Consider the following 461,373-nt stretch of genomic DNA (forward strand, 5'->3'; position numbering starts at 1 on the left):
CCTGAACTACCTGGTGCGCAACAGCTCCACCGGCCAGAACCTGAAGATCAAGATGCTCAACGCGACCAAGCGCGAACTGGTGAAGGACTTCCAGAGCGCGCTGGAGTTCGACCAGAGCACGATGTTCAAGAAGGTCTACGAGGAGGAATTCGGCACCTTCGGCGGCGCCCCGTTCGGCGCGCTGCTGGGCGACTTCGAGATCACCCGCCAGCCGGAAGACATGTATTTCATCGAACAGATGTCGCACGTGGCCGCCGCCGCGCACGCGCCGTTCATCACGTCCGCGTCGCCCGAGCTGTTCGGCCTGGAGAGCTATTCCGAGCTGGGCAAGCCGCGCGACCTGTCGAAGATCTTCGACACCGTCGAATACGCCAAGTGGAAGTCGTTCCGCGAATCCGAGGACTCGCGCTATGTGGGCCTGACCCTGCCGCGCTTCCTGGGCCGCCTGCCGTTCAATCCGGCCGATGGCGCCACCACGGAAGGCTTCAACTTCGTCGAGGACGTGGACGGCACCGACCACCACAAATACCTGTGGTGTAACGCCGCCTACGCGTTCGGCACCAAGCTGACGGCCGCGTTCGAGGACTACGGCTGGTGCGCGGCCATCCGCGGTGTCGAAGGTGGCGGTCTGGTCGAGGACCTGCCGACCCATACCTTCAAGACCGACGAAGGCGAGGTCGCGCTGAAATGCCCGACCGAGATCGCCATCACCGACCGCCGCGAGAAGGAACTGTCCGACCTGGGCTTCATCTCGCTGGTCCACTGCAAGAACACCGACTATGCGGCGTTCTTCGGCGCGCAGTCGGCGCAGAAGCCGCGCAAGTACAACAACGAAGCCGCCAACGCCAACGCCGTGCTGTCGGCCCAGCTGCAGTACATCTTCGCCGTATCGCGCATCGCGCACTACATGAAGGCCATGATGCGCGACAAGATCGGCAGCTTTGCCGCCGCGTCGAACGTCGAGGACTTCCTGAACCGCTGGCTGACGCAGTACGTGCTGCTGGACGATAACGCCAGCCAGGAACAGAAGGCCCAGTTCCCGCTGCGCGAAGCGTCCGTGCAAGTTTCCGAAGTGCCGGGCCGCCCGGGCGTGTACCGCGCCGTGTCGTTCCTGCGTCCGCACTTCCAGCTCGACGAGCTGTCCGTTTCCCTCCGTTTGGTCGCGGAGCTTCCAGCATCGACCAAAACTTAAGCAACTTAGTTTTTAACATCTCTGAAAGGAACAACAATGGCAATCGACGTCTATCTGCAAATCGACGGCATCAAGGGCGAATCCGCCGACGGCACGCACAAAGACTGGATCGAGTGCAAGAGCGTTGAGTGGCAAGTGCTGCAACCGAAATCGGCCACCGCGTCGACCGGTGGCGGTCATACCGCGGAACGTACCGAGCACAAAGATATCGTCATCTCCAAGCTGGCCGACCTGGCAACCCCAGTGCTGCTGCAAACCTGCTCGTCGGGCAAGACCATTCCGAAAGCGAAATTCGAATTCATGCGCGCAGACGGTAACGGCGACCGCGTGAAATACTTCGAAATCGAACTGGAAAACGTGCTGATCTCCAGCGTTTCCCCGTCCGTCGAGCCAGGCAACATCCTGGTCGAAGACGTGGCCATCAAGTACTCCAAGGTCAAGTGGAAGTACACCCAGCAGAAGGTCGGCGGCGGCACCGGCGGCAACACGTCCGGCGGCTGGGACCTGTCGGCCAACAAGGTTGCCTGATAGCGCGTTCGCGCCTGTCTGGCATTCTTGAACCGCTGGGATACCGATGAAGGGTTTCGCGCCGGGTCTGTTTGACCGGCTGATGGATACACGGGCCAACGCGGGCGGGGGCGGCACGGTGTCGCGCATGTCGATCGAGGAGTTGAAAGACTCGGTCGCGCGCGACCTGGAAGCGCTGCTGAACACCCGCACCGTGATTCCGGAGGATCTGCTGAAGCGGTACCCCGAATGCGGTCGCTCGATCGTGACGTATGGCCTGCAGGATTTCGCCGGCCTGTCACTGTCGAGCGCCGACGACCGCGCCTTTATCTGCCGCTGCCTGGAAGAGGCCATCGCGCGCCACGAGCCGCGCCTGCGCAACGTGCAGGCCAGCCTGGAACTGCGCGCCGATTCCGTGAACCGCCTGAACTTCGCCATCACGGCGCTGCTGGTGGTCAGCACGGCGCACGAGCCGGTCAACTTCGATGCCGTGTTGCAGCCGTCCAGCCTGCAATACACCATCAGCAAGGCGCGCCGCGTGGCGCAGCCGGGAGCCTAAACGTTGGACCAGTTACTACCGTATTACGAACGGGAGCTGGGATTTCTGCGCCGTTATTCGCGCGAGTTTTCCGAGCGCTACCCGAAGATCGCCGGCCGCCTCCTGATCGGCGGCGAAGTCTGCGAAGACCCGCACATCGAGCGGATGATCGAGTCGTTCGCGTTGCTGAACTCGCGCATCGCCAAGCGCCTGGACGACGACTACCCCGAATTCACCGAAGCACTCTTCGAAGTGCTGTATCCGCATTACCTGCGGCCCTTTCCGTCGTGCTCGATCGCCCGGATGGATTTCGCCAGCGCGGCCGCGCAGCTCACCGCCGCCACCGAGATCCCGCGCGGCACCCAGCTGACGACGCGCCCCGTGCGCGGCGCCGTCTGCACCTTCCGCACCGCGTATCCGGTGACGATCGCCCCGATCGAGCTGGCGCGCGCTTCGTTCGCGGCCATCATCGACGCGCCCGAAGCGGTACGCCTGCCGCCGAACGCCACCTCCAGCATCAGCCTGACGATCGCCAGCACCTCGCCGCAGGTCGCACTGCCGCAGCTGAACCTGACCAAGCTGCGCGTGTTCATCGACGGCGAGCCGTCGTTCTGCGCCGCGCTGCGCGACGCGCTGTTCATGCGCGGCGTGTGCGCCTATGCGGAAGCGGACGACAGCGGACGCTGGGTCGCGCTGCCGAAGATTCCCGTGCTGCCGGCCGGCTTCGACGAGGACGAGGCGCTGATCGACTTCTCGGCCCGTTCGCACACGGCCTACCGCCTGCTGACGGAGTATTTCTCGTTCCCCGAGAAATTCAACTTCTTCGACATCGACCTGCGCGCGCTGGCCGCCGTGCTGCCGTCCGGCGCCCGCTCGATCACCTTGCACCTGGCCCTGGCCGGCATGCGCACCGACTCGAACACGGCGCGCATCCTGGGCACGCTGTCGACCAATAACGTGCTGCTGGGCTGCACCCCGGTCGTCAACCTGTTCCGCCAGCGCGGCGAACCGATCCGCCTGACCCATGCGACCGCCAGCTACCCGGTGCTGGCCGACGCCCGCCGCGCCTTCGCCTTCGAGGTGCAGTCGATCGACTCCGTCAAGCTGGTGCGCCAGACGCCGCAGGGCGAATCGATCCAGGAGTTCCGTCCGTTCTATTCGCTCAAGCACGGCCAGACGCCGGAGAAGAACGGCCATTACTGGATCGTGCGGCGCGACGACATGGTGGCCGAGAAGAGCCCAGGCTACGAGACCGAGTTGTCGCTGGTGGACATCGATTTCGATCCGGCGGAGGTCGAGACGGACACGCTGTCGATCGAGCTGACCTGCACCAACCGCGACCTGCCGGCGATGCTGAGCTACGGCCTGCGCGGTGGCGACCTGTTCATCGAGGGCGGCTCCAGCGTGCGCAGCATCAGCTTCCTGCGCAAACCCACGCCGTCCTACCGCTTCGAACGCGGACGCGGCGCGCACTGGCGCCTGATCTCGCACCTGTCGCTGAACCACCTGTCGCTGACGGACGGCGGCATCGACGCGTTCCGCGAGATGCTGACCCTGTACGACCTGCCGCGTTCACCGGCCTCGCAGCGCCAGATCGGCGGCATCATCGCGGTGGCGCACAAGGCCGCCACCGCCTGGTTGCCGGGCAATCCGTTCGCCTGCCTGGTGCGCGGCATCGAGGTACGCCTGACGATCGACGAGGAAGCGTTCGTCGGCAGCGGCATCCACGCGTTCGCGCACATCGTCGAGCGCTTCCTGGGCCTGTACGTGCACGCCAACAGCTTCACCCAGCTGGTGATCGTATCGAACAAAAACGGAGAGGAGCTGTTGCGATGCACCCCGCGAAGCGGCGATTTGAGCCTGCTGTAATCGAGCGGCTGTTCGCCGAACCGTATCGCTTCGAGTATTTCCAGGCGGTGCGCATGCTGGAGCTGTGGCTGAAGCGCCACGGCACGCCGGGCGAAGGGGCCATCGCCAACTTCGTGCGCTTCCAGAACTCGACCTCGCTGAGCTTTCCGCCCAGCGAGCTGGAGGCGTTGCAGCCGGAGCCACGCGACCTGCCGACCGACCGCCGCGCGCTGGCCGCGGCGCTGCAGTCGACCGAGCTGAAATACATCCGCATCACGCCCACCTTCATGGGCTTTTTGGGCAGCAGCGGCACGCTGCCGGCCCATTATACGGAACGCATCGCGGCGCACACGCTGTACGAAAAGGACGAGGGCCCGCGTGCCTTCCTCGACACGTTCTCGAATCGCGCCCTGGCGCTGTTCTACGAGGCCTGGCGCAAGTACCGCCTCGAGCTGAAGTACGAGATCGACGGCAAGGACAACTTCCTGCCGTTGCTGCTGTCGCTGGCGGGGATGGGCAACCACTCGCTGCGGCGGCGCTTGTCCGACCATGGCAACGGCGTGCTGGACGAGTCGCTGGCGTATTTCGCCACGGCGGTGCGGCAGCGGCCCGCGTCCAGCGTGCAGATCGCGCGCGTACTGTCCGAGTACTTCAACCAGACCGTGCGTGCCGAGCAGTTCGTCGGCCATTGGTATGACGTGCCGGCCGAGCAGCAGACGATGCTGGGCATGCGCAATGCCGTGCTGGGCGCGGGCGCGATGGCCGGCGCGCGCGTGTGGCAGCGCGACCTGCGCCTGCGCCTCGCGATCGGGCCGCTCGACCTGGCGTCCTACGAGTCGTTCCTGCCGGGTGGACGGGCCGCGCGGGCGCTGAGCGAGATGCTGACGATGTTCACGGGACTGTCGCTGGAATACGAAGTGCAGCTGATCTTGCGCGCCGCCGACGTGCGCGGGGTGTATCTGAAGGATGATCGTATCGGCGGCAGGTTGGGATGGGATTGCTTCCTCGTCCCTGACGAAGGGATGGACCACGCCGCACAGGACCGCGCCGACGTGCGCTATGAAATTCACGCGCTATAAAAATAGGGAATCATATGAGCATCAACCTGAAAACGCTGATCGGAAAACTGAACGAGACGAGCCGCACGGCAGCCACCCGCGCCGCCAGCATCTGCGTCTCGCTGGGCCACTACGAAGTCGATATCGAGCACCTGTTCCTGGCCTTGCTGGAGCAGCAGAACAGTGACTTCGTCATCCTGGCGCGCCAGAACGGCATCAGCGTCAGCATGCTGGAAGCGGACCTGCAATCGGAAGTGGCGCGCTTCAAGAATGGCAACTCGCGCACCCCGGTGTTCTCCGAGCGCATGCCGAAGCTGTTCGAGCACGCCTGGCTGATCGCCTCGCTCGACCTGCGTGCCGGCCAGCAGGCGCAGATCCGCAGCGGCCACCTGCTGCAGGCATTGCTGACCGAGCCGGAACTGGCGCAACTGGCCGCGCGCAGCTCGAAGCTGTTCGCCAGGTTCGACCTCGAGCAGATCAAGCACAACCTGGACAAGGTGACGGCCGGTTCCGTCGAAGCCGTCGTCATCCCGGCCGCGGGCGAGGCGGTGGAAGAGGGCGGCGATCCGGTCGGCGAACTGCAGCAGAAGGCGGCCAGCAAGACGCCGGCGCTGGACCAGTTCACCACCAACCTGACGCAGCGCGCGCGTGACGGCAAGGTCGATCCCGTGATCGGCCGCGACCTGGAGATCCGCCAGGCCATCGACATCCTGATGCGCCGCCGCCAGAACAACCCGATCCTGACCGGCGAGGCCGGCGTCGGCAAGACCGCCGTGGTGGAAGGCCTGGCCCTGCGCATCGCCCAGGGCGATGTGCCGGAAGTGCTGCGCGGCGTCGAAATCCATACGCTGGACATGGGCCTGCTGCAGGCCGGCGCCAGCGTCAAGGGCGAGTTCGAGAACCGCCTGAAGAACGTCATCGACGAAGTCAAGAAAAGCCCGCACGCGATCATTCTGTTCATCGACGAGGCGCACACGATGATCGGCGCCGGCGGCCAGGCCGGCCAGAACGACGCCGCCAACCTGCTGAAACCGGCGCTGGCGCGCGGCGAGCTGCGCACCATCGCCGCGACCACGTGGGGCGAGTACAAGAAGTATTTCGAGAAGGACGCCGCACTGGCGCGCCGCTTCCAGGTCGTCAAGGTGGAAGAGCCGAGCGAGGAGCTGGCCTGCGCCATGCTGCGCGGGATGGCGCCGCTGATGGAGAAGCATTTCAACGTGCGCGTCTACGACGAGGCCATTACAGAAGCCGTGCGCCTGTCGCACCGCTACATCTCGGGCCGCCAGCTGCCGGACAAGGCGATCAGCGTGCTCGATACGGCCTGCGCCAAGGTGGCGCTGGGCCAGAACGCCACGCCGGCCCTGATCGAAAACCTGGCGCGCAAGCTGGAGCGAATGGATGCCGAGGCGGCCTCGCTGCAGCGCGAGCAGGCCGGCGGCGGCAGTGCCCACGCGGCGCGCCTGAAGGAGCTGGAAGCGGCGCGCAAGGCGGCGCAGGAAGAACACACGGCCCTGGCTGCGCGCTGGGAGAAGGAAAAGGAGCTGACCGAGAAGATCAAGGCGGCCCGCGTGGTGCTGGAAGGTGGCGGTGAAGTCGATCCGAGCGTGCGCAAGGACATCGATGCGCTGCAGGTCGAGCTACGCGCGCTGCAGGGCGAGACCCCGATGGTGCCGGTGCAGGTGGACGGCCACGTGGTCGCCGAGATCGTCGCCGGCTGGACCGGTATCCCGCTGGGCAAGATGGTCAAGGACGAGATCAAGACGGTGCTGAACCTGAAGGACCTGCTGCAGCAGCGCGTGCTGGGCCAGGCGCACGCGATCGAGGCGGTGGCGCAGCGCGTGCGCACGTCGCGCGCCAACCTGGACGACCCGAACAAGCCGAAGGGCGTGTTCCTGTTCGTCGGCCCGTCCGGCGTCGGCAAGACCGAAACCGCGCTCGCGCTGGCCGACGTGCTGTACGGCGGCGAACGCAAACTGGTCACCATCAACATGAGCGAGTACCAGGAAGCGCACAGCGTGTCGGGCCTGAAGGGCTCGCCGCCGGGCTACGTCGGCTACGGCGAAGGCGGCGTGCTGACCGAGGCGGTGCGGCGCAATCCCTACAGCGTGGTGCTGCTGGACGAAGTGGAAAAGGCCCACCCGGACGTGATGGAGCTGTTCTTCCAGGTCTTCGACAAGGGCGTGATGGACGACGCCGAAGGGCGCGAGATCGACTTCAAGAACACGATCATCATCCTGACGTCGAACATCGGTTCGTCGCAGCTGATGCAGGCCTGCCTGAACAAGCCGGCCGAAGAGCTGCCGGCGCCGGAGCAGCTGGAAGAACTGGTGCGCCCGGTACTGATGAAGCAGTTCAAGCCCGCCTTCCTGGGCCGCCTGAAGGTGATCCCGTACTACCCGATCAGCGATGACGTGCTGGTCGAGATCATCGAACTGAAGCTGAACAAGATCAAGCAGCGCATCGCCGTCAATCACAAGGCCGAATTCAGTTACGACGAGGCGCTGGTGGAAGCGGTGCTGGCGCGCTGCACCGAGGTGGACTCCGGTGCCCGCAACGTCGACAACATCCTGAACGGCACCTTGCTGCCGGAGGTGGCGGAGTCGGTGCTGGCGAAGATGGCGGAAGGGGCGGCGATCAGCAAGATCAAGGTCTCGGCTGGGAAGAATGGGCAGTTCAAGTACACCGTGAAGTAGAAGCGAAAAGACCGCGGATGCGGAAATGCCGTTCAGTCGGAACTGAACGGCATTTTTCGTTTCATCGTGGCGAATGGTGGCAGAGCCGAGCAATCGGGTCCTGAGGTAGTACTTGCCAGCTGACATCCGATCGCATCCCACTGGGCACCAGCGACCCAAGTTGCTGTTTGCTGCTGAGGCTTACGAACCGCACTTCGAACGCATCCCGATGCTGTCTCAGGATCACGCGGAAATCATCACTTCATCTGAGCGCTTGTGTCTCATTGCGAACCGCAGCGTAAGCGCACAAGGTGTCGCGTGCGGCTGGCGCCGTCTTTACTCGCCGGAGCAAACGCTTACCCGACAGCATGGCAGTAAGCGTTCTGCCATCCAGCGTCGATACACGTTAGTTTGTGCTTTCCGCCGGTCAATCTCGGGATTTGCCCATCGATCTAGCTCCAGCATACGCGACTATGGCGCCCCGGCTGAATGATCTTGGTAAGGCGCTAATGGCTATCGTGAATGTGTCAACAGCAAGACCCTGCCGTCATCTTTTGCAATGTGTATTTCGAAGGTGCCGCCAAGCTGGCGTTTCTGCATAACACCTTTAACTTGCCAGTACCCGTTGGCCTGACTTACCAAATAGGGTTTCTGCCGCTCGGCTGCCTCCTTGCCGTAGATGTTTGCAATATAAACCTCTGCCAACTGTGCAGCCATGTTGTCGCTGTCGACAATATTTGATATCTCCATCGCTCCTGTCCTGTTTATGATGAGTAATAACAATGTCAAAAATGCGATCCTAAATGCCTTTGCTTGGTAGGGCATCGCTTCTATATACCGTAGTCTTGGTTTTGTGTTCATATTTTCCCATCCTTCCCCCAGGGGTTCCGACGTAGCCATCAATCCGGTAGTAGTCGGCATAGTCGAGGTCCGGGCCAGAAAAATGTTCATCATCATACCGGGCATCGCGCCCTCCATGCGTGTGATAATATGCGACCGGCTTGCTTCTTCGGGGGCACGCGCGCGGGCCTCCTGGGTCAACGGAATGGGCGTCGCCTCGAACGGGAGAGGTATGTGAGTAAGTGCCATCCCTGTTCTGATAAATCATCCCGCCATATTCCCGATTTTCAGCAATTGACAGTGGATTTATTTTCATTAACACAGCCTCTGCGGCTGCATCCTGGGTTGGGTACTTCGACAACCCAAGTGGATCGATCCATTGTAAGGGATTTGGCGCATACCGATGTAAGTGGATGTCGGCGAGCAGCCTGATCGGGTCTTGCGAGATAAATCGACCGGTATGTGGATCGTAGTACCGCATTCGGTTATAATGCAGGCCGGTTTCGCTATCGAAGTACTGGCCCTGAAACCGGATCGGATTATGCATCCTGGCCTTGCGGGAAGTGTTGCTAATCACTTCCTTCGCATGCCCCCATGCCTGGTATTGCGCCGACCACGCCACTCTACCTTCGTAGTCAGTCAATTCCTGCGGTGTGCCTAGCTGGTCACACTGGTAGAATGCTATCTCATTATTAACAAACGGCTCGGCTTCCTGCTCACGCTGACCGTTCCACAGAGGATCAAGCGCGATGTCGTATGCGCCATAGTTGGCGGCGATTAGTGCTTTGAGGTCGGTGGTGGGCGCGAGTCGAAGTGCGCGGCCTTGCGTGGCCTGCACCAGTGGCACGAAGGAGCCACGCTCGTACACATAGTGCACGGTTCGATCGATGGGCACGTAGCCTTGCTGAACGCTGCTCTCCAGCGCCAGCGTGTCTCCATCCCAGCCGTACAGCGTCCGGGTCGTGTTTCGCTGGATAGTGTTATCGCTTGCCTGGCAATGTTTGGCGATACGCCGACCTAGCGGATCATAGGCGAAGGTGGTGACGCCATGGCGCGTGACAGCGCGGGCCATCCGGTTGAACGCATCCCACTCGAACGTATCGCGCTGTCCGTTCTGCGTGCGCTCGATGAGGTTGCCGCGATCGTCGTAACGGTAGCTGGTGCCCGCATATTCCTTCAGAAGGTTGTCCAGTACCTTCGGCAGTGGGACGCGGGTGGCAATGCTCTGGTGCTGCTGCGCAGTGTTGGGCACCTGGATATTGCCGGCCGGGTCGAACGCAAAGGTCTCATGCCCCATTGCGCTATTGGCCGCCAGCAGCCGGCCGATCGGATCGTAGCGGTATTCGATATGGCCGCGACGGGTGTCGTCGATGCTTGTCAGTTGGCCGGAGCGGTCATAGCGGTAACGCCGCTGAATTGCCGCTTGCATGCCGACCTGCGCGTCAGGACGATATTGGTCAGGGCGGAACTCCAGGTTCTTCCGGCCCAGCTGCTGTTCGATCAGCCGGCCGGCCGGGTCGTACTTCATCGTTTGCACCAAGCCGTTGGCCTGGATGCGGGCGGTTTCCTGGTACAGCGCGTCGCGCTCGTAGCTGACGAGCTCCTGGCCGTCGAGCAGTAAGCCATGGACATGGCCGGCGCCGTAGGTCAGCCAGTCGACGCGGTGGCCGTCCGGACGGGTGGTGCCGATGCGTTGGTTTAGCTCGTCGTAGCGGTGATGCCAGACCGCGGTGCGCTTGTCGGGATGGAACGGGCCGTGGTAGTGCTGGTGTTCGCGTACCAGGTTGCCGGCCGGGTCGTAGAACCATTGCAGCCGGGCGTGTTCGTTCCTTGCGTCGGCCAGTTGGCCGCTGGCGTAGTAGGCGAAAGTTTCAATCTGCTCCGGCTGGCCTAGGGCTGCTGCGCGGCGTTGCATGAGCCGGCCCATGGCATCGAACTCGAGCCGCGTGGCGACGCCAGCTTCGACCGTTTCCGCCAGCACGCCGGTCCCTTCATGGTAGCGGTAGTCGGTGGTCTTGCCATCGAAGCCCTGCTCCTGCAGCAGGCGGCCCACCGGGTCGTACTGGAAGCGGTAGACGCTGCCGTTTTCGTTTTCCAGCGCGGACAACCGGCCCAGCGCGTCCCAGCGGTAGCGCAGGCTGTGGCCCAGCGCGTCGGTACGCTGCGCGATTTGGCCGGCCGCCGTGTAGCGGTAGGCGGTGGTGCGATTCAGGGCATCAATGTGCGCCAGTAGCCGGCCTTCGGCGTCGTGGCGCAACTGCTCCTCGGTGCCGTCGGGATGGATCACCGCTTCGAGCTGGCCTGGGTAATTGCCGGTTTCTTCGCTGAGCGCCAAGGTCAGCGTTTCGGCGTTGACTGGCGTGTAGCGGTAGCGGGTGATATTGCCGGCGGCGTCGAAGCTTTTGATGAGGCGCTTGCGCTCGTCGTATTGCCACTGGGTGCTGTGGCCGGAACAGTCGGTGTAGCTGGCAAGCTGGCCGTCGGGCGTGTAGGCGAGCTTCTTGACACCGCCCTTGGCATCAGTGACTTCGACGGGGCGCCCGGCCTTGTCGTACGCATGTTGCGTCTTGTTGCCGAGCGGGTCGATTTCCTCGACCAGGTGGCCTTGCGCATCGTAGTCGCGCTTCCAGGTGCCGCCTTCGGGATCGAGGATGCCGGTGATGCGGTGGTTGGCATCGTATTCGAAGTGCACCTGACTGCCGTCAGCGCGTGTGTGCGTGAGCAGGTTGCCATGGTCGTCGTAACGGAAATGCTCGCTGTTGCCGTCGGTGTGGATGTGGCGGATGACGTTTTTCGCATTGTCGCGGTAGAACCATTCTTCCAGCCCGTCCGGGTAGATGGTGCGGTAGGTGTAGCCGGCGATGTCGTAGTAATAGCGCGTTTCCTGGCCGAGCGCGTCGGTGACGTAGGTCAGGCGGATGTTCTTGTCCCACTCGAGGCGGGTGTCGTGGCTGCCGTCGTCGGCCCACTCGCGGATCGCTTTCGCATTGGCGCCGCTGTCGATGCTGGTGTCGTAGGTGAGGTTGATGCCGCGCCCGGTGCGGTCGGTGTAGCGGGTGACGAGGTGGCGGTCGTACTGGTAGTGCCAGGCGGCCGCGTTTTCTTCCTGGGCGTAGATCAGGTCGCCGTGCTCGTCGTAGTCGTAGGCGGACAATTGACGTACTAGCTGGCCATCCTTGATTTCCCATAGTGCGACGATGTGCCCACTGTCGTCGACCTGCGTACCGGCATGGGCGACGATGGTGTCGCCTTGCTTACTGATGATGTCGCTCAGCACCGCTTCGTCGTCAACCATGTGGTCATAGCGCAGGCCGAGGGCTGCGCCGTCCTTGGCGTGAATCGAGATCAGGCGGAAATGCTGCTTGCCCATTTCGGCTGCCTTGATGCGCACGGTGTCGGTCAGCTCATAGGTTTCGCGCCACGGGCTAGAAGCGCCTTCGGGCAGCGGCTTGCCGAAGTCGAGCGTCAACAAGGTGATGCCCAAGCGCGTCAGCGTGATCTGCTCGACCGGATCGTGATGCTTCTCGCCGACCGCCAGCCAGGGGTAGCGGTGGCTGCGGCCATCGGCGGCGTGGTACAGCAGGCCGGTGGGCTTGCCTTGGCCGACGACGTCGATGCGGGTGCTGTACGGCGTGAGCCAGCGTGCGCCCAGGTTGCCGCTGTCGTAGGCGATCAGCTGGCTGCGGTAGGTGCGGCTCCATTCGATCGGCAGCGGGGCATCCAGCACGAAGTCGGTGTGGGTGAATGTTTCGGCGCCGGTGGCGAAGCTGATCGAGTGGGCGGTGGCGGCCTTGGCCGGGCACAGCTTGCAGTTGTTGGCGTCGCCGGTAGCGGGGCTTTGATGGCTGGAAGCACCCAGCTCGTGGCCGGGATTGTCCTTCTTGTGCCGGGCGCCCTTGGCGGAAGGCACCAGCACCGCATGGCGCTTCTTGTGCTTGACGACCGCGTCGCGCAGGCGCATCAGGATCCACTTGATGCTCATCTGCGCCTGTTCGTCGGCCAGGGCGGCAAGCTTGCCACGGAACGCCGGTTTGAAGTCGGTCAAGTGCGTGATGATCGCCGTGACGCCAGCTACGGCGCTTTGCGGCAGCTGGCGCGCCACCGTGGCGGCGGCGTAGTTCGCGGCCCGCTTGTACTGCCGGTCGATGGCGCCCAGCATGCGGCGCCAACTGCTTTGCACCTTGGGGTCGTGCAGCTTGGTCTCCGCCTGCGCCGGCGGCGCCACATCGAACAGCGGTTCCTTGCCGATGCAGCGCTTGAGGATCTTGACCAGGTCGTCGACGATGCCGTCGGCCACCTTGGCGCATTCGTCCAGGATGCCGGACAGCCTGCTCATCGCGCCGTCAATGAAAGTTTCGAGCTCGCCGGCCAGCCGGGCATTGAGGTGCACGACCAGCACCTCGACCACCGTCGCGCCGATATCCTTGGCGCTCATCGCCAGCTTCTGCCGCGCCAGGTGCAGGGTAGGACGCAGGCACATGCGCGCCGCGCTCGACGCCGGCAGCGGCACCACGCCGATCAGGTTGATGCCCAGGCTGACCCATTGCAGAAGATCGACTTCCTTCTTGGCGATGTATTTCTGGATTACGCCGACCACGTCCATGATGGCGTCGATCAGCGCCATGATGTTGCCGATGACCGGCAGGCTGCCGGCCACGGTGCTCAGGCGCTCGAGCGTGACGTAATCGTGGCTGATCTTGCGCAGCCATTTATCGAAAGCTGCCGCGGCCGCGCCGACGTCTTGCTGGTCGATCGTGTTGAGGGGCGCGACGGCGACCTCGGGCGCGCGGTCGGCAAACTCGGGCGTTGGATTGGTCATCGAAATATCGTAGGCCGTTTGCCAAACCGGCGAGAGCGGATGAGCCTCCCTTTGGTCAAGATCAAATCGAACGCGGCGCTATCGTCACAGCATGGGTCGCGCCAGCAAAAACACGGCCGTGATGACGAGTTATCGATAGGTCATGCCCATCCCTTGCCCACGCGCGCCAGGCGCGCCATGGATGCGCAGATTATTTGTTGTTCAGCCTCAAGATTTAGCGATTCGGGTCGAAAAGTGTTGCTTGACCCCATCACTATCCCGTTCTCACCATGCTTAGCAAAACATCCACACGGATACGCTACACCATCGCGGCCTGTGCATTCTTCGCCCTGACGTTGATCGGAACCTTCACGGTCATGCAGGTCTTCGTCGCCCCCGATCTGGCGGCGCTGGAGGGCCGCCTGATCACCGACCAGGCCGCCGAGATCGGCACCCGCGTCAGTGAGCAGCTGCGCAAGGTCGAGGCGCAGCAGCGCAGCATCACGCAGACCGTCGCATTGCTCGACAGCGAACAGATCGACCGGCTCCAGCCCGGCCTGGTGGACCAGTACGGCGATCCGAACGTGTTCGGCGGCGGCATCTGGCCGCTGCCCAACAAGCGCGAGCAGGGCCGCGAGAAATTCAGCACCTTCTTCGCGCGCGATGCCACGACCAGGCAGCTGGCCGTCAACACGCATTGGAATTCGCCCGAGTCGCTGAAGTACTGGGAGCAGCCCTGGTACGAGAACGGCAAGACCGCCGCCAAGGGCCACTGCAACTGGGCCAAGGCCTACCAGGACGACGCCAGCCCGCAGCCACGCACCAACTGCGCGATGCCGATCTATCAAGGCGCCGAGTTGTACGGCGTCTCCACCATCGACGTGACCCTGGGCTTCTTCAACACCCTGGTGGCCGACATGGAAAAGAAGCTCGGCGCGCAGATCCTGATCGTCGAGGGCGACGGCAAGATCGTCAGCAACAGCACCCGGATCGACGGCAATATCGTGCTGAAGAACGTCGCCGACCTGGCCGCGTCTTCGCCGATGGCCGCCGAGATCAAGGCGCTGCTGGACAAGGCGAGCAAAGGCGAGCCGGTCGAAGGTTCCTACCAGACGCCGGAAGGGCGCCACACGCTGTTCCTGCGCGCGATCCCGGGCAGCCCGTGGTTCATCGCCACCGGCATCCCGTCTAGCATGCTGGCGGCGAACAGCGACCGCATCATGTTCAAGCTGGCCGCCATCCAGGTGCCGATGGGCGTGCTGCTGCTGGTCGCCGTCGTCAGCGCGCTCGGCGTGTTCATGCGGCGCCTCGGCACGCTGAAGGCCAGCATCGATGAACTGGGCGCCGGCGAGGGTGACCTGACCCGACGCCTGCCCGAGACGGGCGGCATGGAATTCGCGGGTGTGGCGCGCAGCTTCAACGCCTTCATCGCGCAACTGCAGGACATCGTGCGCCAGGTGGCCACCGGCGCCGCGTCGATCAGTGCCGCGTCGGAGGAAATCTCCAGCGGCAACCGGGACCTGTCCGCGCGCACGGAAGACCAGGCGGCGTCGCTGGAGGAGACGGCGGCGTCGATGGAGGAACTCACGGGCACGGTGAAGCAGACGGCCGACAACGCCGACCGCGCCAACCGCCTGGCCGGCCAGGCGTCCGACGTGGCCACCCGTGGCGGCAATGTGATCGGCGACGTGGTCGCCAAGATGAACGCGATCGGCGATGCATCGAAGAAGATCGTCGACATCACCAGCGTCATCGACGGGATCGCGTTCCAGACCAATATCCTGGCGCTGAACGCGGCGGTGGAGGCGGCGCGGGCGGGCGAGCAGGGCCGCGGCTTCGCGGTCGTGGCGGGCGAGGTCCGCAACCTGGCCCAGCGCGCCGCCAGCGCGGCGAAGGAAATCAAGGCGCTGATCGAGGACTCGAACACGCAGGTCAACGCCGGTGCCGAGCTGGTGGAGCAAGCGGGTGCGACGATGAGCGAGATCATGGCGACCACGGTGAACGTCGCGACGATCATCAATGAGATCGTGGCGGCCGCCCGTGAGCAGAGCAGCGGCATCGAGCAGATCAACCAGACCATCACGCAGCTCGACGCCAGCACCCAGCAGAACGCGGCACTGGTCGAACAGGTCGCCGCGAGCGCCGAGTCGATGCAGCAGCAGGCGCACGTGCTGAACGGCGTGGTCGGCGCGTTTCGTCTCTGAGGCAAAGCGCGCGGCGGTGGCGTCAGTCCCGGACCCGCATGGGCGGGCCCGCTACGCTTCAGCGTCGGCTCAGCTCTGCGCCGGCGGGACGCCCAGCAGCTCCTCGATATGGGCCAGCGAGGCCTGGTCCTTGACCACGGAGCGCAGCCAGGTGTGCAGGTCCTGTTCGCCCGCCGCCGCGGCCTTCTCGGCGAAGTAGGAAACGGGGCTGTGCGGCTCGGTGTCGCGGAAGAACTGCGCCACCGCGCGCAGTTGCGCGATCGCCTGGGCGCGCGTGCGGATCGGGCCTTGCTGGGTGCCGGTGCCGGCCGGAACCGGGGCCTGCCCCTGCGTGCCGGCTTCCGGAGCGGTGGGCGCGACCTCGGCCGCCGGTACGGCCTCCGTCACCGGTGCCGGCATCACGTGCAGCATCGCCTCGATGGCGTCGCGCGCCTGCGAGAAGCCGGGGCTGTCGTGGCCCAGGCGGGCGTCGGCGGCGCGTTCCAGCTCGCGCAGCGCGTCCAGGCAGTACTGCGCGTCGGCCGTGAACTTGGCGCGGAATATGGGCGACGTGCGCGCCTTGGCCGCTTCCATGTCGGCCAGCTTGGGCGCGCCCGACTGGTCGTTCTCCTCGCCGCTGGCGGCGCGCTTGCGGGCGGCCTCGAAGTCGATCGTCGAGAACGCGCTGCCACGGCCTTCGGTCAGCGGCAGCTCGCGAATCAGCGTGCGCGTGCGCGCCAGGATCCACGACAGGTTGCCGATGCGCTGGTCATTGTCGCCGTCCTCCGCCTCGGGATACAGGCCCAGGTCCCAGAACTGGTCGCACAGGCCGGCCAGCAGGCGGAAGCCTTCGCCCAAGCCGCGCAGGTGATGCTGCTTGGCCGCCGCCTCGGTCAGCCACACGGCCAGGCGCAGGTCCTTGCTTCGTTCCGCCAGCAGCTTGACGCAACTGGTGACGACGAATTCCCAGTCGGCTTCCTTCAATTCGGTTTCCCACGCGCCCTGGGCCAGCGACGGGTCGTCGAACTTGCGGGCGTGGGCGATGGCGTCCAGCTCGGCGGAGAATGCCATGTCCTCGCCGCATGGCTTGCTGTCGCTGATCGGTATTAATAGCTGTTCGGCAGTGAACATTCGTACCTCTGGGTGGTTTATTGTGAGATGCGGAATTCGATGCGGCGGTTGCGCGCGCGGCCGTCGGCCGTGTCGTTGCTGGCGATGGGGCGGTCCGGCCCCTGGCCGGTTGCCGTCAGCAGGTCGCCGTTCAGGCCATGGCTGGCGAAGTACGCCTTGACGGTGTCGGCGCGCGCCTGGCTCAGCGCCAGGTTGGACGAGCGCAGGCCGGCGCTGTCGGTGTGGCCGATGATCTCGACCTTGCGGCCCTTCATCTTCAAGAGCGCAGCCAGCATCTCGTCGACGATGGCCTTGCCGGCCGGCGTCAAGGTGGCCTTGCCGCTCTCGAATTCGACGGTGCGGTTGGCCAGCGTGTTGTCCAGGATGGCCTGGTCGGCGGCCGACACGCGCAGGCCGTTGTTGACCGTGTAGGTCGGATTCAGGCTGGTCGCCACGTTGCTGGCGATGCGCTGGCGCAGCGCCTCGTTGGCCACCTCGCCGCGCAGGCTGACGGTATTGCCGTCGATCTTCAGCTGGCCCTTGCTGATCTGCTTCAGCTCCGGCGTGATCAGCTTCTGCACGTAGCCGTTCCAGTTGGCCGGCATCGAGACGGGGCCGACGGCGATCTGGTCGACCACCTTGTCGGCGCCGTACAGTTCGCGCAGCTTGGCCAGCACTGCGGCCTTGCTGGCGTCGTCCGGCACGGTGCCGCTGACGGTGACCTGGCCCGGCTCGGGCGTCGCCAGGGCCGGCGCCACGTTCTGGGCCGCGGCCATGCCGCAGCAGGCGGCCAGGGTCGCGGCGGTGACGAGGGTAGGGATGAATCGCATGTTCAGGTTCCGATAAACGCCGTGCCGACCGAGTCGAGCGCGGACTTGAGGGACAGGTTGCCTTGCGCCAGGTAGGTGGACAGCTTCTTGATCGCGTAGTCGGTGTCGATCTGCTCTTCCACCCAGTCCAGCTGGTCGAAGTCGATGTGCCGTTCCAGCGCCGTCTGCGGGTCCATGATGGCCCGCAGCGTCTGCGCCGAGGCGCCGGAGAAGCCCAGCACTAGGGCCGGCTTGTTGGCCAGGCGCGTGACGAACAGTGCCAGCTCGAAATCGGCGCGTGCCAGGAACGGCGTGATCAAGTGCATCCAGAACGCCGCCACCAGATTGCGGTAGACCGGGTCTTCCGGCAGCGGCAGTTGCAGGCTTTTTTCCAGCCGGCTCGAGCTACTGGCCAGCACTGGCTGCAGCAGCATGCCCAGTGCCAGCAGGATCTGCCGCGCCGAGGCGCGGTAGCCGGCCTGCTCCAGCATCGTGTCCAGCGCGCCGACGGTCTGCAGTTCCAGGAAGTCTTCGAACGCGGCATCGTAGGCGGCCGCGCCCAGGTCCAGTTCGATCTGCTGGCTGGTCGCGCTTTGCAGCGCCATGGCCGGGTCGCCGGCCGCGCGCACGCCGACCGTCATCGCTTCCAGCCGGTTCCACAGGCGCGTTAGTACCAGCGGGGCGTTCGGCACGAAGGCGCCCGGGTCGGCCACCTCCATCGCGCTCATCATCATGAACGGATAGCGGCGGTTCGACTGGTCGGTGCTGGCCACGATGTGGCCGCCGATCGCATGACGCCGGCGCGGGCCGACGAAGGCGAAGTGCAGCGGCGTCACGGCGTCATAGTGCAGGCGCCAGCGCGCGTCGGTGCTCATCAGGTCCATCGCCTGCGACAGCCAGTCGTCCAGCACCTTGATCAGGGCGGGGCTGTCGCTGGCCTTGACGAAGTCGCCGCGGCTGGGGATCTTGCCGAAGTAGCCGACCGAGATCGGCGTCATGCCGCGGCTCATTGCATGGCTCCCACGGTGGCGCCGGCGCTGCGCGTCGGTACCGGCGCGGCCGGTGCCGGCACGACGGGGGCGGGGGCTCCCGGGGCCGGGGCCGGCGTTGGCGCCGGGGCCGCCGGGGCGGCGGCGATGATCGTCTCCGGCAGGCGCAGGCGCTTGAAGTTGGTGCCCGACTGCGGCACGGCGGCCTGCGGCGGTGGGGTGACCTGGCCGACGATCTTCAGGTTGGCCGTCACCGTCACGCCGGTATTGCTCCAGGCCAGTTCGAACACGCCGTTGTCGCGGCGGGTGCGGCGCGCCGCGTCGATCATCTTGCGCAGGCCGTCGCGGCCCGATTCGTCCAGCAGCACGACCGTGTTGCCGGCCGGCGTGATGGCCTTGATGCGGGCGCCCGGCAGGCCGGTCGGATTCGGCCAGCGCATCTTGACCCATGGCTGCGGCTGGCCGCGCCAGCGCAGCGCCTGGCCATCGATCTCCAGCGTGAACTCGGTCGCGCCGGTGGCGCCCAGCGCCTGCACGTCGAACAGCGTCTGCGGTTCGCCCGGCGCGGCGGCGGCCTGGCTGGCCACACCGCCGGCCGACAGCGGCGCCACCCAGCCCGGGAAGTTGGCGATCACGGACGGCTCCAGGTGGATGCCCATGTCGGCCCACGTCTTCGCGCTCAGCACGTCGCCACGGCGCACCACCAGCGGGCCGATCGTCGTGTTGAAGAACTTGGCGATGGCGCCTTCCGGACCGAACATCTCGCCGATCTCGGCGTTGGTCGCTTCCAGCTTCGACTCCGGCGCGAACGGATACTTCAGCGCCAGGTTCTTGCTGAACGGCTGCACGACCTGGGCCTGCCAGACCTTGTCGATCTCGGCCTCGGTCGGCTTGACGATGACGGCGAAGGTCTGCATCAGCGGGCGCACCAGCACCGGGCGGATGGCGTTCTTCTGCGCGTCCGTCATGCCGACCAGCATCTGCTCGTCGACATACTTCAGCGCCTCGGCCAGCTCCGAGCCGGAACCGTCCAGGGTCTGCTGCATCAGCTGCTTGGCGCCAGGACCCGGGTCGCCCTGGTTCTTGATCTGGTTCAGGCGCGCACGCAGTTTCGACATCTGGTCGATGTAGCCGCGCATCAGCGAGGTATTGTCCTTGTTGACGACGAGACGCGCCACGCCGGCGAATTCGCGGCCGACAGGGCCCAGCGGCAGGGCCGCGTTCTGCACGGGATTGGTCGGCAGGTTGACGTTGATCTGCGACGGCTTCTGGCGCAGGATCGTCTCGCGGAACCAGCCGCTGATGCCGCGCTGGGCGCGCTGGATGCCGGCGTCGAGCAGCGACGGATTGTCCCACGAGGTCTGCTCGTAGACGGTCGTCACCAGTTTCGTGATCGGCGAATTCTGCGGATCGCCCAGGCGGTTCATCGCGGCGGTGGCGGCGCCGAAGCCGTCCAGGTCGCGGATCGTCACTCCCTGCACGAACTTGGTCCATTCCTTGGCGTAGTCGTTCTTGTACAGCTCCGTCAGCGCCTTCTGGATCTGTTCCGGGCTGCCTTCCAGGGTCAGGTCGGTGTTGGACGAGGTCTTCAGCACCCAGTCCGCCGCCGACAGCTCGTGGTTGGCGGCTTCCTTGATCGCTTCCTGCACGAAGCCTTCCCAGGCGGCGCGGGTGAACGTGCCGGGGATCGCATAGCTGCCCAGCACGATGTCCTTGTCCTGCTCGCCGACGATGCGCGCCACCGTCATCGACGGGAAGCGGGTGGCGGCGCGCGCCTTGATGTCGGCATACACGCGTTCGCGCGCCGGCATGCCGCGCACCACGCGGCGCAGGTTGTCGCGGGTCTGGTCGACCAGGGCCAGCTTGCCTTCCAGCTGCGGCCAGGCCGGGTCGGCCACCTGCGCCAGGTAGAACGAGATCAGGCGCTCGGCGCTGCGGATCATCTGCTCGCGCGGCATCGCACCGCGGTTCGAATCGAGCCAGACGCGCCAGAAGCGGGTCAGCTGGTCGTTCAGGTGCGCCGCCTCGGCACGCGACTTATCGGTCAGCATCAGGTAAGTCTTGAGGGCGTTGTAGGCGTCTTCGGCGTTCGCCGGCGACGCGTCCTTGAACTGCATGGCGCCATTGTTGACGGCCGCGCTGTCGCCGGTGGCGGCGGGAGCGCCGCTGGCCGCGGTCACCGGCTTCGTCATCGGCTGCAGCTGGCCGGCGTTGTTGTTGACTTCCGCCAGGAAGGTCTCGAGCGACTGGCCGACCGGTTTGAGCATCACTTCGCGCACGCCGTTGAAGTATTCCTCGCGCAGCTTGCGGTTCAACACGTCGCCCTGGTACAGGCCCAGGCCCAGCGACAGCGGCCGGCTGTCCTCGTAGCGATCGAGCTGTTCGATGCGGTCCTGCAGGATCTCCAGCGCCTGCAGGCGCGACTGCAAATCGATGCTCTTCTGCTGCAACTTGATGGCCTGGTCCAGGTCCGCCTGCACGTTGGCCACCAGCTGGCGGTTGTTCATGAACGACCAGCTCCAGCCGCCCAGGGCCAGGCCGACGAACGCCATCGCGGCGAAGAACATCGCGTAACGCACGCGCGTCTTGGCCGGGCTGGCGTATTGCGCCACCAGGTCCTTGTCGGCGAAGATCACTTTGCGGAACAGGTTCAGGAGGAAGTAGCCCTGCTGCTGGTGCAGTTCCTCGTGCTGCTGCGGCTGCAGGCGCAGGTCGAAGCGCTGCGCCACGCGGTGCGACGAGGCCGACACCGTCTCGCCTTCCTGCAGCGCGCTGGTGAAGTAGAAGCCACGGAACACGGGCTTGAACTGGTAGGGGTTTTCCTCGAACAGGGTGGCGATGAACGAGCGCAGCGCCGGCTTGATGGAGGAGAATTCGAGCGGGAATGTGAACACGCCCGGCGGCATCCGTTCGCGCCATTGCAGCGACATGTTCGCCAGCGACAGGTCCTTCAGGCCGTCATACAGCTCGTCGAAGCGCGTGTCGAACTGGTCCAGCAGCTGTTCGGAGCTGGCCGTCTGGCTGTAGGGCAGGGTGGCGCCCCAGACCCGATCGCGTTCGCTGCGCTCGCTGTCCTGGAAGAATTCGTTGAAGCCGGTGATCAGGTCGGCCTTGGTGAACACGACGTAGACCGGCGCGTGCACTTCCAGGCGCTCGGTCAGTTCCTGCACGCGCTGGCGCAGGTTCTTGGCCAGCTCGATGGCGAATTCGGGACGGTTGCGCGTCAGCTCCGCGATGCTGACGGCGATGATGACGCCGTTGATCGGCGCCTTCTTGCGGTGCTTCTTCAGCAGGTCGAGGAAGCCGAACCACTCGGCGCGGTCCTCGTCCACCACGGAGTAGCGGCCGGCCGTGTCGAGCAGGATGCCTTCGGTGGTGAAGAACCAGTCGCAGTTGCGGGTGCCGCCCACGCCGTGCACGATTTTCGTATCCGCGAACGGGAACTGCAGGCCGGAGCTGGCGATCGCCGTGCTCTTGCCGGCGGCCGGGTTACCGATGACCATGTACCACGGCAGCTCGTACAGCGCCGCGTCGCCCGAGAGCTGGCCCAGCTTGGAACTCTTGATGGTGCCGATGGCTTCCAGCAGGCGCTTGCGGATCACTTCCGTTTCCTGGCGGTGCACCGGATCGGCCTGCACCGGCGCCGGCGCCTTGGCCTGCTGTTCGAGCATGTCGCCCAGCTGGTCGGCACGCTGGCGGCGGCGGTAGCGGCGCCACAGCCAGACGATGGCGCCGAACAGCAGCGCCACCGCCATGACCGTCCACGGCACGCTGGCCGGCCATTGCAGCAGCGTGGCCGCGATGAACAAGGTGGCGGCAAAGGCCAGCCAGCCGATCACGATCAGGCTGCGGCGCGATGTCAGGAATTCCCAGGTTTTTTGCATCATATGAGAGTCGTTTTCGCGGGGTAGATCATACTTCGGTGCCAGGCGCCAGCAGGGCGGCGTCACGGCGGTACGGGTCGAGGTTGCCGATGCAGAGCACCGGGGCGCCGCGTTCGGTCACGTCCTGGCGCGCCAGCACCAGGGCCGTCAGGTAGGTGGCGGCGCCGCTGCTGCCGCAGGCCATGCCGACACTGGCCAGGTCGGCGCTCGCGTCGAGCTGCTTGAAGCGGTTCGAGACGAGGTCCATCAGTTCCATGGTGCGGTTGCCGCGGTGGTCGGTATCGGCCGCCAGCGCGGCGATGTCCGACGGTTCGCAGCGCGTGCTCGCGAGCAGGTCGGCGACCAGGCCGTCCAGCACGCCCGGCGCGGGGCGCTTGACCGTGTCGGCGGAGTCGGCCAGCTGCGCGCTGGCGGCAGCGCGCAGCAGCACGGGCGGCTCGTCCGGCGCCAGCAGCGCGGCCTGGACCGGGTCGGCCAGCAGCAGCGCGAGCGGCAGCACCAGCAGCCGGGCCACCAGGTCGCCCGTGCCGGGCTCGCGGTTGCTGGCGCGCCGGTGCCAGATCACACCTGCCCAGCAGGAAGCGAAGGCGGCGACAGTAATGAAAAGAGGCTTGAATCGTGCCAGCATCGTCACACTTTATCGATGCTGGCCTGCTGCGCCGCGATCGGCGTGGCGCCGCAGGCGGTTTTGTCGCCATGGCGCGCGGCCGGCTTGCCGTCGATGATCAGGGTCCGGTCGTCGCTGGCGATCTGGTTGTTGCCATGGCCTGGAATCGGGCACGTGGCCTTGTCGCCGACGCGCGCGCTGCCCTTGCCGCCAGTATCGGACATGGACGACGCCTCCACGAAGGTGCCGCCGTGCGACGTCTTGTCACCCAGTGTGATCAGGGGTCCTGCCATAGTTGTCACTCCTTCCGTCTCATCACGCCGGGCAGACGCAGTTCCGTGTGCCCGAAATCCATCATCTTCCAGCGTCCGCCCCAGGTCAGGCCCATCGACTCGGCCACCTCGCCATACAGCTGGTAGCCGCGCATCGCCCACGGGTCCTTTTCCGTGATCACCAGCTTGCCATCGCGCAGGAAGGCGCAATCGGCGGCCAGGCCGTACTGGTGCCAGCTCTGGTAGGCGGCCGCATTGGTCACGCTGGCCCCCATCGCCGCGAGGCGGTTCTGGCGCTCCGGGCTCCGGTAGCCTTCCAGGATCGCCATGTCATAGCCGTGTTTCTCCTTCATGATCTTGAAGACCATCAGCAGACGCTGCGTGTACTCCGCGTGCATCATGCCCCAGTCGCGGCTTGCCGTCACGAGCATCGGCCGCTCCTGCGCCACTTCGGCTTGCGCCTGAGCAAATACCAAGGGCGGCAGCGGCGGCGGCGGCACCAGTTGCTCGCCCTGCAGCAGCTCCGCGACCTGCGTATTGACTTCCCGGGTGGAGGTTTCGTAGCCGCTCAGCGTGGAACGGCTGCCCAGCACGATGGCCAGCAGGGGCGGCAGGAACAGCAGCGCGATACCGCCGGCGCACAGCAGGTAATGGCGGCGCAGGAAGTCGCCCAGTGCACTGGCCGTGGCGCTGCCGCTGTGGCGCAGGGCCTCGGCCTCACGCAGGCGGCGCTGGGCGAGCTCGCCCGCGCCGCGCCGCAGGCGGCGGATGGTCGAGCCCAGTCCATTCAGCATGAACTCGCGTCCGGCGGGGAACAGGATCATCCAGCTGACGAGACAGGCCAGTACAAAATAAAGAATTATCGCCAGCAGCCACACAGCCACTTCTCCAGTCGACAGCGGAGTATTGTTCGTATCTTCAAAGCATTGCTCTCAAGTATAACTTACCGTTATAGCAATGTCTCGCACAATTGAATAAAATATCGGCCTTGCGTAAAAAATATTTCCGAAGATGGGGCCTTTTGTTCTTGACTCCTGTAAAGTAATCGAAAAAGTAATACAAAATAAGCAAGGAGTGTATCTTGGTCAGTAAAGACGATCGCCCCGCCGGCGCTAGCCGGCCCAGCCTGCTCTCGACGGAGCAGGAGGGAGCGGCGGACGGGCGCAGCGTGCTGGGCGCCCTGGACGGCAAGGCGGCCAAGCCTGCCAAAGCCGCCAAGGCGGCGAAGCCTGCCGGCCAGCCGAATGCGGCGCGGCCAGCGGGCAACCGCAAGCGGGGGCGCAGCCTGGCATGGTTGGGCGCGCTCGGTGCCGGTGTCATCGCGCTCGCGGGCGGCACGCTCGCCTGGATGGCCAGCGTGCCGGATGACGAAAGTGTGGCAGCAGTGACGGCGCCGCCGCCCGCGGCGCCTACGGCCAGGATGGCGGCGACCCCGTCCGCCGCCGCGCAGTCGGACGTATCGACGGCGGCGATTCTGCAGGATGCGCCGGGCGCCGGTGCGCCGGGCGCCGTCGCGCCGGGCGCCGTCGCGCCGCCGGACAAGCAGCCCTCGCTGAAGGAGATGCTGGCTGCGCCCAGCGCCAAGGCGGCGGAGCGCCCCGATCCACTGACGCAGGCGCTGGAGCGCCCCAGCAAGAAGGATGGGGAAGAACGCGCGACCGCGAAGAAGGCGGAGGCGAAGGAGCCGGCCAGGAACGAGGTAAAGAAGAAGCCGCCCAAGGAAAAGCCGGCCCGCGAGAAGCCCAAGGCCGCGCCTCAGCCCAAGCAGCCGGCACCGGACAAGGATGCCACCGTGCTGGCCGCGCTGATGGCGCATGTGCAGCCGAACAGCCAGATTCCCAGGAAGAGCACGCCCGCCCAACAGCTCAAGAGCTGTCGCCAGTACAACGCCGCGGGTGAAGAGCAATGCCGCGCGCGCCTGTGCTCGAACACAGCGAAGAACGAGCCCGAATGCAAGGCGCGCGCCAAGAGGAAGGCCGCCACCGATTCATGAGCGGTGCCCTGATTGACGCATCACCGCCGCGCTGGCCCAGCTTGCCATGACGCGGTTCGTGATCTTGGCCTGGATGCGTGGGCTGCTCTTGAAGCCGGCGTCGGCGTTCGCAGCTGACACGGCCTCTGGCGTGAAGTAAAGCACCACCGAAATCCATGGCCACGAGAGGATGCCCAGTGGCGGGAAGGTGGCTGTCCAGGTAGTGAAACTGGGAGCTGCGCCTGGTGCGAACAGCGCAGAGATTCGGCGCATGAATCTTGCGCTGGCCGCCGGTGCGAAGCGTTTGGCGGGGTATGGACACGAATGCGGCAGGCAGATCCATACTGGCCCCTGGAGATTCGAAGCCGGGCTAACGAATTTCATTTTGACACCGAATACCTGAGTTTCGTTTACGGGATATGGTCCGCGTGCGGTAATTCTCGGGATATATGGAAAACCGCGATCGTGCTCTCCAGGGGCACTGGGTCGGCGCTTTCGCCCGCCGCGAAGCCCGGCACCATTCAGCCCAGATAGCGCCACCCTCCGCCCTCGGGTGTTAGGAAATCGCAGCGCCGCGCCTCGTGTTGCGCTGCAGGCCGGGTTTAGTCCGCACCCGACAGTCCCCCTCATCAAATCCTGTTGCAAAAAAACCTAGAGCCCCTGATCTAAAAAATCACTTGTTTAAAGAGAGTGATTTTCCTACAGTAACTTGCATATTTACCAAACAAGACGCCATGACCAAAGGTTCCTTCATCGAGATGAACTGTCCGATCGCCCAGACCCTGGAGCAGGTCGGGGAATGGTGGACGTTCGTCATCCTGCGCGACGCCTTCTGCGGCGCCAGCCGGTTCCAGGAGTTCCAGCAGCGCCTGGGGATCAGCACCAATGTCCTCACGCGCCGGCTGGCGCGGCTGGTCGACAGCGGCATCTTCACGCGCGAGCCTTCAGACACCGACGCGCGCGTGGTGCACTACCGCCTGACGCCCAAGGGTTATGCGCTGTATCCGATCCTGACGGCGATGACGATGTGGGGCGAACAGTGGGTGCCGCATCCGGACGGCGCGCGCGTCAAGCTGATCGAGCGGGCCACCGGCGCTCCGATCGCGGGCGTGCACATCCTGTCGGCCGACGGCCGCGCGCTGACCCCGGAGGAAATCGATACGGTGGCGGGACCGGCCGCCGCTGAAAGAACGCACGCTTTGATGCGCATGAGAGAGGAGACCATCAACAATGACGAATGAACCGATCTGGCTGAAGTCCTACCCAGCTGGCGTGCCGGCCACCATCGATCCCGCCCAGTATCGCTCGCTGACCCAGCTGCTCGAGGAGTCGTTCGAACGGTACGCCGGGCGCCGCGCCTATGTGTGCATGGACCGCTTCCTGACCTACCGCGACCTGGACCGCCATTCGCGCGCCATGGCCGCATGGCTGCGCCAGCGCGGGCTGGGGAAGGGCGCGCGCGTCGCCATCATGATGCCCAATGTGCTGCAGTATCCGATCGCCGTGGCCGCCATCCTGCGCGCCGGCTGCACCGTCGTCAACGTCAATCCGCTGTACACGCCGCGTGAGCTGGAACACCAGCTGCGCGACTCCGGCGCCGAGGCCATCGTCCTGCTGGAGAACTTCGCCGACACGCTGGAGAAGGTACTGCCGCGCACCGCGGTCCGGCATGTGGTGGTGGGCTCGATGGGCGACATGCTGGGCCTGGCCAAGGGCACGCTGGTCAATTTCGTCGTGCGCAAGGTGAAGAAGATGGTGCCGGCGTTCGCGCTGCCCGGTGCCGTGCCATTTCGCCGCATGCTGGCCGAAGGCGCCGGCCTGACCCTGCCGCCGGTGGCGCTGGGGCATGACGACATCGCCTTCCTGCAGTACACGGGCGGCACCACGGGCCTGTCGAAAGGGGCAACGCTGACGCACCGCAACGTCATCGCCAACGTGCTGCAGAACGACGCCTGGTCGGTGCCGGCCCTGGGCGACGTCGCCGCCGGCGATGGACCCGTGACCGTGTGCGCGCTGCCGCTGTACCACATCCTGGCACTGAATGCCTGCGTGCTGATGGGCGCGCGCTGGGGCGCGATGAACATCCTGATTCCCAATCCGCGCGACATGCCAGGCTTCGTGCGCGAGCTGGCCAAGTACCGCGTCAACTTTTTCCCTGGTGTGAATACGCTGTTCAATGGCCTCTTGAACCAGCCGGGCCTGGACAAGATCGATTTTTCCGGCTTGCGCATCACGCTGGGTGGCGGCATGGCGGTGCAGCAGGTCGTCAACGACCGCTGGCTGAAGGTGACCGGCTGCCCGATCCTGGAAGGCTATGGCCTGTCCGAGACCTCGCCCACGGCGACGCTGTGCCCGCCCAACCTGACCGTCTTTACCGGCACCATCGGCTTGCCGGTGCCGTCCACCGACGTGGCGATCGTCGACGACGACGGCCATCCGGTACCGCTCGGCCAGGCCGGCGAGATCGCCATTCGCGGCCCGCAGGTGATGAGCGGCTACTGGAACCGGCCCGACGAGACGGCGAAGGTGATGACACCAGCCGGCTTCTTCAAGTCGGGCGACATCGGCATCATGGACGAACGCGGCTACGTGCGCATCGTCGACCGCAAGAAGGACATGATCCTGGTGTCCGGCTTCAACGTCTATCCGAACGAGATCGAGGGCGTCATCGCGGCCCATCCCGGCGTGCTCGAATGCGCCTGCGTGGGCGTGCCGGACGCCGCCTCGGGCGAGGCCGTCAAGTTGTTCGTCGTGCGCAAGGACCCGGCGCTGACCAGTGCGCAGCTGATGGACTACTGCCGCGAGCAGCTGACCGGCTACAAGAAGCCCAAGTACATCGAATTCCGCGATGCGCTGCCGAAGACGAACGTCGGCAAGATCCTGCGCCGCGAGCTGCGCGAGAGCGCGCTCGCGGCCTGACCCGCAACATCCCAAGTGTCACCTACGCTGTCCAATTCGAACAACCCACCTGAAGGAGACCAGTATGGAAGCCATGACCACCGTTGCACCCGCACCCGCCGCCAGCCCGATCGTGCTCGATGAGCGCAGCCAGAAGACCGTGCGCACCTTGATCAATGCGTCGCACCGCAACCTCCTGTTCCTCGACAAGGTCGTCGACTGGGAGACCGGCATCGATTTCTCCAAGCTGCCCAAGCTGGCCGAGTCGAGCTGGATCTACGGCACCGAGTACTGGGACATGCTGACGCCCGAGCAGCGCAACGAGGTGCTGTGGCTGGAGACGGGCCGTGACGTGTCGTATTTCATCTGGCTGGAGCAGACCTTGCCCGAGCTGTACGTCGGCTACGTCAACAAGTACCACGGCACGCTGGCCGACGAGGTGCGCGAATACATGCTGGTGTTCTCGCGCGAGGAAATCGTGCACACGCTGATGTTCCGGCGCTACCTGCAAGCGGCCAACCTGAAGATGTGGAGCCATCCGGAGAACATTCCCAACTACTCGCTGTTCGAGAACCAGCTGGCCGGGCGCCATCCGGTCTACGGCGTCTGCTGGAACCTCCTGATCGAATGGTTCGCCGAGCTCAATTCGATCTACCAGACCCAGACCGATGCGATCGACCCGCTGACACGCAAGATGTTCCGCGAACACCATACCGAGGAGACGCGCCATATCGCCTTCGCCCGTACCGTGTGCGAGAACTACTTCGCCACCGCGCCGAAGGACGAGATGGCCGAGATGTGCGCCTTCTTCCGCAAGGGCTACGGCTTCCTGCTGGCCGAATACAGCTACATGCCGGAGATCGCCCGCCACACCTCGTTCCACTTCCCGATCCAGCCGGACGACAAGGCGGCCATCGAAGCGGTGCGCAACTCCCCCAACAACCGCCGCCTGAACCAGGAACGCTTCCGCGACGTGCACGACTGGTGCGTGAAATACAACATCATCGACGCCTGAGCGGAGACCACCATGCTCGACATCCTTGCCCACGATGCCAGCATCACCGAGCTGCGCATCGCCCGTCCTCCCATCAACCTGATCGACGTCGGCGTGCTGCGCGCGCTGCGCCAGGCGCTGGCCCAGGCCCGCGACAGCGGCCAGCGCGGCGTGCTGCTGTCCGGCGCGCCCGGCGTCTTCTCGGCCGGCGTGGACATTGCCGCTTTACTCGAAGGCGACCGTGCCGACGTGCGCGAGTACTGGCAGCAGGTGTTCCTGCTGGCGGCCGAGATGGCGCGCTCGCCGGTGCCGATCTTCGCGGCCGTCACCGGCCACTGCATGGCCGCCGGCGCGCTGCTGGCCGTGTTCTGCGACTACCGGGTCATGGCGCGCGGCGCCTGGCACGTGGGCCTGAACGAAGTACGGGTCGGCGTCGCGCTGCCGGAGTGCTTCCATTACGCGGTGCGCCGCGTGGTGGGGGCGCTGAACGCCGAGCGGCTGCTGGTGTTCGGGCGCATGCTCGACCCGGTCCAGGCGCTGGACATGGGACTGGTGGACGAACTGGCCGACCCGGCCCTGGTGGTCGACACTGCCGCCAGCCGCCTGCGCGAGTTGCTGGCCTTGCCGCGCCGCGGCATGTTCGAAACGCGCGCCATCGCCCGCAACGACCTGGCCAGCCAGTTCGCCGACATCGACGCGCTGCCGCTGGAGGCGTTCGTGGACGCGTTCCTGCAGCCGGAGACACAGGCCGTGCTGCGTCATGTCGCCGGTCACGCGCGGCGCACCGCCCCGGCCCCGGCGGCGGCCGAACCGGTCGCCGGCTGATGAACCTGTACTGGCGCCTGCTGCTGGTCTGGCTGGGTGCGCGGCGCAAGCCGCGCATCCGGCTGGGCGACACCATCGAGCTGCGCCTGACGGTGCTGCCGAACGACCTGGATCTGAACGGCCACATGAACAACGGGCGCTACCTGACCATCGTCGACCTGGCGCTGGTCGAGTACATGACGCGGGCCGGCTTCGTCGGGCCGGCGCTGCGCCGGCGCTGGCGACCGATGATGACGGGCTCGATGATCGCCTTCCGGCGTGCCCTCAAGCCGCTGCGGCGCTATACGCTGCGCTTCGCCATCGACTGCTGGGACGAACGCTGGGCCTACGTGCGCTTCGAGTTCGTGCACGATGGCCGGGTGGTGGCTTCCGGCCATGGGCGCGGCGGCATCGTCGGGCCGCAGGGCGTGGTCGGCAGCGCGGAAATGTGCCGCGTGCTGGGCGCCGATCCCGTTTCGCCGCCGGTGCCGGCGCCGCTGGCGGCATGGATCGAGGCCGACCGGCTGCTGCGCGCCGTGCAGGAAACCGCGACACCCATCGCACAACAGGAGATTGCATGAAACGCAGCGATCCGATCGCCGTCGTCGGCGCCGGCCCGGCCGGGCTGTGCGCGGCCGACACCCTGGCCCAGCTGGGGTATGCCAACGTTACCGTGTTCGAGGCCAATGAGCGGGTCGGTGGCAAGGTCTGCTCCGTGCCCACGCCCGCCGGCATCGTCGAGATGGGCGCCGTGCTGGCTTCGAGCGAGTGCGACCTGGTACTGGGGCTGGCGCGCCGCTTCGACATCCCCTACGCGGCCTATCCGGTGCCGCAGCACTACCTGGACGAGCATGGCCGGCGCCACGATGCCGCCGGCTTCCTGGCCAGCCGCTACGACGCTGCGACCATCGCCCGGGCCATCGCGGCCTATGCCGATGCGCTGGCGCGTTGCGCGGCCTTGAACGACAGCGACCTCTCGTCGATCGACGGCGACCTGCAGCTGCCGTTCGAGCGCTACGCCGCGTTGCACGGCTTCGCCCCGGTGGCGGAGCTGGCCCGTGGCGCGCTGGTCGGTTTCGGCTACGGCTACTACGACACCGTGCCGGCCTGCTATTACATGAAGCTGATCGGCTGGCTGCTGCGACCGGACGGGCAGGGCGGCTTGCGCCCGGGCGAGTTCTTCATGTTCCCGCAAGGCTTCCAGGGCCTGTGGGAAGCGCTGGCGCGGGAGCTGGACGTGCGCCTCGGCACGCCCGTGACGGCGCTGCGGCGCGCGGCCGACGGCGGCGTGCGGATCACGGCCGGGGGCGTGGAACAAGCCTACGCGGCCGCGATCGTGGCCGCGCCGCTGCACACGGCGGGCTCGTTCGTGGCGCTGAGCGATGCCGAACGCGTGCTGTTCGGCCAGTTGCGCAGCCACCGCTACGTCGTCAGCGCATTCGCCGCCAGCGGTCTGGCCACCGGCGAGTTCCTGTTCCTGCACGAGAACGAGGTGGCCGCGCGCTGCGGCCATATGAACGCCTGGGCCAACCGCAACCCGGCGCTGCCGATGTACCTGGGCTGGCAGCTGGCGCCGCGCGCCGCCTCGGCGCAGGCGCTCACGGCGCTGCTGGCCGACGACATCGCGCGCCAGGGCGGGCGCCTGGAACGGGTGGCACTGCGCCAGGAATGGGACTACTTCCCGCACGTGGACGATACCGCGCTGGGCCAGCGTTTCTTCGAGCGGGTCGCGGCGCTGCAGGGCGACGGGCAGGTGTGGTACGTGGGCGGCGCCTTGCATTTCGAGACCGTCGAGCACAGTGCGCGCCAGGCCCGCGCGCTGGTGCGGCGCGCCTTCGACCGGGCCGCGCACGCCTGAGCGCGCGGGCGCCGGGGCGGCGCGGTACAATCTCTCCAACGGAATCGGCCTGGAGAGCTGCCGTATGTTCAGAAATCGCGGCCTGCTGCGCGCACTGGCCGAGCTGTCCCCGCGCGCCCGCTATGCCTGGGCCGTGCTGCTGGCCCTGGTCGTACTGGCTGGCCAGATGCTGCTGCGCAGCGTGGACGAGGGGCGAGTCCCGTTCCTGCTCTTCAATCCCGCCATCGTGTTCGCGGCCGCCGCGTTCGGCAGCGCGCCGGCACTGCTCGTGTATGGCGCCGGGCTGCTGTTCGGCCTGCACGTGTTCGCGCCCGCCGCGCTGTTGCACGCCGGTCCGGACCGGGCCGCGCTGCTGGCTTACGCGATGATGGGCTTCGTCTACATCTACCTGGGCCAGCTGGGACGCATTTACGCCGGGCGTGCGCTGCGGGCCGAGCACCAGCTGGTCGCCGACCGGCTGGCCGAGAGCGAGGCGCGGCACACCTATCTGCACGAGCTGCTGCTGCAGGCACCGGGCTTCGTGGCCGTGCTGCGCGGGCCGGAGCACATCATCGAACTGACCAACGATGCGTTCGACGAACTGGTGGGCCGGCGCGACCTGACCGGGCACGCCTTCCGCGCCGCCGTGCCGGAGCTGGCCGGGCAGGCGCTGATGGCGCACCTGGACGAGGCCTTCCGCACCGGCGGCCGCTACAGCGCCCGCGACACCGAAGTGCTGGTGCGCCCCGGCCCGGGCTACGTGCCGCAGCCCCGTTTCATCGATTTCGCCCTGCAACCGACGACCGGCGGCGCCGCCGTCACGGGCGTGTTCATCGCCGGGGTCGACGTCACCGCGCGCAAGCTGGCGCGCGACGCGCTGCTGCTGAACGAGGAACGCCTGAAGGACGGCCTGCAGGCCGCGCGCATGGCCGTATGGGACTGGGACCTGCATACCGACCAGGTGGATTTTTCCGACAGCGCGGTCGCGATCTTCGGGGCCAGCCTGGACGAGCTGCGCCAGCCCTGGCACCTGCTGCATCCGGACGATGTGCCGCGCCTGCGGCTGGCGCGCGAGCGCGCCCTGGCCGAGCGCGGCACGTACCTCGAAACCGTGCGGGCGCGCCGGGCCGATACCGGCGCCGAACTGTGGATCGAGGTGCGCGGCCGCGTGCTGGTGGACCAGGCGGGAATGCCGCGCACCTTGCGCGGCGTGACGATCGACGTGACCCTGCGTCATGTGGCCGAGCTGGGGCTGCGCGAGGCGGAGCGGCGCAAGGACGAATTCCTGGCCATGCTGGCGCACGAGCTGCGCAATCCGCTGGCGCCGATCAGCGCTGCCGCCGCGATGCTGCAGCATCGCGGCGTCACGCCGGCGCAGGTGGAGCAGGCCAGCGCCATCATCGGCCGTCAGGCCGCGCACATGGTGCGGCTGGTGGACGACCTGCTCGACGCGGCCCGCATCAGCCGTGGCAAGGTGGAGCTGCGTTACGAGCCGTTCGACCTGGCCTTGTCGGTCGAGGATGCGATCGAGCAGGTGCGCCCGCTGCTGGAGCGCAAGGGCCATGTGCTGACGGTGCGGCGCCCGTCACAGGCGCTGCCGGTCGACGGCGACCGCGCCCGCCTGACGCAGGTGGTGGCCAACCTGCTGAACAACGCGGCCCGCTACACGCCCGACGGCGGCGCCATCGACGTCACGCTGGCCGCCAGCGGCAGCAGCGTGCGCGTGACGGTCAGCGACAACGGCTGCGGCATCGCGCCGGCGCTGCTGCCCGGCGTGTTCGAGCTGTTCACGCAGGGCCAGCGCAGCCGCGACCGCACCCAGGGTGGACTGGGCATCGGCCTGGCCATCGTGCATGGCCTCGTGCGCATGCATGGCGGCCGTGTCGCCGCCTACAGCGACGGCCCCGGGCAGGGTGCGCGCTTCGAGGTGACCTTGCCGCTGGCGCCGCCACAAGCGAACCAGGCGCCGCTCGCGGCGGGCGACGCGCCGGCTGCGGCCGGCCATCGCGAGGTGCTGCCGGACGGCATGACGGTGCTGGTGGTGGACGACAACCGGGACGCGGCCGATACGCTGGCGGCGCTGCTGCGAAGCCACGGCGTGCACTGCGTCGTCGAATACGGCGCCGCGGCGGCGTTGCAGCGTGCCATGCGCGAGCGCCCGCGTGTATGCATTCTCGATATCGGCCTGCCGGACATGGACGGCATCGAACTGGCGCGCCAGCTGCGCGCGCGCCAGGACGGGCCGCTGCTGCTGGTCGCGCAGTCCGGTTATGGCCAGGCGCACGACCGCGCCGCCGGCCTGGCGGCCGGCTTCGATCACTACTTCGTCAAGCCCGTGCCGGTGGGCTCCCTGCTGGCTGTGCTGGCGCAGGCGTTGCAGCCGGGTGCGGCGCCCGCGCTGGCGGCGTCCTGAGCGGCTGCGCGGCCCGGCGCACGGTTGCGCGGCGCGCGACGCCGCGTTGACTGCGCAGTACAATGCCCGCAAGGCGGGCCGGACCGGCTTCGTCCGCCAGGAGGGAAGCGCCATGGCGCCGTCGCACGCAATGCCGTTCTTGCTGTACCGTGCCGCGCGCTGCGCGTCGCTGCTGCTCGCCGTCGCGCTGTGCACCGGGGCCAGCCGGCTGGTTCGCCCGCCGGTGCTGGATGCGCCGGTCGCCTCGGGAGCAAACCAGGCCGGGCCGAATGCCGCGGCCCTGGACGCCGTCTGGGCAGTCGAGCAGGAATGGCTGCAGGCGATGCGGCGCGGCGACACCGCCGTGCTGCGGCGGCTCTTGTCCAGCGACCATATCCATGTCGGCACCAACGGCCGCCTGCGCCACAAGTCCGAGCTGCTGCTGGCCTTGCAGCGCGGCCAGGTGCGCTTCCTGACCTACGACGTGACCAGTTACGACATCCGCATCACGGGCACGGCCGCCATCGTCAGCGGCACTTACCACGCGCAGCTCGAGCGCCTGGGCGTGCGCGAGATCTCGCAGGGACGCTACCTGCGCGTCTGGGTGCGCGACGAGAACGGCTGGCGCCTGACGGCGCACCAGTTGACGGCCGGCACGGTGCCGCGCGGCCGCCCATGACGGGGTCGCGCACGCTTGGCGCAGCGCGTTGCAGTGGCGGGCCGATCAATGACATACTGCCAACATGGACTCCGCCGCTACCCCTGCCGCAACCCCTGAAACCAGCGCTGCAACCACCCCTGGAGCCACCCGGGCTGGCAGCGCCGCCGACGCGCGCGTCGAAGCCGCCGCCTGCGCGCCGCCGGACCCGCTCCAGCTGGCCCGGCAGCGCCGCCGCGCCATCTGGCTGGCCGGCACGCTGGCGGCACTGGCCGTGGCCGGCAGTGCCGCCTGGCTGGTCAACGTGGTGACGACCGAGCGCACCTTGCATGCCGTGACCAGCGCGGCATTGCCCGCGTTGCCGCGCGCCCCGCAGGCAGCGCCGGCGCCGCCTGCCGGCGTTGCGGAGCAAGCGGCGGTTGCCAGCGCGGCCGCCGTCGGGGCGGGCGCGCTGGCAGCCGCGCCGGCCGTGCAAGTTCCGTCCGCACCGCCAGGACCCCCGGCACCGCCCGCGTCCGGGCCGGCGCAGCCGCCCGCCACGCCGGCCGTGAGCGCGCCGGCGGCCAGCCAGGCGGCGCGCCCGGCAGCGCGCACTGCGCAGGCACGCAAGAGCGGCAAGCGGGCGGCGGTGCGGCGGGTAACGAAGCGCACGGCGGACAGCGCGACGTTCCGGCGCTGCCCGCCGCTGGGCCAGGCCGGCGCCGTCATGTGCCGCTGGCACATCTGCAATGGCGGCGCCGGCAAGGAAGCGGCTTGCCGGCCCTACCTCGAACGCCAGCCCTGAACCGGCGCGCTCACGCCGCGCCGGCCAGCCGCTGCGGATGGGTGTACAGCACGTAGCGGTCGCCGCGCACGAAACCGGCCAGGGTGACGCCGGCACGCTCGGCCAGGCTTACCGCCAGCGCCGTGGGGGCGGACACCGCCGCCAGCAGGCCGAAGCCGGCGCGTGCCGCCTTCTGCACCATTTCGTAGCTGGCCCGGCTCGTGACGACCGCAAAGCCGCCTTGCGCCAGCATGTCGCCGCGTGCCAGCGCGCCGACCAGCTTGTCCAGCGCATTGTGGCGACCGACGTCCTCGCGCAGGAAGCGCAGCGTGCCGTCCGGCGCGGCCCAGCCGGCGGCATGGGTGCCGCCGGTGGCGTGGTGCAGGTGCTGCCGCGCGGCCAGCTGCGCCATGGCCCGTTGCAGCGCGGCCGGTTGCAGCGGGGCCGCCGCGGCCGGTGTGGGCAGGGCACGGCAGGGCGCCACGTCGGCCGTGTCGTCGCCGAAGTGCCGCAGGCTCTCGACGCCGCACAGTCCGCAGCCGGTACGGCCCGTGCGCGCGCGCCGGCTTTCCTTCAACCGCGCCAGCGCGCCCGCCGCCACCCGCATGGCGACGACGATGCCGTCGTCGGCGCGCTCGATCTCGATGTCGTACACGTCGAGCGGGTGCCGCACGATGCGTTCGCTCAGCGAGAAGCCGAGCGCGAAGTCTTCCAGGTCGGTCGGCGAGGCCAGCATGACGGCATGGCTGATGCCGTTGTACGCCAGGGCGACGGGCACCTCGTCCGGCAGCACCTCGGTGCGCGCGTCCAGGTGGCCGTCGCGCCAGCCGAGCGCCGCCAGCGCACTGGCACCGGCCGGCAGCAACTGGCGGGCATCGGCGTTCATGCCGCGCTCCCTGCGCTGCAAACGCGCTCGACCAGCACGTCGATCGATTTCGCCGCTGGCACCTTGCTCTCCTTGGCGTGGTGCCACAGCGGGATCAGCGGATTGAGCTCGGGGAAGTAGCCGGCCACGCAGCCCGCCGGGATATCGTAGCGCACCACCGTCAGGGCGCCGACCTGGCGCGGCACCCCATCGTCGCTGGCGGTGCGCACGGTCACGACGTCGCCCTCGGCCAGCGCATGGCGCGCCATGTCCGCCGGGTTCATGAACAGCACCAGGCGGCTGCCGCGCACGCCGCGGAAGCGGTCGTCCAGGCTGTAGACGGTCGTGTTGAACTGGCCATCGCTGCGCACCGTGAACAGCGTGAGCGCGCCGGGGACGCCGCGCGCCGTGTCCGGGTCGGCCGGCAGCTCCTCCGGCACGGTGAAGTTGGCCTTGCCGCTGTCGGTCTGCCAGACCCGCCGGGCGGCGGCCAGCGGCTTGCGAAAGCCGCCCGGCTGCCACATGCGCGTCTCGAAGTCGTGGAAGATGGCGGGGTAGGTTTGCGCGATGGCGGCGCGAATCGACGCGTAGTCGGCCACCCAGCCGTCCCAGTCCACCTTCGGGTTGGGTGCCAGCGTGGCCTTGGCGATGCCGGCCACGATGGCCGGCTCGGACAGCAGCGTGCCGGCCACCGGTTCGGCCATGCCGCGCGAGCCGTGCATGCAGGCCGTGCTGTCCTCAATCGTCACCGCCTGGGCCCCGCTGGCCTGGCGGTCGATCTCGATGCGGCCCAGGCAGGGCAGGATGTACGAAGCCTGGCCATGGATGACGTGATTGCGATTGAGTTTCGTGGAAATCTGCACGGTCAGCGGCAGCCGGCGCCAGGCCGCTTCCATCAGCACCGTCTCCGGCACCGCGCGCACGAAGTTGCCGCCCAGGCCGATGAACGCCTGCACCGTGCCGGCGACGATGCCCTCGCACGCCTCCACGGTGTTCATGCCTTTCTCGCGCGGCGGCTCGAAGCCGTACTGCTGGCGCAACTGGTCCAGCGGCGCCAGCTCCGGTTTTTCCGTGATGCCGACGGTGCGCTGGCCCTGCACATTGGAGTGCCCGCGCACCGGGCAGATGCCGGCCCCCGGCTTGCCCAGGTTGCCGCGCAGGAGCAGCAGGTTGACCAGCATCGCCACGTTCTGCACGCCGTTGCGGTGCTGCGTGACGCCCATGCCGTATACCGCCATCACGGCGCTGGAACGGCAGTAGACGGCGGCGGCGTCTTCCAGGGCCGCTTGCGCCAGGCCCGACTCGCGCTCGATGTCGGCCCAGGAACAGGCGCGCACGGCGGCCTCGAACGCGTCGAAGCCATGCGTGTGTTCAGCCAGGAAGGCGCTGTCCAGCACGCGCCGGCCGCCGTTGGCCAGGGCGGCGTCGTCCAGCGCCAGGATGGCCTTGCTCAGCCCCATCAGCGCGGCGGTATCGCCGCCGGCTTTCAACTGGAGGTACTGGGTGCTGATGGCCGTCTCGGCGCCCGTCAGCATCTCCAGCGGCGACTGCGGATTGGTGAAGCTGACCAGGCCGCGCTCGCGCAGCGGGTTGAACGTGATGATCGGCACCCCGCGCCGGCGCGCCGCCTGCAACTGGTGCAACATGCGCGGGCTGTTGACGCCGACGTTCTGGCCGAAGAAGAAGATGCAGTCGGTCTGCTCGAAATCGTCCAGGGTAACGGTGCCGACCGGCACGCCGATGGTCTTCTGCAGTCCGACGGACGTGCTTTCGTGGCACATGTTCGAGCTGTCCGGCAGGTTGTTGTTGCCGTACATGCGCGCCAGCAGCTGGTACAGGTACGACGTCTCGAGCGAGGCCCGGCCGGAACTGTAGAACACGACCCGGTCGCGCTGGCAGGCGCGCAGGGCGGCGCCGATCTCGGCGAAGGCGGTGTCCCAGTCGATGGGGCGGTACTTGTCGCTGGCGGCGTCCCAGCGCAGCGGCAGCGTCAACCGGCCCTGGTCTTCCAGTGCGTGATCGCTCCAGCTTTCCAGTTCCGTGACGGTGTGGCGTTCGAAGAAAGCCGCGTCGATGGCCTTGCTGGTGGTTTCCCAGGCGGTCGCCTTGGCGCCGCTCTCGCAGAATTCGAACGGATGCGGATTGGCCGGCTTGGCCCAGGCGCAGCTGACGCAGGCAAAGCCGTCCGGCTTGTTCTGGTGCGTCAGCAGGCGCGCATCCTTCAGGGGCACGCGCTGGTCCAGCAGGATGTTGGTCACTTCGCCGACCGAGCCCCAGCCGCCCGCCGGCATGGTGGCCTTCCCGATCTTCAGTTGCTCGCTCATGGGTTCTCCTCGCAGTCCAGCAGCTACCGTAACCGGCCCGGCGTACCGCCTCGGTGCGCGTGCGCACACAGGCGGCCGTGGCTTGGGACATTCCCGGGTCACCCACAAGCCCGGGCGCCGGTGCTATCATGGTCGGCTTTACAGGATTGCCAAGCAGACTACAAATGGATGACCAGAGCCAAGCGCGCGACCCGGCCGGCGCGCCGCCCGGACGGGCAACGCCGGACTTCAGCGCAGAACACCAGGCAGCCTTGCACGACGAGGCTGCGTACCTGGCCCAGCCGGAGCGGATGCTGGGCGGCGCCGAGACGCATGCCGACACGCACGCCTACACCCCCGGACTGTCACGCAAGGTGCTGTTCGGCCTGCTGGGCACCGTCGTGCTGGTGTTTGCGGCCGGCTCGGCATGGGTCGGTTACGAGGTGGCGACGGGCAGTGCCATCGACCGGCTGGGCAAGTCGGTGACGCCGGCCGCGGGCCCGGCCACGCTGCCGGCGCCGGTTGCGCCAGCCGGTGCCATGACCGGCACGCCTGCCGCCGCGCCGCTGACTGAGCCATCCGGGTCCGGTCTGCTGCCGCCGGAACTGGCGGCCGGGCCGACCGCGCCGCCGGCACTGCCGTCGGCCGAAGAGCTGCTGGCCGGGCCGAAGAAGCCGGACGCGCTGTTGCCGGCGCCGGCCGCGCTGACGCGCGACCTGCCGGACTGGCTGGTGATCGAAGTGGGTGGCGCGGCCCGGGCCAAGCCGCAGATGCCGCCCGCATCCGCTGCTCCGGCGCCCGCGCTCGCGCAGACGTCCGGCGGCTCGGCGGACGAGACGGCCGCGCCCGCGGCCAAGGCACCGGCCGCCCCGCGCCGCGCAGCGCAGGAACGCGCCTCGTCGGTATTCGCGCGCTGCCCGAAGCCGGGGGAATCCGGCGCCGTCGAGTGCCGCCGCGCGGTATGCAGCGGCGCCGCGCGCAAGCAGGCCGTCTGCTCCGCCTATACTGGCTGAAATCACCGGTGACAGGCACCTATCCGCGGGTCGGAGACCCGCGGATAGGTGCCTGTCACCATGGGTTCAAGCATCCGGCGCCGTTAAAGGAACCGGTCCAGGATCTTCTTGCTGTGCTTGTCCAGGCCGTACTGGTCGCGGATCAGGAAATGGATGCCATGCGTGTCCGACACCAGCAGGGCCGTCGCGCCGATGCGGCGGATGTCTTCCTCACCGCGCAGCACGAATTGCGTTCTGCCACGATTCGTCTCCACCGTCCACGTGCATGGCGTGGCGAAACTCGTCACATCGACGATGCGAGCGATCTCCGGCATGAACTCGCGCCCCGCCAGCTCCTCGCGCACCAGCGCCGCGATCGGCGCCGGCAGGTCGTCCACCCGGTCGATCCAGGCCACTTCCTTGCCGTCCGTGTTGACCAGGGCCAGGCCTTCGTCCGGCGCCTGCACGGGGAAGGCGCGCACCGGCGAGACGTGGTGGTGCACGGTGCCGGCGGCGTCGGTCAGGTTCAGGCGCCCGAAGGCGTCGCGTTCCAGTTGAAAATCAATTGTCGTCATGGCGTTTCGTGTTGTTGTCGTCCAGGTCGGTGTCGACGTTGCGGGCCTGCGCCTCGTACAGGCGGTAATAGGCGCCTTGCTTGGCCATCAGCTCCTCGTGCGGGCCTTCCTCGACCACTTTGCCGCGGTCCATCACGACCAGGCGGTTGGCACGCTGCAGGGTGGACAGGCGGTGCGCGATGGCGATCGTGGTGCGGCCGGCCACCAGGTTGTCCAGCGCCTTCTGGATCTCTTTTTCCGTTTCCGAGTCGACCGAGGCCGTGGCTTCGTCCAGGATCAGGATCTTCGGATCGATCAGCAGGGCGCGGGCGATCGAGATGCGCTGGCGTTCGCCGCCGGACAGGCCCTGGCCCCGTTCGCCCACCATCGAGTCGTAGCCCTGCGGCAGGCGCAGGATGAAGTCGTGCGCATGGGCGGCGCGGGCCGCCGCCATGATCTGGGCGCGCGTCGCATCCGGCTTGCCGTAGGCGATGTTCTCGGCGATGGTGCCGAAGAACAGGAAGGGCTCCTGCAGCACCAGGCCGATGTTGCGGCGGTAGTCCGATACGGCGAACGAGCGGATGTCCACGCCGTCCAGCAGAATCGCGCCTTCGGCCACGTCGTAGAAGCGGCAGATCAGGTTGACCAGCGTGGACTTGCCGGAGCCGCTGTGGCCCACCAGGCCGATCATCTCGCCGGCCTTGATGTCCAGGTTGACGCCGCGGTTGACCGCGCGGTTGCCGTAGCGGAAGCCCACTTCGCGCAAGGTGATGTTGCCCTCGATCTTGCCGACCTTGACCGGGTTGGCCGGCTCCGGCACGGAGGACACGTGGTCCAGGATGTCGAAGATGCGCTTGGCGGCCGAGGCCGACTTCTGCGTCACCGAGACGATCCGGCTCATCGAATCGAGGCGGCCGTAGAAGCGGCTGGAATAGGTCAGGAACGCCGTCAGCACGCCGACGGTGATGTGCGACTTCGACACCTGCCAGATGCCGAACACGTAGATCACCAGCAGGCCGATCTCGGTCAGGAACGAGACCGTGGGCGAGAACAGCGACCACACCTTGTTGAGCCGGTCGTTGACGGCCAGGTTGTGCTTGTTCGCCACACGGAAGCGGTTGGCCTCGCGCGTTTCCTGCGCGAAGGCCTTGACGACGCGGATGCCGGGGATGGTGTCGGCCAGCACGTTGGTCACCTCGCCCCACACGCGGTCGATCTTCTCGAAGCCGGTGCGCAGCCTGTCGCGCACCAGGTGGATCAGCCAGGCGATGAACGGCAGCGGCACCAGCGTGACCATCGCCAGCCATGGATCGATCGAGAACAGGATCACGCCCGTCATGATGATCATCAGGCAGTCGGAGGCGAAGTCGAGCAGGTGCAGCGACAGGAACACGCAGATGCGGTCGCTCTCGCTGCCGATGCGCGACATCAGGTCGCCGGTGCGCTTGCCGCCGAAGTATTCCAGCGACAGCCGCAGCAGGTGTTCGTAGGTGGTGGTGCGCAGGTCGGCGCCGATCCGCTCCGACACCAGGGCCAGCACATAGGTCTTGCCCCAACCGAGGATCCAGGCCAGCACGGCCGCGCCCAGCAGGCCGGACATGTACAGCATGACCAGCTCCGTGTTGACCGGCTGGCCGTTCTGGTACGGGATCAGCACGTTGTCCATCAACGGCATCGACAGATAGGGCGGAATCATGTGCGCGCCGGTCGACAGCAGCATCAGGGTGAAACCGCCCAGCAGCGCCCAGCGGTAGGGGTGGGCGAAGCGCCACAGCCGGAACAGGGTCCAGGTGGACGGCGGCGTGTGCACGACTTTCGTGCAGATCGGGCATTCGTCCTGGTCCGCTTCCAGCGGCGCCTTGCAGGTCGGGCAGGCGTGTTCCTCGACGCACACGGGGGCGACCCCCGTCAGCGCCGTCTCCAGCAGGGGGCCGAACTGCTCGGTCAGGCGGATCGCATGCAGGTTCTGGCCCAGGGTGAAGCGCCAGGCGGCCAGGCGGCCCTGCGCGTCGACCAGTTCCAGGTGGCCGACGCCGGCATGGTCGTGCAGCTTGAGCGCCATGCCGGCCTTGTATGGCCAGGATTGCCAGCTGCTGGCGCCGGGCGCACGCGACAGGACACGGTGCTCCGTCAAAAGGATGATACCTTTGGCGAAATGGAGTTTCGCATCGAGGTCAACCTCCAGCGCACTCTGCACGTTTTCCCCTGGAGCAAGCTGCAATTTCGCTTCGGAATGCCAGAGTTCAGGCAGTTCGACCCGGGTCGCTCCGGCGGGAAAGTCGGTTGTTATCATTGTCGGCGGTACTCCGGTGGTTCTTTGCCAAGTGGCAAGAATGTTGATTCGGTGGGAAAATAGGGTAGTAGTAATAGGTAGTAGCTACAGCAACGGATCAGGCCCCTGTTGCGCTGACACGATTTAGCGTAGCCGAAGAGTGAACGCGGTTTATTGTATTCTTCGGCTATTCGAATAGACGATAAAGAAGAGGAAGCTCTGCTTTTGCGGAGTATACCGCAAGAGGTAGTAGAGCAAAAACATGACAAAGAAGAAAGACATCGAACTTCTCCGTGTAACATACCTGCGCGGACCGAATATCTGGACCTACCGCCCGGTCATCGAAGCCTGGCTGGATATTGGCGAGCTGGAAAACTTCCCTTCGAACAAACTGCCGGGCTTGACGGAGCGGCTGACGGCATGGCTGCCCAGCCTGGTCGAGCACCGCTGCGGCGTGGGCGAGGTGGGCGGCTTCATCGAGCGCCTGCGCGACGGCACCTATGTCGGCCACATCCTCGAGCACGTGGTGCTGGAGCTGCAGAACCTGGCCGGCATGCGCACCGGCTTCGGCAAGACGCGCCAGACCGCCGAAGGCAGCGGCATCTACAAGATGGCGTTCCGCACCCGCCAGGAGCACGTCGGCCGGCGCGCCCTGGTGCTGGGCCGCGAGCTGCTGATGGCCGCCATCGAGGACCGCCCGTTCGACTTGCCGGCCGCGGTGGCCGAGCTGACCGACATGGTCGAGCGCCTGTGCCTGGGCCCGAGCACCAACAATATCGTCGAGGCGGCCATCGACCGCAAGATTCCGCAGATCCGCCTGACCGACGGCAACCTGGTCCAGCTGGGCCATGGTGCGCGCCAGCGCCGCATCTGGACGGCCGAGACCGACAACACCAGTGCGATCGCCGAAGGCATCGCCAGCGACAAGGACATGACGAAGGACATCCTGAAGGCCTGCGGCGTGCCCGTGCCGGAAGGCGCCCTCGTCACCAGCGCCGACGAGGCCTGGGAAGAGGCGCAGGACATCGGCCTGCCGGTGGCCGTCAAGCCGTACGACGGCAACCATGGCCGCGGCGTGTCGCTGAACCTGTCCACCGAGGCGGACGTGCGCGCGGCCTACGACATCGCGGTGCAGCGCGGCGGCAGCGAGTCCGTCATCGTCGAGAAGTTCATCGTCGGCGACGAGCACCGCCTGCTGGTGGTCGGCCGCAAGGTCGTCGCCGCCTCGAAGGGCGAATCGCTGTGGGTCACCGGCGACGGCAAGCTGACGGTACAGGAGCTGGTGGACACGCAGATCAACACCGATCCGCGCCGCGGCACCACCGAGGAATTCCCGCTCAATATCGTCGAGCCTAAAAAATCGCAGGAAGTGCAGCTGGACCTGCAGCGCCAGGGCCTGACCCCGGACTCCGTGCCGGACGCGGGCAGGAAGGTGCTGATCCAGTTGAACGGCAACGTGGCCAATGACGTGACGGACCTGGTGCACCCGGCCGTGGCCGAGATGGCCGCGCTGGCCGCGCGCGCCGTCGGCCTGGACATCGCCGGCATCGACCTGGTGGTGCAGGACGTGTCGCAGCCGCTGGAAAGCCAGGGCGGCGCCATCATCGAAGTCAACGCCAGCCCGGGCCTGTTGGCCCACCTGAAGCCGGCCGCCGGCGGCACGCCGCGCAACGTCGGCGCCGCCATCGTCGACCAGCTGTTCGCGCCGGAAGCGGATGGCCGCATCCCGATCGTGGGCGTGTCCGGCACCCGTCACACGGCGCTGATCGCGCGCCTGACCGCGTGGCAGCTGCAGGTGTCCGGCCGCTACGTCGGCGTGGCCTGCGAGGAGGGCGTCTACCTGAACGGGCGCAAGATCGCGCGCGGGCCGCTGTCGGAATGGGAATCGGGCCAGCGCCTGCTGCTGAACAAGAACGTCGAATCGGCGGTGTTCGCCAACGGCAACCGCATGATCCTGACCGAGGGCTTCGCGTACGACCGCTGCACGGTGGGTGTCGTCACCGACACGGCCGGCCACGACAAGCTGGGCGAGTTCTACATCGACGCGCCGGAGCAGATGTTCAACGTGCTGCGCACGCAGGTGGACGTGGTGCTGCCGGACGGCGTGGCGGTGCTCAACGCGGGCGACGCGCAGGTGGCCTCGATGGCGGACCTGTGCGACGGCAGCGTGATCTTCTATGGCGTCGACGAACACGTCGAGGCGCTGGTGGCGCACCGCGCCGATGGCGGCCGCGCCGTGTTCCTGCACGCGGACGGCTTCGTGCTGGCCAACGGCGCCGACACGGTGGCCGTGCTGCCGGCCAGCTGCCTGCCGAACGACGAGGAAGAGTGCCGCGAAGCGGTGCTGGCCGCGCTGGCAACCGGCTGGGCCCTGGGCCTGTCGCCGGACCTGATCGCCGCCGCGCTGCGCACCTTCGAGTGGAAGACCCGGCGCGCGGCCTGAGCCCGCGCTGCCGATCAAGAATAACGACACAGGACGAGTACATGGAAGTCATCCGCACCCGCGCGCTGCGCGGCCCGAATCTTTGGAGCCATCACACGGCGATCGAGGCGATCGTCTCCTGCACGCCGGAGGAGCTGGCGGTCGACAAGCTGGCCGGCTTCGAAGTGCGCCTGCGCGCCCGCTTTCCCCGCATCGGCCAGTTCCAGCCGCATGGCCATGCGGACGCCGTGCCGATGGCGCACGTGCTGGAGCTGACCGCGCTGGCCCTGCAGGCCGAGGCGGGTTGCCCCGTCACGTTCAGCCGCACCACCGCCACGGTGGAACAGGGCATCTTCCAGACCGTGGTGGAATACACGGAAGAGGAAGTGGGCCTGCGCGCCGTCGAACTGGCCGAGCAGCTGATCAACGCGGCCGTGGCCGACCAGCCGTTCGACCTGACCGCCGCGCTGACCGAACTGCGCGACCTCGATGAGGACGTGCGCCTGGGCCCGAGCACCGGCGCCATCGTGCAGGCCGCCGTGGCGCGCAAGATCCCTTACCGCCGCATGACGTCCGGCTCGATGGTGGCCTTCGGCTGGGGCAGCAAGCAGCGCCGCATCCAGGCCGCCGAGATCGACGCCACCAGCGCCATCGCCGAATCGATCGCGCAGGACAAGGAACTGACGAAAAAGCTGCTGGACGCGGCCGGCGTGCCGGTACCGGTGGGCCGCTCCGTCACCAGCGCGGAAGACGCCTGGGCGGCGGCGCTGGAAATCGGCCTGCCGGTCGTCATCAAGCCGAAGGACGGCAACCAGGGCAAGGGCGTCACCGTCAACGTCACGACGGAAGAGGCGACCCACGCGGCGTATCACACGGCGCGCGAGTTCCGCGACGACATCCTGGTCGAGCGCTTCCTGGCCGGCCATGACTTCCGCCTGCTCGTCATCGGCAACAAGCTGGTGGCGGCCGCGCGGCGCGATCCGCCGCACGTGGTGGGCGACGGCAAGCACTCGGTGCGCCAGCTGGTCGACATCGTCAACGCCGACCCGCGCCGCGGCAGCGGCCATGCCACGTCGCTGACCAAGATCCGCTTCGACGACATCGCGCTGGCGCGGCTGAAGATGCAGGACCTGGACGCCGACTCGGTGCCGGCCCAGGGCCAGCGCGTCATTCTGCGCAACAACGCCAACCTGTCGACCGGCGGCAGCGCCACCGACGTGACGGACGACGTCCATCCGGAAGTGGCGGCGCGCGCGGTGGAAGCGGCGCAGATGATCGGCCTCGACATCTGCGGCGTCGACGTGGTGGTGGACAGCGTGCTGCGCCCGATCGAGGAGCAGAACGGCGGCGTGGTCGAAGTCAACGCCGCGCCTGGCCTGCGCATGCACCTGTCGCCTTCGTACGGCAAGGGCCGCCCGATCGGTGAAGCCATCATCGGCACCCTGTTCGAGGAAGGCGACGACGGCCGCATTCCCGTCATCGCCGTCACCGGCACCAACGGCAAGACGACCACCGTGCGCCTGATCGCGCACCTGGTGGCGTCCAGCGGCCTGCGCGTGGGCATGACCAATACCGATGGCGTGTACGTCAACGGCCGCCAGATCGACAGCGGCGACTGCTCCGGTCCGAAGAGCGCGCGCAACGTGCTGCAGCACCCGGACGTGGACGCGGCCGTGTTCGAGACGGCGCGCGGCGGCATCCTGCGCGAAGGCCTGGCCTTCGACCGCTGCAAGGTGGCGGTGGTGACCAATATCGGCGCCGGCGACCACCTGGGCCTGAACTACATCACCACCGTCGAGGACCTGGCGGTGCTGAAGCGCGTGATCGTGCAGAACGTGGACGAGAACGGCATGGCCGTGCTGAACGCGACCGACCCGATCGTGGCCGGCATGGCGGCCAACTGCCGCGGCAAGGTGACCTTCTTCGGCGCCGACCGCTACCATCCGGTGGTGGCCACCCATATCGCCCAGGGCCGCCGCACCGTCTACGTGGACAAGGGCGACCTGGTCGCCGTCGAGGGCAAGTTCATGGAGCGCATCGCGCTGGCGGAGGTGCCGATCACGCGCGGCGGCCAGATCGGCTTCCAGGTCGAGAACGCGATGGCCGCCGTGGCGGCCGCCTGGGGTGCCGGCATCGACTGGGCGGCCATCCGCCTTGGCCTGAAGACGTTCACCACGGACAGCCATAATGCGCCGGGACGCTTCAACGTGTTCGACTACCGCGGCGCCACCGTGATCGCCGACTACGGCCACAATCCGGACGCGATGCTGGCCCTGGTGCAGGCGGTCGAGGCGATGCCGGCCAAGCGCCGCTCGGTCGTCATCAGCGGCGCCGGCGACCGCCGCGACGAGGACATCCGCCAGCAGACCGAAATCCTGGGCAAGGCATTCGACCAGGTGGTGCTGTACCAGGACCAGTGCCAGCGTGGCCGCGCCGACGGCGAAGTGATCGCGTTGCTGCGTGAAGGACTGCGCGGCGCCAGCCGCACCAGCCAGGTCGACGAGATCAACGGCGAGTTCATCGCTATCGACACGGCGCTGGACCGGCTGCAGGAGGGCGACCTGTGCCTGATCCTGGTCGACCAGGTGGAGGAGTCGCTGGCGCATATCGCCGCGCGGATCGCGCGGGGATGATCCACGCGACGGTCACCGTTTGGGGTCTGTCCCCGCAGGGGACTGACCCCGGTTTTCCACGGTGATCGTCGATCCGGTAAAAACCGGGGTCAGTCCCGAAGGGACAGACCCCAAGCCTGAGAAGCAATCGACGGCGCACGCATGACACCGCGCGTTTAGTTCAAGCCGCCAAAGAATCCGGCGCCAGGCTGGCCAGCCTTGCCGTCGCCCCATCGATGAACTGCGGCGCGAACGTGCGCGTTTGCGCCGTCACCAGTTCCCCCTCGCGCGCGTCGATCAGCCCGGCCAGCAGGTCGGCGGCGGCCTGGGCCATGTGCTGGACCGGCTGGCGCAAGGTCGTCAGGTTGTAGCTCAGCCAGTTGGACGGCTCCACCGCATCGAAGCCGGCCACCGACAGTTGCCCCGGCACGTCCAGCCCCAGCTCGTGGCGGGCGCAATCGAGGCAGCCGATCGCCATCACGTCGTTGCCGCAGATGACGGCATCCGGCACGCGGCCCAGCTGGGCGATGATCTCGCGCAGGCCATGCGTGCCGCTGGCATAGTCGAACTGGCCGGTGACCACGGCGGGTGGCGGCAGGCCCAGCTCGCGCAGGCGATCGGTCGCGCCGTTGCGCCGCTCCGTCGCCACTGGGGAATCGGCGGGGCCGGCGATGATGCCGAACTGGCGGTGTCCGGCAGCGGCCAGGCGGCCAGCCAGCAGGCGGCCGGCCTCGTACTGGTCGCACAGTACGCTGTTGACGCCGCCGGTGCGGCGCAGGTTGCGGTTGAATACGACCAGCGGCAGGCGGCGCCGCTCGAATTCGGCGATCTGCGCGTCGGTCAGGGCGGCCGCCACGATGGCGCCGTCCACCTGGTATTGCCAGATGTCGGCCAGCAGCCGGCCGACATCCGCCTCATGCTGCATGGTAAACAGCAGCACGCGCTTGCCGCGCCGCGCGATCTGGTGCGACAGCTCGGCCAGCGCCTCCGGATAGTACAGGTTCGCCATCTGCGAGATCACGACGGCGACCATGTTGGAACGGCGGGTGATGAGGCTGCGCGCCGCCGCGTTGGGAATGTAGTCGAGGCCGGCCGCGGCCTTCATCACGCGGGCATAGGTGGATTTCGATACGCTGGCGCCAGGTTTGAAGCAGCGCGACACGGCCGACTGCGACACGCCGGCCAGCATGGCGACGTCATAGGAGGTGACACGGCGTGCGGCCGCTCGCGGTGGGCTTGCCGGCTGCACGGCGGATGGTGTTTTCGTTTTAGTCATCGTCTCTCTGGGTTGCCGGTGGGCACCTGTTGTGAGTCTGAGAATAACTGAGACACTTACCGTATGGCAATTATTTCTGCCAAATAACTCCTCGAAGCTGACGAATTGTCGCGCTTGTGCTACCGCGGCGCCTGTGAAAACGTCTTCAAGCCAGCGCGACGGCAGCGACGATCGCCAGCAGCAGCGGCACGGCGGCGCCGGCGCGACGTCGCCACACCGACCGGGTGCAGGTCAGGGCCTGCTCATGCCGGTCCTGCAGCGTCACGCGGGCGGCCTGCGGGCGGACGGCGCTGCCGTGGCGGCTCGCCGGGCGAGCGATGGGATGGTGACAGCGTGGGTTGGCGATGGTATTGCCGAGGTATTTCATCGTGTCCTCCGATATTGTGGGAATTTCCAAGCGTAATTAAGTCAGGGCCGCGCTTTTTGATCTGGCGCAAACGGTTCTCTGCTAAAATACCGCCCCTTTGGCGCCGTGGCGGTGTCGCGACATCCGTGCGACCGGTCCCGACCGCCTTGGCAAATGAAAGGTTGTGATGGCAAATGCTTGCGGTGTCGACTTCGGCACGTCCAATTCCACCGTCGGGTGCGTGCGCCCGGGCCAGGGCGTCATGCTGGCGCTGGAGGAGGGCAAGACGACGTTGCCGTCCGTCGTGTTCTTCAATGCCGACGATGACCAGGTGACGTTCGGCCGCGCCGCGCTGGCCGAGTACCTGGCCGGCTACGAAGGCCGGCTGATGCGCTCCTTGAAGAGCCTGCTGGGAACCAGCCTGATGGACGGCCAGACGGAAGTGGCCGGCCGTGCCGTGTCGTTTCGCACCCTGCTGGCGCAGTTCATCGGCGAACTGAAGCTGCGCGCCGAGCGCGCCGCCGGCCAGTCGTTCTCGTCTGTCGTGCTGGGCCGCCCCGTGCATTTCATCGACGACGACAGCGAAGCCGACCAATTGGCGCAGGACACGCTGGCCGAGATCGCCCGTTCGGTCGGTTTCACGCACATCGATTTCCAGTTCGAGCCGATCGCCGCCGCCTTCGACTACGAGTCGCAGATCGACCGCGAGGAGCTGGTGCTGATCGCCGACATCGGTGGCGGCACGTCCGACTTCTCGCTGGTGCGGCTGTCGCCGCAGCGGGCCACCCGGCCCGACCGGCGCGACGACATCCTGGCCAACGGCGGCGTGCATATCGGCGGTACCGACTTCGACAAGTACCTGAGCCTGGCGGCCGTGATGCCGTTGCTGGGCTATGGCACCCAGCTGAAGAACAACAGCGAAATCCCGTCCAGCTATTACTTCAACCTGGCGACGTGGCACACGATCAACCAGGCCTACACGAAGAAGATGACGGTCCAGCTGGCCGAGCTGGTGCGCGACGCGCGCGACCAGCAGGCGCTGAAGCGGCTGCAGGCGCTGATCGACGAGCGCGCCGGCCACTGGCTGGCCATGCAGGTGGAGGAGGCCAAGATCGGCCTGTCCACCCACAGTAGCGTGCGCATGGCGCTGGACCGCCTGGCGCCGCCGGCCGTGCTGGACGTGCAGCGCACGCTGTTCGAATCCGCCATCGGTCACCTGGTCGACAATGTCGGCGCGACCGTCGACGCCCTGCTGGCCGAGGCCGGCGTGCGGCCCGAGCAGGTCGATACCGTGTTCTTCACCGGCGGCTCCTCCGGCGTGGGCCTGCTGCGCGAGCACATCGGCGCACTGGTGCCGGGCGCGCGCCGGGTCGAGGGCGACCTGTTCGGCAGCATCGGCGCCGGCCTGGCGCTCGATGCCGTGCGCAAGTTCGGCTGAGGAGCGACCATGCTGGCCGCACCGGTTGTCATGCTGGACTTCGAGACCACGGGGCTGTCGCCCGACATGGGCGACCGCATCACGGAAGTGGCGGCGCTGCGCATCGCCGACGGCCGCATCGTCGAGCGCTACGTCTCGCTGGTCAACTGCCACGTGCGCATTCCGCCTTTCATCACCAGCCTGACCGGCATCACGCAGGCCATGGTGGACAGCGCGCCCCCGGCCACGGAAGTGGTGCCGCGCCTGCTGGAGTTCATCGGCGGCGACACGCTGGCCGCCCACAACGCCAGTTTCGACGAGAAATTCCTGCGCGCCGAGGGCGGCCGGCTCGGCCTGGTACCGGGACATGACGGCACCGTCTGTTCGCTCAAGCTGTCGCGCCGCGTGTTTCCCCAGCTGGGCAGCTACAAGCTGGGCGTGCTGAGCGGGCGCCTGGGCATTCCGTTCCGCGGCACGGCGCACCGGGCCGAGGCCGATGCCGAGGTGGCGGCCGAATTACTGCTGCACATCGGCCGGCATCTGGCCAACAGCTATGGCATCGCCCGCGTCGACGCGGCATTGCTGCACTCCGTCAACAAGCTGGCCGCCGCCAAGGTCCACGCTTTCCTGCAGAAGCACGCGGCCGCCGCCTAGGCGTCACCGGTGTCAGGCACCTGTCTGCGGGGTCGGAAGACCCGCAGACGGGTGCCTGACACCATGGGTCTGGGCAGCGTTTCCGACCAGGCCGTAAAACCCATCTTCTGCCCGACAAAACCAGCCCGGCAATTGAGCGCGCTCAAATGGACTGCGCAATCAGTTATTAAACTTCTTACAACACGGAGGTGCCGCATCGGGAGCTGACATGAAACATCGATACTCGGACAACGAAGTCGGCACCTGCGCCTGGTTCCGCAGCGCCGCCGAGGGCGGCAATCCGTACGCCCAGTTCAACCTGGCGCTGCTGTACAAGCGCGGCAAGGGCGTGGAACGCGACGAGCGCCAGGCCTTCGGCTGGATGCGGCTGGCGGCGCTGGCCGGAATCGCCTTTGCCCAGAACCACCTGGGCGCCATGTACTACAACGGCTGCGGCACGCCGCGCGACGACGCCGAGGCCGTGTTCTGGTTCCGCATGGCGGCGCGCCAGGGCGACGCGTCGGCCCAGCAGAACCTGGGGCTGATGTACCGCAAGGGCCGCGGCGTGCCCAGAAGCGACGACATGGCATTGACCTGGTTCAGCCGGGCGGCCGAGCAGGGCGTCGCCAGCGCCCAGACGCTGCTGGGCGAGGCCTACGCGCAAGGCCTGGGCACGCGGCAGAATTTCGCGCTGGCCCTGGCCTGGTTCCGCAAGGCGGCGTTGCAGGGTGATCCGGCGGCGCAGCTGAACCTGGGCCTGATGTACCGGCGCGGCCACGGCGTGCTGCAAAGCGATACGCAGGCGGTGGCCTGGTACCGCCAGGCCGCGGCGCAAGGGCACGCACCGGCCCAGCGCCACCTCGGCGTGGCCTATGCCGAGGGGCGCGGGGTCACGGTGGACCTGGAGCGGGCCTGCGGCTGGCTGCGCCGCGCCGCCGACCAGGGCGACGTGGAGGCGCAGTTCAACCTGGGCGTGATGACGGCCAACGGCTTCGGCGTGGCGCGCGACGATGCCGTGGCGCTGGCCTGGTACCGGCGCGCCGCCGAGGCGGGCCATGCGCTGGCGCAGTACAACCTGGGCACGATGTATGCACACGGCCGCGGCGTGGCGCGCGATCCGGGCGAGGCGTTGGCGTGGTACCGCAAGGCGGCCGAGCAGGGCGCCGCGAATGCGCAATTCAACGTCGGCGTCATCTATGCGAACGGGCACGGCGTGGCGAAGGACGAAACGCGCGCCGTGGCCTGGTACCGCCATGCGGCGGAGCAGGGTGACGCCAGCGCGCAGAACAACCTGGGCGTGATGTACGCCAACGGCCAGGGCGTGCCGCAGGACGATGCCGAGGCCGTGCGCTGGTACCGCAAGGCCGCCGAGCAGGGCCACCCGCTGGCGCAATACAACCTGGGCGGCATGTACCACGGCGGCCGCGGGGTCGAGCGCGATATCGTGCTGTCGTATATGTGGATCTCGCTGGCGGCGGAGGCGGGCGACGAGACGGCCGGTACCAATCGCAAGCTGATCGAGCAAAGGCTGTCGCGCGAGGAGCTGGGCGCCGCGCGCCAGCTGACGCAGCGCTGGCGCGCCGAGCACCCGGCGGTGGCACGCTCTTGAAGCGCCGGCGGCGCGGCCGTCAGCGCTGCGGCTCGCGGCGGCGGTCCAGGAACAAGCTGTTGCCGTGCACCTTCTTTGCCTGTTTCTTCGCATCGGCCGCGCTGGCGGCGATCTGGTGATGCGAGTCGTACTGGTGCGGCTCGACCTTGATGACGCCGATCGACAGGCTCATCAGCGAGTAGAACACCTTCCGGCCCTGGCGGTCCTCGCTGAAGTAGCCGCCGCGCTCGCAGTCCTCCTGGCTGTAGAACTCCGTCACCGTTGCCTCGAACTCGGCCAGGATGGCGCGGCAGCGCGTTTCCCAATCCTCGCTCTGGAACAGCAACATGAAGTCGTCGCCGCCGATGTGGCCGACGAAATCGCGGTCGGGATCGCTGTGGCGCGTCAGGATATGGCCCGCCAGGCCGATCACGTCGTCGCCGCGGCGGTAGCCGTACACGTCGTTGAACGGCTTGAAGTGATCCAGGTCGCAATAGCAGACCCAGAAACGGGTGGCGCTGGCGAGCAAACGGTCGATGTGCTCGTTGATCGGCACGTTGCCGGGCAGCTGCGTCAGCGGATTGGCGTAGCGCGCAGCGTGGATCTGCATTTGCGTGATCTCGCGCATCAGGTCGTGGCCGGTGCCCATGCCCAGGTAGCGGCCGCCTTCGGTGATGATGAAGCCGTTGAACAGGTGGTGCGCATCGGATTCGACCATGCGGTACGACAGGTCCTGCAGGCTGGTGTCCTTGTCGGCCACCAGCGGCTTGGCATCCATGAACTGGCGGCATGACTTCTTGCCGTACAGCTCGCGCTGGTAGGGCCGGGCGAAATGGTCGATCATGTCGAAGCGCGAAATCAGGCCCAGCGGCACGCCGTCGTCCACCACCGGGATGATCAGCAGCTTGGGATCGTTCATGAAGATCTCGTACACCTCGTTGTTGGTCAGTGCCGGCGGCACGGCCGCCACCCGGTGCAGCAGTTTCAGGATGCTCACGGCATGTTTCTCCACGATGCGCTGGGGATAGACGGCGACGCCGTTGCGCGACAGCGCCTTGGCCACTTCAGCCGGCAACGCGCGCGCCGGGGCGGCGTTCGGCCGGCCCAGGTGGTAGCCCTGGGCGAACGCCACGCCCAGGTCGCGCAGCACCAGCAGCTCGGCCTGTTTCTCGATGCCTTCGGCGATGACGAGTGTGTTCGATTTCTCCGCGATTTCCTGGATGGACCGGACAAACTGCAGCTTGACGGGGTCGTTGTTGATGCCCTGGATGAAATGCATGTCGATCTTGACGTATTCCGGCCGCAGTTCCGACCACAGGCGCAGGCTGGAGAAGCCTTCGCCCAGGTCGTCGATGGCGATGCCGAAACCCAGTGCGCGGTAATGCAGCACGGCGTCGCGCATCTGGCCATAGTCGTAGGTGGGCTGGTTTTCGGTCAGCTCGATGATCACGCGCTCGGGCGCGATGCCGGTCTCGTGGATCAGGTCCAGCGTCTCGGCCTGGGCGCCGGCGCGTGCCGGCAGCAGGCACTCCGGGCTGACGTTGAGGAACAGCTTGCCCGGCAGCGCCAGCTCGGCAAAGCGCTCCAGCACGACGCGCCGGCACAGCCGTTCCACCTCGCGCATCAGGCCGTTCTCGCGGGCCACGCGGAACAGGGTCAGCGGCGCATGCAACGGGCTGTCCGATGGTCCCCGGATCAGGCCCTCGTAGCCGATGATGTCGCCGCTGTGCATCTGGATGATCGGCTGGAACAGCGCGGTCAGCTGGCGCCGCGCGAGCACGTCGCGCAGGTGCGCGGCCAGCACGGCGTCGGCGTCGGGCGGGGTGCCGCGGAGGTAGCTTACGTTGTCTGGCAGGCTGGACGGGCACGCCAGTGGAGCGGATGCGAAGGTCACGGTGTCGGTCGGGAAAGCGGAAAGCCGCCAGTCTATGCTTGCAATATGACAACTTGATGAAACATAGTGCAACATTTGCACGGCCCAGGCCGGGTGTGCCAAATAAACCACGCCCGCAGCGCCGCCAGAACCTTTCTTATTTGCCATGCTTCACGCTATGATCGACGCGCCCGCCATGAGCGGGAACCGACAGACATCAGATCAAGGACACAGCACACATGGCATTCCGACGCGCTTCCCTCGTACTCTCGCTGCTGGCCGCTTTCGGCGGCCAGGCCCTGGCGCTGCCGTGCGCCCCCGGCGCCACCCCGATGGCCTATCCGGCCACGCAGAAAGTCGACCAGCGCGACGACTATCATGGCACCACGGTCGCCGATCCGTACCGCTGGCTGGAAGACGCCAACAGCGCCGAGACCAAGGCCTGGGTGACGCAGCAGAACAAGCTGACTCAGGACTTCCTGGCGCAGATCCCGGAGCGTGCCGCCATCCGCGCGCGGCTGACGCAGCTATGGAATTTTGAACGTTTTTCGGTGCCGTTCAAGGAAGGCGGCCGCTACTTCTACAGCCGCAACGACGGCCTGCAGAACCAGTCGGTGCTGTACACGATGAAGACGCTGAAGGACGAGCCGCGCCTGCTGCTGGACCCGAACAAGCTGGCCGCCGACGGCACCGTGGCGCTGGCCGGCCTGGCCGTCAGCCCGGACGGCAAGTACCTGGCCTACAGCACGGCGGCATCGGGTTCGGACTGGAACGAGATCAAGGTGCGCCACATCGACAGCGGCAAGGACACGACGGACCACATCAAGTGGGTCAAGTTCTCCAGCACGGCGTGGGCCCATGACGGCTCCGGCTTCTACTACAGCCGCTACGACGAGCCCACGGAAGCGACCAAGCTGGCCGGCGTGAACTACTTCCAGAAGCTGTACTTCCACAAGCTGGGCACCAGCCAGGACAAGGATGTGCTGGTGTACGACCGCCCCGACCAGAAGGAATGGGGCTTCGCCGCCGAGGTGACGGACGACGGCCGCTGGCTCGTGATCAGCTCGTCGCAGGGCACCGATCCGAAGAACCGCGTGTTCGTCAAGGACCTGTCGAAGAAGGGCAGCAAGGTGGTCGGCCTGCTCGAAGCGTTCGATGCCTCGTACAGCTTCATCGACAATATCGGCTCGGTGTTCTACTTCGTCACCGACAAGGACGCGCCGAAGTCGCGCATCGTCGCCATCGACGTCAACCAGCCGGACCCGGGCCAGTGGCGCGAGATCGTGGCCGAGGGCGAGGCCACGCTGAAGGGCGCCAACATCGTCAACAACCAGCTGGTAACGGAATACCTGACCGATGCGCGCAGCGCCGTCAAGGTGTTCGACCTGCAGGGCAAGGCGCTGCACGACGTGACGCTGCCGGGCATCGGCTCGGCCGGCGGCTTCAACGGCAAACGGACCGACACCGAGACGTTCTATGCGTACACCAGCTTCACGACGCCGACCACGATCTACCGCTACGACCTGAAGACGGGCACCAGCAGCGTGTACCGCCAGCCGAAGGTGGACTTCGACCCGAGTGCCTACGAGACGCGCCAGCAATTCTTCACCAGCAAGGATGGCACCAGGGTGCCGATGTTCATCGTCGCGAAGAAGGGCATCAAGCTGGACGGCAGCAACCCGACCTACCTGTACGGCTACGGCGGCTTCAACGCTTCCATGACGCCAGCGTTCTCGGTGGCCAACCTGGCCTGGGTCGAGATGGGCGGCGTCTACGTGATGGCCAACCTGCGCGGCGGCGGCGAATACGGCGAAGCCTGGCACCAGGCCGGTACCAAGCTGCGCAAGCAGAACGTGTTCGACGACTTCATCGCCGCGGCCGAATGGCTGATCGCCAACAAGGTGACGTCGCCGGAAAAACTGTCGATTGGCGGCGGCAGCAACGGCGGCCTGCTGGTGGGCGCGGCGATGACGCAGCGGCCCGACCTGTACGCGGCCGCGCTGCCGGCGGTGGGCGTGATGGACATGCTGCGTTTCCACAAGTTCACGATCGGCTGGGCCTGGACGTCGGACTACGGTTCGTCCGACAACCCGGAAGAGTTCAAGGCGCTGGTCAAGTACTCGCCGCTGCACAACCTGAAGCCGGGCACCTGCTATCCGGCCACGATGGTGACGACGGCGGACCATGACGACCGGGTCGTGCCGGCCCACAGCTTCAAGTTCGCCGCCACCGCCCAGGCCGCCCAGGCAGGCCCGGCGCCGATCCTGATCCGCATCGACACCAAGGCGGGCCATGGCGCCGGCAAGCCGACCTCGAAGCAGATCGAGGAAGTGGCCGACAAGTGGGGCTTCCTGGCGCGCACGCTGAAGATGACGCCGGCGCTGCCGGCCGCCACCGCCCAGGCGCCGGCCGCTCCGGCGGCGGGCGGCGCGCAGTAAGGCGCTTTCGGGGGCTGGCCCTGCACGAGGGCCGGCCCCGGAGTTTGCCGATATGTCGCGGCAGTTCAGCAGAACGTTGGCCTCACCGCGACGCAGTACCGGGGTCGTTTGCTTGGACAGAGCGCGACACCGCTTCCAGCAGCCCCGGGAAACGCTCCCGGATCAGGTGACTTGCAAATATTTCTTGTGGTCAATTTGCCGCAGTCGCGGTACGGTTCGCCCGGCCGTGCTACCATCGCCCTGATCCGACTCAGTCCTATCCCATCATGAGCATCAACACCGGCAACAATTCCCTCGATTCCCTGGTCTACGGCGGCTGGTACGGCCTGATCGGCCAACCCGTCCAACTGACCTACAGCTTCCTGACGCGCGCGCCGGCCAATGCCAGTACCGAAGACCGGACCGGCTTTGTGGCGATGAGCGCCACCCAGCAGGCCGCCGTGCGCGATGCGCTGTCCAAGTGGGCCAGCGTCGCCAACATCACGTTTACGGAAACGGTGCGCAATACCGGCAACCTGCAGTTCGGCACCAACGACCAGGGCGACGCGAGCAGCGCCTATGCCTACCTGCCCGAGGCAGGCGTGTCGAGCCTGACGATGTACACGAATAACCAGGATGCCTACAACGCCGTGTTCACGCCGGGCAGCTACGGCCCGTCCGTCCTGATCCATGAAATCGGCCACATGCTGGGCCTGAAGCATCCCGGCAATTACGATTCGACCGGCACCACGGTCGACGGCCCCTTCCTGCCATCCGCGACCGACAACGGCGACTACACGCAGATGTCCTACAACGAACCGACCAGCTGGGCGGTCAACCGCCATTACGCGACGACGGCAATGCTGTACGACATCCAGGCCATCCAGTACCTGTACGGTGCCAACATGGCCTGGCACGCGGGCGCCGATGTGTACACCTTTACCAGTTCGGTGGCGCCGCAGTGCATCTGGGATGCGGGCGGCGACAACACCTTCGACTTTTCGGCCTGCACGGGCGCCACGGTCATCAACCTGAACGCCGGCGCGTTCAGCGAGACGGCGCCGGGCTTGAAGAATGTCTCGATCGCCTATGGCGTGACGGTCAAGACCGCCATCGCCGGCGCGGGCGGCGCGACGGTCTTTGCCAACAGCCTGGGCAACTCGCTCAATGGCGGCAGCGGCAACGACGTGTTCCACCAAGGCGCCGGCAGCGACCGCATCGCGGGCGGTTCAGGCAGCGACACGGTCGTGTTTTCCAGTACCTTCGCGCACTACGCGGTCAGCCGCGGCAGCGACGCCGTGACCGTCACCGGCGACGGCACCGACGTGCTGACCGGCGTCGAGGTGTTGCGCTTTGCCGACCGCACGATCAATGTCGGCGATCTTGCCGTTCAGGCCATGCAGATGGGCACGGCCGGAAACGACCGGCTGGCCGCCGATGCTATCGGGGGCACCATCGACGGCGACGCCGGCATCGATACGGTTGTGTTCGGCGGTGCCAGCACGGCCTACACACTGACGCGCACGGCCGGCGGCTTCGATGTCGTCGCCAGCGGCGGCGTGAAGCAGAGCCTGGTGGACGTGGAACGGCTTGAGTTTTCCGACCACAGCCTGGCGCTCGACAGCAACGGCGTGCCAGGGCAGATCTACCGCCTTTACGAGGCGGCGCTGGACCGGGCGCCGGAAAGCGCCGGCATGGGCTTCTGGATGGCGCACGAGGCAGCCGGCATGTCGATCTCGTCGATCGCACGGCAGTTCATCGACAGCAAGGAGTTCGGCGAGCGCTTCGGTGTCAACCTCGACAACGCCCACTACGTGACGCAGCTGTATCAGAATGTGCTGGGGCGCGATCCGGATGCCGCCGGGTTCGCTTTCCACGTTGGCAACCTGGACAGCGGATGGTTGACACGTGAGCAAGTGTTGCTGGGTTTCTCGGAGTCGCAGGAATTCGTCGCCGCGGTCGGCGCGACGATGCCAGTCGGCATAATGTTCGATCCCTGGTTCGGCTGAGGATCTCAGCGGGCCGCGACCACTTCTTCCAGCGTCAGGCTGATGCGGTTGCGGCCCATGTGCTTGGCGCGATACAGTGCCGCGTCCGCCGTGGCGACCAGGTGGGCGGGGTCCGTGTCGGGCGCCGCCAGCGCCGTCGCCGCGCCGATGCTGACGGTGACGTACTGCTTGCCCACGCCCAGGTTCGGCAGTTGCAGCCGCTCGACGCGGCAACGGATCCGTTCGGCCACGATGGCCGCTCCCTTCAGCGACTGGTTCGGGAGGATCACGGCGAATTCCTCGCCGCCGTAGCGCGCCACCAGGTCGTTGGTGCGCATTTCGCTGGCCACGGCGCCGGCGATGCGCTGCAGGCAGGCATCGCCACCGACGTGGCCGTAGGCGTCGTTGTACTGCTTGAAATTATCCACGTCCACCATCAGCAACGACAGCGGCTGGCCCTGGCGCAGGGCGCGCTGCCATTCCGCGTGCAGCGTATCGTCGAAGCAGCGGCGGTTGGCCAGGCCCGTCAGGCCATCCTTGGTGGCCAGCTGTTCCAGGGCGATCTGGGCCTGTTTCTCGGCCGTCATGTCACGCAGCGTCTCCACCACGGCGACGACAGCGCCATCGCCGTCCAGGATCGGGCTGACGTCCGCCGCCAGGTAGCGACGCCGCCCGGAACGCGGCATGTCGCACCAGCTCTGGGCCGACAGGTTGGCGTCGCCGCCGCCAGGGCGCTGGTGGTCGTCGTACAGCGCCGCCACCTCGCCAGTGCGGCGCTGCAACACCAGGTCGGCCAGCGTGGGGCGGGCATGCTGGTAGAAGCTGCGCCAGGCGTCGCGGGTGCCCAGCACCTCGTGCGCGAGCACCCCCGTCAGGTGTTCGCAGGCCCGGTTCCACATGCTGACGCGGCCTTGCGCGTCCAGGACAAAAGCGGGAATGACGAGCAGTTCCAGCACGTCGAAGGCGTAGCGCCGGGGTGCCTGCGCGGGCACGGGCAGCGGCTGGACGTTATGCATATTCATGGCGTTCCTGTTGTGATGACGGACGGGTCGGCAGGACATGCGGCAGCGCGCCGAAGTTGGCGCTGCGCATTATTGCCGGGGTTAAAGTGGATTGTGCATTGCGCGCAGACGCATCCTCTGATTACTCGCAATACACGGCTTGCGGTGACTCAGCGGCGCCAGGCTGGCGGCGAGCGTGCGCGGCCCCGCCGGCAGGCAGGACGATCGATACGGTGGTGCCGCCGCCGGGCCGGCTTTCCAGGGTCAGCTTGCCGCCTGCGGCGGCGGCCCGGTCCATCATGCCGGACAGGCCGGTGCCGCGCGTTTCGCAGCCGGGTGCCAGCCCGACGCCATCGTCGCGCACGGCCAGCAGCAGTTGCTCGCGCTCGCGCCGCAGCGTGACGTGGACGGTGCTGGCCGCCGCATGGCGCAGCACGTTCGACAGCACCTCCTGCAGCAGGCGAAACAGGGTCGCTTCCGCGGCGGCAAACGGCGCACTGCCGCCCGGCCCGGCGACGGCGCCCTCCAGCCCGGCGACGTCGAGCTGGCAGCGCAGCCCGGAAAGTCGCGCGAACTCGTCCACCTGGCGCCGCACGGCCAGGCGCAGGCCCTGCTCCAGCGCGGCGGGGCGCAGGTCGTTGATGACGTTGCGCAGCGCGTGGATGGTGAGCCGCACGTGCCGTTCGATCAGACCGGTCTGTTCGCGCAGCCAGGCGGGCAGGCGCGGGCTGTTGTGCAGGCTGCCGATGTCCAGGTGCAGGGCCAGCAGGTGCTGGCCCAGGTCGTCATGGATGTCGCGGCCGATGCGGCGGCGCTCGGCCTCGCGCGCTCCGGCGCGGGCGATGGCCAGGCGGCGCAGGTGGGCCTGGCTGTCGCGCCAGGCACGCTCGGCTTGCGCCCGGCGCGCCTGTTCGCGCCCCAGTTCCAGGGCCAGACGCGTACAGCGCCGTGCCAGCGTACGGCCGCGCAGCCAGCATACCAGCAGTGCCAGCGCGGTGAACGCGACCGCGGCGCAGGCGACCGTCAACGCCACCGCGGCCACGGCCAGGGGCTGGGTGGTGCCACCACCCGGGGTGGCGGCCGCGCAGGGTGCCGCCGCGGCGAGCCCAGCCAGCGCCGTGCCGTGGCAGCGCGAACATAACGGTCCCTCATGCATGCCGAGATTCATTATTGCCTCTGGTCATCTCAATTCTGACGACCTTAACCGAAGCATCCGGCACGGGTTTTGGCATGGATCAAATCGACTCGGCGGCGCACGCGCGGTTCGCTTGGCTTATAATTGAGGGTTGCCCCGAATGCCACGGCGCCGGCACGCGCCGGCCGGCCATGGGGCCGCTTCCAGGAATCATAGTGACTTACAGTATCAAAGAGATTTTCTACACGCTGCAGGGGGAGGGCGCCCATGCCGGCCGTCCCGCCGTGTTCTGCCGGTTTGCCGGCTGCAATCTGTGGACGGGGCGCGAAAGCGACCGTGCCGGCGCCATCTGCCAATTCTGCGACACCGATTTCGTCGGCACGGACGGCGAGCGCGGTGGTAAATTCGCCACGCCGGGCGAGCTGGCTGCCGTCATCGACAGCCTGTGGCCGGCGTCGCATGCCGCCAGCAAGTATGTCGTCTTCACGGGCGGCGAGCCACTGCTGCAGCTGGACGGCCCCCTGATCGACGCCATGCACGCGGCCGGCTTCACGATCGCCATCGAAACCAACGGCACCATCGCGGTGCCGCCCGGCGTCGACTGGATCTGCGTCAGCCCGAAGGTCGGCTCAAAACTGGTCGTCGCCAAGGGTAACGAACTGAAAGTCGTCATTCCGCAGAAGGACCAGCACCTGGCCGACTACGAGCACCTGGAGTTCGACAACTTCTTCGTCCAGCCCATGGACGGGCCGCTGGCCGCGTTCAACACCACGCTGGCGATCGACACCTGCAAGGCCAATCCGAAATGGAAGCTGAGCCTGCAAACCCATAAACTCCTGAACATCCCCTGACTGAGCCCTCATGCTGACCATTACCCGCAAGCTGGAATTCGACGCCGGCCACCGCATCCCCGACCACAAGAGCCAGTGCCGCAACCTGCACGGCCACCGCTATACGCTGGAAATCACGCTGACCGGCCAGGTCATCACGGCCGAAGGCAATTCCGACAACGGCATGATCATGGACTTCTCCGACGTCAAGGCGATCGCGAAGGAGCACCTGGTCGACGTGTGGGACCACGCCTTCCTGGTGTACGACAAGGACACGGCCGTCAAGGAATTCCTGGCCTCCCTGCCGAACCACAAGACGGTCGTGATCGACCGCATTCCGACCGTGGAAAACCTGGCCGCCGTCGCCTTCGGCATCCTGAAGGCCGCGTTCAAGGACCGCTACGGCACCGGCCTGCACCTGCACAAGCTGGTGCTGCACGAGACGCCGAACTGCTGGGCGGAAATCGTTGAAGGCTGAGCGTTGAAGACCGACGAGCTGCTCGCGGCGCCCGCGGCCACGCCCGAGGAGGCGTTCATGCGCGCAGCCCTGGCCGAGGCGCAGAAGGCCTGGGACCTGGGCGAGGTGCCGGTCGGTGCCGTCGTCGTCAAGGACGGCGTCGTCATCGCCACCGGCTTCAACCAGCCCATCGCGGGCCACGATCCGACGGCGCATGCCGAGATCGTGGCGCTGCGCGCGGCCGCCCAGGCACTCGGCAACTACCGCCTGCCGGGCTGCGAGCTGTATGTCACCCTGGAGCCCTGTGTGATGTGCTCCGGCGCGATGATGCACGCGCGGCTGGCGCGCGTGGTGTATGGCGCCGGCGATCCGAAAACCGGCGCGGCCGGTTCGGTCGTCAACCTGTACGAATCGGCCCAGCTGAACCACCACACGCGGGCCGTCGGCGGCGTGCTGGCGGCCGAATGCGGCGACCTGCTGAGGTCATTCTTCGCGGCCCGCCGCGCCGCCGCCCGGGCGGCCCGCACCGGTAGCGTCATCGCCCAGTCTTGATGGGCGCCGCCACGGCGGTTAAGATGCCCCGTCATCATTGAACCGAGGGGCCAGCTTGAGCAAAGAGACTATCGGCATCGCCATTGCCGCGCCGGGCGGCTACGCGCTCGACGACGCGCTGCTGGCGCGCGGCATCGCCCGCCTGGAGCAGCAGGGCTGCGTGGTGCACAACTACTATGACGGCGCACGCAAGCACCAGCGCTTCGCCGGCACCGACGACGACCGCCTGGCCCAGCTGCACGCGGCCGCGCGCGACCCGGACGTGCAGGTGGTGGTCGCGCTGCGCGGCCAGTACGGCATGTCACGCATCCTGCCGCGCATCGATTTTCCCTTGATGGCCGCCAGCGGCAAGCTGTTCGTCGGCTACAGCGACTTCACCGCCTTCAACTGCGGCCTGCTGGCCGCCACCGGCGCGAAGAGCTTCGCCGGTCCGATGATGTGCGACGACTTCATCCGCGACGAACCCGTCGACTACACCCTGCGCCAGTTCTGGGACTGCCTGCGCGGCCCCACGCACCAGGTGCGCGGCGAGGCGGCCGGCAATCCGGCGGTGGACGTCACCGGCACGCTGTGGGGCGGCAACCTGGCCATGCTGGCGCACCTGGTCGGCACGCCGTACCTGCCGCGGGTCGACGGCGGCATTCTCTTTTTGGAAGACATCAACGAGCACCCGTACCGCGTCGAGCGCATGATCCTGCAACTACTGTATGCGGGCGCGCTGGACGGCCAGCGCGCGCTGGTGCTGGGCGACTTCTCCGGCTACCGCCTGGCGCCCACCGACAACGGCTACGACTTCGACACGATGCTGGCCTACCTGCGCGCCACCCTGCCGATGCCGGTGCTGACCGGGCTGCCGTTCGGGCACGTGCGGCACCGCTGCACCTTGCCGTTTGGCGGGACGGCGCGGCTGGTGTCGGATTCCACCGGCTTCGATCTCACCGTGTCTGACTACCCGACACTTTGAGAAGACCCATGGTGACAGGCACCTATCTCGGGGTCTTCGACCCCGAGATAGGTGCCTGTCACCGGTGTTTGTCAGCGCTGCCGAAGAGCGCGAAGGATGGTAAAATGCCCGGTTAATTGAATCTACGCATAAGGGCTCATCAGTGCTATCCACCGCTAACATCACCATGCAATTCGGCGCCAAGCCGCTGTTCGAGAATATCTCCGTCAAGTTCGGCGACGGCAACCGTTATGGCCTGATCGGCGCCAACGGCTGCGGCAAGTCGACGTTCATGAAAATCCTCGGCGGCGACCTGGAACCCTCGGCCGGCAATGTCTCGCTGGACGTGAACGAACGCCTGGGCAAGCTGCGCCAGGACCAGTTCGCATATGAAGAGATGCGCGTGCTGGACGTGGTCATGATGGGCCACACCGAGATGTGGGCGGCGATGCAGGAACGCGACGCGATCTACGCCAATCCGGAAGCCACCGACGACGACTACATGAAGGCGGCCGAGCTGGAAGGCAAGGTGGCCGAGTACGACGGCTACACGGCCGAGGCGCGCGCCGGCGAGCTGCTGCTGGGCGCGGGCGTGTCGATCGACCTGCACCAGGGCCCGATGAGCGCCGTGGCGCCGGGCTGGAAGCTGCGCGTGCTGCTGGCGCAGGCGCTGTTCTCCAATCCCGACATCCTGCTGCTGGACGAACCGACCAACAACCTGGACATCCACACGATCCGCTGGCTGGAAGATGTGCTGAACCAGCGCGACTCGACGATGATCATCATCTCGCACGATCGCCACTTCCTGAACCAGGTCTGCACCCACGTGGCCGACATGGACTACGGCACGCTGAAGATCTATCCGGGCAACTACGACGACTACATGCTGGCCTCGACGCAGGCGCGCAACCAGCAGCTGGCCAACAATGCCAAGGCCAAGGAAAAGGTCGCCGAGCTGCAGGACTTCGTGCGCCGCTTCTCGGCCAACAAATCGAAGGCACGCCAGGCCACCTCGCGCGCCAAGATGATCGAGAAGATCAAGGTGGAGGACATCAAGCCGTCCTCGCGTGCCTATCCGTTCGTGCGCTTCGAGGGCGAGAAGAAGCTGCACCGCCTGGCCGTCGAGGTCGATTCGATCTCGAAGACCTACGACAAGACGCTGTTCAAGAACTTCTCGATGCTGGTCGAGGCGGGCGAGCGCATCGCCATCATCGGTGCCAACGGCGCCGGTAAAACCACCATGCTGCGCTGCATCGCCGGCGAGATCGCCAAGCTGCAGCCGGACACCGGTTTCGTGAAGTGGGCGGAAAACGCCAACGTCGGCTACATGCCGCAGGACCCGACCGAGGAATTCGCCACCGACGCCACCCTGACCGACTGGATGGGCATGTGGACGAAAGAGGGCGACGACGACCAGGCCGTGCGCTCGATCCTGGGCCGCCTGCTGTTCGGCGGCGACGAGGTGAAGAAGTCCGTGCGCGTGCTGTCCGGCGGCGAGAAGGGCAGGATGATGTATGGCAAGCTGATGCTGGGCCGTCACAACGTGCTGCTGCTGGACGAGCCGACCAACCACATGGACATGGAATCGATCGAGTCGCTCAACATCGCGCTGGACAAGTACGCCGGCACCCTGATCTTCGTCTCGCACGACCGCGAGTTCGTGTCGTCGCTGGCGAACCGCATCATCGAGATCAAGGAAAACGAGGTCGTCGACTTCCGCGGCAACTATGAAGAGTATCTGACCAGCCAGGGTATCGATTAAGGAGATCCTTAGTGACCGCCACAGCCATTCCCATCAAGACCGTCGAGTATGAAATGCCCGTGCTGGAGGACAACCAGCAGGGCGGCAGCTGCGTGGCCCACGCCTGGGCGCGCACGCCGGCACCGGTGCCGGCCAGCGAGAAGATCGCGCTGAAGGAGCGTATCCGCACCTTGCTGCGTGAGCGCGAGGCGGTATTGGTGGCGCATTACTACGTCGACGCCGACCTGCAGGACCTGGCCGAGGAAACCGGCGGCTGCGTGTCCGATTCGCTGGAGATGGCGCGCTTCGGCCGCGACCATCCGGCCAAGACGCTGGTCGTCGCCGGCGTCAAGTTCATGGGCGAGACGTCCAAGATCCTGAGCCCGGAAAAGACCGTGCTGATGCCCGACCTGGACGCGACCTGCTCGCTCGACCTGGGCTGCCCGCCGGAGGAGTTCGCGGCGTTCTGCGACCAGCATCCGGACCGCACCGTGGTCGTCTACGCCAACACCAGCGCGGCCGTGAAGGCGCGCGCCGACTGGATGGTGACGTCGTCGATCGGCCTGGACATCGTGCAGCACCTGCACGAGCAGGGCAAGAAGATCCTGTGGGCGCCGGACAAGCACCTGGGTTCCTACATCCAGAAGCAGACCGGCGCGGACATGCTGTTGTGGCAGGGCTCCTGCCTGGTGCACGACGAGTTCAAGGGCGTGGAGCTGGACCTGTTGAAGGCCGAGTACCCGCATGCGAAGGTGCTGGTGCACCCGGAGTCGCCCGCCAACGTGGTGGCGCAGGCCGACGTGGTCGGCTCGACCTCGCAGCTGATCGCGGCGGCCGTGTCGCTGCCGGCCGATACGTTCATCGTCGCCACCGACAACGGCATCCTGCACAAGATGCGGAACGCGGCGCCGACCAAGACCTTCATCGAGGCCCCCACGGCCGGCAACAGCGCGACCTGCAAGAGCTGCGCGCACTGCCCGTGGATGGCGATGAACGGCCTGCGCAACCTGGCCGACGTGCTGGAAAACATGAGCAACGAGATCCATGTCGACCCCGAGGTGGGCCGCCAGGCGCAACGTTCGATCAACCGCATGCTCGATTTCGCGGCCGCGAAAAAGGCGCGCGTGGCGCCGGGTGCCGATCTCGCCCAGGAAGCCAAACTGTTCTCGGGCATCGGCCCGGCGTGAGAGAAAAACAAGAATGAGTACGTTGTTGAATCCCTTTGCGCCGTTCGACGCGGCGCTGAAACAAGCCTACGAATCGAACCTGCTGGCCGCGCTGCTGGAAGACGTCGGTACCGGCGACCTGACCGGCCAGCTGGTGCCGGAAGGCGCCCGCTCGACGGCGCGCGTGATCGTGCGCGAGGAGGCGGTGCTGTGCGGTGCCCCGTGGTTCGAGGGCATCATGCATGCGCTCGACCCGGCCATCGGCATCGAGTGGCACTACGCCGAAGGCGACGTGATGACGGCCGATTCGCCCGTCTGCACGATCGTCGGCCCGGCCCGCGCGATCCTGACGGCCGAGCGCTCGGCGCTGAACTTCATGCAGCTGCTGTCGGGCGTGGCGACCGCCACGCGCCGCTACGTGGACGCGATCGCCGGCACCACGGCCGCGATCCTCGATACGCGCAAGACCTTGCCCGGCCTGCGCCTGGCGCAGAAATACGCGGTGCGGGTCGGCGGCGGCCAGAACCAGCGCCTGGCGCTGTATGACGGCATCCTGATCAAGGAGAATCATATCGCGGCGGCCGGCGGCATCACGGCCGCGCTGGCGGCGGCCAAGCGGGTGGCCGGTGCCGGCGGCGCGCAAGTCTCGATCCAGGTCGAGGTGGAAACGCTGGAGCAGCTGGACGAGGCGCTGGCGGTGGGGGCGACCTCGATCCTGCTGGACAACTTCACGCTGGAGAGCATGCGCGCCGCCGTCCAGGTCAACCGCGGCCGCGCGCTGCTGGAAGCCTCCGGTGGCGTCAACTTCGACACGGTGCGCGCCATCGCGGAGACCGGCGTGCACCGCATCTCGATCGGTGCGCTGACCAAGGACGTGCGGGCGACCGACTACTCGCTGCGCATCATCGGCTCCGCCCTCGGCTGATAGCGGGTGATCCGCTGGGGTCTGTCCCCGGTAAGTGTGAACGTATGAGGTTACCGTTGGCGGTGTCAGGGGACTGACCCCGGTTTTTATCGCACGATCCGATCCGCTGACTAGACCGAAGGGGACAGGCACCGATCCTGCGGATCGGAGCCTGTCCCTGGTGTCATTTCAGCCGCGGTTGAAAACCGGGGTCAGTCCCCTCGATACGCCGCCATTCGCCCCGCGCGCCATCACTTACCGGGGACAGACCCCAAGCCCGGCAGCCGTCGCGGCGGCGCCCGAAAGGGCCCGGGTCAGACCCGCCGGGTCTGACCCCAACCCCTCAATCGCCGGCGTAGATATCGCGGTCCTTGGTCTCGCGAATGAAGATCGCCCCGACCACCAGCGTGATCAGGGCGACGACGATCGGATACCACAAGCCATAATAGATATCGCCCTTGAACGCCACCAGGGCGAACACGGTCGTCGGCAGCAGCCCGCCGAACCAGCCGTTGCCGATGTGATACGGCAGCGACATCGACGTGTAGCGGATCCGGGTCGGGAACATCTCCACCAGCATCGCGGCGATCGGGCCGTACACCATCGTCACGTACAGCACCAGCACGAACAGCAGCAGCACCATCATCGGCTTGTTGATCTGGTCAGGATCGGCCTTGGCCGGGTAGCCGGCCGCCTTGATCGCCGCGCCCACTTCCTTCTTGAACGCTTTTTCCCGCTCGGCGCTGGCCGCGTCGAAGTCGCTGCCGGTGGGCTGCATCACGGCGTTGAACGACGTGACTTCCTTGTCGCCCACGCGGATCTTGGCGATGGACCCGGCCGGCGCGTCCTGGCGGGTGTAGTTGACGGAGGCTGACGACAGCGCGGCCGTGGCGATGTCGCAGGAGGACGGGAATTTCTCCGTGCCCGTCAGCTTGAACTGGAAGTTGCACGAGGCCGGATCGGCGACGACGACGACCGGGGAATTGCGCAGCGCCGCCTCCAGCGCCGGATTGCCGTAGTGGGTCAGGCCCTTGAAGATCGGGAAGTAGGTCAGCGCGGCGATCAGGCAGCCGCCCAGGATGATCCACTTGCGCCCGATCCGGTCCGACAGCGCACCGAAGAAGATGAAGAACGGCGTGGCCAGCAGGAGCGCGATGGCGATCAGGATATTGGCCGTGGCCAGCTCGATCTTCAGGGTCTGCTGCATGAAGAACAGCGCATAGAACTGGCCCGTGTACCAGACCACCGCCTGGCCCATCGTCAACCCCACCAGCGCCAGGATGACGATCTTCAGGTTGTTCCACTTGCCGAAGGCTTCCGACAGCGGCGCCTTCGAGGTCTTGCCCTCGGCCTTCATCTTGGCGAAGGCCGGCGATTCGTTCATCGACATCCGGATCCACACCGACACGCCCAGCAGCAGCACGGACAGCAGGAACGGGATGCGCCAGCCCCACGCCGCGAACTCCTCCTCGCCGACCGCCAGCCGGGTCGCCAGGATCACCAGCAGCGACATGAACAGGCCCATGGTGGCGGTGGTCTGGATCCACGACGTGAACAAACCGCGCTTGCCGTGCGGCGCGTGCTCGGCCACGTAGGTGGCGGCGCCGCCGTACTCGCCGCCCAGGGCCAGGCCCTGCAGGATGCGCAAGGTGACAAGGATGATGGGCGCCGCCACCCCGATCGAGGCATGGCTGGGCAGCAGGCCGACGATGAACGTGGACAGGCCCATGATCAGGATCGTCACGAGGAAGGTGTATTTACGCCCGATCATGTCGCCCAGGCGGCCGAACACGATGGCGCCGAAGGGGCGCACGATGAAGCCGGCGGCGAACGCCAGCAGCGCGAAGATGAACGTGATGGTGGGGTCGCCGATGAAGAACTGCTTGGCGATGATCGACGCCAGCGCGCCGTACAGGTAGAAGTCGTACCACTCGAACACGGTGCCGAGCGAGGACGCGAAGATGACCTTGCGCTCCTCCTTCGTCATGGGCGTCGCCCGGTTCCTGCTGCCCAGGTTGCGGGGGTCCGCGGTGCCAGATGAAATCGTCATTGTCTTGTCTCCTGATAGTCGCGTGATGCGAGGGGGCCGTCCGGGTCATGCGCCCGGTTCTCTGGTCGGCTGGAACCCAGTGTGGTCCGCGAAACTTACGGCTTGCTTGCTCCAGCCTTACACGAAACTTACGCCGCCGGCCGCTGCACAGGCCGCTGTCCGCGAATATTTCGCACGACCGTGCTAAATCCAGCCGGCTTGTGCTATGCTCGAATGAGACATCAACAACAAGGGAGACAAAACCATGACGGATGCTGTCATCGTAGCGACCGCCCGCACCGGGCTGGCCAAGTCCTGGAAAGGCGCGTTCAACATGACCCACGGCGCCACCCTGGGCGGCCACGTGCTGCGCGCGGCCATCGAACGGGCGGGGCTCGAGCCCGGCGAGATCGAGGACGTGCTGGTCGGCTGCGCCAACCCGGAAGGCGCCACCGGCGGCAATATCGCCCGCCAGATCGCCATCCGCGCCGGCTGCCCCGTGACCACGGCGGGCATGACCATCAACCGCTTCTGCTCGTCCGGCCTGCAGACCATCGCCACGGCGGCGCAGCGCGTCATCGCCGGCGAAGGCGACATCTATGCCGCCGGCGGCGTCGAGTCGATCTCCTGCGTACAGCAGGAGATGAACATGCACATGCTGCGCGAGACCTGGCTGAAGGAGCACAAGCCGGCGATCTACATGCCGATGCTGCAGACCGCGGAAATCGTCGCCAAGCGCTATGAAATCTCGAAGGAGCGCCAGGACGAATACGGCGTGCGCAGCCAGCAGCGCGCCGCCAGCGCGCAGGCGGCCGGCCTGTTCGACGCCGAGATCGTGCCGATGACCACCGTGATGGGCGTGGCCGACAAGGCCACGGGCAAGCTGGGCACGCGCGAGGTCACCATCGCGGCCGACGAAGGCATCCGCGCCGATACCACCATGGAAGGCGTGGCGAAGATCCGCACCGCGCTGCCCGGTGGCGTCATCAGCGCCGGCAACGCCAGCCAGTTCTCCGACGGCGCCTCGATGGCCATCGTCATGAGCGCGCAGGCCGCCGCCGCCAAGGGCCTGCAGCCGCTTGGCGTGTTCCGCGGCTTCGCCGTGGCCGGCTGCGAGCCGGACGAGATGGGCATCGGCCCGGTCTACGCCGTGCCCAAGCTGCTCAAGCGCGCCGGCCTGACGGTGGACGACATCGGCCTGTGGGAGCTGAACGAGGCGTTCGCCGTGCAGGTGCTGTACTGCGCGGACAAGCTGGGCATCCCGCACGACCGCCTGAACGTCAACGGCGGCGCCATCGCCGTGGGCCACCCATATGGCGTCTCCGGCGCGCGCCTGACCGGCCATGCGCTGCTGGAAGGGAAGCGGCGCGGCGTCAAGTACGTCGTCGTCACCATGTGCATCGGCGGCGGCCAGGGCGCCGCCGGCCTGTTCGAAATCGTCTGATCGTCTGACACGGAGGAAAAGCTTGATCAAGCATATCGTGATGTGGAAGTTGAAGGAGCAGGCGGAGGGCGCCGACCGCGCCACCAACGCGCGCAAGATGAAGGACCTGCTGGAGGCCTGCGCCGGCATCGTGCCGGGCATCCTGAAGCTGGAAGTGGGCCTGGCGACGCCAGGCCTGGAAGCCACCTACGACGTGGTGCTGTATTCCGAATTCGCCGACAAGGCGGCGCTCGACGCCTATCAGGTGCACCCCCAACATGAAGCGCTGAAACCGTTCTTCGCCGCCGTGCGCGAAGGCCGCCAGTGCATGGACTACGAGGCATGACGATGGCAACCGTACGAACGACGCAACAACTTTTCAGCCTGCAGGGCAAGACGGCCCTGGTGACGGGCGGCTCGCGCGGCCTGGGCCTGCAGATGGCCCTGGCCCTGGGCGAGCAGGGCGCCACCGTGGTGGTCACGGCGCGCAAGCAGAACGAACTCGATGACGCCGTGGCCACCTTGGCCGCCAACGGCATCACGGCCTACGCGATCGCCGCCGACCTGGGCCAGGATGGCGCCGCCGACGCGCTGGCGCAGGCCGCCATCGACAAGCTGGGCCACATCGACATCCTCGTCAACAACGCCGGCGCCAGCTGGGGCGCGCCGGCCGAGGACATGCCGGTGGAAGCCTGGGACAAGGTGATGAACCTGAACGTGCGCTCCGTGTTCCTGCTGTCGCAGGCGGTGGCGAAGCGCTCGATGATCCCGCGCGGCCAGGGCCGCATCATCAATATCGCGTCGATCGCCGGCCTGGCCGGCAATCCGCCTGGCACGATGAAGACGATCGCCTACAACACCTCGAAGGGCGCCGTGATCAACTTCACGCGCGCGCTGGCGGGCGAATGGGGCGCGCACGGCATCAACGTCAACGCCATCGCGCCGGGCTTCTTCCCGTCCAAGATGAGCGCCGGCGTGCTGTCCACGATGGGCGATCGCCTGACGGCCGAAGCGCCGCTGGGCCGCCTGGGCAGCGACGAAGACCTGAAGGGCGCCGTGGTGCTGTTCGCCTCCGACGCGGGCCGCCACATCACGGGCCAGATCCTCGCCGTCGACGGCGGCGTCTCGGCCGTCTGAACCTTGGGGTCTGTCCCTGCAAGGGACTGACCCCGAAGTTTGCTCCCTCGGTAGAAATGGCATGCAAACTTCAGGGTCAGTCCCCAAGGGGACAGACCCTGACCCACTGATAAGGAAGAAACAAGATGACGACATTCCAACGCATGGTCCTGGCCTCCCGCCCGCCGGCCGAGGTCACCCCCGACAACTTCCGCCTCGAGACCGTCGAAGTGCCGGCGCTGGCCGACGGCCAGGTCCTGGTGCGCAACCACTTCCTGTCGCTCGACCCGTACATGCGCGGCCGCATGAGCGACGCCAAGAGCTATGCCGCGCCGCAGCCGCTGAACGAGACCATGATCGGCGGTACCGTCGGCCAGGTGGTCGAGTCGAAGCACCCGAAATACCAGAAGGGCGACTTCGTCGTCGGCATGGGCGGCTGGACCGAGATGACGGTCTCGGACGGCAGCGACATGCGCAAGGTCGACACCACCCATATCCCGCTGTCGGCCTACCTGGGCCCCGTCGGCATGCCCGGCATGACGGCGTGGTACGGCTTCACCCAGATCATGCAGGCCAAGGAAGGCGAGACGATCTGCGTCTCGGCCGCCAGCGGTGCTGTCGGCAGCGTGGTGGGCCAGCTGGCCAAGTTGAAAGGCTGCCGCGCCATCGGCATCGCCGGCGGCAAGGAAAAGTGCGACTACGTGGTCGATGAGCTGGGCTTCGACGCCTGCATCGACTACAAGGCCGGCAACCTGCGCGCCGACCTGAAGGCGGCGGCGCCGGACGGCATCGACGCGATCTTCGAGAACGTCGGCGGCGAGGTGTTCGACGCGGCGCTGGCGCGCACCAACGCGTTCGCGCGCGTGGCCCTGTGCGGCATGATCGCCGGCTATAACGGCGAGGACATCCCGCTGCGTAACGTGCGCCAGCTGCTCACCAACCGCATCACGCTGCGCGGCTTCATCGTCAGCGAGCACATGGAGCTGTGGCCGCAGGGCCTGCAGGAGCTGGGCCTGCTGGTGGCACAGGGCAAGCTGAAATACCGCGAGTCGGTCGCCGAAGGCCTGGCCGCCGCGCCGGACGCCTTCATTGGCCTGCTCAAGGGGCGCAATTTCGGCAAGCAGCTGGTCAAGCTGGCCTGATGCTGGCGGTGGCGCAAGGGTGATGGCGCTCGGGAGCAAGGTGTGACAAAATCGTTTCTTTAGCCTGAAGGTTTTGCATACGATGCTCTCAACACATGAAATCCGTTACGGCGACTGGGCGACCCTGGGCCGCGATGCCGCCGCGATCCGCACGGAAGTATTCGTGCGCGAGCAGAACGTACCGGCCGAACTGGAGATGGACGACAAGGATGCCGTCTGCCTGCACGCGGTCGCGTACGATGCCGCCGGGGTCCCGGTCGGCACCGGCCGGCTGCTGCCGGACGGGCATATCGGCCGCATGGCCGTGCTGCCGTCCGCGCGCGGCACCGGCGTCGGCGGCGCGCTGCTGCAAGGGCTGATGGCGCAGGCCCGGACCCGCGGCCATCGCGGCGTGGCATTGTCGGCGCAGACGCATGCGGCGCCGTTCTACAGTGCCCATGGCTTCCAGCAGGCCGGCGAGGAATTCTTCGAGGCTGGCATCGCCCATGTCGAGATGCGGCACGGGTTCTGACTGGACCCATGGTGTCAGGCACCGATCTGCGGGTCGGAGACCCGCAGATCGGTGCCTGACACCGGCGGGTTTATTTTTGCAACTGCTCCTGCAAGAAGCCGTGTAACTGCCGCACCGCCGGCGAGAACTGCCGCCGGTGCGGGCAAATCAGGTGCAGCGGCGCCGGCTCGCCCGGCTGCTCCGGCAGCAGCACCACCAGCCGCCCCGCCGCGACGTCGGCACGCACGTCGATCGACGACTTGTAGGCGATCCCTTCACCTGCCACGGCCCAGCGCCGCACCACATCCGCATCGTCGCTGGCCAGTGCGCCCCGCACCTGCACCGTGCGGCCGGCTTTCGCGCCGGCGACGGGAAAACGCCATTTGTCGTACAGCCGGCCATGCAACTGCCACAGCAGGCAGGAATGGTTGCGCAGGTCGTCCAGCGACGCCGGCATGCCGCATTGCTCCAGGTAGCCGGGCGAGGCAACCAGCACGCGCCGGTTGCCAGGTGCCAGCGGCAGTGCGACGAAGCTCGCATCGGCGTCGGTGCCGTAGCGGATCGCCACGTCGACGGGGTCGCGGAACACGTCCGCGACCTGGTCCGACAGCTGCAGCCGCAGTTCCAGGCGCGGGTGGGCGCGGCGGAATTGCCCCAGCAGCGGCAGCAGCACGTTGCGCCCCAGGTCGGAAGGCGCCGCGATGAACAGCGTGCCCGCCAGTGCTTCGTCGTCCTGGCGCAGCTCGTCGCGGCCGGCGTGCAGCAGGTCGATCACTTCCTTCGCGTACGGCAGGTAGCGCTCGCCCTCGTCCGTCAGGCGCAGGCTGCGCGTGGAGCGGGCGAACAGGCGCACTTCCAGGTCCCGTTCCAGCCGCATGATGGCGGCGCTGACTTGCCCGGGCAGCAGGTCGGCGTCGCGTGCCGCCTTGCTGAAGCTGCCGCAGGCGGCCGTGCGGACGAACAGCGCCAGGTCTTCGAACCGGACCATTTTCACTCGCCGAGTGAAAGTGATAACCGATTACCGGTCTTTTTCCGGTGCCAGCCCAGCCATATCATTGCTGCATCTCCACTTACTCCCCGAGGGACTCACGATGAAAGCAGTAGTTTACACGCAACACGGTTTGCCGATCGACCATCCCGAAGCCCTGCACGACATGGAGCTGCCGGCGCCGGTGCCCGGTCCGCGCGACCTGCTGGTCGAGGTGCGGGCGATCTCCGTCAATCCGGTCGACACCAAGGTGCGCCGCGGCGCCGCCGTGAGCGCGCCGCGCGTGCTGGGCTGGGACGCCGCCGGCGTGGTCGTCGCGACCGGCGCCGACGTCAGCGCGTTCAAGCCGGGCGACACCGTCTATTACGCCGGCTCGCTGACCCGGCCCGGTTCGTACAGCGAACTGCACCTGGTGGACGAGCGCATCGCCGGCCACAAACCCGCGTCGCTGGACTTCGCCGCTGCCGCCGCACTGCCGCTGACGTCGCTGACGGCCTGGGAGCTGCTGTTCGACCGGCTGCGGGTGCCGGAGCAGGGCGGTGCAGGCAAGTCGCTCGTCATCGTCGGCGCTGCCGGCGGCGTGGGATCGATCCTGACGCAGCTGGCGTCGAAGCTGACCGACCTGACCGTGATCGGCACCGCCTCCCGCGCCGAAACGCGCGCGTGGGTGCGCGAACTGGGCGCGCACCACGTGATCGACCATGGCCAGCCGATGGCGCCGCAGCTGGCCGCGCTGGGCATCGCCCACGCCGACATCGTCGTCAGCCTGACCCATAGCGAGCAGCACTATGCCGACATCGTCGAGATGCTGGCGCCGCAGGGCCAGTTCGCGCTGATCGACGACCCGGCCAGCCTGGACGCGATGCCGCTCAAGCGCAAGAGCATTTCGCTGCACTGGGAGCTGATGTTCACCCGCTCGATGTACGAGACGGCGGACATGGCACGCCAGCGCGAGATCCTCGACCGCGTTGCCGCGCTGGTCGATGCCGGCACGCTGCGCACGACGGTGGGCGAGCATTTCGGCGCCATCACGGCCGCCAACCTGCGCCGCGCCCATGCCCTCATCGAGAGCAACAAGGCCAAGGGCAAGATCGTGCTGGCAGGCTTTTGAGCCGCCCGCTACACTCGAGTCACCGCAACCGAACAAGGAGAGTCACACAATGAATATCGTGGAAAAAGCGGCCCAGCGCCACACCGTGAAGGCGTTCGACGCCAGCCGCAAGGTGCCGGACGAGATCATCGCCCAGCTGCGCATGCTGCTGCGCCTGGCGCCGTCGTCGGTCAACTCGCAGCCCTGGCACTTCGTCATCGCCAGCACGGACGAAGGCAAGGCCAGGATCGCCAAGTCGGCCGAAGGCGGTTACCAGTACAACGTCAGCAAGATCCGCGACGCCTCGCACGTGGTGGTGCTGGCCACGCGCGCCCATGCCGACGAAGCGTACCTGGAAGCCGTGCTGGCGCAGGAGGAACGCGACGGTCGCTTCGTCAACGAGGCGGCCAAGACGGCCGGCGCGGGCGCCCGCAAGCTGTTCACGGACATCCACCGCTACAAGCTCAAGGACGTGGCGCAGTGGTACGAGAAGCAGACCTACCTGGCCCTGGGCAGCTTGCTGCTGGGCGCGGCCGCGCTGGACGTGGGCGCCACGCCGATGGAGGGTTTCGACGCCGAGATCCTCGACAAGGAACTGGGCCTGCGCGAAAAAGGCTACACCGCTTCCGTCATCGTCTCGCTGGGCTACAGCGGCGCCGAGGACTTCAATGCCAAGCTGCCGAAGTCGCGGCTGCCGGTGGAGCAGGTGTTTACCGACATCTGAGCCGGCGCGCCTTACGCCACCTCCACCTCGTGCAATTGCGCCGGTGCCGCCGCATACAGCTTGACGACGGTGGAGGTGCGCGTGCCGTAGTCGGCCGACTCGATCTTCACGGCCGACAGCATGCGCTCGCGCTCGATCGGCACGCCCGTCTCGGGCAGGCGCTGGTCCGGTGCGCGCGTGGTGTCGGCCAACATCTCGAAATACGCCTCTTCCGGGGCGCCCAGGCACAGCAGGCTGGCGAATTGCGCCTTGGTGCGCACCACCTTGGGCCAGGGCGAATCGAGCAGCGCGTTCGACAGGCCGTAGATCCCGGGCGGCAGCGGCTGGCCGTTGCGCGGGTCGGCCTCGCCCCGGTTGGAGAACCACACCAGTTCCAGGCCGTCGCACAGCACCAGGTTGAAGCCGTTGTAGGCGTGCGCGCCGGGCCGGATCTGCTCGACGTAGTCGCGCGCGCTCATCGATCCGGCCAGGAAGTTCGACACCAGCATGCCGCGCGACGGCGCCTGCGGATCGAAGTCGTGCGGGGCGCGGATATTGGTCAGGGCGGCAAAGCGCGACGGCGCCTTGCCCTGCTGCGGCTCGGCGGCCAGGGCGCCGCCCGTGCAGCGCGCCCTGAGCGGCGTGATATTGGGCGGATAGGGGTCGCCGGGCGACTCCGGCCGCGTGATGCCCATCCAGCTGCCGCCAGCCTTCAGGTCACGGCCCGCCACGATCTGCGGGTTTTCCTCCCACGGCGCGGCCGGCGCGCTGGCGCGGGCAAAATACTCGTCGCGGTTGGCGGCGGCAATGAGGGGCACGCCCGGCACCACCTGCCAGGCAAAGACGATCAGGCACATCAGGGGAGATCCGTGAAGACTTCGTTGTGGCGGGGACCGGCCAGGAGTGGCGCGATGTGCGCCCGGGCGCAGGCTTGTTCCAGCGCGTCGGCAAAGCCGGCGCCGACGTTCGGATAGACTTCCATCCATGTCTGCAGCCCGTCCTGCGCGGCGGGCCGGCGTTTCAGTTGCGGCGCCACGCCGTGCGTGGCCGCCAGCTCGCGCTGCAGCGCATGGACGCGCTCGCGCAGCGGCGCCGTGTCGGCGTCGCGTACCTTGTAATAGACGTACAGGTCGGCCATCAGACGTCGAGCTTGTCCAGCACGTACGGCATCGGCTGGAAGCGCAGCGCCGGGCCTTGCGCCGAGCCGGCATGCACGGCGCCGGCCTCCAGCGCCTCCAGCTTCATCTCGACCAGCGCATCGACGCCGCCGGCACCGTTCGGCGCCGCGTTGACGACCATGCCGCACGGCTGTGCCGGGTCGGCCGGCGTGAACACCTCGGTGCCGGCCGCGATCGCGGCGTCGTCGATGGTCGCCAGCGCCGTGCGGCGTTTCAGCTTGCCCAGGTACTGGCTGCGCGCGACGATTTCCTGGCCCGGATAGCAGCCCTTCTTGAAATTGACACCGCCCAGCAGTTCCAGGTTGACCATCTGCGGCACGAACTGCTCCTGCGTGGCGGCGGTGACGAGCGGGACGCCGGCATGGATGTCGGCCAGGCGCCAGGCCTCGGTACCGGCCACGTTCAGGCGCCCGGCCAGTTCGGCCGCCACCGTGTCCGCCGCTTGGCTGGTCGCCAGCCATTGGTAGCGCGGCGCGCCAAACGCGTCGGCCACGCGCAGCAGGGTGCCCAGCGGGTGGTCCAGCTTGGTGTACGGCGCCTCGGGCAGGGCGTCGAACCAGGTGCGCAGCACGGCTTCGCCGTCGGCGCCGCCGATGCCCAGCAGTACGCGGCCTTCCAGCGCGTCCGACGCCTTGGTCTTCGCCCGCAGCACGAACATCTGCAGGCGCTTCTGGATGGCGGGCTGCAATTCGCGCGCCAGTTGCAGCAGCACGGCATCGCCGTCGCGCCACATCAGGAAGCTGGCCAGCAGGCGGCCCTTCGGCGTGCAATAGCCGGCCAGGCGCACGTCGCGCTCGCCCAGGTGTTCCACGTCGTTGGTCAGCTGCGAGTGCAGGAAGGAACGCGATTCTTCGCCCGCGAAGGCGATGATGCCCGTGTCGGCCAGGTGGGCGACGAAGCCGGTGGCCAGCACGGCCGGGGTGACGGCGGCGGCTGGTGCTGCGAGGACTTGATTCCAGGTGTTCATAAATTTGGATACTTTGGCCATGAAAGCATTATCATTACGGGCTCATTATAAAGATCCCCGGCAAAACGCGCCGGGCAGGCCCAAATCCAGGAGTCGCAACACAGATGGCATTGATAACAAGAACGATCGCGCTAGGCGTGCTGGCCGCATGCGCCGCCGGCGCCGGTTTCGCCTGGTGGGCCCAGGCGCCGATCACCGTCGAAGGCGACGCGATTCCCTTCACGATCAGCAAGGGCAGCGGCGCCCATGCCGCCGGCCAGCAGATCGCCGGCGCCGGCGTGCCGATGCAGCCGCTGCTGTTCAACGTGCTGGCGCGCGCCACCGGCAAGAGCGCGCGCCTGAAGGCCGGCTCCTACGAGCTGAAACCAGGCACCACGCCGCTGCGCCTGATCGACCAGCTGGTGCGCGGCGAGTACGCGCAGGAGTCCCTGACCATCATCGAAGGCTGGACGTTCCGCCAGATGCGCCAGGCCATCGCCGCGCACCGGGGCCTGAAGCATGACACGGTCGGCCTGTCCGACGCGGACCTGATGAAGAAGCTCGATGCCCAGTACCCGCATCCGGAAGGGCTGTTCTTCCCCGACACCTATCTGTTCGCCAAGGGCTCGTCGGAACTGCAGATCTACAAGCAGGCGCACAGCGCCATGATGCAGCACCTGACGGCCGCCTGGTACAAGCGCGCGCCCGACCTGCCGTACAGCACGCCGTACCAGGCCCTGACCATGGCTTCCATCGTCGAGAAGGAAACGGGCCAGAAGGCCGAACGGGCGATGATCGCGGCCGTGTTCGTGAACCGCCTGAAGCTGGGCATGATGCTGCAGACCGACCCCACGGTCATCTACGGCATCGGCGAGAAATTCGACGGCAATATCCGCAAGAAGGACCTGGAAACGGACACCCCGTACAATACGTATATGCGGACGGGCCTGCCCCCCACGCCGATCGCGCTGCCGGGCCAGCAGTCGCTGGCCGCCGCGCTGGCGCCGGCGCGCTCGAACGCACTGTATTTCGTCGCGCGCGGCAACGGCACCAGCCACTTCTCGGATAATCTCACCGACCACAACAAGGCCGTCAACCAATATCAGAGGCAGCAGCAATGACAGTGCCACGAGGCAAATTCATCACCTTCGAAGGCATCGACGGCGCCGGCAAGTCCACCCACATCCGCTACTGCGCCGACCTGGTGGCCGCGCGCGGCATCGAGCTGGTCAGCTCGCGCGAGCCGGGCGGCACGCCGCTGGGCGAAAAGCTGCGCGAACTGGTGCTGCACGAGCCGATGCACCTGGAAACCGAAGCGCTGCTGGTGTTCGCCAGCCGGCGCGAGCACATCGCCCAGGTGATCGAGCCGGCACTGGCGCGCGGCGCCTGGGTCATCTCGGACCGGTTTACCGACGCCAGCTTCGCCTACCAGGGCGGCGGGCGCGGCCTGGACCTGATCAAGATCGAAACGCTGGCCAACTGGGTCCACCCCGAGCTGTGGCCCGACCTGACCATCCTGTTCGACGTGCCGCTGGAAGTCGCGCGCGCCCGCCTGGACGCGACGCGCGAACTGGACAAGTTCGAGCAGGAAAAGGCCGACTTCTTCCTGGCCGCCCGCAACGAGTACCTGCGCCGCGCGGCCCAGTACCCCGAACGGTTCCGCGTGATCGACTCGACGCAGACGATCGAGGCGATCCGCCTGCAGCTGGCCGAGATCATCGGCGCCTTGCGATGAGCGAGGGTACGGCGATGCAGACGGGCGTCTATCCATGGCAAGAGGGCGCGTGGGGCCAGTTGCAGCTCTTGCGCCAGCGCCTGCCGCACGCGATCCTGTTCCACGGCGCGGCCGGCATCGGCAAGGCCGACTTCATCGAGCACTTTGCCCAGGCCCTGCTGTGCGAGAACGTGCGTGCCGACGGCCACGCCTGCGGCGCCTGCGCGTCGTGCGGCTGGTTCGTCCAGCAGAGCCACCCGGACTACCGCCGCATCCGTCCGGAAGCGTTCGAGGACGAGCCGGGCGAGGCGGAAGAGGGCGAGGACAAGAAGAGCAAGACCAAGACGCCGTCGAAAGAGATCAAGATCGAACAGGTGCGCGCGCTGGCCGATTTTATGAACATCTCGACGCACCGCCAGGGCCTGCGCGTGGTCGTGCTGTACCCGGCCGAGGCACTGAACATGCCGGCCTCGAACGCCTTGCTGAAGACCCTGGAAGAGCCGCCGCCGGGCACCGTGTTCCTGCTGGCGTCGAACAGCCTGGACCGGCTGCTGCCGACGATCCTGTCGCGCTGCCGCAAGTTCGCGCTGCCGTTGCCGGCGCATGCGGAAGCGCTGGCATGGCTGCAGGCGCAGGGCGTGGCGGACGCCGACAGCTGGCTGCGCGAGCAGGGCGGCGCGCCGCTGGCCGCGCTGGCGCAATCGGAGGCCGGCAACCGCGAGGAGATCGACACCTTGCTGCAATACCTGGCCCATCCGGCTGTCGAGGGCGCGTTGCGCACGGCGGACAAGCTGCAGAAAGTGCCCCTGACCTCCCTGGTGGCATGGCAGCAGCGCTGGCTGTACGACCTGTTTTCCTGCAAGCTGACGGGCAACATCCGGTATTATCCCCGTTATGCCCGCGAGCTGAAGGCACTGGCCGAGAAGGTTCACGTCAGCCGCTTGCTGGCGGCGATCAAGGGCACGGCCGAGCGGCGCGCCACGTCGGACCATCCGCTCTCGCCCAAGCTGTTCATCGAGGATATGCTGCTGGACTATACTGCCTGCTGTGCATGAAAGGATGCCCATGAGCGCTGGCCCGCCCGATCCGAATCCGCTGCTCAATCCGAACACCCAGCCGGGCGGCGCGCCGCGGCCGACGGTGCTGTCGCTGGCGATCCGGGAAAAGGCGGCCCTGTACGCGGCCTACATGCCGTTCCTGAAGAACGGCGGCATCTTCGTGCCGACCCAGAAGGCCTACAAGGTGGGCGACGAGATCTACCTGATATTGACCTTGATGGACGACGCCACCAAGTATCCGATCGCCGGCAAGGTCGTGTGGATCACGCCGGCCGGCGCCCACAACAACAAGGCGCAGGGCATCGGTGTCCATTTCCCGGACGACGAGACGGGCCAGCGCACCCGTGCCCGCATCGAGGAAATCCTCGGCGCGGCCCTGCGTTCCACGCGCGCCACCCATACTCTTTGACTTCGCACGCATGTCTTTTCGCCACCGCATCGCCACCCTGGGCGACCTGCCCACCATCGTCGCCATCTACAACAGCACCATCGCCTCGCGCGAAGTCACGGCCGACACCGAGCCTGTCTCGGTCGAGTCGCGCCTGAACTGGTTCCACGAGCACCAGCCGGAGCGCCGGCCGCTGTGGGTGATCGAGCGGGCCGACGACACGTCGGCGCACCCGGAAATCCTCGGCTGGATCTCGTATTCGAATTTCTATGGCCGCCCGGCGTATTCCGGCACGGCCGAGGTGTCGATCTATATTGCGGAAAACTGGCGCGGCAAGGGCATCGGGCGCTATGCGCTGACGGAAGCGATCGCGCATGCGCCGAAAATCGCCGTGCACACGGTGCTGGGCTTCATCTTCGGCCACAACGCGCCCAGCCTGGCGCTGTTCCGGCGGTTCGGCTTCGAACAGTGGGCCAATTTCCCGCGGGTGGCGAACCTGGATGGGGTCGAGCGCGACCTGATCATCCTGGGCAAGCGGGTGGCATGACGTTGGTGCCTCAGGGTTAGGGTCTGTCCCCATCGGGGACTGACCCTGGTTTTAATCGGCAGCGCCAGCGCTACGTTGCAGCTTGGTGCCTGCTGCATTGGAGTCCCTGAAAAAAACCGGGGTCAGTCCCCTGCGGGGACAGACCCCAACCCCGGACGCGGCGGTGTTGTCTTGGCTAAGCTACAATAGCCCCATGTTCATCGATTCACACTGCCACATCGACTTCCCCGAGCTGGCCGCTCGCATGCCGGAACTGCGCGCGAAAATGGCGCAGAACCAGGTCACCCACGCCCTGTGCGTGTCGGTCGACCTGCCGGATTTCCCGCGCGTGCTGGCGCTGGCCGAGGAGTATCCGAATATCTTCGCCTCCGTCGGCGTCCACCCCGACTACGAGGACACCCCCGAACCCACCGTCGAGCAGCTGGTCGCACTGGCCGACCATCCGAAGATCGTCGCCATCGGCGAGACCGGTCTGGATTACTACCGCCTGACGGGCGACCTGGAATGGCAGCGCGAGCGCTTCCGCACCCACATCCGCGCCTCGCGCGCCACACGCAAACCCCTGATCATCCACACCCGTGCCGCCAGCGCCGACACCATCCGCATCATGCAGGAAGAGGGTGCCGGCACGGCCGATGGCGGCGTGGCCGGCGTCATGCACTGCTTTACCGAGTCGCTGGAGGTGGCGCAGGCGTCGATGGCGCTGGGCTTCTACATCTCCTTTTCCGGCATCGTCACGTTCAAGAGCGCCAAGGAGCTGCAGGCCGTGGCCCAGGCGGTGCCGCTGGAGCGCATGCTGATCGAGACCGATTCGCCATACCTGGCGCCGGTGCCGTACCGGGGCAAGATGAACGAGCCGGGCTACGTCGCCCACGTGGCCGAGTTCATCGCCCAGCTGAAGGGCGTCACCGTCGCGGAAGTGGCCGAGCGCACCACGGCCAACTTCTTCGACCTGTTCAGCACGGCGGGGCGCGCCTGATGGGCATCCGCATCCGCCTGCGCCTGGTGCGCCGCCGTATCCTCGCCACCGTCGCGATGGCGCTGGCCGCCGTCGGCGCCGCCCCGCACGCTGTGGCGGCCAGCCAGGGCGACAATGACAAAGTCACGTTCTTCCGCGCCGCCCAGCTGAACGACGCGGCCCGCATCAAGCCGCTGCTGGCGCGCGGGCTCGACCCCAATGTGCGCGAGCCGGAGCGGGGCGAGACGGCCCTGATCGTGGCACTGCGCAACGACGCGATGAACGTGTTCGACCTGCTGCTGGCGCAGCCGAAACTGCAGCCCGATGCCCAGGCCAGCAACGGCAACACGGCGCTGATGATGGCCGCCTTCAAGAACAACAAGCCGGCCGTGGAAAAGCTGATCGCCAAGGGCGCCCAGGTCAACCGGCCCGGCTTCACGGCGCTGCATTACGCGGCGGCGGCCGGCGCCATCGACATCCTGCGCTACCTGCTGGAGCAGCACGCCTATATCGACGCGGAATCCCCGACCAAGATGACGCCGCTGATGCTGGCCGCGCGCGAAGGCCAGGAAGAAGCCGTCAAGGTGCTGCTGGAGGAGGGCGCCGACGCCACGCTGCGCGACGCCGGCTTCAAGCTGACGGCCGCCGAGATGGCGGAAAAGGCCGACAAGCCCTGGATCGCCGAGACGATCCGCAAGCACCTGGCCGTCAAGGCCAAGCGCTGAATCCCGCCGTCGGCCGGGGCAAACGGGAGAATTGAAGCCTTTTCTCCGCCAAGCTCGGCCGATCGCGCCGCCCTGTTGATCCTGATAATGGCTTCATTGCCTGAGGCAAATATCAAAAGGATCATCATGTTGAACGAACGCGAAATCGAAAGCTGCTACCTGGGCCAGTTCATCCCGGTGCACTACCATCACAATATGCTGATGGACAACAACCGCATGCACAGCTTCAAGTCGGCCATCGACTACGTCGTCAAGCCGGGCATGAAGGTGCTGGAACTGGGCGGCGGCACCGGCGTATTGTCGTGGTTCGCGGCGGCCAAGGCCGACAAGGTCTACTGCGTCGAGTTCAATCCGGACATGGTGCAGCAGGCGCAGAAATTCCTGGCGATCAATCCGAACGGCGAGAAGGTCGAGGTGATCCACGCCGACGCGTTCGAGTACCTGCCGCCGGAACCGGTCGACGTGGTCATCTGCGAGATGATCCACGTGGCCATGCTGCGCGAGAAGCAGGTCGAGGTGATCGAGTCGTTCAAGCGCCGCTATGCGCAGAAGTTCGGCGGCCCGCTGCCCGTGTTCATCCCGGAAGCGGTACTGATGGCCGCGCAGCCGCTGCAGCAGGAATACGATTTCGAAGGCTTCTATGCGCCGATCGTCCAGTTCCAGGAAACCGGCGTGGTGCACAACAACACGGTGGAACTGGCGCAGCCGGCCATCTACGCCGTGGTCGACTTCACCCAGCCGAACGCGCTGTCGTACGCCTGGCAGGGCAAGTTCGTGGTCGAGCGCGCCGGCACCGTCAACGCCATGCGCTTCGTGACCAAGAACATCCTGGCCGTGGTGCAGGAACGAGCCACCACGATCGACTGGCTGAACCACTACATGACCTTGCCGCTGGCGCAGCCCGTGCAAGTGCGCGCCGGCGACGTGCTGCAGGTCAGCTTCGCCTACCGCGCCGGCGGCTCGATCCCGTCGCTGGAGGCATCGCTGCAGGCTGCCGTGGTGTTCGAAGCGGAGGAAGTGGCGACCGTCGAGGCGATCCCGGCCTTCGCCTGATCCCGCCCCAGTGCAGTTCGTGCCGCGTTTTCAGCGGCCGGTCGCATCCTTCGCCCGCGGCGCCCGCGGCGCGCTACAGTAGCGGCATCGATTGAATGCTGGCGGAGGATGCGATGTTCAGTTTCATGCTGTGGTTGGTCTTGCTGTTGCTGTGCTGGCCGCTGGCCCTGCTGGCACTGCTGCTGTACCCCGTGTTCTGGCTGCTGACCCTGCCTTTCCGCCTGATCGGCATCGGCGTCGACGCCATCTTCGAGACCCTGCGCGCCATCGTGCTGCTGCCGGCGCGCGTGCTGGGCGGCGCGCGCCGCTAGGCGGCGTCAGAAATCGACCAGCACCCCCGCGCCCAGCGACATCTGGGCATAGTTGTAGTCGATCAGGCTCTGGCCATACCCCGAGAAGAACTGCAGGTAGCCTTTCAGGTTGGACCGGATCGGCGCCGCCCAGCCCAGCTGCACGGCGCCGTGCTTGGTGTGGAAGTTGCGCCGCGCCAGCAGCGAGTATTCGGTGCCGTTGTCGCGGTAGGACACGCGCACGTCGCCATGGCCCATGAAATCGGCGATGTCGATGTTGTCGTTGTCCGAGCGGTCGTTGTCCAGGCGCTTCCAGATGCGCGCCGTTACGGCCAGCTTGCCGTATTCACCGCCCACCTCCCCATATAAACGGTTCCAGCTGCGCGACAGCTTCGCGGTCTGGCCGTTCGACTGGTGTACCAGGCCCAGGCTGGCATAGCGGAAATCGAAGCCGCCGATGCGCTTGCCGATCGGCGCCACCGCCATCACCTCCGGCTGGTAGTTGGTCTCGCGGAACGGGCTGGACGCGCTGCGGTTGTAGGCCTGCCAGAAGCTCTGCTGGGTGTAGCCGAACCACAGGTCGACGGGCGAGCCGGCGATCGTCTCCAGTGCCTTCATCTTGAAGCTCAGCTGGTACATCAGTTCGACGTGCTTGGACTTGATGCCGGCCGGCGTGTATTCCTCGAACGGGCCGTCGTTGATGCTGTTGCTGTAGTTGGCCAGCAGCAGATAGGTGTCGCGATGCGGGCGGAAATTGAACACGCCGCGCTTGCTGCCGGCGTCCAGCTCCCACAGCGGTACCAGGCGCGAAACCGGCGTTTCGTCCGGCGCCTTGGCGGCGGCTTGGCGCGAGGCGTCCGGGTCCACCAGCACGCCGCTGCGTGCCGTCGCCGGCGATGCCACCGCCACGCCATCCGCGGCTGGGGCGCGCTTGGCCAGCGCGTCATAGCAGGCCAGGCGGGTGGTGGGGTCGCCCAGCAGGGCGCAGCGTTCCAGGGTTTGCTCGACGGGCGCCGTCACGGACTGCGGCGCGTCGCTGGCGACCTGGGCCAGCACATAGGCGGGGGAGAGGGCGGCTATGGCAAAAAGGAGAGGAGAAGTCGTTGATTTGATTGTCATAATAATGTCCGTTTAGCATCAACCCATCAGTATAGGTGACGCGGCCGACTACCGGTCGCACGCCTGCGCACGGTCGCTGCTAGAATGAATCGCGCCACCGTCGTCCAAGCCAAGGAGACCGTCATGAGCCGCAAGACCCCTATCGAGCGTTACCGCAATATCGGCATTTCCGCCCACATCGATGCCGGCAAGACCACGACGACGGAGCGCATCCTGTTCTACACGGGCGTCAACCACAAGATCGGCGAAGTGCACAACGGCGCCGCCACGATGGACTGGATGGAGCAGGAGCAGGAGCGCGGCATCACCATCACGTCCGCCGCCACCACGGCGTTCTGGCGCGGCATGGCCGGCAATTTCCCCGAGCACCGCATCAACATCATCGACACGCCGGGCCACGTCGACTTCACCATCGAGGTGGAGCGCTCGATGCGGGTGCTGGACGGCGCCGTGATGGTGTACGACGCCGTCGGCGGCGTGCAGCCGCAGTCCGAAACCGTGTGGCGCCAGGCCAACAAGTACAAGGTGCCGCGCATCGCCTTCGTCAACAAGATGGACCGCGTGGGAGCGGACTTCTTCCGCGTGCAACAGCAGATCCGCGACCGCCTGAAGGGCAACGCGGTGCCGATCCAGATTCCGGTCGGGGCGGAGGACCACTACCAGGGCGTCATCGACCTGGTCAAGATGCGCGCCATCATCTGGGACGATACCAGCCAGGGCCTGCATTTCACCTACGAGGACATTCCCGCCGACCTGCTGCCGCTGGCGCGCAAATGGCACGAGTACATGGTGGAGGCGGCCGCCGAGGCGACGCCGGAACTGACGGAAAAGTACCTGAACGGCGAGACCTTGACGGAAGCCGAGATCAAGGCCGCGCTGCGCCAGCGCACGATCCGCAGCGAGATCGTGCCGATGCTGGCCGGCAGCGCCTTCAAGAACAAGGGCGTGCAGGCGATGCTCGATGCCGTCATCGAGTACCTGCCGTCGCCGGCGGACGTGCCCGCCATCGCCGGGCACGACGAAGAGGACCGCGAAATCGAACGGCACCCGACCGACGAGGACCCGTTCGCGGCGCTCGCCTTCAAGATCATGACCGACCCGTTCGTCGGCCAGCTGGCGTTCTTCCGCGTGTATTCCGGCTCGGTGCACTCCGGCGACAGCGTCTACAACCCGACCAAGGGCCAGAAGGAGCGTTTGGGGCGCATCCTGCAGATGCATGCCAACGAACGCAAGGAGATCAAGGACGTGTATGCGGGCGACATCGCCGCCGCCGTCGGCCTGAAGGCCGTGACGACGGGCGACACCTTGTCCTCGCCCGAGCACGTGATCGTGCTGGAAAAGATGGTGTTCCCGGAACCGGTGATCTCGCAGGCGGTGGAGCCGAAAACCAAGGCCGACCAGGAAAAGATGGGCATCGCGCTGAACCGGCTGGCGCAGGAAGACCCGTCGTTCCGGGTGCATACCGACGAGGAATCGGGCCAGACCATCATGTCCGGCATGGGCGAGCTGCACCTGGAAATCCTGGTGGACCGGATGAAGCGCGAATTCGGCGTCGAAGCGTCGGTCGGCAAGCCGCAGGTGGCTTACCGCGAGACGATCCAGAAGAGCGTGGCGGACGTCGAGGGCAAGTTCATCAAGCAGTCCGGCGGTAAGGGCCAGTACGGCCACGTGGTGCTGAAACTCGAACCGCTGGAGCACGGCAAGGGCTACGAATTCGTCGATGCGATCAAGGGCGGCGTGGTGCCGCGCGAATACATCCCGGCGGTGGACAAGGGCATCCAGGAAACCCTGCGCATGGGCGTGCTGGCGGGCTACCCGGTGGTGGACGTGCGCGCCACCTTGACATTCGGCTCTTACCACGACGTCGACTCGAATGAGAACGCGTTCCGCATGGCCGGCTCGATCGCCTTCAAGGACGGCATGCGCCGGGCCGATCCGCAGCTGCTGGAACCGATGATGGACGTCGAGGTGGAAACGCCGGAAGAGTTCATGGGCAATGTGATGGGCGACCTGACGACGCGGCGCGGCATGGTGCAGGGCATGGACGAGATCCCGGGCGGCGGGGGCAAGCTGATCCGCGCGCTGGTGCCGCTGGCCGAAATGTTCGGCTACTCGACCACCTTGCGTTCGCTGACGCAGGGCCGCGCCACCTACACGATGGAGTTCAAGCACTACGCGGCCGTGCCGAAGCACATCCTGGACCAGATCGCGACGGGACGTAAAGCGCCCGCTTGACGGAAACGGCCTACACGGCGAATGCGGTTCGACCTATTTCAAGCGCCCAGCGATCGGCTTACGATGCGTGTTGGCCCTGGCTGCGCGGCCTTGCGTGGCGGGGGAAGACCAACCGCAACCGTATGAGGAGGATTCGATGAAACGACTCTTGACTCTGGCGGCGCTGGCTGTCGGCGGCGCCCTGCTCGCGAAACAATTGAAGAAGAACGGTGGCAAGGCCGAAAGCTCGTCCGTGAAGGAATCCATCACCGTCGACGTGCCGGTGCGCACGGCGTACGACCAGTGGACGCAGTTCGAGGAGTTCCCGAAATTCATGGACAGCGTGCATGAAATCAAGCAGCTGGACAACAAGCGCCTGCACTGGAAGGCGGACGTGATGGGCAAGCCGATCGAATGGGATGCCGAGATCGTCAAGCAGATTCCGGACAAGCGCATCGCCTGGCGCAGCACCACGGGCACGCCCAACAGCGGCGTGGTGACGTTCGAATCGCTGGGCGCCAACCAGACCCGCATCACGCTGGAGATGACGTACACGCCGGAGGGACCGGTCGAGGCGGTGGGCGACGCGCTGGGCGCCGTGCGCATCGAGGCGCGCGGGAACCTAAAGCGCTTCAAGGAAATGATCGAGGCGCGCGGGCATGAGACGGGTGCGTGGCGCGGCACCATTGCTGGGCAGGGTAGCCCTGTGACGACGCACTGATGCATCAAGGCTTGGGGACTGTCCCCAACGGGGACTGTCCCCGGTTTTAATCGGCAGCCTGGAGGGATCGGTACGCATGCGCCAGCGATAAAAACCAGGGACAGTCCCCTGCGGGGACAGTCCCTAAGCCTGAGGCTTCGGCGGCGCAAAGGAACAGGACGGTCTGGAACGCCTGGTCAACCCTTCAAAAGCGCCGCGAACTCCTCCGCCGGCACCGGCTTGCCGTACAGATTGCCCTGCCCATACTCGCAGCGCAGCAGCTTCAAAAGCTTGGCCTCCTCCTGCTTCTCGATCCCCTCGGCCACCACCTTCAAGTCCAGGTTGTGCGCCAGCGAGACGATCGTCTGCACCAGCCCCATGTAGCCGGCGTCCTGCGCCATCTTGATGACGAACGAGCGGTCGATCTTCAGCACGTCCACCGGCAGCGTGACGAGATAGGCCAGCGACGAGTAGCCGGTGCCGAAATCGTCGATTGCGACCGGCACGTCCAGGTTGCGCACCCGCGTCAGGATGTCCACCACGCGGCGGTGGTCCGACACCAGGCTGCTTTCCGTCACCTCGATCGACAGCGGCTGCCGGTGCGCCTCGGCCGTGTTCAGGGCCTTTTCGATGTCCTCGAACAGCGTGTCGCAGCGGAACTGCGCCGGCGCCACGTTGACGGCGATCTGCGGCGGCGCCAGCCCGGCGTCGTACCAGGTGCGCCAGTCCTCCATCGCCTTCTGCATGACGAGCCGGCCCACCTCGATGACGAGGCCGCTGCGCTCCAGCACCGGCACGAACTCGGCGGGCGGCACGATGCCGCGCTTCGGGTGGCGCCAGCGCAGCAAGGCCTCGGCGCCGGCGATCTTGCCCGTCTTCAGGTCCACCTTCGGCTGGTAGTAATTGACGAACTCGCCCCGTTCCACCGCGTCGCGCAGCTCCGCCTCCATGCTGATCTGGCGCGCCAGCGCGTGGTCGGCGTCACGGTCGTAGAAGCCGATGTGTTCTTCCATGTGGCGCGCGCCCGCCAGCGCGTCCCAGGCCTTGACCAGCAGCTCGTCCGCCGTGGTGCCGTCCTCCGGCAGCATGGCGGCGCCGACGTTGACGGTACACCAGATCTTGTGCTGGTCTACCTGGTACGAGCCTTCCAGCAGCGGGATGATGACGTCGTGCGCGTAGCCGCGCGGCGAGCGCGCCTCGTCCATCGGGTAGAACAGGGCGAAGCGGCCGATGCCCACGTGCGACAGGATCATCCGCTCGGCCACCTCGCCACGCAGGCGCTGCGCGACCTGGCGCATCAGGCCGATCGCCGCCGTGTTGCCATAGGCCGAACTGATCTCGTCGAAACGGTTGATGTTGATGAGCAGTACCGTGCCGCTGGCGTTGGCAGCCGCCAGCGCGGCCACTTCCTCGTCGAAATGCAGGCGGCTGGGCAGGCCGGACAGCGCGTTGGTGCGTGCCAGCCGGTGCAGCTCTTGCGCATTGATCAGGCGCTCCAGGCCAAAGCTCAGCTCCGTGCCCAGCTCGCCGGCGCGTTCACGGTAAAAACTGTCGAAGAATTCGGCGCGGGTCGAGTAGAAGGAAATCACGCCCCAGCATTTGCCGTTGACGAACAGCGGGATGGCCATGCACGCCTTGATGTCGCGCCGCGCGCAGCCGCTGTTGACGTCGTTGGAGAACTGCAGGCGGCCCGTCTCGACGGCGGCACCGGCCAGCGCCGGCAGGAACCAGTCGGCCACGGCCTGGCCGTCCGGCGTGCCACTGTCGGCTTCGCGCCATTCGTGTTCGCTGCCGTCGCGCGCGGCCGAAGTGAACAACTTCAGGCCGCCGGTGGCGCTGTCGCGCCGGCTGATGTCGACGATTTCCAGTCCCGGCTGGTGCGCCGCCTCGCGGCAGGTGTCCAGGCACAGCGCCTCCAGCGTGCGGGCGCGCGAGATGATGGCCGACAGGCGCGACAACAGCACATAGAAATTGTCGTGCCGGATCAGGGCCCGTTCCTTGGCCACTTCCTCCGTCATGTCGATGGCGGAGCCGCCCAGGAAGGGCTCGCCGTCCACGTCGATGGGGAATTTGTGCACGAGCCAGTGACGGCTGCCGTCGTTGGACGTCTCCATCGTCTTGATCACTTCGCCGTTTTCCAGCACGGCGCGATCCTGCTCCTCCAGGCTGCGGCGCACGTCTTCCGGCCAGAAGTGGCTGTCGTCCTTGCCTACCACGGTGGGCACGCCAAAGAAGCCGTGCAACGCGGCATTGCCCATCACGTAGCTGCCGGAACGGTCCTTGATCCACAACGGCGATGGCGAGTGCTCGGCAAAGCCGTTCAGGAAGCCCTCGGCGCGGGCCAGCCGGCGGCGCATTTCCTGCTGGGCGCGGGCCAGCGCGGCGACGTCCGCCAGGGCGCGGCGCTGAGCCGCCGTCATGGCCGGTGGCGCCAGCGCGAGCAGGGCCTGCTCGTCGGCCAGCACCCCCTCCGGCACCGGGCGGCCAAGCAGGTGGCCGGCCAGCCGTGCCAGCTCCGCGCTGGCGTCGTCGACCGGGGCGCGCGAGCGGACGGGACAGGCCGCCGGCGCGGTCAGTGGCTCTTCTTCCTGGGTGGCGATGTGATTCATGTGGCGTGGGCGCGATGGCGATCAGAACAGCTTGAACTTCAGCTGGATGGCGAGGGCGCCGTGCAGGCGGTCCTTGTATGTGGGTACGATAGCAAAGTTCACGCCAAACCTGTCGTACTCCACGCTGACGACCGGGATCGCGGCCAGGAACCAGCCGCCGTCGCGCATCTTCGGGTAACCGTCAAAACCGCCGACGACGGCGCCGATGCGCAGCGGGCCGATCGCTACGGGCTGGTAGTACAGGCCGACGTAGTTCGAGATGGCGCGGTCGCTGTTGTGGAAGCGGCCCGCCGTGACGGAGGCCACCGTCGAGAAGCGGTATTCGGCGCCGATGCCGGGGTTGGTGTCGTCGAAGTTCTTGTCGCGCTGGAAGTGGTACGAGTAGAAGCCGGGATTGACCCACAGCTCGCCGAGCGGCTGCGACTCGATCAGTTGGAACGGGTTGGCAAACGCGACGGCGGGGGCCGCGAATGCCGCCAGCAGGGCAAGCCTCTTCATTATCGTCCTTATACTGTTAATAGCGCGACAATTATAGCGACAGTTCTACCGTCGCGCGGTTGTTGATTTGCTCTTTTTAGTTGCCACGCGGAATGTTCGCGCGGACGCACCGTCCGGGCCCGGTCAACCCGACGGCGCTGCCGCGCGTATACTCGGTGGCAGCACAACGGATCGGAGGCAGACGTGAGGAAAACGGCAACGAGTTCGGCCACGGCCTCGGCCTCGGCCTTGGCCTTGGCCCTGCTGCTGGCGGCAGGCATCCATGACAACGGACGGGCGGAAGGACAGGCGATGAGCGACGTGGGCGTGCAATTGGCGGTGGACAGCAGCGACGGCCACGTGCGCGTCGACGTGCGGCTGGAGAACCGGGGCAAGCTGCCGGCCTACGTGCCGCGCGCGCTGGCATCGGCGCGTCAGCTGGACGGCCGGCTGTTCGACGTGCGCGACGCGCGCACCGGCCAACCGGTCCCGTACCAGGGCCGCATGGTCAAGCGCGGGCCGTTGACGGCGGACGACTTCCTGACACTGGCGCCCGGCGCCACGCACCGGCACAGCATCGACATCACGCCGGCGTATGCGTTCGCGCCGGGTAAGCACGAGTACCGCCTGGCGTACGAAGGCGTGGCTGGGGGCGACGTGCAGGCACTGGTCGCTGGCAGCGGCGCCGCGCCGCTGGTGGCGCCGGCCGTCAGCTTCACGTACACGGCGCGCTGAGGATACTTAACGCGAACAGCGCCAATATAAAAGGCCGCGCGAACGCGGCCTTCCATCCTCCGGACTGACGAATCAGTTCAGCGCCGGGGTGTTCTCGCCGAAATATTCGTGCGAGTCGGCGTTGTCGACAGCGCGGCTCGGGTTGCTCGTCGCCAGCGAGGCGGCGGCGGACTGGCCGTAGGCCCAGTCATCCGTACCGGCCACCACGTTGAAGTGGCTCATCTCGTGCACCAGCGTGCCGCCTTTCGAGTCGGTACCGGAGGTTGGCGCGCTCCAGAACGCCTTGCAGACGTAGATCTTGTACGGCTGGGTTGGGTAGACGTAGGCGTAGTAGCTGTCCGTGCAGCTGCAGTCGACGTTGACCGGCTTGTTGTCCAGGCCGTCCTTGATGTTCACGAAGTGCGAACGCACGGTCGCGTAGCGGGTCGCGTCGTAGGTGCCGAACCACTTGGTGTAGCGGGTGCCGCGGTTGCCGGCGTTCAGGTAGCTGACGGCGCCGTTGGCCATCGTGCGGGCGGCGGACATGGCCGACGTGATCGACGTCTGCTGCGACGCGCTGCACGAGCTGAACGTCAGGCCTTCGCCAACAGGTGCCGGGGCCTGCTTCTTCATGTTCGAGCCGTCGATCCACACCTGCACGGCTTCGGACTTGACCAGGTCGTCGTCCTGCGCTGCCGCCTTGGCGGCGTTGGCGCCCTTGTCGCCTTTGTCGGTCGCGCTGTCGGCGGCCTTGGTGACGAAGCGGATCGCGTAGTCGCCCGAGGCCGACAGGTCGTACAGCGACGACAGTTCGACGGTGGCGGTGTGCGATTTGCCTGGCTGGATCGTGAAGTAGTCGGAAGCGCGCGGCGCCGGACGCTTAACGTGCTTGCCCTCATACGGCACCGGCACACCGTCGCGGCTGACGTCGAACAGCGATTCCTCGATCGCGCCGAACGGGGTCTGCCATTTCAGCAGGCGCTGCGGCACGGACGACGTGTTGGTCAGCGTGACCTTGACGACCAGGTCGTCCGAAGGGCCCAGCGACTGCTTGTCCGTGCTGATGCTTGCCACGATGCCCGATGCGGCATACGCCGACATGCAGAACGCCGTTGCGACCACCGTACCGCCAATCTTGACCATGTGATTCCAGCTCATGCAGATCTCCTGATAAGAGTAGAGAGGGTGCCCGGCCGGGTTGGCACGGGCGTGAGATCATCCTCACACGGTGTTTGTTGGACGTCAACATTGTCAAAGGCGTGCGCAACCGTGCGCGCGGTTTTGACGCAACATATTGAAGAAATAGGACAAATTGCCCGCAAATGTTAAATTTGGGACATTACTGCTGAGCAGGTTGCGTTGCAAAAAGGAATTTCGGCCGAACCCGGCAGGTCCTGCCGCGTCGCTCAGGCGCGCGGACGCTGGCGGGGGAAGGTGAGGAGAATTCGGCGACAGCCTCCGATCTCGCGAATCAAGGGCCGGCATTTTCCCTCGGAAATTGAGGCTGTCCCCGATTGTCGCTGCGCACGACGGGCTGGTTCCCATCGTGCGCGGCGGATCGGCAGCCTCAGGCGCGCGGGCGCTGGCGGTGGAAGGTGAGGGGGCTGTACGGCACGGCCGAGGGCGGCGCCGAACGCAGGATGTGCGGCTTCATCGCGCCCACCACGTGCATCTCGCACGGCTTGCAATCGAAGCGCAGCGTGTACTTCTCGTCGCCCGAGACCAGGGTCATCGGCTCGGCCCGCACCTGGCCCTGCACGCCCTGGACGCCCTTGGCCTGCTTCGGACACAGGTTGAACGAGAAGCGCAGGCAGTGCTTGGTGATCATCAGCGACACCTCGCCCGGCTCCTCATGGGCCTCGTAGGCCGCGTCGATCAGCTGCACGCCGTGCTTCTGGTAGAACGCGCGCGCCTTCTCGTTGTACTACGTTGGCCAGGTAGGACAGTTGCGTGTCCGGATACACGGCCGGCGGCTCGGCCGGGGCCTTGCGCGCCGGGCGGTCCCAGGCGGCCAGGCGGGCGGCCTCGTGCGCGGCGACGGCGTCGCGGCGCAGCGCGTTGATGGCCGCGGCCGGCACGAACCACGGCTGCGACAGCCGCAAGGTGACGCCGTCGGCCACGAACATCGTGTTGCCCAGCTTGGACAGGCTGGCGCGCAGGCCGGCCTCGGCCTGGCTCGCCTGCTGGGCCGGCTGCAGGGCCAGCTGGGCGTTCGTGGCGCTCTCGATGCCGTCCTCGTCGCGCACGGTCAGGCGCAGGCCGCCGTCGATCTCGGCCAGCGTCAGGTGCAGGCCGACCTTGCGCTCGGACGACTTCTTGTTCAGCGCCGCTTCCCACTGGTGGTCGCGGTTGCGCGAGATCTCGGTGCCGGCCTTCAGGCCGGGCAGGGTGGTCATCACCTCGTTCGGATACACGCGCCAGCGCTGGCCTTCGTCCGACTCGCCCAGCTTCTGCACCGTGTTGGCCTGGATGCCCACCGTGGTGCGCTTGTTCATGTAGTTCAGGCCGTCGCCGTTGGCCAGCGGTGCCTGCGTCAGCAGCTCGAAGTGGTCGGTGCCGACCTTGCTGACGGTGCCGACCTGCACGCCCAGGTACTTGGGCGAATCGAAGGCGCCGATATCGTCCTGGCGGCCGGTGGCGAAGTAGTCGGTGTGACCGCGGTTGAAGTTCTTGTCCACGTCCGGCGTGAACAGCACTTGGGTGCGGCCGCTGGACGCGCGCTCGAACGCGGCCGGGCCGCCGGCGCGGCGCTCCAGGATCTCGTCCAGCAGCAGGCGGTAGTGGGCCGTGATGTTCTTCACGTAGCCCATGTCCTTGTAGCGGCCCTCGATCTTGAACGAGCGGATGCCGGCGTCGATCAGCGCCTCCAGGTTGCGGCTCTGGTCGTTGTCCTTCATCGACAGCAGGTGCTTGTCATAGGCCACCACGCGACCCTGGCCGTCCGACAGCGTGTACGGCAGGCGACAGGCCTGCGAGCAGTCGCCGCGGTTGGCGCTGCGGCCCGTGTCGGCGTGCGAGATATAGCACTGGCCGGAAAACGCCACGCACAGGGCGCCGTGGATGAAGTATTCCAGCGGGGTATCGACGTCGGCGCGGATCTTGCGGATCTGCTCGATCGTCAGCTCGCGTGCCAGCACCAGCTGGGAGAAGCCGACGTCGCCCAGGAATTTCGCCTTCTCCACCGTGCGGATGTCGCACTGGGTGCTGGCGTGCAGCTGGATCGGCGGCAGGTCCAGTTCCAGCAGGCCCATGTCCTGGATGATGAGGGCGTCCACGCCGGCCTCGTACAGCTGCCAGATCTGCTTGCGCGCCAGGTCCAGTTCGGCGTCGTGCATGATCGTGTTCATCGTCACGAAGATGCGCGCGCGGTAGCCATGCGCGAATCGCACCAGGCTGGCGATGTCCTCCAGCGGATTGCTGGCGTTGTGGCGGGCGCCGAACGCGGGACCGCCGATGTAGACGGCATCCGCGCCGTGCAGGATGGCCTCGCGGCCGATTTCGGCGGTCTTGGCGGGCGACAGCAGTTCGAGCTGGTGGTCAAGTAGGGACATGGCATACCTCTGGGCGAAGGCGGAGATTATAGCGGTGGGCGCGGGGCCTGTCATGGGCCGGCATGGGGCAAAAGAAGAGGACTGGAGCAATTCTTTCTTGCAAAAAACTTCCTACTCATGTGTAATCCGCGATTGACGTATATTTCTTGCAACACCCGTCCCTCATGCACGAATCGCTCGTTGCGCTGCTCGCCGAAAGCGTGCGCGGCGAGGAGGCGCTGAGCGTGCCGTACAGCTTTGAGCTGCAGGCGGTGGTAACGAGCTGCGCATCGTGCAGCGTTGTCGGACCTTCCTTGTTGCGTCGCCCACCCGGCCATGGCGGCTAGTCGAGACACCAGCTGTCGCCAGGAGTCTTGCTCTCAGCGGGTCCCTTCCGCACGCCCAGGGCATGCTGGGATCACCACCAGTCTGGCCGTGCCAACGGCACAGGCCGGCGATCCCGGTGGCATATCCCCACGCCGCTTCTTGTCAGGCATCGGTGATTGGCCAGCACGGCTGTTGTTTTCGCGCCGCGCGTAAGCGGGTAGGGGGCATCCGCCGATTAGCGCTTGTTACACTGGCGTCTCTGCCCCGCTCCCGCAGCCTTCCCGTGCCAGGCCTCGCACCAGCCGGCGCTGCCACTGATCTCGATGAAACTTGAAAACAAGCTGAAGCTGTCCGCGGCGTGCGTGATCGCCGTCATGTCGCTGGTGGCGATCGGGCCGTATTTTCTTAACGCCCAGGTACGCGGGGTCATGACCGAGCTGAAGCATGCCTCGGCGGTCGAGCGGCAGTATGCGACGATGTTGACGCTGCTGTCCGATGCCGAGGCGGCCGAGCGCGGCTACGTCATTACCGGGCGCGCGGAATTCCTGCAGCCGTACAACGCGGCGCTGGGCCTGTTGCCCGCGCTGCGCGCGCAATTGCGCGAGCGCCAGACCACGGCGGCCGAGCGGATGGTGCTGGACCAGATCGATACGCTGACCAGCAAGAAGCTGGATTACATGGCGCAGGTCATCAAGGTGCGCGACGAGGGCGGCTTCGAGGCGGCCCGGCAGCTGATCGATTCCGGCCGCGGCAAGACCTATATGGACCAGCTGCGCAGCCTGATCAGCGAACAGGTGTCGGAGCACGCGCTGCACCGTGCCGACCTGCGTGAAACGCTGACGTCGTCCGCAGCCCGGGCCGCCAGCCTGGCCAGCATCGCCACGCTGGCCGACATCGCCCTGATCGTCGCCGTGCTGTTTGCGGCCAACCGCGGCCTGACCCAGCGCCTGGCCGCGGAAAGCCGTGCCAACGAGGCCTCCGATCAGCTGCGCCGCGCCGCGGCCGTGGCGGAGAAGCGCAATCTGCAACTGCTGGGTGGCGGCGACATGCTGCAGGCGCTGGAGCTGGCCGAGACGACGGACGAGAGCGCCAGCATTGTCGCGCGCTTCTTCCATCGCTTGCTGCCCGGCCTGTGCGGTTCGATGTACCTGTACCGTCATTCGCGCGACGTCCTGGAGCGCAAGGCAAGCTGGGGGACGGCCGACGACCCCGAGATCATCGAGCCGCTCGAGTGCTGGGCGCTGCGCAAGGGCAGCGCGCACGATGACGCGCATGGCCATGCGCTGCGCTGCGGCCATGCGGCGGCGACAGACGCGTCGTCGCCGCGGCTGTGCGTGCCGCTCGTTACGCAAGGTAATGTGATCGGTTTCATCACCCTGCAGGGCGCGGCGCTGGCGGCACCGGACAGCGCCGACGATCGCGCCTGGATCCTGCAGCTGGCCGAACAGGCAGCGCTCGCGCTCAGCAACGTCGAGCTACGCGTCTCGCTGCGGCTGCAGTCCGTCATCGATCCGCTGACCCAGCTGTACAACCGCCGCTATCTCGACGAAACGCTGAAACGGGAGCTGAGCCGCGCGGAGCGCCGCGGCATGCCGATGGCGGTGCTGATGATCGACCTGGATCACTTCAAGCGCGTCAACGACACGTTCGGTCACGAGGGCGGCGATCTGTTGCTGCGCAGCGTGGCGACGATCCTGAAGCAGTCGGTGCGAGCGGGCGACGTGCCATGCCGCTATGGCGGCGAGGAACTGGTCGTGCTGATGCCCGATTGCAGCCTGGACAAGGCGGCCGAGCGGGCCGAGGCGATTCGTGCGGCCATCGCCGGGCTGCATCTGCAGTTTAATGCCCAGGTGCTGACGGCAACTGCGTCGCTGGGCGTGGCTGCCTATCCGGATTCCGGGATCGGCGCCGAGATGCTGGTGCAGGAGGCCGACGCCGCGCTGTATGCCGCCAAGCGCGACGGCCGCAATCGCGTGGTGGTGGCCGGGGCCACCGTGGCCGGGTGAGCTGCCGGCGGGGGACGCCTGACTAGCAGGGTGAGGCCGCCTCGGCGTCGTTGCCTTCGCCGCCGCCGTCGCATTCCCACGGCACCACGCCGACCAGCGTGCTGCGCCGCAGGCGCAGACGTGCGTGCGGCGTGCGGATCCCGGATGCCATCCCCCATGCAGCTGCCCAGCGCAGGGCTCGATCCGTGACGCTTCCAAAGGGCCGTTCAGCGGCCGCGCGCTCCAGTGCCCGCGACATCCGCTGCATGGCGTAGAGCTTCTTCGACGATACATTCACCATCCGGACACGATACGCCGCATTACCGGGCGCCAGTGTGGCGCACATAACGGTCAGGCAGCATTGCGCGGTCAGGCAGCATTGCGCATCCGGGCGGTGCACTGGTCCGCGTCACGCCTTATCGCCGAACCGCAGGTACCAGAACAGCGCGGTCTCGTGCGCGAGGTCGGGGAAGCCGGCGTACAGCAGACGGTCGGCGCCGCCCAGGCGCATGCCCAGGCGCGCGTAGAAGCGGCAGGCGGCCACGTTGGTCGACTGTGTTTCCAGCCGCAAGCCCGCCAGGCCGGCTGCGCGGGCCCAGTCGCGCGCAGCGTCCATCAGCGCCTGCCCGATACCCAGGCCGCGCTGGCTGCGGTCCACCGCGAGGTCGTCGATGAGGGCGAATCCCGTCCAGTCGCGGCTGACCAGGACATAGCCGAGTAGCGGCGACGTGGTGTCCGCAGCCGTGGATACAGTCGGTCGGGCCACGAACAATGCGCCGTCGGCGTCGGGCGCCAGCTCGTCCGCGTCGCCGTAGTCCTTGCGATACGGCGCAACCGGCACGACGGCGGCGATGTCATCGCCGTCGAAAGGCGGCACAGCCACCGCCTCCACGTCGAAGGAAAAATCGCAGTGGACCAGTTGCTGCCGCTCCAGACGGGGCAGCAGTTCGATGGTGAAGCGTGCAGGTGGCATGGCAATGGCGGCAGGGGAAAAAGCGCCAGCGTAGCATGCCAGCGGCGGCGGCGCCGGCCGCGCCAGGGTTCAGGCCCGCGGCCGGTAGTACAGCACGGCGGCGCCTTTTTCGCATGCCGGCTGGTGTTGCTCCATCTCCGGATACTCTTCCGCCCAGCGACGCAGGATCAGCTGTTCGTCCGGCCGGCCCGCATCGTCCAGGAACACGGCCGCACCCGGCGCCAGCCGGCCGAACAGGGCCGGGCCGGCGGGATAGCGGGCCAGTGCGCGCGTCGCTTGCGGCGGCCCGTCGATGGCGATCATGTCGATGCCGGCGCCGTCGGGCAAGCCATCGGTGCTGTACCAGGGCCACGTGGCGTCGCCGAAATCCTGCGCCTTCAGCGGCGCATCCAGCACGACGGCCCATTCCGACAAACCATGGCGGGCCAGTTGCCGCCGCGTCTGGGCCGCATAGTGCGGCTCGTGCTCCAGGCTGTACAGCTTGCCCGCTCCGTTCAGTTGCAGGCAGCGCGCCAGCACCACCGTCGACGTGCCGCTGCTGCATTCGACGATGACGCGCGGCTTCTCGGCCAGCGCATGGCGTGCCAGCATCAGCAGGAAGTCCGGTGACGCGGCCCAGCCACGGGTGTCCGGCAGGCTGTGCCGCAGGCCGAGGTCCGTGTACAGGCCCTGCAGCGCCTCCAGTTGGCGGAACAGGCCGGCATTGTCGCGTTGCGAGCGGTCGCGCACGTCGTGCAGCAGCAGGTGGATCAAACGCACCTTGTGCAGCGTATAGCCGCACAGCAGCACGGTCGCGGCCAGGAACAGGAACGACGTCATCGGGAACATGGGGCCTCCTGGTCGTAATAGCCGTAATAGTCGGTGCCGCCGGACGAGGCGGTCTTGTTATAGATGAGGTTGACGTTCGGGCAGCCTTCCACCTGCCGCAGCGCCTCGCGCACCGCGCCGTGCGTGGTGCGCTCGGCTTCCACCACCAGCACGATCTGGCCCATCTGGGCAGCCAGCACACTGGCCTCCGTCGTGATCAGCAGCGGCGGCGAATCGAAGATCACGATGCGGTCGGGGTAGCGGCTGGCGATGTCTTCCAGCAGCCGCGTCATGCTCCGGCTGGCCAGCAGCTCCGTCGCATGGCGGTTGCGCCGGCCAGCCGGCAGGATGCTGAGGGCGGGCACATTGGTACGGAGGATCACGTCGGCCAGGTCGAGTTTGTCATCCAGCAGCACGTCCATCAGGCCGGGCCGGGGCGCCAGGCCCAGCGCGGCCAGCAGCGATGGCCGGGCCACGTCCGCATCGACCAGCAGTACGGTCGTGTCCCGTTCCATTGCCATGCTCATCGCCAGGTTGATGGCGCAGTAAGTCTTGCCTTCGCCCGGCAGGGCGCTGGTGACGACGATCAGGTTGCCATGCCGGACGGGCTGGTCATCGGCGCCCCGCATGCTGCGCAATAGAGGGCGCTTGATGATGCGGAAGTCTTCCGCGACGCTGGTGCGGTCGCCGTCGTGGGTCACCATGCCGAGGCGCCGCAGCCGCGCCAGGTCGATTTCGGCAAAGCGGGCGTCGGCGCCGGCCAGCATGGGTTCCGTGCGCTGGAGATGGTCGATAGGCATCATGCGTAGCTCGCTAAGAATGAAGAAGCGCCATGGCCATCACACCGCCGTACGACGCCACCAGGCAGGCGACACCGGCACCCAGGCCGATTCGCCCGCGCCGGCGCCGGCGCAACTGCGCGTCGGTCCAGTTCATGGCGACGGTGCCGAGCACGCGCAGCCCGGTGGCCTCGCGCAACTGGTGCGGGCTCAGGTAGGTAGGGCGCACCTGGCTGATCAGCAGAGCAGAAGCGGCACCGGAGAGTACGGCGACAGCCAGCACCGCGCTGTACAGCAGCGGCCGTTTGGGGCCGGTAGGGCGCAATGGCAACGTCGGGGGATCGATGATGCGAAAACTCATGATCTCCGTCGTAGTGCTGAGGTCGCCGGACAACTTGGCCGCTTCGCGCCGGCTGATCAGCTTTTCGTAGTTGTCCTTGTTGACCTGGTAGTCGCGGTTCAGCTGGGCCAGCTGCGACTCCACTTCCGGTACCGCCTTGCTGCGCTCCAGCAGCGTGTCGTGCCGCGCCTGCATTTCCGCGACGCGCGCCTTGACGGCCGCGACCCTTGCGTCGGCCTCGGCCAGCGCGACCTTCAATTGCTGCAGCATGGGACTGTAGTGCTTGCCCGGATCGGCCGAGACCACCCGCTTCTTCGCTTCCTGCACCTTGCGTTCCTCCAGCAAGGCAATCAGGCGGCGCGTCGAGATGATGTCGGGGTGGGCTTCCGTATATTGCAGCAGCAGGGCATCGAGCGACTTGTTGAGGGCGCCGATGCGGCTGTCCAGCTCCGGATTGTCGATCATTGCCGGATCCGGCTCCGTGCCAAGGATGGGTTCGTCACCCGCCGCCTGTGCGCCGATGGCGTTGCGCGCCTGCTCGGCCTCGACCAGTTCGAGCCTGGCATTGTTCAGCGCATCGGAGGACATCAACAGCTGTGCGCCATAGTCGATGCCCTGGCGCGGCAGGAGGAAGCCGTTCTTCAGCTTGAAATCCTTGAGGGAGTTCTCCGCGGCCACGAGCTTCTCCTCGTAGGCGCGGATCTGGTCGTCGATGAACTGCACGGCCTTTTCCGATTCGCCGCGCTTGCCCTTGAAGCTGCCTTCGACGAAGATCGTCAGCAGCGACTGCACCACGTCGCGCACCAGGCGGGGATTGCTGTTGCTGTAGCTGATCGTGTAGATGTCGTAGGTGCTGGTGCCGCCGATGCGGATCTTCTGCATCAGCTCGTCCACCTGCTTCTCGTGCTCGCGCGGGTTACGCGCGGCAATGTCGAGGTCGACCATGCGGATGACGCGCTCGACGTTTGGCCGGCTCAGCAGCGTGCGACTCATGATCGCCACCTGTTGTTCGACGTTCGGTACCGTCGTCATGCCGGCCAGGAGCGGCTTCAGGATGCTTTGCGTGTCGACGTAGACGCGGGCCGTGGTCTGGTAGTCGTCCGGCAAGGTGCAGACCCTGAGCCACCCCAGCGTCGCCACCAGCCACATGACCGCGACACCCCACCAGCGATACTTCCAGATCCCTTTCAGGCCGGATTGCAGCTGGGCGATGATCTCTTCCATTGGGGATTCTCCGGGAACGCAACCTGTCCGAGTCCGATTATATGGCTGGGCTGCGGCACCTCGGCGGGAATGCGATGACCGGTTGAGACGCGTCAAAAACGGCGCACCGTCAAGTTTTCCGACGGTGCGCCGCCCACCTCAGAACTTGCGGCGACGGCTGACGAGCGACATGCTCAGGAGGCCCGCCGCCACGATCGCCAGTGTGGCCGGCTCGGGCACTTCCTGTTGCAGGGCGTTGGCCAGCGTGTTGTGCTGGATCGTGATCTGGTAGGTCGTGCCGGCGGCCAGCAGCGGCGTGGTACTGGTGAAGGAGAACATCGTGCCGGCGGCGTTGTACTGCAGCAGGCCCGGGTCGCCGTCCGTGCGGCTGACGGATGCGGAGCCGTTGATCTCGCTCGGCGCGAACGTGAACACCGAGGTGTTCGTCGTCAGGTCGACGATATTGATGTTCCACGACAGCCGCGCGTTCGCGTTCGAGGTGGCGCCGGCGCCGGCCGAGACGAAGGCCGCCGTGTAGGGCGTGGCGTCGAACGAGACCGTCATCGTGTCCGACTGCCCGAGCGTGAACGAGAACGTGGTGGACGTGCCCACGTCGGAGTTGCCGGACGCCGTCTGCATGTTCTGCGACGTCGACGCATCGGCCCGCGTGGTGGCGTGCGCGCCGGCCGGCACGCCGCCGATGCTGATGGCGGAGCCGATCTGGCGCTGGTCGGCGTAGCCGAAGTTCCCAGGTACGGGCGGCGGATTGCCGAAGCGCGTGAAATTGTTCTCGCCCAGCGCCGGGCACGGTACGCCGACGCATTGATGCGCCACATCCGGCTGCACACCGGACAGGATCGGGCGCGAATCGGCCCCGTTGGCGAAGATGCCGTTCAGCGAGGCCGTCGCGTGCGCATCGTTGGTGCCGGTCAGCGTGGCGAAATCCCCGGTGCTGTAGGCAGCGCCGTTCGAATGCAGCAGCCGGAAGTTGTTGATGTCCAGAATGGCCGTGGCGAACGTGTCCGCCCGTGCGCTGCCCATGGCGGCGACGCCCAGCGTAGCAACGGTTGCGGTGACCAGAAAACCTTTCCTGATGATGTACATGGCGTCCTACTCCTTGGTGGTGGTTACGGCCCCAGTCTCTGTGCCGACGCTTCCTGTTCAGCAGCATTCGTGCCACTTGCCCGATCCTTATGAAAATCAAGCACTTGCGAATGGCCTGGGACTAGCGTGGCAAGAAATGAAAAAAAGTCCGACGCGGGCGGAACTTTGCTCGCCGACAGCGGTCTGATGTGCATGACCTTTCATGACACGGGAGACACTGTGCAGCCACTGGACGACACCATCATTTCCTTTGAAGCCGCGGCAAAGCTGCGCGACCTCGTCATCCGCGAACCGCAGGAGACGGCCACTGCCTATACGCATCCCATCGATACGCAGGTCTTCCACATCCGGATGGCCAGCACGGCCGGCAAGCGCGAGGCGGCCAGCTTACTGCTCCGCAAGATGTATGGCTGGCGCGGCTACGACGTGGACCCCGAGACGACCCATGTTCCGAACCGCATCACGCTGTATGCGGAAACGGGCGGCGTCACGGTCGGTACCATGTCGCTGTGCCTGGACGATCCCAAGCTGGGGCTGCCCGCCGATGAGAACTTTCGCGACGAGCTGGACGCATTACGGGCCCAGGGCCGGCGGCTGTGCGAACCGTCGCGGCTCGCCATCGACAAGGACGTCAGCAAGCGCGTCTTTGCCGCGCTGATCCACATCTCCTATATCTACGCCCACAATATCCATGGCTACAGCGACTACGTCATCGAGGTCAATCCGCGTCATGTGATGTTCTACAAGCGCATGCTGGGCTTCCGCGACTTCGGCGGCGAGCGGCCCTGTTCGCGCGTGGGGGCTCCGGCCGTGCTGCTGCGGCTGCAGCTGGACTATATGGGCGAACAGATCCGGCGCTTCGGCGGGCAGATGGAGCAGGCCCCGGGCGAGCGCACGTTCTACCCGTATTTCTTCCCATTGCGCGACGAGCCCGGCATCACGGGGCGCCTGATCCAGGGCCGCGACTGAGATGGCGGCCGCGGCGGAAGGAGGAGGGGCGATGGTGGCGCTGGCCGCCTGGCGCCAGGCGCTGGGCGACGACCGGGTCGCTACCGATGCGGCCGTGCTGGCGTCCTACGCCGCCAGTACGGCGGGGTGGAGCACCATGCCGCTGGCGGTCCTGCGGCCCCGCAGTACCGAGGAGGTCGTGGCGATCGTGCGCACGGCCGCGACGGCCGGGGTGCCGCTGTATCCGGTCAGCACCGGGCGCAACTGGGGCTATGGTGACGCCTGCGCGCCCAGCGACGGCCATGCGATCGTGGACCTGTCCGGGATGAACCGGATACTCGAGGCGGACGCCGAGCTCGCCTATGTCGTCATCGAGCCGGGCGTGACGCAGCAGCAGCTGTCGCGCTACCTGCTGGAGCAGGGGCTGCCGTTGTGGATGGACTGTACCGGTGCGGGTCCCGACACCAGCCTGGTCGGCAACATCCTGGAACGGGGCTTCGGCCATTCGCCGTACGGCAACCGCTTCCAGAACGTCGCGGGCATGCGCGTCGTGCTGGCGAACGGCGACGTGGTGGACACGGGCTTCGGCCACTTTCCCTCGGCCGTCAACGGCCGCGTGTACCCGTACGGCGTAGGCCCCCATGTGGACGGCCTGTTCACCCAGTCGAATTTCGGCATCGTCACCAGCCTGGGGCTGTGGCTGATGCCGCGCACCACCGCCTTGAACCACTTCCTGTGCGCCGTAGGCGAACACGACGGCATCGCGCCCGTCATCGACGCGCTGCGCCCGCTGCGGCTGGACGGCACCTTGCGCAGCATCCTGCATATCGGCAACGACCTGCGGGTGCTGTCCGGCGCCATGACGTATCCGCGCGAACTGGCGGGTCCGGCCGGACCGCTGTCCGATACCGTGCGTGCGCGCTTGCGCCAGGCCGCGGGCATCGGCGCGTGGACGGTGTCCGGCGCCCTGTACGGTAATCCCGACCAGGTCGCCGCGGCGCGCCGCGCATTGCGCCGGGCGCTGCGGCCGACAGCCGCGCGGGCCCAGTTTCTGAACGAGCGCAAGCTGGCCGCCGGCACCCTGTTGGCACGGCTGCTGGGCAATTCCGGACCGGGGCGGCGCCTGGCCGCCAAGGTGGCGCTGGGCCGCTCGCTGTTCGAAATGAACCGCGGCATGCCGAACGGCCGCTTCCTGGCCGGGGCGTACTGGCGGCGCCGGGGCGGGCTGCCGCCAGGCTTTCCCGCCGGCGCCAATCCGGCCCTGGACAATTGCGGCATGCTGTGGGTATCGCCGGTGCTGCCGATGCGCGGCGCCGACCTGCTGCGCGTGCACGCGCTGGCCGAGCCGGTCTTCCACAAGCATCGCTTCGACCTGTTCGCCACCTTCAGCATGATCAACGAACGGGCGCTGGGCGGCGTGCTGACGGTCGCCTACGACAAGGAAGACCCGGACGAAGCGGCGCGGGCGCGCAGCTGCTACCGGCAGCTGTTCGACCTGCTGGTCGGGACCGGCTACATCCCGTACCGGGTCGGGCTGCAGTCGATGGCCGCACTCGACAACGGCGACGACGCCTACTGGCGCATGGTCGGGCGCATCAAGGCGGCGCTGGACCCCGGCGGCATCATTGCGCCGGGTCGTTACGCGGGCCGGGGCGATGGCGGCGACGTCGGCCCGTGGCGGACCTGAGCCGTGGCGCCGGGCGGCGCAGCCGCGCTGGCGGGCAATCGCCCGACCGGGCGCGAAGCCGGCGGTTCGGCCGGAACGAGCACGGGCCCGCCGCTTTCCCTGCGCCGGCACGCGACTACAGTTGCGCCAGCATGCTCCGCACCTCGTCCTGGCGCTTGAAGTCCGGCTGCTTCAGCAGTTGCTCGCACTGCGCGCGGGCACCCTGGCGGTCGCCCGATTTCAGCAATGCCTGGGCCAGGTGGAAGCGGATCTCGGCGGACTGGGGCGCCCCCTCGACGGCTTTGCGCAGCAGCGGCAGCGCCTTCGCCGTGTCGCCCCGCTCCAGCAGGATGGCCGCCAGCGTGTCGGCAACGGCGGCATTGCGCGGCGCCAGCTTGTGGGCCCGCTCCGCATGGGCCAGCGCGCGCGGGTCCTTTTGCTGCAGCAGCGCCCAGGCCAGGTCGTTCAGGGCGACCACATTGTCGGGCGAGCGCTCGACCACTTTCAGGTACTGGCCGCTGGCGCCGGCGGCATCGCCAGCGGCCAGCAAGGCGCTGGCGAAGTACATGCGGGTTGGCTGGTCGGTCGGCTGCTGCTCCAGCCATGCGGCCATGCGCGCGGTCGCTTCCGCCTGGCGCCCCGCCGCCTGCAACGCGCGGTGCAGCGCAATCAGCACGGGGCCGGAGGGCGCCAGCCCGAACGCCTGCTCGTAGCGCTGCACGGCGTCGCCGGGCTTCTGCTGGGCCATCAGTACGTCGCCCTCCAGCTTGAAGCCCACCGGCGATGCGGCGTGCCGCGTCTGCCAGTCGCGGGCGTGCGCCGTCGCTTCCGCCAGCGCGTTCTTCTCGATCAACAGGCTCGACAGGAGTATCGCGGCACCGTCGTTGTCCGGCTCCAGCTTGCTGGCCTTGCGTGCCGCCGTCAGGGCGCCGGCCACCTGGCCGCTGGCCAGGTGCAGGCTGGCGATGCGCAACTGGACGGGGGCGCTGTTCGGCTGCAGCACCGCCAGCTTGCCGAAGCTTTCCAGCGCCGCCTGCGTCTGGCCTGACTCGGCCTGCGTCTCGGCCAGCAAGGCGAGCAGCTCGGGCGCGGCCGGGTCGGTGGCCTGCAGCTTCTGCGCCAGCGTCAGCGCCTTCTGCTTCTCGCCGGCGCGCAGATAGTAGGCTGCCAGCAGCTGCGCTGGCGCCGCCGCATCCGGATTCTCCCGGTGGGCCTGCTCCAGCCAGCGGATCGCCTCGGCCGGCTGGCCCCGCTGCGTGGCCAGGCGCGCCAGCGCCGTCAGCAGGCCAGGATTTTTCTTGTCGCGTGCCAGGGCCGCCTCGTAGCGCTTGCGCGCGTCGTCCGGCTTGCGCGACACCACGTCCAGCTGCGCCAGGTTGTCCAGCGCCGGCTGGTACATTGGATCCTGCGCCAGTGCCTTCTCGAAGCCGGCGCGGGCGCCGTCGACGTCGCTGCGCGCCAGCAGGACACCGGCACGCAGGTTCTGCAGCATCGCACTGTCGCCGCCCTTGATCATGCCGTCGACCAGGTCCAGGGCCTTGTCGAACTGTTTGTCGCGCAAGTGGGTCAGCACAAGCAGCACGCCGGCCCGGCTGGCCTGGCTGTCGCCTTGCGTGGCCTGCTCGAGCTCCGCGATCGCACGCGGGTTGTCGCCCAGTCCCAGCCGGCTGACGCCGTGCGCCAGCCGCAGCCCGGGCGCGTCCGGCCGCAATGCGCTGGCCTTCTTGAAGTGCGCGGCCGCCTGGTTGAAGCGGCGCGCGCGCATTTCCGCTTCGCCGGCCAGGGCCAGCAGCTCGACGTCGTCCGGCGTGTCCTTCAGCAGCGGCTGGACCAGCTTCAGGGCCTCGGCCGGGTTGCCGTTGCGGAGCGCTACCGTGGCCAGCAGCTTGGTCGCATAGGCATTGCCGGGGTTCGCCTGCAGGAACTGGTGCAGGTAGCGCTCGGCCTGGCTGTTGGCACCGAGCGCCAGCTCCACGGCGCCGGCCAGCAGCACGCTGGGCATGTGCTCCGGCACGGCGCGCAGGACCTGTTGCAGTTGCTCCAATGCGGTCTTGAACTGGCCTTCGCGGAAGTCCAGCAGGGCCTGCGAATAGAAGATCAGCAGGCTGTTCGGCTGCGCCTTGCGGGCCTGGGCGATGCGGGCACGCGCTTCCTTGAAGCGTCCGCCCTCGATGTCGAGGTTGGCCAGATCCACCAGGGCCTGCACGTTGTTCGGCTTTTGCGCGACGATCTGTTCGTAGGCCGCGCGGGCCGCGTCGCGCTGGCCGTCGGCCCGTTGCAGGTCGCCGCGCAAGCGCAGCGCATCGACACTGGCGGGGCTGGCCTTGATGGCCTGCTCCGTCAGCTGGCGTGCCTGCGCGCTGTCGCCGCCAGCCAGCGCCAGGCGGGCCAGGCCCAGTGTGGCCTCGATCGAGCCGGGCTGGCGGCGCAGCGCTTCCTCGAACGCCGAGCGGGCATCCCCGGTGCGGCCGAGGCCCAGCAGCGCCTGCCCGCGCAGCGCCAACGCGGCAGGCCCGGTCGCCTGTTCCGTTTCCGCCAGCGCGCGTTCGTATTGTCCCTGGGCCAGCAACGCGCGGCCGAGGGCGGCCAGTACGGGTGCGGGCGCCGCGCCCGCATCGCGGGCACGCCGCAGCTCCTTCTCGGCCGACAGCATGTCGCCGCTGTCGACGTACAGCTGGCCCAGCAGCAGCCTGGCCTCGGCGTTGTCCGGCTGCTGCTGGACGGCATTCTTGAGCTGGATGATGGCGGCCCTGGTGTCGCCCTTGTCGCGGTAGCGGCGGGCATCGGCCAGCAGGTCGTCGGCGGGCGGGGTACGGCTGCAGGCGCCCAGCACGAGCAGCAAGGACAAGGCGGACAGGATGGTGCGGGCAGGGCGGGCAAGCATGGCGGTCTCCGTGGCTGGCTGAACTGCCAGCGTAGAAAATCGCCGCTTGCCCCTCTTGATCGGCCTCAAGGAGCGGCAGCAGGAGAAGCGATACTGCGCAGGCCGTGTCAACTTCGGGGTCAGGCACCAAAGCTGACACGAGCTCGGCAGTTGCGCCGGGCAGGCGACTATTGCATGGCCGCCTGCCGGGCTGGTCCCTGCACCGGTGGCGCAGGGCGGGCGCCGCCGACGAATGGCGTGGCCGGGCGGCGCCCCGCGTCGATCAGCCCGCGCTGGGTGGCGACGACCACCGCATGGGTGCGGGCCGTCGCGTCCAGTTTGCTCATCAGGCCCTTGACGTGGGTCTTGACGGTGCCGACACCGATGCCGAGCTCGCGCGCGATCGACTTGTTGCAGCAGCCCTTGGCCAGCAGCCGCAGCACGTCGGTCTCGCGTCCCGTCAACGTCTCCCGGCTGAGGCTGTCGGCGACGCAGCGGGTGACCGCTTCGCTCAGGTAGCGCAGCCCCTGGCCAAGCTGGCGGACCGCGCGCACCAGTTCGTCGGCGCTGCAACCCTGCAGCAGATAGCCGTGCACGCCGCAGTCCATGGCGGTGCGCACTTCCCATTCCTTGTCCAGTTGCGTGACGATCAGCACGCGCGGCGCGTGGCCGAAACGGTCCTGCGGCGCTTGCCGCGCCAGCGCCAGGCCCGTGTCGTAATCGGCCACGACCACGTGGGCGCCAGCATGGCCCTGCGGATCGCCGGTGCGCGTCGTCAGCAGGAATTCGCCGCACCCGGCAAGCAGCGCATGCAATCCCGCCGTCATGACGGGGTCGCGGTGCATGAGGTGGACATTCGGCTGGTGGATAGGCATGGCGATTCTCCCGTTGGGCAACGGCGAACGGCCGTTGCATCTGTTGCAGTCATGATGGAACTGCAACGCCGGCGTGACAAGTTAAGCGGTGTTAATTTGCTTAAACAGCCGGCGGGGAGAATGGGGTGGAGGCGGGGGGACGGGAGCTTATTTCAGGGCGGCAGGCTGGGCCGCCACATCGGCGCCGCGGATCAGCGCGGCGAGCCGCAGCGCGGCTTTGGCATGGCTGCGCTCCGCCGCCTGCTGGTACAGGGACAGGGCACGGCTGTCGGTACCGTCCTCCGCGGGAAGGCGGACCATCTCGGCCAGCTGGAACGCCGACTCCGAATCGCCGGCGCGGGCCGCTTCCTCGAACAGCCGCATGGCTTCGCCACGCTGCTGGGTCTTGCTCTGGTAGATCATGCCAAGCTCGCGCTTGGCGACAACGGAACCTTGCTCGGCCCATTCGCGCAGTCGGCGCTCGGCCGCGGCGCCACCGTGGATCGTCAGTTTCTGTGCAACGGCTTCGATGACCGGCGCCGGCGGCACCGCGTCTTCCTTGGCCTGGCAGGCAATCAAGGCGCCCACCGAGACGAGTACGAACGCAATCAGCGCGCCCGACTTGTTGAATAATTCCATATTTTTCTTCTTGCCTCACTCAAACCTGCTTGACGCGGTTGATAGGGTTGCCCCGGGGAGCGGGGCGCAAGACGGCGCCGCCCGGGGGCGTTACTGTACCATGAAATTGCTAAAATGCAATAATGAAGCACCTCCAGCCCAACAGTAAGCGTGCGCGGGATTGTAGTGACTTTCATATCACTATGGCGCACGATCGCTGCGGTGCGCCATGGGCGCCCCGGCGTCGATACGGTCACTGCGGCATGCGTGGCAATATTAGCATGTCAACTTTGCGACAAGCCAGATGAAGCGACACGACCGGCGTAACAATTGTAACCAGTCGTTAGTACTGTCGAGTATGCTCAGCGAGCGCTGGCGCGGCCTGCGTGCTGATCCAGCCAGGCGCCGGCGTGTTCCATGACGAGGCGCAGCTCGTTCTCGACCGCCGTGAACAGCAGCGGAATCTGCAACACCTTGCCTTCGGACAGTGCCAGCTCCAGCCCCAGGCATGCGGCCACGAAGCGCCTGGCACCCAGTTCCGAAATCGTGTCGCGCAGGTGATGGATGATCCGGCGCGCCTCCATGAAGCGCGCCTGCTGCACCGCATCACCGGCCTGGTTCAGCGGCTCGATACCCGTGCTGATGCAGTCGCGCACGATGTGCACGACCTTGCGTACGGCCCGCTCGTCGTTGCCGAGCGCTTCCACCAGCTCGTCGACGCAAAAAATCGTTTCATCATGGGCACTTGCGTAGGCCGTCATGGCGACTCCGTCAATAGAAAGTCCAGTAGCGCCCCGCCGGGGCGTCGACCGGCTGCAGTCCGGCACGCTGATGCGCCCGCAACTGCTGGTTGATCAGGTAATACATGTCGGCCAGCGCCGACCGCTTTTCCGCATAATACGAGTGGCCGATGAAGCCCGTGTCCACGCTGCTGGCGTCCACCGTTTCCATTCCGGGCGCGATGACCAGACCCGCACCGCTGTCGCCGGCGCGCGCATGACCGTGCGCCCGTTTCGACATCTGCAGCGCCTCGTCGTTCGACGACGCGTACAAGGTGACGGGATTGCCCGCCGCCGCCAGGGCCGGCGCGATATCGCGGCGGAACACGTCCGCATCGATGTCGGGCGCCGTCAGGATGATCTCGCGCAGCCGCCCGGCCAGTTCCGGCCGCGCCGCGATCACGGCCGCCGTCGCCCGCGCCAGCGCCCGGTTACCCATGCTGTGGCCCAGCAGATAGACGTGCTCGGCCGGCGTCCCGGCCAGGAAATCGATCAGGAACTCCGTCAGCTTGGACTGCGTCCACTCGCAATTGGTTTCATCGACCATGTAGCCGGACAGGCGTCCCTGCGACGGCCAGCTGTAGAACAGGGGCACGCCGCCAAAGGCCAGGTCGTAGGCGATCTGGCCGGTGCGCCGCGCCGCGTCCTCGAAGCTGGTCCGATAGCCATGCACGAACAACAGGGCACTGCGGTTGCCGGTGGCGGCAACGGCCTGCGCCAGCGTGGGGAAGAACTGCTCGCGACTGGCCAGCTCCGTGCGCATCAGCACGACATGGCGATCCGGGTCCGGGCGGAACTGCAGCCGCAGCAGGGAAGGGGATTCGAGCTCGCCCATGCGGTGGTCGCGCGGAATGCTGACCTCGCAGCTGCCGTAGGTCAGCGTGCCGCGCCCGCCGCCGAACTGGCGCGCCGGGTGGCGGTCACCCGTCTGCTGCCGGTCGGTGGCGAAAAACACCTGCATCACGGCGTGGTTCGGCGCATTGCCCTCGGCCGTCGTGCGCCAGTGCGCTTCCTGGGTGGTGACGCCGGCCTGGCGCCGCTCGACCTCGTCCAGCAGGTTGCGCGCGGCGGCGCGCAGATAGCGGTCGCCTGCCAGCCCGGCGGCGGCCAGCGCATCGGACAGGGCGAACTGGCGCGACAGCGAGCCCGGGTCCTGTTCCAAATCCAGGATCGCTTCCTCGACCCGGGGCGAACGCGGTGCCAGGCGGGCCTTGAGCATCTGGTAGGCGGCGCTGGTGCCGCCTTCGGCGATCGCCGCCGTCACTGCGGAAGTGATGACATCCATAGGTGCTGCCTCCACTGCGGTGATTCCTGCGGCGACACCCGCAGTAACCCATAGTTCACCACAGGCGCTCAGGCAAGTCCAGTCTGAACTCAAGCGTGCAGCGGGATCGCATTCCGATGTGCAAGGCACTGGTAAATGAGAATAGTTTGCATTATCATCCAATGACTTATTCCTATATTGTCCCGCCATGACACCTGTTACCATCCGCCGCTGGGCCTGGGTCCACAAGTGGAGCAGCCTGGTCTGCACCGTCTTCATGCTGCTGCTGTGCATTACCGGCCTGCCGCTGATCTATCACCACGAGATCGGCCACCTGCTGGGCACCGAAGTGGAGTCGCCGCCGATGCCGGCCGATACCCCCAAGGCCGACCTGGACAAGGTGATCGCCGCCGCCAAGGCCCTGTACCCGGGCAAGCAGATGATGTACATGTCGCAGGAAGCGGACGACGACACGATCTGGAACCTGACCCTGGGCGACAGCGGCACCGACACGAACTTCAAGTTCACGGCGGTGGACGCCCGCACGGCCCAGGCGCTGCCCACCCCGCAGTTCGAGGGCAGCTTCATGTCCGTCATGTTCCACCTGCACGTCGACCTGTACGCCGGCTTGTGGGGCAAGCTGTTCCTCGGCCTGATGGGCTTCCTGCTGCTGGTGGCGATCGTGTCCGGCGTCGTGCTGTACGCGCCGTTCATGCGCAAGCTGGACTTCGGCACGGTGCGGCGCGAGCGTACCAACCGCACCAAATGGCTCGACCTGCACAACCTGCTGGGCATCGTCACCTTGACCTGGGCGTTCGTCGTCGGCGCCACCGGCATGATCAACACGTGGGCCGACCTGATGCTGAAGTACTGGCAGGCCACGGAAATGGCCGACATGGTGGCGCCGTACAAGAACGCGCCGCCGTTGAGCTCGTTCGGTTCGATGCAGCAGGCCGTGGCCGCGGCCAAGGCGCTGGAGCCGGACATGAAGATCGGCTTCATCGCCTTCCCCGGCACCCCGTACACCAGCGAGCACCACTATGGCGTGTTCATGAACGGCACCACGCCGCTGACCTCGCGCCTGTACAAGCCCGTGCTGATCGACGCCCAGACGGCCCAGGTGACGGACAGCCGGGAGCTGCCATGGTACCTGACGGCACTGCTGGTGTCGCAGCCGCTGCACTTCGGCGACTACGGCGGGCAGCTGATGAAATTCCTGTGGGCCGCCCTGGACGTGGCGACGATCGTCGTGCTGGGCAGCGGCCTGTACCTGTGGCTCAAGCGCGGCGTGACCGTGCCGGCGCGCCGGGAAGACACACCCGCCGACGCCGGTCTGGTGCCGGCGCTGGCGCGCCAGGGAGAAGCGCGATGAGCGACGAGTTCCTGCGCCTGTGGGGCATGCCGATCGTGCTGGCGATCCTGACGACGATCGGCCTGGTGGCCGCGCTGCTGGGCGACGGCCTGCTGGATTACGTGTCCGCCGTCGCCCTGGGTATTCCGGTCGGGCTGGGCACCTGGCACAGCCTGCGCCGCCAGGGCCGCTGACAGCCTGTCGCACGTGATATGGCCGAGGCCGTGTCCTATTCCGGGGTCTGAGGTGTACCGGAAATTGTAGCCAGGTCGAAATGGGGGACAATCCGTATCCTAGAGGACCCTATGACCGCGAAATCACCAAATACCCCACCGGAGGATGCTGGAGCGCAGCGCCAGCATCCTGTTGTCTACACCAAAGAATTTAAGCTTGCTGCCGTTGCACGCCTCAAAGATGGCAAGCAGACTGCGCAGGCCCTTGCTAACGAGCTGGGCGTACGGCGCAATCAGCTCTACAAATGGGCGAAGGTGCTCGAGCAAAACGGCCCAGAGGCAAGTTTCACCAGTCGTGGCCGCAAGCCCGAAAGCGAAGAAAGTGAGCTAGCACGGGTCAAACGCGAGCTAAGCAGAGTGAAGGAGGACTTCGAACTATTAAAAAAGTTGGAGGCGTCCTTCGCGCGGATGAAGCGATGAAGTACGCCGTGATCGAGGAACATTCAAAGCGCCATTCTGTGCGTTCACTGTGCCGTGTGCTGGATGTGAAGTACAGTACCTATTACGCTTTCCGCCGTCGACCATCGAGTATGCGCAGCCGAGAAGATCTGGCACTGCGTCAGCACATTCGTAGCCTGCACGACTCACATCGTCATGCGCTAGGTGCAGTGAAGACGTGGCGCCTACTCAACGCTAGCGGCGTCGTATGCGGCAAGCATCGTGTGGCACGGCTGCGCAAGATCGAGGCCATTGAGGCTAAGCGTAAGACCAAGTTCCGCGTGATGAAGGCCCATCAGCACACCGAGCCGCCTGCGCCCGACCTGCTCAAGCGAGCTTTCACCGTAACAGCACCGAACAAGGTCTGGGTTAGCGACATCACAACAATCCATACCAGTGAAGGTTGGCTCCATCTAGCCATCGTGCTTGACCTGTTCGCTCGTCGGATAGTTGGGTGGGCCATGAATCAGTGCCAGGACGCCTCGCTGCCCATCGCTGCGCTAAGAATGGCCTATGCACAGCGCAGGCCTGAACCGGGGCTCATCTGCCACACAGATCAGGGCTCGGTATACGGATCCAAACTATACCGAGGGGTGCTGGACGAACGCGGCCTTAGGGCAAGTATGAGCCGACGAGGTAACTGCCACGACAATGCCGTGGCAGAGAGCTGGTTCTCTACGCTCAAGAATGAACTGACGCGTCACACCATGTATCCAACAAGAGCTAACGCCATCGCCGAGATATCGAGTTACATCGAGCTGTACTACAATCAGCGGCGCCCTCATCAGACGCTGAGATACCTCAGCCCCATGGAGGTCGAAAAAAAGTACCTGACCCCCAATTGAACCTGGCTACGATATCCGGGCTACCTCAGTCTGACCCCGCGGTGGGACACGGCCTCGGCCGTTAACCTGGCAGCGTCGGCCTAGCGCCGGTGCCGCGCCAGGAAGCGCCAGATGACCTCGTTGCCGTCGATGTCCGCCGTGGTCTTGCCGATCGGCAGGCCGACGTTGAACGGGTCGGCGCCCGGCCAGGTGTGGCCGCCGTCGCGCACCGTGGCCAGCGCCACGCGGTACGCGCCTTCTTCCGTTTCCTGCCAGGTCACGCTGGTGCCGTCCGCAGCATTGGTGTCGATGACGCGGCTGCTGCCAGTGCCGGCAATGCCGTTGCGCTGGCGCCAGTAGTCGTACGTGGCCGGCGCCGACAGGTAGCCGGTGGCCTTGCCGTCGTAGGCCACCACCTGGTCGGCGCTGCCGTGGATCAGCAGCACACCCACCTTGCCGGCGCCGCCGTGGTGCTGCCGCACCGGTTCGGGCAGCGGCGCGCCCACCGATGCCACCGCCGCGAACAGGTGCGGCAGCTCGGCCGCGATGCGCTGGGCGAAAAAGCCGCCGCGCGACAGGCCGGTCGCGTACACCCGCTGGGGATCGATGCGGTACTCGCCCTTCAGCCTGGCCAGCAGCGCCTGCACGAAGCCGATGTCGTCCACTCCTTCGGTATAGGACATGCCGAAGCCGACGTTCCAGTCCTGCTTGATGCCGGCCGGGTAGACGACGATGAAGCCGTGCCGGTCGGCGGCGCGGTTCATGCCCGTGTACAGCATCTGCTCCGCCATCGTCATGCCGCCGCCGTGGAAGTTGAACACGACGGGAAAGCTGGCCGTCGGCTGGCTGGCGTAGGCCGGCGGGGTATAGACGAGGAAGCGCCGCTTTTCTTCCTTGTGCACGAGGGAAGCCACCTGGGACAGCGCGGGCAACGCCGTACCGGCGAACAGCAGCAGTGCAAACAGTCGTTTCATGATCGGTAGCGATGTAGTGGAGGAGCGCGCAGTATGCGTGGCGCCAGGTGAAATGCCGGTGAAATCCGGCCGGTTTTCAGCGTGGCGCGATGACGACGCGGTAGCTGCCCGCGCCCGGCTCGAAGCGCACCGACCAGCCCATGGCCGCCGCCAGCCGCCGCAGCAGATCGTGGCCGTGCAGGAAGCCACGCACGGCGGCGGGCCGGCCCGACTCCACCGAGTTGTCGATGGCCAGGACGCCATCCGTGAACGACACGGCCAGGCGGCAGCCGGGCCCGCCGTGGAACAGCGCGTTGCCGACGCAGTTCTCCATCAGCAGCATGGCGAGCTGGCGATTGCCGCTGACCGGCAGCCGCTCGGGCAGGTCGAGCACCAGGCGCGCCTCGTCCCAGTCGGCCACGCCGGGCTGGCGCAGCAGCACTTCCTCGATGCAACCGCGCAGGTCGAACGGCCCGGGCGGCAGCGTTTCCGCGCGTGCCAGGGCGAACAGCACGTCGATGGTGGCGGCCATGTCGTCCACCTGCGCCCGCGCGGCGGCGGCATCCGGCGCCGTGGCGAGCGCGTTCTTCAACACCGTCAGCGGTGTGCGCAGCTCGTGGCTGACATCGCGTGTAAAGGCCTGCTCGCGGGCCAGCGCCGCGTGCAGCCCGGCCAGCGCCGTTCCCAGCTTGTCCGCCAGGTAGCCGATCTCGTCGCGCCGGGACCGGGCCGCGAAGTCGAACCGCCCTTGCGCGGGCAACGTGCGCACTTCATGGGCCAGCCGCTGCAGCGGCGCGACCAGCCGGCGCGCCAGCCACCAGGCCAGGCCCAGCGCCAGCGCGACCAGCCCCAGCGCCACCAGCAGCAGGACGCCGCCGACTTCCCGGAACAGGCGCGATACGACCAGGACCGGGCCGACGTCGGCCAGCAGCCAGACCGGCTGCGCCGCCGGCGTCACGCGCACCGCGCGCAGGTGGTAGTGGGCGCCGCCCGGTACGAAGATCTCGCCGCGCTCGCGCCCCGCCGCGACCACCGCCCGCACCGGCGCGGGCAGCGTGGCGGCGCTGGCGTGCAGCCGCACCAGGTCGAGTCCGGGCGCACGCAGCTCGGCGTGGCGCGCGTGATGCGCCCTCAAGGCCGCCGCCTCGCGCTCGAGCAGGCGGTCCACCAGCATATCCTCCGTCACGTACGACACCACCAGCAGCAGCGCCGTGTAGCACAGGCACAGCAGCACGGTAAAACCGGCCAGGACCGCGAACAGGGCGCGCCGGATCGAACTAGACATCGGCCAGCGCCAGGCGGTAGCCCAGCTGGGGGATGGTGACGATGGTGGCGGCGCCGCCGGCCGCTTCCAGTGCCTGGCGCAGCGCGTACACATGGGATTTCAGGGCGTCGCTGTCGGGCGGCTGCGCGCCCCACAGCGCGTGGCTCAGCGCCGCGCGCGACACGGGGCGCGGATGCGCCTCGGCCAGCAGGGACAGGATGCGATAGCCGCTGTGGGTCAGGGCCAGCGGCTGGCCATGGCACAGCGCGCGCCGCTCCGCCGCCAGCAGGGTCAGCGGGCCCACCTCGAGCACCTGGCTGACGTGCAGCCGGCCGCGCCGCGCCAGCGCCTCGCAGCGCAGGGCCAGTTCGCGCAGGTCGAACGGTTTGGTCAGGTAGTCGTCGGCGCCGCCGTGGAAGCCGCGCGCCTTGTCCTCGAAGGCGTCGCGCGCCGTCAGCATCAGCACGGGCACGTTGCGCGGGGCGCGCTGCTTGATCGCGCGGCAGACGTCGAGACCGTCCATGTCGGGGAGATTCAGGTCCAGCACAATGACGTCGTACTGCGCGCCGCAGGGCTCGCGCGTGGCCAGGTCGATGGCCAGGGCGCCGGTCGCGGCATGGTCGGTCTGCCAGCCCAGGCCGTCGAGAAAATCCACCACCTGGCGCGCGATGGTCGCATGGTCCTCGACGACGAGGATGGCCAGCGCGGCGCGCCCCATCGTCACCTTATTGCTGATTGTTGGCCATCTGCTGCGCCACCGACTGCAGCGGCGCCGAAGGGGCGTTCGGGGTGGTCGACAGCGGCAGCGGCATGCGCACCGGCTGGTGCGCGTTGTGCGGCATGGCCTGCCAGTGCGGCGCCTCGATGCCCTCGAAGATGCGCTTCAGCTGCTCGCCCCAGGTGCTGCGCAGCATCTGGAAATACTGGTTTTTCTCGTCGATCGTGACGAAGCGGGTGACGGCCAGGCTGTTGTTTTCGTACACCAGCATGTCCAGCGGCAGCCCCACCGAGATGTTCGAGCGCAGGGTCGAGTCCATCGAGATCAGCGCGCACTTGGCCGCTTCGTCGAGCGGCGTGACGCGGGTGACGACGCGGTCCAGGATCGGTTTGCCGTACTTCGACTCGCCGATCTGGAAATAGGTGCTTTCCGCGTGCGATTCGATGAAATTGCCGGCCGAGTAGATCTGGAACAGGCGGCAGCGCTCGCCGGCGACCTGGCCGCCGAAGATGATCGCCTGGTTGAAGTCGATGCCAAAGCGGGTCAGCGCCTGCGCCTCGCGCTCGTGCACCGTGCGCAGGGCCTCGCCCACCGCGCGGGCCGCCTCGTACAGGTTCGGCGCCGTCCAGATTGTGTAGCCGTTGGCGCTCTTGAAATCGCCGATCAGTTCGCGGATCGATTGCGAAATCGACAGGTTCCCGGCCGTCATCATCACCATGACCCGGTCGCCCGGATTCTCGAACACACTCAGCTTGCGGAACGTGCCGATCTGGTCGACCCCGGCATTGGTGCGGGAATCGGCCAGGAAGACCAGCCCCTCCTCGAGGCGCATGCCAACACAGTAAGTCATCGGAAAGGGTACGGGTAAGTGGACAAGGGGTTGCGACAACCCCATTGTACACAGACAGCTTTCACTGCGGAACTATCTGGACCTCGACCTTCAGCGATTCGTCGCCGCCACCGGCGCGCATGCCGCGCACCGGCGCGGCGGCATCGTAGTCGCGCCCGATGGCGATCCGACAATAACGATCCGTCATCAGGCCCGCATGGGTGACATCGATGCTGACCCAGCCGGTGTAGTCGTCGTCATGGGCCCAGGCGTCGACCCAGGCGTGGCTGGCCGCATGGTCGCTATTGCCCGGATCGATATAGCCGGACACGTAGCGGGCCGGAATGCCGGCCGCATGGCAGCAGGCCAGGAAGATGTGCGCGTGGTCCTGGCACACGCCGGCGCCCTGGGCCAGCGCGGCGGCGGCGGGCGTGCTCACCTCGGTCGCACCGCGCCGGTATGCCACCGCACCATGGAGGTGCGCGGCCAGCGCCATCAGCTCGCGCGTGCCGGCGCGCGGCCGCGGCAGGAAGGCGGCGGCCACGGCGCGGATGCCATCGTCCGGCGCCGTCAGCCGGGTGGCTACCGTGTAGACGAGCGGCGACAATGTGTCATTGCCGCTCACCCGTCCCTGCGGCGGCGTCGTCGTCTCGACGACGCCTTCGGCCACGATGGCCAGCGCGTCGTGCGGCTTGTCCAGCGTCAGCATATGGGTCAGGTTGCCGTAGGCATCCGTGTGGGCGTGCAGGCTGCCGGGCGCGTCCAGCTGCCATTGCAGCACGTGCTGCTGCGGCTCGGCGCGCGGCGTCAGGTGCAGCTGCTGGATCGTGTAGGCCTGGCTGGCCGTGTAGTGGTACAGCGTTTCATGGCGAATCGACAGTTGCATGGTGCTCCTTCAGGCGGCCAGCGGCACGAGGAAATCGCGGCTGACCCGGTTGCCCAGTTCATAAATGCGCTGCAGGAATTCGGTCAGCGTGTCGTGCAGCCCGCGCTGCAGGATGTCGTCGATGCGGCCGAAGCGCAGCTCGGCGTGCAACTGGCCGGCCAGCCGCTCGGTTTCGCTGGAGACGTCGTTGCGCACCTCGCGCAGGTTGTCGACCACCTCGTCCATGCAGGCCAGCAGCGAGCGCGGCATGTCCGCCCGCAGCATCAAGAGTTCCGCCACCCGCGCCGGCGTGATGACGTCGCGATACACCTTGCGGTAGATCTCGAAGCCGGAGACGGAGCGCAGCAGCGCCGCCCAGTAGTAGAAATCGCGGCGCGTCTCGGCTTCCGACTCGCTGTCATGGAACTTGACGTCCAGGATGCGCGCCGTATTGTCGGCGCGCTCCAGGAAGGTGCCGAGGCGCATGAAGTTGACGGCCTCGTCGCGCAGCATCGTGCCCAAGGTGACGCCGCGCGACAGGTGCGAGCGGTACTTGACCCATTCGAAGAACTGGCTGGGGTCCTGGCGCAGCTGGCCGCCGTGCAGGCGCCGGCGCAGGTCCAGGTAGGTCTGGTTCTGCACTTCCCATACCTCCGTCGTCAGCGTGCCGCGTACGGCGCGCGCGTTTTCGCGCGCGGCCGTCAGGCAGGCGATGATGGAGGACGGGTTGTCCGGGTCACACACCATGAATTCGATCACATCGCGCTGCGCCACGGCGCCGTGCTTGCGGTCGTAGGCCTGCTGCAGCTCCGAGATGCCCAGCATGGCGCGCCAGGCCTGGCGCGCCGCGTCCTCGGATTGCGGCAGCAGCGCGGTCTGCACGTTCACGTCCAGCATGCGCGCCGTGTTCTCGGCCCGCTCGGTATAGCGGGCCATCCAGAACAGGTGGTCGGCGGTACGGCTCAGCATAAAGTCTCCTTCGTCATTGTTCCAGTACCCACGTGTCCTTGGTGCCGCCGCCCTGCGACGAGTTCACCACCAGCGAGCCTTCGCGCAGCGCCACCCGGGTCAGGCCGCCCGGCACCATCGAGATCGTCTTGCCGGACAGGACGAACGGGCGCAGGTCGATATGGCGCGGCGCCACGCCGTTCTCCACGAACGTAGGGCAGTTCGACAGGGCCAGGGTGGGCTGGGCGATGTAGACGTCCGGCCGCGCCAGCAGGCGGGCGCGGAAGTCCTCGACCTCCTGCTTCGATGCGGCGGGCCCGACCAGCATGCCGTAGCCGCCGGCGCCGTGCACCTCCTTGACGACCAGCTGCGCCAGGTTGGCCAGCGTGTAGTCCAGCTCGTTCCGATGGCGGCACTGGTAGGTCGGCACGTTGTTCAGCACCGGCTCTTCGGACAGGTAGAAGCGGATGATCGCAGGCACGTAAGGGTAGATCGACTTGTCGTCCGCCACGCCGGTGCCGATGGCATTGGCCAGGGTGACGCGGCCGGCCCGGTACACCGACAGCAGGCCCGGCACACCGAGCGCGGAGTCGGCGCGGAACGCCAGCGGGTCGAGGAAATCGTCGTCCAGCCGGCGGTAGATCACGTCGACCCGGCGCGGACCGCGCGTGGTGCGCATCCACACCGCATTGTTGTTGACGAACAGGTCCTTGCCCTCGACCAGCTCGACCCCCATCTGCTGGGCCAGGAACGCATGCTCGAAGTAGGCCGAGTTGTACATGCCCGGCGTCATCACGACGACGGTCGGGTCGATCACGCCGACCGGCGCCACCGAGCGCAGGTTGTCCAGCAGCAGGTCGGGATAATGTTCCACCGGCGCCACCTTGTGGCTGGCGAACAGTTCCGGGTACAGCCGCATCATCATCTTGCGGTCTTCCAGCATGTACGACACGCCGGACGGCACTCTCAGGTTGTCCTCCAGGACATAGAATTCGCCCGCGCCGGCGCGCACGATGTCGATGCCGGCGATGTGCGCGTAGATGTCCGACGCCACCCGGATGCCCTGCATTTCGGGACGATACTGGGCGTTGCGGTAGATCTGCTCGGCCGGCACCACGCCGGCACGGATGATGTGCTGCTCGTGGTAGATGTCGTCGATGAACATGTTCAGCGCGCGCACGCGCTGCTCCAGGCCGCGCTGCAGCAAGGCCCACTCGTGCGCCGGAATAATGCGCGGGATCATGTCGAACGGGATCAGCCGCTCGGTGCCGGCATTGTCGCCATAGACGGCGAACGTGATGCCGACGCGGCGGAACGCCAGGTCGGCCTCGGCGCGCTTGCGCTCGATCGCATCGTGCGTCTGCTGCGCGAGCCACTCGGCGAACGCACGGTAGTGGGGCCGGACGGCGCCGTCCGCCATCATCTCGTTGTAGAAATCTGGACTGGGTTGCACTGATGCTCCTTGTTGAATCATGTCATTATGCAAACAATATGCCAGCCACGTCGCACTGTTGAGCAGAGGCGACAGCGAACAATTCTGCATAGCAATATTTCTTTACTTCGACCGTGAATGCATGCATCATGGCAACGCTGACCCAATCAACGTCCGGCAAACCGCGTATTTGACTACCACCGTTTCCGTCCAGGGTCCTTCATGCCATTTTCCCCATCGCTGCCATTGCCGAGCGCCGCGTCGCCCCCCGACGCGGCACTGGCCGGCACGCGCCATATCTGGGCCGGCGAATTCGAGGTGGGCTGCGGCGACACGGTGCTGACGGCACTGCTCGGTTCCTGTGTCGGCATCGGTATCCTGTGGCGCCGCAAGCGCCGCGCGGCGCTGGCGCACTGCCTGTTGGGCGAGGCGCCGGCGCACGAGGCGAATGCCGGCGCCCGCTACGTCAGCACGGCACTGCCCGCCATGCTGCGCGCGCTGGGCGCCCGGCCGGACGACTACAAGGAGCTGGAGGTCGTGGTGGCCGGCGGCGCCAGCCTGTTCGGCAAGGCGCAGTTGCCCGTCACGGTGGGCGACAAGAACATCGCCGCACTGGAACGGGGCGTGCAGGCACTGGGCCTGCGCGTGGTGCACCAGCGCCTGGGCGGCCGGCAGGGCTGCCGCATCACCTTGCGCTGCCGCGACCTGACCTTTTATATCCACGACGTGGGCAACAAGGCCGCGCCAGGGCGGCGCTGACCTTCCCGGCACCGCGCGCCGCCGGCTGGTACGATGGCGTTTTCGGACAAGGGAGCAAGCATGATCAAAGCCATTGTGACGGGACACAGCCGCGGCCTGGGCGCGGGGATCGCCGCCGCGCTGCTGCGGCGTGGCGCCGCCGTGCTGGGCGTCGCGCGCGGCGCCAATGGGGCGCTGGCGGCACAGGGCGTGCAGGAAGTGGCGCTGGACCTGGCCGACGCGCGCGCCGTGACTGCCTGGCTCGATACTGGCGCGCTGACCCGCTTCCTGGGCGATGCCGAGCTGGCGATCCTGGTCAACAATGCGGGTGTCGTCACGCCGGTGGGGCCGCCCGGACGACAGGGCGCGGCGGCGCTGGCCCAGGCGGTCGCCATCAACGTCACGGCCGCGCTGCAGCTGGCCGACGCCTTTGTCGCCGCCACCGAGGCCTGCGCCGACCGGCGCATCGCCCATGTTTCCAGCGGCGCCGGGCGCAACCCGTATGCGGGCTGGAGCGCCTACTGCGCCACCAAGGCGGCGCTGGACATGCATGCGCAGGCCGTGGCCCAGGACCGCATCGCCGGCCTGCGCATCGCCAGCGTGGCGCCCGGCGTCATCGACACGGCCATGCAGGCGCACATTCGCGGTGTGGAACAGCGCGATTTCCCGGCGCTGGCACGTTTCGTTGCCCTGCAGCGGGAGGGCGGGCTGGCCGGGGCGGACGAGACCGGGGCGCGGCTGGTCGATTATCTGCTGCGCGCCGGGTTCGGCGACGTGCCGGTCAGCGACTTGCGCGACCTGGGGTGACCAGGCCGCGCCGAGCGCAATGAGCCTATCGGCCTTCGGCGGTCGTCTTCAGGCCCAGGTACGTCCCGGCACTGATCCCCATCAATCCCAGTAAAGTCACGTCGAAATCCGGCATCGCCAGGTCGCGATAGACCTGCTGGATGAACACGATCCCCAACACCAGCGTCCAGGACGCCATCTGGAAGCGGTGGAAGCTGACGCCGTAGTGGTCGCTGAGGATGTCCGCCAGCCAGCCGCGGCTGGCCATCGCCTCGCGCCGCTCCGTGCCGCCGGGCGGCTGGTCGATCAGCGACGAGCCGATCACCGTGCCCGCGCTGATGCCCATCAGGGCCAGCACCGTGGGCGTGATCGTCGTCGCGTAATCCCCGGTGATCATGCCGATGAACAGGTAGGCCGCCAGCACCAGGCCGAACCACACCGCCCCCTGCGTGCGCGCCAGGCTGTACGGCTTGCGCCGGCCGGGCCCTGGCGCCGGGCCGGGATCGCGCAGCACGTCGCTGCGCCGCGCCAGCACGATGAACGCCACGGCCAGCACCGAAAACAGGCTGGTCCACAAGCCGAACCAGCCCATCGGGATGACGCGCAGCGCGAGCGTCTGTTGCGACGCGACCGGATATTCGTCCTCGATGCCGACACTGACGGCCAGCTGGCGCGGCCGGAATTGCGGCTTGCCCAGCAGGTGCGTCCACACGTCGCGCGAGGTCTCGCTGCGGTTCAGCACGAAATTGAGCGTGTTGGCGACCGGGTTGCTGGGCGGGTAAGGGCGGATGTCGACCAGCGGCCGGCCATCCAGGAACAGCACGATCTTTTTCTGGCGCGGCGAGCACTGTTCGCGCGCCAGCAGCACGGCCAGGTCGTTGACGGTGACGACGATGCCGTCGCGCAGCGACACTTCCGCCAGCGGCGCCCCGCCGCGGTACGGCACGAAGGCGTGCACGCCGGTAACCACGACGGCGGCGTACTGCGCCGGCGTGGGACAGTTGGCCGCGGGCACCGCGCTGGCACCGGTGGCGGGCGCGGCAGGTGTCGATTGGGCGACGGCATGGGCCCAGGCCAGGGCGAACAGGGCGGCGGCCAGCCGGCGCCAGGGCATCAGGCGCGCCCCCGCACGACGATCAGCCGGGGCGGCCCGTCCGCCGCCCGGGGCGGGCGTGGCGCCCGCGGCGACAACCCGGGCACGTCGCAGCCGGGCGCGCACAGCGTGTCGGCACGGGCATCGCGCAGTGTGCTGCCGCCGGCCAGCGTGACGGCGCGCCAGCGCGCATGCTCCCACGTGCTGCCCGCCAGCTCGGTGCCGTCCAGCGCGCAGTCCGTCAGCTGGGCCTGGCGCAGGTCGGCGCCGCGCAGGCTGCCCCCGATCACGCTGACGTTGCGCCAGCGGGCGCCGCGCCAGCGGCTGTGCTCGGCACTGGCGTCGCGCAGCGTCATGCCGGCGGCGTGACTGCGGTCCAGCACGGCGCGGGTCAGGTCGAGGCCGCTGGCGGCCAGGCCGGACAGGTCGGCGTCGCTCAGGTCGGCGCCCGGCCAGCTGGCCCCGTCCGCGCGCGCCCGTACCAGGCTGGCGCCGGCGAGACGGCAGCAGGCGGCCTGGCTGCCGTCCAGGCAGGCGCCGTCCAGGCGCGCGCCGCTGCAGTCGGCAGCGCTCAGCAAGGCGTCGCGCAAGCGGGCGCCGGACAGGTCGGCACCGCGCAGGCTGGCATCGGTCAGGTCGCTGCCCGTCAGGTCGGCATTGCGCAGGTCGGCGCCGTCCAGCACCACGCCGCGCAGGTCGCGGTGGGCGAGGTCGTGGCCGGCCAGCCCGCCCGGCGCCTGCGCCCAGGCTTGCACCTGGCGGGCGAATGGCGTGACGGCGCTGACAGGGGAGGTCGGCGGCCGCGGCGGGCCGCCGTGGCGGTGGGAAGTGAAATGCCTGGAAGCGTTCATGACCGGCCTCGCGAAGTCGGGCGGATGCCCTGCAGGCAGATTATGACTCGCTTGTTAAGGCCGGTTAAGGGGGCACGGATGAAAACACCACATCCCTTGATCGCGCACAAGGACAGCCGGGCGGCGCCCGGTGTAGCGGCAGGCAGCTTGCAAGGGTCAGAACGTGCGCGTCACGCTGGCCGAGAACGTGCGACCGCGCCCGGCAAAGTAGGACGTCGCCTCCTTGTAGTTGGCCGATTGCGGGTAGTAACCGACGTACTGGCGGTCCGTCAGGTTCTCCACCGCCAGGCCGAACTTGCCGTAGCGGGTGTCGAACGTGGCGGCCAGGTCGGCCAGCGTATAGCCCCGGAAATGTTCCTCCAGATTGGCCGTGCCCACCACGCGGCCGATATTGATGTCGCGGTCTTCCAGGCGGGTGGCCTGCAGGCGCAGCTGGGTGCCGGCCAGCGGCTGCCAGTTGGCGCCCAGCACCAGCTTGTCCGGCGCCTGCGAGCGGGCGCCCAGGGCCAGGTCCATCGGCGCGCCGGCCGTGGCGGCGGTCTTGCCCATCGTCTTGGCATAGCTGCCGAACGCGGACACGGTCTTGCTGGCGCGCAGCTCGCCCGCCACTTCCCAGCCGCGCACGGTGGTCGGCACCCGGTCCAGCACGCCGATGCCTTGCGCGTTGATGCGCAGTACGGTGCCCAGCTTGGAACGGGAATCGTACATCGACGCGCCCACATGACCCAGGGCGCCGCGCCAGTTGACGCCCACCTCGTTGTTGCGCGTGACGACGGGCTCCAGGTTGAACAACTGGGCCACGGACTGGTTCGGGCGGTTCACGCCGCGCAGCACCAGGCCGACGTCCGGCAGGCCAAAGCCTTCGGCGCTGGAGGCAAAGGCCGACCACTGCGGCGCGAAGCGCCACACCGCGCCCAGGTTTTTCACGCTTTTCGAGAACGAGCGCTCACCGCCCTGGACGAGACGGTTGCCGTACGACGCCAGCGTCGTGTAGGTGGCCACGCGCAGGTCGGCCGATTCGTGCCGCAGGCCACCGCGCACGGTGACGGGCCCGAACTCGTACTCCAGCTGCAGGAACGGGGCGGTGGACTTGAAGTCCAGCGTGGGCACCCAGGTGCGGCCGGTGCCGGCCAGCTGCTGGCGGCTGCGGTCGCGCAGGAAGTCCACGCCGGCGGTCGCTTCCAGGCCACGCAGCAGCAGGTCGGGGCGCACATAGGTCAGCTTGGCGCCGTGCTTGTCCGCCACGATTTCCGACTGGTCGTAGAAGGTGCCGATGGGCGCATAGCGGATGTCCTGGAAGGTGGCCGTGTTGGTGGCACCGTACAGCGACGAGAAATCCTGGCTGAACAGCTGGGCGCTCAGCGCGCCGCCGAACAGGTCGGCATGGCGGTAGTCCAGGCTTGCCGTCTTGACGTCGTTGCGCGCGGGCATGCCCGGCGGCGTGCCCTCGGTGGAACTGGTCGGGATGCCTTGCGCGAACACGGCCGGCACGTTGCGGTAGTCGCCGTCGCCTTCGAACTTGAAGCGGTTGACGGTCAGCTGCAGGCGCTGGTCGCCGAAATTGCGGCCCAGCTTGACGAAGAAGTCGCCGCCGGCGGCGTCCATCGTGTCGCCTTGCACGACGTCGATGCCCAGCAGGCGGCCACGGCCGTCGTAACCCATGCCGCGCCGCTGCACGCTGCCATGGGCCAGCAGGTCGAACTCGCCCGATTTATGCGTGACGGTCAGGCCGGTCTTCCAGTCGACGTTGTCGTGGCGGAACTGCGACGCCACGCGGGCGTTGACGGTGACGCTGGTGCCGGGCGTCTTCGGCGTCTTGGTGATGTAGTTGACGATGCCGCCTGTCGCGCCCATGCCCTGGATGGCGGACGCGCCGTTGATGACCTCGATGCGCTCGATGATGGCCGTGTCGGCGAAGTAGCCCTCGCGCATGCCGGCGCGCAGCGGGTTCGACTGCGGTACGCCGTCCAGCAGGATCAGCGTGGTACGCCCACGCATCGACTCGCCGGCGGACGACATCTTCTGCCGGCTGGGCGCGTAGCCGGGGATGTACGTGGCCAGCGCGGCGGACGGATCGTCCGCCACCAGGTACTGCGTCTCCAGCTCGCGCTGGGAGATGACGGAGACGGCGCCGGGAATCTTGTCCACGGCCTTGGCGGTGCGGGTGGCGGTGACGATGACTTCCTTCATCTCGTCGGCGTCGTCGGGCGTGGCGGTCTGGGCCAGCACGGCGCCGTGCGCCATCAGCAGGCAGGCGGCGCCCACGGCGCGGACGAGGGGAAGGGGCTGGGTCATCGGATTCTCCTTATGGATTGCAAAAAAGTAGCCACGAATGATAACTATTATCATTTACGTTTGCAATCATGTAGAATGCCTGCTTATTTCCTCGACAGGAACACCGTCCGCATGGTCACCGGCCTCCCGCGCAAACTGCTGCGCAATATCCATCTCTATCTGTCGCTCGCCTTCGGCGTGCTGCTCGTGCTGGCCGGGCTGACGGGCGTCGGCCTGACCTGGATCGACGAGCTGGACGAGGCACTCAACCCGACCTTGCTGCAAGTGGCCGGCCGCACCGGCCCGATGGCCCCGCCCGGCGTCACGGCGGAACGGGTCGCCGGCCGTCTCGAGGCCGATCCGCGCTACGGCCGGCCCAGCGGACTGCAGCTGCCGCGCGCACCGGATGGGGTCGTGATCGCCTCCTACCGCATCGCCAAGCCGGACGGGGACGCGCTGGCCCTGCCGCGCATCCGCCAGGTCATGGTCGACCCCGTGACCCTGGTCGTGCTGGGCGAACGCAACTGGGGCGAGTTCGGCCTGACGCGACCGCTGCTGACGTCCACCTTGTTCCACCTGCACCGCTACGTGTTTGCCGGCGAAATCGGCAAGGTCGTCATGGGCCTGGCCGGCCTGGCGCTGTTCCTGATCGGCGCGATCGGCGTTGCGCTGTGGTGGCCGAAGGCGACGCTGGGCGCGCTGGTGAAATCGTTCCGCATCCACGGCCACTGGAAGACGATGAAGTTCCAGTACAGCTTCCACCGCAGCGCCGGCATGATCATGGCGCCCGTGCTGCTGATGCTGGGTTTTTCGGGGATGTATTTCAACCTGCCGGACTGGGTGCGGCCGGCCGTGGCCAGCGTCGCCACGTTGACGCCCACGGAAAAGCTGCACAACTCCCCCGTGCGCGGCCCGCGTGGCGTGCCGATCGGGCCGGCGCAGGCGATCGCGGCGGCGCAGGCCTTCAACCCGGCCGGCCGCATCGGCCGCGTCTCGCTGCCGGCCGACAAGAAAACGCCGTACGAGATCCGCATGCGCCAGCCGGGCGAGGTCCGGCAGGGCGACGGCAGCACCCGCATCACCGTCGACGCCTATACCGGCCAGCTGCTGCGCGTGCGCGATCCGCTCAACGCGCCGGCCGGCGACACGTTCCTGAACTGGCAGTTCCCGCTGCATACGGGCGAGGCGTTCGGCCTGGCCGGCCGCGTGGTGATCACGCTGGCCGGTTTCGCGCCGCTGGCCTTCATGGTGACGGGACTGGTGCTGTGGCTGGGCCGGCGCAAGAAGCCGGCGCGCGCGGTGCAGCCGGCGCGCCCGGCGCGACTGCACCCGGCCGGTGGCCTCGGCCGCTGACCTCGGCCGCTGACCCTCAGCGCACCCGCGCCGCGCCGGCGGCCAGCAGGGCCGCGCGCCGCTGCGGGCGGCGCAGCGCCATGCGCCGCGGCGGCAGCCCGGCGCCGACGGCGGCCCAACCCAGCCCGGCCGGCACCATCAGTGCGGTAAACCAGCCATAGGCCGCCAACACCTGCGGTGCCGGCGTACCCAGTACCGGAAACACGAACACGGCGCAGCAGATCGCCACCGGGTCAACCAGCGCGGCGGGAAACAACGACCACATCCGCGGATTCGGTTCCTGCCGTTCGCGCGCCAGCAGGCGCCACAGCAGGTAGGCGGCGGCGCCCAGCTGCGCGGCCGGGCGTGCCGCCGTCCCGGCCAGCGCCAGCAGGCCCGATACCGTGCACCACGTGCCGATCGCCAGGCAGCAGGCCAGCCAGCCAGCCGCCAACAGCGGCAGCGTGCGCACGAGGCCGGCGCCGGCGCCGGAACGGCGCAGCAGCCGGTTGACCCCGACCGGCGCCAGCAGCAGTAGCAGCAGCAGCGCGGGGCTCATCGGCCGCTCCCGGTGCGCGCGGCAACGGGTACCCGGCCGCAGGGCGCGCCCGGCGCCAGGCCGCGGTCCGGACGGCCGGCTGCCGCCGTCGGCATGCGGCCGCGCCGCGCGCCGTGACCACCGCGCCGCAGGACACAGGGTGCGATATTGGCCAGGATGTCGGCCAGCACGGCGGCGCTGGCCGTGACCGGAAAGAGCCGGCACCACAGGCGGCAAACGGCGGCGGTACGCGCAGCGCGCAGCAGGCCTGCCGGGCGGTTGGCGTGGCACCTCCGCCAGGGAGCAAAGGCCGGCCGCGGCGGTCGCATGGCTGCGCTGTGGCCGTGCCGGCCGTCGGGCGGCGGGACCGGTGCAGCGCGATCGGGACATGCTTTCATGATGCCTCCCTTGTGCCTGCGCATGCGGCAGCGCGGACCGGCGTCGTGGTGGCGCTGCCCGCCCCGGGACGCCGTGCGCGCGGGCGGACAGCAGTCATGCTACGCGTCCCCCGCACGTCCGGGTTGTGCGCAAATGCGGTAAATATGTCAGCAATTTGTATCGCCAGCGGCCCATCAGTTGGAAATACAATGCTTTACGTTGTAACATCGGATACCTCAACAGGAGTCCAGATGGAAGCCCCGATCGCCACCGACGAAGCGCGCCTGCAAGCCGATATCGAGGCCTTGCGGCCGCGCTGCGAAAACACCCAGGAGCTGTACCGCGAAGTCTGCGCCTTGATGTTCTTCCGCTACGGCATGACGCCGACCGCCAACCGGCTGTACCAGCTGGTGCGCAAGGGCAGCATGTCGGCGCCGGCGGAAGCGCTGAATCGCTTCTGGAGCCAGTTGCGCGAGAAAAGCCGTGTCGTCATCGGCCATCCCGACCTGCCGGACGAGCTGAAGAATACCGCCGGGGAACTCGTCGCGTCATTGTGGAAGGCGGCTCAGGCGGCGGCCGCCGAATCGCTTGCGGCGCTGCGCGAGGAGGCCCGGCAGGAGGCCGCCGCGGCCGGTGCCGAAGCACAGTCGGCACGCCAGGAACGCGACACCCTGGCCGAAACGCTGGCCGCCACCCGCGCACGGCTGGCCCAGGAAGCCCAGGCGACGGCCGGACTGCGGCGCGAACTGGCCGAACTGGGCGCGCTGCACGCGAACCAGGCGGCCCGGCTGGACGAGGCGCGCAAAGAGCTGAATGCCCAGCACGCCTGGCTGAACAGCGTGCAGCGCGACCACGAGATCGAGCTGGACAAGCTGCGCGACCAGGCGCGCCGCGACGTTGCCGCGGCCGAGGCCGCGCGGCGCCAGGCGCAGGACGCGACGGCGCGCGAGCGGGCCGCGGGCGAGCGTCTGCGCGAGGCGCTGGAAGCGGAACGTGGGGCCGCGGCGGCCAGTGCGGAGCGGCACCGGAGCGAGCTGCGCGACACCTTGTCGTTGCTGGCCGACTTGCGTCAGCAGGTCGGTGCGCTGGAAGGCGTGGCCGGTGCCGCGAACGCCGCGCGCGACGACGCCCGCCAGCAGCAGGAGCGACTGCGCACCGAACTGACGGCGGCGCAAGAGCGCGCGAGCGATGCGCAGGCGCGCGTGCTGCGCCTGGAAGCGGAGTTGCGCCATGCGGCGGAACTGTTCGAGGCCAGGCTGGCGGCCGCGCGCATGGAAGCCGCGCCGCGCAAGAGCACGCGCCGGCGCGGCGCCGCCGATACCGACTGAACGCCGCGGCAACCACTTCGTGGCGGCGGCGCTTACCAGGCGATCTTGTGCCGCGCTTCCGTTTCCGTGTGCCGGCTGTCGTCCGGCGAGTGCAGGTAGCTGTTGGTCGTGCCGATCGAGACGTGCCCCAGCGTGTCGCGCACGTGGCGCAGGTCGACGTCGCCGTTGACCATGTGCGAACCGGCCGTGTGGCGCAGCCAGTGGGCCGAGGCCAGCATCACGCGCGCCGCTTCCGTCGCGTAATCGTCACCCTTGGCATGGAAGCGCGCGGCGGTCTGCTCGAACACCCGCTTGACGATTTCGTGCACGCCGCCGCGCGTCATCTGCCGCGCCTTGCCACCCAGGGGCAGCAACAGCGGCGCCGTCTCGTGCGGCAGCGGAAACGGCGTCATGCCCAGTGCGCGCCGGTAGCGCGCCAGCTCCGTCATCAATTCGGCCGTGGCCGGCACCATGCGCGGCTTGCCGCCCTTGCCGACGACCTCCAGCCACCAGCGTTGCACGCCCAGCTTGTCGCGGCGGGCGAAAAACGCGCCCATCGTCGTACCGATGACTTCGGACACCCGCAGGCCGCATAGATACAGCAGCGTAAACAGCCAGCGCAGGCGCAGGTAGTGCTCCTGCTCGCGCGGGGTGGCGCGCGGCAGCGCCTCGATCGTCGCCTTGACTTCCGCCCACACCGTGTCGTCCAGGTAGCGCGTGATGCGCGGCGCGGCACGCTGCTTGCGTTCGCGCGACAGCGCCAGCGGGTTGCCGGCCAGGTAACCGGCCTGCACCAGCCAGGAGAACAGGGCATTCAGGATGATGGCGGCCTGGCGCTGGCTGCTGGGCGAGAGCGGCCCGGCGAACGGGCGCCATTGCGGGTGCGCGCGCGCGAACTTGCGGCCGGCCGGGGAGATCCAGCGCGCGGCCGGCTGCGGGTCCTGCAGGAAGCGGCGGTAGCGCAGCCAGTCCTCGTGCACCAGGGAGGAGAGCGGCTTGCCCAGCTCGACGGTCGCCCACAGCAGCAGGCGTTCGGCTTCCTTGCGGTAGCTGTCGAAGGTGGTCCGGGTGTCGACGAAGCGGGCCAGCCAGGCCTTGATGGCGTCGATGTCGTTGTCGGCGCCGATCTGGGCGCGCCCGGCGCCGGCTCGGTTGCTGCCGGCCCGGCCGTCCAGGTGGGCGGGCAGGTGCAAGGCTTCGATGGCGGCGGGGACGACGGCTTGACTGTGGTCGGGCATGGTGGCGGGGCGTTGGCGTTGGATCGCGTCTCGGGTTGCAGGGTCAAGGACATTCGATGAAGCGGCCGCGGGCGCCGGGCTGGTTCGGCTGGCCGCCCGGCTGGCGTTGGTCAGGCACGCAAAGCGGGGAAGGGCAGTGAAACGTCCGGGCGCACCGTGGATCATCGTATACGACATTATACAAGTAATGTCACATTGACGCCAGGTAAAGTTAGATAAACAACGTATTACGTTGTATTACCGATTAGGAGGATGCTTGTCGGTCCCCCAAACCCCCAGGAGCCAGCCTTTTATCGACCTTGATCGTGGACGCCGCAAAGCGCAGGGTCGCCGTCGGTGCTGGCTGCGCCCAAGCGCGAGCCGCCCTGCTGTGCAGCCGTGGCAGAGGAGGGCGCTTTGGCACCTGCTAGCCGCCTTCGCCGACGATGGTCCGGTACACCGCCTCCGTTTCCGCCGATGGCCGGATGCCCAGCAGGACCGACAGCATGTGGCGGCATTGCCGGTAGGCCTGCAGCGCCGCGGCCGCGTGGCCGCGCCGGTACTCGCATTCGATCAGCCGGCGATACAGTTCCTCGGCCAGGTTGTCGATCTCGATGCCATGCTGGTAGGTCTCGACGGCCCGGCCCCAGTCGCCCTTGCTTTCCCACCTGCGCCCGGATCGGAGCACCTGGCGCAGGTACTTGCTGCGCAGGCGCTCGCGCAGCGGCGCCATCCAGGGCGCGTCCGTGTCCTGTTGCAGGAAGTTGCCCAGATAGAGCCGCAAGCATCGCGCCAGCTCCTGTTCGTCGGCCTCCGGCTCCTGCTCGAGCCGGTTCGCCAGCCGTTCGAACGCCCAGGCGTCCACCCAGACCTTGGCCGCGTTCAGCGCCAGCCTGCCTTGCTGGACGACGATGGCGTCGTCCAGCCCCAGCAGCTTGCGCAGCCGGTGCAAGGTGGTGCACAGCGTGCTCTGGCCGGCATCGCCGTCGAGGTCCGGCCACAGCTGCGCGGCGAGCGTGGCCGAGGCGACGTCCCTGCCGCCGTTGGCCACCAGTGCCTTCAGCAATTCGAGGGGCCGCGCTTGCGCCTTGCCCGTCGTCGTCAGCGACTTGTCGTCGATGACCACCGAAAAGCGGCCCAGCAGGTACAGCTTGACCGGCCACGGCCATTGCTCGATTTCCGGGGTGTCCGGCAGCAGCCGGCGCGTCCGGATCAGTTGCCTGGCGTACTCCACCTCGATGCCTTCGCGCAGCGCGTGGCACAGCAGCCGTGCCATCATGCGCGGCTGCCAGCGCAGGCTGTTCAGGTAGTCCTGCTGCCGGCCGACGGCCAGCCCGGCCCGCAGCAATTCCAGGCCGGCCGCTACATCGCCCCCCTGGAACGCGGCATCGGCTTCGATCAGCAGCGCGTCGAACTGCAGCAGGCGGCTCATGTCGCCGGCGCGCAGGCGCATGCCGCGCGCGCTGGCCTGCGCCCGCGACGGATCGCCGGCTTCGAGCAGCAGTTGCGCGCGCCCGAGCAGGCAATAGGTCTGGATGGTGACGGCGCCGGCCTCGAATGCGCCGTCGACGGCGGCCTGCCCATGGCGGAAGGCTGCCGCCAGGTCACCGCACTGCCATGCATACCAGGATTGGGCGGAATAGAACATGGCGAGGTCCATGCGCCGCCCCGGGTGCAGCGACGCCTTCAGCCGGGGCAGGACGGCGCCGGTGCCGTCGAGGTCGCCGAACGACAACGCCAGGAAGGCGCGCTGCGTCAGCACCGTCGGCTGCAGGAAGTCCAGGCCGTGTTCGGTCGCGACCGCCTCGGCGCGGTCCAGCGCCGCGGTCGCCGCATCGCGCTCGGCCCGCAGCATCCGGTAATACGCCACCGAGATCTGCCACCACACCAGGTTCAACGGCGTCAGCTCGGGATGGCCGAGGTGAGCTTGCAGCAGGCCGATGACCCGCTCGGCGCACGCGAAATCGCCGCGGAAGCAATGACAGTTCAGCAGGATGATGCCGGCGGTGAAGCGCACCGCCACGGGCACGTCCGCTTCCAGCAACGTCAGCGCGCGGCACGATTCCGGCGCCAGCAGGCCGTGCTGCGGCTGGCGATGGAGCAGCGCCGCCACGAGTGCCGAGCGGACCCGCAGTTCCATGGCGACGGACGGGAACGGCACGCCGTCCTCGAGCAGCCGGCACTGCATGTCGATCCAGCGGTCGAGCGGCGCGAAGGTGGTCCATTCAAAATAATAGGTTTCCATGATCAGCGCGGTCGCCATGACCTGGCCCAGCAGGTCGCCGCTCGCGGCCAGGCCCGCATGGGCGTTCTCCAGGGCCGCGCGGGCCTGCGCGGGAGCGATCGCCACGTCGCAGGCGCCATCCCAGAACGGCAGCCAGGGGTCGGCCGCGGCCAGCTCCGGCGGCAGCATCGCGATCCAGCGCTTGGCGGTCTGCCAGCGGCCCTGGCGTATCAGTTCCGGCGCCTGTGCGCGGACCATCCTGGCGGCGCTCTCCCAATCCTGCGCGGCGACGTACAGGAAGAACGCCTGCTCGGTCTGGTCGGCGGCCTCCAGCAAGCGGGCCGAACGGCGCTGCAGCAGCAGGTATTCGGCCGGTTGCAGGTGCGCGCGCGCACGGGCATTCAAGAACTCGCGGAACAGCGCGTGGTACTCGTAGCTCGCTTCCGGCTCATCGCGCCGCTCGATGAAGCAGCGCACGCGAAACAGCTCGTTGAGGCGCTCGCCGGCCTCCAGGTCGCCGCTGATGGCCTCCGCCATCGGCACCGTAAACATCGGCAGGAACGCCGTGCGCAGCAGCAGGTGCCGCACTTCCGGCGTGGCGGCGTCGAGGATCTCGACGGCGAAGTAATCGAACAGGACTTCGCGCGGCGCCGGACCGGCGCTCCAGCAGCGGCCGCCGAGGGCCCCGCCGTGTTCCAGCATCAGCACGAAGCCGACTGCCCAACCGCCGGAGGTCGTCCACAGCGCGCGGATCGCATCGTCGTCCAGGCCGGCCGAGCGCTCCTCCAGCCGGGCGATCCGGCATGCTTCGCCCAGGCCGATGCGCAGGTCGTCCGCGTCCAGGCAGGCCAGCGCCTGTGTCGCGCGCAGACGGCTCAACGCGGCCGGCGGCCCGGTGCGGCTCGTGAAGATGACACAGACGCCGTCGGGAACTTCCTGCAAGGCCTCCTGCACGATCGTGTGCAGCACGGAAGCGGGCGGCACCGTATGATAGTTGTCGAACACCAGCACGCTGCCCTCGTGCAGCCGGGCGTACAGCTGGCGGAAGAAGCGGCGCGTAAACCCGGCCAGGTCCGGCAGGTATTCCGGGTTCAGCAGCGGCAGCGGCTCGCCGCCGGGCGCCGCATGGCAGGCCATCGACAGATAGAAGAAGAAACTGGCGGGGTCCGCGTCGCCGTTGTCCATGTGGTACCAGAGCGATGGCACGTGGCGGTATTCGAGGTAGCTCGAGGCCAGCGTGGTCTTGCCGGCGCCGGGCGGTCCGGTGATCCAGATCGCCTTGCGCGTGCACAGCGCGTCCAGGCGGCGGAACAGGCGTTCGCGTGGCAGCGTCCGATACAGCCGCGGACGGGTCACCTTGGCCATGCTGGCGGCGAGTCCCATAACATCCCCCATCGTCCCTTGGGCCGGCTCTTGTCCTTCCATGCCCACCATGTCGCGGGATGGAAGACCGCCCGGGAATCGGCCCTCCCGGGCGGACCGGCTTTCGGACGGGACCGCTTTCCCGTCCTGCCGGCATCGTTATCAACCCGAATTCTCTCACCGTGCACGGGCCTTGTGGCCCGACAGGTTCGAATATGTAAGCGATCTGAAAGCGGCCATCGTCGAAGGGCGGCGACGCCGCCGCCCTTCGGCTGGCCGGCGGCCGTCAGCTAGCGCGCGGGATCGGGCGCGTCTTCCGGCTGCAGCAGCCAGGTGACCCGACCCACTTCCTGCTGGTGCCAGATCTGCCGTGCGGCCACGCTGTAGCGGCCATCGCGCTGCGCTTCGGGAACGTGCACCAGCAGGCGCAGCGCGGCACGCGACTTCGCCCGCAGTGTGATGCCGCCGTAGTACGTTCGTCCATGCGGATTGAGCGGTATGCGCGCCACCTGGCGCTGCTTGTCGATCTCCGCGTTGCCGACCTGGTTGCGCCGTTTCAGGCGGTCATAGAACGCCAGGGGCACTTCGAGCAGCGCGGCGCCGCCTTGCGGCAGTTGCAGCACCACTTCCAGGTCCATGTCGCGGGCGATATCGGGCGCGCCGGGCATCAGGAACGGCAGTGGCACGAAGCCGGCCGGGGCTGTCGTATCTGGGCTGCTCGCATGCGGATCCACCACCCAGAAGTTACGCCATGCCACGTTGTTGTTGCGCTGGACGAATCGCACGAAATTGTCCCAGTGCACGAAGTCGGCGGGCTCCGGCGCGGGATCCGCCGCGTTGCCGACCAGCGCGACGAAGCAGTAATGGTCGGGTGCGGGAATCCGGGCGGCGTCCCACACAATGGCCGGCGACACGATCAGTCCACCGCCAACGGGCAGGTCGGGCAAGGTGGCCGTTCCCACCAGCGTCCACAGGTCTGGCCTGACGAGGGTGCTGACGGGTGACCAGTACACAGTCGCTTGCACCCCAAGCGCGTCCGTGGCGCCGCGGTTCCTGGCGCGTACGTAGACGTAGTTGTCATGGCCAAGTTCGACATTCTCCGCGAGCATATCGTCGTTCTCCGTTCCGCTCCCCTCGCCGAATGCCGCCTGGGCAGAGGCGACTGGCGTCCTGCGCGGGATGATGTCCGGGCTCTTGCTCGGGTTTGCCATCCCATGCGGATCGCCCACGTCGCCGACAAAGTCGCGGGCATAGACATCCGGCGCGCTGTTAAGGACCGTATCGAAGATGGCGCGCAGGTTGGGCATCACGCCGATGCGGGTCGGCTCGTCCGCCGCGGCTGGCGTGCCAAGCGCCGGGTCGCTCAGGATGGCCCGTATCTGGCCCGGGCTGAAGCGCATGCCGCGATCCAGCTTGTTGGCACGTCCCTGTACAGCCAGCGCCGCGCCCGCGACGATCGCCGCCGCGCCCGACGTGCCGCCGAACCTGGACGTATATCGATTTGTCGCGCCGAGCTCGTCGGAGTAGAGGGTGGTAATGTTCTCGCCCCAGGCATAGCAGTCGATGCGCTTGCCATGCGGCGCATGGGGCAGGCGGTAGTGCGGCGCCGCCGAGGTCGCGGCGCTGACGATGATCGCGCCCGAATCGCGAAAGTCCGGATTGGCCGGATCGCGGTGCAGGATGGCCCGGCCTCCCAGCGTCCTGTAGACGTCCATGTCCAGCTCCGGTGCGCGGCCGGGAAAGGTCCCGTTGCCGCCCACCTCGACGACGACGATGCCCAGCGCGGTGGCCAGCCGGATCGCTTCGAACTCCGCATCGTACGCCTCCATCGGGCCCATCATCCTAAGGTCGTTCAGCAGCACCTGCGCTTCCAGCAGCAGGATGTCGCCGAAGCCCAGGTTGGTAATGGCCGCCAGGATCGCATCCACGCGCGAGCTGTCATACAGCGATACCACGTTGACCGATGCCGGGCGGGGAGCGATACCGACGCACCCGATGGTATTGTCGACCGCGCAGATAGCCCCGAGCACCGCGGTGCCATGGTGTCGGGAATAGGCCCGGTTTGCCCCGTGCAGCAGCAGCGCGCCGTGCGTCGCGAGGTCTTCGTGATTCAAGGTCCAGCCCCGCTCCAGGTCGATGAGTCGGACCCCGGCGCCGTCGCTGCCGGCAAACCCCCAGGCATACTCGGCGTCGATGCCGTCCGGAGCGGGATCGAGATAGCCCTGGTCGACAAAGCGCGGATCGTCGGACGGCATGACGTGCGGGTCGGGGGCGCCCTGGTCGATGTAGGCCGATTCCACGCTGTTCCAGGCCAGCAGGCTCTTGGCCAGCGCGACCAGGTCGGTATTCGGCGGCGTATCGGCGTAATAGAAGGCGCCGAAATCCGCGCCCTCGTAGGTCGGATCCATTTCCATCGCGCGCTGCGTCAGCTCCCTCAGCTTGCCCGGGTCGAGATGGGTGAATACGGGGCGCAATTCGATGTCCGGGAACTGGCCGTTCAACTGCCGCCACGGGCCGATACCCGAGCGTTCGATCTGCGCGCCGATCGGCGTGGCCCCGTCGAGGCCGATACCCTTGCGAAAGCGCACGACGACGCGCGGTTCGTCTTGCATCGCCTGGCTGGGTTGGTTGTCCGTTGCGTGTGACTGCATCTGCTTTTCCATGCTTTCCTCCGATTGCTTGAATTGACGATGGCGCCTGCCGCCATCCACGTGGGGCACAGCCTCCGCGTTCGTGACGAGTCGGCTGGTGCTGCGGGACAGCCTAAGGACGCGGCACTTACGAATGACTTACGGATCGCAATGCCGGCCGGATTGCAAGCCGGCGCGCGCGGCCGGCGCCATGCGCGGCGCGCGGGGGCGCACGGTGCTAGAGTCGATACCGGCATCGCGGGAGGGCATCATGTTTCATGAAATGGCCGCCACGGCCGTGCTGGTACTGCACTGTGTCTTCATCGTGTTCGTGCTGTTCGGCGGCTTGCTGGCGGCACGATGGCGTTGGTGCGCGGCGATTCATCTGCCGGCGGCAGCCTGGGGCTTCCTGGTCGAAATGACCGGCGCGCAATGCCCGCTGACGTCACTGGAAGACGAATTGCGCCTGCGCGCCGGGCAGGCAGGCAATCAAGGCGACTTCATCGGGCGTTTGCTGGCATCGCTGATCTATCCGGCAGCGTTGACGCGGGAGGTGCAGTATGGCCTGGCGGCTGGGGTGGTCTTGATCAACGTGCTGATCTATGGCGCGCTGGTGGCGCGGCGGTTCAGGTCAACGGCTGGGCCGAACACGTAGGGCCGCGCCGGCGCGGACCCGTTGCCGGGTGTGATTGATCCTGTGTAGTTGATCCTTTATGGTTGTAGTACGCCGACATCATCATGGGGTACGCATTGGAAGTACTCTACCTAAGGGCGGCCGGTGCGGATCCCCATAATGATGTCGCGGCGCAGCGACATGAATATGCAACTTTTCATGCTAGCGACAACATTTTGGTACTCTTCAAGAAAGTGCCCGCCTGCAGTTCCGCCGGTGCTGACCCGGTCGCATCGGCTTAGGTGCCCTAGGACATCACTGACACCATAAGAAAAATGGGTTTCACTAAGCAACTCGATGCGAAATCGGAGGGTTTCGATGATCGGGACGGATGGACCCATCGTCAAGAGCGACGCTGCATTGTGCGACGCCAATGCATCTAAGGACGACGTGTGGAGGTTCTTCGACGCTGAAGGGAGCCCGCGGCGTTGAACGCCGGCAGAAGTCAACATGCGGATGCGGCACGAAGCCAGCGCAGTTTTACGACTTGTTCGGTTTGGAGTAATGTCGAGGTCTGTCCTGCGGTGCTAGTATTCGCTGGTCAGTAAACACAAACCTCGGGAAAGAAGCGCAATAATGTGGCAACGATTTTCGTCCTTTTGGTTCCGCGTAACAAAATCGACGACGAGCCCGGTTGTTGAGCTGACATCGAACTGTAGTCCAGCTGCGCAAGCGCGCTTCCTGTCTGCTGAGTTGAGCCATCATCTGGGAAGCGAGGGAAAAAGCTGAAAAACACCGGAACGGCAGCAGCCCAGAGAAGGTATTTACTCCCGACGGCGAGCTCAATCTAGACATCTCGCGGGCTAGCCTGTCGAGTTTCAAGCCAAAGCAGGTTTCCAGGCATCTGCGACGCATGTCAGGCTTTGACAACTACCTCATCACCATGAACGCGCGCGGCATGAGCGTGCATGAGATCCAGGTGCATCTGCTTGAGCTGTACGGCACCGAGATGTCGCCCGACCCGATCTCTACCATCACCGACGAGGTACTGGAGGAGGGCACCCAGTGGCAACAACGGACTCTCGAAGCGATGTATCCGATCGTCGCGCCCACAAATTTTATCCAAGGCATACCCCAATGCATTATGCTCTCAATCAGGTAGATAGGATCAACAAAAGCTAACAATTTTGACTAGCAACACCAACAACAGGACTCCATAAATGAGGCTAAGCCGGATCGCCATAAAGAACTTCAGGAATTTCAAGCTTCTCGACGTGCAACTTGGGGAACACGCTGTGGTCCTGGGCGAGAACAAAGTTGGAAAAACAAATTTGCTGTTCGCCTTGCGTTTGATCCTAGACGCAACGTTACCTGATTCGCAACGTCGTCTGCGCCTTGAAGATTTTTGGGACGGTTTGCCGCGCCCGCTAAAGTCCGAAGACGTTATCGCCGTCACCATCGAGGTTACAGATTTTGTTGATAATGAGAACCTGCTTGCTGTACTGGCCGATCATCTGATCAAGCCTGATCCGATGGTGGCTCGGATTACGTACCGCTTTCAACCCATACCAGGACTCGGTCGGGAACCACGTAGCGAAGCTGACTACGAGTTCATTATCTTCGGCGGCGGTCGTACGGAAAATTCCGTAAATTACGAGCTCCGACGCTGGATGCCGATGGACTTGTTCCCGGCGTTGCGTGATGCTGAATCGGATCTGGCACGTTGGGCCCGCTCGCCATTGCGCCCACTGCTCGATCGTGCTGCAAAAACAGTTGACCCTGTGGCGCTTGCTGAGATTGCCGCTCAGGTTCATCACACAACGTTAGGAGTGGTCGGGCTACCAGAAATTTCGGACATTGTAGATAAAGTTAATCGCCAACTGACAACGATGGTGGGACACAAACATGCAGTGGAAACGGCCTTGGGTTTTGCTCCTACCGAGCCTGAACGCCTGTTGCGAGCTTTGCAAATGATGATTGACGGGGGAAAGCGGGGCGTCGCCGAAGCCAGTTTGGGGTCGGCCAATGTACTGTATCTGGCTTTAAAACACCTGGAGCATCAATACCTAGTCGACGACGGGGAGCGCCAACACACGTTCCTCGCCATCGAAGAGCCCGAAGCGCATTTGCATCCGCATCTGCAGCGCCTAATTTATCGAAACTACCTGCAAGTTCGCGATGGCGCCGATGAGAAACAAGAACCGAGAAGCATACTGCTAACCACGCACTCGCCCAACGTGGCCAGCGTTGCACCTCTTTCAGACGTGGTCGTCCTCCGGCATTTGGGCGAGGAGGGGCACACTATCGGGCGTTCCTTAAAAGGCATAGCATTAGCCGAAAACGATCGCGAAGATCTGGAGCGATACATTGACGTGACACGGGGAGAATTGTTCTTCTCTAAAGGTGTGATACTCGTTGAGGGGGACGCGGAAAAGTTTTTGCTGCCAACGCTGGCGAAAGTCTACGATGGCACAATTGATTTTGATGCGATGGGAGTCACCGTCTGTTCAATTGCGGGCACCAACTTTGCACCTTATGTCAAGCTTCTCGGCCCCGAAGGGCTGGATATTCCCTTCGTGGTGTTGACTGACTTCGATCCAAAGAGTGCCGCTGTCAGTCAGGAGGATGCGGACCCAGACGATGTCGACGGGGGCGACAACTATGGGGAATACCGAGTAGTCAATCAGATTATGGCGCATCTTCTGGACGCGAAGTTCGTGAAGGAAAGCAGTTTTAAGGAAGACTTGGAGCTTGCACCAAAATATGGCGTTTTCTTGAATGACTTTACCTTCGAGGTCGACCTTTTTAATGAAGGTGCGTCGAGCTTCTTCCTCGACGCCGTCAAGGATTTGTCTACCAACAAAAAAATGCACGCGCGATTCGCGGCATTGAACGCTGATACATCCTCGCTCGATGCTACCCAGTTCCTGAAAGACATCGAATCGATCGGCAAGGGACGATTTGCGCAACGGCTTGCAGCAGTGATCAGCAAAGGTGACGCGAACGTGTGTCCTCAATATATTAAGGATGCGCTAGACTATTTAAGAGAGAAATTAGGATGAGCACTCACGCCGCTCTATACCTTGAAATTGCGGAGGACCTGCGGGAGAACGAAGACCAGTGGCGTGCGTACGAGTCGGGTGGGGACTGCGTTATCCTGGCGGGACCAGGAAGTGGCAAAACGAAAACGATCACGCTCAAGATCGCCCGGCTACTCGCTGAGGATGTACGCCGCCCACGTCGCATCGCCTGCATCACCTACAGCAATGCGTGTGCTGGCGAGTTACAATCGCGGTTGGCTAAGCTAGGTGTGGAGGATGATGGCCGCGTTGCGCTTTCTACCGTTCATTCTTTCTGTTTAACGGAGCTGGTATCGCCTTATGCAGCGATGGCGGGAATAGCAATTCCAGATCCTTTGAAGGTGGCGACGCCGGCACAATCGCGCGAGCTCTTCAAGCAGGCATACCAGCAAAGTATTGGTGGCAATCCCTCTAGCTCGTTCCGCATGTCATGTGATAAGTTGCGTCGTACCATCGTCGATCGGGATAGCCAGGAGTGGCGTCAATGGGTATTTCGCGAGACGCAAGTTGTGGAAGCATATGAAGCGCTGCTTCTGGAGAATGGCGTCATCGATTTTGACGGATTGGTGCTCGTGGGCCTTCAGCTCGTGGAAAATAACAAGTGGGTAAGGAATGCTGTACTAGCCAAATATCCGGTAGTAGTGATCGATGAGTACCAAGATCTTGGCTTGCCTTTGCATCGCATCGTGTTGGCATTGCGAGCAGCTGGGATTCGGATCTTTGCCGTGGGCGATCCAGATCAATCTATTTATGGCTTCACCGGCGCACAGCCTGGGCTCCTTCGCGCGCTGTCACAAATGCCTGGCGTCGAAGTCACGACACTCAAGCTGAACTATCGGTGCGCCGATAACATCATCGCGGCATCGAAGGCGCTGCTACCTGAGCCTGGAGATTTCCGATCACACGATGGGCGAAAAGGTGAGATCCGCATTCATCGCCTAGAATCCGGAGTACGGCAACAAGCTGACTATTCGCTCTCATCGCTGATTCCAGCCATGCTAGAAGCAAACCCTTCGTGGGTTCCCGGTGATATCGCATTGCTATACCGCAGCCTTAACGAAGGCACATCAATCGCTAAATCAGCCGATGCAATTGGCCAGCGTTATTTTCGTCTGGATAATGGTTCCCCCATCAAGCGAACACGCCTGACGGGATGGTTGACCGAGGCCGCGCAATGGTGTGCGGGTGGATGGCAGACGGGGAAAGTGACTCTGGCTCATCTTCTCAAGCTCTGGCGTAGATTGTTCCGTGCGCCTGCGAGCAATGCCGAACAGTTGGCCACCCGTAGGAAGTTGATCCGTGTTCTATTCGCTCAGCGTGATGGGGCGCAACCACTGAGGCAATGGTTGCTGGCCCTTCAAGAAGGAATTTTGAAAGAGACGCTCGCATGCGAACCCGGTCTGGCAGATGAAGTGGACAACTTCGCTAATCTGATTTCAGGGACCGCTCCCGGCGCTCCTTTGGCTGCTTTTACTGTTGAGATCTTCGGCAACCAGGGAAAGAGCCCAGATCAGCTTAATCTGATGACGATACACAGCTCAAAAGGTTTAGAATTCCAGGCGGTAATTATGCTGGGCTTAGAAGAGGGCGAGTTTCCGAGTGGCTATGATAAATCAGAGTCGCAGCTGCTGGAAGCCGCTCGACTTTTCTATGTGGGCGTTACTCGCGCTAAGAGCCAGGTCCACTTGATCTACGACTGCAAGGAATCGCCGTTTTTGAGTGCGATTCGGGAATCTGTCTAGTGCGCAAGCCCTGGGGAAGCATCAAGGCCGTATGGAACGAGAAATTAAGAGGGCGCCCCCAGGCCTTGGGTGTGTCGACTTCGTCGATCTATACCTTTGGCCCATAGACAACAGATCCTTGGTGGCTTGGTAGGTCAACAGCGTATTGAAACGAAGCCATCCGGTCGGTACCCAAACGCGAGGCTTTGAGATTCGTTTCAGATATCTTTAGGTGTTTTCGCGCGTTGGCAGATTTGTTATCAAGTCTCTAGGAATTGGCACATTCACTTCAGCTAATTCAACGGCAGGTGCGAGCGTTAACTACGCTCGCTCAACCCACGCGATGAACGGGTCGCGATGCGCCGGACACGGTGGTATGTCGGCGCCTCATGCATGGAAGGCACATGCACTTGCCCAATGGAAATGTCGTCAAGGAACCGTTGCCAGTGGCGCGACGTGCAAAAAGGCTCCGCGCTGCACGGTTGCCTACGGCCATTTTCTTGAAAGTGGCTCCAGTTAGAGCCGGGTTGCGAAGGCACAGACCTCATCGCGGCATTTCCGCAGCGGCACGTTTGGCATTAAGGTGGGACTGATAGTCGATTTGGTCGAACTCTACCTTAAATTCGCTGGTGCTTTTGACACCCCTCCAGAATTTCACGGTCTCATTCTGACCTTGGAGAATTAGGCAAATGATCTCCAAGGCTGCTTTAGTGATTTCAGGTCCAAAATATACACCTGTAAGCACCTGGGGTGGGTATGAATAAAGCGTGCCAACATTAGCGTGAAGAGCCCGCCACTCCTTCTCATATGCCCAGGACGGAGATTTACTCGAAAAAACGGACATGAAATCGTTAGCTTCCATCTCGCCTCGTAGGATTGGTATCGGATCGAACGTCGGCATAGTTGAAGAATAGTTAACTTTATGGAGCTTTGCAAAATATGCGCTCTCAAATTCTAAGCAAAATCCCTTATAGTTGCCGCCGTAGTGCGCCCACATCAAAAGATCGTTACAGCTTTCTGAGAAGCAGGAAACACCACGACGCTCGCTAAAGTCTTTTATCTTGGCGGCTACGGTGTCTGCCGCTGACTTCACGAAAATTTGGCGCAGGTGCTCTGTAGTTGCGCAAAGCATCTGTTTATGTGCAGGGGAGCCAGGAGGAATCTCCATTAAATACTGCTTTCGAACCCCTTCCACGTCCTCGTCTGACGGAACGTCGATAGTTGGCGAGACGCTGCAGTCGTATGGGTCGTTGAAGTTTTTAGGCGAACTAAAGTAGATCGCCTGGTTTTTTAAATTTTCTAAATTCTGCGATGTAAAAGAAAAATACTTGTAAATCCGCGATGGTGGTAGGGAAGCCGGGCTATTCATAGTCGTAAACGGGTTCTTCTGTAAGGCAATCCGCCGGGTAGGCAGTCCTGATGGCGAAGCTGCCTCATTGAAGCCGCTCCAGTTTGCGTGACATGCCTAAAGACGCTATCTGTCACTATCCCTCACGCTCGCTAGCGACCTTCTGGCTTTCTCGACATGTGAGAGGCATTTCCGTCGGCACGTTTGGTTTGTCGTGGCAGGCCGGCTATGAGTAGTAGCAGGCAATCTAATCCGACCGGATACTTGCCACTGTTCTGCATCCCTATCTTCGCGGATACATTAGCAAAATGTCTGAAAGTGGTCAATGCGCATTTCGCCGTGCTGCGGTACATGGTCCGGGCAAGTATAGAACTGCCCACAGGCGCGCACTCTGCCCTCATTGTGACGCGCAGCCATTTTTTTCGCCACGCCGAGATGACCACGAACTGAGTGCCATGCGCTACGGACTAGGGGCTAAAAACCGCTTGCAATGCATGAAGTAAAGCCTATCCTACTGGATGATATAGCGCGCATTTGCGTCGCGGCATAAACGAGGCTAAGAAGTGGCGTCGAGCTCTACAAAAGCGGGCGGGAAAAGACTCGGAACACGGCTCCGCGGGAACTTGAGCGCCGCTTACGGGCAGCGCGGGACTGCGGTGAATAGCCTATGGTACGTCTACAGTCCCCGTAGCGATAGCGACTGGATCCTCCGTAGCGATCTCGAGTGGGACCACTTTGTTTTGGCGGAGTCGGATCCTGACATTGCATTGTGCAGCTACCTACCGCAGCAGCACAGGTTACTGTACGAAGGGGAGCAGCTCAGCGTTGCCGTGGATGCGACCGTCACCCATCTGGACGGCAGCATAGAATGGCGTCGCGTGAAGTTTGCGGGGGCCGAGACGGACGAGAATTCATCAGCTGCGACCGAGCTGGCGCGATCTGTCGCGGCATCTGACAGGGCAGGCGTTAAATACACGCTGTGGATTGAAGACGTCATCCGGCGCAACCCTATATTGCTCGCGAACTGGCGCCGTGCGATCGCCTGGTTGGCTGCTGCCCGCGAGCATTCGCTCGCCCCGTATCAGGTGGAACTCGGGCGGAAGCTGCGCGCCGAAGGATCGTTGACTCTGGGACAAATCGAATTGCTGTTTGGCGAGGCTTCGTTCGCGTTGTACGCGGCGGCGGTGTTTCGCGAGCTGCAGCGCGGCACTTACGTCTCAAACCTGCACGAAGCGCAGTTGTCGCGAGCAACCTTCGTTCAGATACCTTGAGGCCATCATGGGAAAGCCTTGGTCAGCAAAGACACTACCGCCAGATATAGCGGATACGTCACGCTGGCGAACGGTGGATGCGGATGCTCTAGACGATGAAAGCAGACAGCGATTTATGAGATATCGCGCCGCGATTGACAGGTACCTCCGGACAGGAAAATTGGGGGCGATTTCCAGCGATCTTGGTTTAACCAAAAACAGCATCATTCGACAGCTCAATCGTTGCGTTACCGTGGCAAGCGATGGGAAGTTATACGGCTGGGCTGCATTGATCCCCGAGCTTCGTGTCAGAACCTACGAGCGCAGGGCAGAAATACCAACGGGCCGCGTGCATGGTGGCGGCACGCGCGCTGGTGCCTTCCAGGCTTTCCTGACGAGGCATCCGGAGATCAGACAGAAAATCGACAATCTCGTTCTCAAGCGCGGCGGGAAGATGACCGTGCATGAAGCGCGGATCGCATTGAAGAACGTGCATGCGTCGTTTGTAGCCTGTTGCGAGGAAGCCGGCGTCAAAGGAAACGAGTATCCACTTAATAGCAAGACGAAGGGGCGCAGATCGGTCGAGCGCTATGCCAATGAGATCATGCAGTGCGCTGCTGAAGAGGCTGTGCGTGCGCGCTTTGGTACCGTCGCGCACTCGCGCCTCAGTGTCGGCCGGGGACGCCAATCTAGCCCTCTTGCTTATGCGCCATACGACGTCGTCGGGATCGATCCGCACAAGATGGACTGTATTGGAACGGTGCGGATACCGGGACCGAAAGGGCCTCAACGCGTAGCCATCGAGCGATTGTGGATTGTTCCGGTTGTTGACGACTACTCCCGCGCCATTCTCGGCTACAGCGTTGGTATCCGCACGGAGTGTTCTGCCGCCACGATCGAACAGAGCATCATCTCGGCGATGTCCGAGTGGCGGCCGCGCTCGCTGACCGTGCCGAAGATGGTGTACGCGGCGAGCGCAGGACTGCCTTCCGGCCGGTATCCCGCGCTCGTCGGCCGCGCGTGGGCGGCGATGATGGTCGACAACGCTGCGGTCCATTATTCGCGAGCCATCGCCGAGCGCGCCAGGCGGCGCCTGGGCTGCGCGGTGAATTACGGGCCTGTCGGTCATTGGGAGCATCGTCCCGCGCTGGAGCGGGTCATGCGCACACTCGAGGGGTACGGATTTCAACGATTGCCCTCGACCGTCGGTACCGGTCCGACCGACCCTGTCAAAAGCGATCCCGTTCGCAAGGCGGTCGAACTGGGCATCAACTGGGAAATGCTACTCGACGCTATCGATGTGGTCATTGCCAACTACAACGCGACGCAAAACGAGGCGCTGGGCAACCGGTCACCGCTCAACCTGCTAAGCGACTACGTGGAGGATGGCTCGCTTGACTTCCTTCCGCGCCGCCTCCCACCAGCGACAGCGACCGTGGCGGAACTCGGCGTCATGATCGAGACCAAGACTGTGCGCGGCGATCTGCGTAATGGACGGCGCCCATATATCGAAATCGATCGCGTGCATTACACCAGTCCGCTACTGAGCAGCTCTTTCGGCCTGGTGGGCAAGAAAATGCGCATTCACATCCGCGAGTCGAACATGTGCAGCGTGGTGGCATTTCACGAGTCGGGGGAAGAACTTGGCGTTTTAAGAGCGCAGGGTGCATGGGCAACGACGGTGCATACGCGTGAAATGCGCAAGCAGATCAACGCTTTGCGCGACAGCGGTGAACTGACGATCGGTTTCAACGACAACCCGATCGTGGCATTACTCAACCACCTGGGTTCGGTCACGTACAAGGAGGCCGAGAGGAAGCCAATGAAAATCTCGCGCCATGCGACCAAGCTGGCGCGGGCCGCGGCCGCTTCGGGCATGCCCGTTGTGCCGTCGGTTGACCAGACGCCGTCGCCGCCGACCTCGCCAGAACGAGTCCTGAGCGTTGTGCCCACATCGAGTGCGCAGTCTGACCAGCGTGCGCTTTCCGTACTGATCAAGCCGCCACAATGGAAGACCGTGATCCGCTAAGTCAGGAGGAGCAATGAACCAATCGGCCGAACAGCAAGCGGTGCAACTCCGCCAGGCTGTGAGCATGGCGCCGCCGTCGGTTGCGGAAATTGCTGCCCACCCAGTGCTGCGCAGCCAGATCCGCTTACCAACGCCGGCAATCCGGATGGCCTTCGATGTCCTCGCAAACACGGCCTTGCAGCGTGCGCCCGGTTGCTGCTTCCATGCTCATCCGCGCTTTGGCAAGACGTCAGCCATCGAGGTGCTGGTCCAGCAACTGGCACAGACCTTTCCGGACACGCCTATCTACTCGATCAGCGCAGTCTGGCATCCACGGTTTTCCGAGCTGGTTTTCATGGGTGAACTGCTCTCTGGCTGCACCCATGTCATGTCAGCTGTCGGCAAATTCGAAGCGCGACGGACTCGCCTCATCAACTTCTTATGGACTCAGGCCAAAGCGCGCGGCAGTGACCGCATTTTGATATTCATTGACGAAGCCCAGAACTGGCAAGAGCCTCAGCTCACCATGCTGCGCGATATCGCCAATGAACTGGCCCTGCACCACCAGGTGCAGCTCATCGCCGTTCTGTTCGGGGCCCCGGAACTGGCGGCACTGCGCACGGCCCTTGTCCAGTCGAACAGAATCGATTTGATCGGCAGGTTCATGATTCAACTGTATGTTTTTCGGGGAATCACGTGCCTTGAGGAGCAGATCACGACGATGTCGTTTTACGACAATGCCGAGGTCTCGGAATACCCTGCCGGCAGCGGACGCTGCTATAGCGAGTTTTTGCTACCCCAGGCCTATGCCAGCGGCTGGCGGTTGCAGCAAGAGGGGCCCCGACTGTGGGAGCAGTTCAGACTTGCCGCCCAGGCCAGCGGCGGGCTGGGAGAAGTAGGCATGCTGTGGGTGGCCGACAGCATCCGTCATTTCTTTCTGGATCATATCGAGTTCGATCACCCTGGCTTGGCCGGGACGGCGAAAAGTTGGGCCTCCGCAGTTGCACGCGCCGGCTTCAAGGATTCACTCGGCGTCACCTACTTCTCATGAGACAAGCAGCTGCACGCGCTGGCGCGCCGATCGACGGCATTGCCTGGTTAGGTGAGTGGGAGTGGCCGTTCGAAGGCGGGTACACATTAATGTCCAAGCTCTCGTGGGCGAACGGATTGGGCGGCAGCGAGCTTTGCAGGGCGGTGTTCGGACGAAACCTGGTGATGTCTAATAACGCCGGTCGCCATGGAAGGTCCTTGCTTGATATGGGCTGGGTCGAAGCGGGAGGCAGTCTCGGCATCCCGTATTTGCGTGACAAAGCCATCGAAGGGACGCTTGTGAGCCGCGCTGGCCGCTGGACGCATTTGCTTGCAAGCGACAGCGCATTCCGGTACTGCCCGGAGTGCCTGGCACATGGCTACCAAAGCGCCCTCTATCAGATCGAAGGGATAGCCGCATGCCCCATTCATAACGTGCCATTGCACGTTAGGTGTCGCCACTGCGGGGCCATTACACAACGTTACGCGATCACTGGGCCCGGCTTTGAGACCCCCTTTCACTGTGCGACGTGTCTGGCGCCGTTAGGCAGCACGTTCAGTCCGGCAGCATGGGAGGACGCGGCGCTTCGGCATGCCGCCTACACGCAGCTTGAACCAATTGCCCGCTGGCTTGAGCAGCTGGCAGCCACCACGCTGCAATGGAACAGATGGGATCAGTGGCACTTCCCGCTGCGCTGGCACAGCAGCGACGTGGAACGGCACCGAGCGACATTTCAGATACTGGCTCGGGCGGTAGCTCTCCCGGATGAATTTGCATTACCGACGACTTCCACGCACACAGCCAACCTCTATCTCGGCGCTTTGGCCGAGCCATTGAAATCGAGAGCCCCGCCTGAGACGGGTGCAAGGGATGCGCAGACCGAGCGTGACCGGGTCACGCTGTATAAGGCGGTACGACGTTACCTGAAGCGCCGCCTGCAGGGCTGCAAGCGTGTCGTAATCGGTCATCTGGCCGATGAGATCGCCGTGTCGACCTTCGACAGTACAATGCAGTTGAGCGCCGTGGCCTGTCCGCGTGCGCAGGCCTTAACGCTGTGGCGGATCCATTTCGAGGTGCTCCAGCCAGATCTCCACGCCCTTACGCTTCGCCCCTCGGCCCTGTACTGGCCAGCAGGTGTGGCGATCGACGACGCCGCATGGGCCGCCTACAGCCTCGCGAGTTTTCACGCGGCCGTACGCGCGTTCGACGCCTGGCGGGATCTGGCGCTCACCCTTGCGGACGCTGATCTGCTGGGGCAAGATCGGGCGCGCGCCAGAGCACTCCACGCCAGATTCGCACCCTTGCTGGCGCCTTCGATACTGCCGACTTTTCCCGCGGTGACCAGCTTGACCTTCACCGATGACGATGGCCGTTCGCGCCTGTTCATTGTCGGGCCTCCGGATACCGATGCCTCGCTCTGCGGCCCGTCGCAAGGACACTTGTGGTGCAGTTGCGGAAACGTCAGCAAACACCACCATTGCGGCGCGGCAGCGAAGGGAACGAGTGTAGCGCGCACACCCGTCGCGCCGGCCGCACAACGCACCGCCGAAAATATCAACCTGGCATACTTCCTGCCGATGGACCAGTTATGGCTTCCGCCGGCACTGGACGGTTCGGTGCCGCGGCGGGCGCCGAGCAAATGGCCTTGCCTGCTTGACGCGAAGAACGACATGGCTGCGTTATCGTCGTGGCTGGACACATGCAAGAGCGCGACGACACGCAGGGCCTACACACAGGAAGTGGAGAAGGTCCTGGTCTGGTGCGTCGCCCAGCGAGGCATTGCGTTGTCGGACATGACGACTAACGATGCAAAAGCCTTTGAGACGTTCCTGGCCGCACCGGCCCCTCCGGACGTCTGGCTGCCGTCGCACACGCCCGGCGCGCCCCGGCGCTGGAGCCCGTTCAGAAAAGTGCCGTCCGAAACGACACAACGCAGGACGATCGGTATCCTCGCTTTACTGTTCAAGTACTGGGCTGGTAAAGGGTATATCGCTCTAAGCCCTTGGTACAGCAGGGAGCGAAACGTCGACGTAGCACAGCGGCATGGGGAAGGAGTACGGTGTTCGCCCAGTCGCGAAACGTTGTTGACCCTGGACGAATGGGCGTACCTGGCCAGCGCAGCCACCGCGTCGGAGGAGGACGTCGCCGCGTGCATCGTTCTCTACCTTGCGTACTACTCTGGCCTTAGACGGAGCGAGATCTTGCATATTCAGGCGAAGGACCTCCACCGAGCTGTCTTATCGGCACAGGGAACGGAGATCTGGAGCGTCGACATTCAGCAGCGTCCTGAGCAGCGCCGACGGGTTTATCTGATGCCGGACCTGGTCGCCATCTTATCGAGTGTTGTTCCGGTCGAGATCAGCGAGTTCAGCGCATTTATCGCCCGCTGCCCGGACGACTACCTGGTAACGATGCTCGGCCGAATGCCTCGTGCGGGACCGGCAAACGCCGCGCCTGTGGTGACGGGAGAGGCGATATCGTTATGGCTCAAACCGATGTTCGTTCGCGCGGCGCAGTTGGCCGAGCAGACCGGTGATGGCATCGCTGCCCAGCGTCTCCGGAAGGCTTCGCTCTTTTGGATCAGCGGCTCGCTGGAAAGACACCTTAAGGTGCTCGACAAAGGTACGCTGGACTGCTGGCTCGTTGTCGGCGCGTGCAGCCTCTACCCGCCGTTACTGGTTCCGCTCCTGCCAGGACGGCAAGCACTGGGGCCTGCCGAGATTACCGATGCGATGAGCCGGCTGTCGGCGGTCCTGAGCGACACTCGTCTCACGCGGACCATCGGCTCAGAACGTCTAAGTCAGTCTGCCTGATCAGATCCGTTTGATCTGTCGATCGATAGACTTCCTTGCCTGTTCGTTGCGCTCGCTGTACCGGTCTGTCAGGTAATCGGTCCGCCAGCGCAGGAGCAGCGTCATCTTGAACAATTCTTCCATGACGTCTACCAGCCGATCATAGTACGAAGAAGCGCGCATGCGTCCCTCGTCCTCGAACTTCTTGTAGGCCATCGGTACCAACGACTGACTCGGAATCGTTAACATTCGCATCCAGCGTCCGAGGAGGCGCAGGGTGTTGATCACGTTGAATGACCCTCGCTGGCCTCATCCTCCCTGAACCCTTGAAAGGACCGCACCATGTTGAATTACCCGGATGCCAACGGCACCTACCTGGTGGGCTTTCCCGACTTCCCGGAGGCCAATTCCGTGGGCGACACGACGGACGAGGCGCTGGCCGAGGCCGTGGCGTGCCTGCGCACGGCCGTGGAAATGTACATGGAAGATCGCCGCGCTGTGCCGCTGCCGTCCGCCGCTGCAGCTGGCGAGCACACCGTCGCGCTGCCGGCGCTGGAGACGGCCAAGGTGCTGCTGTGGAATGAAATGATGGCCAGGAAGCTGCGCAAGGCCGATTTGGCCCGACTGCTGGGCGTCCACCAGCCGCAGGTCGACCGCCTGTTCGATCTCCACCACTCATCCAAGCTGGACTTTGTGGAGCAGGCCGCCAGCGCGCTGGGGCGCCGCCTGACTGTGGAACTGACGTAAATACCGAGGGCGCGAGTAGCCAAAGACCATCAGCTCATCACTCGCTGAAAGCCCACACCCGTCAGGGCGTGGGTCGCTGTGCAGGCGTCAAGGGTCCGTGTCCTCGCCCTTGACGCGGCTCCGCTAGTCCATAACCTGGAACAGGTGCTGGGCTTTGGCTTTGGCTAGGACATACATGGTCTTGATGATGATGTAGCCTGAGCGCAATGTGCTTTCCAGAATGGCAAAGGCACGTGGAGGGGCGCTGTCGCCCTGGGGGATGATGATGCTGCTTGTGAACATACGACTCCTTCTGGTTAGGGTGAAAAACCTTGCTCTAACCCAGAGGTGCCATTACCATCACTTCTACCTCTAGTCGTAACGGAATGGGCACACTTCAGAATTCCCTCTGAGTGTGCTCATTTTACATGGGCGCGCAGAACCGCCTCCCGAATTTTTGCGATCCACGGATTTTTTTGCGCATATTTGGCGTTACGCTTTCAAGCGCAAACACCATAAAAGCAGCAAACAAACAAACAAACAAATATCCCCCCTTACGCCGCAGTACGTCGGTACTACAAATACAGATATATCTGCATATATCTGTATTATAAAAAAATTCTGGAATGTGTTGCTTTTATGCGACAAGTTGCCCATAGTCCACACCTAGCAGCCCTGAACGCCCCTGTGGGTGCCGTTCCGCGCGCTTTATGCCAGCATTGCAACATTGTTTCATAGAAATAACGTGGCACTTCAATTATTGCGGTATTCGGACTGAGATAACCGCTGTACGTGTTATCTGGCCCGGACGAATCAAGCATTACATTCCCGCCCTGGTAATGCATCGAGCCGATTGGAACATATCTCCAAATCAGCAGCTCGTGCTCGTTGTTCCCTTTGACGAACATGCGCCGTCCATGAAGTCATTTGCGTCCCTCTCGGTATTTCGTCGCACCCTACACTGAATGTAGTTTTCGAGGCCGCCCCCTACACTGACTGTAGTTTTCGAAGCCACTACCACCAGCGGCCGGCCACCATGCCGCATGATGTGGCGCCGTAGCCACACAATTTTCCAAAAACCTTAAGTTTGTCAGCAGCTCTTGTTCCCCTTGAGGAAAGGCCACCGTGTATTGAAATGATTTGCGCATTCCAGCATGGGTGCCTCCCGCGCGCTACACTGAGTGTAGTAAGCGGTTTCCCGAGACAATTTCGGCGCTGTTCTTGTCCCGAGAGCAGACAGACGCTGTCCGCCCAAGGGACAACGACGCCGGCTCGCATGTCTTTCGCAAGACATGAGCGCGGCGCGCGACGGCTTACCCGCTAGACGCGCTGATGCCGATCGGCAACAACCACACGGGGTTGAAGTGCAGGATCTCGCTGGCCAGGCTCCTGTGTCCCAGCTGGGCGGCGAGGATGGCCAGCGCCGGCAAGGCCACGAAGCCAAGCACAAGGGCGAGCGCAAGCAGCCACGCAAACGCGTAGCGGGTCAACAGCTTAGGAATGATCTGGCGCCGAGGGGCGCGGGGGGAAGAGCGGCAGGAAGGAAGGCGGGGCGAAGGCGAGGGAGGGAGCGAACGTCGGGGCCCATCACTATCGCCGTCGCCATCGCCGTCGCCGCCATCCCCATCGCTACCGTTCGTGCCGTCGCTGGCTCCGTCGCCTGGTGTGCTGTCGCCGCCACCGGCGGAGGCCACTACTTTGGCTTTTTCCTTCACCGCTGGGCCGCTGTAGGCCGCTCGCTTCGTTACAGCACCGGCGAGTACACGCATGGCGTAGCACGCGTAGTCGAACTGTACGACGGCACCGCGTTGCCGGATAAAGCGCACTGCATCGCGACTATTTAGGAGAACCCCGGCGACGGGCCTAAGTGGTTGCCGCCTCGGCGTGATTGGCTGATGCATGGAAAGCTCCTGGGTAGTTGAGTTGCCCGCTGATTTTATAAGAGCAGAGGCCGACTGTCCCGTCGACGTGTTGCTGCCACTTCTACTGGCGTAGGCGTAGGTCAAACGTCACCAAAGAGACTAGCCAGGAATGCGCCGGCAGACTATTCTATGTACCCAGGGCCCGCTCGATGCGTTGCTGATTGAATGGGTCATCGCGGTCGATGTAGCGTATGGCCGACTGCGCGCTCTTCCAGCCGACATGCTCCATCAGCGTCTTCAAGTCCCAGCCATTTGCGTTGGCCCAGCTGGCAAATCCGCGCCGCAGCGAATGGGTACTATACAGTTCAGCCGCATCGACATCGCTGGCAACCAGCACGCGCCTGAGCAAAGGGAGGAGGCTATCCACGTTCAAAGCGTCGTCGCCAACATTTCCCCATCGATCGACTCGCCTGAAAACGGGGCCGCCTTGCAGATCGGCGGCCTGGACCCAGTCGAGATAGGCGCTCACAGGGCACATGCGCGTCAACTGTGGGACGCGAAACGTCTGGCCCTGCAGATGGCGATCGGTTTTTGTTCGTGGCAGGAAGCACTCCATGCCTTCTTCCGGTACAACCCGAATGTGTTCCACGCGCAGCCGGCTTAATTCATCGCCGCGAAACCCACGCCAAAACCCTAACAGGAACAAGGCACGGTCACGCAGGTGCCGCAGTGCCTCAGCACGATCACCCGCAGCCCGAGCACGGCCGACCGCCTCTGTCAAACAGTCGTCGATCCGAGCCAGCTGCACGATCTGCAGCGGCTCGGCACGCTTTTGCACTGCTGGATGCAGGCTCTGGACGCCTCGCATGACCTTGCGCACAACCGGCGCCTTGGTTGGGTCGGCAAAGCCGTGTTCCCTATGCCACTCCGCCAGGGCGGCAAGACGTTGCCGTAACGTGCTGATCGCTAGGCTGTTGGCGTGGCTCGCGAGGTATTGCGCCACGGTGTCGGGGGACGCCGGCAGAAGGCCTCCCCACTCGATTTCGAAGTGACGGATCGCAGACGCGTAGGCATGCCGCGTGTTCTGTCTGGTAGCGGCGTGAACGTAGACGTCGACGGTACTCACCGCTGCCTCCGCTGGTGCAGCTCTTCGAGATCGCGCAGCGCGTCGGCGCCGCGGCATACCTGCCCATCGCTACGCAGGTATCGAAACCTGTCGTTGGGTGCGTAAATCTGGCGGTCGGCATTTCCAATGATGAGCCCGTTAAAAAACGCCGCGTGGGTTTCATCGACATCGACAGTGCCCGGCTTTTCCTTGAATGATCCGATCATTGCCAGGTCGTGCGATATAGGGAACAGTACATCGGTATCCCGCTGGCCAAATCCAGGAGCGACCCTTCGGCCCTTCGGCGCCGCGGCATCCCATCGCAGTAACACAGGGTGATCGGATGTAATGAAGCCGCCGGACTCCGGCAGGGCGCGCAAGATAAGCCAGTTTCGCCTGCCCAGCAGCGGCAACACGGTATCGACGAGCTTTAGCTCCTGCTGTACATGGCGAGTGGTCGATACCTGCAGGTCGTATTCGTCACGGTCGAAGAACTCACGCATGGTCTCGTATGGCAATATCTCATCAGCGCTGAACGCGCCTTCGGCAGCTGCCTTGCGAAAGCGCGCTTCGTATCGTTCCTTGGACGACAACGTCAGGTCGAGGACGCGCTTCCACACTTCTTCCTCCGTTCTGCGCATACGTTCGCGCATCCCGGGATTGCGCACGGCTAGTAGGGCAACGAGATTAAGGATCAGATTGTGATCTTCGGCATTGACTACACCACCGGCCGCAATGCTGCGTCCCAGCGCCTGGTCGACGTCCGTCTCGAATGAAGAAAAGCTAGATTCGACAGCGTCGGGGGACACCCCGTCCAGGTCAACGCGATTGAAGTCGCGAGCCGCGGCGACGTTGCACGGCTTGGTCGAGAAATCGCGCATGGCTGCCGCGTCTACGACGTAAAGCTGAGAGTCCTTACTTCGAGGCTTCGCGAACCCCTTCAGATAGCACTGCGGTACCCAGTGGTGTTTGCGGGACTCACCGATGGCCATTATTTAGCTCCTGTCGCTGCCAGATGCCCCTGCATACGGGGAATCAGCATATTACAGCGATTTGGCCTACTAACACCGGATAATTGCTTATTATCCTAACTAACAAATTGAGGAAATTCGCCACCGTTGCAGCCAGCTGTCAGTATGTACTATGGTAGTATGTACGGCGGTACGAAATTGTCGATGAGAGGTAACAAATGGCCAGGGCTGGCGTGTATTTATGGGATGTGAAGCGGGCGCGGGACGTGCTAGTCGCCAGCGGGCGGAACCCGTCAATCGACGCAGTCCGGGCAGAATTGGGCAATACGGGATCGAAAACGACCATTCACAAATACCTGCGCGAGCTCGAAGCAGAGGAGCGTAACGACGGCGCATCAGTGAGCGAGGCACTCCAAAAACTTGTCAGTCAGCTCGCCGAGCAGCTTCAAGCAGAAGCCGTCGTAGCGGTTGACGTGGTACGCACGCAATTGGCGACAGAACGTGATGAACACCAGCAAACAACCGTCAGCCTGAACACCCAGCTGGCCGGCCTCCGCCGTGAACTCGAGTCGTTGTCGCAGCAGCTGGAATCGGCGCTGCAGCAGATCTCCGCCATGCAGCAGCAGCTGCAGCAGGAGCAGCTTGCCCGGCATGCGGCGGAGCAGCGCGGCCAGGATCTGTCAGAACGTCTGGCGGTGGCGGAAAGGCACCAGGCATCGCTGGAAGAGAAGCACAAACACGCGCGGGAAGCACTGGAGCATTTCCGTGCCGCGGCGAAGGAGCAGCGCGACCAGGAAGCCAGACGACACGAACACCAAGTACATGCCGTCCAGACTGAGTTGCGGCAAGCCCAACAGGCTGCAGCGCTGAAGCAGGAGCAACTGACCCAGGTGAATCGGGAGGCCGCGGCACTTGCTGCCGAACTGGCAGCAAACAAACAGGCCGTCTATCTGGAAAAAGAAGTCAGCCGGCGCTTACAACATCGCGTGGAGCAACTCCAGGCGGTCGAAACCCATGCTGCCACGCTCAAGAGTCAGAGCGCCGAGGCACGCGGCCGCGTCCGCGAGGCCGAGGCGGCATTGGCAGTGGCCTTGGAGACGTGTAGCGAGCTGCGTGAACAAAAAGCGGGGCTGGAAGCTCAGCTGAACAGCGCCGGCCACACGAGGAAGTTCGAAGAGCGTATCAGTGAACTCCAGCAGGCCATACTCCGCATTAGTGGGCCGCATGCGCGCTTGGGTGATAGCGACAAAGGGGCAGGCTAGGCTTCGATAACAAGCGTGTCGATACCGCACGCACGCAAGAGGTCAATCAAGACGGCCATATAGCGGGAAGAATGCCTACAGTCCTGGCCCGGTATTCGATAGCTCGCGCAGAATGGCGCAGTCTTCCATCCGATGGGGCCCGTCACACTGCTCGCGCAGCTGCACGAGCTCGACACGCAGCATTGCCAACGATCGCAGCTGCTGATCGATGCGATCGATATGATGATCCACCAGATTGTTCACGGACCCACAGTTGGCTTGACGCTCAGTGCGAAGCGCGATCAAGGTGCGAATGTCCGCAAGGCCCATCTGGAGTGATCGGCATTGCCGGATGAAACGCAGCTCGGCCAGATGGGTTGCGGTATAGGTTCGATAGCCGTTCACAGCCCGCGCCGGCGCGTCCAACAGTCCAGCCTTCTCGTAGTACCGCACGGTTTCGATATCGCAACCAGACGCCGTTGCCAGTTCGCCAATTTTCATATTTTTTCTGTTAGAAGGGTTCGCACGCTTGACCCTGTAGTAGCTCCAGGGTTTTTAATAGCATACCGAAATTGTTCTGGACACGCCACGCCTTAGCCCCCGGCGCTCAACCATTGATCAAGCGAGTAATCGAAGATGTCCGACATGAAACCTGACAGCTGTGCTGCATCCGCGTGTGCCTGTACGGCAGGCACCTCAGTGCCGCTGCGCGAACTTTCCAGCGGCGGCGAGCGCGTCACCTATCGCATCCCGAACATGGACTGTCCATCCGAAGAGGCACTGATTCGCAAGCGCCTCGCCGGCATCGATGAGGTGCTCGATCTGCGCTTCAACCTGATGGGTCGCACGCTGGATGTGGTCCATAATCTGCCAAGCGTCGACCCGATCACAACGGCGCTGCGCGAGATTGGGATGAAGGCAGCACTGTTGGATGAGCAGGACCCGGCCACGCCTGCCGAGGAACCGGTGCGGCTCACAGGACGGCAGAAACTTGCCCTGGTCCTGGCAGGCGTGAGCGCTGCTGCTGCCGAAGCCATCGTCTGGATGGGAACGCCCGAGAATTCGTCACAGGTGATCGCCCTGGCCGTGCTGTCGATCCTCCTGGCGGGCCTTCCGACACTGCGCAAGGGCTGGGTGGCGCTCCGAACGCTCACGCTCAACATCAATTTCCTGATGTGCCTTGCGGTCCTGGGTGCGATTGTCATCGGCCAGTGGCCGGAAGCGGCGATGGTGATTTTCCTGTTTGCCATTGCCGAACTAATCGAGGGGCTTTCGCTCGATCGCGCCCGCAATAGCGTCCGCGGGCTACTGGCCTTGGCACCTGAGGAGGCCAACGTGCAGGGCGCGGACGGACAGTGGCATGTGACGGCGGCGGACCAGATCGCAGTGGGCGCGGTCGTCCAGGTCAAGCCTGGCGAGCGCATCGCCGTCGATGGCGAGGTGATGGATGGCCAGTCTTCCGTCAACCAGGCACCGATCACCGGCGAAAGCATGCCGGTGGCCAAGCAGCCAGGCGACAGCGTGTACGCCGGCACGATCAACGAGCAAGGCGCGCTGCAGATCCGCGTTACCGCGCAGCGAGGAGACAGCACGTTGGCCAAGATTGTCCGCGTCATTGAGGAGACGCAGCGCAATCAGGCCCCAACCCAACGCTTTGTCGACAGCTTTGCGCGGTATTACACGCCGGCGGTTGTCGTCGCCGCCATTTTGGTCGCGCTACTGCCTCCGCTGCTGTGGCAGCAACCATTTCAGGTCTGGCTGTACAAATCGTTGGTGATGCTGGTGATCGCTTGTCCGTGCGCCTTGGTCATCTCGACACCTGTCACCGTTGTCAGTGGTTTGACGGCAGCGGCTCGGCACGGCATCCTGATCAAAGGCGGGCAGTTCCTCGAGGCAGGGCATCGGCTCAAGGCTATCGCACTGGATAAGACGGGAACGCTCACGCAGGGGCGCCCGGCCGTTGTCGAGGTGATAGCCATGCCTGGCGCGACCCGGGAGCAGGTCCTGGCGATCGCAGCCAGCCTGGACGCCAACTCCGATCATCCGCTCGCCCGTGCCATCGTGGCGGCGCTGCCGCAGGGAGAAACGCCGCAGCGCGTCGACCGGTTCGAGGCATTGTCCGGACGCGGTGTCCGCGGAACGATCGGCGGAGTCTCGTACTATCTGGGTAACGCACGCCTGCTGTCGGACATCAATGTCGGGACGAACGACGTGCACGCAGCCTTGTCAGCACAACAAGAACACGCACGTACTGCGATTTTCCTCGCGACCGAGTCACAGGTATTGGGCGTGATCGGTATTGCCGACGTGCTGCGTCCCAACGCCGGACAGGCGGTAACCAAGCTCAGAGAACTGGGCGTCGTCGCGGTGATGCTTACCGGTGACAATGTCGCGACTGCGCAGCAGATCGGCAAGGAAACCGGCATCGAGCAGATTCGCGCGGACATGCTGCCGGATCATAAGCTGGCGGCGATCGAGGAACTCGAGACCACCTACGGCCCGGTGGGCATGATCGGCGACGGCATCAACGATGCGCCAGCGCTGGCGCGGGCTACGGTGGGCTTTGCCATGGGAGCGGCTGGCAGCGATACCGCGATCGAGACAGCGGACGTGGCTTTGATGGACGACGACTTGGGCAAGCTTGCCGGTTTTATCGAACTGAGCCGATTTACCCGCCGGGTTTTGATACAGAATATCGTGCTGGCTTTGGGCATTAAGCTCGTGTTCTTCGTGCTTGCGCTGTTGGGCCTGGCAACGCTGTGGATGGCCGTCTTCGCCGACGTCGGTGCCAGCCTCCTGGTGGTGTTCAACGGATTACGACTGCTGCGTTCAACGGGCAAAGGACAGGTGGGCCAGGCATGACCCCGGCAGGCATCACTCGTTCTCGTCCTGCCGAGCGTGCACGACAAGGCTCGCGCGCGGGCAGCTCGTGGTATATTCCCGCCATGGTTCGCCGTTTCGTCTATGTCATGCTTACAATCATCGCACTTCAGCTCAGCTGGACGGCGATCAGTGCCTATTGCATGCACGAAACCGGCGTCGCGGCGCAGCACTTTGGTCATCATCAGCACGTGGACGATGGCGACGACTTGCCCGCCGGGCTGAAAGACAAGCCTGGTGTGGCCAAGAAATTCGCGGCGCATGCACACTGCTCGTCCTGTTCCCATGCCGTTCTGGCGATCGACGTGTTCCAGGCAACGCACCATCCGGTTGCCGCGAATGCAATGCCGGACAGCGTCATTCCGCAGTTCACCTCCGTTTTCTCCGCTCCCCCCGAGCGCCCTCAGTGGGCCGTCGTCGCGTAAATCCAGCGGCCCATCGATACAAACGTTTGTCTTGACTTCCCCGAGTGCATTGCCACTCGGCGTTGGTGTCATTGCCGCTGGATAGCCTTCGTGTTCACTTTCGGAGTTATCCATGCATACCAGCTTTATTTTAGTGGGCGCAACGGCATTGCTGATGCCGCTGTGCGCCCATGCCGCTGCCGATCTCGGACAGCAACACACGTCCGGCCAGGCGCAAGTGGCGCCAGCCCCCACGCAGGACGCCCGGCCGCTGTCGTTGGCCGAGGCCATCGAACTGGCCCTTGCGGCCAACCCCGGCTTGCGCTCCGCACGCCAGGACATCGACATCGCCGACGCCAACCGGTTGCAGGCAGGCCTGCTGCCGAATCCTGAACTGGCGCTGTTGCGCGAGGGGATGGACAAGGGAACGCGCACCCAGACCGTGCAGGTCAGCCAGCGCCTCGAATTGGGCGGCAAGCGCGCGGCGCGCGTCGCTCTGGCTGAAGGTGAGCGACGTATAGCAACGCAAGACGTGGCCATTGCGTTGGCCGACCTGCGCGCAGATGTCGTGACGACCTACTTTGACGCGTTGACCGCACAGGAACGCCTCGACCTGGCCGAGGCATCGCTGCAGCTTGCCCAGAAGGTCACGCAGGCGGCCACACGCAGGGTTGCCGCCGGCCGCATTTCCCCCGTCGAACAATCGCGCTCCGAGGTTGCCGAAGCGGGTGCAAGACTCGAGGTGGCGCAAGCGGTTTCCGCACTCGGCCTTGCCCGGCAACGCCTGCTTGCGCTATGGGCTGGTACGGGTGCGCTGCAGCGGCCGCTGGAAAAGGCCCCCGCGGACGACATCCCCCTGCCGCTGCTGGAAACACTGCACCGGCGGCTCGACGACTCACCACAGTTGCGCAGGGCGCATGAGCAGGTCGAAAGGGAGCAAAGCCGGGTCCGGTTCGAGCGCGCGCAGCGCATTCCCGATGTCAGTGTCACGTTGGGCAACAAGCGTGACGACGAGATCGGCCGCAACCAGGCGGTGATCGGGTTGTCCGTCCCCTTGCCGCTGTTCAACCGGAACCAGGGAAGCGAGCTGGCTGCATTGCGTCAGCTCGAGAAGGCACGTATCGATCTCGACGGGGAGCGTCTGCGCCTTACCCAGGCGCTGTCGGAGGCGTACCAGCGCGCCCGCCTGGCTCAGGAAGAGGTGTCCAGCCTGAAGCGCGACATCCTGCCGGCAGCGCAGCGGGCGTACGAGGCCTCGGTCACAGGGTTCGAACTGGGCAAGTTCAGTTTTCTCGACGTGATCGACGCCCAGCGCACGCTGTTCCAGACGCGTGCGCAATATCTGCGGGCGCTTGCCGAGCGTTACCGCGCCGGTGCCGATATCGAGCGCTATGTCCCGCAGCGCCCGCAACAGTAAATCAAGACAGGATAAAAGATGAAGTTCACATTCGATAAAAAGACCGCGACCGCGGTGCTTTCGGTCGTCATGGTCGGCGTGCTGCTAGCCGCGGCGATCTTGTTCTGGAAGACGGACGATCACGGCGAAGCTGCCGAGGGCGGCCACGGCGAGGCGGCAAGCGCCGAGCACGGCAAGGAGGGCGCGAAAGGGGAAGGACATGCTGAAGGCATTGTCGAGTTGACCGATGACCAGATCCGGACCGCCGGCATCGCGACCGCCAAGGCCGCCGGTGCCGTCATTGGCAATATGCTGAAGTTCCCCGGCGAGGTGCGCTTCAATGAGGACAGAACAGCGCACGTCGTCCCGCGGGTCGCCGGTGTTGCCGAGTCGGTGTCGGCCGACCTTGGGCAACTCGTTCGCAAGGGCCAGGTACTGGCCGTGATCTCCAGCCCGGAACTTGCCGAACTGCGCAGCAACGCACAGGCCGCCAACAAGCGCCTGGACCTGGCGCGGCTCACCTACGAGCGGGAAAAGAAGCTGTGGGAGGACAAGATCTCGGCGGAGCAGGATTATCTGCAAGCCCAGCAGGCTTTCCGCGAGGCGCAGATCGCCGCTCAGGCAGCAAGCTCCAAGCTGGCTGCCCTTGGCGCGGCCAGTGCCGACGGTCCACTCAATCGCTACGTGCTGCGCGCGCCCTTCGATGCCATGGTGGTCGAGAAGCACATCGCGCAGGGCGAGTCGCTGAAGGAAGACGCCAACGTGTTCCTGCTGTCGGACCTGTCGACGGTATGGGTCGAGGTGGTGATCTCCGCCCAGGACCTGGAAGCGGTCCGGGTCGGCATGCCCGTTACCGTCCGGGCAACCGCAGCCTCGACGGCGGCGGAAGGCAAGGTCAGCTATGTGGGCGCTTTGCTGGGCGAGGAGACCCGCACGGCTAAGGCGCGTGTCGTGCTGTCCAATCCGCAGATGGCCTGGCGGCCGGGCCTGTTCGTTGACGTCGCCATGGCACGCGGCACCCGCCAAGTGCCGGTGGCGGTGGCGGCGGAAGCACTGCAGACGACCGAAGGGAAATCGATGGTCTATCTACGGGTGCCGCAGGGGTTCAAGCCACAACCCGTCACCGTCGGCATCACCGACGGCAAGCTCGCCGAGATCACCGCGGGCCTGACTGCGGGTGCCAGCTATGCGACGACTGGCAGCTTCGTGCTCAAAGCCGAGCAGGGCAAGGGCAGCGCCGAGCATGAAGACTAACGGGGGAGCCACGCATGTTTGAGCGCATTATTCGTTTCGCCATCGAGCACCGCTGGCTGGTCATGCTGGCCGTGTTCGCGATGGCGGCCATCGGCGTGTACAGCTATCAGAAGCTGCCCATCGATGCCGTCCCGGACATTACCAACGTCCAGGTCCAGATCAACACCTCGGCACCGGGCTACTCGCCACTCGAAGTTGAGCAGCGGGTGACCTTCCCGATCGAGACCGTGATGGCCGGCCTGCCGCATCTGGAGCAGACGCGCTCGCTGTCGCGGTACGGCCTGTCGCAGGTCACCGTGATTTTCGAGGACGGTACCGACATCTACTTCGCGCGCCAGCTCGTCAACCAGCGCATCCAGGAAGCGCGCGAAAACCTGCCGTCCGGCGTCACACCGATGATGGGCCCCATTTCCACGGGGCTGGGAGAGATCTACCTGTGGACCGTTGAAAGCGAACCTGGCGCGAAGAAGCCCGACGGCACGCAGTACACCCCCACCGATTTGCGCGAGGTGCAGGACTGGATCATCAAACCCCAGCTGCGCCAGGTCCGTGGCGTCACCGAAATCAACTCGATCGGCGGGTTCGCCAAGGAGTATCACATCACGCCCGACCCGGGCAAGCTCAGTTCGTATGGCCTGACGCTGCAACAGGTCGTCGCAGCCGTCGAGCGCAACAACGGCAATGTCGGCGCCGGCTACATCGAGCAGCGCGGGGAGCAGTTCCTGATCCGCGCTCCCGGCCAGGTCAGGACACTGGACGATATCCGCAACACGATCCTGACGAACGTGACGGGGGTTCCCATCCGTGTCCGCGACGTGGCCAGCGTCGATCTGGGCGCCGAGCTGCGTACCGGCGCGGCGACCGAGAACGGCCGCGAAGTGGTGCTCGGTACCGTATTCATGCTGATCGGTGAAAACAGCCGCACCGTCGCCCAGGCCGTGGCCGAGAAGATGGTGGCCGTCAACCGAACGCTGCCCAAAGGGATTCACGCCGTGCCGGTGTATGACCGGACGGTGCTTGTCGACAAGGCCATCGCCACGGTCAAGAAGAACCTGCTGGAAGGCGCGGTGCTCGTCATCGCCATCCTGTTCCTCTTCCTCGGCAATTTCCGCGCGGCGCTCATCACCGCCATGGTGATTCCGCTGGCGATGCTGTTTACCTTCACGGGAATGGTCACCTATCGGGTCAGTGCCAACCTGATGAGCCTGGGCGCGCTCGACTTCGGCATCATCATCGACGGCGCTGTCGTCATTGTCGAGAACTGCGTGCGCCGGCTGGCCCACGCCCAAGAGCATCACCGTCGCAACCTGACACTGCAGGAGCGCTTCCACGAGGTGTTTGCGGCGGCGCGCGAGTCCCGGCGGCCGCTGCTGTTCGGCCAGTTGATCATCATGGTCGTGTACCTGCCGATCTTCGCGCTGTCCGGCGTCGAGGGGAAGATGTTCCATCCGATGGCGTTTGCCGTCGTTGCCGCCCTGCTTGGGGCGATGATCCTGTCTGTGACGTTCATTCCCGCGGCGGTGGCACTGTTCATCGGCAAGCGGGTGGCGGAAAAAGAAAATCGCTTGATGGGCTGGGCACGCCGCGCGTACGAGCCGATGCTTGAAAAGGTGCTCCGCAATACCGCGCTTGTCATTACCAGCGCCGTGGTGCTGATATGCCTGTGCGGCTTGCTGGCGTCAAAGCTGGGGAGCGAATTCGTGCCCAGCCTTAACGAAGGCGATATCGCGCTGCAGTCACTGCGCATACCGGCGACGAGCCTGACGCAATCGCTCGACATGCAAAAGCGCATCGAAAGCGGCCTGAAGGCGAAGTTCCCGGAAATCGATCGCGTCTTCGCCCGCACCGGTACAGCGGAAATCGCTTCCGATCCGATGCCGCAAAATATCTCGGACGGTTACGTGATGTTCAAGCCCGAGAGCGCCTGGCCTGCGCCGAGAAAGACGCGTGCGGAACTGGTCGAGGCGATCCAGAAGGAAGCGGGGCGGTATGCAGGCAATGCGTACGAATTCTCGCAACCGATCCAGCTGCGATTCAATGAACTGATCTCCGGTGTGCGCAGCGATGTCGCCGTCAAGTTGTACGGTGACGACATGGATGTGCTTGCCGCGACGGGGCAACGCATTGCCGAGGTACTGCAACGCGTGCCCGGCGCCGTCGAGGTAAAAGTCGAACAAACGGGCGGCCTGCCGATGTTGACGGTGCAGATCGATCGCGAGAAGACCGCGCGGTACGGCCTCAACATCGCCGATGTGCAGGAGACGCTGGCCATCGCAACCGGCGGCAAGGAGGCTGGCACGATGTTCGAGGGTGACCGGCGATTCGACATCGTGGTACGCCTGCCGGAACAGCGGCGCACGGATCTCGACACGCTGCGGCGCCTGCCGATCTCGTTGCCTGTCGCGTCGCCTTCGGCCGCCCAGTCCTTTATCCCGCTCGGCGAAGTGGCAACCCTGACGTTCGCGCCCGGGCCCAATCAGATCAGCAGGGAAAACGGCAAGCGGCGCATCGTTATCAGCGCCAATGTCCGTGGCCGCGATATCGGCAGCTTCGTGCCGGAGGCCGAACAGACAATCCAGAAGAGTGTGGTCATCCCGGCAGGCTACTGGATGAGCTGGGGCGGTACGTTCGAGCAGCTTCAGTCCGCGACGCAGAGGCTGCAGGTTGTCGTCCCGCTCGCGCTTTTCCTCGTGTTTACGCTGCTGTTCGTCATGTTTAACAACGTCAAGGACGGCTTGCTCGTGTTCACCGGCATTCCCTTTGCGTTGACCGGCGGCGTGATTGCCCTGGCCCTGCGCGATATCCCGATGTCGATATCGGCTGCAGTCGGGTTCATCGCGCTGTCCGGGGTCGCTGTCCTCAACGGCCTGGTAATGATTTCCTTCATCCGCTCGTTGCGCGAAGAAGGAATGCCGCTGGAACGGGCCATCCGGGAAGGAGCACTGACGCGGTTGCGTCCCGTCCTGATGACGGCCCTGGTCGCCTCGCTGGGCTTCGTTCCGATGGCGTTGGCAACGGGCACGGGCGCAGAGGTGCAGCGGCCGCTGGCCACTGTCGTCATCGGTGGCATCTTGTCATCGACCGCCTTGACACTGCTGGTGTTGCCGCTGCTGTATCGCTTGATGCACCGCAACGACGGTGACGAACCTGCCGTGCAGGAGCCAGTTCGTGTGCCCGCGTGAGAAGGACGGTAGCGGCACGGGGCAGGGCGGCCGGGCGCACTTGTGCCATGCCGCCCGGGCCACGGTGCTGCTTGTCGGTATGGCTGGCGGGTTCAGCGCCGACAGCGACACGCTGCTGGCCGGGGCGGCCCATCAGATCGGGCCGCTCACCTTGGCAATGGCGCCGGCCGAAGGCGCGCGACGGTACTGTGCCCTGGCAGGCCACGCAGTACAGGGCGTTCTTGTTCTTGCTGGCGGCTTCTTGTTTGTGCGTGTCCTCGCCAGTGCGACGCACGGGGTGTTTCATGTCGACCGGCCGGACAGCGAGTTGGTGTTCGGGCTGTCGATGTTCATTGCGGCGCTCATGCTGGTCGCCGAATTGTCGGCACGCTCTCCGCTACGGCCTGGTTGCAGGGCGAGCGGTTTGGTCGGCCTGATCGTGGCGCTCCTGCCGGTAGCCGCGGCGATCGCTGGACCGCGCGTCTCGGTGCCGCTGGATGCCTACGGCGGTTTGCTATTGCTGGTTCTGCTGCCTGTTCGTTGGGCGATATCGGCGAGCCGCAACGGAGGTCAGTGATGATGTACCCGACAGAGGCTGTCCGCACTGCCGACTTCAAAGGAGGACCACGTGAGTGACGGATCCCACGACTCGGTATTGATTGGCGCGTTTATCTCTGCCGTTGGCAGCTTGGTAGGTGTGCTCGCGTTTGTCGCCTGGCTCGATTGGCGCGCCAAGCGCAATCGGCGTGGCGTCTTGAAGAAGAGGGCGCCGGGCCCTCATCGAAAGTCGCGCAAACGACACAAGTAAGTCGTCTTCAACATTAAAGGAGAAATGATGGGTTCTGGACATTCGCATGCAGTCAATGTAGGGCAGAACGAGCGGCCACTGTGGATCGCGTTGGGATTGACGACCGCATTTCTGGTTGCGGAAATAGTCGGCGGGATCCTGACGAACAGTCTCGCCCTGATATCGGATGCGGCGCACATGTTTACCGACACCGCGGCATTGGCCATTTCGCTGGCCGCCATCCGCATCGGCAAGCGGCCCGCCGACAAGCAGCGCACGTTTGGTTACTACCGCTTCGAGATCCTGGCGGCCGCGTTCAACGCGATCCTGCTGTTCCTGGTGGCGCTCTATATCTTGTACGAGGCCTATCAGCGCCTGCAGCATCCGCCTGAAATTGCCTCAGGCATGATGCTCGGCATCGCGGTGTTCGGCCTGGTCGTCAATCTGATCAGCATGCGGCTGCTTGCGGGCGGGCAGGAACAGAGCCTCAACGTAAAGGGCGCCTATCTTGAAGTGTGGAGCGACATGCTCGGTTCGATCGGCGTCATCATCGGCGCCCTCGTGATCCGATACACGGGGTGGACCTGGGTTGACTCGGTCATCGCCGTGGGAATTGGCCTCTGGGTTCTGCCGCGGACCTGGACGTTGCTCAAGGCCAGCATGAATGTCCTGCTCGAAGGTGTGCCCGAAGGGATCGGGCTGGCCGAGGTCGAATCGGCAATTCTCGCGGTTCCAGGTGTCGCGTCGGCGCACGATCTCCACGTATGGGCCATCACGAGCGGCAAGTCGAGCCTGACAGTGCACGTCGTTAGCGGTCAGCCACCGTCGGCCTGGCCAGCCTTGTTGCATGCGGTCAGGTCGACAGTCGCCAAGCGATTCGACATCCATCACAGCACCATCCAGATCGAGGATGTGCCGTGTGAGCAGGCGCAGGAAGAGCACTCGTTTGGTGGACATGACCACGATCATTGAAGCGGAATACCCACCGGCCTGTGCGCGATGCCGGTGGTGGCTTGTGCAGTAACCGGCGCCGGACCTGGCCCGGGCGCGCTACCATCTCCAACGAGCATCGAGCCCGTTGGCATATAACGCTACCAAAGGAGAAAAGACATGACAACAATTGAACAAAGCAACCTGCAGGCCTGCATCGAGGCCTGTGAAGAGGCGATCCACGCATGTCAGGAATGCGCCGCGGCCGATATTCGTGAAGGCGACGGCGACTGTGCGCTCATCAATCTGGACTGCGCCGATATCTGTTCCGCCACAATGAATGCGCTGGCGCGCGGGTCGGTGCACCATGGCGATTTCTGCCGCTTGTGCGCCCATATCTGTCGCGCATGCGCGGCAGAATGTGCTAAGCATGCCGAGCACCACGCGCACTGTGCCCGCTGTCAGCAGGCCTGTGAGAAGTGCGCCGCTGAATGCGCCAAACACGCTGGCGAGGCGCATATCTAATACAGTTGCTCATCATTTGAGTCACTGGGCGCGCACAGGGCAGGGCGGCACTTGTTGTCGGTCCTGCCGGTATCACAAGCGCGAACTCCCGCTTGCCTATCGGCGAAGAATCTTTGGGGGCCGCGAAAAGTCGCTAGAATGATTCCATGAAAGCGATCCTTCTGCTGATCCTGACAGTCTGCCTGTGCGCGAGCGCCGTCGCGGGACAGCGCGCGCCGCATGCCTGTTGTCCAGAGCAGCATTGCTCCCTCCAATGTATCGCCATGGGCTGTGCGCCTGTCGCGCTGGCGATTGCTCCGCCCCCGGTACCCATGAGCTGGGCCGTGGCGGGCGTCAGCGTCAGTGAGGTTTTTGTCAGTGAGTGTATTTTACCGTCGCCGTACCGAGCGATCTGGGTTCCGCCGGATTGAAGCGTGGCTTGGCGTTTTGCTTCGCGACGTTCTCAAACCTAAAGGAAATCAATCATGAAATCGAAACTCATCAAAATCTCCGTTGCAGCCGGCTTGTTGGCAGCTTCCGCTGGAGCCCTCGCTGCGGCGAACGGCTGCTGTGGCAGTATCGAATGCTGCCTCAAGATGTTGGCTTGCTGCCTGTAAGCGGCGCTAGGTAGAAGAGAAGGGCGGCTCCGGCCGCCCTTGTCACGTAAACAACAATTTGGACATTGGGCGTTCCATGCGATTCCTCGACGACAACAACATCACACTCACGCCGCGCCAGTATGAGCTGGCCGTGAAGGATTTTCTGGACGGCAGCGCGCTCGGCCTTCATCAGTTCAGCTCGAAACACTTGGAGTCGATTGAGGCGCCGGATGGATCGTATGAGTTCGACGTAACGGCGCGCTTTAGCGCTCTCGGCGCTGATTTCCTGGTCTTAGTCGAGTGCAAGCACAAGCGGCGCAAGGTCGAACGCCAGGATGTTCAGGCGCTGCATGCGAAACTGCGCTCCATCGGCGCTCCATCGGCGCTCAGAAGGCGATGCTGTTCTCGATTGCGGGCTTTCAGTCGGGCGCGCTGGAGTATGCGGCATCGCACGGCATCGCGCTTGTCCAGCTTGCGCACGGCAGCTCGACCTGGTTCACGAAGAGCATGGGTCCGGCAACGCTGCCGCCGCCTGAGCTGGGTATCCCTGAGTTTGTCGGCTGGTGGTTCGATAGCGATCGCCGGAGCGTGATATCGAAAGAAAATGGCGAGATCACCAGGGAGGCGCTTGGCTTTCCGGATCAGCTGCCGAAATGATGTCGTAGCACCTGGCAAACCAACTCAGGACGTAGCCGCAGGTGGAAAGGCCACATGAAAATCGATAAGGATCAGGTCATTGAGCGGTGTGCCGAACTGGGTCTCTGCTGGACGGTCGCGCAGGCCATTGGGAGAGAGTCTGGTTATAACGGCAGTGCAGCAGTGTGTTGGGCGATCGGACTAGAACCATCGAGTTTGCAGCCATTGCGGCCGCGGAACTGGATCCGCATGGCGGCTCAAAGTAGCAGCGTCAGCTATCGACAGGAGCTTTCTGAAGCTGAACTCATCACGATCTTGGGCTCCGGTTTGGCTCCGTCGACTTTCAAGGCGCACATCTGGCATTTGCTGGACGAGGTGCCAGCGCAGATTTTGGTCATGGCAGCTGAGCAGGTTGCGTCACAAGCTGGCGTGCCAATCACAGCAGTGTGGGCCAATATTTTTACGCTGGCGAGGTCAACGGGCAGCCTGCGGCTAAGCACTTGGCAGACGCCGGTTCAGACAGCCCCGGCCGAAGGGTCTTAGTCTGCATGGGAAGGCGCTGCAGTGGATCGCGCGCTTTGGGCGTACGCCCGAGCCAAGGAACAGTTTAGTGCAAAATCCGGGAACAACTTTATGCAAACGAACGGCTGGGGACCTCAGTAAGCGCGCGTTAAGATAGGCGGGCCAGCTTCGCGAGATCGTGAGACGGCAGCGACATGATTTTGGAACTTCTCTGCGTCTTTCGAGCGAACCCCACGATGATGTCGCTACGAACCCCAATATGATGTCGGCGTACTGTTGTTGCCGTGTGTCGGGAGGATGGCGGTGCAGTCGTTCGCATACGGTCCGGATCGTATTTGACATAATATAGATTATGCGAAGGACTGGTACTTTGTAGAGTGTTGCGACCCGAGTGCTCCTAACGATGAAGATTTGCAACATCACCTATGCAAATGGTATAGTGTGGTGTTGCGTAGATATTTCAACAACGTTAGATGTTCTTCCAGCTTCACAGTCAGCACACACCTCCGAACCTCCATGGTCCGCTTCTAGTCGACGAGAAAGGTCTACCGCGTTACTGGGCAACTATCTGGTCGACTTTCATGACCGGGCAGCTTGCCGAATCTACGCATATCAAGAAGCTTCGCTTCATTGAAGACCTGTATCGACATGCAGATCAGTCCTTCGGCCCGGCTGCACTGGATGATGCGTTGGGGTCTTCCAATGACGACTTGCTCGCGTCGATCCTCGAGTCCTGGTTCATTGCGCTCCGAAATCAGCCCACGAACACCGAGGCCGATCAAAAACGATGGGATGCCGGACTTACGTTCGTTTCCTCGGTCTTGGGATGGATTTCGAAGAGCGATGCGAACCCGCAGCGACAAAGCATCGAAGTCCGACTGCATCGCCTTTCGACGCTTTATCGGCAGTTCCACGTACACCGTCGTAGATCCGTGGAAGCTATACGGTCACTTCCCGCCAGTACGGTTGAAGCCCTATATCAGATGGTTGATCCCGAATCCGAACTCAACCCGTTCCCCAGGGAGCGGACGCGATGGCGGATATATATTGCGTTTCTCTTGATGCTTCATCAAGGGCTGCGCCGCGGCGAGGTTCTTCTACTGCCGGCGGATACTGTTAAAAGTGGATTTGACCGCAAGGCCAACAGAAACCGCCTTTGGCTGAACGTACAAGAGAATCCCTATGAGGACGCTGCAAAAGACCCTCGTTATTCCAGACCGGGCATCAAGACAGCGGCATCGTACCGTCAGATCCCGATCAGTGAGGGTATTGCTGGGGTTATAGATATGTACGTGCAAAATTTTCGAGGGCGCCCGAAGCACTCATTTTTGCTGAACTCCCAGTCAAACTTGCCGTTATCAACTGAAGCAATCACGAAGGCGTTCGCACAAATCTCAAGCAAGTTGCCCAAGCCCGTGCTGACGGAACTTAAGAACCGGACTGGTAAGGACTCTGTGACTCCTCACGACCTACGGCATACTTGTGCGGTCATGCGGCTTCATCAACTTCTGGCAAAGAGTGATCCGATGGATGAAGCGCTTCAAAAACTGCGCACATTCTTTGGATGGTCCAAAACCTCGGCTATGCCTTCACATTATGCCCGCGCTGTATTTGAAGACAGGCTTGCGACGGTATGGAATAGCGCATTTGATGACCGCGTAGCACTGTTGCGCGCATTACCTAAGGAACAATAAATGAGCGACCGAGCAACGCAGCAACAACAGGAATTATTTGCCGACTATTCAGCAGATCGAGAAGTATTACGCGAACTGTGCGGGTTGTTGCCCGCCCTGCCCTCGGTGCTCCGTTACTATGACGAGTTTGAGGACGCAGTCCGATCAATTAGAAATCCTGCTGCTCTAACAGTATTTGAGATTTCCGCTTTCGGAAAAAAATTCTCTGTCGACTTTGCTCGACTGGGTGAAGAATGTTCCGTTATATTTAAGCATATTTTTTCATACATCCTGGCGCAAGATCTAGCGATCATATCTGCCGTGGGTTACTTGTCAGCCGCACAGCATCTTAAGTCTGCCGATGTTGCGGCGCTGGTTGAAGCTGGGCCGACTAAAATCGGGCCAGTCTGGAAAGCTTTACGTGCACGGGAACTGCCGTCTGGCACCTATATTTGCGCGAAATATGTGCTGCAATTGCTGTGCGCTCTGCGTCTTTGCGGCTGGTCTGACGAATACCAGATGTATTTGAAGAACGCCCTGCCCCTGCCTGCAAAGGACAAATACGCGGGCGTCCGCTCTGGCGACGTTTTCTTATCTGTAGATGAGGAAGCTATACTTGTTCGTCACTTAGACGATACAGTTGCGAGACTTACGACGTTTGGTGAAGCGAGCCTCAGCCACGACGAAATTGTCGATGCAGCGATGCTGGTATGTTCGTACCAGTTCGGTATGCGCCGAAGTCAAATAGCGATGCTCACTCTCGGAAATGTGAGAATTTGGTCGGAGGACGATAATACGACGAAATCCGTTCACTTAACGTTCCACATGGCGAAACAACGCAGCGACACCAAACGAAAACCGTTGCTGCGGCGGGTGAAGGTTGAATGGACTCCGCTGTTCGTCTACCTAAAATCCAAACTTCAGGCCACTGGTGCCGATGCAAGTGCCAAGTTCTTTTCTGCCCAGTCCACGGATGAGGTTGGAAGAAGGATCTCTGCACTCGTGCGTAAACTGCTGGAATCGGATGAGCGTGGAACGCTAACTGACCTCCGCCATACAGCTGCGCAGCGTCTTGTTGACGCCGGCGCGAGCCATGAAGAACTCGCAGAGTTTATGGGACATTCCCAAGTCAACACTGGCCTGGTGTATTTCGCTACCGCGGCATCACACGCTGAACGTGTCAACCGTGCCCTGGGGGCCTCCGAAGTGTATCGCCGTGTGGCAAAAATTGCCCATGACCGGTTTATATCGAACGAGGAACTGTCCGAACTTAAGGGGGAACAACAGATTGCCGGTGTTCCACACGGAATTCCGATTAGCGGGATCGGCGGCTGTTCCTCGGGTCAGCCCTCCTGCCCTTATAACCCCGTTACGTCATGCTATGGCTGCCGACGCTTCATGCCGCTTCATAATCCGGAAATCCATCAGCAGGTGCTTGCTGATATGCGCGAGGTTGTACTGTTTTTTGATCAGAGCTCTCGGGGTGACGTACGTTCACCCGCTTACTTACAATTGCAGCGGACTATTGCAGAAATTCAAAACGTCATCGAAGAACTGGAAACGAGTCCGAAATGAGTCAAACATTTACTGCTTTTATTGAGCTTGGCCGGAATTTGGTTAAGTCAAAAGGGTTCGAATGGGACATTCCATTAGACGACGCAGGCTCAGCCAAGGATGGAGTTGGCTGGAATCTCACGGCGGCTGTCGGTGACGTTCCCCCACCAAATCATTATTTGCGCGACCTCGGTTCAGAGCAAAAAGCTCTAGCTATCGTTAATAAACATAGAGCTGCGAACAATCTCCCGCCGCTTATGCGAACGGCATTCTCAAGCGCATGGCAGGATTTCATTAAGGCTGCGGTGGCCGATCAGTTGTTTTTTAAGCGGAACACCACTGGTTACGTCATTCAAAGCATCCTCCGCCCGTTACGCGTTGTCGCTAGTTGCACCGAAAAAGAGCCATGGATGTTGCAGTTGGACGACCTAAGGTATGCCATTAACGTTGCCAAGGACGTGCAAGCTTCTGGCAAGCTCGCAGATTTGGTCGTCGGTTTGGTTAAAGTCGTATTTGACCAACACCATATCTGCGATGTGGGACAAATTTACCCCATGCTCGGACTTGCTCGGATACCGGTTCGCAGTGTGAAGTCTAAACACACAATGTCCAAGGAAGAATTGCGAACTAACCTTGAGCAGCGGAAGCGGGCCGAGCGATTGCCAGAAAGGCGCGCGTTTTGGGAGCTGGTGCGAATCTCTATGACGGAAAAGCCGAATACGTTCATGGACGAGCTACGCTTTGCGGCGATCCGCACGATCATCATTACCGGCCTTCGGGTTGGTGAGGCGGCTTTGCTTCCGTTCGACTGGAAACGTGAGCGTGCCTACCTGGACGCAAGAGGCCGTCCCGCAGGGGAAGCCGGCGGCATATCCTCGGCCTTGATGCTCCGTCACTTCGCAGAAAAGCAACAGGAAGAACAGTCGGATAGCGTGGTCCTGTGTGAAAACACCCAGCCTGTCCCCGAAATGTTTCGTGAAATCCTTACGGAGTCGCTTGATCGGGTAGCCCGTCTTACGCAGCCGCTCCGTAATACTCTTAAGTTGCAGTGCGAAACCGGGCGCATTCTTCCGTGGTACAACGCCAGCGATGTCATTCCGTTGGCCGAATTATATTCTCAGGTTACAGGAAATCCATTTTGGCTCGACATGGACCGCCAGCCATTCATTGACCGGTACCGGGAGGATTTCGCCTTCGGCGTACTCGAAGAGCTTCGCAGCTTACAGTTTGAGAGCTATAAAAACCAGGGCGGCAAGCTCGATCAAGCACTTTATATGTTCGGAAATCGGCTCCAAAAGCAAATTGATAGCGGCGAGTATGAACTTCGCTTCCGCTCAGCGAACGGTGCAACCATTGCTGCGGGGAGCCGAATGAACTGGCGAGAGACGTACTTGCGCGTTGGCGAGCTCGAGGACTTCATCAGGAAGGCAACCCCCTCGAAGACGCCGGATTTGGCTCCGCTGCCGCTGGCGACCGGAGCAGTTCAGCCGTGGGAATTCCTATTTCTGCATCCAAAACGGTCCCTCGCAGAAGAACGTAACGACGGGTTATGCGACGTTACGCGCTATATTTCGGTGAGCCGCCCTGACCCCACCTTCGTTGCGTTATCGCTTGGTGGAGCGAAACACCTGTCTTCGATTTTCGAACGGTACGGCCAGACAGACGAGGACCGGGCGTTGACAATCGAGGCGCATTCGCTGCGTCACCTACAAAATACCGAGCTGTTCCGCCTGGGAGTGGCAGACACAATTATTTCAAAGCGATTCAACCGCAGGAGCGTGGCCCAAAGTTATGAGTACGACCACCGAAGCCTAGCGGAAGAACTCGATCAAATTGAGATGGACGACGATCTGGAAATCACGCTCGGTGAAAAGGCAGCTACGGTTGCCAAGATGATCACCGCCGGAAAGGCCAACGGACCAATCGTTGATTCATTCCGTCGCATACAGCGGAGCGAAGGCGACACTGCCGCCTATGAATTTCTGCGCACAGAAGCTGACGGCTTCCATGCTACCCCTTACGGTCATTGTCTGAATTCGTTTACCGTAGACCCCTGTCCGAAACATCTTGAATGCTTCTCTGGCTGTCGTCACCTTTCTGCCACTGACCTCCCGGAGAATCGTCACAACCTCATTCGCCTGGAAGGAAAACTCAAGGGCGCGATTGAGATTATCAGAGCGCGGCCATCAAACAGTGTTGGCTGGCAAAATCAGTTGGAGCATGCCGAACAGCGGCTTAACGGTGTGCAGACATTGTTGGCTACACCAGTTGGACAGCCGGCATTTCCAAACGGAGTGGACCTTTCCAAACCTGCCTCACCCGGGATACTTGATGACTAAAGAAGAAAATATCGAACGCCCTGAAGACGACGCAATGGTGCAAGTTCTTGAGCAACTGCTCGCGGAGGACGCGGATATCACAGCACGAGCAGTTGCGAGACTACACCCGTCGATCAAAGCAGCTTCTTCGATCACACGCAGCCCCATGCGGATGGATTTGCTTTCAAAGTATCAGGAGCGGCAGGCCAGTTATCGACGGTGGAATGGACGGACCAAGCGGATGTCGGGGACTGAGCAATCCGCTGTATTAGCCGCGAGGGACTCGCGTATTGCTGAGCTTGAGGCGGCAGTTCAGCTCCTGACGGCTTCTCATGTAGCAATGTTGCGCGCAGTCGGTGAACTCGGCGGGTTCAGTAAATGGGCAAAATTCTATGGGGATTACAGTTCTGTGAGAGACAAACTTAGCGCGCTCGGGGCACTTCCGACCTCCACCGTGCACCCGTTTGCATCCCCTTCCGTATCACCTGCTGAAGCTGAACGTTAAATCAACATCGAGTAGTCGCTTTGTGCTTGATCGCCTAAGCGCTGGTCATAGGCGCCGCCATCGCCGCGAACGACGGTAATTATGTGGGACTTCCCCTGGTGTTGAACCAGACTCGGCCCGCCGGTTGCTGCCTAGTTACCTCGCCGGCGTCACCGGCTGGCTCCGCTGTCTGGGTAAGGGGTATGACCATCCAGATCCGTGCCGCTGCCTTGTCTTCGACGTGCCGGTGGCCGGTATCCCAAAAGCGCTAGGCGGCACGGCGAAGGTCGCCGCCGCCGTACGCCCCCTGCAGCGAAGAACCATCCGCTTGGCACTCGGAGGGCCTGGCTAGCGTGAGCCGGACTGCAATGGCCTGAACGGAAACTTACGTTGCAATAGTTGCACAATTTTCCTTGATACTTCGTCATCTTAATTTGATTGACCAGCCTTCCAGATGGTAGAGTTCGCCCTCTACGACTCTTTCCGACTTTATGTCACTCGTTCTTCAACAAATGGAATTCTTGTATGAGTGAGCCGTGGATTTCTGTCGAGCAGATTGCCGAGCACTTGGGCGTCACACGAGACTCGGTCTACCGTTGGATCGACCGTAAAGGCCTACCTGCGCACCGAGTTGGGCGTCTGTGGAAGTTCCAACGCGCCGAGGTCGATGAATGGGTGCGTGCCGGGGGAGCTGATGAAGATGTCCAGCGTGGGCATAAAGAAAAGTGAGATTTAAACAATAACAGCGCATGTGCTTGTATTGCGCTTATCCATGTCCGCTCTAGGGGAGCGATAACGATGACGAAATCCGAGGCGCAAACTCGGTCAGAGTTGATTGACCAGCAACTCGCTCAGGCTGGTTGGAATGTCAAAGATCCGACTCAGGTCGTGGAGGAGTTCGACATCCTCACGCCCCTACCGCAAGGTTTGGCGCAAGCACGAACCCCCTATGAGGGCCACCAGTTCAGCGATTATGTCCTGCTGGGTAAAGACCGCAAGCCATTGGCGGTGATCGAAGCCAAAAAAACCAGCCGTGATGCCGCCATTGGCCGTGAGCAGGCCAAGCAGTATTGCTACAACATCCATAAGCAACTAGGCGGTGAGTTGCCGTTCTGCTTCTATACCAATGGCCACGACCTTTATTTTTGGGATTTGGAAAATGCCCCGCCGCGCAAAGTGATCGGTTTTCCGACCCGCGACGATCTAGAACGCTTTGCCTACATCCGCCGCAACCGCAAGCCGCTGACACAGGAATTCATCAATACTTCGATTGCCGGCCGTGACTACCAGATCCGCGCCATTCGCTCCGTGCTTGAAGGAGTCGAGCAGAAGAAGCGTGACTTCCTGCTCGTCATGGCCACAGGCACTGGTAAGACTCGCACCTGTATTGCCATGGTCGATGCGTTGATGCGCGCAAGCCACGCCGAGAGAGTGCTGTTCCTGGTCGACCGAATTGCACTGCGGGAGCAGGCTCTAGCGGCCTTCAAGGAGCACATGCCCAACGAGCCGCGCTGGCCCAATGTCGGTGAAAAGTTGATCGCAACGGATCGTCGTGTTTACGTTGCCACCTATCCTACGATGCTCAACATTATTCGGGATGCGACGCAGAACCTATCTCCACACTTCTTCGATTTCATTGTCGTCGATGAAAGCCATCGCTCGATCTACAATACTTTTGGCGAAGTACTCGACTACTTCAAAGCCATCACGCTGGGCCTGACGGCGACTCCGACCAACATCATCGACCATAACACCTTCCAGCTCTTTCATTGTGAAGACGGCATTCCCACGTTTGCCTACACCTACGAGGAAGCCGTCAATAACGTGCCGCCATACCTCTGCACCTTCCAGGTCATGAAGATTCAGACCAAGTTCCAGACGGAAGGCATTAGCAAGCGCACCATTTCCTTAGAAGACCAGAAAAAACTGATCCTGCAGGGCAAGGAGGTTGAAGACATCAACTTTGAAGGCACCCAGCTCGAAAAGCAGGTGATCAACAAAGGTACCAACACCCTGATTGTGCGCGAGTTCATGGAAGAAGCCATCAAGGACGCCACCGGCGTTCTTCCAGGCAAGACAATCTTCTTCTGCGCCACGAAGTCCCATGCCCGGCGCATGGAAGAGATATTCGACAAGCTCTACCCGCAGTATCACGGCGAACTTGCCAAGGTGTTGGTGTCGGACGACCCGCGTGTGTACGGCAAAGGCGGCCTACTCGATCAGTTCACTAACAATGACATGCCGCGCATTGCCATTAGTGTGGACATGCTCGACACCGGCATCGACGTGCGCGAGATCGTCAACCTCGTGTTTGCCAAACCAGTCTATTCCTATACCAAGTTCTGGCAGATGGTCGGGCGCGGCACGCGTTTGCTGGAAGTCAGCAAACCCAAGCCCTGGTGCATTGAAAAGGACGTGTTCCTAATCCTCGACTGCTGGGATAACTTCGAATACTTCAAGCTCAACCCCAAAGGCAAAGAGCTCAAGCCGCAATTGCCGCTACCAGTACGGCTGGTGGGTCTGAGGCTCGACAAGATCGAGAAGACAATCGACAGTGGTCACCACGACATCGCCGCGCGGGAAATCGACAAGCTTCGCCGCCAGATTGCTGCCTTGCCAAAGGAATCGGTTGTAATCAAGGAAGCAGCCGCGGCGCTCGCTAGGCTTGCAGATGAAAATTTCTGGATTAGCCTCGACCACGACCGGCTGGAATTCCTTCGCGCCGAAATCAAGCCGCTGTTCCGTACCGTTTCCGAGGCCGACTTCAAAGCCATGCGTTTTGAACGCGACCTGCTGGAATATTCACTCGCAGTGCTCTACGAAGACAAGGAGCAAGCTGAAACACTCAAGTCAGGCATCGTCGAACAGATCAGCGGACTCCCGCTTTCGGTTAGTTTCGTTAAGCAGGAAGAAACCCTGATTCGCGCCGCGCAAACTAACCACTTCTGGGCCAAGGCCGACGAAGTGGCCTTCGATGATATGGTCACCAAGCTCGGGCCACTGATGAAATTCCGCGAGCAAAGCACCGGCCAGGAGCAAACCCACCTCGATCTGACCGATGAGTTACACAAAAAAGAATGGGTGGAATTCGGCCCGCAGCACGAGGCGGTGAGCATCACGCGGTACCGCGAAATGGTCGAGGCCTTGATTGCCGAGTTGACCGAACACAACGTAGTGCTACAAAAGATTAAAAACGGCGAGACGGTCAGTGCGATTGAAGCCAATGAACTCGCCGAACTGTTGCACGAAGAACACCCACACATCACAGAAGACCTGCTGCGCCAGGTCTACAAGAACCGCAAGGCTCGCCTGATCCAGTTCATACGCCACATCTTGGGCATTGAGGTGCTCAAGAGCTTTCCGGATGAAGTCAGTGCCGCGTTCGACCGATTCATCCGTGCGCACACCACGCTGAGTAGCCGTCAAATGGAGTTTCTGAACCTACTGAAAAACTTCATCATCGAGCGCGAAAAGGTGGAGAAAAAAGACCTGATCAACGCACCCTTTACGGTCATTCACCCCCAAGGCATCCGGGGTGTGTTCAGTCCGGCCGAAATCAACGAAATCCTGCAGCTGACCGAACGGTTGGCCGCCTAAAAAAGTATCGCATCCCATGCTACAGAACAACCCTGAACTTAAAAGCAAAATCGACCAACTCTGGAACAAATTCTGGAGCGGCGGCATTAGCAACCCACTCACCGCCATCGAGCAGATCACCTACCTGCTCTTCATGAAGCGGCTCGATGAGCTGGACCAGAAACGACAAGCCGATGCCGAATGGACCGGCGAGACCTACACCTCCAAGTTCGAAGGCAACTGGATTCCGCCTGAATACCGCAGCCAGCAGGAGCCGGAAAAGTTCGCCATCGCCAAGCGCACGTTGCGCTGGGGCGAGTTCAAGCGCATGCAAGCCGAAGAGATGCTGCAGCATGTACAGTTGAAGGTGTTTCCGTTCCTCAAAGACCTGAACGGTGCAGAGTCCAACTTTACGCACCACATGAAGAACGCCGTGTTCATCATCCCCAAGCCGGCCCTGCTGGTGGAGGCGGTGAAGACCATCGACGACATCTTCGAGGTCATGGAGCGTGACTCGCGCGAGAACGGCCAGGCCTTTCAGGATATCCAGGGCGATGTCTATGAAATGCTGCTGTCCGAGATTGCCACGGCCGGTAAGAATGGACAGTTCCGCACGCCGCGCCACATCATCAAGCTGATCGCCGATCTGGTGCAACCGCAACTGGGCCACAAGATTGCTGACCCGGCTTGTGGCTCCGGCGGCTTCCTGCTCGGCGCGTACCAGTACATCGTCACGCAGCTCGCTATTCAGGCGGGCGGCAATAAGCTTACGCCCGATGAGGACGGATTTGTCCGCACGTCGGTCGCTGCCGCTCTCACCGAGAAGGCCCAAGCTATTCTAGCCAGCTCGCTGTGGGGCTATGACATCGACTCCACTATGGTGCGCCTGGGCTTGATGAATTTGATGATGCACGGCATCGACGAGCCCCACATCGACTATCAGGACACTCTCAGCAAGGGCTACACCGAGGAATCCGAATATGACATCGTCATGGCCAACCCGCCCTTCACTGGCAGCATCGACAAGGGCGACATCAATGAAAACCTGCAACTGGGCACCACCAAGACCGAGCTGCTGTTTGTTGAGAACATCTACCGCCTGCTCAAGAAAGGCGGTACTGCTTGCGTAATCGTGCCGCAGGGCGTGCTGTTCAGCGCCGGCGGCGCCTTCAAAAACCTACGCCAGATGCTGGTAGAGCGTTGCGATCTCAAAGCCATCATCACAATGCCCAGTGGAGTGTTTAAACCCTATGCTGGGGTCAGCACTGCCATCCTGCTGTTCACTAAGGTCTGGGGGCCTAAAGAAAAGGTCTTGCAGCCCGCCACCGAGTACGTCTGGTTCTACGAGATGGCCAGCGACGGCTATTCGCTAGACGACAAGCGCAGCAAGCAGGAAGGAAACGGCGACCTGCAAGAAATCATCGCCAGGTACCGCGCCAGAAACGCGACTGCCGACACCGATCGCACAAGCAAATGCTTCATAGTCCCGCGTACCGAAATTGCGGACGACAAGAACAACTACGATCTCTCGCTCTCCCGCTATAAAACCGATGTGTTCGAGGCTGTGCACTACGACGCGCCGGGCGCGATTTTGGATCGGCTGATTCAGGCCGAAGTGGGCGATGTGGACGAGGCAGAACTTGGTAAGGTACAAAGCGGCATTGTCCGTGAGTTGCTGGAATTGAAGGGGATGGTCGGATGAGGCATGAGAAACTCTCTAGGCTAGTGGATATTTCCATTGGCAGGACGCCATCTAGAAATGAACCCGATTATTGGGGTAAGGGGCACCGTTGGGTCTCCATTAGGGATCTGAGCTCTAAAATTGTTACTGAGACAAAAGAGCAAATTACTGATTTTGCCGTTAAAGACGCTCGGTGCAAAATAGTCAAAAAAGGCACCTTGCTTTTTAGCTTCAAGCTAACCATCGGCAAGATGGCGTTCGCGGGCTGCGATCTATTCACGAATGAAGCGATTGCGGCCTTTACCATCAAGAACGAAAGTGAGCTCAATTCAGAATTTCTCTACTACGCATTACAATCAGCAACTTATGGCGGCTCAAATCAGGCCGCAATGGGCAAGACACTCAATTCAAAGTCACTCGCAGAGATCGAGATACCTCTCCCATCGATAGAGGACCAAATCCGCATTGCCCATCTCCTCGGCAAAGTGGAGGGGCTGATCGCCCAGCGCAGGCAACACCTCCAACAACTCGACGAGCTGCTCAAAAGCGTGTTCTTGGAGATGTTTGGCCCTAGCTCTACCGGATACGCAGATTGGCCGCTGGTTGAGATAAAGGATCTTGCAGCAGAACATAAAGGTGCAATGCGAACAGGGCCTTTTGGGTCGAACCTTCTGCACAGCGAATTTTCAACCGACGGTGATGTGGCCGTCCTCGGCATAGACAACGCCGTAAAGAACCGCTTTGAGTGGGATGAGAGGCGCTTCATTACCAATGAAAAATATAAGGAACTTGAAACCTACCGAATATTCCCAGGGGACGTGATTGTCACGATCATGGGGACTATTGGTCGCTCAGCGGTGGTGCCGGATGATGTTCCTTTGGCAATTAATACGAAGCATTTGGCAGCAATTACGCTGAATCGAGAGCTTGCTAATCCATTGTTCGTGTCCTACTCCATCCACTCCAGCCCGTTCATTTTGAGCCAGTTCAAGAGCAAGAATAGAGGTGCCATCATGAGCGGCCTCAATCTCGGGCTCATCAAGGAAACCAAGCTCAAGCGGCCACCAATCGCACTGCAAAACAAATTCGCCGAAGCGCACATGCGGGTTGATGGCTTGAGGGCGCTGTATCAACAAAGCATCGCCGACTTGGAAACCTTGTACGGTGCGTTGAGCCAGCAGGCATTTAAGGGCGAGCTGGATCTCTCGCGCGTGTCCAAGCCTGGCGTACAAGCTGTGGAAGAAAAAACCGTCGTGGCCCCCCCCTTACCTCATGCCGAACAAGGCTTGGCAATTAACTTACCTGACACCGACAACTTGCTGGCTGCGCTTGAGAACGTTGAGGCACGCAAATCATTGATCTTGCAATGGCTGGAGGCCTATCGCGGCCAATCGGATGGCACGCCGCTTTCGGTACAGCACTTTATGGCAGCTGCACAGACCCGACTCGTGGAACTGCACCCCGACAACGACTTCGCGCTAGACGCCAACGACTACGAGCAAATTAAGGCGTGGGTGTTCAAAGCCATAGACGAGGGCCGTCTCCAACAGTCGCTAAATATCACAGGCCATGACGAAAAGGGAGCTCCGATCTTTGGCAACGTAATAGAGCTGAAGGCTGTGCAGGCATGAAATTATTGCGTCTCAAGATCACGGACCCAGACGGATTTCGCAGCCTACCTTACGGGTTCGAGCATCACTTTCGCACCGAGTGGAGTCTGCAGAATGAACTCGCCCAGCATGAAGGCTTTGCGCCCTTCGTGTGCGCCGGCCCAAACGGCAGCGGCAAGTCCAACCTCCTCGAAGTGTTGGCGGCGATCTTCTTCCAGTTAGAAGTGCTGCGTGTTCGCCGCAGCTTCTTGCCAGAGGTGTTGCAGAGTGAGGCTTTGGATTTCTCACCCGTCGCTTTCGAGTTGGATTACCTGATTCGCCTGCCTGCCGAATACCGTGGCCCTGACAGCCCGGAGTGGGCGAAGGTGGGCGTCTGGAAAAATGCCGGTGAATCCGTGCGTTTTCAGTGGGAAAACCAGAGCGACTTCGACACCGATGTGTATGATGCCTTCAAGGGCGATCACGCAGACATCCTGCTGCCGCAGTCCGTTGTAGCCTACTCCTCGGGCGAAAACGAAATCCTCAGTCTGCCATTCTTCAAGACGCGTTTCGTGCAGTTCGACGAATATTGGAACGCCCTTATTAGGCAGCTACCATATCCCGGCCACCCAGAAACTAGGTTGGCCTATCTGGATAATGAATTCAGTCAGGCAATCCTGTTGTGCAATCTGCTCTTTGAGGACGCCGCCGCCTTGCAGCCTTACTGCCAGGATGTCGGTATCGAGTCGCTAAAGGAGTTCCGCATCATCCTTCGCCGCAGTATTCCTGTCATGCGCCAACAGATTGCCGCTTTCACTTCTGGCGATTATGTTTTGCCCACCGAAACACAGGTTGGTCGCTTTGCAGACACCAATGCGGTTTATCTTGATCCTGAGATGGGCGATTACAGGCTCAACTTGCTTCAGGGGCTTGAGGCCAACGAACGTACTGAACGCACCGCCATCGTCGAGAAGCTCAAACGCTGCGCAACCGTCTATTTCCACGACGATAAATCCGATACGCTGATCCTCGATTATAGAGTCAATGAGAATACAAAGGCGGCATTTCGGGCCAACTTCGATTATTCGGCATTATCCTTGTTCCAGGCGCTCCAAGTCCTGTTCGCGCTTAATCTATACTCGGTCAGCGACAAGCTGAAATCGGATTTATATGTTTCGACCAGTCACTACGTCAGTGAGACTGTGCCGACTTTGGCTTCCGATGAGCGCATCATGCGCATTAAGAACTTCTACTTCACGAAGCGTAATGTAGAAAAGCCGATGCTCCTTAAAGAGCTATCGGATGGCGAGCACCAATTGCTGCATAGCCTCGGCTTGTGCCTGCTGTTCCGCAACACCAACAGCCTGTTTCTGTTCGACGAACCGGAAACCCACTTCAACCCGGACTGGCGGGCTAGCTTCATAAGCCGCCTACGCCAGTGCCTGCCCGACACCGGGAAGGTGGGGCAGGAAATGCTAATCACAACGCACTCCCCGTTCCTTATATCCGACAGCATGCCGGATAAGGTGCTGGTGTTTGCTAAGGACGAGGCAAGCCGCGCGGTACAGGTTAGCCACCCCGACTACAACACGTTGGGCGCATCGATCAACAAGATCACCATGAACACCTTCGACAAGCGCGAAACTATTGGCGGCCGTGCGCAGGCGCTTCTGGATGATTTGCGCAGGAGCTTTGAACAGGGACTGGAAGACAAAGAGGCCTTGATTACGCAGATCCACCAACAATTTGGCGACTCGGTAGAAAAAGTGTTGCTGATCAATGCCATCCTTGACGCTGAGTCACAAGGTAGCGGGGAGGCGAAACACTGATGCTGTTTCCTTACACGTATGTGCCGCACCAGATGGAGAGGATGCAGCGATTTATTAATTTCATTTTCTATCAAGTCTGGTGCCGGGCGAGTAAGGCTGGAAAGTACGATTTGAGTCTGTTTGATGCCAATCCACCGCTCAAAGAGGTGATGACGTCTTTCGCTTATGATCACACCGACGCCGGGGATCGCTTTTCAAGCCAAATTCAAGCCATATATCAAAGTTTCTCCCTCCTTTCGCGAAACGACATCGTGCAGTTCAAGCGGTGGTACCAAGGCAATAACGACTTGGAGAAGGTGTGCGCCAATGATCCGTCTGCCCATCTTATTCGCTACGCGGACATTCCCGTTGTACACATAGGACTTACAGAACAATTAGCGGCCTTTTTCAAAGGATTATACTCACAGTCGCTGCTGGACCTCGCGGCACTACGAGCTAAGATCGGTGACATCGACGATCACTACCAGACCTTCGTGCAAACCAACAACGCTGGCAAATGCCCGTTTTGCGGCATCAACGACCTGCTGGGCGAATACCACAGCAAGCGCGAAGCCTACGATCACTACCTACCCAAGTCGCTGTACCCGTTCAATTCCATCAATTTTCGAAACCTCGTGCCAGCCTGCCACCACTGCAACAGCAGCTACAAATCGATCAAGAACCCAGCCTACACACCCAAAGACCCTGCAAGAGCAATTCAACGCCGTGCGGTTTTCTATCCATACAAAACGGCGCCCCATGCCATCGAGGTACAAGTCGATTTGCATCAGTCTGACATCGCCAAGCTCAAGCCGGAGGACATCACCTTGCAGTTTGGCCCCGCAGTAGTCAAGGAGGAACTAGAAACCTGGAAGGATATATACGGTATTGAAGAGCGCTACAAGGCCAAGCTCTGCGGAAAGAATGACGGCAAGTACTGGATCACGCAGGTGCTGGACGAATGGAAAGAAGATGGTCGAGATCCTGCCGAGTTTCTGACAACATTGGCGCGGCAGGCCCGGAACTGTCCGTACGCTGAGTGCAACTTTCTCAAGAAGTCGTTTCTCGATGCCTGCCAAAAGGTTGGGGTTTTATAGATATTTTCATCCTATTGCGGAAGCCACTCTTCCAGCCAACGCAGTTCGTCATTTAGTCCATAAATATAATCACGCGTTCTTCCAAGCCGTGCAATCCCTGCCCGTTGACGGCGCAGTCGTTTGCAGCGACACTACTTGCGCCTAATTCCCAAGGAGCATCATGGCGCACTCCCCGTTCAGCAAGAAGACCTTAAAGGCGTTTGACCTCGCGTACGACACAGGACATCAATCAGACGCCGAACGAGACCGGGGATCATTCCTAAACGCCTTTCCGCTGGATAAGCTCAAGCAACTGCGCTTGGAGCAGTACGTCATCGGCACACAGCGCCCGACGTTTTGCGCGCTAGTGGAAGCGAAGACCCGGAGCTGGGCAAATATTCAGGGCGCCACCGCGCTCAAATTTGGCATTTACTATGGCCGTACCAAAAAAGATCCACAAATGCGTTACCGCTACCAGCCCAGGCTGGGTCCAAACGTGCAACAGGCCTATCGCCAAGTCAAGCAACACTTGCTGCAGTTAGTCGCACTAGGAGCGGCGAGAACATTGCAGTTCGCGGCCATTGATGCGCTCCCTCTGTCGCAAATGTTCAAAGCCAAGATCCTCAGCTTGTATTTTCCGAAGCGGTTCTTGAACGTCTGCAGCGGCGACCATCTTAAACTTTTGGCAAAACAACTGGGGCTGGAGGACGGCTCACCGTTAAGTTACTACCAGCACAGGCTGCTGCACCTGAGAGACACGGACCCTCTTTGCGCGCGCTGGAAGAACCCGAAATACATGGCGTTCCTGTACCATACCTATATCAATTCAGGACAGCCAATCCCCGAGCGCATCCGCAAGCCTCGCAAGAAGACGTCTCAGCCTACCGATTTCGACGAGATACAGGCCGAGCGCAACCGAATCGGGAAACTGGCGGAAGATTTTGCGCTGGCCTATGAGCAGGAACGTCTGAAGGGCGACGACGACTTGGCGCACCTGGTGCATCACATCCAGGATCGCACGAAGTATGCGGGCGATGGTTTCGACTTCCTCTCCTACTCTACCCCGACACAGCGGCGCTACATCGAGGTGAAAGCCGTACCCCGGGAGCGTAGCGACGCGACCTCGCGTTTTTTCCTCTCTGAGAATGAGCTGGAGGTCTCGCGTACTCCCGGAAAGAAGAGTCATTACTATTTCTATCTGGTACGGTTTGACGGCAAGGGCCGGCCGTGTGAGTGTATCGTCGAAGAGGCGGAAAATCTGCTGCGACGCAGCGTGCTAGAAACCGCTGTTTACCGAGTGGTGTTTGAAGTCGTGACCTGAGGATACCTCGCGGGAAAGCTTGGCTGGAACTGTTTCGCTTCAAAGCCAAAAGCAAGACGCCAGACAGTGCTGCGTCGCTGTTCAACTCCTCAGATACTTAACAAACAAGGCTTGGCATTGCAAAACTCATGTACTGCTCGATGTGTTAGCCATCATGTGTGATCTATTAAAACAGGAGCAGTCACTTCTTTTCGATATCTGACGATAGGTTTCTAATCCTTTTTTGCGAAATTCATAATGAATATCAGCGCTCGTTCCGAATTAATTCATAATTTTTTTACTGGTATTGCCGACGCGCAAAATCATGACACGAGGCGAGCACTTGAAGGCGATTTTTCGGGGGCTGGAAAATATTCGCCACTTACGGAAAGATTTTTAGAGAACAACGAAGAATTGTTTTCGACGATTCTGCCGGAATTTATTCGCCTACTAGGAAATGAGGGATGCACCGAAGAAATCATAGAAATTGAAAAGCGCCATATGGAATCTGAGATTGAGGCGCACTATGCAGATCTTGAAGATGAAAACGCCGACCATCGCACCGTAATCGCGCTAATTGAAATCAAAGAAGAGAAATTAAAAAGATTTTCGATTAAGGCCGTGGAAGAGGATGCGGGAAATATTTTTGAATCGACCGTCCTTCCATTACTAAAAGACCCCCACTCAAACCAGACCGAGAGGAATTACTTCTACCTGTTTTTGCTAAAAATTGAATTCAGAAGATTCCTTGAAGAGGCCAGCAAGAACGAAAAATATAGCAGAACGCATTGGAGAGAAAATTTAATATATAAATATTATAGTAATATAGAAATTGACATTAGAAAAAGCGATCTTCAGTTCAGTAAATACGACCTTTATACCATAAACGAAGACTGCGAAATTTTCGTTGCGGTGCCCTCAAGGGTTATCGACCATAAAAATAAAATTCAGTTTATCGTTGAAATACCGGAAGAACTACTTGAGATGCTCGACAACTTAAAAAAAGAGGCTCAAATTAAGGACCTTGCGCTGCTAGCAAAGTCCCAACGCCCCATCGAATCGGATCAACACATCTCTATTTTACTCGGAAATTATCAGCAACCTACTCCGCCAAAGATTCAGGATGTGTATTACAACAACTTTACCAATGTTCTCCAAGACACGATAAAGTCCCGAATGACTTCCGAAGATCGATTATTCTTTTCGGACGCCATTTACAGATTTCACGAAGCGAGCTCAGATGATGCTATCTGGGTTTTCTCGAGCGGCAACAGTGTCGAGTTCGAAGAAATTTTGGAAAGCCCAGAGATACTTGATAATTGTGTCGTCACGCAACTTGTTCATTTGGAATATTTAAAGGAAAATCAAAGAATTAAAATTTCCCATATTGATCACGAGTTTATTTTCTATAGCCACGATGAGTTTAGTAAGCGGCTCGAAGACCACAATCAAAAGGGTGCAGCTAAAAAAAGGATTAAGACCTTCAAAATTGACAATTCAAGAATGCCCTTAATATTAGAGGACGGGACGTTTTCTTTGTATACGGTATTAGAAGCATTTTTCTCAAAAGCATACTTGGTGCAAGACTTCTTAGTGAAAGGTTGCGGAATCAGGGATGTTATGGAGATGGTAAGTCAGAAGGCGGCAAAATAAGGTGGGACGTGAAGAGGTTTGGCCTTGCGCTTTAAGGGCCGCCCGTCATAAGACGCCTGTCAAAAGGTATTCTTGGCGAGGCGAGCTATGTCCTGCATCTAGTCACACGCAACACATCTGGAGCAGAAATTGTGAATCCTGACAAAGGCCGTTGCGCGGCACCCGGAACCCCACGCAACAGAAATGGCTCCTTCGTCAACGCAACGGGGGTGAGCAAAAGAGATTGGATTATTCCCGAAGAACGCCGATGATGTATGGGGAAAGTTGCCAAGTAGACGCGCAACACCACACCCAAACTACCAAGAATGCGAAGCCCTCAAGAGACCGGCAGGCACTCGGACGCCAGTCCCGTCCGCTTGACTGGGATGGCTTCCGAACCGCCAGCGACATCGTGCCTGCCTGGCCACCCGCCTGCGCCAGTCGGCCAGTATTGCCTTCGTCCGCTTGTCCCATCCGGACCAGTGCGTCCGGCGTTGACACGAAGTCCTCCTGGCCGTATCGCGCCGACGGTTGCGTGCACGCATTGCAGGCGATTTCGCTCACCGCGCATGAGTCACGCGCGCCAATGGCCAGGATCATGTACGCCCGGTCTCGGCGCAGCATCATCCGCTGCGCGCACGCAAGACTTGTCAGTATGTCAAGTTGCCGACGACTGTCGACCATTGTCGAGTAGCCAGTCGCGAAACGCCACCAAGCGCGGCAGATTGCCGCATTCCGGACGGTAGACGACATAGTATGCGAGCGGCGAGGTCATCCTGAAGCTGGGCACCAGCCGGATCAGGCGCCCCGCCCTGACGTCGTCCTGCGCCATGACGCTCCGCGCCAGCGCGATACCGTGCCCGTCGATCGCGGCTTGCAGGACGGCCGCGGAATTATTGATCTTCATGCCGCGCTCGGCTGGAACGCCTGTCAGCCCGGCTGCTTCCAGCCACGCTTTCCATGACGGGAAGTCGCTGTCCTTGTCCATCGACAAATCGTGGATCAGCATCTGCCGTCCGATAGCCTGGGCAGTGCCGAATGGGCCGTGTGCGCTCAGTAATTTGGGCGAGCAGACCGGGTAAATTTCTTCGTCCATCAGCTTCACGGCCGTCAAACCGGGCCAGGCGCCCTTTCCATACCGTACGCCGATATCGATGCCATGCACAACGAAGTCGACAGGCCGAAGGTTGGTGTCCAGACGAACGTCGGTCTCCGGGCACACTGCCTGGAAGCTTTCGATTCGTGGCAGCAGCCACTTTGCGGCAAACGCCGGGCTCACGGCAACGGTGAGTACGCCGCTCGTCGATGCCTCCCTCAGCTTTTCAAGGCCCAGCACGATTCTGTCGAACCCGGCGCGTATGTCTGGCAAGGCCCGCTCCGCAATGGCCGTCGGGACCAGCCGATTCGTGCCACTACTGCCGCGGTGAAAAAGCGGGGTTCCGAGCCACCCCTCGAGTGAGCGGACGAGTTGCCCGACCGCCGCAGGCGTCACATTCAACTCCTTGGCCGCAGCGGAAAAACTCTGGTGACGGGCACTGGCCTCAAAAGCACGGAGCGCGTTCATCTGTACGGGTGACTTCATGGCGGGAAAGTTTTTCTTTCAATGACTGACACTTTATATGGTTTGTCCGCCGTTGGAAACTGGCAGATACTGCCGTCAGTTGCTTGACTGCACGTGAGTGCGGCAAGCAAATACGACAGCGAAGAGGAAATGAAATCTATCAGCGTCGGGTGCCTGGAGCACCAGCGTTTCCTCTTCGTATCTCAATCTCGCCATACTGGCGTCAACTATGAGGCAGCAAATTGAGCAACGAATTCAACGGTAAAAAACTCCTGGTCATCGGTGGCACGAGCGGCATGGGCATGCAAACTGCGCGTCAGGTTCTCGCTGCCGGCGGCAGGGTCGTTATTGTCGGTAACCGTCAGGAAAAGACGGGAGCAGCGCGCAAAGACCTGGCCGCCATCGGTCACGTCGAGTCCATCACCGCGGATCTGACGAGCGAGGCCGGCCTGGCAGCACTGCTGAAAGAAATCGACGCGAATCATCGTGACGTCGACCTGCTGGTCAACGCCGCAGGCGTCTTCTTCCCGAAGCCGTTCCTGGAACATCAGGACGCTGACTACGACCAGTACATGGCACTGAACAAGTCGGTTTTCTTCATTACGCAGAGGGTCGCTGCCAACCTGGTCGCCGCGGAGCGCCCTGGTGCGATCGTCAACATCGGTTCGATGTGGGCCAAGCAGGCGATCGCGGCTACCCCTTCGTCGGCGTATTCGATGGCCAAGGCCGGCCTGCATTCGCTGACCCAGCATCTCGCCATGGAGCTGGCCGACAAACAGATCCGCGTCAATGCCGTCTCCCCTGCCGTGGTCGCGACGCCGATCTACGAAGGCTTCATTCCGAAGGAGGACGTGCACGACGCACTGCAAGGCTTTAACGGCTTCCATCCAATCGGGCGCGTCGGCACCCCGCAAGATGTGGCTGAGGCTGTGGTTTTCCTGCTCTCGGACAAAGCCTCGTGGGTAACCGGCGCGGTATGGGATGTGGATGGCGGCGTGATGGCCGGCCGCAACTAAAACAACGCGACGAACGAATCAGCAACAGAACACGAAGGAACTGATTATGATGCAAGACTGGAACGGTTACCGCGATGCGCTGCTTGTACGCGTGCGCGACTTCGCCAAACAGACGCCCGATGTCATCCGCGGCCTGGCCACGATCGAACATGCGGCTGTCAAGACCGGGCACCTGGAGCCCAAAGTCCATGAGCTGATTGCGCTAGCGGTGGCCGTTACGACGCGGTGCGACGGTTGTATTTCCGTGCATACCCAAAAAGCCGTGGAGCACGGTGCCACCATCGGCGAGATTTCCGAGGCGCTGGGTGTTGCCGTCGCCCTGAACGCGGGCGCAGTGTTGACGTACTCGGCGCGTGTCATCGAGGCGCATGCCCAGCTCGTCAATTCTTAAACTAGCGGAAGCACTGGCTGCCAACGCTCGCCAGTGCGCTCCGCTCCAGGAGGGTCAATGCTCGTCAATGCAGATTTCACACAACCCGTCATCGTCAAGCCGGGGGAGTATCAATGGCGCGCCTCACCATCGGCGGGCGTCGAGCGCGTCATGCTCGATCGCAGCGGCGCCGAAGTGGCGAGAGCGACGAGCATTGTGCGCTACGCACCTGGCTCCACCTTTCCCGCTCATCGTCACCCGGGCGGCGAGGAAATCCTGGTCCTGTCCGGCACGTTCTCGGCGGATGACGAGCATTTCCCCGCCGGCTGGTATCTGCGCAACCCGCCGGGCTCCACGCACCGGCCGGCAAGTGCCGCCGGCACCACGATTTTCGTCAAGCTGATGCAGATGGCGGCGACGGAAACACAGCCAGTTCGCATCGATACCAACGATCCAGAAAACTGGTTTCCGATACCCGATGGACAAACCTGTCCCCTGTTCACCGATGGTGCGGAGGACGTGCGTCTGGTGCGCCTCGTGCCTGGCGTACGTGTTTTTGCCGGGCCCATCCATGGCGCTGAGATATTGCTTCTTGCCGGTACATTGACCGCCGCTGACCAGGAGTACAGTCCCGGCACCTGGATACGCCTGCCCTCGGGCGAATACGCTGCACTGGTGGCCGGGGAACACGGCGTCGAGTGCTATGTGAAGACCGGTACGCCTCAAGCCATGAACTGGAGCGAATGATCAACAACTGGATATGTCAGCGCACCGCAGGCGATGCGCCTGGAAGGCGCCATGCATGCCTTGATCGACGCCCTGCGTCGAGGCGTCAACCCCTCACGCATTGTCACCGGTCAGAGCCGTTCTGAAGCGAAGATGGCCTGTCCGGGAAGGCCCATTCCGTTGCGCAACACGGCTGCTAGACGAGCGCGTGCATCAGCCTTGTCACGTTACCTGCCTGGGCCCCATCGGCGCGTTCTTTCAGGTAGCGCTCGGTGAGCTGCTCCGGGCGGATGTTGGTGACGGTCCGGTAGCCGCGCTGCCGCATTCGCTCTTCGAGTCGCACCGGGTCGAAGAATGTCTTCAGCGGCTCGCCGTCTTCCGCCAGTTTTGCGCCAAGCATTTCCAGGCCCATCCTTTCCAGCGGCGCCAGCAAGGATGGCTCGACAATATAGTCGAACACGACCGCGCTGCCGGGCGCGCAACCCGACACGAAGTCCAGGGTCCTGAACACTGCCGCATCTTCCAGATAAGGCGTCACGCCAAGCCAGGAAAAGAACGCAGGCGCCTCCCGGTCGAAGCCTGCATGCGCCAATCCGGCGTCCAGCTGGTCTTGTTCGAAGTCGGCCGTTACGTAGCGCACCGTTTCCGGCGCTTCGATGCCGGCCACGCGCAGCGCATCGCGCTTGGCTCGCTGGGCGCCAGGCAGGTCGACCTCGAAGATCCGGCTGCCGACGTCCGGCTGCCGGTAGGCCCAGGTATCCAGACCAGCGCCCAGCAGCACGTGCTGGCGTACACCACGCTGCCATGCGCCGGCCCACTCGTCTTCGGCAAGCCGGCTGCGCACCGCCAGCGCGGTGCGCAGTGCCTTGCTCAGCGGATCAGCAGCTTGAGCTTGCATTCGCAATACTTCCGCGCGCCCTGCTTCGCCCAGGATCCGCAATGCGAGGGGATCGTCGAAAATGCGTGGCTCATCCATCAGTTGATGCAGGGCCCGCAGGGCCGCGACCGCAAACGTGCTGTTTTTCGTCATTGTCAATGTACTCTCCGAAGTTTGTCATGAACTAACCGGGAGCCAGGCTAAAGCCTGACGCAGGGAGAGGGTCAAGCAATGAGGCCCACTGCCCAGCTGCCGCCCTACGCCGCGATTCGATGCTATAATTCGATAATCGTCAAAATATCGAACTTATATGGAACCCACCGCCGCCGTCAAAGCCCTGGCCGCCCTCGCCCACGAGTCGCGCCTGGCCACGTTCCGCTTGTTGGTCCAGGCCGGCCCGTCCGGCCTGGCCGCCAGCAGGATCGCCGAGGCGTTGGGGATACCTGCCTCGTCGCTGTCGTTCCACTTGAAGGAGCTCAGCCACGCCGGCCTGGTGACTTCGCGCCAGGACGGCCGCTATCTGTTCTATGCAGCGCAGTACGACGCGATGAACGCCCTGCTCGGTTTTCTTACCGAGAATTGCTGCGGTGGCGCGCCCTGCTCCGTCGCCGAGCCAACCGATGCGGCGGGTTGCGGCTGCTGAGACCGGCCCACACGCATCCTGATATGCATCCCACCATGCCCAACATCGCTATCCGCCCAGCCATCGCAGCCGATGCCGCGCGCATCTGTGCCATCTATAACCCCTATGTCGAGGCAAGCACGATCACGTTCGAGGAGGCGCCCGTCAGCGCGGCCGAAATGGCCGGCCGGATCGACGCCGTCCATGCCGACGGCTTGCCGTGGCTGGTCCTGTGCCGCGACGGTGAGGTGATCGGTTATGCCTATGCCACCAGATGGCGCGCGCGGCCCGCGTACCGCTACGCGGTGGAGAGCACCGTTTATCTTGCCGAAGGCGCGGCGGGCACCGGCCACGGCGAGCGCCTGTACCGGCATCTGCTCGACGCGCTGGGCGCACTGGGCTTGCACACCGTGATCGGCGGTATCGCCCAGCCGAACGTGCGCAGCGTGGCACTGCACGAGCGCCTGGGCTTTACCAAGGTGGCGCACTTCGCCGAGGTGGGCTTCAAGCTCGGCCGCTGGGTCGACGTCGCCTACTGGCAACTCGTGCTGCCTGCCGGTCCCACCCACTGATCATTTCTTACCCAAGGCTCGCCATGAACGTACTGTTTCTCTGCACCGGAAATTCCTGCCGCTCGCTGATCAGCGAGGCGCTCTTCAACCACCTGGCGCCGGCCGGCTGGCGCGCCATCAGCGCCGGCAGCCAGCCGACCGGCAAGCTCAACGAGCGAGCGCTCGCGCTGCTGGCCGCCAAGGGCATCCCGACCGCCGGCTATTACAGTAAATCCTGGGCCGATCTGCCCGTCACGCCGGACATCGTCGTCACCGTCTGTGCCAGTGCCGCCGGCGAGACGTGCCCGGCCTACCTCGGTCCGGTGCTGCGCACGCATTGGGGCGTGGACGATCCCAGCCACGTGGCCGGCACCGACGAGCAGGTGAGCGCCGCGTTCGAACGGGCCTATGCGATCCTGCGTGCCCGCATCGAGGCATTCCTGGCCCTGCCGCTCGACACACTGAAAACGGAACGCACCGCCCTCAAGGCTGAGCTCGACCGCATCGGCCATCTCGAACCCTGATCCTTCCCGGCCCGGCCGCTGCCGCGCGTCCGGCGCCACCCAGACTGAAAGACTGTCGTGCTTACCGCTTTCCTCATTTTCCTGGGCACGCTCGTGCTCGTCATCTGGCAACCGCGCGGCCTGGGCATCGGCTGGAGCGCCGCGGCCGGCGCCGCCGTCGCCCTGCTTGCCGGCGTCATCCATATCAGCGACATCCCGACGGTGTGGCACATCGTCTGGAACGCCACCGGGGCGTTCGTGGCCATCATCGTCATCAGCCTGCTGCTGGACAAGGCCGGACTGTTCGAGTGGAGCGCGCTGCACGTGGCGCGCTGGGGCGGTGGCAACGGCCGGCGCCTGTTCGTGCTGCTGGTGCTGCTCGGCGCCGCGGTGGCGGCACTGTTCGCCAACGACGGCGCGGCGCTGATCCTGACGCCGATCGTCATCGCGATGCTGCGCGCGCTACGCTTCACGCCGCGGGCGACGCTTGCGTTCGTGATGGCCGCGGGGTTCATCGCCGACACCGCCAGCCTGCCGCTGGTGGTGTCCAACCTGGTCAATATCGTCTCGGCCGACTACTTCGGCATCGGCTTTGCCCGCTACGCCGCCGTGATGGTTCCGGTCAACCTGGTCGCCGTGGCCGCGACGCTGGGCGCGCTGGTCTGGTACTTCCGCAACGATATTCCTGACGCCTACGATCTTGCCCAGCTGGGGCGTCCCGATGACGCCATCCACGACCGCGCGACCTTCCGCGCCGGCTGGTGGGTGCTCGCGCTGCTGCTGATCGGCTTCTTCTGGCTGGACGATGCCGGCATCCCGATCAGTGCCGTGGCCGCGGCCGGCGCCGTGCTGCTGCTGGCGGTGGCGGCGCGCGGCCACCGCATCTCGACACGCGAGGTGCTGCGCGGCGCGCCCTGGCAAGTCGTCGTGTTCTCGCTGGGCATGTACCTGGTCGTCTACGGCCTGCGCAACGCCGGCCTGACCGGCTATCTGACGGCCATGCTGGATCGTTGCGCCGGCTACGGCGTCTGGGGCGCCGCCCTCGGCACCGGCTTCATCACGGCGATCCTGTCCTCGATCATGAACAATATGCCGACCGTCCTGGTGGGCGCGCTGGCGATCGATGCCACGTCCGCCCAGGGTGTCGTGCGCGAAGCGATGATCTACGCGAACGTCATCGGTGCCGACCTGGGACCGAAGATCACCCCGATCGGCAGCCTGGCCACCTTGTTGTGGCTGCATGTGCTGGCGGCCAGGGACATTCGCATCACGTGGGGCCAATACTTCCGCATCGGCATCGTCCTGACGCTGCCGATTCTTCTCGTCACGCTGGGCGCCCTTGCCCTGCGCCTCAGCTAAGAAAAGGCAAACCAATGGACAAGATCCCGAACCTGCCCAACATCAGGCCCGAGCTGCTGGACCGCCCGACGGTGGAGCAGCTGCGCCCGGCGCGCGAATTCGACCATCCGCCCCGTATCCTGCTGCTGTACGGATCGCTGCGCGAACGCTCCTTCAGCCGCTTCCTGACGTTCGAGGCGGCGCGCATCCTCGAGCACTTCGGCGCCGAGGTCAGGATCTTCGATCCGACGGAACTGCCGATGGTGGGCAGCGTGCCCGACACCCATCCGAAGGTGGTCGAACTGCGCGAGCTCTGCCTGTGGTCCGAAGGCCAGGTCTGGTGCAGCCCCGAGCGCCACGGTGCCGTCACCGCCGTCATGAAGAACCAGATCGACTGGATCCCGCTGGAGCAAGGTGCCGTGCGCCCAAGCCAGGGTCGGACACTGGCGGTCATGCAGGTCTGCGGCGGCTCGCAATCGTTCAACGTGGTCAATACGCTGCGCCTGCTGGGCCGCTGGATGCGCATGTTCACGATCCCGAACCAGTCGTCGGTGCCGATGGCCTACAAGGAGTTCGACGACGAGGGGCGCATGCGGCCGTCCGCCTATTACGACCGGGTGGTCGACGTGATGGAGGAATTGTTCAAGATGACGCTGCTGATGCGCGGCCGGGTCGATTACCTGACCGATCGCTACAGCGAGCGCAACGAGCGGGCCGTGAAGTCGATCGACCGGCAACTGCGGCAGCTGTAGAGATTAACGGCCGGCCCAGGCGTTGGTGATGATTGGTGAGAATCCGGGCATTGTTTCCCTGATACAATGTCCGCTTCTCAATATTCAATACGGTAAGGCAATGACCTCTTCCCCCCTGTTCCGACGTTTCTCCGTTGTCGCCATGCTGGCGGCCGCCACCATGCTGACCGGCTGCGCCACTGCCTATGTCGACACCATGACCAAGGAAGTCGCGGTTGCCGACTACAAGAAGCCAGCGCAAATCAAGCCGGTGACGGTGTCGTTCGAATTCCAGACGAAGGGCGCGCCCAACAGCCGCGCGACGGAGTTCCTGAAGACGCAGGTCGTCGAGCAGGTCGTCGGCAGCGGCCTGTTCAAGGATGCCGGCGGCGCGGCCGATGCGGGCAAGCTGCAGGTCGTCCTGAACAATGTGGCGGTCGACGGTCAGAACCCCGCCGCCGCGGGCTTTGTCACCGGCCTGACCTTTGGCGCGGTGGGCAGCACGGTGACCGACGGCTACGTCTGCACGATCTCCTACCTGCCGCCCGGCCAGAGCCAGCCGGTGCAGGTGGCGGCACGGCATGCGATCCACACCACGGTGGGCGCGTCCGGTGCGCCGGCAAACGCCGAGAAATCGCCGAACATGGAAACGGCCGTGCGCAAGATGACCCGCGACGTGGTCAGCACCGCCCTGCGTGACCTGTCCAACGCCCCAGCCTTCAACTAAGGAGCCGGCGATGCAGCGTTTCATGCGTTTGCTGGCCATGGCCGGCGTCCTGCTCGCAGCCACCCAGCTGGTCGGTTGTGCCTCGACCATGATGGGGCAACCGGCCGCGTCGATGGACAATACCGTCAAGCTGCGCGACGGCGCCGCCGCGATGGCCCCTGCGGCCGTCGGCACCTTCATGCTGGAACCCGGCAAGTCCGCCGGCCTGGACCAGTCCGTCAGCGTGCGGGGTGCGAATACCTTGACCTCGCCGATCGGCAACTCGTTTGCCCAGTACCTGGGGGAGACGCTGCGCGTCGAGCTGGAGGCGGCCCAGCTGCTGGATCAGAAGTCGTCGACCCGCATCACGGGCACCCTGCTGGACTCGGCTCTGGATGCGGGCATGAGCACCGGCACGGGACGTCTGCAGGCACGTTTCGTCGTGAAGCAGGCCGAGGCCGTCAAGTATGACCGCACCCTGACGGTGGATGCGCAATGGGAATCGTCGTTCATGGCCGTCGTCGCCGTGCCCGCCGCGATGCAGAACTACCAGCTGATGTACCGCAAGCTGGTCGGCCAGCTGTTCGACGACCCGGCGTTCCGCAAGGCGCTGGCGAAGTAATCCAGCAAGCCCGGCAACGCCGGGCTTTTTCTTTAGCCGGCAAAAACACGCGGGTGGCACGAACCCTCCATGCCGGGTATCATTGCGGCGCGGGCCGGCAATCGTGCCGCCCGCGCACCCGACCGAACCCACCCATGCGCCGCTGGCTCCTCATCCTGCTGATGCTGATCTACCCGTTCCAGGTGACCCTGGCGATGGCGGATGGCTGCTGCCTGGCGACGCCGGCCGGCATCACGCACCATGCGGACGACGATGGCGGCGCCAGCGTGCAGCCAGTCCTCAGCGTCGACGACGGCGCGGGCGCGGCCGGCGATCCGCATTGTCCGGCTTGCGTGTTCGCTCACAGCAGCTGCATCCCGCACCAAACCACCCTCTATCCTTCCGCGCCCGAGCGGCTCGCGACGGCGCCGCTGGCCGACCTGTCGCCCGCATCGCTGCTGGCCGGCCGCCCCGAGCGGCCCCAGTGGAACGCCGCCCGGCGTGCCCACTGATACGCGCGGCCCCGCCGCGCCAGTACCTCCGCACGCCTGATCCGTCCATTCGTTAATCAGACATCAGGAGTCAGCATGACCATCCCGTCCGGACGCTGCGTCGTCCTGGCCGCGGTATCGGCGTTGGCACTGCGTTGCGGCCCCGCCGCGGCGCAGGCGACGCCTGCCGCCCAGCCCCCGTTGACATTGCAGGCCGCCATCGCGCTGGCCACGATGCACCACCCGGCATTGCGCGCCGCCGCGCACGACGCGGCCGCCAATACGGCCGCCATCGAGCAGGCCCGCCAGTTGCCCAATCCCGAACTGTCGTACCTGCGCGAAGGGCGCGACCCCGGCAGCCGTACCACCACCATTCAACTGAGCCAGCCGATCGAACTGGGTGGCAAGCGCCAGGCGCGCGTCGCGCTGGCCCAGGCCGGCCTGGACGTCGCGCTCGGCGAGCGCCGGCTGCGCCAGCAGGGGCTGCGCGCCGACGTCATCGCCGCCTACTTCGACACCCTGGTCGCGCAGGAGCGCGCGGCATTGGCGCGGGAGGCGGCGGCATTGGCCGAGCGCAGCGCCGACGTGGTAGCGCGCCGCGTGGCGGCCGGCAAGGCCTCGCCGGTGGACGCCGCGCGCGCCCGCCTGGTGCCGGCCGACGCGCGCATCGAACGCGATCGCGCGGCCACCGCGCTGGCCATCGCACGCCAGCGCCTGGAGTTCCTGGTCGGCACGCCGTTGGCCGCGCGCCCGCTGGCAAGCGTCGATACCGAGCCCCCACCCGTCGTGGCGGCGGACGCCGACCATGCGCCGGCGGTGCGCCGCGCCGGCAGCGAACTGGCGCTGCAGCGGGCCCGCGCCGACGTCGAGCGCGCCGCGCGCATGCCAGACCTGACGCTGACGGTAGGCAGCCAGCGCGACGACCAGCTGGCGCGCCGCCAGGCCGTGGTCGGCGTGGCGATCCCGCTGCCGCTGTTCAACCGCAACGGCGGCAACGTGGCGGCGGCACGCGAACGCGCCGCCCAGGCCCAGGCGCAGCTGGAAGCGGCCAGGCTGGAAGCGGCCATGGCGCTGGGCGCCGCGCAATTACGCCAGGCCCAGGCGCGCGCCGAGGCGGCGCTGCTGGCGCAAACCGTGGTGCCGGATGCGCGCAGCGTGTACGAGTCCGCGCTGAAGGGCTTCGAGTACGGCAAGTTCGCCTTCCTCGACGTGCTGGACGCGCAGCGCACGCTGCTGCAAGCCCGCACGCGCCACCTGCAGGCCTTGCAGGAAGCCTGGGCCGCCCGCGCCGAACTCGAACAATTCGCCGGCGACGGCAAGGAGCAGCCATGACCCGGACCCAGAAACGCCTGATCGCGCTGATGTGCGTGATCGCGGCCGCGCTCGCGCTTGCCCTGTGGTGGCGTACACCCGCCGGCACCGAGCCGGAAGGCCATGCCGGGCACGCCGACTCGCACGGTCACGACGACCGCCATCCCGAGGCGCCGCTCGCCGAGGCGGACGACGACAGCAGCATTGCGATGACACAGGCCCAGGTGCGCGCCAACGGCATCGGCATCGACACGGCGCGCCCGGCCGCCATCCAGGAACGGCTGCACCTGCCGGCCCAGGTCAAGGTCGATGGCGAACGCACGGTCGCCGTGGCGGCGCCGGCGGCCGGAATCGTGCAATCCGTGCTCGTATCGCCCGGCAGCGCCGTGCGCAAGGGCGAGCCGCTGCTGGTGCTGCGCAGTCCGGAAGTGGCGCAATGGCGTGCCGACGCGGCCAGCGCACGACAGCGCATGCTGCTGGCGCAATCGGTGCATGAACGCGAACGCAAGCTGTGGCAAGAGCAGATCTCGGCACGGCAGGACCTGGAAGCGGCCGAGACGGCGCTGCGCGAGGCGCGCATCGTCTATCAGGCGGCACGCCAGCGGCTGGCGGCGCTGGGCATTGCCGATGGCGACGAGCAGCTGGCGACGGTAACGCTGCGCGCCCCGCTGGCGGGCGTCGTGATCGAACGGCCGGCGGTCGCCGGCCAGGCGATCGACGGCAGCACGGCGCTGCTGACGATCGCCGACCTGTCGCGCGTGTGGATCGAGGCCGCGGTGGCGTCGGCCGACCTGGCCCAGGTGGCGCCAGGCATGCCCGCCACGGTCACGGCGGCGGCGTTGCCGGGCGAGGTGGCGGGCAGCGTCTCGTACGTCGGCCCGGTGCTGGGCGAGGCGACGCGCATGGCGACCGCACGCGTGGCCTTGCCGAATCCGGGGTTGCGGCTGCGGCCCGGCATGCTGGCCACCGTCGACCTGCTGGGCCAGCCCCTGCAAGCGCCGGTCACGGTCGCCAACGATGCGATCCAGACGATCCACGAGCGCACCGTGGTGTTCGAGCGCACGCCGGCGGGCTTTCGCGCCACGCCGGTACAGGTGGGCCGCTCGGACGGCAAGCGCAGCGAGATCGTCAAGGGGCTGCCGGCCGGCGCCCGCATTGCCGCCGCCGGCAGCTATCTCCTCAAGGCCGACCTCGGGAAGTCCGAGGCCGAGCATGACCACTGAGGGGGCGCCATGTATGAACGACTGATTGCTTTTGCCATCGCGCGGCGCTGGCTGGTGCTGTTCGTGGTGCTGGCCGCGGCCCTGGTCGGGGTAGCCAGCTTCCGCCACCTGCCGATCGACGCCGTGCCCGATATCACCAACGTGCAGGTGCAGATCAACACCGCGGCGCCGGGCTACTCGCCGGCCGAGGTGGAGCAGCGCATCACCTATCCCATCGAAACCGTGATGGCCGGCCTGCCGCGGCTGGAACAGACCCGCTCGCTTTCGAAGTACGGCCTGTCGCAGGTGACGATCGTGTTCCGCGACGGCACCGACATCCATTTCGCCCGCCAGCTCGTGGGCGAACGGCTGCAGCAGGCGCGTTCCCGCCTGCCCGCCGGTCTCGAACCGGGCCTGGGCCCGCTGGCGACGGGCCTGGGCGAGATCTTCTACTGGACCGTCGAGGCCACCGACAGCGCGCGCAAGCCGGACGGCACGCCGTACACGCCGACGGACCTGCGCGAGATCCAGGACTGGATCGTGGCGCCGCAGCTGCGCGGCGTGGCCGGGGTGACGGAGGTGAACACGATCGGCGGCTACCTGAAGGAATACCAGGTGGCGCCGGACCTGGCGCGCCTGGCGGCGCATGGCCTGGCGCTGGCCGACGTCGTGACGGCGCTGGAGCGCAACAACGGCAATGCCGGCGCCGGCTATATCGAACGGGGCGGCGAACAGTACGTGGTGCGCACGCCCGGGCAGTTGCGCACGCTGGACGAGATCCGCGACATCGTGCTGCGCGTCGTCGACGGCGCGCCGGTACGCATCCGCGACGTCGCACAGGTCCAGCTGGGGCGCGAGCTGCGCACCGGTGCCGCCACCGAGAACGGCCGCGAGGTCGTGCTGGGCGCCGTCTTCATGCTGATGGGCGAGAACAGCCGCGCCGTGGCCGACGCGGCGCAGCGCCGGCTGCAGGAGGTCAACCGCTCGCTGCCGCCGGGTATCCGCGCCCTGCCCGTGTACGACCGCTCGGTGCTCGTCAACAAGGCCATCGCCACCGTGCGCGCCAACCTGGTCGAGGGCGCGCTGCTGGTCATCGCCATCCTGTTCGCCTTCCTCGGCAACCTGCGCGCGGCCCTGATCACGGCGCTCGTCATTCCGCTGACGATGCTGCTGGTGTTCACCGGCATGGTGCAGGCCGGCGTCAGCGCCAACCTGATGAGCCTTGGCGCGCTGGACTTCGGCATCATCGTCGACGGCGCCGTCGTCATCGTCGAGAACTGCATCCGCCGGCTGGCGCACGCGCAGGCCGCCGCCGGGCGCGCGCTGACGCGCGACGAGCGGCTGCGCGAGGTGGCGGCCGCCGCGGCGGAGGCGCGCCGGCCATTGTTGTTCGGCCAGCTGATCATCATGACGGTCTACCTGCCGATCTTCGCGCTGGCCGGCATCGAAGGCCGCATGTTCCATCCGATGGCGATCACCGTCGTGCTGGCACTGGCGGCGGCGATGATCCTGTCCGTCACGTTCGTGCCGGCCGCCGTCGCGCTGTGGGTCACGCAGCCCGTGGCCGAGCGCGAGAATCGCGTCATGGCCCACGCGCGCAGGCTGTACGATCCGGCGCTGGACTGGGTCATGCGCAACCGCCCGGTCGCGCTGACGTTTGCCGGCTTGGTGGTCCTGTTGTCGGGTCTCCTGGCCACACGGCTCGGCACGGAATTCGCGCCCAACCTGAACGAGGGCGACCTGGCCGTGCTGACCTTGCGCATCCCCGGCACCAGCCTGGAACAGTCGGTGCGGATGCAGCAGCAACTGGAGCGCACGCTGTTGCAGCAGTTCCCCGAGATCGAGCGGATGTTCGCGCGCATCGGTACCTCGGAGGTGGCGACCGATCCGATGCCGCCCAACGCGGCGGACAGCTACATCATGCTGCGGCCCGAATCGCAATGGCCGCGGCCACGCCGCACGCATGCGCAACTGGTGGCGGCGATCACGGCAGCGGCCAACGCGGTCCCCGGCAACAACTACGAGTTCTCGCAGCCGATCCAGCTGCGTTTCAACGAGCTGATCTCCGGCGTGCGCAGCGACGTGGCCGTGAAAGTGTTCGGCGACGATCCCGCCGGGATGCAGGCCACGGCGCAGCAGGTGGCGCGCGTGCTGGGCCGCCTGCCCGGCGCCGCCGAGGTCAAGGTGGAGCAAACCGAGGGACTGCCGGCGCTGACCCTGGAGGTGGACCGGTTAAGGGCGGCGCGCCATGGGCTGAACGTGGCGGACGTGCAGGAGGCGTTCGGCACCCTGGTGGGCGGGCGCGACGTCGGCGTCGTCTACGAGGGCGATCGTCGCTTCGCCATCACCGTGCGCCTGGCCGACGGCGTGCGCAGCGACATCGAGACGCTGCGCCAGCTGCCGATCGCGCTGCCGCCTCGCGATGGCCGCGTTGCCAGCATCCCGCTGGCGGAGATCGCGACCTTGCGCTTCGTGCCGGAGCCCAGCCAGGTCAGCCGCGAGAACGGCAAGCGCCGCGTCGTCGTCACCGCCAACGTGCGCGGACGTGACCTGGGCTCGTTCGTGGCCGACCTGCAGGCGGGGCTGGCCCAGGTGGCGCTGCCGCCCGGGACGTGGCTGACGGTGGGCGGCCAGTTCGAGAACCTGCGCCAGGCCGGACTGCGCCTGGCGCTCGTCGTGCCGCTGGCCCTGGGCATCGTGCTGACCTTGTTGTACCTGATGTTCCACAGCCTGAAGGACGGCTTGCTGGTGTTTACGGGAATTCCGTTCGCGATGACCGGTGGCGTGCTGGCGTTGTGGTTGCGCGGCTTGCCGTTGTCGATTTCGGCGGCGGTCGGCTTCATCGCGCTGTCCGGCGTGGCGGTGCTGAATGGCCTGGTGATGCTGTCGTTCGTGCGCGCTCTGCGCGACGACGGCATGGCGCCAGCGGCGGCGATGCGCGCCGGCGCCCAGGCGCGCTTGCGGGCGGTGCTGATGACGGCGCTGGTGGCGTCGTTCGGCTTCGTGCCGATGGCACTGGCCACCAGCACGGGTGCCGAGGTGCAGCGACCACTGGCTACCGTCGTCATCGGCGGCATCCTGTCGTCCACCGCCTTGACCCTCCTGATCCTGCCCGCGCTGTACACGTGGGCATACCGGGACAAGGCGGACCAGGAGGTCAGAACGTGATGTGGACGGAGGGAGCGCTGCGCTTGCCGGGCCCGTGGTACACGGCTTCGATATTGTTGCCGTCCGGGTCCAGTACGAAGGCGGCGTAATAACCGGGGTGATACGGCCGCTCGCCCGGGCGGCCGTTGTCGCTGCCGCCCGCCGCCAGCGCCGCGTGGTAGAACCGGGTGACGACGTCCGGGTCGCGCGCCTGGAACGCCAGGTGGTGGCGCCCCGTCAGCACGCCCTGGGCGGCCGGGCTGTCGCTGCTCGAGACGAACAGCTCGTCGGCCCAGAAGAAGCCGGGACCTTCGCCGCCCAGCGGGATGTCCAGCACCTCGAAGATGGCGCTGTAGAAGCGCTGCGCGGCCGGCAGGTCGCGCACCACCAGCTGGACGTGGTCGATCAGCCGGCCCCGATGTATCTCGCCTGTTTCCATGTTTGCTCCCGTGACGGTTGAGTTACGGAACAACGCCATGGCCGAGTACGCCTGGCGCCCCGCCACAGTGTAGAAGCAAAGCAGGCGCGGGGCAATATGCTTACTTGACGGTCACCTTCAGCGGGATCTTCCACGGCGAACCGTCCACCGGGCTGCGGCAGACCGTCGGGTCGTCGTAGCACAGGCGCAGTTCCAGGTTGCTGCTGTATTCGCCGGCTTTCAGCGTGGGCGAGGTGCGCAGCGTGGCCGTGTAGCTCATGCTGGAATTGGCGACGACGCGCGTATCGGTCGTGACGACGCCTTGGGTATCGATGATGGCGATATTGAAGACGCGCTCGATGACCTTGCTCGACGTGGCCGTGATCGAGAACGACTGGGATTGACCGACGCTGGCGCTGACGCTTGGCGCCGCCGGCGTGATCGCCAGCCAGGATTGGTTCGGTTGCGCGACCGGGGTGCCGGCGCCGTTGCCGCTGTCATCGCCGCCACCGCCGCCGCACGCGGTCAGGGCCAGCAGGCAGAGGCTGCCCGCCAGGGTTTTGCTCATCTCTTTCATGTGGTTTCGGAACTTTATGTAGTTATATAAAAAGAACTTTCGATTGTATCACGGCAATTCTTTTTTGGTAACTGTCAGGACGCCGTCGGCGGCGGGTCGGCGCGCGGTCAGCGCCGTAGGGCCGGCCAGCCAGTCGGCCATTTCGCTCCCGGCGGCAGCGGCAGGGCGCACCAGTGCGCGCATGTATGGAACAGCAGCGCGGCCGCTCCCTGCGGGCGCTTGCCGCATGCGTGCCGGGCGGCGCCGGCGCGAAGCGGCCCGTCGGCACGACAGCAGCTACAGCGTGATCACACCGTATGGGTCAAGCAGCGCCCGACTCGTCCTCCGCCTGCAGGGCCGCGCCCTGCTCGGCCGGCGCAGCCTGCCGCAGGGGCGTGGCCGCGTGCACGCGCTGCGGCAGCGGCTGCGCGTTGCGTTCGGCGGCGAGCCGGGCCGACAAGTCGAAATAGCAGTTGGCGATCTGCGACGCCACCCGCTGCCAGGTGTACTGGTCCACCAGCGCCCGCACTGCGGCCCGATCGGGCGGCTCGGCCAGGAACTGCTGGATGGCCGCGCGCTGCCCCACGGCGTCGTGCCACGCCACTTTGCGCAGCGCGAAGGCGCTTTCGCGCAGGTCCAGCGCGTTCTCGTCCGTCATGACGACGGGTGTGCCGGCGGCCAGCGCCTCCAGCACGGCCAGCGGAAAGACCTCGCCGTGGCTGGGCAAGGCCACCACCGAGGCGGCGGCGAAGGCCCCCGCCAGCAGCGGGTCCTGGTGCTGCAGCTCGCCCAGCCAGCGTACCCAGGGCGAGCGCAGCACGGCATCCAGGTAGCCCTGGTCGGCGCGTGCGCAGCGGCCGATAAGCACGATGGGCAGGTCCAGCCCTTCCAGCGCCTGTACCAGCCCGAGCTGGTTCTTGTACGGGCTGATCGTCCCGGCCATCAGCACGAACGGCCCCGTGATGCCGGTACGATGGCGGAACAGTTCCGGCCGGGCCATGAAGAACTGCCGGCTGATCCCGTTCGGGAACACGCGGATCTTCGAGGCTTCGATCAGGAACCCGGACATGATGGCGTCGCGCTCCGGTTCGCCCAGCGCGATGACGAGGCGTGCCAATTGCAGCGCCTTCTTGGTCTGGGCATAGCTGGTTTGCACGTGCCAGGCCGTCAGCCGGCCGGCCAGCCGGTCCGCCACGCGGGCCCGAAAGCCCGAGGCGCGGTCCCAGCCGGGCGACAGCAGCGGCGAGAGCACCACGGGAACGCCCATCTCGCTGGCCGCCTCCACCACCCGGTAGTTGCCGTTGATGGCGGAGAACACATGGATCAGGTCGTAGCTATCAAGCCGCTCGCGGTTCGGGTCGACCAGCTCGGCCTGCAACGGATGGGCGGCGTCCTGGCCCAGCCGGTTCAGCGCCGCAATGGTTTCCCGCACCTGCACCTGCAGGCCGCCCTCGCGCTGGAACAGCATCGGGTACGACAGTATGCCTACACGCATGATCACCCTCCTCGTCTGACGACATCGCCGCGCACCACCTTGCGCCACGCACATTCGATTTCCCGTGCCAGCGGATGCCGGCACAGAACGATTCCCGCCAGCCACAGCGGCACGGCGCCCGCGACCGCGACCAGCAATTGCGCCGTGCCGGGAGGGAGCGCCAGCACGGCCGCCAGCGGCGCCAGGCTCGTCAGCGCCGTCACTACGGCACTGCGTGCCACCGCCGCCAGCAGGGCCGCGCCGCCAATGCCGGCAAATTGCTCCAGGTAACGCCAGGTCAGCCAGCAGCGGAACACGGAACCGAGCACGACGGCGGCGGCGACCCAATGCAGACTTACCAGCGCGGCCGGCAGCACCGCCGCCACCCGCACGGCGACGGCCAGTGTGTCGAGCCGGGCCTGGACGCGCACCTGCCCTGCCGCCACGAACAGGTAGCGGGCCATGCTGAACATGCTATACAGTGCCGCGGAGCAGCACATGATGCGGATCAATCCCGCCGCCCCCTCCCACTGCTCGCCGTACAGTATGTTGATGATCGGCAACGCCAGCAGGGCCAGGAGGGCGAAAAAGGGCCAGGCCACGGCGGTCATGCAGCTGACCGTCAGCAGGTAGCTCGCACGCAGATCGCGGCCCGCCCGGGCCTGCGCGGCAAACAGCGGCAGCATGACGGGCGCGATGGCGCTGGTGACGGCCTGGCTGAACAAGCTCAGCAGACCCTGTGCCTTGCCGAACAGCGCCACGTCGGCTACGCCCAGCAGCTTGCCGACGATCAGGTCGGGTGCCGCGACGCCGGCCTCGTCGATCACATTGCCCCCTGTCGCCGGCACGCCGAAGCGGAGCACGTCGCGTACACCGGCCAGCGCCGGCAGCCAGGGCAGCTCGGCCGGCCGCAGCGGCAGGCTGACGGCGAACGCCGTCAACGTGGCCGCCGCCGCCCCCCAGGCCAGACTCAGGCAGCCATATCCATGCGCTGCCAGCCACAAGGTGCACAGCAGCTGCGCGCCGGCGTGCGCCGTGTTGATGACGTAGATCGACGCCAGCCGCAACTGGCGGCGCAGCAGCGACAGCGTCAGCGCCGTGAACGGCAGCAGCACGAAGTTCAGCGCCAGCAGGCGCAGCACGTCGCGCAGGCGCGGCTCGCCGTAGAATGCCGCCACCGGCCCGCTGGCGCACAGCACGAGCAGTGCCAGCAGCCAGGCGCTGGCCAGGGCGACCGCCAGCGCAGCGCGCAGCTGCGCGCGCCCCAGCGCAGGGGCCGCGACGACATATTGCCCGACGCCGAAGTCGCGCAGTACCTGCGCCAGCCCGACCAGCACGGCACCGATCGAATACACGCCGATGTCGGCCGGCGCCAGCATGCGCGCGATCAGCATCGAGCCCACGGTGGCGATCAGCAGCGCCGTATAGCGCTCGCCGAACGAAAACAGCAGCGAGCGGCGCGCCGTGCCCATCACAGCAGGCCACGGTAGAACGCGTGCACCTGCGCCTGCACGCGCGCCATGCTGAAACGCTGCTCGACGTCGGCGCGGCCGGCCTCGCCCATGCGAGCCCGCCGGGTCGGGTCGGCCAACAGAGCGGCCACGGCCGTGGCCACCGCCGCTTCGTCGTCGAGCGGCACCAGCAGGCCGCCAGGGCTGTTGCGCAGCACGTCGGCGTTGCCGGGAATGTCGGTGGCGACGGCCGGCACGCCGCAGGCCATCGCCTCGATCGTTGCGATGCCGAATCCTTCGCGCTGGCTCAGCAGCAGGTGCACGTCGAACGCCGGCAGCAGCGTTTCGACGTCGGCGCGAAAGCCGGCGAATACGACGTGTTGCGCCAGCCCCAGCGTTCCGACCAGCCGGCGCAGCTCCGGCTCCAGCGCGCCGCTGCCTGCCAGCACCAGAAACAGGTCAGGAAAACGCGGCCGCAGCGCGCACAGCAGCTTGACCAGCGCTTCCGGCCGCTTCTGCGGCGACAGCCGGGCCACGCTGCCCAGCACCAGCGCCTCGGCTGGCAAGCCGAGGGCCTGGCGCGCGGCCTGGCGCAGCGCCGTGCAGGGGCGGAAGCGCGCCGTGTCGACGCAGTTCGGGATCACGGCCAGGCGTACGCCCGCCGGCAGATATTCCCTGTAAAGGGCGAGGAAATGCTGCAGGGCCGATTCGGTGGCGCCGTAGACGCCGCGCACCGCGCGAAACGCCTCCCGCAACAGCGGCCGGTGCCAGGCGCTGACGTCGCCCGGCGGGAAGGTATTGTGGACGCTGACGACGGCCGGCAGCGCGCAACGCCGCGCCAGCCACAGGGCCGTGGCGCCGTACGCGCTCCAGCAGAAGGCCACATGCACCAGGTCGGCGCGCTGGCGCCGCAACGCGCCGGCGCTCCACAGCTGCGCGCGCCAGCGGTTCAGGCGCCGCCAGCGCCATTGCTCGAACACGGGGGGCGGCGCGAACTTGGCGACGGGCAGGCGGCGCGCGCGCAGTTGCGCGGCCCAGGCGGCGCTGCCCGGGAACGGCCGGATGCCGAGCACCGCGTCGATGCCGCCGGCCTTAAGGAACTGGGCTTCCTGGGCCATGCGCAGTTCCATGCCCCCCAGCTCGCCCGAGTAGCTGGTGATCAGCACGCGCGGGCCGGGCCGCGGCGCACGCCAGGCCTCGTGACAGTAGCCACGCAGGTAGGCCAGCTCCCAGCGCCGCCGGAACATGGCATCGGCGTCCCCGCGCAGGCGCGCCGCCAGCAGGCCGGCCGCCTCGCGCAGCCAGCGCCCCAGCATCCAGCGCGGTACGCCGAACACTTCCGGAAACACACCCGGGCAGTCCTGGCGGAACTTGCCGCGGCCGAAGCGGTAGGCGCGCTCGAGGATCCATGGCAGCGCCAGCTGGTGTGCGCGGACATGATGGGCCACGCGCGCACCGGCGCAGAACCAGGCGCGATGGCCGGCATCGGCCAGGCGCCGCGTCAGTTGCGTCTCGCTGCCCATCGCATAGGCGCCGGCCGTGGGACCGATGCTTTCATCGAAGCGCAGGCCGGCGTCGAACAGGCCGCGCCGCAGCGCCATATTGGCACCCCACACGAGGCCAGGAAAGACGGGGCCGTCGACCTGGCTCGGTGGCGTGATGCCAAACGTCAGGCCCAGCGGCACCAGCCGTTCGATCCAGCTCGGTGGCGCCGTGACCCAATCGGGCACGATGGCGCCGCCGAACATCGTGTAGTCGGGCTGCGCGGCGGCCGCTTGCGCCAGGCGCAGCAGCCAGTCCGGCTCCGGCGTCGCATCGTCGTCGGTAAACACGAACAGCTCGTCCGGCGCTCCGGGCGCGCGCAGGGCCAGCGCGAGTGCCGCGTTCAGCGCCGCGTTCTTGCCGCGCCGCGTTTCCAGCACCCGCGCCAGGGGCAGCCGTCCGGCATATGCCGCCAGCACCTGCGCGGTGGTGTCGGTACTGCCGTTGTCGGCGACGATCAGGCGCCAGCCGCCGGGCGGCGCCACCAGCTGGCAGCAGCCTTCCAGCACCTTGGGCAAGGTGGCGGCGCCATTGAAGGTCGCCATGAGCACGGTCAACAAGGACGCTTCTCCTCCGGCATATCATCGATTGCCAAGCCGATCCAGTGTACTGGCGGACCTTCCGCCAACGTTGTGCGAGGTCAAGAGGAAGCCATGCGCGATCTGCTCGTTACCCTGCTGGTCTTCGCCGGCCTGCCCTATGTGCTGAAGCGCCCCGTCTACGGGGGGCTGATGTGGGTCTGGATCAGCGTCATGAACCCGCATACGCAGGGCTGGGGCTTCGCCACCACGTTCCCGTTCGCCTACATCATCGCTGTCGCCACGCTCGTCAGCCTGGCCAAGTCGCGCGAGAAGAATCGTTTCCCGCTGACGCCGATCAGCCTTGCGCTGCTCGCCTTCGTGTTCTGGATGAACCTGACGACGCCCTTCGCGATGTTCTCGAACGGCGCCTGGAACCAGTACACCAAGGTCATGAAGATCATGGGGATGACATTCGTTCTGATGATGGTGGTGCGCGAACGCGCCGACATCCAGCGCCTGATCTGGGTCCTGGTCATCTCGCTGGGCTTCTACGGCGTCAAGGGGGGCCTGTTCACGATCCGCAGCGGTGGCAACGACCGGGTCTGGGGACCGGTCGGCACGTTCATCGGCGACAACAACGCGCTGGCCCTGGCGCTGATCATGACGATCCCGCTGATGTATTACCTGATGCACGACCTGCCGCGGCGCTGGATGCGCCACGCCATGCTGGCGGCGATGGCGTTGTCCGGCCTGGCCGCCCTGGGCAGCTATTCGCGCGGCGGGCTGCTGGCCATCGTTGCGATGCTGGCCTTCATGTGGCTGAAGAGCCGGCACAAGCTGTCCGGCGCCGTGCTGCTCGTGCTGCTGGTGCCGCCGGCGCTGCTGTTCATGCCCGAGCAATGGGGTGCGCGCATGGACACGATCGGCGCCTACCAGGCCGATTCCTCGGCGATGGGCCGGCTCAATGCATGGCACATGGCGTACAACCTGGCGCGGGACCGCTTCATGGGCGGCGGCTTCGCCTGCTACGAGCCGCTGACGTTCGCCTTGTACGCGCCCAACCCCGCCGACGTGCACGCCGCCCACAGCATCTATTTCCAGGCCCTGGCCGAGCACGGGTTTGTCGGCCTCGCGATCTACCTGCTGCTGGGGTGCTTTACGTGGCGCTCGGCCGCCGTCATCGTGCGGCGCTGCCGCGGCTGTACCGAGCTGGACTGGGCCGCCCGCCTGGCCGCCATGATCCAGGCCAGCCTGATCGGCTTCGGCGTCGGCGGCGCCTTCCTCAGCCTGCTCTACTGGGACGTGCCCTATTACCTGATGGCCGCGGTCATCGCGATGCGCGCGCAGGTCGCGTTGCGCCTTGGGCCGGAACGGGGCCGGAGCGAGGCCGCACGCGCCCGCCCGGCAGCGCTGCCGGGCCGCGCCACGCCACCCGCGGTGACGCGATGATCGCCCGAATGGACAAGCTGGTGCGCGAACTGGGCTGGAACGATGCCCTGCTGTACGCGCTGGCGCGGGCGCTGCGTCCGCTCGGAGCGCGGCTGCACCGCTATTATTTCGTCGCCCAGCGTGTCACGCTGCCCGGAGCCGGGAGCGGCTGGGGCAAACGCATCGAGGTCCGTGCCGTCGCGGCGCTGGCGGACATCCCCTGGGGCTACCCCAGGCCACGCGATGTGCTGGCGCAGCGGCTGCGCCAGGGCGGCCGCAGCCTGGCGGCCTGGCGCGACGGCGAGCTGGCGGGCTTCCTGTGGTACCAGTTCGGCGCCTACCAGGAGGACGAGGTGCGGGTGCGCTATCACCTGCCCTCGCCGCGCTCGGCCTGGGACTACGACGTATTCGTGCAGCCGAACCTGCGCCTGGGCCCGACGTTCGCGCGCCTGTGGCAGGAGGCGCACCGGCGCCTGCATGCGCGCGGCGTGCGCTGGACCTGCAGCCGCATCTCGGCCTTCAACGCCGATTCGCTGCGTGCCCACGGCCGCCTCGGCACAGTGCGCCTGGGCAGTGCCACGTTTCTCGTTCTCGGCCGCTGGCAATGCATGCTGGCCAGCGTGGCGCCCTACCTGCACCTGTCGCGCGGCCCGGCGGATTTCCCCCATCTGATGTTCGACACCGACGCGCTGGAATGCGCCCACCCACACTCCACCCGGGAGGTCCCATGTCAAACCGAGTCACCCTGATCCTGGCGCTGGGCCTGGCCCTGGCCGGCGCCGCCACCTGCCGGGCCGGCACCGATTGCCCGCCGCTGGCCCCCAACACGATAACCGGCGGCGACTACACCAACCCGGAGGACCGGCAGAAACTGGAGGTGGTCGAACGTTTCCACTTCACGCCAAACGTGGAGCGGCTGGAACGCGGCCAGTCCGGCAGCATCGGCGCCGACATGTCCTACACCCTCGATCACTTCGCCAACCACCATCGCGCGCTGGCCGCGCTGGCGCGCCTGGCGGTGCGTGAGAAAAATCCGCGGCCGCAAGGCGCCAAGCTCGCTGTCGACTGCTATTTCGGCCGCGCCATCGCCTACCGTCCCGCCGATGCCCGGGTGCGCGCCATCTTTGGCGGCTACCTGCTTGCGCTGGGCCAGGAGGCCGCCGCGCTGGCCCAGCTGGAGGAAGCGGCCCGGCTGGAGCCGGGCAACGCCACCAACCAGTACAACCTGGGTTTGCTGTACGTGCGCCAGAAGGAGTACGCCAAGGCACGCGAGGCCGCGCGCCTGGCCTACCAGCTCGGCTTTCCGCTGCCGGGCCTGAAGAACAAGCTGGCGGCGGCGGGCCAGTGGCAGGAGCGCTGAGCGCCCCCGGCCGCCTACTTGATGCCGTGGTGGTTCATCAGGTCGTACAAGGTCGGCCGGCTGACCCCCAGCATTTCCGCGGCGCGGGCGATATTGCCGCCCGAGCGGGCCAGCGCCTTGACCATGACGCGGTACTCGGCGGCGTCACGCGCCGCGCGCAGGTCGATGTCGTCCGGCGCCGGAACGCCCTCCGGCAAGCCCAGGTCGGCGGGGGTGATCTGGGCGCTCTCCGACATGATGACGGCGCGGCGGATGCAGTTCTCCATCTCGCGCACATTGCCAGGCCAGCCATAGGCCTCGATCGCCTGCAGCGCCTCGGGGCTGAAGTGCAGGCCCGTGCGGCCCTCGCTGGCGCAGAAGCGGTGCTTGAAGTGCTGCGCCAGCAGCACGCTGTCGCCGACCCGTTCGCGCAGCGGCGGAATCACCAGCACGATCTCGCTGAGACGGTAGAACAGGTCCTCGCGGAACAGCCCTTCGTCGACCCGGGTCTTCAGGTTGCGGTGGGTGGCGCAGACGATGCGTACGTCGACGGCGATCTCGCTGCGCCCGCCGACCCGCTCGATGACCCGCTCCTGCAGGAAGCGCAGCAGCTTGGCCTGCAGCGCCAGTGCCATGTCGCCGATCTCGTCGAGGAAGAAGGTGCCGCCCTGGGCCAGCTCGATCTTGCCGGGCGTCTGCCGCACGGCACCGGTGAAGGCGCCCTTCTCGTAGCCGAACAATTCGCTTTCCAGCAGGTGCTCGGGAATCGCCGCGCAATTGATGGCGACGAAGCGCTTGTCGTGCCGGCTGCTGAGCCGGTGCAGGCCGCGCGCGATCAGCTCCTTGCCGCACCCCGAAGCCCCCAGCAGCAGCACGGTGGCGGAGGAGCCGGCGACCTTCTCGACACTGCGGCACACCTTCAGCATGCCGGGATCGCGGCTGATGATGCCCGCCAGCGGCGAGTCGGCCTGGATCTGCAGCATGCGCCGGTTCTCCTGCTGTACCTGCTGCAGGAACGCGGCCCGTTCGATGACGAGGCGCAGCAGGTCGGCGTCCAGCGGCTTCTGGTGGAAATCATACGCGCCCAGCGCGATCGCCTTCAGCACATTGGCGCGGTCGCGGTTGCCCGACAGCACGATGACTTTCGTGTCCGGCGCGATCGCCAGGATCTCCCGCAGCAGGGCCAGGCCCTCGCTGGCGCCGTCGGCATCGGGCGGCAGCCCCAAGTCCATCGTCACCAGCGACGGCTGGTGGCGGCGCAGCAGCGTCAGCGCCGCCTCGCGCTCGCCGGCGACCAGCACGTCATAACCGTCCAGGCTCCAGCGCAGCTGCTTCTGCAGCCCCGCATCATCTTCGACCACCAGCAGTTTGCGCTTCGGCATCGGATTCTCCTCAGGCGGCGATGGGCACGGCGCCCGTCACCTCGTACAGGGGCAGGATCACGCGAAACGTGGTGCCGGCTCCGGGGCGGCTGTCCACCTCCAGCCGGCCGCCCAGTTCACGGATGTATTCGCGGCTTTCATAGACACCGATGCCCATCCCGGCGGGCTTGGTCGTCTCGAACGGCCGGAACAGGCGGTCGCGCACGAACGCCTCGCTCATGCCGATGCCGCTGTCGCGCAGTTCGATCAATGCCGCCTCGTCCTGCCGGCGCAGCGTCACGCGGATGCTGCCTTCGGGCGACGTGGCCTCGACCGCGTTCTGCAGCAGGTGCGCCAGCACCCGTTCCAGGCGCTGGCCGTCCGCCCGGGCGACCAGTTGTTCGTCGGCGTCCTCCAGTTGCGGGCATGGCCGTGCCGCGGCATAGGACTGGACGGCGCGCCGCACCACCTCCGCCAGCGGCAGCGGCGTGGCAGCGTCGGCGCCGCCCGCCTCGTGGCGCGACAGGCGCTGCAGCAGCGCCGTCATCTTGCGTACGGAATGCGCCAGCGTCTCCAGCATGTCCTCCTGGAAGGCGGGGTTGTGCTTGTGGCGCTCCGCGTTGGCCAGCAGCAGCGAATGCTGCGACAGCAGGTTCTTCAGATCGTGCACGACAAACGTGGACATGCGGTTGAACGAGTCGAACTGGCGCGCCACGGCCAGGCGCTCGGCCAGCTCGCCGTGCGCCAGGCAGCTGGCGGCCTGGCTGCCGGCCAGGCGCAGCAGATCGAACAGTTCCCAGTTCGGCGTGACAGAGGTGCGGGGCCGGGCCAGCGCGACAAAGCCGAACAGGCGGCCATGCAGCAGCAACGGCACGACCAGCCACAGTTGCGGCACGCCGTGCAGCCAGGCCGGCAAGCCTGCCCGAGCGTCGTCGGGCAAGGGGCGGCCCGCCTCGACCACCCACTGGCGTTCGCGCAGCAAGGTACAAAACGGGCTGTCAATCGGTTCCGTACCGTGCTGCGGCGGCATGTTCCAGCGCGCCGCCGGCTCCAGGCGGCCGCCGTCGCGCGCGATCCACAATGCCCCGGCCGGGCTTTCCGCCAGGGCGGCGATGGCCTGGATCGCCCGTTCGCCCGGCACTGGGCCGCCTTCCGACAAGGCCTGCGTGAAGCGGCGCCACTCGTCGCGGTAATCGAATTGCGCCTGGTAGAAATGCTTGCTGATGAAGACACGCAGCCGCGCACGCGCCGCGCCCGAGAACAGCACGCCGGCCAGCAGCAGTGCCGCGCCGACCAGGCAGGCCAGTTGCATCAGCGGGCCCCACGCCCCGCCCACGCGGCGCAGGTACCAGCCGCCAGCCGCCATCGCCAGCAGGTAGAGCGCGCAGCCGACCAGCGCCGCCGAGCGCACCGCGACCTTGCGCGACAGGGTCAGGCCCAGCTTCCAGCCGGGGTTGCGCGCCGCGGTGATGGCCAGCAGCGGCACGCACAGCGCATCGACCACGCCGCGCGCCGCCCAGATATCGGGCTGGATGCGCCGGAACAGCAGCGCGTCGCTGTACAGGTAGAAGTCATAGACGAACAAGGTGCCCAGGCCCAGGCAGGCGAACTTGATGCCCCAGCGTTCGCGCGGCGGCGTGTGGCGGTACAGCTGCTCGACCAGCAGGATGCCCAGCACGGCCAGCAGCAGCCGGACCGTGATCCCGGCCAGCACGGCCAGGTCGATCGGCGGCGCCGCCGTCGCCGTGGCCACCACCGTCGCGGCGGCCGATACCGTGCCAAGCGCCGGTGGCGCCGGCGCGATGGCCGCCATGTCCACCGCCAGTTCGCCCAGCGCCAGTTGCAGCGCGGTCAGGACGGCCACCGCGGCCAGCCAGCGCCGCACGGGCAAGCCGGCCGGCACCAGGAGCAGCGCCAGGAACACGAGCCAGGCCGCACTGCGCGGCGCCTCCAGCGCGGCCGGCCACGGCGCCGCGAGCACGGGCCACGCCGCCTGCACGGCCAGGGCGCCGGCCCACAGCGCCGTGGCCAGGCAGGCCACCAGCAAGGCGCGCTGGCCGTCGCGCGCGCGCCGGTTCGCCAGCAGCAGCACGCCAAAGCCGGCGAACGCCAGCGCGCACAGGCCATGGCTGACGGCAACGACCAGCGTTGGCGCCGCCGTCATCAGCGCGCCCCCTTGCCGGACAGGACGACCTGAACGGTGTCGATCAGGATCAGCAGGTCGAGGAACAGGCTGTTGTTCTTGACGTAGTACAGGTCGTACTGCAGCTTGCGCACGGCGTCGTCCACCGATGCGCCGTACTGGTAACGCACCTGCGCCAGGCCGGTGATGCCGGGCTTGATGCTGTGGCGTACGTCGTAGTAGGCGATCGCGCGCCCCAGCTGCTCGACGAAATAGGCGCGCTCGGGACGCGGCCCGACAAAACTCATCTCGCCACGGAACACGTTGATCATCTGCGGCAGCTCGTCGATGCGCAGCTTGCGCAGCCAGTGGCCGACCCGCGTCACGCGCGGGTCCTGCGCCGTGGCCCAGCGCGGCTGGCCGTCGCGTTCCGCGTCCAGCCCCATGCTGCGGAACTTCAGCACCTGGAAACGCCGCCCGTCCTTGCCGACCCGCTCCTGGCGGAAGATCACGGGACCGCCGTCTTCGAGCAGAATGCACAGCGCCGCGGCCAGCATCACCGGCAAGGTGACGAGGCAGATGGCGGCGCTCGCGGCCAGGTCGAACGTGCGCTTGACGGCCGCGCGCAGAAAGCTCTGGTCGAAGCCGCCGCCGAAGATCAGGTAGCTGGGCTGCAGCGAGTCGAGCCGGATCTGGCTGGCCTCGCGCTCGAAGAAGTGGGCCGCGTCGGTCACGCGCACCCCGCCCAGCGCGCAGTCGAGCAACTCGCGCACCGGATAGGCGCCGCTGCGGCGGTCGCCGACCGACACCACCAGCTCCGTGGCGCCATGCCGGCGCGCCAGCGACAGCAGCGATTCTCCCGGTGGCAGGCGCTTGGCCGCCGGCACGCAGCTGGTCTCGCCCGGCACGGGCACGCAGCCGACCACCTCGAAGCGACGCGGCCCGCCCGCGCGGGCGGCCAATTCCAGGCACTCGCGCGCCAGCGCGCCATCGCCGACGACGATCAGGCGCTCCGTCATCATCCCCGTCGATGGCGATTTGAACAGCAACAGGCGCGTCAGCAGCACCCCCGCGCCGCCCAGCACGAACGCCATGCCGCCGGCCCGGCCGAAGCCAATCGTGGGCACGACGTGCATCAGCGCGGACAGCAGCGCGAAGCCCACCACGAACGCGGGCGCGATGCGGGCCAGGGTGGCGCGCATGTCCTCGCGTTCCTGCTGCTGGTACATGCCAAGCGTGCTCATGCACAGCACATTGACCAGTGCGAAGGCAAACGCGGAAAACGTCAGCTGCAAGGGATGATGGGCGGCGCCGGTCCAGAGCAATGCCGTCAACGCGGCCGCCGCGTACAGGATCAGCATTTCCATCAGCAGCAGGACGATGCCCATGCGCGACACATAATGGTTGAAGATGCGGATCACGTTGCGCTCCCTGCATGCTGTGGCCAGGCCACCGGGTGCCGATGGCTCAGCCATGATGCCGGACCGGCGCCGCCAGGGCCTTGTGCGGCCTCAAAACGCGCCGCGGGCATGACGGACCTTTATCAAATGGTCTATAGTCATGCTTCCTTACCGTGAAACCTATTCTTAGATCATGAAATTTGACGTCGCGATCGTCGGCAGCGGACTGGCCGGCCTCTCGGTGGCCCTGCACCTGGCCGAAACCCGCAAGGTAGCCATCATTTCCAAACGCGAGCTGCTGGACGGCGCCAGCAACTGGGCCCAGGGCGGCATCGCCGCGGTGCTCGATTCCGGCGACAGCCACGAACAGCATATCGCCGACACGCTGGTCGCCGGCGGCGGCCTGTGCGACGTGGGCGCCACCCGCTTCATCGTCGAACACGGCCGCGAGGCCATCGAGTGGCTGATCGAGCAAGGCGTGCCGTTCACCCGCGACACCAGCGCGGAGCTGGGCTTTCACCTGACCCGCGAGGGCGGCCACAGCCAGCGCCGCATCATTCACGCGGCCGACGCCACCGGCCACGCCGTCCAGGTCACGCTGGAGTCGAAGGTGCGCGCGCACCCGAACATCAGCCTGTTCGAGCACCACTGCGCGATCGACCTGATCACCTCCGACAAGCTGGGTCCGCGCCCGCACCACCGCAACGCCCAGCCGAAATGCCACGGCTTGTACGTGCAGGACACGCAAACGGGCGAGGTGCATACCTTCGCGGCCGAGCACACCGTCATGTGCACGGGCGGCGCCGGCAAGGTCTACCTGTACACCACCAACCCCGACACGGCCAGCGGCGACGGCATCGCCATGGCCTGGCGTGCCGGCTGCCGGGTGTCGAACATGGAGTTCATCCAGTTCCACCCGACCTGCCTGTACCACCCGTATGCGAAATCGTTCCTGATCACGGAAGCGATCCGTGGCGAAGGCGGCGTGCTGAAACTGCCGCCGGAAGCGGGCGCCGCGGCCGGCCAGCGCTTCATGCTGGCGCACGACCCGCGCGCCGAGCTGGCGCCACGCGACGTGGTGGCGCGCGCCATCGACTTCGAGATCAAGAAGCGCGGCCTGGATTACGTCCACCTGGACATCAGCCACAAGCCGGCCGAGTTCCTGATCGAGCACTTCCCCACGATCCATGCGCGCTGCATGGAGCTCGGCATCGACATCACCAAGGAGCCGATCCCCATTGTGCCGGCCGCGCACTACACCTGCGGCGGCGTGGTCACCGACCTGGTGGGCCGCACCGACCTGCCCGGCCTGTACGCCGTCGGCGAGACGGCCTGCACCGGCCTGCACGGCGCCAACCGCCTGGCCAGCAACTCGCTGCTCGAATGCGTGGTGGTCGGCCGCGCCTGCGCGCAGGACATCGTATCGCAGGAGAAGAACGGCACGCCCTACCTGCCGGACTGGGACGAGAGCCGCGTCACCGATGCGGACGAGGAAGTCGTCATCGCCCACAACTGGGACGAGCTGCGCCGCTTCATGTGGAATTACGTGGGTATCGTGCGCACCACCAAGCGGCTGGAGCGGGCGCAGCACCGCATCGCCCTCCTGAAGGAGGAAATCGACGAGTACTACCGCAATTTCCGCATCACGGCCGACCTGCTGGAGCTGCGCAACCTGGTCGACGTGGCGGGGCTGATCGTCAACAGCGCGCTGCAGCGGCGCGAAAGCCGCGGCCTGCACTACAGCCGCGACTATCCGGAAACGCTGCCGAAGGCGCTGCCCAGCATCCTGACGCCGAACCGGCGCTGACGCCATGCAGATCGCGGCGACGCTGCGCCTGGCCCGGCCTGGCGATATCCCGGCGCTGGAAGCGCTGATCGAGCGCTCCGGCCTCGGGCTGTCAAGCGGCTTCTATACCGATGAACAGGCGGCCGCGCTGACGGCGCACGTGTACGGCGTCGATACCCAGCTGATCGCGGATGGCACCTATTTCGTCGTCGAACGGGATGGCGTGCCGCTGGCCTGCGGCGGCTGGAGCAAGCGCGCCACCCTGTACGGTGCCGACCGCGCCAAGCTGGCGGCCGACCCGCTGCTGGACCCGGCGACGCAGGCGGCGCGTATCCGTGCGTTCTTTGTCGATCCGGCCGCGCCGCGCCAGGGCCTGGGCACGCTGCTGCTGCGCCATTGCGAAAGCGCCGCGCTGGCTGCGGGGTTCAGGGAACTGGAGATGGCCGCGACGTTGCCAGGCGTGCCTTTTTATCGGCAAGCGGGATATGAGACGGTGGAGCGGTTCGAGATCGAGCCGGGCGGGGTGAGGACGCCGCTGGAGCGAATGCGCAAGCGGTTTGCCGCCGTCGGTTAGGACTTGCAATCACCGGCGCGCCCGGCGGAGTGAGGCGCCCGTGCGCCAGCCGTGCGATAAAAACCGGGGTCAGTCCCCTCGTTACGCCGCTGGCGAGCGCTCGAGCCATCACTTACCGGGGACAGACCCCAAGCCTGACACGGCGCATGAACCACAGTGACAGGCAGCTGCCTGTCACCATGGGCTTACTTTCTTAGCGCGAATTAAACCCCTTGCCCTCGGCCGCCAGCTGTACCAGGAGCGGCGCCGGCCGCCACGCGTCGCCATGCCGGCCCTTGGCCAGGCGCTCGATCGTCGCGAGTACATTCGGCAGGCCGACCGTGTCGGCGTAGAACATCGGGCCGCCGCGGAACAGCGGGAAGCCGTAGCCGGTCAGGTACACCATGTCGATGTCGGAAGCGCGCAGCGCGATGCCCTCTTCCAGGATGTGCGCGCCTTCGTTGACCAGCGCGTACACCAGGCGTTCGACGATCTCCTGGTCGGCGATCGGACGGCGCTCGACGCCCAGATCGGCCGAGTGCTGCACGATCATGTCGTTGACCTGCTGGTTCGGATACGGCTTGCGGTCGCCCGGCTTGTAGTCGTACCAGCCACCGCCCGTCTTCTGGCCGAAGCGGCCCATCTCGCACAGCAGGTCGGCCGTCTTCGAGTACTTGATGTCCGGCTTCTCGACGGCGCGGCGCTTGCGGATGTACCAGCCGATGTCGTTGCCGGCCAGGTCGCCCATGCGGAACGGCCCCATCGCGAAGCCGAAGCGTTCCATCGCCTGGTCCACCTGCTCCGGCAGGCAGCCTTCGTCCAGCAGGAAGCCGGCCTGGCGCGAGTACTGCTCGATCATGCGGTTGCCGATGAAGCCGTCGCACACGCCCGACACCACGCCGGTTTTCTTCAGCTTTTTCGACAGCGCCAGCGCGGTGGCCAGCACGTCGCTGCCGGTCGCCTTGCCGCGCACGATCTCGAGCAGCTTCATGACGTTGGCGGGGCTGAAGAAGTGCGTGCCGATCACGTCGTGCGGGCGGCTGGTGAAGGCGGCGATCTTGTCCACATCCAGGGTCGACGTGTTGGTGGCCAGGATGGCGCCCTGCTTCATCACCTCGTCGAGCTTCCTGAACACGGCTTCCTTGACGCCCATCTCCTCGAACACCGCCTCCACGACGATGTCGGCCTGCCCGATGTCGGCATAGTCCAGCGTGCCGTTGATCAGGGCCAGGCGCTGGTCGAACTTCTCCTGCGTCAGCTTGCCCTTCTTCAGGGTGTTCTCGTAATTCTTGCGGATCGTCGCGAGGCCCTTGTCGAGCGCTTCCTGCTTGGTTTCCAGCAGCGTTACCGGGATGCCGGCGTTGGCGAAGTTCATTGCGATGCCGCCACCCATCGTGCCGGCGCCGATGACGGCGGCACGTTCGATCTTGCGGGTCGGCGTATCGGCCGGCACATCCGGCACCTTGCTCGCTTCGCGTTCGGCGAAGAACGCGTGGCGCAGGGCCTTCGATTCGGTGGTCTGCATCAGGTGCAGGAAGCGCTCGCGCTCGAACGCCAGGCCGTCCTCGAACTTCATCGTCACCGAGGCGGCCACCGTTTCCAGGCACTCCAGCGGCGCCGGGAACGGGCCGGCCACGCTCTTCACGGTATTGCGCGAAAATTGTAAAAAAGCCTCGGAGTTCGGGTAGTCCACCTTGCGGTCGCGTACCTTCGGCAACGGGCGCACGTCGGCGATGCGGTTGGCGAACGCCACGGCGGCCTGCACCAGGCCGGCGAAGTCGGTCCCGGCCGGCAGCACCTCGTCGAACAGCGCCGGCAGCTTTTCCGACGCCACCGGCGTGCCCGAGACGATCATGTTCAGTGCCGTTTCCAGGCCCAGCACGCGCGGCAGGCGCTGCGTGCCGCCGGCGCCCGGCAGCAGGCCCAGCTTCACTTCCGGCAGCGCGACCTGCGCCCCCGGCAGCGCCACGCGGTAGTGGCAGCCCAGGGCCAGTTCCAGGCCGCCGCCCATGCAGACACTGTGGATAGCGGCCACCACCGGCTTGCTGCACTCTTCCGCGGTACGGATCAGCGTGTGCAGCGTGGGCTCCGTCAGCGCCTTCGGCGAGTTGAATTCCTTGATGTCCGCCCCGCCGGAAAAGGCCTTGCCGGCCCCGGTGATGACGATGGCTTTCACGGCCGCGTCGTCCTGCGCCTTGCGGATGCCCTCGACGGCGGCCGTGCGGGTTGCAAGGCCCAGGCCGTTGACGGGCGGGTTGTTCAGCGTGATGACCGCGACGGCGTCGATCACTTGGTAGTCGGCACTCATGTCTCTGTTCCTCTTCTGGTTGTCGGGGATGCAATCACTATACCCGATAAAAGTGCGACCGTGCTATTTTGTCGCTTCGCCTGGCGCCATGCGGTGCTGTGCGAACTGCGCGCGCAGATCGGTCTTGCGCACCTTGCCGGTGCCGCCCACCGGCAGGCTGTCGGTGAAGACCACGTCGTCCGGCAGCCACCAGCGCGCCACCTTGCCTTCGTAGAAGCGCAGCAGCTCCTCGCGCGTCACGCTCATGCCGGGCCGCGGCACCACGACGAGCAGCGGCCGTTCGTCCCATTTCGGGTGCGGCATGCCGATGCACGCGGCCTGCAGCACGGCGGGGTGCGACATCGCGATGTTTTCCAGGTCGATCGTGCCGATCCACTCGCCGCCGGACTTGATCACGTCCTTGCTGCGATCGGTGATCTGCATGTAGCCGTCCGCGTCGATCGTGGCCACGTCGCCGGTCGGGAACCAGCCGTCCTGCAGCGCGCTGTGGTCTTCGCGGTAATAGCGTTCGATGATCCACGGCCCCTTCACCTGCAGGTGGCCAAAGGTCTTGCCGTCCCACGGCAGCTCGCGCCCGCCGTCGTCGACGATGCGCATGTCGACGCCATAGATCGCGTGGCCCTGCTTGCGCAGCACCGCGCGCTGACCGTCGGCCGGCAGCCCGGCATGGCGCGCCAGCAGCGTGCAGGCGGTGCCCAGCGGCGACATCTCCGTCATGCCCCAGGCGTGCACCACCTCGATGCCGAAGTCGTCGATCAGCGCGTCCATCAGCGCCGGCGGGCAGGCCGCGCCGCCGATCACCGTATGGCTGAACGTGGTGAAGCGCAGGCGGTGCTCCTTCATGTAGTTGACCAGGCCCAGCCAGACGGTCGGCACGCAAGCCGTGAACGTGACGCCCTCGGCTTCGAACAGTTCGTACAGCGACTTGCCGTCCAGCGCGGCGCCAGGGAACACCATCTTGGCGCCGGACAGCGGCACCGAATATGGCAAGCCCCACGCGTTCACATGGAACATCGGCACGATCGGCACGACGACGTCGCGCCCCGCCACGTTCAGCGCGTTCGGCATCGCCGAACCGTAGGCGTGCAGCACCGTCGAGCGGTGCGAATACAGCGCGCCCTTCGGATTGCCGGTGGTCCCGGACGTGTAGCACAGCGAGGCCGCGGAGCGTTCGTCGAACTGCGGCCAGGTGTACTCGTCCGACTGACCCGCCAGCAAGGTCTCGTAGCTGAGCAGATTGGGAATGCGCGTCTCGGCGGGCAGCCGGTCGGCGTCGGCCAGCAGCACCCAGCCCTTGACGTTCGGGCACAACGGCGCGACGGCCTCGATCAGCGGCAGGAAGGTCAGGTCGAACAGCAGGTACTGGTCCTCGGCGTGGTTGACGATCCACGCGATCTGTTCCGGGTGCAGGCGCGGGTTGATCGTATGCAGCACCGCGCCCATGCCGGACACGCCGTAATACGCCTCCAGGTGCCGGTAGCCGTTCCATGCCAGCGTCGCCACGCGCTGGCCCATCGTCACACCGAGGCTGGTCAGCGCATTGGCCAGGCGGCATGCGCGCGCGCGGCACTCGCGCCAGTTGTAGCGGTGGATGTCGCCCTCGACGCGGCGCGAGACGATCTCGCTGGCGCCGTAGTGGCGCGCCGCGAAGTCGAGGATGCTGGAGACGAGCAGCGGCTCGTCCATCATGCGGCCCATCAGGGGGCTCTGTGGCAGGTCGGCGGGATTCTCGGTGCGGTACATACGGTCTCCTATGTTTTTGCCATTTATTTAACGGGCCCGCGCGGCAAGCGGTCAATGACTTTCGATGTTGCGCCGCACCATTGCGGCACCGCACGCGCCCGACCGGTGCTTTCCGTCCGGGTGCGCTAAAATCGCCGCATTGTACGAACACCATTGCTGACTTTACCGGGAACCGCCATCGCTGCCCTTGCCCTGCCCCTGGACAACTCGTTCGCGAGCCTGCCACCCAGTTTCTACACGCGCCTGATGCCGACGCCGCTGCCGGCGCCCTATCTGGTCGGCCTGTCCGCGCCCGCCGCGCGCCTGATCGGCCTCGATCCGGCGGCCGTGAACGAGGACACCGTCGCCATGTTTGCCGGCAGCCGCGTGCCCGAGCGCGCCCAGCCGCTGGCCGCCGTGTATTCCGGCCACCAGTTCGGCGTCTGGGCTGGCCAGCTGGGCGACGGCCGCGCCATGCTGCTGGGCGATGTCGCCACGCCGCAAGGGCCGATGGAGCTGCAATGGAAAGGCGCCGGCATGACGCCATATTCGCGCATGGGCGACGGCCGTGCCGTGCTGCGCTCGTCGATCCGTGAATTCCTCTGCTCGGAAGCCATGCACGCGCTGGGCGTTCCCACCACGCGCGCGCTGTCGGTGGCGGGCTCGGACCAGGGCGTGGTGCGCGAAACCATCGAAACGGCCGCCGTCGTCATCCGCATGGCGCCCACCTTCATCCGCTTCGGCTCCTTCGAGCACTGGTTCTACCGTAACGACGAGGCCAGCCTGCGCATCCTGGCGGACTACGTGATCGACCGTTTCTACCCGGCGCTGCGCGACGAGGACAACCCGTACGCCGCCCTGCTGGAGGAAGTGACGCGCCGTACCGCGCGCCTGATCGCGCAGTGGCAGGCGGTCGGCTTCATGCATGGCGTGATGAACACCGACAATATGTCGATCCTCGGCCAGACGCTCGACTACGGCCCGTTCGGCTTCATGGAAGCGTTCGACGCCCAGCACATCTGCAACCACAGCGACAGCCAGGGCCGCTATTCCTACGCCATGCAGCCGCAGATCGGCCACTGGAACTGCTATGCGCTGGCGCAGGCGCTGGTGCCGCTGATCGGCGAGGTGGAGGAAACCCAGGCCGCGCTGGACGTCTACCAGCCCGAGTTCGGTGCCGCCGTGGACCGGCTGCTGCACGCCAAGCTGGGGCTGACGCAAATTCCCGAGCAGCAGGAAGCCGACCGGCAATTGCTGGACGGCCTGTTCGGCATCCTGCAGGACAGCCACGCCGATTTCACGCTGTTCTTCCGGCGCCTGGCCGGCGTGCAGGCCGCCTCGAACGCTGGCGACGAGCCGCTGCGCGACCTGTTCATCGACCGCCCCGCCTTCGATGCCTGGGCCGAACGCTACCGTGCCCGGCTGCGCGCGGAGGCCAGCGACGATGCGGCGCGCAAGGCAGCGATGAACGCTGTCAACCCGAAATACGTGCTGCGCAATTACTTGGCGCAGCAGGCCATCGAAAAAGCCCAGCACAAGGACTTTTCCGAGGTCGAGCGCCTGCTGGCCATCCTGCAGCGCCCGTTCGACGAACAACCGGAACACGAACGTTATGCCGCGCTGCCGCCCGACTGGGCCAGCGCTTTAGAAGTCAGCTGCTCTTCCTGAAATCACCATGACCGACCAAGTGAAAAAACTCGTCAAGTCCGACGCCGAATGGCGCGCCCAGCTGGATCCGATGGAATACCAGGTCACCCGCCACGCCGCCACCGAGCGCGCATTCACGGGCCGATTCTGGGATCACCACGAACGGGGCATCTATACCTGCGTCTGCTGTAATACCCCGCTGTTCCGCTCGGACGCCAAATTCGACTCGGGCTGCGGCTGGCCCAGTTATTTCGAGGCGCTCGATCCGGCCAATGTGATCGAGAAAGTCGACCGTTCGCATGGTATGCTGCGCACCGAAATTATTTGCGCGGTCTGCGATGCCCACCTGGGTCACGTATTCCCGGACGGCCCGCCGCCGACCGGCCTGCGCTACTGCATCAATTCGGCCGCATTACGATTTACTCCGGAAGCCTGAAACCCCCATGATGAAATTCCTGTTCGATATATTCCCGTTGCTGGTCTTTTTCGGCTCCTATCGCTGGGCCGGCGGCAACGAGGATGCCGCCGCGGCATTGGTCAACGGCCATTTGTCCGGTGTGATTTCCGGCGGCGCCGTGCTGGCCAGCCAGGCGCCGATCATTATCGCCACCATCGCGGGCATTATCGCCACCGCCCTGCAAATCGCTTACCTGCTGGCGCGCGGCCGCAAGGTGGACGGCGCGTTGTGGGTATCGATGGTCGTGTTCCTGTTCTTCGGCGGCCTCACCATCTACTTCCACGACGACGACTTCATCAAATGGAAGCCGACCATCATTTACTGGAGCTTTGCCGCCGCGATGGTCGTGGCCTACCGCTTCTTCAACAAGAACCTGATTCGCGCCGCGATGGAAAAGCAGATCGCGCTGCCGGAGGAGGTATGGAATCGCCTGAATACGGTATGGGTGCTGTTCTGGGTCGCGCTGGGCCTGCTGAACCTGTTCGTCGCCTTCGTGCTGTTCAAGGCCGATACCAATGCCTGGGTCAGTTTCAAGGCGTTCGGCGTGACGGGCCTGATGCTGGTGTTTTTCGTCGCCCAGGGTTTTTACCTGTCCAAGCACATCAAGGATGAAGCATGAGCGATCCACGCCTCGACAAGATCCGTGAGCGCCTGCAGGCGGCGCTCGGCCCGGCCGATATCGCGCTGGAAGACGAGTCCGCGCTGCATGCCGGCCATGCCGGCGCCGCCTCCGGCGGCGGGCATTACCGCTTAAGAATATCCTCAGCGAAATTCGAAGGGCTGAACCTCGTCATGCGCCATCGTCTGGTGTATGATTCCGTGGCCGATATGATGCATAAAGAGATTCATGCATTGGCCATTACTGCAGTGGCGCCATCGGAACGGAACTGAACGGCGCGCAGCGCCGCGTGGCTCCGGGATGTTCGAATGCGTGACGTTTTGGGAACCATCAAAGAAATTGAATAGTCGAGACATCTCCGCGATTTAAGTCCCTTCTCTCCCGCGCTTTGCTATCACTTTTCCCGTAGGAAATAATAATGACTTTAAAGCCAGCCCGTCTGCTGCTCGCACTGATCGCCGTTGCCACGGCACCGGCATTTGCCCAGAACATTGCCGTCGTCAACGGCAAGGCCATCCCGACCGCGCGCGTGGATGCGATCGTCAAGCAGGTTGTCGCGCAAGGGCAGCAACCGGATTCGCCGCAGTTGCGCGAGATGATCAAGAAAGACCTGATCAGCCGCGAAGTGCTGATGCAGGAGGCGGAAAAACAGGGTTACAGCAAGGATGCCAGCGTCAAGACGCAGCTGGAAAACGCGCGCCAGGCAATCGTCGTCAATGCGATGGTGGCCGACTACGTCAAGAAGAACCCCGTCAAGGAAGCGGATGTGAAGGCCGAGTATGACCGCTTCGTCAAGGAAACGGGCGACAAGGAATACCACGTGCGCCACATCCTGGTCGAGACGGAAGCCCAAGCGAACGAGATCATCACGAAGCTGAAAGGCGGCGCCAAGTTCGAGGACCTGGCCAAGCAGTCGAAGGACACCGGCTCGGCCAATAACGGCGGCGACCTGGATTGGGCCACGCCCTCCTCCTTCCCGCCCGTGTTCTCGGACGCCTTCGTGAAGCTGCAGAAAGGCCAGGTCACGGAGAAGCCCGTGCAGACGCCGAACGGCTTCCACGTGATCAAGGTGGACGATGTGCGCGCGGCCAAGCTGCCGAGCCTGGAGGAAGTCAAGCCGCAGATCGAGGAAGCGCTGACGCAGAAGAAGCTGCAGGCTTACCAGGAAGAGCTGGTCAAAAAGGCAAAGATTCAGTAAGGTACGTGTCTTAGGTCCGGCGCGGGAGAGCGTTCCCGCCGCCGGTGTGGGTAGAACAAGTAAAAGCGCCCTCATACGGGTCCAGTATTTTTATAGGATGTGATAATGATTTTGAAGCCCGCCCGCCTGTTGTTAGCACTGATCGCCGTGGCCGCCGCGCCCGCGTTCGCCCAGAACGTCGCCACCGTCAACGGCAAGGCCATCCCGGCCTCGCGCCTGGACGCCGTCGTCAAGCAGGTGACCGCCCAGGGCAAGCAGCCCGACAGCCCGCAGCTGCGCGACGCCATCAAGAAGGACCTGATCGCCCGTGAAGTGCTGGTGCAGGAAGCCGACAAGCAGGGTTACAGCAACAAGCCGGACGTCAAGCAGGCGCTGGAAAACACCCGCCAGAGCATCGTCATCAACGCGATGCTGGCCGACTACGTCAAGAAGAACCCGGTCAAGGACGCCGACATCAAGGCCGAGTACGACAAGTACAAGGCATCGGTGGGCGACAAGGAATACCACGCCCGCCACATCCTGGTCGGCACCGAGAAGGAAGCCCAGGACATCATCGCCAAGCTGAAAGGCGGCGCCAAGTTCGAAGAGCTGGCCAAGCAGTCGAAAGATACCGGTTCCGCGGCCAATGGCGGCGACCTGGACTGGGCCAGCCCAGGCAACTTCGTCAAGCCGTTCTCCGACGCGATGGTTGCCCTGAAGGATGGCCAGGTCACCGAGAAGCCGGTGCAGTCGCAATTCGGCTACCACGTGATCAAGCTGGAAGGCTCGCGCGCCGCCAAGGTGCCGGCGCTGGACGAAGTCAAGGGCCAAATCGAGCAGGCCCTGACGCAGAAGAAGATCGCCGCCTACCGCGACGAGCTGGTCAAGAAGGCCAAGGTGCAGTAAGCCCGCCTGCCGGATGAAGAAAGCGCCCTGCGGGGCGCTTTTTTTATCGGCGGCGCCGATTGCCATGCGAGCCGAGGTGTGCCAGCATGAAGGTCCACCTTTCGGCGAGGAGACGTTCATGGCAAAGCTCAGCAAGATCATGCCCTGCCTGTGGTTCGACAGCGAGGGCGAGCAAGCCGCGCGCTTCTACACATCGATTTTCCCGGACGGTCGCATTACCCAGGTGCAGCGCTACAGCGAGGCCGGGCAGGACCAGCACGGCCGCCCGCCCGGCTCCGTCATGCTGGTCAGCTTCGAGCTGGCCGGCCAGTCGTTCACGGCCCTGAACGGCGGGCCGCATTTCAAATTTACCGAGGCCATATCGCTGATGGTCCTGTGCGACTCGCAGGAGGAGATCGACCACTACTGGACCCGGCTGGGCGAAGGCGGCGATCCGGCAGCGCAGATGTGCGGCTGGCTGAAGGACCAATACGGCTTGTCGTGGCAGGTCGCGCCAGCGATGTTTTCCGAGTGGTACGCGGACGAAACCTCGGCAGGGGCGCAGCGCGCGATGCTGGCGATGATGGGCATGAAGAAGCTCGATATCGCCGCGTTGCAGGCGGCGTACGACGGTCGCGCGTGACTGTCGACAGGCGGCGCACGCAGGATTGCCGGGCCAGCGCCGCGCCATCGACAGCGCATACCAGGAAAGAGCTCGCCATCGGCGACCAGCGCTTCATTGCGTCCGTCACCTCCCGCGCCAGCCGTGCCGCCGCGCAAGTCTGGGGTCAGACCCGCCGGGTCTGACCCCGGCTTTCCTCCAGCGCCCGCGTCATCGCCGCCATCTCGCCCTGCAGCCACGCGCGAAACTGCACTACCTTCGGCCGCTCGGCCTTGTGCGGCGCGACGATGAAGCAGTAGCCGCGCGGGTATGGCACGCTGTTGGCGCGGATCAGCCGCAGCGCGCCCTTGCGGATGTCGTCATGGGCGATCGAGTAGGCCACCAGGGCGATGCCCTGGCCCGCCACGGCGGCCTGGGTCAGCACGCCGTAGTGGCTGAAGCTGCGCGAGAAATCGTACGGCCCCTGCAGCGCGTCGTTGGCACGCAGGATCCTGGCCCAGTACTCGGTGGTGTCCTCGTACAGCAGCGGGAAACGCGTCAGGTCCGCCAGCGTCAGTTCCGTCTCGCCCTGGCGCAGCAGTGCCGGGCTGTAGGCGATGACCATGTGCTCCTCGAACAGCACGCCGGGATGGTCGCGCGTGACGCAGTGGCGGATCGCCAGGTCGTGCTCTTCCCGCTCCAGGTCCACCAGCCGGTCGCTCGATTCGATGCGGATGTCCAGCTCCGGATGCAGGTCGGTGAAGCGGCCGATGTTCGGTGCCAGCCATTTCAATGCGAACGAATGCGTGGTCGAGATGCGCAGCATGTGCTCGTCCTGGCCGCCGCGCAGGCTGTCCACCTTGGTGCGCAGTTCGCGCAGCACCTGCGCCACCGTGCGCGCCAGCTCCTCGCCCTTCTCGGTCAGCGCGATATGACGCGGGTGGCGCACGAACAGGGCGAAACCCACCGTCTCCTCCAGCTGCTTGACCTGCAGGCTGATGGCGGCCGGCGTCTTGTGCAGCTCCTGCGCCGCCAGGGTGAAACTGCCCCAGCGTGCGGCGCTGTCGAAGTCGATCAGTCCCGACAGGCTGCGCAGCGGCCGCCCGCGCGTGCCCGCGCCTTCCAGCAAATACCCATCCGCATCCAGTGACGACTGCATAAGCTTTCCTTGGCCTGCCCCCCAGGATTTCTCGTTTGAGCGGGCGAGTGATCGAACGGACAATATAACCCAGGCGGCCCACCGTGACAGCGGTCGCCACGCTCAAGGGAGAACGCCATGTCCAGCCCCATCTGCACCATCGCGGCGCCACCGGCGCCACGCCAGCACCCGCCGGCCTGCGCACGCGCAGCCCAGCCGGCGCCGCCCGCCGACAGCGCGACGGAAGTCGCAACGGCGCCGCCCGCCTCTTTCAGCAACGCGCTGATGCGCCTGTACGCAGGGCTGGTGCTGCTGCGCTGAGCGGCCATGAAAAAAGCCGGGCAAGCCCGGCCTTTCAGCGACACGCGCGCGCGGCTCAGCCGACGAACTTGCGCGCGTTGCGGAACATCCGCATCCACGGCGATTCCTCGCCCCACGACGCCGGTGCCCACGAGTGCTGCACCGTGCGGAACACGCGCTCGGCGTGTGGCATCAGCACCGTGAAGCGGCCGTCCGGCGTCGTCACCGAGGTCAGGCCGCCCGGCGAACCGTTCGGGTTGTACGGGTAGGCTTCGGTGGCGTTGCCATGGTTGTCCACGTAGCGCATCGCGCCCAGCACGGCGCTCACGTCGCCGGTCTGGCTGAAGTCCGCGTAGCCTTCGCCGTGGGCGACGGCGATCGGGCTTTGCGTGCCCGCCATGCCCTGGAAGAAGATCGACGGCGAATCCAGCACCTCGACCATCGCGAAGCGCGCCTCGAATTTCTCCGACTTGTTGGTCGTGAACTTCGGCCAGGCGTGCGCACCCGGGATGATGGACTTCAGGTTGCTCATCATCTGGCAGCCGTTGCAGATGCCTAGGCCGAACGTGTCGGAGCGCTGGAAGAACTGCGCGAACTGCTCGGACAACGCCGGGTTGAACAGGATCGACTTGGCCCAGCCTTCGCCCGCGCCCAGCACGTCGCCATACGAGAAGCCGCCGACGGCGATCACGCCCTGGAAGTCGGCCAGCTTGACGCGGCCGGCGATCAGGTCGCTCATGTGGACGTCGATGGCGGCGAAGCCCGCCTGGTGCATGACCCAGGCCGTCTCGATGTGCGAGTTGACGCCCTGCTCGCGCAGGATCGCCACGCGCGGCCGCACGCCGGCAGCCAGGAACGGCGCCGCCACGTTGTCGGCCAGGTCGAACGTGACCTTTGGCGTGATGCCGGGATCGGTTTCGTCCAGCAGGCGGTCGTATTCCGCATCCGCCGTGGCCGGGTTCTCGCGCATGCGCGAGATGCGCCAGCTCGTTTCGCTCCACAGGCGGTGCAGCGCGGCGCGCTGTTCGCTGTAGACCAGTTTGGCGTCGCGCGTGAATTCGATGACGCCACGGTCGTTCGGCTTGCCGATGATGTGGCTGCAGGCGCCCAGGTTGAACGAACGCAGCACGTCCATCACCAGCGATTTCTCGTCGGCGCGCACCTGGATCACGGCGCCCAGCTCCTCGGCGAACAGCGCGCGCAAGGTCAGCTCGTTGCGGCGCTCGGCCACCTGGCCGGCCCAGTTCTTGGCGTCGCCCCAGTCGGCCGCGTGTTCGCCTTCCAGGGTCAGCATGTCGAGGTTGATCGACAGGCCGGCACGGCCGGCAAACGCCATTTCCGTCAGGGTCGCGTACAGGCCGCCGTCGGAACGGTCGTGGTAGGCCAGCAGCTTGCCGTCGCGGTTCAGCTGCTGGATCGCGGCGAAGAAGCCCTTCAGGTCTTCCGCGCTGTCCACGTCCGGTGTCGCGTTGCCCAGCTGGCCCAGTACCTGGGCCAGGATCGAGGCGCCCATGCGGTTCTTGCCGCGACCCAGGTCGATCAGGATGATGGCCGTATCGCCCGCGTCCGTGCGGATCTGCGGCGTCAGCGATTTGCGCACGTCGTAGACCGGCGCAAAACCGGACACGATCAGCGAGACCGGCGACACCACCGCCTTGGCTGCGCCATCGTCACTCCAGGTGGTACGCATCGACAGCGAATCCTTGCCGACCGGGATGCTGATGCCCAGCGCCGGGCACAGGTCCATGCCGACCGCTTTCACCGTGTCGAACAGCGCCGCGTCCTGGCCCGGCTGGCCGCAGGCGGCCATCCAGTTGGCGGACAGCTTGATGTCCGAGATGTCCGCGATCGGCGCCGCGGCCAGGTTGGTGATGACTTCACCGACGGCCATGCGGCCCGAGGCCGGCGCATCGATCACGGCCAGCGGCGTGCGCTCGCCCATCGCCATCGCCTCGCCCAGGTAGCCTTCGTACGACAGCGCCGTCACGGCGCAATCGGCCACCGGCACCTGCCAGGGGCCGACCATCTGGTCGCGCACCGAGGTGCCGCCCACGGTGCGGTCGCCGATCGTGATCAGGAAGCTCTTGTCGCCGACGGTCGGCGACAGCAGCATCCGCTGCGCCGCGTCGACCAGGTCGACACCGGTCAGGTCGATGGCCGGATAGTCGCGCGTGACGTGCGTGACGTCGCGGTGCATCTTCGGCGGTTTGCCCAAGAGGACGTCCATCGGCATGTCGACCGGGTTGTTGCCTTCCTGCGGATCGATCAGCTTGAGCTGGCGTTCCTCGGTGGCGGTGCCGACCACGGCGAACGGGCAGCGTTCGCGCTCGCACAGCGCCTGGAACACGGGCAGGTCGCCCGGCGCGATGGCCAGCACGTAGCGCTCCTGCGATTCGTTCGACCAGATCTCCTTCGGCGCCAGGCCGGATTCCTCCAGCGGCACCTTGCGCAGGTCGAAAATCGCGCCGCGCTTGGCGTCGTTGGTGATCTCGGGGAAGGCGTTGGACAGGCCGCCGGCGCCCACGTCGTGGATCGAGATGATCGGATTGTCGCTACCCATCTGCCAGCAGCCATTGATGACTTCCTGCGCGCGCCGTTCCATTTCCGGGTTGCCGCGCTGGACCGAGTCGAAGTCCAGGTCGGCCGTGTTGGTGCCGGTCGCCATCGACGACGCGGCCGAGCCGCCCATGCCGATGCGCATGCCCGGACCGCCCAGCTGGATCAAGAGGCTGCCGACCGGGATGTCGTTCTTGTGCGTGTGCTGGTCGGCGATATTGCCGATGCCGCCCGCGATCATGATCGGCTTGTGGTAACCGTACACCGCATGGCCCGCATTCTGCTCGTAGCTGCGGAAGTAACCGCCCAGCACGGGGCGGCCGAATTCGTTCGAGAACGCGGCGCCGCCCAGCGGGCCTTCGATCATGATCTGCAGCGGCGACGCAATGCGGTCCGGCTTGCCATACACCGTGGACGTGTCGCGGCCGGCCTGCGGCGCCGTCACGTCGGCGGCGTTTTCCCACGGCCGCACGGCGTCCGGCAGATACAGGTTGGACACCGTGAAGCCGGTCAGGCCCGCCTTCGGGCGCGCGCCGCGGCCGGTCGCGCCTTCGTCGCGGATCTCGCCGCCGGCGCCGGTGGAGGCGCCCGGGAACGGCGAGATCGCCGTCGGGTGGTTGTGCGTCTCCACCTTCATCAGCGTGTGGATCAGCTCTTGCGAAGCGCCGTACTCGTGACTCTCACCGCGCGGGTAGAAGCGCGTGACCTCGGCGCCCTGCATGATGGACGAGTTGTCCGAGTAGGCCACGATGGTGCCCTTCGGCTGCTTCTCGTGCGTGTTCTTGATCATCTTGAACAGCGAGCGCTCCTGCGCCACGCCGTCGATGGTCCAGTCGGCGTTGAAGATCTTGTGGCGGCAGTGCTCCGAGTTCGCCTGCGCGAACATCATCAGCTCGACGTCGGTCGGGTTGCGCTTGGCCGCCGTGAAGGCGTCGTTCAAGTAGTCGATCTCGTCGTCCGACATCGCCAGGCCCAGGTCCGTGTTGGCTTGCACCAGGGCGGCGCGGCCGGCCCCCAGCACGTCCACCGTTTCCAGCTTCTTGCCTTCCAGGGTTCGGAACAGGTCCGCCGCCTGGTCGGGATGACGCAGCACGGATTCCGTCATGCGGTCGTGCAGCAGCGCGGCCACGGCCTGGGCCTGCTGCGCGTCCAGCTTCCTGGCGGCACCGATGCTGCTGCCCAGGATGCCGCCCTTCAGCACCACGCGATACGCCACGCCGCGCTCGACGCGGTGGATGTGCGTCATGCCGCAGTTGTGGACGATGTCCGTCGCCTTCGATGCCCACGGCGAGATCGTGCCGAAGCGGGGAATCACGTAGAACTCCTCCACCACGCCGTCCGTCACGTCGGCCTGCGCCGGTTCGCCATAGGTCAGGAGGCCCGTCAGGCGGGCGCGGTCGTCGTCGGAGACGGCCGCCTGGGCATCGACAAAGTGAATGTACCGGGCCTGAATCGCCGTCACGGCGGGCTGCACGGCTTGGAGTTGGGACAGGAGACGCTGGCTACGGAATGCGGACAGGGCATTGGAGCCCGGGAGTATCAACATGGTTGGGAGCGAGTTGATGCAGCTAGGCTGCGGATTATAGAAATCTGGAATGCGAAATCTGACACGAGAAATCCGGTACGGACGGGTGCTGCACGGGGCGGGCTGTAATCCTTTTGCCGGCATTATACTCTTTTCAGTATTGTCTTCCCAGCCTTTGCCATCGCCCCATCCGGCGCCGCGCAGGGTCGGCTCGCAACAGATGAGCTTGGTTTGCGCAAATTTCGCAGAAAAAATCAGTGTTCTCTGTTGGAAATGCCCTATTCTTGTGGCAGTCCGAGTTTCATTCCTGCGCCATGCCCGAATTCAGTGAACTGTCGGTGCTGATCGTCGATCCCAGTCCCGGGATGCGCGGCAACCTGCACAATATGTTGAGCCAGTCCTCGATCACGAAGATCGACTACGCGCTCGGCGCCGGCACGGCCATTCGCCAGCTGGCCAGGAAAGCCTACGATATCGTGCTGTGCGAATACGACCTCGATGGCGGCGGCGCCAATGGCCAGGACGGCCAGCAGTTGCTGGAAGACCTGCGTCACCACCGCTTGATCGCACCGGACACGATCTTCATCATGCTGACCTCCGAGGGCACCGACAGCAAGGTCATCGGCGCCGCCGAGCTGACCCCGACCGACTACGTGCTAAAACCGTTCACGGTGGAGGCGCTGATGGCGCGCATCCGGCGCGCGGTCGACCGCCGCAACGCGCTGCTGCCGGTGCACCGCCGCCTCGCCGAGGGCAGCCTGCGCGAGGCGTTGCGGCTGTGCCATGCGGGGCTCGACCAGAAGCCGCGCTATGCCACCGACTTCGCCCGGCTGCAGGCCGAAACGCATGCGGCGCTGGACGAATGGGCCGAAGCGGAGCTGGTCTACCAGACCGTGCTGGCCGTGCGGCCCAGCACCGGCTGGGCCCAGCTGGGCGTGGCAAGCTGCCAGTTCGCCCAGCAGCATTACGAGGACGCCCGCACCGTGCTGGAGCGCCTGATCGCCGTGTACCCGCGTTTCATGTCGGCCTACGACCTGCTGGCACGCACCTACCAGGCGCTGGGCCAGGATATCCAGGCCAAGAAGGTGCTGGAGGATGCCGTCACCATTTCGCCGCACATGGTGCGCCGCCTGCGCCACCTGGGCGAGCTGGCGTTCGCCACCGATGATGTGGGCGCGGCCGAGCGGGCCTTTCGCGCCGTCGTCGGCAAGGCACGCTACTCGGAGTTCCGCTCGCCCGAGGACCACGTCAACCTGGTGCGCACGCTGGTGCGCAAGGGCGACGCGAGCCAGGCCGCCAGCGTTATCCGGGACCTGGAACGGTCACTGCGCGCCGGCCCCGAGACGGAGACGTGCCGCGCGCTGGCCGCCGCCCTGGTGCTGGACCTGGCCGGCAGCGAGACCGGCGCCGCCGCCGAACTGGCGCGCGCCGTCGCCGCCGCCGGCACGGCGCCGCACCTGTCCAACCAGCTGCGCATCGGCCTGGCCAACGCCTGCCTGCAGCATCGGCTGGACCAGGAGGCTTGCAGCGTGGTGCTGGGCATGTTGCACGACGGCGCGGCCGCCATCACGATCGAGCAGGCGGTGGACGTGTTCGAGAAGGCCGGTCGGCACGATCTCGCCGTCAGCGTGAGCCAGCGCGCCACCCAGCAGGCTCAGGAAGCGCTCAGCGAAACGGCCGCGCGGCTGGGCCAGGGCGAACACCGCGCCGCCGTGCTGGCGATCACGGCAGCCGTGCGGCGCTCGCCAGGCAATGTCCCGGTGCTGCTGGCGGCCGTCCAGACGATCCTGCGCCAGCTCGACGAGCTGGGCTGGGAGGCGCCCCTGGCCGAGCAGGCCACCCAGCTGATGGCGCGCTTGCGCAAGCTGGACCCGGGCAACGGCGCGCTCGAGCATCTGGCCCAGCAATACGGCGCGGCCCAGCGCAAGTACGGTATCGCGGCGGCGGCATGACGCGTGCGCGCCACGCGAAATCGGCGTAAAATCTGCGTATTGATTCAGGAGAACACCATGGCATCGTCGTTCAATATCGATTCAAAGCTCGACAGTACGCTGGAGGACCTGAAAAAACACTACGGCGCCAGCTCGAAGGCGGAGGTATTGCGCAAGGCGGTCGCCCTGCTCAACATCGTCAGCCGCTACGAAGGCGCCGACGGCAGCGTCACCTTGCGCCAGGGCGACAACGACACGAAAATCGTGCTGCGGTGACCGGCGAAGTCGTCACCATCGCGGCCGAGGAAGGCCGCATCGGCAACGCCGTCGAAAGCGCCACGGCACGCAGCATCGCCGCCGACATCTGGCTGCGCGTGGCCATGGTCGTGGTTGTCTGCGGCATCTTCATCTGGCTGAACTGGCGCGTCATCGACTTCGTCCAGCAGGCGCTGCGGCTGGACCTGGAGCGCATGCAGGCCACCCCACCCTTGCCGCCGGAACACCGGCTGGTCACGTCGAACGTCGTCATGGCGCTGATCGGCGCCACCGTCGTGCAGACCGGCGTCGGCTTCATCACCATCACCTCCTACCTGTTCCCGAAACGCCTGAACGGCTGAGTTCGCGTCCCACCTCGGGGTCAGTCTGAGGTAGCCCGGATATCGTAGCCAGGTTCAATTGGGGGTCAGGTACTTTTTTTCGACCTCCATGGGGCTGAGGTATCTCAGCGTCTGATGAGGGCGCCGCTGATTGTAGTACAGCTCGATGAAACTCGATATCTCGGCGATGGCGTTAGCTCTTGTTGGATACATGGTGTGACGCGTCAGTTCATTCTTGAGCGTAGAGAACCAGCTCTCTGCCACGGCATTGTCGTGGCAGTTACCTCGTCGGCTCATACTTGCCCTAAGGCCGCGTTCGTCCAGCACCCCTCGGTATAGTTTGGACCCATATACCGAGCCCTGATCTGTGTGGCAGATGAGCCCCGGTTCAGGCCTGCGCTGTGCATAGGCCATTCTTAGCGCAGCGATGGGCAGCGAGGCGTCCTGGCACTGATTCATGGCCCACCCAACTATCCGACGAGCGAACAGGTCAAGCACGATGGCTAGATGGAGCCAACCTTCACTGGTATGGATTGTTGTGATGTCGCTAACCCAGACCTTGTTCGGTGCTGTTACGGTGAAAGCTCGCTTGAGCAGGTCGGGCGCAGGCGGCTCGGTGTGCTGATGGGCCTTCATCACGCGGAACTTGGTCTTACGCTTAGCCTCAATGGCCTCGATCTTGCGCAGCCGTGCCACACGATGCTTGCCGCATACGACGCCGCTAGCGTTGAGTAGGCGCCACGTCTTCACTGCACCTAGCGCATGACGATGTGAGTCGTGCAGGCTACGAATGTGCTGACGCAGTGCCAGATCTTCTCGGCTGCGCATACTCGATGGTCGACGGCGGAAAGCGTAATAGGTACTGTACTTCACATCCAGCACACGGCACAGTGAACGCACTGAATGGCGCTTTGAATGTTCCTCGATCACGGCGTACTTCATCGCTTCATCCGCGCGAAGGACGCCTCCAACTTTTTTAATAGTTCGAAGTCCTCCTTCACTCTGCTTAGCTCGCGTTTGACCCGTGCTAGCTCACTTTCTTCGCTTTCGGGCTTGCGGCCACGACTGGTGAAACTTGCCTCTGGGCCGTTTTGCTCGAGCATCTTCGCCCATTTGTAGAGCTGATTGCGCCGTACGCCCAGCTCGTTAGCAAGGGCCTGCGCAGTCTGCTTGCCATCTTTGAGGCGTGCAACGGCAGCAAGCTTAAATTCTTTGGTGTAGACAACAGGATGCTGGCGCTGTGCTCCAGCATCCTCCGATGGGGTGATTGGTGATTTCGCGGTCATAGGGTCCTCTAGGATACGGATTGTCCCCCATTTCGACCTGGCTACAATTTCCGGTACACCTCAGTCACCATATCGAGACACGGGCTCGGCTGTATTAGCGCCGAGCTCGTGTCCCGTTTTGGTGACTGACCCCCAGGTGGGACACGGGCTCGGCTGTTACGGTGGCGTACCGTAGCCGCCGCCGCCCGGGGTCTCGATGACGAACACGTCGCCCGGCGCCATCTCCGTCTTGCCGATATGGCCCAGCTGCTCCACCGTGCCATCGGCGCGCTCGACGTAGTTGCGGCCGGTGGCGCCGGGCTGGCCGCCGGCCATGCCGAAGGGCGCGTGCAAGCGGTTATTGGACAGGATTGCCGCCGTCATCGGTTCCAGGAAACGCACGCGGCGGATGCCGCCATTGCCGCCGTGCCAGCGCCCGGCGCCGCCCGAGCCGTGCCGGATGGCGTAGCTGTCCAGCCGCACCGGAAAGCGGAATTCCAGGATTTCCGGGTCGGTCAGGCGCGAGTTGGTCATGTTCGTCTGCACCACGTCGGTGCCGTCGAAGCCTTCCCCGGCACCGGAGCCGCCGCTGATCGTCTCGTAATACTGGACCTTGCTGCTGCCGAAGGTGAAATTGTTCATCGTGCCCTGCGACGCGGCCAGCACGCCCAGCGCGCCGTACAGCGCATTGGTGATGCAGGTCGACGTCTCGACGTTGCCCGAGACGACCGAGGCCGGATAGCGCGGGTTCAGCATCGAGCCGGGCGGGATGATGACGGACAGCGGCTTCAGGCAGCCGGCGTTGAGCGGAATCTCGTCGTCCACCAGCGTGCGGAACACGTACAGCACCGCCGCCATGCACACGGCCGACGGCGCGTTGAAGTTGTTCGGCAGCTGGCTCGACGTGCCGCTGAAGTCGATGGTGGCGCTGCGCGCCGCGCGGTCGACGGTCACGGCGACCTGGATGCGCGCGCCGTTGTCCAGCGGCAGCGTGAAGCTGCCGTCGGACAGCGCGCCGATCACGCGCCGCACGGCTTCCTCGGCATTGTCCTGCACGTGGCCCATATAGGCCTGCACCACGTCGAGCCCGAAGTGCGCGACCATCCGGTGCAGCTCCTCGACGCCCTTCTGGTTGGCCGCCACCTGTGCGCGCAGGTCGGCCAGGTTCTGGTCCGGATTGCGTGCAGGCCAGCGCGCGCCGGTCAGCAGCGCGCGCGTTTCCGCCTCGCGCAGGCGCCCGCCCCCTACCCCATCCACCAGCAGGAAGTTGTCGATCAGGACGCCCTCTTCTTCGATATGCGTCGAATCCGGCGGCATCGAGCCGGGGCTGGTGCCGCCGATGTCGGCATGGTGGCCGCGCGAGCCGACATAGAACAGGATGTCCTGGCCAGCCACGTCGAACACGGGCGTGATGACGGTAACGTCGGGCAGGTGCGTGCCGCCGTTGTACGGATCGTTCAGCATGAACACGTCGCCTGGCCGCATGCGCCCGGCGTTCTCGCGCATCACGGTCTTGATGCTCTCGCCCATCGAACCCAGGTGCACCGGCATGTGCGGCGCGTTGGCGATCAGGTTGCCCTGCGCGTCGAAGATGGCGCAGGAGAAGTCCAGCCGTTCCTTGATGTTGACGGAATACGCCGTGTTCTGCAGGCGCAGGCCCATCTGCTCGGCAATCGACATGAACAGGTTGTTGAAGATCTCCAGCATGACCGGATCGGCCGTCGTGCCGATCGCGCGCCGTTCGGGCAGCGCCTGCACACGCGTCAGCACCAGGTGATCCTGCGGCGTGACGACGGCCTGCCAGCCCTGCTCCACCACGGTGGTCGCGTTGGCCTCGGCGATGATGGCCGGGCCGGCGATGACGTCGCCGATGCGCATGCCGGCGCGCGCAAACAGGCCCGTCTCGCGCCACGCGCCGGCACTGTACATCCGCACCGTGCGGCGCGGGACCAGGTCACCCGCGCGCGGCGCCTGCACCGGCGCCACCGGTGCCGGCGCGTCGGCAGCGCCGATCGCTTCCACCGACACCGCCTCCACGATCAACGCCTTGTGCGGCATCAGGAACGAGAAGCGCTTCTTGTACGCCGCTTCGGACTGCGCCTGCATCGACGCCAGCGAACCGTCCAGCACGACCAGCGCGGAATCGGTGCCTTCATAGCGCAGGTGCACGCGGCGGATCGCATCGATGCGCTCCGGTGCGACGCCCTGCTCGCGCAGCGCCGCCGTCGCCTCGAACGCCAGCGCGTCCAGCCGTGCCGCCAGCGCCGGCAGGTGTTCCTCGTCCAGTTTCAGTTCCAGCGCCGCCTCGCGCATCGCGGTCTGGTCGGCCAGGCCCATGCCGTAGGCCGACAGCACGCCGGCCAGCGAGTGGATGAACACCGTCTTCATGCCCAGAGCGTCCGCCACCAGGCAGGCATGCTGGCCGCCGGCGCCGCCAAAACTGGTCAGCGCGTAGTCCGTCACGTCATGGCCGCGTTGCACCGAAATCTGCTTGATCGCGTTGGCCATATTGCCCACCGCGATATCGATATAGCCGGCCGCCACCGCTTCCGGCGTCGTGGCCTGGCCGGTTGCGGCCGCGATCTCTTCGGCCAGTGCCGCGAAGCGCTGCCGCACCACTTCCGCGTCGAGCGGGGCATTGCCGTCCGGGCCGAACAAGGCGGGGAATTCCTCCGGCCAGATCTTGCCCAGCATGACGTTGCAGTCGGTGACGGCCAGCGGTCCGCCGCGCCGGTAGCTGGCCGGGCCCGGGTTGGCGCCGGCACTGTCCGGGCCCACGCGCAGGCGGCTGCCGTCGAAATGCAGGATCGAGCCGCCGCCGGCGGCCACCGTGTGGATGCTCATCATCGGCGCGCGCATGCGCACGCCCGCCACCTGCGTCTCGAACACACGTTCGAACTCGCCGGCGTAATGCGACACGTCGGTCGAGGTGCCGCCCATGTCGAAGCCGATCACCTTGTCGAAACCGGCCAGCCGGCTGGCGCGCACCATGCCGACGATACCGCCGGCGGGACCGGACAGGATGCTGTCCTTGCCCTGGAACGCGCGCGCGTCCGTCAGCCCGCCGTTCGACTGCATGAACTGCAGATTCACGCCGGGCAGTTCGCCCGCCACCTGGTCGACGTAGCGGCGCAGGATCGGCGACAGGTAAGCGTCGACCACGGTGGTGTCGCCGCGCGCGACGAGCTTCATCAGCGGGCTGACGGCGTGCGAGGCCGACACCTGGGTGAAGCCGATCTCACGCGCGATGGCCGCTACCGCGGCCTCGTGCGCGCTGTGGCGGTAGCCGTGCATGAACACGATGGCCAGCGAGCGGTAGCCGGCGTCCCAGGCGGCCCGCAGGCCGGAGCGGGCCTGCGCCTGGTCCAGCGGCGTGACGACGTCCCCATGCGCGCCGATGCGTTCGTCGATCTCGATCACGTGGCCGTACAGCAGCTCGGGCAGCACGATGTGGCGGTCGAACAGGCGCGGCCGATTCTGGTAGGCGATGCGCAGCGCGTCGCCGAAGCCGCGCGTGATGGCCAGTGCCGTGCGCTCGCCCTTGCGCTCCAGCAGCGCATTGGTAGCCACGGTCGTGCCCATCTTGACCGCTGCCACCTGCGCGGCCGGGATGGCCCGGTCGGCATCGATACCCAGCAGATGGCGGATGCCGGCGATGGCCGCGTCGCGGTACTGCTCGGGATTTTCCGACAGCAGTTTATGGGTCGTCAGCGTGCCGTCCGGGCGGCGCGCCACGATGTCCGTGAAGGTGCCGCCCCGGTCGATCCAGAATTGCCAGTCCATTGCCATCCTCGCGTCTGAAAACGCCTATTGTAAGACGAGCAGCGGCCTGCGCGATGCTAGAATCGGTCATCGCCAGCCCTGCCGCGTTCCATGCAGCCACTGTACACCGTCACCCAGATCCGCCAGATCGAAACCGAGTCCGCCCGCCGCCTGTCGGAGGGCGCGTTGATGCAACGGGCCGGCCAAGCCAGTGCCAACGCCGCGCTCGACCTGCTGCCTTTCGCCACCAGCCGCGCCAGCGTGCTGGTGCTGGCCGGTCCCGGCAACAATGGCGGCGACGCACTGGAGGCGGCCGCCCACCTGGCCCATGCGGGCGCCCAGGTCGCCGTGGTCTACTTCGAAGGCGGCAGTGCCCCGGAGCGCGCCCGGGCGGTCGAGCGGGCCCACGCCAGCCCGGCGCGCTTCGTGGCGGAAGACGCCATCGCCGGCGTCGAGTGGCACCTGGTCATCGACGGCCTGTTCGGGATCGGCCTGACGCGCCCGATCACGGGCCCGTTCGCCGCGCTGGTGGCGGCGCTCAACGCCTTGACCTGCCCGATACTGGCGCTGGACGTGCCCAGCGGCCTGGATGCGGACACGGGCTGCATCGTCGGCCCCGCCGGCTGCGCTGTGCGCGCCACGCACACGCTGACCTTCATCGGCGACAAGCCCGGCCTGCACACCTGCGACGGCCGCGATCACGCCGGCACCGTCAACGTCGCCCACCTCGACATCGACGCAGCCCACTACCCCGCCGCCACCATCCATCTGAACGGCGTGGATGGCTTCGCGCAAGCGGCCGTGGCGCGCCCGCAGAATTCGCACAAGGGCAGCTACGGCATCGTGTCCGTGCTGGGCGGCGCGCCGGGCATGACGGGCGCGCCGATATTGGCCGGGCGCGCGGCCCTGCATGCCGGCGCCGGCCGTGTATTCCTGTGCTTTGCCGGCCCGGCGCTGCAGTGCGACCCGGGCCAGCCGGAACTGATGTGCCGCGCGGCGCACGGCTTCGATTTCGCCACCGGCGTCACGGTCGCGGGTCCGGGGCTGGGTGGCAGCGACGAGGCGGCGCACCTGCTGGAACAGGCCATCGCCAGCCCGCAACCATTGGTGGTGGACGCGGACGGCCTGAATCTCGTCGCAGCCCGCTCCGGCCTGGCGGCACGGCTGCGCGGCCGCAAGGCCGCCACGCTGCTGACGCCGCATCCGCTGGAGGCGGCGCGCCTGCTGGCGACGTCGATCGGCGCGATCCAGCGCGACCGCCTGGACAGCGCACGCCGGCTGGCGGCGGCGCTGCACGCGATCGTCGTCCTGAAGGGAACCGGCACCGTCATCGCGGCGCCCGGCGGCGCCATCGTCATCAACCCGACCGGCAACCCGGCCCTGGCCACGGCCGGCACCGGCGACGTGCTGGCAGGCCTGTGCGGCGCGCTGCTGGCGCAGGGCTGGCCCGGCTGGGAGGCGGCGCTGGGGGCGGTCTGGCTGCACGGCATGGCTGCCGACGTGCTGGTGGCCGACGGCATTGGCCCCGTGGGCCTGACAGCGGGCGAGCTGGTTCCCGCCATCCGCACGGCGCTGAACCGACTGGTGGCGCGCCACGGCCGGCGCGCCTGAGCTACCTGGCGGCTAGACGACGCGGCCCGCCGCGATCGTGATGGTGCGGCCGCAGCGCGCCGCGATGCCGGTATCGTGCGTGACCAGCACCAGCGTCGAACCACGCTCGCGATTGAGTTCGAACATCAGCTGGATCACCGCTTCGCCGGTGGCCGCATCGAGGCTGCCGGTCGGCTCGTCCGCCAGCAGCAGCGGCGGCTCGGTGACGAAGGCGCGCGCCAGCGCGACGCGCTGCTGCTCGCCGCCGGACAGGAACTTCGGATAATGGCGCAGCCGGCTGGACAGGCCGACGCGGCCCAGCATGGCCTCGGCCTTGGCGCGCGCATTGGCGTCGCCCGCCAGTTCCAGCGGCAGCATGACGTTTTCCAGCGCGGTCAGGTGCGCCAGCAGCTGGAACGACTGGAACACGAAGCCCAGCCGCGCCTTGCGCAAGGCGGCGCGGCCGTCCTCGTCCAGCGCGAAGATGTCGGTGCCGTCGATCAGCACGGACCCGCCGCTGGGCGTGTCCAGCCCGGCCAACAGCCCAAGCAGGGTGGACTTGCCGGAACCGGACGCGCCAACGATGGCCACCGTCTCGCCCTTTTGCACGGTAAAATCGACGCTGTGCAGGATGGTCAGCTCGCCGCTGGCATCGGCCACCCGCTTGGTGAGGCCGCGCACGGAGATCGCCCCAAGCGGTGCCGCTACCCGCGTGTCGGCGTGGGCGGGCGCCGTGGCGGGCGCTGTGGTGGGCGATTTTGAGATGAAACTGCTGGACGCGTTGGGGATATCGGGCATGGTCGGAAGCTGGTCGCAAAGAATACTACGTAAGATATGGATGTCCTGGTGTGCGCTGTTGCTGTTGGCCGCCAGCGCAAGCGCCTATTCTGCCCCAAAAACCCTGCTCGTGGTGGGCGACAGCCTGTCGGCCGAATACGGCATCGCGCGCGGCAGCGGCTGGGTCGCCCTGCTCGAGCGCAGGCTGGCGGCGCGCAAGATCGGCGCCAGCATCGTCAACGCCAGCGTCAGCGGCGAGACCACGAGCGGCGGCCGTAGCCGCATGCCGGCGCTGCTGGCCAGGCACAAGCCCGACGTCGTCGTCATCGAACTCGGTGCCAACGACGGCCTGCGCGGCCTGCCCGTGGCGGCGGCGGATGCCAACCTGCGCGCGATGGTGGCGGCGGCAAAACAGGCCGGCGCCGCCGTGCTGCTGGTCGGCATGCAGATCCCGCCCAACTACGGGCGCGACTACGCCGACAAGTTCGCCGCCATGTTCGGCAAGATCAGCCGCGACGAGAAGGTGGCGCTGGCGCCCTTCATGCTCGAGAGCGTGGCCGACAAGGCCGACCTGTTCCAGCCCGACCGGCTGCACCCGCTGGCCACGGCGCATCCGGTCATCCTCGATAATATCTGGCCCTCGCTGGCCCCACTGTTGAAAGCCAAATGAAGTATCCCGAAATCCTGCGCATCGACGATGTGCTCGCCCGCCTGGACGAATTCGACACGATCATCGATGCCCGCAGCCCCGCCGAATACGCGCTGGACCACCTGCCGGACGCGATCAATTGCCCGGTGCTGGACGACGAACAGCGCGTGATCGTCGGCACCCTGTACAAGCAGACCGGCGCCTTCGAGGCCAAGAAGCTGGGCGCCGCCCTGGTGGCGAAGAACATCGCCCACCACCTGGAAACCCTGTGGCAGGACAAGCCGCGCGAATGGAAGCCCCTGGTGTACTGCTGGCGCGGCGGCAACCGCAGCGGCTCGATGGCGCACATCCTGGCCAAGGTCGGCTGGCCCGTCGTGCAGCTGGACGGCGGCTACAAGGCCTTCCGCAACCGCGTCAACGCCGACCTCGAACAAGCCCCGCAACTGGACTTGCGCGTCATCTGCGGCACCACGGGCAGCGGCAAGACGCGCCTGCTCGACACGCTGGAATCGGTCGGCGCGCAAGTACTGGACCTGGAACAGCTGGCGGCGCACCGCGGCTCCGTGCTGGGCAACCTGCCCTGCCAGCCGCAGCCCACGCAAAAGGCGTTCGAGACCTCGATCTGGGACCGGCTGCGCCGCTTCGACCCCAGCCGGCCCGTGTTCGTCGAATCGGAAAGCAAGAAGGTGGGCGCGCTGCGCGTGCCGGCGGCGCTGATGGAGCGCATGCGCGCCTCGCCGTGTATCGCTCTGCAGGTGGCCCGCGAGGAACGGGTCAAGCTCCTGATCGAGGACTACCAGCACTTCGCCTGCAACGCGCCGGCCCTGAACGCGCAGCTGGCCTACCTGACCGACCTGCACGGGAAGGCAAAGATCGCCGCCTGGCAGGAGATGGCGAGCGGCGGGCGCATGGCGGAACTGGTCGACGAGCTGCTGGTCGAACATTACGATCCGGCCTATACGCGTTCGATCCATCGCAACTTCACGCAGTACGAGCAGGCGCGGGTCGTGGCGCTGGCCGATATCTCGCCCGCTTCGTTCCTTGCTGCGGCGCAGGCACTGCACCGAGCGGTGGACGCATGAGACACCGGGGTCAGGCACCTATCTGTGGGTCTTCGACCCGCAGATAGGTGCCTGACCCCCCGGGTCTAAAAAAAACGCCCGGACCAGCCGGGCGTTTTCATTGGCAGCCTGACGCTTACTGCGCGCCGTCGGCCGGCTTGGCACCGACCGGCTGCAGCACCTTGACCTTGGCCCTTTCCTTCAGGACCTCGACGTAGTTCATCATGTCCTGCTGGGCCACGATATTGTCGATCTGCTCGGCGTCCGCGCTGCGGCGGGCGGCGTCCGGTTGCGCCGGCTGGTGCACCTTGCCGATGCGGTAGATGCCATAGCCCATGCCCGGCAGCTCGACACCGACGTAGGCCGGCAGCTTGCTCACGTCCGCCTTCAGTACGGAACGCGCCGCCAATGGGCTGATGCCGTCGATCTTGGCGCGCGAAATCGTCTGGACCGGACCGAAGCCGGCGGCGTCACCGGAAGCCTTGACCGCGGCCAGTTTCGCTTCGCCTGCCTTCTTGGCGGCGGCCAGCGCTTCCTGTGCCGTCACCTGCTGGCGGATCTGCGCTTCCACTTCGGCCAGCGGACGCTTCGCCGCGGCCTTGAACTCGAGGATGCGGCCAGCCACCAGGGTGCTTGGTGCCACTTCCACCGCTTCCGTGTTGCGCTTGTTCTTCAGCGAATCGTCCGAGAACAGGGCCGTCAGGAACTTGGCGTTGTTGTAGGGCGCCTGGCCAGCGACCGGATTCGGCGTGCGCGTCACACCCGTCGCCGTTTCGATCTTCAGGCCCAGCTTGTCCGCGACGGGCTTCAGGCTGTCCGACTGCTCGTACACCGTGTTGGTGAACGTCTCGGCGGCCTCGGAGTACTTCTTGGCGGCCTTCTGCTTTTTCAGCTCCAGCGCGATGTCGCCCTTGACGGCGTCCAGCGGCTTGACGGCGGCCGGCTTCAGCGACGTCACGGTGATGACGTGGTAGCCGAATTCGGACTCGACGACGTCGCTGACTTCGCCCTGCTTCAGCTTGAAGATGGACGCTTCCACGGTCGGCACCAGCGAGCCTTTCTCGATCACGCCGAGGTCGCCGCCCTGCTCCGCCGAGCCCGGGTCTTCCGATTTCGCCTTGGCGATCCTGGCGAAGTCCGCCGGGGCCTTGCGTACCTCGGCCAGGATGGCTTCGGCCTTGGCTTTCGCGGCAGCCTTGGCGTCGGCCTTGGCGGCCTTGTCGACAGCTACCAGGATATGGCTGGCGCGGCGCTCTTCCGGTGCCGTGAAACGGGCCGGCGCGGCATTGTAGACGGCCGCCACTTCGTCGTCGGTCACGCTGACCTGGCTGGCGATGGCGTTGGCGTCGAACACCACGTATTCGATGCGGGCCTGTTCCGGCACCTGGAACAGCTTGTCGTTCTTGTCGTAGAACGCCTTGACCATGGCGTCGCTGACCTTGACCTCGGCGGCGAAGCCGGACAGCGGCAGCACCAGTTCCTGCACGTCGCGTTCCTGCTCCGTCAGGTTCGACACCATCTGCGCCACGGCGCGCGGTGCGAACGCGCTGCCTTGCACGCCGGCGGCCAGTTGCTGGACCGTCAGGTCGCGCTTGAGGGACTGGAAGTAGCCTTGCGGGGTCAGGCCGGTCTGGCTGGCGATCAGGTTGGCGGCCTTCTCTTCGTCGAGCTTGCCGTCGGCCTTGAACATGCCGGGGATGTCCTGCAGGCTCTCGGCCAGGGCGCGCTGCACGGCCGCGTCGCCGGCGCCCAGGTGCGCACGCGACGCCTCGGCGACGATGGCGCGCTGGGCGATCAGGTTGTCCAGCACGCTCTGGCGGAACTCGGGGGTATCGAACAGTTTCTGGTCGAACTGGGCGCCCAGGCGCTGGCGGTACTGGTCCAGCTGACGGCGCAGCGCCTGGTCGTATTCCTGCTGGGTCACGGGCTGGCCGTTGACCTTGGCGACCGTCGTGGCGTCGTTGCCGAAGCTCTCGTAGCCGCTGACGCCCACGAAGACGAACGACGGCACGATGACGATCGCCAGCAAAATCTGCATCAGTTTTTGATGCGTACGAATGAATTCAAACATGGTCGGCCAATTGGATGAGTGGATCACCAGGCGCGCCGCTGCTTGCCGCCGCGACGCGCCTGTAAAAAAGGCGAACCCGAGTTCGCCCTCTGCTGCTCACGCGATTATAGGGGGGGCGTTCCGCTATAGCAAGGTAGCGGTTTGAATAATTGATAAGGGGGCACGGCGGTGGCGGGCTTGGGGACTGTCCCTTCGGGACTGTCCCCGGTTTTTATCCGCGGTGCTGACGATGGCGATTAAAACCGGGGTCAGTCCCTGCGGGGACAGACCCCAAGCTTGGGGGCGCTGCGGGTGCGCTCCCTGTCACCAAGGGTTTTGCTGACGGATCGTCTAAAAAGCAAAAAGCCCCGCAGCTTCGTTTTGCTGTGGGGCTTGCATGCCGTGTTTCCTTGGCGGATCCGACGGGGCTCGCCGATGTTCCGCCGGGAGAGGCAGGGGTTTCGCGAAGCACTGCTTCGCGCCTGCCGAACGGCGTTGCCCTACCAGGCAACGCCCGCGGTTTCGCCTCCAGGCGAAACCCTTCGAGCCCCAAGCCGGACTCCCCGCAGGGGGAGTCCTCTTGCGACTAAATTCTGGCGGAGCGGACGGGGCTCGAACCCGCGACCCCCGGCGTGACAGGCCGGTATTCTAACCAACTGAACTACCGCTCCAGGACTGCAACTACGTCACAACAATACAACTACCACTGTGCTTCAACTGCGCAGCAAGCGGTCGTCAGTGACAACCGCTCACTGAATTCAATTAGTTTACAGCATCTTTCAGTGCTTTACCAGCCTTAAATTTCGGCACTTTGGCGGCGTCGATCGTGATCTCTTCCTTCGTGCGCGGGTTGCGGCCCGTGCGGGCGGCGCGCTCGCTCACCATGAAGGTGCCGAAGCCGACCAGGGTCACGCTGTCGTTCTTGGCCAGAGTAGTGGTTACGCCATCGATCATCGCGTCCAGCGCGCGTGCCGCGGCCGCTTTCGAGATGTCAGCGGAAGTGGCGATATGGTCGATCAGTTCAGTCTTGTTCACAGCTTGTTCCCCGTCACAAAGGTTTAAATCGTTTATACCGTTTTCACGCCCCTCATGGGAGCGCTGCCCGGCAGATGAAAGGGGGCATCGAAAAATCTTCGCGGACAGAACCGACAGGCCCGGCCGCACGCGTGAAACATGAGACAGAACAGGGGCCGGCGATGAAGCGCAGTGGATTTTTCGAGGCTCCCTGTAGGGCAGAGAAAAATCTCAGGCCGTATTAAACAGGCCGCGCTTGCCCTGTGTCAAGGCGTGAAGTTGTAAAAAATGCGCGGATCTCCCTCTGGAAACCGCTTGCGCACGTAAAAACGGGCACCCGAGGGTGCCCGTCGCATCAGCGCATGGCGCAGCTTGGTGCTCGCTTAGTGCTTGACCACGTCCGTCTGGCCGTCCGGCTTGGCGTTCGGCGCCGTCACCGCGTCCACCGCCGGCACGTCCGCCAGGGCTTCCGGCTGGCGCTCCAGGGCGATTTCCAGCACCTTGTCGATCCAGCGCACCGGCACGATCTCGAGCTTGTTCTTGACGTTGTCCGGAATCTCGGCCAGGTCCTTCACGTTCTGCTCGGGGATCAGCACCGTCTTGATGCCGCCGCGATGCGCCGCCAGCAGCTTCTCCTTCAGGCCGCCGATCGGCAGCACCTCGCCGCGCAGCGTGATCTCGCCCGTCATCGCCACGTCCGCGCGCACCGGGATGCCGGTGAACACCGATACCATCGCGGTGGTCATCGCGATACCGGCGGACGGACCGTCCTTCGGCGTCGCGCCTTCCGGCACGTGGATGTGGATGTCCTGCTTCTCGAACGACTCGGCCTTGATGCCCAGGCGCTGTGCGCGGCTGCGCACCACCGTGCGAGCAGCCTCGATCGACTCCTTCATCACGTCGCCCAGGGTACCCGTGCGGATCACGTTGCCCTTGCCCGGCATGATGACCGATTCGATCGTCAACAGGTCGCCGCCCACTTCCGTCCAGGCCAGGCCGACCACCTGGCCGACCTGGTTTTCCTTCTCGGCCACGCCGAAGTCGTAGCGGCGCACGCCCAGGAACTTGTCCAGGTTTTTCGGCGTGATGGCGACCTTCTTCTCGGTCTTCTTCAGGAGCAGCAGCTTGACCACCTTGCGGCAGATTTTCGACACTTCGCGTTCCAGCGAACGCACGCCGGCTTCACGGGTGTAGTAACGGATCACGTCGCGAATCGCGGCCTCGCTGACGGCGATCTCGCCTTCCTTCAGGCCGTTGTTCTTGATCTGCTTGGGCAGCAGGTAGCGCAGCGCGATACTGGTCTTCTCGTCTTCCGTGTAGCCGGACAAGCGGATGACTTCCATCCGGTCCAACAGCGCCGGCGGGATGTTGTACGAGTTCGACGTCGCCACGAACATCACGTCCGACAGGTCGAAGTCCACCTCGATGTAGTGGTCCGAGAACGTGTGGTTCTGTTCCGGGTCCAGCACCTCGAGCAGGGCCGACGATGGGTCGCCGCGGAAGTCCGCGCCCATCTTGTCGATCTCGTCCAGCAGGAACAGTGGGTTGCGCACGCCGACCTTCGCCAGCGACTGCAGCACCTTGCCCGGCATCGAGCCGATGTAGGTACGACGGTGGCCGCGGATCTCGGCCTCGTCGCGCACGCCGCCCAGGGCCATGCGCACGAACTTGCGGTTCGTGGCGCGGGCGATGGACTGGCCCAGCGAGGTCTTGCCGACGCCTGGAGGACCGACGAAGCACAGGATCGGCGCCTTCAGCTTGTCGACGCGCTGCTGCACCGCGAGATATTCCAGGATGCGTTCCTTGACCTTCTCCAGGCCATAGTGATCGCCTTCCAGCACCTTCTCGGCGTTGGCCAGGTCGTTGTTGACCTTGGACTTCTTCTTCCACGGCAGCGACACCAGGGTGTCGATGTAGTTGCGCACGACGGTGGCTTCGGCCGACATCGGCGACATCAGCTTCAGCTTCTTCAGCTCGGCATTGGCCTTGTCCAGCGCTTCCTTCGGCATCTTGGCGGCCAGCACCTTCTTCTCGAGCTCGTCGAAATCGGCGCCCTCTTCGCCCTCGCCCAGTTCCTTCTGGATCGCCTTGACCTGTTCGTTCAGGTAGTACTCGCGCTGCGACTTTTCCATCTGGCGCTTGACGCGGCCACGGATGCGTTTCTCGACCTGCAGGATGTCCAGTTCGCCTTCCAGCTGGCCGAGCAGGTGCTCCAGGCGCTTGGCGACGTTGAAGATTTCCAGGATGACCTGCTTCTGCTCGAGCTTGAGCGGCAGGTGCGCCGCCACCGTGTCGGCCAGGCGGCCGGCATCGTCGATGCCCGACAGCGAAGCGAGGATCTCGGGCGGGATTTTCTTGTTCAGTTTTACGTACTGGTCGAACTGCTGCACGATGGCGCGGCGCATCGCTTCGATCTCGGAATCGTCGCCGATTTCCGATTCCAGCGGCGTCAGGTCGGCCATGAAGTGCGTCGGCGCGTCGGTGATCTTGCGGATGCGCGCGCGCTGGGCGCCCTCGACCAGCACCTTCACGGTGCCGTCAGGCAGCTTCAGCATTTGCAGAATGTTGGCGACGCAACCGATCTCATAGATATCGGCGGGGGAAGGTTCGTCCTTGGCGGCGGCTTTCTGGGCGGCCAGCATGATGCTCTTGCCCTGCTCCATTGCGGCTTCCAGCGCCTTGATCGATTTTGGACGCCCCACGAACAGGGGTATCACCATATGCGGGAAGACGACGACATCCCGTAAAGGCAACAACGGCAGTTGGGTCTGCTCAGTTAATTTGGAAGTTGTCATGGCGTACCTTATGTAAAAGCATGTTTATGATGTAGGCACTAGCAGCCGAATCACAAGACCTGCGGTCATAATATTTATCGACAACACATAATATTGCCCAAATATTAGGCCGCTACAGGGCAATGAAGTTTCTCCACCACCCTCTAAAAGAGCCGTCCCCGAATGAAAAAAGCCACGCGCGACAGGCGCCGCGAGTGGCTTTTCGAGTGAAGCCTGCTTCTCTTATTGGTTTCGATTGTACTGCCTTGCCGTACGGATGCAAAACGCTTTTTGCGGAAGTGTGCAACCCTTATTTAATTTTCACCGGAGGCTTTTGGCGTCTCCTGGTAAATCAGCAAAGGTTTCGCGCCCTGCGTGATCGTGTTCTCGTCGATGACGACCTTCGTCACATTCTGCTGGTTCGGCAGGTCGTACATGATGTCGAGCAGCGCATGTTCGAGGATGGAACGCAGGCCGCGCGCGCCGGTCTTGCGCGCCAGCGCCTTGCGGGCGATGGCGTGCAACGCGGCCGGACGAATCTCCAGCTCGGCGCCTTCCATCTCCAAGAGCTTGCTGTACTGCTTGATCAGTGCGTTCTTCGGCTCGACCAGGATCTGGATCAACGCCTCTTCCGTGAGTTCGGACAGCGTGGCGACGACCGGCAGGCGGCCCACCAGCTCGGGGATCAGGCCGAACTTGATCAGGTCTTCCGGTTCCGCTTCCAGCAGGATGTCGGCGTTGGAACGCTGCTCCTTGCTCTTCACGGTGGCCGAGAAGCCGATGCCGCTCTTCTCGGAACGGTTCGAGATGATCTTGGCCAGGCCATCGAAGGCGCCGCCGCAGATGAACATGATGTTGGTCGTGTCGATCTGCACGAAGTCCTGGTTCGGATGCTTGCGGCCGCCTTGGGGCGGCACGGAAGCCATCGTGCCTTCGATCAGCTTCAAGAGGGCCTGCTGCACGCCTTCGCCGGACACGTCGCGGGTGATCGACGGATTGTCGGATTTGCGCGAAATTTTATCGATCTCATCGATGTAGACGATGCCGCGCTGGGCCTTCTCGACATCGTAGTTGCAGCTCTGCAGCAGCTTCTGGATGATGTTCTCGACGTCTTCGCCCACGTAGCCGGCTTCCGTCAGGGTGGTCGCGTCGGCGATCACGAACGGCACGTTCAGCATGCGCGCCAGGGTCTGGGCCAGCAGCGTCTTGCCGGAGCCGGTGGGGCCGACCAGCAGGATATTGCTCTTAGCCAGCTCGACGTCATCCTTCTTGCCCAGGTGCTTCAGGCGCTTGTAATGGTTGTAGACAGCCACCGACAGGATACGCTTGGCCGTCTGCTGGCCGATCACGTACTGGTTCAGCAGCTCGGCGATCTCGTGCGGCGTCGGCAGGTCCGACTTGGCGCCCGTGACGGATTCGATGCTGGACGTCTCGTCGCGAATGATGTCATTGCACAAATCAATGCACTCGTCGCAGATGAAGACGGAGGGCCCGGCGATCAGCTTCTTGACCTCGTGCTGGCTCTTGCCGCAGAACGAGCAGTACAGAAGTTTTTCACCGCTGGAAGATTTTTTGTCGGACATGGGACGTTTTCTTTAGTTGCCAAGAATAGGTGTTGCATTTTCGGAAGCCGGCCGTCGCGCAGGGGCTCGTGCCCCTTGCGAAACTTGCGCCATGTAAGCAGGCAATGAGTCCTGCACACAACCACCATGCTACCCGAAATAAAAATAAAACGCCCGGAACGGTGTAGCGTCCGGGCGGTTTTTTAGCGTTTTTGCTTGGGACGCATCAAGCGCGGGTCGTCAACACCTTGTCGATCAGGCCATATTCCGCAGCCTCGTCGCCGGACATGAAACGGTCGCGGTCGGTGTCCTTGGCGATCTGATCGATCGACTGGCCGGTACGCTCGGCCAGGATACTGTTCAGGCGGTGGCGCAGGTACAGGATTTCCTTGGCCTGGATTTCGATGTCGGAGGCCTGGCCTTGCGAGCCGCCGGACGGCTGGTGAATCATGATGCGCGAGTTCGGCAGCGAGAAGCGCTTGCCCTTGGCGCCAGCGGCCAGCAGGAAGGCGCCCATCGAGGCGGCCATGCCCGTGCACAGGGTCGACACGTCCGGCTTGATGAACTGCATCGTGTCGAAGATCGCCAGGCCCGCCGAGACGGAACCGCCCGGCGAGTTGATGTACAACGAGATGTCCTTGTCCGGATTCTCGCTTTCCAGGAACAGCAGCTGGGCAACGATCAGGTTGGCCATCTGGTCGTTGACGGGACCGACCATGAAGATCACGCGCTCTTTCAAGAGACGCGAGTAGATGTCGTACGAGCGCTCGCCGCGACCGCTCTGTTCGATCACCATCGGCACCAGGCCGAGCATTTCCGTATCGAGTGCCGGATTACGGTTCATTCCGATCATTCCGATCTTTCCTTTTCCAAGTGAAGCAGCGCCGGCAGCAGCTTGTTACCACACGACGGTGATACCCATGCTGCGGCCGGCGCCGGGATCTAAGGCAGCAGATTAGCCCTGCTGTGCGCTTCCCATCAGTTCGTCGAACGGGATTTCCTTGGTCGACGTCTTCGACAGGCCCAGAACGTAAGTGACGACGTTTTCTTCCAATACAAGGGCTTCCACCTCGGCCAGGCGGCGACGGTCGCTGTAGTAGTACTTCAGCACTTCGCGCGGGTCTTCGTAGCTCTGTGCGAAGTCCTCGATCTGCGCCTTGACCTGCTCAGGCGTTGCCTGCAGGTTGTTGTCGCCGACCAGCTTCGACAGGATCAGGCCCAGGCGCACGCGGCGCTCGGCCTTGTCCTTGAACAGCTCTGGTGGGAATGGTACATCTTTTACGTTCATGCCGCGCTGCGCCATGTCCTGGCGGGTCATCTCGGCCAGGCGCTCGGTGTCCTGGGCGATCAGCGCCTGCGGCACTTCCAGCGTGGCGGTCTTGACCAGCGCGTCCATCACGGCTTCCTTGTTGCGCGCCTTGACGCGGCCAGCCACTTCACGTTCCAGGTTGACCTTGATGTCCTCGCGCATCTTGGCCAGGTCGCCGTCGGCCACGCCCAGCGATTTGGCGAACTCGGCGTCCACTTCCGGCAGGTGCGCCCATTCCAGCTTCTTCAGGGTGATCGTGAACTCGGCGGTCTTGCCGGCCACGTCCTTGCCGTGGTAATCCTCCGGGAAGGCCAGCGGGAAGGTCTTCGACTCGCCCACTTTCAGGCCGACGGTCGCCGCTTCGAATTCCGGCAGCATGCGGCCTTCCCCCAGCACGAACGTGTAGTCGTCGGCTTTGCCGCCTGGGAACTCGACGTCGTCGATCTTGCCGACGAAGTCCACGGTCACGCGGTCGCCATTGGCGGCCACGGCTTCGCCGCCGTCGCCGTGCTCGCCTGCCTCACCCTTGGTGTGGAAGTGCACGCGCTGCTTGCGCAGGATGTCGATGGTCTTGTCGATCTCGACGTCGGTGACGTTCGACTTGACGGTTTCGATGTCCACTTGCGACAGATCGCCGATCTCGACTTCAGGGTACACTTCGAACGTGGCGTCGAAGGTCAGCTGGCCTTCCGGTGCGTCCTGTTTCGGCTCGATCTTCGGGAAACCGGCGACACGCAGGTTGTTCTCGTTGGCGGCGTCGTTGAAGGCGCGGCCGACCTTGTCGTTCAGCACTTCGGTTTCGATCTGGTAGCCGTACTGCGCCGCGACCATCTTCATCGGCACCTTGCCAGGACGGAAGCCTGGGGCGCGAGCGGATTTGGCCTGCACTTTGAGGCGCTTTTCCACTTCGGAACGGACGTCCGACAGCGGGAAGGAAATCGTGATACGGCGTTCGAGTTTGCCCAAGGTTTCGACAGCAGTTGCCATGTAAAAATCGTCCAAAAAATGTGAATTCTTGTTGGTGCGAGGAGGGGGACTCGAACCCCCACACCATTGCTGGCGTCAGGACCTAAACCTGGTGCGTCTACCAATTTCGCCATCCTCGCGCATCTGACCGCCCGTCATTTCCCGGTCAGTCATCTCCGTATGCAAAAGCAAAGGGCGACCATCAGTGAAAACGGGTCGCCCTACCCTGCAATTGCCGCAATTGAACAGGTGCTTTCAACTTCAACACGGTATTTTACTGGGTTTTCCCAAGAATGGGGGTGGAATTTTGGCGTTTCGCCAACTGAGCAATAAAAGCAGCAACCCACACCGACAGCTGGGGTCGGACCCGGCGGGTCCGACCCCAGCTTTGCTCTAGCGGACCGGTTTCTTGACGCGGAACCAGGCCGCGTACAGCGCCGGCAGGAACAGCAAGGTGAGCGCGGTCGCCAGCACCAGCCCGCCCATGATCGCCACCGCCATCGGCCCCCAGAACACGGAGCGCGACAGCGGAATCATCGCCAGCGCCGCGGCCGCGGCCGTCAGCAGGATCGGCCGGCAGCGGCGCACGGCCGCTTCGACGATCGCATCCCACGGCGCGGCGCCGGCCTGGATGTCCTGCTCGATCTGGTCGACCAGGATGACCGAGTTACGGATGATCATGCCGAACAGCGCGATGATGCCCAGGTTGGCCACGAAGCCGAGCGGCCGGCCCAGCAGCAGCAGCGCGAACGCCGCGCCGGCCACGCCCAGGGGGCCCGTCAGGAACACCAGCAGAGATCTAGAAAAGCTATGGAGCTGCAGCATCAGCAAGGTGAAGATCAGGAACAGCGCCAGCGGCAGGTTGACGGCGATCGACTGCTCGGCTTCGCCGCTGTCGGAGGCCGCACCCTTCTCGACGATGCGGTAGCCGGCCGGCAGTTGCGCGCGCAGCTGGTCCAGCCGCGGATTGATCTGGCCCGACACGGTCGGGCCCTGGATGCCCTCGGCCACGTCGGCCTGCACCGTGATCGCCCATTCCCGGCCCAGGCGCCACACCACGCCCGGCTCCCACACGAAGCGCACCCGCGCCAGCTGCGAGATCGGCACGGACTTGCCGGAGGCCGTAGGCACGTTGGTGCTGTTCAACGCCTCCATCGTGGCGCGCTCCTCGACCGGCTGGCGCACCTGGATGTCGATCAGGCGGATACCCTCGCGGAACTGGCCCACCGTGGTACCGGACAGAATCGTGTTCGCCACCCGCATCACGGTCTGCGACGTGACGCCCAGCGCGCGCATCTTGTCCTGGTCCAGGTCCAGGCGCAACACCTTGACGGACTCGTTCCAGTTGTCGTTGACGCCCACCGCGTTCGGATTGGCGCGCACGATGTCCTTGACCTGGTCGGCAATCGCCCGCACCTTTTCGACCTCGGTGCCGGTCACGCGGAACTGCACCGGGTAAGGCACCGGCGGCCCGTTCGGCAGCAGCTTGACGCGCCCGCGCACTTCCGGGAAATCGGTCTTGAACACCTGTGTGATCTTCCGGTACAGCGCCGCGCGCGCCGCCAGGTCCTTTGGCAGCACGACGATCTGCGACACGTTCGACTGCGGGAAGATCTGATCCAGCGGCAGGTAGAAGCGCGGGCTGCCCGTGCCGACGTAGCTGGTCACGCTCTCCACGCCCGGCTGGGCGCGGATGAACGCCTCGAACTTTTTCACCTGGGCCTCGTTGGCGGCGAACGCCGTGCCTTCGGGCGACCACATCTCGACCATCAGCTCCGGCCGCGACGAGTCGGGGAAGAACTGCTTCTCGATGAAGTTGAAGCCGTAGATGCCGAGCGCGAACAGCGCGAGCGTCGCGGCGATGGTCACCTTGCGCCACTCCACGCACCAAGTGACGACGGCGCGGAAGCGTCGGAAGCCCGGCGTGTCGAACACGTCGTGGCCATGCTCGCCTTCCGCATGCGGCTTCACCTTCAGCAGGATGTAGCCGATATACGGCGTGAACATCACGGCCACCACCCACGAGGTGATCAGCGCGATCGCGTTGACCGAGAACAGCGAGAACGTGTACTCGCCCGCCGCCGACTTGGCCAGGCCGATCGGCAGGAAGCCGGCCACCGTGATCAGGGTGCCGGTCAGCATCGGCAGCGCGGTGGACGTGTACGCGTACGTCGCCGCCTCGAAGCGCGACAGGCCCTCCTCCATCTTGCGCACCATCATCTCGACGGCGATGATGGCGTCGTCCACCAAGAGGCCCAGGGCAATGATCAGCGCCCCCAGCGAGATCTTGTGCAGGTCGATGTCCAGCATGCGCATGAACAGGAACGTCACGGCCAGCACCAGCGGGATCGTCAGCGCCACCACCAGACCGGGGCGCACGTCCAGGCGCAGCTTCGGCTTGGTGTGCAGACCGAGCGCGACGAAGCTGACGGCCAGCACGATCAATACCGCTTCGATCAGGGTGCGCACGAATTCGCCGACGGAGGCCGTCACGGCCTGCGGCTGGTTCGACACCCGTTCCAGCTCGATGCCGACGGGCAGCTTGCCCTTCAGCTGCGCGACCGTCGCCTCCATCGCACGGCCCAATTCGATGATATTGCCGCCCTTTTCCATCGACACGCCCAGCCCGATCACTTCCTTGCCGTTGAAGCGCATCTTGTCCGAGGGCGGGTCCTCGTAGCCGCGCTTGACCTTGGCGAAGTCGCCCAGCCGGAACGTGGTGCCGTTGGCGCGCAGTTCCAGGTTTTCCAGGTCCTTGACGGTGACCAGCGCGCCGGTGACGCGCACCTGCAGGTTGTCGGTCGGCGTGACCAGCGTGCCGGTCGACTCGACGCTGTTCTGCGCGGCGATCTGGCCGACGATCTGGTCGAACGAGATGCCCAGCTGGGCGAACTTCTGGTGCGAGAACTCGATGGTGAGCTTCTCTTCCTGCACGCCGAACAGCTCGACCTTCGACACCTTCGGCACGGCCAGCAGCTGCTGGCGCACGAAGTCGGCGTAGTCCTTCATCTGCGCGTACGTGAAGCCGTCGCCGGACAGCGCGAAGATCGAGCCGTAGGTGTCGCCGAATTCGTCGTTGAAGACGGGACCCTGCACGCCGGCCGGCAGGGTGCCGCGGATGTCGCCGATCTTCTTGCGCACCTGGTACCACGACGCCGCCGTTTCCTTCGGCGGCGTCGATTCGCGCAGGTTCAGGATAATCAGCGTCTGACCGGGCTTGGAGTAGCTGACGATCTCGTCGATGTATGGCGTCTCCTGCAGCTTCTTTTCCAGCTTGTCCGTGACCTGGTCGGCCATCTGCAGCGCCGTGGCGCCCGGCCAGAAGGCCTGCACCACCATGGCGCGGAAGGTGAACGGCGGGTCCTCGTCCTGGCCCAGGTTCTTATAACTGAGCATGCCGCCGATCAGCATCACGGCGATCAGGTAGCGCGTCAGCGGGATGTGCTCCAGCGCCCAGCGCGACAGGTTGAAGTCCTTCATTTGGCCGCCGCTTTCGGCACGTCGTCGCCCAGGATCGTGACCTTCTGGCCAGGCTTGAGCAGGTGCACGCCGGCGGTGACGACCGTCTGCCCGGCTTTCAGGCCGCTGGCGACGATCAGGTCGTTGCCATCCGCGCCGGCCACCGTCACGGGCACCAGCTTGACGGCACCCTGCTCGACGATCCACACCGATGTGGCGTTCTTCTCATGGTACAGCGCCGACAGCGGCACCTTGATGCGCGGCTCGGCCGAATGCGATTCGAATTGCGCGACGGCCGTCATGCCCAGCTTCGCGTTCGTCACCGCGGACGGCAGGCTGACCTTGAACGCATAGGTGCGCGTGGCCGGATCGGCCACCGGCGCCACCTCGCGGATCTTGCCGGTAAACGGGTGCTCGGGATCGGCCCACAGGCGCACCTTGACGGTGGCCAGCTTGCGCAGCTCGTCCACCTTGTCTTCCGGGACGCCGAATACCACCTCTTTTTCGTCGGTGCGTGCCACCCGCACGACCGGCGTGCCGGCCGCCACCACCTGGCCCGCCTCGGCGTCGATGGCCGTGACGACGCCGTCGATATCGGAGCTCAGGCTGGCGTAGCCGGCCTGGTTCGACTGGGTGCGGTAGGCCGCGCGCGCCGCCTCGACGTTGGCCTGGGCGGACTTGTAGGCCGACTCGCGCTGGTCCAGCACGGCCTGGCTGACGAAGTTCTGCCGGCGCAGCTCGCGGTAGCGTTTGAGCTCCGCGTCGGCCAGGTCGCGGCTGGTTTCCGCCGCGCGCAGCGATGCCAGGGCCTGGGCCTGCGACAGCTGCAGGTCCTGCGGGTCCAGCTGCATCAGTACCTGGCCCTTCTTCACCGTGCTGCCGACTTCCACCTTGCGGGCGACGATCTTGCCGGGCACGCGGAAGCCCAGGCGCGATTCGTAGCGGGCGCGCACCTCGCCCGAGAATTCGGCCGCCACGTCGACGGAGGAACCGGCCAACACCAGCGCGCGTACGGGACGAATGTCTTCCGTCTTCTCGGCCGGCTTCGAGCAGGCCGCCAGCAGCGCCGCGACTGCCAGCAGCATCAGGGGGGACTTCAGGACGTGCACATCTCTCTCCTTCACTTCTTGGTGCGGGAGCCGCGCTCCCGCATCTGATTGCGGCGGTAACAAAATGCCACTATGATTGCAGCCTCAAAATTAATGACTTTCCGTTAAGTTAAAAATTATAGTCGCGGTGGCATCTTTTTAAAATGACTTTGGCGTCATTTATTTCGAGCGCCCGCACTACCGGAGCCCTATGCCCGTCGAGCACTACGAAAACTTCCCCGTCGCGTCCCTGCTGCTGCCGAAACGGCTGATTCCCGCCGTCGAGGCGATCTACGCCTTCGCCCGCAGCGCCGACGACATCGCCGACGAAGGCGACGCCACCCCGGCCGAGCGCCTGGCGGCGTTGCGCGAGTACGAAACGGCGCTGGTCTATATCGAACTGGGCCGCGGCGCCCTGCCGCCGCTGTTCCAGCGGCTGGCACGGATCATCCGCGCGCACGATCTGCCTTTGAAACCCTTCCACGACCTGCTGTCGGCCTTCCGGCAGGACATCGCCGTCACGCGCTACCAGACCTACGACGAGCTGCTGGACTACTGCGCCCGCTCGGCCAACCCGGTCGGCGTGCTGATGCTGCATCTGTACGGCGCCGCCAGCGACGACAACGTGCGCGACTCGAACGCGATCTGTTCCGCGCTCCAGCTGATCAACTTCCTGCAGGACGTGGCGCTCGACGAAGCCAAGGAACGGATCTATATCCCGATGGAGGACCTGGCGCGCTTCGCCGTGCCGCCGGCGCAGATGGCCGCGGCCGAGGCCAGGGGCAAATGGCGCGCGCTGATGCGCTTCGAGGTGCAGCGGGCGCGCGCGCTGATGCTGTCCGGCGCGCCGCTGGCCCTGCGGCTGCCGGGCCGCGTCGGCTTCGAACTGCGCCTGGTGGTGCAAGGCGGCCTGCGCATCCTGGAGGCGATCGAGGAGGTCGACTACGACGTGTTCCGGCGGCGCCCCAAGCTGGGACGGGCCGACTGGTGCCGCCTTTTTTGGCGCGCGCTGCGGATGAGACAGGGCTGAGCGGGCGGTTGCCTATAGAATAGCGGCTTTTATCGTTTCACTCAGACCATAATAATATGTCTCCCGACGAATACTGCCAGCAGAAGGCCGCCCAAAGCGGCTCCAGTTTCTATTACAGCTTCCTGTTCCTGCCGCCCGAACGCCGCCGCGCGATCACGGCGCTGTATGCCTTCTGCCGCGAAGTGGACGACACCGTCGACGAGACCAGCGACGAGTCGCTGGCCCGCATCAAGCTGGCCTGGTGGCGCACCGAGGTGGGGGCCATGTACGAAGGCAAACCGACCCACCCCGTCACCAAGGCCCTGCAGCCTTTCCTGCAGGCCTACACGCTCAAGCAGGAGCACCTGCACGCCATCATCGACGGCATGGAGATGGACCTGAACCAGAGCCGCTACCTGGATTACGCGGGCCTGAAGAAGTACTGCTGGCACGTGGCCAGCGTGGTGGGCATCCTGTCGGCCAGCATTTTCGGCGCGACCCGGCCGGAAACGCTGCAGTATGCGGAAAAGCTGGGCCATGCCTTCCAGCTGACCAACATCATCCGCGACGTAGGCGAGGACGCGCGCAAGGGCCGCATCTACCTGCCGATCAACGAGCTGCAGCAGTTCGGCGTGACGGCGGCCGACCTGCTGAACGCCCGCCACAGCGAGAATTTCACCAAGCTGATGGCGTTCCAGGCCGCGCGCGCCCAGCAGGCCTACGACGAGGCCTTCGCGCTGCTGCCGAAAGAAGACCGGCGCGCCCAGCGCCCCGGCCTGATCATGGCCGCGATCTACCGCACCCTGCTGGACGAGATCGAGCGCGACGGCTACCACGTGCTGACCCAGCGCATCTCGCTGACGCCGCTGCGCAAGCTGTGGCTGGCCTGGAAGACCTGGGTGCGCAGCTGATGCGCACCGCGCCATGACGGCTAATATTGCCGTGGTCGGCGGCGGCTGGGCCGGCTGCGCCGCCGCCGTCGAGCTGGCGCGCGGCGGCGCCCGGGTCACGCTGTTCGAAGCCGCCCGCACCCTGGGCGGCCGGGCGCGCCGCATCGAGCAGGCCGGCCGCACGCTGGACAACGGCCAGCACATCCTGCTGGGGGCATACGACCGGACGTTGCGCCTGCTGGCCACCGTCGGCGTCGACCGGCGCCAGGCCTTCCTCACCTTGCCGCTGCAAATGCGCTACCCGCCCGGCCGCGGCGGCATGGACTTCGTCGCCCCGCGCCTGCCCGCGCCGCTGCACCTGGCCGTGGCGCTGCTGCGCGCGCAGGGGCTGGATCGGGCCGACAAGCTGGCGATGGCCAGGTTTTCCACCACGGCGCGCTGGCTGGGCTGGCGCCTCGACACCGACTGCAGCGTGGCCGAGCTGCTGGCCCGCTACGACCAGACCGAACGCCTGTACCGCCTGATGTGGCGGCCCCTGTGCCTGGCCGCGCTGAACACCGCACCCGAGCAGGCCTCCGCCAACGTGTTCCTGGCCGTGCTGCGCGACAGCCTGGGGGCCGGCCGCGCCGCGTCCGACATGCTGCTGCCGCGCGCCGACCTGTCCGCGCTGTTTCCGGACGCGGCGGCGCGCTGGCTGGCCGGCCACGGCGCCACCGTGCGCACCGGCGCGCGCGTCGACACCGTCGCGCCGGCCGGCGGGGGCTGGCAGGTCGGCACTGAGACCTTCGATGGGGTCGTGCTGGCCGTGGCGCCGGTCAGCGCGGCCGGGCTGCTGGCGCCACTGCCGGACAGCGCCACGCTGACGGCCCGACTCGCGGCCCTGGCGCCGGAACCGATCGCCACCTGCTACCTGCAATACGATGCCACGCTGCGCCTGCCACAGCCATTCTTCGCGCTGGCGGACGACGCGACGGCAGGCCGCTGGGGCCAGTTCGTGTTCGACCGCGGCCAGCTGGACGACGGCCAGGCCGGCATGCTGGCCGTGATCGTCAGCGCGGCCGGCGCCGCCGCCGCGCTGCCGCGGCAGGCGCTGGCCGACGCCATCGCGGCCCAGTTGGCGGCCGAGTTCGGCCGTCCGCAACTGGCGGCGCCCGGCTGGAGCACCGTCGTCACGGAAAAACGCGCCACCCACGCCAGCACGCCGGGACTGCAACGGCCGGCCAACGAGACGCCCTGGCCCGGCCTCGTCCTGGCCGGCGACTACACGGCCGGCGAGTACCCTGCCACCCTGGAAATGGCCGTGCGCAGCGGCCTGGCGGCGGCAACCCTGCTGCGTGCACGGCGGTGAGGATGGCGCTCCGTCCCCTCAGGCCGCCGCCTGGGGCCTGTTTCCTGCAGTCTGTCGCAAGCAACTGGCATGCCGGGCCACGTCCCCGTACAGTGCCACCATGGACAACCGGGACAAGGAAAGAGGCGAAACATGATGCGCAACGGATGGGCAACCCTGGCAATGACGGCGCTGGCGGCGGCGCTGGTGGTGGCGCTCGCGGCGGCCAGCCTGGCCGTCATCGTCACCACGCACACGGTCACGCCGACGCTGCTGCAGCACGCGTGATGCCGGCGCGCGGATGACGGCCATGGGCAAGCAGGACTACCTCGACGCACTGCGCAAGGCGCTGGCCGGCCTGCCGGCGGAAAACGTGGCGCGCACGCTGGCCTACTACGAGCAGCGCTTCATCGACGGCCTGACCGTCGGGCGCAGCGAGGCCGAGGTGGCGGCGGAGCTGGACGAGCCGCGCCGGATCGCCATGACGCTGCGCGCCAACGCGCACATGGCCACGCTGGAGTCGCGCAAGGCGCCGGCCAGCGCCCTGCGCATGGCGGTGTCGTTCGCGGGCCTGGCCGTGTTCAACCTGTTCATGGTGGTGCCGGCCGCCGTCTTTGCGGCGCTGCTGATGGCGCTCTACATCGCCTCGGCCAGCGTCTACGTCAGCGGCATCGCCATCACGGCCAGCGGCCTGGCGGGCGCCAACGAGATCGTCCTGGCCGGGCCGCTGCACAACCTGGTCGGTTTCTCGACCGATGACGACGGCGACAACCCCGTGCAGACCCGCATCTCGATCGGCGACGGCGGCATCCAGGTCGAACAGGAAGCGGTGGCGGGCCGCCACGAAGGGGCCAGCCGCTCCGAGCGCATCCTGGACAGCGCCGAGGCCATGGCGGACGGCAGCGTACGCATCGCCATCGACCGCGAGGGTTCGTCACGGGCTGCCCAGACCACGCTGGGCGGGGCCATGATCCTGAGCGGCATCGGCCTGTTCCTGCTGTCGCTGGTCGTCACGCGCTACACGGGCCTCGGCCTGAAGCGCTACGTGCAAATGAATTATTCCCTGTTGCGAGGACGCTGAAGATGCGCTTGCGAACCCTCGTCAAGATCGCGCTGTCGCTGCTGGCACTGGCCTTCGTGCTGGTCGGCGTGTCGTACAGCATGCTGCGCGCCCAGGGCGTCGCCAACCCCTCCAGCACCGCCGGCCGCGTCACGCGTACCGAGACGCGCGAGATCGGCAACGGCATCCGCGCCATCGACCTGGAAGGCCCGATCGACCTGACCGTGCGCCAGGGCGGCGTGCCGAAGCTGAAGGTACGCGGCGAGCAGCGCCTGCTGGGCAATGTGGTGACGCAGCAGGAGGGCGGCACGCTGCGCATCGGCACGACCGGCATGGTGTTCCACCACCGGCGCCCGCTGCAGGTGGAGCTGGAACTGCCCTCGCTGGCCGAGGTCACGGTACGCGGCAACGGCGACAGCAGCGTGCAGGGCTTCTCCGGCGAGCGCCTGCAACTGGCCATGAACGGCTCCGGCAGCCTGTCCTTCAATGGCCGCTACCGCCATGTCAAGGCGGCCGTGCGCGGCTCGGGCACGCTCGACGTCAAGGCCGGCAACAGCGAGGACGTCGAGCTCGAGATGGTCGGATCCGGCACCATCGCCAGCTCCGGCAGCTGCCGCAAGCTGTCCGCCGGGATCTCGGGCTCCGGCGATATCGACGCCGAGCACATGGCGTGCGACGACGCCATCGTCAAGATCCACGGCTCCGGCTCGACCCGCGCGTTCGCGCGCAAGTCGGCCGTGGTGTCGGTCGCCGGCAGCGGCGACGCGACCGTCTATGGCAATCCCGACGAGCGGGTCGTCAGCCGCACCGGCTCGGGCTCGGTGGATTTCGAGTAGATCAGCCGCGCGCCAGCCAGCGTGTCACCTCGCGCCCGGCCGCGACGCCGCTGGCCAGGCAGGCCGTCAGCAGGTAGCCGCCGGTCGGCGCTTCCCAATCGAGCATCTCGCCCGCCACGAACACGCCCGGCAGCGCGCGCAGCATGGTGCCCTCCAGCGCCTCGAAACGCACGCCGCCGGCGCTGCTGATCGCCTCGTCGATGGGCCGCGGCGCGCGCAGCGTCAGCGGCAGCGCCTTCAGTCCGGCCGCCAGCCGCACCGGATCGTGGTAGGCCTCCTTGCTCAGGCACTCGTGCAGCAGCCCGGCCTTGACGCCCTTGATGTGCAGCCGGCCCTGCAGGTGCGAGGCCATGGAGCGGCTGCCGCGCGGCCGGGTCACCTGGTCCAGCACGCGCTCGTGCGACAGGTCGGGCAGCAGGTCCAGTTCGATCGTCGCGCTGCCGTGCGCCGCGATGGCGTCGCGCATCGGGGCCGACATGGCGTAGATCAGGCTGCCCTCGACTCCCGTGGCCGTGACGACGAACTGGCCCTGCTTGCGTACGCGCCGCCCGGTGTCGTCGCTCCAGGTGGCGGCCACCGTCGTCAGCGGCTGGCCGGCATGGCGGCTGGCGAAATGCGCGCTCCAGCCGACGTCGAAGCCGCAGTTGGACGGCCGCAGCGGCGCCACCGCGATGCCGCGCCCGGCCAGCAGCGGCACCCAGGCGCCGTCCGAGCCCAGCCGCGCCCAGCTGGCGCCACCCAGGGCCAGGATCGTCGCGTCGGCGCGCACCAGCGTCGTGCCGGCCGGCGTGTCGAAGCGCAGCGCACCGTCCTGCCAGCCGCTCCAGCGGTGCCGCTGGTGCAGGTGCACGCCCGTTTCGCGCAGCCGGTGCAGCCAGGCGCGCAGCAGCGGCGCGGCCTTCATCTCGGTGGGGAACACGCGGTTCGAGGTGCCGACGAAGGTTTCCACGCCGAGACCGTGCACCCAGGCCCGCACGGCATCCGGGCCGAACGCGTCCAGCATCGGCCGCAGCACGCCGGCACGGGCGCCGTAGCGGGTGACGAATTGATCGTAGGGCTCGGCGTGCGTGATGTTCATGCCGCCGCGGCCCGCCAGCAGGAACTTGCGCCCGCTGGAGGCCATCGCGTCGTAGACGTGGATCTCGCAGGTGCCGGCGGCGGCGACGGTCTCGGCCGCCATCAGCCCGGCGGGGCCGCCGCCGACGATGGCGACGACGGGGCGTGGATTGGTGTGGGTGTTCATAGGGGCGGTATTGTAACCGCCGGCGTGAGCATGGGGACTGTCCCCGAAGTTTACGCCGCTCCGCCGAACCCGTGCTGGCAGGCACCTGTTCGCGGGGGGCTCCCTTGCGCCGCCGTGGCTACGTCACCCGCCCGTCACCGGCGGGAAGAACGCCACCTCGGCACCATCCACCAGCGCCGTCTGCGCATCGCACATGCGCTGATTGCAGGCCATGCGCAGCGCCCGGCCCTCGGCCAGCGCCCCCGCCCACGGCTCGCCGCGCGCGATCAGCAAGGCCCGCAGCGCGCCCACGGTAGTGACGTCGGCCGGCACGTCGATGGTCTCGGCGCCGGTGCCGACGGTCTCGCGCACGCTGGCGAAGAATTTCAGGTGGATGCGCATCTCAGTACAACAAGTCGTTGAAGGGAATGAAACGGACGATGTCGCCCGCCGCGATGGCCTGGCCGGCCGGGTTGTCGATCAGGCCCTCACCCCACACGGTGGAGGTGAGCACGCCCGAGCTCTGGTTCGGGAACAGGTCCAGGCCACCGGCCGCGTTGCGGCGCGCGCGCAGGAACTCGTTGCGGCGGTCGCCCTTGTACGCGAAATCGGCGCGCAGCAGGTAAGGCTGCGGCGCTGGCACCTCGGCGCCCTGCAGGCGCAGCAGGAACGGCCGCACGAACAGCAGGAACGTCACGAAGCTGGACACCGGATTACCCGGCAAGCCGAGGAAGAAAGCCTGGCCGACCTCGCCGAACGCCAGCGGCTTGCCCGGCTTGACGGCGATCTGCCACATGTTCAGCTTCCCTTCCGCTTCCACCGCCGGCTTGATGTGGTCTTCCTCGCCGACCGAGACGCCGCCGGACGTGATGATCAGGTCACTCACGTCGGCCGCCTCGCGCAGCACGGCGCGGGTGGCGACCAGCGAATCGGGCACGATGCCGAAATCGGCGATCTCGCAGCCCAGGTTTTCCAGCAGCGCGCGCAAGGTGAAGCGGTTCGAATTGTAGATGCCGCCCGGTGCCAGCGGCTCGCCCGGCATGGTCAGCTCGTCGCCGGTGAAGAACACGGCCACGCGCAGCTTGCGCCACACCGGCAGCTCGGCCAGGCCGACCGATGCCGCCAGACCCAGTTCCTGGCTGCGCAGCCGGGTGCCGGCGCGCAGGATCGCGCTGCCGGCGGTGATGTCCTCGCCGCGGCGGCGGATCCAGTCGCCCGGCTGGGGCACGTGGCGGATCGTGACGCTGCCGTCGGCGGCTTCGCACTGCTCCTGCATGACGACGGCATCCGCCCCTTCCGGAATGAAGGCACCCGTGAAGATGCGCGCGGCGGTTCCCGGCTGCAGCGGCGCACCCACGTGGCCGGCCGGAATGCGCTGCGAGACCGGCAAGGTGGCCGCACCGCTGGCGCAATCGGCCGCGCGCACGGCATAGCCGTCCATCTGCGTGTTGTCGAAGCCCGGTACGTCCAGGGTCGAGACCTGGTCGGCCGCCAGCACGCGGCCGTTGGCCTTCAGCGTGGCGACGCGCTCCACCTCGGCGACGGGGCGCGCGGCGGCCAGCAGCGTGTCGAGCGCCTGCTGCACGGTCAGCATCGGTGCGCCCGCCATCACAGCCCCGTATTGGCGGCGATGTACGCCTTCATCTTGTCCACGTCCGGTGGCATCACGGTGAACTTCTGCGGCAGTGCCTCGATGTCCTCGAAGCCGGCCGGGCGCTCGGCATCCTCGCCCAGCGCTTCCAGGATGGTTTCGTTGAACTTGGCCGCCAGCGCCGTCTCCAGCACGATCATCGGCACGCCCTCTTCCAGGTGCTCCTTGGCGACCTTGATGCCGTCCGCCGTGTGGGTGTCGATGACGATGCCGTAGTCGTCGGCGACGTCGCGGATGGTCTGCACGCGGTCCTGGTGCGTCGACTTGCCGGACTTGAAGCCGTACTGCGCCACTTTCGTGAACTCGTCGCCGTCGCTGCCCGCCTTGCCGGACAGGTCGAAGCCGCCGTCGGTCTCCACTTTCGCGAACAGCGCCCGTACACGGGCCGGGTCACGGCCCACCAGGTCGTAGACGAAGCGCTCGAAATTGGAGGCCTTGCTGATGTCCATCGACGGGCTGCTGGTATGGTGCGTCTCGGCCGACTTGCGCACGCGGTAGACGCCGCTGCGGAAGAATTCGTCCAGCACGTCGTTCTCGTTGGTGGCGACCACCAGCTTGTCGATCGGCAGGCCCATCATGCGGGCGATATGGCCGGCGCAGATATTGCCGAAGTTCCCCGACGGGACGGTGAACGACACTTTCTGGTCGTTCGACGTGGTCGCTGCCAGATAGCCGCGGAAGTAGTACACCACCTGCGCCACCACGCGCGCCCAGTTGATCGAATTGACGGTGCCGATCTTGTGGCGCGCCTTGAAGTCCAGGTCGTTCGAGACGGCCTTGACCAGGTCCTGGCAGTCGTCGAACACCCCTTCCACCGCGATATTGAAGATGTTCGGGTCCTGCAGCGAGAACATCTGCGCCGTCTGGAATGCGCTCATCTTCTTGTGCGGCGACAGCATGAAGACTTTCACGCCGCGCTTGCCGCGCATCGCGTATTCGGCCGCGCTGCCCGTGTCGCCGGAGGTGGCGCCGAAGATGTTCAGCTGCGCATCCTGCTTGGCCAGCGCGTACTCGAACAGGTTGCCCAGGAGCTGCATCGCCATGTCCTTGAACGCCAGCGTGGGGCCGTTCGACAGCGCCTGCAGCACCAGCTTCCTGCCGCCCTCTTCTTCCAGCGTGCGCAGCGGCGTGATGTCGGCCGCGCTTTCGTCCGGGCGCGCATTGCGGTACACCTCGGGCGTATAGGTCTTGCGCGCCAGCGCGGTCAGGTCCGCCTCGGGGATGTCGGTCGCGAACTTCTTCAAAATCTCGATGGCGAGATCGGCATACGACAGCTTGCGCCAGGCATCGAGCTCGGCGGACGTCACTTGCGGGTACTCGGCCGGCAGGTACAGCCCGCCGTCGGGAGCCAGGCCGCCCAGGAGAATGTCGGAAAATTGTGCGGCGGAGGATGCGGCCGATGCGTCGGCGCGGGTGGACACGTAATGCATGGTTCAGAAATCCGGTTAGGCTGCGATGGGGAAGACTATTATAGTGCCACCGGACATTCTGCGTAGATTCTGGCAATTATCTGAATAATATGCTGGCCAAGACCCATGGTGACAGGCACCTGTTTGCGGGTCTCCGACCCGCAAACAGGTGCCTGTCACCGGCGGGTTTGAAGCCGCCGGCTTCTTCGGTTCAGCAAGCGGCGTGGTTGACGGTCACCACGTGAATGGCCAGCCCGCCCAGCGAGGTCTCCTTATACTTGGCCTGCATGTCGGCGCCGGTCTGGCGCATCGTTTCGATCACTTCGTCCAGGCTGACGAAGTGGGTGCCGTCGCCCTTGAGTGACAACGACGCGGCCGTGATGGCCTTGACCGCGCCCATGCCGTTGCGCTCGATGCAGGGGATCTGCACCAGGCCGCCGATCGGGTCGCAGGTCATGCCCAGGTGGTGTTCGATGCCGATTTCCGCCGCGTTCTCGATCTGCGCGTTCGAGCCGCCCAGCGCCGCCACCAGGCCGGCGGCGGCCATCGCACAGGCCACGCCCACCTCGCCCTGGCAGCCGATCTCCGCGCCGGAGATCGACGCGTTGCGCTTGCACAGCATGCCGATGGCGGCCGCCGTCAGCAGAAACACACGCACGCCGCTGACCGGGTCGAGCGGCTTGCAGTCCTCCGCATAGTATTTCAGCACGGCGGGAATGATGCCGGCGGCGCCATTGGTGGGCGCCGTGACGACCCGGCCGCCCGCCGCGTTTTCCTCGTTGACGGCCATCGCGTACAGGCTGACGCCATTCAAGGCGTCGTGCGGCAGCTCGTTGGCGCGGTCGGCACCCTGGGCCTGGCGCCACAGCGCCGCGGCGCGGCGCTTGACGTTCAGCCCGCCCGGCAACTGGCCGGACGTCTCCAGACCATGCGCGATACAGCTGCGCATGACGTTCCAGATGCGATCCAGGCCCGCGTCCAGCTCGGCCTCGCCGATGCGCGCCAGCTCGTTCGCGCGCAGCATGTGCGGAATCGTCAGACCCGTGCGTTCGCCGTGCGCCAGCAGGTCCGCCATCGTGTCGAACGGGTATGGCACGGCGGCCGCGGGCTGCTCGGCGACCGCGGCGCCCTCGCCTTCGGCGCGGATGAACCCGCCGCCGACGGAGTAATACACCTTGGACGTGGTGCTGCCGTCGGCGCGGCGCAGCACGAAGCGCATGCCGTTCGGATGCTCCGGCAGGTTCTCGGTATTGTGGAACACCAGATTGGCCCGGCGCGTGAACGGTACCGCCTTCTCGCCCAGCAGGCGCAGCTCACCCGCTTCCTCGGCCGCGGCCAGCATGCGCTCGACCCGCTCCGGATCGACGTCCTGCGGCGTCTCGCCCATCAGACCCAGGATCACCGCCTTGTCGGTGGCGTGGCCCACGCCCGTCAGCGCCAGCGAGCCGTACAACTCGGCGGTGACGCTGGCGACGTCGTCCAGCGGCGCGTTCTCGACGAGGAAGCGCCGCGCCGCCACCATCGGGCCGACGGTGTGGGACGAAGACGGCCCGATGCCGATCTTGAATAGGTCGAAAACGCTCATGTCCATCTGGTGTCTCTTTTATAGTGTAGTGGTGATTCGTCGCGCTCAGGCGGGCTCGCCGACCTTGAGATCATTGACCAGCGCGATATTGGCCAGCATGTCGCGCACCATCTCGTCGATGCCGACGCGGGCCTGCCAGCCCCAGTGCACGCGCGCCTCCTCGTCGTCCAGGCTTTGCGGCCAGCTGTCGGCGATGGCCTGGCGGCTGTCCGGCTGGTAGGCGATCTCGAAGCCCGGCACCTCGCGCCGGATCGCGGCGGCCAGCTGCTCGGGGCTGAACGAGACGCCCGCCACGTTGTACGACGAGCGGATCTTCACCTTTTCCGCCGGTGCGTCCATCAGCTCGATGGTGGCGCGGATCGCGTCCGGCATGTAGATCATCGGCAGCGTCGTCTGCGGGCCCAGGAAGCACTCGTAGCGCTCGCCGCGCAGCGCGGCGTGGAAGATCGCGATCGCGTAGTCGGTGGTGCCGCCGCCCGGTGGCGACTTGTAGCTGATGATGCCGGGGTAGCGGATGCTGCGCACGTCCACGCCGTACTTCAGGTGATAGTACTCGCACAGGCGCTCGCCGGCCAGCTTGCTGATGCCGTAGATCGTGGTCGGGTCCATCACCGTCAGCTGCGGTGTCTCGACGGCCGGCGTGTTCGGGCCGAACGCGGCGATCGAGGATGGCCAGAACACCTTGAGCGGCTTGCCCGCCTCGCCGCGCTCGCGCGCCACTTCCAGCACGTTCAGCAGGCCGTCCATGTTCAGTTTCCACGCACGCAGCGGGGCCGCCTCGCCGGTCGCCGACAGCATCGCCGCCAGCTGGTACACCTGCGTGATGTCCTGCGACGACACCAGCTGGGCCAGCGCTTCCTCGTCCAGCACGTTCAGCACCTGGTACTGGGCGGCGTTGTACAGGTTGTTGGGAGATATGTCGGTGGCGAACACATTGTGCGCGCCGTGCTGCGCGGCCAGCGCTTCCACCAGTTCGCTGCCGATCTGGCCATTGGCGCCGATTACCAGGATACGTTCCATCGTTTTTGTTCTTTCCAGTCGAGCTGTGATTTATGCCTTGATGATGCCGAGTTCCTTGCCGGCCTGCGCGAACGCGGCCAGTACCTTGTCCAGCTGTTCGCGGGTGTGCGCGGCGGACAGCTGCACGCGCACGCGCGCCTGCCCCATCGGCACGACCGGGTAGAAGAAGCCGGACAGCAGCACGCCCAGTTCGAACATGCGGGCCGCGAATTTCTGCGCCACCGGCGCGTCGAACAGCATCACCGGCACGACCGGATGCGTGCCCGGCTTGATGGTGAAGCCCAGGCGTTCGATCTCCTGGCGGAAGTACGCCGTGTTCTCGTGCAGGCGGTCGCGCAGCTCGGTCGACGCGGACAGGCGCTTCAGCACTTCCAGCGAGGCGCCGGCGATCGAGGGCGCCAGCGTGTTCGAGAACAGGTAGGGGCGCGACTTCTGGCGCAGCGTGTCGATCACTTCCTTGCGGCCGGACGTGAAGCCGCCCATCGCGCCGCCCAGCGCCTTGCCCAGGGTGCCGGTGATGATGTCGATCTTGCCGACCACGTCGTGGTGCTCGTGGGTGCCGCGGCCGGTCTTGCCCATGAAGCCGGACGCGTGGCACTCGTCGATCATCACCAGCGCGCCATGGCGCTCCGCCAGCGCGACAATCTTGTCGAGTTGGGCGATCGTGCCGTCCATCGAGAACACGCCGTCCGTCACGATGATCTTGTTGCGCTTGCCGGCAGCCGCCTGCAGCTGCGCTTCCAGGTCGGCCATGTCGTTGTGCGCGTAGCGGTAGCGCGCGGCCTTGCACAGGCGGATGCCGTCGATGATCGAGGCGTGGTTCAGGGCGTCCGAGATGATCGCGTCGTTCTCGTCGAACAGCGGTTCGAACACGCCGCCGTTGGCGTCGAAGGCGGCCGCGTACAGGATCGTGTCCTCAGTGCCCAGGAATTGCGAGATCGCCCGTTCCAGTTCCTTGTGCACGGTCTGGGTGCCGCAGATGAAGCGCACCGACGACAGGCCGTAGCCGTATTTCTCCGTCGCGTCGATCGAAGCCTGGGCGACCCATTCCTGCCCTGACAGGCCGAGGTAGTTGTTGGCGCACATATTGATCAGGGTGCGGCCGTCCTCGCTCGTCACCGCGGCGCCCTGGCGCGATGCCAGCACGCGCTCGGGCTTGTACAACCCCTGTTCGCGCAGCGCATCGAGTTTCTGTTGCAGGCCGCTGTAGAAGGCATTCTTGGCTTGTTCGCTCATGGTTTCCTCGACGTTGATGGAGGCCGGCGGCTTGACCACCCGCGCCCTATGTTGTACCGTGACTTGCGGAAAACAGGGTATCGAAGTTTGCTTCCTTTTCGATATTTTCTCCGGAGTTCACTATCTTGAACGCAAATTCAATATACTGAATCGTACATAAACATATTTGAATTTGCAAGCAACTATTCACTCATGAAAGCCCTTGTCAATAATGCACCACCCGAGGTGGGCGCGGCCCTGCAGCGCCTGCGCCTGGCGCGCGGCCTGACGCTGGAGGACCTGTCGCGCATCGCCGGGGTGTCGAAGTCGATGCTGTCGCAGATCGAACGGGAAAAAGCCAATCCCACCATCGCGATCACCTGGCGGCTGGCCAATGCGCTCGGGGTACCCATCGGCGAACTGCTGTCCGACGAGCAGCCGGCGGTCGACACGATCCGCGTGCTGGAAGCGCACGAGACGCCCACCCTGCCCGGCCACCATGCCGGCTACGTGCTGCGCATCCTCGGGCCGATGGAGCTGGCGGGGCGCCACGAGTGGTATGAACTGACGCTGGCGCCGGGCGGCGAACTGGTGTCGCAGCCGCACGATCCGGGGACGACCGAGCACCTGACGGTGCTGCACGGCTCGATGGAGCTGGAAGTGGGAACGCAGAAGAAGAAGGTCAAGCTGGGCGGCACGGCGCGCTATCCGGCCGACCTGCCGCACGCGATCCGCAATCCGGGCAAGGCGGAGGCTAAGGCGCTGCTCGTCGTGATCCACCGGTAGCGGTAGCACGGCAGAACCCGATGCCCCAGGGACAGGCACGCATATGCGGATCTTTGACCCGCATATGCGTGCCTGTCCCTTTGGGTCTCAGCTACACTGCGGTTTTGATTGCGCTATCCCGACCATGAAGATCGCCGTCATTGCCTGGGGCTCGCTGCTGTGGAAGCCCGGGCCGTTGAAACTTGCCTCCGGTTGGCATCCGGACGGCCCGCGCCTGCCGCTGGAATTCGCCCGCGTCAGCGAGGACACGCCGGAACTGGCGCTGGCGTTGTGCCCCGGCGCCGGGATTTGCCCCACTTACTGGGCCTGGCTCGCGACGGCCGACGTCGAGACAGCCCGCGCCATGCTGCGCGAGCGGGAAAAGATCACGCCGGCGCGGCCGGACTGGGTCGGCACGGTGACCGCGGCGACGCGCGCTGGCGACGCAATGGCGGCGACCATCGACGCCTGGCGCCGCGCCCACGGCATCGACGCCGTGGTCTGGACGGCGCTGCCGGCGCGCTTTTGCCAGCACGACGGGCGCATGCCCAGCGCGCAGGAGGTGCTGCACTGGCTGGCGACCCGCACGGGGGACGAGCGGGCGGCGGCGGAACACTACATCCGCCGCACGCCGGCCCATATCGACACGCGTTACCGCCGCCTCATCGAGGACCGGCTGGGCTGGCGCGCGCTGCGCGAGGCGTACGTCACGCGCATGCTGTAAACCTTACTCGAACGGATTGGCGGCTTTCGTCACCTGTGGCGCCGGCAGCCGCTCGGGCAGCTCGCGCTGTGCCTCCAGCCGGGCCACCGCGGCGCCCAGCAACTGGTACAGTTCGCGCGCATGGCGCAGTCCCGCCTGGTCCATCGTCAGGTCGATGTCGCCGTCGATCGTGATGCGGTCGAGGCGGTTCTCGATCGTCAGGCCGCCCACCTGCAGCACGTCGGCCTCGTTGTCGTACGGTTTGAACTCCTTCTTGCCCATGCTTCCTCCTGGTTACGAGCCCTTGCGTTTTCCCGTCTTCGGCAGCCGCAGCATCTCCTCTTTCTGCCGTGCCGACAGCGACGGTAGCAGATTGATGCCGATCCTGCTTTCCAGTTGGGCGATCGTCATCGTCTGAACGCGCGCATCGGCCTCGTTGGCGACGAACCAGGCGCCGCCGGCGCGCTGGCGCGGGCTCCACACGGCCTTGTACAGGTGGCTGGGCACCAGCACGTTGCCGACCTTGCGCAGCTCGCCGCCGAGGAAGGCGGGACCGGTGATGACGTACAGGTCGCCCTCCTTCTTCGCCATCTTGCGCACGGTCTGTTCGATGCCCGCCCAGATGTGGCGGTTGTTGTCCGCGTCCTGCGGCACCATATTCGCCAGGGTGAAGCTCTGGTACTGGCTGGCACGGTCCGGCATGTCGCCGTTCGGCGCCATGTGGCCGCGATCGAAACCGCTGCGGGCATAGTCGGCCAGTTCGGCGCGCTGCGCGGCCGGCAGCCGCAGCTCGGGGTGGAAGGAGTTCTCGCGCGACAGGTCCTCGGCCGCCGCGAGATTGTGCGCGGTCAGGTGCTCGGCGGACCACAGCGGCGTGCGCGTCACGCCGGAGTGCATGATGCCGAACACGTTGTAGCACAGCTCGCGCGTGGCACGCGCCATCTTGTCGTTGACGATCTGCGGCGACTGGCCGTCGACGTAGTGCTGGGGGCAGATCTGCGAGGCCTGCGCGCCGCCGCACAACAGGCCGGCGGTCAACACGGCCGCCAGGTGAAGCTTCAATATACGTTGCATCGACTTCGTTCATGAAAGACAGGTGCGCATTCTAGCCGAGCGGGCGCCGCCACGCGAGCTGTCCCGGCCCGCACAGTGGCTGTCCGGTTCCGGACCTGTCTCTTATACACAGCGCGGTGCGCACAATCTGCACCGCCAGGCGCGCGGGCACGGCCCCATGCCATTGGCACGCATATTGCAATCTTCCCAGCCTTGCAAGCCCTATCCGCATTCTCCATACTGGGACCCCAATGAACGACAAGAACATCACCGGAGACCTGCGCCTGGCCTGGCGCGCCCTGCTGGCGGAGCCCGCGTACGCCGCCATCGCCATCCTCGGCCTGGGCATCGGCCTGGCCGCGTGCCTGCTGTTGCTGGGCTACGTGCGCCATGCCTGGCAGTACAACGCGGCGATCGCCGACGTCGATGCACTGTACGTCGTCAAGCTGCGCAACAATATCGATCCCGCCAGCCCCTGGTTCGACCAGGGCCCGCTGCTGCTGCGCGGCGTGGCGGCGGCGACGCCGGGCGTGACCTCGGCCACCGCCTTCGTGCCGGCACGTCCGAACGGCGCCGGCCTGTCGATGCGGGTGGACGGGCGCATGCAGGAGCTGCCCGGACTGGCCGTGATGGCCGGCTTCGCGCAGACGCTGGGCCTGCGCGCGCTGGCCGGCGACGTGGCCGGTACGCTGGCACGCCCCGACCAGCTGGTGCTGACGGCGGACGGTGCGCGCCGGCTGTTCGGCACCGGGCCGGCACTGGGTCGCACGCTGGAAGTCCAGGGCAAGCTGATGCGGGTGGGCGCCATCGTCCCGGCCAACGGGCCGACGACGATCCCGTTCCAGGCGCTGGTCGGCGTCGGTTCCGTCGTCATGGACCCGGCATTCGCGCGCGCGATGGATGGCGCATCCGGCTGGTGGGGCAAGATGCTGCTGCGCCTGGCCCCCGGCACGCGACCGCAGGGCGTCGCGGCCGCGTTGCAGGCGGCCGCCGACGGCGCCGCCGTGCTGCACGATTATCCGGCCGAAGTGAAGGCACGCCTGGCTGGCCGGCGCGCGCTGGAGATCGAGCTGGCGCCGCTGCGCGAGGCCTACTTCGACCGCGACGTCGCCGCCAACCACATCGCCCAGCCGGGCGAACGGGCCGACCCGGTCACCGTCGGGGCGCTGGCCGGCATCGCCCTGCTGATCCTGGCGCTGGCCGCCTGCAACTACGTCAACCTGGCCACGGTTCGCGTGCTGCGGCGCCAGCGCGAAGTGGCGCTGCGCAAGGCGCTGGGCGCCCCGCCAGCGCGCATCGCGCTGCAGTTCCTGGCCGAATCGGTGCTGGTGGCCCTGCTCGCGACAGCCTGCGGCCTGCTGCTGGCCTGGCTGGCGTTGCCGCTGTTCAGCACCCTGATGAATCGCGACCTGGGCACCATCGTGACCTGGGCGAACCTGGCGGCGGCAATGCTGCTGGGCTGCATGCTGGGCCTGGCGACGGCCGTGTATCCCGCCTGGACCGCGCTGCGCGTGCCGCCGCGCCAGGTGCTGGCCGGCCGCGCCGGCACCGAGTCGGCCGCCGGCGCACGCTGGCGGCGCGCCCTGACGATGTTGCAGCTCGCCAGCGCCATGGCGTTCGGCGCCGTGGCGCTGGCGATCGCCTGGCAGGCCGCGTTCGCGATGACGGCGCCGCCCGGCTTCGATCCGGCACCGCTGCTGGTGGTGGACATGCCGGAACCGGACTGGAACGAGCCGCCGGCACGCGGCTTCGCCACCGCCGTCGCGGCGTTACCCGCAGTGCAGGGCGTGGCTGTGAGCCAGGATGCCGTGGGTCGCCAGAACGCGGCCTGGATGGCGGAAATGAAGCGGCCCGGCGGCGCCAGCGCGTCGATGGACATGCGCCCCATCAGCGCGGCGTTTTTCGAGGTGTACGGCATGCGCGCGCTGCACGGCCGGCTGTTCGATCCGCGCCGCGACCGCGACGACGACGCCATGCCGCTGGTCCTGAACGCGGTGGCCGCGCGCGCCCTCGGCTTCGCCGATCCGGCCGGCGCCGTCGGCCAAGTGGTGCTGTTCCCGCAGTTCGACGGCAAGGTGCAACAGAAGCGGGTGGTCGGCATCGCGCCGGAACTGCGCTTGCGCTCCTTGCGCGAGCCGGCCCGCCCGGTCGCCTACACGCTGAGGGCGGCCCAGCCCACCCTCAGCGTGCGGGTGCGCGACGGCGCCGACCCGGGCGCCGTCGCACGGGTGGAGCGCGAGGTGCGGGCGCTGTGGCCGACCTATTTCCCGGCCGCGCTGCCGAAGATCCAGCCGGCCGGCGCCGTGCTGGCGGCGGGCTATGCGGACGACCAGCGCATGGGCCGCCTGCTGGGGGCCGCCACCCTGGTGGCGCTGGGGATCGCCGCCTTCGGCACCTATGCGCTGGCCGCACACACGGTACAGCGGCGCACCGGCGAGATCGTGCTGCGCAAGCTGTACGGCGCGCGTCGGCCGCAGATCGGTTGGCTGGTGGCGCGCGAGGTGGGTGGCCTGCTGTTGCCGGCGGCGCTGCTGGCCCTGCCGCTGGCGGCGCTGGCGATCGAGCGTTACCTGTCCGGCTTCGTGGAGCGGGCGCCGATCGGCGGCTGGACCCTGGCGGCGGCCTTGGGCGGCACCCTGCTGGTGGCGGCGCTGGCCGCGGCGCGGCATGCGTGGGTGGCGATGAGGTTGGTGCCGGCGGCGGCGCTGCGGGGGTGAACTGCGGGGTCGGTCCCCTTTGGGGACAGACCCCGGCGCCGGCTCAATGCAAGCGGTCCAGCGCTTCCAGCACCCCCTTGCGGTTCTTGTGCGCCGTCTCGTACGTGCGCACCTTCTTGCGCTGCGCCGCCGTCAGGTCGGCCAGCGCGCTGCGTACCTGCGGCACCGTCAGGTGCTCGTAGTTCGCGATCGGCACGTTGCGATCCGGCGAGGCGCCGGCGCGGTCCTTGGCCTTGGCGTTCTTGGTTTCGCCGAACTGCTTGCGCTGCTTGTTCACGATGCGCGCGGCGACTTCCTCCTCGCGCCCCTTGTAGCGGCCTTCCTTCTCGAACTGCTTTTCGAGCTTCTCGTATTCCTTTTCCCGTTTCGGGCTGGCTCCGCGTGGCATGACGACCTCCTCGTGGTTGATGTCTTGCCAACGATGTTAGCGAAGCCACCGGCGCCGCGGCGCACGACTGTCGCGCCGCCCCTCAGAAGCGGGCGATCCAGCTGGCCAGCGCGGCACGCGTGGGCGGGTCGCCGGCGCCGGCCAGCCGGCATTGCACGCCGGCCGCGCTGCTGGTCAACAGCACGCCGGTGCCACGCCGGGCGAGAAAGAGCAGCAAGGCCAGCCAGGCCGCGTGGCGGCTCGAGACGGCGGCGTCAGGGCTGCCGTCCAGGTATTCGGCCAGCACGGCCGGCTCCGACAGCACGACGGCGCCATCGCGGTTGAGATGGCACGTGCTGCCGAACACCTCCGCCAGCAGCGCCAGAGCTTGCGCCGGCGCGGCGCCGCGCGCATCCAGCGCGGCGACATGACCGCGCACGGCCCGCGCCAGCCCGGCCGCGCGGCAGGCGTCCGCGCTGGCCAGTTGGGCGTAGTCGTCCAGCAGCCAGGCTGGCGCGGCGGCCACGCGCGCGCACAAAGCGCCGGACAGGTAGGCGTCCAGCGCCGCGCCCTGCGGGCCGTCGGCCAGGCACAGGCCATACAACAGGCCGATGCGGTTGGCCAGCACTTCGCGCCGGCGCGACGCCAGCTTTTCGCCCAGCAGGCGGTCGTGGCGCCGGCGCAGGCTGGCCAGGTCGGCGGCCTGCTTCATCTCCAGCCGCAAGGTCGTGATGTCCCACGGCTTGGGCAGGTAACGGTGGATGCGGCCCTGGTTGACGGCCTCGATGGTCTGGGCCAGTTCCGAATAGGCCGTCGTCAGCACCCGCACGATCTGCGGGTGGCGCTCCCACGCGTGGAACAGCAGCGCGTTGCCGTTCGCGCCCGGCATGCGCTGGTCCGACACCAGCACCGAGATCGCATCCCCATGTTGGGTCAGCAGCGTCTTGCCTTCGTCGACCGAGGCCGCCGTCAGCACCGTGGCCTGGCTCTGCAGCGCGCGCTGGAAGTACTTGCGCGCGCCTTCCTCGTCGTCCACGTACAGGATGAGCGGCAGCGTGCCGGCGGGTGCTTTGTCGATCGCGTTCATGTGGGGGCCTGTGCGGGAGGTTGGGCGTCGGCCAGCGGCAGGTCGAAGCAAAAGCGCGTCCAGAGGCCGGGCACGCTCTCGGCGCTCAGGTGGCCACCGTGGCGCCGCACCACGCTGTAGCAGATCGCCAATCCCAGGCCCAGCCCCTGGCCGACCTCGCGGGTCGTGAAGAACGGCTCGAACAGCCGGCCCAGGTGCTCGGGGGCGATGCCGGGACCGTTGTCGGAGACCGTCACGTGCAGCCGGCCGTTCGCCGGGGTGGCGGCAATGACGATCTCCGGTGCCGGCACGGCGCCCGCGCGCAACGCATGACCGGCATTGCTCAGGAGGTTGATCAGCACGCCGACGATGGCCGCCTCGTCGCCGCGCACGCAGGCCATGTCGTCGATATCGCGGCGCAGCGCCACGTTGCCGGCGGCGCGCAACTCGTGCCGCGCCAGCCGGATGGCCGTGTCCAGCGCGGCGGCGAAGCGGAACCGGCCGTCGGGCGCGGTGCCATCGCCGCGATAGGCGAACGTCTTCAGGTCCGACACGATGGCCTGCACGCGCGCCATGCCCTGGCGCGCGTCGGTCAGGCATTCGGCCAGGTGCGCGCTGCTGCGCGCGGCCGGGTCCTCCAGCGCCAGGTCGAGTGCCAGCATGCAGTAGTTGACCGGGTTGTTGACCTCGTGCAGCAGGCCGGCCGAGAGCGTGCCCAGAGCGGCCATCTTTTCCTGCTGCACCAGCTGACCCTTGATGGCGGCCAGGTGGCGGTTGCTGCGCTCCAGCTCGCCGTTCTTGCGCGCCAGCTCGTCCTTCAGCGAGAACAGCAGGCGCCGGCCCTGTTCGTTGAAATAGGTGTAGACGGTGCTGCCGACCACGGCGAACGCGACGATCGTGCCGTGGAACAACAGCTGGCTGGGCGCCGCGATGCCGCCCGGCCGGGTAACGCAAGCGAGCCAGTACAGCAGCAACGTCAGCAGGCCGAACGCCAGGGTATACAGATAGCCGACCGGGAACAGCGTACCGACGGCGAAGATCGTCAGGATGATGCCGGCATAGAACAGCGACGCCTCACCCTGCGATACGTGGATCATCCAGGCGATCATCAGCTGCGGGAACGTCAGCCAGACGAACGTGATCACGTGCACGTGGCGGCGGCCGAAGCGTGTATACAACAGCGCCAGACCGGCCAGGACACCGGCGGCCGCCAGCACACGCGCGATGGCGAAGGTCGTCATCAATTGCGGGTACAGGGCGTAGTCCAGCACCGCGCCGGCCAGGATCAGGACCGCCACGGTCACCGCGCAGGCGCGGCTGGAGGTCAGGTGATGGCCGCGCATGTCCTGCGCATAGCTGCGCCGGCGCGGCGGGCGGTTCAGGGCGGCGGTGGACATGCGAACAGCGGAAAACGATAGCGTGCGGATGGATAGCGTAAGACTTGCATAAATGATGCCGAGTGTACATGGCTGTGATCGTAACTGCAATTTGCGACGGCAATATTACCGCTGTACCGACAGCGCCCGCGCTTGGGTACGCCAACGAACAGAACGCCCGCGACGGCAGTGCGACAGTCGGGCCAAACCCTGGAGAAACGCATGACACACGACAAGACCGCACCCGAGGTGCGTACCGGCCAGGCGCCCGGCAAGCTGGCGCGCAACGAATTCCACCTGAAATTCGTGGCCAACTTCAGCGATCCCCGCTACGAGCCCCTCCGCGAGGATATCGCACGGCTGGAAGAAGTCGCCTGGCAGAATTACCAGGACAGCCGCAAGGCGCCCGTCACGCAGAAGGCCGGTGCCGGCTTTGCCGACCCGGCATACGACCTGTCGGTCGAATGGAAAGCGGCACGCGACCGGCTGCTGGCGGCGGAAGCGGCCCAGAAGGACCCGCGCACGCCCGCCCGGGTGCTGCTGATCTGCGGCTCGTCGCGCAACGACGGCACCTGTCCTGGCGAGATGTCGAAGAGCTATCGCATGGTCGAATGGGCCCGCACGGCGCTGGAGACCAGCGGCGTGCAGGCCGACGTGCTCGACCTCAGCCTCGTCACGTCCACCTACGCGCACCACATCCACCCCTGCAAGGGCTGCGCCTCGACGGCGATGCCGCTGTGCCACTGGCCGTGCAGCTGCTATCCGAACCACAGCCTGAACCAGGTGAACGACTGGATGAACGAGATCTACGAGCGCTGGGTGGCGGCGCATGGCGTGCTGATCGTGGCGCCGACCTACTGGTACCAGTCGCCCGCGCCGCTGAAGCTGATGATCGACCGCCTGGTCTGCGCCGACGGCGGCAATCCCGATCCGTCCAGCACGCACGGCAAGAAGGCCGCCGAAGCGAAGGCGCTGGAGCTGGCCGGCTGGGACTACCCGAAGCACCTGGCCGGGCGCGCCTACGGCGTGGTGGTGCATGGCGACGTGGCGGGCATCGAGAGCCAGCGCCGCAACCTGTGCGACTGGCTGGACTGGATGGGCCTCGTCAAGGCCAGCCCGCAGGGCGCCTTCGACCGCTACGTGGGCTATTACGAGTCGTATGCGGACAGTCACCGCAGCCTCGACGAGGATGCGGACCTGCAGGAAGAGGTACGCAACGCCGCCCGCGCGCTCGCGCAGGCGGTCCAGGACCTGCGCGCGGGCCGGGCACCCCAGGCCGACCGGCACCTGCGCAAGCCGCGGCCGAAATAGCCGCGGCCATCGGCTACCACCAGCTGACGATGCTGGCGATCTCGCGAATCACGCTGGTCAGCACCTTGATGCTGACCTTGGTCTCCTCAAGCGCGCCCGCCATGTCGGCCGTGAACTCCAGGGCGACGACGTCCAGTGTCTTCATGATGCCTCCTCTTCAGTGGTTGAGTGGATGGTTGCCGCGCCCTGCCACAGGGCACGCGCCAGCGGATCGCGCAGCATGCGCGCACGGGTGGCGGCGCCCGGCGCGGTGCTGCCGGGCAGCGCCGCCAGCACTTCGCCGGCCGCGACCCGGGTGCGACTGCACGGATGGCTCTCGGCGATCCGCCGCAGCAGTGCCGGCGTGTGCTCGCCATGCCAGTGACGCGCGAAGCCCAGCGCGTCGACCCGCTTGTGCGAGACCGAGGCGACATAGTCGCGGATGACGCCCCGCTCGACGTCGAAATAGAACTGGTTGCTCAGGCCGGCATCCGGCGGGGTCAGCATCAGGTTGAGCGAGGCCGACGGCGCGGCCGGCGGCAGCTGCCGGTGCACGTCCTTGCCGGCCTCGAACAGCAGCACGGTGCGCGCGTCCAGCGTGTGGCGGCCCTGGTACGTCAGCGCGACGGACTCACCCGGGTAGCCCGTCACCTGTGCGGCCTCGTAGCTGTACAGATCCGTCTCGTAGCCGGGCCCCGCGTAGTTCGCCGTGATGAAGGAAAAGTTATGGTCGTGGTAGTCGAAATACGACAGCACGTCGGCCAGGATGGCGCGCCGGCGCGGGTCGGCCGGCAGCAACGGCCACAGGTTGATGCGGATGGCAAACGGTCCCGCGCTGGCCACGTGGCACGACTGCGAACTGTAGAAATGCGTCGGCCCGTGGCCGCGGTTGGCCAGGCCATGCCGGATGCAACGCTGCAGCAGGGAGCGGTCGCCCGCCAGCGCGTGCAGCGGTGCGGCCAGCACCATCAGCGATCGGGGTTCGCGCGGGTCCACTTCGCGCCGGGCCTGCTCCAGCAGGGCCATCACGCCGGGGCTGGCGCCGCGCTTGTCGAAGCATCGGATCAGCATACGACCTCCGTCCCAGCCAGGCGGTCCAGCGTGCGCCGGGCGGCCGTGCGCACGAAACGGTGGCTGTCGCCGGCCGCGAGCGACCGGACGATGGCGAGCGCGGCAGCGCCGTCGTGGCGCCCCAATGCGGCCACGGCAGCCCAGCGCACGTGATGGTCGGGATGTCTTGTCAGGTCCACTACCGCGTCCAGCGGATAGTCGGGCGTACCCGGCTCGAGCAGTTCCAGCATCACGCACAGCACGGAATGATCCTCGGATGCCATGCTGGCCCCGAGCGGGCGCAGGGTCTCGCGGTGGAACGAAACGATCTGCGCATTCACCGGTGCGCTGGCCAGCGCGATCCACGTCACGCCCTGCCCTTCCGGCAGCACGGGGAAGCGATGGCGCGCGTCGACATGGATCACGCTGCCGTCGACGTAGCGTTCCGTGCCGTCTTGGCGGATGGCCAGCGTGGCGTCGAAGACGTCGAACGAGGCACCAGGCGCCAGGCAGAACCAGTCCACCGTGACCGGGCCGCCGCCACGCACCATGACCAGCGTGTTGGACGGATAGTTCACCAGCGTATCGCGCCATGGCTCCCGTGCCAGCGACGTGACGTCGGCCCGGTCCTTGATGACCCGCAGCGACAGCGCTGGCGTATGGCACAGCAACAGCATGTCGACCTGGACGCAGGGATCGCCGCCATGCATGGCGCCAGTCAGGACGCGCCTCAGGTAACGATCCATCAGCTCTTCCAGCAGTCCAGGTCGGGCAAACAATGCTCGCATCGGTTCTGCCAGGCTGGCGAGTTGGCCGGGGCCATGCAGCTGCAGGGCAGCCTGCGCCTGCCGGACGAACGCGCGGATGGGATCCGGCGCCCATTGCATCACGATGGGAGTGCTCATCTTTGGCTCCTTGCTTGGCGGGTTGCCGAGGCAGTTTAGGAGCCGGCCGGCGGCGCTGGCTGATCTCGCGCAATCGACGTTCATCTTGCGCCGCGTCATTGTCCCGTAGAAAAAGCGGCAAACTCCGGCCCATGTAATCCCTTTCTTACAAGGCAACGGGATGAGTGCTGCTACTCAGCATCGTGACAGGCCAGCATACTCGTTATATGGATGACAACGCTGCGCCCCGTTGCGGCGCGGCCCGGACAGATAAGAGACCTCATGCAAACGACCGCCCTCGCCCAGTGCCCCAGCGCCAGCGCGCCCACCCTCGGCACCGATGCCGCCAAGCCCGTGTACGACCGTCTCGCGTTGATGGAAGATCGCCCGCTCGCCGCGCGCTACCTGGAGGCGCGGCTGGCCGAAGCCGCGGCGCTGCCGTCCGACCTGCCCGACTCGCTGGACGAGATGGCCGGCTGGATCGCCCGCCACACGGATGCGGTGGGCAGCGAGTACCGGACTTACCTGGCCGAGCGCAAGGCTGGCGCGCCGCGCCGCTATTTCCACACCAAGGCGCAGGCGCTGTACTTCCTGAAGGCCGTGGCGCCGACCAAGCTGGTGGACGGTGCCTGGCTGTACGGCGTGCTGCAGCGCTGGGACGATGAGGACTTCCGCCCGCTGATCCGCATCTACCTGGAGGAACTGGGCAACGGCGTGCCCGACAAGAACCACGTGCTGATCTACCGTAAGCTGCTGGCGCAGCACGGCTGCGAGCACTGGCAGGACCTGGCGGACACGCACTTCACGCAGGGTGCCATACAGCTGGCATTGGCGCAGAGCGCGGAAAGCTTCCTGCCGGAGCTGATCGGCTATAACCTGGGCTACGAGCAGCTGCCGCTGCACCTGCTCATCACGTCCTACGAGCTCAATGAACTGGGCATCGATCCGTACTACTTCACCCTGCACGTCACGGTGGACAACGCCGCCACCGGCCACGCCCACACCGCGCTGGAAAGCCTGAAGCAGATCATGCCGCGCGTCGGCGACGCCGCCGACTTCCTGCGCCGCGTGGCCGCCGGCTTCCGCCTGAACGACCTGGGCGTCGGCACCACCCAGGCCATCGCTTCGTTCGACCTGGAGCGCGAGACGGTGGCGATGCTGGCCGCGAAAGCCACGGTCGGCAAGAACATGCACTCGGACTACTGCCGCGTGGCGGGCCGCACCGTCAACGACTGGCTGGCCGAGCCCGCCCAGATTCCACAGTTCCTGGAAAAGCTGGAGGCCCAGGGCTGGATCCGCCGCGGCGAGCCGGCCGAGAACAGCCGCTTCTGGAAACTGATCCACGGCGAGCGCGCCGAGATGTTCGGCGTGTTCAGCCCGTACGAACAGCAGCTGCTGCAGGACTGGATCGCCACGCCCCGCGCCGGCGCCCAGCAGGCCGCCAGCGAAACGGCGACGGCCGCGCCGCGCGTGCTGAGCCATCGCGCCATGCTGCGCAGCATGGAGTCGCTCAACCAGGGCACGGCCCCGCGCAGCGGCGCGCCGCGTGGCCTGATCCGCTATCGCTTCCCGGAAGACGAGCATGCGTGGGAAACCATCGGCTGCGAACTGCGGCTGCTGGAAGCGCGCCTGGCGGCCACGGCCAGCAAGGATGAAGCGATGGACCTGCTGGTGGGCCTGATGGCGCCCGACCGGCACCACACCTCCGCTGGCCTGATGGCCACGCGCGTGTTCAGTCGCCTGTACGGCTGAACCATACGGGGCGGCGTTGCCGCCCGGGCCTTGCCACGAACCTGTCGCCGCGCCGCGCGCGGCACCCTTGCCGGCCCTGCCGGTTTTTTCGTCAACGAATGAGGCCTCCCATGATGAATGCCACCGCCAGCACCGCCGAGCAGGCCGGGCCACGAGAGGCCGGGCCACGAGAGGCCGCGCCACGAGAGGCCGCGCCGCGCCCGGCCGCTTCGCCCTCCTCACCAGCGCGCCCGGAGCCGCAGTCACGCGCGCTGGTCGAGCTGGGGCAAGCGCTGCAGGCCGCCGGTTACCGCTTCACGACGGTGACACCCGCCACGCACAGCCGCGTCAAGGCCCGCACCGATCACGTGTGGGCGCGCGACCTGGCCGACGTGTTCGGCTGGAGCCGGCCGTTCCAGGCGGACGCCGTGCCGGCCGCCGTCCTGCGCCTGATGCAGGCCGCCGGCATCGCCCAGCCGCACCGCGACGGCTGGCGCTCGACCCTGCGCGCCAGCACGCTGGACGGGCAGCTGTATTTCCACTCCGCCTACCCCACCAGCGATGCCGACGCCGTCTTCTTCGGTCCGGACACCTACCGCTTCGGCCGTGCGCTGCGGCGCGAGCTGGCGGACCTGCAGGCGGCTGGCCGCCCCGTCCGGCGCGCCGCCGACGTGGGTGCGGGCGCCGGGCCCGGCGCGGTCATTGTCGCCCTGGCCTGTCCGCAGGCCGAGGTGCTGGCCCTGGACATCAACGACAAGGCAATGCGGCTGGCGCGCGTCAACATGGAGCTGGCCGGGCTGGCCAACGTGGACGTGCGCCGCAGCGACCTGCTGAACGACATCGACGGCGAGTTCGACCTGATCGTGTCGAACCCGCCCTACCTGCTCGATCCGTCCGAGCGGGCGTACCGCCATGGCGGCGGCGAGCTGGGCGCCGGGCTGTCGCTCGCCCTGGTCAAACAAGCCGCAACCAGGCTGGCGCCAGGCGGCTCGCTGCTGCTGTACACGGGCGTGGCGATGCGCCACAACCGCGATCCGTTCCTGCAGGCGGTCACGCCGCTGCTGGCCGGGCTGACGTGGACCTACGAGGAAATCGACCCGGACGTATTCGGCGAAGAGCTCGACACGCCGGCCTACCAGGACAGCGACCGCATCGCGGCGGTATGGCTCAAGGCCACCCGGCCGCAGCACTGAACCCATTTACCGAGCCAATATGCAACCGAACCAGACCACCGAGCCGATGGTGCTCGTACACGGCGGCGCCGGCGGCAGCCGCGACCAGGACGACGGCTGCCGGCTGGCGGCCAACGACGGGATGGACCGCCTGCGCGGCGGCGGCACGGCGCTGGACGCCGCCGTCGCGGCGGTCGTCGCCATGGAGGACGACGGCCGCTACAACGCCGGCAGCGGCTCCGTGCTGTGCCTGGACGGCCAGACCGTCGAGATGGACGCCGCCATCATGGATACGCAAGGGGCCCTGGGCGCCGTCGCCTGCATCCGGCGCGTGAAGAATCCCGTGCTGGTGGCCCAGGCCGTGGCGCGCACGCCGCACTGGCTGCTGGCCGGCGAAGGCGCCGAGCGCTTCGCCCGCAGCGCCGGCTTCGCCAGTCACCACGCGATCAGCCAACGCCAGCGCGACAAGCATGAAAAGCTGCTGCGCACGCTGTCGGGCCACACGCAGGCCACGCCAGGCGTGGCCAACCGCGCCTTCGCGGACCACTGGAACTACGACACCCCGCGCCCGTTCCAGCCGTGCGATACGGTGGGCGCCGTCGTGCGCGGCGCCGACGGCCACTTCGCCGTGGCCTGCTCCACCGGCGGCTCGGCGCCGTCGCTGCTGGGGCGCGTGGGCGACACGCCCATCATCGGCAGCGGCTTCTATGCCGGCGAGCACGGCGCCGTGGCCGTGACCGGCATCGGCGAGCATATCGTCACCAGACTGCTGGCCCACACGGTGTATGCGTGGATCGCCGGCGGCATGCCGGCGCAGCAGGCCGCCGAACAGGGCGTGGCGCTGTTCCCGGCCGAGATCGACGTCGGCGTGATCGCCGTCGGCCGCCACGACGCCGGCAGTGCCAGCAACCGCGAGATGCCGTTCGCACAGGTGCCAGCGCAGGTGGAAAAATGACGGAAGCGATCGACCGCCGCCAGCACGGCCACCTCGTCATCGTGGGGGGCCACGAGGACCGCGAGAACAACAAGGAAATCCTGTCCCGCTTCGTCGAGCTGTGCGGCGGCGGCAAGGCCACCATCGCCGTCATCACGGCCGCCAGCAAGGTGCCGGACCTGATGTGGCAGCGCTACGAGGAAGTGTTTACCGAGCTGGGGGCGCGCCAGGTGCTGCGCGTCGACCTGCCCGACCGCGCCACCGCCAACGATCCCGCGCTGGCCGAGCAGGTGCGCGCGGCGGATGGCATCTTCATGACCGGCGGCGACCAGAAGCGCCTGCTGGCCATGATCGGCGGCACCTTGATGGACGAGGCGATGCACAGCGCGCTGAAGGAACGCGGCGCCTGCATCGGCGGCACCAGCGCCGGCGCGTCGGCCATGTGCGGCCACATGCTGGCCGACGGCAAGGCCGACCTGCTGCCGGAAAAAGGCTCGGTCAGCCTGGGCGCCGGCCTGGGCTTCGTGCAGCGCGTCGTCATCGACCAGCACTTCTCGGAGCGGCACCGGCTGGCGCGCCTGCTGACGATCGTGGCGCAGAACCCCTATTTGCTGGGCATCGGCATCGACGAGGACACAGCCCTGGTCGTCGAGCGCGGCGTCGGCATCGAGGTGATCGGCGCCGGCAGCGTGACCGTCGTGGACGGCCGCATGATGATTTCCAACGTGGCCGACATTCCGGCCGGCGGCACGCCGCAGCTGATCGACGTGCGACTGCACCTGCTGCCCGCCGGCAGCAGCTTCGCCCTGCCGGAAGAGATCGACCACCCGCACCAGCTGCCCCCTGGCGCGACCCGCAACACCCCGGATGCGCTGACGGACTTCGTGCGCAATGTCACCAAGAGGAATCCCGTATCATGAAGATCATCGAACAGCGCCTGCTGCGCGGCCCCAATCTCTACGCCGCCAGGCCCTGCCTGCTGACGGTGCTGGACCTCGGGGACCTGTACGAAGTGTCGTCGAAGGACCTGGACGGCTTTACCGAGCGCCTGCTGGCCGCCCTGCCCAGCCTGATGGCGCACCGCTGCTCGCCCGGCCACTACGGCGGCTTCGTCGAGCGCCTGCGCGACGGCACCTACATGGGCCACATCGTCGAACACGTGACCCTGGAGCTGCAATGCCTGGCCGGTACGCCGGCCGGTTTCGGCCGCACCCGCCGCGTGCGCGGCCAGCCGGGCCGCTACCGCGTGGTGTGCGCCTACAAGGACGAGCACGTGGTGGCCGAGGCGTTCGACCTGGCGCTCGCCCTGGTCGAGGCGCTGGCGCGCGGCGGCAGCTACGACATGACCGGACCGCTGGCGGCGCTGAAGCGCACCGCCGAGCGCCATGCCGTGGGCACCAGCACGGCCGCCGTGCTGAAGGCCGCGCGGCGTCGGCGCATCCCGTACTTCCGCGTGACCGAGCACGCCAACCTGTTCCAGCTGGGCTGGGGCAGCCGCCAGAAACGCCTGCAGGCCACGATGACGGGCGACGCCAGCAATATCGCCTGCCGCATCGCCAGCGACAAGCAGCTCACCAAGGCGCTGCTGAAGGAGGCCGGCGTGCCGGTACCGGACGGCACCGTGGTCACGACGGCGGAGGACGCCCAGCGCGCCGCGCGCCGGCTGCGCGGCCCCGTCACCATCAAGCCGCTGGACGCCAACCAGGGCAAGGGCGTGACGACGCGCTGCACCACGCCGGACGAGGTGGCGCAGGCGTTCGAGGCCGCGCGCAAGCACGCCCGCAGCATCATCGTCGAGCGCCATATCGAAGGCCAGGACTACCGCGTGCTGGTGACCGGCGACCGGGTCGCCGCGGCGTCGTTGCGCCGGCCGCCGACCGTGATCGGCGACGGCCGGCGCAGCGTGCGCGAACTGGTCGGCATCGAGAACCAGAATCCGGCACGCGGCAAGGGTCATGCCAACGTGATGACGCAGATCGCACTGGACGAGCATGCGGCGACCGAACTGCGCAAGCAAGGTTATGACTTCGACAGCGTGCCGCCGGTCGGCGTGCCCGTCACCTTGCGCGGCAACGCCAACCTGTCCACCGGCGGCACCGCCGAGGACGTGACGGACCTGCTGCCCGAAGAAACGCGCGATACCTGCGTGCGCGCGGCACGCAAGATCGGCCTGGACGTGGCCGGCATCGACCTGGTCTGTCGCGACATCGCCCGTCCGCTGGACAGCCAGGGCGGCGCCATCATCGAAGTCAACGCGGCGCCCGGCATCCGCATGCACCAGTACCCGGCCAGCGGCACGCCGCGCGATGCCGGCGACGCCATCATCGACGCGATGTACGGCGACCGCGACGGCCGCATCCCGGTCATCGCCATCACCGGCACCAACGGCAAGACCACCACGACCCTGATGGCCGGCCATTGCGTGCGCGAGGCGGGCTTCCGCACCGGCGTAACCACCACCGAAGGCATCTACCTGGACGGCAAGCGCATCGTCAAGGGCGACTGCAGCGGCTACTGGTCGGCGCGCACCGTGCTGACCTCGCCGGACGTCGATTTCGCCGTGCTGGAAACGGCGCGCGGCGGCATCCTGAAACGCGGTCTCGCGTTCGACCGCTGCGACGTGGCCGTGGTGCTCAACATCAGCGCCGACCACCTCGGCCTGGACGGCGTCAACACGCTGGAAGACCTGGCGCGCGTCAAGGGCGTGGTGGCCAACTCGGCGGCGCGCAGCGTGGTGCTGAACGCCGAGGACCGCCACTGCGTGCGCATGGCCGCGCGCCTGCGCGAGCAGGTCGAGGTGCTGTACTTCGCGCTTGATCCGGACAATCCCGTGCTGCTGCGCCACCTGGACGCCGGCGGCCGCGCCGCCTATCTGCAGGACGGCACGCTGGTGCTGGCGGACGGCAACCGCCACCAGGCGCTCTTGAAGGCGCAGGACATGCCCTCGACCCTGAACGGCCATGCGCGCTACAACATCGCCAACGGGCTGGCCGCCGCCGCCGCGCTGATGGCCTCCGGCTTCTCCAACGACGAGATCGCGCGCGGCCTGGCCAGCTTCGTCTCGGACGGGCGCAGCAATCCGCTGCGCAGCAACCTGTTCGACGTGCAGGGGGTCACCGTCGTCGTCGACTACGCGCACAACCCGGCCGCGTACACGGCCCTGGCGCAGATGGCGCACGGCATCAGCCGCGGCCGTGTGATCGGCGTCGTCACGGCGCCGGGCGACCGGCGCGACGAGGACCTGCAGGCGGTCGGCCGCACCTGCGCGCTGGGGTTCGACGAGATCGTCATCTACGAATCGCAGAACCGCGGCCGGGCCGAGGGCGCCGCGGCCCAGCTGATGCTGGACGGCGCGTTCGCCAGCGGTGCCCAGCGCGACCTGGTGCACAGCCGGCTGAACGGGCGCGAAGCGCTGCGGCATGGCCTGTCGCTGTGCGTGCCGGGCGACGTGCTGATCTTCGCCTGCGGCTCGTCGCTGCAGGAGGTGGTGGAAGCGCTGCGCGAGACCGATCCGGTCAGCGCGCGGCGGATCGCGGAGCAGGCGGCGTTGTTGCCGGCGTGAGCAACGTCTCGAGGCTGGGGTCTGTCCCTGCAAAGGACTGACCCCGAAGTTTGCAAGTAATAGCGTTGCTCCGGCAGAACTTCGGGGTCATGGTGTCGGCTTGCAAGCCGACACCGCTGCGCAGGCAAGGAGCGGTGCTCCTTGAAGCCCCTGCTGCGCTCCCCTACGGGGACAGACCCCAACTACCAGCCAGCCCGCAACAAGCCCGGCGCCTGCCCCGTCCAACGCTTGAACGAGCGCCGGAAGTTGGCGCTGTCGTGGAAGCCCAGGTATTGCGCGACCGCCTCGTTGCCGGCCCGCCGTGCATGGAACAGCCAGAGCGCGACATGGGTCCGCACCTGGTCCAGCTCGGCCTGGAAGTGCGTGCCATGGCGCTGCAACTGGCGCTTCAACGTGGCCGGACTGACGCCGAACGCCGCCGCCGTGCCCTCCAGGGTCGGTCCGACCCGGACGTGCTCCAGCAGGTAATCGTACAGCACGGCCAGCAGGCCGGCCGGCGGCATGCCTTCCAGTTCCGCTGCCTGCAGTGCCCGCGCCGCGGCCAGCGCATTGCCACGCGGCCAGGGCTCGTCCAGCCAGCAGGCGTCGATCAGCATCGCATCCATGTGACAGCCGAAGCGCAGCGCGCCGCCCAGGTGCACCTCGTGCTGTTCGACGTGGCGCGGTGCCGCGCGGTTGAACGTGAAGCGCCACGGCAGCCGCGTGCCGCCCAGCCAGCGGCACAGCGCGACCACGGCCGTCATGTGCATTTCCACCAGGGCGGGACGCAGCGCGGGCGCGCCGAAGCTGTCCGTCCACACCAGGGCCGCGCCGGCTTGCTCGCCCTCCCACAACTGCAGGCGCGGCCGCAGCAGCGGCGTCAGGCGCGCATGGCCGGCGCAGATCGTTGCCAGCGCATGGCGCAGGCTCGGCGCCTGCAGCAGCGCGTGACTGAGGGCGCCGTCGTGCCCCGGCAGCAGCTGCTGGCCCAGCATGAAGCTGGTGTCCGGACTGTCCAGTGCCTTCAGCGTGTTCGCCAGCAGGCGCAAGTACTGCTCGGGCGCCAGCAGCGGCGCCGCCGGCGCCAGGCCGGTGCCGCGCAGCAGCGCGGCATCCGTCGCCTCGCGGCTGCGCGCATAGTCCAGCACCTGCGCTGGTTGCAGTGGCGCGGGGATGCAGGCGTCGCCAGCCAGGCGATAGGCGATCATGCCGGCGCCGTCGCGTCCACCCGCCGTGCCAGGCCGGCCAGCACGGCCTCGACGCCGTCGCCGTTCGCGCCGCAGGCCTCGCGCGTATCGGCGCAGCCGAAGCGCAAGGTCAGCGCCACGCGCTCGCGGCCGGCATGGTGGCGCATCCGTTCCACCATCGCGCACAGGTGCAGCGCCACCTCGCGCGCGGCGGCGGCATCCAGGCCCGGCATCAGCAGCGCGAAGCGGTCGCCCGCGTAACGGCACAGCAGGTCGTCGTTGCGCAGGTTCAGCAGCAGCATATGGCTGACGGCCTGCAGCACGCGATCGCCTTCGGCGCGGCCATGCAGCCGGTTGATGGCGTGGAAGCCGTCCAGGTCGAGCAGCACCAGGGCGCAGCTGCCGTCCGGGTGCAGCGCCCGCTCGCGCCGCAGCTGCTCACGCAGGTAGCTGGCGTCGGCCAGCTGCGTCAAGCGGTCGAAGGCGCGGTGCTCGCGGAACAAGCGTTCGCGCTTGTGCAGGTGCTCGGTCAGGCGCACCTGCTCCTGGCGCCAGTAGAACAGTCCGGCCGTCAGCACCGCCATCCCGGCCGGCACCAGCGCTTCCAGGCAGTTGTCCCACCACGCCGCCTTGTCGATACGCCAGAATTCGTCCAGGCAGTCGGCCCAGGAGCCCAGCATGATGGCGGCCAGGCCGCCGGCCAGCAGGCGCGTCACGCGTCCGCCCGGGCGGCTGCCCAGCACGATCAGGAACCAGACCAGCGCCATCAGCGCCGTGCCGCCCTCGCCGGCGATGTCCATCGGCCGCCACGCGGTCGCCGGCTTGGCGACGCCGAGCGCGGCATAAAGGAACGGGAACGCCAGCAGCGCGGCGCTGGCGGCAAACAGGGCATTGCGGTGCGGGTGCGGCATGGCGGTCGTCGACATCGAAACGGCACAGCCTAGCGCGCGACCGTGACGCCTTGATGACAGCGCGCGGGGGTGCGAACGGCTCACGTGAGGTGCCCCAAGGCCGCCCGCACCATCGCGCGCGCACCGCCCGCATGGGACCGGACCCGGGTCATTTCAGCTCAGAAGTGCGCCACAGTGCGCCAATATGGCGCCGTTCGGCCCGGATCGGCGCGACCTGTCACGCAACGGTCATACAGCGTGCCTAGAATCCGCCGCACTTCAACCACCTGCCAAGACCATGCGACACCTCGCCTTCCCCGCCGGCGCGCCGGCCCTGCGCCGTACCGCCCTTGCCGCCGCCCTCCTTGCCGCCAGCACGGCCCAGGCAGCGCCGCCGCCCGACAGCCCCGCCGGTCCCGCCGCCGCGCCGCTGGCCGGCGCCGTCGTCGTCGCCGGCCAGCGCGCCAGCCTGGCGCGTGCCATCGCCGCCCAGGAAAAGGCCGACAATATCGTCAGCGTCGTCAGCAGCGACGACATCGGCGGCCTGCCGGACCGGAACGCCGCCGAGGCATTGGCCCGGCTGCCAGGCGTCTCGCTGCAGCGCGACCAGGGCGAAGGCCGCTACGTCAGCGTGCGTGGCCTGGGGCCCGACCTGAACGCCGTCACCATCAATGGCGCGCTGGTCCCGTCGCCCGAGGCGGGCCGGCGCGCGGTGGCGCTGGACGTGCTGCCGGCGGGCCTGATCCGCTCGCTGGAAGTGACGAAGACGCTGACGCCCGAGCAGGACGCCAATTCGCTGGGCGGCACCGTGGAGGTCAAGACGCTGTCCGCATTCGACCTGCCAGGCACCCTCTTGAGCGTCGGCGCCGGCGCCAGCCATGACACCAACACCGACCAGACCAGCCCGTCCGCCAACCTGTTGTGGGCGCAGCGCTTCGCGGACGGCCGCCTGGGTGTGGCCGCCGGCCTGTCCGGCGAGCGGCGCAAGTTCGGCTCGGACAACGTCGAGACCGGCGGCGCCTGGACCGATACGGGCCTGACCGGCTTCGAGCTGCGGGACTATCTGCCGCAACGCGAGCGGTACGCGGGCGCGCTCAACCTCGACTACCGCCTCGGCCCAGGCAGCACGTATGCGCTGCGCGCCTTCGCCAGCCGCTTCGCGGATGACGAGGTGCGCGACCGCCTCACCGTCAGCAACCCGAAACGTGGCGCGCTGGCCGAGGGCGTGACGGACACGGCGCGCCTGGAGCGCCGCATCCGCCAGCGCAAGACCACGCAGGAGATCCGTTCGCTGGTGGCCAGCACCGACCAGCAGCGCGGCGACTGGCTGCTGCACGTGGAAGCGGCCGCTAGCCGGGCCGACGACGACACGCCCGAGGCGCTGAACGACGGCCGCTTCCGCGGCACGGCCAATTTCGCCGGTGTCGGCTTTACCGATGGCGCCCGCCCCGCCCTGATCGCGCCGGCCAGCGCGTTCGATCCGGCCAGCTACGCGCTGAACGGCATCACGCTGCAGCAGCGCTATTCGGTCGACCGGGAAAAGCACGCGCGCCTGGACATCACGCGCAAGTTCGACCTGGCCGACTGGCAGGCCGCGTTCAAGACAGGCCTGAAGGCCAGCCGGCGCGACAAGGCCAACGACACCAACCAGTGGGCCTACAACAGCGCCAAGGCCAGCAGCGGCAACTACTGGGGCGGCGGCCCCACGGCGATGAGCGCCTTCGCCACGGGGACGGAGCTGGACTACGCGCTGGGCCGCATCGGCATGACGCTCGACCCGGCACTGCTGCGCGCCCGCGTGGCCGGACTCGATCGCGCCCGCGCGCAACTGGCCGCCGAATCGGCGCTGGACGACTACACGATGCGCGAGGATATCGACGCCTGGTACGGTCAACTCTCGCTGGCGCGCGGCCCCTGGTCGCTGCTCGGCGGCGTCCGGGTCGAACGCACCCGCTTCAGCGCCGACGGCCGTCAGGTCGAGGACGAGATCGTCACGCCACGGCACGGCGCGCGCACCACGACCAACTGGCTGCCCACGCTGCAGGGCCGCTACGACATCGATGGCCAGACCAGCCTGCGCGCGGCCTGGAGCAACAGCGTCGTGCGCGCCAACTTCAGCCAGCTGGCGCCGGGCGTGAGCCTGGACAGCGCGACGGAAGCCACGATCGGCAACCCGGACCTGGCGCCGCTGCGCTCGCACAACCTGGACCTGGGTGTCGAACGCATCCTGGGCAGTGACGGTGCCATCTCGGCGTACGTGTTCCACAAGGCGATCCGCGACTTCACCTACGCCACCAACCTGGCGGGCAGCGGCGCCTGGACCGGCTATACCACGGCCACGTCATACGCGAATGGCGCCAAGGCGTCCGTGTCCGGCCTCGAGCTGGCCTGGCAGCAGCCGCTGCGCATGCTGCCGGCGCCGTTCAACGGCCTGCTGGTCGGCGTCAACGCCACGCTGACCGACGCCAGCGCGGATATCGACAGCATGGAGGCCGGCCAGCGCCGCGGCCGCGCGATCCGCATGCCGGGCCAGTCGGACCGCGCGCTGAACCTGATGGTAGGCTACGAGCGCGGTCCGTTGTCCACCCGGCTGGCCTTGAACTACAAGTCCCCGTACCTGCTCGAGCTGGGCGAGAACGTGCTGGACGCGGCCGGCGACCGCATGGTCGACGCGCAGAAGCAGTTGGACTTCTCGCTGGCCTGGCAGCTGAACAAACGGCTGCAGCTGACCTTCGAGGCGGCCAACCTGAACAACGAGGTCTATTACGTCTACCAGGGCGTCAAGGAGCGCAACGTGCAGTATGAACGGTATGGCCGTACCTACAAGATCGGCCTGAAAGCGAGCCTGTTCTGATGCGCGCGCTGATTCTGCTTGCGGCCCTCACGGGGCCCGCGCTGGCCGCACCGGCCCTGCCGCCTGCGCAGGCCAGCGACGCGGCCGCGCTGCCGGGTGGCGCCTGGCTGGCCATCGACCGCCACGCGCTGACCTTGCAGGACGCCGGCCGCACCGTCGCCAGCCTGCCGCTGCGCGCGCGCCAGCTCGACACCCGCACCGGCGGCGCCGACACGCTCGCCGTCGTCATCGACGCCAACCTGGAGCGCGTGCAGCCGCTGCTGGTCGGCGGCGGGCGGTTGCAGCCGCTGCCGCCGGTGCCCGCGCCTGGCTTCGGCATCGAAACGGCCTGCCTGTACCGCGACGCCCAGCGGCTCGACCATCTGTTCATGGTCGGCAAGGACGGCCAGGCGGAGCAGTGGCTGCTGCGCCCGCAAGGCCATCGCATCGTGCGGCGGCTCGCCTTGCCGCCACACGTCAAGCACTGCCGCGTGGACGACGCCAGCGCCACGCTGTTCGTGGCCGAGGAAGACTACGGCCTGTGGGCCTATGGGGCCGACGCCGAGGGCCCGCCCAAGCGGCAGGCGCTCGCCCTGGTGGGCGCCCCCGGCGCATTGAAAGCGGGCCCCGGCGCGCTGGCATTGCTGCCGGGGGGCGTGGCGGTGGTCGATGGCGACGGCCTGCTGACATGGCGCCGCGCCGGTCAGGGCTGGCAGGTGCAGCCACGCCGCCCGCTGGACGGCGGCACGAAGGCGTTGGCGGCTCGTGGCGACACGCTGCTGGCGCGCGGCAAGGCAGGCTGGCGCGCGCTTGCGCTGGACTGGCCTGCACCCGCGGCAGCGGCGGCGCCGCTACCCGTGGTGATTCCGCACGCCCAGACCGAACCGGTAGCGCGCGCCGGCGACGCGGCCGACGACCCGGCCATCTGGCGCCACCCCACCGACCCGGGCGCGGCGCGCATCCTCGGCACCAACAAGAAGCAAGGGCTGCTGGTGTACGACCTGCGGGGGCGCCAGACCCAGTTGCTGGAAAGCGGTCGCCTGAATAACGTCGATGTGCGCCAGGGCGTGGGGTTCGGCGCCGAGCGCCTCGACCTGGCCATTGCCACCCAGCGCGACGAGAACAGCATCGTCGTCTTCACGATCGACGCTGCCGGCCAGGTAGCGGAAGCGGCGCGCCTCCCGACGCCGCTGGCGGAGATCTACGGCGCCTGCCTGTACCAACCGGCCGGTGGCGGCCTGCAGGCCTTCGTCAACGACAAGGACGGCCGCTACCTGCACTACCGTATCGACAGGGACGGCGGGCGGTTCGGCGCCACCCTGCTGCGCAGCTTCCGCACCGCCTCGCAACCGGAAGGCTGCGTGGCGGACGACGCCAGCGGCACGCTGTTCGTCGGCGAAGAAAAACGCGGGCTGTGGGTGACGCCGGCCGACGCGGCGCGCGCGGCCCCACTGCAGATGGTGCTGCCCGTGGGCGACGTGCTGGTGGCGGACGTCGAAGGCATGGGCCTGTATCGCGGCAAGGAGCGCAGCTACCTGGTGGTTTCCAGCCAGGGCAACAACAGCTACGTGGTGCTGGACGCGCAACCGCCTTACAAGGTCCACGGTGCTTTCCGCATCGGGATCGATGCCGCGGCGGGCATCGACGGGGCTTCCGAGACGGATGGGCTGGAGGTGACGTCGGCCGACCTGGGTGGGCCGTATGGCCAGGGATTGCTGGTGGTGCAGGATGGTTACAAGCGCTTGCCGGATGGGCCGCAGAACTTCAAGTATGTGGCTTGGACGGATGTCGTCGCTGCGCTGGGGCTGCGCTAGCGTTCTGCTCCGGCTTGAGCATCGTCCGGAAGCTCAAGCGGCGATGCAAACGAACTGCGCGTGAGGCGGTAAGGTTACGGAAAAGTTAAATTACTGCTAATATTCCCGGTTTGGCCGTCAGTGCCTCGGCAGGCGGCGAAAAGGTGAAAATGTATCCAAATCTCACACCCAGGAGGTTCCCCATGAAATATCTATGGCCTGTTGCGGCACTGTTATGTGTCGATCCGGCGCATGCAGACATACTGACTGGCGATTACATCCAGCGGCCGGACCAGCCACTTTGCAATCCCTATGCGCTGGGGCAGACAGATAATACGTGGCTCGATTTCGCGATTCCGCGCCATTGCGCCGTTGTCACGGTCAGCAATCCTGTGTTCGCTTGGACAAGAAAAAAGTACCTGCCGACAGACCGCCAGACTGCAACATTTGAATTGCGCGACGCGTCCGATACCGTCATATACACCGCGACGACTGAGGATTCGCGGCTCATACTACCTCCAGATGTGCACCTGACAAGCTACACGGACGATCCAAATGCGGTGTATCGCTGGACAGTGTCTTATACGGCTTGGAACAGAATCTACAAGTCGGCGCCGCGGCAATTCACTGTCGAAAAGGTAATGGTTAACGATAAGCCGTATGCCGTGCCAACCGAGGACGAGATCGTCACTAAGGCGAAGATGCGCGCGCACCCTCGCGCGGTCAAGCGTACGTCCAATGGCCAAATTTATGATCTTCTGAACAACCAAATCAGGGGCGGCGCTCGAAAGAGTGAATTAACGGCTGCCTATGTTGCTACCAAGCGGGCGATGTGGGCACTCGGCGAAAAGTATATACCGACACCGGAGCACACTTCCTCTGTTCTTGCCCAAGGTGTGGGCAACGAGCGTCAGGCCATCGAAACGCTGGGCCACCTGTATTTCTTGATGAGGAATTCAACTGGAGAACAGGAGTCGGCGCTAACTTTTCTGAAGAAGTGCAAATCGCGCCTTGTTTCGCTGGCCGGATGGGCACACGACGCAACAGCGCCCACCCATCAAGGCAACAACGATCAGGCAAATCGTGAAGCTTTCCTTGCACTTGCACTGGGCTGGGACATATTCCAATCGCCGGAAGTAAAAGGATTGGACGCGGAGTACAGGCTGTCGGATCAAGAGTTGGATGATATCCGGGCACTCGCGATGGAGCGGATCAATCTTGCCATTGAAGGCGCAGGACAAAAAGCTGGTTTTAAAGCGCTGCAAACCTCGCCGTTCAACAGCCACGTTATCAGCGCGACGCACTACGTGACCGAAGCGCTGATGTATTTGGTGCGTCCGGAGGATACTGTCAGCGATCTGCGAGATGCGAAAGATGCCGCCAGCCTGCTGGCGAAATCCTGGCGCACGCTCGTGACATCGGTCGGCACATGGGGTGGCAATTCCGACGGCGGATTCGGTAACGGCAGCAATTATGCCTGGTATTCGATGGAAAAGAATGCCCGCACTCTGGCGGCAGTCAAATTGATTACTGGCGCCGACCTGACACACTTCACGCCGATCGGCGGCATCGGCTCGAATATCATCGCGCAGACGCCGCCTGCGCAAGTAAATACGGCACAAGTGCATAAGCAGATGGGGTCGTTTGGCGACGGTGCTGAGATCAATGATCACTTCCAAGATTATGGCGGCACCGATTTCCGGCTGCTGGCCTACGCGACCCAGAAACCGGTCTACGAATGGTATTGGCGCACGCTGCCCTCCTTTGTCACCACGGGGATGGCATTGACACCGTACAGCTTCCTTCTGTTCGGTCCGGGGCCAGCGCCGGTGGCGCCTGCACCGACCCAAGAACATCCCGTGCCGGATTCGTTCCTGTTCGAAGACGCAGGCTACGTTGCGTTCCATTCCAAGACCACTGACCCCAATCGCACCAGCCTGTATTTCCGGTCCAGCCCGCAAGGGGCAGCCAGCCATGCCGAGGCGGACAATAATGCCTTCGTTTTTGTGTCCCAGGGCGAAGATGTGCTTATCAACAGCGGCTTCTACGGCGCATGGGAGGATGAGCACTTCAGGAAATGGACACGTCATACCATGTCGAAGAATGCGCTGACGATGACGTTTGGTTACGGTACCGCATCCGAGCGGACGGGTTTCGGCCAAGCCCAGCACTACAAGGACGGGAAGTTTGATAGCACAATTTATGAATCGTCGGAACCCAGTGGAAAAATCGTTAATTACCACGCTGGCACCGGCAACGATCGCTGGCGCATCGCCACAGGAGACGCCACCGCAGCGTACCGCTTCTATGATGCAGCGTCCACGACTTGGCGACCGTTGCTCGATAGCGCCATCCGCACTGTCGCATATTTGAAAGGTGCCAGCGGCACTAACCAGGGCGTGGTACTCGTCTATGATTACGCAGTTAGCCAGGAGCCGAGAACGTGGGAGCTCAATTTCCATACGCTCAAAGCTCCCGTGATCGGAGAAAACAGGTTAACGATCACTACGCCGAAAAGGGATAACTCTGGCTCGATCGAGACAAAGCTCACATATTTCGGCTCGGCGAAGATGGAAGTCTCATCTATAACGCAAGTGTATGACGACAACAGCAAGACTTATGTTTCGATACCCGCGCCAATGAGCACCAAGTACGTGAAACAGCCTTGGCAAACGCAGCAGTGGCACACGCGGTTCACCCAGGACGGTAGCAGCAAGGAGTTTTATGCCTTGACGGTCATTGAGGAAGGCGGCAACCCCGCGGTGAACGTGACGCTTAACGGTAGCGCCGAAATCAAGGCGTCCGTTGGCACACAATGGATCACCTTCAACCGCGGCAAAGTGGAGTTCTCCCCCAACTGATGCCTGCAAGGGTCGGGCCGGCTGTGCAGCTGGCCCGACCTGCCCGACCGACAAAAGCACGCCGCCGTGTGCCAAGCCCGCTACGCAAGTACAGAGGCGGCGGTATTTCCATCCACTTGTCAATTGCCACAACCCGCCATGGCCCGCTGCCGAGCTCGGTGGTATCCTCCGCTCTTTGAACCACAGGGGAACGTATCGTGTCGATCGCGGAAAAACTATTCGGGCTGAAGGAGGCGGGCACGGATGTGCGCACGGAGGTCGTGGCCGGCGTCACGACCTTCCTGACGATGGCGTACATCATCTTCGTCAATCCCACCATCCTGGCCGAGGCCGGCATGCCGAAGGACAGCGTGTTCGTCGCCACCTGCCTGGCCGCCGCGCTGGGTACCGCGATCATGGGCCTGTATGCCAACTACCCGATCGGCATGGCGCCCGGCATGGGCCTGAACGCCTATTTCGCCTATGCGGTGGTGGGCGGCATGCACGTGCCCTGGCCGGTCGCGCTGGGCGCCGTCTTCATTTCCGGCTGCCTGTTCGTGCTGGTCAGCGTGTTCGGCCTGCGCGAGATGATCGTCAACGGCATCCCGCGCTCGCTGCGCACCGCCATCACCGTGGGACTCGGGCTGTTCCTGGCGCTGATCGCGCTCAAGAGCGCCGGCATCGTCGCGGCCAACAAGGACACGATGGTCGCCGTGGGCGACCTGCACCAGCCCGGTGCCATCCTGGCCATTATCGGCTTCCTGCTGGTGGTCACCCTGGACCGGATGAAGGTGCGGGGCGCCATCCTGATCGCCATCATCGTCGTCACGGTCCTCAGCTTCTTCTTTGCCGGCAATACCTTCCACGGCATCGTCTCGGCGCCGCCGTCGCTGGCGCCCACGCTGGGCCAGCTCGACATCGGCTCGGCGATGGCGACGGGCATCGTCAACATCGTGCTGGTGTTCTTCCTGGTCGAGCTGTTCGACGCCACCGGCACCCTGATGGGCGTGGCCAACCGCGCCGGCCTCCTGGTCGAGGGCAAGATGGAACGCCTGAACCGGGCGCTGCTGGCCGACAGCACCGCCATCGTCGCGGGCGCCGCGCTGGGCACGTCCAGCACGACCGCCTACGTCGAGAGCGCCGCTGGCGTCCAGGCCGGCGGCCGCACCGGCCTGACGGCCCTCGTGGTCGCCCTGCTGTTCCTCGCCTGCCTGTTCATCGCGCCGCTGGCCGGCGTCGTGCCCGCCTACGCCACCGCACCAGCGCTGTTGTTCGTGGCCTGCCTGATGCTGCGTGACCTGGCCGACGTGGAATGGGGCGAAACGACCGAGAGTATCCCGGCCGCCGTCACCGCGCTGATGATACCGTTCACGTATTCGATCGCGCATGGCATCGCTTTCGGCTTCATCACCTATGCCGCGCTGAAGCTCTTGACGGGGCGTGCCCGCGAGGCCAAGCCCATCGTCTGGATCATCGCCGCCGTATTCCTGTTCAAGTACATCTACCTCGCCGTCTGACGGCCCCGGCCGTGCCGGTATGCGCCCAGCGGGCGTGTACCGGCGGTAACGGCCGCCTTCCCTAAATCTTGCTGCGTGGCCACACCATCGCCTCGGTGGACAGCGCGGCGGTGCAAACCACCGCGATCGCCTGTCAGTCCGATACGCAAGCTGCCGTAGTATTTTTCCTACATCCGTTTAACCACCGGTTATAGCTCTCCACTGGGAACCCTTTAATCCCCGGCGATGTAACCAGTAGTTACGAACTGCCGAGTCGAAAATGCTGACACTTGCTGCGCGGAATTGAAGAGTCAGCGCGCCGTTCATTGCTAAGATTTCCACTCGCGACACTCTTTAGCGATTGGATCTCTCGACATGCACCTTCACGACCTGGCCTTCGATGGCGCCCGCACCGCACTTGCGCGGCGCGGCGTGCGCCTGCCGCCGCCAGGCCGCGTTACGCTGGAGGAACGATGATGGCTGGCTTGCTGTCCCCGACCGAATTCTTCCGCGGCCCGCCCGAAGTCCACGTGTGGGCGCCGGGCCGGGTCAACCTGCTGGGCGAGCACACCGACTACAACGACGGCTACATGCTGCCCGTGGCCACGCCGCAGCGCACCGACGTGATGGCCTCGCGCAGCGACGACGGCATGTTCCACCTGTTCTCGGCCACGCTGGACCAGGCCGTGGACTTCGCGCAGGACGACAGCGCCCCGCACGGCTTCGGCCGCTACATGGAGGGCTGCATCCGCCTGCTGCAGCAGCGCGGGGTCGCCGTGCCGCCGCTGCGCATGTACGTGCGTTCCAATCTGGCGCTGGGCACGGGGCTGTCGTCCAGCGCGGCACTGGAAGTGGCGACGCTGCGCGCCGTCCGCGCACTGCTCAAGACCGAACTCGATGGGGTCACCCTGGCGCAGATCGCGCAGCAGGCGGAGATCCGCTACGCCGGCGTCAACTGCGGCATCATGGACCAGATGGCCTCCAGCCTGGCCGACGAGGAGCACATGCTGTTCCTGGACGCGCGCACCCTGGACCACCAGGTGCTGCCGCTGCCTGCCGGCGCCGAGCTCATCGTGATCAATTCCGGCGTGCCGCGCCAGCTGGCCGAAAGCAAGTACAACGAGCGCCGTGCCGAATGCGAAGCCGCTTCCAGGCTGCTGGGCGTGCAGGCGCTGCGCGACGTGCACGACGTGGCCCACGTGGAAAAGCTGCCGGCGCCGCTGAAGGAACGCGCCCGCCACGTCGTCAGCGAGAACCTGCGGGTGCTGGAAGCGCGCGGCGGCGTGGACGCGGTCCGCTTCGGCGAGCTGATGAACCTGTCCCACTACAGCCTGCGCGACGACTACCAGGTGTCGATCGCCGCGCTGGACGAACTGACCGAGGCGCTGCGCACCGATCCGGATGTGTTCGGCGCGCGCCTGACCGGTGCCGGCTTCGGCGGCGCATGCGTGGCGCTGTGCCGCGCGGGCACGGCGCACCAGGCCGGCACCCGCGTGGTGGAACGGATGCGCCGGGCCGGCGGCGCGGCGGCGTCCGCGACCTTGCTGATTCCCGCGCCGGCACCATGAATACCAATGACCAGAGCCTCCCGAAAAGCAAAACCATCCATGAGGACACAATGAGCGATTTCGAATATCCAAGACCGCAGCTGGTGCGCGACAACTGGCAGAACCTGAACGGCAAATGGCAGTTCGCCTACGACGACGAGCGGCGTTACTGCCGGCCCGACGAGGGCATCGAATGGACGCACGAGATCAACGTGCCGTACGCCCCGGAGACCAAGCTCTCCGGCATTCACGACATGGGCTTTCATTACGTGGTGTGGTACCGCCTGGCGTTCGACCTCGAACGCAGCGGCGGCCGCACCATCCTGCACTTCGGCGCGGTCGACTACCAGGCCAAGGTCTGGGTCAACGACCGCCTGGTGACGACGCACGAAGGCGGCCACACCTCGTTCTGCGTGGACATCACGGACGCCCTGGTGGATGGCGCGCGCCAGGTCATCGTGCTGCGCGCGGAGGATGATCCGGCCGACCTGCAGAAGCCGCGCGGCAAGCAGGACTGGCAGCTCGAGCCGCACTCGATCTGGTATCCGCGCACCACCGGCATCTGGCAGACCGTGTGGGTCGAACAGGTGCCGACCACGTACATCAAGCAGGTGCGCTGGACGCCGCACTTCGACGGCTTCGAGATCGGCTGCGAGATCCTGGCCGCCGGCGCGCGCCGCGAAGGCCTGTCGGTGGAAGTCAAGCTGTGGCACGGCGACCACCTGCTGGCCGACGACGACTACAAGCTGATCGGCCAGGAAGCGAACCGCAAGATCGCCATTTCGGACCCGGGCATCGACGACTCGCGCAACGACCTGTTGTGGAGCCCGGAAAAGCCGACCTTGCTCGATGTGGAACTCACCCTGCGGTGCGACGGCAAAGTGCTGGAAACGGTACGATCCTATACAGCGCTGCGGTCCGTGGCCATCAACCGGGACCGCTTCATGTTGAACGGCCGGCCGTATCCGCTGAAGCTGGTACTGGACCAGGGCTACTGGCCGGACAGCGGCATCACGGCACCGAACGACGCGGCCCTGAAGCGCGACGTGGAACTGGCCAAGGCGATGGGCTTCAACGGCGTGCGCAAGCACCAGAAGATCGAGGACCCGCGCTACCTGTACTGGGCCGACAAGCTGGGCCTTCTGGTATGGGAAGAAATGCCGTCGGCCTACTCCTTCAGCCCGCGTTCGATGACGCGCCTGATCAAGGAGTGGCAGGAGGCGATCGAACGGGACTACAGCCATCCGTGCGTGATCGTGTGGGTGCCGTTCAACGAGTCGTGGGGCGTGCCGAACCTGACGTCGATGCAGGCGCACCGCAACGCGGTGGAAGCGCTGTACCACATGACGCGGATGATGGACTCCACGCGGCCGGTGATCGGCAACGACGGCTGGGAAGCGTCGGCGACGGACATCCTGGGCATCCACGACTACGACAGCGATCCGCAGCGCATCAAGGCGCGCTACGAGGTGACGGATCCGGCCCGTACGCTGTTCGACCAGCGCCGCCCGGGCGGCCGCATCCTGACGCTGGACGGCTTCCCGCACCGCGGCCAGCCGATCGTGCTGACGGAGTTCGGCGGCATCGCCTTCGATACCAAGGCGCCGGACATCGACACCTGGGGCTATTCGCGCGCCACGACGGCCGAGAGCTTCTACAAGCACTACACGGAGCTCCTGAAGGTCGTCAACGAGACGCAGATGTTTTCCGGCTTCTGCTACACGCAGTTTGCCGATACGTATCAGGAAGCGAACGGCCTGCTGAACGCGGACCGGACGCCGAAGATCCCGCTGGAACAGATCAGCGCGGCCACGCGCAGCGTGCAGCTGGTCGTACCGCCTCCGCCGGAGCCAGCATAACAGCCCGCACCAGGGCTTGCAGCAAGACGTGCCAGGCGGCGCCTGGCGGCGCGGCAACCGCTGAACGCGGCCCGCCGCGCGATGCGCCGCCGCAGATGATCGGGGTCCTCTGCATGGCACGGCGTTTTTGACTACCACAACTAACGACCCATTTGGGGCAAGGGAGAAATCATGTCGACTATTATCGTGTTCTGTCACCTCCGTTGGGACTTCGTCTTCCAGCGTCCCCAGCACCTGCTGACCCGCCTGGCGAAACATTACAAGATCGTGCTTGTGGAAGAGCCCATCCATCACGATGGCGAAAGCTTCATGCGCACCCGCGAGGTGGCGCCGAACGTCACCGTGTGCCAGCCGCACACGCCGGTGCAGCAACCTGGTTTCCACGACGACCAGATTCCGCTGCTGCAGCCGATGATCGCCAAGCTGGTGCCGGAGAACGAAGACCCGATCGTCTGGTTCTATACGCCGATGGCCCTGCCGCTGCTGCCGCAGCTGCACGCTTCCGTCGTGGTGTACGACTGCATGGACGAACTGTCCGCCTTCAAGAACCCGCCGCGCCAGCTGCTGCAGCGCGAGACGGCGCTGCTCAACATCGCCGACCTGGTGTTCACGGGCGGCCCGAGCCTGTACGAAGCCAAGCGCACCCGCCACGCCAACGCGCACTGCTTCTCGTCTTCCGTGGACGCGCAGCACTTCGCCCACGCACTGGAGCGCGCCGGCAGCCATCCGGACCAGGCCGACATTCCGCATCCGCGCCTGGGCTTCTATGGCGTCATCGACGAGCGCCTGGACACCGACCTGGTGGCCCAGGTGGCCGATGCCAACCCGGACTGGCACGTGGTGCTGGTCGGCCCGGTCGTCAAGATCGATCCGGCCCAGCTGCCACAGCGCCCGAACCTGCATTACCTGGGCCAGCGCAGCTATGACGAGCTGCCGAAGTTCCTGGCCGGTTGGGACGTGTGCCTGATGCCGTTCGCGCTGAACGAGGCGACCAGGTTCATCAGCCCGACCAAGGTTCTGGAATACATGGCGGCCGAGCTGCCGATCGTCTCCACCGCCATCCGCGACGTCGAACAGCCGTACAGCCATGTGGTGGCGATCGGCCACACGCCGGAAGAATTCATCGCGCACTGCAAGGCCGCACTGGCGCAAACGCCGGAACAAACCGTGCAGATGGTCGAGAAAATGCGCAAGGTCGTGGCCAATACGTCGTGGGAAACCACGGCCAGCCGCATGCGCGCACTGATCGACGGCACCACGCCGTCGCGCAAGTATGCCCGCCTGACCACGCCGGAGCCGGTGGCGGAGACGCAGGCCCCGAACGTCAATCCGCTGCGCACCCCGGCCAGCAACGCACCGAAGGTCGGCAGCGTGATGGTGGGTGGCGGCGCCGCCGCGGCGGCCTACCAGGTGGGCGACGAGGCCGTACCGGAGCGCAAGCAGATGCAGGCTTCCAGCGTGAAGCCGGTGATCAAGCTGGACGTTTGAGTCAGTACGGGACAGGCAGCAGGCGCCTGACGAGGGTCTGTCCCCCTTGGGGACTGACCCTGAAGTTCACTACAGGAGGTTCGCCAGCAAGCTCCCACCAGGCAGGCAAACTTCGGGGTCAGTCCCTGTCCAGGGACAGACCCCAGCGTATCACCGGTGCTTGATCAACCCTGGCAGCGAAACTGCCAGGGCAAGGCGTTGTGGATGGCGGTGGCGGCAATCGCCGCCTGCCCCGTCGCCACGCTGATCTGGTTCAATCCCACCACCACATCGCCGACCGCGTACAAACCCGGCACGGTGGTGCGCTGGTGCTCGTCGACGATCAGCTTGTCGCACTCGCCGCAGGCGGCGCCGATATCGGCCGCCAGGGCCGAGCGGGCTTTTTCGCCCAGCATGGGGTAGAACACGTCGAAGCGGTATGCTTCGCCGTCCTCCGTGTGCAGCACCGGCGCCATGCCGTCCGTCAAGGTCACGCCTTTCAGCGGCGAAGCGATGTAGCGCACGCCCGCCTCGCGCAGGCTGCGCGCCTCCTGGTCCGACAGCGGTGCCTGGGGCTCGCGTTCGAACAGGGTCACGTCACAGGAGAAGGTGCGCATGAACAGGGCGTGGCCGGTGCGGTTGTGCGGCTGCGAGACCACGGCCACTTTCTTGTCGAGGATGTCGAAGCCATCGCAGACGGGGCACAGGCGCACGGCGCCGGCAGCGACCGCGTCGTGCCAGTCCTCGACCGGCAACCCTGCGTCCGCCACGCCCGTCGCCAGCAGCACGACGGGCGTATGGATCTCGCCGCCCTCGTGGCTGGCCACGAACACGGCGCCATCCTTGCGCAGGCTGGTGACCTCCAGGTTGTCGACGGCGCCGCCGTAGCAGGACAGCTGCTGGCGCAGCCGGTCCAGCAGTTCGCCTCCCGGCACGCCGCCAGGGAAGCCCGGATAGTTGTGGCTGACGGGAACCAGCGACAGGCGGCTGTGACCCTTGTCCGCCACGATCACGTCGCGGCGGAAACGGCGCAGGTAGATCGCGGCCGTCAGCCCGCCGGGGCCGCCGCCGATGACGAGCACCTCGCAGCGGCGCGGCACGGTCAGCGGCCCGTCGGAGCGCCGGCCGGGCTCGATCCCGGCGTTCCACCCGTTCCCCCGGCCGGTGCCGGCGCCAGCGTGTTGTTGGCGTTGGTACCCGGACCCCAGCTGCCGTTGTTCAACGGCTGCGACGAGCCAAGCGTGCCCTGCGACAGCGAAGCGCCGCTGCTGGTGTTGGTGATGCTGGTCGTTCCCGTCGCGCTCATATTGCCGAGCGACGGGGGACGGTTGTCGATGGTGCCCAGCGGCGCCGTCACGCCCGGCGTGCCGACGGTACCCCCAGTCCGCGACCCATTGGTGGGCAGCGTGCCCGCCAGTGGCGTGCGCGCCGTGCCCACGCCCGTGGCGCCGACGCTGCCGGCGAACGTGCCGCCGACCCCCGTGTTGACCTGGCTGCCGATGCCGGTATCGAGTTGCCCGTTGAGCGGGCCGTTGCGCTGGCTGTTCAGCTGCGTATTGACCTGCCCGTTGGCCGGCTGGCTCAGCTGGGCCTGGGCGGTCGTGGCGGCCATCGTGGCCACCAGCAGCAATGCGACGTGTTTCATGGCTGTCCTCCTTGCGTGAAAATCGGTACGACGATTTTGTCACGCTGCCGGCGCCGGGGCCGTAGGAGTGCGCCGCACCGGGCGGTCGGAACGGGGCGCGCCGTCACGACGTGGCGGCACCGGCCGGCAGTTCGCGGATCTTCAGGATGCCGATCAGGTTGCACAGCCGCGTGCGGCACAGCTGCAGTGGCTCGGCTTCGTCCGCGCCCACGTGCAGCAGCACGTCGACGCCGTGGCGGCCCGGTGCCAGGTGCAGGCTGTGCAGCGCCAGGCCGCCGCGCCGTACGACCGACAGCACCGTTTCCATCGTGGCCAGGGCCACGTCCCGCTCCACCCGCAGGCGGAATGTCTTCATATGCAGTTCCATATCGAAATGTTAGCCCGGCGGGGCTGGAATAGGCGTCTGAATATTCAACCAATCCGCCGGCTTGCGAGAATTTTCTTCCGCATAAAGTAAAATATCGCGCTGGATCATCTGCAAGTGGGGAAAACGATGGAAGAACTGGATCAGATCGACCGGCGCATCCTGCGCGCGTTGCGGCGCGATGGACGGTTGTCGAACACCAAGCTGGCGGACGAGGTCGGACTGTCGACCACGCCGTGCTGGAACCGGGTGCGCGCGCTGGAGGAGCGCGGCGTCATCGAGGGCTACACGGCACTGCTCAACCAGCAGGCGCTGGGCCTGCCGGACACCGTGATCATCGAGGTGACGCTGGAGCGCCACGACGACGACATGCTGGTCAAGTTCGGCGAGGCGCTGGCCGGCCTGCCGGAGGTCATGGAGGCCTACCTGCTGACTGGCGACTACGATTACCTGATCAAGGTCGCCGTGGCGGGCACGGCCGGCTATGAGGAGTTCCTGCGCCGCAAGCTCTATAAACTGCCCGGCATCCGCCATAGCCGCTCGACGTTCGTGCTGCGCTGCCTGAAGCGCGCCCACTCGGTCGAGCCATGAACAACCAGCCGGTGCAACTCAGTGGGCGGCCGTATGGCTGGCCCGCCCCGGCTGGATGACGCCGGCGCCGCTGGCCATGCGCCGGCATTCGACGGCACAGCGGCGACAGGCGGCCGCGCAGTCCTGGCAATGCTGCATCGCGTGCTTGCCGCACTCGTCGGCGCAGGCTTCGCACACGTCCGCGCACAGGCCGCACAGGCTGCTCGCCAGCGCGCTGCCGCGCGCCAGGAAGCCAGCCACGGTGCGGCACAGGGCGGCGCAGTCGATGTCGCCGGCGATGCAGGCGGCCATCATTTTCGGATCTTCCTCGCGCAGGCAGGCGGCGGCGCAGCGGTCGCAGGCGTCGGCGCAGGCGTGGCAGGCTTCCACACAGGTTTGCATGACAGCTCCTTCGCATGAATCGAAGCACACAGCTTAGCGAAGCAGACCGGCAGGCGGCGCCACGGTGCCCTTGCGCACAGACGGGACGGTGCCTGCCGGGCATGATTTTCTGACAACTACTCAGCGAGGAATCCATGCAACGAACCATGCGCGCGGCCGTGACCGCGCTGGCCATGCTGGCCGCCACCGGTGCCCAGGCACTGGACAGCAAGGAACCGCCCAAGGCAGCGCCACCCATGCAGAAGATCCTGGACGCCTATGCGGCGCTGGACGTGCGGCCGCTGGCGGGCCTGACACCGGCCGAGGCGCGCCGCCAGGCCACGGCTGCCGACGCTGTCGCGCGCGTGCTGAGGGACGATGGCAAGGCGCCGCCGAATGCCGCCGCGCTGGCCGTGAAACACCGCTCCGCGCCCGGCCCCGCCGGCCCGGTCCCGCTGCACGTGTATGCCCCGCCCGGCAAGGGCCCGTTCCCCGTGCTGGTCTATTTCCACGGCGGCGGCTTCGTGCTGGGCGACACCAAAGCCTACGAGCCGTCGATCCGTGCGCTGGCGCAGGGCGCCCATGCCGTCGTCGTCTCGGTGGACTACCGCCAGGCGCCGGAGCACCGCTTTCCGGCCGCGGCGGACGACGCCTTTGCCGCCTGGCGCTGGGTCGTCGCCCATGCGCAGGACCTGAACGGCGACCCGACGCGCGTGGCCGTCGCGGGGGAAGGCGCGGGCGGCAACCTGGCTGCCGTCGTGGCGCTGATGGCACGCGACCGCAAGGTCCAGGCACCCCTGCACCAGGTGCTGATCTACCCCGTCGTCGGCGACGACATGAGTACGCCGTCCTACCAGCGCAATGCCAACGCCCGCCCGCTGGACAAGGCTTCCATGCAGTGGTTCCTGCAACACTATGCGAGCGCGCCGGCGGACCGGGAAAACCCCTACGCGCTGCCGCTGAAAGCGGGTTCGTTGAAGGGGCTGGCGCCGGCGACGGTGGTGGCGGCCGAGATCGACCCGTTGGCCAGCGAAGCGAAAGCCTATGCCGACCGTCTGCAAGCGGACGGCGTGGCGGTGCGCTACCGCGAGTTCGACGGCGTCACGCACGAATTCTTCGGCATGCAGGCCGCGCTGCCGAAAGCGGAGGACGCACAGAAATTCGTGATCGAGGACCTGGTCAAGGCGTTCGCTGCGCGGCCGGGCGCCGAGGGCGCCGTCGCGCGGCACTGAGCTCAGGCGGCCACGGCGGCCACCTTGCGTGCCGCCGGGCGGGCGCGGCTGCCGGTCCTGGCCCGGGCCGGGCTGGCCACGGCCTTGCCCTTGCCCTTGCCTGCGGCCCGTTCCGCCTCCCGCTCCAGGCGCTGCTGCAGCAGCGCCAGCACGGCCGCCTCCTCCGGCTGCAGGTCGTGCAGGTCGCGCGTCAGCTCCTCCTCGGCACGGGTGCGCAGCGCGGCCAGTTCGGCGCCATCCATGTAGGCGTCCAGCACGGCCGGATGCACATAGCACTTGCGGCAGACGGAGGGCGTATTGCCCAGTTTTTTCGCCACCGACTCGATGGCGCGCACCACGTTCTTCTTGGCCTGGGTCTCGGAGTCGAATTTCTCGAACTCCTGCAGGGCCAGCGCGGCCAGCACGGTGCCGGACCAGGTGCGGAAGTCCTTGGCCGTGTAGTCCTCTCCGGTGATGGTGCGCAGGTAGTCGTTGACGTCGCTGGAATCGATCGAATGGCGCGCACCGTCGTCGTCCACGTACTGGAACAGCTCCTGCCCCGGCAGGTCGCGCATGCGGCCGATGATGCGGGCCAGGCGCCGGTCCGCCACCTTGACATCGTGCCAGACGCCGCTCTTGCCGCGGAAGTGGAACTCGACCTCCTTGCCGTCCACCCGCACGTGGCGGTTGCGCAAGGTGGTCAGGCCGAACGACTTGTTCTCCTTCGCATATTCCTCGTTACCGATGCGCATCATCGTCGCCTCCAGCAGGTAGACGATCGTCGCCAGGACCTTCTCACGCGGCAGTCCCGCCAGGCCCAGCGCCGCGTCGACGGCACGGCGGATGCCCGGCAGCGCGCGGCCGAAGGCGATCATCCGCTCGTACTTGACTTCGTCGCGCACGCTGCGCCAGCGCGGGTGGTAGCGGTACTGCTTGCGCCCGCGCGCATCCCGGCCCGTCGCCTGCAGGTGACCGTTGGCCTGGGCGCAGATCCACACGTCCGTCCAGGCCGGCGGAATCGCCAGCGACTTGATGCGGCCCAGCGTGGCCTCGTCGTCGATCACCCTGCCGTCCGCGTCCAGGTAGCGAAAGCCCGGGCCATCGTTGGGCACACGGGACAGGCCGGGCCGGGCGTCGGTCACGTAGCGCAGGCCGGCGGCGCGGGCGGCGGCCTGGGCATCGCCCGCCAGCATGGCGCTGGGCAGCGCCGTGGTTTCTTCGGGTTTCATCGTCTATCCTCGAGGCAGCATGGACCCAGTGTGCCACTGCCCACGGCGCCGCTCCGTTCGCCAGCCCACATGCCGGCACGCATGACATGCTTGGGTTACAATGCTGCCTCCACCGTTTGACCTGACCGCGTCCGCGTTCGCCGTTCCTTGCGCGAGCCGCGCCGTCGCGGCACCTGCTGCTGAAGATGCCCATGACCACACGCTCCGTACCGCCGCTCGCCGGCCTGCTGCTCGCCATCGCCCTGCCCCTGGCCGCCCATGCCGGGGATTCCATCGAGGAACGCACCTGGAACACGTCGGCCGAACTGGGCGCGATCACGACCAGCGGCAATACCAGCGGCACCTCGGTGACCGGCAAGATCGACGCGCGCCAGGAACTGGAAGACTGGAGCAACCAGTACATCCTGACCGGCTTCTTCAAGGAAGACCGCAGCGAGGACAGCGACGGCCGCAAGCAGTCGGTCCGCTCGGCCGAGCGCTTCGCGCTGTCGGCCAAGGCGGCCTACAAGCTGATGGAGGACGGCCAGCGCCTGTACGTGCTGGGTTCGCACGTGGACGACCGCTTCGGCGCCTACACGCGTTACTCGTCCGTCTCGGTCGGCCGCGGCCAGCGCCTGTACAAGTCGCCGGACAAGGTCGTCGAGGTGGAATTGGGCCCGGGCTACTTCAACGGCGTGCGCGCCACCGGCGAGGAGGAAAGCGGCCTGACGGTACGCGGCGCGGCCAACGTGCGCTGGCAGATCAGCCCCTCCGCGCTGTTCACGCAGACGGTCGCCGTGGAACGGGGCACGTCGAACGTGCGCTCGGTGGCCGAAACGGCGCTGTCCACCAAGATCAACGGCACGATGCAGATGAAGGCCGCGTTCAGCGCGCGCAACGATACCAATGTGCCGGTCGATAAAAAGAATACGGATACGCAGACGTCCGTGACCTTGGTGTATTCGTTCTGATCCGCGGAACCCATGGTGTCAGGCACCTTTCTCAGGGCGTCACCGCCCTGAGAAAGGTGCCTGACACCGCGGGTTGCTTCACCGTCAGCGGCAAGCGCCCGCCGTCAGCAGTACCAGACCGCCCCAGCCCACCGCGACCAGCGCCAGCCAGCCGCTGCCGAGCCGGGCCAGCGCCAGCAATCCGGTCCGAGGTAGCCGGCAGGCGCGCCACAGCAACAAGCCGCACGCCGCCAGTGCCAGCACGGTAACCGCCAGCAGCAAGCACCAGCGCCAGTCCAAGCCACCGCCCGGGGTGCAAGCCGCCGCCGCGAACAGGTAGCAGAACGCGAAATGCCCCGCCCACACCAGCAGCGGCGCGGTTCCCTGCAGCAGGCGTGGCCAGAAGCGTTCCATCGTCATCCCATCAGCCGCGGCCAGCCATGCAGCGCGAACGCGATCACCAGCCCCTGCCCCGCCGCGTACAGCCAGATCAGCGCGCTGTTGTCGAGCGTGGCGCGGCTGTCGGGACGCAGGCGGCGCCGCAGCGAACGCGCCACGACATAGGGCCCGACCAGGGCCAGCAGTACCACGTGCAGGCCCTGGTAGGCCAGCAGGCCCGCCACGCTGGCGCCCCAGGCATGCGCGACCGGATCGAGCCCGGCGTCCAGCTGGGCCCAGACGTCCAGGCCGAACGAGGCGAGCATGCAGGCCAGCGCCGCGGCCACCAGCCAGCGCAGCGGGCGTTGCGAGCCCGTCAGCGGGCGGCGCCACGCCAGCGTCGTGGCGCCGGCGCTGGCCAGGAGCAGCGCAGCCGACAGCAGCGCCATCCACGGCTGCGCCAGCCGGCTGCCCGGCGGCGGGCAGACGTCCAGCCGCATCGAGACGTGCACATAAGTGAACAGGAAGGCCAGGAACACGCCGGCATCGACCACCAGCATGATGACGGTGGCCCACCAGGACGGGCTGGCGGCGCCGGACGCGCCCACCGGCAGCACGTTGGCGGCGCCCAGGTTGTCGGCCACGCGGGCCTGCGTGGCCGGTGGCGGGCGGTCCTGCCCCCACAGCCACGCCAGCACGGCGCCGATCGCACCGATGCCGCAGGCCCACGCGGCCCCCGTCCACTCGATCGTCAGCAACAGGAAGAAGCCGGCCGTGCCGAGCGCCGCCAGGAACGGCATCCAGCCATCCGTCGGCAGTACCAGCACGTACAGCGGGCGCGCGGCCAGCGCGCTGGTGACGATGGTCTCGCGCTTGCCGGTGGCCGTGCCGGGCAGCCAGTGAGCGCCGGCCACCACCTCGTCCGCCAGCGCGGGGCGGTCCCACAGCGGCTCGGCGCTGTCCACCTGCGGGATGCTGCGCACGGCGTAGCAGTCGTTCGGCAGCCATTCCAGCGTGGCCGCGCCCCACGGGTTGCCGGGCTCGCGCTCGGGCCGGCGCAGGGTGCGCGCCAGGTCACCGAGGAACAGCAGCACGCCGGCCGCGAACACGAAGGCGCCGACGGTGGACAGCAGGTTCAGGCCGTCCAGTCCCAGGCCGGACGGATAGGTGTAGACCCGGCGCGGCATGCCCAGCAGGCCGCTGACGTGCATCGGGAAGAACGCCAGGTGGAAGCCGCCGAACATCAGGCCGAACACCCAGCGTCCCAGCCGTTCGGACAGCGCGTGGCCGCGCACCAGCGGCAGCCAGTAGTACATCCCCGCGAACACCGGGAACACCATGCCGCCGATCAGCACATAGTGGAAGTGGGCGACGACGAAGTACGTGTCGTGGGCCTGCCAGTCGAACGGCACCACGGCCACCATCACGCCCGTCAGACCGCCCAGCACGAAGATGAACATGAAGCCCAGCAGGAACAGCGCCGGTGCCGTGATCCGCACGGTGCCGCGCCACAGCGTGCCGATCCAGGCGAATACCTGCACGGCGGTGGGAACGGCCACGGCCATGCTGGCGGCCGACACCAGGCCGGCCTCCAGCACGCCCAGCCCCGCCGTGAACATGTGATGCGCCCACAGGCCGAAGCTGAAGAAGCCGACGCCGACCAGCGCCACGATGACGGCACGCCGGCCCACCAGCGGCGTGCGCGCGATGGTCGGGATCATCGTCGACACCATGCCGGCCGCCGGCAGGAAGATGATGTACACCTCGGGGTGGCCGAAGAACCAGAACAAGTGCTGCCACAGCACCGGGTCGCCGCCGCGTGCCGGGATGAAGAACGGCCAGTCGAACGCGCGCTCGAGTTCCAGCAGCGCCGTGCCGGCGATAATCGCCGGGAACGCGAACACGATCATCACGCCCACCACCAGCATCGACCACGCATACACGGGCATGCGCGCCAGGGTCATGCCGGGCGCCCGGGTGAACAGGATGCCGACGATCAGCTCGATGGCGCCGGCGATCGCCGAGATCTCGATGAAGCCGATGCCGAGCAGCCAGAAGTCCGCGTTCAGGCCTGGCGAGTACGCCTTGCCGGTCAGCGGCGGGTACATGAACCAGCCGCCGTCCGGCGCCAGGCCGACGAACAGGGTGCAGAAGAAGCCCAGCCCGCCGATGGCGTAGGCCCAGAACGCGTATGCCGACAGCCGCGGGAACGGCAGGTCGCGCGCGCCCAGCATGCCGGGCAGCAGGTACACGGCCAGCGCCTCGACGATGGGGATCGCGAACAGGAACATCATCACGCTGCCGTGCATGGTGAACACCTGGTTGTACGTGGCGGCCGAGAGCAGCGTGTTGTCCGGCACGGCCAGCTGGGCGCGCATCAGCAGGCCCAGGATGCCGGCCAGCAGGAAGAACAGCAGCGCCGTGCCGATGTACAGCAGCCCCACCGTGGTGTTGTTGACGGACGTGACGAGGCGCCAGCCGCGTGGCGTGCGCCACACCCGTTCCAGCCGTTCCAGTTCGCCGGGCGGGCGCGGCACGGCGCTGGGCAACACGCGCCCATGCGGCGGCGCCGTCATTTCAGCGACTCCAGCCAGGCCGCCAGCGCGCGCAGGTCGGCGCCGTCCAGCGCGCGCGTGGCGGGCATGCGCGCTCCCGGCTTGTGCGCCTGCGGATCGGCCAGCCAGCCGGCCAGCGCGGCCGCGTGCGTGGGCAAGGTGCCGGCCGCGATGGTACGGCGACTGCCGACATGCGTCAGGTCCGGCCCCAGCGTGGCACCGCGTACTTCCGGGGTGACGCCGCGCACCGCATGGCAGGCCTGGCAGCGCTGCGCCAGGAACACGGCCTGGCCGCGCGCCAGTTGCGCATGCGCCGGCGGCGCCGCGGGCCAGGCCTGCGCGGCCAGCCAAGCGTCGAATTCGGCCGGCGGCCGCGCCACCACGTCGAGCGCCATGCGCGCATGCTGTTCGCCGCAGTACTCGGCGCACTGGCCGCGGTAGGTACCGGCGCGCTGCGCCTGCACGCGCAGCCCGTGCATGCGGCCCGGGATCATGTCGATCTTGCCGCCCAGCGCCGGCACCCAGAAGGCGTGGATCACGTCGCCCGCGCCCAGGGCCAGCCAGACGGGCCGGCCGACCGGAATATGCAACTCGTTGGCCAGCGCGATCTCGCGGCCGGTGGCAGGGTCGGTGTAGCGCACCTGCCACCACCACATATGGCCGGTGACGGCAATGCGCAATGGCGTCAGCGACGTCTGCGGCGACAGCCGCGCGGTGGCGACGGCGCTCCAGGCCAGCAGCGCCGTCAGCCCCAGCACGGGGAAGGCCAGGCCGCCGGCCACGATCCACCAGCGCGCCCGCACGGCCCGGCGGCCAGGGCGCAGCGCGCGCAATGTGAGCCACGTCAGCGCGGCCAGGATGACGGCGGCGGCGACGAACATCGTCCAGCCCAGGCGGGCGATCGTGATGGCATCCGGGCTGGCGGGATCGAAGAAGCCCGCCGTCATCGCAGCGTCGCCAGGTAGGCCGCCATATGGCGCGCATCGTCCGGCGACACGCCCAGCGCCGGCATCGCGGTGCCCGGCTTGACGGCCGGCGGATCGACCAGCCAGCGCGCCAGCGCCGGCGGATCGTTCGGCAGCGTGCCCGCGACGTAGCTCTGGCGTCCGAACGTGGCGAGCGGCGGCCCGGCCGTGCCGCGCGCCGCCTCGACGCCGGGGATCACGTGGCAGCTGCCGCACTGGAACTGCGCCAGCAGGCGCCGGCCCCGCTCCGGATCGGCGCCGTCCGTGCCTGCCGGCGCGCGCCGTTCGCTGCAGCCGGCCAGCGCCGCCGCGAGCAGCAGTGCGCTGGCGAGCATGGGACGGGGACCGAAGCGGAAGCAAACTCTTGCGCGCACGCACTGTTCCTGCAGCAAATGGATGAATCCATATAATACAGAAACGACAATTTTCCACCGTTCCCAAGCGTGCACATGCCCCGATGACCCGCCCGTTCCGCTCCCATGCCTTGCGCGTCGCCAGCGCGAGCGCCCTCGCCGCCGTGCTGGGCGCTGCCGCGGTGGCGGCTTTGGCGGGCTACGCGGTGTTCCGCGGCGGCTGGTACGACGTGGCCGCCACGCGCCAGCACTTCCAGTTCGTGCATACGCTGCTGGAGCGGGCCATGCAGCATTCGGTGGCCTTTCACGCGCGCGACATCGAGGTCCCGCGCCAGCCGGGCGAGGCCGCGCTCCTGCGCGGTGCCCACCTGTACGTCCGCCACTGCCAGCAATGCCACGGCGGCCCAGGCGTGGCACCGCTGCCGTTCGCGCAAAGCATGCAGCCGGTGCCGGGCCCGCTGGTGGACGCGGCGCGGCGCTGGCGGCCTCCCGAGCTGTATTACATCACCCGGCACGGCATCAAGATGAGCGGCATGCCGGCCTGGGGGGCGCGCCTGGCCGAGCCGGAGCTGTGGGCGCTGGTCGCCTTCCTGGGCCAGCTGCCGCACCTGACGGCGGACGGCTACCGCGGCATGCTGGGCGCCGCTGCCCCGGCGGCGGCCACGGCCGCCGCGGCGCCGCTGCCGCCGCCCGATCGCGTGCGCGGCCGCCTCGTCCTGACCCAGTATGCCTGCCAGAGCTGCCACCTGATCCCCGGCGTGACCGGCCCCGCCACCTACGTCGGGCCGCCGCTGTACGACCTGGCGCGGCGCAGCCATCTCGCCGGGCTGCTGCCCAACACGGCCGACAACCTGGCGCGCTGGATCCGCGCGCCGCAAGCGGTGCATGCGCAGACGACGATGCCCACGCTGGGCGTCTCCGAGCGCGATGCGCGCGACATGGCCGCCTACCTGCTGACCACCCGCGAAGGAAGCCATCAATGAACGATCACACGCCCCAGCACGTTCCGGAACAGCGCTTCGCGCGCCGCGTCGCCCTCGTCAACGGCATCGTCATCCTGGCCCTGCTCGTGCTGGCCGCGTTGTGGTTCGCGCATGACGCGCTGCTGCTCGTATTCGCCTGCGTGCTGTTCGCGATCCTGCTGTACGAGCTGGCCGGCACGGTGCACCGGCACCTGGGCCTGTCGCGCAAGTGGTCGCTGGCCGTGGTGGTGACGGTGCTGCTGCTGGTGTTCGGCGTGGGCGGCTGGCTGATGGCGCCGCAGATCGGCGAGCAGGCCGACACGCTGGCGCAGGCGGTACCGGACGCACTGCAGCGCATGCGCGCGGCGATGGAACAGCAGCCGCTGCTGCGGCGCCTGATGGCCGGCGTGCCCTCGCCGGAGCAGATGCAGAAGCAATTGATGCAGCTGGTGCCGAACGCCGGCCTGTTCTTCTCCGGCCTGCTGGGCGCCGTGGGCAACGTCGTCATCATCCTGTTCGTCGGCGTCTACTTCGCCGCGCAGCCGCACCTCTACATCGAAGGCTTCGTGACGCTGGTGCCGCCCGCCAAGCGGGCGCGCGCGCGGGAAGTGCTGGACGAGCTGGCGCGCACGCTGGCGCGCTGGCTGCTCGGCAAGGCGGCGTCGATGCTGCTGGTGGGCGTGGCCTCCGCCGCCGGGCTGGCGCTGCTGGACATTCCGCTCGCCCTGATCCTCGGCCTGATCGCCGGGCTGCTCGATTTCATCCCGTATATCGGCCCGCTGCTGGCGGGCGTGCCCGCGGTGCTGATCGCGTTTTCCGGCGACCCCACGCAGGCGCTGTACGTGGTGCTGCTGTTCGCCGCCATCCAGCTGGTCGAGGGCTACCTGCTCTCGCCGCTGATCGAAAAACGCACCGTGTCGCTGCCCCCGGCGCTGACGATCGTCATGCAATTGCTGTTCGGCGCCCTGTTCGGCATGGCCGGGGTGGCGCTGGCGACACCGCTGACGGCCGTGCTGGCGGTGCTGGTGTCGATGCTGTACGTGCAGGATATGCTGGGCGATCCGGTGCGCACGCCTTCCGAGAGCCAGGGACGGTAGAAACACCGGTGCCTGTCACCGGGGGGCTACGTGCTCAGCTGCTTCTGCGTCTGGTACAAGCGCGCATACAAGCCGCCCTGCGCCAGCAGGGCCTCGTGGGTGCCCGCCTCGGCGATGGCGCCGCCGTTCATGACGACGATGCGGTCGGCATTCTCGATGGTCGACAGCCGGTGCGCGATGACCACCGTCGTGCGGCCCTTCATCAGGCGCTCCAGCGCGGCCTGCACCTGCCGTTCCGATTCCGTGTCCAGCGCGCTGGTGGCCTCGTCCAGGATCAGGATCGGCGCGTCCTTGTACAGCGCGCGCGCGATCGCCAGGCGCTGGCGCTGGCCGCCCGAGAGGCGCAGGCCGTTCTCGCCCACCTCGGTCGCATAACCCTGCGGCTGGCGCTCGATGAATTCGTGCGCGTAGGCGGCGCGCGCGGCGGCCTCGATGCGGGCCTGGTCGGGTGCCGGGTCGCCATAGGCGATATTGGCGGCCAGGGTGTCGTTGAACAGCACCACGTCCTGGCTGACCAGCGCGATCTGCTGGCGCAGGTCGGCCAGGCGGTACTCGCGCAGGTCCACGCCATCGAGCAGGATCGCGCCCGTCGTCACGTCGTAGAAGCGTGGCAGCAGGCTGGCCAAGGTCGTCTTGCCGCTGCCTGAACCGCCCACCAGGGCGACCGTCTCGCCGGCCGCGATGGCCAGCGACACGTCGCGCAACGCCGGGGCCGCGTCCGGGTCGGTCACGCCGTAGCGGAAGCCCACGTGCTGCAGCTCGATGCGGCCGGCAGCGCGCGCCAGCGGGCGCGTGCCTTGGTCCGTTTCGATGGGTGCGTCGATCAGGCCGAACACGGATTTCGCCGCCGCCAGCCCGCGCTGCAGCGGCTCGTTGATCTTGGTGAGGTTCTTGATCGGCGACTGCATCGCCATCAGGGAACCCATGAATGCCACGAAGGCGCCGGGCGAGAGCGCGCCCGCCTGCGCGCGCACCAGCGCGAAATAGATCACGGCCGACAGCGTCGCGCCGACCAGCATCATGATGATCCCCGAGTTCATGGCGGCGGTGGCCGAGTGCTTGACGGCCAGCTGGCGGTTCAGCCGCACCACGTCGTCGAAGCGGCGCTGCTCGTATTCCTGGCCGCCGAAGATCTTGACCACGCGCTGGCCGCCGATGCTCTCGTCCAGCACGCGGGTCAGCTCGCCCATCGCGTGCTGCGCGCTTTCCGACAGGCGGCGCATGCGCCGGCCCGCGAAGATGACGACGAGCGCCACCAGCGGCAACAGGCCCAGGCAGAACACGGCCAGCTGCCAGTCGATCGTGAACAGCGACACGAGGTAGCCCGCGGTGGCGACGGAATCGCGCACGGCGACATTGAGGACGTTGAGGCCGGCCTGCGACACCTGGTTGGCGTCGAACGTCACCCGCGACAAGGTGGTGCCGGTGGAGGACTGGTCGAAGTAGCCGTTCGGCAGCCGCAGGATGCAGCGGAACATCTGGCCGCGCAGGTCGGCCTGCACCCGGTTGCTGAGCCAGGACGAGCCATAGTCGCCGGCGAAGCTGCTGACCATGCGCAGGAAGGCCAGCGCCATGATGATGGCGGGGATCGTCCACAGCGCGGCCTGCGCCGCGTCCACCGGCATGAAGCGGTCGATCCACTGTCCCACCGTCGTCAGCACCCCGCCCGCCACCTCGGCGCCGTGGCTGATGCCTTGCGGCCGCAGCGCGTCCACGACGTTTTGCAGCTGGCGGATCAGCAGCACGTCCGTCAACGAGGCCACGCCGACGGCGATCAAGGTCGCGGCCAGCACGCCGCCATGGGAGAGGAACTGCCGCAGCAGACGGAAATACAGTTGGCGGCTTTGCACGGGTTCTGCCACAGAAAAAAGGGGAAAGGCAGCATTGTAACCGCCTTCGATGCCGCGATGAAACGGCACCCCTGGCGCCCCGCGCCACGTAACACTTGTTACGCTTTGTTACAGATCAATAGTTGGGCAAACCGTCAAGATCGGAGCCTAGAATATGTGCTTGATTACAACAAAAACCGCTGGAACCCGCATGGATGCTCGGCCTTGCGAGATGAAAGCACCATGGTTGTTGCATATTGGATACGAATCAAAAAAACAATTACAAAGTGTAAAAATTTAGTGGCAGAGATACATTTCTTGCGCCTATACTGGATTTGCAATTTCCAAAACATTGCACTCTCCTCTATCGTCAAAACGAAAGTGAACCAATGAAAACGTTCCTCACTCTTTTTGCATCGGCGGCGCTGACACTATCGGCATCGGCCCACGCAGATACGCCGCCCACCTCCCTTACCGAGGGCTTCGATAACATCAGTTCGCTCAGCGGCTGGGTCATCAACAATGCCAACGGCGGCCAGAGCTGGTTCCAGGGCAACGACGGCGTCTTCGCGGCCCAAGCCGGCGCGGACAATTCGTACGCCGCTGCCAATTTCCTGTCGGGCGCAGGCAGCAACGGCGCCATCGACAACTGGCTGATCACGCCTGAGCTGACGCTGTCGGGCACGACGCGCATCACGTTCTACACCCGCACGGCCGATGCAGGTTTTGACGATAACCTGGGAGTGCTGTTCGGCGCCGGCAACGGCAGCGACATCGCCGGCTTCAAGACGAGCCTGCTGTCGATCGACGCGGCCGCCTACCCTGGCGACTGGACCCGCTACACGGCCGAATTCACCGGCACGGGCACGGGCCGCTTCGCGTTCCACTACACCGGCAATGCCGAGACCAGCGACTATATCGGCCTGGACAGCGTGACGATTTCCGCCGTTCCTGAACCGTCGAGCTGGCTGATGATGGGCCTGGGCCTGGCTGGCGTGGGCTTCATGGCCCGCCGCAGCCGCCGCGCCGCCGCCGGCGCCGGCCTGGCACTGGCCGCCCTGGGCATGAGCTCGGGCGCCATGGCCGCCGACGACAAGGGCATGGTCGTGGTGCGTGACGCCGAAACGGGCCAGCTGCGCGCCCCGACCCCGGCCGAATACAAGCAACTGGCACCGCAGACGCTGAAGAGCGCGGCCCTGCAAGCCGGCAACACCAAGGAATCGAAGGTCGTGACCCGTCCCAACGGCACCCGCGTGGCCAGCGTCGCCAACAAGGTGCTGTACTCCGTCGTCACCAAGAACGCGGACGGCTCGCTGAGCGAAGCCTGTGCCGAAACCGAAGACGCTGCCCTGGCAGCCTCGAAAACCCCGCGCGTTGCGCAAGCCAAGGAGCGCAACTATGAAGCGCAATAATATGAAGAGCATCATCGCCGCCCTCGCCGTCGCGTTCAGCGCCGCCGGTGCCGCCCAGGCCGCCGCACCGATCGTCATCGTCAACGCCAACGAACCGGGCGTCGGCTTCAACGACCCGACGCCGGTCGAGCCGATCGGTGGCAACACCGGCACGACCCTGGGCGAACAGCGCCTGATCGCGTTCACGCACGCCGCCAACATCTGGGGCTCCAAGCTGAACAGCACGGTGCCGATCCGCATCCAGGCCAGCTTCGAGCCGCTGCGCTGCACCGCCACATCCGCCACGCTGGGTTCCGCAGGCACGCTGGAAGTGTTCTCCGACTTCCCGGGCGCGCCAAAAGCCAATACCTGGTACCCGAGCGCCCTGGCCAACAAGCTGTCCGGCGCCGACCAGAGCCCGAGCATCGCCGACATCCGCGCCCGCTTCAACTCGCGCCTGGGCCTGGCCGAGGACTGCCTGCCAGGTTCGCCGTTCTACCTGGGCCTGGACGGTGCCGACGAAGGCGGCACCGACTTCGTGGCCGTGCTGCTGCACGAAATGGGCCACGGCCTGGGCTTCCAGAGCTTCTCCGACGAGGAAACGGGCGAATACTACCTGGACACGCCGTCGATCTGGGATCACTTCATGACCGACAACCGCACCAACAAGACCTGGACGCAGATGACGCCGGCCGAGCGCGTGGCCAACGCGGTCAGCGGCGACGGCATGTCGTGGGGCGGTCCGGAAGTCACGGCCGCGGTGCCTGACGTGCTGGGCAAGCTGGGCGTCGTCAACATCAGCGGCAGCGCCGCTGGCTCGACCGCCGGCAACTACAAGTTCGGCGAAGCCAGCTTCGGCATGCCGATCGGTTCGCAAGTCGTTGCCGGTCAGCTGATGCCGGTGGTCGACCAGGCCGCCGGTACGGGCCTGGCCTGCCAGCCTTTGAACCCGATCAACGCCAAGGCCGTTGCCGGCAACATCGCGCTGGTCGACCGCGGCTCGTGCACGTTCGTCGTCAAGGCGGCCAATGTGCAGGCCGCCGGTGCGATCGGCATGATCGTCGTCGACAACGCGCCGGGCGACCCGGCCGGCATGAGCGGCAGCGACCCGTCGGTCACGATCCCGGCCGTGCGCATCAGCCAGGCCGACGGCACTGCGCTGAAGGCCAAGCTGGCCTATCGTTCGCGCACCAAGTCGGGCATCGTCGCCACCTTCAAGGCCGACGAGAACCGCATGGCCGGCACGGACAACCAGAAGCGTATCCTGATGTATACGCCGACGACCTTCGAACCGGGCTCCTCGGTGTCGCACTACACGACCTCGGCCCGCCCGAACCAGCTGATGGAACCGTCGATCAACTCGGACCTGACGCACGAAGTGGAACCGCCGAAGGATCTGAGCCTGCCGCTGCTGCATGATATCGGCTGGTAATCCTCCGCTGTCAGCACATTAGAAAGTGCCGGGCTTGCCCGGCACTTTTTTTTGGGCGCTGTTCGCGTTAAGCAGTGGAACTTCCGTCATGCCGGCCTGTCTGACCTCCTGTTGAGATATCTCATGCGGAGGGAGGCCAGCAATGGGGACGACGGATACTCAGCGGTGTTGCATGCGCTGCGCCAGCGCCAGCTGACGTTCGAAGAGGCCGCTGCCTTACAGGAGGGGAATGCCGCCCTAAATTGTCCAGTATCGTCGAGGCGGACGAGACCTAGCTGCTCGAGTCGCAAAAGGGCTCGCGCCCCCTACCTGCGGCTTATCTTACCCAGCGCCGGGATGACGCCATGCAGTCGGCTGACCTCCCACGTCGGCCGCGCCGCCCCGCCATTGACCGCCCCATCCGGATTGAACCACACGCTGTCGATGCCGAACCGGTTCGCGCCCAGGATGTCGGCGTCCAGCCGGTCACCCACGATGACGGTCTCGGCGTGCCGGAACGCGCGCGCCATACCGACCGTGTGCTGGAAGAAGCGCACGTCCGGCTTGGCATGACCGCATTCCTCCGACGTGGCAACAAACGACAGGTGCTCGCGCAGGCCGGCACTGGCGATGCGCCGCTGCTGGATCTGCGCGACCCCGTTGGTGATGATGCCGACCTCGCCGATGGCCGCCAGCGCCGCGCACAGCTCGCGCGCGCCCTCCACCAGCACCACGCTGTCCGCCAGCGCTTCCAGGTACAGCCCGCTGGCCGCGTGCGCGTCCAGGTCGAGCCCGGCGCCGTGGAAGGTACGCCGGAACCGCTCCACCTTCAACACATCCTTGCCGACCGTGCCGGCCTCGAAGTCACGCCACAGCGCCAGGTTGATGGCCTGGTAGCGCTCGAACAGGCCGGCGGGCAGCGCCGCGACACCCAGCGCGGCCAGGGTACGCTGGAACGAGAGCCGCTCGGATGCCTTGAAATCGAGCAGGGTGTCGTCCAGGTCGAACAGGAAGAGTCGATGTTTCATCCTGGCATGATAGCGTAAGCGCTCAACCCGGGCCGGGCACCCGTGCCACCGTGGCGGCAGGCAGCGTGGCGGCGACAAAGCCGGCCAACGACAGCAGCGACAGGCCCAGGAACAGCCCCAGCAGCACCAGGGGCGGCGTGCCGGCGCCCAGTAGCAAGGCCGTCAACAGCGGACCCGCCGCGCGCGCCAGCAGCGACGGCCCCGCCATCGCGCCGGCGATGGCGCCGTAGTGGCGCCGTCCGAACAGCGCCTGGGGCACGGTGCCGCGCACGATGGTCAGCACGCCGTTGCTGGCTCCCAGCAGCAGGCAGAACAGCCCGGCCGCCCAGTGCTGGCGCGCCAGCAGGAGCATCGCCAGCAACCCGGCCGGCAACGCGCCGAACGCCAGGCGGCCGATGTGCTGGGGTGGCGCATCCTGGAACCACAGGCGCTCGGCGATGCGCCCCGCCACCTGGGCCGGACCGATCAGCGCGGCCAGCGCCACCGCCAGCGTGGCGCCATACCCCAGCTGGCGCAGCAGGGGGATCAGGTGCACGGCCAGCGCGGAAAAGATCAGCGCGTTGACGGCAAAGGCCAGCGCCAGCTTCCAGAAGGCCGGGTGACGCACGGCCTGACGCAATTCGAGGTCGGCAGCACCGGCCGCCGCGTCGTTCGTCCGCGCCGGCGCCGGCGGCGTGCCCCGCCCTCCCAGGCACAGGTGCAGCGGCAGGCACAGCAGCACGTGCATGGCGGCATAAGCCAGGCACGTACCACGCCAGCCCAGCCACTCGTCCAGGCGCAGGGTCAGCGGCCAGAACACGGTACTGGCAAAGCCGCCGAACAAGGTCAGGGTCGAGATCAGCCGGCGCGAATCGGCGCCGAAGTCGCGGTTCAGCGTGGCAAAAGCGGCCTCGTACAGGGTCAGCGCCATGGCCAGGCCCAGCACCGTCCAGGCCAGCACGTAGATGGACAGCGAATTCGTTCCGGCCAGCAGCAGCATGCCGGCCGCGGCCGCCAGCGAGCCTGCCCCCATCACGGCGCGCCCGCCCAGCCGGTCCAGCAACGCGCCGGCCGGCGTGGCGGCCAGGCCGGACACGATCAGGCTCCACGAGTAGGCGCCGTACACCAGCGCACCGCTCCAGTGGAATTCGCGCGCCAGCGCCGGCCCCAGGATCGTGATGCTGTAGTACAGCGAACCCCAGGAAGCGATCTGCGTGACAGCCAGGATCGCCAGGGTCGCGCGCTGGCGCCGGGCGTCCGGCGCGGCCATGTCCAGCGGGCCGCTCAAATCGTGTCGGCCGTGCCGCCGTCCACCCGCAGCGCCGCGCCCGTGGTGGCGGAGGCCTGCGGCGAGCAGACGTAGACGACCATGTTCGCCACCTCCTCCGGCAGCGCGACCCGCTGCAGGATGGAGCTGGCGCGGTGCTGGCGCACGAAGGCGTTGGCCCGCTCCAGCGCCACCTCGGCGCTTTCGCCCGGCGCCACCATCTCCTGCACGCCTTCGGACAAGGTGGGGCCCGGCAGCACGCTGTTGACGGTGATGCCGGTACCGGCCAGGCTCTTGGCCAGCCCGCGTGCCACGGCCAGGTTGGCCGTCTTGGTGAAGCCGTAGTGGATCATGTCGGCCGGGATGTTGATGGCCGATTCGGACGAGATGAAGACGATGCGGCCCCAGTTGCGCTGTTGCATGCCGGGCAGCCAGGCGCGGCTGGCGCGTACCCCGGACATCACGTTGACCTCGAAGAAGCGCGTCCACTCGCTGTCGGCAATCTCGGCGAACGGCTGCGGGCCGAAGATGCCGACGTTGTTGACGAGGATGTCGCACTCGGGCTCGGCCGCCTTGAGCTGCGCGAAACCGGCCGCGCCGCTCAGGTCGACGGCATGGCCGCGGGCGCGCGCGCCGGGCACCGCTTCGGCCAGCCGCGCCAGCGCGGCATCGACGTCGGCCTGCTTGCGGCCCGTGATCACGACGGTGGCGCCGGCCCGCGCCAGCCCCACTGCGATGGCATGGCCTATGCCGCGGGTGGAACCGGTGACGATGGCGGTCTTGCCGGTCAGGTCGATGTGCATGCTTGCTCCCCTTATCCCTTGAAAAATGATAATTCTTGGCAAAAACGACACTGTAGCGCGCTCCGGCGAATCGTGCAGCCCCCGGTGCTGCCGTCGCCGGCGAGACGTCTAGACAACATGTTCGAGAAAACAGGTGTCAAACCGGCTGCCGGGACGGTAGACTTGCGAATACCTTTACAGCAATATTCCTCTGGGACATCGCCTTTGATCCGTTACCGCCTCTCGCGCCCGCCAAGGGCAGCCTCCCGTGCCGGGGCCGCGCTGTCGCTGCTGCTGGCGCTGCTGCTGGCCGGGCCGGCCCGCGCCGTGACGGCCGCCAGCGACACGATCGCCGTGCTGTTTCCCGACATCGGCGAACCGTACCGCAAGGTATTTACCGAAATGATCGACGGCGTGGAACTGCAACTGGGCGGCAAGGTGCGTGCCATCCCGGTCGGCGCGACCGCCGGTGCCGACGTCCAGGCCAGCCTGAGGCGCCAGGGTGCGCGCGCCGTCATTGCACTGGGGCGCCAGGGCCTGAAGACGGCCGGGGCGCTGGACGGGTCGTTCGGTATCGTCGTCGGCGGCATCAGCGCGCTGCCGGAGCCGGAGCGCTGGCGCGGCATCAGCCTGGCGCCCGATCCCGTACTGCTGTTTTCCTGGCTGAAGACGCTGGTGCCGGGCGTGCGCCGCGTGTTCGTCGTCCACCACCCGGTGCACAGCCAGGCCATCGTGCGGCAGGCGCGCGAAGCGGCGCGCGGCCACGGCCTGGAGCTGCTGGCCTTCGAGGCCACCGACCTGGCAGCCGCCGTGCGCGGTTACCATGCGGCCTTCGCCATGTCGGACGGCCGCCGTGACGCCCTCTGGCTGCCGCAGGACAGCGTCACCGTCGACGACAGCACGATCCTGCCGATGGTGCTGCGCGAGTCGTGGAACCGCGGCGTGCCGCTGTTTTCCAGCAGCGTCCTGCACGTCAGGAAGGGCGTGCTGTTTGCCTTGTATCCGGACAACGTGGCGCTCGGGCGCGACCTGGCAGTGCTGGCGCAAGCCGCGCTGGTGCCGGACGAGACCGCCCGGCCCGGACTGCAGCCCCTGCGTGCCGTGCGGGTGGCATTCAATACCCGCACCGCCAGCCACCTGGGCCTGGACGTGGACAGCCACCAGCACCCCTTCGACGCGATTTTTCCCTGACGGAATAGTGCTTTGTGTAAATTAATTTCTTTTCGGCTAATAAAACGCGTATACTGCCGGCCACTGCGTCATTGTGAAGTTGGCAGGCCCGCCTGCACCGAAAGAACGACATGATCCAAAGACGATTTTCCCCCGCGCGGCTGCTGGGCACGCTGCTGGCCGCCTGCGCGCTGGCCGGCCCGGCGGTCGCTTCCACGTCGCTGGCCGGTGCGGCCGCCGCCGCGCCCGCGACCATCGAGCTGCCCGGCGTCCCGGCCCAGGCGCGCCAGTCGGTCGGCGCGCTGTTCGACACCATCGACGGCATCGGCCCCGCCCTGCCGTGGCGCGACGACATCGTGCCCGTCACGATGGCCCAACTGGAAGACCAGCTGCGCCGGCCGGACGTGCGCGCCTCGATCGGCAAGGGCACGATCGCCGTGCTGTACCCGAACGTGGCACAGCCGTTCCTGGCCGCGTTTACGAGCATGATCAAGGGCATCGAGGAACGCACCGGCCTGCCCGTGCGCAGCTACGCGGTCGACACGCGCCTGGACGGCGGTGAGTTGAACACGATGCTGCGCCAGGCCGGTACCAAGGTCGTCATCGCGCTGGGGCGCCAGGGCCTGTCCGCGACGGCGGGCCTGGACCGCGACATTTCAGTCCTGGTCGGCGGCGTGCTGCTGCTGTCGGATACCGACAACGTGGCCGGCATCAGCCTGACGCCGGATCCGGCGCTGCTGTTCGCCCGCCTGCATGCCCTGCTGCCGGACCTGAAGCGCGTGATCGTCGTCTACAACCCGAAGAACAGCGAGTGGCTGATCCGCCTGGCGCGCGAGGCGGCCCGGGCCCAGGGCCTGGAGCTGGCCGCCTACGTGGCCGCCGACATGGCCCGCGCCGCCCAGCTGTATCCGCAGCTGATCGCCGCCGCCGACGGCCGCCGCGACGCGGTCTGGCTGCCGCACGACGCCACGACCGTCGAGGAAAACACGATCCTGCCGCTGGTGCTGCGCGAGACGTGGAACGGCGGCGTGCCGCTGTTCTCCAGCAACGTGCTGCACGTGAAGAAGGGGGCGCTGTTCGCGATGGTGCCGGACAACGTCGAGATGGGCCGCACCCTGGCCAGCTCCGCGCTGGGCATGCTGGCCGGCGCTGCGCGCGGGCGCACGCTGGCGCCGTCGCGCACGCTGCAGACGGCGATCAACCTGCGCACGGCCAGCCACGTCGGCCTGCAGCTGGGCTACCAGCAGCAGCGCAGCTTCGATTTCGTGTTCCCGCGACCGTGAGTAGCGGGGCGCCATGAACGTCTCCGTCGCCAGCCGGGTCGACCAGGCCCTGCGCCGCACCGGCTTCGGCCTGCAGCTGTCCGTCATCGTTTCCGTCGCCATCATCGCCCTGGCGCTGTTCTCGTCGCTGATGAATTCGATGCAGGCCAGCGCGCGCATGCGCGACTACTTCCTGGGCCAGGGCCAGCGCATCGCCGACAACTTCGCCCGCCAGAGCACCCTGGCCCTGCTGTTCCACTCGCCGGAGAACGCGCGCGAGGTCGTCGGCAGCACCTTGGCCTTCCCGGACGTGACGGCGGTCCAGATCAGCGACGCGCAGCACCAGGTGCTGCTGCAGCAGGCGCACGGCGGGCGCTGGGCGTTGCAGCCCGATCCGCGGGCGGCGCCCACCCGCGCCACCCTGCTGGCCGAGAACGGCGACGCCTGGCTGTTCGCGGCGCCCGTGCTGGGCGGCCAGGCCGAGGCTTCGCCGTTCGACGCGCAGGAGCACCAGCCGCAATTGCTGGGCTATGTCCACGTCCAGGTCGGCAAGGGCACCCTGAACAAGCTGACGTGGTCCCTGATGCTGGGCAACCTGGGCATCACCTTGTCGTTCGCCGTGATCCTGCTGTTGCTGGTGCGGCTGCTGACGCGGCGCATGACCGAGCCGCTGCGCGCGCTGTCGAACCTGATGCGGCGCGCGCGGCGCGGCGAGGCGCGCCTGCGCGCCGATGCGGCCGGTCCGCGCGAGCTGGTCGACATGGCGCACACGTTCAACCAGATGATGACGGTGCTGGAGCAGCGCGAGGAGGAGCTGAAGGAATCGCGCGACGCCGCCGTCCACATGGCCCGCATCAAGGCGCAGTTCGCGGCCACCGTCAGCCACGAGGTGCGCACGCCGCTGAACGGCGTGGTCGGCATGCTGGACATGCTGAAGGAAATGCAGTTGAACGAGCGCCAGCGCGAATGCGTGGACGTGGCCTGGAACGCCTCGCGCACGCTGATTGAACTGATCAACAACATCCTCGACTTCTCCAAGATGGAGGCCGGCAAGCTGACCTTGCAGGAGAGCGATTTCGACGTGGCCCGCCTGCTGGCCGACGTGGTCGAGTTGCTGGCCCGCAGCGCGCAGCAAAAGGGCGTGGCGCTGGGCTACGACCTGGCGCCGGGCGTGCCGCCCGCCGTCCACGCCGATGCGCTGCGCCTGCGCCAGATCCTGATCAACCTGCTGGGCAACGCGGTCAAGTTCACCGAGCGCGGCGAGGTCATGGTACGGGTGGCCGCCAGCGAGATCCATGGCACGCCCGGCCTGCGCTTCGAGGTGCGCGACACCGGCATCGGCATGAGCGAAGAGGTGCTGCGCCACCTGTTCGAGTCGTATGTGCAGCCCGACCCGTCCACCACGCGGCGCTACGGCGGCACCGGGCTGGGCCTGGCCATCTGCCGCCAGCTGACGGCGCTGATGGGCGGCGACATCAGCGTCGCCAGCAGCCCCGGCGAAGGCACGACCTTCGTGTTTACGGTGCGGGCCGCGCCGGCCAGCGCGCAGCCCGCGCTGCCCGCGGCGGCGCCACCGGCCGCCCTGCCCGCCGCGCCGGCGCAGGCGTTCCGCGTGCTGGTGGCCGAGGACAACCGCACCAACCAGATGGTGGCGGCCGGCATGCTGTCGATGAACGGTTGCGTGTGCGAGTTCGCCGCCGACGGGCGCGCCGCCGTGGCCGCCGTGCAGCGCGGCCGCTTCGACCTGATCCTGATGGACTGCAGCATGCCCGAGATGGACGGCTACGAGGCCACGGCGCACATCCGCGCCGTCGAGGCAACGCTGGAACGGCATACGCCGATCGTCGCGATGACGGCCAATACCCAGCGCGGCGACGCCGAGAAATGCCTGGCCGCCGGCATGGACGACTACCTGGCCAAGCCGATCACGCTGGTCGAGTTGCGCCACAAGCTGGAGCGCTGGCTGCCACGTCCGGCCAGCGTGCCGACCGGCGCGGCAGCGGCCGCCAGCGATGCCGCGGCCGCCACGGTGCTCGACCGCGCAGTGTTCGACAAGCTGCGCGACATCCTGGGCCCGGCCCTGCCGCAGGCCGTCATGCCCTTCCTGGAGGACGCCCCCGTCTACCTGGCGGAGCTGGAAGCGGCCGTGGCCCGGGACGACGCCGCCACCGCGCGCGCCCGGGCCCACGCGCTGAAAGGCGCGGCCGGCAACCTGGGCGCCAGCGTGCTGGCCGCGCTGGCGCAGGAGGCGGAGCAGCGCGCCGCCGGCGCGCCCGACGCGGCCGTCGCGCCGGCGCTGGCACCGCTGCTCGCGCCGCTGCGCGCGGCCCACGCGGCCGTGGCCGCGCTGCTGCAGGCGGAGGTGGACGCGCCCGCGCCCGACACGGAACTGGCGCTGGCCGAGCAGGCCAGCGTGCTGGTGGTGGACGACGACCGCAGCACCCGCACCACCTTGCGCCACACCTTGCAGCGTGACGGCTTCCGCGTCGAGGAAGCGGCCGACGGCGCCGAAGCGCTGGCGATGCTGCCGCGCTGCCAGCCGGACGTGATCCTGATGGACGCCGTGATGCCGGTGATGGACGGCTTCACGGCCTGCGCGCGGCTGCAGGAACTGCCGGGCGGACGCGCGATTCCCGTGCTGATGATCACGGCGCTGCAGGACAACAGCTCGGTCGAGCGCGCGTTCGCGGCCGGGGCCAGCGACTACATTCCGAAACCGATCCACTACGCCGTGCTGTCGCAGCGGGTGCGCCGCATTATCGAGGCCAACCGGGCCGAGAAGCGCATCCGCCACCTGGCTTATAACGACCTGCTGACCGGCCTGCCGAACCGCACATTGTTCTTCGACCTGCTGGGCCAGGGCATCGCCCACGCCGGCGCCCATGAGACCCGGCTGGCGGTGCTGTTCATGGACCTGGACCGCTTCAAGTACGTCAACGACAACCTGGGCCACGACGTGGGCGACCGCCTGCTGGTGGCCGTGGCGCAGCGCGTGCGCCAGGCGGTGCGCAACGTGGACACGGTGGCGCGCCTGGGCGGGGACGAATTCACCGTCGTGCTGGGCGACCTGGACGGCCCGGCCGCGGCGGCCAGCGTGGCCCACAACATCTGCCGCGCGCTGGAAGCGCCGTTCCAGATCGACGGCCACGACATCTTCGTCACCAGCAGCGTCGGCATCGCCATGTATCCGCACGACGGCCTGGACGTGGCCACACTGGTCAAGCATGCCGACAGCGCGATGTACCACGCCAAGCGCACCAACGCCGGCTTCAAGTTCTACGAGGCGGCGATGGAGCTGTCGATCTCCCACCACGTGCGCCTCGAGAGCGACCTGCGGCGGGCGCTGGAGCTGGGCCAGCTGGAGGTGTACTACCAGCCGCAGATGACGGTGGACGGCGCGCGCATCGTGGCGATGGAAGCGCTGCTGCGCTGGCACCATCCGGAGCGCGGCATGGTGCCACCGGGCGAGTTCATCGCGCTGGCCGAGGAGACGGGCCTGATCAATCCGCTTGGCGACTGGGTGCTGCGCACGGCCTGCGCGCGCCTGCGGCGCTGGCTGGACCAGGGCCTGCCGCCGCTGCGCGTGGCCGTCAACCTGTCGGTGCGCCAGCTGCTGCAGGCCGGCTTCGCGGCCACGGTGCGCGACGTGCTGGCCGAGACCGGGCTGCCGCCGCACTTGCTGGAGCTGGAGATCACGGAAAGCACCTTGATGGAGCATGCGCAGGACACGCTGGCGGCGCTGCACATGCTGCGCGAACTGGGCGTGCGGCTGTCGATCGACGACTTCGGCACGGGTTACTCGTCGCTGTCCTACCTGAAGCGCTTCCCGGTCGACATCATCAAGATTGACCGCTCGTTCGTGCGCGACGTGCCGCAGGACGCCGACGACGTGGCCATCGTCACCGCCATCATCGCGCTGGCGCACAGTCTGCGGCTGGAAGTGGTGGCCGAGGGCGTCGAGACCGAGGCGCAGCGGGCCTTCCTGCAGGCGCTGGGCTGCGACCTGCTGCAGGGCTACCTGCTCAGCGCACCGGTGCCGGCGGCCCAGTTCGAGGCGCTGGTGCAGCGCCAGTTCGGCCGGCGCGACGAGGCGCCGCGCCAGCTGCGCGCCTAGCACGCTCGCGCCCGATGGGTGTTGCGTTTCTGGTTTGACAGCCAGTGCCCGGCCGTTACAATGCGTCAACACCTCAGCGTTTGATGAATAGCAACGTCGCTTGCCATTCATCACTGTCGTGCCGAGTCGAGGAGCGTCACTTGAAGTTGCCCAAGCAGTTTGTCAGCGCCCCGCGCGTTGTTTGCATCGCCCTGGCGGCGGCGTTCGCGCTGCCCGCCACCGCGCTGGCCCAGTCCATCAGCGACGAGGACGACCTGTCGCTCGTCTACGGCGACAACGACAGCGTCAGCATCGCCAGCGGCACCAGCATGGCCTTACGGCGCGCGCCCGGCGTGGCCACCGTCATCACGGCGGCCGATATCGCGGCGATGGGCGCCACCGACCTCGATCAGGTACTGGAGACGGTGCCGGGCCTGCACGTCAACCGCAGCGCCAACAACTACACACCTTTATATGTGGTGCGCGGCATCGTCAGCCAGTTCACGCCGCAGCTCCTGGTGCTGCAGGACGGCGTGCCGGTGACGACGGCTTTCACCGGCAACAAGGGCAACCTGTGGGGCGGCTATCCGGTCGAGCACATCGCCCGCATCGAGGTGATGCGCGGCCCCGCTTCCGCGCTGTACGGCTCGGACGCGTTTTCCGGCGTCGTCAACCTGATCACCAAGGGTGCGCTCGATACGCCCGGCACCGAAGTGGGCGTGCGCGCCGGCTCGTTCCGCACGCGCGATGGCTGGGTCCAGCACGGCGGCCGCCTCGGTCCCCTCGCGGTGGCGGCCTATGTGCGGCGCGGCCGCGGCGACGGCTTCCGCTCGGTCGTCGAGGCGGACGCGCAGAGCCGCAACGACGCGCTGTACGGCACCCGCGCCAGCCTGGCGCCCGGTTCCATCGACGTCGGCTACAGCGCGCTGGATGCCAACCTGCAGCTGGCCTGGGAGCACTGGACCGCGCGGGTGGGCTACAAGCTGCGCGACGACCTCGGCACCGGCGCCGGCATCGCTTCCGCGCTCGACCCCGTCGGCAGGCAGCGCAGCGAGCGCATCACCACAGGCCTGACCTGGGCCGATCCGCAATGGCGGCGCGACTGGGGCCTGGGCGCGGCCGTCAACCGGCAGGAATACCGCCAGGAGATCCCCGTCGACTTCATGCTGCTGCCGCCCGGCGCGCGCCTGTCGACCGGCACGTTCCCGGATGGCATGCGCGGCGGACCGGACGAATTCGAACGCATCCTGCGCCTCTCGGCCTGGGCCGACTACGCCGGCTGGGACAACCATCACGTGCGCATCGGCGCCGGGCATGACGACCTCGACATGTACCGCACGCACGAGAGCCGCAATTTCACCTACGCCCGCAACGGCCTGCCCGTGCCGCTGCCTGGCGTGGTCGACTTCGTCGCCACCGATCCGTTCGTGCTGCCGCAGCGGCGCAAGATCGATTACGTCTACGTGCAGGACGAATGGCGCTTCGCCAAGGACTGGGGTGTCACGGCCGGGGTGCGCCACGACCGCTATTCCGACTTCGGCGGCACCACCAACCCGCGCGTGGCCGTCGTGTGGGACGCCAGCTACGACGTCACGGCCAAGCTGCTGTACGGGCGCGCGTTCCGGGCACCGTCGTTCAACGAAAGCTACGGCATCACCAACCCGGTCGCGCTGGGCAACCCGGACCTGCGGCCGGAAACGAACCACACGCTGGAAGCGTCGTTCGCGTGGCAGGCGCAGGCTGACACGCAGCTGAACCTGACGCTGTTCCGCTACCGCATGCGCGACATCATCCGCACCCTGCCGAACCGCGTGGCCGGCACCGGCGCGACGTATGCCAACGCGGGCGACCAGGAAGGCCGCGGCCTCGAGCTGGAAGGCAGCTGGACGCTGCGCCGCGTGCGCGTCGTCGGCAATTACGCCTACCAGCGCAGCGTCGACGCCGCCACCCGGCGCGACGCCGGCTACGCGCCGCGCCACCACGTCAACGCCCGCGCCGACTGGCAGGCCGCCAGCACGCTGCTGGCCAGCGGCCAGCTGAACTGGGTCGGCGAACGCCAGCGCGCCCCCGGCGACGCCCGCGCCCCACTGGACGGCTACAGCACCATCGACCTGACGCTGGCGACCCGGCGCGGGCGGCACGGCTGGAACGTGGCGGCCAGCGTGCGCAACCTGTTCGACAGCGACGTGCGCCAGCCCAGCCTGGCACCGGGCCTGGCGCTGCCGCACGACCTGCCGATGGCGCCGCGCTCGTTCACGCTGCAGGCGGTCTACTCGCTCTGAGCCGCCCAAGCCGCCAGAGCTTGCTGGAGCGGTCCCGGCGCGGGCGGCAACACCAGCGTTATATGGCGCCGCCGTGCGCCACCAGGCCGGCGACCATCAGGACGATGCCGCCGGTACACAGCGTCGCCAGCAGGCGCCCGTTGCTCAGCGCACGCCGCACCGGATCGAAGCGGGCCCATGCCAGTGCGGCCAGCCCGGCCGCCCAGCAGCCCAGCATTCCCGCCAGCAGCAGCGCGGCCGGCCCATGGTAATGGGTGCCGGGCGCGCGCTTGGCCGGCAGGTACAGGTCGTCGGCCAGCACGCCCGCGGCACCATATCCGGCCAGGGCCAGCGCGACAAGCACCAGCAGCAGCCGCACCAGGCCAGGGACCAGCGGCACGGCTGCGGGAGTGGCCGCGGGCGGCGGCGCCAGCAGGTCGGGATGGCCGGGCGTATAGGGGCGCGGCGGGCGCGGACGATCCGGGTCGGACATTACAACGCCGGCAACAGGTTGGCACACACCCCGCCGCGCCGGAAGCAGTCCAGGTTGTCGAAGGTGATGCTGGCGATCTCGCGCAGCGCCTCGATCGTGAAGAAGCCCTGGTGGCCCGTGATCAGCACGTTCGGGAACGTGACGAGGCGGCCGAACAGGTCGTCGTCGATGATGTCGCCGGAATGGTCGTGGAAGAACAGCGCGCTTTCCTGCTCGTAAACGTCGATGGCGAGCGCGCCCAGCTGGCGTGACTTCAGGGCGGCGATGACGGCCACCGTGTCGATCAGGCCGCCGCGCGACGTGTTGACCAGCATGGCGCCCGGCTTCATCGCGGCCAGCGTGGCGGCATTGATCATGTGCCGGGTCTCGTCCGTCAGCGGACAGTGCAGCGACACGATGTCCGATTCGGCCAGCAGCTGCGCCAGCGGCACCTGCGTGCCCAGCGGCGCGAATGCCGGCGACGGGTATGGATCGTGACCCAGCACGCGGCAGCCGAAGCCTTTCAGGATGCGCGCGGTGGCCAGGCCGATCTTGCCGGTGCCGACGATGCCGACCGTCTTGCCGTGCAGTGTCATGCCCAGCAGACCTTCCAGCGCAAAATTTCCCTCGCGCACGCGCGCCCAGGCGCGATGGGTGTGCCGGTTCAGGGTCTGGATCATCGCCAGCGCGTGTTCCGCCACCGCTTCCGGCGAATACGCCGGCACGCGCGCGGCGAACATGCCATAGCGGGCGGCGGTCGCCAGGTCGACGTTGTTGAAGCCGGCGCAGCGCAGCAGCAGCGCCTTGACGCCCAGGCCGTCCAGGACTTCCAGCGTGGCCGCGTCCAGCACGTCGTTGACGAACACGCAGACGGCCGCGCACCCTTGCGCCAGCACGGCCGTCTCCGCGTTCAGGGTCGTCTCGTGATAGTGGATCTCCACCGCGTCGCTGCGCGCGACACGGGCCTCTTCGAAGAAGCGGCGGTCGTACGGCTGGCTGCTGAACATGGCCAGCTTCATGCGCATGCCTCCCGCGGCGTGGCGGCCAGCCACGCCGCCAGGTCGCGCGGTGCCAGCGGACGGGCGTACAGGTAGCCCTGCGCCTCGTCGCAGCCGACCGCCCGCACCAGCGCATGGGCCGCTTCCGTTTCCACCCCTTCCGCCACGACGCGGTGACCGAGGTCGTGCGACAGCGTCTTCATCGCCGCCACCAGCGCGCGGCGGCGCTCGTCGTGCTCGACGCCGCGGATGAAGCTCTGGTCGATCTTGATCACGTGCGCGGGAATCGACTGCAGGTAGGACAGGCTGCTGTAGCCGGTGCCGAAATCGTCGATGGCGATGCGCACGCCCTGCTCGTGCAGCGCCTGCAGGGTGCCGTGCACCGCGCCCAGGTTTTCCATCGCCGTCGTCTCGGTCAGCTCCAGCTCCAGCCGCCCCGGCGGCACGCCGTGCCGCGCCAGCCGGCGCAGGATGCTGTCGGCGAAGTCGGCTTCCAGCAGGTTCGGCGCGCACACGTTGACGGACAAGGTCAGGTCGATGCCGTCGGCGCGCCAGCTGCGCAGCTGCGCCAGCGCGGCATCGAGCACCCAGGCGGTGGCGGGCCGGGCCATCGAGGTCTGCTCGACGACCGGCATGAATTCACCCGGCGAGATCTCGCCCAGCACCGGATGGGTCCAGCGCAGCAACGCCTCGGCGCCCACGCAGGCACCGCTGCGCAGGTCGATGCGCGGCTGGTACACCAGGCGCAGCTGGTCGGGATGCTCGAGCGCGCGGCCGAATTCGTTGAGCAAGGTGAAGCGCCGGCGGTAGGCGTCGTCCTGGGCGGCCGAATAGATGCTGATGTGATCGCCGGTCGCGAACGCGTCCTCGACCGCGTTGTGGGCGATGCGCAGCACGTCCAGGCAGCCCAGGTCGCCCAGCACGAACGGCGCGATGCCGACCGCCGGCGTGGTGACGAAGCGCGACGTGGCCCACTGGTCGTGCGCGTTGAGCCACTGGCGCACCAGCGCCACGCATTCGATCTCCTCCATGCCGGGCGGCGCCAGCATGGCGAACTGGGTCGCGCCCAGGTGGTACATCTTCTGGCCATGCGCGACGCCGGCGCGGAACGAGCGCACCGCCTCGCCCACCATGCTGTCCAGGTAGGACGAGCCCATCACCCGTGCGGCGTTCGCCAGCTGCGCCGCGCTGGCCAGGTTCACCAGCACGCACAGCCGCCGTTCGCCGGCGGGACGGTCCTTCTCGAGGTCGGCGAAATCCTCCAGCAGCTGGTTGCGGTTGGGCAGGCCGCTCATCGGGTCGATCCGGCCCAGCGCATGCTGCAGCTCGATCTGCGCCATCACCATCGCCGCCAGGTCGGCCAGCGCCGCCTGCTCCGCTTCCGTCACCTGGCGCGGTTCCGTGCCCAGCACGCACATCGAACCCAGGCAGAAGCCGTCGTGCGTCGTCAGCGGCGCACCGGCGTAGAAACGGATGCCGCTGGCGGCCAGGTGGCTGTGCTGGAAAAATTCGTCTTTCAGCAGGTCGGGCACGACCAGCGTCGCGGCATTGTCGCTGACCGTGGCGCAGGGCGCGCGCAACCGCGGGATCGACCAGTGCTCGATCCCGACGCGCGACTTGAACCACTGGCGGTCGCTGTCGGTCAGCGACACGGCCGCGATGGGCAGGTTGAACAGGCGCGCCGCCATCCGCGTGATGCGGTCGAAGGCTTCGCTCGGTGGGGTGTCCAGCAGGTCGAGCCGGCGCAGCGCGTCCAGCCGGGCTGCTTCGTTCATGTTTGCCATAGGCTATTCTCGCAATACCGCAACAGTGCGGCATGGCGCCGCCAGACCATTTTACGCGCGCGCGCGATTCGACGCACACCAGAAAACTGATCGGTGCGATAGTTTCCCTGCTTCACTTGCCGCTCGTCACAGCCGCAGCCGCAGCAGCACCACGTCGTCCTGCCGCGTGGCCTGGAAGCCCAGGGCTTGGCCGAGCGCCAGCATGCGCACGTTATCGGGCAGCACCGTGCCAACCAATTCCGCCAGCCCGCGTGCGCGGCAGTAGTCGATCAGGTGCGTCATCAGGAGGCGGCCCAGGCCGCGGCCCTTGATGTCGCTGCGGATCGTCACGGCGAACTCGCCGGTGACGTTGTCCGGATCGCCCACCACGCGCGCCACGCCGACCGTTTCGGCGCGGCCGGCCGCATCCACCCGGCTGGCGATAAAGGCCATCTCGCGCGCGTAGTCGATCTGCGTGAAGCGCGCCAGCTGCGCCGGCGACAGTTCGCGCACCTGGGCGAACAGGCGGAAATGGATGTCCTCGGCCGACAGCGCGGCAAAGAACGCCTGGTGCGCCGGGCCGTCCTCCGGCCGGATCGGCCGGATTACCAGGCTGGCACCGTCCCAGGCAACCGTGCTCTCGAGCGCGTCCGGATAGGGCAGGATCGCCAGCCGGTCCAGCGGATCGGTGCCGGCCGCCACCGGCGCCAGGCGCAGGCGGGCGTCCAGGGCGATGACGCCGCGGCTGTCCGCCAGCAGCGGGTTGACGTCCAGCTCCGCCAGCTCGGGCAGGTCGGCCGCCATCTGGCCGATGCGCACCAGGGCGTCGCACAAGGCGTCCAGGTCGGCGGCAGGACGGTCGCGGTAGCCAGCGAGCAACTTCGCCACACGGGTGCGGCTCACCAGGTCCGCCGCCAGCACCCGGTTCAGCGGCGGCAGCGCCACGGCCTGGTCGGCCATCACCTCCACCGCCACGCCACCTTGCCCGAACAGCACCACGGGACCGAACACGGGGTCGGTCGTGCTGCCGACGATCAGCTCGACCGCGCCAGGCCGGTGCACCATCTGCTGCACCGTGTAGCCGTCGATGCGGGCATCCGGCCGGGCACGCGCCACGCGCCGGCCGATGTCCGCCAGCGCGGCGCGCAGTGCCGCCGCATCCTCGACGTCCAGCACCACGCCGCCCACGTCGCTCTTGTGCGTGATGTCGGGCGAGAGCAGCTTGACGGCGACGGGATAGCCGATCGCGGCCGCCGCCGCCAGCGCCTCCTCCATCGTGGCCGCCACCGCCGTCCGCGCGGCCGGGATGCCGTAGGCCGCCAGCAGCGCCTTGCCGTCCGCCTCGCCCACCTTCAGGCAGCCGCGCGCCAGCAGGCCGGCCACGATGGCACGCGCCGCGGCGCGGTCGGCGGCGGCCCCGGCCAGCGGGGCCGGCACTTGCATCAGCAGCTCCTGGTTGCGGCGGTACTGCACCAGTTGCAGGAAACCCTGCACGGCCGCTTCCGGCGTGTCGAACACGGGCAGGCCCGCCTCCAGGCACAGGCGGCGTGCCGGTGCCACGCTGTCGCCGCCCAGCCAGGCCGTCAGCACCGGCCGCGCGGCCGAGCGCAGCAGCGGCAGCACGTGACTGGCGATGGCGGCGCTGGGCACGATGGCGGTGGGCGCGTGCAGCAACAGGATGGCATCCACTTCCGGCGCCGCCTGCAGCACGGCCAGCGCGTCCCGATAGCGCTCGGGCGGGGCGTCGCCGATGATGTCCACCGGATTGCCGTGCGACCAGGTGGCCGGCAGCACGGCCGACAGCGCCGCGATCGTCGCCGCCGACAACGGCGCCAGCGTGCCGCCGCCCGCCACCAGCGCGTCGGTCGCCATCACGCCCGCGCCGCCGCCATTGGTGACGATGGCCAGGCGCGGCCCGTGCAAGGGCCGCGGTCGCGCCAGGACGGCGACGGCATCGAACAGCTCTTCCGTCGTCAGCACGCGCAGCATGCCGGCACGGCGCAGCGCGGCATCGACCACCAGGTCGGCGCCGGCCAGCGCGCCGGTGTGGCTGAAGGCCGCGTGCGCCGCCTCGGCATGGCGGCCGGCCTTGACGATCAATGTCGGCTTGGCGCGCGCGGCGCTGCGTGCGGCGGACATGAACTTGCGCGCCTGCCGCACCCCCTCCACGTACAGCAGGATGGCGTCGGTGCCGGGATCGCCGGCCAGGTAGTCGAGCACGTCGCCGGCATCGACATCGCTGCCGTCGCCCAGCGAGACGAAGGTGGAAAAGCCGATGCCGCGCGCGTGCGCCCAGTCCAGCACCGTGGTGACGAGCGCGCCGGACTGCGACACGAAGGCGAGCCGCCCGGGCAGCGCGCCCGATGGCGCGAAGCTGGCGTTCAGGCCGATGCCCGGCACCAGGAGCCCCAGGCAGTTGGGGCCGAGGATGCGCAGCAGGTGCGGCCGCGCCGCGTCCAGCGCCGCCTGGCGCAGGCTGGTGCCGTCCGGACCCGGCGCATCCAGCCCGGCACTGAGCACGATGACGGCGCGCGTACCCCGTGCGCCCAGCCGCGCGACCAGCCCGGGCACGGTGGCGGCGGGCGTGCAGATGACGGCCAGGTCCGGCGCCTGCGGCAGGCTGTCGATGTCGCGATGGACCGGACGGCCCGCCAGGGTGTCGTATTTCGGATTGACGGCGAAAATGGTGCCGTTGAATCCGCCTTCCAGCACGTTGGCATAGACGGTGGCGCCCACGCTGTGCGGCCGGGCGGAGGCGCCGATGACGGCGATGGAACGGGGCTGGAACAGGTGCTGCAGGTTGCGGATCGTCATCCGGCTCTCCTCGTGACGCCGGCGGATTGACCGGCATCAAAGGTTAGCCAACTATCCAGTAAAAGTGATTGATGCAGATCAAAAATCTGGAGACCCGCGGTGCCTGTCACCATGGGGTCTGCCGGCCATGCGTTGCGCTTACTTCACCCGCTGCTTCTCCAGCTTGCGCGCCAGGGTACGCCGGTGCATGCCGAGGCGCCGCGCCGCCTCCGAGATATTGAACTCGGTCTCGGCCAGCACGGCGTGGATATGCTCCCACTCCAGCGTCTTGACGGAAGTGGCGCGGCTGGTCAGCTCCACTTCCGCGCTGCCGGCCACGTGCTCGAAGGCCGCCTCGATATCGTCCGTGTTGGACGGCTTGGCCAGGTACTGGCAGGCACCCAGCTTGACCGCTTCCACCGCCGTGTTGATGCTGGCATAGCCCGTCAGCACGACGATCAGCATGGCCGGGTCGTGCTGGTGCAGCATCTGCACGCAGGACAGGCCGGACGAATTGCCCTTCAGCTTCAGGTCCACCACGGCGTAGCCCGGCTCGCCCGGCGCCAGCCCGGGCAGCAAGGCCGACGCCTCGTCCACGTTGGCGGCGTGCAGCACGCGGTAGCCGCGCCGCTCGAACGAACGTCCCAGGGTGCGGGCGAAGGCCTCGTCGTCCTCGACGATCAAGAGGGTGCGCTGGGGCGCGTCATCGGTCATGCAGTGTCCTTTTCCAGTGCGAGGGTCGACAGCGGCAGGCGGATCGTCACCTCGGCGCCCCCTTCGGCGCGATTGCGGGCGGCCACGGTGCCGCCCAGCGTGCGCGCCACGTTCACGACCAGGAACAGCCCCAGCCCGCTGCCCGGCCGGCCCTTGGTGGAATTATACGGTTTGCCCACCTGGGCCAGCACCGCCGGCTCGAAGCCGGGGCCGCGGTCGGTCACGCGCAGCACCAGCTCGCCGTCCGCGCGCAGCGCCTCCATGCCGACCCAGCCCGGCGAGGCCTCGCGGGCGTTGTCCAGCACGTTGTGCACCATCTGCTTGAAGGTTTCGTCGAACACGATGGAAAGGTCGGCACCGATGCGGTTGTCGTACTCGAACGCCTCCACCGGCCGGCTGGCCTGCCACTCGCGCGCCAGCTCGTCGAGGAAGGTGCGCAAGGTGGTGCGGGTGGACGACTCGCCGCGCGTCTCGCCGGCCGACAGCAGGATGCCGCTGACGATGGCCTTGCAGCGCTTGAGCTGCGCCTGCATCTCGCCGATCTCCTCCAGCAGTTCGGGATTGCGCGCGAACTCCGGCATGCGCTTCCAGTCGCCCAGGATGACGGACAAGGTGGCCAGCGGCGTGCCCAGCTCGTGCGCGGCACCGGAGGCCAACAGGCCCATGCGCACCACGTGCTCCTCCTCGGCCGCACGCTGGCGCAGGTTGGCCAGCTGGGCGTCGCCGGCGCGCAGGTTGGCGGTGATGCGGGTGATGAAGAACACCAGGAGGCCGGCGATCAGCATGAAGCAGATCAACAGGCCCTGCACGTACAGCGACTCGATGCCCCGTTCGTGGTCCAGTGCCAGCGGCAGCGGCAGGTAGTAGCGCGACAGCCCGGCCATGCAGACGACCGTGACGAGCACGAAGGTCCAGGCATAGGCGGGCCGCAGCAGCACGGCCGACAGGATCACCTGCAGCAGATAAAGGAAGGCGAACGGGTTGGTGGCGCCGCCGGACAGGTACAGCTGCGACGTCAGGATGGCCACGTCCACCAGCAGCGCCATGAACAACTCGGTGTTGCGCACCATGCGCACTTCGTGCCAACGCAGGTGGCTGGCCACGTTGAAGGCCATCAGGCAGGCCAGCACCTGCAACATCGGCACCAGCGGCAGGCGGATGTCGTAGACCAGGTTGGCGCCGGCGATCGTCGTCACCTGGCCCATCACGGCGAACCAGCGCAGCTGGATCAGCTGCATCATGTTCTTGTGGCCGGCCGCGAACTCCACGCCGGCGGCCGCCGCCCTTTCCTTCAGGCGGAACCGTCGTTCGGGTACCTCAGTCGTCTCGGGCGCGTTGTGCCTCGTCATTCGCTCTCGTCCTGCGTTTTTCATAGCGCAAAACGAGATAATAGCCGCCCGCGACCATTGCCGCCAGAGCGAACCAGGTCAGGGCGTAGACGAGATGATTGTTCGGGAAGGCGATCACGGTCAGGCCGCCGACCGGTTTTTCGCTGGCGTCCATCGGGTATTCCTGGCCGGCCGGGGCGTCGACGAAGTACGGCGCCACGTTGCGCAGGCCGCGCTTGGCGGCGATGGCCGGGACGTCGCGCACGTACCAGCGCTCATTGGCCGGGTCGTTCTCGCGCAGCAGGCGCCCTTTCGGCTCGGGCAGGCGCAACAGGCCGATGACCTCGGCCGCCGGGCCGAACCCGCCGGCACAGGGCTCGGCCCCCGCCACCGGCGGCGCCGGCATGTCCAGGTCGCCGGAGCGCATCGGCACGAAGCCGCGATTGACGAAGATGATGCCGTCGTCCGTGCACAGGGGCGTCATCAGCCAGAAGCCGATGCCTCTTGCGGTGGTGGTCTGGACGCGGGTGGTGTATTGGTAGAGGAATTTGCCGGACACCCGCACGCGGCGGTATTCGTCCGATTCCGCGCTCACGCGGGCCCACTGCTGCGGGCCCGGTGGCGGGACGGGTGCCGCGTTGACGCGGCTGTTGACACGTTCGATCAGGTCAAGCTTCCATTGCAGCCGCTTGACCTGCCACGTGCCCAGTGCGGCGAACACGCAGAACAACAGCACCGCGCAGGCGGCCAGGACGATCTTCGCTCCCGACGAGCCGCGCGGTGCCGCCATCATGGCATGTCGTGCACTTGTTGCGGCGTATGGCCTTCCATGACCGGCATCATGTTCTTGTTCATGTGGTACATGACCCAGATCGAGCCGGCCAGGGTGATGACGACGATGATCACGGTGAAGATCAGCGCCAGCATGTTCCAGCCGCCCTCGGACTTCGAGTTCATGTGCAGGAAGTAGACCATGTGCACGACCATCTGCACGGCCGCGAAGCCGAGGATGACGTAGGCCGTGGTGGCCGGGCTTTCGATCACGTGGTTCATCACGAGCCAGAACGGGATCGCCGTCAGGATCACCGACAGCACGAAGCCGATCACGTAATCCTTCATCGTGCCGTGCACGGCGGAGCCGTCGTCATGGCCGTGATCGTCGTGACCGTGGTCGCCATGGCCGTGGTGGTGATTATGGTCGCTCATGGCAGGACTCCCATCAGGTAAACAAAGGTGAACACGCCGATCCAGATCACGTCCAGGAAGTGCCAGAACAGCGACAGGCAGTTCAGGCGGCGCATATTGGCCGTGTGCAGGCCGTGCTTGCTGATCTGCACCATCAGGGTGACCAGCCAGATCGCGCCGAACGTCACGTGCAGGCCGTGGGTGCCGACCAGCGCGAAGAACGCCGTCAGGAAGGCGGAACGCTGCGGACCGGCGCCCTGGTGGATCAGGTGCATGAACTCGTAGATCTCGACGCCCAGGAAGCACAGGCCGAAGATGCCGGTGATGCCCAGCCAGAGCAGCGTGCCGCCCTTGTTCTTGACCTTCGCTTGCAGCATCGCGAAGCCGTAGGTGATCGACGAGAACAGCAGGAAGGCCGTGTTCAGCGCGATCAGCTTCAGGTCGAACAGCTCGCCGCCGGACGGGCCGCCGGCGTAGTTGCGACCCAGTACGGCATAGGTCGCGAACAGGCAGGCGAAGATCAGGCAGTCGCTCATCAGGTAGATCCAGAAACCCAGCATCGTGCCGTGTTCCGGATGGTGCTCGCGCACGAGGTAGCGCGAGCTCGGGTCGGCGCTCATCGCGCCGGCGGAGGTTACGTTAATGTCAGACATGGCTTCCCAGCAAAGCGGTGTGGCGGTCCTCGGTACGGGTCACTTCTTCCGCCGAGATGTAGTAATCGCGCTTGTAGTTGAACGTGTGGACGATGATCGCGACCATCATGGCGACGAAACCGATGACAGCCAGGGCCCACATATGCCAGATCGTCGCGAACCCGACCACGGCCGACAGCGCGGCGATGATGAAGCCCGCACCGGTATTGGCCGGCATGTGGATCGCCACGAAGTCCTTCAACGGACGCTTGTAGCCGTTCTTCTTCATGTCGGCCCAGGTGTCGTTGTCGTGCACGACCGGGGTGAACGCGAAGTTGTAGTCAGGCGGCGGCGACGACGTCGACCACTCCAGCGTACGGCCATCCCACGGGTCGCCCGTCACATCGCGCAGCTTCTTGCGGCGCAGGAACGACACGCCGAACTGGATCAGCATCGCGCCGATACCGACGGCGATCATCAGCACGCCGACGAAGGCGATCTGGAAGTACGGCGCCAGCGACACATCCTCGATGTGGTTCAGGCGGCGCGTCACGCCCATGAAGCCCAGTGCGTACACCGGCATCCAGGCCACGTAGAAGCCGATCACCCAGAACCAGAACGACACCTTGCCCCAGAACTCGTCGAGCTTGAAGCCGAACGCTTTTGGGAACCAGTAGTTGATACCGGCGAACAGACCGAACAGCACGCCGCCGATGATGACGTTGTGGAAGTGCGCGATCAGGAACAGCGAGTTGTGCAGCACGAAGTCGGCCGGCGGGATCGCCAGCATGACGCCCGTCATGCCGCCGATCGTGAACGTGACCATGAAGGCGACGGTCCACATCATCGGCAGTTCATAGCGGATGCGGCCGCGGTACATCGTGAACAGCCAGTTGAACAGCTTGGCACCGGTCGGGATCGAGATGATCATCGTGGTGATGCCGAAGAACGAGTTCACCGACGCACCGGAACCCATCGTGAAGAAGTGGTGCAGCCAGACCAGGTACGACAGGATCATGATGACGCAGGTCGCGTACACCATCGAGGTGTAGCCGAACAGGCGCTTCGAGCAGAACGTCGACACGACTTCCGAGAAGATGCCGAAGCACGGCAGGATCAGGATGTAGACCTCGGGGTGGCCCCAGATCCAGATCAGGTTCACGTACATCATGGCGTTGCCGCCCAGTTCGTTCGTGAAGAAGTGGGTGCCCAGCAGGCGGTCCATCGACAGCATGCCCAGCACGGCCGTCAGCACCGGGAAAGCGGCGACGATCAGGATGTTGGTGCACAGCGCGGTCCAGGTGAACACCGGCATCTTCATCAGTTCCATGCCGGGGGCACGCATCTTGACGATCGTGACCAAGAGGTTCACGCCGGAGAGCAATGTCCCCACCCCGGCGATCTGCAATGACCAGATGTAGTAATCCACCCCCACGTCAGGCGAGGCCAGGATGCCGGACAGCGGCGGGAACGCCAGCCAGCCGGTACGGGCGAATTCACCGACGAACAGCGAGGCCATGACCAGCACGGCGCCCATGGTCGTCATCCAGAACGAGAAGTTGTTCAGGAACGGGAAGGCCACGTCGCGCGCGCCGATCTGCAGCGGCACCACGTAGTTCATCAGGCCCGTAATGAACGGCATCGCCACGAAGAAGATCATGATCACGCCGTGGGCGGTGAAGACCTGGTCGTAGTGGTGCGGCGGCAGGAAGCCGGCGTTGTCGCCGAAGGCGATGGCCTGCTGGGCACGCATCATCAGCGCGTCGGCGAAGCCGCGCAGCAGCATGACGAGACCCAGGATCATGTACATGATGCCGATTTTTTTGTGGTCGATACTGGTAAACCAGTTCTTCCACAGGTAACCCCAGACGCGGAAATACGTCAGGGCGCCGACGAGCGCGAGCCCGCCCAGGACGACGGCGGCGAACGTGACGAGCAGAATCGGTTCGTGGAACGGAATCGCTTCCCAGCTCAGCCTGCCGAAGATCGGATCGGTTTCAGTTGGATACGCTTGCATTGTTACTCTTCATGGAAATGGTGGGCTTGTCGGCAGGCGTCGTGCATACCTCGGCACCCAGTTGAGCGACGCTGGCGACTTGGCCGGCTTCGCGCTTCTTGCTTGCTTCGTGCTGCGCCTTCTTGTGCGCGGCCGCATTGGCGTTGCGCATCTGGTCCTCGTGCATCTGCTGGGCCATGCACTTCGTGCCCGGTTCGACGCACAGGTTGACGATGGCGCTGTACAGGGTCGGATCGACCGCCGCGTAACGGCGTACCGGGTCCTTCTCGCTCGGCTTGGCCAGCTGCAGGTAGTCGGTACGGGTCAGTTCGCCGCCGCCGGCCTTCGTCTTGGCCACCCACGCGTCGAAGTCACCCTGCGGCATCGCGTGGTACTTGAAGCGCATGTGCGAGAAACCGGCGCCGCTGTAGTTTGACGAGAAACCGTCGTACGTGCCGGCCTTGTTCATGACGGCATTGAGCTGCGTTTCCATGGCCGGCATCGTGTAGATCATGCCTGCCATCGCCGGGATGTAGAACGCGTTCATCACGGTGGAGGCGGTCATCTTGAACTTGATCGGACGGTCGACCGGCGTCACCAGTTCGTTGACGGTGGCGATGCCCTGCTCCGGGTAGATGAACAGCCACTTCCAGTCCAGCGCCACCACTTCCACCGTCATCGGCGTGACGCCGGCGGGGATCGGACGCTTCTCGTCCAGGCGCTGCAGCGGACGGTACGGGTCCAGCAGGTGGGTGCTGATCCAGGTGATCGCGCCCAGCACGATGATCAGCAGCAGGGGCACGCCCCAGATCACCAGCTCCAGCTTGGTGGAGTGGTCCCAGTCGGGATCGTATTTTGCCGCGGTGTTATTTTTACGATAACGCCAGGCGAACAGCAACGTGAGGAAGATGACGGGAACGACGATCAGCAGCATCAGGAAAGTCGAGATGACCACCAGATGAGCCTGCTGCGCCGCGATATCACCGGACGGATTCAACACCACCGTATTGCAGCCGGCAAGCCACAACAGGGGGAGAAGCATCAGTCCGCTGCGAACTTTTGATGATTTCATTAAGTTATGTGCGCTACAGAGGATTGAGAACATGTTACTGTACCGTTACAGGCATGCGGAATGGAATTGGACACTTTGTCCCACCCCCGGTGTCATGCCCGCTGCCATCACTGGCGGCCGGGACGGTGGTCAACTCGGTGTTCAGCTATACGGCGCGGCTATACGGCGCAGCTGTACGGCACGACTGTACGGCGTTCAAGTGGCGCATTTTGCTAAGACTTGTGAACAATGACATGAGAGACATAAGGTAACGACCATGGCAACGACTACTTTTGACGGCACCCACCCTCCAGGCCAACCGGATTATCAGCCAAGTCCGACCAGTGGCGGCGCACGCAACATTAATGCTAGGGACGGCGAGATCCATCCCGGCGAAATCGCCGTCGGCGTCGTGATCGGGCGCGCTTCCGAGTACTTCGACTTCTTCGTCTACGCGATCGCCTCGGTGCTCGTGTTCCCCTCGCTGTTCTTCCCGTTCGACGACCGGCTCAACGCCACGTTGTATTCTTTCGTCATCTTCTCGTTCGCCTTCATCGCCCGCCCCTTCGGCACCCTGCTGTTCATGTGGGTGCAGCGGCGTTATTCGCGCGAAGGCAAGCTGACCGGAGCCCTGTTCCTGCTCGGCACGGCCACCGTGGGCATGGCCTTCCTGCCCACTTATGCCGAAGCCGGCAATACCGGCATCGTGCTGCTGGCCTTCTTCCGCATCTGCCAGGGCATCGCCCAGGGCGGCTCGTGGGATGGCCTGCCGTCGCTGCTGGCCCTGAACGCGCCGCAGAACAAGCGCGGCTGGTATGCCATGCTGGGCCAGCTGGGCGCACCGGTCGGCTTCATCGTCGCCGCCGGTATCTTCGCCTACATGGTGGCCAACCTGTCGGCGCTCGACTTCCTCGACTGGGGCTGGCGCTTCCCGTTCTTCGTGGCCTTCGCCATCAACGTGGTCGCGCTGTTTGCCCGCCTGCGCCTGGTCTCCACGCCTGAATACTCGCGGCTGCTGGACGAACGCGAGCTGGAGCCGGTCGGCCTGTCCGAGCTGTCCCACACGCAAGGCCGCAACATCATCATCGGCGCGCTGGCCGCGCTGGCCAGCTATGCGCTGTTCCACCTGGTCACCGTGTTCCCGCTGTCGTGGGTGCAGCTGTACTCGACCCGCTCGCTGGACGGCTTCCTGGTGCTGCAGATGTGGGGCGCGGCGCTGGCGATCGTCGGCACCGTCGCTTCCGGCCTGATCGCCGACCGCTTCGGCCGCCGCACCACGCTGGGCACGCTGGCCGCGCTGATCGCCGTGTTCTCCGGCTTCGTGCCGACCTTGATGCAGGGCGGCGAGATGGGCCAGAACATCTTCATCCTGGTCGGCTTTGCCCTGCTGGGCCTGTCGTACGGCCAGGCGGCCGGCGCCGTGACGGCCAACTTCGCGCCGCGTCACCGCTACACGGGCGCGGCGCTGACGTCCGACCTGTCCTGGCTGGTCGGCGCCGCGTTCGCCCCGCTGGTGGCACTGGGCCTGTCGGCGCACTTCGGCCTGGGTTATGTCAGCCTGTACCTGCTGTCGGGCGCGGTCGGCTCGCTGGCGGCTTTGTCGGTGAACCGGGCGCTGGAAATCCGCGATTGATGTGACGCCCGGCCGGCCCGCGGCTCGTCAAGGCTTGGGGTCTGTCCCTGCAAGGGACTGACCCCGGTTTTACTTGGCGACCGGAATGATGACGCGGTAGGCTGGCAACAAACCGTTCTTCCCTGCCGCGGAAGAAAACCGGGGTCAGTCCCGAAGGGACAGACCCCAAGCACGGAACGCCGTCGGTGGCTTTGGAAGACTCGCGGTGGGTTCAGCGTCCGCTGCCCAGCAGGACAGCCGCCTCCCGCTCCGGCACCGGCCGGCTGCACAGGAAGCCCTGGATCTCGTCGCAGCCCTCCTCCTTCAGGTAGGCCAGCTGCTCGGGCGTTTCCACTCCCTCGGCGATGATGCGGAACGCCAGGCTGTGGCCCAGCGCGATGATCGAGCGCACGATCGCCGCCCCGGGGGGATCGTCCAGCATGTCGCGCACGAAACTCTGGTCGATCTTCAGGTAGTCGATCGGGAAGCGGCGCAGGTAGTTCAGGCTCGAATAGCCCGTGCCGAAGTCGTCGATCGACAGGCAGATGCCCATCTCCTTCAGCTGGCTCATCGCGGCGATGACGACGTCCACGTTGTGCATCATGACGCTTTCCGTCAGCTCCAGCTCCAGGTAGCGCGGCTCCAGGCCGCTCACTTCCAGCGCGTCCTTCACTTCCTGCACGAAGGCGGCGTGGCGGAACTGGCGCGCCGAGACGTTGACGGCCACCGGCACCGGCGCCAGCCCGGCCTGCTGCCACGCCACCGCCTGCAGGCACGCGGTCTTGAGCACCCATTCGCCGATCTCGACGATGCGCCCGGTTTCCTCGGCCACGCTGACGAAGCGCACCGGCGACACCAGCCCCAGTTCGGGATGCTGCCAGCGCAGTAGCGCCTCCAGCCCCACCACACGGCCGCTGACGCAATCCACCCGCGGCTGGAAATACAGCAGGAACTCGTTGCGCACCAGTGCATGGCGCAGGTGACCTTCGATCAGCGTGCGCTCGGTCACGCGGTCGTTCATCTCTTCCGTATAGAACTGCAACTGGTTGCGGCCGCCGTCTTTCGCCCGGTACAGCGCGATGTCGGCATGCTTGAACAGCGAGGAACCCGTTTCGCCGTCGCGCGGATAGACCGCCACGCCCATGCTGCAGGTGAGGGCCAGGTCGTGCGCGCCGAGGCGCATCGGCGCGCTGACGGCCTCCAGGATCGTCTGCACGGTGCGTTGCGACAGGCCGCCACCGGGCTGGTCCAGCAGCAGTAGGATGAATTCGTCGCCGCCCAGGCGCGCCACCGTGTCCGAGTCGCGCAGGGCCGCGCGCAGGCGTTCGCCCACCGTCTGCAGCAGGCTGTCGCCGACCGCGTGGCCCAGGGTATCGTTGATCAGCTTGAAGTTGTCCAGGTCCAGCACCACCACCCACAGCTGGTTGCGGTAGCGCGCCGCGTAGCTGATGGCCTGGTCGAGGCGGTCGCGGAACAGGTTGCGGTTGGGCAGGCCCGTCAATGCGTCGTGGGTGGACTGGTGCTCCAGGTCCTGCTGGTAGCGCATCGTGTCGGTGATGTCGTTGATGACGCCGACCCAATGCGTCACCTTGCCGCCGCTGTCCAGCACGGGCGCGATGTGCAGCTGGTTCCAGAACAGCGTGCCATCCTTGCGGTAGTTGCGCAGCACCACGGTGGCCTCGCGGTTGGTCTGCAGCGCGTCGCGCAGCAGGTACAGGCCTTCCTGATCGCGGTCGTCGGCCTGCAGGAAGCGGCAGTCCTGGCCCACCACGTCGGCCAGCTCGTAGCCGGAAATGCGGGCGAAGGCGGGATTGGCGTAGACGATCACATCCTGCCGGTTGACCTGGCGCGTGATGACGATGGCGTTGACGCTGGCGTCCAGCGCCCGGCTCTGCAGGCGCAGCGTCTCCTCGGCCTTGCGGCGCGACGTGATGTCCTCCAGCGTGCCCAGCATGCCGATGATGGCGCCTTCCGGACCGTACAGGGGCAGCTTGTTGACGAGGTAGCGGCGCTGTTTGCCGTCCGGCCCCGTCAGCGTGTCTTCCCTGTCCAGCAGCGGGTGGCCGGTGTCGACGACGATGCGGTCCTCGGCCGCCATGCGCTGGGCCTGGCGGCGCCAGATCAGGTTCTCGTCGCTCTTGCCCACCACTTCCTGCGGATCGTCCAGCCCGGCCGCTTCGGCGAATACCCGGTTGCAACCGACGTAATGCAAGTCGAGGTCCTTCCAGTACACCTGGTGCGGCATCGTGTCGATCAGGCTGCGGTACAGCTGCTCCGAGCGGTACAGGGCCCGCTCGGTGGCCTGCTGCGCCGTCACGTCCAGCGCGAACACCAGGCGGGCCCGGTGCCCCAGGTAGGTCACCGCGTGGGACGAGATGCGCACCGCGATCGGCGTGCCGTCGCGCTTCAGGTGGGTCCACACGCCGGACGACTGCGGCATCTTCTGCTCGCCGGCCGTGGTCGCCAGGTCCGCGTCCAGGCGCGCGTGCTCGTCGCGCGGGCGGATGTCGCGGATCGTCATGTGCAGGAACTCATCCGTCGTGTAGCCATAATGGCGGCAAGCGGCGGCATTGACGCGCAGGAAGCGCAGCGTGTCGACGTCGTAGATCCACATCGGCTGCGGATGGTCCTGGAACAGGTCGCCGAAGCGCGTCAGGATGCGCGCCGCGGCGGCATGCGGACTGCGGCCGTACACGGGCAGGCCCTTCCTTCGATTCGCTGCGGCACGATACTGGCCTTTCATGCGGCTCCCCGGCAGTGGTCCATGTGATAACTATATCCCAGGCGGGCCGCACTGTGCGCAATGCCGTCGTGGCGGGACCGCCACAGCACCGCCAATGCCGAGCTCGTGTCCTACCGTGGGGTCACGGCACCAAAGTGGGACACGGCCTCGGCGGTGACAGCGCGGGCTGCGCCGACAGCGCGCTGCGGCGTTTTCCTACGCCGCGTGCCGCGTTGGCGTTCTAACATGAGACGTTGCCAAGACAAGGAGAAGACGATGTTTTCACTGAACAAGCTGAGCCCGACGATCACGGACATGATCCGCTTCGACCACTCGCACACACTGGTGACGTTCCACCAGTACACGACGACCCAGAAGCCGAAGGTGAAAAAGGCGCTGGCGGAAACGATCTGCACCGCGCTGGAGATCCACGCCACGCTCGAAGAGGAGATTTTCTATCCCGCGATGCGCGAGCTGGAGGGCAGTGACCCGACCATGCTGAAAGCCGAGCCGGAGCATAACGAGATGCGCCGCGTCATCGCCGCCCTGCGCGCGACCGACGCCGCCGACCCGCGCCACGACCAGCTGATCCATGAGCTGATGCGCGACGTGATGCACCACGTGGCGGACGAGGAAACGGTACTGCTGCCCGATGCCGAGCGGCTGATGACGCAGGACCGCCTGAGCGAGCTGGGCGCGCAGATGACGAAGCGCCGCATGCAGCTGGTCACGCCGCAGGCCGGCAAGATCGCCCGCGACACGGCGGTGGGCTTCTCCGGCAGCACGGCGGCGATGGTGGTGGGCGTGGCCGGGGCCGCGTTTGCCGCCAGCAAGCTGCTGGGGCGCAAGCCGGCGCATGCATAGGGTCTGCGGCGCTGGAGGCATTGGGGTCTGTCCCTTCAGGGACTGACCCCGAAGTTTGCTGGCGGATCAAAAGAACTTCGGGGTCCGTCCCAAAGGGACAGACCCCAAAAAAAAGCCGGGCGGCGCAACTGGTGCGCGGCCCGGCAAACGCCGACATTTCCCTGCTAGAAGAATCCCGTCAGCGGGGGATGATCAGAAGGTTTCCCACTCGTCGCCGCCCACCGTTTCGGTGACGCGGCTCTTGGCCTTGGCCGGCACGACCGGGGCCACCGCGCGCGGCGACGGCAGGCTGGCGCGCGGTGCCGCCGCCACGGCCGGCGCAACCGCCGGCTCGGCGTCCACACCACCGATGCGGAACTCACCCACCAGCGCCACCAGCGTGTCGGCCTGGTGCTGCAGGCTTTCCGCCGCGGCCGCCGCCTCTTCCACCAGCGCCGCGTTCTGCTGCGTCACGCCGTCCATCTGCACCACCGCCTGGTTGATCTGGGCGATGCCGCTGCTTTGCTCGCCGCTGGCCGCGGCGATCTCGCTGATGATGGCGGCCACGCGCTGCACGCTGGCCACCACCTCGTCCATCGTGCCGCCGGCATCGGCCACCAGCCGGCTGCCCTGCTCCACCTGCGTGACCGAGTCGCCGATCAGCTGCTTGATCTCCTTGGCCGCCGACGCGCTGCGCTGCGCCAGGTTGCGCACCTCGCTCGCCACGACCGCGAAGCCGCGGCCCTGCTCGCCGGCGCGCGCCGCTTCCACGGCCGCGTTCAGCGCCAGGATATTGGTCTGGAAGGCGATGCCGTCGATCACGCTGATGATGTCCACCACCTTGTTCGACGAGGCATTGATCGAGGCCATCGTATCGACCACCTGCGCCACCACGGCGCCGCCGCGTACCGCCACTTCCGAGGCCGAGGCGGCCAGCTGGCGCGCCTGGACCGCATTGTCCGAGTTCTGCTTGACCGTGCTGGTCAGCTCCTCCATCGACGCCGCCGTTTCCTCCAGCGCGCTGGCCTGCTGCTCGGTGCGGGCGGAGAGGTCATGGTTGCCCTGGCTGATCTCGGCGCTGGCCACCGCCACCGCGTCCGAGCTGTGGCGCACCCGCGCCAGCACGTGTTCGATCTTGGCCACGAAGTCGTTGAAGCCGCGGCCGATCACGGCCAGCTCGTCGTTGCCCCGTACCGTCAGGCGCGCCGACAGGTCGGCATTGCCGCCGGCCAGCTGCGTCATCGTGCGGGCCAGGCTGCGCAGCGGCCGGGTCAGGCGATTGAGCGTGCACACCATCGCCACGGCGGCGGCCAGCGCGCACAGCACCGAGACCAGCGTGGTATACATCAGCAACTCGCGCGCGGCGGCCGTGGCCACGCTGCGCGGGAACGACAGGCGCACGGCCCACGGGGCGATGTCCGGATGCAGCAGCAGCGGCTGCAGCATGTGGACGACGCCCTCGGCGTCCTCGTATTCATGCGACTTGCCGGCCTTGACGGCGGCCAGCGCCGCGGGCGGCAGGTCCTGCGCTGCCTTGCCGTTGCGTGCCGCATCGGGATGGCTGGCATACATGCCGCCGTTCGAGACCAATGCCAGGCTGCTGCCTTCCATCGTCGTCATGTCGGCCAGGATCTTGCCCAGCTGCGTCAGCATCAGGTCGGCCGTGGTCACGCCGGCGAACTTGCCCTCGATGACGATGGGCGCCACCAGCGACGCCATCAGCACGTCCTTGCCGTTGACCGGATACACATACGGGTCGGTAAACAGCACCTTGCCGGTGCGCTTGGGCACGTCGTACCAGTCGTTCGCGCCCGGCGCCGTGGTGAACTCGATCGGCGTGACGGCCACGCCGCCGGCCGGATTGCGGGTGAAGTACGGCATGTGGCGGCCGCTGGCGTCCCACGTGGGACCCTTGCCGGCGTAGTCGGCGTCCTTGCCGTCCAGCGCGTCCGGTTCCCAGGCGATCGCGGTACCGACGATGTCGTCCGACGACAGCAGCACGGCCTTGGCGACCTCGATCTGCTGCTCGCGCGTCAGCGCCATGCCGGTGCCGCGGGTCGCGCGCAAGGCGGCGCTGACGCCCTGCACCGTCGACAGGTTGGCGGTGATGCGGCTGGCCAGCGCATGCGCGGCCTCGCGGCTGGTCGTATGGGCCAGCTTCAGCGCCGCGTCTTCCGCGCTGGCGCTGCTGCGCAAGCCCGTGACGGCCGCCGTGATGGCCAGGCTCAGCACCACGAGCGCCGTGGCGGCGGCACAGATGCGGGCGTTCAGGGACAGCGCCAGGCGGGGTTTGCTCATCTCGGTCATGAAGTCGTGCTGCGATAAAGGACTCGTTAGAAGGTACGCGTCAGCGACACCACCAGGGCGCCTTTGCTCACGTCGCTGTAGTGCAGCGTGCCGCCGCTCGGCACGCCGGTCGTGTAGCTCTTGTAGATGTCGGTCTTGCCCCAGGCGCGGGTGTAGGCCACGGCCGTGCTCCAGCCGCCGCCCAGGGTCTTCGTCACGCCGGCCTTGGCATCGCGCCAGTTCCAGATGTCGTTGCCGTTGCCGGCCACGCGGCCATCGCCGGCGTGCAGGTTCAGGGTCCAGCCGTCGCCCAGGTCATGATTCACGCCCACGTCCAGGTAGCCCGTGCCGCGCGCATTGGTGATGCCGAAGAAGTCCTTCGTCACCGTGTAGTTGTACTTGCCATAGAAGGATTTGTAGGTCAGGCCGGCCGACAGTTCCGCGTAGTCGAACTTGGTGCCCGTGGCGCTGATCACGGCGCCCGGGTACTTGTAGTAGTACGCCAGCGCGCTGTAGCCGATGTCGCCCACGCTGCCGCTGTAGCCGCCATAGATGTCCCATTCCACCGTGCCCTTCTCGACGAAGCGGTCGCTGATGGTCGAGACCCAGGTGCCGGCCGACCAGCCGCTCGGGTGCGCGTAATCCAGGCCCGCCTGCGCGGCCGGCTTGCCCCAGGTCTGGCGCACGCCACGCGAGACGTACTGCGACACGACGCTGGCGTTGCCGGTCAGCGTGGCACCGGCCGCGGCGTCCTCGGCGTGGGCGAGCGAGGGGGCGAAAAGGGAGGCGCTGCAAAGCGACAGGCAAAGCGCGGGCATCAGCCGTCCGAGGCCATTGTTCATGGTAGTGATCCGTAAAAAGTCAGTGGCGGCGGCGCCGCGGGAAAGGAAAGGTTGAAGTATCCGTACAGCAATAGTACAACGAGGGCTCGTGAATATTGGTGAGATTTAACCTTTCAACCACGCATTTTTACGTTTGACGCACATCAATACAACAGAACGGCGCCCGTCGTTGCAGGCGTTCTAACGAGTTGCCAGGGGCGCATCGGCTTTGCCAGCACCCGCCGGTGGCGTGGTACACTGCGGCCCTCATCCAAGCCATCATGCGCTTCGTCCATCCCGTCAAAAACCTGAAATCCAGGCTCACCGTCGTCATCACGGCCCTGGTCTTCGTATCCAGCGTCCTGCTGGCCCTGGCCGCGCTGACGCTGGCCGAGCGCGAAATGGCGGGCCTGGTGGGCGACCGCGAGTTTGCCCTGCTGTCGAGCGCGGCCGGGCACCTGGAGCGCGACCTGGACGCCAAACGCACGCTGCTGCGGGCCATCGCGGAAGGGGCGCATCCGGACAGCCTGGCCGAGCCCGGTGCCGTGCAGGCCTACCTGGAGCGCCATGGCACGCTGCGCGAGCAGTTCTTCAACGTGGTGGCCTTCGATGCCAGCGGCACGCTGGTCGCCAGCCTGACGGACCGGCGCCAGATCGGCACCTTCTCGGGCGCCGACCGGCCGTATTTCACGCAGACGGTCAGCGCCCACGAAGGCATCGTGTCGCAGCCCTTTCGCAGCAAGCTGTCCGGCCGTCCCGTCGTGCTGCTGACCGAACCGGTGTACGACGCGGCCGGCCGGCTGGTCGTCATCCTGGCCGGCGGCATCGACCTGGGCCAGCCTTCCTTCCTGGGCCAGCTCGAACCCTTGAAGCCGGGCCGCAGCGGCTACCTGTTCCTGCTGGCGCCGGACGGCACCATCCTGCACCACCCGGACACGCGCCGCATCCTGCGCAAGGTCAGCGAGGAGGCGGGCGGCGTGATGCCCACCACACAGCGCGCGCTGGCCGGCTTCGAAGGCTGGAGCCGGGCCCCGACCAAGGCAGGCGTGGACGCGCTGATCGGCTACAAGCGGGTGCCATCGACCGGCTGGATCGTCGGCATCGTCTACCCGGCGGCGGAGGCGTTCGCGCCGCTGATCGCGCTGCGCCGCGCCGCGATGCTCCCGACCACGCTGCTGGCGCTGCTGGCCGGCCTGCTGGGCTGGCTGGCCATCCATCGCCTGCTGCGCCCACTGGAAACCCTGCGCACGCAGATCGCGCGGGTCGAGCGCGGCGAGGCCGACATCGACGTGCTCGACCTGTCGCGCCGCGACGAGGTGGGCGCGCTGAGCCGCGCGTTCCACTCGCTGACCCGGCTGCGCGCCCGGGCCGACGAGGAGATGGCACGACTGGCCCGCACCGATTCGCTGACGGGGCTGCACAACCGGCGCGTGTTCGAAGCGGAGCTGGACAAGGCGCTGCTGCGCGCCAACCGCAGCGGCAGCCGCGTCGCGGTGGCCTATCTCGACATCGACCGCTTCAAGCAGATCAACGACACCCACGGCCACGCCACGGGCGACCTGGTGCTGGTCGAATTCGCCCGCCGCCTGCGCGCCACGGTGCGCGTGACGGACACGGTCGCGCGCCAGGCCGGCGACGAATTCGTCGTGCTGTTCGAACACCTTGGCGCCAGCGAGGAACTGGCGGCCCTGGGGCGCAAGATCGTCGAGGCGATGCGCCCCGCCTTCCTGGCCGACAGCATCGACCTGGCCGTCACCACCAGTGTCGGCCTGGCCGTGGCCGCCCCCGGCATCGGCCGCGACGCGCTGCTGCGCCAGGCCGACGAGGCCTTGTACGCGGCCAAGGCAGCGGGCCGCGACGGCTACCGCGTGGTGCCGCCGCCGCCGCTCGACACCGCCAACACGCTGGCACACTGAGCGGCCTTGCCGCCATGGCCCCGCCATGCATTAGAATCATGCAACTTCTTCAATCACCAAGCGGCGGAGATCCATGGCAGCAACATCACAACACGAGCTCAAACGGGGCCTGAAGAGCCGCCACATCCAGCTGATCGCACTGGGCGGCGCCATCGGCACGGGCCTGTTCCTGGGCATCGCGCAGACCATCCGCATGGCCGGCCCGTCCGTGCTGCTGGGCTATGCGATCGCCGGCATCATCGCCTTCCTGATCATGCGCCAGCTGGGCGAGATGGTGGTGGACGAGCCGGTGGCCGGTTCGTTCAGCCACTTCGCCGACAAGTACTGCGGCCCGCTGGCCGGTTTCCTGTCGGGCTGGAACTACTGGGTGCTGTACGTGCTGGTCAGCATGGCCGAGCTCTCGGCCGTGGGCATCTACGTGCAGTACTGGTGGCCGGACATTCCCACCTGGGTGTCGGCACTGGCCTTCTTCGTCATCATCAACGGCATCAGCCTGGCCAACGTCAAGGCCTTCGGCGAGATGGAGTTCTGGTTCGCCATCATCAAGGTGGTCGCCATCGTCGGCATGATCGGCTTCGGCGCCTGGCTGCTGGCCTCCGGCAACGCGGGACCGGAGGCCTCGGTCGCCAACCTGTGGCGCCACGGCGGCTTCTTCCCGAACGGCGTGATGGGCCTGGTGATGGCGATCGCCGTCATCATGTTCTCGTTCGGCGGCCTGGAACTGGTCGGCATCACGGCGGCCGAGGCGGACGACCCGGCCCGCACGATCCCGAAGGCCACCAACCAGGCCATCTACCGCATCCTGATCTTCTACATCGGCGCACTGGGCGTGCTGCTGTCGCTGTACCCGTGGCAGAAGGTCGTCACCGGCGGCAGCCCGTTCGTGCTGATCTTCCACGCGCTGGACAGCGACTGGGTGGCGACGATGCTCAACATCGTCGTGCTGACGGCGGCGCTGTCGGTCTACAACAGCTGCGTCTACTGCAACAGCCGCATGTTGTACGGCCTGGCGTTGCAGGGCAACGCCCCGCGCACGCTGCTGAAGGTGAACCGGCGCGGCGTGCCACTGGCGGCGCTGGGCGTGTCGGCGCTGGCGACGGGCATCTGCGTCAGCGTCAACTACTTCATGCCGGGCAAGGCGTTCGAGCTGCTGATGGGGCTGGTGGTGTCGGCCCTGATCATCAACTGGGGCATGATCAGCTGGATCCACCTGCGCTTCCGCGCCCACAAGCGCCAAGCGGGGCTGGCCACCGGGTTCCCGAGCCCGTGGTATCCGCTGTCGAACTGGCTGTGCCTGGCCTTCCTGGCCGGCGTGCTGGGGGTGATGTATGCGACGCCCGAGCTGCGGCTGTCGGTGTGGCTGATTCCCGTTTGGCTGGGCGTGTTGTGCCTGGGGTATTGGAGCAAGCGCAAGGCGCCCGGGACGGTCGAAGTACTAGGGTCTGTCCCCAACGGGGACTGACCCTGGTTTTTATCGCTACCGGATGCCAAACGATTAAAACCGGGGTCAGTCCCCTGCGGGGACCGCCCCCAGCCCCTCACACGTCGGCGGGATCGGCGGCACGTCCCGCCGCCGCCCCGGGCCGCACCACCACGCTGCGATTGCGCCCGGCGCGCTTGGCCTCGTACAGCGCCATGTCGGCCGTGTGCAGCAGCGCCTCGGCCGTGTCGCCCTCTTCCGGCAGCACCGAGCACAAACCGACGCTGGCCGTGACGAACGGCGCCGTCGGTGCCGTCGGGTGCGCGATGTTCAGCGCCGCGATGCGCCGGCACAGCCAGTCGCCGTAGGTCAGCAGGCCATCGTGATCGGTGTTCGGCAGCAGCACGACGAATTCCTCGCCGCCGTAGCGCGCGGCCAGTTCGCCGGGGCGGCGCGCGCCCTCGCGGATCGCGCCGGCGACCTGCTGCAGGCAAACGTCGCCCTGCTGGTGGCCGTAGCGGTCGTTGTACAGCTTGAAGTGGTCGACGTCCACCAGCGCCAGGCCCAGCGGCATGCGGTGGCGGCGGTGGCGGGCGAACTCGGTCGCCAGCTGGTTGTCGAAATGGCGCCGGTTGAACAGGCCCGTCATGCCGTCCTGGTGCGCCAGGCCGTCCAGCGTGGCCAGCGCGGCCTGCAGGCGCAGGTGGGTGCGCACGCGTGCCTGCACCACGGCGGCGTTGAGCGGCTTGGGGATGAAATCGACGGCGCCGGCGTCCAGGCAGGCGATTTCCGCTTCCGGGGTGGACTGGGCCGTGACGAAGATGATGGCGCTGCTGCGCAAGGCCGGATCGCTGCGGATCACGTCGCACACGGCAAAACCATCCATGCCCGCCATCTCGACGTCCAGCAGGATCAACTGGGGCCGTTGCAGCCGCGCGATGTCGATCCCGGCCGCGCCGCTGGTGGCGAACAGCACCCGCGCCTGGCCGCGCACCATGGCGGACAACAGCCGGATCGTGTCCGCGTTGTCGTCGATGATCAGGATCGTGCTGTCAGCTTGGGGCGCAGCGCTCATTGGTCCTCCTCTTTCATGTCGTTATCTCCGGCTTGACGCAGCGCCGACGGCAGCGCCGCCAGCACCGCATCGAAATCCAGCGCGGCCATCGCGGCGGCCAGCGCCGCGCCTTGCTCCGGCGCCAGCTGCCCCGCCAGCCAGCCGCGCAACGTCTCGTACTCGGTCACGGCGTCCAGGTCGCGCTGGGCCAGCAGGGCCAACCAGTGCGCCCAGCCGGCCGGCATGCCGTCCGCGTCATGCTCTCCTTGCGGCGCCGGCGCGGCCGGGGCCTGCGTCGCCAGCCAGGCGCGCGCCGCCGCGGTGGTGGCGTTCAGTTCGCGCGCCACGTCCTCGAACAGGACCGTCGCCACCGCCTCGCGGCCGTCGCGCAGCGCGCCTTCCAGCCGCAGCGAGACCTGGGCGAAGTCGCGTGCCCCCAGGCTGCCGACCGAGCCGCGCAGCGCGTGCAGCACCGAGGCGGCCGTCTTGGCGTCGCCTTCCTGCCAGACTGCGCGGGCCCGGCCCAGCTCGGCCGGGGCCTCGCGCGCCATGCGCTCGACCAATCCGACCAGGGCCTGGCGCTGGCCGGCGTCGGCCGCGCTCAGCGCCGCCAGCCGGTCCACGTTGAACGTGGCCGCGGGCGCCGCCATCGGGGCCACCGGTGGCGCCGGCGCACGGCCCAGGTGCTGCCGCAAGCTTTCCATCATCTGCTCCACATCGACCGGCTTGGCGATGAAATCGTTCATGCCGGCCGCCAGGCACTGCTCGCGCTCGGCCGCCGTGACGCCGGCGCTCATCGCCAGGATCGGCTGGCGTACCCCCAGCCGGGTGCGCAGCTGCCGGGTGGCCGTATAACCGTCCATCACCGGCATCTGCACGTCCATCAGCACCAGGTCGAAGCGCGCCGGGTCGGCGCTCATCGCGTCGACGGCCTCCTGGCCGTTCCACACGGCCGTCACAATGGCGCCGGCGGGTTCCAGTATACCTTTCGCCACCAGCTGGTTGAGCGCGTTATCCTCGACCAGCAGGATGCGCGCGCCGTCCAGGCCGCTGGCGCTGGCCGCCACGCTGGCGCGCGGGGCCGGCAGCGTCGGCCGGCTGGGCGCCGCCAGGGCGCCACGCAGGCTGGCCGCGGTGAGGGGCCGGGCCAGCGCGACCGCTTGCGGCAACGCCGGCACCGCGCGGTCCGCGCCACCGGTCAATTGCAGCAGCGCGACGGCGTGGCCGGGCCAGCGCGCCGCATGCTCGTCCAACAACTGCTGCACGCCGGCCTGGGCCGCGCCCGCCAGGATGGCGTCCACGCTGGCCTCGCGCAGCTGTGCCGAGGCCGCCGCCATATCGGCCGCCGCCACCACGTTCCAGCCCAGCTGCTGCGCCGCGTGGACGCTGCCGGCGCGGCCGGCGGCGCTGGCGTCCAGCACCAGCAGGCGTCCCGCCGGGGGCGCCTCGGCCGTCGCGGCGCCGGCCGTGCTGGTCAGCGGCAAGGTCACCGTGAAGGTGCTGCCCTGCTCCGGCGCGCTGGCGACGGTGATGCGCCCGCCCATCAGCTCGACCAGCTGGCGGGCGATCGCCAGGCCCAGGCCAGTGCCGCCGTAGCGCCGCGAAATGCCGGCATCGGCCTGCTCGAACGGCCGGAACAGCCGCGCCATCTGCTCCTCGCTGATGCCGATGCCGCTGTCGCGCACGTCGATGCGCAGGGTGGTGGTGCTGCCGTGCTGGGCGATGCGGGCGAACGTCACCACCACTTCGCCCTCGGCGGTGAATTTGAGCGCGTTGCCGACCAGGTTCAGCACCACCTGCTGCAGCCGGGTGGCATCGCCGATGTAGGCGGCCGGGAGGTCCGGCGCCACGTCCACGACGAGGTTCAACGCCTTGTCGCTGGCACGCATCGCGGTGGCGACGGCCTCCACCAGCTGTGCCAGCTGGAACGGCAGCGCCGCGATGTCGATGCGGCCAGCCTCGATCTTGGAGAAGTCGAGCACGTCGTTGATGATGCCGACCAGCGTCTTGCCGCAGGACTGGATCATGCCCACGTATTCGCGCTGCGGCGGCGTCAGGTCCGTGCCGTCGAGCAGGTGGGTCAGGCCCAGTACCGCATTCATCGGGGTACGGATTTCATGGCTGACGTTGGCCACGAACTCGCTCTTGGCGCGGCTGGCCGCCTGCGCCAGCCGCTCGTTGCGGGCCTGGCTCAGTTCCGCCATTTTACGATCCGTGATGTCGGTCACCATCGTGTGGAAGCCCAGCACGGTGCCGTCGGCGTCGATATTGGGGATGTAGTCGCCCATGAAGTAGCGTGGCCAGCCCGGGTGCTGGAAGTCGGTCTCGAAGTGCACCGGCTGGCCGGCCAGCGCCTGCGCCACGTAGGGCTCGAGCACGGCGTAGGCGGCTTCGCCCAGCACGTCGCGCATGTGCCGGCCCACGATCTCGTCGGTCGTGACGCCCAGCGTGGCGCCGTAGCTGCGGTTGGCGAAGCGGTAGATGGTCTCCCTGTCGACGTAGCCGATCAGGGCGGGATTGTTGTCCGCCATCGTGCGCAGGAAGCGTTCGCTGTCGGCCAGGCGGCGCTCGGCCTCGCGGCGCGCCGTGATGTCGCTGCTGGCCACCACCGCGCCCAGGCGCGTGCCTTCGGCACTGACCAGCGCGTGGCCGGAGCACAGCAGGTGGCGCACCGCCCGGCCCGGCGGCGCGATGACGATCTCCTGGCCGCTGATGGTTTCGCCGGCCAGGGCACGGGCCAGCGGCACCGCGTGCGGCGGCACCGGCGCGCTGCCGTCCGGCAGGTACACACTGCAGTGGTGCAGCCAGTCGGTGCGCAGCGCGGCATCGCGCGGCACGCCATAGATCTCGCGCGCGGCGCGGTTGAACAGGGTCAGGTTGCCGGCCTCGTCGCAGGCCACCACGGCCACGTCGATCGCTTCCAGCACGGCGGCCAGCAGGGTGCGCTCGCTTTCCAGCTCGCGCTCGATGCGCCGGCGCACCGAGATATCGTTGAGGAAGGCGCCGAACGAGCGCTCGCCGGCGACGTCGACCAGGCCGATCGTCATCTCGACGGGAAATTCGCTGCCGTCGCGCCGCAGCGCCATCAATTCCAGCCGGCGCCCCAGCACGCGCGCCTCGCCCGTGGCCAGGAAGCGCCGCATGCCGCGCTGGTGCGCGTCGCGCAGCGCGGGCGGAATCAGCACTTCGTGCAAGGGCCGGCCCAGCACCTCGTCGCGGCGCCAGCCCGTGATGTGCTCGGCCTGTGGGTTCCAGTCCGTGATGCGGCCATCGCTGTCCATGCCGACGAAGGCGTCCTGCGCCGTCTCCAGGATCGTGCGGATGCGTTCCTCGCTGCGCCGCACCGTGTCCAGCGAGCGCGCCAGGTCGCCGGTGCGCTGGGCCACGCGTTCTTCCAGCTGGACGTTCATCGTCGTCAACTGCTTCTGTTGTTCCTGCAGGCGCCGCAGGCTGGCGTTGACGGCCCCCGTCAGCGCGGCCAGCTCGAAGAAGCTGCCCGGGGCCACGTCGATCGAATGCTGGTCGCCCTGCTCGATGGCGGCGGCGGACGTGGCCGCGTCCAGCAGTGGCTGCGTGATGCGGCGCGACACGCGCCAGCCCAGCAGCGAGAAGGCCAGCGCGACGGCGACGCCGACGCCGAACACGCGCAGCTGCAGCTCGCGCACGGGGGCGTAGGCCAAGCGCGCCTCCTGGCGCGTCAGCACGACCCAGCCCAGCCCGGCGTAATCGCCATAGCCGCTGGTGGCGGCGGCACCGACCAGGTAGGTGCGGCCGTCCGGCCAGCGCTCCTCGGCGCTCTTCGGTACGCCGCCGCGCGCGGCCGCCAGGCTGAGCGATTGGACCACGCTGCCGGCCAGCCCTTCCGGTCCGGACAGCACCTTGCCGTCGCGGTCGACGATCAGGGTCTGCTCGCCGCCGCTGGCGGCCATGTCGATGCGGCTGCGGATCTGCTCGGCCCAGCGCCAGTGCAGGTGCGCACCCAGCACGTAGGCTGGCTTGCCGTTCTCGCCAGGCACGGGGAACGCGATATCGACGAAGCGCGCGGGACCGCCGGCCTGGGCCGGCAGCAGCTTGGCCAGCAGCTTGGCCTCGTGCACGTCATGCACGTACTTGCCCTTCAGGGCGCCGGAAAACCAGGGCCGCTTCGACACGTCCACGCCCTCCAGCAACTCGCCGGTCGAGGCGCGCACGATGCCGTCCAGGCTGACCAGGCCGATCCATGCGTACATCGGATAGCTGCCCTGCAGCTGCTCGATCGTATCGCGCCGTACCTGCACCGGCACGCCGGCCGCGCTCAGTTCATGGCGTCCGGCCAGCATGCGCACCTCGCGGTAGCGCTCGTGCATCGTCGCGTCCAGCTGCTCGGCGCCGTGGCGGGCGCGCTCGGCCAGGCCCGCGCCGATCATGCGCTTCAGTTCTTCGGTGGACAAGTGGCCCAGCAGGACGACCAGGACGACGGTCAGCAGCAGCGCGCTGACGGAGGCCCATAGGGCCAGCGAGGTGCCCAGGCGCTGGCGCGGCAGGATCGGGGAAAAGCTCATGATGCACGGCCCGGGCAACGGGCGAACGATGGAAACGGACGGGTTGGCGAAGCGGCACGACCGGCTGGCATGGGATCTTTCCTGTATGACGGGGAACTACACAGGAACCGGGGGCTGGGGTTCGGGATACGGCTGGCGCGCGCAGCGGTGCGCGTGCCTTGCCGCGAGTGTACCCGAACATCGCTTGCAAGGGCGTAGCCGCTCCGTGCGGTGTTGCATCGAAGCAGCAGACATTACTGCAACCGCGGCGGCCGGCATGGCCGCCGCGGCAAGGGGCACGTTCAGGCGGCGTGCTGCAGCGAGCCCGGCACGTCGTTCTGCGAGAACGCCACGCGGAACTTGCCGCGGCGGTCGCCCATCAGCACGCGCAGCTGGGCGATCGTGATGTCGCTGACCTCGTGCATGCGGATCAGCAGCGACGGGCCGATGGCCAGGCGGAAGTGGCGGATCTTGCTGATCACGGGCGGCGCCACCTCGAGGGTGCGCGCCAGGGCGGCGTCGTTCTTCAGGTCCAGCACGTCGATCAGGTGGTCCAGCAGGCGGTTCGGATCGTAGTTCAGCAGCGCTTCGCCATTGCTGGCCTGGGCGGAAACGTGGGCAGCCGGCAGGGAAGCCATCGTCGGGGCGGTCGTCATTTGGGTCGTCATGTCATTCTCCAGTAAGTAGCAGTTCACGGGCCCCGGCGCAATGCCGGGACGTTAGACCGGATGCCAGCAGGAGGGGCCGTTGCGGCGCGTCGTGCAAAAAGCGGTACCGGCAAGTGTGAGATGCGCCAGGAGCGGCGTCCCCGCGGAGGTGAGGTGGGGAACTCGAATCCACGCGACGAGGGTTTGAGGGCGGTGGACTGGTTGGCATAGTGCACCAAAAATTCTTTAAATGCAATCGGGAAATAAAAATGTGGCTTTTTCGCAATCCAGACACGCGGCGCGCCCGCACGCGGCGAAACGCGCTAGCATCGGATGCAAGGGGACGATCATGAAAAATGACGACAATCTCGGCACGCCGGCACTGGCACGGGCCGAACCGCCGGCCGGGGTGTTCGTGCTGGATGCGCAGCATCGCCTGCTGGGCCTGAGCGCCGGCCTGCAAGAGCAGCTTGGTGGCGATGGCGGCGTGCTGGCCGCGGCGCTGCAGCCGGAGGCGGCCACCGACCGCCCCGCCCCGGTCGGCCTGGCCGATGTCCTGGCCGGGACGGACACGCCGGGCCTGGCGCTCGTGCCGATCCAGTCGCCGCAAGGCGCGCCCAGCGGCTACGTGGGCGTGCTGGGCCAGCCAGCCAGCGCCAGCGCCCGCTTCCAGGAACTGCTGAACCACCTGCCGGCCGGCGTCGTCGTGCACGGCGCAGATGGCGTGATCCTGACGGCCAACCGCGCCGCCGAGCGCCTGCTGGGGCGCACGCTCGACAAGCTGCGCGGCGTCGAGGCCAGCGAATCCGAATGGGCGCTGCTGCAGGCCGACGGCAAGCCGATGCCGGCCGAGATGTACCCGGTGCACCAGGTGCTGCGCACCGGGATCGCGGTGGCGGGCTTCATTGCCGGCCTGCGCCGCGGGGCTGGCGGCGTGTCGTGGATGATCTGCAACGCCTACCCGGTGCAGGACGACGCCGGCGCGTTGGTCGAGGTCGTAGTCTGCTTTACCGACTGCACCAATCTGAAGGACGCCGAACAGCAGTTGCGCAAGTCCGAGGAGCGCCTGCGCCTGGTGCTGCGCGGTTCGCGCGATGCCGTCTGGGACTTCGACCTGCGCAGCGGCGAGGCCTATTACTCCGACCGCTGGTGGGAGATGCTGGGCTACCAGGCGGGCGAGGTGTCGGCCGACCAGCAGACCTGGCGCCGCTTCCTGCATCCGGACGATCGCATGGCGCTGAACGCCTTCATGCAGGAGCTGCTCGGCGGCACGCGCGACAGCTTTTCGATCGAACTGCGGCTGGCCCATCGGGACGGCCACTATGTGCCCGTGCTGTCGCGCGGCTTCGTGCTGCACGACAGCGCCGGCCGGCCCGTCCGGGTGTCCGGCACCAACACCGACCTGACCGAACGCAAGGAAAGCGAGCGGCGCATCTACCACCTGGCCTACTTCGATCACCTGACGGGCCTGCCGAACCGGCGCCATCTGCTGGAACAGCTGGGCAAGATCGCCAGCCGCAGCAGCAGGCTGGCACGCATCGGCGCCCTGCTCTTCATCGACCTGGACAATTTCAAGCAGCTCAACGACACGCTGGGCCACGATGCCGGCGACCTGTTGCTGCAGCAGGTCGCCGAACGGCTGCGTCATGCCGTACGCGACAGCGACCAGCTGGCCCGCCTGGGCGGCGACGAGTTCGTGGTGGCGCTGGAAAACTTGGGGGCCACCGACGAGGAGGCGGCCGTGGAGGCGGAGAAGGTGGCGCACAAGATGCTGGCGGTACTGCAGCGGCCGCACCGCCTGGCGGTACGGGCCGTGACGATCACGCCCAGCATCGGCATCTCGCTGTTCGGCAACGTGGCTACCGCGATGGACGAGGTACTGAAGCAGGCCGACATCGCCATGTACCACGCCAAGGCGGCCGGTCGCAACACGCTGCGCTTCTTCGACCCGGCCATGCAGGCCGCGATCGACGCGCGCAGCCTGATGGAAAACGACCTGCGCCAGGGCCTGCACGCGGGCCACTTCCCGCTGCATTGCCAGCCGCAGTTCAGCGCGGACGGCAAGCTGGTGGGTGGCGAGATGCTGCTGCGCTGGCAGCATCCCCAGCGTGGCCTGGTCGGTCCGGCCGAGTTCATCGACCTGGCCGAAAGCACCGGGCTGATCGTCGCCATCGGCCAGCAGGCGCTGTATGACGCCTGCGCCTGCCTGGCGCGCTGGGCCCGGCTGCCCGTGCTGTGCGATATCTCGCTGGCCGTCAACGTCAGTGTGCAGCAGCTGGTGCAGGCCGATTTCGTCGCACGCGTGCTGTCGGTGCTGGAGCAGACCGGCGCGCCGCCCAGCCGGCTCAGCCTGGAACTGACGGAAAGCATCCTGGCCGAGGACGACGTGATCGACAAGATGCTGGCCCTGCGCCAGCATGGTGTGCTGTTCTCGCTGGACGATTTCGGTACCGGCTATTCGTCGCTCAGCTACCTGAAGCGTTTCCCGTTCTGCGCGCTGAAGGTGGACCGCTCGTTCGTCAACGATGCGCGCACGGGCTCCAACGCGGGCGCCATCGCCGAGCTGATCGTCGCCCTGGGCAAGACCTTGGGGTTGAAAGTGATCGCGGAAGGTGTGGAAAACGAGCAGCAGTTCGGCTTCCTGCGCGAACAGCGCTGTGACGCCTTCCAGGGCTTCCTGTTCGCGCCGGCACTGCCGCTGGACGAGTTCGAACGGCGCTATGCCGTGGCGCCGGCCTAGGGGCCGCGCGCATCAGGCGGCTTGACTTGCGCGCTGCAAGGGTGGATGCTGTACTTCAGCGCGGGTGCGGCCGCACTCCGTCATTCCTCAACGCCCGGGGGCAACCATGTTTCAGGTAAGCGACACCAGCCGCGAACGGCGGCGCGACGCGGCGATGGCCGCGGCGGTGGACGAAGCGATCCGCTTCGACCGGGAATGCGGCGCGGCATTGGCCTGGGCCTACCTGGCCGGGCACGGCTTGCCGCCGGAGACGATCCTGCGCGTCCTGTCGCAGGCGCCGGACGGCGCGGTACCGCGCCGGCAAAGCACACATTGAGCGCCATGCCCCCTCGGGGCACGGCAGGAACCGGCGGCGCGAGCCGGCACCACGGCTTACCGATGGTTCAGTGGGTAGCGGCCTGCGCCAGCGTGCCGCGGGCGGCAAAGTAGCACGCGCCGGCGCAGCGTTCCAGGCCCGCGCGGTCCAGCACCACGACCATGCCGCGGCGGCACTGGATCAGGCCCTCGGCCTGCAGCTTGCCGGCTGCCGCCGTGATGCTTTCGCGGCGCACGCCCAGCAGGTTGGCGATCAGTTCCTGCGTTACCTTCAGTTCGCTCGATGGCGAGCGGTCCAGCCGTTCCAGCAGCCAGCGGCACAGCTTCTGCTCGATGCTGCTGTGACGGCTGCTGACGACATTCTGCGCCAGCTGGGCGAACAGGCAGCTGGTGTAGCGCATCAGCTGGTGCGCCAGCGTGCCGCCCTCGCCGAACAGCTCGCGCAGCGTATCGGTGCGCATGCGGTAGCCGTAACCGGCCGCCTGCACGACCGCCGTGTTGCTGGCGCGTTCGCCCTTGTACATGGTGACGCCCGCCACGCCCTCGCGGCCGACCACGGCGATCTCCGTCGTGATGCCGTCCTCGTTGACGTATTGCAGCGAGACGATGGCCGTGGTGGGGAAATAGCTGTAGTCGATCTTCTCGCCGAAGTCGTACAGGTGCTTGCCGGTTGGCAGGGCCACCAGTTCCAGTTCCGGCAACAGGCGTTCCAGCTCGTGCTGCGGCAGCGCGCGCAGCAGCTCGTTTTGCTGGACACCCGTCAGGCTGATGCCTTGAGGCACGCCCTGGCCGCGTTTCGCGGGCAGGTTCAGGGACTGGATGGGCGCGCGCAGCGCGGCGGATTCGGTTTGCATGGTCTTGTACATATGGAGCACCTGTAACGTTGTCATTTCCTCCACTTTATTGCTGAGCCCTCGATTTGGGAGTCGGACGAGTGGGCCTGCGCGTGTAGTACAGAAGCAATCGACGCTGTAATCTCAGTCCTACGTGAACTGGCGCACATTCAGCGCTCGTCGAACGAGGGAAAATACGTCTCAGAGGCAATTTCGCCGGGTCACCGCCACGATCAGCACATGAACAACTTCATCAAAGTCTCGTACGCCCTGCAACGTCAACAACGCGCCGTGGAACGCACGCTTTACGCCAGCTCGACCGAGGAAAGCGTCGTGGCGTCGAAGTGGGCTGGCGCCTGGCACCGCCTGGTGCAAGCCCGGCTGGACCGCATGGCCGGTGCCGAACAGCCGAGCCGCTACGTGGACCAGCGCGGCCGCTTGCTGCACTGACCCCGCTTGCCCGCCGGCGCGCCCTCCGCGCCGGCCGCTCCGCCTGCTCCCTCCAGCGCGATATCATTCGCGCAACAATTTCCTATAAAGCAATCAGTTAATACAGTTTCATGCTTGCGGCTGTGCTAGTATGCGGCGGCGACGCGCTGCCTCGATCCAGGGCCCGCCGTCGCACGTAGAACCGCTGCGGGCCCACCCGGCAACGCACGGCACGCCGAGACAACTCAGATATCAAAATGGAGAAGCAGTGAGTATTTTCAGAACTAAGAATCTTGACGCCATGGTCGCGGCCGGTCGTCACCCTGGCGGTTTGAAAAAAGTGCTGGGTCCCTTCGATCTCGTGTTGATGGGCATCGGTGCCATTGTCGGCACCGGTATTTTCGTGCTGACGGGAACCGGCGCGCTGACGGCCGGCCCCGCCCTGCCCCTGTCGTTCGTTATCGCCGCCTTTGCCTGTGCCTTCGCGGCCCTGTGCTATGCGGAATTCGCGTCCACCGTGCCGGTGGCCGGCTCGATCTACACCTACAGTTATGCCACCCTGGGCGAGCTGGTCGCCTGGATGATCGGCTGGGACCTGATGCTGGAATACGGCCTGGCCACCTCGGCCGTATCGGTCGGCTGGTCCGGCTACTTCCAGTCGCTGATCGCCGGCGTCGGCTGGCACCTGCCGGACGCGCTGACAGCGGCGCCGGGCGCCGTGCCGGGCAAGGAGACCTACTTCAACCTGCCGGCCCTGCTGATCATGCTGGTGCTGACCTGGTTGCTGTCGCTGGGCGTGCGCGAGTCCGCCCGCCTGAACAATGTGATGGTGGCGATCAAGGTCGGCGTCGTGCTGCTGTTCATCCTGGTCGGCGCGCGCCACGTGCAGCCCGCCAACTGGCAGCCGTTCATGCCGTACGGCCATACCGGCATCCTGAGCGCCGCCGCCCTGGTGTTCTTCGCGTTCATCGGCTTCGATGCCGTGACGTCGGCGGCCGAGGAAGTCAAGCGGCCCGAGCGCGACCTGCCGATCGGCATCATCGGCTCGCTGGCCGTCTGCACGCTGCTGTACGTGATCGTTTCCGGCATCATGACCGGCATCGTGCCGTTCAAGCAGTTCGAAGGCGTCGACCATCCGGTCTCGCTGGCGCTGAAGTTCGCCGGCGAGAACTGGGTCGCCGGCTTCGTCGATGCGGGCGCGATTCTGGGCATGACGACCGTCATCCTGGTGATGCTGTACGGCCAGACCCGCGTCATCTTCGCCATGTCGCGCGACGGCCTGCTGCCGAAGCGCCTGTCGTCGATCCATCCGAAATACGGCACGCCGTTCTTCGCGACCTGGGTCGTGGGCATCATCTTCGGCCTGATCGCCGCGCTGATCCCGCTCGACACGCTGGCCAAGCTGGTCAACATGGGCACGCTGGCAGCGTTCTGCCTGGTCTCCGTGGCCGTGGTGGTGCTGCGCAAGAAGCGCCCCGACCTGCACCGCGCGTTCCGCTGCCCGGGCGTGCCCGTGATCCCAGCGCTGGCCGTGATCTGCTGCCTCGGCCTGATGACCTACCTGTCACTGGAAACCTGGCTGGCGTTCGGCGCCTGGCTGCTGCTGGGACTAGTCGTCTACTTCGGCTACGCGCGCAAGCGGTCGTTGCTGAACTGATGCAATGAGAACGGGACCTGCGGGTCCCGTTTTTTTTGGGCGCTGTGCCCCGGTCCTGATGAACTTTCCGACTCAACCACGGTCCTACCTCCAGTTAACCCAACCGAGGGGAGCCACCATGGACTCGCGGCAAATCCAGGCGATGCAAGCGCAGGTGCGGCAGATGCTGGTGCAACGCACCGGCAAGCAAGTGGACGAGCTGCGCGAGGCGTTCGACCGGTGTACCTCACTGGCGGAGTGCCTTGCCATCATCGAAGCGCGCGGTCAGCGGACGCGCCGCTGCCCCCATTGCCAAGGCGAGCGCCTATACCGCCACGGTGTCTTTTACGGCCCGCAACGCTATCGGTGCCGCGCATGCGGCAAGAGTTTCAATGCGCTGACCGGCACGCCCCTGGCGTTCATCCGCCTGCGCGAGAAATGGCTGCCGTTCCTGCGATTTCGTCATCGGGGGCGGACCGCTGACGGCCGCCCAGCTGCAGCGCAGCCTTGCCAATGGAGTTTTCCGTGACACGCATGGCACCGCGGGAAAGCCGGCTGGCGGGCCACCTGTTCGCGCAGGCGCTGGCGGCGCTGGCGCGCCTGCAGACGCAGCGCGGGATGCGCGTGCGCGGCCCTACAGCAGCCGCAGCATCGCCGCCTTGACGACGCCGGCCGTCTTGTTGACGGCGCCCAGCTTGCTGAGGGCGTTGTTGACGTGGAAGTTCACCGTGCGCTCGGAGATGTGCATGATCTGGCCGACCTCGCCCGAGGTCTTGCCATCCGCCGTCCAGCGCAGCACTTCCAGCTCGCGCGACGTCAGCACCGAAGGCGGCGGCGTGGTGGCCGACACCAGCCGTGACATGCCTTCATGGGCCACCTGCACGAGCCAGGACATCTTCAACGAATGCTCGCGCAGTTCGGCTTCGCTCAGCACGTCGTGCGAGCGCGCCAGGGTCAGCAGGCCACCCACGCCGCGCGCGTCGTAGGAGGACTGGGCCCAGCCCACCCGCAGGCCATGGCCGCGCGCATCCTCCCAGAACTCGGGGCTCTGGCCGAACACGCTATCGTTCCAGACCAGCGGCAGGATCGACTTCATCCCGTGCGCCACGGTCGGGTCGATCCGCACATAGTTCAGCCTTGCATAGCGTTCCTGCCAGTGGGACGAATAGTTGTTGCGCATGTACACCTTCGGATTCGATACGGGCAGCGGCATGCGCAGCCCGTACGCGCAGTATTCGAATCCCAGGTCGCGAGCGGCAGCGGCCAGCACGGCGAACAGATCGTCCTCCGTTTCCGCCGTCAGTAAGCCCTGCAACTGCAGGTCCTGCCAGTGCGTGAAATTCACAGTTTTACTCCCTATGAAGCGGCGTCCGGCACCGGGTGTGCATCGGTATTGCCACCAACCGCCAACTCGGCGGATGCGCTCGTCTGCTCCGGACGTGGTACGGCCGTAGCGGAGCGTCTCTTATTGCAAGTGACAATATCAGCACGGAAATTTGCCGTCAAATCAAAAATTCGCCCAGCAATTCCGAAATGAGAAACATTTACAACACAGCGCTGTCAATCTTGACAGTGGCTCGCGCTGTCGTACCACGTTTCAATAGCCCATACGACGCGCCCGGCGTCGCTCTTGCAGGAGAAATACATGTCCGACCTACCCTACGTACGCATGACGTTCGACGCCATGCAGCGGCGCTCGTTGCGTCATCTGGTCTCAGCCCTGGACGAAGACGACCACGCCCTGCCGGGTGATGGCGCCGTCGCCAGCGCCATCACAGGCTATACCGAATGGGTCGGCGATGGCGAGCCCGTCCTGACCATGGGCTGGGACTGGGAAATGCGTGCCGGGACCGACGGCAGCGGTGTCGCGCTGCGCCGGGTCGGCGATCCGCGCAGCAACCTGTGTGTCGTGATGCGGCCCGGTGCTGCAGATGATATCGAAGACAGCAGCACTTTGCTGAAAATTCTGATCGACCGTTCGAACTGGCAGGAGGAAACGTTGCGTTATCTGCAGCGCCGCTACGACGGCTGACGCTGCCCGCCCGGCACACTGCCGCGACCCCGCCCCGTACCGCCCCGATGCTGTCAGCAAAACTGACCGGCAGGATACATTTCCGCCTAACTGTCAAATGTTACAGTTTTGGTCGCCGCGCAAAAATAGTCAAATGGCAACTCCAGATCAACCACATCATTTAATTGGAGCGGGCCATGAACAATATCGCGGGCAGCAGCAGCACTCTCAGCAAGGAGTTGTTCGAACGAGTCGGGCGTTACCGTCACAAGGTTTTCATTGAAACGCTGGGCTGGGAGCTCACCACGCGCAACGGCGAGGAACTCGACCAGTTCGACCGGCCGGACACGCTGTACGTGGTGTCGCAGGACGACGACGGCAATGTGAACGGCTGCGCCCGTTTATTGCCGACCAGCCAGCCTTACCTGCTGGGCGAGGTGTTCCCGGAACTGATGAACGGCGCGCCAGTGCCGTGCAGCCCCGAGGTGTGGGAGCTGTCGCGCTTCGCGGCGGTGGATTTCAACAGCCGCACGACGTCGGCGCTGTCGCAGTTCTCGTCCGAGGTGGCCGTGCGCCTGCTGCAGGATTCGATCGCGTTCGCCGCCGAACAGGGCGCCAAGCGGCTGATCACGGTGTCGCCGATCGGCATCGAGCGGCTGCTGCGCCGTGCCGGTTTCCATGCCCACCGCGCCGGCCCGCCGATGATCATCGGCGGCCACCCGATCTTCGCCTGCTGGATCGAAGTGCGGCAGCCGGGTCAGTGAGGTGCGCGCAACGGACGCGGCTGCGGCAGGGCCGGCGGGACGACGATCGCGTCGTTCAGCCGCAGGAACTTGAAGCCCGCCAGCCGCGTCACCGGCTTGCCCGTGCGTGCCTGCTCGTCGGCGCGCCGGGCCGCGCGGGCGATGAAGGTGTCGAAGGTTTCCTCGCGCACCTGCGGTTCGGCGGAGTTGAGGAAATGACGGCTGCCGTCCGGCCTCGTCACGACCAGCCCGACGTGCGACACCCAGTACTTGCCGTCGCGAGTCGAGACCACGTTGACGAAGTCGCCATCCGTCAACCGCCCCAGCACGCGCAGCGCGACAGTCGTCGGCACGTAGGTCTCGCGGCTGCGCGTGACCGGCAGCGCCGCTTCGGTGCGGTGGCGGGTGCGCAGGAAGGTCGCGCGGTCCACTGTGAGCTCGTAGCTGGCGGCATCCTGGCCGCCCAGGTCGGCGCTGACATCCGTGACCAGCCAGCGGTTGTTGACGTTCCAGTCCTGCTCCGTATAGTGGTTGCGGGTGGCCACGCCGATCACGCCATCGCGGTAGCGGATCCGTTGCAGCATCCAGAAGAATTCCTCCCATGAGGCGGACAGCGCCATCGCGTAGGTCTGTTCCGCGAATACCACGCAGTCGCTGTACTGCAGGCTGAACATCGGCAGCTCGTCGTGCACCTGGTAGGGGAACTCGCCCAGCAGGTTGAGGCGGTACGGCTGGCCGATCGTGCGGCGGCCAATGGCGGCGATGCGCTTGCGCAGGTCCGGCTCCGTGGCCTGCAACCGGGCCAGGTAACCGTCCACCTGTTGCGGCGTCATGCGGTACACCGGCTGCGGCAACGGCGTGCCCGGCGCGTGACCATCGCGGTTGCCGCAACCGGCCAGCAGTGCCGCCATCAGCGCCCCTGCCCCCACCCACGTTCCCTTGCCACCCATCGCCGCTCCCCGCAAAAAGCGCTCACGATAGCGCGGATGACGCGTGCGCGCAACGCCGCGCCGGTCATCGCGCCGGGCGATGGCCGCACGCTTCATATTCTTTGTGTTTTTCATACGTCTTCCTCAATACTGCACAGAGAGCCTGGACCGGCCGGACAAAGCAAGGGAGAGCACATGACGACGATGAAACGCAGGCCGCTGGCGGCGGCGGTGGCAATGGCCATGGTGGCAGCGGCGGGCGCCGCCCGCGCGCAGCAGGCACCGCCGGCGGAGCCCATGCAGAAGGTGGAGGTGACGGGCATCCGCGCCTCGCTGGCCCGCTCGCTGAACGTGAAGCGCAACGCCACGGCCAACGTGGAAGTGGTCACGGCGGAGGACGTGGGCAAGATGCCCGACAAGAACCTGGCCGATTCCCTGCAGCGCCTGCCCGGCGTGGCCGTGCGCACCGATTACGACGAGGCGGAAAAGGTGTCGATGCGCGGCACCAATCCGGACATGAGCCTGATCATCTTCAACGGCCACGCCGTCAGCACGGCCGACTGGTACATCGTCGACCAGAACTCGTCGAGCCGCAGCACCAGCCTGTCGCTGATGCCCTCTTCCGTGCTGAACCAGGCCATCGTCTACAAGACGGCGCAGGCGAACATCGTCGACGGCGGCCTGGCCGGCACCATCAACGTGACGACCCGGAAGCCGCTGGCGCAGAAGGAAAGGCTTTCCGGCCTCGTCAGCGCGGGTGTCAGCTACGCCGACCTGCCCGGCAAGAGCGCGCCGGACGCCAACGCCAGCATCAACTGGAAGAACGACGCCGGCACCCTGGGCCTCATCGTGCAGGGCTTCGCCGAGAAGCGTCACATCCGGCGCGATTCCGTGTCGCGGCTGGCGTATGGCGCCTCGAGCGGCTGGGACGTGATCAACACGTCCGCCATGAAGGGCATCACGGATGCGTCGCTGGCCGGCACCGGCCTGACGGCCGCGGACCTGAACGGGGTACGCATGCCCGGATCGATGAGCTCCGAGTTCGTCGAAGGGGTGCGCGACCGCAAGGGCGGCATGTTCTCGTTGCAGTACCGGCCGGACGAGCGGCTCGACGTGACGACGACCGGCTTCTACTCGAAGATGAAAGCCAATAACCACGGCCGGCTGACCTCCGGCGCCATGTACAGCATGCTGCTGGGGAAGGCGGACCCGCTGGGGGGCCTGGCGACCAATACCAGCGTCAACGGACGCCAGGTGTTCGCGAGCATCAAGAATCCCGTCATCGTCGACGAGACCACGCTGTACGGCCACCCGCTGCGGGTGCTGCAAAGCGCGGAGATCGTCTACCCGGACGGCACGCCGCCGCAATACATCGGCAACTCGGAAGCGTTCTACCGCGACGGCGCCACCGCCGAAAGCGCGTTCCTGGACGTCGATGCCAGCTGGCGCGTCAACGACGACCTGCGCCTGAAGGCGCTGGCCTCGACCACGCGCGGCGTCGGCAAGACGGCGCGCGACCAGGGCACCACGTGGGCGCGCTACGGTACCGGCGTGGCCTACCGCCTGGGCGACGTCGACGATGCGCCGTTCGTGCAGTACTTCGGCGCGGGCGCGAATCGGCCCAGCCTGAATCCGGACGGCAGCGGCTACACGATGGTGGGCCGTACCGTGTCGTCCACCCGCACGGTGGACCGCGAAAGCAGCCTGCAGCTCGATGCCGAATACCGGCTGGGCTGGCGCATGCTGACCACGTTCGAGACGGGCCTGCGCTACGCCGACCACCGCCGCCGCAACCAACGCACGTCGCCCGCGTTCCGCCAGCCCGCGCTGGGCACCGCGCCGGCCGGCTACGTGACTTACCCGTCCGACTTCGGCCAGGACCTGGACGGCGACTTCGACAACACGGGCTTCTACTTCACGCCGCAGGCGCTGAAGGACTATATCAACGCATCGATCCGTCCCACCACGCCGGCATTCGAGCGCCGTGTCGTCAACGAAATCGACATGCGCGAGCGGCAGACCGCGTTCTACGTCATGCAGAGCTTCGAACACGGCCAGTGGAGCGGCAACGCCGGGCTGCGCTTCGTGCGCACGCGCGTCAACGCCGACATCGTCACGCCCGTGCCGGCTGGCGCCTGCCTGAAGACCGAGCCGGGCCAGCCGGCCGTGCCCTGCCCCGCCTACCCTGGCGCGATCACGACGGCAGGCGACGGCAGCACCTATTACGAGGGGGTGCCGTTCGACCCGAAGGCGGGGCTGGTCTACTTCAAAACGCCCAGCGACCGCACGTTCGACAATCCGCTGCCCAGCGTGAACCTGCGCTACGAGTTCGCGCCGGGCGTGGTGGCCCGCTTCGGCGCCAGCCGCACCATCGGCCGGCAGAACTACAACGTGCTGGGCTCGGGCTACGGCACGCCGGGCTGCAGCGCCAGCGGCTGCACGGTGACGGGGCCGAATCCGGGCCTCAAGCCACTGACGTCCGACAACGTCGACCTGTCCTGGTCCTGGTATTTCGCGCCCCGCTCCGTGCTGGCGCTCGACCTGTTCCACTCGTCGATCGACGGCTACGTCAAGACCGGCACCGTGACGCAGGGCGAAACGGTGCAGCTGGTGGACCCGCGCGACAATACGGTCAAGACCTTCTTCGTCAACACCTCGTCGCAGCAGGGCGCGCGCATCAACGGCATCGAGATCGCCTTCGAGCGGCCGCTGTGGGGCAGCTTCGGCATCACCTCCAACGTCAGCCGCGCCAAGACCCGCGTGGACGACGGCCGGCCGATGGTGGGTGCGTCGGAGTGGGCCGGTAACCTGGGCGGCTACTTCGAGAACGACCGCCTGAGCGCGCGGCTGGTGTGGAACTATCGCGGCAAGTACGTCAGCAGCACGACGGCGCCCGCCCCCACCGCCAACAGCCAGGGCCAGAGCGTCATCAACGGGGTGGCGATGCCGACGGCGCCGACGATGGCCAAGGGCGTCGCCACGCTGGCCGCCGCCGTCAACTACACGATCCGGCCGGGGCTGGTGGTGTCGCTCGACGCCACCAACCTGACCAACACCAAGCGGGCGCAGTATCGCTACAGCGAGGCGGAGCAGCAGAAGCTCGACGTATCGGGGCGGCAGGTGTACGTCAACGTGAAATATCGCTTCTGAGCGTGGGGTCTGTCCCTGCAAGGGACTGCCCCCGAAGTTTGCCTCGACAGTCAGCGGCAAGCAAACAGCACTGCAGGGTCAGTCCCCTTCGGGGACAGACCCTGGTGGCTTACCCCAACGCCAGCGCGATGCGCCGGAATTGCCGCTGGTCGGCCGGCAAATGCTTGCACTTGACGCCACCCGGCTGGTCCTTGCCATCGTCGGACAGGATGTGCAGCAAACCGTCCGGATCGAAAAACAGCGCCTCGGGATTCAGGCCGGACAGCTGCGGCACGTCCAGCTTGCGTGGGCGCTCCTCCGGCAGCCCCGACCACCGGTACACAGCGAATTCCTTGCCCTTGCCAGGCGGCCCGGCCACGATGAAGTAGCCGTCGCCGTGCCGCTCGATGCTGCGGATGCCCTGCCCGCCCAGGTCCACGGACAGGTGCGGACCGAAACGCGCCGGCTTTCCGTCCACGACTTCGGCCGGATTCTCCAAGACCAGCAACAAGGCGCCCTCGGCCGGCGCGGGATTGCGCAAGCCGATCAGCAGGTGGCCCTCCGGCGTATCCGCCAAGCCCTCGATACTGAGCCCGCCCGGGTCCTTCGGTGCCTTCGAGGCCGCACCCAGCAGATCGTATCGCTGCTGAACCGGCGTGCCGGCCAGATCGTCCAGCAGCCGCCGGCACGGTCGACCGAGCGGCACCAGCAGCCGTTCGCCCGGGCCGCCGCGGCGCGTGGCGAACAGCACGCGCCGGGCTGGCGCGGGGTTGCCGTCGCCATCCGCGCCATGGGAGCCGATCCAGTAGATCGTGTCGCCGACCAGCGCGCTGCCTTCCAGGTCCGCCTCCTCCTTCCCGCCCAGGAAGACGTGCAGGTCGATGTCCTCCCCGGGCAGCGGCAGGCCCGGCGTATCGAAGCGGTAGACCTTCAGCACGCTGACCTCGTCATCGGCGACAACGAAGCGGTCGGCGTCCAGGGCGAGCGCGGCGGAGGCGTTGCACAGGCCGCGGTAGACGTGGGGGGCGATGTTGGCGATGTTCATGGCGGGCTCCGGGTTGTCCTGCTTACAAGATAGCAGAGCGGCCACGGCGCCGCCAACACGACACTCAGCCCTCCTTGCCGTCGATACGGGGGCGGGCCAGCCGGCCCGCATAGGCCGCGACGAACAGCGCGAATGCGACGGTCCACGCGACGGCGGCCAGCAGCATGGCGCCGTTGCGCAGCGCGCCGCTGTCCAGTGCCGCGATCAGCCGGGCCAGCGCCGCCAGCTGGATCGCCACGAACATCCACACCTCGGGCGTACCGGCCTGCAACGGCCGTCCCGTGTGGCCCAGCGAGGTACGGCACATCATGCCGATGATCAGGCCGGCCATCGAGCCCACCGTCAGCGCGTGGAAGGCGGCGCTGGTGGGCGTGCGGCCCAGCGCCGCCAGGGCCAGCAGCAGGAAGCCGACGCCGATCCAGGCGTACGACAGGTGCAGGATCCACAGCAGCGGCACCTTCAGGGTGCGCTGCGGCTGCCAGCCGGCCAGGCGCCAGAAGGTCAGCGCGCCGGCCGCGGCGCACAGCGGCGCCGTCAACCAGGCGGGCGCGCCGGCGACCCAGGCGACGCCGGCGGCGACGGTCGTCAACAGGCCGGCCTTGTCCAGCCGCGGCCGTACCGCGGGATTACTGCCCGGTGCGCCGTTACGGGTGAACATCGGCAGCACGCGCACGCCGATCACGGCCTCCATCAGCACGATGACGAAGATGGCGCCCTGGGCCGGCAGCAGCGGCGACCACTGCGCCCAGCCCAGCGCGGCGGCGTGGTGCGCCACGTTGGCCGTCGCCAGCAGGAGCAGCAGGAAGACCAGGAAGTAGTTGCGCTTGTTGCCGGCCTGGCGCATCACGCGCCACAGCGGCCAGGCGGCCAGCGGCAGGAACAGGCTGTCCACCAGCGCCGCCCACGGGCCGCTGCTGACCAGCATCGCGACGCGGCCGGCCAGCCACAGCGCGGCCAGCAGGGCCAGCGGCGTGCCGCGCGGCGTCCACAGATTGGTCCAGTTGCGGCCTGCCGTGTACAGGAAGCCGACCACGACGGCGACGGCCATGCCGAACACCATTTCGTGCAGGTGCCACAGCAGCCCGACGGTGGGCAGGCGCAGCGCGCCGTAATAGCTCGCCATCCACAGCGGCACGGCCAGCGCGGCGAACGCGGCGCCCAGCAGGTAGAACGGCCGGAAGCCCAGGCGCCACAGGCCGGCACCTTCGGCTTGGGTGGGGGATGGATCGTCGATGGTCAGCAGCGTCATGATGGTCTCCTTGAACACGGCTCGATTGTCCCGCCGCCACGGCGCGCTGCCAACGGCGACACCGAAAAAGACAATCTGGATCATGCTTTTCGCACGCAGCGGGCGCCATCGTTGGACAGCGTGGCGGCGCCGGCACTACGCTGGAGTCCTCGATCAACGTGAAGGAAAACACCATGCAGACCACGATGCTCAAACTCGCCGGCATTCCCGACGACAGCGCCACCCGTACCATCGCCGACGTCCTCAGCGCCGCCCCGGGCGTGCTGGCGGCCCGGCTGTCGACGGCCGGCGCCAGCGTCGCCATCGACTACGAATCGCCGCAGACTTCGCCCGAGCGGCTGCGCACCGCGCTGGCCGAGGCCGGCGTGGCCAGCGAGGTGCGCAAGACGCCCGCTACCGCTTGCTGCGGCGGTTGCTGCGGGGGTTGAGCGTCCGGCGGCGCGGGCAAAACAGCTCAATCGTAGTGCTCGGCCTCGGCCGGCGGCACCACCCAGCCATGCATCCGGCTCTCGTACACCGACACGGTCGGCGCGGGAAACGCCGGATCGGCGAACGCGCCGACGGGGATCGCCACGAACTCCGGCAGGTCATTGATTTCGTAATACACCGTCGCGCCGCAAGCAGGACAGAAGTGGAACGTGGCGGACGTGCCTTCGTCGCCGGTACGGGTGTAGCGGGTCGACTGGCCCGCCACCGTCACGTCGGCGCGACGGTACCTAGCCTGCTGGGCGAACACACTGCCGCTGCGGCGCTGGCAGGCCAGGCAGTGGCAGATCGAATTGCGTACCGGTTCGCCGCTGACCTGGGCGGTCAGTTGGCCGCAGCTGCACGATGCCAGTCTGGTTGCCATCCTGGTCCTCCTCTCATGGAAGCGCGCGGTAGGACTGGTCCATCTCCTACCCCTGCTGCGCGCGCCGATGCTCCACCGCGAACACGGCTGCCTGCACCCGGCTGGACAGGTTCAGCTTCTTCAAGACGTTCTGCACGTGGATCTTGACGGTGCTTTCCGACAGGTCCAGCGAACGGGCAATGACCTTGTTGCTCTCGCCCCGGGCCAGGCAGTCGAGGATTTCCTTCTCGCGCGGCGTCAGCCGGTCCAGGTCGGACGCCGGTTCGGCCGGCCGCGTGCCGGCCTGCAGCTGCGCCACCAGCTTGCTCGTCATGGCCTCCGCGACGACCGTCTCGCCGGCGGCCGCGCGGCGCACGGCGCGGGTCAGGTAGTCGGTGTCGATATTCTTCAGCAGGTAGCCGCTGGCGCCCGCCTTCAGGGCCGCGGCCAGGTCCTGCGCGTCCTCCGACACCGTCAGCATGACGATGGCGCTGTCCGGGCAGTCCTGCAGCAGCAGCTGCAAGGTCTCCAGTCCCGACATGCCGGGCATGTTCAGGTCCAGCAGCACCACCTGGGGCTTGAGCTGCTTGGCGCGCTTGATGCCTTCGACGCCGTCGGCCGCCTCGCCCACCACGTCGAACTCGGGGTGGCGCTGCAGCAGCGAGCGGATGCCGCTGCGGAACAGCGTGTGGTCGTCGATCAGCAGCACGCTGATCGGCTGGGTGGTTTCTTCCATGGTCGTTCTCCTTGTTCTGTTACGCGGCGCGCCGCAGTTCGCGCGGCAATTGCACCAGCACCGTGGTGCCGGCGCCCGGTGCCGATCGCACTTCGAGCGTGGCCGAGATGCGCTGGGCGCGCTCGCGCATGATGTGGATGCCCACGTGGTGTTCGCCGCGCTGCGCCAACCCCGCCACGTCGAAGCCGTGGCCGTCGTCCTTGATCGACAGCGTGAAGTCCTGCGCGTCGCGCAGGGTGACCTGCACGTGGCGCGCGCCCGCGTGCTTGCGCACGTTCGACAGCGCCTCCTGCACGATGAACAGCAGTTGCAACTGCTGCTCGCGCGGGAACGGCGCGCCGTCCAGGTCGGCCTTCAGCTCGACGGAAATGCCGGCCTGGCGCTCGAACTTGTCGATGGTGGTCTGCAGCGAATGCACCAGGCTGTCCTCGACCAGGCGCGTGCGGAAGTTCAGCAGCAGCTCGCGCACGTCCTCGTAGCTTTCCTGCACGCCGGCGCGCAGCGCGGGCACGATGTCGGCCACCTCGTCCAGCTTGTGGGCGCGCACGGACTGCTCCAGCATCTGCACCTGCAGGTTGAGGAAGTTCAGGCCCTGGGCGATGCTGTCGTGCAGGCCCTGGGCCACCAGGTTGCGCTCTTCCGAGATCGCCATCTCGCGTTCGCGCGCACCGAGCCGCAGGTTTTCGATGGCGGTGCCGAGCAGCTGGCCCAGCGTCTCGAGGAGAGCCTGCTCCTGCGGCGTGAAGGTGCGCACCTTGCGGAAGTGCAGGTTGAACATGCCCAAGTGCTGCTGGTGCGCATAGATGTGGAACATCGACACCGTCTCGTAGCCCTCGCGGCGGCACTCCAGCTCGGCGCCGCGCGGCATCTGGCGCAGGTCGTGCACGATCGTGATCTTCTTCTGCACCGATTCGCCGCACAGGCAGTCGCCCACCTTCATGCAGTGCTCCGCCTCCACCAGCTGCGGCGACAGGCCGTGATGGACCAGCATGTGCAGGTTGCCCCGTTCCGGGTCGAGGATGCGCACCGAGCCGCCATCCGCGCCGAAGTAGTCGGACAGCCGGCGCAGGAAGCCCTGGCACATCTCCTCGGCCGGCTGCGGGCGCTGCAGGAAGGCGGCGCTGTCGTACAGCAGCGCCAGTTCGCGGTTCTGCGCCGCCAGCGCGGCCGTCTTCGATTCGACCAGCTGCTCCAGGTTGGCGTACACGCCCTGCAGACGGTCGGCCATCTGGTTGAAGCCCTGCGCCAGCTCGCCGAATTCGTCGGTGCGGTCGGACGGCAGCCGCACCTCGAAATCGCGCTCGCGCATGCGCGCCATGCCGCCCTGCAGCGACGTCACGGGGGCGATGATCAGGTTGAACAGCAAGTAGATGATGCTGACGGTGCCCGCCGTGGCGAACGCCAGCAGCAGCAGCTGCGAGCCGCGCAGCCAGAAGGTGCGGGTCTCGCTGTCCCGCTCGATCTGCTGCACCAGGCGCGCCACATCCGTGACGAACACCTCGGCGTCGCGCTGGAAGGCCCAGGCGCGCTCGCGTTCGATACCGGGCTGCGCCAGCAAGGCCAGCGCTTCCGGGCGCAGGCGCGTGGCCCAGTGCTCGGTGACGCGCTCGAAGGCCTGGCGGATCGCCGGCGCCGGCGGCAGGAACAGCGGGCGCTGCGGGTCGCCGTGGCGCAGCTGCGCCAGCGTGTCGTCCAGCACGCCCAGCTGGCGGCGCGCGTCGGCCGCCGCCGCCTCGCGCCGTTCCGGTTCGGCCATGCCGGCGATGCCAAGGCTGAGGCGGAAGCTCGTCATGCGCAGGCTGCCGGTGACGTTGATCGCGGCCGCGCTGCCTTCGAGCTGCCAGGACAGGTACAAGGTGGCGCCGATCACGGACAGCGCCATGATCAGGAAACCCAGCAGGCTGCCGACGATCTTGGTGGACAGCTTGCGCCAGGCCGGGTCGTGGGCGACGCGCAGCAGCGCGCTGTGGGACCGGGCAGTGCCGGCGGTGGTTGTCTGGGTGTTCATAGTTCCTCGGCAGGGGCCGTGCGATGTTTCAGTATACCGCCCACCGCCGGGTCCGTGTCCCGTTTTGGTGACTGACACCGTGGTGGGACACGAACTCAACCGCCGGTCTGCGACATGAAGCGGACGATCTTTTCCGGCTGGCGGTTGAAGTCGTGCTGCAGGGGTTTCAGTTCGATGGCGGTGCGGATCGCCGCTTCCAGCTCGGCATCGCTGGCGCCGGCGCGCAGCAACGGCCGCAGCGGGTAGCTCTCCTCCTGGCCCAGGCACATGTACAAGGTGCCGTCCACCGCCAGGCGCACGCGGTTGCAGGTGGCGCAGAAGTGCTGCGACAGCGGCGTGATGAAGCCCACGCTGGCGCGGCCGTCCGGGGTGCTCAGGTAGCGCGCCGGTCCGCCGCCCAGCTCGCGCGCCTGCGGCACCAGGCCAAAGCGGCGCACCAGCTGGTCGCGGATGCCGTCCAGCGGCAGGAACTGGGTGTTGCGGCCCGTCGCGCCCATCGGCATCACCTCGATCAGGCGCAGGATGAAGCCGCGCTCGATGCAGAACGCCGCCATCGGTTCGATCTCGTGCTCGTTGACGCCCTTCATCGCCACCATATTGATCTTGATCGGATCGAAGCCGGCTTCCTGCGCCGCGGCCAGGCCGCCCAGGATCGCCGGCAGGCTGTCGCGTCCCGTGATGGCCGTCATGCAGGCACGGTTCAGGGAATCGAGGCTGACGTTGATGCGGTCGATCCCGGCCGCGCGCAGCGCCGGCGCATGGCGCGCCAGGCGGGTGGCGTTGGTCGACAGCGACAGGTCGTCCAGCCCGGGCAGCGCGGCCAGCCGCGCCGCGAACGGCGCCAGGCCACCGCGCGTCAGCGGCTCGCCGCCCGTCAGGCGCACGCGCCGCGTGCCAAGGCGCACGAACGCGGCGACGACGCGCTCGATCTCGTCGTACGTGAGCCAGTCCGGCGGATTCTCGAAGCCGCGGTAGTCCTGCGGCATGCAGTACGTGCAGCGCAGGTCGCAGCGGTCCGTGACGGACACGCGCAGGTAATCGACGGTACGCCCGTGCCGGTCGCGCAGCATGGCAGCCTCCTGTAAATGATGGGGAGATTGTACGGGGTGGGCGTCCTCCTGCCACTGGGCAGGAGGACGTAGGAGCGGCGCCGTCCGGCTAGGCCGGACGGGCTATTGACATTTACTGCACCAGCGGCGAGGCGGCGCCTTCCAGCGCGACACCTTCGATGTCGGCGCGGCCGACCAGGATGTGCAGGTACTGGTGCAGCGCGCGCTGCCAGGACTCGCGCCGCAGGGTGTCGGCGATGTGGCCGCGCACCGCCTCGAACGGCGGCACGCGGCCCTCGATCCGGCGCAGTACCTGCACGATGTGCAGGCCGAAGCGCGTTTCCAGCAGCCGGCCGGCCAGCTCGCCCGGGCGCAGGCGGAACAGCAGCGCGTCGAATTCGGGCACGCACTGGCCGCGCGCCAGCTGCCCCAGGCTGCCGCCGACGGCGCCGGACGGGCAGTTCGAATACTGGCGTGCCAGCTCCTCGAAGCGCTCGGGCCGGGCCTGCAGTTCGGCCAGGATCTGTTCCCCGGTCGCGCGCAGCAGCTCCAGGGGCGCCGCTGGCGTCACCTGGAACAGGATGTGGCGCGCCTCGACCAGCTCGCCGGCGGTGAAGCGCTGCAGGTGCGCCTGGTAGTAGCGCCGGCAGGCTTCGTCGTCCGCCTGCGGCACCGCTACCTCGCGCTCGAACAACGCCTCGATGCGGTCGTCGTCGTTGTCCGCCTCGATACCGAGCCGGCCCGCCTCGGCCAGCAGCACGCGGCGCAGCACGACTTCGTGCACGGCCGCCTTGAGCGGATTGGCGGCCTGCTGGTGGTGTGGCAGTTCCTGTGAAATCTCGGCGTCCGTGACGTCGATGCCGTTGACTGCGATGCCCATGATGGTCTCCTTAGCGGGTGCGCACCAGCTGGAACGCGCGGCCCAGGTAGGCGGCGGCGCCGAAGCCGCTCCACACGTGCACCAGGCGGGTGAACGGGAAGATGACGAACAGCGACATGCCCATGAACAGGTGCAGCTTGAACACCAGCGGCGCGTCCACGATCAGCGCGGCGGCGTCGGCACGGAACGTGACGATGTGCTGGGCCCAGCCCATCAGCAGCACCATCATGTGGCCGTCCATGTGGCCGGCCGACGAGACGATCGACGAGAGGCCGAGCAGCAAGGTGGCCAGGATCCACAGCAGCACGATCTTGTCCTTAAACGTCGTCACCTTGCGCAGGCGGTCGCTGGCGAAGCGGCGCGCCAGCAGCATCAGCAGGCCGACCAGGGCCAGCGTGCCCATCACGCCGCCGGCGATCATGGCGAACAACTGCTTGGCGCCGTGCGGCACGCCCAGCGCATCCCACACGGCGACAGGCGTCAGCAGGCCGACGGCATGGCCGAAGAACAGGCCGATCACGCCGATGTGGAACAGCGGGCTGCCCAGGCGCAGCGCGCCCGTGTGCAGCACCTGGCTCGATTCGGAACGCCAGCTGTACTGCTCGCGGTCGAAACGGATCAGGCTCCCCAGCAGGAACACGGCCAGGGCGATGTACGGGTAGATCCCGAACAGGAATTGGTGGGTGTAGTTCATGACAGTCTCCTTTCAGGCGGTCGCGTGTTTCGGGTAGAAGCGCAGCGGCTGCACGCCGCCGGGCACCTGCTGCAAGAGCGGCTCGACGCCGTCGGCGCCCGGGCCGAAGGTTTCGAGCGCCTCGTCCATGTCGCGCACCGGCGGCTCCGTCAGGTTCTCGGCCGGCACCGGGCTTTCGGCTTCCAGCACGGCGAACAGCACGCCGTACGGGTTGCCGCTTGCTGTCAGCTTGCGGCCGATATGGGCCAGCACGTGGACCGCGTCGCCCAGCAGGCGGCGCGCCTCGTCCTCGTCCTGCTGCGCCAGGAACTCCAGGAACAGCGGCACGTAGTCCGGCAGGTCGTCGCCGACCATTTCCAGGCCGTGGCGGCGGTACTCGGCCAGCAGGTCGACCATGGCCTGGCCGCGGTCGCGCGATTCGCCGTGGATATGCTCGAACAGGTGCAGCGAGTGCGACGGGTTGCGGTCGAATGTCGCGACATATTGCTGCTGCAGGTCGATCAGCGGCGTGGTGCCCAGGTGGGCCAGGAGCGGCTGCAGCCGTTCGCGCCAGCTGGGGCGCAGCTCCAGCACCGCTTCCAGCTCGCGCAGGGCGTCGATCAGTTCAAGCTCCGGGTACTGCAGCAGCAGCGACAGCACCTGGTAGCACTGCATGTCATTGGTGGTGTCCATCACACGTTCTCCGGCTGTTTCTTGCGCGACTTCGGCATCGACATGAAGATCACGGAACCCTGCTTCTTTTTGCCGAACAGGCTGGCGTCCGTGACGCCGTCCGAGCAGCCGTTGCCGAAACTGAAGCCGCAGCTGCCCTTCTCGTTGAAGCTGTCCTCGGCCATCTCCTTGTGGCTGGACGGGATCACGAAACGGTCCTCGTAGTTGGCGATCGCCATGATGTGGTACATGTCCTCGACGGTGGCCTTGTCCAGCCCGACCTGTTCCAGTGCTTCCAGCTTCTCGACACCCTCGACGCTCTTGCCGCGCATGTAGGCACGCATCGCCAGCATGCGATCCAGGGCCTTGAGCACCGGCACCTGGTCGCCGGCCGTCAGCAGGTTGGCGAGATACTGCACCGGGATGCGCAGGCTGGCGGTGTCCGGCAGGATGCCGTTGGTGCCCAGCTTGCCCGATTCGGCGGCGGCCTGGATCGGCGACAGCGGCGGGATGTACCACACCATCGGCAGGGTGCGGTATTCCGGGTGCAGCGGGAACGCCACCTTCCACTCCATCGCCATCTTGTAGACGGGCGAGCGGGCCGCCGCGTCCAGCCAGGCGTCCGGGATGCCCTGGCGGCGCGCCTCGGCGATGATCTCCGGGTCGTGCGGATTGAGGAACAGGCCCAGTTGCGACGGATACAGGTCGCGCTCGTCCGCCACCGAGGCGGCAGCCTCGATCTTGTCGGCGTCGTACAGCAGCACGCCCAGGTAGCGGATGCGGCCCACGCAGGTTTCCGAGCACACGGTCGGCTGGCCCGCCTCGATGCGGGGGTAGCAGAAGGTGCACTTCTCGGCCTTGCCCGAGGACCAGTTGTAGTAGATCTTCTTGTACGGGCAGCCGGAGATGCACATGCGCCAGCCGCGGCACTTGTCCTGATCGATCAGCACGATGCCGTCGTCCTCGCGCTTGTAGACGGAACCGGACGGGCACGATGCCACGCAGGCCGGGTTCAGGCAATGCTCGCACAGGCGCGGCAGGTACATCATGAAGGTGTTCTCGAAGGTGCCGTACATCTCCTTCTGCATATTGTCGAACAGCTTGTCCTGGCTGCGCCGGGCGAACTCGCCGCCCAGGTCGTCCTCCCAGTTCGGGCCCCATTCGATCTTGTCCATCTTCTGGCCCGTCAGCACGGAAATCGGGCGGGCCGTCGGCGGCGTCTGCGACAGCGGCGCGTTCTGCAGGTGCTCGTAGTCGTAGGTGAACGGCTCGTAGTACTCGTCGATCTGCGGCAGGTTCGGGTTGGCGAAGATGTTGGCCAGGATCTTCAGCCGGCCGCCCTGGCGTGGCTCGATCTTGCCCGCGTCCGTGCGACGCCAGCCGCCGTGCCACTTGTCCTGGTTCTCCCAGTCCTTCGGATAGCCGATGCCGGGCTTGGTTTCGACGTTGTTGAACCATGCGTATTCGACGCCGTCGCGGCTGGTCCACACGTTCTTGCAGGTGACGGAACAGGTATGGCAGCCGATGCACTTGTCCAGGTTCAGCACCATGCCGATTTGCGCTCTGATTTTCATTGTTTGCTCCCCTTAGACCGTTGCCGCCAGCTCGCCTTCGAGCCAGTCCACCTTGTTCATCTTGCGCACCACCACGAACTCGTCGCGGTTCGAGCCCACCGTGCCGTAGTAGTTGAAACCCCACGCCAGCTGGGCGTAGCCACCGATCATGTGGGTCGGCTTGGTCACGGCGCGCGTCACCGAGTTGTGGATGCCGCCGCGCTTGCCGCTCATCTCCGCGCCCGGCACGTTGACGATCTTTTCCTGGGCGTGGTACATCAAGGTCATGCCGGCCGGGACGCGCTGGCTGACGATGGCCCGCGCCGTCAGGGTGCCGTTGACGTTGAAGACCTCGATCCAGTCGTTGTCGACGATGCCGGCGGCCTTCGCGTCCGTCTCCGACAGCCACACGTGCGGCCCGCCGCGCGACAAGGTCAGCATGCGCAGGTTGTCCGAGTAGGTCGAGTGGATGCCCCACTTCTGGTGCGGCGTGATGAAGTTCAGCGCGATCTCCTTGTTGCCGTTCGGGCGCGCGCCCAGCGCGGCTGCCGTGGTGCGGGTGTCGATCGCCGGCTTGTACACGCACAGGCCCTCGCCGAAGTCGCGCATCCAGCGGTGATCCTGGTAGAACTGCTGGCGGCCCGTCAGGGTGCGCCATGGGATCAGTTCGTGCACATTGGTGTAGCAGGCGTTGTAGCTGACTTCCTCCGACTCCAGGCCCGACCAGGTGGGCGAAGAGATGATCTTGCGCGGCTGCGCCTGCACGTCGCGGAAGCGGATGCTGTCGTGCTCGCGCGGCAGCGCCAGGTGGGTGTGGTCGCGCCCCGTGATCTCGGACAGCGCGGCCCAGGCCTTCACCGCCACGTGGCCGTTGGTTTCCGGCGCCAGCGACAGGATCATCTCGGCCGCATCGATCGCCGTGTTCAGGCGTGGCTGGCCCTTCGAGATGCCCTCTTCCTGCACGGTGCGGTTGATGCCGCGCAGGACGTCCACCTCGTGGCCCGTCTTCCAGCTGATGCCCTTGCCGCCGTTCCCAATCTTTTCGAGCAGGGGCCCTATTGAAGTAAATTTTTTGCTGATCTGGCGGTAATCGCGCTCGATGACCGTCATGTTCGGCATCGTCTTGCCCGGGATCGGCTCGCACTCGCCGGCACGCCAGTCCTTCGGATCGAAGGGCTGGCCCAGTTCGCCCGGGGTATCGTGCATCAGGGGCGTCAGCACCAGGTCCTTGCGGGTGCCCAGGTAGTCGCCACCGATCTCGGAGAACTTCGCCGCGATGCCCTTGTAGATCTCCCAGTCCGAACGCGACTGCCACAGCGGCTGCACGGCTTCGGACAGCGGGTGGATGAACGGGTGCATGTCCGACGTGTTCAGGTCGTCCTTCTCGTACCAGGTGGCGGTCGGCAGCACGATGTCGCCGTACAGGCAGGTGGTGGACATGCGGAAGTCCAGCACCACCAGCAGGTCCAGCTTGCCCTCGGCGGCCGGACGGACCTTGACGTCGCGCGGCTTGATGCAGTCCGCCTCGTCGCTCATCAGGGCGTTCTGGGTGCCCAACAGGTACTTCAGGAAGTACTCGTGGCCCTTGCCGGAGCTGCCCAGGATGTTGGAGCGCCAGACGAACATATTGCGCGGGAAGTTGGCCGGATTGTCCGGATCGTCGCAGGAGAACTGCAGCTTGCCTTCCTTGATCTGGCGTACCGCAAACGCGGCCGGGTCTTCGCCGGCGGCCGTGGCGGCGTCCATCACGTCGAGCGGGTTGGTCTGCAATTGCGGCGCGGACGGCAGCCAGCCCATGCGCTCGGCCTTGGCGTTGTAGTCCAGGAGGCTCATCGGCGCCACGTCGGCGCCCGCGGTGGGCGAGGCGATGTCGCTGGTGTGCAGCTTCTCATGGCGCCACTGGCTGGTGTGGTTGTAGAAGAACGAGGTGCCGTTCATCTGGCGCATTGGCCGGTTCCAGTCCTGGGCGAACGCCAGCGGGGTCCAGCCGGTCTGCGGGCGCAGTTTTTCCTGGCCCACGTAATGGGCCCAGCCGCCGCCGGACTGGCCGATGCAGCCGCACATCATCAGCATATTGATGATGCCGCGATACGTCATGTCCATGTGGTACCAGTGGTTCAGCGCGGCGCCGACGATGACCATGCTCTTGCCGCGGGTCTGGTCGGCGTTCTGGGCGAACTGGCGCGCCACGGTGATGACGTCGGCGGCCTTCACGCCGGTGTGCTTTTCCTGCCATGCGGGGGTGTATGGCACGTCGTCCGCATAGTCGTTGGCGACGTTGCCACCGCCCAGGCCACGCTCGATCCCATAATTTGCCATGGTCAGGTCGAACACGGTGGCGACCAGCGCCGTCGTGCCGTCCGCCAGCGTGACGCGCTTGACGGGCACGTGGCGCGGCAGCAGGTCGGCCGCGTCGCGGCCGCCGAAGTAGGCGAAACCGACCGGCACCACGTCGTCACGGCAGTCGATCAGCGACAGCAGCGGATCGACCGGGGCGCCGTTGCCGCCCTCCTTCATCTCCAGGTTCCACTTGCCCTTCTCGCCCCAGCGGAAGCCAATCGAGCCGCTTGGGGCCACGATGCGGCCGGACGCCTCGTCGATGACGAGCGTCTTCCATTCCGGGTTGTTGGTTTCATTCAGGTTGTTGGCCAAGTGCGAGGCGCGCAGGAAGTAGTCCGGCACCAGCGTGCCTTGGTGTTCCTTCAGCAGCACCAGCATCGGGAAGTCGGTGTACTGCTTGGCGTACTCGCGGAAATAGGCCGACTGGCCGGCCGTGTGGTATTCCTTCAGGATGACGTGGCCCATGGCCATCGCCAGCGCGGCGTCCGTGCCCTGGGTCGGCGCCAGCCAGATGTCGCCGAACTTGGCCATCTCGCCGAAGTCGGACGATACGGCCACGGTCTTGGTGCCCTTGTAGCGCACTTCCGTGTAGAAGTGCGCATCCGGCGTGCGCGTCATCGGCACGTTCGAACCCCATACCATCAGGTAGGTGGAGTTGTACCAGTCGGCCGATTCCGGCACGTCGGTCTGTTCGCCCCACACCTGCGGCGAAGCAGGCGGCAGGTCGCAGTACCAGTCATAGAACGACAGTGCCACGCCGCCGATCAGCGACAGGTAGCGCGTGCCGGCCGCGTAGCTGACCATCGACATGGCGGGAATCGGCGAGAAGCCGACGATGCGGTCGGGGCCGTATTTCTTGATCGTCAGCGCGTTGGCGGCGGCGATGATCTCGTTGCATTCGTCCCAGCTGGCGCGGACAAAACCGCCCAGGCCGCGCACCGACTTGTATTGCTTTGCCCGTTCCGGGTTCTGGCTCACGTATTCCCAGGCGCCGACCGGGTCCATCGTGCGGCGCGCCTCGCGCCACATCTCCATCAGGCGGCCGCGCACCATCGGGTACTTGACGCGCTGGGCCGAATACACGTACCAGGAATAGCTGGCGCCGCGCGGGCAGCCGCGCGGCTCATGGTTGGGCAGGTCGGGACGGGTGCGCGGATAGTCGGTCTGCTGCGTTTCCCAGGTAATCAGGCCGTTCTTCACGTAGACCTTCCAGCTGCAGGAGCCGGTGCAGTTGACGCCATGGGTGGAGCGGACGATCTTGTCGTGCTGCCAGCGCTGGCGATAGGCGTTCTCCCAGGTGCGATCCTCGTGCACCACGGCGCCGTGGCCGTTCGAGAACGTGGACTTGGGCTTGTTGAAGAACTTCAGGCGATCCAGAAAATGACTCATGCTGCCTCCTTGAACCTGTTGCGCCTCCCTGCGAGATTGCACGGAGCGGGATGTAAAAGAGTCTATCCAGCGCACCTGGTGGTGACCATCGGCAGGAAGTGCCGCGCCTGCCGGACGAAGGACTAGCGCGACTAGCCATTTGTACCTAGTCGGCCTTGTCCTCGTGCGTATGGCCGCGCGCGCGTCGTCGCGCTATACATGCGGTATCCACATTTTCGAAAGACCTGCCATGACCATCGACAGCTTCGCCGCCCTGCTGGCGGCCGCCAGTACCCGCCCCGAACCGCAGTTGCTGCTGCTGACCTTTGCCGCCCTGGAGGCGGAACCCCAGCAGGCCACCACGCCCGGCCGCAAGCCGCGCATGGCGCTGGCCCCGCTGGCCTGCGTGGACAAGCGCGCGCCGGATGTCGCCGGCTTCGACGCGCTGGCGGCCGAAGCGCGCGGCGCGCTGGGCGGCGCACACTGGGACGTGCTGCTGGTCAGCACCCTGTCCGGCTGCGCGGGCCAGTGGCCGGACGAGCGCCAGGCCGACGGCGCGTTGCGCACGATGCTCAATGCGATCAAGCTGGGGAAAATGGCAGGGATGGCGGCGTTCGGGCCGGATGGGGCGCCGCTGCGCTGGGCGGCATGAAGTACCGGGGGACATCGGGCACCTGGGACACATGAGGCACCGGAGGCATATGAGGCACCGGGACAGGCACCTGTCGCCTTGGGTCGACGGCCCTAGGAAATCTGCCTGTCGCCTCGGCCCATAAAAAAAGCCACGGCCCGGCCGTGGCATGTGAGTCGGGGTGGCGCCAGCGTCCCCGGTTGCGACCCTCGTTCGAGTTGGCGGGTGGCGGTCGCTCGCCGACTGCGTTACTGCTGGGCGGCCTTGCCGCCCTTGCCGGACGACTGGGCCGGCTGCGTGCCCTGCACGTTGCCATGGAAGGAGGCGCCCTGGGCCTCGCCGTCCACCTGCAGGTTGCCGCTGCCGCTGTCGGCCTGCAAGTGGCCGTGCGCGCTGGCGCCGTTACCGTTGCGGGCGGCGCCATGCTGGAACGGGTCCTGGAAGGTGCGGATCGATTCTTCCTGCTGGCGCTTGCTGCGGTCGCTTTCCTCGGCGGTCACGCGGGCCACCTGGTCGGCCAGTGCGCGCGCCGTGCGCGACGTCTCCTGCACGTGCTGCTCGGCGACACGGGCCAGTTCGACCTGGGCGTCGGCGGCGACGCGGCTGATGTGCTGCTGGTAGGCGCGCAGCTTCTCCGAGGCCGGCTGGGCGCGCGACGCGGCGATCGAGATCACGTCGTCCGGACGGTCGGTCGTCAGCAGCTTCTGGCCGGCGATGGCGCTTTCCTCGAGCAGGGTCTGGCTCAGCTGGATGTTCAGCTGGCACAGATCCTGGAAAGAGCGCGACAGCGATTTCGACATATCGTTCAGGAAGGCCACCTGGGCGTCAAGGTGCGAGCGCACTGCGGGCGTAACGGATGGTGAGAATGGGAACATGGCTTACCTTTATGGGTGATGTCGATGAGAACGACACTTCAAGGCAGCATGCCGCTGCCGGGCCGGCGCCGCAGGGGCACCTGTGCACACCCTAAGCCCCATTTGTGACGCCCGTTTGACATATGGATGAGCCCAACCTTCATGAAGTTGTGGCGCGAATGTCATGAAAATGTCATGCCCGGTGACCGGCCGTACCGGCATTGCTACCATGCTTGGCAACCGCCCCCGCCGAGGGCTACCGAGAGCCGCCCATGAAGTCACTGCTGTCCCGCTCACTGCTGTGCCGCTCACTGCTGTGCCGTCTTGTTCTGCTGGCCGTCGCCGCCAGCGTGCTGGCGCCGCCGGCCGCTGCGCTCACGCTCGGCGAGAAGACCAAGCGCCTGGCGCGCCAGGAGTTCCGCAAGTCCGCCCAGCGCAGCTGCCTGCCCGCGCTGCCATGCTTCAAGGTGCGCAACAGCTACCCCAAGCTGGCCAAGCCGGAAGTGCTGCCCTGGCGCGACATTGATTACCGCACGGAACCCGAGCGCTACCTGCGCGCCGTGCTGGCCTACATCGGCGCGGGCAACACGGCCGTCGACTGGCAGTTGCAGAAGAACCGCAAGCGCGACTGGTACCACGCGGCCTGGATGCATCCGGTGCGCGAGCCGGTGCGCGGCCTGACGTTCGAACGGGGCAGCCGCCTGCACGAGCTGAGCGCCGCGCAGACGCGCCGCACCAACAACTGGGCCATCGGCTTCTACAACCGCCAGGGCGCCACCGCTTTTGCCAGGGTCTGGCGCGAGCGCAGCCAGCCCGATACGGCGGGTTTCGCCTTCCCCGAAGGGACGGTCAGTGCCAAGCTGCTGTTGACCGACGCGACCGACGAGGAAGCCCCCTACCTGGCCGGCAACAACCTGGCCTGGCAGGCCGATATCCGCGGCAACGGCCAGCCCGTCACCTTGCGCCTGCTGCAGGTGGACGTGGCAGTCAAGAACGCGCCGCGCGACGGCCTGAACGGCTGGGTGTTCGGCACCTTCTATTTCGATGGCCGCGGTGGCCACGCCAACTACTGGGACAACCTGGTGCCCGCCGGCCTGGAATGGGGCACGTCGCCCACGTTCACGCGTGCCGATTTCGCCGCCGGCCAGCGGCCCACGCAGGGCTGGGTCAACCCGGTCGCGGAGGTACTGTTCGCCACCCGCGCGCCGGACGGCAAGCTGGGCTACCTGGGCCGCATGAACGGGCCGGTGGACGACCCGCGCTCGAGCTGCCTGGCCTGCCACAGCCGCGCCATGGACATGCAGGGCGCCGCCGACCCGCCACTGTTCCCACCGTTCGCGGCCAGCCGCATCCGCCAGGTCAGCGTCGCGCCGAACCAGACCTATGAGACGGTGCTGGCGGCCGGTCCGGTGGACGAGGCGCAGGTCGCCTTGTTCTTCCGTAATCTAGCACCGGGCGAATCGTTCGACGGCACCCATCCCTCCTTGGACTATTCGCTGCAGCTGGCGAAAGGCGTCGAACTGTGGCGCGCCTGGCTGGACAAGCAAGTGGCCGGCAGCGGACCACAACCGCTGGCGCCGGAATCGCTGGCCGCCCCCGCCGGCGGCGGCCGCGGCAACTAAGACTCGGAAAGGACGACCCATGAAACGCGTTACCGGCATCGGCGGCATCTCCTTCCAGGCGCGCGACGCGCGCGCCTTGCGCGCGTGGTACCAGCAGCACCTCGGCATCGACGTGCAGGACTGGGGCGGCACCGTGTTTCGGGCCGCCGACGGCGACTCGACCACCTGGAACATCTCGCCGGCCGGCAACGACAGCTATGGCCCCAGTGCGGCGCCGTTCATGGTCAACTACCGGGTGGACAATCTCGACGCGCTGCTGGACGCGCTGCGCGACGAGGGCTGCCACGTGATCGGCAGCGAGGCCTCGGTCTACGGCAAGTTCGGCTGGGTGCTGGACCCGGAGGGCAACAAGGTCGAGTTGTGGGAGCCGCCCGGCGACGCTTGAACCAGCGATGCATGACACCAGAGATTTCGCGCCAGCCCAGTCAGTCCACGCGACGGCCGTACTGGCGCACCAGCTGGACCAGTTGGTCGAATTCGGCGGACATGGCCTGGTCGGTAGCGGCAACGACGTGCGGCCGCTCATCGAGCACAAACGCGAGCCGGTAGCGCCGCGCGTCGCGCAGCGCCGCCGGTGCCGCCGCGGCCGGCGGCGCGGTGGCCAGCGCGCGCGCCAGTCGCTCGCATTCGGCCGCTTGCGCGGCCGGGAGCGAGCCGCAATCCAGCACGAACGGCCGCTGCAATCCTGGCATCGCGGCAAAGCCGCCTTCCGTCACCAGTTCGATGCGCATGGCGGGCTACAGGACACCAACGTCTTTCCACGCCTGCGTCACGGCTTTCGACTGGGTGCTGTCGGCGCCGTGCAGCTTGTCCGCGCTGGCCTGGGTCAGCTTGGCGAACTGCTTGAACGTGGCGTTGGGCTTCAGGCGTGCGTCCAGCAAGGCCTCGTACCAGATCCGGCCGGCATCGTCCCAGGCATTGCCGCCGATGGCGCTTGCGGCCAGGTAGAACGCCTTGTTCGGGATGCCTGAGTTGATGTGCACGCCGCCGTTGTCTTCCACCGTGTGCACGTAGTCCTTCATGTGCGCCGGCTGCGGGTCCTTGCCCAGCACGGGATCGTCGTAGGCGGTGCCGGGCGCCTTCATCGAGCGCAGGGCGAGACGCGTGGGGCCCGGCTCGGCGAACAGGTCCGCGCCGATCAGCCAGTCGGCCTGGTCCGCGCTCTGGCCCAGCTTGTACTGCTTGACGAGGGAGCCGAACACGTCGGACATCGATTCGTTCAAGGCGCCCGACTGGCCCTGGTAGGCCAGCGCCGCCTCGACCTCGGTGACGCCATGCGTCAGCTCATGGCCGATCACGTCCAGTGACGCCGTGAAGCGCTTGAACAGGGTCTGGTCGCCGTCGCCGAACACCATCTGGCTGCCGTTCCAGAAGGCGTTGTCGTAGTCCTTGCCATAGTGGACAGTCGCGTGCAGCGGCATGCCCGCATCGTCGATCGAATTGCGGTTGAACTCCTTGAAGAACAGGTCGTAGGTGGCGCCGAGGCCGTCGTAGGCCTCGTCCACGGCCGCGTCGCCGGTCGCCGCCGCGCCCTCGGCGCGCACGACGTCTCCGGGCAGCGTCTGCTTGTTCTTGGCGGTGTAGATAGTCCGCTTCAGCACCGGTTCCGTGCCGGGCATGACCGCGATGCGCGCGCGCGGCGCGGTTGCTTGCGCGATCGCGCTGGTGGCCCGGAAGGTGCGGAACGAGAAGTCGGCCGATAGTGTGTCGATGGCGAAGGCACGCTGGGCCGCGGTGCCGTTCTTGGCGATCGCGGCCAGCAGGTACGGCGGCATGATGCAATACAGCGAATGACGATGGGGGGTGGTTTGGTTACACATATCTTCTCCGCGGAAATGCTATGGGAAACACGTGAACGGCTGGGGTCAGCGGTGCTGGCGCGCTCGCTCGAGCGTCGGCCCGACTGATGATGACACTATGACACATCGGCGCGGATTGCGCTGTCGACCGCCGTGGGTAAATGGCTGCCCAGTGCGCTGTTGATACCTGCCAGGCATGGGCAGAATTGATGCCCTCGCAAAAGGCGGGGTGGAAGGGTCCCGCACAATCCCTTTTCTTGTTGCAACAATAACATGATAATGCCGCGCCAAATCCGCCGCGGGTGCGCCGTCACGGAGCATGGAAAGTCGCGTAGCCACATCACGTGCAGGTACGTACCGGCAGGCGCGACCTATACGGCATATAGACTAGGTCGAATATGGCTGATGCAGCGCAACTGCGGCGTTGGCCGGATGGATAGAGCAAAAACTGGCGTCATGCCCTGCACTATCGTTGGCATGCCACGTGGCGTCGCCAGGCAAACCGGCCCATACCGGCGCCAATCTTTTTCAAATCAGACTCAAGGAGATCACAGTGCTAATCAAAAAAATCATTGCGGCCGCCGGTGTTATGCTGGCAGCGTCCATGGCAATGGCCGAGCCGCCCCCGAAAGCTGTCGACTTGGGCAAACTTTACGGTCGCTATGAAAAGGCCGGATACTCGTCCCTGGAGCTCATGGAGACGACGAGGGGTGTACTGATCTCAGGCGTGGTACTTGACGTCGGCGAATCGTTTGATAGGAATTCGATTTTGAAAGCGGGCATCGGTGGCAACTCGCAGGAACTGGCGCGGCTAAGCGCCGCCGACGATGCTCAGGAAGAGAAATTGACGGCCTTCCAACCTGGCGCCAAGTTCAAGGCCATTTGCGATCTGGCGTTCTCTTCAGGAGCGCGCTATATGTCTTTTCAAAGCTGTGTTTTTAAATAGGGCTGCCTGACAATGCATCAATCCGGGCGTGCCCACAGCACCCCGGTGAATACAGATGGCACAGAAAAACCAGACGTTGTTACGCCAGGCGTAGTTGGCGTGGTAGCCGTACCCTGTCCACCGTAAACGTCACCAGAATCAGGCCGCGCTCACGAAAAATGCGCCCTTAGGACATATTCGCGCCGCCGCCCTCATCTTCAAACGGCAGATTTGGCTCCAACTCATCTCTCCCAAACAAACTCCACTGGATGCTGCGTACGCTCTGACCAGCTCCCTCACCCCAGTGGGCCGCCGTGCCGCGCGGCGACCGGTCGATCTTCCATCCACCGTCCCACGGCGATCAGGCGCGATACGTTTTGAGGATTTCGCTGACCACGACGACGGCGCCCAGGGCGGCGGCACTCGGGACAGCGCCGAACAGCCGGGCGACGACGGGCGAGCTGCGATAGCGTGCCACCGCCTTCTTGTAGAACTTGTAGCCGAAAACCAGGGCCAGCGGAAGCAGCAGGAGGATCGGCAGGATCAGCCAGCAGGTGACGATCATGGCGAGGGAACAGGCCAGGGAGCGGGCGGCGTCGAAAAGCATGCGTATATCGTTGAGTAATTGATTGATCGGAACTGGCTGGCGGTCGCAGTGCCGGCGGACGTCTCCCGCGCGGCCTAGGCTGCGAGATTGGGCACAACGCGCTCACGGCCTTTGCAGCGAAAGAACGCCCAGGCCGCTTCCGCCACTTCGAAGTCGCCGTTCTGCCGGCCCGGCAAATAGTCCAGCAGGCCGGGATAGCGCTTCAAGCGGCTCGGCTCCGCGTGGCCGGCGCCATCGACGCGGTACAGCATGACCTGCATGCCTTCCGGCTTGTCGCCCCACGTGAAGCGAGTTGCGCGGGTTACGGCGTTCGGATCGTGCTGGGGCACGGCCGCGGTCTCCGGCGTGTCCGGCAAGCCTGCCAGCTCGCGCCAGAATCGGGCCGTCGCTTCGATACCGCGCACCCGCGGCACGAAGCGCGGCGCATACCAGTGCTTGCCGCCGTGGTAGCGCAGCAGTCGATCGGCCGTGCAGCCGACGATCAACGCTGGCAGCGCGGTCGCCGGTAGCGGACCGTGTCCTGGCTCCGGCATGCCCGAGAGTACCGTCGCGAAGGCGGCCAGCTTGTGCGGAATCTCCATCGTCAGGCGGTACGTCATCCAGCCGCCGCGCGACACGCCGATCACATAAACCCGTGCCGGATCGACGTCGTGCACGGCGATCGCGTGGTCGATCAGCGCACCGATGAAGGCGACATCGTTCTTCGCGGCGGCGCGCTCGCCGGAAACGAAGCAATCGCTCCAGCCGCCCTTGCCCGCGTCCGGCGCGATCACCACGACATCGTCACGCGCCGCGATTTCCAGGAATACCGACAACGGCGACGGCGGAAACGCCAGCCCCATCACCTGGCGTGCGGAGGCGCCGGTGCCATGCAACAGCACGACCAGGGGATGCCTGCCTGGCTTTGCGTTGGCAGGGGGGGCGATCAAGTAATGGCGGGGACCTTCCGGGCGTTCGAGCGTCCCGGGCGCAGGGGACAGCGCGGGCCCGGCGCTGCTGTTCACGCCAGTGAATGCCGTTCGTATTCTTGCTGGGACTCGCACCAAGCGCATTCTCTTCAAATCAGCAAGTACCGCTCGCCCCGGCAACTTAGGTCGAGATACATGACATACGCGTCGACATAACCGTCGCGCGGATGGGCGAACGCCTGAGGAATTCTGCCGACCCGCCTGAATCCCACCGAACGGTACAGCGCCAGCGCGGCATGGTTGGTAGCGACGACCTGGTTGAACTGCATCGCGCGAAATCCCGCCGCCCGCGCCGTGTCGAGGCTATGCAGCAGGAGCAGGCGGCCGAGGCCACGCCCCCGTGCATGTCGGGCCACCAGGAACGTCGCGGTTGCGACGTGCGCGCCCCGGCCCGGCATATTGGGGCCATAGCGGTACATGCCCAGCAGGGAATCGCCCGCGCAGGCCAGCACGCAACCGGTCGCGCCCAGCCACTGACTGTCGATGAAGTCCGTCCCGACGTCATCGTAGAACGGCAGCGTATCGCCTTCCGTCGTCACCGACCGCAGCAATGCCAGCATCGCCGGCGCATCTGCGCCGGTGGCGGCACGCAAGGTATGATCGCTCACGGTGTGGCTCCTCTCGTTACCGGATCGTTGGCGGCCACGGAGACGATGACAAGCGATCCAGGCCCAACCCCGCACATTACCCCAGAATTGCCCAATCGGCAAGATCGCAGCGGATCAGTCGCTGCCAGGGCTCTTGCTTGCTCCACCCTCCTCCCCGAACGGCAAAATCGGCTCCATCCAATCCTCGCCAAACAACTCCACCGGATGCTGCGTGCGCTCCGATCCGTTCCCGCACGCCAGCGCATCGATCGGACAGTATTTGTCGCAGCCCCAGCAGATGCGTTCGGGATGCACGGGCTTGATGGGGAATTTCTTCGCCATGAAGTCAGCTCCTCAGCCGGCGCAACTCTTCAGTTTCTGCACGTCCGGAATGACGATGTGGCGGCCCTTGAACGCGATCAGCTGGCGCGCCGACAGGTCCGCCATGATGCGCGAGAAGTGTTCCGGGGTCAGGTTCAGGCGCGAGGCCAGCACCGCCTTCGCCGCCGGCAGGGTCAGCTCGGAGCTCTCGTCCTCCTCGCAATCCTTGACCAGGTAGCCGACCACGCGCTGGGTGCCCGAGCGCAGCGAGTACGATTCCATGTCGCTCATCAGGCTGTGCATGCGCTGCGACAGGCCGGCCAGCATCGCGCAGGCGAAGTCCGGGTCGCCGTGGATCTCGCGGTAGATCACCGGTTTCGACACGTGCAGCAGCATGGTGTCCTCCATCGCCTGGGCCGTCACGATGTAGGGCTTGTTCATGAACATCAGGGCCTCGCCGAAACTGTGGCCGGGGCCGATCAATTCGATCACCTTCTCGGCGCCGGCGGCCGACGTGAACGACAGCTTCACCTGGCCGTACAACACGATGTGAAAGCCCACGCACGGCTCGCCGCGCTGGAACACGAGTTCGCCCCGCTCCACCTTGACCTTGCTGGTGCCGAGCGCGATGCGATCCAGTTCGTCGGGGCGCAGGTTGGCGAACAGCGGTACTTTCGACAGGAAGGCCTGTACCTTGATGCGGGTCTTGTCCATGATTCTCTTCTTCTCAAATGGTGCGCGAATAGCGCGGCCGCTGCGGGCCTTCCGATACCGGCGCGTGCAGGTAGCCGTCGAACGCCATGCAGACGTTGCGGATCAACAGGCGCCCGCGCAGCTTGACCTTGATGCCGCGGCTGCCGATGCACAGCAGGCCCTGCTCTTCCAGCGGGCGCAGGCGCGCGATCTCGGCGGCGAAGTACTCGGCGGCCGGCACGCCGCCGGGAATCGCCAGCGTGTCGAAGTCCAGCGCGAAGTCGCACATCAGCGCGCCGATCACGTCGCGCCGCAGCAGATCGTCGTCGTCCAGCACCGTGCCGCGTGTCAGCGGCAGCTCGCCGGCATCCAGCTTTTCGTAGTAGGCCGACAGCACCTTCTCGTTCTGCGCATAGCAGCGGCCCACGGCGCTGATGGCCGAGACACCCAGCGCCACCATCTGCGCCGCCGCATGGGTGGAATAGCCCTGGAAATTGCGCTGCAACTGGCCGCTGGCCTGGCTGCGCGCCAGGTCGTCTTCCGGCAGCGCGAAGTGGTCCATGCCGATGTAGACGTAGCCGGCGGCGGTCAGGCGCTCGATGCACACGCCCAGCATCGCCAGCTTGGTCTCGCCATCGGGCAGCTGGGTGGCGTCGATCAGGCGCTGCGCCTTGAACAGGTGCGGCATGTGCGCGTAGTTGTAGATCGCCACGCGGTCAGGCCGCGCGGCGATCACCTTGTCCAGCGTGGGGCCGATGCTGGCCACGCTTTGCAGCGGCAGGCCGTAGATCAGGTCCACGCTGATCGAGCGAAAGCCGGCCGCGCGGGCCGCCTCCAGCACGGCGACCGTCTCGGCATGTGGCTGGATGCGGTTGACGGCGCGCTGCACCTCGGGGTCGAAGTCCTGCACGCCCAGGCTGATGCGGTTGAAGCCCTGCCGGCGCAGCGTGTGCACGCGCGCCGCGTCCACCGTGCGCGGATCGACCTCGATCGAGAATTCACCCTCCTCGTCCGAGGCGAAGTCGAAGCGGCGGCGCAGGCCGGCCACCAGGCCGCCCATCTGCTCGTCGGTCAGGAAGGTCGGGGTGCCGCCGCCGAAGTGCAGCTGCGTCACCGGGCCCAGGTCGGCCACCAGCGCCGCCTGCATGGCGATCTCGCGCTCCAGGTAGTCCAGGTACTGCACGGCCTTGCCGTGGTCCTGCGTGATGATCTTGTTGCAGGCGCAGTAGTAGCACAGCGACTCGCAGAACGGGATGTGCAGGTACAGCGAGAGCGCGTGCGGGCCGGGCTGCGCGCGCAGCGCGGCCACCGTGGCGCGGTATTCGTCTGGCCCGAAGCCGGCGTGGAAGCGGTCGGCGGTCGGGTAGGACGTGTAGCGCGGGCCCTGCTGGTCGAGGCGGCGCACCAGGGCGGCGTCGAACTCGACGGAGCGGGCGATGGGAATCACGGTGGCGGATGGCATCATGGCTCTCCAGTCAGGTCAGCAAGGCATGGCGGCGTTCTTGCGCGCATAGCACCACCAGGTGATGGCGATGCAGCTGGCGTAGTAGGCGATGAACCAGTACAGGGCGGCGTCCGGGCGGCCCGTCAGCGCGATCGCCGTGCCATAGCTTTTCGGGATGAAGAAGGCGCCATACGCGGCCACGGCGGAGGTGAAGCCCAGCACGGCGGCGCTTTCCTTGTTGGCGTCGACGATGGCCTGGTCCTGCACGGCCTTGGGCTTGCCGGCGGCGGCGCGCTGGTGCTGCGTCATGAAGATCACGGGGATCATGCGGAAGGTCGAGGCGTTGCCGATGCCGGTGCCGGCGAACAGCAGCATGAACATCCAGAAGAAGCCGGTGAAGTTGCCGGCCGTGCCGGCCTGCGGCAGGAACGAGATCACGCCGAAGACGGCGGCGATCATGCCGGCGAAGGTCCACAGGGTGACGCGGGCACCACCCAGCTTGTCGGAGATGATGCCGCCGGCCACGCGCGCCAGCGCGCCGACCAACGGTCCCAGGAACGCATAGCGCAGCGGGTCGACGTCCGGGAACAGCGTCTTGGTCAGCAGCGGGAAGGCGGCCGAGTAGCCGATGAAGGAACCGAACGTGCCGGTGTACAGCCAGCACATCAGCCAGTTGTGCTTGCGGCCGAAGATCACGGCCTGTTCGGCGAACGAGGCCTTGGCCGACGCCAGGTCGTTCATGCCGAACCAGGCAAACAGGGTGCTGACGACGATGAACGGCACCCAGATGAAGGCGGCGTTCTGCAGCCACAGCGCGTCGCCATGGCCGGCCTTGACGGGAATCTGGGCGGCGCCGCCAAGGGCGCCGAAGATGCCGGTGGTGATCACCAGCGGCACGATGAACTGCACGGCCGACACGCCCAGGTTGCCCAGGCCCGCGTTCATGCCCAGTGCATAGCCCTTCTGTGCCTTCGGGTAGAAGAAGCTGATGTTGGCCATCGACGAGGCAAAGTTGCCGCCGCCGAAGCCGCACAGCAGGGCCAGGATCAGCATGGTCGGATAGCTGGTATTCGGGTCCTGCACGGCCAGGCCGATGCCGATGGCTGGCACCAGCAGCGAGGCGGTGGACAGCGCCGTCCATTTGCGGCCGCCGAAGATCGGCACCATGAATGAATAAAAGATGCGCAGGGTGGCGCCGGACAGGCCCGGCACGGCGGCTAGCCAGAACAGCTGGTTGGTGCTGTAGGTGAAGCCGATGACGGGCAGGTTGACCACCACCACGCTCCACACCATCCACACGGCGAAGGCCAGGGCCAGCGCGGGAATCGAGATCCACAGGTTGCGGTTGGCGGTGCTCTTGCCACTGCGTTGCCAGAACGCGGGGGCCTCGGGCTCCCACGTGCTGATCAGGTATTTGCTCATGATGTGCTCCTCTATGATTGAAGTGTCAGGCGGCGGCGCGCGGGGCGGCCACGGGCGCGGCCACGCTGGCCGGCGCCGGCCGGAACGAGAAATGCATCCAGACCAGGGACACGCAGACGGTCCCGTACAGCAGCATGAAGGCCGACGAGCGCACGCCCGTCAGGTCCAGCAGCGCGCCGAACATGATCGGCAAGATGAAGCCGCCCAGGCCGCCGGCCAGGCCGACGACGCCGGAGACGGCACCGATGTTGTCGGCGAATTCGTCGCCGATGAACTTGAACACGGAAGCCTTGCCGATGGCCATCGCGGTGCCGGCCACGAACAGCAGCGCGGTGAACACCCAGGGCGACAGCGCCAGGTCCAATGACAGGCTGCCGTCCACGGTCTGCACCTGCATGCTGGTGGGCGGGTAGGACAGCAGGAAGAAGCACACCCAGCACACCCACATCACGTACCAGGTGACCTTGTAGGCGCCGTACTTGTCCGACACCCAGCCGCCGAGCGCGCGCAGCACGCCGCCCGGCAGCGAGAAGCACGCGGCCAGCAGCGCGGCCAGGCCCAGGTCGAAGCCGTACTGGCCCACGTAGTATTTGGTCATCCACAGCGCCAGGCCGACGTAGCCGCCGAACACCACGGAGTAGTACTGGCAGTAGCGCCACACGCGCCGGTCCTTCAGCACGGCCAGCTGGGCACCGAACGAGGTGGTGTTCGGCACGTTGTGGGCCGGATTGGTGGCGCTGAAGCACCAGAACAGCAAGGCGGTGACCAGCAGCGCCACCGCGTAGACCTTGGGCAGTGCCTGCCAGCCCCACGCGGCGATGATGGCGGGGGCGACGAACTTGGTCAGGGCGGAGCCTGAATTGCCGGCGCCGAAGATGCCCATCGCCAGGCCGCGCCGCTCCTTGGGGAACCAGCGCGCCACGTACGGCGTGCCCACTGCGAACGAGCCGCCGGCAAGGCCGAGCAGCAGGCCCAGGACCAGGAACTGCCAGTACTGTGTGGCGTGGCCGATCAGCCAGACCGGGATCACGGTGGCCAGCATCACGCCGAAGAACACGATGCGCCCGCCGAAGCGGTCGGTCCAGATCCCCAGCGGCACGCGCACCAGCGAACCGCTCAGCACCGGCATCGCGGCCAAGAGGCCGAACTGGGTTTCGTTCAGGCCGAGCATTTTCTTGATGGGTATGCCCAGCACCGCGAACATCATCCAGACGGCGAAGCAGACCGTGAACGAGAACGTACTGCTGGTCAGTATGGTTATGGCCTTGTTGTTGTTTTTCACTGCATCCTCCGACGCTTTGATCGATGCTGGAAGCGTACGCGGCGGCACCTGGCGCGACCATCGGCAGGAGGTCGGCGGCGCCGGCGGCAATCAGGTGAGCCGGCTAGTCACAAAGCACTAGTCCGTGCATCGGTCCGGGCACGGCATCGCCATGCGGTGCAGCGGCTGGCTAGCGCCACGCCCCGTGGCGGGCCGCGCGATGTCGGCCAGGGTCACGCCATCGAGCTGTGCCAGCCAGGCGTTGGTGGCACGCACCAGCAGGGCCTGCACGCCACAGCCGCCCGCATACAGGCAATCGCCGTGGGCCGGATCGAAGCAGGCCGCCATGTGGAAGTTCTGCTCCATCGCCCGCACCACGGCGCCGATGTGGATCTGGGCCGGCGGCCGGGCCAGCTCGATGCCGCCGTTGCGGCCCCGTACCGTGCGCAGCACGCCGGCCAGGCCGAGGCGATGCACCACCTTGGTCAGGTGGTTCTTCGGGATGCCGTGGCTGGCGGCGACCTCCTCGATCGTCACCAGCCGGCCGGGCTGGCCGGCCAGCATCATCAGGGTGCGCAGGGCGTAGTCGGTGCAGGCGGTGAGGTGCATCATGTTCTCCAGGTTGCGCAAGGGCCGGGGTCGGACCCGGCGGGTCCGAGCCCGGTTCCTCGACGGGTTGGCCGGATTATCGGACGGGGTCGCACCGACCGTTCATAACCTGGATCAAGAAAAACAGACATCCGAGATGCATCTTTAATTTGGCAGTCCTACCATGCTCCCCAGACGGTCGAACAAACCGCCATGTGATCAATCCTGATGAGGAAACTAGCCATGCACGCCACACGCAAACTCTGGACCTGGCTCGCCGTCATCTGCGCTCTCTCCTTCGCCGTACTGGGCTGGGTGGGATCGGAGATCTGGCTCGCCGCGCCCCCCATACCCAAACAGGTCGTCGCCGCCGACGGCGCCACGCTCTACCGCGAGGGCCAGGTCGACCAGGGCCAGCAAGCCTGGCTGGCGGCCGGCGGCCAGCAGGTCGGCTCCGTCTGGGGCCATGGCAGCTACGTCGCGCCGGACTGGTCGGCCGACTGGCTGCACCGCGAGGCCCTGGCGCTGCGCGAGATCTGGGCCAAGCGCGAGCACGGCGCGGCGTTCGACACGCTGTCCAAGCCCGTCCAGGCCGCGCTGAACGCGCGCCTGCAAGAGGAGCTGCGCCGCAATACCTATGACAAGGCCAGCGGCACCATCGTGCTGTCCAACGACCGCGCCGCCGCCGTGCGCGAAGTCGCCCGCCATTACCGTGGCCTGTTTGGCGCCGATCCGGCGCTGGACGGCCTGCGCGAGCAGTATGCGATGGGCAACGGCGTGCTGACCGACCCGGCCGAGCTGGACGCCCTGCCCGCCTTCGTGTTCTGGTCGGCCTGGGCCGCCGCCACCGACCGTCCGGGCCAGCCGGGCCTGAGCTATACCAGCAACTGGCCGCACGAGCCGCTGGTGGGCAACCGTCCCCGCGCCGAAGTGGGCATCTGGTCGATCGCCAGCGTGGTGCTGATGATCGGCGCCATCGCCGCCATGATCTGGTTCCACGCCACCCACAAGGAGGAAGACGATCCGGCGCCACCGAAAGCCGATCCGCTGTTCAACCTGAAGGCCACGCCATCGATGCGCGCCACGCGCAAGTACTTCTTTGTCGTCATCGGCCTGATCCTGGCCCAGGTGGGCATGGGCGTCGTCACCGCCCATTACGCGGTCGAAGGCCACAGCTTCTTCGGCATCCCGCTGGCCGACATCCTGCCGTTCTCCGTCAGCCGTACCATCCACACCCAGTTCGCCGTGCTGTGGATCGCCACCGCCTGGCTGGCCACGGGCCTGTACATCGCGCCGGCCATCTCCGGCCACGAGCCGAAGTTCCAGAAGCTGGGCGTGGACGTGCTGTTCTACGCGCTGCTGTTCATCGTGGTCGGTTCGACCGCCTCGGGCTGGCTGGGCACCCTGCAGCACAAGGGCAGCGCGTTCGCCTTCTGGCTGGGCAACCAGGGCCTGGAATTCACCAGCATGGGCCGCGTCTGGCAGGTGCTGCTGTTCGTCGGCCTGCTGTTCTGGGTCACGCTGCTGGGCCGCGCCCTGTGGCCGGCACTGAGGAAAGCTTCGGAGAGCCGCGGCCTGATCGTCATGGTGTTCCTGTCCGCGCTGTGCATCGGCGGCTTCTACGCCACCTCGCTGACCTGGGGCCGCCACTCGCACTATTCGATGATCGAATACTGGCGCTGGTGGCTGGTGCATCTGTGGGTCGAGGGCTTCTTCGAGGTGTTCGCCACCGCCGTCATCGCCCTGCTGTTCACCCGCCTGGGCCTGATCCGCGCGGCCGCCGCCAACAGCGCCATCGTGCTGGAAACCATCGTGTTCCTGTTCGGCGGCATCCTGGGAACGCTGCACCACCTCTACTTCACCGGCACGCCGACCTTCGTCATCGCCCTGGGCGGCATGTTCTCGGCGCTGGAAGTGGTGCCGCTGTCGATGCTCGGCATCGAGGCCTACCGCAACTACCAGCGTTCCCGTTCGGCGGCCTGGGTGCAGACCTACAAATGGCCGATCCTGTGCTTCATCGCCGTCGGCTTCTGGAACCTCGTGGGCGCCGGCCTGCTGGGCTTCGCCATCAACACGCCGATCGCGCTGTACTACATGCAGGGCCTGAACATGACGGCGGCGCACGGCCATGCCGCGCTGTTCGGCGTGTACGGCATGCTGGGCATCGGCCTGCTGCTGTTCTGCCTGCGCGGCCTGTCCGAGCGCGCCGCCTGGGCCGACAGCCTGCTCAAACCCATGTTCTGGTGCCTGAACATTGGCCTGGCGATGATGGTCTTCATCTCGCTGGCACCCGCCGGCCTGGTGCAATCGGTCGCCAGCATCACCGAAGGGATGTGGTATGCCCGCTCGCCGGAAGTGGTCCACTCGCCGCTGATGGAAACGCTGGTGTGGCTGCGCGTGCCGGGCGACATCGTGTTCGCCGTCGGCTGCCTGTACCTCGCCCTGTTCGGCTGGCGCCTGATGCGCCGGCCGGCCCAGCCCGCCGCCGTCACGACGGCCAGCGCACCGACCGCCTGATCCACCTTGCCGGGCAGCGCGCCTGCCCGGCTTTTCCCACCTTACGGAGTCCACCATGTCGCACGATTGTTCCCAACCCGCCGGTCCCGCCGGCATCTACCCCTTCGATGCACGCGGCGTCGCCAAGCGCTTCCGCCACGCCGCCATCTTCGGCGCGCTCGACGCGCTGGCGCCCGGCGAGATCATGCGCTTCTGTAACGACCACGATCCGCTGCCGCTCCTGCAGCAGATCGGCCACTACTACGGCGAGCGCATCAAGGCTTCCTACGTCGCGCGCGAGCCGGGCCAGGTGGTGATCGACTTCCTGGTCGCCGCGTAAGGACTGCCATGGGCCTTGCCAGCCACTACTACGCCGTCAAGCACCTGCACATCGCCTGCGTGAGCGCCAGCGGCGCGCTGTTCCTGCTGCGCGGCATGTGGATGCTGGCCGCACCCGGCATGCTGCAACGGCGCTGGGTGCGCACCCTGCCGCACCTGGTCGACACGCTGCTGCTGGCCAGCGCCGTAACGCTGGCGGTCTTGTCCGGCCAATACCCGTTCGCGCAGGACTGGCTGGGTGCCAAGGTGATCGCGCTGGTCGTGTACGTGCTGCTGGGCGGCGTGGCGCTGCGGCGTGGGCGCACCCGCGCCATCCGCGCCACGGCGTTCGGCGCCGCCCTAGTCACCTTTGCCTATATCGTCTCGGTCGCCGTGACGAAGCACGTCGTCCCCTTCGCCTGACACCTGCTTTTTCCAGAACCTGCATCAAGGATTTTGTTCCTGCGCAAGCCTACGATGGTTTCGTCATCGCGCAAGATGACCAACCAACCGAACAAGGTGAAGAGCATGAACAAGAACAGCAAGCCGGGTCTCTCTATCGTCTCCTCCGCCGCGCTGGCCGCGGCAATCGCAATGGCCTTCGTCGCCCCCGCCGCGCCCGCGGCGGAACGCCTGCCCGTCGTGGTGCAGGAGCTGGTGGCGCCGCCGGCCGTCCCGCCCCGCATCACCCGCAACACGCCTGCCAAGGTGGTCGTCAACCTGACCGTGGAGGAGGTGGAGCGCGAGATCGCCCCGGGCACCCGTTACACCTTCTGGACCTTCGGCGGCACCGTGCCGGGCAAGATGATCCGCGTGCGCGAAGGCGACACGGTCGAACTGCATCTGCAGAACCTGGCCGGCAACAAGCTGCCGCACAATATCGACCTGCACGCCGTCACGGGTCCCGGCGGCGGTGCCGCCCAGACGCTGATCGCACCGGGCAACGAGGCCGAATTCACGTTCAAGGCGCTGGCGCCCGGCCTGTACGTGTACCACTGCGCCACCGCGCCGGTCGGCATGCACGTCGCCAACGGCATGTACGGCATGATCCTGGTCGAGCCGGCCGAGGGCATGGCACCGGTCGACCATGAATACTACGTGATGCAGGGCGACTTCTACACCGCCGGCCAGTACCGCGCCGGCGGCCTGCAGAACTTCGACATGCAGAAGGCCATCGACGAGAAGCCGACCTACGTCGTCTTCAACGGTGCCGATGGCGCGCTGACCGGCGCCAACGCGCTCAAGGCCAAGGCCGGCGAGTCGGTGCGCATGTTCTTCGGCGTGGGCGGCCCCAACATCACGTCCAGCTTCCACGTGATCGGCACGATCTTCGACAAGGTCTACACCGAGGGCGGCAAGCACTTCCAGGAAAACGTGCAGACCACGATGGTGCCCACGGGCGGCTCGACGATCGTCGAGTTCACGCCGCGCGTGCCGGGCGAACTGGTGCTGGTGGACCACTCGCTGACGCGCGCCTTCAACAAGGGTGCGATCGGCATGATCAGCGTGGAAGGCCAGGAACGGCCGGAGATCTACGCCAAGGGCATCAAGCGCGCGCTGCCCGCGGATGCGCCAATGCTGGCCGCCAAGCCGGCGCCGGCGCCGGTGGTCAAGGCCGCCAAGGCCAATGGCGCCGTGCCGACCGTGAAGGCGGTGGCGCGCGCGCCCGCCGCGGCCGCGGCACCGGCCGCCTCCCCTCAGCCGGCCACGCACCTGCGCGCCCGCGCCGTGTACGACGCCAACTGCAGCGCATGCCACCAGCCGGACGGCAAGGGCGTGCCGGGCGTGTTCCCGCCGCTGGCCAATTCCGACTTCTTCCAGCAGCGGCCCTACGAGATGGCGCACATCGTGCTGAACGGCCGCAGCGGCGAACTGGTCGTCAATGGCGAGCACTACAACGGCGTGATGCCGCCGCAGGACCTGTCCGACGACGACATCGCCGCCGTCATCAACTACATCAGCACCGACATGAACAACGGCAAGCCGGTGCTCGATGCGGCCAAGGTGCGCGAAATGCGTGCCGCCCGGAGCAAATGATGGGCCGCGCCGCCATCGCCGTGGCAGCCACCCTTGCAGCCGCGCTGGCGATGACAGGCGGTGCGTCGGCGCAACCGGCGTACCACGCTCTCGCCGGCGGGACGCTGCGCACGGTCCTGCCGGACGACGCGGCCGGCGCGGCCGTCACGGTCGCGCCATTCCAGCTGCGCGAACGGCCGGTCAGCAATGCCGAGTTCCGCGCCTTCGTGGCCCGCGCGCCCGAGTGGGCGCGGGGCCGGGCCCCGGCCCTGTTCGCCGGCCCTTCCTACCTAGCGGCGCTGGCGGGCGGCGCGGACGATGCGCCCGTGACCCACGTCAGCTGGCATGCGGCGGCGGCCTACTGCGCCAGCGAGGGCGCCCGCTTGCCGCGCTGGCACGAGTGGGAGTTCGCCGCCGCGGCCGACGCCACCCGCGCCGATGCGCGTGACGACCCGGCCTGGCTGGCCACCATCCTGGCCTGGTATGCGGCGCCCGGTGCCAAGGTGCCGGGCCCCATCGGCCAGGGCGTGCCGAACGTGTACGGCATCCATGACCTGCACGGCCTGCAGTGGGAATGGGTGGAGGATTTCAACGGCCTGTTCGTCGACGCCGACAGCCGCGCCGGCCAGGGCAAGCGCCAGCTGGCCTTCTGCGGCGCCGGTGCCGTCTCGCTGGCCGACCGGCGCAACTACGCCATCCTGATGCGCGTCGCCCTGCTGGCGGCGCTCGACAGCAACCACGACGGCGCGCGCCTGGGCTTTCGCTGCGCGCGCTGACAGGAGCACACCATGAGAATCCAACCTTATCTGGCCGGCCTGCTGCTTGCGCTGGCCGTCGCCGGCGGCGCCCATGCCGCCAGCTACCCGCCGGCCTCGCTGTACCGGCTCGACACGGTCCTGACCGATTCGCACGAGAGCCGCTTCAGCCTGGCCGACATGGCCGGCGCCCCGGTGCTGGTGACGATGTTCTATGGCGACTGCAGCAGCGCCTGCCCGGTCGTCATCGAGGCCCTCAAGCGCACGCTGGACGCGCTCGGGCCGGACGCCGGCAAACTGCGCGTGCTGCTGGTCAGTCTCGACCCGCTGCGCGACGATCCGCGCGCGCTGGCCCGGCTGGCGCGCAAGCAGCGCCTCGACTCCGGGCGCTGGCGCCTGGCCGTGCCGCCGGACGAGACGCAGACGCGCCGCCTGGCCGCCGCGCTGAACATCCGCTACCGCGCGCTGACGGGCGGCGAGATCGGCCATACCGCCCGCATCACGCTGCTGGGTGCTGACGGCACCGTGCGTGCCGTCAGCACCCGGCTGGAGGTCGAGCCCGATCCGGCTTTCCTGGACAGCATCCGGGCGGTACTGGCCGAGCGTTTTTAACCTGCATCAAGGATTTCGCAGCCGGCGCGGTGTTGCGTTTGCCCCCGCCGGGGCGCAATCGCTAAGCTGGTCCGGACCGTAACCGATCATCCCCAGGAGGGAAAGTGAGTATCACGACTGAACAGATGGATGCGATGGGCGCGATGGCGCGCATCGTCAAGCGCGACGGCAGCGTGCAGCCGTTCGACGCGGCCAAGATCCTGTCCGCCCTGCGCCGCGCCGGCGCCGCCAGCGGCGAGTATGGCGCCGAGGCGGCGCAGCGGCTGGCCTACAACACCGTGCTGCGGCTGCAGGCCGCGCGCGAGACGCCACTGTGCGTGGAGGAGGTACAGGACCACGTCGAGAGCGTGCTGTACGACGCCGGCTACCGGCAAACCTTGCGCCGCTACGTGGTCTACCGCGAGCAGCACCGCAGCCTGCGCCAGGACCGCAAGTCGCTGGTGGACGTGGAGACGTCGATCAACGAATACCTGGACCGGCAGGACTGGCGCGTCAATGCCAACGCCAACCAGGGCTATTCGCTGGGGGGCCTGATCCTGAACGTGTCGGGCAAGATGATCGCCAACTATTGGCTGAACCACGTCTATCCGCCCGAGGTGGGCCAGGCGCACCGCGATGCCGACATCCACATCCACGACCTGGACATGCTGGCCGGCTACTGCGCCGGCTGGTCGCTGCGCACCTTGCTGGCCGAGGGCCTGAACGGCGTACCGGGCAAGGTGGAGTCGGCGCCGCCGCAGCACCTGTCCAGCGCCTGCGGCCAGATCGTCAACTTCCTCGGCACCCTGCAGAACGAATGGGCCGGCGCCCAGGCGTTCAGCTCCTTCGACACCTACCTGGCGCCCTTCGTGCGCAAGGATGGCCTGAGCTACGACCAGGTCAGGCAGTCGATCCAGGAACTGATCTACAACCTGAACGTGCCGTCGCGCTGGGGCACGCAGACGCCGTTCACCAACCTGACGTTCGACTGGACCTGCCCGGAAGACCTGCGCGAACAGGTGCCGGTGATCGCCGGCGTCGAGCAGCCGTTCACCTACGGCGAGCTGCAGCAGGAGATGGACCTGATCAACCGTGCCTATATCGAGGTCATGACGGCAGGCGACGCCAAGGGCCGTGCCTTTACCTTCCCGATCCCGACCTACAACATCACGCCCGATTTCGACTGGCACAGCGACAACGCGGAGCTGCTGTTCGCGATGACGGCCCGCTACGGCCTGCCGTACTTCCAGAACTTCCTGAACTCCGAGCTGAAGCCGAACATGATCCGCTCGATGTGCTGCCGCCTTCAGCTGGACCTGCGCGAGCTCCTGAAGCGCGGCAACGGCCTGTTCGGCTCGGCCGAGCAAACCGGCTCGCTGGGCGTCGTCACCGTCAACTGCGCGCGCCTGGGCTACCTGTATCCCGACGACGAGCCCGCGCTGCTGGCCGCGCTGGACCGGCTGCTGGAGCTGGGCAAGGAAAGCCTGGAGATCAAGCGCAAGGTCATCCAGCGCCATATGGACAACGGCCTGTTCCCGTACACCAAGCGCTACCTGGGCACCTTGCGCAACCATTTCTCCACGCTGGGCGTGAACGGCATCAACGAGATGATCCGCAACTTCAGCGGCGACGAATATGACATCACCAGCGAGCGTGGCAGCGCCCTGGCCCTGCGTCTCCTGGATCACGTGCGCGCGCGCATGCTGCGCTTCCAGGAAGAGACGGGGCATATGTACAACCTGGAGGCCACGCCGGCCGAGGGCACGACCTACCGCTTCGCGCGCGAGGACCGCAAGCGCTACCCCGGCATCCTGCAGGCCGGCACCGAGAAGATGCCCTACTACACCAACTCCTCGCAACTGCCGGTCGGCTTCACGGACGACCCGTTCGAGGCGCTGGAACGGCAGGACGCGCTGCAGCGCAAGTACACCGGCGGCACCGTACTGCATCTCTACATGACGGAAGCGGTATCGAGCGCGGCCGCCTGCCGCACGCTGGTGCGACGCGCGCTGGGCCGCTTCGGCCTGCCGTACATCACCGTGACGCCCACGTTCTCGATCTGCCCCAAGCACGGCTACCTGTCCGGCAGCCACCCGTTCTGCCCGAAATGCGATGCCGAGCTGCTGCGGCGGCGGCAAGCAGCGATCACCCAACCACACTGAAAGGCCATCATGACCGAAGCACCCGAAATGACTCTGAGCCCGGACGATCCGGAGCGCCAGCCTTGCGAGATCTGGACCCGCGTGATGGGCTACCACCGCCCCGTCTCGTCGTTCAATGTCGGCAAGCAGGGCGAGTTCCAAGAACGCCGGTATTTTGACGAAAAACGCGTGGACGCCCCTCATTGATGACGGACCGCCCGCTGAACGTGGGCGGCTTCACGCCGTTCACGGCCACCGACTACCCCGGCCAGCTGGCCGCGGTGGTCTTCGTGCAGGGCTGCGCCTGGCGCTGCGGCTACTGCCACAATCCCCACCTGCGGCAGCGCCCCCTCGCCAGCCCGCTGGACTGGCACGACATTCTCGCGACGTTAGCGCGGCGGCGCGGCCTGCTGGACGCGGTCGTCTTCAGCGGCGGCGAACCCACCACCGATCCGGCCCTGCCGGAAGCGATGCGCCAGGCGCGCGCGCTGGGCTTCAAAGTCGGATTGCATACGGCCTGCATCTATCCCGAGCGCCTGGCGGCCGTGCTGCCGCTGGCCGACTGGGTCGGCTTCGACGTCAAGGCGCCGTTTGACGACTACCACCTGGTTACCCGGGTGCCCGGCAGCGGCGCCGCCGCCCGCGCCTGCGTGCAGGCCATCCTGGCCAGCGGCGTGGACTACGAATGCCGCACCACCGTCCATCCGGACCTGCTGGCGCCGGACGCGCTCCTGCGCATGGCCGACGAGCTGCGGGTGCTGGGTGTCGAGCGTTATGTGATCCAGCAGTTCCGGCCGCAGGGGTGCAACGACGCGCAGCTGCGGCTCGCGACCGGGGTGGCGTATCCGGCCGAGGAGACGCTCGCCGACGTACGAGCACGGTTTCGGACGTTCCTGTTGCGGCGTGCGTAGCTGGGTGGGGACTGTCCCTTTGGGACTGTCCCCGGTTTTCATCCGCGGCAGTGGCCGGAGCAACTGCCGCGATTAAAACCAGGGTCAGTCCCCTGCGGGGACAGACCCTAAGCTATTCTTCCGCGCCGTACCGAGGCTTGGGGACTGTCCCTACGGGACTGTCCCCGGTTTTCATCCGCGGCAGTGAATAAGCCGGGACAAGCCCGCAGCAAGAAAACCGCGGGGCCCACTATCTAGCACATGCCATTGCGCCGCCGCGCCGCGGCCACGAACCTTGCCAGCGTATCGGACTGCGCTCCCAGTGGCAGCATCACCTCGATCATCTGGAAGCGCCCGCGCGTCGTGGCGGCGTGTTGTAATGCCTGGGCCAGCTCGGCGCGGGTGCGCACGCGCACGCCGTCGCCGCCCAGGCCGGCCGCCATCGCGGCCAGGTGCCAGTCGCCCAGTTCGTTGAAGCAGGCGTCCGGCTCGAAGCTGCGCAGCATGCCCCAGCCGGCATTATTGAACACGATGACGATCGGGTCCCAGCCGTGCCGGCGGCAGTGGCCCAGTTCCCAGCCCGTCATCTGGAACGCGCCGTCGCCCACCAGAATGACGGGACGCTCGCCCGTGCGCGCCTGCAGCCCCAGCCCGGCCGGCACGCCGTAGCCCATCGTCGCGTAGTAGCCCGGTGCCAGCAGGTCCGCGTCCTCGATGTCCAGCGCCGTGAAGAAGCAGTCGCCCATGTCGGAGACGACCGGCATGCGCCCGTGCGTGGCCAGCATGTCGTTGATGCCGCGCGCGATGTCGAGCGGCCAGACCGGCGCGCCGTCTGCGTGCAGGTCGCATGGGCAGTGCCGGCCGGGCGCCTCCGGCGCCGGCGCCGGCGCGCGCAGGCCGCTGTCCAGCAGCCCTTCCAGCAGCGCCGCCAGCGGGATGGCCGGATAGACGTGGTGGTCGACGAAAACCTTGCCCTCGGTCGCCATCAGCGTGTGGCGCTGGTCGATGCGGCCGTCCGCCACGGCGAAATTGGTGTCGGTCGGCAGCACGCCCAGCATCAGCAGCGCGTCCGATTCCTCCACCGCGTCCGCCACCAGCGGGTCGCCGGCACCGCCCAGGTAGGTGCCCAAGAGCGGCACGCCGCGCCCGGCCAGCAGGCCACGGCCCATGACGGTGGTCACGACCGGGACGCCCAGCTGGCGCGCCAGCCGCGCGGCTTGCTCCTCCAGGCCAAGCCGGCGCAATTCGATACCCACCACCAGCACCGGGCGCTGGGCGGCGCGCAGCCGGGCCGTCACCTCGCGCACGCAGGCCGCCACCGCATCCCGGTCCCAGGTCGGCTCGGCCAGCGTCGGCACCGGCGCGCACGGCACCCGCGCCATGTCGCGCGGCAGCTCGATATAGACCGGCCGCGACTCGCGCACGCAGCGCGCCAGCACGCGCGCGATCAGCGCCGGCGCCGTGCCCGGGTCGTCCAGCACGGCCTGGTCGCAAGTGATCTCGCGGAAGATCGTCAGCTGCGAGTCGATGCTGCGCACCTGGTGGTGCAGCAGCAGGCTGCCGGCCCGCTCGCGCGCGCCCGGTGCGCCCGAGACGACGACCAGCGGCACCTTTTCCGCATAGGCGGCCGCCACCGGGTTGACCAGGTTCAGCGCGCCGGCGCCATACGTGACGGCGGCGACGCCGATGCCGCCGCCGTAGCGCGTGGCCGCGTCGGCCGCAAAGCCGACGCCGGGCTCGTGGCTCAGCGTGTACAGCGGCAGGGTGCCGGCCTCCTCCGCCTCGATGAAGAACGGCAGGATGAAGTCGCCGGGCAGGCCGAAGATCTCGCGCGCGCCGTGCGCTTGCAGCGCCGCCAGCAGTGCCCGGGTCAGGTTGGTACTCGTGTCCATGATCGCCTCAGTTGGTCTGTCGGAAGCCGGAACGGCTGTCGCGCAGCCAGCGCAGCAGCGCCAGCGGGTGCAGGTCCGGCAGGGTGAGTTCCAGCGCGTCCAGCGTGTTCTTGACCAACAGGCCCAGTTCGGTGTCGCCCTGCATCGACAGGCGGCGGCCGAAGAACAGCGTGTCCGGGTCGGTCTCGCGGCGCATCAGCGCCAGCAGGTCGGCCGCGTTGGCGGCGATGTCCAGGTCGGGCACGGCGCCGTGTGCGCGCGGCACGAAGCGGCTGCCTTGCCAGGCCACGTCGAAGGCCAGGCCGGCGTCCAGCACGCGGATGCGCAGATGGCGGTCCTGCAGCGCGGCGCGCACGTCGGCCGGCAAGGCCGGGCGCAGGGCCAGGTTCAGGCCTGTCGCGAACAGTGCGGCGCCGGGCAGCAGCGGCAGCTTGCCGCCCAGCCGGCCGATCAGCGCAGGCAATGTGACGGGGGCGGCGGGCCGTGGCAGGCGCGGCGCGTTCATGCCACCCTCCCGGCCAGTTCGAGTCCGGGCCGGCCGTGCCAGTAGCCGTCGCAGGCGGCATCCGGCAGCAGCGTCGTCACGTCGGCCGCGACGGCGGCGGCGTCCGCGCCGCGGCGCAACGTGTCGAAGCGGGCGACGATCTGCGCCGTATGTTCCGACTGCGGGCTGATACGCAGCACGTCGACGCCGCTGGCCACCAGCGCGTCGAATTCGCCAGCCAGGTTGTAGACGGCCGCCGACTGGGTCTGGATGCCGTTCAGGACCAGGAAGGGCTTGCCTTCGCGGGTGTCCATGCGCAGGCCGTCCGGGTGGGCGATGCAGCTGAAACGGCAGTCGTCCTTCGGCAGGTTGCGATGGCGCGCGGTAAAACAGCGCGCCGAGAACGCCAGCGGCATGCGGCCGAGCGCGAACACTTCCGTCTCCATGCCGGCCGGGCGCGCGGCCTGCAGCACGTCGAGCGACTTGCGGCTCATCTCCAGCGGCATCACCCAGCGCCGTGCGCCCATCGAGTGCAGCAGTTGCAGGGTGCCGCCGTTATAGATGTTCAGGTGCGGCCCGGCCACGAACGGACGGCCGTCGGTCAGCTGCACGGCGCCCATGTCGTTGGCCTCGATCTCGAAGCGGCCGTTCTGGGCCAGCTTGCGCAAGGCCGTCACGTCGGCGCTCGACTCCAGCAGCGCCATGCTGGACAGCACCACCTCCTTGCCGGCCCCGCGCAGCAGCTCGGCCACGGCAATCCAGTCTGCCGCGCGCAGCTCGTGGCGGCGCGAACAGACGGTCTCGCCCAGGTAGACGATGTCGGCCGGCCCGGCCGCCACCTCCTCGTAAAACGACATGACGGTGGCGCGCGGCCAGTAATACAGCAGCGGCCCCACGGCGATCTTCAGCATGTGTGCTCCTTATTTCCAGGCGCGGTGGTACGCGCCCAGCGTGTGTTGCTGGCCTTCGGCCAGTGCGTTCAGTTGGTTCATCCAGTCCGGCTTGACCGAGAAGCGCGCGGCATTCGTGCGCGCCGCGTCGATGGCGTCGCGCCACACGCGTGTGACCTGCGCCACGTAGGCCGGGCTGCGCTGGCGGCCCTCGATCTTGACGGCGCGCACACCGATCTCGAGCAGCCGGGGCAGCAGCTCCAGCGTGTTCAGGCTGGCCGGCTCCTCGATCGCGTAATAGGTTTCGTCGGCCACGTCGAAGCGGCCCTTGCACAGGGTCGGGTAGCTGGCGTGTTCGTGCTCGGCGTAGCGGTCGATCAGCACCCCGTTCAGGCGCGACTCCAGGCCGCGCGGGCCGTTTTCCCAGCGCACCGCGCGTGCCGGCGAACACACGCCATGCGTGTTGGGCGATTCGCCGGTGGCATACGACGACAGCGCGCAGCGCCCTTCCACCATCACGCACAGGCTGCCGAAGCCGAACACCTCGATCTCCACGTCGGTATTGGCGACCACGTGTTCGACCTGCGCCAGCGACAGCACGCGCGGCAGCACGGCGCGGGCAATGCCGAAGTGGCGCCGGTAGAAGGCGATGGCCTCGACGTTCGTCGCCGAGCCCTGCACCGACAGGTGCAGCCGCAGATGCGGGAAGCGTTCGGCGGCGTAGCGCATCAGGCCCGGGTCGGCCAGGATCACGGCATCGACGCCGGCATCTGCCGCGCGTTCGATGGCACCGCGCCACAGCGCCTCCATGCCCGGTTGCGGATACGTGTTCAGGGCCAGCAGCACCTTGCGGCCGCGCGCCTTGGCATAGGCGATGCCTTGCGCAATGGCGGCTTCGTCGAAATTGAGGCCAGCGAAGTTGCGCGCATTGGTGGCGTCGCGAAAGCCCAGGTAGACGCAATCGGCGCCGTTGTCCACGGCCGCTTTCAGCGCGGGCAGGCTGCCGGCCGGGCACACCAGTTCAAAGGAGGATGGGGAAGACGGTTCGGTCATGACAGCTGTCAGAAGTTCCAGTTGTAGGGGACGACATCGCACCGGTTGGCACGACGGACGCACTGTATCCTGCTGTCAAACAGGAAATCTTTGACCTAGGTCAAGGATTTGCCTGTTGGGTGCGGCGCACAATGGCGGCAACGCAAAACAGGAGAGAAATCATGACCACGCTGCACGAGTACCTGGCCGACGAACACCGCGCCTGCGATGCGCATTACCTGCAGGCCGAGGCGCACATCGCCGACCGCGACTGGGATGCCGCCTGCGACGCGTTCGGCCGCTTCGCCTGCGCGCTGGAACAGCACCTGCGCGGCGAGGAAGCGCTGTTGTTCCCGGCGATGGAAAAAGTGCTGGGCAGCGGCGCCGGTCCCACCGCCGTGATGCGGATGGAGCACCAGCACATCCGCGTGCTGGTGCAGCGCATGGCCGATGCCATCGACGCGCACGATGCCAACGCCTGCTTCGACCACGCCGACAGCCTGCGCATCCTGATGCACCAACATAATCTGAAGGAGGAGAACGTGCTGTACCCGACCGCCCTGCACCTCCTGGGCGCCAGCGCGCAGCCGCTCCTGGAGCAGTTGCGGCGCCAATGGGAGCAGCCGGTCGGGGAGGCAGCGTGAAGAATCCGATCCCTGCGGACGACCCGCTGCAATGGCCCGCGACCCTGCTGGACGTGGGCGGCCTGGAAGCGCCGGAGCCGATGGTGCGCATCCTGGAAGCGCTCGATACCTTGCCCGAGCGCGGCAGCCTGCGCGTGCTGATCGACCGCGAACCGCACCCGCTGTACCGCGTGCTGGAGCGCTACGAGTTCCGCCACCGCACCTGCCCGACCGGCGACGGCCGCTATGAACTGCTGATCTGGCAGTTGCCTCTGTCCAGCGCCGCATAAGGACACCGGGCCGCACCATGCAACGTATCCTGTCGTTCGACATGAACCCGCCGCTGGCCCTGCCGCTGCGCTTCTTCCTGACAGTGCCGGTGTTTGCCGCGCTGGCCGCCGGCCTGCTGCTGTGGCAGGGCGACGCCGCGCTGGCAACGCGCTGGTCGCCCGTCACCTTGGCCCTGACGCACCTGCTGACGCTGGGCTGCCTGACGATGGCGATGACGGGCGCGCTGCTGCAGATCCTGCCAGTCATGGCCGGCATCACGGTGCCGGGCAGCGTGCGCGCCGGCCACGTCATGCATGGCCTGCTGGTGGCCGGTACCTTGCTGCTGGCACTGGCCTTCCTGCTGCAGCGGCCCTGGCTGTTCGCGCCCGCCGTCGCCGCGCTGGGCGCTTGCTTCCTCTTGCTGCTGGGCGCCTGCACTGTGGGCCTGTGGCAGCAGTATCCCAGCGGCGCGGACGCGTCGCTGACGGCCATCCGCCTGGCGCTGGCCGCGCTGGCCGTGACGGTGACGCTGGGCCTGCTGCTGGCCGTCTCCTACGCCTGGCCCGAGGTGCTCGCGCTGCCGCTGCTGACCCTGACCGACCTGCACGCCACCTGGGGCCTGCTGGGCTGGGTCGGCCTGCTGGTGATCGGCGTGGCGTTCCAGGTCGTGCCGATGTTCCAGGTGACGGAGCCCTACCCGCGCTGGCTGACGGGCGGCTACTGCACCACCCTGTTCCTGCTGCTGGTCGCCGCGTCGCTTTCCAGCGGCGTGGCCGAACCGTTCCGCCTGGCCAGCCTGGCCTTGCTGGGACTGGGCTATGGCGGCTTCGCACTGGCGACCCTGTGGCTGCTGGCGCACCGCAAGCGGCCTACGGCCGACGTCACCACGCTGTTCTGGCGCGCCGCGCTGGCCAGCCTGGTGGCGGCGCTGATGGCCGGCCTGCTGCCGCACGACGACCGCGTCGACCTGGCGCGCGGCATGCTGCTGATCGTCGGCTTCGCGCTCGCCACCATCAACGGCATGCTGTACAAGATCGTGCCGTTCCTGACCTGGTATCACCTGCAGCACGCGGGCGACGGCCGCAAGGCCGGCGTGCCCGGCATCCAGAGCATCATTCCGGCCGCGCATGCGCGCGGCCAGTTCCTGCTGCACTGCGCCGCGCTGGTGCTGCTGCTGGCGGCCTGCTTCTTCCCGGCCCTGCTGACGCGTCCCGCCGCGGTGCTGCTGTGCCTTTCCTGCGGCACGCTGTTCGTCAACCTGTGGCGCGCCACCCGGCTGTACACACGTCTGCGCCGCGCCACCGACGCCGGGTCGGTGCCCGCCGTCGCGCCGGTCCACTAACCTCGAGAACAACAACATGAAAAAACGCCTCTCCAACAAGCCCGTGCCGCAACCTTCGGCGACGGGCCGCCTGTCGATCTACACCCGCGCCGACGGCAGCCGCGTGCACCGCCTGAGCGACGACATCGCGCACCCGCTGCGGCGCACGGTGGCGGCGATCCGGCGCGACCCGATGGTGGCGGCGCTGTTCGGCCCACCCGCGCACGCGCTGCCGGAGGTGTGAGCCCTGTGCTGGTGCCGTGCGTTAATTGGCGCACTGTTCTGTACGACTGAACGGTTTATTCTGGAAGCGTGCTTGGGTTGCAAGCACAAACACAGGAAAACCCGACAACCATCAGGAGAGACGCATGAACAAAGTACAGCGCGCATATTCCCGCACCGACGTCACGACCGAACTGGTCATCAACCGCGCCCTGCTGATGCAGCAATCCCTGGGCCTGCGCGATGCGCACATGTTCCTGACCCGTAAGCGCATCAAGCCGGCCACGATCAAGCGCGTGCTGGCTTGCCCCAGCGAGCGGCGCGGCTGCTGAGAAGTTCTGGTGTCAGGCACCTATCTGCAGGTCGAAGACCTGCAGATAGGTGCCTGACACCGGTGTTTGCATCCTTCGCCGCTGCTGATGGACTTCGGGGTCAGTCCCCGTGCGGGGACAGACCCCAGCGGCTGGCATACTCCGCCGCCGGCAGCGGCGCGCTGAACCAATACCCCTGCGCCTCGTCGCAGTCCTGCCGCCGCAGGAAATCCAGCTGGTCCGGTTCCTCGACACCTTCGGCCACGATGCGCCGGCCCAGGCTCTGGCCCAGGCCGATCACGGCGCGCACGATCATCGCGCCGGCCCCGTCGGTGGCCAGGCCGGCGCCGATATCGCGGATAAAGCTCTGGTCGATCTTGATCGTGTCCACCGGCAAGCGGCGCAGGTAGCTCAGGCTGGAATAGCCGGTACCGAAGTCGTCGATCGCCAGCCCCACTCCCATGTCGCGTACCCGGTACAACTTGGCCAGCGCGGCATCCGTGTCGTGCAGCAGTACCCCTTCCGTGATCTCCAGCTGCAGGCGTTCCGGCGCGATGCCCGTTTCGCGCAAGGTCTGCGCCAGGCCTTGCTCGAAGAGCGGGTCGTGCAGCTCGCGTGCCGAGACGTTGACGGCCGCATGGCCCGGCGCCATGCCGGCCTGCTGCCACGCCACCAACTGGGCGCAAGCCGTGTCGCGCACCCAGCGGCCCAGCACGCCGATCAGGCCGAAATCCTCCGCCACCGCGATGAAGCGGGCCGGCGGCACGGCGCCCCAGACCGGGTGATACCAGCGCACCAGCGCTTCGCTGCCCGTCAGGCGGCCGCTGCGCAGGTCGAACTTGGGCTGGTAATGCACGCGCAGTTCGCCATTGCCGAGCGCGGCCCGCAAGCCGCCCTGCAGCTGCTGGCGCTGCACGGCCTCCTGGTTCATCTGCGGTTCGAAAAAGCGGAACGCGTTCTTGCCCGCGCCCTTGGCCAGGTACAGCGCCGTATCGGCATTGCGCACCAGGCTTTCCGCGTCCGCGCCATCCTCCGGGCAGATGGCGATGCCGATGCTGGCACTGGTGTGCAGCGTGTTACCGTCCACTTCGTGCGGCAGCGCCAGCCGCGCCAGGATCTTGTTGGCCGTAATGCCCGCCACGTGGGCGGCATCGTCGGCCAAGGTCAGCAGGACGACGAACTCGTCGCCGCCGAAACGGCTGACCGTATCGCTGCGGCGCACGCATTCGCGCAGCCGCGTGGCCACGGACGTCAGCAGGCGGTCGCCGGTGCCATGCCCGAGCGAGTCGTTGATGTGCTTGAAGTTGTCCAGGTCAAGGTAGAGCACCGCCAAACCGGTGTCGCGGCGCGCGGCCAGCGCCACCTCGTGCGCCAGCCGGCTGCCCAGCAACGCACGGTTCGGCAGGTCGGTGAGAAAATCGTGGGTAGCCTGGTGCGTCATCTGCAGCATGGTCTGGTGCGCCTCGGTGACGTCGTGGAATACCATGACGGCCCCGGCCAGCGCACCGTCCGCAGCGCGGATGGGCGCGGTACAATCCTCGATGGCCAACTCGCCGCCGTCGCTGCGCACGAGGATCGTGCCGGGCGGGACCCGTGCCGTCTGGCCGCTGGCCAGCACGGCCACGATCGGATGCGGCAGCGGCTCCAGCGTGGCCGTCAACAGCGTGAACAGCTCGTCGGCCCGGTTGCCCAGCAAGGCCATCGACTCGCAGCGCAGCAGCGTGCAGGCGGCCGGGTTGACGAAGGTGACCACGCCGCGCGCGTCGGTGCACAGCACGGCGTCGCTGATCGCGCGCAACACGTGATCGGCAAAGTAAACCGGACCAGTCGGGTTACCGTCGCCACCGGCAGCCCCGTCGGCCGCCCGCCCTGATGTGCCGCGCTCCCTCATCGCCGCTCTCCGCGTACCGCCGTGCCGGGGCGGCATGGCGTTTTGTCGTGGACATTACACACCCAAAGCGGGAAGCATGTAGCACGGCTGAAGACGTCACCTCATCAGGTTGTCAGCGCGGGCGCGCCGACGGTACCGGCCGTTCCATCCACGTGGGGCCGTCCGTGACAGGCCGCTCGCCCTGCCAGTCCAGCCGGTCGATGCACATGCGCCGCCCCGCCATGTCCGGCTGCCAGGCGTGATAGACGATCCAGGTTTCGCTGCCGTCCGGCGACAGGGTGAACGAATTGTGGCCCGGCCCGATCAGGCGCCCTGGCCGGGTGCTCATCAGCAGCGCCCGCTCGCCCTGCGGCGGCCGGGTGAACGGTCCCAGCGGATGGTCGGCCACGACATAGCTGACACCATAGTTCTCCCGCTCCCAGGCGCCGCCGCTGTAGAAGCAGTAGTACTTGCCGTCGTGCTGCTGCACGGCCGGGCCCTCCACCGTGTGCCAGTCGTACACGGCGCCGTACATGGGACGCTGCTTCAGGAACAGGTGCCAGTCCTGGTGCGGTCGCACCACCACGCGCGGCTCGCCGGCCAGCGTGCGCATGTCCACCAGCCGGTCGACCACGATACCGGTGCCGACGCGGTGGTCGTCCTCCAGCTCGAGGAAGTCGACACAGTAGTACAGGTACCACTGGCCATCGGTATCGCGGAACGGATGGGCGTCGATCGAGAACGGCTGGTCCGGCACCAGCACCACACCCGTGTCCAGGAACGGGCCGGCCGGATGCTCACTGGTGGCCACGCGCAGCTGGTGGTCGTTGCCGTCGATGCCCTGGGCCGAGTAGTACATATAGAACACGCCATCGCGCGCCGCCACCTCGGGCGCCCAGAAGTCGCTGCCGCCGGGCGCCACCAGCGCGTGGCCCAGCGGCTCCCAGTGCACCAGGTCGGCGGAACGCAGCACGGGAAAGGCACGCCCGTCGGCCGACGGCGGCGCGGTGCCATATGCGTAGTACAGGCCGTCGTGGCGCAGCACGAACGGATCGGCCATGGTGTGCGGGTAGACCGGATTGACGTAGCTGTCGGTCATGCTCTCTCCGTTCACAGTTTGAAGCGCAACGCCAGCCCGTAGGTGGTCGGCGTGTAGCGGATGTCGCGCGGGCGGCTCTCGCTGCCGACGTAGCTCTCGTATTTCTCCTTGCTCAGGTTGATCGCATCGAACTGCAGGGTGAGGTTTTTCGTCAGCTCGTACGACAGCGACAGGTCGACGTAGGTCTGCGCCTGCACGATACGGTCCTGCAGGAAGCGCGGTTCCTCGATCTGCTCCACGTACGAGCCGCGCCGCGTGGCCGCCAGCCGGCCCGTGACGCCATGGCCTTCATACAGCAGCGCGAAGTTGCTGCTGCGCCGGGCCACGTCGATCAGGCTGGTCTTCTTGAAGGTCGGGCTGTCCAGCGTGGTGCGTGTCTCGTTGTCGCCCGAGATCCACGTGGTGTTGAACTGGGCCCCGAAGCCGCTCCAGAAGCCGGGCAGGAAGTCGAAGAATTTCTGGATGCTGAACTCCGCGCCCTTCAGGGTACCGGAGCCCGAGTTCTGCGGCCGCGTGACGCGATAGGTCTGGCCGCCGATGACTTCATCCTGCGTGAAGTTCTGCAGGTAGCCCTTGATATCGCGGTGGAACAGCGCGATCTGGGCGAAGCCGTTTTTCGGGAAGTAGTATTCCAGCGTGGCGTCCGCATTGGTGGACTTGGTCGGCTCGAGGTCCGGATTGCCCGCGTTGCCGGTGCCGGGCGCGTTGACGGTCGGCGGAATCAGCGACATCGCAGGGTTCAGCCGGTAGAACTCCGGCCGTGTGATGGTGCGGCCGATCGAGAGGTGCGATTGCAGGTTGTCGCGCCAGCCCATCAGTGCCGAGAGGTTCGGCAGCACATTGGTCTCGGAGGCCTTGACGTCGATCGGCGTCAGCACGTCGCCATTGCGGGTGGTGCCACGCATCTTGCGGTTCAACCGTACCACGCGCACGCCGGCCTCACCGCTGACCTCCATGCCGGCCAGCGTGGTCTGCCAGCGACCCGACCCGTACAGGGTGACCGTGCGCTCGCGCTGGTCGAAGTAGCGGGTCGGGTCGTCCGCCACCCGGCCAGCCGGCGCGCCGTACACGGCACGCACGGCGTCCGGCTGGTCGATCAGGAAGTCGCGCGACGGCACCAGGAACGGCCCGCCCAGCCGGTCCACGCCCGGCACCAGGCTTTCGAAGCCGGGGCCGAAGGCGGCGGCGGGATTGGGCCGGTTGGCGCCGTTGACGTCGCTGTGCCCTTCGGCGCTGTGGTATTCCGTATTGCGGGTGGACAGGCGCACACCCATGTTCAGCGCGCGCAGGAAGCCGTCGCCCAGCTTGTAGGTCGCGTCGGTGCGCCACTGGGCCTGCTTGCCGACCGACTCTTCCCAGTTCTGCACCAGGCCGCGCAGCACGAACTGGCTCGGGTCGCGCAGCGGATTGGTGCTGGTCGGCGTGGTGATCGCGTTGTAGCCGCCATGGCCGTCGCCGCCATCGGTGTAGACACTGGCGCTGGCGCCCGGAATCTGCTGGTCGACGATGACGGTGTCGTTGATAAACTTCGAATGCGTCAGCGCCAGCGCCGAATTGACGTTCCACGGCCCGTCGCGGTACTGCAGCGCGAAGTTCAGGAAGTGCGTGTTGGTGCGCTCCTTGACGCCCCAGGCGCTGGTGGCCACGTAGGGGTCCCAGTCATACGGTCCACCGAAGCGGGCGGCCGGCGCGTTGGCCGACAGGATCGGGCAGATCACCCCTTCCGGCGTGGCGCAGGCGGCGTTTTCCTGGCCCAGCACCACGTTGGTCAGGCGCGGCGTCCAGCCGACGATGGCCAGCTGGTAGTCCACCTCGTGGCGGCCGCGGTAGCCCATGCCCAGGTACTGGGTGGTGAATTCCAGCTTCGGACTGATCTTCCACTGGAACGCGGCGTGGCCGGAGAAGCGCTCGCGCTCGCCCGCGTTGTAGATGCCGCCGATGTGCGGCAGGCTGCCCAGGCGGTCGCCGGCGCGCAGCGGCGCCACCGGCTGGTCGTCGTTCAGGCGCGTGGCGGTACCGTCCGGACTGACCGAGAACAGCCGGTCGGGCCGGTCGTTCCACTGCACCGGATAGGCCCAGTGCTCCTTGTTGTAGGCCGCGTCGAGCAGGACGCCCATCTCGCCCCGTCCGCTGTTCCAGCGGTCGCTGTACAGCACACCGCCGCCCGGGCTGTTGCGGGTCTTGCTGGCCGTGCTGCCGTTGGCGTGCTGGCGGCGGTCTTCCACGTAACCGGTGATCGTGCGCGTCTTGAAGTCGAACGGCGCGCGCAGGCGGATGTTGACGGCCCCTGCGATACCGCCCTCGAACTGGTTGGCGGTGGCGGACTTGTAGACGTCCAGGCCCGCGATCGACTGCACCGGCAGGTCCTGGAAGGACAGGCGCCGGCCGCGGCCCGTGAAGATGTCCTGGCCGTCCAGCGTGGTCGCCACGTCCGGCAGGCCGCGGATGATCACGGACGACGTTTCGCCGCGGTCCCGTCCCACCTGCACCCCGGCGACGCGCTGCAGCGCGTCGCCGGCGGCGCGGTCGGGGAACTTGCCGATGTCCTCAGCGTTGATCGAATCGACCACCTGGGTGGCGTCGCGCTTGATCTGCTCGGCCGAGCGGATGCTGCGGCGGATGCCCGTCACTTCGACGGTGGCGATCGGCGTCATGGCGTCCGCGCCGGCGCCCTGCGCGCCCTGCTGGGCGCTGGCGCCGGCCGTGTCGCTGGTCGAAGCTTGGGTGGCTTGCTGATCGCTTTGCGTGCTGGCCTGCGGCGCGGGCGACTGCTGCGCCAGCGCGCCGCCCGCGGCCAGCAGCAGTACCGCGGCGCACACGGGCGTCAGGCGAAGTTTGCTCGATGGGTTCATATGGTCTCCATTGGTGTTGGCCCAGGCGATTCCCGTACTGCGCGGGCTGAAGACTTGGCTTTTGCCTGGTGAAAGCCCGAGGTGCGATAGCTTTTGTTCAAGACTGGTTAATAAATATTAGTCATAACCGTGAAACAATGCCAATCGAGTGCGTGGCGTGCGCAACGTTTTTGCTTAGGGACTGTCCCTTCAGGGACTGTCCCTGGTTTTCCATGGCGACGGTGGCGCCGATGGGACGCCTAGGCCGCGGATAGAAACCGGGGACAGTCCCCGTTGGGGACAGTCCCCAAGCCTTACGGGCCGGTGGCTGGCCCGGCCACCGACTCGCGCACCACCAGCGGACACTCCATCTTGATCTGCTGGCGCAGCGCAGGCAGGCCGGCGCGGGCCTGGCCGATCAGTGTTTCGGCGGCCCAGCGCCCCATCTCGTAGTTCGGCAGCAGTACCGTGGTCAGCGGCGGGTGAACGTAGCGCGCCATGTCCTGGTCGTCGTAGCCGACGATCGACAGCCGGCCCGGGATGTCCAGCTCCAGCTGGCGCGCAGCGTCGATGGCGCCTATGGCCATCAGGTCGTTGGCGCAGAACAGCGCGGTGGGCGGCTCGGGCAGGCGCAGCAGCGCCAGCGCGTGCGCGAAGCCGCTGCCCACCTGCCAGTCGCCCTCGCGCACCAGTGCCGGGTCGTACGGGATGTCGGCCGTCGTCAAAGCCTGGCGGTAGCCCTTGTGCCGCTCGGCGGCGGCCTCAAGCCACGGCTCGCCGTTGATCAGGCCGATGCGCCGGTGCCCCGCCTCCACCAGGTGCATCGTGGCCGCGTAGCCGCCCAGCACCTCGGCCGGCACGACGGAAGGATAGCCGTGGTCGCGCGCGTGACAGTTCAGCAGCACCACCGGCACCTGCGTCGCCCCCAGCGCGGCCGGCACGCTGGCGCGGCGCGTGAAGATCGTCGCATAGATCACGCCCAGCAACGCGGGATTGGCCAGCATCTGCGCCAGGATGGCCGCTTCCCGGGCCGGATCGCTGCGGGTGGCGAACACGGAGACGATGCAGTCCTGCTCCCAGGCCAGGTTGCTGGCGCCGTCGATGGTCTGCATCGCGTGCGGACTGGTCGCCAGCTCGTCGGTCAGGTACAGGATCAGGTTGCGCTGGGGCGCGGCGCCGCTGCGCGGATGCCGCACCTGCGGGTAGCCGATCTCGCGCGCGATGGCCAGTACCAGTTCGCGCGTGGCCTTCGATACCTTGGTCCCGCGCACGTCGTTCAGTACCAGCGAGACCGTCGATTGCGACACGCCGGCCTGCTTGGCGATATCGGTCATCGTCGGGCGGCGCGCGGGCATGCTGGCATCAGCCTTTCAGGCCGGTCGCGGCCAGGAAACCATGGGTCACGCGGCGCTGGAATAGCACGTAGGCCAGCGCCACCGGCAAGGCGCCCAGCAGCGCCGCCGCCATCAGCTGCGCATAGCGCACGCCGAAGGCATCGTAGGTCTGCGTCAGGCCCAGCGGGATCGTCATCATGTCGTTCGAGGTGACGATGATGAACGGCCACAGGAAGTTGTTCCAGGCCGCGATGAAGGTCACGATCGCCATCGCCCACACGATATTGCCGGACATGGGCAGGTAGACGCTCCACAGCACGCGCCAGGGCGAGGCGCCGTCCAGGACGGCGGCCTCGCGAAAGTCGGCCGGGATGGCGTCGAAGAACTGGCGGAACACGTAGATGACGACCGGCGATACCACCTGCGGCAGCACGATGCCGGCATAGGTATTGATCAGGCCGAGCTGGTTCATCATGCGAAACAGCGGCACCAGCAGCGCCTCGAACGGCAGCAGGAAGGCCAGCATCGCCAACAGGAACAACGCGTCGCGGCCGCGAAAGCGCATCTGCGAGAACGCATATGCCGCCATCAGGCTGAGCGCCATCGTGATCACAGTGACGAGCAGCGCCACCAGCGCGCTGTTGAAGAGCCAGCGCGGTACGTTGCCGGCGCCGAGTACCTTGCCGTACGCCTCCAGCGTCCAGCGCTGCGGCAGCCAGTGGAACACCGGGGAAATCGTCTCATATTCGGGTCGCAGCGACGTGGACAGCGCCCACAGCAGCGGCGCCGCCCACAGCGCCGCCAGCACGATGCCGGTCGCCGCCGCGACGACCGTCCAGCCCAAGCCGGCGTGCCGCCTCATTTCGCGCCTCCCAGCCGGCGTGCGATCGCGCCCTGCAGCAGCGACAACAGCACGACGACGATCACGAAGGCCGTCGCGATGGCGGCCGCGTAGCCGGCGTCGCTCTGCGTGAACGCCGTCTCGTACATGTAGTGCAGAGTCACCCGGGTGGTGTTGTACGGCCCGCCCGTCGTCATGATGTAGGTCTGGCCGAAGATCTTCAGCGACGCGATCAGCTGCAGCACCAGCGCCGTCCAGGCGACCGGTTTCAGTTGCGGCCACGTGATGTGGCGGAACAGCGCCCAGCCGCGCGCGCCGTCCAGCGCCGCGGCCTCGTACAGCTCGCGCGGGATGTTGCGCAGGCCGGCCAGGAACATCAGCATGTTGAAGCCCACGGTCCACCAGATCGTGCCGATGGCCACCATCGGCATGGCCCAGTGCACGTCGGCGAACCAGGCCCGCTGCATGCCCAGCACATGATTCACGACGCCGGCCGACGGCTGCAGCATCCAGTCGGCGATCAGGGTCATGACGGAGATCGGCAGCACGAACGGCAGGAAGAAGGCGCCCTGCAGCCAGGGACCGGCACGGCTGAAGCGATCCACCAGCAGCGCCATCACGAGGCCCAGCAGCGTCAGCGGGATGACCGTCAGCAGCGAAAAATAGAAGGTGTTGCCCAGCGCGGCCCAGAACGACGGGTCCTGCACCAGGGTGACGTAGTTGGCCAGGCCGACGAAGGCGCTGGTGCGCGTCAGGCTGCTGTCGGTTAGGCTGAGCCAGAATGTCTGCAGCGCCGGCACCAGGAAGAACAGCAGGAAGGCGGCCAGGAACGGCGCCAGCAGCAGCATGGCGGGGAGCGTTTCGCGGCGGCGGTGGAGGGCTTTCATCGGGCTCCCGTCAGTACAGCGGCGCGCGCTTCTTCAGCAGGCGCGCCGCCTCCGTCTCGAAGCGGCGCAGCGCGTCGGCCGGCGTCAGCTGCCCCGCCAGCGGCGCCGGCAGGAATTTCGACGCGATCGCTTCCAGCGGCCCGGCCGCCCCCATGTACCAGCCGTCCGGGTCGTACACCACGTTGTGCGCGGCCGCCGCGTACTGCGCGTTCGGCTCCAGCGCCAGGGCCGCGGCCGATTCCGCCACGGGGCGGTAGGCCGGAATATGGCCGCCCTCGGCCCAGCCCATCGAATGGCGGCTGACGTAGGCGACGAACGACAGCACGGCGTGGGCCTTGGCGGCGGACATCGGCTTGTCGCCATTGGCCGGCAGCGCGAAGCCGTGCGAGTCGGCCCAGGCGCTGGCGTCGCCGTACAGCTTCGGCAACGGCACGATGCCGTACTCGAAGCCCAGCGTGCCCGCCTTGCTGCCACGGACCAGCTCCGGCACCTCCCAAACGCCATTGAGCATGAAGCCGGCGTTACCGCCCATGAACTGGCTGGTGGAGGCGGGATAATCCATGCCCGGCGTGGCGTAGCCGGCCTGGAACCAGCCGGCGATACGCGCCAGCGTGGCCTCCCCCGCCGCGCCATAGGCAAAGCGGCCGTTGGCGACGATGGGCAGGCCCTGCTGCGCCAGCAGCGACAGCCACAGCCGCCAGATCGCATAGCTGCTTTGCGCGCTCTCCATCGTCAGCCCCGGCTTGCCGGTGGCCGCCTTGACGCGCCGCAGCGCGTCTGTCAGCGCGGCCATGCCCTCGATGGGTTTCAGCTGGCCGCGCTCGTCCAGCAGGCCGGCCTTGCCGACCAGGTTCTTGTTGTAGTACAGGACCAGCGGGTGCTGGTCCAGCGGCACCGCGTAGGTACGGCCCTGGTATTGCGACTTGGTCCACTGGCGCGGCAGGAAGTCGCCACCCGCCAGGCCCACGGCTGCCAGTTCGGCGGCTGCGATCGGCCGCAGCACGCCGCCGCCGGCCAGGTTGGGCAGACGCGACAGGTGAATCGTGGCCAGGTCCGGCCCGGCACCGACGACGGACCCGGTAATCAGCTTGGTATAGAACGGCTCGCCCCATTTCAAGGTCGTGCTTTCCACGCGCACGGCTTGCTGCGACGCGTTGAACTCGTCCACCAGCGCGCGCATGCGGGCGCCGTCGCCGCCGCTCAGCAGGGTCCACATGCGCACGAGCTGGACTTCGGCGGCGTGGCTGGGCAGGATGGGCGCGAGGGCCAGCAGGGCGAGGAGAGTGCGGCGGTTCATTGCGCGTACACCCCTAAGTCTCATGGCTTGGGGTCTGTCCCCCGCGGGGACTGACCCCGGTTTTATTCGTTGGCCGAAGTATGCCGCGCTGCCCAAGGCTAGTAATCGATTTGCGCATACCGAAACATGCCGGTCCATCGCCGCTAGCGATAAAAACCGGGGTCAGTCCCGAAGGGACAGACCCCAAGCTCGTCCGATTTCGTGACTCGGGAACCAAAGTCATCGCACATGCGGCCCCGGCGGCCCCGACGTGCCAGGCTGGTCGTCCGGGCCGGCAGCGGCCGCGCTCGACTCGCCCGCCAGCGCCACCTGGGCCGGTACCGACACGTCGCCGGCCGGCTCCTGCAGCGCAATGCGCACGTCGGCGCCCGTGCCCGAATCCAGCCAGTCCGGCAGCTCCTTGGTCGCATATTTTTCCCGCCACAGCAGGCTGTGGCCCAGCGGGTCCACGTACCAGTCGTGCAGGCGCGCTTCCGGCCCGCGCGTGGCCTCGGCCAGCGCCTCGATCGGGGCCTTCGGCACGCGCTGCTCCGTCAGCAAGCCATTCTTTTCGTGGAAGGTGTCGGTCAGCTGCGTGTAGCAGAAGCCGGACAGCGCGCGGCAGCGGTGGATCGCCGCCATCAGTTCCTGGTAGCGCGCCAGCAGCTCGGCGCCATCCTTGGCGACCGAATAGCCCCAGCCTTTCGGGTCGGCCTCCTCCATGCAGGCGATGCCACCGAACTCGGACAGGAACAGCGGCTTGTCGATGCCGGAAAAGCCGTCGATGACGAGCCGGCGCCGCGCCGGCCGCACATGCTCGAAGGTGTACGGCAGGTTCTCGCGCTTGCCGTAGCGGGCGTACAGCTCCTCCGGGTCGATGTGATAGTCGTGCACGTTGACGAAGTCGCCGCACGGCATCTCCCAGCCATCGTTGCCGACCACCGGGCGGGTGCCGTCCAGCGCCCGCGTCATGTGGTACATGGCGCGCACGAAATCGACCTGGCGGCGGTCGTGCATCAGCTCCGGCACGCCCCACGACTCGTTGGTGGGCACCCAGGCCACGATGCAGGGGTGCGAGATGTCGCGCTCGACCAGCTCCTTCCATTCCTCCATCACGCCGTGCACGGTCTCGCTGGAAAAGCCGTAGGCGGACGGCATCTCGGCCCACACGCACAGGCCCAGCACGTCGCACCAGTACAGCCAGCGCGGGTCTTCCGACTTCTGGTGCTTGCGCACGCCGTTGAAGCCGAGCCGCTTGATCAGCAGCACGTCATGGCGCAACTGCTCGGCCGAGGCCACCATCAGGCTGTCCGGCCAGTAGCCCTGGTCCAGCACCATGCGCAGGTAGTACGGCCGGCTGTTCAGCAGGAAGCGGTCGCCGTCCACCGACACCGTGCGCAGCGCCGTGTAGCTGACCACGTGGTCCAGCACCAGGCCATCCTCGGCGTGCAGCGTGATCTCGGCATCGATCAGCTGCGGGCTCTCGGGACTCCACATCCAGTGCGCCCGGGCGTCGTCGATGCCCGGGTCGGGCAGCTGGAACAGGCGCGACAGGCAATCGCCCGTCAGCAGGCAGCGGTCCGACACCAGCACCTGGTCGCCCAGGCGCAGCACCACGTTCAAGGTGCTGTTCTTCGGCAGGTGCGCCACGTCCGCGTCGAGCCGGATCTGCCAGGTGAACACGTCGGCCGTCCAGCGCAGCCGGGCGATGTGGGCGTAGGCCACCTTCTCCATCCAGACGGTGCGCCAGATCCCGGTCGTGCGCGGATACCAGATCGAGTGCGGCTCCAGCTCCCAGTCCATCTTGCCGCGCACCTTGTGCATATCGTGCGGGTCGTCCTCCGCCTGCACGACGATTTCCAGCGTGCGGCTGGACAGGTAGCGCGTGACGTCGATCGAGAACGGACTGTGGCCGCCCTTGTGCTGGATGGCGAAGTGGCCGTTGATCCAGACCCGGGCGCGATGGTTGACGGCGCCGAAGTGCAGCATCAGGCGCTCGTCCGGCGCCGGCAGCAGGCTGTCGTCCAGGCCGACGATGCGCTTGTACCAGACCCGCCGGCGGAACCCCGTGTCGTGCAGCCCGCTGGCGCGCGCCTCGGGCGGATACGGCACGATGATGGTACGGTCGAACGGCACGCTGGCCGGATCGTGGTGGCTGGCCTGGTCGTCCAGCATGGCCTGCCAGGGGCCGTCGAGATTGAGCCATTGGGGGCGCCGCAGCTGCGGGCGGGGATGGTCCACGTTGTCGCTCTCCTTTCGGGAAACCGGTGGCGCGCCGGGCGGCCCGCACGCCTGCAATCGATACGGTTCATGGTACCAGTAATAATATTGCCAACGTCGTCCGCTTGGGCGCGGGCGTTGCGGCGCCGCGACTTTCAGCGTGACAGCCGCGCCGCCGTCACGGACGAGAACACGGCCGGGCGCCGCCCGCCGCCCATGGCCACGAGGCCGAGCCGCAGTGGCTTGCCGCCGCGTGCCAGGCGGTGCGTCCAGACCCCGCCGCCGACCCAGGCGCGGCCGTCCTGGCTGGACCATGCGGCGATCTGCTGTTCGTCGCCGGCATGGCGGATCTCCAGCCGCAGCCAGGTCCACGGATGACCGGGCGTGCCCGCCACGGTATTGCCGTAGCGCGGCCAGCCGGCCTGCTCAGGCTGGCCTTCCTTGGCGAATTCCACCTGGTGCAGGCCGGCATCGGCCAGCACCGCGAGCTTGACGTAATTGTCGTCGTCGCCCAGCACCACCAGGCCGGCCTGCACGTGGGTGGCGCAGCAGTCCTCCGGCGCGTCCAGCCGTACCTTGGCGTCGATGCGGACATCGCCGGCGGGGAGCGCGCGCGTCAGCACGGCGGCCGAGTTGACGTCGCCGTACAGGTCGCCGGCCCCGGTGCGCCAGGCCAGGCCGCCCTGGCCGGTGCGCCAGTCGGCGGCCGGTGGCCGGCGCAGCCATTGCCACGCGCGCCCCAGGCGTGGCCCGGTGAATGTCTCGTGCCAGACGCGCCGCGCCACGTCCGCCTCGGCGGGCGGGCCAAGAGGCGGGCGCAAGGCGTCGGCATCGCCCGCCAGCGGCGCCGGCGCCGGCAGGCTGGTATCGGACGGTCCCCGCCCGGCCGCCACCACGGGCCAGCCGTCGACCCAGTCGACCCGGTCCAGCAGCGCCAGGCGCCGCGTCAGGTCGGGCGCCGCGAAATAGGGCTCGTTGCGGTCCACCGCATGGTAGATCGTCCACCACTGACCGGCGCCGTCCTGGAACACGGTGTTGTGGCCCGGGCCGATCCAGCGGTTGCCGTTCTGCGGCAGCACGGGCGTGCCGCCCACGCGGGCGGCGGCCATGTCGCCGCCCTGGCGGTCCAGGAACGGTCCTTCCGGCCGCGTGGCCCGGCCGACGTACAGCGCATAGCCGGTCAGCGGCCCGGCGCAGCAGTTGGTGGCGGAAGCGAACAGGTAATAGTAGCCGCCGTGCCGCACCACCTCGGCGCCTTCGTAACGCCAGGTGGTACCGACCCGCACCGGCGCGCCCTGGACCGCCAGGCCGTCCTCGGCCAGGCGCTGCACGAACATGCCGCCGCCGTAGCTGCCGTAGTACAGGTAGTGGCGCCCGTCGTCCTGCGCCAGCACGTCCGGGTCGTAGGTCCAGTGGAACTTGCAGCCGGGGCCGCCCCGGCGCGGCGCCACCACCAGGCCGGGCGCCGGCGTCCACGGCCCGACCGGCGTGGCGCTGGTGGCGACGGCGATGGCGCTGTCCGTGTCGCAGCCCGGCTCCGGGCTGTGGGCGTCGTCGACGTCGGTGATCGTGTAGTACAGGTAGTAGCGGCCGTTCAGGTAGACCGGCTCGGGCGCCCACAGCCCGGCCGTGCGGGTGGCCGGCGCGGGCCGCTCGGCAAAGGCGTCCGTGACGAACTCCCACTCGACCAAGTCGTGCGAGCGGTAGATCGGCAGCAGGCGGAAGCGCCAGCCTTTGTCGTCCTTTTCCGCCTTGCTGACGGGGTCCGTGGTGCAGTACAGGTACCAGGTCGGCTGGGCCGCGCCCGGGTCGCGCAATAGCGCCGGGTCAGCGCAGTTCTGCGCCAGCGCACCGCCGGGCAGGCGCAGGTTCAGCGGGTTGCGGTATGTGGGGGCGGCCAGGGTGGCCGAGGCGGCGCAGGCCAGCGCGGCGAGCAGGATGGTACGGGCGAACAAGGCGGGCTCCTGATGCTTGGACCTTGTTACGTTACCATGGTTCAGGCCTGGGGTCTGTCCCCGGTAAGTGGCGGTGCAAGAAGCGCTGTTGGCTTGACGAGGGGACTGACCCCGGTTTTTATCGCCGGCCATGGCGCGTCCGCCCCAAAAAGGATGAAACGACCGCCCTTGACCAAAACCAGGGTCAGTCCCCCCCTGGGGACAGACCCTATCTCACGCGCCGCTGGTCAGCCGCTCCACCACCGGCGCCAGCGCCGGCGGCCGGCAGCCGAAGGCGGCCAGCCGGCCCTGCGCGCCCGGCACCAGGTCGAGGTCGTACGGCAGCCGCCCCGCCACCACCCACAGGCGGTCGGCCGGCAGCGCGCCCAGCACACGCTGCTGCTCGGCCACCAGCATCGCGTTATACGTCTGCACCACGATCTGCGCGGCGTCGCGGGCGAACGCGATCGCGGCATCGGCGTCTGCGCTCGTGGGCTGGGCCGACAACGCATGTTCCGTCACGTCGAAGCCGGCCGCGCGCAGCGCGTCCAGCATCGAGCTGCGCGCCTCCTTGTTGCGGCCATTGGCCACTTCATCCACCTCGGTGCGGTCGCGCACCTCGAACGTGACCAGGGCCACCGGCAACGCACGGTCCAGCGGCCGATACGGGCCCTCGATCTTCAGCGCGCGACGCTGCACGTCCGCCGCCAGCGCCAGGGCCTGCGGCGCCATCAGTCCCGCCGGCGCGGCCGCCAGCTCGCGCCAGCCGCGCACGGCGGCGGCCTGCTTCAGGCGGCGCACGCGCGCCAGCGCCTCATCGATCCGCTGCGCGGACAGCGCGCCGGCCGCCAGCGCGGCGGCCACCGCGTCGATGGCGGCGTGCTGGCGCGCTTCGGTATGCGAGATCAGCACGATGTCCGCGCCGGCACGCAGCGTGCCCACCGCCCCGGCCTCGACGCCGATGCCGTCGGCAATCGCCCCCATCTCCAGGCAGTCGGAGATGATCACGCCGTCGTAGCCCATCTCCTCGCGCAGCAGGCCCGTCAGCACGGCGTGCGACAGGGTGGCCGGCACACCGGCATCGGGTTCGAACGCGGGGAAGGCCACGTGCGCCGTCATGATGGCATCGACGCCCTGGGCGATGGCGGCGCGGAACGGCGCCAGCTCGACGTCGCGCAGCCGTTGCTGGTCGTGCGCCACCAGCGCCATCGCATGATGCGAATCCACCGCCGTGTCGCCGTGGCCGGGGAAGTGCTTGGCGGTGACGATCACGCCGGCCTGCCGCAGGCCGTCGATGGCGGCGCCGCCGTATTCGATCACGGTGGCGGCATCCTCGCCGAAGGCGCGCACGCCGATGACGGGGTTGCTGCGGTTGTTGTTCACGTCCAGCACCGGCGCCAGCAGCATGTTGACGCCGATGCGGCGCATCTCGTCGCCGCTGATGCGGTGCAGCGCGCGGCAGTCGTCGCTCGATCCGGCCGCCTGGAACGCCATCGGCGCCGGCATCGGTGTCACGCCCTGCTCGATGCGCATCACCATGCCGCCTTCCTGGTCCAGCGCGATCAGCAGCGGCTCGTCCGACACCTCCGCGTTGATTTCCTGCAGCCGGCGGCACAGGGTCGCCACCTGGCCGGGGGTGTGCACGTTACGGCGGAACAGGATCACGCCGCCCACGCGGCGTTCGCGGATCAGCCGCTCGATGGCGGCATCGGGCTCCAGGCCGTCGAAGCCCACCATGAACAATTGTCCGATTTCGCGGTTCACGCCACCCTGCCCTGAATTCTGCACTGCCATATCTTCCTCTCGTTGATCAAAACTGCCCGCGCCAGGACGTCAATCCCAGCAGCCGCTCGCCCAGCGGCGTCAATTGTGCCGTATCGTACCGCGTGCGCTCGATCCCGCGCGCGTCGCCATGCAGGCTGTAGCCCTGCGGTGCCAACCGCTCGCGCCAGCAGCGCACGCGCCATTCGCGCGCGGCGGCGTCGTCCTCCCGCGCCGGCAGCATCGCGATGTACTGCGCGATGCGCGCCTTGTTGCGCGACACGTTCTGCCGGATGCCGTGGCACAGCCGGCTGTTAAAGATCAGCAGGTCGCCCTTCGCCAGCGGCACGCGCTCGACCGGCAGGCCGGCCACGTCCGGGCGGTACCAGTCGAAATCGGCCGGTTGGCGCGCGCGCCAGGCCGGGTAGTCGCGGAACAGCTGCGGGATGCAGCTGAAACCGCCCACTTCCGGGTCGAGCTGGTCGCTGATCGACAGCACGCCCTGCACGCTGTCGGCGGCACCGTCCGGATCGTAATCGTAGTGCATGAAGCCCTTGAATGCGAAGCCCGGCTCGGGCGGCAGGTTCAGGTTGACGCGGTCGATCGACACCCACAGCTCGGGCGTGCCCCAGAGGTCGGCGAACGCGCCATGCACGCGCGGCGACTGCCGGGCATCCCATAATAGCTGGTGATGATACAGCTCCACCATGCCGGCGTTGTAGCTCAGTTCCGTGCGGCGCAGCTTGACCTTCTCCGGGGGGGACCAGGTGGTCGGGTCGGCCGGGTCCATCTCCTCGAACCGCCAGATCAGTGCCTCGATGCGCTCGACGGTGGCGCGCGGCACGGCGTCGCGTACGACCACGTAGCCGTTCTCGGTCCAGTGGCGCCAGTCCGCTTCGCTCAGCACGCGCAACGCGCGTTCGCCGCGCGCGGCCAGCCGGGGTACGCCGGCGCTGACGGTGGACGGATTGCGCGCGCCGATACTGTGCTTGCCGATGGTGTCGATGGTGTCGTTCATGGTGCCTCCTGCGGCAACGGCCGCGTCATGAAATGCAGCCGGTCGAAAAACAGTTCCCAGGCGCGGTCGAACGTGCCGACGGTGGCAAAGCCGCGGCGCGCGTACAGCGGCAGCGCGGCGCTGGTTTGCCATACCGTCAGCCCGAGCGCACTGCAGCCGGCAACGCGTGCCACCCGGTGCGCGTCCGTCAGCAGCTCGTCCAGCAAACCGCGCCCCCGCCAGGCCGGTTCGATCGCCAGGCTGGCGACGAACAACTGATCCGGTGCGGCATGGGCAGCCACGAAGGCCTCGTAGGCCGCGTCCATCGCCCGCACCTCGTCCCGATAGTAATTGACGGCCGGCGCGGCCGCATACTGCGCCAGCGTGGCCGCGTTGTAGAAGCCGGCGAAGCGCCCCGCCACGTACAGCGCGCGGATGTGGCGCAGCCAGGGCTCGACGTTCTGGCGCCGCTGCAGCGCGCGCAACGGCAGGCCCAGGCGGTTGCCGGCCGAGCAGTATTCCAGGTAGCTGGTCTCGAACAGCAGTGCCGCCATGCGGTCCAGGTCGCGCTCGGGGACCTCGGTGCCGGCCACGAACACCAGCGGTGCGCGCGCGTCATTCATGGGCCGACAGCTCCCTGCCGCGCGCACGCGGCGCCGGCGCGGCCAGTGCGCCGCGCACCGGCGCCCAGAAGCCGCCGCGCGCGATGCGGGCATCGTTGCGGGCCAGCAGGTAGGCGGCGAACAGCCGGTTGACGCGGTCCAGCGCCGGGTCGCCCGACAGGAACGAGTAGTAGTTGCAGCTGTCGGGCTGGGCGCGCAGCTGCGGCGCATAGGCCGGCGGCGGCACCTCGCTGATCCAGGCCAGTTCGACCAGCCGTTCCAGCAGCAGCGGCTGCGCCAACTGCCAGTCGTGGCCGGCCAGCGTGGCCACGGCGTGCTCGTAGGCCCGCTGCTCGGCCGCCGACAGCGGCAGCGGCACACCGCTGTCGCCGTCGACGCGCAGCCGCATGCCCGCCACGCCGGCGACCACGCGTTCCGGCCGCGCGTCCGCCAGCACGGCGTAGTCCTGCATCATGTCGTGGCAGGCCAGCAAGGTCCGGCCCACGTGCTGGCGCCAGCGATAATAGGTGGCCTGCTGCAGCGCGCGCGGCGCCAGGTCCGACAGCGCCGCCAGCGCGTCCGTCATCTCGGCCGCCAGCGCCGTCACGGCCGGGTCCCCGCGGCGCGCGACCAGGAAGCCGTTCTCGTCGCGCACGAGATTGAGCCAGGAGACGTGGGTGGCGCGCACCTGGCCGGCCTCGCTGGCGAAGGCGACGTAGTCCGGCACTTCCGGCCGCGCCAGGAACACGGTGGCGGCGCGGTAGGGCATCGTGTCCGCATCCAGGTAGACGCCGCCCCACTCGCGCAGGAGCAGGATGCGCAGGTAGTCGGACAGGTTGACGTAGCAGCCCTCCTCGTGCATCCGCACCAGCCGCCCGGCCAGCGCCGGCACGTGGCGGGCGATGAAAGGCACCAGCTCGCGCACCTCGAGCAACCGACCGCCGATGGTGTAATGGTGCTTGCCGTCGCTCCCTGGCCGAAACAGCGGATCGCCGGCCAGCTGGGCGGCATCCCATACCCACAACAGCGCACGATAGCCGGCGCCGGGCGGCAGGTCCACCTCGTCCAGTGCCGCGCCCCACTGGCAGACGGCCTGGCGTACGCCATCCGGCACGGGCCCGCCCATCCAGATACGGTGCAGCACCAGCTCGGCGGGCGCCAGCGCGCGGCTGGGCAAGGCCAGCAGCGACGACACGCGGCGCGCATCGAAGCGGTCGAAATGCACTCGCACGTGCGAGCGCAGCGCCGCCAGCCGGTGGCGCCAGCCCTGCCGCTGCAGGCGCAGGCGCTCGACGTGCGCGGGCCGCACGCCGTCGTGCTGGCTGGCCAGCAGCTCCCACTGGCGGCAGGCCAGGAACTCGGCCTTCAGCTCGCGCACCTGGATTTCGTAGTCGATATCGAACGTCATGCGGATGCTCCGGTTCAGGCGGCGACGGGCAGCGCGGCGCGCTGGCGCGCATCATGGCCGCGTGCGATATGGAACAGGCCCGCGCAGACTGCCAGCGCGACCGGCACGCCGCACCAGGCATAGGCCTGCAGCGCGTAGTCGTAGCGCTCGCAGATGGCGTTGTACAGCTCCAGGCCGGCGGCGATGTACAGGCAGTACAGCAGGCTCATGGCGGCCGACGTCAGGCTCATCGACTGGCCGGTGGCCGTCAGGGCGATCCGGACCAGGGCGCCGTTGAACAGGCCGAAGCCGGCCGAGAACACGAACATGCAGGCGATGAAGAGCTGCGGCTGGCTTGCCGCGAAGCCGGCGCCGCCCAGCCCGGCCAACGCCAGCACGCCGCCCTGGCGCAGCAGCCGGCCCAGCGACAGCTCGCCGCCCATGCGCTGGATCGCGAACGTGCTGAGGACGAAGCCGACGAAGATGGCGCACTGCCAGGCGATATAGGTGCCGTAGCTGGCGCCGCCATGCTGCAGCAGGATGGCCGGCGACAGCCCGATCCAGGCCGTCAGCGGCGTGATCGCCAGTCCCGCCACCAGGATGCCCAGCATGAAGGTGCGGTTGGTGAAGATAGCGCGGTAGCTGGCCAGCGGGCGTGGCGGCGCGCTCGTCTTCGCCGCCGGCCGTCCCGCCGGCATCGTGCGCAGGAGTCCCAGCCAGGCCACGCCGCCCAGCACGAAGGCGGTGACGAACACGGCGCGCCAGTCCGTCAGCGCGATGATGGCGCTGCCGGCGACCGGGCCGATCAGCGGTGCGAACACCGTCGTATTGCCCATCAAGGTAGTCAGCTTGACGGCGCGGGTATCGTCGAACAGTTCGTGCACCGCCGCGTAGCCGATGAAGATGAAGCACGAGCCCATGCCCTGGAAGAAGCGGATCGTCAGGAACTGCGTGGCCGACTGGGCCAGCGGTACCAGCCCGGTGGCCAGCAGGAAGAAGGCGGCGCCGCCCAGCATGACGCCGCGCTTGCCGATGCGGTCTGCAAGTGGTCCTAGCAGGATCTGGAGGCTGCAGCCGCCCAGGATGTACAGGCTGAGCGACAGGCCGATATAGCGGCTGGGGCCACCGAACTCCGCCATCACCTGGGGCATGCCGGGCATGATCATGTCGTTGGTCAGGTAGACCGTCAGTTCATACAGCAGGAAAAACCCCGCGAACCACCACAGACGCTGCATTCGATTCCCCCGTCAGGTACGACACGCCAGGCCGGCTGGCGCGCAACCGGTATTGGATTGGCATGTATACTAGATCAAGTGGAGTTGAATTGGTATCTTTTTTCTGCGGCCTTCCTGTGAGGAAATCGCCACGATTGTCCGGTCGTGCTTGACTGTTCCTCGGAGGAACCCTGGGGTCGGACCCAGCGGGTCCGACCCCAGCTGTTCGACCGCCGCCGTATTTCCGAGCTGAACCGTGCGGCCGAATTGCCGCCGCGCTTGCTACCCTGCCGATGAGCAAAAGAAGGAGGCAAGATGAAATTCACCAGTCAATTCGCATTCCTGCGCGCTATCGAACTGGACAACTGGCTGACCGCCGGTGCCGTCACCGTCGTCGCGTTCCTGCTGATGCACGCGCTGATCCGCTGGTCGCGCCGGCGCATCGCCCGGCTGGCCGAGGCGGGCAAGGCCGACCGCCCCTATGCCGAAGTCCTGGCGGCCACGCTGGGCCGCACCAGCATGGTGGCCGTCACGCTGACGGCCCTGTTGATCGGCCTGACGGTGCTGGACCTGCCGGCGCCGTGGGACCTGCGCGTGCGCCACCTGTGGTTCATCACGCTGGGCGCGCAGCTGGCCCTCTACATCGACCATGCCTTGTCGGTCTCGGCCAAGCGCTACTTCCGCACCCATGCGAAGGACCCGGATGCGCCGGCGACCGTCGCCCACACGCTGGTCAGCTGGGCCATGAAGACCGTGCTGTGGACCGTGTTCCTGCTGGCCGTGCTGGCCAACCTGGGTATCAATATCTCCGCCTTCGTGGCGAGCCTGGGCATCGGCGGCGTGGCCGTGGCGCTGGCCGTGCAGAACATCCTGGGCGACCTGTTCGCGTCGTTGTCGATCGCGGTGGACAAGCCGTTCGAGGTGGGCGACGCGATCGTCGTCAACGGCGTTTCCGGCGCGGTCGAGAAGGTCGGCCTGAAGACGACGCGCATCCGCGCCGACAGCGGCGAGCAGGTCGTCATCGCCAACGCCGACCTGCTGAAGAACACGGTGCGCAACTACAAGCGCATGGCCAACCGGCGCGTGGCGTTCTCGCTGCTGTTCGACCCGGCCACGCCGGTGGCGGTGGCGCGCGAGCTGCCGGCACGGCTGCGCGCGATCGTCGAGCGCCAGCCATCCGTGCGCTTCGACCGCGCCCACCTGAAGAACGTGACGCAGGACGCGCTCGAGTTCGAGGTGGTCTACTTCGTGCTGGTGCCCTCGTACGGCACCTTCATGGACACGCAGCAGCAGGTGCTGCTCGGCGCCCTGGAGCTGATGGAGGAACTGGGCGTGGGCAATGTGCGGCCGGTGCAGCGGGTGGCGGTGGACATGGCGCAGGGCCTGCGCGTGGTGGGCGACGATGACGAAGAGGAGGAGGCGCCCGCCGCGCGCGTGGGCGGCGGACGCTCCTGATGAGCTACTCGCCGAACTGCGCGACGATCAGCTCGCGCAGCCAGGCATTGCCGGGGTCCTGGCCGAAGCGCCGGTGCCAGAACACATTGGTCTGCAAGGTCGGCAGCACCAGTGGCGGTTCGATCCACGTAAGGCCGAACGGCGCCGCGGCCCGTTCGGCCAGCTTCTGCGGTACCGTCACCACCAGGTCGCCCGCGCCGACAATGTAGGGCACCGCCGTGAAGTGCGGCACGCCGGCCGCCGCCACGATGCCCGCTTTCGCCAGCAGCGCGTTGACCCGGTCGTACGGACTGTCCAGCGCTTCGACGATCAGGTGCGCCGCGGCGCTGAATCGCTCCAGGTCCATCGGCCCGGCGGCGAGCGGATGACCGGCGCGCAGCATCGTCACGAAGCGCTGGCGGAACAGCTGGCGCTGGAACAGCGCTTCCGACATGTCGTCGAACGCGCCGATGGCGAGATCGACCCGCCCGGTTTCCATCTCTTCCTTCAGCGCGATGCTGCCGGCCCGCACGGAGCGCACCCGCACGCCCGGCGCCAACTGGCGGCAGCGCTCGATCAGCACAGGCATGAAATAGACTTCGCCCACGTCCGTCAGCGCGATGGTGAAGCGGCGTGTGCTGGTGGCGGGATCGAAGCCGCTGCGGTAGTTCAGCGCCTGCGCCACGCTCGCCAGCGCAGCACCGATCGGTTCGGCTACCTGCTCGGCGAACGGGGTCGGCTGCATGCCCTGGGCCGTGCGGACGAACAGTTCGTCGTCGAACACGCGGCGCAGCCGCGCCAGCGCATTGCTGACCGCCGATTGCGTCAGGCCCAGGCGACGCGCCGCCGCCGAAATCTGCCGTTCGCGGTAGACGTGCTGGAACACCGCCAGCAGGTTCAGGTCGATGTCCATCGGCCATCCTATTTATTCACCAGGTGAATAGTCTACATTTAACTATTGATCTCGTAAAATATTATCGGACGGTCTACAGTGCTGGGACATCCCGCACAGGAGACACCAGATGACGCACAACACCAGCCTGCCGGCCGGCTACCAGGTCGGCTTCGGCAATGAGTTCGCCACCGAGGCGCTGCCGGGCGCCCTGCCGGCGCACCGCAACTCGCCGCAGCGCGCGCCCTACGGCCTGTATGCCGAGCAGATCTCCGGCACGGCGTTTACCGCCCCGCGCAGCCACAACCGCCGCTCCTGGCTGTACCGCATCCGCCCGGCCGCCCAGCACGGCGAATTCGAGCGCATCGACAACGGCCGCATCGTCAGCAGCTTCACCAACGCGGCCCCGCCGAACCAGCTGCGCTGGGACCCGTTGCCGGTGCCAAGCGCGCCGACCGATTTCATCGACGGCTGGGTGACCATGGCCGGCAACGGTTCGCCCGAGGCGATGACGGGCTGCGCGATCCATCTGTATGCCGCCAACCGGTCGATGCAGGATCGCTATTTCTACGACGCGGACGGCGAGCTGCTGATCGTGCCCCAGCAGGGCCGCCTGACCCTGCGCACGGAACTGGGCACGCTCGACATCGAGCCGCAGCAGATCGCCGTGATTCCGCGCGGCGTGCGCTTCACGGTGGACCTGCCGGACGGCAGCGCGCGCGGTTACATCTGCGAGAATTTTGGCGCCCTGCTGCAGCTGCCCGATCTGGGCCCGATCGGCTCGAACGGCCTGGCCAATCCGCGCGACTTCGAGACGCCCGTGGCCTGCTACGAGGAGCGCGAAGGCAAGTTCACGCTGGTGGCGAAGTTCTGCGGCAACCTGTGGCAGGCGCCGATCGGCCATTCGCCGCTGGACGTCGTCGCCTGGCACGGCAACTACGCGCCGTACCGCTATGACCTGCGCCACTTCAACACGATCGGTTCGATCAGCTACGACCACCCGGACCCGTCGATCTTCCTGGTGCTGCAGGCACCGTCGGACACGCCGGGCGTGGACACGCTGGACTTCGTCATCTTCCCGCCGCGCTGGCTGGCCGGCGAGGACACCTTCCGCCCGCCCTGGTTCCACCGCAACGTGGCCAGCGAGTTCATGGGCTTGATCCACGGCGCCTACGACGCCAAGGAAGGCGGCGGCTTCGTGCCGGGCGGCGCCAGCCTGCACAACTGCATGAGCGGCCATGGCCCGGACGCGGCCACCTTCGACAAGGCCAGCGCGAGCGACACCACCAAGCCAGTCAAGGTGGCCGACACGATGGCGTTCATGTTCGAGACCCGCAATGTGATCGTGCCGACCGAGCAGGCACTGGCCAGCGGGCAGCGCCAGCGCGACTACCAGCAGTGCTGGGCCGGCATCCGCAAGCACTTCGACGGCGGCCGCTAATCGCTCAAGGGCCGTCTTCCGGCTGCGCGCTCGGGCGGGCCGGCGGGTTCGGCTTGTGCTGGGGGATGCGCACGACGAACTCGCTGCCCTTGCCGGCACCGGCGCTGCGCACTTCCACGGTGCCCTGGTGCAGACTGACGATCTCCTTCACCAGCGCCAGCCCGATGCCCAGCCCGGCGCCGCGGCCGCTGAAGGCGTCGCCGGCCTGCGTGAACACCTCGAAGATGCGCGGCAGCAGGTCGGCCGTGATGCCGCGGCCGTCGTCGCGCATCGTCAGCACCACGTGGGTCTGGTCCACGGTCGCCGTCAGCCAGGCGTTGCCGCCGCGCTGGGTAAACTTGATGGCGTTGTTGCACAGGTTGACGACGACCTGCTGCAGCCGCCCCGCATCGGCCTCAAGGTAGATCGGCACCGTCGGCGCCACCAGGTGCAGCGCCACACCGCGCATGGTGGCGGCCTCGCGGCAGCTCTCGAGCGCCTCGCGCAGGAAGGCCCGCAGCTCGACGATCCCGTATTCGATGGCCAGCTTGCCCTTGTGGACCCGGGTCAGGTCGACCAGATCCTCGACCAGGCGTTCCAGGCACTCCAGCTGGCGACCCATCACGCGCAGCGGCTCGGCCAGCCGGCCCGTCTCGTCGCCGTGGCGCTGCAGCAGTTGCACCGACATCTTCAGCGGCGAGAGCGGATTGCGCATTTCATGCACGATGGTGGCCAGGAAGCGTTCCCGCTCCTGCTGCGTCTGTTCGTGCTCGTGCAGCAGGTTTTCCAGCGTCTTGGCGCGCCCGCGCAAGTGGGTGGCGTCGCGAAACACCTTGACGAAGGCGGATTCGCCCGGCTGCGTCGTCGCCCGCAGCGGCAGCGTCAGGCCACTGGACCAGAAACGGGTGCCGTCCTTGCGCAGGTGCCAGCGCTCGTCCTCCGCCACGCCGACCACCATGGCGGCGCTGGCCTCGTGTTCGTCCAGCTTGCGGGCCCGGTCTTCCGGCGTGAACAGCAGGGCCGTGGGCTGGCCCAGCGCTTCGCGCCCGGTCCAGCCGGTGATCGCGTAGGCGCCGCAGCTCCACCCGGTGATACGGCGCTGCGCATCGAAGAAGAGGACGCCGAAGTGGCGCGTGGCGCCCGTCATCAGCGCGCCGAACGCGGCGACATCCGCGTCGTTCCATGAACCATGCTCTGCCTGTGCCATGCAATCCCCATGAAGCCAACTGGTTTGGATTCTAGCGGTGAAAGGGGCGCCGCCGCGCTACGATACGCGGTTCTGCGAGTTGATAACGATTATCATTTACGGCATGATGCGACCTTTTGCACTCCTTCAGGCCATCATGCACCACCTCGCCCTGCCCCGCCAAGCCGTCGCGCTGGCCCTGTCCCTCGCGTTTCCCGTCGTGGCCCTGGCCCAAGCCGACGATACCGGGTTTCAAGCCGTGCGCGTCACGGCCGCCAAAGCCCAGGGCTTCATGCCCAATACCGTCGAAGCGGGCACGTTCCGCGGTGGCGACATCCTCGACGTGCCCGCCACCGTCAACGTTATCACACGCGAGGTGCTCGAGCTGCAGGCGGCGGCCGGGCTGTACGACGCGGTGCGCAACACCGCCGGCGTCACACGCCAGCAGAACGGCGGCGAGACCTGGGACCAGCTGGTGATCCGCGGCATCGCCGTCGAGAACCGCACCAACTACCGCCTGAACGGCACGCTGCCCATCATGAACTTCGCCCAGGTGGCGATGGAAAACAAGGAGCGCGTCGAAGTGCTGAAGGGTGCCACGGCGCTGTACTACGGCTTCACGTCGCCGGCCGGTGTGGTCAACTTCGTCACCAAACGCGCCGGCGCCAGGCCGGTCACCAGTACGGCCCTCGCGGTCGACGCGAACGGCAGCGCGGTGGCCAGCGTGGACGTGGCGCGCCGCTTCGGCGCCGCCGGCCAGGTCGGCGTGCGCGTCAACGCGGCCGGCGGTACCCTGGGCTCGCACATGGACGGCATCGGCCATGGCAACCGCGCCTTCGCGGCCGTCGCGCTGGACTGGACGGCCAGCCCGCGCCTGCGCCTCAAGGCGGACGTGGAGTACCAGCGCCGCCGCGTCACCGAGCAGGCCGGCGTGATGCTGCCGGCGGCCGTGGCGGGCGTCATCGCGCTGCCGCACGCGGTCGATGCGCGTCGCGCCGTCGGCCCGGACTGGGCGCTGTTCGCCACCGAGTCCGCCAACCTGCAGCTGCGCGCCGATTATGCCCTAGGCGACGACTGGGTGCTGACCGTCGAAGGCGGCCATGCCGAGACGCGGCGCGAGCGCAACCTGGCCATCTTCCGCTTCGCCAGCGCGGCTGCCCTGGCGACGGGCGCCGGCCGCATCGCCGGCAACAGCCAGCACCTGGACGTCGATGCGGACATGCTGCGCGCCGAATTGGCCGGCACCGTCGCGACCGGCCCGCTGCGGCACGACGTCACCTTTGGCCTGACCCGTACCGACAAGGGCCAGGCACCGGTCTACCAAGCCACCTACACGATCCCTTCGCAAAACCTGTACGATCCGCGGCCGGTATCGCACGTGCCCGGCACCGTCATCGGCGCGGCGCCGGCGGCGCCCACGACGGCGGCGCTGGACAGCCGGGACAACGGCGCCTACCTGGTCGACCGCATCGCGCTCGCGCCGCAGTGGCGGCTGGTAGCAGGCCTGCGCGCCGCGCGCTTCCAGAGCGACCAGGGCGGCCGGCGCTACCGGGTCGGCCGCACCACGCCGCTGGCGGCGCTGGTGTGGCGCCCTGCCGCCGACGTGTCGCTGTACGCCTCCGCGGCGCAGGGGCTGGAGGAAGGCGAAACGGCGCCCACCGGTAGTGCCAACCAGGGCGAGCGGCTGGCGCCGGGCGTCAGCCGGCAAAAGGAAGTGGGCGTACGCTGGCGCGCGCCGGTCGGCACTTTGCTGCAGGCGGCACTGTTCGACATCGACCGCCCCGGTTACTACACCAATGCCGCCAATGTGTTCACGGCCGATGGCGCGCAGCGCTACCGCGGGCTGGAGGCTTCCGCGCAAGGCCGGATCACGCCGCGGCTGGCCTGGCAGTTGTCCGGCCAGCTGATCGACGCCGAGTTCCAGGATGTCGGCGCGGCCTACGATGGCAAGCTGCCGGAGAACACGGCGCGACGCACGGCCAGCGCGTTCGTATCGTACGAGGTCGGCGCCGGGCTGTCCGTCAACGGCGGCGCGTATTACACCGGGCGTCGCCCCGTCAACGACCTGGACCAGGCCTTCCTGGGCGGCACCACGCTGTTCACCCTGGGCGCGCGCTATGCGGCGCCGCTGGCGGGCCGCCACGTCACCTGGCAGCTGAACGTCGACAACGCGGCCGACAAGCGCTACTGGGCCGGCGCCGGCACGCGGCTGGCGGCCGGACTGCCGCGCAGCGTCAAGCTGACGGCGAAGGTGGACTGGTAGCGTCCTGCGCGGACAGCGGCGCGCCGATCGCATAGTAATGGCCGCCGGCCACGTGGTGCAGGCTGCGCCACTCCGGCCCGGCTTCCTCGAAGCGCCAGTGGCCGTTCGCAAAGACGCGCGTATCCGCCCATGCCGCTTCCACTTCGCCGATGAACAGATCGTAGGCCTGCTGGTTGTGCGGCTCCGGCACCAGGCGGCAGGCCAGCCAGGCGGCGCAGCCCGCGACCAGCGGGGTCGGCTCGGCATCCTGCTGGAACAGCGTGACGCCGCAGCGGCGCAGCTTGTCGGCATCGTCGGCCAGGCTGGTGTTGCCCACCGCCTGGGTCAGTGCCAGCTGGCGCACCGTGGGGACCTGCAGCACGAAGCGGCCGCTGGCCTCGACCAGCGCGCGCGTGCGCGTGCTCTTGTCCAGCACCACGGTGACCTTGGGCGGGGCGAAATCGAGGGCGCAGGCCCAGGCGGCGGCCATCACGTTGGCGACGCCGCCGTGGCTGGCCGACACCAGCACGGTGGGGCCATGGTTGATCAGGCGGTAGGCCTTGGCCAGTTCGACCGGCGCAATGTGAGATGTCAGCGGGGTTGTCATGGCGCGATTATAGCGGCGACAATAGCTTATCGAGGCAGCCGGCGGAGGACGATTTGCAGATCCTGGAAGCGTATTGCGAGGAACTGGGCGAGGTGGTCGACATCTACGCGGCCCAGCGCGCCTACTTCGCGCAGCCGGCAGGCAGGCGGCGGCGCTTCACGTTCCGCTGTTCCGACCCGGCGTGCCGCGTGGCGCGCAACCCCTTGGTGTCCGGCGTCGGCTACGACAAGCTGGCCGAGGAAGGCGAGAAATTCCGCCAGATTCACTTTCGGGCGCCGCCCGACCATCCGCACCTGGAGAGCTGCGTCTGGGTCCGCGACGAAGCGCGGCGCGAGGCGGATACGGAGGCGGGCGGCACGCGGCGCGAACGCGCCAAGGCCACCAACGTCATCGACGTGTTCGCGCCGCGCCATGCGGACCAGCCGGTTGCCCCCGCGGCGGCAGACCAGGGCGGCGCCATGATGGCGCTGGCCCCGGCCGATGGCCCGCCGCGCGCCCGCACCGGCCAATCGCGCACCGGCCTGCTGGAGAAATTCATCGACTGCTGGGCCCAGTTCGAGGGCGAGGCGCTGAAGGAGCAGGTCGTGACGATCGAGGGCGAGCGCCTCAGCTACCGCCAGGCCGTCACGCAGGTACGCTTCATCGCCCCGAGCACGAACGGCCGCCGCATCGTCTACGGCGGCGCCCGCATCAGCCTGTGGCCGGCGGACCGGCCCAAGCGCGTCTACCTGAATTTCCTCGACGAGTGCGAACAGTTCGACGAGCACGAGGGCAGCCGCAAGCTGACGCTCGACCTGCCGCTGGCGCGCATCGAGGCCTACCCGGGCGGCGGCCTGCTGCAAAGCCGGCTGACGGAAGGCCGCTCGGGCAAGAACTACGTGCGGGTGTTCGCCTGGGGCCGGATCGTGGACAACGGCGCCAAGCCGGGCTGGCGGCTGGAGCTGGAGTCGCTGGACAACCTGGTCGTCAAGGTCATCGCCCGCGCCGGCGCATGACACCTAGGGCCCGGCTGTTGGCGCGCTTCAGGCCAGCTTGGTCAGCTTGTCGATCTGCAAGGTCGCCTTGCCGACGACGGCGACCACGAGCTCGCGGAAGTGCGCCGTCTTCTCGTGGGCGGCCAACGCTTCCGCGCCGGTCCACTCTTCCAGCATGACGAAGCGGTCGGCATTGGTGTTGTCGACGTGCAGCTCGTAGCGCAGGCAGCCGCTTTCGGCCCGGCTCGGTGGCACGACGGCCTCCAGCGCGGCGCGCACGACTTCGCGCTGGCCTTCCTTGGCGGTGATGGTGGCGACGACGATCAGATTGCTCATGGGGGCTCCTGTTGTTCAACCGTCCACATTGTAGACGCAGACGGCGAATCCTGCCGGGCGGGCGCCGCCCGGCAGCAAGCGCTCAATGCCGGGTTTCCGGGAACGCGTTGGTGGGCTTGGCGCCCCACAGGGCGTAGAACAGCACGTACAGCTCGCAAGCGGCCGTCAGCAGGAAGGAGTTCTGCAGCCCGTAGGTGTCGGCCAGCCAGCCCTGCACGACCACCAGCGCACCGCCGGCGATCGCCATGATCAACAGGCCGGCGCCCTCCTCCGTCAACGGGCCCAGGCCGCGGATGCCCAGGGTGAAGATGGTCGGGAACATGACCGAGTGGAACAGGCCCACGGCGATCAGCGCCCACATCGCGGTCGGACCCGTCGTGAAGGTGGCGACCAGCATCACGATGGTGGCGCCGATCGCCGCCCCGGCCAGCACGCTTTCGGCCGACATCGAACGCATCAGCATGCTGCCGGCGAAGCGGCCCACCATCATGCCGCCCCACAGCAGGAACAGATAGTGCGAGGCCTGCTCGTGGGTGACGTTGCCGATGTGCGGCTGCGAGACGAAGTTGATGAACAGGTTGGCCACGCCGATCTCGGCGATCAGGTAGATGAAGATGGCGGGAATGCCGAACACCAGGTTGCGGTGGCGCCACAGGGAGTGATTGCCACGGTCGGCCTTCTCGACCCGCTTGCCGCCCATGGCCGGCAGCGGATAGCGCGCGATGGCGATCGCCAGCAGTACCAGCACGACCGCGACGATCAGGTAAGGCAGTTGCACGGCCTGGGCGTCCGCCAGGCGCTCGGCCTGGGTCAGCACCTGCTCGGCGCCGGCGGTGCCGCCCGTCGAGCGGCCCAGGATCAGGTAGCCGCCGAACAGCGGCGCCAGGGTGGCGCCCAGCGAATTGAACGCCTGCACCAGGTTCAGGCGCGAGGAAGCCGTGTCGGCCGGACCCACCACGGCCACATACGGATTGGCCGCCACCTGCAGCAAGGTGATGCCGCAGGCGATGACGAACAGCGCGCACAGGGTCACGCCGTACGACGGCAGCCGGGCGGCGGGAATCATGCCGAGCGCGCCGATGGCCATCAGGATGAGGCCGATCACCATCGATTTCTTGTAGCCGACCCGTTCGATCAGCCGCGCCGAGGGAATCGATGCGACGAAATAGGCGATGAACCAGACCGACTCGATCAGGGTCGTCTGCGTATAGCTGAGTTCGAAGACGCTGCGCAGGTGCGGCAGCAGCGTGTTGTTGATGACGGTAATGAAGCCCCAGATGAAGAACAGGCTGGCCAGCAGCGCCATGGCCGACTTGTAACTGGACGCGGCCACGGGATGACCGATGGCGGCGGAGGATGGAGATGCGATGGGCCCAGGCACGAGTGGTCCTTTCAGCAGGTTGAAAACGTTATCGTAGAGGGCACGTTAATCGATTACCAATGATAAATTCAGCAAGAGCTATATCAAAAACGATATAGCTGTCATCACGGCAACCATCGATCGCGTCTGGATTGCGGTGATCGGCTGACAGGCCTGCTCGGCGTACGCCTACATGCCCCGGCCGCCGCGGGGCCGATAATCGCCGGACATCGAGGAGGAAACCGGCATGATGGAAACGGGCGACAGGCAGGGCAGTACGAAAGGCACCACGCCGGCAGGCAGCGCGGTCACGTTCAGCGAATCCCATGCGGACCTGCTGGACCTGTTCGGGCGCTGGGAAGCGCTGGCGGACGCCAACAGCGATCCGCGCGTGGAATGCGCACCTATGCCGGCGGGTAGCGGCGCAGCTCGGCCTCGCTGAAGCCGGCCAGCCGGCGCGCATCGATATTGAACGGGCCCTTGATGACGGGTGCCGCGTAACGCACCACGAGCTCGTCGTAGGTGCTGGCCGGGTCCAGGCCCTGGCGCGCGCACAGCCAGCCGTACCAGCGGTTGCCGATGGCCACGTGGCCGACCTCGTCGCGCAGGATGATGTCGAGAATGGCTGCCGCGGCCTGGTCGCCGGCCTGGGCCAGCTTGGCGCGCAGCGGCGGGATCGCGTCCAGCCCGCGCGCCTCCAGCGTGCGCGGCACCAGCGCCATGCGCGCCGTGACGTCGCCGCGCGTCTTTTCCACCATCTCCCACAGGCTGCCGTGGCCGGGGAAGTCGCCGTAGGCGTGGCCCTGCGTGGCGAGGTGCGCCGCCAGCAAGGAATAATGATAGGCCTCCTCGCGCGCCACCCGGAGCCAGTCGGCGTAATAGTCGGGCGGCATGCCGGGGAAACGCCACAGCGCGTCCAGCGCCAGGTTGACGGCATTGAATTCGATATGGGCCAGCGCGTGGATCAGCATCGCCCGCCCTTCCAGCGTGACCATCGAGCGCCGCCCGACCAGGCGCGGCGGCACCAGTTCGGGCCGCGCCGGCCGTCCCGGCACCGGCAAGGCGGTGCTCAGCACGGCGGCAGGATCGAGCGGCAGCTGGTTCGCCGCGTAAGCCCGCGCCATGGCTTCGACGGCCGCGATCTTGGCGGCGGGTTCGGTTTCGGTCAGGCAGTGCAGCGCGCGGGCGCGCAACTCGGCAGGCATCGACATGGCGGCAAATGCGACAAGGCAGCGGAAAAACGCGCAGTGTAACAAAGGCCGCCGGGCCGGCGCCAGCCGTCAGCGCGCCGGCGCGACCCGCAGCACGACGCCGGACGTGCCCGTCAGCGTGCCGCCTGCGCTGGCCAGCACGTACAGCTCGCCCCCGGCATCCTGCGCCAAGCCCAGCACGGCCAGGCCCAGCGGCTCGCGCCGCTGCGCCACCAGCTTCTGCACCACGTTGCGTGCGCCCAGCGTCAGCAGCACGCCGCTGCCGCTGGCGCCGATATAGTCGGCAAACACATACTGGCCGCGCAGCGCGGCGATGCTGGCGCCGGTGTAGACGTAGCCGCCGATCACGGCCTGGCGCGCCACCGGGGCGCCGGCGCCATCCGCGTGATCGTACTCGGCCAGCGGGTCGATCAGGCCGGCAGGCGCGTTCGGGCTG

Annotated in this window: 377 protein-coding genes, 2 tRNA genes and 5 pseudogenes (2 of these 384 running past the window's edge); 197 read left to right on the forward strand and 187 right to left on the reverse strand. The window is 66.6% G+C overall.

Annotated features, from left to right (window positions below; genetic code table 11):
- The 6 genes in view from tssC to tssH are tightly spaced (at most 46 nt apart) and all read left to right on the forward strand, a layout consistent with a single transcriptional unit that may run on beyond the window.
- Positions 1 to 1,192: the 3' portion of a type VI secretion system contractile sheath large subunit gene (gene tssC / locus E7V67_012635; GenBank protein WUR15910.1), read on the forward strand. 299 nt of this gene lie to the left of the window's left edge; 1,192 of the gene's 1,491 nt are visible here — the last part of the coding sequence; its start codon lies beyond the left edge, outside the window; the stop codon is at positions 1,190 to 1,192.
- 36 nt (positions 1,193 to 1,228) lie between these two features.
- On the forward strand, positions 1,229 to 1,720 hold the full coding sequence (locus E7V67_012640) for a type VI secretion system tube protein Hcp (protein ID WUR15911.1): 492 nt from the start codon (positions 1,229 to 1,231) through the stop codon (positions 1,718 to 1,720).
- Between the two features lie 46 nt (positions 1,721 to 1,766).
- Positions 1,767 to 2,258, forward strand: coding sequence for a type VI secretion system baseplate subunit TssE (gene tssE / locus E7V67_012645; GenBank protein WUR15912.1), 492 nt, complete (start codon positions 1,767 to 1,769; stop codon positions 2,256 to 2,258).
- 3 nt (positions 2,259 to 2,261) lie between these two features.
- The gene (gene tssF / locus E7V67_012650) at positions 2,262 to 4,106 is read left to right on the forward strand and encodes a type VI secretion system baseplate subunit TssF (protein ID WUR15913.1); all 1,845 of its coding nucleotides are present in this window, start codon (positions 2,262 to 2,264) and stop codon (positions 4,104 to 4,106) included.
- Positions 4,070 to 5,164: a type VI secretion system baseplate subunit TssG gene (gene tssG, locus E7V67_012655; protein WUR15914.1), complete on the forward strand. Its 1,095-nt coding sequence runs from the start codon at positions 4,070 to 4,072 to the stop codon at positions 5,162 to 5,164. Before tssF ends, tssG begins: the two co-directional genes overlap by 37 nt.
- Before the next feature lie 14 nt (positions 5,165 to 5,178).
- Positions 5,179 to 7,836: a type VI secretion system ATPase TssH gene (gene tssH / locus E7V67_012660; protein ID WUR15915.1), complete on the forward strand. Its 2,658-nt coding sequence runs from the start codon at positions 5,179 to 5,181 to the stop codon at positions 7,834 to 7,836.
- 492 nt (positions 7,837 to 8,328) lie between these two features.
- Here the strand turns inward: tssH and E7V67_012665 are convergent, their stop codons facing one another.
- Both E7V67_012665 and E7V67_012670 read right to left on the reverse strand, forming a co-directional pair.
- Positions 8,329 to 8,640 carry an NTF2 fold immunity protein gene (locus E7V67_012665; protein ID WUR15916.1) on the reverse strand — a complete coding sequence of 104 codons (312 nt, stop codon included), beginning with the start codon at positions 8,638 to 8,640 and terminating at the stop codon, positions 8,329 to 8,331.
- Positions 8,615 to 13,474: a DUF4329 domain-containing protein gene (locus E7V67_012670; GenBank protein WUR15917.1), complete on the reverse strand. Its 4,860-nt coding sequence runs from the start codon at positions 13,472 to 13,474 to the stop codon at positions 8,615 to 8,617. Before E7V67_012670 ends, E7V67_012665 begins: the two co-directional genes overlap by 26 nt.
- A gap of 269 nt (positions 13,475 to 13,743) precedes the next feature.
- Here E7V67_012670 and E7V67_012675 point away from each other — a divergent pair, with 269 nt between their 5' ends.
- Positions 13,744 to 15,657, forward strand: a complete 1,914-nt coding sequence (locus E7V67_012675) for a methyl-accepting chemotaxis protein (GenBank protein ID WUR15918.1) — start codon at positions 13,744 to 13,746, stop codon at positions 15,655 to 15,657.
- 69 nt (positions 15,658 to 15,726) lie between these two features.
- Here the strand turns inward: E7V67_012675 and tssA are convergent, their stop codons facing one another.
- The 7 genes from tssA to E7V67_012710 are packed head-to-tail and all read right to left on the reverse strand — an operon-like array spanning position 15,727 to position 24,185.
- Positions 15,727 to 16,767: a type VI secretion system protein TssA gene (tssA, locus tag E7V67_012680; protein ID WUR15919.1), complete on the reverse strand. Its 1,041-nt coding sequence runs from the start codon at positions 16,765 to 16,767 to the stop codon at positions 15,727 to 15,729.
- A gap of 17 nt (positions 16,768 to 16,784) precedes the next feature.
- On the reverse strand, positions 16,785 to 17,576 hold the full coding sequence (locus E7V67_012685) for an OmpA family protein (protein ID WUR15920.1): 792 nt from the start codon (positions 17,574 to 17,576) through the stop codon (positions 16,785 to 16,787).
- 2 nt (positions 17,577 to 17,578) lie between these two features.
- Positions 17,579 to 18,565: a type VI secretion system-associated protein TagF gene (gene tagF, locus E7V67_012690; protein WUR15921.1), complete on the reverse strand. Its 987-nt coding sequence runs from the start codon at positions 18,563 to 18,565 to the stop codon at positions 17,579 to 17,581.
- Positions 18,562 to 22,428: a type VI secretion system membrane subunit TssM gene (tssM, locus tag E7V67_012695; GenBank protein WUR16270.1), complete on the reverse strand. Its 3,867-nt coding sequence runs from the start codon at positions 22,426 to 22,428 to the stop codon at positions 18,562 to 18,564. The genes tagF and tssM overlap by 4 nt, the downstream gene beginning before the upstream one ends.
- 28 nt (positions 22,429 to 22,456) lie before the next feature.
- On the reverse strand, positions 22,457 to 23,056 hold the full coding sequence (locus tag E7V67_012700) for a hypothetical protein (GenBank protein WUR15922.1): 600 nt from the start codon (positions 23,054 to 23,056) through the stop codon (positions 22,457 to 22,459).
- A gap of 2 nt (positions 23,057 to 23,058) precedes the next feature.
- A complete protein-coding gene (locus E7V67_012705; protein WUR15923.1) occupies positions 23,059 to 23,328 on the reverse strand; it encodes a PAAR domain-containing protein in 270 nt (89 codons plus the stop codon).
- Between the two features lie 5 nt (positions 23,329 to 23,333).
- Positions 23,334 to 24,185 (reverse strand): M15 family metallopeptidase, encoded by an 852-nt coding sequence (locus tag E7V67_012710; GenBank protein ID WUR15924.1) that lies wholly within the window; start codon positions 24,183 to 24,185, stop codon positions 23,334 to 23,336.
- A 203-nt stretch (positions 24,186 to 24,388) separates the two neighbouring features.
- Between E7V67_012710 and E7V67_012715 the strand changes: the two genes are divergently transcribed.
- The 10 genes from E7V67_012715 (at position 24,389) to E7V67_012760 (ending at position 35,646) form a co-directional block, all read left to right on the forward strand.
- Complete coding sequence (locus E7V67_012715) at positions 24,389 to 25,300, forward strand: hypothetical protein (protein ID WUR15925.1); 912 nt, start codon at positions 24,389 to 24,391, stop codon at positions 25,298 to 25,300.
- A gap of 713 nt (positions 25,301 to 26,013) precedes the next feature.
- A complete protein-coding gene (locus E7V67_012720) occupies positions 26,014 to 26,520 on the forward strand; it encodes a helix-turn-helix domain-containing protein (protein WUR15926.1) in 507 nt (168 codons plus the stop codon).
- On the forward strand, positions 26,510 to 28,198 hold the full coding sequence (locus E7V67_012725) for a long-chain-fatty-acid--CoA ligase (protein WUR15927.1): 1,689 nt from the start codon (positions 26,510 to 26,512) through the stop codon (positions 28,196 to 28,198). Before E7V67_012720 ends, E7V67_012725 begins: the two co-directional genes overlap by 11 nt.
- 64 nt (positions 28,199 to 28,262) lie before the next feature.
- On the forward strand, positions 28,263 to 29,192 hold the full coding sequence (locus E7V67_012730; GenBank protein WUR15928.1) for a diiron oxygenase: 930 nt from the start codon (positions 28,263 to 28,265) through the stop codon (positions 29,190 to 29,192).
- A 12-nt stretch (positions 29,193 to 29,204) separates the two neighbouring features.
- The gene (locus E7V67_012735; GenBank protein WUR15929.1) at positions 29,205 to 29,996 is read left to right on the forward strand and encodes an enoyl-CoA hydratase/isomerase family protein; all 792 of its coding nucleotides are present in this window, start codon (positions 29,205 to 29,207) and stop codon (positions 29,994 to 29,996) included.
- Positions 29,996 to 30,556 carry a thioesterase family protein gene (locus E7V67_012740; protein WUR15930.1) on the forward strand — a complete coding sequence of 187 codons (561 nt, stop codon included), beginning with the start codon at positions 29,996 to 29,998 and terminating at the stop codon, positions 30,554 to 30,556. The genes E7V67_012735 and E7V67_012740 overlap by 1 nt, the downstream gene beginning before the upstream one ends.
- Positions 30,553 to 31,833, forward strand: coding sequence for an FAD-dependent oxidoreductase (locus E7V67_012745; GenBank protein ID WUR15931.1), 1,281 nt, complete (start codon positions 30,553 to 30,555; stop codon positions 31,831 to 31,833). The genes E7V67_012740 and E7V67_012745 overlap by 4 nt, the downstream gene beginning before the upstream one ends.
- A 64-nt stretch (positions 31,834 to 31,897) precedes the next feature.
- Positions 31,898 to 34,225 (forward strand): ATP-binding protein, encoded by a 2,328-nt coding sequence (locus E7V67_012750; GenBank protein ID WUR15932.1) that lies wholly within the window; start codon positions 31,898 to 31,900, stop codon positions 34,223 to 34,225.
- 112 nt (positions 34,226 to 34,337) lie between these two features.
- Positions 34,338 to 34,883, forward strand: coding sequence for a nuclear transport factor 2 family protein (locus E7V67_012755; protein WUR15933.1), 546 nt, complete (start codon positions 34,338 to 34,340; stop codon positions 34,881 to 34,883).
- 64 nt (positions 34,884 to 34,947) lie between these two features.
- Positions 34,948 to 35,646 (forward strand): hypothetical protein, encoded by a 699-nt coding sequence (locus E7V67_012760; protein ID WUR15934.1) that lies wholly within the window; start codon positions 34,948 to 34,950, stop codon positions 35,644 to 35,646.
- A gap of 10 nt (positions 35,647 to 35,656) precedes the next feature.
- Here the strand turns inward: E7V67_012760 and fdhD are convergent, their stop codons facing one another.
- Both fdhD and E7V67_012770 read right to left on the reverse strand, forming a co-directional pair.
- Positions 35,657 to 36,511, reverse strand: coding sequence for a formate dehydrogenase accessory sulfurtransferase FdhD (gene fdhD, locus E7V67_012765; protein ID WUR15935.1), 855 nt, complete (start codon positions 36,509 to 36,511; stop codon positions 35,657 to 35,659).
- The gene (locus tag E7V67_012770) at positions 36,508 to 38,814 is read right to left on the reverse strand and encodes an FdhF/YdeP family oxidoreductase (protein ID WUR15936.1); all 2,307 of its coding nucleotides are present in this window, start codon (positions 38,812 to 38,814) and stop codon (positions 36,508 to 36,510) included. The genes fdhD and E7V67_012770 overlap by 4 nt, the downstream gene beginning before the upstream one ends.
- 164 nt (positions 38,815 to 38,978) lie before the next feature.
- On the opposite strand from E7V67_012770, the gene E7V67_012775 reads away from it, so the two are divergent.
- A complete protein-coding gene (locus tag E7V67_012775) occupies positions 38,979 to 39,806 on the forward strand; it encodes a hypothetical protein (GenBank protein WUR15937.1) in 828 nt (275 codons plus the stop codon).
- An 83-nt stretch (positions 39,807 to 39,889) separates the two neighbouring features.
- On the opposite strand, the gene E7V67_012780 is transcribed toward E7V67_012775, so the two are convergent.
- A complete protein-coding gene (locus E7V67_012780) occupies positions 39,890 to 40,360 on the reverse strand; it encodes a DUF1854 domain-containing protein (protein WUR15938.1) in 471 nt (156 codons plus the stop codon).
- Positions 40,347 to 42,632 (reverse strand): ABC transporter ATP-binding protein, encoded by a 2,286-nt coding sequence (locus tag E7V67_012785; GenBank protein WUR15939.1) that lies wholly within the window; start codon positions 42,630 to 42,632, stop codon positions 40,347 to 40,349. Before E7V67_012785 ends, E7V67_012780 begins: the two co-directional genes overlap by 14 nt.
- 241 nt (positions 42,633 to 42,873) lie before the next feature.
- Between E7V67_012785 and cphA (E7V67_012790) the strand changes: the two genes are divergently transcribed.
- Both cphA (E7V67_012790) and cphA (E7V67_012795) read left to right on the forward strand, forming a co-directional pair.
- Complete coding sequence (gene cphA / locus E7V67_012790) at positions 42,874 to 45,054, forward strand: cyanophycin synthetase (GenBank protein ID WUR15940.1); 2,181 nt, start codon at positions 42,874 to 42,876, stop codon at positions 45,052 to 45,054.
- A 41-nt stretch (positions 45,055 to 45,095) separates the two neighbouring features.
- Complete coding sequence (gene cphA, locus E7V67_012795) at positions 45,096 to 47,666, forward strand: cyanophycin synthetase (GenBank protein ID WUR15941.1); 2,571 nt, start codon at positions 45,096 to 45,098, stop codon at positions 47,664 to 47,666.
- A gap of 160 nt (positions 47,667 to 47,826) precedes the next feature.
- On the opposite strand, the gene E7V67_012800 is transcribed toward cphA (E7V67_012795), so the two are convergent.
- Both E7V67_012800 and E7V67_012805 read right to left on the reverse strand, forming a co-directional pair.
- A complete protein-coding gene (locus E7V67_012800) occupies positions 47,827 to 48,921 on the reverse strand; it encodes a LacI family DNA-binding transcriptional regulator (GenBank protein WUR15942.1) in 1,095 nt (364 codons plus the stop codon).
- 145 nt (positions 48,922 to 49,066) lie between these two features.
- The gene (locus tag E7V67_012805) at positions 49,067 to 49,288 is read right to left on the reverse strand and encodes a hypothetical protein (GenBank protein WUR15943.1); all 222 of its coding nucleotides are present in this window, start codon (positions 49,286 to 49,288) and stop codon (positions 49,067 to 49,069) included.
- Positions 49,289 to 49,454: 166 nt separating this feature from the next.
- Between E7V67_012805 and E7V67_012810 the strand changes: the two genes are divergently transcribed.
- From E7V67_012810 to E7V67_012820, 3 genes are all read left to right on the forward strand, one after another.
- Positions 49,455 to 50,705 carry an Hsp70 family protein gene (locus E7V67_012810; protein WUR15944.1) on the forward strand — a complete coding sequence of 417 codons (1,251 nt, stop codon included), beginning with the start codon at positions 49,455 to 49,457 and terminating at the stop codon, positions 50,703 to 50,705.
- A 9-nt stretch (positions 50,706 to 50,714) separates the two neighbouring features.
- A complete protein-coding gene (locus E7V67_012815) occupies positions 50,715 to 51,338 on the forward strand; it encodes a 3'-5' exonuclease (protein ID WUR15945.1) in 624 nt (207 codons plus the stop codon).
- Positions 51,339 to 51,546: 208 nt separating this feature from the next.
- Complete coding sequence (locus E7V67_012820; protein WUR15946.1) at positions 51,547 to 52,926, forward strand: SEL1-like repeat protein; 1,380 nt, start codon at positions 51,547 to 51,549, stop codon at positions 52,924 to 52,926.
- A gap of 19 nt (positions 52,927 to 52,945) precedes the next feature.
- Here E7V67_012820 and E7V67_012825 read toward each other — a convergent pair whose 3' ends face one another.
- A complete protein-coding gene (locus tag E7V67_012825; GenBank protein WUR16271.1) occupies positions 52,946 to 54,706 on the reverse strand; it encodes a GGDEF domain-containing protein in 1,761 nt (586 codons plus the stop codon).
- A 311-nt stretch (positions 54,707 to 55,017) separates the two neighbouring features.
- Between E7V67_012825 and E7V67_012830 the strand changes: the two genes are divergently transcribed.
- A complete protein-coding gene (locus E7V67_012830; GenBank protein WUR15947.1) occupies positions 55,018 to 57,216 on the forward strand; it encodes a prolyl oligopeptidase family serine peptidase in 2,199 nt (732 codons plus the stop codon).
- A gap of 266 nt (positions 57,217 to 57,482) precedes the next feature.
- Positions 57,483 to 59,204, forward strand: a complete 1,722-nt coding sequence (locus E7V67_012835; protein WUR15948.1) for a DUF4214 domain-containing protein — start codon at positions 57,483 to 57,485, stop codon at positions 59,202 to 59,204.
- Between the two features lie 5 nt (positions 59,205 to 59,209).
- Here the strand turns inward: E7V67_012835 and E7V67_012840 are convergent, their stop codons facing one another.
- Positions 59,210 to 60,199: a sensor domain-containing diguanylate cyclase gene (locus tag E7V67_012840; GenBank protein ID WUR16272.1), complete on the reverse strand. Its 990-nt coding sequence runs from the start codon at positions 60,197 to 60,199 to the stop codon at positions 59,210 to 59,212.
- A 127-nt stretch (positions 60,200 to 60,326) separates the two neighbouring features.
- Positions 60,327 to 61,352, reverse strand: coding sequence for a sensor histidine kinase (locus E7V67_012845; GenBank protein ID WUR15949.1), 1,026 nt, complete (start codon positions 61,350 to 61,352; stop codon positions 60,327 to 60,329).
- A gap of 182 nt (positions 61,353 to 61,534) precedes the next feature.
- Between E7V67_012845 and queE the strand changes: the two genes are divergently transcribed.
- From queE to nadC, 7 genes are all read left to right on the forward strand, one after another.
- The gene (gene queE / locus E7V67_012850; protein WUR15950.1) at positions 61,535 to 62,170 is read left to right on the forward strand and encodes a 7-carboxy-7-deazaguanine synthase; all 636 of its coding nucleotides are present in this window, start codon (positions 61,535 to 61,537) and stop codon (positions 62,168 to 62,170) included.
- Between the two features lie 10 nt (positions 62,171 to 62,180).
- Positions 62,181 to 62,627 carry a 6-carboxytetrahydropterin synthase QueD gene (gene queD, locus E7V67_012855; protein ID WUR15951.1) on the forward strand — a complete coding sequence of 149 codons (447 nt, stop codon included), beginning with the start codon at positions 62,181 to 62,183 and terminating at the stop codon, positions 62,625 to 62,627.
- 3 nt (positions 62,628 to 62,630) lie between these two features.
- Positions 62,631 to 63,158: a tRNA adenosine(34) deaminase TadA gene (gene tadA, locus E7V67_012860; protein ID WUR15952.1), complete on the forward strand. Its 528-nt coding sequence runs from the start codon at positions 62,631 to 62,633 to the stop codon at positions 63,156 to 63,158.
- 55 nt (positions 63,159 to 63,213) lie between these two features.
- The gene (gene ldcA, locus E7V67_012865) at positions 63,214 to 64,122 is read left to right on the forward strand and encodes a muramoyltetrapeptide carboxypeptidase (GenBank protein WUR15953.1); all 909 of its coding nucleotides are present in this window, start codon (positions 63,214 to 63,216) and stop codon (positions 64,120 to 64,122) included.
- Positions 64,123 to 64,264: 142 nt separating this feature from the next.
- The gene (locus E7V67_012870; GenBank protein WUR15954.1) at positions 64,265 to 65,863 is read left to right on the forward strand and encodes an ABC-F family ATPase; all 1,599 of its coding nucleotides are present in this window, start codon (positions 64,265 to 64,267) and stop codon (positions 65,861 to 65,863) included.
- A 53-nt stretch (positions 65,864 to 65,916) separates the two neighbouring features.
- The gene (nadA, locus tag E7V67_012875) at positions 65,917 to 67,029 is read left to right on the forward strand and encodes a quinolinate synthase NadA (GenBank protein WUR16273.1); all 1,113 of its coding nucleotides are present in this window, start codon (positions 65,917 to 65,919) and stop codon (positions 67,027 to 67,029) included.
- A gap of 13 nt (positions 67,030 to 67,042) precedes the next feature.
- Positions 67,043 to 67,933 carry a carboxylating nicotinate-nucleotide diphosphorylase gene (gene nadC, locus E7V67_012880; protein WUR15955.1) on the forward strand — a complete coding sequence of 297 codons (891 nt, stop codon included), beginning with the start codon at positions 67,043 to 67,045 and terminating at the stop codon, positions 67,931 to 67,933.
- Positions 67,934 to 68,255: 322 nt separating this feature from the next.
- Here the strand turns inward: nadC and E7V67_012885 are convergent, their stop codons facing one another.
- Entirely contained in the window at positions 68,256 to 69,962 is a 1,707-nt protein-coding gene (locus E7V67_012885; GenBank protein ID WUR15956.1) for an MFS transporter, read from the reverse strand.
- A gap of 244 nt (positions 69,963 to 70,206) precedes the next feature.
- Between E7V67_012885 and E7V67_012890 the strand changes: the two genes are divergently transcribed.
- The 5 genes from E7V67_012890 (at position 70,207) to E7V67_012910 (ending at position 74,133) form a co-directional block, all read left to right on the forward strand.
- Positions 70,207 to 71,385 carry an acetyl-CoA C-acyltransferase gene (locus tag E7V67_012890; protein WUR15957.1) on the forward strand — a complete coding sequence of 393 codons (1,179 nt, stop codon included), beginning with the start codon at positions 70,207 to 70,209 and terminating at the stop codon, positions 71,383 to 71,385.
- Positions 71,386 to 71,407: 22 nt separating this feature from the next.
- Entirely contained in the window at positions 71,408 to 71,710 is a 303-nt protein-coding gene (locus E7V67_012895) for a Dabb family protein (GenBank protein WUR15958.1), read from the forward strand.
- Positions 71,711 to 71,712: 2 nt separating this feature from the next.
- On the forward strand, positions 71,713 to 72,501 hold the full coding sequence (locus E7V67_012900) for an SDR family oxidoreductase (protein WUR15959.1): 789 nt from the start codon (positions 71,713 to 71,715) through the stop codon (positions 72,499 to 72,501).
- A gap of 125 nt (positions 72,502 to 72,626) precedes the next feature.
- Positions 72,627 to 73,622: an NADP-dependent oxidoreductase gene (locus E7V67_012905; GenBank protein ID WUR15960.1), complete on the forward strand. Its 996-nt coding sequence runs from the start codon at positions 72,627 to 72,629 to the stop codon at positions 73,620 to 73,622.
- An 82-nt stretch (positions 73,623 to 73,704) separates the two neighbouring features.
- A complete protein-coding gene (locus E7V67_012910; protein WUR15961.1) occupies positions 73,705 to 74,133 on the forward strand; it encodes a GNAT family N-acetyltransferase in 429 nt (142 codons plus the stop codon).
- 70 nt (positions 74,134 to 74,203) lie between these two features.
- Here the strand turns inward: E7V67_012910 and E7V67_012915 are convergent, their stop codons facing one another.
- Entirely contained in the window at positions 74,204 to 75,100 is an 897-nt protein-coding gene (locus tag E7V67_012915) for a LysR substrate-binding domain-containing protein (GenBank protein ID WUR15962.1), read from the reverse strand.
- Between the two features lie 103 nt (positions 75,101 to 75,203).
- On the opposite strand from E7V67_012915, the gene E7V67_012920 reads away from it, so the two are divergent.
- Together E7V67_012920 and nfsB are read left to right on the forward strand one after the other, a co-directional pair.
- Entirely contained in the window at positions 75,204 to 76,211 is a 1,008-nt protein-coding gene (locus E7V67_012920; GenBank protein WUR15963.1) for a zinc-binding alcohol dehydrogenase family protein, read from the forward strand.
- A 49-nt stretch (positions 76,212 to 76,260) separates the two neighbouring features.
- Positions 76,261 to 76,914, forward strand: a complete 654-nt coding sequence (gene nfsB, locus E7V67_012925; protein ID WUR15964.1) for an oxygen-insensitive NAD(P)H nitroreductase — start codon at positions 76,261 to 76,263, stop codon at positions 76,912 to 76,914.
- Between the two features lie 11 nt (positions 76,915 to 76,925).
- Here nfsB and E7V67_012930 read toward each other — a convergent pair whose 3' ends face one another.
- From E7V67_012930 to E7V67_012940, 3 genes are read right to left on the reverse strand one after another with little or no spacing between them, the layout of a single operon-like run.
- Positions 76,926 to 77,750 carry an NRDE family protein gene (locus E7V67_012930; protein WUR15965.1) on the reverse strand — a complete coding sequence of 275 codons (825 nt, stop codon included), beginning with the start codon at positions 77,748 to 77,750 and terminating at the stop codon, positions 76,926 to 76,928.
- Complete coding sequence (locus E7V67_012935; GenBank protein ID WUR15966.1) at positions 77,750 to 78,031, reverse strand: DUF4936 family protein; 282 nt, start codon at positions 78,029 to 78,031, stop codon at positions 77,750 to 77,752. Before E7V67_012935 ends, E7V67_012930 begins: the two co-directional genes overlap by 1 nt.
- Positions 78,031 to 79,038: a folate-binding protein YgfZ gene (locus E7V67_012940; GenBank protein WUR15967.1), complete on the reverse strand. Its 1,008-nt coding sequence runs from the start codon at positions 79,036 to 79,038 to the stop codon at positions 78,031 to 78,033. The genes E7V67_012935 and E7V67_012940 overlap by 1 nt, the downstream gene beginning before the upstream one ends.
- Positions 79,039 to 79,142: 104 nt before the next feature.
- Between E7V67_012940 and mltG the strand changes: the two genes are divergently transcribed.
- The 9 genes from mltG to E7V67_012985 all read left to right on the forward strand — a co-directional run bounded on the left by mltG (position 79,143) and on the right by E7V67_012985 (position 85,771).
- Positions 79,143 to 80,138: an endolytic transglycosylase MltG gene (gene mltG, locus E7V67_012945; protein ID WUR15968.1), complete on the forward strand. Its 996-nt coding sequence runs from the start codon at positions 79,143 to 79,145 to the stop codon at positions 80,136 to 80,138.
- Positions 80,135 to 80,752 carry a dTMP kinase gene (tmk, locus tag E7V67_012950; GenBank protein ID WUR15969.1) on the forward strand — a complete coding sequence of 206 codons (618 nt, stop codon included), beginning with the start codon at positions 80,135 to 80,137 and terminating at the stop codon, positions 80,750 to 80,752. Before mltG ends, tmk begins: the two co-directional genes overlap by 4 nt.
- A 14-nt stretch (positions 80,753 to 80,766) precedes the next feature.
- Positions 80,767 to 81,786, forward strand: a complete 1,020-nt coding sequence (locus E7V67_012955) for a DNA polymerase III subunit delta' (protein ID WUR16274.1) — start codon at positions 80,767 to 80,769, stop codon at positions 81,784 to 81,786.
- Between the two features lie 10 nt (positions 81,787 to 81,796).
- Positions 81,797 to 82,198, forward strand: coding sequence for a PilZ domain-containing protein (locus E7V67_012960; protein ID WUR15970.1), 402 nt, complete (start codon positions 81,797 to 81,799; stop codon positions 82,196 to 82,198).
- Positions 82,199 to 82,208: 10 nt separating this feature from the next.
- Positions 82,209 to 82,724, forward strand: coding sequence for an N-acetyltransferase family protein (locus tag E7V67_012965; protein WUR15971.1), 516 nt, complete (start codon positions 82,209 to 82,211; stop codon positions 82,722 to 82,724).
- A gap of 193 nt (positions 82,725 to 82,917) precedes the next feature.
- Positions 82,918 to 83,703 carry a TatD family hydrolase gene (locus E7V67_012970; GenBank protein ID WUR15972.1) on the forward strand — a complete coding sequence of 262 codons (786 nt, stop codon included), beginning with the start codon at positions 82,918 to 82,920 and terminating at the stop codon, positions 83,701 to 83,703.
- A complete protein-coding gene (locus E7V67_012975; GenBank protein WUR15973.1) occupies positions 83,703 to 84,407 on the forward strand; it encodes an ankyrin repeat domain-containing protein in 705 nt (234 codons plus the stop codon). The genes E7V67_012970 and E7V67_012975 overlap by 1 nt, the downstream gene beginning before the upstream one ends.
- A 126-nt stretch (positions 84,408 to 84,533) precedes the next feature.
- Entirely contained in the window at positions 84,534 to 85,460 is a 927-nt protein-coding gene (locus E7V67_012980) for a methyltransferase domain-containing protein (protein WUR15974.1), read from the forward strand.
- 113 nt (positions 85,461 to 85,573) lie between these two features.
- A complete protein-coding gene (locus E7V67_012985; protein ID WUR15975.1) occupies positions 85,574 to 85,771 on the forward strand; it encodes a hypothetical protein in 198 nt (65 codons plus the stop codon).
- A 6-nt stretch (positions 85,772 to 85,777) separates the two neighbouring features.
- Here the strand turns inward: E7V67_012985 and E7V67_012990 are convergent, their stop codons facing one another.
- Entirely contained in the window at positions 85,778 to 86,869 is a 1,092-nt protein-coding gene (locus tag E7V67_012990; GenBank protein WUR15976.1) for a phospholipase A, read from the reverse strand.
- A 123-nt stretch (positions 86,870 to 86,992) separates the two neighbouring features.
- Here E7V67_012990 and fusA point away from each other — a divergent pair, with 123 nt between their 5' ends.
- Both fusA and E7V67_013000 read left to right on the forward strand, forming a co-directional pair.
- Complete coding sequence (gene fusA / locus E7V67_012995) at positions 86,993 to 89,104, forward strand: elongation factor G (protein ID WUR15977.1); 2,112 nt, start codon at positions 86,993 to 86,995, stop codon at positions 89,102 to 89,104.
- A gap of 136 nt (positions 89,105 to 89,240) precedes the next feature.
- The gene (locus E7V67_013000) at positions 89,241 to 89,804 is read left to right on the forward strand and encodes an SRPBCC family protein (GenBank protein WUR15978.1); all 564 of its coding nucleotides are present in this window, start codon (positions 89,241 to 89,243) and stop codon (positions 89,802 to 89,804) included.
- Between the two features lie 176 nt (positions 89,805 to 89,980).
- On the opposite strand, the gene E7V67_013005 is transcribed toward E7V67_013000, so the two are convergent.
- Both E7V67_013005 and E7V67_013010 read right to left on the reverse strand, forming a co-directional pair.
- On the reverse strand, positions 89,981 to 92,392 hold the full coding sequence (locus tag E7V67_013005; protein WUR15979.1) for an EAL domain-containing protein: 2,412 nt from the start codon (positions 92,390 to 92,392) through the stop codon (positions 89,981 to 89,983).
- A 21-nt stretch (positions 92,393 to 92,413) separates the two neighbouring features.
- Positions 92,414 to 92,890, reverse strand: a complete 477-nt coding sequence (locus E7V67_013010; protein WUR15980.1) for a hypothetical protein — start codon at positions 92,888 to 92,890, stop codon at positions 92,414 to 92,416.
- Between the two features lie 183 nt (positions 92,891 to 93,073).
- Between E7V67_013010 and E7V67_013015 the strand changes: the two genes are divergently transcribed.
- Entirely contained in the window at positions 93,074 to 93,604 is a 531-nt protein-coding gene (locus tag E7V67_013015) for a hypothetical protein (protein WUR15981.1), read from the forward strand.
- 72 nt (positions 93,605 to 93,676) lie between these two features.
- Here E7V67_013015 and E7V67_013020 read toward each other — a convergent pair whose 3' ends face one another.
- Together E7V67_013020 and E7V67_013025 are read right to left on the reverse strand one after the other, a co-directional pair.
- The gene (locus E7V67_013020) at positions 93,677 to 94,741 is read right to left on the reverse strand and encodes a M35 family metallo-endopeptidase (protein ID WUR15982.1); all 1,065 of its coding nucleotides are present in this window, start codon (positions 94,739 to 94,741) and stop codon (positions 93,677 to 93,679) included.
- A gap of 409 nt (positions 94,742 to 95,150) precedes the next feature.
- Positions 95,151 to 97,134: pseudogene (locus E7V67_013025) on the reverse strand (U32 family peptidase).
- Positions 97,135 to 97,763: 629 nt separating this feature from the next.
- Here E7V67_013025 and E7V67_013030 point away from each other — a divergent pair.
- On the forward strand, positions 97,764 to 99,446 hold the full coding sequence (locus E7V67_013030; protein WUR15983.1) for a diguanylate cyclase: 1,683 nt from the start codon (positions 97,764 to 97,766) through the stop codon (positions 99,444 to 99,446).
- A gap of 22 nt (positions 99,447 to 99,468) precedes the next feature.
- On the opposite strand, the gene E7V67_013035 is transcribed toward E7V67_013030, so the two are convergent.
- The 6 genes from E7V67_013035 to E7V67_013060 form a co-directional block, all read right to left on the reverse strand.
- On the reverse strand, positions 99,469 to 99,597 hold the full coding sequence (locus E7V67_013035; GenBank protein WUR15984.1) for a hypothetical protein: 129 nt from the start codon (positions 99,595 to 99,597) through the stop codon (positions 99,469 to 99,471).
- Between the two features lie 237 nt (positions 99,598 to 99,834).
- Entirely contained in the window at positions 99,835 to 100,398 is a 564-nt protein-coding gene (locus E7V67_013040) for a GNAT family N-acetyltransferase (GenBank protein WUR15985.1), read from the reverse strand.
- A gap of 69 nt (positions 100,399 to 100,467) precedes the next feature.
- Positions 100,468 to 101,226, reverse strand: coding sequence for a class I SAM-dependent methyltransferase (locus E7V67_013045; protein ID WUR15986.1), 759 nt, complete (start codon positions 101,224 to 101,226; stop codon positions 100,468 to 100,470).
- On the reverse strand, positions 101,214 to 102,008 hold the full coding sequence (locus tag E7V67_013050; GenBank protein WUR15987.1) for an XrtA-associated tyrosine autokinase: 795 nt from the start codon (positions 102,006 to 102,008) through the stop codon (positions 101,214 to 101,216). Before E7V67_013050 ends, E7V67_013045 begins: the two co-directional genes overlap by 13 nt.
- A 10-nt stretch (positions 102,009 to 102,018) precedes the next feature.
- Positions 102,019 to 103,548 (reverse strand): GNVR domain-containing protein, encoded by a 1,530-nt coding sequence (locus E7V67_013055; protein WUR15988.1) that lies wholly within the window; start codon positions 103,546 to 103,548, stop codon positions 102,019 to 102,021.
- A 138-nt stretch (positions 103,549 to 103,686) separates the two neighbouring features.
- On the reverse strand, positions 103,687 to 104,631 hold the full coding sequence (locus E7V67_013060) for an EDSAP-1 family PEP-CTERM protein (GenBank protein ID WUR15989.1): 945 nt from the start codon (positions 104,629 to 104,631) through the stop codon (positions 103,687 to 103,689).
- 219 nt (positions 104,632 to 104,850) lie between these two features.
- Here E7V67_013060 and E7V67_013065 point away from each other — a divergent pair, with 219 nt between their 5' ends.
- Both E7V67_013065 and E7V67_013070 read left to right on the forward strand, forming a co-directional pair.
- Entirely contained in the window at positions 104,851 to 105,600 is a 750-nt protein-coding gene (locus E7V67_013065; GenBank protein ID WUR15990.1) for a long-chain N-acyl amino acid synthase, read from the forward strand.
- Position 105,601: 1 nt separating this feature from the next.
- Positions 105,602 to 107,266 carry an FAD-binding oxidoreductase gene (locus E7V67_013070; protein ID WUR15991.1) on the forward strand — a complete coding sequence of 555 codons (1,665 nt, stop codon included), beginning with the start codon at positions 105,602 to 105,604 and terminating at the stop codon, positions 107,264 to 107,266.
- A 115-nt stretch (positions 107,267 to 107,381) separates the two neighbouring features.
- Here E7V67_013070 and prsT read toward each other — a convergent pair whose 3' ends face one another.
- The 5 genes from prsT to E7V67_013095 all read right to left on the reverse strand — a co-directional run bounded on the left by prsT (position 107,382) and on the right by E7V67_013095 (position 113,644).
- A complete protein-coding gene (prsT, locus tag E7V67_013075; GenBank protein ID WUR15992.1) occupies positions 107,382 to 110,129 on the reverse strand; it encodes a PEP-CTERM system TPR-repeat protein PrsT in 2,748 nt (915 codons plus the stop codon).
- A 167-nt stretch (positions 110,130 to 110,296) separates the two neighbouring features.
- Positions 110,297 to 110,983 (reverse strand): response regulator transcription factor, encoded by a 687-nt coding sequence (locus E7V67_013080; GenBank protein ID WUR15993.1) that lies wholly within the window; start codon positions 110,981 to 110,983, stop codon positions 110,297 to 110,299.
- Positions 110,984 to 111,130: 147 nt separating this feature from the next.
- A complete protein-coding gene (locus tag E7V67_013085; GenBank protein ID WUR15994.1) occupies positions 111,131 to 111,601 on the reverse strand; it encodes a hypothetical protein in 471 nt (156 codons plus the stop codon).
- Positions 111,602 to 111,942: 341 nt separating this feature from the next.
- On the reverse strand, positions 111,943 to 112,341 hold the full coding sequence (locus E7V67_013090) for an Hpt domain-containing protein (GenBank protein WUR15995.1): 399 nt from the start codon (positions 112,339 to 112,341) through the stop codon (positions 111,943 to 111,945).
- Positions 112,342 to 112,351: 10 nt separating this feature from the next.
- Positions 112,352 to 113,644, reverse strand: coding sequence for an alpha/beta fold hydrolase (locus E7V67_013095; protein WUR15996.1), 1,293 nt, complete (start codon positions 113,642 to 113,644; stop codon positions 112,352 to 112,354).
- Between the two features lie 187 nt (positions 113,645 to 113,831).
- On the opposite strand from E7V67_013095, the gene E7V67_013100 reads away from it, so the two are divergent.
- From E7V67_013100 to E7V67_013115, 4 genes are all read left to right on the forward strand, one after another.
- Entirely contained in the window at positions 113,832 to 114,995 is a 1,164-nt protein-coding gene (locus E7V67_013100) for a PepSY domain-containing protein (GenBank protein ID WUR15997.1), read from the forward strand.
- On the forward strand, positions 114,992 to 115,168 hold the full coding sequence (locus E7V67_013105) for a hypothetical protein (protein WUR15998.1): 177 nt from the start codon (positions 114,992 to 114,994) through the stop codon (positions 115,166 to 115,168). The genes E7V67_013100 and E7V67_013105 overlap by 4 nt, the downstream gene beginning before the upstream one ends.
- A 111-nt stretch (positions 115,169 to 115,279) precedes the next feature.
- Positions 115,280 to 115,627 carry a transposase gene (locus tag E7V67_013110; GenBank protein WUR15999.1) on the forward strand — a complete coding sequence of 116 codons (348 nt, stop codon included), beginning with the start codon at positions 115,280 to 115,282 and terminating at the stop codon, positions 115,625 to 115,627.
- Positions 115,624 to 116,490 (forward strand): IS3 family transposase, encoded by an 867-nt coding sequence (locus E7V67_013115; GenBank protein WUR16000.1) that lies wholly within the window; start codon positions 115,624 to 115,626, stop codon positions 116,488 to 116,490. Before E7V67_013110 ends, E7V67_013115 begins: the two co-directional genes overlap by 4 nt.
- An 80-nt stretch (positions 116,491 to 116,570) precedes the next feature.
- On the opposite strand, the gene E7V67_013120 is transcribed toward E7V67_013115, so the two are convergent.
- From E7V67_013120 to E7V67_013150, 7 genes are all read right to left on the reverse strand, one after another.
- A complete protein-coding gene (locus tag E7V67_013120) occupies positions 116,571 to 117,443 on the reverse strand; it encodes a PHB depolymerase family esterase (GenBank protein WUR16001.1) in 873 nt (290 codons plus the stop codon).
- Between the two features lie 76 nt (positions 117,444 to 117,519).
- Complete coding sequence (locus E7V67_013125; protein ID WUR16002.1) at positions 117,520 to 118,707, reverse strand: HAMP domain-containing sensor histidine kinase; 1,188 nt, start codon at positions 118,705 to 118,707, stop codon at positions 117,520 to 117,522.
- Positions 118,700 to 119,404, reverse strand: coding sequence for a response regulator transcription factor (locus E7V67_013130; protein WUR16003.1), 705 nt, complete (start codon positions 119,402 to 119,404; stop codon positions 118,700 to 118,702). The genes E7V67_013125 and E7V67_013130 overlap by 8 nt, the downstream gene beginning before the upstream one ends.
- 7 nt (positions 119,405 to 119,411) lie before the next feature.
- Positions 119,412 to 120,254 (reverse strand): peptidase, encoded by an 843-nt coding sequence (locus E7V67_013135; protein ID WUR16004.1) that lies wholly within the window; start codon positions 120,252 to 120,254, stop codon positions 119,412 to 119,414.
- A 61-nt stretch (positions 120,255 to 120,315) separates the two neighbouring features.
- A complete protein-coding gene (locus E7V67_013140) occupies positions 120,316 to 121,119 on the reverse strand; it encodes a transglutaminase family protein (protein WUR16005.1) in 804 nt (267 codons plus the stop codon).
- Between the two features lie 9 nt (positions 121,120 to 121,128).
- Positions 121,129 to 122,067 carry an alpha-E domain-containing protein gene (locus E7V67_013145; protein WUR16006.1) on the reverse strand — a complete coding sequence of 313 codons (939 nt, stop codon included), beginning with the start codon at positions 122,065 to 122,067 and terminating at the stop codon, positions 121,129 to 121,131.
- 13 nt (positions 122,068 to 122,080) lie between these two features.
- Entirely contained in the window at positions 122,081 to 123,469 is a 1,389-nt protein-coding gene (locus E7V67_013150) for a circularly permuted type 2 ATP-grasp protein (protein ID WUR16275.1), read from the reverse strand.
- Positions 123,470 to 123,700: 231 nt separating this feature from the next.
- Here E7V67_013150 and E7V67_013155 point away from each other — a divergent pair, with 231 nt between their 5' ends.
- The gene (locus E7V67_013155; GenBank protein ID WUR16007.1) at positions 123,701 to 124,237 is read left to right on the forward strand and encodes a chemotaxis protein CheD; all 537 of its coding nucleotides are present in this window, start codon (positions 123,701 to 123,703) and stop codon (positions 124,235 to 124,237) included.
- Positions 124,238 to 124,297: 60 nt separating this feature from the next.
- Positions 124,298 to 125,023, forward strand: coding sequence for an SDR family oxidoreductase (locus tag E7V67_013160; GenBank protein WUR16008.1), 726 nt, complete (start codon positions 124,298 to 124,300; stop codon positions 125,021 to 125,023).
- 25 nt (positions 125,024 to 125,048) lie between these two features.
- Here the strand turns inward: E7V67_013160 and E7V67_013165 are convergent, their stop codons facing one another.
- The 3 genes from E7V67_013165 to E7V67_013175 form a co-directional block, all read right to left on the reverse strand.
- Positions 125,049 to 126,116, reverse strand: a complete 1,068-nt coding sequence (locus tag E7V67_013165) for a hypothetical protein (GenBank protein ID WUR16009.1) — start codon at positions 126,114 to 126,116, stop codon at positions 125,049 to 125,051.
- Positions 126,116 to 126,946: a pentapeptide repeat-containing protein gene (locus E7V67_013170; protein WUR16010.1), complete on the reverse strand. Its 831-nt coding sequence runs from the start codon at positions 126,944 to 126,946 to the stop codon at positions 126,116 to 126,118. Before E7V67_013170 ends, E7V67_013165 begins: the two co-directional genes overlap by 1 nt.
- 156 nt (positions 126,947 to 127,102) lie before the next feature.
- Positions 127,103 to 129,241, reverse strand: coding sequence for a TonB-dependent receptor (locus E7V67_013175; protein WUR16011.1), 2,139 nt, complete (start codon positions 129,239 to 129,241; stop codon positions 127,103 to 127,105).
- Between the two features lie 111 nt (positions 129,242 to 129,352).
- On the opposite strand from E7V67_013175, the gene E7V67_013180 reads away from it, so the two are divergent.
- Positions 129,353 to 130,573 (forward strand): PepSY-associated TM helix domain-containing protein, encoded by a 1,221-nt coding sequence (locus tag E7V67_013180; protein ID WUR16012.1) that lies wholly within the window; start codon positions 129,353 to 129,355, stop codon positions 130,571 to 130,573.
- 16 nt (positions 130,574 to 130,589) lie between these two features.
- Here the strand turns inward: E7V67_013180 and E7V67_013185 are convergent, their stop codons facing one another.
- Positions 130,590 to 131,111: a hypothetical protein gene (locus E7V67_013185; GenBank protein ID WUR16013.1), complete on the reverse strand. Its 522-nt coding sequence runs from the start codon at positions 131,109 to 131,111 to the stop codon at positions 130,590 to 130,592.
- Complete coding sequence (locus E7V67_013190) at positions 131,108 to 131,488, reverse strand: hypothetical protein (GenBank protein WUR16014.1); 381 nt, start codon at positions 131,486 to 131,488, stop codon at positions 131,108 to 131,110. Before E7V67_013190 ends, E7V67_013185 begins: the two co-directional genes overlap by 4 nt.
- A 231-nt stretch (positions 131,489 to 131,719) precedes the next feature.
- On the opposite strand from E7V67_013190, the gene E7V67_013195 reads away from it, so the two are divergent.
- On the forward strand, positions 131,720 to 132,796 hold the full coding sequence (locus E7V67_013195) for a DNA-binding protein (GenBank protein ID WUR16015.1): 1,077 nt from the start codon (positions 131,720 to 131,722) through the stop codon (positions 132,794 to 132,796).
- Between the two features lie 32 nt (positions 132,797 to 132,828).
- Here E7V67_013195 and E7V67_013200 read toward each other — a convergent pair whose 3' ends face one another.
- The 3 genes from E7V67_013200 to E7V67_013210 all read right to left on the reverse strand — a co-directional run bounded on the left by E7V67_013200 (position 132,829) and on the right by E7V67_013210 (position 140,241).
- Positions 132,829 to 134,013 carry a tyrosine-type recombinase/integrase gene (locus E7V67_013200; GenBank protein WUR16016.1) on the reverse strand — a complete coding sequence of 395 codons (1,185 nt, stop codon included), beginning with the start codon at positions 134,011 to 134,013 and terminating at the stop codon, positions 132,829 to 132,831.
- A gap of 406 nt (positions 134,014 to 134,419) precedes the next feature.
- Positions 134,420 to 137,599 (reverse strand): BTAD domain-containing putative transcriptional regulator, encoded by a 3,180-nt coding sequence (locus E7V67_013205; GenBank protein WUR16017.1) that lies wholly within the window; start codon positions 137,597 to 137,599, stop codon positions 134,420 to 134,422.
- A 269-nt stretch (positions 137,600 to 137,868) separates the two neighbouring features.
- Complete coding sequence (locus E7V67_013210; protein WUR16018.1) at positions 137,869 to 140,241, reverse strand: S8 family serine peptidase; 2,373 nt, start codon at positions 140,239 to 140,241, stop codon at positions 137,869 to 137,871.
- Positions 140,242 to 140,362: 121 nt separating this feature from the next.
- Here E7V67_013210 and E7V67_013215 point away from each other — a divergent pair, with 121 nt between their 5' ends.
- The 4 genes and pseudogenes from E7V67_013215 (at position 140,363) to E7V67_013230 (ending at position 145,643) form a co-directional block, all read left to right on the forward strand.
- Positions 140,363 to 140,863, forward strand: coding sequence for a DUF2784 domain-containing protein (locus E7V67_013215; protein ID WUR16019.1), 501 nt, complete (start codon positions 140,363 to 140,365; stop codon positions 140,861 to 140,863).
- Between the two features lie 693 nt (positions 140,864 to 141,556).
- Positions 141,557 to 141,926: pseudogene (locus E7V67_013220) on the forward strand (transposase).
- A 115-nt stretch (positions 141,927 to 142,041) separates the two neighbouring features.
- On the forward strand, positions 142,042 to 143,883 hold the full coding sequence (locus E7V67_013225; GenBank protein ID WUR16020.1) for an AAA family ATPase: 1,842 nt from the start codon (positions 142,042 to 142,044) through the stop codon (positions 143,881 to 143,883).
- Complete coding sequence (locus E7V67_013230; protein ID WUR16021.1) at positions 143,880 to 145,643, forward strand: ATP-dependent helicase; 1,764 nt, start codon at positions 143,880 to 143,882, stop codon at positions 145,641 to 145,643. The genes E7V67_013225 and E7V67_013230 overlap by 4 nt, the downstream gene beginning before the upstream one ends.
- Positions 145,644 to 146,166: 523 nt before the next feature.
- Here the strand turns inward: E7V67_013230 and E7V67_013235 are convergent.
- The gene (locus tag E7V67_013235; protein ID WUR16022.1) at positions 146,167 to 146,991 is read right to left on the reverse strand and encodes a DUF2971 domain-containing protein; all 825 of its coding nucleotides are present in this window, start codon (positions 146,989 to 146,991) and stop codon (positions 146,167 to 146,169) included.
- Positions 146,992 to 147,800: 809 nt separating this feature from the next.
- Here E7V67_013235 and E7V67_013240 point away from each other — a divergent pair.
- The 4 genes from E7V67_013240 to E7V67_013255 all read left to right on the forward strand — a co-directional run bounded on the left by E7V67_013240 (position 147,801) and on the right by E7V67_013255 (position 154,071).
- Positions 147,801 to 148,241 carry a hypothetical protein gene (locus tag E7V67_013240; protein ID WUR16023.1) on the forward strand — a complete coding sequence of 147 codons (441 nt, stop codon included), beginning with the start codon at positions 147,801 to 147,803 and terminating at the stop codon, positions 148,239 to 148,241.
- Between the two features lie 160 nt (positions 148,242 to 148,401).
- Positions 148,402 to 150,249, forward strand: a complete 1,848-nt coding sequence (locus E7V67_013245; protein WUR16024.1) for a hypothetical protein — start codon at positions 148,402 to 148,404, stop codon at positions 150,247 to 150,249.
- A 13-nt stretch (positions 150,250 to 150,262) separates the two neighbouring features.
- Entirely contained in the window at positions 150,263 to 151,279 is a 1,017-nt protein-coding gene (locus tag E7V67_013250; protein ID WUR16025.1) for an ATP-binding protein, read from the forward strand.
- Positions 151,276 to 154,071 (forward strand): hypothetical protein, encoded by a 2,796-nt coding sequence (locus tag E7V67_013255; GenBank protein ID WUR16026.1) that lies wholly within the window; start codon positions 151,276 to 151,278, stop codon positions 154,069 to 154,071. The genes E7V67_013250 and E7V67_013255 overlap by 4 nt, the downstream gene beginning before the upstream one ends.
- Here E7V67_013255 and E7V67_013260 read toward each other — a convergent pair.
- Positions 154,072 to 154,383 (reverse strand): annotated as a pseudogene (locus E7V67_013260) (arsenical resistance protein ArsH).
- A gap of 9 nt (positions 154,384 to 154,392) precedes the next feature.
- Here E7V67_013260 and E7V67_013265 point away from each other — a divergent pair.
- Complete coding sequence (locus tag E7V67_013265) at positions 154,393 to 154,797, forward strand: type II toxin-antitoxin system HicB family antitoxin (protein WUR16027.1); 405 nt, start codon at positions 154,393 to 154,395, stop codon at positions 154,795 to 154,797.
- A gap of 123 nt (positions 154,798 to 154,920) precedes the next feature.
- On the opposite strand, the gene E7V67_013270 is transcribed toward E7V67_013265, so the two are convergent.
- The 4 genes from E7V67_013270 to E7V67_013285 all read right to left on the reverse strand — a co-directional run bounded on the left by E7V67_013270 (position 154,921) and on the right by E7V67_013285 (position 158,735).
- On the reverse strand, positions 154,921 to 155,079 hold the full coding sequence (locus E7V67_013270) for a hypothetical protein (protein ID WUR16028.1): 159 nt from the start codon (positions 155,077 to 155,079) through the stop codon (positions 154,921 to 154,923).
- A 1,010-nt stretch (positions 155,080 to 156,089) separates the two neighbouring features.
- The gene (locus tag E7V67_013275) at positions 156,090 to 156,677 is read right to left on the reverse strand and encodes a hypothetical protein (protein WUR16029.1); all 588 of its coding nucleotides are present in this window, start codon (positions 156,675 to 156,677) and stop codon (positions 156,090 to 156,092) included.
- Between the two features lie 148 nt (positions 156,678 to 156,825).
- Complete coding sequence (locus E7V67_013280) at positions 156,826 to 157,764, reverse strand: site-specific integrase (protein WUR16030.1); 939 nt, start codon at positions 157,762 to 157,764, stop codon at positions 156,826 to 156,828.
- Positions 157,761 to 158,735 (reverse strand): DUF4238 domain-containing protein, encoded by a 975-nt coding sequence (locus E7V67_013285; protein ID WUR16031.1) that lies wholly within the window; start codon positions 158,733 to 158,735, stop codon positions 157,761 to 157,763. The genes E7V67_013280 and E7V67_013285 overlap by 4 nt, the downstream gene beginning before the upstream one ends.
- A 197-nt stretch (positions 158,736 to 158,932) precedes the next feature.
- Between E7V67_013285 and E7V67_013290 the strand changes: the two genes are divergently transcribed.
- Positions 158,933 to 159,976 (forward strand): DNA-binding protein, encoded by a 1,044-nt coding sequence (locus E7V67_013290; GenBank protein ID WUR16032.1) that lies wholly within the window; start codon positions 158,933 to 158,935, stop codon positions 159,974 to 159,976.
- A gap of 75 nt (positions 159,977 to 160,051) precedes the next feature.
- On the opposite strand, the gene E7V67_013295 is transcribed toward E7V67_013290, so the two are convergent.
- The gene (locus tag E7V67_013295; protein ID WUR16033.1) at positions 160,052 to 160,456 is read right to left on the reverse strand and encodes a Cd(II)/Pb(II)-responsive transcriptional regulator; all 405 of its coding nucleotides are present in this window, start codon (positions 160,454 to 160,456) and stop codon (positions 160,052 to 160,054) included.
- 135 nt (positions 160,457 to 160,591) lie between these two features.
- Here E7V67_013295 and E7V67_013300 point away from each other — a divergent pair, with 135 nt between their 5' ends.
- The 23 genes from E7V67_013300 to E7V67_013410 all read left to right on the forward strand — a co-directional run bounded on the left by E7V67_013300 (position 160,592) and on the right by E7V67_013410 (position 191,740).
- Positions 160,592 to 162,817 (forward strand): heavy metal translocating P-type ATPase, encoded by a 2,226-nt coding sequence (locus tag E7V67_013300; GenBank protein WUR16034.1) that lies wholly within the window; start codon positions 160,592 to 160,594, stop codon positions 162,815 to 162,817.
- Entirely contained in the window at positions 162,814 to 163,260 is a 447-nt protein-coding gene (locus E7V67_013305) for a hypothetical protein (protein WUR16035.1), read from the forward strand. The genes E7V67_013300 and E7V67_013305 overlap by 4 nt, the downstream gene beginning before the upstream one ends.
- A gap of 112 nt (positions 163,261 to 163,372) precedes the next feature.
- Positions 163,373 to 164,656 (forward strand): TolC family protein, encoded by a 1,284-nt coding sequence (locus E7V67_013310; GenBank protein WUR16036.1) that lies wholly within the window; start codon positions 163,373 to 163,375, stop codon positions 164,654 to 164,656.
- Between the two features lie 18 nt (positions 164,657 to 164,674).
- The gene (locus E7V67_013315) at positions 164,675 to 165,889 is read left to right on the forward strand and encodes an efflux RND transporter periplasmic adaptor subunit (protein WUR16037.1); all 1,215 of its coding nucleotides are present in this window, start codon (positions 164,675 to 164,677) and stop codon (positions 165,887 to 165,889) included.
- Between the two features lie 14 nt (positions 165,890 to 165,903).
- Positions 165,904 to 169,071 (forward strand): CusA/CzcA family heavy metal efflux RND transporter, encoded by a 3,168-nt coding sequence (locus E7V67_013320; protein WUR16038.1) that lies wholly within the window; start codon positions 165,904 to 165,906, stop codon positions 169,069 to 169,071.
- Complete coding sequence (locus tag E7V67_013325) at positions 169,028 to 169,627, forward strand: hypothetical protein (GenBank protein ID WUR16039.1); 600 nt, start codon at positions 169,028 to 169,030, stop codon at positions 169,625 to 169,627. The genes E7V67_013320 and E7V67_013325 overlap by 44 nt, the downstream gene beginning before the upstream one ends.
- A gap of 258 nt (positions 169,628 to 169,885) precedes the next feature.
- Positions 169,886 to 170,809, forward strand: coding sequence for a cation diffusion facilitator family transporter (locus tag E7V67_013330; GenBank protein ID WUR16276.1), 924 nt, complete (start codon positions 169,886 to 169,888; stop codon positions 170,807 to 170,809).
- A 138-nt stretch (positions 170,810 to 170,947) separates the two neighbouring features.
- The gene (locus tag E7V67_013335) at positions 170,948 to 171,292 is read left to right on the forward strand and encodes a four-helix bundle copper-binding protein (protein ID WUR16040.1); all 345 of its coding nucleotides are present in this window, start codon (positions 170,948 to 170,950) and stop codon (positions 171,290 to 171,292) included.
- Positions 171,293 to 171,756: 464 nt separating this feature from the next.
- Positions 171,757 to 171,888: a hypothetical protein gene (locus E7V67_013340; protein WUR16041.1), complete on the forward strand. Its 132-nt coding sequence runs from the start codon at positions 171,757 to 171,759 to the stop codon at positions 171,886 to 171,888.
- A 378-nt stretch (positions 171,889 to 172,266) separates the two neighbouring features.
- Positions 172,267 to 172,527 carry a hypothetical protein gene (locus E7V67_013345; protein ID WUR16042.1) on the forward strand — a complete coding sequence of 87 codons (261 nt, stop codon included), beginning with the start codon at positions 172,267 to 172,269 and terminating at the stop codon, positions 172,525 to 172,527.
- A 54-nt stretch (positions 172,528 to 172,581) separates the two neighbouring features.
- Complete coding sequence (locus tag E7V67_013350; protein ID WUR16043.1) at positions 172,582 to 173,049, forward strand: hypothetical protein; 468 nt, start codon at positions 172,582 to 172,584, stop codon at positions 173,047 to 173,049.
- A gap of 560 nt (positions 173,050 to 173,609) precedes the next feature.
- Entirely contained in the window at positions 173,610 to 174,722 is a 1,113-nt protein-coding gene (locus E7V67_013355; protein ID WUR16044.1) for a site-specific integrase, read from the forward strand.
- Complete coding sequence (locus E7V67_013360; protein WUR16045.1) at positions 174,723 to 176,276, forward strand: site-specific integrase; 1,554 nt, start codon at positions 174,723 to 174,725, stop codon at positions 176,274 to 176,276.
- Positions 176,273 to 178,594 carry a hypothetical protein gene (locus tag E7V67_013365; GenBank protein ID WUR16046.1) on the forward strand — a complete coding sequence of 774 codons (2,322 nt, stop codon included), beginning with the start codon at positions 176,273 to 176,275 and terminating at the stop codon, positions 178,592 to 178,594. The genes E7V67_013360 and E7V67_013365 overlap by 4 nt, the downstream gene beginning before the upstream one ends.
- Positions 178,587 to 179,078, forward strand: coding sequence for a hypothetical protein (locus tag E7V67_013370; protein WUR16047.1), 492 nt, complete (start codon positions 178,587 to 178,589; stop codon positions 179,076 to 179,078). The genes E7V67_013365 and E7V67_013370 overlap by 8 nt, the downstream gene beginning before the upstream one ends.
- Positions 179,079 to 179,582: 504 nt before the next feature.
- The gene (locus E7V67_013375; GenBank protein WUR16048.1) at positions 179,583 to 179,786 is read left to right on the forward strand and encodes a helix-turn-helix domain-containing protein; all 204 of its coding nucleotides are present in this window, start codon (positions 179,583 to 179,585) and stop codon (positions 179,784 to 179,786) included.
- A gap of 69 nt (positions 179,787 to 179,855) precedes the next feature.
- Positions 179,856 to 182,654 carry a DEAD/DEAH box helicase family protein gene (locus E7V67_013380; GenBank protein WUR16049.1) on the forward strand — a complete coding sequence of 933 codons (2,799 nt, stop codon included), beginning with the start codon at positions 179,856 to 179,858 and terminating at the stop codon, positions 182,652 to 182,654.
- Positions 182,655 to 182,670: 16 nt separating this feature from the next.
- Positions 182,671 to 184,335 (forward strand): class I SAM-dependent DNA methyltransferase, encoded by a 1,665-nt coding sequence (locus tag E7V67_013385; GenBank protein WUR16050.1) that lies wholly within the window; start codon positions 182,671 to 182,673, stop codon positions 184,333 to 184,335.
- Between the two features lie 23 nt (positions 184,336 to 184,358).
- The gene (locus E7V67_013390; GenBank protein ID WUR16051.1) at positions 184,359 to 185,945 is read left to right on the forward strand and encodes a restriction endonuclease subunit S; all 1,587 of its coding nucleotides are present in this window, start codon (positions 184,359 to 184,361) and stop codon (positions 185,943 to 185,945) included.
- Entirely contained in the window at positions 185,942 to 187,732 is a 1,791-nt protein-coding gene (locus E7V67_013395; protein WUR16052.1) for a restriction system-associated AAA family ATPase, read from the forward strand. Before E7V67_013390 ends, E7V67_013395 begins: the two co-directional genes overlap by 4 nt.
- On the forward strand, positions 187,732 to 188,808 hold the full coding sequence (locus E7V67_013400) for a hypothetical protein (protein ID WUR16053.1): 1,077 nt from the start codon (positions 187,732 to 187,734) through the stop codon (positions 188,806 to 188,808). Before E7V67_013395 ends, E7V67_013400 begins: the two co-directional genes overlap by 1 nt.
- 160 nt (positions 188,809 to 188,968) lie before the next feature.
- Positions 188,969 to 190,108: a DUF3883 domain-containing protein gene (locus E7V67_013405; GenBank protein WUR16054.1), complete on the forward strand. Its 1,140-nt coding sequence runs from the start codon at positions 188,969 to 188,971 to the stop codon at positions 190,106 to 190,108.
- A 237-nt stretch (positions 190,109 to 190,345) separates the two neighbouring features.
- Complete coding sequence (locus tag E7V67_013410) at positions 190,346 to 191,740, forward strand: hypothetical protein (GenBank protein ID WUR16055.1); 1,395 nt, start codon at positions 190,346 to 190,348, stop codon at positions 191,738 to 191,740.
- 637 nt (positions 191,741 to 192,377) lie between these two features.
- On the opposite strand, the gene gcvA is transcribed toward E7V67_013410, so the two are convergent.
- A complete protein-coding gene (gcvA, locus tag E7V67_013415; protein ID WUR16056.1) occupies positions 192,378 to 193,301 on the reverse strand; it encodes a transcriptional regulator GcvA in 924 nt (307 codons plus the stop codon).
- A gap of 221 nt (positions 193,302 to 193,522) precedes the next feature.
- Between gcvA and E7V67_013420 the strand changes: the two genes are divergently transcribed.
- Genes E7V67_013420 through E7V67_013430 form a run of 3 tightly spaced genes read left to right on the forward strand, consistent with a single transcriptional unit; the run spans position 193,523 to position 195,413 of the window.
- Entirely contained in the window at positions 193,523 to 194,296 is a 774-nt protein-coding gene (locus E7V67_013420; GenBank protein WUR16057.1) for an SDR family oxidoreductase, read from the forward strand.
- A 46-nt stretch (positions 194,297 to 194,342) separates the two neighbouring features.
- Complete coding sequence (locus E7V67_013425) at positions 194,343 to 194,687, forward strand: carboxymuconolactone decarboxylase family protein (protein WUR16058.1); 345 nt, start codon at positions 194,343 to 194,345, stop codon at positions 194,685 to 194,687.
- Positions 194,688 to 194,744: 57 nt separating this feature from the next.
- The gene (locus E7V67_013430; GenBank protein WUR16059.1) at positions 194,745 to 195,413 is read left to right on the forward strand and encodes a cupin domain-containing protein; all 669 of its coding nucleotides are present in this window, start codon (positions 194,745 to 194,747) and stop codon (positions 195,411 to 195,413) included.
- Between the two features lie 175 nt (positions 195,414 to 195,588).
- Here the strand turns inward: E7V67_013430 and E7V67_013435 are convergent, their stop codons facing one another.
- Positions 195,589 to 196,422: an SAM-dependent methyltransferase gene (locus E7V67_013435; GenBank protein WUR16060.1), complete on the reverse strand. Its 834-nt coding sequence runs from the start codon at positions 196,420 to 196,422 to the stop codon at positions 195,589 to 195,591.
- 157 nt (positions 196,423 to 196,579) lie between these two features.
- On the opposite strand from E7V67_013435, the gene E7V67_013440 reads away from it, so the two are divergent.
- The 11 genes from E7V67_013440 to E7V67_013490 all read left to right on the forward strand — a co-directional run bounded on the left by E7V67_013440 (position 196,580) and on the right by E7V67_013490 (position 207,493).
- Positions 196,580 to 196,912 carry a metalloregulator ArsR/SmtB family transcription factor gene (locus E7V67_013440; protein WUR16061.1) on the forward strand — a complete coding sequence of 111 codons (333 nt, stop codon included), beginning with the start codon at positions 196,580 to 196,582 and terminating at the stop codon, positions 196,910 to 196,912.
- 35 nt (positions 196,913 to 196,947) lie between these two features.
- Entirely contained in the window at positions 196,948 to 197,463 is a 516-nt protein-coding gene (locus tag E7V67_013445) for an arsinothricin resistance N-acetyltransferase ArsN1 family B (protein WUR16062.1), read from the forward strand.
- 23 nt (positions 197,464 to 197,486) lie between these two features.
- Complete coding sequence (locus E7V67_013450) at positions 197,487 to 197,966, forward strand: arsenate reductase ArsC (protein WUR16063.1); 480 nt, start codon at positions 197,487 to 197,489, stop codon at positions 197,964 to 197,966.
- A gap of 57 nt (positions 197,967 to 198,023) precedes the next feature.
- Entirely contained in the window at positions 198,024 to 199,304 is a 1,281-nt protein-coding gene (locus E7V67_013455; GenBank protein ID WUR16064.1) for an arsenic transporter, read from the forward strand.
- Between the two features lie 14 nt (positions 199,305 to 199,318).
- Positions 199,319 to 200,035 carry an arsenical resistance protein ArsH gene (arsH, locus tag E7V67_013460; GenBank protein WUR16065.1) on the forward strand — a complete coding sequence of 239 codons (717 nt, stop codon included), beginning with the start codon at positions 199,319 to 199,321 and terminating at the stop codon, positions 200,033 to 200,035.
- 100 nt (positions 200,036 to 200,135) lie between these two features.
- Positions 200,136 to 200,741, forward strand: a complete 606-nt coding sequence (locus E7V67_013465; GenBank protein WUR16066.1) for a hypothetical protein — start codon at positions 200,136 to 200,138, stop codon at positions 200,739 to 200,741.
- Positions 200,742 to 200,751: 10 nt separating this feature from the next.
- Positions 200,752 to 201,342, forward strand: coding sequence for a hypothetical protein (locus E7V67_013470; GenBank protein WUR16067.1), 591 nt, complete (start codon positions 200,752 to 200,754; stop codon positions 201,340 to 201,342).
- Between the two features lie 134 nt (positions 201,343 to 201,476).
- Positions 201,477 to 201,833: a hypothetical protein gene (locus E7V67_013475; protein WUR16068.1), complete on the forward strand. Its 357-nt coding sequence runs from the start codon at positions 201,477 to 201,479 to the stop codon at positions 201,831 to 201,833.
- A 75-nt stretch (positions 201,834 to 201,908) separates the two neighbouring features.
- Positions 201,909 to 203,144 carry a TolC family protein gene (locus tag E7V67_013480; protein ID WUR16069.1) on the forward strand — a complete coding sequence of 412 codons (1,236 nt, stop codon included), beginning with the start codon at positions 201,909 to 201,911 and terminating at the stop codon, positions 203,142 to 203,144.
- Positions 203,141 to 204,346: an efflux RND transporter periplasmic adaptor subunit gene (locus E7V67_013485; GenBank protein ID WUR16070.1), complete on the forward strand. Its 1,206-nt coding sequence runs from the start codon at positions 203,141 to 203,143 to the stop codon at positions 204,344 to 204,346. Before E7V67_013480 ends, E7V67_013485 begins: the two co-directional genes overlap by 4 nt.
- A 9-nt stretch (positions 204,347 to 204,355) precedes the next feature.
- A complete protein-coding gene (locus tag E7V67_013490) occupies positions 204,356 to 207,493 on the forward strand; it encodes a CusA/CzcA family heavy metal efflux RND transporter (GenBank protein ID WUR16071.1) in 3,138 nt (1,045 codons plus the stop codon).
- Here E7V67_013490 and E7V67_013495 read toward each other — a convergent pair.
- The 5 genes from E7V67_013495 to E7V67_013515 form a co-directional block, all read right to left on the reverse strand.
- Positions 207,483 to 207,911, reverse strand: coding sequence for a VOC family protein (locus E7V67_013495; GenBank protein WUR16072.1), 429 nt, complete (start codon positions 207,909 to 207,911; stop codon positions 207,483 to 207,485). The two genes, E7V67_013490 and E7V67_013495, sit on opposite strands and share 11 nt — an antisense overlap.
- Before the next feature lie 100 nt (positions 207,912 to 208,011).
- Positions 208,012 to 208,458, reverse strand: a complete 447-nt coding sequence (locus E7V67_013500; protein ID WUR16073.1) for a hypothetical protein — start codon at positions 208,456 to 208,458, stop codon at positions 208,012 to 208,014.
- Between the two features lie 310 nt (positions 208,459 to 208,768).
- Positions 208,769 to 209,941: a glycosyltransferase gene (locus E7V67_013505; GenBank protein ID WUR16074.1), complete on the reverse strand. Its 1,173-nt coding sequence runs from the start codon at positions 209,939 to 209,941 to the stop codon at positions 208,769 to 208,771.
- A 2-nt stretch (positions 209,942 to 209,943) separates the two neighbouring features.
- Complete coding sequence (locus tag E7V67_013510) at positions 209,944 to 211,392, reverse strand: oligosaccharide flippase family protein (protein ID WUR16075.1); 1,449 nt, start codon at positions 211,390 to 211,392, stop codon at positions 209,944 to 209,946.
- Positions 211,392 to 213,464: a glycosyltransferase gene (locus tag E7V67_013515; GenBank protein ID WUR16277.1), complete on the reverse strand. Its 2,073-nt coding sequence runs from the start codon at positions 213,462 to 213,464 to the stop codon at positions 211,392 to 211,394. The genes E7V67_013510 and E7V67_013515 overlap by 1 nt, the downstream gene beginning before the upstream one ends.
- A gap of 102 nt (positions 213,465 to 213,566) precedes the next feature.
- Between E7V67_013515 and E7V67_013520 the strand changes: the two genes are divergently transcribed.
- From E7V67_013520 to E7V67_013530, 3 genes are read left to right on the forward strand one after another with little or no spacing between them, the layout of a single operon-like run.
- Positions 213,567 to 214,883: a putative O-glycosylation ligase, exosortase A system-associated gene (locus E7V67_013520; GenBank protein WUR16076.1), complete on the forward strand. Its 1,317-nt coding sequence runs from the start codon at positions 213,567 to 213,569 to the stop codon at positions 214,881 to 214,883.
- On the forward strand, positions 214,880 to 215,611 hold the full coding sequence (locus tag E7V67_013525; GenBank protein ID WUR16077.1) for a hypothetical protein: 732 nt from the start codon (positions 214,880 to 214,882) through the stop codon (positions 215,609 to 215,611). The genes E7V67_013520 and E7V67_013525 overlap by 4 nt, the downstream gene beginning before the upstream one ends.
- Positions 215,590 to 216,222, forward strand: coding sequence for an ABC transporter permease (locus E7V67_013530; protein WUR16078.1), 633 nt, complete (start codon positions 215,590 to 215,592; stop codon positions 216,220 to 216,222). The genes E7V67_013525 and E7V67_013530 overlap by 22 nt, the downstream gene beginning before the upstream one ends.
- A gap of 14 nt (positions 216,223 to 216,236) precedes the next feature.
- On the opposite strand, the gene prsR is transcribed toward E7V67_013530, so the two are convergent.
- Genes prsR through E7V67_013545 form a run of 3 tightly spaced genes read right to left on the reverse strand, consistent with a single transcriptional unit; the run spans position 216,237 to position 221,105 of the window.
- Positions 216,237 to 217,583 (reverse strand): PEP-CTERM-box response regulator transcription factor, encoded by a 1,347-nt coding sequence (gene prsR / locus E7V67_013535; protein ID WUR16079.1) that lies wholly within the window; start codon positions 217,581 to 217,583, stop codon positions 216,237 to 216,239.
- A 10-nt stretch (positions 217,584 to 217,593) separates the two neighbouring features.
- Positions 217,594 to 219,726 (reverse strand): PEP-CTERM system histidine kinase PrsK, encoded by a 2,133-nt coding sequence (gene prsK / locus E7V67_013540; protein WUR16080.1) that lies wholly within the window; start codon positions 219,724 to 219,726, stop codon positions 217,594 to 217,596.
- On the reverse strand, positions 219,726 to 221,105 hold the full coding sequence (locus E7V67_013545) for a TIGR03013 family PEP-CTERM/XrtA system glycosyltransferase (protein ID WUR16081.1): 1,380 nt from the start codon (positions 221,103 to 221,105) through the stop codon (positions 219,726 to 219,728). Before E7V67_013545 ends, prsK begins: the two co-directional genes overlap by 1 nt.
- 172 nt (positions 221,106 to 221,277) lie before the next feature.
- Here E7V67_013545 and nadB point away from each other — a divergent pair, with 172 nt between their 5' ends.
- Together nadB and E7V67_013555 are read left to right on the forward strand one after the other, a co-directional pair.
- Positions 221,278 to 222,891 carry an L-aspartate oxidase gene (gene nadB / locus E7V67_013550; GenBank protein WUR16082.1) on the forward strand — a complete coding sequence of 538 codons (1,614 nt, stop codon included), beginning with the start codon at positions 221,278 to 221,280 and terminating at the stop codon, positions 222,889 to 222,891.
- Positions 222,892 to 222,895: 4 nt separating this feature from the next.
- The gene (locus E7V67_013555; GenBank protein ID WUR16083.1) at positions 222,896 to 223,444 is read left to right on the forward strand and encodes a GNAT family N-acetyltransferase; all 549 of its coding nucleotides are present in this window, start codon (positions 222,896 to 222,898) and stop codon (positions 223,442 to 223,444) included.
- Positions 223,445 to 223,637: 193 nt separating this feature from the next.
- Here E7V67_013555 and E7V67_013560 read toward each other — a convergent pair whose 3' ends face one another.
- Complete coding sequence (locus E7V67_013560) at positions 223,638 to 225,731, reverse strand: 3-hydroxyacyl-CoA dehydrogenase NAD-binding domain-containing protein (GenBank protein WUR16084.1); 2,094 nt, start codon at positions 225,729 to 225,731, stop codon at positions 223,638 to 223,640.
- Between the two features lie 63 nt (positions 225,732 to 225,794).
- Entirely contained in the window at positions 225,795 to 227,474 is a 1,680-nt protein-coding gene (locus E7V67_013565) for a 3-(methylthio)propionyl-CoA ligase (protein WUR16085.1), read from the reverse strand.
- Positions 227,475 to 227,630: 156 nt separating this feature from the next.
- Here E7V67_013565 and E7V67_013570 point away from each other — a divergent pair, with 156 nt between their 5' ends.
- From E7V67_013570 to E7V67_013600, 7 genes are all read left to right on the forward strand, one after another.
- A complete protein-coding gene (locus E7V67_013570) occupies positions 227,631 to 229,121 on the forward strand; it encodes a YdiU family protein (GenBank protein ID WUR16278.1) in 1,491 nt (496 codons plus the stop codon).
- Between the two features lie 7 nt (positions 229,122 to 229,128).
- Positions 229,129 to 229,536 carry a peptide-methionine (R)-S-oxide reductase MsrB gene (gene msrB / locus E7V67_013575; GenBank protein ID WUR16086.1) on the forward strand — a complete coding sequence of 136 codons (408 nt, stop codon included), beginning with the start codon at positions 229,129 to 229,131 and terminating at the stop codon, positions 229,534 to 229,536.
- Between the two features lie 10 nt (positions 229,537 to 229,546).
- Entirely contained in the window at positions 229,547 to 230,176 is a 630-nt protein-coding gene (locus tag E7V67_013580) for a septation protein A (GenBank protein ID WUR16279.1), read from the forward strand.
- Positions 230,173 to 230,448 carry a BolA family protein gene (locus E7V67_013585; GenBank protein WUR16087.1) on the forward strand — a complete coding sequence of 92 codons (276 nt, stop codon included), beginning with the start codon at positions 230,173 to 230,175 and terminating at the stop codon, positions 230,446 to 230,448. The genes E7V67_013580 and E7V67_013585 overlap by 4 nt, the downstream gene beginning before the upstream one ends.
- A gap of 146 nt (positions 230,449 to 230,594) precedes the next feature.
- Complete coding sequence (locus E7V67_013590; protein WUR16088.1) at positions 230,595 to 231,374, forward strand: peptidylprolyl isomerase; 780 nt, start codon at positions 230,595 to 230,597, stop codon at positions 231,372 to 231,374.
- 105 nt (positions 231,375 to 231,479) lie between these two features.
- A complete protein-coding gene (locus tag E7V67_013595) occupies positions 231,480 to 232,259 on the forward strand; it encodes a peptidylprolyl isomerase (protein ID WUR16089.1) in 780 nt (259 codons plus the stop codon).
- 118 nt (positions 232,260 to 232,377) lie between these two features.
- A complete protein-coding gene (locus E7V67_013600) occupies positions 232,378 to 232,881 on the forward strand; it encodes a VOC family protein (protein ID WUR16090.1) in 504 nt (167 codons plus the stop codon).
- 145 nt (positions 232,882 to 233,026) lie between these two features.
- Here the strand turns inward: E7V67_013600 and E7V67_013605 are convergent, their stop codons facing one another.
- Positions 233,027 to 233,998 carry a LysR substrate-binding domain-containing protein gene (locus E7V67_013605; GenBank protein ID WUR16091.1) on the reverse strand — a complete coding sequence of 324 codons (972 nt, stop codon included), beginning with the start codon at positions 233,996 to 233,998 and terminating at the stop codon, positions 233,027 to 233,029.
- A gap of 117 nt (positions 233,999 to 234,115) precedes the next feature.
- Between E7V67_013605 and E7V67_013610 the strand changes: the two genes are divergently transcribed.
- Complete coding sequence (locus E7V67_013610; GenBank protein ID WUR16092.1) at positions 234,116 to 234,298, forward strand: hypothetical protein; 183 nt, start codon at positions 234,116 to 234,118, stop codon at positions 234,296 to 234,298.
- 55 nt (positions 234,299 to 234,353) lie between these two features.
- Here the strand turns inward: E7V67_013610 and purL are convergent, their stop codons facing one another.
- Positions 234,354 to 238,379, reverse strand: coding sequence for a phosphoribosylformylglycinamidine synthase (gene purL / locus E7V67_013615; GenBank protein ID WUR16093.1), 4,026 nt, complete (start codon positions 238,377 to 238,379; stop codon positions 234,354 to 234,356).
- 293 nt (positions 238,380 to 238,672) lie between these two features.
- Between purL and E7V67_013620 the strand changes: the two genes are divergently transcribed.
- Genes E7V67_013620 through E7V67_013630 form a run of 3 tightly spaced genes read left to right on the forward strand, consistent with a single transcriptional unit; the run spans position 238,673 to position 240,906 of the window.
- Positions 238,673 to 240,310: a response regulator gene (locus E7V67_013620; GenBank protein ID WUR16094.1), complete on the forward strand. Its 1,638-nt coding sequence runs from the start codon at positions 238,673 to 238,675 to the stop codon at positions 240,308 to 240,310.
- A 57-nt stretch (positions 240,311 to 240,367) separates the two neighbouring features.
- Complete coding sequence (locus tag E7V67_013625) at positions 240,368 to 240,565, forward strand: hypothetical protein (GenBank protein ID WUR16095.1); 198 nt, start codon at positions 240,368 to 240,370, stop codon at positions 240,563 to 240,565.
- Positions 240,562 to 240,906, forward strand: coding sequence for a hypothetical protein (locus E7V67_013630; protein WUR16096.1), 345 nt, complete (start codon positions 240,562 to 240,564; stop codon positions 240,904 to 240,906). The genes E7V67_013625 and E7V67_013630 overlap by 4 nt, the downstream gene beginning before the upstream one ends.
- A gap of 54 nt (positions 240,907 to 240,960) precedes the next feature.
- Here E7V67_013630 and E7V67_013635 read toward each other — a convergent pair whose 3' ends face one another.
- The 3 genes from E7V67_013635 to E7V67_013645 all read right to left on the reverse strand — a co-directional run bounded on the left by E7V67_013635 (position 240,961) and on the right by E7V67_013645 (position 245,933).
- On the reverse strand, positions 240,961 to 241,827 hold the full coding sequence (locus E7V67_013635) for an IS3 family transposase (GenBank protein WUR16097.1): 867 nt from the start codon (positions 241,825 to 241,827) through the stop codon (positions 240,961 to 240,963).
- Complete coding sequence (locus E7V67_013640) at positions 241,824 to 242,171, reverse strand: transposase (protein ID WUR16098.1); 348 nt, start codon at positions 242,169 to 242,171, stop codon at positions 241,824 to 241,826. The genes E7V67_013635 and E7V67_013640 overlap by 4 nt, the downstream gene beginning before the upstream one ends.
- A gap of 156 nt (positions 242,172 to 242,327) precedes the next feature.
- The gene (locus E7V67_013645; GenBank protein ID WUR16099.1) at positions 242,328 to 245,933 is read right to left on the reverse strand and encodes a hydantoinase B/oxoprolinase family protein; all 3,606 of its coding nucleotides are present in this window, start codon (positions 245,931 to 245,933) and stop codon (positions 242,328 to 242,330) included.
- Positions 245,934 to 246,023: 90 nt separating this feature from the next.
- Between E7V67_013645 and E7V67_013650 the strand changes: the two genes are divergently transcribed.
- On the forward strand, positions 246,024 to 247,523 hold the full coding sequence (locus E7V67_013650) for an NAD(P)H-hydrate dehydratase (protein ID WUR16100.1): 1,500 nt from the start codon (positions 246,024 to 246,026) through the stop codon (positions 247,521 to 247,523).
- A 12-nt stretch (positions 247,524 to 247,535) separates the two neighbouring features.
- On the opposite strand, the gene E7V67_013655 is transcribed toward E7V67_013650, so the two are convergent.
- Entirely contained in the window at positions 247,536 to 248,300 is a 765-nt protein-coding gene (locus E7V67_013655) for an ABC transporter ATP-binding protein (GenBank protein ID WUR16101.1), read from the reverse strand.
- 40 nt (positions 248,301 to 248,340) lie between these two features.
- Between E7V67_013655 and E7V67_013660 the strand changes: the two genes are divergently transcribed.
- Entirely contained in the window at positions 248,341 to 248,949 is a 609-nt protein-coding gene (locus E7V67_013660; protein WUR16102.1) for an arylesterase, read from the forward strand.
- Positions 248,946 to 250,010, forward strand: coding sequence for a tRNA 2-selenouridine(34) synthase MnmH (mnmH, locus tag E7V67_013665; GenBank protein WUR16103.1), 1,065 nt, complete (start codon positions 248,946 to 248,948; stop codon positions 250,008 to 250,010). The genes E7V67_013660 and mnmH overlap by 4 nt, the downstream gene beginning before the upstream one ends.
- Positions 250,011 to 250,125: 115 nt before the next feature.
- Here the strand turns inward: mnmH and E7V67_013670 are convergent, their stop codons facing one another.
- The 10 genes from E7V67_013670 to E7V67_013715 all read right to left on the reverse strand — a co-directional run bounded on the left by E7V67_013670 (position 250,126) and on the right by E7V67_013715 (position 264,232).
- Complete coding sequence (locus E7V67_013670; protein WUR16104.1) at positions 250,126 to 252,060, reverse strand: SurA N-terminal domain-containing protein; 1,935 nt, start codon at positions 252,058 to 252,060, stop codon at positions 250,126 to 250,128.
- Positions 252,061 to 252,633: 573 nt separating this feature from the next.
- Positions 252,634 to 252,710 (reverse strand) — tRNA-Asp (locus E7V67_013675).
- 91 nt (positions 252,711 to 252,801) lie between these two features.
- Positions 252,802 to 253,074 carry an HU family DNA-binding protein gene (locus E7V67_013680; protein ID WUR16105.1) on the reverse strand — a complete coding sequence of 91 codons (273 nt, stop codon included), beginning with the start codon at positions 253,072 to 253,074 and terminating at the stop codon, positions 252,802 to 252,804.
- A 362-nt stretch (positions 253,075 to 253,436) separates the two neighbouring features.
- The gene (gene lon, locus E7V67_013685) at positions 253,437 to 255,848 is read right to left on the reverse strand and encodes an endopeptidase La (GenBank protein ID WUR16106.1); all 2,412 of its coding nucleotides are present in this window, start codon (positions 255,846 to 255,848) and stop codon (positions 253,437 to 253,439) included.
- Positions 255,849 to 256,141: 293 nt separating this feature from the next.
- Positions 256,142 to 257,410 carry an ATP-dependent Clp protease ATP-binding subunit ClpX gene (gene clpX, locus E7V67_013690; GenBank protein ID WUR16107.1) on the reverse strand — a complete coding sequence of 423 codons (1,269 nt, stop codon included), beginning with the start codon at positions 257,408 to 257,410 and terminating at the stop codon, positions 256,142 to 256,144.
- A gap of 205 nt (positions 257,411 to 257,615) precedes the next feature.
- Positions 257,616 to 258,242 (reverse strand): ATP-dependent Clp endopeptidase proteolytic subunit ClpP, encoded by a 627-nt coding sequence (clpP, locus tag E7V67_013695; protein WUR16108.1) that lies wholly within the window; start codon positions 258,240 to 258,242, stop codon positions 257,616 to 257,618.
- Between the two features lie 102 nt (positions 258,243 to 258,344).
- A complete protein-coding gene (tig, locus tag E7V67_013700) occupies positions 258,345 to 259,685 on the reverse strand; it encodes a trigger factor (protein ID WUR16109.1) in 1,341 nt (446 codons plus the stop codon).
- Between the two features lie 32 nt (positions 259,686 to 259,717).
- Positions 259,718 to 259,804: transfer RNA gene (locus E7V67_013705), tRNA-Leu, on the reverse strand.
- 253 nt (positions 259,805 to 260,057) lie between these two features.
- On the reverse strand, positions 260,058 to 263,144 hold the full coding sequence (locus E7V67_013710; protein ID WUR16110.1) for an efflux RND transporter permease subunit: 3,087 nt from the start codon (positions 263,142 to 263,144) through the stop codon (positions 260,058 to 260,060).
- A complete protein-coding gene (locus E7V67_013715) occupies positions 263,141 to 264,232 on the reverse strand; it encodes an efflux RND transporter periplasmic adaptor subunit (GenBank protein WUR16111.1) in 1,092 nt (363 codons plus the stop codon). Before E7V67_013715 ends, E7V67_013710 begins: the two co-directional genes overlap by 4 nt.
- A 190-nt stretch (positions 264,233 to 264,422) precedes the next feature.
- On the opposite strand from E7V67_013715, the gene hpnC reads away from it, so the two are divergent.
- The 6 genes from hpnC to E7V67_013745 all read left to right on the forward strand — a co-directional run bounded on the left by hpnC (position 264,423) and on the right by E7V67_013745 (position 269,333).
- Entirely contained in the window at positions 264,423 to 265,241 is an 819-nt protein-coding gene (gene hpnC, locus E7V67_013720; GenBank protein WUR16112.1) for a squalene synthase HpnC, read from the forward strand.
- 56 nt (positions 265,242 to 265,297) lie between these two features.
- On the forward strand, positions 265,298 to 266,131 hold the full coding sequence (gene hpnD, locus E7V67_013725; GenBank protein ID WUR16113.1) for a presqualene diphosphate synthase HpnD: 834 nt from the start codon (positions 265,298 to 265,300) through the stop codon (positions 266,129 to 266,131).
- Positions 266,132 to 266,144: 13 nt separating this feature from the next.
- A complete protein-coding gene (gene hpnE, locus E7V67_013730) occupies positions 266,145 to 267,458 on the forward strand; it encodes a hydroxysqualene dehydroxylase HpnE (GenBank protein WUR16114.1) in 1,314 nt (437 codons plus the stop codon).
- Positions 267,459 to 267,590: 132 nt separating this feature from the next.
- On the forward strand, positions 267,591 to 267,725 hold the full coding sequence (locus E7V67_013735) for a hypothetical protein (protein ID WUR16115.1): 135 nt from the start codon (positions 267,591 to 267,593) through the stop codon (positions 267,723 to 267,725).
- A 13-nt stretch (positions 267,726 to 267,738) separates the two neighbouring features.
- Positions 267,739 to 268,518, forward strand: a complete 780-nt coding sequence (locus tag E7V67_013740; GenBank protein ID WUR16116.1) for a DUF1700 domain-containing protein — start codon at positions 267,739 to 267,741, stop codon at positions 268,516 to 268,518.
- Positions 268,519 to 268,520: 2 nt separating this feature from the next.
- A complete protein-coding gene (locus tag E7V67_013745) occupies positions 268,521 to 269,333 on the forward strand; it encodes a head GIN domain-containing protein (GenBank protein WUR16117.1) in 813 nt (270 codons plus the stop codon).
- 1 nt (position 269,334) lies between these two features.
- Here E7V67_013745 and E7V67_013750 read toward each other — a convergent pair whose 3' ends face one another.
- The 7 genes from E7V67_013750 to kbl form a co-directional block, all read right to left on the reverse strand.
- On the reverse strand, positions 269,335 to 270,576 hold the full coding sequence (locus E7V67_013750; GenBank protein ID WUR16118.1) for a TIGR03862 family flavoprotein: 1,242 nt from the start codon (positions 270,574 to 270,576) through the stop codon (positions 269,335 to 269,337).
- Positions 270,577 to 270,699: 123 nt separating this feature from the next.
- Entirely contained in the window at positions 270,700 to 270,957 is a 258-nt protein-coding gene (moaD, locus tag E7V67_013755; protein WUR16119.1) for a molybdopterin converting factor subunit 1, read from the reverse strand.
- A gap of 1 nt (position 270,958) precedes the next feature.
- Positions 270,959 to 272,164, reverse strand: a complete 1,206-nt coding sequence (locus E7V67_013760; GenBank protein WUR16120.1) for a molybdopterin molybdotransferase MoeA — start codon at positions 272,162 to 272,164, stop codon at positions 270,959 to 270,961.
- Complete coding sequence (gene thrC, locus E7V67_013765; GenBank protein WUR16121.1) at positions 272,164 to 273,636, reverse strand: threonine synthase; 1,473 nt, start codon at positions 273,634 to 273,636, stop codon at positions 272,164 to 272,166. Before thrC ends, E7V67_013760 begins: the two co-directional genes overlap by 1 nt.
- 190 nt (positions 273,637 to 273,826) lie before the next feature.
- On the reverse strand, positions 273,827 to 275,206 hold the full coding sequence (locus E7V67_013770) for an L-serine ammonia-lyase (protein ID WUR16122.1): 1,380 nt from the start codon (positions 275,204 to 275,206) through the stop codon (positions 273,827 to 273,829).
- A gap of 39 nt (positions 275,207 to 275,245) precedes the next feature.
- Entirely contained in the window at positions 275,246 to 276,220 is a 975-nt protein-coding gene (locus tag E7V67_013775; GenBank protein WUR16123.1) for an NAD-dependent epimerase/dehydratase family protein, read from the reverse strand.
- Positions 276,221 to 276,250: 30 nt separating this feature from the next.
- The gene (gene kbl / locus E7V67_013780; GenBank protein WUR16124.1) at positions 276,251 to 277,456 is read right to left on the reverse strand and encodes a glycine C-acetyltransferase; all 1,206 of its coding nucleotides are present in this window, start codon (positions 277,454 to 277,456) and stop codon (positions 276,251 to 276,253) included.
- 192 nt (positions 277,457 to 277,648) lie between these two features.
- Here kbl and E7V67_013785 point away from each other — a divergent pair, with 192 nt between their 5' ends.
- Both E7V67_013785 and E7V67_013790 read left to right on the forward strand, forming a co-directional pair.
- Positions 277,649 to 278,221, forward strand: a complete 573-nt coding sequence (locus E7V67_013785; GenBank protein WUR16125.1) for an XRE family transcriptional regulator — start codon at positions 277,649 to 277,651, stop codon at positions 278,219 to 278,221.
- Between the two features lie 124 nt (positions 278,222 to 278,345).
- Positions 278,346 to 278,924: a hypothetical protein gene (locus E7V67_013790; protein WUR16126.1), complete on the forward strand. Its 579-nt coding sequence runs from the start codon at positions 278,346 to 278,348 to the stop codon at positions 278,922 to 278,924.
- A 3-nt stretch (positions 278,925 to 278,927) separates the two neighbouring features.
- Here E7V67_013790 and E7V67_013795 read toward each other — a convergent pair whose 3' ends face one another.
- Both E7V67_013795 and E7V67_013800 read right to left on the reverse strand, forming a co-directional pair.
- Positions 278,928 to 279,185 carry a hypothetical protein gene (locus E7V67_013795; GenBank protein ID WUR16127.1) on the reverse strand — a complete coding sequence of 86 codons (258 nt, stop codon included), beginning with the start codon at positions 279,183 to 279,185 and terminating at the stop codon, positions 278,928 to 278,930.
- A gap of 12 nt (positions 279,186 to 279,197) precedes the next feature.
- The gene (locus E7V67_013800) at positions 279,198 to 279,977 is read right to left on the reverse strand and encodes a DNA/RNA non-specific endonuclease (GenBank protein ID WUR16128.1); all 780 of its coding nucleotides are present in this window, start codon (positions 279,975 to 279,977) and stop codon (positions 279,198 to 279,200) included.
- 230 nt (positions 279,978 to 280,207) lie between these two features.
- Between E7V67_013800 and E7V67_013805 the strand changes: the two genes are divergently transcribed.
- Positions 280,208 to 282,673 carry an ABC transporter permease gene (locus E7V67_013805; protein WUR16129.1) on the forward strand — a complete coding sequence of 822 codons (2,466 nt, stop codon included), beginning with the start codon at positions 280,208 to 280,210 and terminating at the stop codon, positions 282,671 to 282,673.
- A 43-nt stretch (positions 282,674 to 282,716) separates the two neighbouring features.
- On the opposite strand, the gene E7V67_013810 is transcribed toward E7V67_013805, so the two are convergent.
- From E7V67_013810 to E7V67_013820, 3 genes are all read right to left on the reverse strand, one after another.
- Entirely contained in the window at positions 282,717 to 283,061 is a 345-nt protein-coding gene (locus E7V67_013810; GenBank protein ID WUR16130.1) for a hypothetical protein, read from the reverse strand.
- Positions 283,062 to 283,143: 82 nt separating this feature from the next.
- Positions 283,144 to 284,127: a response regulator gene (locus E7V67_013815; protein WUR16131.1), complete on the reverse strand. Its 984-nt coding sequence runs from the start codon at positions 284,125 to 284,127 to the stop codon at positions 283,144 to 283,146.
- Entirely contained in the window at positions 284,124 to 285,449 is a 1,326-nt protein-coding gene (locus tag E7V67_013820; protein ID WUR16280.1) for an ATP-binding protein, read from the reverse strand. The genes E7V67_013815 and E7V67_013820 overlap by 4 nt, the downstream gene beginning before the upstream one ends.
- Positions 285,450 to 285,704: 255 nt before the next feature.
- Between E7V67_013820 and E7V67_013825 the strand changes: the two genes are divergently transcribed.
- On the forward strand, positions 285,705 to 286,793 hold the full coding sequence (locus tag E7V67_013825) for a flavodoxin family protein (GenBank protein ID WUR16132.1): 1,089 nt from the start codon (positions 285,705 to 285,707) through the stop codon (positions 286,791 to 286,793).
- A 13-nt stretch (positions 286,794 to 286,806) separates the two neighbouring features.
- Here the strand turns inward: E7V67_013825 and E7V67_013830 are convergent, their stop codons facing one another.
- From E7V67_013830 to E7V67_013840, 3 genes are read right to left on the reverse strand one after another with little or no spacing between them, the layout of a single operon-like run.
- Positions 286,807 to 286,938 carry a hypothetical protein gene (locus E7V67_013830; protein WUR16133.1) on the reverse strand — a complete coding sequence of 44 codons (132 nt, stop codon included), beginning with the start codon at positions 286,936 to 286,938 and terminating at the stop codon, positions 286,807 to 286,809.
- Positions 286,935 to 287,843 (reverse strand): hypothetical protein, encoded by a 909-nt coding sequence (locus E7V67_013835; GenBank protein WUR16134.1) that lies wholly within the window; start codon positions 287,841 to 287,843, stop codon positions 286,935 to 286,937. The genes E7V67_013830 and E7V67_013835 overlap by 4 nt, the downstream gene beginning before the upstream one ends.
- A complete protein-coding gene (locus E7V67_013840) occupies positions 287,837 to 288,727 on the reverse strand; it encodes a HEAT repeat domain-containing protein (GenBank protein ID WUR16135.1) in 891 nt (296 codons plus the stop codon). The genes E7V67_013835 and E7V67_013840 overlap by 7 nt, the downstream gene beginning before the upstream one ends.
- 261 nt (positions 288,728 to 288,988) lie before the next feature.
- Here E7V67_013840 and E7V67_013845 point away from each other — a divergent pair, with 261 nt between their 5' ends.
- The 5 genes from E7V67_013845 to cphA (E7V67_013865) all read left to right on the forward strand — a co-directional run bounded on the left by E7V67_013845 (position 288,989) and on the right by cphA (E7V67_013865) (position 296,105).
- Positions 288,989 to 290,458, forward strand: coding sequence for an iron-containing redox enzyme family protein (locus E7V67_013845; GenBank protein ID WUR16136.1), 1,470 nt, complete (start codon positions 288,989 to 288,991; stop codon positions 290,456 to 290,458).
- A gap of 110 nt (positions 290,459 to 290,568) precedes the next feature.
- Positions 290,569 to 291,630, forward strand: coding sequence for a class I SAM-dependent methyltransferase (locus tag E7V67_013850; GenBank protein ID WUR16137.1), 1,062 nt, complete (start codon positions 290,569 to 290,571; stop codon positions 291,628 to 291,630).
- A gap of 19 nt (positions 291,631 to 291,649) precedes the next feature.
- Positions 291,650 to 292,564 carry an isoaspartyl peptidase/L-asparaginase gene (locus E7V67_013855; protein WUR16138.1) on the forward strand — a complete coding sequence of 305 codons (915 nt, stop codon included), beginning with the start codon at positions 291,650 to 291,652 and terminating at the stop codon, positions 292,562 to 292,564.
- Complete coding sequence (locus E7V67_013860; protein WUR16139.1) at positions 292,561 to 293,463, forward strand: cyanophycinase; 903 nt, start codon at positions 292,561 to 292,563, stop codon at positions 293,461 to 293,463. Before E7V67_013855 ends, E7V67_013860 begins: the two co-directional genes overlap by 4 nt.
- Positions 293,460 to 296,105 carry a cyanophycin synthetase gene (gene cphA, locus E7V67_013865; protein ID WUR16140.1) on the forward strand — a complete coding sequence of 882 codons (2,646 nt, stop codon included), beginning with the start codon at positions 293,460 to 293,462 and terminating at the stop codon, positions 296,103 to 296,105. Before E7V67_013860 ends, cphA (E7V67_013865) begins: the two co-directional genes overlap by 4 nt.
- 182 nt (positions 296,106 to 296,287) lie before the next feature.
- On the opposite strand, the gene E7V67_013870 is transcribed toward cphA (E7V67_013865), so the two are convergent.
- Positions 296,288 to 297,292 (reverse strand): AraC family transcriptional regulator ligand-binding domain-containing protein, encoded by a 1,005-nt coding sequence (locus tag E7V67_013870; protein ID WUR16141.1) that lies wholly within the window; start codon positions 297,290 to 297,292, stop codon positions 296,288 to 296,290.
- A complete protein-coding gene (locus E7V67_013875) occupies positions 297,289 to 298,197 on the reverse strand; it encodes a GGDEF domain-containing protein (protein WUR16142.1) in 909 nt (302 codons plus the stop codon). The genes E7V67_013870 and E7V67_013875 overlap by 4 nt, the downstream gene beginning before the upstream one ends.
- A gap of 262 nt (positions 298,198 to 298,459) precedes the next feature.
- Here E7V67_013875 and E7V67_013880 point away from each other — a divergent pair, with 262 nt between their 5' ends.
- The 7 genes from E7V67_013880 to E7V67_013910 all read left to right on the forward strand — a co-directional run bounded on the left by E7V67_013880 (position 298,460) and on the right by E7V67_013910 (position 312,017).
- Positions 298,460 to 301,015 (forward strand): TonB-dependent receptor, encoded by a 2,556-nt coding sequence (locus E7V67_013880; protein WUR16143.1) that lies wholly within the window; start codon positions 298,460 to 298,462, stop codon positions 301,013 to 301,015.
- Complete coding sequence (locus tag E7V67_013885) at positions 301,015 to 302,808, forward strand: phytase (protein ID WUR16144.1); 1,794 nt, start codon at positions 301,015 to 301,017, stop codon at positions 302,806 to 302,808. Before E7V67_013880 ends, E7V67_013885 begins: the two co-directional genes overlap by 1 nt.
- A gap of 182 nt (positions 302,809 to 302,990) precedes the next feature.
- Entirely contained in the window at positions 302,991 to 305,648 is a 2,658-nt protein-coding gene (locus tag E7V67_013890) for a heparinase II/III family protein (protein WUR16145.1), read from the forward strand.
- A gap of 197 nt (positions 305,649 to 305,845) precedes the next feature.
- On the forward strand, positions 305,846 to 307,144 hold the full coding sequence (locus E7V67_013895; protein ID WUR16146.1) for an NCS2 family permease: 1,299 nt from the start codon (positions 305,846 to 305,848) through the stop codon (positions 307,142 to 307,144).
- Positions 307,145 to 307,596: 452 nt separating this feature from the next.
- Positions 307,597 to 308,691, forward strand: a complete 1,095-nt coding sequence (galK, locus tag E7V67_013900) for a galactokinase (GenBank protein ID WUR16147.1) — start codon at positions 307,597 to 307,599, stop codon at positions 308,689 to 308,691.
- Between the two features lie 50 nt (positions 308,692 to 308,741).
- Positions 308,742 to 310,529, forward strand: coding sequence for a glycoside hydrolase family 2 TIM barrel-domain containing protein (locus E7V67_013905; protein WUR16148.1), 1,788 nt, complete (start codon positions 308,742 to 308,744; stop codon positions 310,527 to 310,529).
- A gap of 171 nt (positions 310,530 to 310,700) precedes the next feature.
- Positions 310,701 to 312,017, forward strand: a complete 1,317-nt coding sequence (locus tag E7V67_013910; GenBank protein WUR16149.1) for a glycosyltransferase — start codon at positions 310,701 to 310,703, stop codon at positions 312,015 to 312,017.
- 164 nt (positions 312,018 to 312,181) lie between these two features.
- Here E7V67_013910 and E7V67_013915 read toward each other — a convergent pair whose 3' ends face one another.
- From E7V67_013915 to E7V67_013925, 3 genes are all read right to left on the reverse strand, one after another.
- Complete coding sequence (locus E7V67_013915) at positions 312,182 to 313,096, reverse strand: NAD(P)/FAD-dependent oxidoreductase (GenBank protein ID WUR16150.1); 915 nt, start codon at positions 313,094 to 313,096, stop codon at positions 312,182 to 312,184.
- 2 nt (positions 313,097 to 313,098) lie between these two features.
- Positions 313,099 to 313,641 (reverse strand): hypothetical protein, encoded by a 543-nt coding sequence (locus tag E7V67_013920; protein WUR16151.1) that lies wholly within the window; start codon positions 313,639 to 313,641, stop codon positions 313,099 to 313,101.
- Positions 313,642 to 313,744: 103 nt separating this feature from the next.
- The gene (locus E7V67_013925) at positions 313,745 to 313,996 is read right to left on the reverse strand and encodes a hypothetical protein (protein ID WUR16152.1); all 252 of its coding nucleotides are present in this window, start codon (positions 313,994 to 313,996) and stop codon (positions 313,745 to 313,747) included.
- A gap of 138 nt (positions 313,997 to 314,134) precedes the next feature.
- Here E7V67_013925 and E7V67_013930 point away from each other — a divergent pair, with 138 nt between their 5' ends.
- Complete coding sequence (locus E7V67_013930; GenBank protein ID WUR16153.1) at positions 314,135 to 314,596, forward strand: Lrp/AsnC family transcriptional regulator; 462 nt, start codon at positions 314,135 to 314,137, stop codon at positions 314,594 to 314,596.
- An 18-nt stretch (positions 314,597 to 314,614) separates the two neighbouring features.
- On the opposite strand, the gene E7V67_013935 is transcribed toward E7V67_013930, so the two are convergent.
- A complete protein-coding gene (locus E7V67_013935) occupies positions 314,615 to 314,977 on the reverse strand; it encodes a four-helix bundle copper-binding protein (GenBank protein ID WUR16154.1) in 363 nt (120 codons plus the stop codon).
- Positions 314,978 to 315,111: 134 nt separating this feature from the next.
- Here E7V67_013935 and E7V67_013940 point away from each other — a divergent pair, with 134 nt between their 5' ends.
- Positions 315,112 to 316,188 carry an alpha/beta hydrolase gene (locus E7V67_013940; GenBank protein WUR16155.1) on the forward strand — a complete coding sequence of 359 codons (1,077 nt, stop codon included), beginning with the start codon at positions 315,112 to 315,114 and terminating at the stop codon, positions 316,186 to 316,188.
- Positions 316,189 to 316,190: 2 nt separating this feature from the next.
- Here E7V67_013940 and E7V67_013945 read toward each other — a convergent pair whose 3' ends face one another.
- Positions 316,191 to 317,396 (reverse strand): DNA topoisomerase IB, encoded by a 1,206-nt coding sequence (locus tag E7V67_013945; GenBank protein WUR16156.1) that lies wholly within the window; start codon positions 317,394 to 317,396, stop codon positions 316,191 to 316,193.
- 191 nt (positions 317,397 to 317,587) lie between these two features.
- On the opposite strand from E7V67_013945, the gene E7V67_013950 reads away from it, so the two are divergent.
- Complete coding sequence (locus tag E7V67_013950; GenBank protein WUR16157.1) at positions 317,588 to 318,346, forward strand: DUF481 domain-containing protein; 759 nt, start codon at positions 317,588 to 317,590, stop codon at positions 318,344 to 318,346.
- Between the two features lie 84 nt (positions 318,347 to 318,430).
- Here the strand turns inward: E7V67_013950 and E7V67_013955 are convergent, their stop codons facing one another.
- Genes E7V67_013955 through E7V67_013970 form a run of 4 tightly spaced genes read right to left on the reverse strand, consistent with a single transcriptional unit; the run spans position 318,431 to position 322,597 of the window.
- On the reverse strand, positions 318,431 to 318,739 hold the full coding sequence (locus E7V67_013955; GenBank protein ID WUR16158.1) for a hypothetical protein: 309 nt from the start codon (positions 318,737 to 318,739) through the stop codon (positions 318,431 to 318,433).
- 2 nt (positions 318,740 to 318,741) lie between these two features.
- Positions 318,742 to 321,279 carry a cytochrome c oxidase subunit I gene (ctaD, locus tag E7V67_013960; GenBank protein ID WUR16159.1) on the reverse strand — a complete coding sequence of 846 codons (2,538 nt, stop codon included), beginning with the start codon at positions 321,277 to 321,279 and terminating at the stop codon, positions 318,742 to 318,744.
- On the reverse strand, positions 321,276 to 322,205 hold the full coding sequence (locus E7V67_013965) for a c-type cytochrome (GenBank protein ID WUR16160.1): 930 nt from the start codon (positions 322,203 to 322,205) through the stop codon (positions 321,276 to 321,278). The genes ctaD and E7V67_013965 overlap by 4 nt, the downstream gene beginning before the upstream one ends.
- On the reverse strand, positions 322,202 to 322,597 hold the full coding sequence (locus tag E7V67_013970) for a c-type cytochrome (protein ID WUR16161.1): 396 nt from the start codon (positions 322,595 to 322,597) through the stop codon (positions 322,202 to 322,204). Before E7V67_013970 ends, E7V67_013965 begins: the two co-directional genes overlap by 4 nt.
- An 83-nt stretch (positions 322,598 to 322,680) precedes the next feature.
- Between E7V67_013970 and E7V67_013975 the strand changes: the two genes are divergently transcribed.
- Together E7V67_013975 and E7V67_013980 are read left to right on the forward strand one after the other, a co-directional pair.
- Positions 322,681 to 323,559, forward strand: coding sequence for a c-type cytochrome (locus tag E7V67_013975; GenBank protein WUR16162.1), 879 nt, complete (start codon positions 322,681 to 322,683; stop codon positions 323,557 to 323,559).
- Complete coding sequence (locus E7V67_013980; GenBank protein WUR16163.1) at positions 323,556 to 324,635, forward strand: AI-2E family transporter; 1,080 nt, start codon at positions 323,556 to 323,558, stop codon at positions 324,633 to 324,635. Before E7V67_013975 ends, E7V67_013980 begins: the two co-directional genes overlap by 4 nt.
- A 26-nt stretch (positions 324,636 to 324,661) precedes the next feature.
- On the opposite strand, the gene msbA is transcribed toward E7V67_013980, so the two are convergent.
- Positions 324,662 to 326,485, reverse strand: coding sequence for a lipid A export permease/ATP-binding protein MsbA (gene msbA, locus E7V67_013985; GenBank protein WUR16164.1), 1,824 nt, complete (start codon positions 326,483 to 326,485; stop codon positions 324,662 to 324,664).
- 368 nt (positions 326,486 to 326,853) lie between these two features.
- Here msbA and E7V67_013990 point away from each other — a divergent pair, with 368 nt between their 5' ends.
- Both E7V67_013990 and E7V67_013995 read left to right on the forward strand, forming a co-directional pair.
- On the forward strand, positions 326,854 to 327,876 hold the full coding sequence (locus tag E7V67_013990) for a choice-of-anchor J domain-containing protein (GenBank protein ID WUR16165.1): 1,023 nt from the start codon (positions 326,854 to 326,856) through the stop codon (positions 327,874 to 327,876).
- The gene (locus tag E7V67_013995; GenBank protein WUR16166.1) at positions 327,863 to 329,287 is read left to right on the forward strand and encodes a PA domain-containing protein; all 1,425 of its coding nucleotides are present in this window, start codon (positions 327,863 to 327,865) and stop codon (positions 329,285 to 329,287) included. The genes E7V67_013990 and E7V67_013995 overlap by 14 nt, the downstream gene beginning before the upstream one ends.
- Positions 329,288 to 329,592: 305 nt before the next feature.
- Here the strand turns inward: E7V67_013995 and E7V67_014000 are convergent, their stop codons facing one another.
- From E7V67_014000 to E7V67_014010, 3 genes are read right to left on the reverse strand one after another with little or no spacing between them, the layout of a single operon-like run.
- On the reverse strand, positions 329,593 to 330,294 hold the full coding sequence (locus E7V67_014000) for a YjjG family noncanonical pyrimidine nucleotidase (protein WUR16167.1): 702 nt from the start codon (positions 330,292 to 330,294) through the stop codon (positions 329,593 to 329,595).
- A gap of 22 nt (positions 330,295 to 330,316) precedes the next feature.
- Positions 330,317 to 331,561 carry an MFS transporter gene (locus tag E7V67_014005; protein ID WUR16168.1) on the reverse strand — a complete coding sequence of 415 codons (1,245 nt, stop codon included), beginning with the start codon at positions 331,559 to 331,561 and terminating at the stop codon, positions 330,317 to 330,319.
- Complete coding sequence (locus tag E7V67_014010; protein ID WUR16169.1) at positions 331,558 to 332,343, reverse strand: SDR family oxidoreductase; 786 nt, start codon at positions 332,341 to 332,343, stop codon at positions 331,558 to 331,560. Before E7V67_014010 ends, E7V67_014005 begins: the two co-directional genes overlap by 4 nt.
- A 204-nt stretch (positions 332,344 to 332,547) precedes the next feature.
- Here E7V67_014010 and E7V67_014015 point away from each other — a divergent pair, with 204 nt between their 5' ends.
- The 4 genes from E7V67_014015 (at position 332,548) to E7V67_014030 (ending at position 341,129) form a co-directional block, all read left to right on the forward strand.
- Entirely contained in the window at positions 332,548 to 333,513 is a 966-nt protein-coding gene (locus E7V67_014015; protein WUR16170.1) for a hypothetical protein, read from the forward strand.
- 110 nt (positions 333,514 to 333,623) lie between these two features.
- Positions 333,624 to 334,775 (forward strand): ABC transporter substrate binding protein, encoded by a 1,152-nt coding sequence (locus E7V67_014020; GenBank protein WUR16171.1) that lies wholly within the window; start codon positions 333,624 to 333,626, stop codon positions 334,773 to 334,775.
- Positions 334,776 to 334,788: 13 nt separating this feature from the next.
- On the forward strand, positions 334,789 to 338,868 hold the full coding sequence (locus E7V67_014025) for an EAL domain-containing protein (GenBank protein WUR16172.1): 4,080 nt from the start codon (positions 334,789 to 334,791) through the stop codon (positions 338,866 to 338,868).
- Between the two features lie 140 nt (positions 338,869 to 339,008).
- On the forward strand, positions 339,009 to 341,129 hold the full coding sequence (locus E7V67_014030) for a TonB-dependent receptor (protein WUR16173.1): 2,121 nt from the start codon (positions 339,009 to 339,011) through the stop codon (positions 341,127 to 341,129).
- A 58-nt stretch (positions 341,130 to 341,187) separates the two neighbouring features.
- On the opposite strand, the gene E7V67_014035 is transcribed toward E7V67_014030, so the two are convergent.
- The 11 genes from E7V67_014035 to cyoA all read right to left on the reverse strand — a co-directional run bounded on the left by E7V67_014035 (position 341,188) and on the right by cyoA (position 354,061).
- Positions 341,188 to 341,601: a hypothetical protein gene (locus E7V67_014035; protein WUR16174.1), complete on the reverse strand. Its 414-nt coding sequence runs from the start codon at positions 341,599 to 341,601 to the stop codon at positions 341,188 to 341,190.
- On the reverse strand, positions 341,601 to 342,599 hold the full coding sequence (locus E7V67_014040; GenBank protein ID WUR16175.1) for a 2-hydroxyacid dehydrogenase: 999 nt from the start codon (positions 342,597 to 342,599) through the stop codon (positions 341,601 to 341,603). Before E7V67_014040 ends, E7V67_014035 begins: the two co-directional genes overlap by 1 nt.
- Positions 342,596 to 344,362, reverse strand: a complete 1,767-nt coding sequence (locus tag E7V67_014045; GenBank protein WUR16176.1) for an EAL domain-containing protein — start codon at positions 344,360 to 344,362, stop codon at positions 342,596 to 342,598. The genes E7V67_014040 and E7V67_014045 overlap by 4 nt, the downstream gene beginning before the upstream one ends.
- Before the next feature lie 126 nt (positions 344,363 to 344,488).
- Positions 344,489 to 347,155 (reverse strand): bifunctional acetate--CoA ligase family protein/GNAT family N-acetyltransferase, encoded by a 2,667-nt coding sequence (locus E7V67_014050; GenBank protein ID WUR16177.1) that lies wholly within the window; start codon positions 347,153 to 347,155, stop codon positions 344,489 to 344,491.
- Between the two features lie 138 nt (positions 347,156 to 347,293).
- Positions 347,294 to 347,848: a response regulator transcription factor gene (locus E7V67_014055; GenBank protein ID WUR16178.1), complete on the reverse strand. Its 555-nt coding sequence runs from the start codon at positions 347,846 to 347,848 to the stop codon at positions 347,294 to 347,296.
- Positions 347,845 to 349,197 carry an ATP-binding protein gene (locus E7V67_014060; protein ID WUR16179.1) on the reverse strand — a complete coding sequence of 451 codons (1,353 nt, stop codon included), beginning with the start codon at positions 349,195 to 349,197 and terminating at the stop codon, positions 347,845 to 347,847. Before E7V67_014060 ends, E7V67_014055 begins: the two co-directional genes overlap by 4 nt.
- A complete protein-coding gene (locus E7V67_014065; GenBank protein WUR16180.1) occupies positions 349,166 to 349,969 on the reverse strand; it encodes an SURF1 family protein in 804 nt (267 codons plus the stop codon). The genes E7V67_014060 and E7V67_014065 overlap by 32 nt, the downstream gene beginning before the upstream one ends.
- Complete coding sequence (gene cyoD / locus E7V67_014070) at positions 349,966 to 350,382, reverse strand: cytochrome o ubiquinol oxidase subunit IV (protein WUR16181.1); 417 nt, start codon at positions 350,380 to 350,382, stop codon at positions 349,966 to 349,968. Before cyoD ends, E7V67_014065 begins: the two co-directional genes overlap by 4 nt.
- Positions 350,379 to 351,014 carry a cytochrome o ubiquinol oxidase subunit III gene (cyoC, locus tag E7V67_014075; protein ID WUR16182.1) on the reverse strand — a complete coding sequence of 212 codons (636 nt, stop codon included), beginning with the start codon at positions 351,012 to 351,014 and terminating at the stop codon, positions 350,379 to 350,381. The genes cyoD and cyoC overlap by 4 nt, the downstream gene beginning before the upstream one ends.
- Positions 351,007 to 353,010, reverse strand: coding sequence for a cytochrome o ubiquinol oxidase subunit I (cyoB, locus tag E7V67_014080; protein ID WUR16183.1), 2,004 nt, complete (start codon positions 353,008 to 353,010; stop codon positions 351,007 to 351,009). The genes cyoC and cyoB overlap by 8 nt, the downstream gene beginning before the upstream one ends.
- Entirely contained in the window at positions 352,991 to 354,061 is a 1,071-nt protein-coding gene (gene cyoA / locus E7V67_014085) for a ubiquinol oxidase subunit II (protein ID WUR16184.1), read from the reverse strand. Before cyoA ends, cyoB begins: the two co-directional genes overlap by 20 nt.
- A 256-nt stretch (positions 354,062 to 354,317) precedes the next feature.
- Here cyoA and E7V67_014090 point away from each other — a divergent pair, with 256 nt between their 5' ends.
- Positions 354,318 to 355,673, forward strand: a complete 1,356-nt coding sequence (locus E7V67_014090) for an MFS transporter (GenBank protein ID WUR16185.1) — start codon at positions 354,318 to 354,320, stop codon at positions 355,671 to 355,673.
- 211 nt (positions 355,674 to 355,884) lie between these two features.
- On the opposite strand, the gene E7V67_014095 is transcribed toward E7V67_014090, so the two are convergent.
- A complete protein-coding gene (locus E7V67_014095; protein ID WUR16186.1) occupies positions 355,885 to 358,395 on the reverse strand; it encodes an EAL domain-containing protein in 2,511 nt (836 codons plus the stop codon).
- Between the two features lie 255 nt (positions 358,396 to 358,650).
- On the opposite strand from E7V67_014095, the gene E7V67_014100 reads away from it, so the two are divergent.
- Positions 358,651 to 359,238 (forward strand): hemerythrin domain-containing protein, encoded by a 588-nt coding sequence (locus tag E7V67_014100; GenBank protein WUR16187.1) that lies wholly within the window; start codon positions 358,651 to 358,653, stop codon positions 359,236 to 359,238.
- Positions 359,239 to 359,430: 192 nt separating this feature from the next.
- On the opposite strand, the gene E7V67_014105 is transcribed toward E7V67_014100, so the two are convergent.
- Complete coding sequence (locus tag E7V67_014105) at positions 359,431 to 361,515, reverse strand: methyl-accepting chemotaxis protein (protein WUR16188.1); 2,085 nt, start codon at positions 361,513 to 361,515, stop codon at positions 359,431 to 359,433.
- Positions 361,516 to 361,550: 35 nt separating this feature from the next.
- On the reverse strand, positions 361,551 to 362,345 hold the full coding sequence (locus tag E7V67_014110; GenBank protein ID WUR16189.1) for a TorF family putative porin: 795 nt from the start codon (positions 362,343 to 362,345) through the stop codon (positions 361,551 to 361,553).
- Between the two features lie 260 nt (positions 362,346 to 362,605).
- Here E7V67_014110 and E7V67_014115 point away from each other — a divergent pair, with 260 nt between their 5' ends.
- Together E7V67_014115 and E7V67_014120 are read left to right on the forward strand one after the other, a co-directional pair.
- Entirely contained in the window at positions 362,606 to 364,240 is a 1,635-nt protein-coding gene (locus tag E7V67_014115) for a GGDEF domain-containing protein (protein ID WUR16190.1), read from the forward strand.
- A gap of 73 nt (positions 364,241 to 364,313) precedes the next feature.
- Positions 364,314 to 365,702: an amino acid permease gene (locus tag E7V67_014120; protein ID WUR16191.1), complete on the forward strand. Its 1,389-nt coding sequence runs from the start codon at positions 364,314 to 364,316 to the stop codon at positions 365,700 to 365,702.
- A gap of 76 nt (positions 365,703 to 365,778) precedes the next feature.
- Here the strand turns inward: E7V67_014120 and E7V67_014125 are convergent, their stop codons facing one another.
- The 3 genes from E7V67_014125 to E7V67_014135 all read right to left on the reverse strand — a co-directional run bounded on the left by E7V67_014125 (position 365,779) and on the right by E7V67_014135 (position 371,872).
- Positions 365,779 to 366,735: a diguanylate cyclase gene (locus E7V67_014125; protein WUR16192.1), complete on the reverse strand. Its 957-nt coding sequence runs from the start codon at positions 366,733 to 366,735 to the stop codon at positions 365,779 to 365,781.
- The gene (locus E7V67_014130; protein ID WUR16193.1) at positions 366,732 to 371,255 is read right to left on the reverse strand and encodes a PAS domain S-box protein; all 4,524 of its coding nucleotides are present in this window, start codon (positions 371,253 to 371,255) and stop codon (positions 366,732 to 366,734) included. Before E7V67_014130 ends, E7V67_014125 begins: the two co-directional genes overlap by 4 nt.
- A 281-nt stretch (positions 371,256 to 371,536) precedes the next feature.
- A complete protein-coding gene (locus E7V67_014135; GenBank protein ID WUR16281.1) occupies positions 371,537 to 371,872 on the reverse strand; it encodes a hypothetical protein in 336 nt (111 codons plus the stop codon).
- A gap of 358 nt (positions 371,873 to 372,230) precedes the next feature.
- Here E7V67_014135 and E7V67_014140 point away from each other — a divergent pair, with 358 nt between their 5' ends.
- The gene (locus tag E7V67_014140; GenBank protein ID WUR10865.1) at positions 372,231 to 374,621 is read left to right on the forward strand and encodes an EAL domain-containing protein; all 2,391 of its coding nucleotides are present in this window, start codon (positions 372,231 to 372,233) and stop codon (positions 374,619 to 374,621) included.
- Between the two features lie 106 nt (positions 374,622 to 374,727).
- A complete protein-coding gene (locus E7V67_014145) occupies positions 374,728 to 374,937 on the forward strand; it encodes a hypothetical protein (protein WUR10866.1) in 210 nt (69 codons plus the stop codon).
- 67 nt (positions 374,938 to 375,004) lie between these two features.
- Here the strand turns inward: E7V67_014145 and E7V67_014150 are convergent, their stop codons facing one another.
- A complete protein-coding gene (locus E7V67_014150; protein WUR10867.1) occupies positions 375,005 to 375,790 on the reverse strand; it encodes a Crp/Fnr family transcriptional regulator in 786 nt (261 codons plus the stop codon).
- 219 nt (positions 375,791 to 376,009) lie between these two features.
- On the opposite strand from E7V67_014150, the gene E7V67_014155 reads away from it, so the two are divergent.
- From E7V67_014155 to E7V67_014170, 4 genes and pseudogenes are all read left to right on the forward strand, one after another.
- Positions 376,010 to 376,219, forward strand: coding sequence for a hypothetical protein (locus E7V67_014155; GenBank protein WUR10868.1), 210 nt, complete (start codon positions 376,010 to 376,012; stop codon positions 376,217 to 376,219).
- A 247-nt stretch (positions 376,220 to 376,466) separates the two neighbouring features.
- A complete protein-coding gene (locus E7V67_014160) occupies positions 376,467 to 377,855 on the forward strand; it encodes an amino acid permease (protein WUR10869.1) in 1,389 nt (462 codons plus the stop codon).
- 280 nt (positions 377,856 to 378,135) lie between these two features.
- Positions 378,136 to 378,288, forward strand: a pseudogene (locus tag E7V67_014165) (IS1595 family transposase).
- Positions 378,289 to 378,359: 71 nt separating this feature from the next.
- On the forward strand, positions 378,360 to 378,497 hold the full coding sequence (locus E7V67_014170) for a hypothetical protein (protein ID WUR10870.1): 138 nt from the start codon (positions 378,360 to 378,362) through the stop codon (positions 378,495 to 378,497).
- Here the strand turns inward: E7V67_014170 and E7V67_014175 are convergent.
- Positions 378,469 to 379,179, reverse strand: coding sequence for a LuxR family transcriptional regulator (locus E7V67_014175; protein ID WUR10871.1), 711 nt, complete (start codon positions 379,177 to 379,179; stop codon positions 378,469 to 378,471). The genes E7V67_014170 and E7V67_014175 overlap by 29 nt on opposite strands.
- Before the next feature lie 300 nt (positions 379,180 to 379,479).
- Between E7V67_014175 and E7V67_014180 the strand changes: the two genes are divergently transcribed.
- Together E7V67_014180 and E7V67_014185 are read left to right on the forward strand one after the other, a co-directional pair.
- A complete protein-coding gene (locus tag E7V67_014180) occupies positions 379,480 to 379,866 on the forward strand; it encodes a DUF4902 domain-containing protein (protein WUR10872.1) in 387 nt (128 codons plus the stop codon).
- Positions 379,867 to 380,042: 176 nt separating this feature from the next.
- Positions 380,043 to 380,609 (forward strand): acyl-homoserine-lactone synthase, encoded by a 567-nt coding sequence (locus E7V67_014185; protein ID WUR10873.1) that lies wholly within the window; start codon positions 380,043 to 380,045, stop codon positions 380,607 to 380,609.
- On the opposite strand, the gene E7V67_014190 is transcribed toward E7V67_014185, so the two are convergent.
- A complete protein-coding gene (locus E7V67_014190; GenBank protein ID WUR10874.1) occupies positions 380,603 to 381,652 on the reverse strand; it encodes a DUF1460 domain-containing protein in 1,050 nt (349 codons plus the stop codon). The two genes, E7V67_014185 and E7V67_014190, sit on opposite strands and share 7 nt — an antisense overlap.
- A gap of 60 nt (positions 381,653 to 381,712) precedes the next feature.
- Here E7V67_014190 and E7V67_014195 point away from each other — a divergent pair, with 60 nt between their 5' ends.
- Positions 381,713 to 384,667, forward strand: coding sequence for a TonB-dependent receptor (locus tag E7V67_014195; protein WUR10875.1), 2,955 nt, complete (start codon positions 381,713 to 381,715; stop codon positions 384,665 to 384,667).
- A gap of 109 nt (positions 384,668 to 384,776) precedes the next feature.
- Here the strand turns inward: E7V67_014195 and E7V67_014200 are convergent, their stop codons facing one another.
- Together E7V67_014200 and E7V67_014205 are read right to left on the reverse strand one after the other, a co-directional pair.
- Entirely contained in the window at positions 384,777 to 385,691 is a 915-nt protein-coding gene (locus E7V67_014200) for a DUF3616 domain-containing protein (GenBank protein ID WUR10876.1), read from the reverse strand.
- 64 nt (positions 385,692 to 385,755) lie between these two features.
- Positions 385,756 to 386,940, reverse strand: a complete 1,185-nt coding sequence (locus E7V67_014205; GenBank protein ID WUR10877.1) for an NnrS family protein — start codon at positions 386,938 to 386,940, stop codon at positions 385,756 to 385,758.
- 173 nt (positions 386,941 to 387,113) lie between these two features.
- Here E7V67_014205 and E7V67_014210 point away from each other — a divergent pair, with 173 nt between their 5' ends.
- Positions 387,114 to 387,368 (forward strand): hypothetical protein, encoded by a 255-nt coding sequence (locus E7V67_014210; GenBank protein WUR10878.1) that lies wholly within the window; start codon positions 387,114 to 387,116, stop codon positions 387,366 to 387,368.
- Between the two features lie 26 nt (positions 387,369 to 387,394).
- On the opposite strand, the gene E7V67_014215 is transcribed toward E7V67_014210, so the two are convergent.
- The 9 genes from E7V67_014215 to E7V67_014255 all read right to left on the reverse strand — a co-directional run bounded on the left by E7V67_014215 (position 387,395) and on the right by E7V67_014255 (position 399,069).
- A complete protein-coding gene (locus E7V67_014215; GenBank protein WUR10879.1) occupies positions 387,395 to 387,790 on the reverse strand; it encodes a GFA family protein in 396 nt (131 codons plus the stop codon).
- Between the two features lie 46 nt (positions 387,791 to 387,836).
- A complete protein-coding gene (locus tag E7V67_014220; protein WUR10880.1) occupies positions 387,837 to 388,505 on the reverse strand; it encodes a response regulator in 669 nt (222 codons plus the stop codon).
- A gap of 19 nt (positions 388,506 to 388,524) precedes the next feature.
- A complete protein-coding gene (locus tag E7V67_014225) occupies positions 388,525 to 390,513 on the reverse strand; it encodes a type IV pili methyl-accepting chemotaxis transducer N-terminal domain-containing protein (GenBank protein WUR10881.1) in 1,989 nt (662 codons plus the stop codon).
- A 95-nt stretch (positions 390,514 to 390,608) separates the two neighbouring features.
- Complete coding sequence (moaA, locus tag E7V67_014230; GenBank protein WUR10882.1) at positions 390,609 to 391,583, reverse strand: GTP 3',8-cyclase MoaA; 975 nt, start codon at positions 391,581 to 391,583, stop codon at positions 390,609 to 390,611.
- 112 nt (positions 391,584 to 391,695) lie between these two features.
- Positions 391,696 to 392,442 carry a peptidylprolyl isomerase gene (locus tag E7V67_014235; GenBank protein WUR10883.1) on the reverse strand — a complete coding sequence of 249 codons (747 nt, stop codon included), beginning with the start codon at positions 392,440 to 392,442 and terminating at the stop codon, positions 391,696 to 391,698.
- Between the two features lie 10 nt (positions 392,443 to 392,452).
- Entirely contained in the window at positions 392,453 to 393,136 is a 684-nt protein-coding gene (narI, locus tag E7V67_014240) for a respiratory nitrate reductase subunit gamma (GenBank protein ID WUR10884.1), read from the reverse strand.
- Between the two features lie 12 nt (positions 393,137 to 393,148).
- Complete coding sequence (gene narJ / locus E7V67_014245; GenBank protein WUR10885.1) at positions 393,149 to 393,808, reverse strand: nitrate reductase molybdenum cofactor assembly chaperone; 660 nt, start codon at positions 393,806 to 393,808, stop codon at positions 393,149 to 393,151.
- Positions 393,808 to 395,361 carry a nitrate reductase subunit beta gene (gene narH / locus E7V67_014250; GenBank protein WUR10886.1) on the reverse strand — a complete coding sequence of 518 codons (1,554 nt, stop codon included), beginning with the start codon at positions 395,359 to 395,361 and terminating at the stop codon, positions 393,808 to 393,810. The genes narJ and narH overlap by 1 nt, the downstream gene beginning before the upstream one ends.
- Before the next feature lie 12 nt (positions 395,362 to 395,373).
- Positions 395,374 to 399,069 carry a nitrate reductase subunit alpha gene (locus E7V67_014255; protein ID WUR10887.1) on the reverse strand — a complete coding sequence of 1,232 codons (3,696 nt, stop codon included), beginning with the start codon at positions 399,067 to 399,069 and terminating at the stop codon, positions 395,374 to 395,376.
- Between the two features lie 229 nt (positions 399,070 to 399,298).
- Between E7V67_014255 and E7V67_014260 the strand changes: the two genes are divergently transcribed.
- A complete protein-coding gene (locus E7V67_014260; protein ID WUR10888.1) occupies positions 399,299 to 399,700 on the forward strand; it encodes a hypothetical protein in 402 nt (133 codons plus the stop codon).
- A gap of 227 nt (positions 399,701 to 399,927) precedes the next feature.
- Here the strand turns inward: E7V67_014260 and E7V67_014265 are convergent, their stop codons facing one another.
- Positions 399,928 to 400,554: a phasin family protein gene (locus E7V67_014265; protein ID WUR10889.1), complete on the reverse strand. Its 627-nt coding sequence runs from the start codon at positions 400,552 to 400,554 to the stop codon at positions 399,928 to 399,930.
- Between the two features lie 251 nt (positions 400,555 to 400,805).
- Here E7V67_014265 and E7V67_014270 point away from each other — a divergent pair, with 251 nt between their 5' ends.
- Both E7V67_014270 and E7V67_014275 read left to right on the forward strand, forming a co-directional pair.
- Positions 400,806 to 402,155, forward strand: a complete 1,350-nt coding sequence (locus E7V67_014270) for a hypothetical protein (protein ID WUR10890.1) — start codon at positions 400,806 to 400,808, stop codon at positions 402,153 to 402,155.
- Between the two features lie 19 nt (positions 402,156 to 402,174).
- Positions 402,175 to 402,540, forward strand: coding sequence for a VOC family protein (locus tag E7V67_014275; protein WUR10891.1), 366 nt, complete (start codon positions 402,175 to 402,177; stop codon positions 402,538 to 402,540).
- A gap of 40 nt (positions 402,541 to 402,580) precedes the next feature.
- On the opposite strand, the gene E7V67_014280 is transcribed toward E7V67_014275, so the two are convergent.
- Positions 402,581 to 402,886, reverse strand: a complete 306-nt coding sequence (locus E7V67_014280) for a protealysin inhibitor emfourin (protein WUR10892.1) — start codon at positions 402,884 to 402,886, stop codon at positions 402,581 to 402,583.
- A 6-nt stretch (positions 402,887 to 402,892) separates the two neighbouring features.
- Positions 402,893 to 403,975 carry a M4 family metallopeptidase gene (locus E7V67_014285; protein ID WUR10893.1) on the reverse strand — a complete coding sequence of 361 codons (1,083 nt, stop codon included), beginning with the start codon at positions 403,973 to 403,975 and terminating at the stop codon, positions 402,893 to 402,895.
- A gap of 532 nt (positions 403,976 to 404,507) precedes the next feature.
- Here E7V67_014285 and E7V67_014290 point away from each other — a divergent pair.
- Entirely contained in the window at positions 404,508 to 404,900 is a 393-nt protein-coding gene (locus tag E7V67_014290; GenBank protein ID WUR10894.1) for a hypothetical protein, read from the forward strand.
- A 340-nt stretch (positions 404,901 to 405,240) separates the two neighbouring features.
- On the opposite strand, the gene E7V67_014295 is transcribed toward E7V67_014290, so the two are convergent.
- The 9 genes from E7V67_014295 to E7V67_014335 all read right to left on the reverse strand — a co-directional run bounded on the left by E7V67_014295 (position 405,241) and on the right by E7V67_014335 (position 412,794).
- The gene (locus tag E7V67_014295) at positions 405,241 to 405,486 is read right to left on the reverse strand and encodes a hypothetical protein (protein ID WUR10895.1); all 246 of its coding nucleotides are present in this window, start codon (positions 405,484 to 405,486) and stop codon (positions 405,241 to 405,243) included.
- Positions 405,487 to 405,560: 74 nt separating this feature from the next.
- Positions 405,561 to 406,415, reverse strand: a complete 855-nt coding sequence (locus E7V67_014300; protein ID WUR10896.1) for an alpha/beta fold hydrolase — start codon at positions 406,413 to 406,415, stop codon at positions 405,561 to 405,563.
- A 128-nt stretch (positions 406,416 to 406,543) separates the two neighbouring features.
- Positions 406,544 to 407,062 carry a GNAT family N-acetyltransferase gene (locus E7V67_014305; GenBank protein WUR10897.1) on the reverse strand — a complete coding sequence of 173 codons (519 nt, stop codon included), beginning with the start codon at positions 407,060 to 407,062 and terminating at the stop codon, positions 406,544 to 406,546.
- 114 nt (positions 407,063 to 407,176) lie between these two features.
- A complete protein-coding gene (locus E7V67_014310) occupies positions 407,177 to 407,383 on the reverse strand; it encodes a DUF3079 domain-containing protein (GenBank protein ID WUR10898.1) in 207 nt (68 codons plus the stop codon).
- 12 nt (positions 407,384 to 407,395) lie between these two features.
- Complete coding sequence (locus E7V67_014315) at positions 407,396 to 408,076, reverse strand: Crp/Fnr family transcriptional regulator (protein WUR10899.1); 681 nt, start codon at positions 408,074 to 408,076, stop codon at positions 407,396 to 407,398.
- A 13-nt stretch (positions 408,077 to 408,089) separates the two neighbouring features.
- Positions 408,090 to 409,517, reverse strand: coding sequence for an oxygen-independent coproporphyrinogen III oxidase (gene hemN / locus E7V67_014320; protein WUR16282.1), 1,428 nt, complete (start codon positions 409,515 to 409,517; stop codon positions 408,090 to 408,092).
- Between the two features lie 18 nt (positions 409,518 to 409,535).
- Positions 409,536 to 410,921, reverse strand: a complete 1,386-nt coding sequence (locus tag E7V67_014325; GenBank protein ID WUR10900.1) for a NarK family nitrate/nitrite MFS transporter — start codon at positions 410,919 to 410,921, stop codon at positions 409,536 to 409,538.
- A gap of 25 nt (positions 410,922 to 410,946) precedes the next feature.
- Positions 410,947 to 412,203 carry a nitrate/nitrite transporter gene (locus E7V67_014330; GenBank protein ID WUR10901.1) on the reverse strand — a complete coding sequence of 419 codons (1,257 nt, stop codon included), beginning with the start codon at positions 412,201 to 412,203 and terminating at the stop codon, positions 410,947 to 410,949.
- 117 nt (positions 412,204 to 412,320) lie between these two features.
- Positions 412,321 to 412,794 carry an Rrf2 family transcriptional regulator gene (locus E7V67_014335; GenBank protein WUR10902.1) on the reverse strand — a complete coding sequence of 158 codons (474 nt, stop codon included), beginning with the start codon at positions 412,792 to 412,794 and terminating at the stop codon, positions 412,321 to 412,323.
- A 219-nt stretch (positions 412,795 to 413,013) separates the two neighbouring features.
- Here E7V67_014335 and E7V67_014340 point away from each other — a divergent pair, with 219 nt between their 5' ends.
- From E7V67_014340 to E7V67_014375, 8 genes and pseudogenes are all read left to right on the forward strand, one after another.
- Complete coding sequence (locus E7V67_014340; protein ID WUR10903.1) at positions 413,014 to 415,287, forward strand: nitric-oxide reductase large subunit; 2,274 nt, start codon at positions 413,014 to 413,016, stop codon at positions 415,285 to 415,287.
- Positions 415,288 to 415,342: 55 nt separating this feature from the next.
- A complete protein-coding gene (locus tag E7V67_014345; GenBank protein ID WUR10904.1) occupies positions 415,343 to 415,606 on the forward strand; it encodes a DUF2249 domain-containing protein in 264 nt (87 codons plus the stop codon).
- An 8-nt stretch (positions 415,607 to 415,614) separates the two neighbouring features.
- The gene (locus E7V67_014350; protein ID WUR10905.1) at positions 415,615 to 416,007 is read left to right on the forward strand and encodes a SirB2 family protein; all 393 of its coding nucleotides are present in this window, start codon (positions 415,615 to 415,617) and stop codon (positions 416,005 to 416,007) included.
- A gap of 105 nt (positions 416,008 to 416,112) precedes the next feature.
- On the forward strand, positions 416,113 to 417,621 hold the full coding sequence (nirK, locus tag E7V67_014355) for a copper-containing nitrite reductase (protein ID WUR10906.1): 1,509 nt from the start codon (positions 416,113 to 416,115) through the stop codon (positions 417,619 to 417,621).
- Complete coding sequence (locus E7V67_014360) at positions 417,618 to 418,376, forward strand: formylglycine-generating enzyme family protein (GenBank protein ID WUR10907.1); 759 nt, start codon at positions 417,618 to 417,620, stop codon at positions 418,374 to 418,376. The genes nirK and E7V67_014360 overlap by 4 nt, the downstream gene beginning before the upstream one ends.
- 12 nt (positions 418,377 to 418,388) lie before the next feature.
- Entirely contained in the window at positions 418,389 to 418,967 is a 579-nt protein-coding gene (locus tag E7V67_014365; protein WUR10908.1) for an SCO family protein, read from the forward strand.
- A 143-nt stretch (positions 418,968 to 419,110) separates the two neighbouring features.
- Positions 419,111 to 421,294 (forward strand): annotated as a pseudogene (locus tag E7V67_014370) (ribonucleoside triphosphate reductase).
- Positions 421,294 to 421,998 carry an anaerobic ribonucleoside-triphosphate reductase activating protein gene (locus tag E7V67_014375; protein ID WUR10909.1) on the forward strand — a complete coding sequence of 235 codons (705 nt, stop codon included), beginning with the start codon at positions 421,294 to 421,296 and terminating at the stop codon, positions 421,996 to 421,998. The pseudogene E7V67_014370 and the gene E7V67_014375 overlap by 1 nt, the downstream one beginning before the upstream one ends.
- A 233-nt stretch (positions 421,999 to 422,231) precedes the next feature.
- Here the strand turns inward: E7V67_014375 and ipdC are convergent, their stop codons facing one another.
- The 4 genes from ipdC to E7V67_014395 are packed head-to-tail and all read right to left on the reverse strand — an operon-like array spanning position 422,232 to position 426,296.
- Positions 422,232 to 423,869: an indolepyruvate/phenylpyruvate decarboxylase gene (gene ipdC / locus E7V67_014380; protein WUR10910.1), complete on the reverse strand. Its 1,638-nt coding sequence runs from the start codon at positions 423,867 to 423,869 to the stop codon at positions 422,232 to 422,234.
- Between the two features lie 7 nt (positions 423,870 to 423,876).
- Complete coding sequence (locus E7V67_014385) at positions 423,877 to 424,374, reverse strand: SCP2 sterol-binding domain-containing protein (GenBank protein WUR10911.1); 498 nt, start codon at positions 424,372 to 424,374, stop codon at positions 423,877 to 423,879.
- Positions 424,371 to 425,261 carry a U32 family peptidase gene (locus tag E7V67_014390; protein WUR16283.1) on the reverse strand — a complete coding sequence of 297 codons (891 nt, stop codon included), beginning with the start codon at positions 425,259 to 425,261 and terminating at the stop codon, positions 424,371 to 424,373. The genes E7V67_014385 and E7V67_014390 overlap by 4 nt, the downstream gene beginning before the upstream one ends.
- Positions 425,262 to 425,273: 12 nt before the next feature.
- Positions 425,274 to 426,296, reverse strand: coding sequence for a peptidase U32 family protein (locus E7V67_014395; protein WUR10912.1), 1,023 nt, complete (start codon positions 426,294 to 426,296; stop codon positions 425,274 to 425,276).
- A gap of 161 nt (positions 426,297 to 426,457) precedes the next feature.
- Between E7V67_014395 and E7V67_014400 the strand changes: the two genes are divergently transcribed.
- From E7V67_014400 to E7V67_014420, 5 genes are all read left to right on the forward strand, one after another.
- Entirely contained in the window at positions 426,458 to 426,919 is a 462-nt protein-coding gene (locus tag E7V67_014400) for a hemerythrin domain-containing protein (protein ID WUR10913.1), read from the forward strand.
- Positions 426,916 to 427,188, forward strand: coding sequence for a DUF2249 domain-containing protein (locus E7V67_014405; GenBank protein ID WUR10914.1), 273 nt, complete (start codon positions 426,916 to 426,918; stop codon positions 427,186 to 427,188). Before E7V67_014400 ends, E7V67_014405 begins: the two co-directional genes overlap by 4 nt.
- Positions 427,189 to 427,205: 17 nt before the next feature.
- Positions 427,206 to 428,510, forward strand: coding sequence for a permease (locus tag E7V67_014410; protein ID WUR10915.1), 1,305 nt, complete (start codon positions 427,206 to 427,208; stop codon positions 428,508 to 428,510).
- A gap of 16 nt (positions 428,511 to 428,526) precedes the next feature.
- Entirely contained in the window at positions 428,527 to 428,733 is a 207-nt protein-coding gene (locus E7V67_014415; protein ID WUR10916.1) for a hypothetical protein, read from the forward strand.
- A 124-nt stretch (positions 428,734 to 428,857) separates the two neighbouring features.
- The gene (locus E7V67_014420) at positions 428,858 to 429,043 is read left to right on the forward strand and encodes a hypothetical protein (protein WUR10917.1); all 186 of its coding nucleotides are present in this window, start codon (positions 428,858 to 428,860) and stop codon (positions 429,041 to 429,043) included.
- A gap of 100 nt (positions 429,044 to 429,143) precedes the next feature.
- Here E7V67_014420 and E7V67_014425 read toward each other — a convergent pair whose 3' ends face one another.
- The 14 genes from E7V67_014425 to E7V67_014490 form a co-directional block, all read right to left on the reverse strand.
- Positions 429,144 to 430,823 carry an EAL domain-containing protein gene (locus tag E7V67_014425; protein ID WUR10918.1) on the reverse strand — a complete coding sequence of 560 codons (1,680 nt, stop codon included), beginning with the start codon at positions 430,821 to 430,823 and terminating at the stop codon, positions 429,144 to 429,146.
- A 202-nt stretch (positions 430,824 to 431,025) separates the two neighbouring features.
- Entirely contained in the window at positions 431,026 to 431,991 is a 966-nt protein-coding gene (locus E7V67_014430; GenBank protein ID WUR10919.1) for a glycoside hydrolase family 43 protein, read from the reverse strand.
- An 11-nt stretch (positions 431,992 to 432,002) separates the two neighbouring features.
- On the reverse strand, positions 432,003 to 434,843 hold the full coding sequence (locus E7V67_014435; GenBank protein WUR10920.1) for a TonB-dependent receptor: 2,841 nt from the start codon (positions 434,841 to 434,843) through the stop codon (positions 432,003 to 432,005).
- 293 nt (positions 434,844 to 435,136) lie between these two features.
- Entirely contained in the window at positions 435,137 to 436,177 is a 1,041-nt protein-coding gene (locus E7V67_014440) for a LacI family DNA-binding transcriptional regulator (GenBank protein ID WUR10921.1), read from the reverse strand.
- 7 nt (positions 436,178 to 436,184) lie between these two features.
- Positions 436,185 to 437,018 carry a carbohydrate ABC transporter permease gene (locus E7V67_014445; GenBank protein ID WUR10922.1) on the reverse strand — a complete coding sequence of 278 codons (834 nt, stop codon included), beginning with the start codon at positions 437,016 to 437,018 and terminating at the stop codon, positions 436,185 to 436,187.
- A complete protein-coding gene (locus E7V67_014450; GenBank protein WUR10923.1) occupies positions 437,015 to 437,884 on the reverse strand; it encodes a sugar ABC transporter permease in 870 nt (289 codons plus the stop codon). Before E7V67_014450 ends, E7V67_014445 begins: the two co-directional genes overlap by 4 nt.
- Before the next feature lie 10 nt (positions 437,885 to 437,894).
- Entirely contained in the window at positions 437,895 to 439,181 is a 1,287-nt protein-coding gene (locus tag E7V67_014455; GenBank protein ID WUR10924.1) for an extracellular solute-binding protein, read from the reverse strand.
- Positions 439,182 to 439,400: 219 nt separating this feature from the next.
- Entirely contained in the window at positions 439,401 to 441,401 is a 2,001-nt protein-coding gene (locus E7V67_014460) for a glycoside hydrolase family 2 TIM barrel-domain containing protein (protein WUR10925.1), read from the reverse strand.
- Between the two features lie 134 nt (positions 441,402 to 441,535).
- Complete coding sequence (locus tag E7V67_014465) at positions 441,536 to 443,335, reverse strand: family 43 glycosylhydrolase (GenBank protein ID WUR10926.1); 1,800 nt, start codon at positions 443,333 to 443,335, stop codon at positions 441,536 to 441,538.
- Between the two features lie 213 nt (positions 443,336 to 443,548).
- Positions 443,549 to 445,078, reverse strand: a complete 1,530-nt coding sequence (gene nagZ, locus E7V67_014470) for a beta-N-acetylhexosaminidase (protein WUR10927.1) — start codon at positions 445,076 to 445,078, stop codon at positions 443,549 to 443,551.
- Between the two features lie 46 nt (positions 445,079 to 445,124).
- Positions 445,125 to 446,093, reverse strand: coding sequence for a phytanoyl-CoA dioxygenase family protein (locus E7V67_014475; protein WUR10928.1), 969 nt, complete (start codon positions 446,091 to 446,093; stop codon positions 445,125 to 445,127).
- A complete protein-coding gene (locus E7V67_014480; GenBank protein WUR10929.1) occupies positions 446,090 to 446,695 on the reverse strand; it encodes a GNAT family N-acetyltransferase in 606 nt (201 codons plus the stop codon). The genes E7V67_014475 and E7V67_014480 overlap by 4 nt, the downstream gene beginning before the upstream one ends.
- Positions 446,688 to 448,082, reverse strand: a complete 1,395-nt coding sequence (locus E7V67_014485) for a glycosyltransferase (GenBank protein ID WUR10930.1) — start codon at positions 448,080 to 448,082, stop codon at positions 446,688 to 446,690. The genes E7V67_014480 and E7V67_014485 overlap by 8 nt, the downstream gene beginning before the upstream one ends.
- A gap of 14 nt (positions 448,083 to 448,096) precedes the next feature.
- Entirely contained in the window at positions 448,097 to 449,296 is a 1,200-nt protein-coding gene (locus tag E7V67_014490) for an MFS transporter (GenBank protein WUR10931.1), read from the reverse strand.
- Between the two features lie 294 nt (positions 449,297 to 449,590).
- Between E7V67_014490 and E7V67_014495 the strand changes: the two genes are divergently transcribed.
- Positions 449,591 to 450,730: a mechanosensitive ion channel family protein gene (locus E7V67_014495; GenBank protein ID WUR10932.1), complete on the forward strand. Its 1,140-nt coding sequence runs from the start codon at positions 449,591 to 449,593 to the stop codon at positions 450,728 to 450,730.
- Between the two features lie 4 nt (positions 450,731 to 450,734).
- Here the strand turns inward: E7V67_014495 and E7V67_014500 are convergent, their stop codons facing one another.
- Positions 450,735 to 451,622 (reverse strand): LysR family transcriptional regulator, encoded by an 888-nt coding sequence (locus E7V67_014500; protein WUR10933.1) that lies wholly within the window; start codon positions 451,620 to 451,622, stop codon positions 450,735 to 450,737.
- Between the two features lie 109 nt (positions 451,623 to 451,731).
- Between E7V67_014500 and hmgA the strand changes: the two genes are divergently transcribed.
- Positions 451,732 to 453,042, forward strand: a complete 1,311-nt coding sequence (gene hmgA, locus E7V67_014505; GenBank protein ID WUR10934.1) for a homogentisate 1,2-dioxygenase — start codon at positions 451,732 to 451,734, stop codon at positions 453,040 to 453,042.
- A 4-nt stretch (positions 453,043 to 453,046) separates the two neighbouring features.
- Here the strand turns inward: hmgA and E7V67_014510 are convergent, their stop codons facing one another.
- Positions 453,047 to 454,228 carry a PAS domain-containing sensor histidine kinase gene (locus E7V67_014510; GenBank protein WUR10935.1) on the reverse strand — a complete coding sequence of 394 codons (1,182 nt, stop codon included), beginning with the start codon at positions 454,226 to 454,228 and terminating at the stop codon, positions 453,047 to 453,049.
- A 136-nt stretch (positions 454,229 to 454,364) separates the two neighbouring features.
- Here E7V67_014510 and E7V67_014515 point away from each other — a divergent pair, with 136 nt between their 5' ends.
- Positions 454,365 to 456,470, forward strand: coding sequence for a TonB-dependent siderophore receptor (locus E7V67_014515; GenBank protein ID WUR10936.1), 2,106 nt, complete (start codon positions 454,365 to 454,367; stop codon positions 456,468 to 456,470).
- Here E7V67_014515 and E7V67_014520 read toward each other — a convergent pair.
- On the reverse strand, positions 456,442 to 457,044 hold the full coding sequence (locus E7V67_014520; GenBank protein ID WUR16284.1) for a flavin reductase family protein: 603 nt from the start codon (positions 457,042 to 457,044) through the stop codon (positions 456,442 to 456,444). The genes E7V67_014515 and E7V67_014520 overlap by 29 nt on opposite strands.
- 65 nt (positions 457,045 to 457,109) lie before the next feature.
- Here E7V67_014520 and E7V67_014525 point away from each other — a divergent pair, with 65 nt between their 5' ends.
- Positions 457,110 to 458,051: a hypothetical protein gene (locus tag E7V67_014525; GenBank protein WUR10937.1), complete on the forward strand. Its 942-nt coding sequence runs from the start codon at positions 457,110 to 457,112 to the stop codon at positions 458,049 to 458,051.
- 27 nt (positions 458,052 to 458,078) lie between these two features.
- Here the strand turns inward: E7V67_014525 and E7V67_014530 are convergent, their stop codons facing one another.
- Positions 458,079 to 458,366, reverse strand: a complete 288-nt coding sequence (locus tag E7V67_014530) for a putative quinol monooxygenase (GenBank protein ID WUR10938.1) — start codon at positions 458,364 to 458,366, stop codon at positions 458,079 to 458,081.
- A gap of 82 nt (positions 458,367 to 458,448) precedes the next feature.
- Positions 458,449 to 459,747: a sugar MFS transporter gene (locus E7V67_014535; protein WUR10939.1), complete on the reverse strand. Its 1,299-nt coding sequence runs from the start codon at positions 459,745 to 459,747 to the stop codon at positions 458,449 to 458,451.
- 226 nt (positions 459,748 to 459,973) lie between these two features.
- On the opposite strand from E7V67_014535, the gene E7V67_014540 reads away from it, so the two are divergent.
- The gene (locus E7V67_014540; GenBank protein ID WUR10940.1) at positions 459,974 to 460,168 is read left to right on the forward strand and encodes a hypothetical protein; all 195 of its coding nucleotides are present in this window, start codon (positions 459,974 to 459,976) and stop codon (positions 460,166 to 460,168) included.
- Here the strand turns inward: E7V67_014540 and E7V67_014545 are convergent.
- Positions 460,131 to 460,937, reverse strand: a complete 807-nt coding sequence (locus E7V67_014545; GenBank protein WUR10941.1) for a ferritin-like domain-containing protein — start codon at positions 460,935 to 460,937, stop codon at positions 460,131 to 460,133. The two genes, E7V67_014540 and E7V67_014545, sit on opposite strands and share 38 nt — an antisense overlap.
- Positions 460,938 to 461,006: 69 nt before the next feature.
- Positions 461,007 to 461,373: the 3' portion of a PQQ-dependent sugar dehydrogenase gene (locus E7V67_014550; protein ID WUR10942.1), read on the reverse strand. The gene runs 1,010 nt beyond the window's last position; only the last 367 of its 1,377 coding nucleotides appear in the window; its start codon lies beyond the right edge, outside the window; its stop codon occupies positions 461,007 to 461,009.

Origin of the sequence: [Empedobacter] haloabium (assembly GCA_008011715.2) — a bacterium.
Classification (GTDB): domain Bacteria; phylum Pseudomonadota; class Gammaproteobacteria; order Burkholderiales; family Burkholderiaceae_D; genus Rugamonas; species Rugamonas haloabia.

What these genes read in the sequence shown, in the direction of transcription:
- E7V67_012640 (WUR15911.1), top strand. Translation starts at nt 1,229, where the DNA reads ATGGCAATCGACGTCTATCTGCAAATCGACGGCATCAAGGGCGAATCC.
- tssE (WUR15912.1), top strand. Translation starts at nt 1,767, where the DNA reads ATGAAGGGTTTCGCGCCGGGTCTGTTTGACCGGCTGATGGATACACGG.
- tssG (WUR15914.1), top strand. Translation starts at nt 4,070, where the DNA reads ATGCACCCCGCGAAGCGGCGATTTGAGCCTGCTGTAATCGAGCGGCTG.
- tssH (WUR15915.1), top strand. Translation starts at nt 5,179, where the DNA reads ATGAGCATCAACCTGAAAACGCTGATCGGAAAACTGAACGAGACGAGC.
- E7V67_012665 (WUR15916.1), bottom strand. Translation starts at nt 8,640, where the DNA reads ATGCCCTACCAAGCAAAGGCATTTAGGATCGCATTTTTGACATTGTTA.
- E7V67_012670 (WUR15917.1), bottom strand. Translation starts at nt 13,474, where the DNA reads ATGACCAATCCAACGCCCGAGTTTGCCGACCGCGCGCCCGAGGTCGCC.
- E7V67_012675 (WUR15918.1), top strand. Translation starts at nt 13,744, where the DNA reads ATGCTTAGCAAAACATCCACACGGATACGCTACACCATCGCGGCCTGT.
- tssA (WUR15919.1), bottom strand. Translation starts at nt 16,767, where the DNA reads ATGTTCACTGCCGAACAGCTATTAATACCGATCAGCGACAGCAAGCCA.
- E7V67_012685 (WUR15920.1), bottom strand. Translation starts at nt 17,576, where the DNA reads ATGCGATTCATCCCTACCCTCGTCACCGCCGCGACCCTGGCCGCCTGC.
- tagF (WUR15921.1), bottom strand. Translation starts at nt 18,565, where the DNA reads ATGAGCCGCGGCATGACGCCGATCTCGGTCGGCTACTTCGGCAAGATC.
- tssM (WUR16270.1), bottom strand. Translation starts at nt 22,428, where the DNA reads ATGCAAAAAACCTGGGAATTCCTGACATCGCGCCGCAGCCTGATCGTG.
- E7V67_012700 (WUR15922.1), bottom strand. Translation starts at nt 23,056, where the DNA reads ATGCTGGCACGATTCAAGCCTCTTTTCATTACTGTCGCCGCCTTCGCT.
- E7V67_012705 (WUR15923.1), bottom strand. Translation starts at nt 23,328, where the DNA reads ATGGCAGGACCCCTGATCACACTGGGTGACAAGACGTCGCACGGCGGC.
- E7V67_012720 (WUR15926.1), top strand. Translation starts at nt 26,014, where the DNA reads ATGACCAAAGGTTCCTTCATCGAGATGAACTGTCCGATCGCCCAGACC.
- E7V67_012725 (WUR15927.1), top strand. Translation starts at nt 26,510, where the DNA reads ATGACGAATGAACCGATCTGGCTGAAGTCCTACCCAGCTGGCGTGCCG.
- E7V67_012730 (WUR15928.1), top strand. Translation starts at nt 28,263, where the DNA reads ATGGAAGCCATGACCACCGTTGCACCCGCACCCGCCGCCAGCCCGATC.
- E7V67_012735 (WUR15929.1), top strand. Translation starts at nt 29,205, where the DNA reads ATGCTCGACATCCTTGCCCACGATGCCAGCATCACCGAGCTGCGCATC.
- E7V67_012740 (WUR15930.1), top strand. Translation starts at nt 29,996, where the DNA reads ATGAACCTGTACTGGCGCCTGCTGCTGGTCTGGCTGGGTGCGCGGCGC.
- E7V67_012745 (WUR15931.1), top strand. Translation starts at nt 30,553, where the DNA reads ATGAAACGCAGCGATCCGATCGCCGTCGTCGGCGCCGGCCCGGCCGGG.
- E7V67_012750 (WUR15932.1), top strand. Translation starts at nt 31,898, where the DNA reads ATGTTCAGAAATCGCGGCCTGCTGCGCGCACTGGCCGAGCTGTCCCCG.
- E7V67_012755 (WUR15933.1), top strand. Translation starts at nt 34,338, where the DNA reads ATGGCGCCGTCGCACGCAATGCCGTTCTTGCTGTACCGTGCCGCGCGC.
- E7V67_012760 (WUR15934.1), top strand. Translation starts at nt 34,948, where the DNA reads ATGGACTCCGCCGCTACCCCTGCCGCAACCCCTGAAACCAGCGCTGCA.
- fdhD (WUR15935.1), bottom strand. Translation starts at nt 36,511, where the DNA reads ATGAACGCCGATGCCCGCCAGTTGCTGCCGGCCGGTGCCAGTGCGCTG.
- E7V67_012770 (WUR15936.1), bottom strand. Translation starts at nt 38,814, where the DNA reads ATGAGCGAGCAACTGAAGATCGGGAAGGCCACCATGCCGGCGGGCGGC.
- E7V67_012775 (WUR15937.1), top strand. Translation starts at nt 38,979, where the DNA reads ATGGATGACCAGAGCCAAGCGCGCGACCCGGCCGGCGCGCCGCCCGGA.
- E7V67_012780 (WUR15938.1), bottom strand. Translation starts at nt 40,360, where the DNA reads ATGACGACAATTGATTTTCAACTGGAACGCGACGCCTTCGGGCGCCTG.
- E7V67_012785 (WUR15939.1), bottom strand. Translation starts at nt 42,632, where the DNA reads ATGATAACAACCGACTTTCCCGCCGGAGCGACCCGGGTCGAACTGCCT.
- cphA (WUR15940.1), top strand. Translation starts at nt 42,874, where the DNA reads ATGACAAAGAAGAAAGACATCGAACTTCTCCGTGTAACATACCTGCGC.
- cphA (WUR15941.1), top strand. Translation starts at nt 45,096, where the DNA reads ATGGAAGTCATCCGCACCCGCGCGCTGCGCGGCCCGAATCTTTGGAGC.
- E7V67_012800 (WUR15942.1), bottom strand. Translation starts at nt 48,921, where the DNA reads ATGACTAAAACGAAAACACCATCCGCCGTGCAGCCGGCAAGCCCACCG.
- E7V67_012805 (WUR15943.1), bottom strand. Translation starts at nt 49,288, where the DNA reads ATGAAATACCTCGGCAATACCATCGCCAACCCACGCTGTCACCATCCC.
- E7V67_012810 (WUR15944.1), top strand. Translation starts at nt 49,455, where the DNA reads ATGGCAAATGCTTGCGGTGTCGACTTCGGCACGTCCAATTCCACCGTC.
- E7V67_012815 (WUR15945.1), top strand. Translation starts at nt 50,715, where the DNA reads ATGCTGGCCGCACCGGTTGTCATGCTGGACTTCGAGACCACGGGGCTG.
- E7V67_012820 (WUR15946.1), top strand. Translation starts at nt 51,547, where the DNA reads ATGAAACATCGATACTCGGACAACGAAGTCGGCACCTGCGCCTGGTTC.
- E7V67_012830 (WUR15947.1), top strand. Translation starts at nt 55,018, where the DNA reads ATGGCATTCCGACGCGCTTCCCTCGTACTCTCGCTGCTGGCCGCTTTC.
- E7V67_012835 (WUR15948.1), top strand. Translation starts at nt 57,483, where the DNA reads ATGAGCATCAACACCGGCAACAATTCCCTCGATTCCCTGGTCTACGGC.
- E7V67_012840 (WUR16272.1), bottom strand. Translation starts at nt 60,199, where the DNA reads ATGCATAACGTCCAGCCGCTGCCCGTGCCCGCGCAGGCACCCCGGCGC.
- E7V67_012845 (WUR15949.1), bottom strand. Translation starts at nt 61,352, where the DNA reads ATGAATCTCGGCATGCATGAGGGACCGTTATGTTCGCGCTGCCACGGC.
- queD (WUR15951.1), top strand. Translation starts at nt 62,181, where the DNA reads ATGCTGACCATTACCCGCAAGCTGGAATTCGACGCCGGCCACCGCATC.
- nadA (WUR16273.1), top strand. Translation starts at nt 65,917, where the DNA reads ATGCCCGTGCTGGAGGACAACCAGCAGGGCGGCAGCTGCGTGGCCCAC.
- nadC (WUR15955.1), top strand. Translation starts at nt 67,043, where the DNA reads ATGAGTACGTTGTTGAATCCCTTTGCGCCGTTCGACGCGGCGCTGAAA.
- E7V67_012885 (WUR15956.1), bottom strand. Translation starts at nt 69,962, where the DNA reads ATGACGATTTCATCTGGCACCGCGGACCCCCGCAACCTGGGCAGCAGG.
- E7V67_012890 (WUR15957.1), top strand. Translation starts at nt 70,207, where the DNA reads ATGACGGATGCTGTCATCGTAGCGACCGCCCGCACCGGGCTGGCCAAG.
- E7V67_012900 (WUR15959.1), top strand. Translation starts at nt 71,713, where the DNA reads ATGGCAACCGTACGAACGACGCAACAACTTTTCAGCCTGCAGGGCAAG.
- E7V67_012905 (WUR15960.1), top strand. Translation starts at nt 72,627, where the DNA reads ATGACGACATTCCAACGCATGGTCCTGGCCTCCCGCCCGCCGGCCGAG.
- E7V67_012910 (WUR15961.1), top strand. Translation starts at nt 73,705, where the DNA reads ATGCTCTCAACACATGAAATCCGTTACGGCGACTGGGCGACCCTGGGC.
- E7V67_012915 (WUR15962.1), bottom strand. Translation starts at nt 75,100, where the DNA reads ATGGTCCGGTTCGAAGACCTGGCGCTGTTCGTCCGCACGGCCGCCTGC.
- E7V67_012920 (WUR15963.1), top strand. Translation starts at nt 75,204, where the DNA reads ATGAAAGCAGTAGTTTACACGCAACACGGTTTGCCGATCGACCATCCC.
- nfsB (WUR15964.1), top strand. Translation starts at nt 76,261, where the DNA reads ATGAATATCGTGGAAAAAGCGGCCCAGCGCCACACCGTGAAGGCGTTC.
- E7V67_012930 (WUR15965.1), bottom strand. Translation starts at nt 77,750, where the DNA reads ATGTGCCTGATCGTCTTTGCCTGGCAGGTGGTGCCGGGCGTGCCCCTC.
- E7V67_012935 (WUR15966.1), bottom strand. Translation starts at nt 78,031, where the DNA reads ATGGCCGACCTGTACGTCTATTACAAGGTACGCGACGCCGACACGGCG.
- E7V67_012940 (WUR15967.1), bottom strand. Translation starts at nt 79,038, where the DNA reads ATGAACACCTGGAATCAAGTCCTCGCAGCACCAGCCGCCGCCGTCACC.
- mltG (WUR15968.1), top strand. Translation starts at nt 79,143, where the DNA reads ATGGCATTGATAACAAGAACGATCGCGCTAGGCGTGCTGGCCGCATGC.
- tmk (WUR15969.1), top strand. Translation starts at nt 80,135, where the DNA reads ATGACAGTGCCACGAGGCAAATTCATCACCTTCGAAGGCATCGACGGC.
- E7V67_012955 (WUR16274.1), top strand. Translation starts at nt 80,767, where the DNA reads ATGCAGACGGGCGTCTATCCATGGCAAGAGGGCGCGTGGGGCCAGTTG.
- E7V67_012960 (WUR15970.1), top strand. Translation starts at nt 81,797, where the DNA reads ATGAGCGCTGGCCCGCCCGATCCGAATCCGCTGCTCAATCCGAACACC.
- E7V67_012965 (WUR15971.1), top strand. Translation starts at nt 82,209, where the DNA reads ATGTCTTTTCGCCACCGCATCGCCACCCTGGGCGACCTGCCCACCATC.
- E7V67_012970 (WUR15972.1), top strand. Translation starts at nt 82,918, where the DNA reads ATGTTCATCGATTCACACTGCCACATCGACTTCCCCGAGCTGGCCGCT.
- E7V67_012975 (WUR15973.1), top strand. Translation starts at nt 83,703, where the DNA reads ATGGGCATCCGCATCCGCCTGCGCCTGGTGCGCCGCCGTATCCTCGCC.
- E7V67_012980 (WUR15974.1), top strand. Translation starts at nt 84,534, where the DNA reads ATGTTGAACGAACGCGAAATCGAAAGCTGCTACCTGGGCCAGTTCATC.
- E7V67_012985 (WUR15975.1), top strand. Translation starts at nt 85,574, where the DNA reads ATGTTCAGTTTCATGCTGTGGTTGGTCTTGCTGTTGCTGTGCTGGCCG.
- E7V67_012990 (WUR15976.1), bottom strand. Translation starts at nt 86,869, where the DNA reads ATGACAATCAAATCAACGACTTCTCCTCTCCTTTTTGCCATAGCCGCC.
- fusA (WUR15977.1), top strand. Translation starts at nt 86,993, where the DNA reads ATGAGCCGCAAGACCCCTATCGAGCGTTACCGCAATATCGGCATTTCC.
- E7V67_013000 (WUR15978.1), top strand. Translation starts at nt 89,241, where the DNA reads ATGAAACGACTCTTGACTCTGGCGGCGCTGGCTGTCGGCGGCGCCCTG.
- E7V67_013005 (WUR15979.1), bottom strand. Translation starts at nt 92,392, where the DNA reads ATGAATCACATCGCCACCCAGGAAGAAGAGCCACTGACCGCGCCGGCG.
- E7V67_013010 (WUR15980.1), bottom strand. Translation starts at nt 92,890, where the DNA reads ATGAAGAGGCTTGCCCTGCTGGCGGCATTCGCGGCCCCCGCCGTCGCG.
- E7V67_013020 (WUR15982.1), bottom strand. Translation starts at nt 94,741, where the DNA reads ATGAGCTGGAATCACATGGTCAAGATTGGCGGTACGGTGGTCGCAACG.
- E7V67_013030 (WUR15983.1), top strand. Translation starts at nt 97,764, where the DNA reads ATGAAACTTGAAAACAAGCTGAAGCTGTCCGCGGCGTGCGTGATCGCC.
- E7V67_013035 (WUR15984.1), bottom strand. Translation starts at nt 99,597, where the DNA reads ATGGCATCCGGGATCCGCACGCCGCACGCACGTCTGCGCCTGCGGCGC.
- E7V67_013040 (WUR15985.1), bottom strand. Translation starts at nt 100,398, where the DNA reads ATGCCACCTGCACGCTTCACCATCGAACTGCTGCCCCGTCTGGAGCGG.
- E7V67_013045 (WUR15986.1), bottom strand. Translation starts at nt 101,226, where the DNA reads ATGTTCCCGATGACGTCGTTCCTGTTCCTGGCCGCGACCGTGCTGCTG.
- E7V67_013050 (WUR15987.1), bottom strand. Translation starts at nt 102,008, where the DNA reads ATGATGCCTATCGACCATCTCCAGCGCACGGAACCCATGCTGGCCGGC.
- E7V67_013055 (WUR15988.1), bottom strand. Translation starts at nt 103,548, where the DNA reads ATGGAAGAGATCATCGCCCAGCTGCAATCCGGCCTGAAAGGGATCTGG.
- E7V67_013060 (WUR15989.1), bottom strand. Translation starts at nt 104,631, where the DNA reads ATGTACATCATCAGGAAAGGTTTTCTGGTCACCGCAACCGTTGCTACG.
- E7V67_013070 (WUR15991.1), top strand. Translation starts at nt 105,602, where the DNA reads ATGGCGGCCGCGGCGGAAGGAGGAGGGGCGATGGTGGCGCTGGCCGCC.
- prsT (WUR15992.1), bottom strand. Translation starts at nt 110,129, where the DNA reads ATGCTTGCCCGCCCTGCCCGCACCATCCTGTCCGCCTTGTCCTTGCTG.
- E7V67_013080 (WUR15993.1), bottom strand. Translation starts at nt 110,983, where the DNA reads ATGCCTATCCACCAGCCGAATGTCCACCTCATGCACCGCGACCCCGTC.
- E7V67_013085 (WUR15994.1), bottom strand. Translation starts at nt 111,601, where the DNA reads ATGGAATTATTCAACAAGTCGGGCGCGCTGATTGCGTTCGTACTCGTC.
- E7V67_013090 (WUR15995.1), bottom strand. Translation starts at nt 112,341, where the DNA reads ATGACGGCCTACGCAAGTGCCCATGATGAAACGATTTTTTGCGTCGAC.
- E7V67_013095 (WUR15996.1), bottom strand. Translation starts at nt 113,644, where the DNA reads ATGGATGTCATCACTTCCGCAGTGACGGCGGCGATCGCCGAAGGCGGC.
- E7V67_013100 (WUR15997.1), top strand. Translation starts at nt 113,832, where the DNA reads ATGACACCTGTTACCATCCGCCGCTGGGCCTGGGTCCACAAGTGGAGC.
- E7V67_013105 (WUR15998.1), top strand. Translation starts at nt 114,992, where the DNA reads ATGAGCGACGAGTTCCTGCGCCTGTGGGGCATGCCGATCGTGCTGGCG.
- E7V67_013110 (WUR15999.1), top strand. Translation starts at nt 115,280, where the DNA reads ATGACCGCGAAATCACCAAATACCCCACCGGAGGATGCTGGAGCGCAG.
- E7V67_013115 (WUR16000.1), top strand. Translation starts at nt 115,624, where the DNA reads ATGAAGTACGCCGTGATCGAGGAACATTCAAAGCGCCATTCTGTGCGT.
- E7V67_013120 (WUR16001.1), bottom strand. Translation starts at nt 117,443, where the DNA reads ATGAAACGACTGTTTGCACTGCTGCTGTTCGCCGGTACGGCGTTGCCC.
- E7V67_013125 (WUR16002.1), bottom strand. Translation starts at nt 118,707, where the DNA reads ATGTCTAGTTCGATCCGGCGCGCCCTGTTCGCGGTCCTGGCCGGTTTT.
- E7V67_013130 (WUR16003.1), bottom strand. Translation starts at nt 119,404, where the DNA reads ATGGGGCGCGCCGCGCTGGCCATCCTCGTCGTCGAGGACCATGCGACC.
- E7V67_013135 (WUR16004.1), bottom strand. Translation starts at nt 120,254, where the DNA reads ATGACTTACTGTGTTGGCATGCGCCTCGAGGAGGGGCTGGTCTTCCTG.
- E7V67_013140 (WUR16005.1), bottom strand. Translation starts at nt 121,119, where the DNA reads ATGCAACTGTCGATTCGCCATGAAACGCTGTACCACTACACGGCCAGC.
- E7V67_013145 (WUR16006.1), bottom strand. Translation starts at nt 122,067, where the DNA reads ATGCTGAGCCGTACCGCCGACCACCTGTTCTGGATGGCCCGCTATACC.
- E7V67_013150 (WUR16275.1), bottom strand. Translation starts at nt 123,469, where the DNA reads ATGATGGCGGACGGCGCCGTCCGGCCCCACTACCGTGCGTTCGCCGAG.
- E7V67_013155 (WUR16007.1), top strand. Translation starts at nt 123,701, where the DNA reads ATGCCATTTTCCCCATCGCTGCCATTGCCGAGCGCCGCGTCGCCCCCC.
- E7V67_013160 (WUR16008.1), top strand. Translation starts at nt 124,298, where the DNA reads ATGATCAAAGCCATTGTGACGGGACACAGCCGCGGCCTGGGCGCGGGG.
- E7V67_013165 (WUR16009.1), bottom strand. Translation starts at nt 126,116, where the DNA reads ATGCCCTGGCGCCGGCTGGCCGCCGCCCTGTTCGCCCTGGCCTGGGCC.
- E7V67_013170 (WUR16010.1), bottom strand. Translation starts at nt 126,946, where the DNA reads ATGAACGCTTCCAGGCATTTCACTTCCCACCGCCACGGCGGCCCGCCG.
- E7V67_013175 (WUR16011.1), bottom strand. Translation starts at nt 129,241, where the DNA reads ATGACCCAGCCCCTTCCCCTCGTCCGCGCCGTGGGCGCCGCCTGCCTG.
- E7V67_013180 (WUR16012.1), top strand. Translation starts at nt 129,353, where the DNA reads ATGGTCACCGGCCTCCCGCGCAAACTGCTGCGCAATATCCATCTCTAT.
- E7V67_013185 (WUR16013.1), bottom strand. Translation starts at nt 131,111, where the DNA reads ATGAGCCCCGCGCTGCTGCTGCTACTGCTGCTGGCGCCGGTCGGGGTC.
- E7V67_013190 (WUR16014.1), bottom strand. Translation starts at nt 131,488, where the DNA reads ATGAAAGCATGTCCCGATCGCGCTGCACCGGTCCCGCCGCCCGACGGC.
- E7V67_013195 (WUR16015.1), top strand. Translation starts at nt 131,720, where the DNA reads ATGGAAGCCCCGATCGCCACCGACGAAGCGCGCCTGCAAGCCGATATC.
- E7V67_013200 (WUR16016.1), bottom strand. Translation starts at nt 134,013, where the DNA reads ATGCCCGACCACAGTCAAGCCGTCGTCCCCGCCGCCATCGAAGCCTTG.
- E7V67_013205 (WUR16017.1), bottom strand. Translation starts at nt 137,599, where the DNA reads ATGGGACTCGCCGCCAGCATGGCCAAGGTGACCCGTCCGCGGCTGTAT.
- E7V67_013210 (WUR16018.1), bottom strand. Translation starts at nt 140,241, where the DNA reads ATGGAAAAGCAGATGCAGTCACACGCAACGGACAACCAACCCAGCCAG.
- E7V67_013215 (WUR16019.1), top strand. Translation starts at nt 140,363, where the DNA reads ATGACTTACGGATCGCAATGCCGGCCGGATTGCAAGCCGGCGCGCGCG.
- E7V67_013225 (WUR16020.1), top strand. Translation starts at nt 142,042, where the DNA reads ATGAGGCTAAGCCGGATCGCCATAAAGAACTTCAGGAATTTCAAGCTT.
- E7V67_013230 (WUR16021.1), top strand. Translation starts at nt 143,880, where the DNA reads ATGAGCACTCACGCCGCTCTATACCTTGAAATTGCGGAGGACCTGCGG.
- E7V67_013235 (WUR16022.1), bottom strand. Translation starts at nt 146,991, where the DNA reads ATGAATAGCCCGGCTTCCCTACCACCATCGCGGATTTACAAGTATTTT.
- E7V67_013250 (WUR16025.1), top strand. Translation starts at nt 150,263, where the DNA reads ATGAACCAATCGGCCGAACAGCAAGCGGTGCAACTCCGCCAGGCTGTG.
- E7V67_013255 (WUR16026.1), top strand. Translation starts at nt 151,276, where the DNA reads ATGAGACAAGCAGCTGCACGCGCTGGCGCGCCGATCGACGGCATTGCC.
- E7V67_013265 (WUR16027.1), top strand. Translation starts at nt 154,393, where the DNA reads ATGTTGAATTACCCGGATGCCAACGGCACCTACCTGGTGGGCTTTCCC.
- E7V67_013270 (WUR16028.1), bottom strand. Translation starts at nt 155,079, where the DNA reads ATGTTCACAAGCAGCATCATCATCCCCCAGGGCGACAGCGCCCCTCCA.
- E7V67_013275 (WUR16029.1), bottom strand. Translation starts at nt 156,677, where the DNA reads ATGCATCAGCCAATCACGCCGAGGCGGCAACCACTTAGGCCCGTCGCC.
- E7V67_013285 (WUR16031.1), bottom strand. Translation starts at nt 158,735, where the DNA reads ATGGCCATCGGTGAGTCCCGCAAACACCACTGGGTACCGCAGTGCTAT.
- E7V67_013290 (WUR16032.1), top strand. Translation starts at nt 158,933, where the DNA reads ATGGCCAGGGCTGGCGTGTATTTATGGGATGTGAAGCGGGCGCGGGAC.
- E7V67_013295 (WUR16033.1), bottom strand. Translation starts at nt 160,456, where the DNA reads ATGAAAATTGGCGAACTGGCAACGGCGTCTGGTTGCGATATCGAAACC.
- E7V67_013300 (WUR16034.1), top strand. Translation starts at nt 160,592, where the DNA reads ATGTCCGACATGAAACCTGACAGCTGTGCTGCATCCGCGTGTGCCTGT.
- E7V67_013305 (WUR16035.1), top strand. Translation starts at nt 162,814, where the DNA reads ATGACCCCGGCAGGCATCACTCGTTCTCGTCCTGCCGAGCGTGCACGA.
- E7V67_013310 (WUR16036.1), top strand. Translation starts at nt 163,373, where the DNA reads ATGCATACCAGCTTTATTTTAGTGGGCGCAACGGCATTGCTGATGCCG.
- E7V67_013315 (WUR16037.1), top strand. Translation starts at nt 164,675, where the DNA reads ATGAAGTTCACATTCGATAAAAAGACCGCGACCGCGGTGCTTTCGGTC.
- E7V67_013320 (WUR16038.1), top strand. Translation starts at nt 165,904, where the DNA reads ATGTTTGAGCGCATTATTCGTTTCGCCATCGAGCACCGCTGGCTGGTC.
- E7V67_013330 (WUR16276.1), top strand. Translation starts at nt 169,886, where the DNA reads ATGGGTTCTGGACATTCGCATGCAGTCAATGTAGGGCAGAACGAGCGG.
- E7V67_013335 (WUR16040.1), top strand. Translation starts at nt 170,948, where the DNA reads ATGACAACAATTGAACAAAGCAACCTGCAGGCCTGCATCGAGGCCTGT.
- E7V67_013340 (WUR16041.1), top strand. Translation starts at nt 171,757, where the DNA reads ATGAAATCGAAACTCATCAAAATCTCCGTTGCAGCCGGCTTGTTGGCA.
- E7V67_013345 (WUR16042.1), top strand. Translation starts at nt 172,267, where the DNA reads ATGCTGTTCTCGATTGCGGGCTTTCAGTCGGGCGCGCTGGAGTATGCG.
- E7V67_013350 (WUR16043.1), top strand. Translation starts at nt 172,582, where the DNA reads ATGAAAATCGATAAGGATCAGGTCATTGAGCGGTGTGCCGAACTGGGT.
- E7V67_013355 (WUR16044.1), top strand. Translation starts at nt 173,610, where the DNA reads ATGACCGGGCAGCTTGCCGAATCTACGCATATCAAGAAGCTTCGCTTC.
- E7V67_013360 (WUR16045.1), top strand. Translation starts at nt 174,723, where the DNA reads ATGAGCGACCGAGCAACGCAGCAACAACAGGAATTATTTGCCGACTAT.
- E7V67_013365 (WUR16046.1), top strand. Translation starts at nt 176,273, where the DNA reads ATGAGTCAAACATTTACTGCTTTTATTGAGCTTGGCCGGAATTTGGTT.
- E7V67_013370 (WUR16047.1), top strand. Translation starts at nt 178,587, where the DNA reads ATGACTAAAGAAGAAAATATCGAACGCCCTGAAGACGACGCAATGGTG.
- E7V67_013375 (WUR16048.1), top strand. Translation starts at nt 179,583, where the DNA reads ATGAGTGAGCCGTGGATTTCTGTCGAGCAGATTGCCGAGCACTTGGGC.
- E7V67_013380 (WUR16049.1), top strand. Translation starts at nt 179,856, where the DNA reads ATGACGAAATCCGAGGCGCAAACTCGGTCAGAGTTGATTGACCAGCAA.
- E7V67_013385 (WUR16050.1), top strand. Translation starts at nt 182,671, where the DNA reads ATGCTACAGAACAACCCTGAACTTAAAAGCAAAATCGACCAACTCTGG.
- E7V67_013395 (WUR16052.1), top strand. Translation starts at nt 185,942, where the DNA reads ATGAAATTATTGCGTCTCAAGATCACGGACCCAGACGGATTTCGCAGC.
- E7V67_013400 (WUR16053.1), top strand. Translation starts at nt 187,732, where the DNA reads ATGCTGTTTCCTTACACGTATGTGCCGCACCAGATGGAGAGGATGCAG.
- E7V67_013405 (WUR16054.1), top strand. Translation starts at nt 188,969, where the DNA reads ATGGCGCACTCCCCGTTCAGCAAGAAGACCTTAAAGGCGTTTGACCTC.
- E7V67_013410 (WUR16055.1), top strand. Translation starts at nt 190,346, where the DNA reads ATGAATATCAGCGCTCGTTCCGAATTAATTCATAATTTTTTTACTGGT.
- gcvA (WUR16056.1), bottom strand. Translation starts at nt 193,301, where the DNA reads ATGAAGTCACCCGTACAGATGAACGCGCTCCGTGCTTTTGAGGCCAGT.
- E7V67_013425 (WUR16058.1), top strand. Translation starts at nt 194,343, where the DNA reads ATGATGCAAGACTGGAACGGTTACCGCGATGCGCTGCTTGTACGCGTG.
- E7V67_013430 (WUR16059.1), top strand. Translation starts at nt 194,745, where the DNA reads ATGCTCGTCAATGCAGATTTCACACAACCCGTCATCGTCAAGCCGGGG.
- E7V67_013435 (WUR16060.1), bottom strand. Translation starts at nt 196,422, where the DNA reads ATGACGAAAAACAGCACGTTTGCGGTCGCGGCCCTGCGGGCCCTGCAT.
- E7V67_013440 (WUR16061.1), top strand. Translation starts at nt 196,580, where the DNA reads ATGGAACCCACCGCCGCCGTCAAAGCCCTGGCCGCCCTCGCCCACGAG.
- E7V67_013445 (WUR16062.1), top strand. Translation starts at nt 196,948, where the DNA reads ATGCCCAACATCGCTATCCGCCCAGCCATCGCAGCCGATGCCGCGCGC.
- E7V67_013450 (WUR16063.1), top strand. Translation starts at nt 197,487, where the DNA reads ATGAACGTACTGTTTCTCTGCACCGGAAATTCCTGCCGCTCGCTGATC.
- arsH (WUR16065.1), top strand. Translation starts at nt 199,319, where the DNA reads ATGGACAAGATCCCGAACCTGCCCAACATCAGGCCCGAGCTGCTGGAC.
- E7V67_013465 (WUR16066.1), top strand. Translation starts at nt 200,136, where the DNA reads ATGACCTCTTCCCCCCTGTTCCGACGTTTCTCCGTTGTCGCCATGCTG.
- E7V67_013470 (WUR16067.1), top strand. Translation starts at nt 200,752, where the DNA reads ATGCAGCGTTTCATGCGTTTGCTGGCCATGGCCGGCGTCCTGCTCGCA.
- E7V67_013475 (WUR16068.1), top strand. Translation starts at nt 201,477, where the DNA reads ATGCGCCGCTGGCTCCTCATCCTGCTGATGCTGATCTACCCGTTCCAG.
- E7V67_013480 (WUR16069.1), top strand. Translation starts at nt 201,909, where the DNA reads ATGACCATCCCGTCCGGACGCTGCGTCGTCCTGGCCGCGGTATCGGCG.
- E7V67_013485 (WUR16070.1), top strand. Translation starts at nt 203,141, where the DNA reads ATGACCCGGACCCAGAAACGCCTGATCGCGCTGATGTGCGTGATCGCG.
- E7V67_013490 (WUR16071.1), top strand. Translation starts at nt 204,356, where the DNA reads ATGTATGAACGACTGATTGCTTTTGCCATCGCGCGGCGCTGGCTGGTG.
- E7V67_013495 (WUR16072.1), bottom strand. Translation starts at nt 207,911, where the DNA reads ATGGAAACAGGCGAGATACATCGGGGCCGGCTGATCGACCACGTCCAG.
- E7V67_013500 (WUR16073.1), bottom strand. Translation starts at nt 208,458, where the DNA reads ATGAGCAAAACCCTGGCGGGCAGCCTCTGCCTGCTGGCCCTGACCGCG.
- E7V67_013505 (WUR16074.1), bottom strand. Translation starts at nt 209,941, where the DNA reads ATGCGTGTAGGCATACTGTCGTACCCGATGCTGTTCCAGCGCGAGGGC.
- E7V67_013510 (WUR16075.1), bottom strand. Translation starts at nt 211,392, where the DNA reads ATGGGCACGGCGCGCCGCTCGCTGCTGTTTTCGTTCGGCGAGCGCTAT.
- E7V67_013520 (WUR16076.1), top strand. Translation starts at nt 213,567, where the DNA reads ATGCGCGATCTGCTCGTTACCCTGCTGGTCTTCGCCGGCCTGCCCTAT.
- E7V67_013525 (WUR16077.1), top strand. Translation starts at nt 214,880, where the DNA reads ATGATCGCCCGAATGGACAAGCTGGTGCGCGAACTGGGCTGGAACGAT.
- E7V67_013530 (WUR16078.1), top strand. Translation starts at nt 215,590, where the DNA reads ATGTCAAACCGAGTCACCCTGATCCTGGCGCTGGGCCTGGCCCTGGCC.
- prsR (WUR16079.1), bottom strand. Translation starts at nt 217,583, where the DNA reads ATGCCGAAGCGCAAACTGCTGGTGGTCGAAGATGATGCGGGGCTGCAG.
- prsK (WUR16080.1), bottom strand. Translation starts at nt 219,726, where the DNA reads ATGACGGCGGCGCCAACGCTGGTCGTTGCCGTCAGCCATGGCCTGTGC.
- nadB (WUR16082.1), top strand. Translation starts at nt 221,278, where the DNA reads ATGAAATTTGACGTCGCGATCGTCGGCAGCGGACTGGCCGGCCTCTCG.
- E7V67_013555 (WUR16083.1), top strand. Translation starts at nt 222,896, where the DNA reads ATGCAGATCGCGGCGACGCTGCGCCTGGCCCGGCCTGGCGATATCCCG.
- E7V67_013560 (WUR16084.1), bottom strand. Translation starts at nt 225,731, where the DNA reads ATGAGTGCCGACTACCAAGTGATCGACGCCGTCGCGGTCATCACGCTG.
- E7V67_013565 (WUR16085.1), bottom strand. Translation starts at nt 227,474, where the DNA reads ATGTACCGCACCGAGAATCCCGCCGACCTGCCACAGAGCCCCCTGATG.
- msrB (WUR16086.1), top strand. Translation starts at nt 229,129, where the DNA reads ATGACCGACCAAGTGAAAAAACTCGTCAAGTCCGACGCCGAATGGCGC.
- E7V67_013580 (WUR16279.1), top strand. Translation starts at nt 229,547, where the DNA reads ATGAAATTCCTGTTCGATATATTCCCGTTGCTGGTCTTTTTCGGCTCC.
- E7V67_013585 (WUR16087.1), top strand. Translation starts at nt 230,173, where the DNA reads ATGAGCGATCCACGCCTCGACAAGATCCGTGAGCGCCTGCAGGCGGCG.
- E7V67_013590 (WUR16088.1), top strand. Translation starts at nt 230,595, where the DNA reads ATGACTTTAAAGCCAGCCCGTCTGCTGCTCGCACTGATCGCCGTTGCC.
- E7V67_013595 (WUR16089.1), top strand. Translation starts at nt 231,480, where the DNA reads ATGATTTTGAAGCCCGCCCGCCTGTTGTTAGCACTGATCGCCGTGGCC.
- E7V67_013600 (WUR16090.1), top strand. Translation starts at nt 232,378, where the DNA reads ATGGCAAAGCTCAGCAAGATCATGCCCTGCCTGTGGTTCGACAGCGAG.
- E7V67_013605 (WUR16091.1), bottom strand. Translation starts at nt 233,998, where the DNA reads ATGCAGTCGTCACTGGATGCGGATGGGTATTTGCTGGAAGGCGCGGGC.
- E7V67_013610 (WUR16092.1), top strand. Translation starts at nt 234,116, where the DNA reads ATGTCCAGCCCCATCTGCACCATCGCGGCGCCACCGGCGCCACGCCAG.
- purL (WUR16093.1), bottom strand. Translation starts at nt 238,379, where the DNA reads ATGTTGATACTCCCGGGCTCCAATGCCCTGTCCGCATTCCGTAGCCAG.
- E7V67_013620 (WUR16094.1), top strand. Translation starts at nt 238,673, where the DNA reads ATGCCCGAATTCAGTGAACTGTCGGTGCTGATCGTCGATCCCAGTCCC.
- E7V67_013625 (WUR16095.1), top strand. Translation starts at nt 240,368, where the DNA reads ATGGCATCGTCGTTCAATATCGATTCAAAGCTCGACAGTACGCTGGAG.
- E7V67_013635 (WUR16097.1), bottom strand. Translation starts at nt 241,827, where the DNA reads ATGAAGTACGCCGTGATCGAGGAACATTCAAAGCGCCATTCAGTGCGT.
- E7V67_013640 (WUR16098.1), bottom strand. Translation starts at nt 242,171, where the DNA reads ATGACCGCGAAATCACCAATCACCCCATCGGAGGATGCTGGAGCACAG.
- E7V67_013645 (WUR16099.1), bottom strand. Translation starts at nt 245,933, where the DNA reads ATGGACTGGCAATTCTGGATCGACCGGGGCGGCACCTTCACGGACATC.
- E7V67_013650 (WUR16100.1), top strand. Translation starts at nt 246,024, where the DNA reads ATGCAGCCACTGTACACCGTCACCCAGATCCGCCAGATCGAAACCGAG.
- E7V67_013655 (WUR16101.1), bottom strand. Translation starts at nt 248,300, where the DNA reads ATGCCCGATATCCCCAACGCGTCCAGCAGTTTCATCTCAAAATCGCCC.
- E7V67_013660 (WUR16102.1), top strand. Translation starts at nt 248,341, where the DNA reads ATGTCCTGGTGTGCGCTGTTGCTGTTGGCCGCCAGCGCAAGCGCCTAT.
- mnmH (WUR16103.1), top strand. Translation starts at nt 248,946, where the DNA reads ATGAAGTATCCCGAAATCCTGCGCATCGACGATGTGCTCGCCCGCCTG.
- E7V67_013670 (WUR16104.1), bottom strand. Translation starts at nt 252,060, where the DNA reads ATGTTTGAATTCATTCGTACGCATCAAAAACTGATGCAGATTTTGCTG.
- lon (WUR16106.1), bottom strand. Translation starts at nt 255,848, where the DNA reads ATGACAACTTCCAAATTAACTGAGCAGACCCAACTGCCGTTGTTGCCT.
- clpX (WUR16107.1), bottom strand. Translation starts at nt 257,410, where the DNA reads ATGTCCGACAAAAAATCTTCCAGCGGTGAAAAACTTCTGTACTGCTCG.
- clpP (WUR16108.1), bottom strand. Translation starts at nt 258,242, where the DNA reads ATGATCGGAATGAACCGTAATCCGGCACTCGATACGGAAATGCTCGGC.
- tig (WUR16109.1), bottom strand. Translation starts at nt 259,685, where the DNA reads ATGGCAACTGCTGTCGAAACCTTGGGCAAACTCGAACGCCGTATCACG.
- E7V67_013710 (WUR16110.1), bottom strand. Translation starts at nt 263,144, where the DNA reads ATGAAGGACTTCAACCTGTCGCGCTGGGCGCTGGAGCACATCCCGCTG.
- hpnC (WUR16112.1), top strand. Translation starts at nt 264,423, where the DNA reads ATGCCCGTCGAGCACTACGAAAACTTCCCCGTCGCGTCCCTGCTGCTG.
- hpnD (WUR16113.1), top strand. Translation starts at nt 265,298, where the DNA reads ATGTCTCCCGACGAATACTGCCAGCAGAAGGCCGCCCAAAGCGGCTCC.
- hpnE (WUR16114.1), top strand. Translation starts at nt 266,145, where the DNA reads ATGACGGCTAATATTGCCGTGGTCGGCGGCGGCTGGGCCGGCTGCGCC.
- E7V67_013735 (WUR16115.1), top strand. Translation starts at nt 267,591, where the DNA reads ATGATGCGCAACGGATGGGCAACCCTGGCAATGACGGCGCTGGCGGCG.
- E7V67_013740 (WUR16116.1), top strand. Translation starts at nt 267,739, where the DNA reads ATGACGGCCATGGGCAAGCAGGACTACCTCGACGCACTGCGCAAGGCG.
- E7V67_013745 (WUR16117.1), top strand. Translation starts at nt 268,521, where the DNA reads ATGCGCTTGCGAACCCTCGTCAAGATCGCGCTGTCGCTGCTGGCACTG.
- E7V67_013750 (WUR16118.1), bottom strand. Translation starts at nt 270,576, where the DNA reads ATGAACACCCACACCAATCCACGCCCCGTCGTCGCCATCGTCGGCGGC.
- moaD (WUR16119.1), bottom strand. Translation starts at nt 270,957, where the DNA reads ATGCGCATCCACCTGAAATTCTTCGCCAGCGTGCGCGAGACCGTCGGC.
- E7V67_013760 (WUR16120.1), bottom strand. Translation starts at nt 272,164, where the DNA reads ATGGCGGGCGCACCGATGCTGACCGTGCAGCAGGCGCTCGACACGCTG.
- thrC (WUR16121.1), bottom strand. Translation starts at nt 273,636, where the DNA reads ATGCATTACGTGTCCACCCGCGCCGACGCATCGGCCGCATCCTCCGCC.
- E7V67_013770 (WUR16122.1), bottom strand. Translation starts at nt 275,206, where the DNA reads ATGGACATGAGCGTTTTCGACCTATTCAAGATCGGCATCGGGCCGTCT.
- E7V67_013775 (WUR16123.1), bottom strand. Translation starts at nt 276,220, where the DNA reads ATGGAACGTATCCTGGTAATCGGCGCCAATGGCCAGATCGGCAGCGAA.
- kbl (WUR16124.1), bottom strand. Translation starts at nt 277,456, where the DNA reads ATGAGCGAACAAGCCAAGAATGCCTTCTACAGCGGCCTGCAACAGAAA.
- E7V67_013785 (WUR16125.1), top strand. Translation starts at nt 277,649, where the DNA reads ATGAAAGCCCTTGTCAATAATGCACCACCCGAGGTGGGCGCGGCCCTG.
- E7V67_013790 (WUR16126.1), top strand. Translation starts at nt 278,346, where the DNA reads ATGAAGATCGCCGTCATTGCCTGGGGCTCGCTGCTGTGGAAGCCCGGG.
- E7V67_013795 (WUR16127.1), bottom strand. Translation starts at nt 279,185, where the DNA reads ATGGGCAAGAAGGAGTTCAAACCGTACGACAACGAGGCCGACGTGCTG.
- E7V67_013800 (WUR16128.1), bottom strand. Translation starts at nt 279,977, where the DNA reads ATGCAACGTATATTGAAGCTTCACCTGGCGGCCGTGTTGACCGCCGGC.
- E7V67_013805 (WUR16129.1), top strand. Translation starts at nt 280,208, where the DNA reads ATGAACGACAAGAACATCACCGGAGACCTGCGCCTGGCCTGGCGCGCC.
- E7V67_013810 (WUR16130.1), bottom strand. Translation starts at nt 283,061, where the DNA reads ATGCCACGCGGAGCCAGCCCGAAACGGGAAAAGGAATACGAGAAGCTC.
- E7V67_013815 (WUR16131.1), bottom strand. Translation starts at nt 284,127, where the DNA reads ATGAACGCGATCGACAAAGCACCCGCCGGCACGCTGCCGCTCATCCTG.
- E7V67_013820 (WUR16280.1), bottom strand. Translation starts at nt 285,449, where the DNA reads ATGCGCGGCCATCACCTGACCTCCAGCCGCGCCTGCGCGGTGACCGTG.
- E7V67_013825 (WUR16132.1), top strand. Translation starts at nt 285,705, where the DNA reads ATGACACACGACAAGACCGCACCCGAGGTGCGTACCGGCCAGGCGCCC.
- E7V67_013830 (WUR16133.1), bottom strand. Translation starts at nt 286,938, where the DNA reads ATGAAGACACTGGACGTCGTCGCCCTGGAGTTCACGGCCGACATGGCG.
- E7V67_013835 (WUR16134.1), bottom strand. Translation starts at nt 287,843, where the DNA reads ATGCTGATCCGATGCTTCGACAAGCGCGGCGCCAGCCCCGGCGTGATG.
- E7V67_013840 (WUR16135.1), bottom strand. Translation starts at nt 288,727, where the DNA reads ATGAGCACTCCCATCGTGATGCAATGGGCGCCGGATCCCATCCGCGCG.
- E7V67_013845 (WUR16136.1), top strand. Translation starts at nt 288,989, where the DNA reads ATGCAAACGACCGCCCTCGCCCAGTGCCCCAGCGCCAGCGCGCCCACC.
- E7V67_013850 (WUR16137.1), top strand. Translation starts at nt 290,569, where the DNA reads ATGATGAATGCCACCGCCAGCACCGCCGAGCAGGCCGGGCCACGAGAG.
- E7V67_013855 (WUR16138.1), top strand. Translation starts at nt 291,650, where the DNA reads ATGCAACCGAACCAGACCACCGAGCCGATGGTGCTCGTACACGGCGGC.
- E7V67_013860 (WUR16139.1), top strand. Translation starts at nt 292,561, where the DNA reads ATGACGGAAGCGATCGACCGCCGCCAGCACGGCCACCTCGTCATCGTG.
- cphA (WUR16140.1), top strand. Translation starts at nt 293,460, where the DNA reads ATGAAGATCATCGAACAGCGCCTGCTGCGCGGCCCCAATCTCTACGCC.
- E7V67_013870 (WUR16141.1), bottom strand. Translation starts at nt 297,292, where the DNA reads ATGATCGCCTATCGCCTGGCTGGCGACGCCTGCATCCCCGCGCCACTG.
- E7V67_013875 (WUR16142.1), bottom strand. Translation starts at nt 298,197, where the DNA reads ATGTCGACGACCGCCATGCCGCACCCGCACCGCAATGCCCTGTTTGCC.
- E7V67_013880 (WUR16143.1), top strand. Translation starts at nt 298,460, where the DNA reads ATGCGACACCTCGCCTTCCCCGCCGGCGCGCCGGCCCTGCGCCGTACC.
- E7V67_013885 (WUR16144.1), top strand. Translation starts at nt 301,015, where the DNA reads ATGCGCGCGCTGATTCTGCTTGCGGCCCTCACGGGGCCCGCGCTGGCC.
- E7V67_013890 (WUR16145.1), top strand. Translation starts at nt 302,991, where the DNA reads ATGAAATATCTATGGCCTGTTGCGGCACTGTTATGTGTCGATCCGGCG.
- galK (WUR16147.1), top strand. Translation starts at nt 307,597, where the DNA reads ATGATGGCTGGCTTGCTGTCCCCGACCGAATTCTTCCGCGGCCCGCCC.
- E7V67_013905 (WUR16148.1), top strand. Translation starts at nt 308,742, where the DNA reads ATGAGCGATTTCGAATATCCAAGACCGCAGCTGGTGCGCGACAACTGG.
- E7V67_013910 (WUR16149.1), top strand. Translation starts at nt 310,701, where the DNA reads ATGTCGACTATTATCGTGTTCTGTCACCTCCGTTGGGACTTCGTCTTC.
- E7V67_013920 (WUR16151.1), bottom strand. Translation starts at nt 313,641, where the DNA reads ATGAAACACGTCGCATTGCTGCTGGTGGCCACGATGGCCGCCACGACC.
- E7V67_013925 (WUR16152.1), bottom strand. Translation starts at nt 313,996, where the DNA reads ATGAAGACATTCCGCCTGCGGGTGGAGCGGGACGTGGCCCTGGCCACG.
- E7V67_013930 (WUR16153.1), top strand. Translation starts at nt 314,135, where the DNA reads ATGGAAGAACTGGATCAGATCGACCGGCGCATCCTGCGCGCGTTGCGG.
- E7V67_013935 (WUR16154.1), bottom strand. Translation starts at nt 314,977, where the DNA reads ATGCAAACCTGTGTGGAAGCCTGCCACGCCTGCGCCGACGCCTGCGAC.
- E7V67_013940 (WUR16155.1), top strand. Translation starts at nt 315,112, where the DNA reads ATGCAACGAACCATGCGCGCGGCCGTGACCGCGCTGGCCATGCTGGCC.
- E7V67_013945 (WUR16156.1), bottom strand. Translation starts at nt 317,396, where the DNA reads ATGAAACCCGAAGAAACCACGGCGCTGCCCAGCGCCATGCTGGCGGGC.
- E7V67_013950 (WUR16157.1), top strand. Translation starts at nt 317,588, where the DNA reads ATGACCACACGCTCCGTACCGCCGCTCGCCGGCCTGCTGCTCGCCATC.
- E7V67_013955 (WUR16158.1), bottom strand. Translation starts at nt 318,739, where the DNA reads ATGGAACGCTTCTGGCCACGCCTGCTGCAGGGAACCGCGCCGCTGCTG.
- ctaD (WUR16159.1), bottom strand. Translation starts at nt 321,279, where the DNA reads ATGACGGCGCCGCCGCATGGGCGCGTGTTGCCCAGCGCCGTGCCGCGC.
- E7V67_013965 (WUR16160.1), bottom strand. Translation starts at nt 322,205, where the DNA reads ATGACGGCGGGCTTCTTCGATCCCGCCAGCCCGGATGCCATCACGATC.
- E7V67_013975 (WUR16162.1), top strand. Translation starts at nt 322,681, where the DNA reads ATGACCCGCCCGTTCCGCTCCCATGCCTTGCGCGTCGCCAGCGCGAGC.
- E7V67_013980 (WUR16163.1), top strand. Translation starts at nt 323,556, where the DNA reads ATGAACGATCACACGCCCCAGCACGTTCCGGAACAGCGCTTCGCGCGC.
- E7V67_013990 (WUR16165.1), top strand. Translation starts at nt 326,854, where the DNA reads ATGAAAACGTTCCTCACTCTTTTTGCATCGGCGGCGCTGACACTATCG.
- E7V67_013995 (WUR16166.1), top strand. Translation starts at nt 327,863, where the DNA reads ATGAAGCGCAATAATATGAAGAGCATCATCGCCGCCCTCGCCGTCGCG.
- E7V67_014000 (WUR16167.1), bottom strand. Translation starts at nt 330,294, where the DNA reads ATGAAACATCGACTCTTCCTGTTCGACCTGGACGACACCCTGCTCGAT.
- E7V67_014010 (WUR16169.1), bottom strand. Translation starts at nt 332,343, where the DNA reads ATGCACATCGACCTGACCGGCAAGACCGCCATCGTCACCGGTTCCACC.
- E7V67_014020 (WUR16171.1), top strand. Translation starts at nt 333,624, where the DNA reads ATGATCCAAAGACGATTTTCCCCCGCGCGGCTGCTGGGCACGCTGCTG.
- E7V67_014025 (WUR16172.1), top strand. Translation starts at nt 334,789, where the DNA reads ATGAACGTCTCCGTCGCCAGCCGGGTCGACCAGGCCCTGCGCCGCACC.
- E7V67_014035 (WUR16174.1), bottom strand. Translation starts at nt 341,601, where the DNA reads ATGTCCGACCCGGATCGTCCGCGCCCGCCGCGCCCCTATACGCCCGGC.
- E7V67_014040 (WUR16175.1), bottom strand. Translation starts at nt 342,599, where the DNA reads ATGAAGCTGGCCATGTTCAGCAGCCAGCCGTACGACCGCCGCTTCTTC.
- E7V67_014045 (WUR16176.1), bottom strand. Translation starts at nt 344,362, where the DNA reads ATGGCAAACATGAACGAAGCAGCCCGGCTGGACGCGCTGCGCCGGCTC.
- E7V67_014050 (WUR16177.1), bottom strand. Translation starts at nt 347,155, where the DNA reads ATGACGATCCGCAACCTGCAGCACCTGTTCCAGCCCCGTTCCATCGCC.
- E7V67_014055 (WUR16178.1), bottom strand. Translation starts at nt 347,848, where the DNA reads ATGACCGATGACGCGCCCCAGCGCACCCTCTTGATCGTCGAGGACGAC.
- E7V67_014060 (WUR16179.1), bottom strand. Translation starts at nt 349,197, where the DNA reads ATGACGAGGCACAACGCGCCCGAGACGACTGAGGTACCCGAACGACGG.
- E7V67_014065 (WUR16180.1), bottom strand. Translation starts at nt 349,969, where the DNA reads ATGATGGCGGCACCGCGCGGCTCGTCGGGAGCGAAGATCGTCCTGGCC.
- cyoD (WUR16181.1), bottom strand. Translation starts at nt 350,382, where the DNA reads ATGAGCGACCATAATCACCACCACGGCCATGGCGACCACGGTCACGAC.
- cyoC (WUR16182.1), bottom strand. Translation starts at nt 351,014, where the DNA reads ATGTCTGACATTAACGTAACCTCCGCCGGCGCGATGAGCGCCGACCCG.
- cyoB (WUR16183.1), bottom strand. Translation starts at nt 353,010, where the DNA reads ATGCAAGCGTATCCAACTGAAACCGATCCGATCTTCGGCAGGCTGAGC.
- cyoA (WUR16184.1), bottom strand. Translation starts at nt 354,061, where the DNA reads ATGAAATCATCAAAAGTTCGCAGCGGACTGATGCTTCTCCCCCTGTTG.
- E7V67_014090 (WUR16185.1), top strand. Translation starts at nt 354,318, where the DNA reads ATGGCAACGACTACTTTTGACGGCACCCACCCTCCAGGCCAACCGGAT.
- E7V67_014095 (WUR16186.1), bottom strand. Translation starts at nt 358,395, where the DNA reads ATGAAAGGCCAGTATCGTGCCGCAGCGAATCGAAGGAAGGGCCTGCCC.
- E7V67_014100 (WUR16187.1), top strand. Translation starts at nt 358,651, where the DNA reads ATGTTTTCACTGAACAAGCTGAGCCCGACGATCACGGACATGATCCGC.
- E7V67_014105 (WUR16188.1), bottom strand. Translation starts at nt 361,515, where the DNA reads ATGAGCAAACCCCGCCTGGCGCTGTCCCTGAACGCCCGCATCTGTGCC.
- E7V67_014110 (WUR16189.1), bottom strand. Translation starts at nt 362,345, where the DNA reads ATGAACAATGGCCTCGGACGGCTGATGCCCGCGCTTTGCCTGTCGCTT.
- E7V67_014115 (WUR16190.1), top strand. Translation starts at nt 362,606, where the DNA reads ATGCGCTTCGTCCATCCCGTCAAAAACCTGAAATCCAGGCTCACCGTC.
- E7V67_014120 (WUR16191.1), top strand. Translation starts at nt 364,314, where the DNA reads ATGGCAGCAACATCACAACACGAGCTCAAACGGGGCCTGAAGAGCCGC.
- E7V67_014125 (WUR16192.1), bottom strand. Translation starts at nt 366,735, where the DNA reads ATGAGCGCTGCGCCCCAAGCTGACAGCACGATCCTGATCATCGACGAC.
- E7V67_014130 (WUR16193.1), bottom strand. Translation starts at nt 371,255, where the DNA reads ATGAGCTTTTCCCCGATCCTGCCGCGCCAGCGCCTGGGCACCTCGCTG.
- E7V67_014135 (WUR16281.1), bottom strand. Translation starts at nt 371,872, where the DNA reads ATGGCTTCCCTGCCGGCTGCCCACGTTTCCGCCCAGGCCAGCAATGGC.
- E7V67_014140 (WUR10865.1), top strand. Translation starts at nt 372,231, where the DNA reads ATGAAAAATGACGACAATCTCGGCACGCCGGCACTGGCACGGGCCGAA.
- E7V67_014145 (WUR10866.1), top strand. Translation starts at nt 374,728, where the DNA reads ATGTTTCAGGTAAGCGACACCAGCCGCGAACGGCGGCGCGACGCGGCG.
- E7V67_014150 (WUR10867.1), bottom strand. Translation starts at nt 375,790, where the DNA reads ATGCAAACCGAATCCGCCGCGCTGCGCGCGCCCATCCAGTCCCTGAAC.
- E7V67_014155 (WUR10868.1), top strand. Translation starts at nt 376,010, where the DNA reads ATGAACAACTTCATCAAAGTCTCGTACGCCCTGCAACGTCAACAACGC.
- E7V67_014180 (WUR10872.1), top strand. Translation starts at nt 379,480, where the DNA reads ATGTCCGACCTACCCTACGTACGCATGACGTTCGACGCCATGCAGCGG.
- E7V67_014185 (WUR10873.1), top strand. Translation starts at nt 380,043, where the DNA reads ATGAACAATATCGCGGGCAGCAGCAGCACTCTCAGCAAGGAGTTGTTC.
- E7V67_014190 (WUR10874.1), bottom strand. Translation starts at nt 381,652, where the DNA reads ATGAAAAACACAAAGAATATGAAGCGTGCGGCCATCGCCCGGCGCGAT.
- E7V67_014195 (WUR10875.1), top strand. Translation starts at nt 381,713, where the DNA reads ATGACGACGATGAAACGCAGGCCGCTGGCGGCGGCGGTGGCAATGGCC.
- E7V67_014200 (WUR10876.1), bottom strand. Translation starts at nt 385,691, where the DNA reads ATGAACATCGCCAACATCGCCCCCCACGTCTACCGCGGCCTGTGCAAC.
- E7V67_014205 (WUR10877.1), bottom strand. Translation starts at nt 386,940, where the DNA reads ATGACGCTGCTGACCATCGACGATCCATCCCCCACCCAAGCCGAAGGT.
- E7V67_014210 (WUR10878.1), top strand. Translation starts at nt 387,114, where the DNA reads ATGCAGACCACGATGCTCAAACTCGCCGGCATTCCCGACGACAGCGCC.
- E7V67_014215 (WUR10879.1), bottom strand. Translation starts at nt 387,790, where the DNA reads ATGGCAACCAGACTGGCATCGTGCAGCTGCGGCCAACTGACCGCCCAG.
- E7V67_014220 (WUR10880.1), bottom strand. Translation starts at nt 388,505, where the DNA reads ATGGAAGAAACCACCCAGCCGATCAGCGTGCTGCTGATCGACGACCAC.
- E7V67_014225 (WUR10881.1), bottom strand. Translation starts at nt 390,513, where the DNA reads ATGAACACCCAGACAACCACCGCCGGCACTGCCCGGTCCCACAGCGCG.
- moaA (WUR10882.1), bottom strand. Translation starts at nt 391,583, where the DNA reads ATGCTGCGCGACCGGCACGGGCGTACCGTCGATTACCTGCGCGTGTCC.
- E7V67_014235 (WUR10883.1), bottom strand. Translation starts at nt 392,442, where the DNA reads ATGGGCATCGCAGTCAACGGCATCGACGTCACGGACGCCGAGATTTCA.
- narI (WUR10884.1), bottom strand. Translation starts at nt 393,136, where the DNA reads ATGAACTACACCCACCAATTCCTGTTCGGGATCTACCCGTACATCGCC.
- narJ (WUR10885.1), bottom strand. Translation starts at nt 393,808, where the DNA reads ATGGACACCACCAATGACATGCAGTGCTACCAGGTGCTGTCGCTGCTG.
- narH (WUR10886.1), bottom strand. Translation starts at nt 395,361, where the DNA reads ATGAAAATCAGAGCGCAAATCGGCATGGTGCTGAACCTGGACAAGTGC.
- E7V67_014255 (WUR10887.1), bottom strand. Translation starts at nt 399,069, where the DNA reads ATGAGTCATTTTCTGGATCGCCTGAAGTTCTTCAACAAGCCCAAGTCC.
- E7V67_014260 (WUR10888.1), top strand. Translation starts at nt 399,299, where the DNA reads ATGACCATCGACAGCTTCGCCGCCCTGCTGGCGGCCGCCAGTACCCGC.
- E7V67_014265 (WUR10889.1), bottom strand. Translation starts at nt 400,554, where the DNA reads ATGTTCCCATTCTCACCATCCGTTACGCCCGCAGTGCGCTCGCACCTT.
- E7V67_014270 (WUR10890.1), top strand. Translation starts at nt 400,806, where the DNA reads ATGAAGTCACTGCTGTCCCGCTCACTGCTGTGCCGCTCACTGCTGTGC.
- E7V67_014275 (WUR10891.1), top strand. Translation starts at nt 402,175, where the DNA reads ATGAAACGCGTTACCGGCATCGGCGGCATCTCCTTCCAGGCGCGCGAC.
- E7V67_014280 (WUR10892.1), bottom strand. Translation starts at nt 402,886, where the DNA reads ATGCGCATCGAACTGGTGACGGAAGGCGGCTTTGCCGCGATGCCAGGA.
- E7V67_014285 (WUR10893.1), bottom strand. Translation starts at nt 403,975, where the DNA reads ATGTGTAACCAAACCACCCCCCATCGTCATTCGCTGTATTGCATCATG.
- E7V67_014295 (WUR10895.1), bottom strand. Translation starts at nt 405,486, where the DNA reads ATGCTTTTCGACGCCGCCCGCTCCCTGGCCTGTTCCCTCGCCATGATC.
- E7V67_014310 (WUR10898.1), bottom strand. Translation starts at nt 407,383, where the DNA reads ATGGCGAAGAAATTCCCCATCAAGCCCGTGCATCCCGAACGCATCTGC.
- E7V67_014315 (WUR10899.1), bottom strand. Translation starts at nt 408,076, where the DNA reads ATGGACAAGACCCGCATCAAGGTACAGGCCTTCCTGTCGAAAGTACCG.
- hemN (WUR16282.1), bottom strand. Translation starts at nt 409,517, where the DNA reads ATGCCATCCGCCACCGTGATTCCCATCGCCCGCTCCGTCGAGTTCGAC.
- E7V67_014325 (WUR10900.1), bottom strand. Translation starts at nt 410,921, where the DNA reads ATGAGCAAATACCTGATCAGCACGTGGGAGCCCGAGGCCCCCGCGTTC.
- E7V67_014335 (WUR10902.1), bottom strand. Translation starts at nt 412,794, where the DNA reads ATGATGCACCTCACCGCCTGCACCGACTACGCCCTGCGCACCCTGATG.
- E7V67_014340 (WUR10903.1), top strand. Translation starts at nt 413,014, where the DNA reads ATGCACGCCACACGCAAACTCTGGACCTGGCTCGCCGTCATCTGCGCT.
- E7V67_014345 (WUR10904.1), top strand. Translation starts at nt 415,343, where the DNA reads ATGTCGCACGATTGTTCCCAACCCGCCGGTCCCGCCGGCATCTACCCC.
- E7V67_014350 (WUR10905.1), top strand. Translation starts at nt 415,615, where the DNA reads ATGGGCCTTGCCAGCCACTACTACGCCGTCAAGCACCTGCACATCGCC.
- nirK (WUR10906.1), top strand. Translation starts at nt 416,113, where the DNA reads ATGAACAAGAACAGCAAGCCGGGTCTCTCTATCGTCTCCTCCGCCGCG.
- E7V67_014360 (WUR10907.1), top strand. Translation starts at nt 417,618, where the DNA reads ATGATGGGCCGCGCCGCCATCGCCGTGGCAGCCACCCTTGCAGCCGCG.
- E7V67_014365 (WUR10908.1), top strand. Translation starts at nt 418,389, where the DNA reads ATGAGAATCCAACCTTATCTGGCCGGCCTGCTGCTTGCGCTGGCCGTC.
- E7V67_014375 (WUR10909.1), top strand. Translation starts at nt 421,294, where the DNA reads ATGACGGACCGCCCGCTGAACGTGGGCGGCTTCACGCCGTTCACGGCC.
- ipdC (WUR10910.1), bottom strand. Translation starts at nt 423,869, where the DNA reads ATGGACACGAGTACCAACCTGACCCGGGCACTGCTGGCGGCGCTGCAA.
- E7V67_014385 (WUR10911.1), bottom strand. Translation starts at nt 424,374, where the DNA reads ATGAACGCGCCGCGCCTGCCACGGCCCGCCGCCCCCGTCACATTGCCT.
- E7V67_014395 (WUR10912.1), bottom strand. Translation starts at nt 426,296, where the DNA reads ATGACCGAACCGTCTTCCCCATCCTCCTTTGAACTGGTGTGCCCGGCC.
- E7V67_014400 (WUR10913.1), top strand. Translation starts at nt 426,458, where the DNA reads ATGACCACGCTGCACGAGTACCTGGCCGACGAACACCGCGCCTGCGAT.
- E7V67_014410 (WUR10915.1), top strand. Translation starts at nt 427,206, where the DNA reads ATGCAACGTATCCTGTCGTTCGACATGAACCCGCCGCTGGCCCTGCCG.
- E7V67_014415 (WUR10916.1), top strand. Translation starts at nt 428,527, where the DNA reads ATGAAAAAACGCCTCTCCAACAAGCCCGTGCCGCAACCTTCGGCGACG.
- E7V67_014420 (WUR10917.1), top strand. Translation starts at nt 428,858, where the DNA reads ATGAACAAAGTACAGCGCGCATATTCCCGCACCGACGTCACGACCGAA.
- E7V67_014430 (WUR10919.1), bottom strand. Translation starts at nt 431,991, where the DNA reads ATGACCGACAGCTACGTCAATCCGGTCTACCCGCACACCATGGCCGAT.
- E7V67_014435 (WUR10920.1), bottom strand. Translation starts at nt 434,843, where the DNA reads ATGAACCCATCGAGCAAACTTCGCCTGACGCCCGTGTGCGCCGCGGTA.
- E7V67_014440 (WUR10921.1), bottom strand. Translation starts at nt 436,177, where the DNA reads ATGCCCGCGCGCCGCCCGACGATGACCGATATCGCCAAGCAGGCCGGC.
- E7V67_014445 (WUR10922.1), bottom strand. Translation starts at nt 437,018, where the DNA reads ATGAGGCGGCACGCCGGCTTGGGCTGGACGGTCGTCGCGGCGGCGACC.
- E7V67_014450 (WUR10923.1), bottom strand. Translation starts at nt 437,884, where the DNA reads ATGAAAGCCCTCCACCGCCGCCGCGAAACGCTCCCCGCCATGCTGCTG.
- E7V67_014455 (WUR10924.1), bottom strand. Translation starts at nt 439,181, where the DNA reads ATGAACCGCCGCACTCTCCTCGCCCTGCTGGCCCTCGCGCCCATCCTG.
- E7V67_014475 (WUR10928.1), bottom strand. Translation starts at nt 446,093, where the DNA reads ATGAACGACACCATCGACACCATCGGCAAGCACAGTATCGGCGCGCGC.
- E7V67_014480 (WUR10929.1), bottom strand. Translation starts at nt 446,695, where the DNA reads ATGAATGACGCGCGCGCACCGCTGGTGTTCGTGGCCGGCACCGAGGTC.
- E7V67_014485 (WUR10930.1), bottom strand. Translation starts at nt 448,082, where the DNA reads ATGACGTTCGATATCGACTACGAAATCCAGGTGCGCGAGCTGAAGGCC.
- E7V67_014490 (WUR10931.1), bottom strand. Translation starts at nt 449,296, where the DNA reads ATGCAGCGTCTGTGGTGGTTCGCGGGGTTTTTCCTGCTGTATGAACTG.
- E7V67_014495 (WUR10932.1), top strand. Translation starts at nt 449,591, where the DNA reads ATGAAATTCACCAGTCAATTCGCATTCCTGCGCGCTATCGAACTGGAC.
- E7V67_014500 (WUR10933.1), bottom strand. Translation starts at nt 451,622, where the DNA reads ATGGACATCGACCTGAACCTGCTGGCGGTGTTCCAGCACGTCTACCGC.
- hmgA (WUR10934.1), top strand. Translation starts at nt 451,732, where the DNA reads ATGACGCACAACACCAGCCTGCCGGCCGGCTACCAGGTCGGCTTCGGC.
- E7V67_014510 (WUR10935.1), bottom strand. Translation starts at nt 454,228, where the DNA reads ATGGCACAGGCAGAGCATGGTTCATGGAACGACGCGGATGTCGCCGCG.
- E7V67_014515 (WUR10936.1), top strand. Translation starts at nt 454,365, where the DNA reads ATGCACCACCTCGCCCTGCCCCGCCAAGCCGTCGCGCTGGCCCTGTCC.
- E7V67_014530 (WUR10938.1), bottom strand. Translation starts at nt 458,366, where the DNA reads ATGAGCAATCTGATCGTCGTCGCCACCATCACCGCCAAGGAAGGCCAG.
- E7V67_014540 (WUR10940.1), top strand. Translation starts at nt 459,974, where the DNA reads ATGATGGAAACGGGCGACAGGCAGGGCAGTACGAAAGGCACCACGCCG.
- E7V67_014545 (WUR10941.1), bottom strand. Translation starts at nt 460,937, where the DNA reads ATGTCGATGCCTGCCGAGTTGCGCGCCCGCGCGCTGCACTGCCTGACC.